Below are 461373 nucleotides of genomic sequence, written 5' to 3'. Positions count from 1 at the left end.
CCTGATATGGAAGCGCCAGCAAAGCCTTTCACCAGCGTTGATTTTTCAGGCTGGTCGGCGCCACTTTATGGGGCGGTCGGGATCGATCGGCTCTTGGCGGTCAAGGACGATTCCAGAATTGAAACCACCGGGCGCGTCGACATGTTGCGCGCCGGACTGGGGCTTCAACTGACGATTGCGGGTGAGCAGGTCAGTGCGGATGATCTCAAGCGGGTCTGGCCCTCGCTGACCGGTAGCGACAGCCGCGACTGGTTTGTGGCCAATGTGCCCCAGGGCAAGGTTGATACCGCCACGCTCAAGTTCAATTTTCCGGTTGGCACATTGGGGCTTGATGGCGAGGAAAAGCCGATACCGAAGGACTCGATGTCGATCGAGATGGTGGGAACGGGCGTTGCGGTCAAGCCAACCCCGGCCATGGACGCGGTCGCCATCGACGGCAAGATGCGGCTACAGGTGCGCGATTCCGACATTACGATTTCGGCGGATGGCGGCGTGCTCGATACGGATCGCGGACCGATCAAGGTGGGCAATGCCGCCGTGATCATGGATAATTCCGATCCCAACGAAAGTGTCGTCGAAGTGTCGGGAGACATTGACGCTACAATTCCGGCGCTGGTGGCGCTGACACGCGAACAACAACCCGAGGCGCTCGACAAACTGGCGTTGCCGGTTGATCTGAACGCCCTGGCCGGGGCGGTTGACGTCGGTATGGTGACAACGATCAAGCTGGCCAATGAGGCGACGGGTACGCCGATGACAATTGATTATGTGCTGAATGGCTCGATTGATGATTTTGCCAGCGCCGTGCCGATTGAAGGGCGCAAGATTGACAATGGCACGATAAAATTCAGCGCCTCGCAGAATGGCTATCAAATGGCGGGCACCGCTGACATTGACGGCATGAAGGCCGACATTTCGGTCGAGGGTACGCCTGACTCCGATCCGCAGTTCAAATTAGCCTCGGTGGTCGACGTCCAGGACCTTGCGGCGCTGGGATTTGATGGATCGGAATATGTGTCAGGGCAGGCGCGCTGGGCCGCCCAGCCCATGCCGGACGGCACCATACAGGTGGCGGTGGACCTGACGGATGCGGCGCTGACGATCAAGGATCTGGCGATCAGCAAGGCAGTAGGCGAACCCGGTACGCTGCGCGCCGTTGTGAAAATGGACGGAGATGTGACCGAGTTGAGTCAGGTCGATCTGGCATTTGGGCAAACACATTTAGCCGGAACTTTGAAGTATGACGCCAAGAAAGGTCTCGAATCGGCTGAATTCACTCAGTTTGCGCTCAGCGATGGCGACAGCGCCGAGGTTTTTCTAACGCCGACCAGCAGCGGATATGATGTGCGCATTCGCGGCGCACAATTGGATTTGAAGCCGATATTGCAACGCTTTTTCAGCCTGGGCGAGGGCACCGGCGGCGTAGAAGCCACCCAGTTCAAACAAACGTTGGCGCTCGACATCAAATTGGATCGTGCGTTGGGCTCTTATGCCACAACGGCCTTCAATCTCAGCGCCAATTTGTTGTTGCGTGGTTCGGACCTGCGGCGTGCCAGTCTGACGGCGCAGTTCGGTGAAAATAACGCCATCTCGATTACGACAAATCCGACGCCGGAAGGCCGTACCATGCTGGTGGCCTTCAACGATGCCGGAACGATTCTGCGCTTGTTGGGGGTCTATTCGCAACTGGCCGGTGGGCAGGGCAGCCTGGTTCTCAATACCGTCACCGACCAAAATGCGCAGGCGGGCGAATTGCAGATGCGCAATTTTGCCATTGTTGACGAGGCCAATGTGGCGCAGATCCTGGGTAACCATCAGGATTCACGGGCGGCAATCGACAAGCAGAACCGCCTGGATTTCAATAGCGGCGAGGTCAAGTTCATTCGGCGTTCGGACCGGGTGGAAGTGACGGAGGCGATCCTGAGTGGTGCGACGGTTGGCGGCACGGCGCGCGGCTTTATCTATACCAATCAGCGCCAGTACGACCTGACCGGCACCTATGTACCCCTATTCGGTCTCAATAGCGCCTTTCAGAAAATTCCACTGATTGGCCCCTTGTTGGGCGGCCGCGAGGGTGAGGGGCTGGTGGGGGTTACGTTCGCGGTCACGGGACCGCTGGATAATCCAAAATTCAGGATCAATCCACTATCAGCGCTGGTGCCGGGAGCGTTCCGGGAACTGTTCGAGTTCCGGGCAAAAGAACAGCCTCGCGCCGCAGAATAGCGCGAGGTGTCCAGCGTACCGGCTAGACCGGCTTTAGCAATGCGTGCCGTTTTTTGCCAACCGAGAGTTTGACGACGCCTTCGGGTAACAGTGCATTGTCGCCAAGATTGAGGCGTTCGTCCTCAATCAGGGCGTCATTGACCCGCACGGCGCCGGATTTGACGTGTCGCCGGGCCTCACCATTCGATGCCGCCAGTCCGGCAAGCACCAGCGCGGCTTGAATGCCGATGCCATTGGCAAGGTCGGCATGGCCAAGGGTGACGGTGTGCAGCGACAGGTCCAGTGCACCTGTTTCAAAAGTCGAGCGCGCTGTATCAGCCGCTTCTTCGGCGGCCGAGCGGCCATGCAGCATGGCTGTGACCTCGGTTGCCAGTCGCTTCTTGGCTTCGTTGATGTCGCCGCCCGCGACGCGATCGATCTCGTCTAACGGCAGGGTGGTATAGAGCCTTCAGGAAGCGAAGGACATCAGCGTCATCGACATTGCGCCAGAACTGCCAGAAATCATATGCAGAAAGCAGGTCCTTGTTCAGCCAGATGGCACCATTGAGCGATTTGCCCATCTTTGCGCCAGATGCCGTCGTCAGCAGCGGCGTGGTCAATGCGTAGAGCTGGGGCGTACCCGTACGGTGGCCCAGATCGATGCCATTGATGATATTGCCCCATTGATCCGAACCACCCATTTGCAGGCGAACGCCGTAGCGCCTGTTCAACTCGACGAAATCGTAGGCCTGCAGGATCATGTAGTTGAATTCGAGAAAGGACAGCGACTGCTCGCGATCAAGTCGCTGCTTGACCGAGTCGAACGCCAGCATGCGATTGACCGAAAAGTGCTGGCCATAATCGCGCAGAAATTCGAGGTAGTTAAGCGGCAACAACCATTCAGCATTGTTGAGCATCAGGGCATCTTTGGGACCATCGCCAAAATCCAGATAGTTGGCGAACACCTGCTTGATGCCATCGATATTGGATTGAATGGTGTCGGCGGTCATGAGTTTGCGTGCTTCGTCCTTAAACGAAGGATCGCCCACCATGCCGGTGCCACCACCCATGAGGGCAACCGCGCGGTGACCGGTTTTTTGCAACCAGTGCAGCATCATGATTTGGATCAGGCTGCCGACGTGCAGGCTCGACGCTGTGGGATCAAAGCCGATATAGGCTGTCACCGTTTCCGTGCTCAATAGCTCATCGAGCCCGGCATTATCCGATGTCTGGTGGATAAAGCCGCGCTCAAACATGGTGCGCATGAATTCAGATTTGAATTCGGACATGGAAGCCTCGAAATTTCGTATTCAGAAGTGGGCGCGGTCTAGCGGCCCTTGCCGTCGGCAATTTCCTGGCGACGTCGATCCAGATATTCGGCGCTCCGCTCGGTCAATTCGTCGATCTTGCCTTCAAAGAAATGATTGGCGCCGTCGACAATCTGTTGCTCGATAGTGATGCCTTTTTGGGTCATCAGCTTGTCCACAAGCTTTTGCACCGATGTCGGCGGGGCGACGCGATCCTTGTCGCCGTGAATAATCAGGCCCGAGGATGGGCAGGGGGCGAGGAAGGAAAAGTCATAGAGGTTTTCGGGCGGGGCCACTGAAATGAAGCCCTCGACTTCTGGGCGGCGCATCAGCAATTGCATGCCAATCCAGGCGCCAAATGAAAATCCGGCAATCCAGCACCCACGACTTTCGCGATTGATCGCCTGTAGCCAATCGAGGGCCGCCGCCGCGTCGGAAAGCTCGCCGACGCCATGGTCAAACAAACCTTGCGAACGCCCCACGCCACGCGAATTGAAGCGCAAAACGGAAAAACCGCGTTCAACGAACATGTAAAACAGATTGTAGACAATCTGGTTGTTCATTGTGCCGCCAAATTCGGGATGGGGGTGCAGCACGATGGCGATAGGAGCATTTGGTTCCTTACCGGGCTGGTAGCGACCTTCAAGACGCCCCTCGGGGCCGTTGAAAATGACTTCTGGCATGTGTTTCTTCCGGGGCCGATGTGGCTCTGTTGGTGTGGTTATGACGGCCCGAAAGACAGGCGAAGCGGCTTGACTAAGCGCACTTCGCTGCCTAAAACATGGGTCGAAAAACCAGTTTAGAATTGTTCGAAACAGGTTTTCAGGCCGCGAGACGGCCTAATAAGTGCGCCCCTTGTAATGAAAGTGGGCCTCGGAATTCAAGAAGTGTTTGTCCCGAGGTCGACGCGATTGCGTCCAAAGGGCAATTTTCAACGGCGCATGGGCGCCATGGATGCCTGATTATGGCCAAACCGGCGATCTATCTTGATCATAATGCTGCCGCACCGCTCCTGCCCGAGGTGCGGACTGCGCTGGTCGGTGCATTGGCGTGGACCGGCAATCCCTCGTCGGTTCATGGCCATGGTCGTCAGTTGCGCAATCTGGTCGAAACGGCGCGCGATCAGGTGGCGCTGCTTGCTGGTGCAGAACGCTCGCAAACGGTCTTTACCGGTTCGGCAAGTGAAGCAATTACCCAAGCCATTGTCGGTGGGGCAGCGGCGCTACCGGTGCAGCGCATTATTGTGTCAGAGGGTGAACATTCTGCCAGCCTGAGTGCTGCCGATGCCAGCGGTTTGCCGATTGATAAAATCGGTCTCGATGGCGATGGCGTTATCAAGGTGGATGCACTGGCCGATGCCTTGCGGCGCGCTGACGACGCGGGGGCGAAAGCGCTGGTTGGTGTGCATTGGGTCAATAATGAAACCGGCGTCGTTCAGCCGATGGCCGCGATCAACGCGCTGGTTGGGGCGTCACCGCATTATCTTTTTGTCGATGCTGTACAGGCGTTTGGCAAGCTGGACCTAGAATTTGCCGCAAGCGCATCCGATATGATGGCGATAAGCGGTCACAAGATCGGCGCGACCGCCGGTGTTGGTGCTTTGCTGATGAAAAGCCATGCAGACAAGGTGCACCTGATACCCGGTGGCGGGCAAGAACAGGGGCGTCGTGGCGGCACCCAGTCAGCAGCGATACTCGCGGGCTTTGGTGCGGCGGCCGCCGCCTTTCGCGAGCATTATCAGCGCGCTGATGTCGGTGTGCTGGTGCAGAACATTGACGCTGGTTTGCGGCAATTGGCTTCGGATCTTAGTGTATTCGGGGCCAAGGCGGAGCGGGTGGGTAATGTCATCAATTTCGCCGTGCCGGGAATGAGTAGTGCAGTGGCGATGATGGGACTGGATTTGCTCGGCATTTCGGTGTCATCAGGCTCGGCATGTTCGTCGGGCAAAGTGGGGCGCAGCCATGTGCTGTCAGCGATGGGCGTTGAGCCCGAACTTGCCGACTGCGCGCTGCGGGTCAGTCTGGGATGGAATTCGACCGCGGACGAGGTTGCCGCATTATTGGCGGGATATGAAACAGTGCTGATGCGTCAGCGCCATCGGGCGGCGTAAGGTCGCCTGAGACGAAATTTGCAACCTAAGGCGTCCTTGAAACGCCGGTGGTAATAGGAGAATTAATGATGTCTGCGCTCGATATTCCGACGCTTAAGGAAAATATTGATCGGGAAACCGTTGATCAGGTGCGCTCGCTTGACGTCGACAAGTACAAGTATGGATTTTCGACCGATATCGAATCCGACATGGCGCCGCAGGGGCTTTCCGAAGACATTGTCCGGTTCATTTCGGCCAAAAAGAACGAGCCGCAATGGATGCTGGATTGGCGGCTTGACGCGTATCGGCGCTGGTTGACGATGGATGAGCCAGCATGGGCCAAGGTGCACTATCCGCAGGCTCGACTTCCAGGATATGTATTTTTACGCCGCGCCCAAGTCGACGCCGGCCCCGACAAGCCTGGATGAAGTCGATCCGGAATTGTTGGCGATGTATGACAAGCTGGGCATTCCTCTTAAGGAACGCGAAATCCTTGCCGGTGTCGAACGGCCCAACGTGGCCGTGGATGCGGTGATGGATTCGGTATCTGTCGTGACGACGTTTCGGGAAGAATTGGCCAAGGTTGGCATCATATTCTGCTCGATTTCGGAAGCAATTCGCGAACATGCGGAACTGGTCCAAAAATATCTCGGGTCGGTCGTTCCTGTTACTGACAATTATTATGCCACGCTCAACAGTGCGGTGTTTACCGACGGATCGTTCGTTTACATCCCAAAGGGCGTGCGCTGCCCGATGGAGTTGTCGACCTATTTCCGCATCAACGAGAAAAAGACCGGGCAATTTGAGCGGACGCTGATCATTGCCGAGGACGACAGCTATGTGAGTTATCTCGAGGGCTGCACGGCCCCGATGCGCGATGAAAGCCAGTTGCATGCCGCAGTGGTTGAACTGGTGGCACTGGAGAATGCCGAGATCAAATATTCTACGGTGCAGAACTGGTATCCCGGCGACAAGGATGGCAAGGGCGGCATCTATAATTTCGTGACCAAGCGCGGCGATTGCCGTGGCGACAATTCCAAGATTTCTTGGACGCAGGTTGAAACCGGTTCAGCAATCACTTGGAAATATCCAAGCTGCATCTTGCGGGGCGATAATTCGCGCGGCGAGTTCTATTCGATTGCAATTTCGAACGGCTATCAGCAGGTCGATAGCGGCACTAAAATGATCCATCTGGGCAAGAACACATCAAGCCGGATCATTGCCAAGGGTATCGCGGCGGGGTTTTCGGACAACACCTATCGTGGGCAGGTTTCTGCGCACGCCAAGGCCAAGGGCGCCCGAAATTTCACCCAATGCGATTCCCTGCTGATCGGCGACAAATGCGGGGCGCACACGGTGCCCTATATTGAAAGCCGCAATGCGACGGCGGTGTTTGAACATGAAGCGACGACGTCCAAGATTTCGGATGATCAGATGTTTTATTGCCAACAGCGCGGCCTTGACGGGGAAGCGGCGGTTGCGCTGATCGTCAACGGTTTCGTGCGCGACGTGCTGCAGCACCTGCCCATGGAATTCATGGTCGAATCGCAAAAACTCATTGCCATTTCGCTCGAAGGCAGCGTCGGCTGATCCCATCAACATCACTCAAGTGCGGGTGGCGCCTCTGGCGACCCCGCTATCCATTCGGAGACAATCAATGGCAAATCCAATTCTCGAAATCCGCAACCTGCATGCGCGGATTGAAGATCGCGAAATTCTTAAAGGCGTCAATCTGAGCATCCCGGCGGGTGAGCTTCATGCGGTCATGGGCCGCAATGGTTCGGGCAAATCAACGCTGAGCTATGTTTTGGCCGGCAAGGACGACTATGAGATCACCGAGGGCGAGGTGTTGCTCGACGGGGTGGACCTGTTGGCGATGGAACCGGACGAGCGCGCTGCCGCTGGTCTGTTCCTGGCGTTTCAATATCCAATCGAAATTCCCGGTGTCTCGACGATGACGTTTCTCAAGGCGGCAATGAACGCGCAACGCAAGTCGCGTGGCGAGGGTGAGCTGTCAACGCCCGATTTCATGCGGGCTGTCAAAGAGGCCGGTGCGACACTCAATATTGATGCGTCGATGCTGAAGCGTCCACTTAATGTCGGGTTTTCGGGCGGTGAGAAGAAGCGCGCGGAAGTGTTGCAAATGGCGTTGCTGGCGCCAAAAATGTGCATTCTGGACGAAACCGACAGCGGGCTGGACATCGACGCACTTCAGGTTGTCGCCAAGGGTGTCAATGGTTTGCGGACCGCGCAGCGTTCAATGCTGGTGATCACGCACTATCAGCGCCTGCTCAATCACATCGTGCCCGATGTCGTGCATGTGTTCTCCGATGGCCGGATAGTGGAAAGCGGCGACAAGTCGCTGGCGCTGCAGTTGGAAGCCAAGGGTTACGCCGATTTTGACAGCGAGCCTGCATGATGTTGAAGTCAAAAATGCCAGTACGGCTGAATGCAGCCGAAGAAACGCTGATCGCACAGCTGCGAGATGCTGGTGATGGCGCCCAGGCCGAACGTTTGAATGTTACCGGGCTGCCGACGCGGCGGGTCGAAAGTTATCATTATACTGACCTCAAAATGTTGCTGAAGGCCGTGCCGCCACTGGTGGAGGCGGCGAATTCGGCCAGTGCGCCGGCGCTTCGGGTGGCCGGTGCCTACCAGTTGCTTATCGCCAACGGCGTGCCGCACCCGGGCACGACTGCGCCTGCGGGCGTTATTGTCGGCACGTCCGATGGGGCAGCGCTGAGTGCCCATGATGATGTGTTGGTGCGGCTCAATTCGGCTTTGGCGAAAAAGAGTCTCAGCCTGACGCTTGAAGGCAGTGTTGATCCCATTATCCAGATTGATCGCCGCACCGAGGGCGCTGCGGCGCATTCGGCCAGTTCGGCACGGATATTTGTGGCGGATAATGGTTCAGCGACGATTCTCGAGACCTATTCGGGATCCAGCGAGGCCCATGTCACCAACAATGCCAGCTATATCGCGGTGGGGCGCAACGCCACGGTAACCCACATTACCGTCGATCTTTCTGGCGATGGGGTAACCCACTTCGCCACCAATGAGTATGTTTTGGCCGAGGGCGCCAAGCTGCGCACGTTGGCAATTCACGCCGGATCAGCGCTGGCGCGCACCCAGATATTTGCCCGATTTGCAGGCGAGGGCGCCCATGGTGATTTTGGCGGGTTGAATCTGGTCGGCGATGGCCAGCACCTTGATTTCACGCTCGACGTCAATCATGGGGTGCCCAACACCACCAGCCAGGAAATGTTCAAGCAAGTCGGGCGAGGGCGCTCGAAGGGCGTGTTTCAGGGTAAAATCGTGGTGGCGCGGGACGCACAAAAGACCGACGCCAAGATGATGATGCAGGGTTTGATGCTATCGGATCAGGCCGAAATTTTGTCCAAACCCGAACTGGAAATTTATGCCGATGACGTCGTTTGCGGTCATGGTTCGACCTGCGGCGAGTTGGACGCTGATTCGATGTTCTATTTGATGAGTCGGGGTATTTCGAAGCCCGAGGCCGAGACCATGCTGGTGCGCGGCTTTCTTGAGGAAGTTCTTGATCCGATCGAGGACGACGAACTCAACGAGGCGTTGACGGCCGTCATCGATGACTGGCTGGTCGGCGCCAAGCAGCGCTGACACAGTGCAAGCTGCAAGGATGGCCAGATGAGTTTCGACCTCGCCAAGATTCGCGCCGATTTTCCGATATTGTCGGAACAGATTCACGGGAACCGTCTCGTCTATCTGGATTCGGGGGCGTCGGCGCAAAAGCCGGTGCAGGTGCTGGATCGAATGGATCACGCCTTTCGGCACGAATATGCCAATGTCCATCGGGGTCTTCATACATTGGCCAACCGCGCCACCGAAGCTTATGAGGGCGGCCGCGAGGCGGTGCGAAAATTTCTCAACGCGGCGCGAAGCGAAGAGATTGTCTTTACCCGCTCGGCGACTGAGGCAATCAATCTGGTTGCGGCTTCGTTTGCTGGCCCGCGCATCGGCGAGGGCGATGAGATTGTCACTTCGATCATGGAGCATCACTCCAATATCGTGCCGTGGCATTTTCACCGGGAGCGCAAGGGTGCGGTGATCCGCTGGGTTGATGTCAAAGACGATGGCGGGTTCGATCTGGAGGCGTTCGAGGCGTCGTTGTCGGCTCGCACCAAAATGGTCGCTATTACCCATATGTCCAATGTGACAGGCACGGTAACGCCATTGCGGCAGGTTATCGATATGGCGCACGCCAAAAATATTCCGGTGCTGGTAGATGGCAGCCAAGGGGCTGTGCACACGGTTGTTGACGTTCAGGCGCTCGATGCTGATTTTTATGTCATGACCGGGCACAAGGCTCTATGGCCCGACCGGAATTGGCGTGCTTTATGGCAAACATGCGCTGTTGGCGGAAATGCAGCCCTATCAGGGTGGCGGCGAGATGATTGAGTCGGTCACGCTCGATAATGTGACCTACAATGAACCGCCGCACCGGTTTGAAGCGGGGACGCCGCCGATTGTGCAAGCCATCGGCTTGGGAGCGGCGCTTGGCTATATGGAGGCGCTTGATCGCAATGCCATCGCCGCCCATGAAGCCGACGTTACGGCCTACGCGATGGAGAAGCTCCAGAAAATCAATTCGTTACGGTTGATTGGTACAGCAGAAGGCAAGGGCGGCATTTTCTCATTCGAGATCAAGGACGCGCATGCCCACGACATTTCAACCATTCTGGATCGCTATGGCATAGCGGTGCGGGCTGGTACCCATTGTGCGCAACCGCTGTTGCACCGATTTGGGGTTACCTCTACCTGTCGAGCTTCACTCGCCCTATATAATGGCAAGGACGATGTGGATGCCCTGGTAGATGGCATTGAACGCGCCCGAAAATTTTTCGTATAAATCGCGGGGATAATGATGACTGAAGAATCCGAAATTGCACCGGCTCCGGCATTGCCCGTCGATAACCGCGTTTTGCCGACTCATGATGGCAATCTGCCCGCTGATGAGGTCGAACGGATAACCAACGATCTGATCGGGGCCCTCAAAACCGTCTATGATCCAGAAATTCCAGTCGATATTTACGAGCTTGGACTGATCTATAAGGTCGATCTGGATGATGATCGTAATCTTGCTATCGACATGACATTGACGGCGCCGGGATGCCCGGTAGCGGGCGAAATGCCGGGCTGGGTCGAAAATGCCGCGCTGTCCGTCGAGGGCATCCAGGATGTGACGGTCAATATGGTATTTGATCCGCCATGGGATGCGACCCGCATGAGCGAAGAAGCCCAGGTTGCGTTGAACTGGTGGTAATTTTCGGCCTGGCGCGCTATATATCGTAAAAGGGCGATGAACGAGGATATGCGATGGCGTTCAAGATCATGACTTTGAGTGACGCCGCTGCCGAGCGGATCAAGGAAATTATCGAAGATTCTGACAAGCCGGTGATTGGCGTGCGCGTTGGCGTACGCAATGCCGGCTGTGCGGGCATGGCCTATACGCTCGACTATGTAACCGAGGCAATGGTCGGCGATGATCATGTCAAGGATCAGGGGCTGGATGTCTATATCGAGCCAAAGGCGACGATGTTCCTGCTTGGCACTATCATGGACTATGAAGAGTCCAAGATGAGTGCCGGTTTTACCTTCAAGAACCCCAATCAGACCGGCGCCTGTGGCTGTGGCGAAAGTGTGCAGCTTGAGCCAGCGGACCTCAAGGCGATTGCAGCGGCGCGAGCCAGCGCCTAGGCGTTGCGTTGGACCAGAACTTGTCCTAACAGTCGCCAAGTATTTGCCCTGCAATGAGACAAGTCCATGAGCGTGTTGCCTGCAGCACTTACCATAGTGCCTCCAAATCATGCGCTTAGCGGGCGTGTTGCGCCTCCGGGCTCCAAATCAATTACCAATCGCGCGTTGCTGATGGCTGGACTGGCCGTCGGGACCAGCCAGTTGAGCGGTGCGCTCAAGAGCAAGGATACCGCCTTGATGGCGGCGGCACTCAAGCAAATGGGCGTGGGTGTCGATGAACCTGACGAAACGAGTTTCGTGGTGTCCGGTAGCGGAAAACTCACGGCGCCCGATCAAGCGTTGTTTTTGGGCAATGCCGGTACGGCCGTTCGTTTTTTGACCGCGGCGGCGGCCACCATTGACGGGCAGGTGGTCATTGACGGCGATGAGCACATGCACAGGCGTCCCATTGCGCCACTGGTTGCCGCCATTGCATCGCTTGGCATCGATATCAACTCGGCAACCGGATGCCCGCCGGTGGTGGTGAATGGCAGGGGCAATTTTGGCAGCGGACGGATTGAAATCGACGCTGGATTGTCCAGCCAATATGTTTCGGCGCTGCTGATGGCTGCGCCGCTGGGCGCGGGGCCGATTGATGTGGTGCTGACGGGCAGCGATATTGGCGCTCGGGGCTATATCGATCTGACATTGGCTGGCATGCGCAGTTTCGGCGCGCTGGTCGAACAAGTTGATGCGGGTCGCTGGCGGGTCGAGCCAACAGGCTACCAGGCGACGGCGCTGGCGATCGAGCCCGATGCGTCTGCTGCGACCTATCTCTGGGGCGCAGAGGCGCTCACCGGCGGCAATATCGATCTGGGGATCAAGGCGGACGCCTTTACCCAGCCTGATGCACTCTCACAGGCGTTCATTGCGCAATTTCCAAATATGCCGGCGGTGATTGACGGATCGCAAATGCAGGATGCCGTGCCGACGCTGGCGGTTTTGGCAGCGTTCAACAATAATCCGGTGCGCTTCGTCAATATTGCTAATTTGCGGGTCAAGGAATGTGATCGCGTGGCGGCACTGGCCAATGAACTCAATCGAATTCGGCCGGGACTGGCGCGCGAAGATGGGGACGATCTGATCGTTGCCGCCGACCCGGGGTTATCTGGTCAGCGTTTGCCGACACGTATCGAGACCTATGCGGATCATCGGATCGCGATGAGCTTTGCGCTGGCGGGGCTGAAAATTGGCGAGATCACCATTCTTGATCCGGCCTGTACGGGCAAAACCTATCCGGGCTATTGGGACATGCTTTCGGACCTCGGCGTCGTGTTGACACCCGGGCAATAGTCAGGCGGCGACTATTTTTTCAAGTTCCAGTTCGCTGACGACATTATTTCGACCACCGTGCTTGGCAGCATAGAGACAGCGGTCGGCGCGCTCGATCAGAGACGATGTCGAATCGGTTGCGGCGAACTGCGCAACACCGAACGAGGCCGTTATGCGGCCCAATTTTTCATTGGTCGAGCGCTTGAGCAATTCCTTGGCCTGGATGGCCTTGCGAATATTTTCAGCGACAATAACGGCACCTGCAATATCTGTGGTGGGCAATATTGTCATGAATTCCTCACCACCATAGCGGGCGGCGAGATCGCGTCCCTTGATGTTGGCCTTCAAGGTCATGGCAACGAGACGCAGGACCTGATCGCCGGTCTGGTGGCCAAAAGTGTCGTTGAATTTTTTGAAGTGGTCGATGTCAACAATAATGAGGCACAGCGGCTCACCACTCGTCGCGGCTTGTTCGACGGCCCGGTCAATACTTTCATCAAAGCTCTTGCGATTGGCAATTTTCGTAAGTGAATCGATCATTGATTCACGACGCACGTCTTCGAGATCTTGTTGCAGCGTGGCAATGTCTTCGCGCGACGCATCCAACTGTTCTTCGAGATTGCGATTTGTTTCCTGCATCTGTTGGGTTTCGATGAGCAGGCTTTTGGTCATGGACTTGAGGTCGTCCGCACTCACGCCGCGATCCAGATCGCCACTCGCTACTTTCAACGAACCAGAATAGGAAACGGCATTTGTCATTGCCGTTTCGATAGCGTCGTTTACCGACTCGATCCGCGCATGCATGCGTTCGGAGACGTTGGTGATGCGTTCATTTACGTCGTAGGACTTCAAAAATTCGACACAGAGCGCTTCCACTGTTTCTGTGGTCAGTAGATGCCCCGCCCGAAATATTTCGTTCATTCGGGCATTGAGGGCGGCGTTGACGCCGGAAGTGTAGGTATAGAGCAGTTCATAAAAATGAGGATAGGCCGGAATCTCGCAACGCTTAAGCAATCGCATTGCTGCGTTGGAGTAGCTCAGCGCGAGTTTGAATTCCTGCTCGGACAATGTTTCCTCACACCCATTTCGTAAGGTCGGGCTCGCATCATTTGATTCTAATGTTCTTAATATTACATAAATGGGTGTGCTGGAAAAAGCGAGTCGTGATGCAAGTGACTGGTTCTATATTGTTACCAACAGGACATTCGTTGGCAACGACCAGTCTAACTAGGTCGCGTAACCGGTGTTACTCAATTGTGCGCCAACACAGTTGACATCAGTGAGTTTAAACGCAGTCTAATTGCTCCATGCGCTGGTGCGCAGCAGGAATGCCGGGATCGGACCGTCATTTCCAAATGGATTTGTGTTGTCGTTGCTTTCCTTTTGGGGACGCTTTGGCGCTTTGGAACGAGCAGGGGTGCGGGTTTTGGCGGTGCGCGTTTCTTCAACTGCGTCAGCCGGTACCTGCGGTTCGGGCTGGGTTTGCTGAACCGTCTCGCTTTGGGGCTCGGTGGAGGTGGCGGGCCGTGCCTTGACTTGACCACGTTCACGCGTGGCGCCGCGACGCCGTTTTGCCGGCTTGGCTTCCTCGGCTGTCGCTGCATTCTCAGGCTGATCGGCGGGGGCGCCGGTGTCATTGTCAGCGAAGGGAATGTCCTGCTGAATGAGCTTTACGATCGCATCAAGATGCTTGCTGTCGGCGCCGGTCACCAATGTGGTTGCAACGCCTGAGCGACCGGCGCGCCCGGTGCGACCAATTCGGTGAACATAGTCCTCGGCATGCACGGGCACGTCAAAATTGTAAACGTGGCTGACGGCTGGAATATCAAGACCGCGTGCAGCTACGTCGCTAGCGACCAAAATACTCAAGCGGTCGCTGCGGAACGCATCCAGCGTTTCGGTACGCCGCTTCTGGTCCATATCGCCGTGCAATTCGCCCGCGTCAAAGCCGTGCCGCGCCAATGATTTGGCGACCATGGCAACGTCGCGCTTGCGATTGCAGAAGACAATTGCGTTGGTCAGCCCATCTGCGGCACGAATCTGCTGGCGAAGCGCTTCGCGCTTTTGATCCGGCTTGGAGCCAACGCGCACCAATTTCTGGTCGATGTTTTCGGCGGTCGAATTTTGCCGGGCGACCTGGATGCGAACCGGGTCACGCAGGAATTTCCTGGTGAGCTTTTCGATCTCGGGCGGCATGGTGGCCGAGAAAAACAGGGTTTGGCGGCGTGCAGGCAGCAGCGAGCAAATTCGCTCGATGTCGGGCACAAAGCCCATATCCAGCATCCGATCAGCCTCATCAATGACCAGAAGGTCAACGCCGTTCAACAGGATGCGGCCGCGTTCGAATTGGTCCAGCATTCGGCCGGGCGTAGCAATGAGCACATCGGCGCCACGATCGAGCTTTTTGTTCTGTTCCTCGAAGGAAACGCCGCCAATCAGCAAGGCAACGGATAAACGGTGGTTCTTGCCGTATTTTTCAAAGTTCTCATGAACCTGGGCGGCAAGTTCCCGGGTTGGCTCAAGAATGAGGGTGCGGGGCATCCGCGCCCGGGCGCGACCGCTCTCGAGCAGGGTCAGCATCGGCAGCACAAACGACGCCGTCTTGCCGGTGCCGGTTTGCGCAATGCCAATAATGTCCTGCTTTTGCAAGACGTGCGGAATTGCTTGTGCTTGTATGTCGGTGGGTTTGGTATATCCCGCGGCGGCAACCGCATCGGTTACTTTCGGAGAAAGTCCAAGCCCGGAAAAATCATCGGTCAAATTTAGTAGTCCACTCATGGTGAAGGATTGGCGCGCAAGCAGCTGAACTCAAACGCATCCGTGGCACGGAATTGGCCATTCGGACGCTTGTGCATAAACTGCAGATCGTTGGAGTGGCCCTGGGGCGTAGTCAGCATGGGCTGGCGCAGAAATACATGGTCCCAGTCGCCAAGCCGGAAAATGCTCCAGCGAGGGCGACCATAACGCAAAGGCCTTGTGAGTCAACGCTATTCCGGCCTTCTTCGTTAATATGGCGCGGCGAAATCAAATATCAAGGTCAGTAACAAAGGCGGCATTTTCCTGAATGAAGTCAAAGCGGGCTTCGGGCTTGGTGCCCATCAGCCTGTCAACGGTGGTACGGGTGCCTTCCATATCCTGTTGGATCTTGACCTGCAAAAGGGTGCGCGAGCGCGTCGACATTGTTGTTTCTCTCAAGTGCGCGAACGGCATTTCGCCAAGCCCCTTGAACCGGGTCATGTCGACTTTGGACTTGCCGGTGAACTCGGTTGTCATCAACTCATCTTTATGGGCATCGTCGCGCGCATAAAGCGTCTTGCCGCCCTGGCTCAGCCGGTAAAGTGGGGGCATGGCAAGGAAAAGATGTCCACCATCAATGAGTTGAGGCATTTCCTGAAAGAAAAAGGTAATCAACAATGAGGCAATGTGGGCACCGTCAACGTCGGCGTCGGTCATGATGATGATCTTGTCATAGCGCAAATCATCTTCACGGTAGCGGTCACGCGTACCGCAACCCAGTGCCTGGATCAGGTCCGAAATGAGTTGGTTGGCCGCCATCTTTTCGCGGGACGCACCAGCGACATTCAAGATCTTGCCGCGCAGTGGCAGCACTGCCTGGCTTTTACGGTCGCGGGCCTGCTTGGCACTCCCACCAGCGCTATCACCTTCGACGATGAATAATTCGGCACCCTGGGCGGCGCCTTGGGTACAATCGGCCAGTTTGCCGGGAAGGCGCAGTTTCCGGGTGGCGCTGGCGCGATCAATTTCCTTTTCCTTGCGGCGGCGTAGGCGCTCTTCGGCACGCTCAACCGCCCAGTCGAGCAGTTTTCCGGCCTGGTTCGGCGAGGCCGCAAGCCAGTGATCGAAGGCGTCGCGCATGGCGTTGTCGACGATGCGTGCGGCTTCGCCGGAAGCCAGCTTGTCCTTGGTCTGGCCGACAAATTCGGGCTCACGGATGAAAACCGACAACATGGCATTGCAGTGCGCAAAAACATCGTCGGCAGTAAGAATGGTGGCGGCCTTGTTCTTGGTCAGCTCCGCATAGCTTTTCAGACCGCGCAGCAGGGCACTGCGTAGGCCGGTTTCGTGAGTGCCCCCGTCAGGCGTGGGAACGGTGTTGCAATATGAGGAGACAAAGCCATCTCCCAAGGACCATGCAATGGCCCACTCAACCGCTCCCTGGGTGCCGGGCTTGCCCGCCTTGCCAGAAAATATCTCGTCAACGATCCGGGTTTCGCCCGCGATCCTGGTGGTCATGAAGTCACGCAGGCCATCGGGATAGTGGAAGGTTGCGCGGGCCGGGACGTCGTCGGTGGCAAGTTCCTCGTCGCACGACCACCGCAATTCGACACCGCCAAACAGGTAGGCTTTGGCCCGGGTCATTTTGAACAGTCGAAGTGCCGAAAACCTGGCGCTGGCGCCAAAGATTTGCGCATCGGGATGAAATCGAACCGTGGTGCCGCGCCGGTTGTTGACTCGCCCGACGGACTCGACCTCTGACTGGGGCTTGCCGCGGGAATAAGTCTGGCGGAACAATTGCTGGTCCCGCGCCACTTCGATGACCATGTCATCTGACAAGGCATTGACGACGGAGATACCAACACCGTGCAGTCCACCCGAGGTCTCGTAGGCCTTGGAATCGAACTTGCCGCCCGCATGGAGCGTCGTCATGATGATTTCGAGCGTCGATTGAGTCGGAAATTTCGGGTGCTTTTCAACGGGAATTCCGCGCCCATTGTCGGTAACGGTCAGATAGCCGTCAGCACCGAAATTAACTTCGATGCGACTGGCGTGACCGGCAATTGCCTCATCCATGCAATTATCGATGACTTCGGCAAAGAGGTGGTGAAGCGCGTTGGCGTCGGTGCCGCCGATGTACATGCCGGGCCGTCGGCGCACGGGCTCAAGTCCTTCAAGCACCTCAATATCGGCTGCGGTGTAGGAGGAGGGTGCGCTAGCGACCGACGATTTCGATGCCTTTGGTGGCGGCGCCATGGAACGTCGCTCTGGGTTCTCAGCAAAAAGGTCTTCGACTTCCGACATTTAATATCCGTATTGAGGTTCCCCGAATCAGGTTGCCTGCACGCTATCATATAGTAGCGCAAGCATGGGTGGGGCTCGCGGTACGTGTCTCCAAGGATTTCATCGCTTCGGCGAACCTGAACCGAAAATGAACATGCGGGTGCGGTTGAGTTCAAGATGGCGCTGCTAGGTATTTGACAACACTATCAGGTGCGCTCGTCCGGGCCTGAGTTGAGGGAGGGAGGTTTGACATGTCGCACAATAGTCGGTCGTCGTCGTTCGCAATCCGATCCATATTGGTTGGGCTCGGTTTTTGCCTGTCAGCAGCAATGATGCCGTCGGCTGTGGCGCAATCGCAAAGTCCGGCATTTGGCTTCCAGTTTCAGCCTCCGATGCTGAAGGGCGATTTTTTGGGCGACCCGCGCGAGTTTGACTTTCGTGCGCCCCCATTGCCGATGTGTCTGACCGACCGACAGATAAGAAATGAAATTGCCGCCCGCGGCTATTCGGCTATTGCGCTCAATGTGCCCAACAATAAACGCATCCAGGTTCGGGCCTCCCAGGCTGGCTGGGTTTATCTGCTCAATTTCAATTTTTGTACAAACCAGATTGAAGGGCGGACGCGACTGCGACCGGCCAACAATGCGGGGTAGCGTCCCATCTTGGGCACCATCTTTACCAAGCGTTTGCTTCTTGGCGACACTTTTTTAAAGAGCGACTGCTAAAACATGAGCATACGGTTTTTGTTTGGAGTTGCCGTATGCGTGTCGAAGCGAACGATAGTATTGCGTATCAAGACGTTCGAGTTGACGCGCCGCCGTCTCATGGGTGGCAGCAGGCCGGGTTTATCAGTATTGCGTACCGGCTTGCCCATTTCCATGTCTCGCGCCCTGCGGTGACCATTGCAGTGGCGGCCCTGTTCTATTTGGCCTGATCCATAGTCTCACAATATTTTCTTCGCTATGACACCTCTCCCAACCCAGAGGGGCGGTCAATTGCGATCATTTCTGAGCAGCCAGTAGTAATGGTCCTTAAATGATTGCCTGTATAATAGGGACAATACTGATCGAAATAGTAATTGGGCCCCATGTCTGCACTGGCACAAACTGAAACGCCCCCAAGTCCATCATCCTCGCAACTGAATGTACGCTATATTGGCGCCATTGCTGGATGTTTTTCGTTTTCTGATCGCGATGTGATTGAAGGGGAGCCTCGCCCCGTACTCGCTTGCCGACTATGCTCGATTACGCCAAAAAGCGCTGTAATCATTGCGTCGGTCCAGGGTGTGCCCGGCGAGAATGTTGCCGCACATTTTGAACCATTTGGCGTCCTCAGGGCGACGGTTGGTCGGCGGGTGCCGACCGGGTTCTCGCTGGAATTGTTATTGAGTGCTGCCGAGCAGGAAAAGCTTGCGGCCAGGATCGAATGGCAGAAACGCCGCGTGCAGAGCACTGTGCCGGACCAACGCGAATTCAAACGTATATTGCCGCGCAATCCGCGTGCAACAATGGTGTTGAAGGACGGCACCAAGATGGATTGTTTCGTAGTTGATATATCGGGGTCAGGCGCTGCAGTTTCGACCGAAACCCGGGTGTCCCGTGGGACGCCGGTCGCCATTGGACAGCTTCTGGGCCGGGTGGTGCGCCAGGCTCGACGTCGGATTTGCGGTACAGTTTGCGCGAACCTATGAGCCGGATCAGCTCGAAATACTGATGGCAAAGCCACTCGAAACAAAGTGACGAAATAAAAAAGGGGCCGGTTGGCCCCTTTCTCATTAGGTTCGAACCGATCAGGCCGAGTAGTACATTTCAAATTCGGCTGGGTGCGGCGTGTGCTCAAACTTAATGACCTCGGCCATTTTCAGTTCGATATAACTGTCAATCTGATCGTCGTCGAAGACGCCGCCGGCCTTGAGGAAGTCCCGATCCTTGTCGAGGCTTTCGAGCGCTTCACGCAGCGAGGCCGAAACGGTCGGAATTGCCATCAGTTCCTGGCGGGGCAGTTCGTAAAGATCCTTGTCCATGGGGTCGCCAGGGTGGATCTTGTTCTTGATGCCATCGAGACCGGCCATCAAAAGGGCCGCAAAGGCCAGGTAGGGATTTGCCAGTGGATCGGGGAAACGCACTTCGACGCGCTTGGCCTTTGGCGACTGACCGAATGGGATGCGGCAGGATGCCGAGCGGTTGCGTGCCGAATAGGCAAGTAGCACGGGCGCTTCAAAGCCGGGCACCAGACGTTTGTAGGAATTGGTCGACGGATTGGTAAAGGCATTGATGGCCTTGGCGTGTTTGATTACACCACCGATATAATAGAGGGCGTCCATCGACAGGCCGGCATACTGGTCGCCAGCGAAGAGCGGTTTGCCATCACGCCAGATCGACTGATGGCAATGCATGCCTGAGCCATTGTCGCCATAAACCGGCTTTGGCATGAAGGTGGCGGTTTTGCCATAGGCGTTGGCAACCTGATGTACGACATATTTGAAGACTTGAACATCGTCGGCCGACTTGATCATCGGCTGGAACTTGATGCCCAACTCATGCTGAGCCGAGGCCACTTCGTGGTGATGTTTCTCAACGACGACGCCCATGTCTGCCATCGCCGCCAACATTTCGCCCCGTATGTCCTGCGCGCTGTCGAGCGGAGGAACCGGGAAATAGCCCTTTTTGAGACCGATATGGTGGCCGTTATTGCCGGTCTCGTAATCGGTATCATTGTTGGTGGGCAGGCTCGGAATGATCGACCGAGAAGCCAACCTTGTAGGGGGTGTTCGAATATTTGACATCGTCGAAGATGAAAAATTCGGGTTCAGGGCCAAATACGACGCTATCGCCAACGCCGGAGGATTTTACGAACGCTTCGGCTTTTTTGGCGGTGGTGCGCGGGTCGCGATTATAGGGTTGGTAGGTCAGTGGCTCGAGAATGTCACAGACGATGCACAGGGTCGACGCGCCAAAGAACGGGTCCATATAGGTCGCCGTGGGATCGGGCATCAAAACCATGTCCGACTCGTTGATGGCCTTCCAGCCACCGATCGATGAACCGTCGAACATTGTGCCTTCTTCGAAAAGATCTTCGTCGACGATGGTGGCGTCGAGGGTGACATGCTGCGTTTTGCCGCGCGGGTCGGTGAAGCGCAAGTCGAGATACTTGATGTTCTCGTCTTTCATACGCTTAAGGATATCGCTACCGGTCGTCATTTGGTTCTTCCCCTGTATATACTGATTGGGTGTTGATTTTTATGGTTGTCAGGCTTTGTCGACTTTGCCTTTAGAGGGCGTCGTCGCCAAACTCGCCCGTACGGATGCGGATGGCTTGCTCGATCGAGTAGACGAAGATCTTGCCGTCGCCAATACGGCCGGTTTGAGCCGCGTTCCGGATTGCTTCGATTGCTTTTTCGGCCAGGCTCGTCGGGGCACACGACCTCGACTTTGACCTTGGGCAGAAAATCGACCACATATTCGGCGCCGCGATATAATTCGGTATGGCCCTTCTGGCGGCCAAAACCCTTGGCTTCAGTAACGGTTATACCTTGTAGTCCAACCTCCTGAAGCGCCTCTTTGACTTCATCGAGCTTGAACGGCTTAACGATGGCCTCGATCTTTTTCATTGCGTGCCTCTATGTCGATTGGTCGAATGTCGCCCCAACTATGCACACCGCATGCCAGTAGCAGCTGGTGCGATAACTGTGTTTAATTACAATAGGTTATCTCAGGCGCATTGTTGCCAGAGGTGGCGAAGCAATGGTGTGTGTGATGAAAATTTAGTCATGTTGCACACCAATTGGGCAGTCGTAGGCATGCCCGTGGCGACATTATAATCAAGCCAATTGGTCATTGTCCAAAAAATACCGCAGAATGAGGCTTTGACTGGCTCTTCAAGTTAGGTTAGACCCACGCCCAACCCGGCCAGCGGGTATTTTGCGGGTGTGGCGGAACTGGTAGACGCACTGGATTTAGGTTCCAGCGCCGCGAGGCGTGAAGGTTCGATTCCTTTCACCCGCACCAAATGACCTTGGCACGAAAGGTGCTCTGGCCTGAAGAAGATCAATGAAGACGGGATTGAACCGAATGCAGGTTACCGAAACCCAGAGCGAAGGCCTGAAGCGCAAGTTGAGCGTCGTCATTCCGGCCAATGACCTTGTGTCGCGGCTCGATGCGAAACTGGAAGAACTCAAGGGCACAGCCAATATCAAGGGCTTCCGCCCCGGCAAAGTGCCTGCCTCCCACCTCAAGAAGGTATATGGCCGTTCAGCCATGTCCGAGGTGATGCAGGATGCCATCAACACCACCGTGTCCGAAACATTGGAAAAACGCGAAGAACGCGCCGCTGCGCAGCCTCAAGTTGATCTGCCCGACGATCAGGCCGTGATCAATGATGTGCTCGAAGGCAAGGCCGATCTGGCGTTTGATGTCAGCTATGAAGTGCTGCCACCCGTTGAACTGATGGATTTCAAGGGAATTTCGATCGAAAAGCCCGTTGTTGATATCAGCGAGGAGGAAGTCGAAGCCGAGGTTACCCGTGTTTTCAACCAGAACCGCGGTTTCACCGACAAGGGCGACGATGCGGTAGTTGAAGACGGTGATCGTCTTGGTTTGTCGTTTATCGGCAAAATCGACGGCGTGCCGTTTGATGGTGGCACCTCCGACCATGCGCATTTGACAATCGGTTCCGGTGAGTTCATTCCCGGCTTTGAAGAGCAGTTGATTGGCGTGACAAAGGGCGGGACCAAAGAGGTCAAGGTCACTTTCCCAGCCGACTATAACAGCGCTGAATTAGCGGGCAAAGAAGCCGTGTTCGAGGTGAATGTGCTGCACGTCGATGGCCCGAACAAGGGCGAGCTGGACGATGAATTCGCCAAAAAACTCGGCCTGGACGATGTTGCCGCCTTCCGCGCCGCGGTGAAGGACCAGATGGCCGCCGCACTGGCGTCAATGAGCCGCCAGCATTCCAAGCGCCAGATATTGGACGCGCTGGACGAGGGGCACAAATTCAACGTGCCGCAATCACTGGTGGATGCTGAATTTGAATCGATCTGGAACCGCGTAAAGCACGAGATCGAATCGCACGGCCGCAGCTTTGAAGACGAAGGCACCACCGAGGAAGCCGCCCGCGAGCAATATCGTACCATTGCCGAGCGTCGTGTCCGCCTCGGTCTGGTTGTCGCCGAAATCGGCAACAAGAACGATGTCAGCGTGACGGATGAGGAACACCAACAGGCGCTGATCGCCGAGGTGCGTCGTTTCCCTGGCCAGGAACAGCAAGTGTATGATTACTATCGCAAGAATCAGCAGGCACTTGCTGGATTGCGGGCGCCGGTATTTGAAAACAAGGTCGTTGACTTTGTGGCAGAGCTGGCCAAGCAGACCGACAAGAAAATGTCGCGGGAAGAATTGGCAAAACTGATTCAGGCGGATGAAGACGAGGTTCCTCAGGAGCACCACCACTAGGGTGATCCGAGACCGAATTGAAAGCCGCCCCGAAATGGGCGGCTTTTTTATTGCATTGTTGTCGCCACAAGCCGGACGATAAGAGGGCGGGAACCCCATGAGCATTTCAAGCGAAACATTGTTGACCCCGGTACAGATGGCCGAGGCTGATCGACTGGCCGTCGAAGCCGGTGTTCGCTCGATCAAACTCATGGAGGCGGCCGGCAAAGCTGTTGCAGATGCCATTGTCGAGCGATTTTACCAGCGCTCGGTGACCGTCCTGTGCGGCCCCGGGAACAATGGCGGCGACGGATTCGTGGTGGCGCGATTGCTCAAGGAGCGTGGATGGCCGGTTCAACTGCGATTGCTGGGTAGCAAGGCCGCGCTTAAAGGGGACGCCGCAGCGATGGCCGCGCGGTGGGGCGGGCGATGCGATGCGCCCCGTGCCGACAATATTGGCAGCGCTGACCTTATTGTCGATGCGCTACTGGGCGCGGGACTGGACCGCGAAATTGAGGGTGAGTTGAAAACGGTCATCAATGCGGTCAACGGCAAGGATCGACCGGTTGTCAGCATCGACGTGCCCAGTGGTCTCGACGGCGCGACCGGCGCGGTTCGCGGCACTGCCATTGCGGCGACGCTGACGGTAACGTTCTTTCGACGCAAGCCTGGCCATCTGCTGATGCCGGGGCGCGAGCTGTGCGGCGATGTGGTGTTGGCTGACATTGGCATTCCTGACACTGTTCTGGACTCGATCGGCTCGCGCGTTCTGGTCAATACACCTGATCTCTGGAGCGTGCCCGTGGCCGGCATGGGGGACAATAAATTTTCGCGCGGCCACTGCGTGGTGGTGTCTGGCGGTCCGCTGCATACCGGCGCTGCGCGTCTGGCGGCATGGGGGGCGTTTCGGATCGGCGCTGGACTGGTATCGCTGGCAGGGTCGCACGACGCTCTAATGGTGCACGCGGCACATGTCAGTTCGATCATGCTGCGGCTGGCAGAGGAGTCCGGTGACCTTGCGGCAGTGCTCAAGGATGACCGCATCACATCGGTGGTTATCGGTCCCGCCGCCGGTGTGGGTAGGGAAACGGCCAAGTGCGTGGAGACGGTGTTGGCTGGTGGCGCCGCTGTTGTACTGGACGCGGATGCCTTGACCAGTTTCAAAGATCGGAGCGACGATCTGTTTGCGGCGATAAGCGCCAATCAGCATCGACCTGTGGTCATGACGCCCCATGAAGGCGAGTTTTCTCGCCTGTTCGATGACCTGACGGGGTCCAAACTGGACCTGGCGATCGGCGCGGCAGAGCGCTCGGGTGCGGTGATAATCCTTAAGGGGAGTGACACGGTGATTGCCTCACCGGATGGGCGTGTGGCGATCAACTCCAATGCGCCGCCAACACTTGGCACCGCTGGATCGGGGGACGTTCTAGCTGGAATTGTCGGTGGGCTGCTAGCGCAAGGCATGGCTGGATTTGAGGCCGCCGCGGCCGCAGTATGGCTTCATGCAGAAGCGGCCAATTTGTTCGGCGGTCCGGGCCTGATCAGCGAGGACTTGCCTAGCTTGCTGCCCGGCGTTTTGGCAAAGCTCTAGTTGTCGACTGCAATATACGCGCTCCCATCCCACGCGTAGCTTTGCTCGGATTCATCACCCAAGACGACGACCATGCGATAGCCATTCCGCATGGAATCGAGCAGATACCAATTCTCGGGCATGCTCAGCGCGTTGAATGGTACCGCTTTCCAACCCTTTTTGTTGGCAATCATCAGCAGCGGCGCGCAGCCACCGGAACCGCAAAAATACGAATTTTGTGCGAAAGCCAGAACGTCCAGTCGGCCATCGCCATTGAAGTCGGCTTCGGCCGCCGTAAAGTTGAGGTCGCTGCGACCGCTTTGAGCGAGCATGTTGGCCAGCGCATAGATCTTGCCGCCCGTCATCTCTGAAGAAAATTTCAATGGCTCGTCCGCCAATGGCGCCGTCACTGCCGCAAAGGCGCTGATTGCGATGCCAACGAAGACCGTATTGAATTTTATTGCCATGTCACTACCAGTCTTTCCAACCCGTGAAAATGATAAACATTGTTGTAGCTCGGCGGCTCGGCCAACTGCAATCCTGGCAGGCGTTTGAACAACTCGGTGAACGCCACCTGCAATTCTATCCGCGCCAACGGCGCACCAATACAAAAGTGGATTCCAGCGCCAAAGCTGACATTGGCACCATCAGCTCGGAACGGATCGAAGGCATTGGCATTGCTGAAGCGCTGCGGATCCCGGTTTGCGGCTCCCAGCATCAGGCCGATAGTCTCACCTTTGCGAAATTGGCGCCCGCCATACTCAATGTCGTCAAGGGCATAGCGGGTGAACAGGTGCAGCGGCGCGTCGAAGCGAAGGCATTCTTCCACCGTCGCGGCCGCCTGGGCGTCGCTGGCGAACAGTATGCGTGGATCGAGACCGCTTTCCAGAATGGATTTTACCCCGTTGCCGGTGGTGTGAACCGTTGCTTCGTGACCGGCATTCAGCAGCAGGATGGCTGTTGAGATCACCTCGTCGTCACTGAGGCGCGTACCGTCGATTTCGGCTGTCAGCATGTGTGTGAGCAGGTCCGACCGAGGCGACCGGCGGCGCTCGGTGATTTCTGTGCCAAGGTAATCCATAAAATCGACCGAAGCCTGGTTGGCGTCAATTTCGGTCGCCTCGGTCACGCCGTACATGTACATGGCGACCATGCGATTGGACCAGTTCAGTAGCTGTGGGGCCATTTCGGCGGGCAGGCCAATCATTTCGGCGATGACAATGGCCGGAATGGGCGCGGCGAAACTTTTGATCAAATCAGTGCCGCCATCGGCGACGAAGCCGTCGATCATCTCGTTGGCCAATTCGGCGATCCGCGGGCGCAATTGTTCGACGTGGCGAGAAACAAAGGCCCTGTTGACGAGCCCGCGAAGCCGGGTGTGCTCGGGTGGCTCCAGCGCCAGCAGGGAGTATTTTTCGGTCTGGTCAAAGGCGGCGACGTGCGGCTTGGGTGCTGGCATGCCAAGTTCATCGCGCGTGGCGACGTGCAGAATCTGGCGACCAAAGCGCCGATCGCGGAGCAGGGCGCTAACATCCTTGAAGCTGGCAAAGCACCAATGGTCGTAATCCTTCCAGAAAAACCGTGGATCGTTCCGGTGCAGGCGGTCATAAAGCGCATATGGATTTTGATAGAAGTCCGGATTTCGCGGATCCGCCGTTACGGGTTCGGTTGCGGGATCGTGAATGATGTCGGGTGCCAACTTGCCTCACTTGGGGTCATTATTGCGCAGAAAGTACGGATGATGCACGGAATGGGGGCACACAGGCAATCTTGGTCTTGCGATGCCCCGAAAAATGGCTAGTTCATAGCCCGAGCGATTTTTATCGGAGACAAGATCCGTGACCGAACCGAGTGTGACCGAGTCCGTCGACAATATTTATGCGGCGCTGGCAAACAATAATGAGGACCTCGATGTCCACATTTCTGCCCTCAAGGCGGCGATGGCGCGCGAGGGCATGAAGGAGGCGGTGTTTGAGGCCTCCAAGTTGGCGCAGAATAATCGGCAGGGCCGCAAGACCATGCAGTCATATTTCAAAAAGCGTGGTGTTATTGTCAGCTTTGCGGTCTGAGTGATTAACCGTTGCCGGGATTTGGGAGGGGTTTGGGTATTGAACCTCACGCCAATGGGGCCTATTTGTCCCTTTACCGCGTGTTAAGGCGGAATCTATGCAATCGGCGTATCGCGCTGATTCGAATTCAAGGCATGGTCCCGGAAATTGGGATGTCCGGTTTCGGGAAATGACCATGCGCAACACGAGCAGTGACCGAGACGGTATCGCGCAGATTCTCGGCACAAGGGGCATCCGAAGAATGAGAGATCCACACGATCTTTATATGAACACGCTCATCCCGATGGTGGTTGAGCAATCCAATCGCGGCGAACGTTCGTTCGATATCTATTCCCGGCTTTTGCGCGAGCGCATTATTTTTGTGACCGGCGTTGTCGAAGACAATATGGCGTCCGTGATCGTGGCGCAGTTGCTGTTTCTGGAATCGGAAAATCCGAAGAAGGAAATCGCAATGTACATCAATTCGCCCGGCGGCGTGGTTACCGCCGGCCTGAGCATTTATGACACCATGCAATTCATTCGCCCACCTATTGCGACGCTGTGCATGGGGCAGGCGGCCTCGATGGGGTCGTTGTTGCTGGCAGCAGGCGAGGCCGGTATGCGGGCGTCGCTACCCAACTCGCGCGTGATGGTTCACCAGCCTTCGGGTGGCTTCCAGGGGCAGGTGACCGACATCTTGATTCACGCAAAGGAAGTAGAAGGTCTTAAGCGTCGGCTCAATCAAATCTACGAGAAGCACACGGGCCGGACTTACGAGGAAATCGAGAATGCTCTTGAGCGTGACCGTTTCCTTTCAGCGGAAGAAGCCAAGACCTTTGGGCTAATCGACAATGTGTTCGAGAAGCGCGCGGCTCCTGAGGCCACCCCCTGATCGGCATTAACGCCAAATCAAATGCTCCGTGGACTGTGACACACACGGAATTGCACCGAGCCGGATCGACCGCTAAGGTTGGTTCGGCTTAGATATTCTTTAGGCCTCATGCGTTAGCCTATGAGTCGACGCAGATTTTGGGAACGTATTGCTCCCGGGAGTACCAGGATGTCCAAAGAGACAACAAACGGCGAAACCTCCAAGAATACGCTTTACTGCTCGTTCTGCGGTAAATCGCAGCACGAGGTTCGCAAGCTGATCGCCGGCCCAACCGTATTCATATGCGATGAATGCGTTGAACTGTGCATGGACATCATTCGAGAAGAGAACAAGACCTCGATGGTCAAGTCCTCCGACGGTGTGCCAACACCCGCAGATATCTGCAAGGTTCTCGATGACTATGTGATTGGCCAGTTCCGCGCCAAGCGGGTGCTGTCAGTGGCGGTGCATAACCACTACAAGCGGTTGCATCACTCGTCCAAGAACCAGGATATCGAGCTTTCCAAATCCAACATTCTGCTGATCGGGCCGACAGGTTCGGGCAAGACGCTGTTGGCACAGACATTGGCGCGTATTCTCGACGTGCCATTCACCATGGCCGACGCGACAACGTTGACCGAGGCTGGTTATGTCGGTGAGGACGTCGAAAACATCATTCTGAAGCTGCTGCAATCGGCTGACTATAATGTCGAAAAAGCGCAACGCGGCATTGTCTATATCGACGAAGTCGACAAGATTTCGCGCAAATCCGACAATCCATCGATTACGCGTGACGTGTCGGGCGAGGGCGTTCAACAGGCGTTGCTCAAGATCATGGAAGGGACGGTTGCCTCAGTGCCGCCCCAGGGTGGGCGCAAACATCCGCAGCAGGAATTTTTGCAGGTCGACACAACGAATATTCTTTTCATCTGCGGTGGCGCGTTCGCCGGGCTTGAAAAGATTATTCAGGCACGCGGGGAAAGGCTCTTCCATCGGCTTTAGTGCCACGGTCAAGGATCCTCAGGATCGGCGCGTTGGACAAATTCTGGCGGAAGTGGCGCCAGAGGATCTGGTGCGCTTTGGTCTCATTCCCGAGTTCATCGGTCGCCTGCCTGTGCTGGCAACGCTGGAAGACCTCGATGAGTCGGCGTTGATCGAGATTTTGACGGCACCCAAGAATGCGCTGGTTCGTCAATATCAGCGTCTGTTCAACATGGAAGAAGTTGAGCTGACTTTCCACGAAGATGCTCTCAAGGCCATTGCGCAGCGAGCAATCGAGCGCAAGACCGGCGCCCGTGGTCTTCGCTCCATCATGGAGGCGATCCTGCTTGATACGATGTATGACCTGCCCTCGCTGGAGGGTGTGCAGGAAGTGGTGATCTCCGAAGAGGTGGTCAACGGCAAGGATGTGCGTCCGCTTTACATATATGCTGAACGCAAAAAGGAGGATGTGCCCGCAGAGGCATAAATTTCCTTGCGTAAACGAGTTCAAGGCCGGGGCGGTGCCTCGGCTTTTTTGCGACTCTAGTCCCGTTTGGGAGGCCGCGTTGGCCGCTTGGCGGCGATTTGCGCAGGCGCCTTGTGACGCCAGGCATCTTCGAGCCGCAGGGCGAGTTCGTCGTCACTGATCACATCAAGGCGCACCAGCACCGCAGGCCAGCCGACATAGTGGTCAGTTTCGTAGTAGATATCCGGGGCAATTTCGAGCAGCAGGATTTTTTGCTCCTCGGGACACTGCAATACCAGGGTATTGGCATCCTTCAGGCTGGCAAAGGTTGCCTTCGAGACCTTCAGCGCCGGTTGGCGATAGGCTCGTTCCAGTGGAGACATCGGGCAGCGATTGATCCGATGTCAACTTCTCAAGGCGTTTAATCGTCATCTCGGTGTCATCTGTCATGTTCAATCCTGATTTTGTTTGGCAAATCGCGACTGGATGGCGCCTTGCGGCTGGTCAAAATTGTATTGATTGGCTACACCTTGACCAGCCCAAACCCTCTCCAGCAAAGGGCCTCCAATGAGCACTGACAACGGCACACCTCCCAATCACGAGGATGGGGCAGATCCGAACGGCCTGCGCGATAGCTCGGACTATATCAATCCAATCTGGATAGAACGGTTGCGTGCCCATTTGGGTGCACATGATTCTGCGGAATTGATGGATATGATGGGTCCGCTGCACTCTGCGGACACCGGCGATGTGCTCGAAGCGCTGGAGGCGGCCGAGCGATTTGAGCTGGTCAAGCAGTTGGGCGAACGGTTCGACTTTTCGGCGCTCACCGAAGTCGATGAATCGGTTCGTACCGAATTGATGGAGCTGCTGCCCAATGCTGATATTGCACGCGGCGTCAGCGGTTTGGACAATGATGACGCGGTCTTCATTCTGGAGGACATGGAGCATGGCGACCGTGAGGAAGTGCTCTCGGCACTGCCAACGTTCGAACGGCTCAGTCTCAAGCGCAGCCTCGATTTTCCAGAAGAATCCGCCGGTCGGCGGATGCAGACCGACTTTATAGCCATTCCGCCATTCTGGACGGTGGGGCAGACGATCGACTATTTGCGAAACGAGGAGGATTTGCCCGACGAATTCTACCAGATCTACGTGGTCGACGTGTCCTACAATGTCCTTGGCATCATACCGCTAGACAAGTTTCTGCGCTCCTACAGGCAACGCCGCATCCAGGAAATCATGAATGCCAATGTGATCCTGGTGGATGCCAACGAAGACCAGGAAGAGGCGGCGCGCGACTTTGAACGGTACGATCTGGTTGAAGTCGGCGTTATCGACGAAAGCCGACGGCTTGTGGGGGTGTTGACGGTCGACGACATGGTCGATGTTATCCATGAGGAGGCCGACGAGGACATCAAGCGACTGGGCGGCGTCGGTGACGAAGATATTTCCGACAATATGGTCGATACGGTGCGGAGCCGAACGCCGTGGCTGGTGGTCAATCTGGTGACGGCAATCGTGGTGTCGATGATCATTGGGTTGTTCAATGCAACAATCGAGCAGATGGTTGCGCTGGCAGTGCTGATGCCAATCGTGGCGTCGATGGGGGGTAATGCGGGCACACAAACCATGACGGTTACCGTGCGGGCGTTGGCCATGCGGCAACTGGATGGCCGGAAATTGCGTCGGCTCATTACCCGCGAAATGGCCGTTGGTTTGGTCAATGGGCTGATTTTCGCGGTGTTGATCGGGGTCGTCACCGCCCTGCGGTTCGGCAATATCCAGCTCGGAATTGTTATCGGCCTGGCGATGGTCATTAATTTGATTGTTGCGGGCACTGCGGGAATATTGATCCCGGTGACGCTGGACAAGCTGAAGGCGGACCCGGCGATTGCCTCGTCAGTGTTTGTTACAACTGTGACTGATGTCGTTGGATTCTTTGTGTTTTTGGCTCTTGCAGGGCTGTGGTTCGGGCTGTTTTGATGAGCATTCTGGCCAGGCCACGCCTAGGTCCAATTGAAATGATTCGCTTGTGCAGTCGTTAACGAAGGGTTTTCAAAACGGTGGGTTGTGGCAGTTTCGCCGCTTGCAAAGCTTTTGTGACGCGGTTAACGTTTTGCTACCGGATGCGATTTGCGGGACATATCGCGAAGATCCGGAGTGAACGGCTGACAAGGAGCACACATGCGAAGTCAACCGAAGGCCAATATGTGGCGAGCGGCAACCTGGACACTGGTTTGCTTATTGTCGATGGGATTGGTGCTTACCGTGGTTGCTGGCGTTTAGTACGCAGAGTTTTTCACTACAAGAATATGGTAAGGGCGCCCGGCCACCGGCGCCCTTACTTTTTTGTGCAGGAGATGTTGGATGAAAATTCTGATTGGCAACCGCAATTATTCGACGTGGTCGCTGCGCCCCTGGCTGGTTCTTGTTCATTTCGACATTGATTTTGATGATGAGCTATTACAATTGAGCGGACCGCGTTGGCGCGAAACGCTGCACGAACGCTCACCGACGGGCAAGGTCCCGGTTTTGATCGACGACGATCTGGTGGTGCCCGAAACCATTGCCATTATCGAATATCTGGCCGACAAATTTCCTGACAAGGCTATTTGGCCGCAATCCATGGCCGAGCGTGCACTGGCGCGGGCAGCAAGCGCGGAAATGCATGCCGGTTTTTTGGCGTTACGCAGCAACGCGCCGATGAATTTACGCGCGTCACATCCTGGAAAAGTGGCGCTCGACGTCGTTGCGCAAGACCTGCATCGTATTGAAACCCTTTTAGGAGGCTTGCTGGCCCGGTCGGGCGGGCCGTTCCTGTTTGGGCATTTCTGTGCGGCTGATGCGATGTATGCGCCGTTGGCGACGCGTTTGAGAACTTATGAACTGCCGATGTCGGACGTGCTGAACGAGTATGTTGAGGCCATTTATGGCCTCCCAGCGTTTCAGGCGTGGCGGGCCGAAGCGCTTAAGGAGCCGTGGATCCTCGATGACGACGAGATCGATGTAATACAGGGAACGGTGTCGAGAGGCACTCTGGCATGATTCACATCGTGAAGCTGTGCGTGGGCGTTTCCAGCGTTGAGGAGCTTGAAAGCTATCGAAACGAACGCTCTCACTGGTGGGGCGCCGACTATGGTGAGGAGGTGCATGTTCACCGCACCCGGATGATGCCTCGGCGCGCCAGCGAGATTGAAGGCATTGCCTCGATATACTGGGTGATTGGCGGTCTTATTAGCTGCAGGCAACCGATATTGCGGTTGACGCCGTATACCGATGCGGAAGGCAAGAATTACTGCGATATTATCATGAGTAGGGATTTGCACCGCACGGTTCCCTATCCGCGCCGCCCGTTTCAGGGTTGGCGCTATCTCGACAGCAAAGATGCGCCGCCCGATATTGCTGCTGGCGGTAATGCCGGCTCGGAAGAACTTGCGGCCGATCTGGTGCGGCTGGGACTGATATAGGCGCTGTTTCCTACTCGGGCTCGTTCGCTCGCGGCAGGTGTCGTCAGCCTATTCGTGGTAGCCCAGCTTCATGCGTACGGCGCGTTGACCAGCGGGCGAGAACACATCGAGTTCAACGCGGGTGCGTGGGCGCCCATGCCGACGTGTTCGGGCAGACAGGGCCAGCACAGCGCCTAACAGGTCGCCGACAGTGCGACGGACCGGACGCGGCTGAATCCGCGAAATTATGTCGTTCATTGTCTGGCGCGTGAGGGCTGCGTCGCCCGAAGACAAGGCGGATTTACCCACAAAATTGGCCAGTTCACTCAGGGCCGTCACTTCACTCATTGGTCTACTCCGTACACAGGCACCAAAAAGTCGAAAGAATTATTGCCGGACCGGCTTTTTTCCGGCGCGGGGTCGTCAGGTTCAGCTCTGCATGGCCAGGCAGCTTAGTTTTTGCTGCTTCAGCTGGCTGCAAACATTGATCGCGTCATCGCGTCCACCAAAACCGGTGAAGCGAGCGCGGAAGAAGATTTTACCGCTCTTTTCGAAGCGCTCGACGTAAGAGCGCGCATCTTTGAGACTTGCCAATTTGCCCGTGGCATCGCTGAGCATGGAGCGAGCGCTGGCCTCTGATGGCGCGGCACCGATCTGTACGACCCAGCCGCCGGGTGTCGGCGTGTCGATTTCGGCAATGCTGCCGCTGGTCATGAGATCTACTGGCTGGTCGTTATTGACCCCAACGGGCGGAAGGAGGGGTGCGGAGGGCGCTGTTTGTCCAAGGGCGGTTGGGGGCGCGCCGAGTTTGTAGGTATCGCTCAGCCATGCGCCAATGACATCCTGGGACGGATAAGCGGGCTGTGGTGCCTGAGATGGTGCTGCCAAAATGTTCGCCGCCTGCACTGCGGGCTGCAGGCCAAGATCGGCTGGCATCGGTGCGGGCGTTGGCGCAACACTGGCAACTTGCACGGTGGCGGGTGCCGCCTGGGGCAGCGCGGCAGGCCGGGCGCCATTTTGTGCCACAAGCTCGGCAAGGCGGAACCCCGGAACCGGCATCGGTTCGACAAAGGTATTTTCGGGCGCGGTCTGGGCAACAGCAACACGGGTGCTGCCTTCACGACCCGGCTGAGGGATCAGTGCGGTGCGCAAATAGTCGCCGCGACGGCCTTTTGGCAGGTATTTTGCGACCAGTTCGCGCACTTTCTGATCGCGCGATGCGGAGGAGTTGAAGCCGAATGCGACGACAACGATATGGCGATTGTCCTTGCGAGCGGCGGTCAGCAAATTGGAGCCGGCGGCATTGATGTAGCCGGTTTTGATGCCATCGACCGCCCCCATATAACCCAACACCCGATTGTGATTGCCATAGGTTTTGCGGCCATAGGAAAAACTGCGGGTCTGGAAATAGCTATAATAGGTGGGGAAGTGCTGATAGACGGCGATACCGAGGATTGCCTGATCGCGCACGGTGGTTCGCTGCGCCCCGTCTGGCAGGCCCGATGCATTACGGTAGGTGGTGTTGCGCATGCCCAGAGCCCGCGCCGTGGCTGTCATTCGTTGGGCGAATTTTTCTTCAGTGCCGGAAATGTTTTCTGCGATAACCCGCGCAATATCGTTGGCGGAAATGGTGACAATCGACTTGATTGCGTCTTCCACCGAAATGGTCGAACCGGCGCGCAGGCCAAGTTTGGTGGGGACCGCTGCGGCAGCGTGGGCCGAGACCTTCATCTTGGTGGAGAGTTTGATGTTGCCGGCCGACAGGCTCCTGAAACAGAATATAGAGCGTCATGACCTTGGTCACGGACGCTGGATAGCGCGCGCTATCGGCTGCGCTCTCATACATGACTTTGCCGGATTTCGCATCAACCACGATACCCGCATATTTTCGCAGGTTTTCAATGGCCTGGACCGGCACCACCGTTGGGATCAGTGCGGCCATGCAAATGAATGCGGTCGCTAGGGCACGTGCAAAAACTGCACGCCATTGGGATTGCGCCTGAAAAGCCACCCGGTACTCCAACTCAAACTCTCGAACACTTCTGTGTTCGTACACAACTGGTTACGCGTGACGTGAACTCGGCTGCCCCTAGCCAATTTCGCGTCTAAACTGGTTGCAACTTATCGGTGGGCCGTTACGAATCCGTAAAATGCAAGGTAGTTTTGTCGATGCCGTAGTGGATTTTACGTTTGGCGCAGGCAACGCGATGACAGCCAGCACTTTGCTGCGCAAAATTGGTGGTCACAAATATGAGAAGGATAGGGCCTTAACACCGGCGGGTTTTTGCCTACATAATGGTCTCACTAGGCTGCTTCGCTTTTATCTCGATCGGCACTTTGCCATGACCACACGACCGACCGTCCACCATGCGCCGCGTAGGCCCGGGAAACTGCCCGAGGCAGCTGATGTTTTGCGTGCCGGACCGGACAAGGACGATGCCGACGACGGCAAGACCGGGTTTGAAACCGGAACGGTTACAAAGACCCGGCCCAAAACCAAACGCCCGAGCCTTTATCGGGTGCTGCTACTGAATGACGATTACACCCCACAGGAATTTGTCGTGCTGGTGCTTCAGGACGTGTTCAACAAGTCCCGAGAGGATGCGTTTCAAATCATGATGCATGTACATCAAAAAGGCGTGGGAGAGTGTGGTGTCTATCCCTACGAGGTCGCCGAAACCAAGGTGACCCGCGTCATGGATATCGCCCGCAAGAACCAACATCCGCTGCAATGCGTGATGGAAAAACAATAGGAGCCTGACAATGCCCTCATTCTCCCGTGGACTTGAGAAAGCCCTGCATCAGGCAATGAACCTGGCTCGCGAGCGGTCGCATGAATTTGCAACGCTTGAGCATTTGCTGCTTGCCTTGACTGATGACCGTGAAACCATCGCAGTTCTGGCCGGATGTGATGTGGATGTGGATGCCCTCAAGGGGGATCTGGAAGATTTTATCAATGAAGAGCCTGGACAGTCTGATCGTTGCCAACGGCCAGGACGCGCGCCCGACGGCCGCATTTCAGCGGGTTATTCAACGCGCGGTTATCCATGTGCAATCCTCGGGTCGCGAGGAAGTGACGGGTGCCAATGTGCTGGTGGCTATATTTGCCGAGCGGGAAAGCCACGCAGCTTATTTCCTTGAACAGCAGGATATGAGTCGGCTCGACGCCATCAATTTCATTTCCCATGGCATCACCAAATCCGGCCCCAACGTTGATCGAAAGATCCACGGTACCGAAGATGGTGAGGAAGGCGCTACCGAAGGCGGGCGCACCGAAAGCGCCAAAAGTTCGGCGCTTGCTGACTTTTGCGTTGATCTCAACGCCAAGGCGCGAAATGGCAAGATCGATCCACTGATCGGCCGCGACACTGAGTTGAGGCGCACCATACAGGTGCTGTGCCGCCGCTCGAAGAACAACCCAATCTATGTCGGTGACGCTGGCGTCGGCAAAACCGCGATTGCGGAGGGGTTAGCCCGCAAGATCACAGAAGGCGATGTTCCTGAGGTTCTCAAGGAAACGGTGATCTATGCGCTTGATATCGGTTCGCTGCTGGCGGGCACCCGCTATCGCGGTGATTTTGAGGAGCGCCTCAAAGCGGTGATGAAGGAGTTGGAAAAGCATCCGAATGCGGTGCTGTTCATCGACGAGATTCATACGATGATCGGCGCTGGAGCAACTTCGGGTGGTGCATTGGATGCGTCCAACCTACTCAAGCCTGCGCTGGCCTCGGGCACCATCCGCTGCATTGGGTCGACGACCTACAAAGAATATCGGCAGTTTTTCGAGAAGGATCGGGCGCTGGTGCGTCGTTTCCAGAAGATTGACGTCAATGAGCCTTCAATCGTCGACACCATCGAGATCATCAAAGGCTTGCGGCCCTATTATGAGGAATTCCACAAACTCAAATTTACTGATGAGGCACTGACCGCGGCAGTGGAATTGTCGGCCCGCTATATCAATGACCGGAAATTACCGGACAAGGCAATCGACGTGATTGACGAAACCGGTGCCAGCCAGATGCTGTTGGCGGAGGACAAGCGCAAGGCGATCATCGATGTCGAAGACATCGAAGCGACCGTTGCAACGATTGCTCGCATCCCGCCAAAGTCGGTGTCGAAAACCGATGCCGAGATGCTGGCCAGTCTCGAAAGCAACCTGAAGACGGTCGTGTTCGGGCAGGACGCGGCGATAACCGCCTTGTCCTCGGCGATCAAGCTGGCGCGGGCGGGCCTGCGTGAACCCGAAAAACCCATTGGGTCTTATCTGTTCACCGGACCGACCGGTGTAGGCAAGACCGAGGCGGCCAAGCAATTGGCAGATACGCTTGGGGTCGAGCTGTTACGCTTTGATATGAGCGAATATATGGAGCGCCACACGGTGTCACGCCTGATTGGCGCCCCCCGGGCTATGTCGGGTTTGATCAGGGCGGTCTGTTGACCGATGGCGTTGACCAGCATCCGCACTGCGTCGTGCTGCTGGACGAGATCGAGAAAGCGCATCCTGACCTCTACAACATCTTGTTGCAGGTGATGGACCACGGCAAGCTGACGGACCACAATGGCAAGTCCGTGGACTTCCGCAATGTGATCCTGATCATGACTTCAAATGTCGGGGCAATGGAACTTCAAAAGTCGCCTATCGGGTTTGGTCGCAAGCGTGAACAAGGTGACGATGAAGAGGCAATCAATCGTCTGTTCACGCCCGAATTCCGCAACCGTCTCGATGCCATTATTTCGTTTGCGCCATTGCCGGGCGATGTGGTTCGCCGGGTTGTCGAAAAGTTTGTATTGCAGCTTGAGGGTCAATTGGCCGAACGCGGCGTTACCATCAATCTGACACCGGAAGCAGCCGATTGGCTGGCGGAGAAGGGTTATGACGAGCGGATGGGCGCCCGACCTCTTGGCCGGGTTATTCAGGAATACGTCAAAAAGCCGTTGGCAGAGCAGGTGCTGTTCGGTGAACTGGTCAATGGCGGTACGGTAACCGTTGCCGTCGTCGGCGTTGGTGATGAAGCCAAGCTGGAACTGATCGCGGTACCGCCGCGCCCAGCCAAGCCAAAGGCCATACCTGGTCCGCGCAAGAAATCGTCCAAGGCTGCTCAAAAGAGCCTGAATTTGACAGAAGCCAATAGGGGAGGCCGGGGCACTGTTCCCGGCCTTTTTATCGCGGCGCTCATTGTGCCCTAAACGCCACCCAAACTGATCGGGCGCATAGCATCAGATAAAGTGTGAGTGGCAGGAGCAGGGCGGATATACCAAACTTGGCGTGAACAATAGCGCCCCACACTGCTCCTATCAGGAGCGCGCCCCAGACCGCCAGATGCTGAATCCAGACCGGGTTTGTGTTCTTGTCCACCAGAGTTCGAGCCAGTTCCTGGCTGGCCATGAACAATGTGCCTGTCACAAATGTTGTGCCAAGCCTGGCGCTGCCAATTGGTCGGAGGATGGCGTTCTGGGAACCGGCTGACGCCGCCAGAAACAATAGCGCGATAGCGGCAGGAATGCCGACGCTGAATAGAATGAGGGCCAGCGCCAGATAGCCGCCGGTCAGGGCGGTTACACTCGCGTTTGCCCAGCGACTGTTCCAGTGAGCAAGCAGGCTGCCGGTCAGGCCGCCCCCAAAAAAGAACAATATGAGCGCGAGCAGCGTTGCGACGTGGTCGAACATGCCCGTGGTCACGTCGATGCCCAATTGGGTAGTATTGCCGCTCATGAATGAAGTGAAAAAGCCACCCAGCAGGACAAAGCCAATGGCGTCAGTATAGCCTGCCGCCAGCGTCAACAGCAGGCCAATGGACAGTTTCGAAAGAGGGGTCACTGCAATGCGGCGGCAATCTGGCTCGCGAGTTCGGCCAATTCGCTGTCGTCGGCTTTCTCGCTGCCATGGGTGCCCAGTGAGGCGCCTTCAACGACCGGAATGATGTGGAAGTGGAGGTGAAAAACGCTCTGGCCCGCGGCAGCCTCGCTGGATTGGGCCAGCCGGATGCCATCGGCGCCAGTTACCTGCTTTACGGCGACGGCAACGCGCTGGATCAGCGGCATTATTGCGGCGAGAACTGCGGGGTCGGCGTCCAGAAGATTTCGAGACGGGGCCTTGGGGATGATCAGCACATGGCCTTTGGACTGTGGAAAGGCGTCCATGATGACCAGGGCTGAATCGGTTTCAACGACCTTGTGAGCCGAAAATTCACCGGCGATCATTTTGGCGAAAATATTGTTGGAATCATATTGCATGGCAGTGTCCGCGTTGCGATACCGGCACGCTAGCGTCCGCGCGACGCGATGCCAAGGGGGACGTTATCGCGCTGGTCGCGCCTCGTGCGCCTGCGGTTTCTGGAAATAGCGAAAGCGGAAATAGTTCCAGAGTGCCATGGTCGTCAGGGTGACGGGTATGTAACTGAATCCACGGCGGACAAAGAACATGGTTATGGCGACCGCCGTCCTGGCACTCATGGCGCCTTTGCCCATGGACGAGGTGAAAGACGACGGCACGATATGGCGATAAATGAGGTCCGGGCTTGAATAAAACTGCCGAGCACGTGCCGCAAAGGCGCGCTTTGATGCCGAATAATCCTTTAGCTCGTCCATGCCCAGATCACCGTGCAGTTCGACTTCGGATCCCAAGGCCCATACTTCTGGCGGGGCGAGCCGTGATTTGGCGATGGACGTAAACTGCTCGATCAGATCAACAAAGGTGGTGTAGTTGGCGTCCCAGCAATGTTCGGTCTTGGCGCCGTGGGCGAGCACCAGAACGTCGGCGCGCTGCAGCTTTTCCTGCATGGCCGAATAGTCACCGGGCGCAAAGTCGGCGCCGGACTTGGCGGTGTCGACGATGCCGCCAAGTGCAGTCAGTTTTTCGACCATGGCGGCACCATAGGCGCCATTGGAGCCGGTTACCAGAAAGTGCCGCCCCTTTATCTGGCACGTTGTGCCAAAGATCAGGTCGAACATGTTCACAAAGGATGAGAAGAAATTGTGCGGATAGACATGGTGCATTGCATGGTAGTTCTGGTTGACCCATAGCAGGCCCTGCTGGCCGCCGACCCGATCCATGGACATGTGGTTGAAATCCAGGCCCTCTTCCTTGAGCGTGCCCACCAGCATGAAGGTGCGAATAGCAACAACGAGCGCGATAGGCGGCCACGGAAAGACCAGCAAAAATATCAACGTGCCAGCCAAGGAGGTCAAATATTCGGGCAGGATATGAAGCCAGATATTTTGTTTTGCATATGCAGGATTGATCTGCATATCGAGGCCGAGAAATTTGTGATGCACCCAGTGCCATGATGAAAAAGTGCGCAGCAGCTTGAAGCGCGACTGTTCCCAACGATGCAAGACATAATGCAGGGCATCAAACAGCAACGTCGACACAATGAAGGCGACGAAGGCCTGCAGCGCAAATATCGGGATATCCCAGAGGCTCATGAAAAATGTCCGATTTGTGGTTCAAGGGCATTCATATCGCCATCCGCCCCCGCGAGAAAGTGTGCGGCCCTAGTGATCTGTTCGTTCGCCCTTTCGGAAGGGCGTGTATTGTTCCAATAGCTGTTGTTGCCGTTCTACGGCTAGCCGTTCCTGTTCCAGAAAACCGGCGACAGCGTGGCGCAGGCCGGAATGGGCGATCCAGTGGGCCGAATAGGTGGTTGTGGGGGCATAGCCACGGGCAAGTTTGTGTTCCCCCTGGGCACCGGCTTCAACGATTTTCAAGCCATTGGCAATGGCGAAATCCATGGCCTGATAGTAGCAGACCTCGAAATGCAGGAACGGGACATCGCAAATCGCACCCCAGTTGCGACCATAGAGCCGATCCTTGCCGATGAAATTTATCGCGCCCGCTATGGGTTTGGTGCCGTCATAGGCCAGAATCAGGACGATTTGATCTGCCATCGTCTGGTTGAGTCGCGAGAAAAATTCACGGTTCAGATAGGGGCGTCCCCATTTGCGCGCTCCGGTGTCCTCGTAGAAATCGTAAAAGGCATCCCAATGATGTTCCATCAAATCGGACCCTGTCAGCCATTTTACCGTCAGACCATCCGCCAAAGCGTCTCGGCGTTCGCGTTTGATGGTTTTGCGCTTGCGCGATGCCAGCGTGCCGAGAAAGTCGTCGAAGGTGTCAAAATTGTCGTTATGCCAGTGGAACTGGGTATCAACGCGCCTCAGCCAGCTGTCATGCTCGACCAGTTGTGCCTCGTTAGAGGGCAGGAATGTCAGGTGAACGGATGATGCGCCGCGCTGCGTTGCCAATTGTTGTGCCGTGTCCAGAAGAGCACCGCTGATGATTGGATCGTGCGAGGGCACCAGTAGTTTTGACGTCGTGGCCGGCGTGAACGGCACTGAACATTGCAATTTTGGATAATAGGCGCCGCCCGCTCGTTCAAAGGCATCGGCCCAACCGTGATCGAAGACATATTCGCCCATCGAATGGGATTTTAGAAATAGCGGCATCAAGCCGACCGTTTGCCCGGCATCGTTCTCTAGCAAAATGTGTTGCGGTTGCCAGCCGGTCTGACCGGTCGCGCATCCGGACTGTTCCAGTGCCAGAAAAAAGGCGTGATCCAGAAAGGGGTTATCGGCTCGCCCGTCCGTGGTCGGAATAAGCCGATTCCACTTCGCGGCCGAAATTTCCGCGGTCGAGGGATAGATGGTGGCGGTAAAAATGGCAGAAGCGGTCACGCAAGATCCAGCACATTGGCAACAGTGCCAAGATAGTGCTGTTGGCTCGGTATTGCCAGTCCGGCGGTAGATGCCGTCACGGTGATGTGCTTGATTTTTAGGGCTTGAACCCCTCAAAAACTATCTGATCGCACCAGTCTTGCGCGGCCTGCGCTTCGGCATCGCTGCGGACGGTCCAGCAAGTCACCGGTTTGCCAAGGCTCGCGCCAGAATTTGATCGCAGGCAGCATCAATGCGGATTTTTCGCAGGATATGAAATCAAATTGCGTCTGATGCCAATGAAGCAAATGGCGCAACTGATAGCGCTGTTCCTCGGACATCGATTGAGTAGCGCCGGACTCGGCGTAATCGAACGTTATGATGCCGCGCGGACCATTAAAACCGAACCGTTGGATCAGCGTGATCAGTTCCGGGTCGAATGATTCAATGGTGACCGGGCCTTCATATGACTTGATGAGTTCGGCGGCAGTGCGCGCCAGCAGATGCGTTGCGTCGCTATCGCGCTGCCGTTTCAACTCAATTTGCAACAGGGTCCGCCCCTGGATCAGGTCGAGGAAGTCTGCCAGTCGAAGCGGGCAGTCCTGATCGCGGCTGTCGAGTAACGGGGTGGCGCACAGCGTCGCCAGATCGATATCAGCAACCAAGCCATCCAGACCCAATAAGCGCTCTAGCGCATCATCGTGAAATACCACCGGCTCGCCGTCGCTGGTCAGTTGCAAATCGCACTCTATGGAGTAGTTTTCTGCAATGGCTGCCTCAAAGGCGGCGGCGGTGTTTTCGATAATGCCGTTAGCACGGTCGTGCAGACCACGGTGGGCGATTGGGCGCGGAAAAAGTGCTTCGTCAGTCATATTTTTAGCGCCTCGTGTCGCTGTTATGTCCATCGCAAGCCGCCGCCGCGAGTGATGGCGGCAACGTCGCTAGGGGGGCGGAATATTTAGTTAGATTTCGACCACGGCGTCTATTTCAACGGCGGCGCCAAAGGGGAGTGAGGCAACGCCGAACGCGGCCCTAGTGTGTTGTCCCCGGTCGCCGAGAACACTGACGAGCAGATTTGATGCACCGTTGGCGACCAGATGCTGCTCAAAAAACTCAGGTGTTGAGGCGACGAGCACGGTCAGCTTGACGATGCGCTTGATGTCGGTCAACTGCACGCTGGCGCCATGAACGATTTGGGAGAGTACATTGAGGATGGCAAGTTCTGCGGCATTCCCGCCCTGGACGACGTTTAGCGTGTCGCCCAGCAGTCCGGTAACCACGCCCTGATCATTGCTCGAAATCTGTCCGGAAACATAGACCAGGTTTCCGGTCTTAACGACAGGAACATAGCTGGCCACCGGCGGCTTTGGTGTTGGTAACTCATAGCCATATTCGCGAAGTTTTTCGATCGGAGTCGTCATTTTGCCTTACCTTCGGTTTCGTCCGTGGAACTGGTGCCCACGTGGTCGGTCTTGGGTCGATATAGTTTTCCACGTATAACCGCGTCGCGCCCAAATCGTCCGCGCACACGGTCCATAGCACGTTCTGCTGCGGCCTTGCGCGCTATCGCCGGTTCCAACAGGTCCGTCGGATCGCCCTGGATTGCCTCATGTACGCCGGAGACGCCGATGCCGATCAACCGATATGCTGTTCCATCGATTTCACGCGCCAAGAGTTGTTGTCCGGTTTCATAGAGGATATTGGCCAGTTGGGTGGGGATCATCAAGTGGCGTGCCCGTGTGCGCAAGCGAAAGCCTGTGGATTTCAACTTCAACGTGACAGTGTCCGCGGTCAGATTTTTGCTCTTCAAGCGCTCCGAGAGACGCTCACACAGGCGCAAAAGTTCGGTGGACAATGGCTCAAACGCACTAAGGTCATGGTTGAATGTGGTCTCGGATGAGACCGATTTTTCTTCGCGGGTCGGCGAAATACGCCGAACGTCCTGACCGCGTGACAGACGGGCCAGACGGGCGCCGGTTTCGCCATATCGGCGTATCAGGTCATCGGCCGGGTGCTGCTGCAACTGACCAATGGAAACAAAACCGTCACGGCGCAGCGCTTCGGTGAGAACCTTGCCGACGCCGTAGATCAAATTAATCGGTTTTGGTGCCAGAAAACTGAGTGTTTCAGCCACGCCGATAACGGCAAAGCCACGGGGCTTATCCAAATCAGAGGCAATTTTCGCCAGAAACTTGTTGTGGCTCAAGCCTACCGAAACCGTGATTCCCAATTTGGCTTCGATCTCGCGCATCAACTTTGCCAGTACCAACACCGGTGGCGCACGATGGACCGCCTCCGTGCCCGAAAGATCAAGAAAGGCTTCGTCGATCGAAATCGGTTCGACCAGCGGTGTCAGTGTGTCCATCATTGTGCGAATTTGGCGGCTGACGCCAACATATTTGGCCATATTCGGCTTGATGATGGTGGCGTTTGGGCACAATTTTTTTGCTTGAAACATGGGCATGGCCGAGCGCACACCGCTTTGCCGGGCAATGTAGCAACAGGTGGCCACAACGCCGCGGGTGCCGCCGCCGATAATCAGTGGCTTGTCGGCCAAGGCCGGATTGTCGCGCTTTTCGACCGACGCATAGAAGGCATCGCAATCGATGTGCGACACCGATAGCGCAAAAAGTTCGGGATGGCGCAGTAACCGAGGCGACCCGCAGGCTGGGCAACGATCAACCGAATCGGCGATTTCCCCGATGTCGAGGCAGTCACGGCAGAGAAAGGCCTGCCCGGTCATGGTGTTAGCCGACCGGGTTCAATTTGTGCCATACGCGCATGAAACTTTCCGGCTGAATTTGCGCGTTGGCGCATAAGGCGAGCAGAATCGGTTCATTTGAAGCAAAATAATCGATGAGGCCATTTGTAAGATCCATGGTGCCGATTGCCTGTCGCAGGGTGCTGGGATCATAGCCGGCGTGACCCATGAATCTGGCGAGATCTTCGGGGTTTTCGGCCAGATAGCCCAAGCAAAGCTCTGCAATTGTGCTGGTTTGCAGATTGGAGTGGTCCGACGCCATCACGGATAGTCTCATTTCAGGTTTTGTAACAGATTTCATGGTAGCTGAAACAGGCGGCACTGCGAAGTGCCAGCGACGCCAGCACGGCGCAAGAGAGGATGAATGGCCAAAACCGTTATGATCGTTGAAGACAACGAGACTCAACATGAAGCTTTTCAACGACCTGCTCGAATCGCGCGGATATTCCGTCATCCAGACCCGCAGTGGACTGGAGGCGCTTGATCTCGCCAAGGCGCATCACCCCGACCTGATCCTGATGGACATTCAATTGCCCGAGGTTTCAGGGCTGGTGGTGACCAAGTGGCTCAAGGACGATGACGAGGTTGCGCACATACCCGTCATCGCCGTCACGGCCTTTGCCATGAAAGGTGACGAAGAGCGAATTTTGCAAGGCGGTTGTGAGGGTTACATCTCCAAACCGATTTCGGTACATCACTTTTTGGAAACCATTGCGCGCTACATTGGACCAGCTTGATCGCTAGCGATCATGGCGTGTCCAACTCGCTGCCATGCGCCCGCATGGGCCGCGGGGCGTGAGTGTATAGACGAACTTGAATGAGGCCGATAGTGACAGCGCGCGTACTGATTGTTGATGATATTCCAACCAATGTGCGCCTGCTGGAAGCCCGTCTTAGCGCCGAATATTTTGATGTCGTAACCGCAACCAGCGGCGCTGCTGCGCTGGACATCTGTGCAACCTCCGATGTCGACATTGTGTTGCTCGATGTCATGATGCCGATCATGGATGGCTTTGAGGTGTGTCGCCGACTGAAGGCAAACCCGAAAACCCACCATATTCCCGTTCTGATGATTACGGCGCTCGATCAGCCGTCTGATCGCGTGCTGGGTCTTGAGGTGGGGGCGGATGATTTTTTGACCAAACCCGTTGATGACGTGCAACTGATGGCGCGTGTTAAAAGCCTTGTGAGGCTGAAGGCTCTGACGGACGAGTTGCGTGCGCGTGCCACCACGGGACAGCAGATTGCCATTGAAGACTCAATTCGGGCCATGGATGAGATCGACGCGCGGGGCGGCTCGATATTGATTATTGATACCGACATGCGCCATGCGGAGCGGATCAAGAACCATCTGAGCCGCCAACACGCCGTCGACATACTGACGCAACCCGCCGATGCTGTATTTCAAGTGACCGGCGCTCATTATGAACTCGCGCTTGTTTCGATGGCGCTTGAGGATTTTGACCCGTTGCGGGTCTGCTCGCAAATCCGGACGCTCGAACATTCCCGAACATTGCCGATCATTTTGATGGCGGACGATGCTGATCGTCCCAAGGTAGTGCGGGCGCTTGATCTGGGCATTAATGACTTCATTTCGCGCCCGGTTGAGCGGAACGAATTGGCGGCACGCGTTACCACGCAAATCAGGCGGCACCGCTATGCGGTGGAGCCTGCGCGAGAGTGTCAACAACACCATGGCGATGGCGGTGACCGACGATCTGACTGGGTTGTACAATCGCCGATATTTTGATCGCCATATCGCCTTGATGCTGGGCAAGGCGCAACAACAGAACCGCGATATGGCGGTGATGATGCTTGATATCGACCATTTCAAGCAGGTCAATGATCGTCACGGGCACGACGCGGGTGATATCGTGCTGCGTGAGTTTGCCCAGCGGATGAAGCGAAACATTCGGGGTGTGGACCTGGCGTGCCGGTTTGGCGGGGAAGAATTCGTGGTGCTGATGCCCGACACTGATGTCGAGCAGGCCGAGAGTATCGCGGAGCGGGTGAGGGCGGCCATGGCCGAAAAACCCTTTGATATCGGGGCGGGCAAGTGCCTGACGGTGACGGTGTCACTGGGCGTGGCGCTTAATGATAGTGCCTCGGATACGCCGGAGTCGCTGATGAAGCGGGCCGATGTCGCGCTCTATCGCGCCAAGCGCGAAGGCCGGAACCGGGTCGTGTTCGATGCGGCTTAACTTTATTCATTAGGGTTATTTCTTATACTTAACAAAGGATTAGCCGCCCGTGTGGGCTGGTTTTCCTTGTGTTCGGCGTGGCTGCAAGTAGGTTGGCCTTAACGAACGTTGTCGCGGTTCAAGCGGCAGGGTTCACGAGTTCCCTACGGTTTAACCCAGGTCCGCCGCAACGCCCGGGTCCGTAGGGCGGCTGGTCCGGACGTGGACAGAGTGGCCTCTTCGACATGCCACCCCGGATCAGCCACTCACTATCTTTCGGCCACAATTCGCTAGCATAGTGTTAGCATTGAGAGCGACATCCACGTCACACAGCATTCCTGCTCACGTCACAGAGCAAACAAAAACCCCGCATCGGCCGATGCGGGGTTTTTGCGATTGTCATACAGGCAAACCAGATTACTTGATCTTGGTTTCCTTGAATTCGACGTGCTTGCGAACGACTGGATCGTACTTGCGGAACGAGAGCCTTCTCGGTCTGGGTACGGGCGTTCTTTTTGCAACATAGTAGAAGCCAGTATCAGCCGACGACACGAGCTTGATCTTGACGGAAGCGGCTTTGGCCATTTGGGTGTCCTCTAAACAGCAATAAGCGCCACGAAATCCGCAGCGCTGGAATTTGGCCGCAAACTACGGATTTGACGGAAATTGTCAACTGCTTGTTGCACGCGGCAGTGGTTTGCTCAGGAAGCGAGAGCCGGTGTGGCAAAATCGCCAGTCGCGTTCGCGAGCCTTGGATATGCCGATGCGTTGCGCAGCGGTGATCGAGTGAGAAAGCACCGGCGGTTGCAGCTGAAAAGGTTGCTGGTCGAGCGGCAAACCATCAAATGTGCCATTGATGCCGAGGGCTTGCGCCAGGCGACCCGGGCCCGCGCAAAGCAGACGCGGCTTATCGAGGCCGCGTCGGTATGCCATTGTTTCAAGTCCTGCTAGTGGCTCCAAAGCCCTGATCAATACGGCATGGGCGGGGTGGCAAACAAAGTTGAGGCACCAATGGATACCGTAAATGCGGTAGACATAGGCGTGGCCGTGAGGACCAAACATGGCGCGATTTCGCGGCGTCGGGCCGTTGAAGCTATGGGAGGCGGGATCGTCGGGCGTATAGGCTTCGGTTTCGACGATGTGACCGCCAACACCATTTACAAGCAGGGTTGCGCCGATAAGATCGGCCGCGACCGAAACGGCGTCGCGATCAAAGAAGCGGCGTTCCAGTGCTGTCATGTACCCCGGTAGGCGGGATCAAATCCGTGCATGCGGTTAGCCCATTGCATGGCCACCACGGCGCCCTTGACCGATGGCAGCATGAGCAAGGGCAGGATTATGGCCAGTGGACCCAGAGTATAAAGATAAACGGCCGGGGCGACCTGCCAAGTCATTTCCATGTGCAGCATGATGCCGATAAGAAGGTGCCCGACGATAACGATGGTTATGTAGGGAGGGAAGTCGTCGGCGCGGTGATGGTGCAGTTCCTCACCACAGTTGTCACAGGTTTTGGCGACCTTGAGGTAGGACGAAAACATATGGCCGCTGCCGCAATGGGGGCATTTCAGCCGAGAGCCGCGCCACATCGACTGACCGACGTTGCGATCATTTGGCGTCTTGATCTTCACACCCACCATATCACCTCTTTTTGCGGCCGCGCGGACCGTAAGATTTAGATGGTCGTTTGGTGCCGCGGCGAGAAGATGACGGATTGACGCGGCTTCCCTCCGATAATAGCTCGAACCGCAAGGCACCCGCAACAGGCGCGGCTTCCAGCAGGCGGACAGTGACGTCGTCGCCCAGTGCAAATTTTTCCCCGGTTCGATCGCCGATCATGGCCTGTTGGTCCTCGATATAGCGATAAAAGTCCTGCCCGAGGGTCGAGGCGGGAATAAAGCCATCGGCACCGGTTTCCCGAAGGCGGACAAACAGTCCCGAACGGGTGACCCCCGAAATGCGGCCTTCAAAGCGAGCGCCGATCTGGCTAGCCAGGAACTGCGCCAAGAGCCGATCATTGGTTTCGCGCTCGGCAATCATGGCACGTCGTTCGGTGGCCGAAATATGCTGGGCGATACCCGCCAGTTTCGTTGCCTCGACGTCGCTCAGGCCATCATCGCCAAAATCGAGCGCTGTGATCAGACCGCGATGCACAATGAGATCGGCATAGCGACGGATCGGGGAGGTAAAGTGAGCGTAGTGATCAAGGTTCAGACCGAAATGGCCGTAATTTTCCGGTGAGTATTCTGCCTGCGCCTGACTGCGCAATACCATTTCGGACACCTGCTGAACGTTGCCAGCCTTGCGGGCCTGATGCAGGATGCCATTGAAATCGCTTGGTCGAACCGCGTCGGATTTTTTGACGGCAATATCCAGCGTGCCGAGAAATTCTCGCAAGGCCATCAGTTTTTCACTGCTGGGGGCATCATGAACCCGGAAAAGCAACGGGGTCTGTTTTTTCTCAAGGGTTTCGGCCGCCGCTACGTTGGCGGCAATCATCATTTCTTCGATCAACCGGTGGGCATCGACCCGGTCAGGGACATGGACACGGGCGACCAGGCCATTTTCATCGAGAATGATTTTGCGCTCGGGCAAGTCCAGATCGAGCGGGCCGCGCTTGTCCCGCGCTTTTGCCATGGCGGCATAGGCCGCCCAAAGCGGTTTCAGGATCGGCTCCAGCAAGGGGCCCGTCTGATCATCGGGCTGGCCATCAATGGCAGCCTGCGCCTGCTGATAGCTCAGTTTGGCTGCCGAGCGGATGAGGACGCGGTGAAAACTGTGCGTTTTCTTGCGACCATCGGCCCCGAGGGTGATGCGAACGGCCAGCGCCGGGCGGGCGACACCTTGTTTGAGCGAGCACAGATCGGTTGATATCCGCTCAGGCAGCATTGGTACCACCCGGTCGGGGAAATAGACCGAGTTGCCGCGCAAATAGGCTTCGCGATCCAAAAGGCTACCCGGCTGCACATAGGCGGCAACATCGGCAATGGCGACGAGGACAATAAAGCCGCCAGGGTTGGCAGGATCAGTATCGGGCTCGGCAAAGACCGCGTCGTCGTGATCCTTGGCGTCGGCAGGATCGATGGTGACAAAGGGGATGTCACGCCAGTCCTCGCGGCCCTTGAGCGTCGCGTCGGTTGCCGCCTCGGCGTCGCGCAAGACTGCGGCGGGAAAATGAAAGGGGATTTCCAGATTGTGAATGGCGATGAGGCTGACAGCGCCTTCGGACATTGGATTGCCGACAACGGCGGTTACCCTGGCGCGTGGGATCATCAGGCGCCCGGCCAGCTTGACCTCAACTTCGACCAGATCGCCATCCCTGGCATCGGCCAAATCGCCTTGCTGGATGCGCATTTCCTTGGATTTTCGATCCACCGGGATCAGCCGCGCGCCATCGTCGTCCATGCGCACGATGCCAATTGTGCCCCGACGTGGTTTGTCGAGTATTTTCATGGGCTTGGCTGTGTAGACCGGCACTGCGCCTTCGCTTGCGCTGATGCGAGCCAATATCCGGTCGCCGGGACCGGGCACGACCCGAGCGCCCGTGGGTTGCAAAACGCTGACGCGGGGCTTTTCGCCTTCATCCTCATTCCATTGAGCCGGGAATGCGTGCAGATCGTCGGGGTCGGCGTCGCTGGGAATATCCAGGACGGTCACGGGGGGCAGGGCGGCGGTGCGGCGCAGGGTTTTTCGGGTCCGGGTAATGATGCCTTCGCCTTCAAGATCCTTGAGCATGGCCTTGAATGCGGTGCGCATGTCGCCGCGAATACCAAAGATTTTGGCTAGATCGCGTTTGCCCTTGATATCGGGATCGCGGGCCATTGCCTCAAGAACCTGCTCGCGCGTTGGCAGGTCACCCGCTGCAATCAATCGGGCGCGCTTGGGGCCGCTGGACGATTTTGATTTGGTGGGTGGCTTGGACATGGATGGCTTTCAGATGAATGGAGCCCATAGATAGGGCATCCGTTCCAGATTCGCCAATTTGTCGAGGTGCGATAGCCGCCGTGTTAGTCGCTGACGGCAGTGGCAGATTTTTTGGCGGGCGATTTTTTCGCTGCGGGTTTTTTGGCGGTGGCCGACTTGGCCGTGGTTTTTTTCGTTGCCGGTTTTTTGACGGCTTTTTTGGCCGGTGCCTTTCGCGATTTTCCACCTGTGGCCGCGGCGCGGGCGGTGATCCACTCAACAGCCTGTTCCTGGGTCACGTTTGTGGGGGCGATGTCCTTGGGAATGGTGGCGTTGACCTTGCCCTGATTGACATAGGGGCCATAGCGACCGTCGCGTACGGTGATCGGGCCGCCCGGTGCATCGGCAAATGTCTGGATGGCGGTAACGGCACCGCCACGCTTGAAGCCATTGGCGGCCTTTTGAGCCAGGAGATCAACGGCGCGATTGAGCCCGACCGAAAAAATTTCCTCAACATCGGGCAGGTTGGCATATTTGCCATCATGCAGGATGAAGGGACCATAACGACCAAGACCGGCGGAAATGGGCAAGCCAGTTTCAGGGTGGTTGCCGACATCGCGCGGCAGGCTGAGTAATTGCAGTGCCTTTTCGAGCGTGAGGGTGGCAGCGTCCCAGCCTTTTGGAATTGATGAGCGTTTTGGCGCTTTTTCATTACCCAATTGCACATAGGGACCGAAGCGGCCGGTCCTGAGCAATACTTCTTCGCCGCTTTCGGGATCGGCGCCCAAGACGCCATCGCCAATTGCGGCTTCGGAGGACTGGCCGGAGGCAGCATCGGAGAGTTGCATGGTGTGCTTGCACTCAGGATAATTGGAGCAGCCAATGAAAGCGCCGTACTTTCCGAGTTTGAGCGACAACTGGCCCTCGCCGCAGGTGGGGCAGAGACGTCGATCCGAACCATCTTCCTTGACCGGAAAAATACGGTCTTCGAGCAGGTCATTGAGGGCATCGAGCACCTCGGTGACGCGCAAATCCTTGATTTCAGTGGTGTGGCGGGAGAATTCTTCCCAGAACTCGCGCAGAACCGTCTTGTAGTCGAGATCGCCAGCGGAGATTTTGTCCAATTGCTCTTCAAGTCCGGCGGTGAAGCCGAATTCGACATAGCGGGCAAAAAAGCTGGACAGGAAAGCGGTAACAATACGGCCCCGATCTTCGGGATGCAGAGCCTTGCCCTCAAGGCGCACATAGTCGCGATCCTTGAGCGTGGTGAGCGTGGCGGCATAGGTCGAGGGCCGACCAATGCCCAATTCTTCCATCTTCTTGATCAGGCTGGCTTCGGAAAAACGGGCCGGTGGCTGGGTGAAATGCTGGTCGATGTCGACAGTTTTCAGATCGGGCTGGTCGCCAACGGCCAAGGCGGGTAGTTCGCGGCTGTCCTCGTCGTCACTGTCATCATTGTCATCCTTGGCTTCGACGCCATACAGGGCGAGAAATCCGGGAAAGGTGACTACGGAGCCGATGGCGCGCAGTTCGATGGCGCGGCTGGGCGCATTGACGTCGATGTCAGCGGTGGTGCGCGCGATTTCAGCCGATTTCATCTGGCTGGCCAAGGTGCGGCGCCAGATCAGACCATATAGTTTTTTCTGATCAGCATCCAGACGCAGTGTGTCGGGATGCTTGAACATGTCAGTGGGCCGAATGGCCTCGTGCGCCTCTTGGGCGTTCTTGGCCTTGGTCTGATAGATGCGCGCTTTTTCGGGCAGGTATTCATTGCCAAATTCCTTGGCGATGGCGCTGCGGGCCATGGCAATGCCTTCGGGCGCCATCTGCACGGCGTCCGTCCGCATGTACGTGATCAACCCCTCTTCATAGAGGCGTTGGGCGATCTGCATGGAGCGCGAGGGCGACAGGCCAAGCCGGGAGGATGCGTCCTGCTGAAGGCTCGAGGTGGTAAAAGGCGCGTAGGGATTGCGCTTGGTGGGCTTTTTCTCGACATTGGAAATGACAAAATTGCCGCTGGCAATGGCGGTTTTGAGGGATTCCGCCTCGGCGGCGTTCTTGACGGCGAGCCTTGTCGGTTTTCTTGCCATCGGCAGAATAGAGCCGGGCCTCGAATGTCTTGCCTGCCTGGCTGAGTTTTGCGGCGACAGACCAATATTCTTCGGGCCTGAATTTTTCGATTTCGGCTTCGCGATCGCAAACGAGGCGCAGCGCAACCGACTGCACGCGGCCAGCTGAGCGCGAGCCGGGCAATTTGCGCCAGAGTATCGGCGACAGGGTGAAGCCAACGAGATAATCGAGGGCGCGGCGAGCGAGGTAAGCATCGACCAGCGGCTGGTCGATGTCGCGCGGGTGCTGCATCGCCTCGGTGATGGCGGACTTGGTGATGGCGTTGAACAGGACGCGGCGAACCGGCACATCCTTCTTGATCGCCTTTTTCTGGCGCAGCACGTCGAGCACATGCCAGGAAATCGCTTCTCCCTCGCGGTCAGGGTCAGTCGCCAAAATCAGTTCGTCGGCGCCCTTGAGGGCCTTGGAAATGTCAGTCAGGCGCTTGCGGGAGGCGGTGTCGACTTCCCACGACATGGCGAAATCTTCGTCGGGACGGACGGAGCCATCCTTGGCCGGCAGGTCGCGGACATGGCCGAACGAGGCCAGAACCTCGTAGTCTGAACCCAAATATTTGTTGATTGTCTTGGCCTTAGCCGGACTTTCAACGATGACGACCTTCATACCGATCCCAATCCGCAACGCAACTTGAAGTTGGGCGCAACATGGTGAAGGAGTGCGGCAGTGTCAACGGGGGCAATGCCGAGGCGGGAGCGGTTGTCGGGCGCTCCCCTTTGGGGAGGAGGTCTTGCCAGAACGGCAACAATTGTGCTGAACTGGGATAGCGCCATTTCTGCGCCGTCCCCAGTGTACATCGCTTGACACCAGCCTCCGGCTCGCGCCGCTATCGCGCTTGTGCCCTGGCTGTTGTGGCGGCTGCGGGCGAAAATCTTGGAGGATTTGATATGGAATATCGCAAACTCGGCAATAGCGGGACAGTGGTGTCCGCCTATGCAATCGGGACGATGACCTTTGGGGCGGAGGCGGACGAAGCCACCTCATTTGCCCAGCTTGATGACTATGCGGCCGCCGGCGGCAATTTCATCGATACCGCCGATGTCTACAGCAAGGGCGCGTCTGAGGCGATCGTCGGGCGCTGGCTCAAGGATCGCAAATCGGTGGCTGAGCAGATGGTTGTGGCGACCAAAGGGCGTTTCCCGATGGGGGATGGGCCAAACGATCTGGGGCTGTCACGGCGCCATCTGGGCGTGGCGCTCGATGCCTCACTCAAGCGGTTGGGGGTGGAACGGATCGACCTCTATCAGATGCATGCATTCGACGTCCTGACGCCACTCGAAGAGACGCTGCGGTTTCTGGACGATGCGGTGCGCAACGGCAAGATCGCCTATTACGGGTTTTCCAACTATCTGGGTTGGCAATTGACAAAGGCAGTTCATCTGGCCAAGGCGCAGGGGTTTGCCGCGCCAGTGACGTTGCAGCCGCAATATAATCTGCTGGTGCGTGATATCGAGCATGAAATTGTGCCTGCAGCGCTGGATGCGCAGGTCGGGCTGTTACCATGGTCACCGCTGGGTGGTGGGTGGCTGTCTGGTAAATACAAGCGCAACCAGACGCCAACCGGGGCGACGCGATTGGGTGAAAACCCCAAACGGGGGATGGAAGCCTATGAGCAGCGCAATGCCGAGGAACGCACATGGCAGGTGATTGATACAGTTGCTGAGATTGCCAAGGCGCATGGCGTGAGTGCGGCCCAAGTGGCGCTCAAATGGGTGGCGGTGCAACCGGCCGTGACCTCGGTTATTTTAGGTGCGCGGACGCAAGAACAGTTGGCGGACAATCTGGCGGCTGACAAGCTGACCTTGAGTGCGGCGGATATATCGCGGCTAACTGAGGTCAGTACGCCGCAGATGCGCGAATATCCCTATGGCAAGGCCGGGATTGCACAGCGCCATCGCAAGTATGAGGGCGGCCGGTAACAAATCGGCGCTGCGGCTATGGGCGCAGCGCCACCAATTGGCCACTCGACCATTCGAGTTGACCCGAGAGGTCAAGTTCGAGCAATAGCATCTGGACGGTACCAACCGGCAGGCATGACTGCTGGACCAATTCATCAACTTCAACCGGAGTAGTGCTGAGCGCGGTGCGCAGCCGTGTCAGATCATCGGGTGTTGGTTCGGTGTAGTCCAGCGGTTGGCCGATGCCCGCATCTGGTTCCCACTCGCGATCAAACAGTCCGGCGCGCACAGGGTCGGCAAGGTTGAGCGTTTCGACAATATCATTGGCACCGACTATGAGCCTGGCACCCTGCTGGATCAGGGCGTTGCCACCTTCGGCGCGCGGATCGAGCGGGGAGCCGGGCACGGCGAAAACATCGCGGTTCTGTTCCAGCGCCAGTCGGGCGGTGATGAGTGAACCTGACCGCTTGGCCGCTTCAACAACAACAATTCCCAGGGACATGCCCGATACCAGCCGGTTGCGGCGTGGGAAGTCACGGGCACGCGGTTCCCAGCCCAGGGGCATTTCGGTCAAGAGAGCGCCGCCACTGTCGATAATGTCGTGGGCGAGCGGGATATTGTCGTCGGGATAGATCTTGTCGAGGCCACCCGCAAGCGCGGCGACGGTGCCGGTGTGCAGCGCGGCTTTATGGGCGGCAGCGTCGATGCCGCGGGCCAGCCCAGAGATAATCGTGTATCCGTGGGCGCCCAGATCCTGGCACAGCAGGCGGGTCATCTTGATGCCTGCGGCGGAGGCATTGCGGGCCCCGACAATGCCGACAGTGCGTTGCCATTCCAGGTCTTTACCACCGATCATGGTCAGCAAGGGCGGTGCGCCAGCGATATGGCGCAGCAATGGCGGATAGGCGCTATCAGCGGTAGTGACCAGTCGCCCGCCGTATTTTTGCAGACCGGCAATCTCGTCTTCGGCGGCGGTCAGCGTGGTGATACGCGGCGTCTTGCCCGTATTTTTGACCAGTCGAGGCAGGGCTTCGAGCGCGGCGTCGGCGGAGCCGAAACGGTTGAGCAACTGTCGAAAAGTGACCGGGCCAACATTTTCGGTGCGGATCAGGCGCAGCCATGCGGTTTGCTGGGCGAGCGTCAGACTTGCCTGAGTTGGCAGCGAGGCCAATTCATTGTGCCTTCTTGTCAGAACCGATTTTGGGTTCAGTGCCGCGCAGCAGGCGCGCCAGATTGGTGCGGTGCTGGATGAACAGAATGACGGCCAAAACACCGGCCGTGGCGGCTAGCCATTCGTCGTTGACCACATAGGCAAAGACTGGTGCGGTGGCCGCAGCGGTCAATGCCGCCAGCGAGGACATTTTTTGTGCGAAAGCGATTACCAGCCAAACGGCGCAGAAAATCAATGCGACGGGCCATGAGAGCGCTAGTAAAATGCCGATAAAGCAGGATACACCCTTGCCGCCCTTGAAGTTGAGCCAGACAGGAAAACAATGGCCCAGAAAGGCGCCGATGCCGGCAAGCATGGCGGCCTGATCGCCCCAGTAATATTGTGCAAACAGCACGGGCAGGGCGGCCTTGCTGGCGTCAAACACCAATGTAAAGAACGCGATCCAGCGGTTGCCGGTGCGCAGGACGTTAGTGGCGCCAATATTGCCTGAGCCGATGGAGCGGATGTCGCCGAGACCGGCCGCGCGCGTCAGGAGCAATCCGAAGGGGATGCTGCCGCACAAATAGCCGATTACTGCTGCAATGATGAAGTTCATGATCACGTCGCTGTCTCCGTCTCATGGCTGAAGACGGTTTGGCCGCCCACAATGGTGCGCATGACTTTGCCCGCAAGTCTGGCGCCTTCAAAGCTGGTATTGCGCGAGCGCGAGCGAATTTGTGTTTCGGTGACCTGCCAAGGGTAGTCGAGATCGAATAAAATTACGTCAGCTGGCGCGCCCTTGGCAATGCGGCCACTGTCTAGCCCGAGGATTTCAGCGGGGCGGGATGTCATGGCGCGGAGAATGGTCTTGATGTCCACATCGTCGGAATGGACGAGGCGCAGGGCAGCTGCCAAAAGGGTTTCAAGGCCGATGGCACCATCAGATGCCTCCGCGAATGGCTGGCGCTTGACTTCCACGTCCTGAGGGTCGTGGTCCGAATGGATGGTGTCAATGGTGCCGTTGCGGAGCCCATCAATGACAGCCTGGCGCTCGTCCTCGCAACGCAATGGCGTCGAGAGTTTGAAAAAGGTCCGATAGCGCCCAATGTCATTTTCATTGAGGGCGAGATTATTGATTGAAACACCGCAGGTGATGCGTTTGGAGCGTTTTTTCGCCGCGGCGACCAGTTCGACCGAATAAGCGGTTGAAATCTGGGCGGCGTGATAGCGCACATCGGTCAGCAGCGCTAATTGCAGGTCGCGCGCCAAGGGAATGGTTTCGGCCTCAATGGGGATGCCCATGAGACCCAGAATGGTGGCAAACAGACCTTCGTTCATCACGCCATTACCAGCAAGATCGGTATCACAAAGGTGGTGGACAATCGTCATGTCATAGTTGGCCGCGTAACTGAACGCGGTGCGCAGGAGCGCGGTGGACTGGATCGATTTGCGCCCGTCCGACAGGCACACGGCGCCTGCTTCCTTGAGGAGACCGAATTCGGTCATGTCCTTACCTTCAAGGCCTTTGGTGATGGCGGCGGCGGGCAGGATATTGACCGCCGAGGTTGCCTTGGCGCGGCGCAGGAGAAAATCGACCAACGCCCCATCATCGACAGGCGGGGTGGTATCGGGCATCACAACGAAGCTGGTAATGCCCCCGGCTGCGGCGGCCTGACCGGCAGAAGCCAGGGTTTCGCGATATTCCTTGCCCGGTTCGCCGGTGAAGACGCGCATGTCAATCAGGCCGGGCGCCAAGACCAGACCCTTGGCGTTGACGACTTCGGCGCCATCGGGCACGCCAACCGGGCCGCCGGTCGACAGGTCGGCGATGAGGCCGTTTTCGATGAGAACAGCGCCACGATGATCCATGCCACTGGCGGGATCAATGATGCGGGCGTTTTCAATGAGCAGGGGCTGGGTCATGGGGTGTTGTCTCCTGCCGGGAGCAAGGCATCGAGCACGGCCATGCGCACGGCGACGCCCATTTCCACCTGCTCGGTAATTACGGCCGCCGGACCGTCGGCAATCGCCGGATCGATCTCGACGCCCCGGTTCATGGGACCGGGATGCATGACAATGGCGTCGGGTTTGGCGAAGGCAAGCTTTTCGGCATCGAGACCATAGAAGCGGTAATATTCGCGCACCGAGGGGATCATTCTGCCAGTGGCGCGCTCGTGTTGCAGGCGCAGCATCATGACGACGTCGGCGCCTTCAAGGCCCTTTCGCATGTCGGTGAAAACTTCGGTTGCGAGATGTTCAATACCGGCGGGCAAGAGATTGCGAGGGGCGATAACACGGGTGCGCACATTGAGCGCGCCGAGCAACAACAGGTTGGATCGCACAACGCGAGAATTGGCGATATCGCCGCAGATGGCGACTGTAAGGCCAGATATGCGGCCTTTTTGGCGGCGAATTGTCAGGGCGTCGAGCAGCGCCTGGGTAGGGTGTTCATGGGCGCCGTCCCCGGCATTGATGACCGCGCAGCCCACTTTCTGGCTAAGCAGTTCGACGGCGCCGGCTGCCGAGTGGCGCACCACGATGACGTCGGGGCGCATGGCATTAAGGGTTGCTGCGGTATCGATCAGTGTTTCGCCCTTGGACAGCGAGGAGGTTTTGACCGCCATGTTCATGACGAGCGCGCCAAGGCGCTTGCCGGCAATTTCAAACGAGCCTTGTGTGCGAGTCGAGGATTCGAAAAACAGATTGATCTGGGTCTTGCCCGCCAATGTCGGGTGGGACTTTCGCTCCTGACGCGAGATCGGCACCATTTTTTCGGCGCGATCCAGCAGGTCAATGATCTCATAGGGCTGAAGATCAGCAATGGACAACAGATGGCGCTGACTGAATGGAGGATAATCGCCAGTCGAACCAGCAGCGGCGCTTGAAGCTTTGCTTGAGCGTGATTGAGCCATGCGCCTCTATCCCTCTGATTTGTTGCGGTCTAAACGAGGGAAAGGGCATTTTCAACTGGCGCGCAAAATTATCCCCGACGCAGACGGTCCAACGCACCCTGCAAAATATAGCTGGCGGCGAGCCTTGTCGACGACTTCGGCGCGCTTGTTGCGGCGCATGTCAGCCTCGATCATCATGCGGGTGACGGCGCTGGTCGAAAGCCGTTCGTCCCAGAAAACAATGGGCAGTGTTATGCGTTGACCGAGGCTGCGGGCAAAGGCGCGGGTGGATTGCACGCGGGGGCCTTCACTGCCGTCCATATTTAGCGGTAGGCCCAAGACAATACCGACCGCCATGTTCTCGGCGATCAATTCATCAAGGCGAATGGCGTCGGCGGTAAATTTGGTGCGCCTGATGGTTTCCAGCGGGGTGGCGGTATAGCGCATGCCGTCTGACACTGCGATGCCAATGGTTTTGGTGCCCAGATCGAGGCCGAGCAGCTTGCCAGTAGCCGGCAGGGCGCTGAGCGGATTTTCGGACGGTTCATCGGTCATGAGCGGTTCGCCTTGAGTTCTTGTTTCTCTCCTATAGTTTTGCGGTCGATTTGGCGACGGGGCAGAGCAATGAAACTGACATGGTTTGGCGGCACGACGAGCCGGGTGCACATTGGCGGCGAAATTCTTGTGCTTGATCCCGATGGGGCGCCGAATGGAATTGATCGGACCGAACTGGTTTCGGGGGCTGATCAATTGTTTGGTTTTGATGACGATCTGGCGGCTGCGCATGCTGATGGTTGGGTGCCACAGCAGGCGCCAAAAGTCCTGGACGACGACGGCGCAATAGCGCCGGTGCTGATCTGGCGATTGAACGGCGATGCCGTGCTGGTCGACGCGGTCGGGGAGGCGCCACTAATAATGGCGCGTGGTGTACCACCTCGATCTGGGCGTTGGGGTCGCGACGCGGTGGTCGCAATCTTTGGCGACGGGGCGGCGCTTGTCGAGATTGGGCAGGCGGTGTTGCGCGACAGCGGGCCGCGCCTGTTGGCACTGGCGGGCACGGAGGGTGACGTTGATGTCGCCGTGCCGGATTTGAGCGCGCAGCTGGCGGGTAGTGGCCTTTTGGCGCTGGAGGCCGGAATGGGCGTTGAGATCTGACCGGTGACAATGCAGGCATTGCAACTTGGGGCGGAGCATTGCTAAAAGCGCATCAAAGCGGATTTGCCGCAACTCTCCCTTTTCTGGAGGATGAAAATGTCGGTCGATGCCGCAACGGTCAAGCGTATCGGAAGTCTTGCCCGGATTAGAATTGAAGACAGCGAAGTGAGCACCTATCAGGATGAGCTCAACACCATTCTGGGCTTCGTCGAACAATTGTCAGAGGTCGATGTGAGCGGGGTTGAGCCGATGACCTCGGTTATGCCGATGGCGTTGCGGCGCCGGGATGACGTGGTCAGCGATGGTGGATATCCTGAAAAGATCGTCGCCAATGCGCCACTGAGCGAAGACAATTTCTTCATGGTGCCAAAGGTGGTGGAATAGGCCATGGCCGTTTCCGTCGCCATTGAAACACCATTGCAGGACGATGTGCGTTCGCTCGTTGCGGCGCTCAATGCGCATTTGACGCCGCTATCGCCGCCGCAGTTTCAGTTCAAGATGACTGTTGAACAGATGGCCGATGCGGACACAACGCTATTTGTAGCGCGGCTTGAGGACGGCGCGGCGGTCGGTATTGGCGCGCTCAAGGTGCATGGGGATGGCTTGGGCGAGGTCAAGCGGATGTATACCGTCCCGGCAATGCGCGGGCAGCGTGTTGGCTCGGCCCTGCTTGCGGCGATTGTCGGGTTGGCAAGGGACAAGCGGTTGACCCGGATGATGCTTGAAACAGGCGAGGGGCCGGGTTTCGCTGGCGCCTGTCGGTTGTATGAAGGGGCAGGATTTAGCGTGCGCGGGCCGTTTCTGGACTATCCAGCAAGCGAGTGGTCGCGGTTTTACGAAATGCCGCTTACGACAGGTGTCTCGGCATGAGGCGAGCCTGTCGGCGGTTTGGTATTAGCACTGTTGCCAGGGGTTGCATGGGCGCAGACCGATCCGGTGGCGCAGGATCGGCTCTATGCCAGCGATCCGGCGGCGTGTTCGCTATTGGAGAGCAAAGGCGTTGCGGCGTTTGAGGAGATGGATTTTACCACGCTGAGTTTTATCCAGGGCATTCAGTCTCTGGATTTTCACTGTAGTTTTTTCGATATCAAGACCAAGCCCGGTAATGCGTTTACGCTGGTTTCGACCGTGTGTGAGACGCCGGGCGAAAACTATCCCGACATGCTGGCCATTGGCCGGTACAATGATGACACCATTCAAGTGACGTCCATGTCCGATTCCATGTTTGCCCAATTGGGCGGCGCGGACCCGGGCGAGGCGGAGGCCAACCCGCTGCCGCCAGGCGTCACACTTTATCACCGCTGCGAAAATCTGAGCGAGTTACCCCGTTGAGCGAATTGAACAAGCTAAGCATTGCTGCCGCCCGCAAGGGTCTTTTGGACAAGCAATTTTCCGCTACCGAACTGACCAGCAGCTATCTCGATGCCATTGGTGCGGCCAATCCATCGCTGAACGCCTATGTCGCGGTGACGGGTGATCAGGCATTGGAGATGGCCAAGGCCAGTGATGCCAAACTGGCGGCGGGCGCGGCGGGGCCGCTTGAAGGTATACCGCTAGGGGTCAAGGACCTATTTGCGACCAAGGGCGTGCATACGCAGGCGGCCAGCCATATTCTGGATGGGTTCACGCCCGAGTATGAATCGAGTGTCACCGCCAATCTGTGGCGCGATGGCGCGCTGATGCTGGGTAAGCTCAACATGGACGAGTTTGCCATGGGCTCCTCTAACGAGACGTCGTATTATGGACCGGTTGTGAGCCCCTTCCGGGCGGAGGGCTCGAATGCCAATCTGGTGCCCGGCGGGTCGTCGGGTGGTTCGGCAGCGGCGGTTTCGGCGTGGCTTTGTGCCGGGGCGACGGCCACCGACACTGGTGGTTCGATCCGCCAACCCGCGGCCTTTACCGGCACGGTGGGGATGAAACCGACCTATGGGCGCTGTTCGCGCTGGGGCACGGTGGCGTTTGCCTCCTCGCTGGATCAGGCGGGCCCGATAGCGCGCTCCGTAGAAGATGCGGCGCTGATGATGATGTCAATGTCCGGATTTGATCCAAAAGATTCGACGAGCGTTGATATTGCGGTGCCCGATTTCGCGGCAGCGGTCGAACGTGGGGTCAAGGGGCTGACCATCGGGGTGCCACGCGAATATCGCATGGATGGCATGCCCGACGAGATCGAGACACTGTGGCAGCAGGGGATAGAGTGGCTGAAGGCCGAGGGCGCGACGTTCAAGGACATTTCCCTGCCGCACACTAAATATGCCTTGCCGGCCTATTATATCGTCGCACCGGCCGAGGCATCGTCCAATCTGGCGCGCTACGATGGGGTGAAATACGGGCTCAGGGTGTCGGGTAAGGACATCACCGACATGTATGAATTGACGCGGGCCGCCGGATTTGGCCGTGAGGTCAAGCGTCGCATCATGATTGGCACCTATGTGCTGTCGGCGGGCTATTATGATGCCTATTATTTGCAGGCGCAAAAGGTTCGCACGCTGATCAAGCGGGATTTTGAGGAAGCGTTCAATGCCGGGGTGGATACGATCCTGACACCGGCGACGCCGTCGGCGGCGTTTGGGATTGGCGACGAAGCCATGGCTGCTGATCCGGTCAAAATGTATCTCAATGACGTTTTCACCGTAACGGTCAATATGGCCGGGTTGCCGGGCATTGCTGTGCCCGCTGGTAAGGATGGCAAAGGGTTGCCGCTGGGGTTGCAACTGATCGGCAAGCCGTTTGACGAAGAGACATTGTTTGCCGCAGGCCGGGTTATCGAGCGCAGCGCAGCGATGGATTTTTCGCCCAAAGCCTGGTGGTAGTCGCCCAGGAGACATTTGACGCGGCGGTTCGCGCCGGTGATTTTGTCGAGGGGCATGACCTGTCAGCAATTGACTGGCGTGACCTGCCGTCCGGCGATGTCCGCGTGCGCAATTGCACGCTGGTGGCGGGCGATCTGTTGCAGGCCGAACTCAACGAGGCAGTCTTTGAAGCGGTCAGCTTTACCGATTGCCGGTTCGGTGGCGCGGACCTGAACAATGCCCGCTTCGCCCAGTGCAGCTTTTTTGATAGCGAGCGTCGGTTGGGCTGCGATTTTGCCGATGCGCAAATGCGCGGTGCCAGTTTTGCCGACTGTAATCTGTCGATGAGCCGGTTTGCCGGGGCCAATTTGCACGCCGTGCATATGCAGGGGTGCAAGGCATCCGGCGCCGATTTCGAGGATGCCAGCTTTACCCGCAAGAGCGGTCGCTCGGTGGCGGTTTTCGGCAAATTCAACGATTGCTCGCTCGACTATGCCAATTTCGCGCGGGTCTGCGTTGACGACTGTGATTTTGATGGCTCCAGCCTTCGGCAGGCTGATTTCAAGCGTTGCAGTATGGTGGGTACCAGTCTGCAGCGGGCTGATCTGACCGGGGCAATTCTGGATCAGGCGCGACTGGACAATGCCGATTTGCGCGGTGCGGTGCTGAGCGGTTTTGATGTGACGGCACTCGAAGGTTTTGCCGGGATCAAACTCAACGAATCTCAGTTGGGTGCGATAGTTGGGGCGTTGGGGATCCGGGTATTTCCAGGTTGAGATAGTGGCGTAAACTTGATTGCGGTGGCCATGAACGCTATGTGCGGCGCAATCTTATTGTGGGCAAATTGAATTGCCCCGAGAATTCAGGTGCATTGAATGGCGACAGATATTTTCACCACCCTCGATTGGTCAGAACCGCCAAAGGACATGTCCAAGCCGCTGCAGGCACTGTGGTGGCTGAAAAAGGGCAGTCTGCGGGTCGGACCCGAATGGGAACTGGCGCACAATATCGTGCAGTCAATGGAGGGCGTGCAGGCGTTTGACTGGGTACACGCCCTGATGCACTGGATCGAAGCGGACATGGGCAACGCCGATTACTGGTACCGTCGGTCTGGCAAGAAGCGCGCTACGGCAAGCGTTTCTGCGGAATGGGACCATATTGCCATGGCGTTGAGCGGCACGACCAGGCACTAGGCTGGTGCAGTGGCGCGGGTGTTCTCGGGCCGGAAGTGGCCAAGCAGAATCATGGCGCCAGTGGCCATGTACCACAGCGTGTTTGGCCAGGCGGCGACGCGTTCCATGACGCCGCGACCCAGGCCAAGATAGATCTCGCTGCCGTAAAGCACAGTGGCGATGGCACAGATGAGGCCGGTGGCAATCGAATAGAGCGCGTAGCCCGGGCGAATTTTCCGGGTCACGATGCCCATGACAATAAAGCCAAATGCGCCGACCAGCAGGGCGAATGTCGCACCAAGAGCGTGAATCGGCTGATTGACGTTAAAGGGGAATATCCCGGCGACGAACGCGCCATCGCCACCCAGTGCCAGCAGCCAGAGGCCCGCCAGCGTGAGGCGCGCGCGCGGCCAGATGCTGCGCGTTGCCCATGTGCCGAGTACGACCAATATGCCATTTACTGCCAAGCCCATGTTGAAGACGAGGTTAAGCGGGGAGCAGACATATTCGATGCCGTCGGGGGCGGGATTTGGAACCCCGCATATGGTTGCACCCAGCAGGCTTATATCATTGGGGATCACCGAGAATTCGGGCCAGTAGGCCTGCGCCAGAAACTGGGCAAGGAAAAACTCGATGGTCAAAAGCCAGATTATTGCGCCGGTGCGAACTGATATGTGCATTGAAGCGGTCCCTCTGGCTTAAATCTAGCTGGTGAACAAGATGTCCACCAGCCACTAGATCGCCGTTAGCGATTGTCGACCTGGCTGCGCACCAGTTCGAGACCGCGTCTTGTGATCCGATAGGGGTTGCCGTTCGCTGATGCGATGGCTTTTTTTGCCTTGAGTTTTCTGAATAGGCGCAGGTCGCAATTGTACATCAACCACCCCTCTCGGTTGAAAAACTCGAGCCCTATGGGCTTGCCTTTTTGGTCTTTGAGCAGCGCAATTCGGCCGCCCTGAGCGAGGGCGTGCAGCACCCGCTGTTCGTCTCTGGATATATCCATTGGAAAAAATGCCCAAGTGTGGCGGGGTGGGGGCACCGGGCACCGACCGAACTCCGCGCAAACAAACTTAGACGCTGCCAGCAATCGCATGGGGCGTCCGGTTCGTTTAGACCCCGTCAACTATTGGACGGGGTATCGGCAGGGCTCAGACTGGTTAGACATCGGATTGGCTTTCGTTGCCGTGACAGGATAGGCGCCCACACGCGTTGCCGCCAGTATTTTGGTAAAAGATTTTGAAATTGACGCCGTGCCAGTGCAAGCTGGCAACACCAATGAACCGGACCTAGACCATGGATGATGTCGTGACAGCTGCCAAATTGCCCGCCAACTGCACAAGCAAGGACGATGTTCGGCTCGAAATCGACCGAATCGACCAAGCCTTGTTAAATTTGTTCGCGGAGCGGCATCGCTACGTCACGCGAATGGCGGAGATCAAGACTGATCCGCACGAGGCGCGCGACCCGGCGCGGATCGAATCCGTCATTGAACGTGTACGGGAGCGCAGTTTGGCCCTTGATCTTGACGAGGATCAGGCTGAACTTGTGTGGCGGACCCTGATCGACTGGAACATCAATTACGAGAAGGGGATTATCGCCGCGCGTCGCGCGAGATAGCGGAGGAATGCATGCAGGCCGTCAGCATCCGCAAAGCCGAGACCACCGATGCCTCGATCCTGATCGATATCGGATTTCAGGCATGGGAAACCAGTATCCTGCCGGTGCTGGATCCAGCACCCAATCTTCGCGAAGTCGAGATGCAGCGGCTGAAACAGGCGGTAAATGCTTCGCTTGATCGTATTATCGTCGCGGAGATGGAGGGCGAAGTGGTTGGGTGGTGTTCCCGACTGGCGGGGCGCGCCTACATTCCTTACCTCTTTGTGACGCCCGACATGCAAAGCCATGGTATTGGCTCAATGCTGTTGCGGCGCATGGAATCGATGATCGAATTGTCGGGTGCGGATCGGGTGCGGCTCGAGACACCAGCCGATAATGTTCGGGCGGTTCGGTTTTACGAAAAGCAGGGCTATCACATCATGTCGCGTCCCGCCGATCATCCGGCGCACCGGGCCTATTTGAGCATTTGGTTGGAAAAACCCCTGTCGCCATTTCTGGGGGCGATCGCGGACGACGAATGACGACGGCGAAATTTTTGCTTCGGTTGGCGGCGATTGATGATGCGTCGGTGCTGAGTACCATTGGCATTGATGCCTGGACAGCGAGCGCCTTTGCCGATTTTGATGACGGCCGAAGCGACAGGGATATGCTGGCGGATGCGTTTTTCCAGTTTTGTCGCGACTATGCTCATTTGATCACGGTGGCGTGGTGCGATGACCGAGCCTTGGGTTGGGGCGCACGCGAACATGATGATTTTCGAATTTCGGACCTATGGGTGACGCCATCGGCACAAAGACAGGGTGTTGGTGCGGCCTTGCTTGTGAAGCTGGAAAACGATATCGGCAAAGCCGGACACAGGTTCGCAGAGCCTTGAGACCTATGCTGGCAATTCTGGCGCGATCCGATTTTATCGCCGACAGGGGTATGAGATTGTCTGGCAAGGCCTTAAGCATTCGGACAGTTTGAACTACGCATTGGAAAAGGTGCGACTCGTAAGAGCCTTTGAATACGAGCCGCCGAATGACACAAGGTTTCCGGCACTATGAGCCTCATCGATACGCGCACGCCCAATCCCAAATATTTCATCGCCGGGGCAACAGGGGACTGGGAAATTGTCATCGGCATGGAAGTGCACGCGCAGGTGACCTCGGAGAGCAAGCTGTTTTCGGGCTCATCGACCGAATTTGGCAAAGCGCCCAATTCGAATGTTTCGTTCGTTGACTCCGCCATGCCGGGCATGCTGCCCACGATCAACGAGGAGTGCGTGCGCCAGGCCGTGCGCACCGGCCTGGGGCTGAAAGCCGTGATCAATAATCGGTCGGTTTTTGACCGCAAGAACTATTTTTATCCGGACCTGCCACAGGGTTATCAGATTTCCCAGTTCAAGGACCCGATTGTGGGCGAGGGCGAAGTTTTGCTCGATATGGGGGACGATGGCGAAATTGTAATCGGTATCGAGCGGCTGCATCTGGAGCAGGATGCGGGCAAATCCATTCACGACCAGCATCCCAATATGAGCCTTTGTCGATTTGAACCGCTCGGGTGTGGCGCTGATGGAAATTGTCAGCAAGCCAGATTTGCGCTCGGCGGACGAAGCCAAGGCCTATCTCGCCAAATTGCGGACGATCCTGCGCTATCTGGGTACCTGCGACGGCAATATGGAACAGGGCTCTATGCGCGCCGACGTCAATGTATCGGTGCGTGCGCCCGGCGGAGAATTTGGCACGCGCTGCGAAATCAAGAACGTGAATTCAGTGCGGTTCGCCGGGCAGGCGATTGAATATGAAGCGCGGCGCCAGATCGATATTTTGGAAGATGGCGGCACGATTGATCAAGAGACGCGGCTGTTCGATCCAAAGTTGGGTGAGACGCGCTCGATGCGGTCCAAGGAAGAAGCACATGACTACCGCTATTTTCCCGATCCCGATCTGCTGCCGCTGGAATTTGATGATGCGTTTGTTGCGGATCTGGCGGCGCATATCCCTGAACTACCCGATGAAAAGCGGGCGCGGTTTGTCAGCGAATATGGTGTGACGCCCTACGATGCGATGGTGTTGACGCTGGACCGCGACGCGGCCCATTTCTATGAAACCACGGTCAAGTTCGGCGACAAGGCGCGAGACGGCAAGGCGGTGGTCAATCTGATCATGGGGGATTTGTCGGCCTACGCGAACACGCAGCAGGTCAGTTTTGCCGAAACCCACGTGACGCCGAGCCAGATTGCAGGAATTGTTGATCTGATCGCCAATGACACGATTTCGACCAAGATCGCCAAGGATGTGCTGGCGATGATTCTCAGCGATGAAAAGGATGCGGATCCGGCTGAATTGGTGGAGCGCAAGGGCCTCAAGCAGGTAACTGATACCGGCGCGATTGAAGCGATTATTGATGAGATCATTGCCGCCAATCCGGATCAGGTTGCCAAGGTTTTGGCCAAGCCAACGATGGTGGGATGGTTTGTGGGGCAGGCGATGAAAGCCTCGGGCGGCAAGGCCAATCCCAAGGCGCTCAATGAGTTGATGAAAAAGAAGCTGGGGCTGAAATAGTCATGGCCAAGGGGTATTGGATCGTCAGCATAGATGTGTCGGATGCCGATGCCTATGGGGATTATCAGGCGTTTGTTCGGCCATTCCTTGCCGATAATAGTGGTCGCTTTGTCGTGCGCGGTGGTCAAAACGAAATTGTGGAGGGAACCGGTCGAGCCCGGCAGGTCGTCGTCGAGTTCCCAAGCTTTGAACAGGCGCGCGCCGCCTATTGGTCTGAGGCGTATCAGAGCGGGATGCAGAAACGTTTGGCGGCCAGTGTCGCCGATTTCGTTATTGTTGAAGGCTATGACGCTTAGGTTTGATCCTTCGGCAGCTCCCAATCATCAGGTGCTGGCGCGTTGCCAGCGTCGGACGATGCGGCCATCGATTAGCAGCAGACCAACAAAGATCGCGGCCATGCCCAGATAATGGGAAGGTTGCAGGGTTTCGCCAAGCAGGGTGACGCCGAGCAGAATGGCGACGACCGGTGCGATAAACGTATTGGAGGCGAAGTTGGTCGCGCCGATGCGGGGCAGCAACCGGTACATGATCTGAAACGCCAGCGCGGTAGAGATCAAGCCCAATGCCAGCCATGCGGCCCAGGTTTCGATGTGGGTGATGTGGGGAATGCCCTCGCCGACCAGGGCGACCGGCACGGCAGCGATGGAGGCACCGGTCAGCGCGATGGTGGCCAAAACCGTGGGTTCGACCGCCTTGAAGCTGCGGGCGACATTGAGGGTTATTGCATAAAGAATAGTGGCCATCAGGCACGCGGCAATGCCCCAAAGGCGCGTGGTGCCACCAGCCGACAGGGCTGGCCAGGCGATCAGCGCGGCACCGGCAAAGCCTGCCAGGACGCCAAAGCTCTTGTTGGTGCTGGCTTTTTCGCCGCCGGGCCAGAAATTTGAAACAATCACAGTCATGATCGGGGTGAGGGCATTGATGATGGCGGTCAGGCCACTGGGGATGACCTGTTGGCCCAAGGGAAAGAGCGTGAAGGGGATGGCATAACTGAAAACGCCTAGAAGCATGAGTTTGCCGATCAGCGCCGGATCGCGGGGGACGGGCTTTTTCATGGCCATCAGCGCAAGCCAACTGGCAATTGCCGCAATGGAGACGCGTCCGGCGGATACCCAGATGGGGCCGAGTTCGCGAATGAGCACGGCGTTGAACAGAAACGAGCAACCCCAGATGCTGCCGATGAAAATAATGAGCAGCCAGTCGCGCACGGACATTGATTCTTCTCCGATTAGACGCGGCAGGCTATTCCTGTGGGATGGCCAGGTCGAACCGATTTTGACGATGGGTGGAATCAAAATGCGTGATGGCGATGGTCTGTTGTTCAAAATTGCCGGTTGGCTTGCCTATTCGGGTAACCCATGACAAAAACGCGCAACAGACGGGGGAGATCAAAAAATGGCCAAGCTGGTGGGATTTTACCCCGGTTCTTTCGATCCGGTGACCAATGGTCATCTGGACGTTGTTGAGCGTGCCTGCAAGCTGGTGGACAGGCTGGTGGTGGCGGTGGGCAGCAATGCGACCAAGCAGCCATTATTGGCGCATGAAAGCCGGCTGGCGCTTTTGGAACAGGTTTTGGCCCCTGTCGGCAAGCGTACAGATACCGAATTCAATATCGTGGAGTTCTCGGGACTGATGGTGCATGCGGCGCGCGATCATGGTGCCAAGCTGATTATTCGCGGATTGCGCGACACGACCGATTATAATTATGAAATGCAGATGGTTGGAATGAATGCGCAAATGGCGCCGGACCTGCAAACGGTCTTCCTGCCGTCCAGCCCGCATGTGCGGCACATCTCGGCCACATTGGTGCGTCAGATAGCACAAATGGGCGGCGACATTTCCGCCTTCGTTCCACAGATCGTACTCAAGGCTTTGAACCCATGACTGTATTTTCGTCCACGCGACGCTCGTTTATTGCCACCGTGGCATTTGCTGGTGCCGCAGTAGTTGCCAGTCTGTTTCCGGGTGCCGCGTTGGCGCAGACGCCGGCAGGCACACCGCACATGATGTTGCAGCTTGAGGCTGGTACCGTTGATATCGAACTTGAACCAAGCCTCGCCCCGAACCATGTCGCCCAGATCGTCGCGCTGACCGAGCAGGGTTTTTATGACGGAATCGTATTCCATCGCGTTATTGAAGGATTTATGGCCCAGACGGGCGATCCGACCGGTACCGGCATGGGCGGCTCCGACCTACCGGACCTGAAGGCCGAGTTCACCAGTGAGCCATTCGTGCGCGGCACGGTAGGCATGGCGCGTTCGCAGGATCCTAATAGCGCCAATTCTCAGTTTTTCATCATGTATGACGATGGCAGCTTTCTGAACGGGCAATATACCGTGTTTGGCAAGGTGGTTAGCGGCATGGAATTCGTTGATGGGCTGAAAAAAGGTTCGAAAGAAGAGAACGGCACGGTTGCAAATCCCGACAAGATCGTGAAAGCAACCATTGAATACCGCGAGTAGCAGCGCTACCTGCATTTTCACAAACAACAGGAAGTGAGCCTCATGGCCGATTACGCCGATCCCGAAAACACCCTCGTCATTGAAACGTCGCAGGGCAATGTGGTTATTGCCATGCGCCCCGACCTCGCGCCAAACCATGTTGCGCATATCAAGAAGCTGGCGCGCGAAGGTTTTTACGACGGCATCGTATTTCATCGCGTGATCGAGGGCTTTATGGCGCAAACCGGTTGCCCGCAGGGTCGCGGAACCGGTGGTTCGAAATATCCTGACCTGAAGCAGGAATTCAACGCCGAGCCCCATGTGCGCGGCACGGCTTCGATGGCCCGTTCATCCAATCCAGACAGCGCCAATTCGCAGTTCTTCATCTGCTTTGATGATGCGCCATTCCTCAACAAGCAATATACGGTTTGGGGCAAGGTCATTGAAGGCATGGACAATGTCGACAAGATCAAGCGCGGCGAGCCGGTGCAGAACCCCGACAATATGGTTTCGGTAAAGGTGGCTGCCGACATCGCTGCCTAAGACCAACGCCAGATTAGCGTACGGCGGCGTAGGTTTTGCCTGCGCCGCCGAAATTGTAGTGTTCGACCAAAATATCGATGAACCGATGCGCGTTTCCGATTTTGATTTCGACCTGCCTGAGAAACTGATCGCGCTGCACCCGGCAGAACCGCGCGACAGTGCACGACTATTGGTGGTCGATCCTGATCATGGCCTGTCGGATCGACGCGTGCCTGACCTGACGTGGCTGATCAAGGCCGGCGACGTCCTGGTGATCAATGATACGCGCGTGTTGCCGGCGGAGCCTGAAAGGGCAGCGGATTCGCGGCGACAAGCGGGCCAATGTGTCGTTCAATCTGCACAAGAGGGTGGATGCGCACACTTGGCGAGCGTTCGCACGTCCGGCCAAGCGTCTGGCGCTACTCGACGGCTTGGCGCTCGGCAATGGCGAAGTTGAGGCCCTAACCGCGCGGGTTGCCGGAAAAGGGGACACGGGTGAAGTTACGCTTGAGTTTGATCTGGGTGGGGCGGAACTCGATGAAGCAATCAAGGCGCATGGCGCGATGCCGCTGCCGCCCTATATCGGGGCCAAGCGTAGTGCCGAGGAGCGCGACAAAACCGACTATCAAACCGTTTATGCGACAACCGATGGCGCGGTGGCGGCGCCAACGGCAGGATTGCACTTTACCGACAGATTGCTCAACGCGTTGCAAGACAAGGGTGTGGTCATCGAGCGGGTGACGCTGCACGTTGGGGCGGGCACTTTTCTGCCGATGAAGGTGGATGACACGCGTGATCATGTCATGCATTCGGAATGGGGCGAGATCGACGCCAACACGGTGGCGCGCATCGTGGCGGCGCGAGAGGCTGGTCACCGGGTGATTGCGGTGGGCACAACAAGTCTGCGGCTGCTGGAAGCGGCATCTCGGGCGACCGGGACGCTGCGGCCCTTTAGCGGTGATACCGACATTTTCATTACGCCAGGCTTTCGTTTTCGGACAGTCGATGCGCTGATGACCAATTTCCATTTGCCCAAATCCACCCTGTTCATGCTGGTTTCAGCATTTTCGGGAATGGGATTGATGCGCGAAGCCTACGAGCATGCCATTAACGATGGCTACCGCTTCTATTCCTATGGCGACTCATCCCTGCTATTGCGGGCGGAACAGCCAGAACCAGAAGACGAATGAAACAAGTCAGCTTTAGCCTAACCGCCACCGACGGCGCCGCCCGACGGGGGCATATCGATACGCCGCGCGGCGATATTCAAACCCCCGCTTTCATGCCCGTTGGCACGGCGGGTACTGTCAAGGCGATGTATCCCGAGCAAGTACGCGCCACCGGTGCCGATATTGTGCTGGGCAACACCTATCATTTGATGCTGCGGCCGGGTGCGGAACGGGTGGCCGGTCTTGGCGGCCTGCACACTTTCATGGATTGGGAACGGCCGATCCTGACAGATAGTGGCGGCTTTCAGGTCATGTCGTTGAGCCAGTTGCGCAAGCTGACCGAACATGGCGTGAATTTCAAATCCCATATTGATGGTTCCTCGCACGAATTGACGCCGGAGCGATCCGTCGAAATTCAAACGCTGCTCGACAGCGATATCATCATGCAGGCTCGACGAATGCATTTCGCTGCCGGCGGAGCGCAAGGAAATCGAGCGGGCGATGGAATTGTCGCTGCGCTGGGCGGATCGATCCAAAACGGCGTTCAACAATCAGCCGAACCGGGCGCTGTTCGGCATTGTCCAGGGTGGCGACGATGCAGCGTTACGAGGGCGGTCTGCCGAGGGGCTCAAATCCATCGGGTTTGATGGCTATGCAGTGGGCGGACTGGCAGTGGGCGAACCGCAAGAGGTGATGTTCCGTGTGCTAGACGAGATTGTGCCCGAATTACCGGCTGGTCGACCGCATTATCTGATGGGCGTTGGCAAGCCGGACGATATTTTGGGGGCGATAGGGCGCGGCATCGATATGTTTGACTGCGTGCATCCGACACGTGCCGGGCGGCACGGGCATGTCTATTCGCGGTTCGGTGTTATCAATATGAAAAATGCCCGGCACAAGGACGATCACCGGCCAATTGACGAGGCATCGCCGAACAGCAATTGTCGACGCTTCTCCCGCGCCTATCTTCACCATCTGGTGCGGACCGAAGAAATTCTGGGCGCGATGATCCTGTCGCAGATCAATCTGGCCTATTATCAGGAACTGGTGCAGGACGCGCGCGCTGCCATCGAACGCGGCGGCTTTGCCGATTTTACCGCGCAGACACGAGCGGCGTGGGCTGCGGGCGACCTGGCGCCCCTCTAACTATTCGAACCTCGGACAAATAAGGGTTTTGGACATGGCCAAATTCGGACGCAAGGCTGCCTTTGCAGCGCTGACCAAGCATAAGAAACGGTTGGAAGATCAACCGATGCGGGTGCAGTTTGCGCTCGATCCCAACCGGTTCAAACGCTATTCGGCGCAGGCAGGCGATATTCTTCTCGATTATTCGAAAAATCGGATCGATGAAGACGCGATGGCGGCTCTGTTTGAACTGGCGCGAGCCGCTGATGTCGAAGGGCATCGTACAGCAATGTGCGAGGGCGAGCATATCAATGTTACCGAAGATCGCGCCGTCATGCATATGGCGTTGCGCTATCAGGGCGATCACCCGATCCCGGTGGATGGTGAGGATGTGGTGCCCGCGGTACGCGGTGTGTTGGCGCACATGAAAGCGTTCACCGATGCGGTACGCAATGGGGATATTCGCGGCCATTCTGGTGAGCAATTCACCGATATCGTCAATATAGGTATCGGCGGTTCTGATCTCGGTCCGGCGATGGTGACGCTGGCGCTGGCCCCCTATGGGCGCGCAGATTTGCGGGCACACTATGTGTCCAATGTTGATGGAGCGCATATTCATGACACGCTCAAGGGTCTTGATCCGGCTCGCACCATGTTTGTTATCGCCTCCAAGACTTTCACCACCGACGAGACGATGACTAACGCCGCATCGGCACGGGCGTGGTTGACGAATGCCTTGGGTGATCAGGCAGTGAATGATCATTTTTCCGCCGTTTCGACCAATCTCGACGCAACGGGTAAATTCGGCATTCGGGCGGACCGGATATTTGGTTTCTGGGACTGGGTCGGTGGCCGTTATTCGGTCTGGTCGGCAATTGGCTTGCCGATTGCGCTGGCGGTCGGATTTGACAATTTCGAGAAACTGCTCAAGGGCGCCGACGCCATGGACCGGCATTTTTTGAGCGAACCGCTTGAAAAGAATTTGCCTATGATCATGGCTGTTTTGGGCGTCTGGTATCGCAATGTGTGGGGTTTTTCTACTCACGCGGTATTGCCTTATGACCAGCGTCTGTCGCGCTTTGCGGCTTATTTGCAGCAGCAGGACATGGAATCGAACGGCAAGTCGGTAACATTATCGGGCAAGCCCGTAGCTTGGGCGACCGGGCCAATTGTCTGGGGCGAGCCAGGCACCAACGGGCAGCATGCGTTTTATCAACTGATCCATCAGGGCACCGACGTTATTCCGCTGGATTTCCTGATTGCCGCGCAGCCGCACGAATCTCTGCCGCCGCATCACGACAAGCTGGTGGCCAACGTACTGGCGCAGTCCGAAGCGCTGATGCTGGGCAAGTCCATCGAAGAAGTAGTGGAAGAACTCAAAGGGCAGGGGCTGTCCAAAAGCGACATCAAGGATTTGGCGCCGCACAAGGTGTTTCCTGGCAATCGGCCATCGAACACGCTGTTTTACAGGCAACTAACGCCAGAAACGCTGGGCAGTCTGATCGCGCTATATGAGCACAAGGTCTTTGTGCAGGGCGTGATCTGGAACGTCAATTCGTTCGACCAATGGGGTGTTGAGTTGGGTAAGCAGTTAGCCAAGGCACTGGTCCCCAAGGTTGAGGGCAATGCGTCGGCGGAGGGGCATGACAGTTCCACCCAAGGATTGTTGGGCTATTACCTGGCCAATAAGGACCAGCAGGGTTGATCGTTACGAGCGACGAGCAGCTTGAAAAGCTCAAAACCATTGGTGGCATCTGCGCCGTGGTGCTCAGCAAGATGGCCGAGGCGATGCGCCCCGGCATGACGACGGCTGAACTTGACGATCTGGGCCGAATATTGCTTGAACAGGCGGGGGCACAGTCGGCGCCGCAGCTGACCTATGAATTTCCCGGTGCGACGTGCATCTCCATCAATGAGGAAATTGCCCACGGTATTCCGGGAGACCGGGTGATCGGGCCGGGTGATCTGATCAATATAGACGTATCGGCGGCCAAAGATGGTTTTTTCGCCGACATGGGCGCGTCGTTCGTGGTGCCACCCCAGGATGCGGTGCTGATGCGGCTCTGTCGGGATGGGCGCAAGGCGATGTGGGCTGGAATTCGCGCGGTTGCACCGAAGGCGCCTTTGGCCAATATCGGCAAGGCCATCGGAAAATTTGCCAAGAAGGGCGGTTATACGCTGATCACCAATCTGGCCAGCCATGGTGTTGGTGAAAGCCTGCATGATGAACCGGGTGAAATTCCGACATGGCCTGATCGGTCGGAACGACGCAAGATCGTTGAAGGATTAGTTTTTACAATCGAGCCATTCCTGTCGCTGGGTGGGAAATATGCGCGCGATAGTGACCTGGATGATGGCTGGACGCTGGTTAGCGACCCAAAGGCGCCGTGTGTGCAATATGAGCACACAATCGTGGCGACCCGGCGCGGGCCGGTGATTGTGACTGTACCCAACGGTTGATGCGGCGCGGGCGGGATAAGGGCTCGGCTACCTATGCGTTGGTCAGGCAGGGAAATCGGAAAAACCGACCTGTTCCCTTTGCCGCCATGTCCGATTGACGCGCGCCGCATCGCTTAAACAATATCGATAGGAGCGATTGGGTTCCCCAAAGGCATCCTAAAAGTGGAAGTTTGCTCCCAGGCGAATGGCACCGAAGCGGAAATTAGCGTCGGTGGGTGTGCCCGTACCGCTGAAATAGGTCTGGGTGCCAAGGTCGGTGTAGTCGTATTCGAGCTTGATGCTGACTTGCTCGGTTGCGGCATATTCAACGCCGGCACCGGCAGTCCAACCGGAATGCGTTTGCGACTGGGAGAACGTGCCCCCAAGCTGGGAATAGCTGCCGGTGCCGCGCCCAATGGCGTAGCCGGCCGTTACAAAGGGCATGAACTGATTGTAGGCAAAGCCGGCGCGAGCGCGGGCGGTACCGTAATAATCAAGGCCGAACGGCTCGTTGGCGAGGCCGGCAACAGTCTGGGTGTGGTTGATGTTGGTGAATTGGCCGTCGATTTCGCCGCCCAGGATGAAGCCGCCAAGGCTGAAATTGAACCCGGCCTGGGCCCCGCCGTCAAAGCCGCGAAGATCATTTTGCTGGGTCGTGCCTGCGGCTGTGGATGTGACGGTGCCAAAACCGTAGCCGAGGTGGCCACCGGCGTAAAAGCCGTCCCAGCTATAGGCGGAGCCGCCATAGGCGACGTTGGATGAGGGGTCTACCCAGCCGCCATCCTGCGCCAGTGCCGCGGTCGAAAAAATGGCGAAGGAGGCGCCGCAAAGAAGCGTCGCTGAGAGAAATTTTTGCATGGGATCGTCTCGTTGCTGGTGAAAATATTATCGCAAGCGCACGAGGCGATGTCCAAGCACATGGCGTGGCACGGCTAATCATGGGTAAACATTGAATTGATGTATTAGGGGCGGATTAACTATGCATGGCGCGTGATCGACGCCAAAAAAATGACAATTGGGCGGGGACGGCATGCATTTGCTGCGATATTGCGGTTGACAGAACAAGGCCAGTGGCTATGTTCCGCCGCGACGCCACGAGCGTCTGCGTGTGCCGGTAGCTCAGTGGTAGAGCATTCGACTTTTAATCGAATGGTCGAGGGTTCGACCCCCTCCCGGCATACCATTTTTTCCAAGCAGATACGGTCTGATTGGCGGCCTAAAGCGGCGTGCCCGAAAAGGGTACAGGCATACAGGCAATTGAGATGCGTTCGAGGCGCGAACACAGCGCGGTTGCCTCCGACATCTGTGTTATCGGCCCGACAATGATGCGCTTATTGTCGGTATTGACCTGATCGGCAAGCAAGGGGCCGAGCCCGAACAATAATGGCCCAAGCTTGATCGATAAATCTTCCCACTCCGCCTGCGCCTGCGAAAAAGGCACGCTGCGGCCAATGGCAATGCCGAAGGCGTTTTCATCGGGGGTGACGACAGGTGCGTCGAGCGGGGCGGGTATGGGTTGTTTGGTTGTCGCGTTCAGTGTTTCGAGCGGTTGCTGGCGGATTGTTACCGAGCCACCGTCGGCGCCATAGGACAGGGATTCGCCGTCCTTGATGGCGCCGGTCAAGGAAGATCGATCAATCTGGGCCGTCGGAGGCAGGGCCTCAAGTAGTTTTGGCAGGGTGACTTCGAGCGAGCCAACGCGGCGGGTGACTTCGTTATTGGCCTGTTCCTGCAGGGAAAAGCGGGTTACCAGGGTATTGTTTTCGCGGCGCAAGCGCGTGGCCTCATTGCGCAGGTCGCCGACCTGGGTGCGCAATTGTTCAAGATTAGCGCCCTGCAGGCGGGTCGCGTGCAGCCCGGACAGAATGTCGGCGGGCAGAATGGCGGAAATGTTGGCACTCATGACGGCCAGGCCACAACAAGCCAATGCCACAATTCCCCATATGGTGATGTCGGATTGCTGAAATTGTGCGGATGCTTTAGCCAATGCCGGACTCCGTGGCAGCCAATCGAATCATTGCGTAAAGTGATGATAGCATTGCCGAGACGTTAGCGGTTCGCCAACGGATGCGTGCGATATATTTGCGCAATGATTTTTGCTGCAACCGGAGAAGTGACCATGACAGACTTGCTGTCGATTATTCTTGCTGCTGGTGAAGGCACGCGGATGCGATCAGCAACAACCAAAGTATTGCACCCGGTCGGTGGCATGCCGATCATCGGACATGTGGCGCGGGCAGCGCGCCGCGCCGGATCGAACCGCATTGCCATGGTTACCGGCCCCCGGCACCAATCCATCCGAGACATTGTCGGCGCACAGGATCCAGATATTCAGTTCTTTGAGCAGGGCGAGGCCAAGGGCACCGGTCATGCGGCGGCGATGGCACGCGAGGCGTTTGCCGACGCAAAGGGCTATATCGCAATTGTTTATGGCGATCATCCGCTGCTACGGGGCGAAAATTTTCGGGTTGTGCTGGACCGACTCGACGCGGGTCTCGATGTTGCCATTCTTGGATTTGAGCCAAAAGACCCGACCGGATATGGGCGGTTTATCACCGAGGGCGAGCGATTGCTGGCCATTCGGGAGCATAAGGATGCCAGCGAGAACGAACGGGCGATAGGCTTGTGCAACGCTTGTATTTTGGCGTTTCGTGCCGAGGTTTTTCGCGACCTGATCGACAAGCTGGGCAATGATAACGCGCAAGGTGAATTTTACCTGACCGATATTGTTGGGCTGGCCAACGAGGCGGGACACAAGGTTGGTTATGGTGTAGCGCCGGAAAACGATGTGATGGGCGTCAATGACCGGGCGCAACTGGCGCGGGCGGAAGCGTTGTTCCAGGAGGTGCGGCGCGAGGACTTCATGAAAGCGGGGGTGACGCTGCGTGATCCGGGCACCGTCTATTTTTCCTATGACACCGAGATTGCACCAGACGCTGTCATCGAACCCAATGTTGTGTTCGGCCCCGGTGTGGTGATCGACGAAGGCGCGACTATTCATGCATTTTGTCATATCGAGGGCGCGCACATTGGGCCGAGGGCCTCGGTGGGGCCATTCGCACGGCTGCGGCCGGCGGCTAATTTGGGGGCGGGCGCCAAGGTGGGCAATTTTGTCGAGGTCAAGAAGGCCGACATTGGCGAGGGGACAAAGATCAGCCATTTGAGCCTATGTCGGAGACGCCAGCGTTGGCGCTAATGTCAATATTGGCGCTGGGGTCATCACCGTGAACTATGATGGTTACAATAAGGCACAGACGGTAATTGGCGCCAATGCCTTTATTGGCTCCAACGTGTCGCTGGTGGCGCCGGTGACCATTGGCGATGGGGCATTGGTCGCCTGCGGCAGCGTGATCACCGAAAATGTGGAAGCCGACGCGCTGGCGTTGGGCCGGTCGCGCCAGACCAATAAATCGGGGCGGGGCAAGGCGGTATTTGAGCGGGCAGCAGCACTGAAGGCCAGCAAGACCGAGGGGAAATAGACAATGTGCGGTATTGTTGGAATTGTCGGCAACGGGCCGGTTGCCGACAGGCTGGTCGATGCGTTGCGGCGCCTGGAATATCGCGGCTATGACAGCGCCGGGATCGCTACACTGGACGGCGGCGCAATTGGTCGCCTCCGGGCGGAGGGCAAGCTGGGCAATCTGTCACAAAAGCTGGCAGGCGCGCCTTTATTGGGACGGATCGGGATAGGCCACACACGCTGGGCGACCCATGGCGCACCGACCGAGCAGAACGCTCATCCCCACGCCACTGAACGCGTTGCGATTGTTCACAATGGCATTATTGAAAATTTCAGACAGCTTCTCGAAAATCTTGCCAAGGACGGTTACACGCCCACGACACAGACCGACACGGAGTCGGTGGCGCTATGGGTGACGCGTGAGCCTGGATCGAGGCGCTACGCCTGAACAGGCGGTCGCCAATACACTCAAGCAGTTGCGCGGGGCGTTTGCGCTGGCCTTCATGTTCAAGGGGGACGAGAATTTATTGATTGCTGCGCGTAGCGGTGCACCGTTGGCCATTGGTTATGGCAGGGGTGAAATGTATCTAGGGTCGGACGCGATGGCGCTGGCCCCGTTTACAGCGCAATTGGCCTATCTCGAGGATGGCGACTGGGCGGTGATCACGCCAACAAGTGTGGTCATACGTGATGGCAATGACAGGGTGGTCGAGCGGGCGCAGCAATTGTCGCAGGTGTCGGCGTTGCTGGTTGATCGGGGCAACCACCGCCATTTCATGGCCAAGGAAATCTATGAGCAGCCCGAAACCATCTCGCATACGCTGAGCCACTATGTGGATATGGGCGCGGAAAAGGTCTCGATCCGCGAGGCGTTACCGTTCGATTTTGCCACATTGACCCGGTTGACCATCAGCGCCTGTGGCACTGCCTATTTTGCCGGCGCGGTGGCGAAATACTGGTTTGAACGCTATGCGCGCCTGCCGGTGGACATCGATGTGGCGTCCGAATTTCGTTACCGTGAGCCGCCGATGGAAAAAGGCGGATTGTCGTTGTTCATATCGCAATCGGGCGAGACTGCCGACACATTGGCGGCGCTACGCTATTGCGCCGGGCAAGGCCACCATGTGGCGGCGCTGGTCAATACGCGGGAATCAACCATTGCGCGCGAGTCCGATGTGGTGTTTCCGATCCTGTGCGGACCCGAAATCGGGGTGGCGTCGACCAAAGCATTGTCGGCACAATTGACGGCGTTGGCGAGCCTTGTCATTGCCGCGGGGCGGGCGCGCGGCGTGCTGAGCGCGGAACAGGAAACGGCATTGGTTCGGGCGCTGATATCGGTGCCCAATGCCGTCTCACAGGCATTGGGCGAGGAAGATCGGGTCGTCGAGATCGCTAAAAAACTCTCCAAGGCCAAGGACGTGCTTTACCTCGGGCGTGGGGTGATGTTTCCCATTGCCATGGAGGGAGCACTCAAGCTCAAGGAAATTTCCTATATACACGCTGAAGGCTATGCAGCGGGTGAGTCTCAAGCATGGGCCGATTGCGCTGGTTGATGAGGCGATGCCGGTTATCGTTGTGGCGCCATCGGACGAGTTGGTCGACAAGACCCTCTCCAACATGCAGGAAGTTGCGGCGCGTGGCGGCAAGATCATTTTGATCACGGACGCGGCGGGTGCGGCGACAGTGGGACAGGGCGTTGCCGAGACCATATTGATTCCGCAGATTTCGAGTTTTGTGGCACCGATTCTGGCGCTGATACCGGTGCAATTGCTGGCTTATCATACGGCGGTGGCGATGGGTACGGACGTTGATCAGCCGCGCAACCTGGCCAAGTCGGTGACGGTTGAATAGGTGGCGATGTACTGGCATCCAAAGTTTTTCGTGCTCGTATTGGGGTTGCTGGCAGCCATATTCTGGCTACTTTCGAGCGCCGCATCATTCTCAGGACTGCTCGTCAAACTGGACATCGGGGAGCCTAGTCCGGGAAACGAAGGGCTCTTCCGGTTGTCGACTGATGGCAACGAGGGTGGTTCGGTAGTGGTCAACGGGATGAAAGTTCCGTCCTTCGTACAATTTGACAGGTATCAAAGGACCGTTTTTCGTCGAAATGCTGTTGCTTCGGTTCTCAACGGCTTTGGTGCTCTATTTGCATGTATCGCCGCGTACATTGCATTCGGTGTGCCGGATTAGCCCGCGCGAATGAGCGGGATGGCTAGGTCTTTGCGGAAGACATAGAGCAGGGTGCGCAGGGCGTCGCCTTCCGGACCGGTCAAGCCCGGATTGTTGGCGAGGGCCGCTTTGGCGTCGTCATGGGCATAATCGATCAGGTGGCGATGAACATCGGGGACGGCGAGGCGATAGCCGGGCATGCCGGACTGACGGGTGCCCAACACATCGCCCTGACCACGTAACTCCAGGTCGCGTTCGGCGATTATAAAGCCGTCCTCGGTCGATTTAATGGTTTCGAGCCGGGCTTTTGCCGTTTCGCTCAACGGCTCCTTGTACAGCAGCAGGCAGGCCGAGCGGATGGCGCCGCGCCCGACACGGCCACGCAATTGGTGCAATTGAGCCAGACCGAACCGTTCAGCGTGTTCGATAATCATGATGGAGGCGTTGGGCACATCGACGCCCACCTCAATGACCGTTGTGGCGACCAACAGCTTTATGTCTTTGGCGAGGAATTTTTGCATGACGGCCTGTTTGGTGGCGGCGCTCATGCGGCCGTGGACCAAAGCGACCTGATCGCCAAAGGCCTTTTGCAGATCGGCAAACCGGTCTTCGGCAGACACGATCTCGAGATGTTCGCTTTCCTCAACCAAAGGACAGACCCAGAAGGCCTGCGCACCGTCGTTCAGGCGCGCACGCAGGCGATCCACGACGCGGGAATAGTCGGCGGCGGATACGACGGCTGTATCGATTGGTTGGCGACCCTTGGGTTTTTCGCGCAGGGTGCTGACTGCCATATCGCCAAAATGGGTGAGGACGAGGGTTCGCGGGATCGGGGTTGCGGTCATAACCAGCAAATCGGTATGGTGGCCTTTTTCGGACAAAGCGAGACGCTGATGGACGCCAAATCTATGTTGTTCGTCAACGACATTGAGGCCCAGATTGTCAAATTCAACGCCGGACTGGAATAACGCATGGGTGCCGACGGCGATGGTGGTTTTACCATTGGCGAGGCCCGCCAAAATGGTGCGACGCTCGGCGGCTCCCATCTTGCCGGTCAACAGCGCAATGCCGATGCCGGCGGCATCGCAAAGCGGCTTTAGCGTCCGAAAATGCTGGGTCGCCAAAATTTCGGTCGGGGACATCAGGGCGGATTGGGCACCACTCTCGGCCATCGCGGCCATGGCCATGAGGGCGACGACGGTTTTGCCCGAACCAACATCGCCTTGCAGCAGTCTCGACATGCGGTCTGGCGAGGCGAGGTCGGCGCGTATTTCTTCGATTGCAGCAAGCTGACCCTCGGTAAGGGCGAATGGCAGCGTGGCGGTGAGCCGGTCGGTTATCTCCCTGGTAAATGTTCGGGACACACCGCGCGCGGCGATCATCGAGGAGCGGATCAATTGAAGTGTCAGCTGTCCGGCGAAATATTCGTCATAGGCCAGGCGCATGCGGGCCGGACCCCAAAGTTCAGCATCGGCGGGAGTGTTGGGGGTATGAACGGCGCGCATGGCAGTTGAGAAATCGGGCCAATCGAAATTGGCGATGGTGGCTGGGGGCACCCATTCTGGTAGTGGGGGCACGGTCTCGACCACCTGACGCACCAGCTTTGACAGGGCTTTGGAGCCTGAGGCCGTTGGTGAGCGGGTATACCGGTTCAACCAGAGGCAGCGTGGCAAGTTTGTCCGGCTCGACAATATAGTCGGGATGGGTGATCTGCTTCTCGCCATTGAAGAAGCCGATCTGGCCGGAAACGTACCGCTCTTCGCCGACCGGCAGGGATTTTTCGACCCAGCCGCCGTGGGCGCGGAAAAATACCAGCTGGATTTCGCCGGTTTCATCGTGGGCAAAGACGCGATGGGGCACATATTGGCGATTGCGCGGGGCGGGCTGGTGGCGGTCGATGTGTAGTTTGAGCGTTACGATCTGGCCCAGGAATGCGTCGGCGATGCCAACCTGGCGGCTGCGATCAACAACGCTGGCAGGCATGTGCATCAATATATCGAGTGCAATAGCTTCCTGACCATCGGGCGCGCCAAAGAAGCGGCTGAGCAGCGATGCCAGCTTGTCGCCAACACCTTTTATGGTGTGGAGCGAACGAAACAACGGGTCCAAGGCAGTCGGGCGAGACACGATTCGGGGCTTCCTTTTGAGCCGACAGGCTAGCGGGGAGAAGCCATTGGCCCAAGCCCTAACGTGTGGCGAGGCAAAGAGTGTGGCGTTATGTGCGCAAATTACTGACAAGCGAGAGCAATGACGATATGAAAGCGGACCAATCAACGACCACTCAGGATCTTGGCGCTCAATGACTGCCGGTGACGACATTGCTATTCGCCGAAAGATGATACGGTATCGCGCCTGGCATCGCGGCACTCGGGAGATGGATCTGGTATTGGGGCCGTTTGCGGATGCCCATGTCGAATCGATGGATTCTCCGGCGCTGGACAGGCTGGAGCGGTTGATGAGTGAAGAAGATCCGGCGCTTCTGACCTGGGTGATGGGGCAGGCCACTCCACCAGACAGCGTTGATCGGGCATTTCTGGACATTGTCATTGCCGATCATAGCGCGCGGACCCGTCAATGAACGAAATTGTGCCGATCAAACCGACTCGGACGCTTTCAAACGTGCCCGACGGCATGCAGCCAATGGTTTTGGCACGACTGGTTGAGGACCGGTTGAAAGCGGCGCCGGACGATAGCGCAAGCATCGTATTCGTGGCGCGCGACGGACGGCGCTTGCAGCGCATGGCGGAAGTTCTGAGCCAAATGTTGCCGGGCCATCCGGTCTTGACATTACCAGCCTGGGATTGCCTGCCCTACGACAGGGTGTCGCCGAATGGGGTTACGATTGCGGCGCGGATGAACACACTTGCCGCTCTGACATCAGGTGCCGTCAAGGGCGCCGTGGTTTTGACGGCAGTCAATGCGTTGATCCAGCGGCTGCCGCCGCGTGATGTCGTTGCCGGGATGTCGTTTTCCGCAGTCTCGGGTCGCATGGTCGACAGCGACAAGCTGATCAGCTGGGCGGCAAATAATGGCTATCTGCGCGTGCCGACAGTGCGGGAGTCGGGTGAATATGCCGTACGCGGCGGGCTGGTGGATTTATTTCCAGCCAATGCCGAGTTCCCACTTCGATCTGACTTTTTCGGCCAGACGCTTGAATCAATTCGTACTTTTGATTCTGACACCCAGCGCACAAACGGCACGCTGAAGCGGATCGACCTGACGCCGATGAGCGAAGTGGTGTTGACCGAGGAGACGATCAAGCGCTTTCGGCAAAATTATACGCGCAGTTTTGGCGGCAACACCGCCGACGATCAGCTTTATGCGGCGGTCAGTGGCGGTGCGCGATATTCTGGCGGCGAGCACTGGTTGCCGTTCTTCTATGATCATCTGGACACGCTGGCGCATTATTGCGGTGATGCGCCCTTTGTATTCGATGATCAGGCTGTGGAAGCCTATGGGGATCGCAAGGGGCAGGTCGAGGACTATTACGAAGCCCGCGAAACGGCGCGGATGACGCCGCAAGTTGCGGGGAGTGGCGCGCCATACAAGCCAGTCCCGCCGAGTTTGCTGTATGCGGTGGATGAACATCCCTATGCATTGGCAGGGGCCAGCGTTGTCCAATTGTCGCCATTTCTGGCGTCCAACGCGAGTGATGACGAGGGCGGCCATATTGCGCCCAGTTTTGCCGCCGAGCGGGCGGCAACCGATACCAATTTGTTTGAGGCGGTTGTCGAGCGGCTATTGGCGGAACGACGCGCCGGGCGGCGCACCATCGTTGCCTGTTGGAGCGAGGGCACCCGCGACCGCATGGGGCAGGTGCTCAAGGACCATGGACTAACCAATCCGCGGTTGGCAGAGAATTGGCGGGATGCCGCCAGCACTAGCGCTGCGAACACGTCTCTGGTGGTGTTGGGACTTGAATCCGGGTTTGAAACCAAGGATTTGCTGGTTTTTTCCGAACAGGACATTCTTGGCGAGCGGATTTTGCGGGCGCAACGCAAGAAGAAGGCCAGCGATGCGCTGACGGAAGCTACCAGTTTGGCGGCGGGCGATCTTGTGGTGCATGTCGATCATGGTATCGGCCGGTTTCTGGGTCTCAAGGTCATTCACGCGGGCGGGGCACCGCATGAATGTGTCGAGATCGAATATGCGGGCGACACAAAGCTCTATCTACCGGTAGAAAATATCGAACTACTGTCGCGATATGGTGCGGAGGACGCAGAGGCGCAGCTGGACAAGCTCGGTGGCGTCGCCTGGCAGGCCAAGAAGGGTCGGCTCAAGAAACGCATTCGCGAGATGGCCGAGCAACTCATCAAGATTGCGGCGGCGCGACTGCTTAGCCGCTCAGATCCGGTGGAAATCCAGCCGGGTGCCTATGATGAATTTGTGGCGCGTTTTCCCTATGAGGAAACCGAGGACCAATTGGCGGCGGTCGACGCGGTGTTTGAAGATCTGACCGCCGGCAAGGTAATGGATCGGCTAGTGTGCGGCGATGTGGGTTTTGGCAAGACCGAAGTCGCACTGCGCGCCACATTTGCGGTGGCGCTTGGCGGCCAACAGGTCGCGGTGGTCGTGCCGACAACGTTGTTGGCACGGCAGCATTTCAAGACCTTCAAGGAGCGCTTTGCCGGTCTGCCGGTCAATGTGCGGCATGCATCGCGCCTGGTGTCGTCAGCGGAACTGAAATCAGTCAGGGAAGGGCTGGCCGACGGTCAGGTCGATATTGTTGTCGGCACGCATGCCCTTCTGGCCAAGTCGATCAGTTTCAAAAACCTTGGACTGTTGATCATCGATGAGGAACAGCATTTTGGCGTTGGCCACAAGGAGCGGCTCAAGGAACTCAAGGATAATGTGCATGTACTGACGCTGACGGCGACGCCGATTCCGCGCACCTTGCAGTTGGCGCTGACCGGTGTGCGAGATCTGTCGCTATTGGCGACGCCGCCGGTTGATCGGTTGGCGATCCGCACCTTTATTTCACCGTTCGATCCGTTGAGTGTGCGTGAAGCTTTGCTTCGGGAAAAATATCGCGGCGGGCAGGCGTTTTATGTGGTGCCCCGGATTAAGGATCAGCCGGAAATCGCCGAATTTCTTACCACGCAAGTGCCAGAGGTGTCGTTTGTCGTTGCCAACGGCCAAATGGCGCCGGGGCAGCCTCGATGATATCATGAACGCGTTTTATGATGGCAAGTTCGACGTGCTGGTGGCAACCACGATTGTTGAATCGGGCCTCGATATTCCCAATGCGAATACATTGATCGTGCATCGTGCCGACAATTTTGGTCTGGCGCAGGCTCTATCGGATCCGAGGCCGCATCGGACGTTCAAAGGCCCGAGCCTATTCGCTGTTTACCGTGCCACCCGACCGCAAGATGACTGATACAGCGGAGCGGCGACTGGGCGTGTTGCAGTCGCTGGAAAGCCTTGGCGCCGGTTTTCAGCTGGCCAGCCACGATCTGGACATTCGTGGTGCGGGCAATCTGCTGGGCGACGAGCAATCCGGTCACATTCGCGAGGTCGGGTTTGAGCTCTATCAATCCATGCTAGAGGAAGCGGTGGCAAACCTGCGCAGCGGGCAGGAGGACTATCAGGATACCAATGAGTGGAGCCCGCAGATATCGCTGGGTATGCCGGTAATGATTCCAGAGACCTATGTGCCTGATCTGCAGTTGCGCATGCAGCTCTATCGGCAGCTGGGTGATCTCAGTGATGTCCGCGAAATTGATGCGGCTGGCGCTGAATTGATCGACCGGTTTGGGCCTTTGCCGGAAGAAGTTGAAGGTTTGCTCAAGGTGATACTTGTCAAAGCCTTGTGCAGGGTCGCAAATGTTGAAAAAGTAGACGCCGGACCAAAGGGAGCGGTCATAACTTTGCGCAACAATGAATTCCCCAATCCAGAGGCTCTGGTCAGGCTGGTTTCCGATGTTGCCAACCAGGTTCGGATCAAACCTGATCAAAAACTGGTGTTCGCGCGGCACTGGCCAACCGCCGAAGCGCGCCTGAAAGGGGCTGCCGCGATATTGTCGCGGATGGCCAAACTGGCTGAAAACGCTGAGGTATGAGCGAGTTCAGCCAAAAATGTTACCGGGCGGCAGACGATTCGCCACACTTTGTCTATAAAGATTTGGCAAGACCATACGGTCATGTTATTGCCCGAATTCAGCACTTGAAGAGCGGTCTATGCAAGGTGGCAGCAATGGCCATCGGGACTGCCAAGGAAGCCAAGGAAATTCTATGAACCTCAGGAAACCTATCGTCGCCGGAATTTCGGTGGCCGCGATGCTGCTGTCCGCAATATCTGCGCATGCCCAGGACAATTCAGCGCCCGTTCCGGCCACCGCCACGCCAGTGCCGTCGCAGGCCGACGCGCCGACGCCACCGGCTGTGTCCAGCCCATGGCTCAAAGTGTGTGGCGATCCGATGGAAGACGGCAAGAAAGCCTGCATCATGAGCCAACAGATCGTGGTCAATGGTCAGCCCCTCGCCTCGTTTACGCTGCGTGATGATCCAGGCCAGGAAAGCCGCTTGCTAGCGGTAGCGCAATTGCCGCTGGGCGTATTGTTGCCGTTCAGCCTGACCTGGCAGATCGACAGCGCCAAGCCAGTCCGCGTGCCGTTCATGCTGTGCGATCCCGGCGGGTGCAGTTCGCAATTGGTTATTAACGAGGCCTATGTGAATTCGCTCAAGCACGGCAATACGCTAAAGCTGACTGCGAAAAATCGCTTCAACAAGGATCTGGTAATCAGCGTTTCGCTCGCGGGGTTCACGGCCAAATATGACGGTGAGCAGGACTATTCCTGGGACGAGTTCCAGAAAATTGCCAGCGGTCAGAGCGCATTGGACCAGAATAGTGGTGGAGCAGCCCTTGAAAAGGGTGTTGCCGACCAAGCCGAAGAATTGCGCAAGAAGCTCACCGAAAGCGTAAAGCCGGATGGTGAGGCCCCGGCGGCACCTGCCAACTAGAATTTGACAGATTGAGGAACGCGAAAAGGGTGCCGGTTGGTGCCCTTTTTTTGTTGCTACCTAGCGGGCGCCCATGCCAATGGCAAACGCCTGTTTGCGAAGCGCGGGCAGCAGTTTCAGGGCCCACAGGCCACCAGCACGCAGGGCTTGAGCCGGCAGCATTTCCAGCAGCAGCGAGCGAAAGAGAGTATCTACAATTGTGCTGGTTCGTCCTAAGTCCGATTGACGTCGTCGGGCATAGTCGCGACTGGCGCTGGTCGCCCAATCCGGTTCTTTTGTATCTGTCAATTCAAGAACAGCGGACAGATCGGCAACGTCGCGCAGACCGAGGTTCAAGCCTTGTGCTCCGATTGGCGGGAAGGCGTGGGCGGCTTCACCAACAAGGGCAATGCCGTCACCGCCTGCGGTCTCGACGGTCAGGGTGCTCAGCGGAAAAATGAAGCTGGGCGAAAGGAGTTGCAAAGCACCAAACAGGCGTTGTGACTTGTCCATCAGATGAGCAGTGAGGGCTTCAGTACCCAAAGACTGGGCTTGTTTGAGCGTAACCGCCTGGTCGATCCAGACCAGATTGGCGCGGTTGCCGCCAGCTGGCACGAAGGTGAACGGGCCGTTTGGATAGTGAAATTCCACCGACGCGCCATCCAAAGGGCGCGATAACGCCAGATCGCATACCAGAGCAGATTGCGCGAATGCATGTTCACGGGCTTCAAAGCCAGCGGCGCCCCGCACGAATGATTTTTTACCATCGGCACCAACAACAAATCCAGCTTCAAGGCTTGAACCGTCAGAGAGCGCGAGGGTATGAGAGCCTGCCATTGGCAGTAAGCGCTGCAAGCGTGCTGGGAGAGGTTGTGAGATTGCCAAGCGATTGCGAGGCGCGCTTGAAATTTTCGGTTAGTTGGCTATTGGCGAAGTTCCAACCAAATGCCGCCAATCCGGCCTCTTGGGCGTCGAACAGAGTTTCGGGCGCGCGCAACAGGCGGTTGGTCGAGTCGATAATGCGAATTTGGGTGAGGGGGTGGCCAATCGCTTGCGGTGCTTCGATTAGACCGGCGTGCATCAGATATCGCACGCTCGGCATCATCAAGGCCGATGTGCGACGGTCAGGTGGTGCGTCAGGGGACAGGTGTATGGTTTCCAGACCGGTTTTGGCGGCAGCGATCGCGCTAGCCAGTCCGGTCAGGCCGCCGCCGACGACCGCGACATCATAGTTTTTCTTGAGCTGTTTCATTGGGCATTGGCAAGTCGCTTGGCGTGCCCGCTGGGCACAATGGCGCTGCCAGCATAGGATCCGATGAACAGGGTGACCAGAAATATCCACAGTTCGTTGGGAAGAAAGGCGACCAGCGAAATTGCGGGCCCCGGGCAGAGGCCCGACATGCCCCAACCAACGCCGAAAAGCGCAGCGCCGATGATTAGTCGACGGTCAATATTGTGATATTCGGGTTCGTGGAATTCAATATCAAACAGCGGCGCGGCGCGCTTGCGGCCATACTTCACGGCTACGAACATGACTAATATCGCGGGCACAATAACGAATGCCAGACTCGGGTCCCAGTCACCGGTCGGGATGGCGGTAAAATCGAGAAAGCGCAGTACTTTGGTGGGATCGACCATTTGAGAGACATACAGTCCAGCGCCGAAAAGGGCGCCGCTGAGCGCGGCCGTCGCCAGATAAGATGGGCGCAATCTGTGCATCAGACTATTCCGGTAACGGTTACGGTGACGATGGCGACACCGAAAAAGACCAGCACGGCCACAACAGAACGGCGCGACAGGCGCGCAAGACCACAGACGCCGTGACCGGAGGTGCAGCCATTGCCGATCTTGGTGCCGATGCCGGTCAACAGGCCAGCGATGGCAATCCAGACTGGCGTCGGGATTGACCAGCCATCGGGCGCGGCCATAAGCGCGGCGGGGCGATCACCACCAACACCGAGACCTGGCCATAGACGCGCCGCCAGAAATGTGGCTGCGATCAGGGACACCAAAAAGACCAGACGCCATACAATTGTTTGCGCTGGCGGCAGCAACTGACCAAAAATTCCGGAAATGCCAGCGAGGCGTCCGTTGCCAAGCCAAAGAACGGCACTGGCAAGGCCAATCAATAGCCCGCCCAAGGTGGCGGACAGCGGCGAAAAAGCGTCCATAACTATCTGTTCCAGTTCGACTTACTATACGAATATTAGCATTGTCGAATATGCCAAACCAGTGTGGCGGCGATGCTGCAATTCTTTAGAGTCTGTGGTCGTTGAAAAACTAGTGCGTAAAACCGCCCGGTTTTGGCTTTTATGTGCGGGCCGCTGCCTTTAGAGATAAAGCGCGGAATGAATCTTTATGGAGCATCAGATGCTTGAGTTGTTGAGTGATCCCAACGCCTGGATCGCCCTTGGTACGCTGACTGTCATGGAAATCGTGCTCGGCATCGACAATATCGTCTTCATTTCCGTGCTGGTGTCGCGGCTGCCCAGCGCGCAGGCGGACAAGGCCCGCAAGCTGGGATTGGCACTGGCGCTGATTTTCCGCATCCTGCTGCTGCTGGTAATCAGTTGGATCATTGGCCTGACACAACCGGTAATCAGCGCCCTCGGTCTCGATCTGTCGTGGAAGGATATAATCCTGATCGCCGGGGGGTGTTTCTGGTTTACAAGGCCACCCACGAGATGCACGCGGCCATTGAGGAGCCGCATGAAGTTGACCTGATACAGGCGGCAAAGGCGTCCTTTTCTGCGATCATCATCCAGATCATCATTATCGACATGGTGTTCTCCATTGACTCAATCGTTACGGCCGTGGGCATGGCCGAACATGTCGAGGTGATGATCGCTGCTGTGATCATTGCCGTGGGCGTCATGTTCGTGGCATCGGGGCCGGTGGCCAAATTTGTCTCAGACCATCCCACGGTAAAAATGCTGGCGCTGGCATTCCTGCTGCTTATAGGCGTGTCGCTGGTCGCTGATGGCCTCGGATTCCATATTCCCAAGGGCTATATCTACTCCGCCATGGGATTTTCTGTGTTGGTGGAGGCTGTCAACATGGTCATGCGGCAACGAAAGCTCGCAAAGGTCGGTGCGCAAAAGACTGGTGCCACAACCGGGGGGCACCGCATGCACCGTCGCCCGCCAAACCCAAAACCAAAAGTAAATCTACGCCCGCAGCGCGCGCTCAGTCGCGACCCAAATCGGCGCCACGCAAACCCAAGGTATAAGTATGACTCAAGCTATTGTTGTTGAGAAAAACGGTGGGCCGGACTGCCTGAGCCTTCAGGATATAGCCGTGCACGCGCCAGCCGCAGGGCAATTGCAGAATCCGCCAGACGGCCATTGGGGTCAATTTCATCGATACTTATCAGCGCTCGGGCCTTTACAAGATCGAGTTGCCATTTGTGGCAGGCAATGAGGGTGTTGGTATTGTCACGAACGTCGGTGCGGATGTTTCGGGTTTTTCGGTCGGCGACCGGGTTACCTATCAGGGGCAGGTAGGGGCCTATAGCGCCGAGCGGTTACTTGTGGCGGAAAAAGCCATTCCGGTGCCCGAGGGTATTGAGGATGAGACCGTTGCCGCGATTATGCTTAAAGGCATGACGGCCTATTATCTGCTGTTCAAGACCTGGCCACTGGCTGCGGGTGAAACAATTCTCTATCACGCGGCGGCAGGCGGTGTTGGATTGATTGCCTGCCAGTGGGCCAAAGCCATTGGGGCCCGGGTCATCGGCACCGCGGGCAGTGCGGAAAAGCTGGCACTGGCCAAGGCTCACGGCTGTGACGAGGTGATCAATTATCGAGAGGAAGACTTTGCCGAACGTGTCAGGGAATTGACCGATGGGCGTGGAGTCGATGTTGTTTATGACGGCGTTGGCAAAGATACGTTTGAAAAGTCTCTGGACTGTTTGCGTCCGCGCGGGCTGATGGTCAGCTTTGGCAATGCATCTGGCCCGGTGTCCGTGCCCGACCTTGGGATTTTGGCCCGCAAGGGTTCGCTATATGTGACGCGACCGACATCGGCGCACTATTTTGCCCAACGAGCCTGAATTGCTGCAGGCGGCGAAAGCGATTTTCGACGTGGTCAAATCAGGTAAGGTCAAGGTAGAAATCGGCGCCACATATCGGCTTGCGGAGGCGGCCACGGCGCACACGGCACTTGAGGGGCGCCAGACCACTGGTTCTGTGGTGCTGCTGCCGTAGATCGCAAGGAATCGTTGGCGCAGTCGCATGTAAAGCAATGGCTGTGTGTGCGCGCGCGTGCGGATAGTGGCAATCGTCAATCAGAAAATTAGGAATGATTGGTCTGGGCTATTGCATATGTCATTTCCGTAAAATACTAAGCGCGGCTAGAGGCCACGTGGCGGAGTGGTGACGCAGCGGATTGCAAATCCGCGTACCCCGGTTCAATTCCGGGCGTGGCCTCCAAACTCAATCCATCAATCCAGCAGCATCGGGCGTGACGGTTGCCTATTGCCGCACGCGTGGTCTCTGTGCTTGCGCATTGGGGGTGAAACGGATATTCACGTCCAGCATATGAGTAGAGTCAGGGCGGCTACGAATGGACGAACTTATCAAGGCGCGCAAACATATGGTGGACAACCAGTTGCGCACCAGCGGGATCACCGACTGGCGTATTCTGGCCGTCATGAGCAGTATTCCCAGGGAAAATTTCGTACCTGAATCGCATCGTGTGGTGGCCTATTCCGACAAATATCTGCCGGTGACGATTGGCAATGGCCCAACGCGGTATCTTGGCGCAGCCGCGCCATTTGCCAAGCTGGTTCAACTGGCTGATGTGGGGCCATCCGATACGGTCCTCGATGTCGGAGCCGCGACGGGATATTCCACGGCGGTTCTGGCCGGGCTGGCGGCTAGCGTAACGGGTCTCGAAATTGATCCGGCCATGGTTACGGCGGCCAATGTGCACCTGTCCGCTCTCGGCATTGACAACGCCAAGGTTGTGCCGGGCCCGTTGGCTGATGGGGTCAAAGGCCAATATAGCGTCATTGTGGTTGAGGGGATGGTTGCATCCGTGCCTGAACCGTTGCTTGACCAGTTGGCGGATGGTGGACGACTGGTGGCGCTGATCGCCAATGGCGGTCCTGCGGTCGCTCATATTTTCGTGCGAACCGGCAACGAAGTCGCGGGACGGGCAGAGTTCAATGCAAATCTGCCGCCGCTGCCACTGGAGCCACAGGCATTGGCATTCGAGTTTTAGGCATATTTGCCGGCATGTGTTGCTTGGCAACCACGCTCGAACATTAAATATTCAACAAATTGGGTCACCCTCAAGCGATTAGTTGTGTGACCGTTGTGCCCGGCTTAGTATTTGCGGGATTGGAGAGACTGGTAATGAAAATTAGAGCTCAGGTATTCGCTAGTGCACTAGCGATGGCGGCCCTTGGTGTGACGGGCGTGCAGGCGCAATCGATCACCCAGGCGCTGACGAGAGCCTATCAGTATGCACCGGATCTGGCATCGGCCGAACTTGCCGCCAAAGTGTCGAGCGAAGGAATTGTTGCGGCCAAGTCGGCCAAGCTGCCACAGTTAGGCGCGACCGTCAGCGGCGACTATTCAGTGCGCGGGGTCGGTGGCGGTTTTACCGATACGCAGAGCCTGTCTGCCGGTCTTGGCTATAGCCAGAACATTTTTGACAGCAACAAGACCGATTCCAACGTTGAAGCGGCGCGTGCGGGCGCGCAAGCTGCTGAATACAATATTCGCAATACCGAGCAAAACGTGCTGCTGGCAGTTGTGCAGGCCTATATGGCGGTGCTGAGCGGCCGTCAGCTGGTGCAATTGCAATCTGAAAACCAGACATTTTACCAGGCGCAGCTCAAGTCAGCGCGTGATCGACTGGACGTTGGCGAGGGCACTCGCATCGATGTGGCGCAAGCAGAGGCGCGACTGGCACAGGGCGTGGCGACTTACAGGGCTGCGGTAAATTCTCTCGAGATCAGCCAGGCGACCTTTCAGCGCTATGTTGGCCAAAAGCCGGGCAACCTGAATCCATCGCATAATTATTCTCGCCTTATTCCTCGTACGCTTGATGCTGCCATCGCAGAAGCCGAAGGGGGGCACCCAGCCATTCTTATGGCAAAGGCAGCCATTCGAGCCGCGCAAGCGGGTGGTGATGCTGCCAAAGCCGCATTTGGACCAACGGTGTCGTTGACCGGGTCGGTGGGCATGGGCGTGACCGATACCGCGCCGACCCCAGTCGTTAGCGGCGCTATCGGGTTCAAGATTTCGGTGCCGATCTATGCTGGCGGCGCTATCGGCTCCGGTGTGCGCAAGGCAAACCTGCAGCAGATCAAGTCCGAAGTTGACGCGATGTCCTCGTACGATCGGGTGCGTGAATCGGTCATTTCGGCGTGGTCGGGCGTTCAAAGTGCTGACTCACAGATTCAAGCCGCGCAGTCGGCGGTTTCGGCCGGTCAAGAAGTGCTGAGTGGGGTCATTCAGGAGCGGGATCTCGGCGCGCGGACGACGCTGGATGTGCTCAATGCGCAAAGCGATCTGACCACTGCTCGCCAAAGCCTGATAACGGCGTCGAGCAACAAGGTGATCGCGACATTTTCCCTGTTGTCAGCAATTGGCCATTTGACCGCTACCGATCTTGGATTGTCGGTAACCGTGAAAACGGCCGAGCCGTACACCGCGACTGTCGAGGATGTTTGGCAAGAACTGCGCTCGGTCAGCGATAACTAATCGATCACCGCAAATTCAACACAACTTATGGTGGCCGGGCTCGTCCCGGCCACAAGTTTTAGGGGAAGACCTGAAACAGTTGTCTTGTAACGATTCCTTAATTCATGCGCCCGGTTTAAGGTGCTTGCGCGAATCAGAGCGAATGCCGCAGCGGACGGCATATTGTTTCGATGCCAGTGCATGAGTAAGAGGCGAATATGAACAAGCCTGCGACCAAAGAACCGTCAATGGATGAAATCCTGTCGTCGATCAGACAGATTATTGCCGATGACGACGCTGCGGGGGTGCCACGCAAGCCTAATTTGCAGGCCGCGCCGCCGCCGATGCAGGCCGCGCCGGTCCAAACTAACACTGCTGTCGATGAAGACGACGGCTTCGATGAGATGGAGCCGCTCGCGCTATCATCTGCGCAAATGCTGCCGGAAGCGACGCCAAGTGGCAGTGAGGTGAATTTCGATGAAATTCTGGCCGATGCCGCGGTAGAAGACGAGGACGCGGTGGATGTCGGGAACCTGGTTGATCCCGACGATATTGGGTTTGAGCCAGATCCCGAACCGGAAGCTGCGCCCGAAGTTGCCCGCGCGCCTGAGCCGGAACCTGAACCAGAGTTGGCCCGCTTGCCGGAGCCTGAACCAGAGCCGGTAGTTGCAGCGACGCCTGAGCCCGAGCCTGCAATGATTAGCGAGGCGCAATCGACGCCAACATCCAATGCTGAAGCGTTTGACCAAACGCCACCACCGCATCAGATATCGGAAAAGCCATCGCCCATGCCCGACGCAAATTTGAGCCGTGACATGGCAGCGCAACTGGTCGAACCTGCTACCAATGCGGCGGTTCGGAGCACGTTCGCCAAGCTCAATAATCTGGGTCTTGGTAATCAGGGCGTCACCATTGAGTCGATGATGCGCGACATGTTGCGACCGATGCTCAAGGAATGGCTGGACGAAAATCTGCCTTCCGTGGTCGAGCGCATGGTTGAAAAAGAGATCACGCGCGTTTCACGCGGCGAGTAGGTCTATTAGCCACTGCATTTGGTCCGTCAGCGTGACGGGCCTGCGCATCGTGGTTGACCCTGCCGCCAGCATTTGCTTGAAGACATGAAATTCCTTTATCGGCCCGTCCGAATCCGACTGTGGATTTTGGCGGGCTGTTGCTGTTGAGAGTGGGAAGATGATCGAAAAAACCTATGAGCCGGGCAGCGTCGAAGGGCGCATTTACGAGCAGTGGCTGAAGGCCAATGCCTTTGCGGCGGGTGCGGGCGCCGCGCCAGGCGCTGACACATTTTCGATTGTCATTCCACCGCCGAATGTCACCGGGTCGCTACATGTGGGGCACGCGCTTAACAATACCATTCAGGACATTCTGGTGCGGTTCAACCGGATGCTGAAAAAAGATGTGCTGTGGCAACCGGGAATGGATCATGCGGGCATCGCTACCCAAATGATCGTTGAGCGGCAACTGATGGAGGCGCAGGAGCCATCGCGTCGCGATATGGGGCGTGAAGAATTTCTGCGCCGGGTATGGCAATGGAAAGGCGAAAGCGGCGGCACAATTATGAATCAGTTGAAGCGCTTGGGTGCGTCTGCTGATTTTTCGCGTGAACGCTTTACAATGGGGGAGAACGGGGCACCGGACGATCAAATGGTGCGCGCCGTCACCAAGGTTTTCGTAGAACTGCATGAACGGGGCTTGATCTACCGGGCCAAACGGTTGGTGAATTGGCATCCGGGACTGGAAACCGCGATTTCTGATCTTGAAGTCGAAAACATTGAGGTCAACGGCCATATGTGGCATCTGCGCTATCCGCTGGCGGATGGCGTCACCTATGAATTTCCCATCGAATTTGATGAGGATGGGCGGCCGACCGCATTCGAAACGCGCGATTATGTCATCGTGGCTACGACGCGGCCTGAAACCATGTTGGGCGATAGCGGGGTCGCGGTGCATCCCGACGACGAGCGCTATGCGTCGCTGGTCGGCAAATTCGTTGATCTGCCTTTGGTGGGGCGGCGCATTCCCATCGTTGCCGACGAATATGCCGATCCGAGCCTGGGGTCGGGTGCGGTCAAGATCACGCCGGCGCATGATTTCAACGACTTCGAGGTTGGCGTTCGCAACGATCTTGAACAGATCAATATTTTCACTACGCGTGGCGAGATCATAGATACGGCACCGGAGGCCTATCGCGGCCTTGACCGTTTTGTGGCACGCAAGCGCATTGTCGTCGATCTCACGGCACTGGCAGAAGAAAATTCGACACGCGGTCTCGACCATATCGAGGACAAGAAAATCATGGTGCCCCATGATGAAAAGTCCAAGCTGGTGGTTATAGAGCCGTTCCTGACGGATCAATGGTGGGTTAAAGCCGATGTCATGGCTGGACCTGCGCTGGCCTCGGTCCGCGAGGGCCGAACCCGGTTCGTGCCGCAGCAATATGAAAATACCTATTTTGCCTGGCTCGAAAACATTAAACCCTGGTGTATCTCGCGCCAATTGTGGTGGGGACATCAGATTCCCGCATGGTACGGGCCCGACAATCGTGCCTTTGTTGCCCACACCGACTTCGAAGCGCAGGCCGCGGCCAACGCCCACTATGGCAAGCCGGTAGTGCTACGTCGCGACGAGGATGTGCTTGATACCTGGTTTTCGTCGGCCCTTTGGCCGTTTTCGACCATGGGCTGGCCGGACGAAACTGCTGAATTGAAACGCTATTTTCCAACCAGCGTGTTGGTCACCGGCTTTGATATCATCTTCTTCTGGGTCGCCCGAATGATGATGATGAGCCTTGAGTTTGAAAAGACCGAGCCGTTCCACACCGTCTATATGCATGCGCTGGTCCGCGACGAAAAGGGCCAGAAGATGAGTAAAACCAAGGGGAACGTCATCGATCCGCTTGCACTTATTGATCAGTATGGCGCCGATGCCACCCGGTTCACGCTGGCGGCAATGGCCGCGCAGGGGCGGGACATACGACTGGCGATCAATCGGGTCGAGGGCTATCGCAACTTTGTCACCAAGCTATGGAACGCGGCGCGGTTTCTGGAAATGAACGAGTGCCGCCGGGTCGAGGGCTATGATGCCAAGGCCAATCGCCTGCCGCTGAATCGTTGGATCGTGGGTGCTACGGCGCGCGCGGCAACGGCGATCACCAAGGGTATTGCAGACTACAAGTTCAATGAGGCGGCCAACGCCGCTTATGACTTCGTCTGGGGCACGTTCTGCGACTGGTATGTAGAATTCGCCAAGCCGATTTTCATGGGTGATGATGCCTCGGCAAAGGCCGAAACGCGCGCAACGGCTGCTTATGTCCTGGATCAGATTTTGAAGCTCTTGCATCCGTTCATGCCGTTTGTAACCGAAGAATTGTGGGCGGAAACCGGCAAGCACGGGCCGGCACGCGACGGTCTGTTGATGTTGCAGGAATGGCCGCACCTTGAAGGTCTTGAGGATCCTGAGGCGGACGCGGATCTCAACTGGCTGCTGAATGTCATTTCCAGCGTTCGATCGGTCCGCACGGAAATGAATGTGCCCGCGTCGGCCAAGTTGCCGCTGATCATGGTTGGCGCAGACGAAACAACATTGCGTCGACTGGTAGCCAGCACGTCGCTGATTACACGGTTGGCGCGTCTGGAAGAAATCTCGCCACAATCGGAGATTCCGAGCGGTTCGGCGCAATTTGTGGTGGGCGAAGCCACTTGGGCGCTGCCGCTTGCCGGGTTTATCGATCTGGAGGTTGAAAAGGCGCGGTTGGCCAAGGATATCGGCAAACTTGAAGGCGAAATCGCCGGCGTCGACAAGAAACTGGCCAACGCGCAATTTGTCGCCAAGGCGCCGACCGAAGTCATCGAGGAGCAAAAGAGCCGCCGCGAGGCAGCGATTGATCGTCGCGATCGTATCGGGGCGGCGCTGGCGCGACTGAGTTAGCCATTTGAAGGCGGTTGTCGGCGATTGGTATATTCGGGACGTGAAACGATGTGGCCGGGCAGGGCTGGTGTTCGACCCCAGGATATGTCGGCGGCTCAAGCCAAAGGACTGCGCCAAATTGTTGTGTTGAATCCGCAACAGCCAAATGTGATTCAAACACCAGGCCGTTGCGTCAATGATTTGGCGAGACTTATTGCCACAATGTAGGGGTACAAGAGGTCAATGAGCGACGGCAACGCAATGCCAAGCTCGCAATCATGTGATGGCTTTGCCACCTTTTTGACCTCAGCATGGGTTAGTCTTGTAGCAACGGGGCGAACAACGTGCCGGCAGTTTTTCCCATCGGGCGAAATGAGCGGGTCATGGGCGACGACAGATACTCCCCAAGGGGAGGCAGAAGGAGAACTATGCGGACTTTTGGGGTAAAATCCCTGATCTCCGTTACGACGGCGGCATCGATCATCCTTTCGGTCGCAACGCTACCGACGTACGCACAAACGGCGCTAGACGCGACGCTGGAGATGGCCAAAATGCTGGACGGTGCCTCAGGTGGCATATCCGGCGATGAATTGGTAGTCGCCCTGCAAGAGGCGGCCGCTGCTGGTCAAGCCATGGCGATGTGGCAACTCGGCACCATGTATGAAAATGGCGAAGGGGTCGCCAAGGACCCGGCCAAGGCTTTTGCCTATTTCTCCCAAATTGCCAGTGACAATGCCGACACGGCTCCAAAAGGCGTGGAAGCGGATATTGTTGCCCAGTCATTTGTGAAAATAGGCGACTATTATCGTGATGGGCTGCCGAGCGCTGGCATAAAGGTCAACCCGGCGCGCTCCCATGCCCTGCTGTTGCATGCTGCGTCCTACTTCGGCGATGCGGACGCTCAATATCGCGTCGGCGAGCCTTTATCTTGAGGAAAATGAACTCGGGATCAATCCGCTTCAAAGCGCGCGCTGGTTATCGCTGGCGGCACACAAGGGACATGTGAGGGCGCAGGCGCAATTGGGCGATCTGCTGTTCAACGGTATTGATGGAATCGATCCACAGCCGGTGGAAGGGCTGATGTGGTTGACGATTTCACACCAGCGGTCTGCCGGTACGCCAGATGGCGACTGGGTTGATGAACTGTTCAATCGCGCCGCATCGGTCGCGACCTCCGATCAGCGCGCGCAGGCCAACGCACTGGCGGCCCGGTTGAGCCCTCAACTCGCCAGCCTGAACCAGTAGTGTAGATACCTTAGCCCAGAAGTTGAATTGCCCTTCGACCGGCACATGGTCGCTGGGTTTTTCGCGGGCGCGCAGATCTTTGTGGACCAAGGCACCTTCAAGGCGGTCTGCGGCCTGGGGAGACAGCATCAGATGATCGATGCGAATACCGGCATTGCGACGCCATGCGCCAGCCTGAAAATCCCAAAATGTGTAGGATGGTTCCGACGTCATGGCACGGATCGCGTCGGTAAGGCCCAAATTGGCAAGTTGGCGAAATCTGTCGAGGCTTTCGGGACGATATAATGCGTCGCCCCACCATGCTTCAGGATCATGCACATCGACCGGTGTGGGTATGAGATTGAAATCTCCCAGCAAAATGAACGGCTCTTCGAATTTCAGACGTTCCCTGGCGAAGGCGACAAGTCGATCCATCCAGCCAAGTTTATAGGGGAATTTTTCGGTATCCACTGGGTTACCGTTAGGCAGATAGATGTTGCAGACGCGAATAGCGCCACTTTCGAGGGAGAATACGCCCTCGATCAGGCGGGCCTGCTCATCGGCGTCGTCGCCGGGCAAGCCGCGCTGCACCTCATCAAAGGGCAGTTTGGATAGAATGGCGACACCATTCCAACTTTTCTGGCCGTGTGTTTCGATGTTGTAGCCAAGCGCCTCAATCGCGTCGCGGGGAAATCCTTCGTCGATGGTCTTGATTTCCTGAAGGCAGACTATGTCGGGCTGTTCCTGCTCGAGCCAGGACAGCAGAAGCTCCAGCCGGGCTTTGATGCCGTTGATGTTCCAGGTGACGATGCGCATGTTTCAATCCTTGGCCTCACCATAGGCTAGCTGGCGAATCGGTCGGCGTCATCCATGTATTGGCGTCGCGCGGCCGCGAAACACGTCAAACCGGGCAGGCGAGAGTTAAACGGCGAAGCTGGTGCCGCATCCGCAGGAGGCGACTGCATTGGGATTTTTGATCTGAAATGACTGTCCGATCAGATCGTCGACATAGTCGATTTCTGCACCGCCCATGAACTCGACGCTCATGGAATCGATCAGGACGGTGGCACCGTCGCGGCTCAAAACCAGATCGTCGTCGGTTGGCGTTTCCTGAACAAGATTATACTCATATTGGAATCCCGAGCAGCCACCGCCTGCCACGGCAATGCGCAATACAGTACCGTCGGGCTCCTTGGAGAGAATACGCGCGACGCGCTTGACGGCACGGTCGCTCAAGGTCACTTCGGTGGGGGCAATTGCTGCGTCGGTCATTGGTACATCCATGCCGTTGGTGTAATTCCATAACGGTCACCGCAAAATAGTAACTTCAATTGCCAATGAAAAGGGTCTTGTTGTCAAAGATGAGCGATCACGCCCCATACGCCTCCGATCCAGAGCAATCGCGCGGTCGGTTGCATAGCACTGGCCCTAGCCCGACGCGGTCCGAATTTCAACGTGACAGGGATCGTATCATTCATTCAACGGCGTTTAGGCGCCTGCAAAACAAGACGCAGGTTTTTTTGCATCATGAAGGACGCCATTTTCGCAATCGGCTGACCCATACGCTCGAGGTCAGCCAGATGGCGCGATCCATAGCGCGGGCGCTGGCGTTGAACGAAGATATCGCGGAGGCCGTGGCGTTGGCCCACGATTTGGGACATACCCCGTTTGGCCACGCCGGAGAGCGCGTGCTGAATGAAAAAATGTCGGGCTATGGCGGATTTGACCATAATGTGCAGGCGATACGGGTCGTCACGCGGTTGGAGAACCGCTATGCGGACCATGACGGCCTGAACCTGACATGGGAAACGCTGGAGGGCATTCTCAAGCACAATGGGCCGCTTACTGATCGTGGTGGTACACCAGTCGGCAAATATGCCGTGGTCGGGTTACCCGTCGGGCTGGACGACATTGCTGCCAGTCAAGACTTGCAACTTTGGAGCCTATGCGAGCCTTGAGGCGCAAACAGCGGCTATTGCCGACGATGTTGCGTACAACTCGCACGATATTGACGACGCTTTGCGGGCCAATTTGATTCTGTTACGCGATCTTGAAGATGTGCCGCTGGTTGGACCGATTGTCGGCGAGGTTATGTCCAAATATCCCGATGTTGCGGGCGACAGGCAGGCCCATGAAGTGCAACGTCGACTGATCACGCGATCGATTGAGGATGTGATTGCTACAACCGCGGCATCGATAAAGGCTGCTGGAATAAAGACGGTGGACGATGTTCGCGCGGCAGGGACAACACTGGTTCGGTTCTCGCCTGAAATGACGGCTTCCGAGAAGGGGTTGAAGGCGTTTCTTTTCGAACGTGTTTATCGCCACAAGTCCGTCATGCAGCTTGTTGGGGAGGCTGAAGGGATGGTGGCGCGACTGTTTGAGCATTATTTTGATGCACGCGAGATGCCGGGCCGGTGGGGGGTGGCCGCCAAGGCGGCGGTGGATGACGACACCCTGGCGCGTGTCGTTGCGGACTTCATCGCGGGCATGACCGATCCCTATGCCATCGAGGAATATGTACGGTTGTTTGACGCTCGCCGGTAATTCCGTTAACCGGAGGGCAGTTTTTCAGTCAGGTTTGTCATGGACGTTTTCGCCCTGTTCGCCGCGCGTATTTCTGACGCGCTCAAAGTGCTCTATCCGCAGTTGACCGATGATGTCGTGGCGCGCCTAGTGGTCGAGCCACCACGCGATCCGGCCCACGGCGACCTATCAACAAATGCGGCGATGGTTGTTTGCAAGAGTTTGGGGATGAAGCCCCGAGACGTGGCGACCGCAATCGCCGCGCATTTCTCGGACAATGCCGACGTGGATGCGGTTGAAATCGCGGGACCGGGATTTATCAATTTTCGCCTGGCGGCATCTGTCTGGCACAAGGTCCTGCGCTCGGTCATCGAGCAAGGCGACGACTATGGCAAGTCGGATATCGGGCAGGGGGATGCAGTCAATATTGAGTATGTATCGGCCAACCCAACGGGTCCGATGCATGTTGGCCATACGCGCGGCGCGGTTTTTGGTGACACGCTGGCAGCCTTGATGGCCTATTCCGGCTATGCGGTGACGCGTGAATATTACATCAATGATGCAGGCAGCCAGATCAACACTTTGGCGGCATCTACGTTGCTGCGCTATCGCGAGGCATTGGGCGACACCATCGAAATACCAACGGGATTTTATCCCGGCGATTATTTGGTACCCGTCGGCGAGGCGCTCAAGAGCGAGTTTGGCGACGGCCTGCTGCACATGCCCGAAGATCAAGCCATAGCGCTGGTCAAGGAACGGGTGCTGGCGGCGATGCTGGAACTGATCAAGGCCGATTTGGCGTTGCTCGGTGTGCATCACGACGTATTTTTTTCAGAGCGGGCATTGCATGGTCCCGAGGGCGACATTGCCAATACGCTGTCCTGGTTGCGCGATCAGGGCATGGTCTATGAGGGACGATTGGAGCCGCCGAAGGGCAAGGCGCCGGACGAATGGGAGGATCGCGAGCAGACGCTGTTCCGTGCTACCGACTATGGCGATGATGTCGACCGGCCACTGGTCAAGTCAGACGGTTCCTATACTTATTTTGCCGCCGACATCGCCTACCATCGCAACAAGTTCCTGCGTGGCTTTACCCACATGATCAATGTGCTTGGGGCCGATCATTCTGGCTACGTCAAACGGCTCGAGGCGGCGGTCAAGGCCGTATCGTTGCAGGCGGCGGATATGGACGTCCGAATCTGCCAACTGGTTCGGCTGATGAAAAATGGCGAACCATTCAAGATGTCCAAGCGTTCGGGCGATTTGGTGACGCTTGCTGATGTCGTTGACGAGGTCGGGGCGGACGCAACGCGATTCATGCTGCTGTTTCGTCGCAATGACGCGGCCATGGATTTTGATTTCGCGCTGGTCAAGGAGCAGACAAAAGACAATCCTGTGTTTTATGTGCAGTATGCACATGCGCGAACTTATTCAATATTTCGCAATGCCGCCAAAGAATTACCTGAGTCTGGATATTAGTCCTTCCGCACTAAAGACCGCCGATATCGAGCGGTTAGTCTCCGAGGAGGAAATGGCCTTGGTCCGCGTGCTGTCGGCGTGGCCGAGAGCGGTGGCGGCCGCGACCATTGCGCATGAACCACATCGAATTGCCTTTTATGTTCACGAACTTGCCGGGGCTTTCCACTCGTTCTGGGCAAAGGGCAAGGACAATCCGCAGTTACGATTTGTTAACCAAGTCGATCCGACACTGACCTTGGCTCGACTCGCCCTCGTCGACGCCGTTCGTCAGGTTATTATTAATGGTCTGCGAATATTGGGGGTTTCTGCACCCGAGGAACTTTCATAATTCGGGCGCAATAATGTGAAGACTGGCGGGAATGCCCTGAGTAGGCTACCGTTTCAGTAACATAGAGGGCGCTGATTTAATGACAACAGCGAAACCGCAACAGACGTCTGGCAATGGCGAAGCCGCCGATGATCTGATCGCTGAACTGGCAAAATTGATGGCGCAGGATGCGCAGGCTGAGCGACCAGATCCCAAATCGCCGCCAGCGCCCGCAGCCGCACCAGTTCGAATTCCAGGTATGGCTCAAGATGACAGCGAGCCTGAACAGGAGACGCCGCCACGGCGCGTCAACGTCGCCGATGCGCCTGCACCGGATTTGGTGAGCCATGAGGCACGCCCGGACCAGCAGGACGTCAATACGCCTCCCGCCCCAGTACCGGTTCAACCACGCCATACTACCGTTCACCCCGTATCAAGCGCAGCACCGGAGGAGGCCAAAGCTGTCGATCAATCGAGCGATCATGATGCGATTGCCGACTTGATCGCGGCCGAGACCGAGCAGGCAGCGACGGCATCGGCAGAACAACCATCTGCTGAACCGGAGCAGCAGACGGATCTGGATCAACATGACAACCCACCCGAACCGCTGCACCTGCCAGGTAATGGTTGGGCGGCTTCGGAGCATTTGGCAAGGCCCGGAGGGCCCACATCGCCTATACGACGTGCCAATGTACCTGCGGTGGCGCCCGAGACGAACGAGGGCGCGCGCTCAACGACACCTGACAAGTTGGCTCGGGAGCAGGCAACCGGGTCGGCGTCAGATGACAATTTCAAAGTGGCCCCGATATTTGGCTTTGGCAGTCCAAAAGTCGGTAAGGAGCCCGAGGCGCTCCCAGTTGATACCGACGATATCGAAGCCGTGCAGGCGGAATCCGTCGTAGACAATATGTCTAACGGGGTCGAGCCACCGCCCGCGGTGCCAGTTGCAGCCGACCGTGGAACCGACAATAACGGTGTCGACGAGACCGATCCGATCACCGAGATTGAAAATCTGATCGGCGAGGCAGTGCGGGTTCATCTCGATCCGCAACCTCGACCGGTGGCGAGCGCGGCATTGCGTGATCTTGCCGGCGAGGATGCGGCTCCAACTCCTGCCAAGCCGGTACCACAGGCTCCAACCGAGGGTTCTGATAGCGATTCGGCTATTTTGGCGGCGGTTCGCAGTAGCGGCGACGAGGTTCGTTGGGCCGACACAGGCGAAATCGACGAGTCCGAGAACGTCGACGTGCTTCAAGGTTCAGGCAGAAAAAGACGAGCAGGTGGCATAACGCGAGCGGTTGCTGGACCTGTCGTTGCCCTTGGGCTGTTGCTGGTCGCTGGCCTTGGGCTTTATTGGGTATTGGGACTTGGCGGGCCCAGCGATGGTCCGGTGCCAACATTATTGGCGGATACCACGCCGACAAAGGGCGCGCCAGAAACCCCGCCTGTAACGGAAACGCCACAGCAATCCGTTGTTTTCAATGAAATCGATGGCGTAACGCCGACGGAGAACGAGACACTCGTATCCCGCGATCAAAGCCAGACCGACGAAGTGACCCAACTGGCATCAACGACCAGCACTGAGGAAGGGCTGGCCAACCGCAAGGTCCGGACCGTGACTGTGCGTCCTGACGGCACCATCGTAAGTGGCGACGACGCCGTTGCCGGGACTGCAATTTTGCCGGTTGATCGCCCGAATGTACCTGAAGTGCCCGGCGCCGAGACGGCCTCACCCGAGCTCGTGGCAGCAGCGGCCGGTGACGCAGCCACAGCCACAGCCACAGCTACGACGACCGCTGAAGCGGTCGCGACGCCCGAGGCCGACGCACCAGCAATAGTGCCGGCAGCGCCTGGGTCAACGGTTCCGGCGGTTGACACTAATGGCGTACCGATTCCTGGCAAGACGGCGCCTGTGGCAATGGTGCGCCCGACGACCTTTACCAATACCAACGTAGCGGTGGCGCCGATAGAAACCGCGCCGAGCGCTCCGACGTCACCGATCAACGCTGTGATCAGCGAACCCACACAGCAGGCGACTCAGACCCAGACCGAAAGCACAGCACCGGCCTATGTGCAATTGTCGTCGCAACGTTCGGCGTCGGATGCGCAATCTACCGCAGATAATTTGCAGACCCGATTTGGCAGCTTGTTTGGTGGGACGGGATTGCAAATTCAACGAGTCGACCTGGGTGAAAAGGGCATCTATTTCCGCGTGCTGTTACCATCCACATCGCTGCAGGCGGCCTCCCAGACTTGCGCGAGCGTCAAGGCAAACGGCGGCGATTGCTTCGCGTTCTAGCCGAATTACACCAATCAGTGGCGTCGAAGCGCATTGTCGCTTGACGCCACGACGGCGAAAACGCCAAGGTTTGCCATCAATATTTCCGACGCGGCCTGTAATTCATGACGAGCGAACCGACAGATTGGTTTGAAGCGCCTCCACCGACAAACGATGATGATGTCATGTATGTCGACGTCAATGGTTATGAGGGGCCACTGGATCTGTTGCTGGAGTTGGCGCGACGACAAAAGGTCGATCTGGCAGCGATTTCTGTGTTGGCGCTAGCCGAGCAATATCTCGGCTTTATCGAGTCCATTAGGGAAAAGCGCATCGAAATTGCCGCTGATTACCTAGTGATGGCGGCGTGGTTGGCCTATCTGAAAAGCCGATTGATGGTGCCGAAGGCGAGCAGCGACGACGAGCCTTCCGGCGAAATGCTGGCGGCGATGCTGCAATTTCGGCTCAAGCGACTCGAAGCGATGCGGCGATCGGCCAGTTTGCTGATGAATAGGGCGCGGCTGGGGTTTCAGGTTTATCCGCGAGGAATGCCCGAACCCATTGCGGTGAGCCGCCGAAGCATTTGGGAAGCGTCGCTGTTTGACCTGATTCGAGCCTATTCATCCCAGCGTGAACGCGCAGCCACAACCGACTATTCGCCACTTCAGCGCAGTGTCTGGTCGTTGCAGGAGGCGCACGATATTCTGGTGCGCCTTATTGGCGATAATTTTGACTGGGTGCCCATGGATCAATATCTGGCACAATATCTGAGCACGCCGCTCGAACGGGCAACTGTTCGGGCTTCGAGCTTTTCGGCGAGCCTTGAATTGGTGCGGCAAGGCAAGATTGATTTGCGTCAGGTCGAGACTTTTGGGCCAATATACATGCGTCGACGCAAAAATGACGATGGTTCGTCGTGAACGTGGATATTGGGCCATCCGAGCACAGGGCGGTTGCCGAGCGAAATATACGCATCCTGGAGGCGCTTTTGTTTGCCGCGCGCGAGCCGCTGTCCATTGGACAGATGGCACCTTATCTCGGCGAAGGCGCCGATGTTGCGGGATTGCTGGAAACCCTCGAACAACGATATGCCAAACACGGCGTCAATCTTGTGCGGCGCGGGGAGGGCTGGGCATTCAGGACAGCCGAAGATTTGGGCTTGCTCCTGCGCCGCGAGGAACAGGAAAATCGCCCACTGTCGCGTCCGGCGCTGGAGACTTTGTCAATCATCGCCTATCACCAGCCCACGACTCGCGCCGAGATCGAGGAGGTTCGCGGGGTGGCAACGGGCAAGGGTACAATTGATATCCTGATGGAAGCCGGATGGATTCTGGATGCGTGGACGACGGCGGACGCCTGGGCGACCAGTGACATATGGGACAACAGAGGCGTTTCTTGACCATTTCGGTCTTGAGACGCTTGGGGATTTGCCGGGTCTGGAAGAACTTAAAGGGGCGGGGTTGCTTTCGGGGCGCCTGCCACCATCGATGCAAATTCCGCTGCCCTTTGATGGTGCACTGCGCGAGGATGAAGACCCGTTGGACGAGAATGATCTAATCGACAGCCAAGATATGGAAGATAATTCATAGCCATGACACCTCCAGAATCGCGCGACGATTTGACTGGCTGGGGCGCGCGCGGCACCTCGGGCGTGAGTTTTGCTTCGGCGCTTAAGTTTGACAATGTCGATGTGGCGCTTGGTGGCCGGCCCGTGTTGGACAAGTTCGAGTTGGAACTGAACGCGGGCGAGATCGTCTGCCTGTTGGGCGAGTCGGGTTCGGGCAAATCGACAGCGCTCCGCGTGGCAGCAGGTATTCAGGCTGTCGATGACGGGCACGTATTGATCAATGACGAGATCGTTTCGGCACCGGGGCGCACCTTGCCGCCCGACCAACGTGGCATTGGCTTGATGTTTCAGGATTTTGCGCTGTTTCCACATCTCTCGGTCCTGCAGAACGTCTGTTTTGGACTGAAGGGACTGGGCCGGGTGGCGGCGTTGGCTCAGGGGCGGGCGGCGTTGCGACGGGTTGGACTGAGCGAGCGCGAGGGCGATTTTCCACATATGCTTTCTGGCGGGCAGCAGCAGCGTCTGGCGTTGGCGCGTAGCGTCGCGCCGCGCCCGGGGCTATTATTGCTCGATGAGCCGTTTTCAAGTCTTGATGCGCGGTTGCGCGAGACCGTACGCACCGAAACGCTGGCGGTACTACGCGAAACCCATGCAACAAGCCTGATTGTCACCCACGATCCGGAGGAGGCGATGGTATTGGGCGATCGCGTCGCATTGCTGCGGCATGGCAGGATCGCCCAGATTGGCACCGCCGCGGAAATCTACCGGCAACCTGTTGATTTGAGTGCAGCGCGATTTTTTTCACCATTGAGTGAACTTGAAGCAATCGTGATTAACGGTCATGCGGTTACCCCGCTTGGGCCGGTGGCGACGCCGGGTTTCCCCGAGGGTTGTGCGGTGACGATTGCCATAAGGCCCGCAGGGGGCGTCGAAATAGCGCAGCAGGGACCGGGCACTATTGGGCGTATTGTGTCCAAACGCGATGCAATCGGCGTGGACATATGCGAGGTCAAGGTCAATGGTATCGATGAACCGGTCGGCGTTCGGCAGCCCTCAAATGCGGCACTGACAGTCGGGCACGAAGTATACCTTGCGCTAAATGAGCAACACGTTCTTGTGTTTGGGCGCGATTAAACCTATTTCTCACGTTATCAAAAGCGTCTAACCGCGAATATAGAGCCTTAGGAGTTTATCATGCACGCACCAGGTATTTGGGGCATCCTCGTAGTCGCCGTCGTTGTTATTCTGCTTTTCGGGCGGGGCAAGATCTCGGGCGTCATGGGCGAAGTTGCAACCGGCATCAAGGCATTTCAGAAGGGAATGCGTGACGACGACAAACCCTCCGAGCGCATTGATACCGCGACAACGGTTGACGCGCGCGAAGTTGACAAGAGCAAAGACGCCTAACAGCATCGCTTTGATTTCTGGCGGACCATTGGCCCGCCGCATAGATGCACCAAGGGAATACGCATATGCTCGGTTTCGGCTGGTCTGAGATGATGATCATCGGCGTTGTGGCGCTGATCGTTATTGGGCCGAAGGATTTGCCCATGGTGATGGGACGCGTTGGCAAGGCAATTGGCCAGATCAAGCGCATGGGCAACGAATTTCAGCGCGAAATCAACAAGACCACCGGGCTGAGTGAAATTCGTAACTTGCGCAGTTCGATTACCGAGCCGCTCAAAAAGACAACGGATGAAATCCGCAAGGAATTCAACGCAATGACGCCAACGGGCGTGCAACCCTCGGGAGCGTTGAGGCCAAAAATCCGGCGGTGGAAAGCGTCGTTGACGAAATTCATGCGGCTGCGGGCATCACTGCGACCAAGAGTACGGTTGAACCACTCAAGGCGAATCCCGCGCCGAAAAAGAAACCCGCCAGAGCAAAGGCGATTGGTTCCAGCAGTGTTCGCTCTAGTGACTTGGGCGCCGTCGGCGAAGTGAAGGCGGCAGCACCTGCCACACCAAAGAAGTCGGCGCGGGCCAAGGCTTCCGGTGCAAAGGCCTACAGCGCCAAGACTGCCGGCGCCAAGACTGCCGGCGCTAAAACCGCCACAGCGATTAAACCAGCGGCGGCAGGTAAGGGGCCGCCCAAGCGTGCCGTTTCTAAACCGGCTGGCGCCAAGGCGAAGACCAGTTCAGCATCTGCAAGCAAAAAACCTGCGGCTAGAAAGAGCGCGGCACGCAAGGTGGCTGCACCCAAAACAATCGCAGCAACGCCGGCAAAGAAGCCCAGCGACAGCGTACCCAATACATCCACATCGGACAGCGCGAAAGCCGGGGAAGTTTAGTTCATGGTCGACGCGCCACAGATTGAAGACAAGTCCAAGAGCGACGACGAACTCGTTGGCAGCGAGGCCCCTTTGCTCGAGCATCTAATCGAGTTGCGCAAACGGCTTATCTATTCAGCCATTGCGCTGGTGGTCCTGATGATCGTTTGTTTCATTTTCGCCGGACAGATATTTAACGTCCTGTTGGGGCCTTATCGGTCGATTTACTCAAATCCCGGTGATCTTGAGCTCATCTATACCGCACCCCAAGAATTCTTTTTTACCCAACTTAACCTGGCGTTTTTCGGGGCAATGTTTCTTGGCTTTCCGTTTATTGCCGCGCAGATCTATATGTTTGTGGCGCCAGGCCTCTATAAGCATGAGCGAAAAGCGTTCGTGCCATATCTGATCGCGACGCCGATCTTTTTTCTCGCCGGCGTGTGCATGGTCTATTTTGCCGTGCTGCCAATGGCACTGCACTTTTTTGCGGGGATGCAGACCGACGAAATCAAGATGCTGACCAGTGTTTCAGAATATCTGGGACTAGCGATGACGCTTATTTTGGCGTTTGGCATCTGTTTCCAGCTTCCGGTGGTTTTGACATTGTTGGCGCAGATTGACCTGGTCAATGTGGCCCAGCTGAAGGTTGGCCGTCGCTATGCTGTTGTCGGGATCTTGTTGTTTGCGGCTTTCATTACGCCGCCTGATCCAATTTCACAGCTTGGTCTTGCCCTGCCAATGTACCTGCTTTACGAGCCTTTCAATCATGTCGGTGCGCTGGGTTGAGCGCAAACGTGCGGCCGCAGAAGCCGCGCGGGAGGCCGAACAGTCGTAATCAGGGTTTGTTACACCCGCCAATTCAGAGGCAGGCCACGCCGTGGGCCTGACTGAGCATGTTTGATATCAAGTGGATTCGTAACAACGCCGAAGCCTTCGACGGTGCGATGTCGCGTCGGAAGGGCGAGTTTGCGCGTTCGGTCGACCTCTTGAATATTGATGATCGACGTCGTGACATCATTACGCGCCTTAATGATGCGCAGGAAAAGCGCAACGCCCTGTCCAAGCAGATCGGCCAGGCCAAGGCGCAAAAGGACGAGGCGAAGGCGGCGGCACTGATGGCTGAAGTCGCCCAACTCAAGGAGATTATCCCGGCAGCGGAAGCTGAAGAGCGTCTGGTCGAGGAGGAGTTGCACGCAGCCCTTGCGGTTTTACCCAACCTGGTGTTCGACGATGTGCCGCAGGGCACCGATGAAAGCGACAATGTCGAATATTTTGGTCGTAACGGTACAGCGGAAACCGTGGCGAGCGACCGCGCTCGAAAACCCGAGTTCAGTTTTGCGCCGAGGGAGCATTTCGACGTCGGCGTAGCCAAGCGTGGAATGGATTTTGAGGAAGCGGCCAAAATTTCCGGTAGCCGGTTCGTTGTACTCAAGGGGGAGGTTGCGCGGCTGGAGCGAGCGCTTGGGCAATTCATGCTGGATATACACACGCTCGAGCATGGTTACACCGAGGTACAGCCGCCATTATTGGTTCGAGACGAGGCGTTGTTCGGCACCAATCAATTACCCAAATTTGAGGAAGACCTGTTTTTTGCGGGGCACGGGGAGGGGCGACTTGCGCTGATACCGACAGCTGAAGTGCCACTGACCAACCTTGTTCGCGATGCGATATTGACGGAGGGCGAATTGCCGTTGCGCTTTGCGGCGCTGACCCCGTGTTTTCGCTCAGAGGCCGGATCGGCCGGGCGTGACACGCGCGGGATGCTGCGGCAACATCAGTTCAACAAGGTGGAAATGGTGTCGATCACCACGCCCGATGGTTCACTAGATGAGCATGAGCGTATGCTCGGTTGTGCCGAGGCGGTGCTGAAAAAGCTGGGACTGCACTATCGCGTCATGGATTTGTGCACTGGCGATATCGGCTTTGGCGCCAAGCGTACATATGATCTGGAGGTATGGTTGCCGGGGCAGGATACCTATCGCGAAATTTCATCGGTATCGATCTGCGGTGATTTTCAGGCTCGACGCATGAATGCGCAATATCGGCCGAGTGGGGCAGAAAAGGTCAAGGGTGGACTGCCGTTTGTTCACACACTCAACGGGTCCGGTACTGCGGTCGGGCGTTGCCTGATCGCGGTGCTGGAGAATTACCAGCAGGAAGACGGTTCTGTTGCGATTCCGGCAGCGCTGCAGCCCTATATGGGCGGCCTGACGTCGATTGGCGGGGACCATTGACCCGAGCCATGCGCATTCTGATCACCAATGACGATGGGGTCGATGCGCCGGGTATCGCCGTTATGCGAGATATCGCGCAGTCTATGTCGGATGATGTCTGGATCGTTGCTCCTGACGGCAATCAAAGCGGGGCAGGGCATCGGTTTACGTTGGGGCGCGAGTTGTCGTTTGATCAACGTGAAGCGCAGGTTTTTGCCGTGGTCGGCGGGTCGCCCGCAGATTGCGTCGTCGCCGGATATACCCACTTGCTCAGGGATCGCGCGCCGGATCTGGTGTTGTCTGGCGTCAACCAGGGACAGAACCTTGGCGATATCATCAATTGCTCGGGCACGGCAGCAGGTGCGCGTGAAGGCACGATGCAGGGCGCGCTCAGCATAGCGATGAGCCAGGCGGTCGACTATCAGGCGGGGCACGATGTGGTATGGGACAATGCGGTTGCGTATGGCGCGGCCGTGGTGCGAGCCATCGTTGCCCAGGCGCAGGGCCTTGATACATATTACAATGTAAACTTTCCGCTGTGTGCGCCGGACGAAGTCAGTGGCATACAGGTGGTGCCGCACCAGCGTTTTGCGCGTTCGGCTTTTCAATATTATGAAAGCGACAATGCGGGAAAATTTTTTATGGCCATTCCCGAAACGCCGATGCCGCTGGAACGTACGCATGATTTTGAGGTGCTGCACAAAGATCATGCGATCACGGTCACGCCGCTCAGCCTGATGCAGACCGACATGCAGACGCTTGGCCGACTGCAAGGCAAGATGGTTCTTTAAGACAATGGTGCGGGCAGGCCGCTGCGACACCTTTTCTCCTTAACCTTACCCAATTCAGAATCCGCATCAGCAAACTTTGCGCAAATCGCATCGGCTTTAAACTCGTCTTTACCTTACCGGCCTAGATTCGGGTTTGTGTTGAGTACCTGCGTACGAGTGAGCCTGATGAGTATCCGCGTATCCCTTCGGGCGCAAAAGAGCGCCATTGCAACTGCAGTCGTCATGGCAAGTGCTGTTGCGCTTTCCGGGTGTTCGTCGATTGGTGGTCGCGCCTTTAGTGATCCCACCGTCACAGGGTCGACCAACCAGTACACGCCGGGCAATATCAACCAACCCATGCCAGCCAGTTTAGGCGCGCCAAACGCCCAAGTCGCTGATGCACGATTCTTGCCACCCGAAAATGTTGGATATGGCGGACAGGCGATATCGCCGTCGCCTACCGGATATACCGCGCCAATGGCACAGATTCCGCCCGCTCAGGGTGGTGCGCCGACGGTGACCTCTCAAGATCTACCAGTTCTGAACTCATCAATGGGAAACCAGCAAGCCATGTCTGCACAGCAAAGCTTTGCCCCAGCTGCAGTCACTCCACCGACCGCCGCCTTGGGTAGCCTTCCAGTTAATAGCGCAACGCCTACCGTGTTACCTACCTCGACCGCAACCGTGTCAAACCCGGCCAATGGCGCCGTGTTCCGCCACACTATTGCCGGCGGAGAGTCGCTTTATACAATCGCCCGTCGTTACGATGTCACCACACAATCGATCGTACAGGCGAACAATCTCGGATCTCCGGACCGCATCGTCGTCGGACAGCAAATTATCATTCCGGGGCGCAGCGACCTCATCGGTAGCCCTGCAGCGGCCCCGGCACTCGTCGCCAATGCCAATCCGCAGCTCACGGCACCCGCACCGGCGGGTGTTCGCCCCACGCAGACGAACAACGCTGTATTGACGCCCAAGCCAGCGACTACGCAACCTGTAGCGGCGCCAGTCGCGGCACCGCAGGCGGCGCCGACACAGCAGGCCTCCATTGCACCGAGTGAGCCGCAAATGTCTGGCGCCGACAAGTTCCGCTGGCCGGTCAGTGGCCGGGTGATTACCGATTTTGCCGCGTCCAAGGCCACCGGCATCAATATTGAGGTTCCAGAAGGCGCGCCAGTCAAAGCAGCTGAAAATGGTACCGTCATCTATGTGGGTTCTGGCGTCGAAGGATACGGTAATCTCGTACTTATCCGCCATCCCAATGGCTTTGTCTCGGCCTACGCCCACCTCAAGTCGATGAGCGTTGGCAAGGGCGCTGTGGTCAATCGCGGTGACGCAATCGGCGCTGCTGGCATGACAGGTTCGGTCAGCAAGCCGCAGTTGCATTTCGAATTGCGCAAGGGCGCGACACCGGTTGATCCGGTACCATTGCTGGCCGGCTGAAACTAATATCAGACCAGTCGAGCAAGGCTCCTGCCAAGGCAGGGGCCTTTCTTGTGTCAGATGCGTTTGCCCAATTCGCCTGCAAGGGTTCTAACCAGTTGGATGGCGACGCGTCCCGAGCGGGCACCACGAGTGACAGACCATTCTATTGCGCGGGCGCGCAATGTGTCATCGTCTATGGGCAGATCATAGTGCTTGGCATAGGCACTAACCATGGTCAGAAACGTGTCCTGATCGCAATTGTGGAAGCCAAGCCACAGTCCGAATCGGTCCGACAGTGATACTTTCTCTTCAACTGCCTCGCCGGGATTGATCGCCGTCGAACGCTCATTTTCTATCATGTCGCGCGGCATAAGGTGTCGCCGATCTGAGGTGGCATAGAACAGGACGTTGTCGGGCCGACCTTCCAGACCGCCGTCCAGAATGGTTTTGAGTGACTTGTAGCTTGCCTCTCCAGTGTCGAAGCTGAGGTCGTCACAAAAAACGATGAACTGGGCCTGCTGGGGGGCTATGGCCCGCATCAGCGTGGGAAGGCTCTCGATATCCTCGCGGGCAATTTCGATCAGAATCAGGCGAGCGAATCCATTGCGGCTTGCGATGTCGGCATGAATGGCCTTGACGAGCGAGCCTTTTCCCATACCGCGGGCGCCCCATAGCAATGCATTGTTGGCGCCATGTTTCCGGGCGAATTGCTCGGTATTTCGCAACAATATGTCCTGTACGGCATCGATGCCCTTGAGCATGGCCAGCGGCACCCGGCTGACATTGGACACCGGCATCAATTCTGGCTCGCGCTGCATCCCAATAGTAGGCATCGGCATCAGTCAGGACGGCGTTGTCCGCGTCCGACGATGGGGCAAGTGATTGCAGGGAAGCTGCAATAGAGGTCAATGATCGCGTAATCTCGTCTAGATAGTCCTTGGTTTTCACCGGCAAGTCCTTGTCGAAGCCGCGTCAATTTGCGGCGTATTGAATGCCTTTGCAATGGAAGGTGCGCGACTGTATAGTCCGCGCGATTTTGTCCGGGGCGCAAGTGCAGATAGCTCCAAAGCGTCCAGTCGACATTTGTTGGCACAGACTGAGGCGCCAATCCTCTTCAAGAAAAAAGAACCCGTAAGGAACTCGACATATGTTTGTAACTCCAGCATTTGCGCAAGCGGCCGGCGCGCCGGCCTCCGGTGGCATCACCGACATTCTTGTACAGTTGGTGCCCATCCTACTGCTGGTAGTCATTTTTTGGTTTTTGATCTTTCGGCCACAGCAAAAGCGCGTCAAGGCGCAGCAGGCAATGCTCAGCGCCGTGCGTCGCGGCGACACGGTGGTAACGACTGGCGGCATCATCGGCAAAGTGACCAAGGCTGTGGATGGTGAAGATCTGGAAGTGGAAATATCGCAGGGCGTGAAGGTCAAGCTTGTCCGTTCCATGATTGCCGATGTTCGTTCCAAGGCGGAACCCGTCAACGACAACAAGCCAGCGTGATCTGACGTGAATGCCGGAGCCCTTTTGGGCTCCGGACTGTTTTTGCCCCAGGAAATATTCGATGCAATTCTCGCCGATCCGTACAGTCATTATCGTACTCGTAACTCTGCTTGGGGTGCTTTTTGCTGTTCCCAGCTTCCTACCCAAAGCGGCGCTGGATGCTTGGCCAAGCTGGTTACCGAAACAGACGATTGTATTGGGTCTGGACCTGCAGGGCGGATCGCACTTGCTGCTAGAGGTCAATCGCGAAGGTATCGTTACCGAACGGCTGGGTGACCTGCGGCGCGATGCGCGGTCAATACTGGCGAATGACAATGGTATCGGCAACATCATAACCACGAATGCGGCCACGAATTCTCTCGACATCGAACTGACCGATCCGACGCAAAAGGATGAGGCAAAGACAGCGATTGAAGGACTGCAAAATACGATATCCAGTTCCTTGTTTGCCGCTTCTGGCGTCGAGGAACTGGCGTTTGGCGAGACGCCCGACGGCAAGCTGACGATTTCGCTTACGGATGCCGGGATTACCGAGCGCATGAGTTCGCTGGTGGCCCAATCCATCGAGGTCATCCGCAAGCGTATTGACGAGTTGGGCACCACGGAGCCGCTCATTCAGCGTCAGGGCACCAACCGGGTGCTGGTCCAGGTCCCGGGTTTTGGCGACTCTGTCCGTCTCAAGGATATTATTTCGCGCACGGCACGGCTGACCTTTCACATGGTCTATCCGGGCATGACAGCCGCGCAGGCCGAGGCGCAGGGACTGCCGAGTGGTACCGAAATTCTTGATAGCAATGATGGTGGCAAGGAACTGGTTTATGAGGATGTCGCACTGGGTGGGGAGTCGCTGGTTGACGCTCAACCCAGCTTTGACTCCCAGCGCGGCATTCCGGTGGTCAGCTTCCGGTTTGACACGCGAGGTGCCATCACTTTTGGTGAAATAACCTCGGCCAATGTTGGTCAGCGCTTTGCCATCGTCCTGGATAATCAGGTCATTACGGCGCCGGTCATTCAACAGGCTATTACCGGTGGTACCGGCCAGATCAGCGGCAACTTCACCACTGCAAGCGCCAACGATCTGGCAGTGCTGCTGCGCGCTGGCGCGTTGCCGGCATCACTCGACATTGTCGAAGAACGCACAGTGAGCGCCGGATTGGGTGCCGATTCTATCCGGGCTGGTGTCCTTGCTGGCATTATCGGGGCCATTGCCGTTGTTACCTTCATGGTGATTGCCTACGGGCTGTTCGGCGTATTTGCCGACCTGGCGGTGATCGTGAACGTCGGGCTGATCCTTGGGGCGCTGTCAATGCTGGGAGCAACGCTTACCTTGCCCGGTATTGCTGGTATCGTTTTGACAATCGGTATGGCGGTGGACGCCAACGTTTTGATTTATGAGCGAATTCGCGAAGAACTCGCCGCCGGACGTAGCAAGATTTCGGCAATTGAAGCCGGTTTCCAACGGGCGATGGGCACCATTTTGGATGCCAATATCACCACATTGATCGCGGCGGTTGTGCTGTTCTATCTGGGGTCCGGTCCGGTTCAAGGCTTTGCGGTAACCCTGGCGCTCGGTATCGTGACCACATTGTTCACCGCCTATATGGTGACGCTATTTATCGTCGGTCGCTGGTACAATTGGCGACGTCCCAAGACGTTGGCCATCCAGTTTGTTCGACTGATTCCGATGGCACAAAAATTCCATTCATGGCCATCCGTCGGTATGCAATCACCTTCTCGATCGTGACATCCATATTGTCGTTGGGCTGGTTTGGGTATCACGGCTTGAATCTGGGTATCGACTTCCGGGGCGGATCATCGATTGAAATTCAATCAAATGAAGGACCTGCGGATCCCGGCGTCATTCGTGAGGCCTTGTCTCAGCTCAATCTCGGCGATGTGCAAGTGCAGGGCTTTGGCGAAGCCGACAGGTTGCTGGTGCGGGTTCAGACTCAGGACGGTGATAATTCGGCGCAGCAGGAGGCTGTAAAACGAATTGAATCCACGGTCGTAGAGAAAGGATATGCATTGCGGGGCACTGAAACGGTTGGACCTACCGTTTCGAGTGAGCCTGGCAATTTCGGGTGCCATCGGCTTGGCAGTCGCCATGTTCGGGGTGTTGATCTATTTGTGGTTCAGGTTCGAATGGCAATTTGCCGTCGGCGCGATCATTGCGACCGCGCACGACGTGATTCTGACCATCGGCCTATTTGCCTTTTCGGGGCTGGAGTTCAACTCATCCAGTATTGCCGCGATCCTGACGATCCTTGGTTATTCGCTTAACGATACAGTGGTGATTTACGACCGCATTCGGGAATACCGAACCAAATACAAGAAGATCGATCTGGCTGAAATCATCGATATTGCGATCAACTCAACCCTGCCGCGCACGATCTCTTACGGCGACGACGACGTTTATCGCCCTAATGGCGCTCGTGGTTTTCGGCGGCGAGGTCATCCGCAGCTTCACCATTTCAATGGCCTGGGGCGTATTTGTTGGTACCTATTCCTCGATCTTCATTGCGGCACCAATCCTGATCTATCTCGGCATCACCACGCGCGCCGATCAACCTGAGGTCAAGATTGAGGACAAACGCGCCGACGGTGCCTCGGTTTAAGCGGGCGTTATTACGCGAGGCGCTGACGCCGGTGGAACAATGCTCCGCCAGCCAGCATATTGCCGATTGGTGTTGGAGGTCTTGGTGAACGATCTCGGGGCATTATCCCTATCAGGTTCAGATTGACGCCTATGGAAGCGGCGGGTTTCGGTTTGCCGATATGTCGCACCGGGGTTCTTTGTTGTGCTTGCCTTCTGGGATGCATGCATGGCCGATCACGGACGCGACAGAAATTACCATCGAGTCGTTAGCGCAGATCTTGGCGCTATCTGATCAAGTTGACGTGCTGTTGATTGGATTGGGCCGCGACATTACGGCTTTGAAGCCAGAGATTCTCGATGCGCTTCATGCAAAAAATGTCATCGTGGAAGCCGTTGCGACCGGGGGCGCGGTGCGAACCTATAATATTCTGCTGGGCGAAAAACGAGCCGTTGCCGCGGCCCTGATTGCGGTCGAAACCGTTCGCTGATGTCTGATATCAATCGCCAACTCACCGCTGATTTTCTGCGCGAGCATGATCGTGATCGCTATCTGTCGACGCTGGTACTGCGCGCTACCGAGCGCGATGCCACAACAGCATTATTGGCGTTCAATGCTGACGTTGCGGCCATTCGCTCGCGCGTGTCGGAGCCGGCGCCCGGCGAAATTCGGCTGCAATGGTGGAACGATGCGCTCAGTGGCGCCGGGCACGGGGCGGTGCACAGCAATCCTGTTGCTGATTGCCTTTTGGCCGCGCTCGACCAGTATGAAATCCCCGTTGGAACACTACAGCGCCTGCTTGGTGCCCGGCGTTTTGACCTTTATGACGATCCGATGCCTGATCTGGAGAGTTTTGAGGGTTATGCCGGGGAAACCGCGTCCAGTCTTTATCAAATTGTGGCGATGATCCTTAACCAGGGTCAAGTGCTCGAAACCGGCGATGCGGCGGGGCACCTGGGGGTCGCACACGCCATGATCGGCCACATTCGCTCGTTTGGGCTAAACGCGTCGATGGGCAGACTATTTCTGCCATGGAGCATTTTTGATGCCAATGGCGTTACCGAAACCGAGATCCTTTCCGGCGTAGCCAGCGAGGGCGTACTTGAATCGCTTGGCCAGTTGACCGACATGGCGGCCGGCCACCTCGACAAGGCGCAGGCAGCGATTATCCAATTGCCTGGTCACTTGCGACCGGCATTTGCTGCAATCGCCACCTTGCGGGCGCAGCACAGGCAATTGGCAAAATCCGCCGGGCCCTATGCGGTTCCCCACGATATTGCCGACTGGCGGAAAATCGTGGGCATGGCAATTTTTGCATGGCGCGGCCGCTAGCGACAAAACCTGCTCACGCCCATGACATCATATCGGTCAGGGCGCGGGTCGTTATTGCCTTGCGTTTCGCGCGGGTCTTGTCGACGCTTTTCCAGCGCGCTATGCCCTCGGGCTTGGCGATGGCAATCGCGGGAAACAAGCCAAAATTAACGTTCATCGGCTGGAAGCTGCGGGCACCGCTATATCCTTCGGCTTCGATGTGTCCTCCGGTAATGTGGTTTATCAGGGCGCCCATCGCCGTTGTTTCGGGTGGCGCTTCCAATGGTTTGCCGTGGAAATCACCCGCCGCCATGCGGCCCGCCATCAATCCGATCGCAGCGCTTTCAACATAGCCTTCAACACCGGTTACTTGGCCAGCAAAGCGCAGGCGCGGGTCTGCCTTTAGGCGTAAATCACCACCGAGCACTTTTGGCGAATTCAGGAATGTATTGCGATGCAGACCGCCGAGGCGCGCAAACTGCGCGTTTTGCAGCCCGGGAATCATGCGGAATATCTCGGCTTGAACGCCGTATTTCATTTTGGTCTGAAATCCGACCATGTTCCACAATGAACCCAAAGCATTGTCCTGCCGCAGTTGGACGATGGCATAGGCCTTAACCAGTGGGTCGCGGGGATTGGTAAGGCCAACCGGCTTCATCGGGCCAAACCGCAGTGTTTCGCGGCCACGCTCGGCCATGACTTCAATGGGCAGACAGCCATCAAAATATGGGACTTTTTCCCAATCCTTGAACTGATGCAACTCCGCGGATAGCAACGCGTCGACGAACGCATTATATTCATCTTGCGTCATCGGACAGTTTAGATAATCGGCACCGTTTCCTGTTGGACCAACCTTGTCGTAGCGCGATTGTGCCCAGACGATAGTGCGATCAATACTCTCCTCATGAATAATCGGAGCCTATGGCGTCAAAAAAAGCCAGGGCATCTTCACCGGTCAGATCGGTGATGCCAGCCGCAAGGGCAGGGGAAGTGAGGGGGCCCGTGGCGATAATCACATTTGACCATTCGAGCGGGGGCAGCCCGGCGACCTCACTGCGCTCGACGGCAATATTGGGATGTTGCTCGATGGCGCGGGTAACAGTGGCCGAAAATGCGTCGCGGTCAACCGCCAGCGCGCCGCCAGCGGGAAGCGCGTGCTTGTCGGCCGCCGCAATGATCAGCGAGTCGCATCGCCGCATTTCCTCGTGCAGCAATCCAACGGCATTGTGTTCATGATCGTCAGAGCGAAAGCTGTTGGAACAGACAAGCTCAGCCAGCCCCTCGGTCAAATGGGCATCGGTCATGCGCTGGGGCCGCATTTCGTGAATTATGACTTTGGCGCCGGTTCGCGCGGCTTGCCAGGCGGCTTCTGATCCCGCCAGGCCGCCGCCGATGATGTGAATAGGTTCTGAATTTGCCATGCGAGGGGCCATAGCAAGCGGCTTGGTGCAAAGCAATCACCATTGATGTTTGACGATTGATCGGTCTAAGGGAGTCGGTGAATAGTGCGATTCAAGGAGAACAACATGACCGCTGACATAACCTTATGGGGTCGAAAAATTCTGCCAACGTCCAAAAGGCGACCTGGGCGCTCGCCGAACTTGGAATAGACTATGAACATGTGCCCTTGGGAGGCTCGTTCAAGGGGGTGGATACGCCCGAATATCTAGCACTTAACCCACATGGTCTGGTGCCCACGCTGCGCGACGGCGATTTGGTGGTCTGGGAGAGCCACGCGATTGTGCGCTATCTTGCCGCGGCCTATGGTGCCGGCTCGCTTTGGCCCCTATCGCCGCGCGACCGAGCCCCTATCGACCAATGGACGGACTGGGCGGAAACCACATTTCAACCCGCATGGATAGGTGTGTTTGGAAGTATTGTCCGGGTTCCCAAGGAGAAGCAGGACCCTAGTGTGATCGCCGCCGGTGTCGCCAAAGCGACCACCGCGTTTGGCCAAATCGAAAAACAGTTGGATGGCCGCGACTATCTAGCCGGAAATTTCAGCTATGCCGATATTGTCAGCGGTGTGGCGCTTTATCGCTGGTTTACCATGGATATTGCACGGCCGAGTCTGGCGAACGTGGAAGCCTGGTATGCGCGCTTGCAGCAAAGGTCGGCTTTTGCCGAGAATGTAATAGTCTCATACGCCGATTTGTATGTGCGCTAGAGAGCCATAGAGTCGGAAACGCCCACATTCCTGTTGGAAGGCGGGCGTTCGATCTTCTTGCCTGTTTTGGGTAGTCGCTGCGGGCTTAAATGCTGCCGGCATGATTACGAGCAACACGGCTGATGTCAGTGCGTGAAATGCCCAGATCGTTGAGCCTGGCGATTATCGAGAGCCGTCAGTTCACGAACGGTCTGTTGATAAGCTGCCCACTTGCGGAAAGTCTTACGGATGTTCATTTGGTAGTCTCCTTTCGTTTACAAGACTATATCTAGGTGCGCCGAAGCGGTTTGAGCAGGGGGATATTGTTCAATGGAGCCATGCGTGGCCTGCAGGCCTTTAACCAAACTTGTTCAACTTGCGTTAGGGAAGTGACACGGTGTCGGGAACCACTCGATGTAGGCTCGGCAGGCAGAACAACATTCAATAGATCTATCGGTCGAAAAGGCCGCGCGCCATTTTCGAAAAGTCGGGGCCAGATAGTCCCAGCAAATCAGCATCGCGCGTGGTGGGAACGTCCATCTCCCGCAGCGTCTGCTTGATGTCGACCAGGCGCTTGACGCGCCAGACAGCACGGACAAACATTGGATGTATCCTCGAAAAATGTCATACACCGCAATAATTGGGTGATTTGACGAGCTTTGCCATGGCTTATAGGGCAATGGAGCCATGTCCCGACTGCATGTCCAAACATGTTGGTTCTACAGGCAGTTTTCTAGCACGGTCGACCTACTCGGCTGCATCACGCTCAAATTGGTGGCGGCGTGCCATGATTTCCTTGAGGAAGCGACCGGTGTGAGATCGTGGATTGGCCGCAATATCTTCGGGCGTGCCAACACCAACAATTTCGCCGCCGCCGTCTCCGCCTTCTGGCCCTAGATCGATGACCCAGTCGGCTGTCTTGATGACCTCTAGGTTATGCTCGATAACGATTACCGTATTGCCGCCCTCGACGAGTTCATGCAGCACGTCCAAAAGTTTGGCGACGTCGTGAAAATGCAGGCCGGTCGTTGGTTCATCCAGCATATAGAGCGTGCGTCCGGTGGCGCGTTTGCTGAGCTCCTTGCTCAGCTTTACGCGCTGCGCCTCACCGCCGGATAGCGTGGTGGCGGGTTGCCCGACCTTGACGTAGCCCAGACCGACGCGCTGGAGCGTCGCGAACTTGTCGCGAATGGTGGGGACCGCCGAAAAGAACTCGGCGCCTTCGTCGATCGTCATATCCAGAATGTCTGAAATTGACTTACCCTTGAACTGCACCTCAAGCGTTTCGCGATTATAGCGCTTGCCCTTGCAAACGTCGCAAGTGACATAGACATCGGGCAGAAAATGCATCTCAATCTTGAGCACGCCATCGCCTTCGCACTTGGCGCAGCGACCGCCCTTCACATTAAACGAGAAGCGCCCCGGACCGTAGCCACGGGTCTTGGATCCTGGAAGGCCGGCGAACCATTCGCGCAGCGGCGTGAATGCCCCGGTGTAAGTTGCCGGATTGGAGCGCGGCGTGCGCCCAATCGGGGACTGGTCGATGTCGATGACCTTGTCGAGAAACTCCAACCCGGTCAGGCTTTCGTGAGGGGCGGGATTGACCCGCGCACCGTTTAGTCGGCGAGCGATGGTCTTGTACATGGTATCTATCATCAGGGTCGACTTGCCGCCGCCGGACACGCCAGTGATGGCGACAAACATACCTAACGGCACATCGACCGAGACGTTTTTCAGATTGTTGCCGGTCGCACCAGTCAAGCTCAACTTTCGGGTCGGCGAGGGTTCGCGGCGAACAGCAGGCACAGGAATACCCATGCGCCCGGACAAATATTTGCCGGTGATGCTCGATGGGTGGTTAATAATGTCATCGGGGGCACCTTCGGCGACGATGTTGCCGCCGTGAACGCCAGCACCCGGACCAATGTCGAGGACATAATCCGCCGTCAATATTGCGTCTTCGTCGTGTTCGACGACGATAACGGTGTTGCCGATATCGCGCAGGCGCCGCAATGTGACGAGCAGCTGAGCATTGTCACGCTGATGAAGCCCGATTGAGGGCTCGTCCAGCACATAGAGCACGCCAGTGAGTCCCGATCCAATCTGACTGGCCAACCGAATGCGCTGGCTTTCTCCGCCAGATAAGGAGCCCGAATTGCGCGCGAGCGTCAGGTAGTCGAGACCCACATCATTGAGAAAGTTCAGGCGTTCGCGAATTTCCTTGAGAATGCGTTCGCCGATGGTTGCCTGGGTGGGCGTTAGTTTTTCAAGTAAGGTGTCAAACCACTCAGCGCTCTTGCGAATGGATTTTTCGGTTACCTGGCCGATATGGAGGTCGTCAATCTTGACCGCCTGGGCTTCTGGCTTGAGCCGGTAGCCGTCGCAGGCAACGCAGGGGGCCGATGACATGTATTTTTCGATCTCCTCGCGCATGCCAGCGCTCTCAGTTTCTTTGTAGCGGCGCTCCAAATTGCCGATCACGCCTTCGAATGGCTTGGTGGTTTTGTACTGGCGCAGACCGTCGTCATAGACAAAGTTGATCGGTGTCTTGCCGGTGCCGTACAGGACCGCGTCCTGTGTGTCGGCGTCCAACTCGTTCCATGCCGTTCCGGTCGAGGCGTTGAAATGGCGCGTAACTGCCTGCAATGTTTGCTGATAATAGGGCGCCGATGTCTTGGACCATGGCAAAATGGCGCCGTCGCGCAGAGACAGACTCGTGTCCGGCACGATCATATCCCGATCGATTTTCTGTTCGGTTCCCAAACCGTCGCACACCGGGCAGGCGCCGAATGGATTGTTGAACGAAAACAGGCGCGGCTCGACTTCAGCTATGGTGAATCCGGAGACCGGGCAGGCAAATTTTTCCGAAAAAGTTATTCGTCTTGGTGCACCGTCAGTCTCGGTTTCGTCAGCGAATTCAACCAGAGCGATACCATCAGCAAGTTTTAGCGCCGTTTCGAAGCTTTCGGCCAACCGACCGCTAATTTCGTCGGATACGACAAGCCGGTCTACGACCACCTCCAGATCATGCTTTATCTTCTTGTCCAGGTGCGGCGCATCTTCAATTTCGTGAAACTCGCCATCAATCTTGACGCGCTGAAAACCCTTGCGCATCAAATCCGCAAGTTCTTTCCGGTACTCGCCTTTTCGACCACGGATCATCGGTGCAAGCAGATAGAGGCGCGTGCCCTCGGGCAGTTCCAATACCTTGTCCACCATCTGGGACACGGTCTGGCTTTCAATAGGCAAACCGGTTGCGGGCGAGTAGGGCACACCAACACGCGCAAACAGCAGGCGCAGATAGTCGTAGATCTCAGTGACCGTGCCGACCGTCGAGCGGGGGTTGCGCGAGGTCGTTTTCTGTTCGATCGAAATGGCCGGCGAAAGTCCTTCAATGTGCTCGACATCGGGTTTTTGCATCATTTCGAGGAATTGGCGGGCGTAAGCGGAAAGACTTTCCACGTAGCGCCGCTGGCCCTCGGCATAGATGGTATCAAATGCTAGCGACGACTTTCCCGACCCAGACAAGCCCGTCATGACAATCAGACTGTCGCGCGGTAGTCGGACATCAATTCCCTTCAAATTGTGTTCACGCGCGCCACGAATGATGAGTTCACGATTTTGGCTCGGCTTGGCGGTCATCTTATTATCCGTCGCTCAGATTTTTTGGGCGTTGATTGCGAGAGGCGAGCATGCCCGCCGGTCACGCAACGGCGCAAGCGGTTCAAATAGGTACGCTGTGGCTTGCAGGCAAGCCAATTGTGCTGAACAATGTTGCGATCATAGCTACCATATATTGTCCGTAAGTTTTGGCCAGAGGGCGATGACAACACGGGAACATAAGCAGAACACTCGAAGTTGGTCAAGATGTTGGGGGTAGGGTGTGGATTGAATCGCATGTTGACATCGCGAATTTATAGAACATACAATGAACATTGAATGGCGCTGACGCTGTACCGGTCGACACGGTGGCCGCGAATGGGTTGTTCACAACCGGTATTTTCTGGCACTTTCGGCGGCGAGCCAATATATGGTGGGCAACGGCGAATAGCGAGCGAAGTGCGTACTCCAGCGCATTGCTGCGAGGCTATGGAAAATATTGGTGCCCGACCAAGGGATTCGGGGTTTATCGCGAAAGGACATCACCATGGCGGGTAGCGTCAACAAAGTCATTCTCGTCGGCAATCTCGGTGCCGACCCCGATGTACGAAGCATGTCCAACGGCGGCAAGGTCGTCAATCTGTCTGTCGCGACATCGGAACGCTGGAAAGACCGTAATTCGGGAGAGCAACGCGAAAGAACAGAATGGCATCGCGTTGTGATTTTTTCCGAAGGATTGGCTCGGGTGGCCGAAAGCTATCTGAAAAAGGGCTCGAAAGTGTACATTGAAGGGCAATTGCAGACGCGCAAGTGGCAGGACCAAAGCGGCCAGGACAAATATTCCACCGAGGTCGTTCTGCAGGGGTTCAATTCAAATCTGACGCTGCTCGATGGCCGGGGAGATGGTGACAGCTCTGGCGATGGCGGTGGATTTAGAGGTGCGCGCCAGGGCGACAATGCTGGCGGCCGTAGCGGTGGCGGGCAGCGCCCGGCGGCAAATGCACCAGCGTTTGAGTCCGGCGGTATGGACGACGACATTCCGTTCTAAACTGCTGATCTGTTCAGTGCTGATTGTTGGGCGGCGGACTGGCTGCCCAATAGTGGTCTGGTGGGGTCAAACTATTGAGTGAACGGGATGTTGGCGTAGATTTTTTCACCACTTTCAACATATTCGACTTGGAACTGGACGCTAATGTTGCCGCTGTTCAAGGCAATCTGAGCGGTGACCGTGACATCCTTGCCGTTTGGCCCGTCCTCTTTGTCGCGTTCCTGCAGATCAAAAACAATACCGCCGTCGCGCACCTTGCCAATGGCAACACCGCTGAAACGTGCATTTGAGGTCATGGCGGCTTCGAAGCGCCGCTTGTCGGCAATATAGGCAAGTGTACCCTTCAGGGCGAGATTGTTGCCAGCAACTACGCAACGACCTGAATAGTTGACTTTGTCGCTGTTCCCCTGAGTGAGAGATAGCCGGCAGACGACCAATTCGGTGTTTTCGCCGGTCAGTGTACCGCGACCGCGCCAGTCCCCGATGTAAGATTTGAGTAGGGCGATATCGCCGGGCGCCGCAAGCGTCGGCGCTGAATATATCGCTGTTGTAACCACAAGGCCGGCGATGGCGACGTGTCTCGCCAGGGAGCCAAGAAATTTCATGCGACCGGTCTCCTGTGACATTTGTCCCGGTTGTCAGTTTCGTGAGCGGTTCTAGCAAATATCGTGTTCTCTTGCCCAGTCGATACAAGACGATTTACCGGGACAAACTGGCCAAGGCGATCACATCTCGTCTATCGCGACTACGTGCTTGGGTTGATGGTCCGCCAAACGCACGCGCAGCCTGCCCAAAGGATCAAAGAATTTCCCGCCCGCCATCAATATTGCGGGCAGCATGAACAGATCGCCGATCAGTGCCAAAGCCAGCGACAGGACAAACAGCGTGCCGAACAAGGCGACCTGCGGCAATTCGGAAAAGGCAACAATAATGGTGCCGGTGCACAATATCACCGTGGTAGCGACGATGGCACCACCGATACGGAAAAGCGTTTCCTTGACCGCGTCGGCATGGTCGCGCCGCTGGTCGCGCCGACTATGCACATAGTGTGAGAGAAAGTGGATGGTGTCATTGACGGCAATGCCGAAGGCAATAGTCAGGGCAATCACGGTGGTCAATTGGAGGCCGGACCCGCTTAGCCACAGATAGGCTTCTGTGCCGAGAATGGGAAACAGGTTGGGGATTATCGACACCAAGGCGATACGGAGTGACTGGAAGGCGAACCCAATCAGGAAGATATTGATGAGCACGCTGACCGCCAGTGACACCTGCAACGATCTGACGATATCGTCAGTGGCAAAAGTGGTCATCACGCGAAAGCCACCGACCTCGGCGCCGGCAATGCCTGCTGCGCGAATTTGAGTTTCCAGACTGGTGACAATATCGGCAAGGCGCCCGCTTTCTAAAATAGTGGGCATAAAACCTGTGACCAAGGCCTGGGTGCCATCGTCCGTGACAAAACGGCGCCGCATGAATGGACCCACAGCGTCGAGAACCTGTGCGCGCGAAAAGCCGCTCTGAGTGTAGTTGTTCATGCTAGCGGCGGAAATGACTTTATTCGGACCCAACTCATTCTCAAGGATGTCGTGTACGGTACGAACTGTTTTAAAATCTGCGTCTGAAATCGCAGGGTCGTTACCCTTCATTGGCACCCGAATATAGATCGGCGCCACGCCGCCGACACCGGTGTCAATTTCGCCGGCCGTTGCCATTGCCGACGAATTTTTGGCCATGAAATCTTCTATAGCGAACCGTGGTTCGATCAGAAAATAGGGCACGAACAGCAAAACCACTGCCAGTGCCGACAATGTCGTTACTGGGCGGGCAAGTTTGCGCGCTACTGACCAGGCAAACGGGATGGGCGCGTTCAGCGCCAGACTTGGTGCCTTGGGCAGCTTGAATCCCAACTTCAGCGCCGCCTTCAACAAGAGCGGCAACACGGTCATCATGGAAATAAACATAATGGCGCTGCCAACCGCGCCTGCGAGTGAAAATTCCTCTACGCCGCGACCAGGCGAAAAGTAAAGCGAGGTAAATGCAACCAGTGTTGTCAACGTTGTGAGCGCCGTCGCGGGACCGACCAATCTCAGTGTTTTGTCGACGGCGTCAGAGGGGTCCGTGCCGTCGCGCCAGTGGGCCAGCCAATTGAAGATGAAAAACATGCTTTCAGCAAAGGCCATTACGAGCACCAGCGTCGTTACGATAATTGTCAGGAACGAGAACGAGCCAAACATCATCAGCACGGTACCAACCGACCAAATAAGTGCCACGAACGGGGTTGCTGCGACCAACAACGCGCCAAAGAATGATCTCAAGGCAAAGAACGCGATGATGGCGCCTATGGTAAAGCCATAGACCGTAAAACGGATCTGATCGTTTACGGCAGCGCCAAGCATTTCCGAGGTCCATATCGGTGGGCCTGTGAGTTCAATCTGCAAGTCATCAGTCTGATATTGGGCAGCGAGTTGACGCAGGCTTGCCAACATGCCCTGGGTGCCCCCATCCCTGGTCATCTCCGAGTTCGGAAACATGATCAGCACAACGCCAGTCAGGTCCGGCGTAATGAGGTTGCGCATCATGGGATCATTTTGCTGCAGATCGGCGAGGGCGGCTGATACCTGGTTTTTATCGGTCATCCCCTCCGGCACGGCGGGGACGGAGCCGCCGCTCCCATCGGGCTTGCGCAACGTAAATGGTGACATTGTCCCAATGGCATAATCATTCAGCTCAAGGTCGAAGGCTAAATTGCGAACCTGTTCGAGGATCTGAGGATCGGTCAGTTGGTCGGAATGGACCAGAACATAAATGTCGTTCTCAAAGGTGCCAAAGGTGTCGGCAAGCCGCTGATAGGCATCGTAATAGTGACCCGAATTGGCGTAAATCCGCATCAAGTTGCCATCGACATTGGCTTTTGGCAGTTGATAGATGCAGAGCAGGGTAAATGCGGCGACGCAGAGCGCGATGAGGCGTGGGAACCGCAGGGTAGCCAAGCCGATATTCTCGAGGCCAAAGCCAATCGATCGCTGGAATGCGAGGTATGTTAGCAGGCGAGCGAACAAACTCTGTTGGTTCAACGGCCCGAATCTCCCTGCCAAGTGTGCTGAGGCAGAATTGGTAGGTGGTAAAGTTGGTGCCGTCCAGCAATCAAGGGGAAAGAAGCGGCAATCCTTGGCATTGTGATGCGGAATCGCCTATAGGATAGACATGTTGGCCAACCAAGAATCAGCCCAGTGACAGATCAGCCAGAAGCCGGAAGCGGTTCATCGCCTTCCGATATCGAGAACATTTCCATTACCGAGGAAATGCGCAAATCCTATCTCGATTACGCCATGAGCGTGATCGTGAGCCGGGCGCTGCCAGATGTGCGCGACGGATTGAAACCGGTGCATCGCCGCATCCTGTTTTCCATGGGCGAGAACGGCTACGAGTGGAATAAGGCCTATAGAAAGTCGGCCCGCGTAGTGGGCGATGTCATAGGTAAATATCACCCTCATGGTGATCAGTCGGTCTACATGGCCCTTGTGCGCATGGCGCAGGATTTTTCCATGGGTCTGCTGCTCATTGACGGGCAGGGCAACTTTGGATCGGTCGACGGCGATATGCCGGCGGCAATGCGCTATACTGAAGTGCGCATGCAGCGGGTTACCAACGCGCTGCTGGACGATCTGGATAAGGACACGGTCAATTTCCGCGAGAACTACGATGGTTCGGAGAAAGAACCCGTGGTTTTGCCGGCGCGATTCCCCAATATGCTGGTCAATGGCGGTGGCGGCATCGCTGTCGGCATGGCAACCAATATCCCGACGCATAATCTGGGCGAAGTCATCGATGCCACGCTGCTGTTTATCGACAATCCAGATGTTACGGTCGACGAACTCATGGAAGTGTTGCCTGGACCTGACTTCCCTACAGCGGGTCTGATCCTTGGGCGGCATGGCATTCGTTCGGCGTACGAAACGGGCCGCGGATCAGTAATGATGCGCGGTCGTGTTATTATTGAAGAGGTGCGCAAGGAGCGCGAAGCGCTGATCATCAGCGAAATTCCCTATCAGGTAAACAAAGCCTCGATGGTAGAAAAGATCGCTGAACTGGTGCGTGAAAAACGTATCGAAGGTATCGCGGACATGCGCGATGAGAGCGACCGGAACGGTATGCGGGTGGTCGTCGAAATCAAACGCGATGCGCTGCCCGACGTCGTGCTGAACCAGCTTTATCGCTTTACCCCGCTGCAGTCCTCATTCGGGTGCAACTTCGTGGCGCTTAACGGCGGCAAGCCGCAGCTGATGAATTTGCGGGAAATATTGACGGCGTTTGTTGCGTTCCGCGAAGAAGTTGTGACCCGGCGGGCGCGGTTCCTGCTGAACAAGGCGCGTGATCGTGCTCACATTTTGGTTGGGCTCGGCGTTGCAGTTGCCAATATCGATGAAGTCATTGCGCTGATCCGCACGGCTCCCGATCCAGCGACGGCACGTGAACAACTGATGACACGGCACTGGCCAGCCCATGATGTGGCGCCGCTTATCGCTCTGATCGACGATCCGCGCCATCGGATAAATGATGATGGCACCTTCAATCTGTCCGAAGAACAGGCGCGTGCGATCCTGGAATTGCGTCTTGCCCGTTTGACTGCTTTAGGACGCGACGAAATTGGCGAGGAACTCAACGGCCTTGGTGTTGAAATAGCCGATTATCTCGAAATATTGCGATCACGCGAGCGGGTTGTCAGCATTATCCGCGACGAGTTGACGGCGATAAAAGATCAATTCGCCGTGCCGCGCAGAACCGAAATCACTGATAGTGCCGCCGATTTTGATGACGAAGATCTGATCGCACGCGAGGATATGGTGGTTACCGTGACCCATGGTGGCTACATCAAGCGGGTACCGCTATCGACCTACCGCGCGCAGAATCGCGGTGGCAAAGGCCGATCCGGCATGGCGACGCGGGACGAGGATTTCGTATCGCGCCTTTTTGTTGCCAATACTCATACGCCAGTGTTGTTTTTTACCTCGCGCGGTATTGTCTACAAGCTAAAGGTCTGGCGCCTGCCCATTGCTGCGCCACAGGCTCGCGGCAAGGCGCTGATCAACATGTTACCGCTGGAGCAGGGCGAACGGATTACCTCCATCATGCCGCTGCCGGAGGACGAGAGCAGTTGGTCGGACCTCGATATCATGTTTGCCACCACGCGTGGTACGGTGCGCCGCAACTCGCTGGCGGACTTTGTTGAAGTTCGCCAGAACGGCAAAATTGCCATGAAGCTGGACGACGGTGATGGCATCGTTGGTGTCGATACCTGCTCGGCAAACGATGATGTCTTGTTGACGACTGCGCTTGGTCAGGCCATCCGCTTCCAAGTTGGCGATGTTCGCGTCTTCAAGGGACGCGATCTCGATGGGCGTACGAGGGATCCAGCCTCGCTAGTGGCGACAGCATCATCTCGATGGCGATTCTGCACCATTTCGAGGCGGTATCTGAAGAACGATCCGCTTATCTCAAGATGAGTCGTGCCGTGCGCGGCGAGGCGGAGAATGAAGAAACCTCAACTGATGAGACCGACGACATTGTCGCGGGCGAGTTGAGCCAGGAACGCTACGCAGCGATGAGCGCCGCAGAGCAATTCATTCTGACGATTTCCGAAAATGGATACGGCAAGCGGACCTCGAGCCATGAGTACCGGATTACCGGACGCGGCGGCAAAGGCATTGTTGCCATGGCGGTTAACAAGCGAAACGGGGCGTTGATCGCCTCGTTCCCGGTATCGCCGGAAGACCAAATAATGCTGGTGACCGATGCGGGGCAAATGACCCGCATGCCGGTGGAGGGCAAGAAGCCAATCCGTATTGTTTCCCGCGGCTCACAGGGCGTTATCGTCTTTGACACCGCCGAAGGCGAAAAGGTTGTTTCGGTCGAACGGATCAGCGAGCCGGAAGAGGAAGACGAGGACGAGACAGGCGTAGATGAGGGTAGTGCCGATACGCCTGACGATCCGACAGCCGAATAAAGACAGGAAATTCGGGTCCCAAATTGGGCGCGAACGTTCCGCACCAACGACCGGCGTCTAGTACTTCAGGGTGCCCGACGCCAGAAGACAAAGCGCCTCAGGATAAATTCGATGTTCCTCCACGAGGATACGTGTCGCCAGTGTGTCGGGCGTGTCGCCCGGCAACACGGGCACTTGTGCCTGCATGATGGTGGGGCCCTCGTCGAGGTCCGGCGTCACAAAATGTACCGTACAACCATGAACCCTGGCACCGTCCGCCAATGCGCGCGCGTGGGTGTCAAGTCCTCGATATAGCGGCAGCAATGAGGGGTGGATGTTGATCAGACGGCCAGCCCAGCGCACGGTGAAATCGGGCGTCAATATGCGCATGAAGCCCGCGAGGCAAATGATGTCGACGTTCCAGGCGTCGAGCTTTTGGGTGAGCGCGGCGTCAAATGCGTCGCGATCCACGAACTGACTTTGGGCCAGCGAGAAAGTCTCAAGACCACGAGCGGATGCGATTTCGAGACCTGGTGCCGTCGCTCGATTGGAGCCGACGCCGACGATCTCGGCTGGATAATCGGGCAGTCGACACGCATCGATAAGCGCTGTCATGTTCGACCCGCGCCCCGAAATCAAAATGGCGACGCGCTTCTTGCTCACAATGCGAGTGCGCCATCAAAGGTTACGGCGTCGCCAGTTCGTGCGGTCAGCTTACCTACAATAGTGGCTGTTTCACCCGCTGCATCGAGCCTGATCGACCAATTTGGCGGCATCCTTAGCTGCAACGGCAACCAGCATGCCAACGCCGCAGTTGAAGGTGCGCAGCATTTCACGCTGGCTCATACCGCCACTCCGCGACAGCCACCCAAAAACTTTAGGTACGCCAATTGCGCTCAGGTCGACATGGGCCGTCAGGTCATCAGGCAGCACCCGCGGTATATTGTCGATAAATCCACCGCCGGTAATATGGGCAAGGGCCTTGATCGAAATGCCGGATTTGAGTGCCTCCAGCAGCGGCCGCACATATATCCGGGTCGGCGTGAGCAACGCTTCGGATAGCGACTGTCCGGCAGCAAAGGGCGCGTCCATGAACCAGTCGACGCCGGACACTTCAACAATCTTGCGTACCAACGAATAGCCATTTGAGTGCACTCCGGACGAGGCCAAGGCGACCAGCATATCGCCTGCGGCAATGTCTTTGCGTGGCAATAGCGTTCCGCGCTCGGCTGCACCAACAGCAAAGCCCGCCAAATCATAGTCCTTGCCGTGGTACATTCCGGGCATTTCGGCAGTTTCTCCGCCGATCAGCGCACATCCCGCCTGTCGGCAGCCTTCGGCAATACCCTCCACAATGGCGGTCGCCTGAGTGACGTCCAACTGCCCCGTCGCCAGATAATCGAGGAAAAACAGTGGTTCGGCGCCCTGAACGATAATGTCGTTGACGCACATGGCGACCAGATCAATGCCAATCGTGCCGTGGCTACCCGTTTCGATTGCAATTTTAAGCTTGGTTCCGACGCCATCGTTTGCCGCGACCAGCACCGGATCGGTAAAACCGGCGGCCTTCAGGTCGAATAGGCCGCCAAATCCGCCGATCTCGCCATCGGCCCCAGTACGACGGGTTGAGCGCACAGCAGGTTTGATGGCTTCAACCAAGGCGTTGCCTGCGTCAATATCGACGCCAGCCTGCTTGTATGACAGTCCGTTTGATGGCAGGTTTTGTTTGTCGGACATGGGCCTCGCTGCCAACTATTGATAACACGGTTTGAATGGAACGGGAGCACCAAAGCAGTTGAACTTTTTGGCGCCGACCGGTAACAGGCCTGATAGCTTTTCCGCCATTGTGACGCAAGGGTCGCCCGCCGTATGACATTGCGAAATCAGGTACTGATCTGGATAGCCTTCACCGTTGCGTTGAGCCTGATGCTTTGGCTGTTCCGGGGCATCCTGCTGCCGTTCGTCGTTGGGGCGGCGCTGGCCTATTTGCTCAATCCACTCGTTAATCAATTGCAGCGCTGGCATTTTAGCCGCGGCTGGGCAACGGCGGTTGTGCTGCTTAGCGTCATTACCATTATTCTGGGACTGTTTTTTATGGTGGTTCCGCTGGTAGCACAGCAGGTGGTTGGTCTATTGCAACGCCTGCCAGGCTATGCAGCGGATCTGCAAGCATTGGCGCGGCGTTGGGCGCCGGAGCTAAACCAATGGCTTGGCCCTGAGAGGGCTGCGCAGGTTGAAGCGACCGTTACCGACCTGCTCGGTCGCATGGTTGGGATTGTGGCGGTGGTGTCGGGCGAAATTGTCTCCAGCGGTATGACTGTTATCAGCGCCATAGGTTTTGCCATCTTTACCCCCGTCGTGGCATTTTACCTGCTGCTGGACTGGGAAGGCATGGTGCGGGGGTTGCAGGGTCTGTTGCCGCGCGACCATCGAAGCGAAATCAATGAGATCCTCGGTGATATCAATAGCCTCGATGGCGGGCGTGATCAGAGGGCAGGGCGGCGTCGTATTGATCGACATGGCCTATTATGCGACGGCCTTGAGCCTTGTCGGCTTGAATTTTGGTCTGGCAATTGGGCTGATTGCAGGCTTTCTAAGCTTTGTGCCGTTTCTGGGGTTTACCTTGGGCTTTGGCCTCTCAATGGGTATCGCCGTTGTGCAGTTCGGCGACAATTGGGTTTTGATTGCCGTGGTGTTCGCCATCTACATGATTGGCCAGTTCATCGAAGGCAATGTGCTCTATCCCAAGCTGGTCGGGTCGAGCATCAATATCAATCCAGTCTGGCTAATGTTTGCATTGCTGGCATTTGGTGCGCTGTTTGGATTTGTCGGCTTGCTATTGGCCGTACCGTTGGCGGCGATTGGCGCAGTATTGATCAGGTTTGGTGTCGCCAAATATAAATCGAGCACGCTTTATCTCGGCCACAATGGTGGTACGGGCGGCGATCCGGTGTAAGATCAACCCATGAGACTCGAGCCAAAATCCGCCTATTGGGTCGCGTGGCCAAATGGCGCTTGATTTCGCACACACGCCGGCGCTGGCTGCATCAGATTTTCTGGTGGGTGAAGGTAACCAACTGGCCTATGACCGCGTTATGGACTTTCCGGGATGGGGTGACCCGTTCACCGTAATCGTGGGGCCGCCGCAGTCGGGAAAGTCGCATCTGGCGCGCATATTCGCTGACCGGAGCGGTGCAGCGCTGGCGACTCCCGGCCAATTGGCAAAAATTGCTACTTCGGGCGGTGCGTTTCCGTTGGTGATTGAGAACATTGATAGCGGTGACTATGAGGAAACGTCGCTGTTCCATCTGTTGAATCAGTCGTTGCGGGACCAGCGGGCGTTGCTGATGACAGCGCGCACGGACGTTGCGATCTGGCCTTTCCAAACCGACGACGTGCGCTCAAGGGCACGTCGCGCGACATTGTTCAATGTTTCGATCACCGATGACATTCAGTTGTCACAGATGTTGGTAAAACTGTTCGCCGACCGCCAGGTGAAGGTTGACCCCCGAGATCGTGCGCTATGTCGTGGCGCGAATGGAGCGTTCTACAGAAGAAGTAGCCACGCTCGTTGATTTGATGGATCGTCTGGCACTGGCGGAAAAAAGTGCGATCACCCGCAGCATTGCCGCAAAAGCGCTGGCGCGCCGTCAACGAGAACGTGGCGAAACGCCTGGCGATATTGAAGGTGGAAACGATGAATGATATGAGCGAATTTGAAGAGGCAGATGCCAACGGCCCTGATGCACAGGCGTTACGCTCCAGTCCCGCTCGCTTTGTCAATCGAGAGGTCAGCTGGCTTCAGTTCAATATGCGAGTGCTGGAAGAAGCCAGTAACGAAGCCCATCCACTGCTGGAGCGACTTCGTTTCGTTTCGATTTCAGCCAACAATCTCGACGAATTCTTCATGGTGCGGGTTGCGGGGCTCAAAGGACAGATGCGGGCCGGCTTGACCAAGCTTAGTGCTGATGGCCTAACGCCATCAGAGCAGATCGAAGAGATTGCTACGCTGGCGCAACACTTGCAGCTTGAGCAGCAAGACCAGTGGCAGACAGTGCGGGAGGCTCTGTTCGAACAAAATGTGGTCATCCATGAAGCCGACGATTTAGACGTCGACCAGGTCAACTATCTGCAAAAACTGTTTCGCGAGGAAATATTTCCGGTTCTGACGCCAATCGCTGTTGATCCAGCGCATCCTTTTCCGTTCATACCCAATCTCGGGCTGGCTCTGGCATTTGAGCTAAGTCGCCCCGATGGGGACACGCCTTTGACGGCCTTGGTGCGCCTGCCGAGCAATCTTGATCGGTTTATCAACCTGCCCTCAACCCTGGTATCGGAGGGACGTTCCGAAGTCGTCACCATTGATACGCTGGTCAAGATATTCTTTCACAAGATGTTCCCTGGCCACGAAGTTGTCGGCTCCGGCGCGTTCCGGGTTATCCGCGACAGTGAAATCGAAATCGATGACGAGGCCGCCGATCTTGTGGTGGAATTTGAAAGCGCGTTGCGGCAGCGGCGTCGCGGTCAGGTAATTCGTCTGGAAGTAGAAAGCTCGATGCCAAGGGCCCTAAAGCGCCAGATCAGCGAGAAATTGAGCGTCAAGGATGATGATATATTTGAGGTGCAGGGATTTCTTGGCCTCTCGGACGCCCGCAAAATTTGCGACATCGACCGTCCGGACCTCAAATTCACGCCCTACCATGCGCGCTTCCCCGAGCGGATACGCGATCACAATGGTGATTGTTTCGCCGCGATCCGCGCGAAGGACATACTTGTGCACCACCCGTTTGAAACATTCGATGTGGTGGCGCAATTCCTGATGCAGGCGGCCCGTGACCCTGATGTCGTGGCAATCAAGCAAACGCTTTATCGCACGTCCGCCGATAGCCCGATTATCAAGGCGCTGGTGATGGCGGCCGAGGCAGGCAAGTCGGTAACGTGTCTGGTTGAGTCTCAAGGCACGGTTCGACGAGGAGGCCAACATTCGTTGGGCGCGCGATCTGGAAAGGGCTGGCGCGCAAGTTGTTTTCGGGTTCATTGAACTCAAAACACATGCCAAGCTCAGTCAGGTCGTTCGACGCGAAAAGGGCAAGCTGGTCAGCTATTGCCACATAGGTACTGGCAACTATCACCCGATTACCGCCAAGATTTACACCGATCTCAGCTATTTCACCATTGATCCCTCGATTACCCGGGACGTTGCGCGCGTGTTCAACTTCATCACCGGATATGCCCGGCCCACGGAACTTGAGACGATTGCCGTGTCGCCGGTCAATTTGCGCGACACGCTGATCGACAACATTCAGCGGGAAACTGATTTTGCACGGGAAGGCCGACCAGCCTGGATCCTTTTGAAGATGAACTCGCTGGTGGATCCGCAGCTGATCGATGCGCTTTATGATGCAAGTCAGGTTGGCGTCAAAGTTGATCTCATCGTGCGGGGCATTTGTTGTCTGCGACCTGGCATTCCTGGTTTTTCAGACAATATTCGTGTCAAATCGGTAGTGGGGCGCTTTCTTGAGCACAGCCGGATTTATTGCTTTGGCAATGGTGAAGTGATGCCATCGCCAAGCGCGCGCGTCTATATATCCTCCGCGGATCTCATGGGACGCAATCTGGACGGCCGGGTTGAAGTGATGGTACCAATCCTGAACTCGACGGTGCACAAGCAGATTCTTGATCGCATCCTAGGTGCCTATTTGCGTGACAACCAGCAAAGCTGGGAGGTGTTGCCGGATGGTAGTTCGCATCGTGTTCGGATCATGGATGGCGACGAGCCATTCAATGCGCACGATTACTTTATGACCAACCCCTCCTTGTCGGGGCGCGGCAGCGCCGGTGCTCGGGAGGGTGATGAGGGCATCGATTGAACCAGTTCTGGGGCGTAGACGCCGATCCCACCGCGCAGGGGCGGATTAAGGGCGCCAAGCCCGTAGCCGTGCTCGACATCGGGTCCAACTCCGTTCGACTCGTTGTCTATGAGCGGCATGCAAGATCATTGACGCCGCTCTACAATGAAAAGGCGGCCTGCGCGCTTGGGCGCGGCATGGCTACCAGTGGCAAACTTGCCGACGACAATATGGAGCGCGCGCTCACTGCCATTAAGCGCTTTGCACTGGTGGTGCGGTTGATGCGCGTCGGCAAGGTTCATGTTCTGGCGACATCCGCCGTCAGGGAAGCGACAAATCGCGATGCGTTCGTTGCCGAGGTTGAGGCCATCATGGACAACCCCGTCAATGTGCTCAGTGGTGAGCAGGAGGCGCATTTTGCTGCCTTGGGCGTTGTCGCCGGTATTCCAGAATTTAGCGGCCTTATCGGTGATCTCGGCGGCGGCAGTCTTGAACTTTCCACCATTGCGGACCGAACCGACACCAATGGTGAAACCCACGAACTCGGGGTTATCCGGTTACAAGATGATAGCGACAGGTCGCCAAGCAAGGCAGCCGACATCGTGCGCGATCGCTTGAAACGCTCCAAACTCGATGTGGAAAGCGTTGGCGGCAGGTTTTGTGCAATTGGCGGCACCTGGCGGTCGCTGGCCAAACTGCATCAGGTTTTACGCGGCTATCCCCTGCATATGGTGCAGCACTATTCGGTGCCGGCGAATGATATGAAATCGCTTTGTGCCGAAATTATCGAGGGCGGCAAGTCCTATACCGGTTCTGAGAATGTCAGCTCCTCGCGTCGCGACCTGGTGCCATATGGTGCCGCTGTACTGGGAGAATTACTCAAGCGCGGCAAATTCGACAATGTCGTATTCTCCGCACTCGGCGTGCGGGAGGGATATCTGTTCGGCATGCTGGACAAGCGCGAACAGGCCGTTGACCCCCTCCTTCAAGCGTCCGAGGAGTTGTCAGTGTTGCGTTCTCGTTCGCCCGCACATGCTAGTGACTTAATGACCTTCACAAGCCAATTTATTGGGGTTTCGGGCATCGAGGAAAGCGAGGGCGAACGACGGTTGCGCGAGGTCTCTTGCTTACTGGCCGATCTTGGCTGGCGCGCGCATCCGGATTATCGCGGTCCGCAAAGTGTTGATGCCATAGCCTATGGATCGCTCATTGGCATAGACCATCCCGGTCGTGCTTTTCTGGCGCAGGCAATTGCCGTGCGATATGGCGGGGTAAAGAACAAGATTGGCGCTGGGCCATTGCAGGAACTGGCTGGTGATGCGGGAAACGCCAGAGCACGATTGATCGGCGCGCTGTTTCGCGTCGCCTATCCAATGTCGGCGGCAATGCCTGGAATTCTGCCACGGATCAAATTTGACGTGCAGGCTGGAGTGTTGGTCCTGTTGCTGCCGGCTGATCTGGTGTTTCTTGACGGCGAACATCTGCGCAACCGTCTTGACCAGTTCGGGGGCGTGTCGGGCTACAAGCAAACCTCGGTTCAGGTGGCAATCTAACGCTATTCGGCGGCGGCGTCCTGGGCAACCACGTCAGGCTCGATCTCAAATTCGACAATGCCCTTGCGCGTGGCACACAAGCCAATTCGGCCATGCTTAATGGCCAGAGCCTTTTTCGCCAAAGAGCCTTGCGTCGCCACCCCCGCAGAGGGGCAACATCGGCCTCGTCGTCAAGGACAAGTGCGTCGATGTCGTCGGATGTCGCAATTATGCGGGCAGCAACGCCGTTCTGTTCAGCGACTGATTTGAGCAATACGCGAACCAGATCCCCGATGGCGCCCTTGGGCGATGGACCACGATAACGCTCTGGCAGTTTTGGCAAGTCTTCCTTGCTGATGTCTTCGACAGTCTTGAGCAGTCCAATTATTTCGGACGCGGCGGCGCTGCGCCCGAAACCGCGTGGCACGGCGCGCAGACGTTCAAACGCGTCGGGATTTAGTGGCCGCTGCATCGACAATTCAAACAGGACATCGTCTTTCAAAATGCGGCTGCGTGGCTGGTCGCTATCTTGAGCGCGTTTTTCGCGCCACGCCGCGAGTACTTTGAGGGCTGCCAGATCGCGGGGGCGATTGATCTTCAGCTTTAGCCGTTCCCATGCCCGGTCAGGCTGGACAACATAAGTGTCTATGCTTCGCAACACCGTCAATTCGTCGTCGACCCAACCCGAGCGACGCGTTGCGGCGACCTGCGTACGCAGTTCCCGATAGACGTCGCGAAGGTGAGTTACGTCCGCAGCCGCATACAGCCGTTGCTTTTCGGACAGAGGGCGGGCGGACCAATCGGTAAATCGCGATGACTTATCCAGTGTGACAGACGTTATCGAGCGCACCAGATTGTCGTACGATACGCTGTCGCCAAAACCACAGACGCTGGCCGCAACCTGTGTATCGAAAATATTGAGCGGCACGCTGCCGGTCAGTTTAACAAATATTTCAATGTCCTGGCGGGCCGCGTGGAAAACCTTAGCCACGTTCGGATTGGACAGAAGCGCAAAAAAGGGCGAAAGGTCCATGGTCGGTGATAGCGGATCGATCAACACCACTTCATCATCGGTCGCCGCCTGTATCAGGCAAAGCTTTGGCCAATAGGTGGTTTCTCGCAAGAATTCTGTGTCAACCGTAACGAAATCAAACTTGGCAGCTTGGTCGCAAAATGCCACCAGCGCGTCGGTCGTTGTCATCAATTCCATGCGGGCGTCCGTCCCAATATTTGCTTTAGTGTTACTATCAGGTGAGGCCACCGTACTCCAGAAGCGATTTGTCATGGAATGCGAGTTGGTTAGGCGTGTATCCGTGATATGGGTGGGCGCAGAGGCCGCAATGCTTGACAAGCAATGCTGCCCATGCGTTTTTCCCGGCCAAGCTTTCGGCCATATTTCAACGGTTTCGCCATGACAAATCATCCCTATCGATCCCATACCTGCGCGGCGCTGAGTGCCGAAAACGCAGGAGAGACAGTACGGCTCAGCGGCTGGGTGCATCGCATACGCGACCATGGCGGACTACTATTCATGGATCTTCGGGATCACTACGGGATTACGCAATGCGTAATTGATCCCGATTCACCCGCCTTCAAGGATGCTGAAGAGGTACGCGCGGAGTGGGTTATAAAGATCGATGGCGAGGTCAAGGCACGGGCGGCGGATGCGGTAAATCCAAACCTGCCAACCGGCGCGATCGAGGTTTATGTTCGATCCCTCGAAGTGCTTGGTTCAGCAGTGGAACTGCCGCTGCCAGTATTCGGTGAGCAGGACTATCCAGAGGACGTCCGACTTAAATATCGGTTCCTCGACCTGCGTCGTGAGCGGCTACATAGAAATATCGTTACCCGTTCCAAGGTGATTTCTTCGCTGCGTAACCGCATGGTTGAACGTGGGTTCATGGAATATCAAACCCCGATGCTGACAGCGTCGAGCCCGGAAGGCGCGCGCGATTTTCTGGTGCCGTCGCGGGTGCATCCCGGAAAGTTCTATGCCCTGCCTCAGTCACCCCAATTGTTCAAACAATTGCTGATGATTGCCGGTTTCGATCGGTATTTCCAGATTGCGACCTGTTTCCGAGACGAAGACGGGCGCGCCGACCGAGCAGCAGAATTCACCCAGCTTGATATCGAGATGAGCTTTGTCGAGCAGGAGGACGTGTTTCAGGCCATAGAGCCGGTGCTGCGCGGCATTTTTGAAGAGTTTGGCAACGGGTGGCGGGTGACGCAAGATTTCCCGCGCATACCCTATCTCGAGGCCATCCGCAAATTTGGCACTGACAAGCCTGATCTGCGCAATCCCATTGAGATGCAGGCGGTTACCGAGCAGTTTGCCGGTTCTGGTTTCAAGATATTTGCCGGTCAGATTGCCAACGACCCCAAAGTCGAGGTCTGGGCCATACCCGCGCCAACCGGCGGCAGCCGTGCGTTTTGCGACCGGATGAACGCTTGGGCGCAGGGCGAGGGGCAGCCCGGACTTGGCTATATATTCTTCAAGGATGGGGCGGGGTCTGGACCGATAGCAAAAAACATCGGCGAAGACAGAACGGCTGCGATTCGGGACCAGTTGAACCTGTCGGACGGGGACGCGGTATTTTTCGTTTGCGGCCGCCCGGACAAGTTTTATAAGTTTGCCGGCGACGCAAGGACCAAGGTCGGCGTGGATCTCAACCTGCTGGATCTTGAGCAGTTCGCTTTCTGCTGGATTGTGGACTTCCCAATGTTTGAATGGCTCGAGGATGAGAAGAAAATAGATTTCTCGCACAATCCGTTTTCGATGCCACAGGGCGGGCTGGAAGCGTTGGAATCGCAGGATCCGCTTACGATCAAGGCCTATCAGTATGATTCGGTCTGCAATGGTTATGAACTCAGTTCCGGCGCCATCCGGAATCATCGCCCCGACATCATGTACAAAGCATTCGAGATTGCTGGCTATAAAGCGTCGGATCTGGAGACCGAGTTTGGGGGCATGCTTCGTGCTCTGCAATATGGCGCTCCACCGCATGGTGGCATTGCGCCCGGTGTCGATCGTATCGTCATGCTTTTGACCCACGAGCAGAACCTGCGTGAAGTCACCGCATTTCCGATGAATCAACAGGCTGAAGATTTGTTGATGGGCGCGCCAACGCCCGCATCAGCCCGCCAACTCCGCGAATTACACATCAGACTGAATCTACAAGACAAATAAACCGCATATTCGGCGCCACGATCCTTATTGAAGGGCAGGGGTGAAAGCTCCTGCCTTTTGGCATTTATGAGGACGATATGGTGTTGGGAGATGCTTAACTAGCATTAACAGTCCATTAAAGGCTGACTGCTACTCACAGAGTACGGTTTAAGAATTATGGATTCGTAGCTTGCAGTGGAGATACTCACATATTCTGATGTTGGTGGGCGCCATCCTGGCGTTCTTACCTATATTCGGGGTTGATTACCTGCTGGACAACTACGTTCGCGAGCGTGAAAAAAATAATACGCAACAGGCCGTTACCGCGATAACCAATCAAATCGAGTTAACAACAGACAGCGCAATCGCGTCGTTACGAAACATAATTGCGGACAGCCCCTCGCTCTGCACGCCGACATTCGTTTCCAATGCGCAGCGGGAGATCGACGATAGTCTCAATTTGAAGCAGGTGCTCGTCGAGAATTCTGACGGCGTGCAATATTGCGACGCCTTTGGTCGACAGGTCATTTATTCGCCAATTTCGGAAAGTCTGCCGGTCCCAGGGCACACAGAAACCATCACCGTCGTCAAACTTGGCGATTTATCGATGCCTGCGCTGAAAATTACCCAGACCTTCAGCCAGAGTCGTCGAATTTCGGTTTTCATGCCGCTATTGGGGCAGGGTACCCAAACACTGGGCGCCGACTTGCAACCTGCGGCAATGATCCGTGTGGTGTTGACCAACGGCACACCAATTCTGACTGTTGGCGACCCGCAGGCGTTTGATCGCCGGACCACCAGCGCCGAGTTTGTGTCGGGCTTGTCCTTCGCGGGGGTATTGCCGCTTCGCGCCGAGGCGGCGGTACCGTTTGCCATCGTGCGGGCGGGTTATGCTGACCTTGATGTCGGTTTTACGATCATTGCCTGTATTATGAGCGGCAGTTTTCTGATCCTGGCGTTGAAATATGTTCGGCGCTCGAAAGTACCCGCCTTCGATCTTGAACGTGCAATCGCCAAAGGCGAGTTGAAGCCGTATTACCAGCCCGTGATCAACTTGAAGACCGGCGCGTTGGAAGGGTGCGAAGTGCTCTGTCGCTGGGAAAAGCGAAATGGGGAAGTGGTTCCTCCCGGTGCCTTTATCGACTACGCCGAGGTAACGGGTCTTGCGATCCCCATGACCTTGTCGCTGATGCAGCAGGTTAAGCTGGACCTGCAGGATATTTGCCTGCGTATGCCGACAATGAAAATTGCGATCAATTTGTTTGAAGGGCATTTCCGCGACGGATCAATTGTCGAAGACGTAGAGGCCATATTCGGTGGCTCAAACGTCGGTTTTCGGCAATTGGTGTTTGAAATCACCGAGCGGCGGCCATTGGCGAATTCGGCGCAGGCACTGAGTGTTATTTCCGGATTGCATGCTCTGGGCGCCAGACTGGCGATGGATGATGTTGGTACGGGCCACTCGAACCTCGAGTATATTCAGACGCTTGGCGTTGATATCATCAAAATTGACCGGGTTTTTGTGAACATGATCCAGGACGGTGTAACCCAGGTGCCGGTATTGGATGGCCTAATTACCATGGCACACAGGCTGGGGACCGAAGTGGTCGCCGAGGGAGTCGAAACCGAGGCGCAGGCGATTTACCTGCGTGCGCATGATGTGACGCAGGCACAGGGTTTCATATTTGCGCCAGCCCTTAAGGTTGGCGCTTTCAAGGAGTTGGCGCTGGCACTGCACGCTACCCAGGTACCAAGACAGCGTATTGGCGCGGTGATTGAGCAGGCAGCGTAACCGATTTGCCCGGTGAACTGCGTCATGCCCTTTATTTCTGAATGATTTGGTGGCACGAACGGACTACAGCGCGCTGATCGACACGGTCGTAGCGTGTGGGGAACGGTTGGAGGAGTTATCTGTGTCATCGGATATGACTGAGCAGCGCAAGGCGTTGCGTGACGCCGCGCTGCATTTCCATGAGTTTCCAAAGCCGGGTAAGCTGGAAATTCAAGCGACCAAACCATTGGGAAACCAGCGGGACCTCGCGCTTGCCTATTCTCCCGGTGTTGCCGCACCGTGTGAAGAAATCGCCGAAGCGCCAGATGCGGTGTTCAAATACACCTCGCGTGGCAATCTCGTGGCCGTTATCTCCAATGGTACCGCTGTTCTTGGCCTTGGCAATATTGGGGCACTGGCATCCAAGCCGGTAATGGAAGGCAAGGCCGTCCTGTTCAAAAAGTTTGCAGGCATTGATGTATTTGACATCGAGATCGACGAGACAGATCCCAAAAAATTCATAGAGGTAGTAGCGCCGCTGTGGCCGACATTTGGCGGTATCAATCTGGAAGATATCAAGGCGCCGGATTGCTTTGAGATAGAAGAGGCGCTGCGCGAGCGCATGAGCATTCCGGTTTTTCACGATGATCAGCACGGTACGGCGATTATCGTCGGCGCGGCAGTGATGAACGGGCTCGAGCTGGCGGGCAAAAAGATCGAAGAGGTCAAGATTTGTGCGTCCGGGGCTGGCGCTGCTGCGATCGCGTGCCTGAACGTGCTCGTGGCACTAGGCGCCCGTCACGACAGTATCTGGGTTGCGGACAAGGATGGCCTGGTCACGCACAAACGCAATGACGTAAATGATAAATGGCGCGGACAGTTCCGACGGCAGAGTGAGGCAACCACGTTGGCCGAGGTCATCGACGGGGCTGACATTTTTATAGGGCTGTCTGCGGCTGGCGTTCTCAAGCCCGAAATGTTGAAGGTGATGGCGCCGCGCCCGTTGATTCTGGCATTGGCCAATCCTAATCCTGAAATTATGCCCGAGTTGGCGAAGGAAACCCGACCCGATGCCATGGTTTGCACCGGGCGGTCCGATTACCCCAACCAAGTCAACAACGTCCTCTGTTTTCCGTTTATATTCCGTGGGGCGCTTGACGTCGGCGCCACGATCATCAACGAAGAGATGAAACTGGCAGCGGTCAGGGCGATTGCCCGGCTTGCACATGAGCCTGGTCTTGAAGTGTCACCGTCAGGCTCGCCAGCCGTATTTGGCGCGGACCACATCATACCCAATCCATTCGATCAGCGGCTAATTTTGCGAATCGCGCCGGCGGTGGCGCGTGCCGCAATGGAGTCCGGCGTTGCCCGTCGTCCGATTGAAGATTTCCGGGCCTATGGCGACACGCTCAATCGTTTCGTCTTCCGTTCCGGCTTGGTGATGAAGCCTATTGTCGAACGGGCCCAAGGGCAGAACAAGCGCATCGTATTTTCCGATGGCGAAGATGAGCGCGTATTGCGCGCGGCGCAGGTGTTGCTCGAAGATCATATCGCACGGCCAATTTTGATCGGTCGGCCCGCCGTGATCGAGGCAAGAATTGAACGATTTGGCCTCAATCTGCGCCCCGGTACAGATTTCGAGATCATCAACCCCGAGGATGATCCGAGATATCGCGACTATGTGGCATTGTTCCACTCGGTTGTGGGCCGGAGTGGGGTGACGCCAGATACGGCGCGTCAGGTGGTGCGTACCAACACCACAGTAATCGGTGCCCTGGCGGTTAAACGCGGCGAGGCAGATGGCCTGATTTGCGGTCTGCAAGGGCGCTACATAAAGCATGTACGCGATATCCGCTCCATCATCGGGCTGCAGGATGGTGTGAGCGATGTGTCGGCTATGTCGATGCTCATTATGCCAAATGGCGCATTTTTCCTGGCTGATACCTATGTAAATCTTGATCCTACACCAGACGAAATCGTTGGCATTGCGCTGCAGGCTCGCGATCACCTCAAACGCTTCAGCATAGAAGCCAAGGTGGCGTTACTCAGCTATTCCAATTTTGGATCCCGCGATGGCGACAGCGCGTACAAGATGCGAAATGCATATAAAAAGTTGAAAGCAATTGCGCCTGATATGATTGTCGAGGGAGAAATGCAGGGCGATCTGGCGCTTAACCAGGATTTGCGCGAGCGCTACATTCCAGACAGTATTTTGAACGGCGAGGCCAATCTGTTGATTTTTCCAAATCTTGATGCGGCCAACCTGTCGATGACGCTGCTCAAGGAAATGAACAATGGCCTGTCAGTCGGTCCGATCTTGATGGGGCCGCGCGCGCCTGCTCATATTCTGACGCCATCAACCACAAGTCGAGGCATTGTCAATGTGGCGGCCATTGCCGCCACGGACTCGCTGAGCCTTGGACGGTTGATTGATGTCAGCACTGACCGAGACACGAATTCGTCATTCGGTGGTATTCACGCTCAAGCACGCCGAGGGGTCCGAGCAGGAAAGGGCATTTATTCATGATGCGTCGATCCTGGGGCAAATTCCCGGAGTATTAGAGTTTGAGAATCTGCACCAAGTCAGCCCCAAGGCCCATTATCGCTTTGGCTTCGTGATGGAATTTGCGACGCGGGCGGACTACGAGGCCTATAACCAGCATCCCGATCACGCCGCCTTTGTTAAAAATCGATGGGTGCCCGAGGTTGAGGACTTTATGGAGCCTTGATTTTGTCGTCGGGGGATAAACGCCATTCAGGCAACGTGGCGTTAAGGCATTGTGGTGAATAATCGGGCAATTCAACGCCGGTAATAGCCAATGTCCACCCGATTGAAACGTCCACCCTTCTGGCGCCCGCTGGCTCTGTCCATGGCGCTTCTGGGCTTTATGGGATATCTGGCGTTTTCTGCCATCAGCGGACAGTACGGCATTGAAAGTCGCGAGGATATGTTGGTCGACATCAAGCGACTCAGTGGACAGTCGGCGGCCCTTCAGGCGGAAATAGATTCTTATCGACATCGAGCGACGCTACTCAATGCAGATCGTCTTGACCCTGATATTATTACCGAGAAAGCTCGGGCGTTGCTCAATATGGCCGATGCCAATGACGTAATCATACTGGTGGATCCGACTACAGGTAAACCATTATCGAGTTCATCACAAATTTTATCTGAAAATCAGTTAAACTGAATTATGTGATTAATAACAACTCGTTATACCCATCGTTTGGCGCACTTATGATCGCTATTGTCCATTTCGGGGTTGTGTTAGGGTGAGCCGACGGGGCAGATTGGCCTTGCGGTAAACTCAAATGATCCGGAGTGTGACAGATGGCGCGTAAGGCTGTGGCCACCAATGCCAAGACGCAATCAAATACCCCCCAGTTCACCAAGGAGCAGGAACTCGCAGCGTATCAGGAGATGCTGTTGATCCGGCGTTTTGAGGAGAAAGCCGGACAAATGTACGGCATGGGCCTGATCGGCGGATTTTGCCATTTATACATTGGTCAGGAGGCAGTTGTCACCGGCGTCACCATGGCGTCCAAGAAGGGTGAGGACGCGCAGATTACCGGCTACCGCGATCATGGGCACATGCTGGTGATGGGGTTGGAGCCGCGTGGGGTCATGGCCGAGTTGACCGGTCGCGCCGGTGGGCTGTCGGGCGGCAAGGGCGGTTCAATGCACATGTTTTCGCTTGAGCACAAATTTTACGGCGGTAATGGCATCGTGGGCGCTCAAGTATCGCTCGGAACCGGATTGGCTTTTGCGAACAAATATCGCGGTGACGATACGGTCAGCATCACCTATTTCGGTGATGGTGCGGCCAATCAGGGACAGGTCTATGAGAGTTTTAATATGGCCAAGCTCTGGAACCTCCCCGTGGTCTATGTGATCGAGAACAATAAATACGCCATGGGCACATCGGTCGAGCGTTCGTCGGCGACCACCGATTTTTCGCAGCGTGGCCAATCTTTTGACATTCCCGGCGAGCAGGTGGATGGCATGGACGTCCGGTTGGTTCATGACGCCGCTGAACGGGCGATTGCGCACGCGCGTGCTGGTAAGGGCCCGTATATTCTTGAGATGCTGACCTACCGTTATCGCGGGCATTCCATGTCAGATCCGGCCAAATACCGGACCAAGGATGAAGTGACCAAATACCGGCAGGAGCGCGACCCGATCGAGCAGGTCAAGGCGCGTATTATTGAAGAGAAGCACGCGACCGAAGAGGAACTCAAGGAAATCGAAACCAAAATTCGCGCCATCGTTACCGAGGCGGCCGATTTTGCAACGAACGATCCTGAGCCGGACGCCTCGGAGTTGTGGACCGATATTACGATTGGCGCGTAGCGAATCTGGTGTCGGAATATTCCGTTTTGGTTTGTCTATTAATTGCGGTTCCCGCTCGTCCATGCGCTTGATGCCCGGACGTTTCGGCAGGAGAGTTGAATGCCAAATATCTTGATGCCTGCGTTGTCCCCGACGATGGAAGAGGGCAAACTTTCCAAATGGCTCGTCAAAGAGGGTGACAGTGTTTCACCTGGTGATGTGCTGGCCGAGATCGAGACCGACAAAGCCACGATGGAAGTTGAGTCAGTGGACAGCGGCATCGTCAATAAATTGCTGGTGTCGGAAGGCACCGACAACGTCAAGGTCAATACGCCAATAGCCATAGTCCTTGTCGAGGGTGAGAAGGCGGAAGACCTGAAGGTGGCCGAAACGGTTCCTGAACCTGCGGAAGCGCCAGCAGCAAATGCTGACAATGCTCACAATGGTGACGACGCCGAGCCTGCAAGAGACTGCGGCAGCGCCAAAGTTTGTGCCCGACAGCGATCCCGATCTTCCCGACGACGTCGAGATGGTCGAGATGACGGTTCGGCAGGCCTTGAATGAAGCAATGGCGGAGGAACTGCGCCGCGACAAGGACGTTTTCATTATCGGCGAAGAGGTGGCCGAGTATCAGGGCGCCTACAAGATTACGCAGAACCTGCTTGAGGAATTCGGTGCAGAGCGGGTGGTCGATACGCCCATCACCGAGCATGGGTTCACCGGTCTTGCGATCGGGGCCGCATTCGCCGGCCTGAAGCCGGTGGTCGAGTTCATGACATGGAACTTTGCCATGCAGGCGATTGATCAAATTATCAACTCTGCCGCCAAGCAATTATACATGTCGGGCGGACAGGTTGCCGCGCCGATAGTGTTCCGTGGTCCTAACGGCGTGGCCTCACGCGTTGGTGCGCAGCACAGTCAGGATTATTCGGCGTGGTATTCTCATGTGCCAGGATTGACCGTGATCGCGCCCTATAGCGCGGCAGACGCGAAGGGCTTGCTCAAGGCCGCGATCCGATCACCCAATCCGGTCGTGTTTCTCGAGAACGAAATTTTGTATGGCTCGACGGGTGAAGTGCCCCAAGTCGATGATTTCGTGTTGCCGATTGGCAAGGCGCGCATTGCCCGAACGGGCGCCGACGTGACCATTGTCTCGTTTTCGATGGGTATGCGATATGCAACCCAGGCAACCGAGAAACTCGTCGCGGCTGGGGTTGATGTTGAATTAATCGATTTGCGTACGTTGCGTCCGATGGATATCGACAGTGTCATTGCCTCGGTCAAAAAGACCGGACGCCTGGTGACTGTTGAGGAGGGTTGGCCGCAGGGGGGTATCGGGGCCGAGATTTCTGCTCAGGTGAACGAGCAGGCATTCGACTATCTGGATGCCCCGGTAATGCGGGTTACAGGTAAGGATGTACCGATGCCTTATGCAGCCAATCTTGAAAAGCTGGCGCTGCCCCATGTCGATGACGTTATTGCGGCGGTCAATGCCGTAACCTACCGTTCGTAAGGGAGAGTTTTGATGCCGATCGAAATTACCATGCCGGCGCTTTCCCCGACCATGGAGGAAGGCAAACTCGCCAAATGGCACGTCAAGGAGGGCGATAGCGTTTCCTCTGGTGATGTCATCGCCGAAATCGAAACCGACAAGGCGACGATGGAAGTTGAGGCTGTGGACGAGGGCAAGATTGGCAAAATCGTCGTGGCCGAGGGTACAGACAATGTTGCAGTGAATGCCGTGATTGCCGTGTTGCTGGAGGAAGGCGAGAGCGCTGACGACATTAAGTCCTCAGCCACCGCTAAAAAGCCCGAACCGGCCCCTTCCTCCAAAGCGGAAACCCAAAAGGCAGAGACGCCGCAGTCTGGCGAAAAGGCCTCTACACAACCATCTGCTAGCACCGCCCCAAAGGCAGCGGCACCGAGAGCAGAGGGCGAAAAAGTGTTCGCGTCGCCTCTGGCGCGTCGTCTGGCAAAGGAAGCCGGTCTTGATGTAGCTTCGATCGCGGGCTCGGGCCCGCACGGGCGCGTCATCAAGGCGGACGTTGAGGCGGCCAAATCCGGCAAAGGGGCGACCAAAGCCAGCGCTTCGGCGCCCACTGGAGCCACAGTTGCAGGTGGGATGAGCAAGGCGCAGGTGATGGCGCTTTATCCCGAGGGCAGTTACGAGATTGTGGCCAATGACGGGATGCGCAAGGTTGTTGCGGCGCGTCTGACTGAAGCCAAACAGACGATCCCGCACTTTTATCTGTCACTCGATTGCCAGATCGATGCCCTGTTGGCGGCGCGTGAACAGATCAATGCGACAGCGCCAAAATCGAAAGAGGGCAAGCCGAGTTTCAAGCTTTCGGTCAATGACTTTGTCATGAAGGCCTGGGCGGTCGCGCTACAGCGAGTGCCGCTTGCCAATGCCACATGGGCCGAAGATCTCGATCCTCTACCACAAGCGATCAGATGTCGCGGTTGCGGTCGCCGTGCCGGGTGGGCTGTTTACGCCGGTCGTAAGATCCTGCGACACCAAGACGTTGCGCGAAATTTCGGATGAAGTGAAGGATTTGGCGGGCCGTTCCAAATCCAAAAAACTGGCACCACACGAATATCAAGGCGGCGCCACTGCGGTATCAAACCTTGGCATGTTTGGCATCAAGCATTTTTCGGCGGTGATCAATCCGCCCCACGGGACCATTTTGGCTGTTGGCGTGGGCGACGAGCGCGTTTATGCCGACAAAGGGCAGGTCAAGGTGGGGACCTTCATGACCGTAACGCTATCGTGCGATCATCGGGCTGTCGATGGCGCTCTTGGTGCCGAGGTTCTGGGTGTTTTCAAGGGGTTAATCGAGAACCCCGTCATGATGTTGGCCTAGGGGCAGGGGATGAAATCCATACTCTGCTTTGGCGACAGCCTAACCTTCGGCGCCAATCCGCAACCCGACGGGCAACGTCACGCGCATGAAGATCGTTGGCCCGGAGCCCTTGAGAGTGCCCTGGTCGGTCAGGCTAGAGTCATTGCCGAAGGTCTTGGCGGCCGAACCACGATTTGTGATGACTGGGGCGCCAATGCCGACCGAAATGGGGCGCGGCTATTGCCAACCCTGTTGGCGAGCCACGCGCCGCTCGACCTGGTCATCATCATGTTGGGCACCAACGACATCAAGCCCTATGTCAGCGGCAGCGCCGGACAGGCTTCATTTGGAGTGCGTCGCCTGGTTCAGATCGTTCGCGGACATTTTGCCGGCGTCGGTGAAACGATTCCCAAAATCCTGATTATGTCGCCGCCATTGGTGTGTAACAGCGATAATGCCGAGATGATGGGGCATTTTGGTGGGTTCGAGCACGCGCGTGAGCAATCTGCACAATTTGCTGCTCATTATCGTCGGCGTGCTGAAGAGGAGGGCGTCGCCTTTTTCGACGCAGCCAAGGTCGCCGTGGCCGATCCGGCTGATGGTGTGCATCTGGATGCAGCAAATACCAAAGCAATCGGCGTCGCCATTGTGCCGTTGGTTAAATCCCTGTTGGATCTCTGATCCTACATAATCGACTTCTGGAGGCCCGCATGGCTGACCAATATGATCTTCTTGTTATCGGTGCTGGACCCGGCGGTTATGTCGCGGCAATTCGCGGCGCACAACTGGGCCTGAAAGTGGGCATCGTTGAACGCGAGCATATGGCCGGCATTTGTTCAAATTGGGGGTGTATTCCCACCAAGGCCTTACTCCGTACGGCCGAAATCTACGGACATATGAGCCACGCCAAGGATTACGGACTGACCGCGGAAAAGTTCGGTCTTGATGTCGATGGCATCGTCAAGCGGTCACGCGACATCGCGGCCCAGATGAACAACGGTGTTCAGTTCCTCATGAAAAAGAACAAGGTCGACATTATCTGGGGCGAGGCGATCATTACCAAGCCAGGTGAGATCAAGGTCGCGCCGACCAAAAAGAAAATTGTCGAGCCGCAGGGACCCGTGCCGAAAAAACCATTGGGTGAGGGCACCTACAAGGCCAAGAACATTATTGTCGCGACTGGCGCTCGTCCACGCGTATTGCCGGGGATCGAACCTGATGACGACAAGATCTGGACCTATTTTGAGGCAATGAAGCCTGCCGCGATGCCGAAATCGCTGGTCGTCATGGGCTCAGGGGCTATCGGAGTTGAATTTGCCTCCTTCTATCGTTCGATGGGTGCCGAGGTGACAATTATCGAGGCTCTTGCCGCAAATAATGCCGGTCGAGGATGCGGAAATTTCGGCGCTGGCGCACAAGCGACTTGAAAAGCGCGGCATCAAGATTTTGACTGACACAAAGGTCACAAAGGTCGAAAAGACCAAGGACGGCGTCATAGCCCATGTTGAGCCTGAAGTCAGGCAAGAGCGAAAAGATTTCGGGTGAAAAGCTGATCTCGGCTGTTGGTGTGCAATGTAATACCGAAGGCCTGGGGCTGGAAAAGATTGGGGTGAAGATTGATCGCGGTGCCATTGTCGTTGATGGACATGGTCGCACAAATATAGACGGCGTTTGGGCTATTGGCGATGTCGCCGGACCACCAATGCTGGCCCATAAGGCTGAGCATGAAGCAGTGATAACGGTGGAAACCATTGCCGGTCAGAAGGTCCATGGGCTCGATAAGACCAAAATTCCGGGATGTACCTATTGTGAACCGCAAGTTGCGAGCGTCGGTCTGACCGAAGTAAAGGCCAAAGAAAGCGGCCGCGAGATCAAGGTGGGACGTTTTCCATTTGTCGGCAATGGCAAAGCCATTGCGCTGGGCGAATCCGACGGATTGGTCAAGACCATTTTTGACGCGAAGACCGGAGAGTTGCTAGGCGCGCATATGGTGGGGGCGGAAGTCACCGAACTGATTCAGGGCTTTGTCATCGCGATGAATCTGGAAACCACCGAGGAAGAACTAATCCACACAATCTTCCCCCATCCAACGCTTTCGGAAACAATGAAGGAAAGCGTGCTGGATGCCTACGGGCGGGCGTTGAATATCTAGTGCATGGCCACCCATCGTTCGCCGGGGTTGAACCAAGGGCACTGGCGGGCAATATGGGAGGCAATTGATACGGTCGCTTGGTGACGTGTCGGAGCGTTTAGAGCGCTGAGCGTTCCGATAGAACCGGAACTTGCGCTCGAGTTTTGTTGTCGCGTCGTTTATTGCGGAATAACGGTTCCCACATTTCCGCGCGACGCTCTAGGTTAGGACATGTCGTGGTCACACTGATCGACAGCACGGTAGCGCGTCCGCGCCACCCGGAAAAACAGCATCGTCCCGACAGTGTGGTGTTGCGCAAGCCAGACTGGATACGCGTCAAGGCGCCCGGTTCGCCGGTCTACAAGGAAACGCAGCGGATCGTGCGCGAGCACGGACTGGTAACGGTATGCGAGGAGGCCGGGTGCCCCAATATCGGTGAGTGCTGGTCCAAGAAACACGCAACGTTCATGATCATGGGCGAGATCTGCACACGCGCTTGCGCCTTCTGCAACGTGCGCACGGGACTGCCGGGGCCGTTGGATAACGACGAGCCTGCCAAGGTTGCCGATGCAGTGCAAAAACTTGGCTTGCAACATGTTGTGATCACATCGGTCGACCGCGATGATCTCGAGGATGGTGGCGCCCGGCATTTTGCCGCAGTCATTCGCGCCATACGCGCGCGCAACCCAGCAACAACAATCGAAATTCTGACGCCAGATTTTTTACGCAAGAATGGTGCCCTGGAAATCGTCGTGGCTGCAAAACCGGACGTTTTCAATCACAACCTCGAAACAGTACCATCGAAATATCTGAAGGTGCGCCCCGGCGCGCGCTATTTCCACTCGATCCGGCTGCTGCAGCGGGTCAAGGAACTCGATCCAACCATGTTCACCAAGTCTGGGATCATGGTGGGGCTCGGCGAGGTGCGCAACGAAGTGTTGCAGGCTCATGGACGATCTACGCAGTGCCGATGTCGATTTTTTGACCATCGGGCAATATTTGCAACCGACCAAAAAGCACCACCCAGTGCTTGAATTTGTGACACCGGTGGCATTCAAGTCTTATGCGACGGTGGCCAGCGCCAAGGGATTTTCCCTAGTCTCATCCAGCCCGTTGACGCGGTCATCACATCACGCGGGAGAGGATTTCGCCCGTCTCAAGGCTGCTCGATTGGCAAAGCACGGGCACTGATGAAGCGGTATTTTGAAAGGCACGTGCCGCATCTGCCAGACCGCATGTTCGACATCGTTTCCGAACTGAGTGACTATCCCCGCTTTGTGCCTAATTGCAAAGCCATGGAGGTGAAACCCGATCCAACGGCGGGGGACAATACCAAACTTGCCAAAATGACCCTGTCATTTGGTCCCATTACCCAGGCCTACACCAGTCGTGTTGTTGCCGACCCCGACAAGAGAACAATTACGGCCAGGGCGGTTGACGGGCCATTTGCCTATCTTGACAGTGAGTGGCGTTTCGAACCTGAAGGCATGGGGACGCGCGTGCAATTCGAGATCGATTTCAAGATATCCAATCCGCTTGTCGCAGCGGTTGCAGAACCGGCGTTTGCTGCCAAGCAGGACGAGATCATGCGTGCGTTCGCCGATGAGGCCGACCGACGTTATGGAGTCTGAACCCACTACAGAACATAAGGCTGGTCCAATACCTGTAACATCAATTTGAGCGCCGCGGTGACGCTGGCATCACGAATTTGGTCGCGACCAAGATCACCAAATCGGTTCTCGGTAACCAAGGTAGCGCTTTCAGACGACACCGCAATATAGACAAGACCAACAGGTTTCTTGTCGGTGCCACCGTCGGGCCCCGCCACGCCTGTTACAGCGATAGAAAAGTCGGTGCCGGCGGTATTTCGGGCGCCGTCCGCCATGGCGCGCGCGACCTGATTGGACACGGCGCCAAAATCGCGAATGAGGCGCGCCGGGACCCTGATCATGCGGGTTTTAGCCGTGTTTGCGTAGGTAATGAAGCCACCATAGAGCACCGTTGAGGCGCCGGGTACCTCGGTAATCGCACCGGCCACCAAGCCCCCGGTGCAACTTTCGGCTGTCACAACAGTCTGTTTTGATTCAGTGAGAAGCTTTACCAGTTGTTGCGCCAACGCAGTTGAAGGATTTTTGGCCATCAATCCATCCTCGGCAATTCGATGCTAGCACTTGCCATCGCAACAATTCCTTCTTCGCGCCCGGTGAAGCCCAGCTGTTCGCTGGTAGTTGCCTTGATCGCGACACGTCTTGTTGAAATTCGACAGATTTCAGCAATATTTGCGCACATCGCTGCAACGTGGGGACCAATTCTGGGCCGTTCGCAAATGATTGTCACGTCCAGATTGACAATGCGACCAGACCGCTCGGCGATCATATCAGTGGCATGGCGCAGGAATATGTGGGAGGCAGCCCCACGCCATTGCTCATCGCTGGGGGGAAATGGGTGCCGATGTCGCCCTCGCCCAACGCTCCGTAGATGGCGTCGGTGAGCGCATGGAGCGCAACGTCAGCATCGGAGTGACCCTTGAGTTTGCGATCATGAGGAACCTCGATACCGGCCAGCCACACGGAGTCCCCACGTTCAAATTGGTGCACGTCGAATCCAGTGCCGATACGGGTTTCCATTTGCATTGCGGTCTCGATAACATTGTTGGCGCGGTCAAAATCTTCGGGGAGTGTAATCTTGATGTTCCGGGAACTACCCGGCGTGACTGCAACTCGCAGACCTGCCCATTCGGCGATTTCCGCATCGTCTGTAAACTGGTGCGGATTTTCGCTCGCGCGCCGGTGCGCCGCGAAAATTGCCGGGAAACGAAACCCTTGCGGTGTTTGAGCCGCGAAAATGGTTTTTCGGTCTTCTGTCGCCAAAACCAATTGTCCGTCGGACCGCTTAATTGTGTCGGTGACCGGCAGAGCAGGCAGACAGGCCTCGTGTACGGCAAGCTGGTCGATGACGGCGTTGACCAATGATGGTTCAACAAAGGGACGGGCGGCATCGTGTATGAGGACGAGGTCCGGCGGGGATTTGGCCAATGTCTGCAATCCCGCCATTGCAGACGCCTGCCGCGTCGCCCCTCCAATTGCTGGCGCCTCAAGACGCGGATCATCAAGTCCAAGATCGGCATAATGCTTTGCGTGATCAGGATGGATGACAGTCAGTACGGTGCTGATTTGGGGCAGTTCAAGAAACGTCATGATGGTGCGGGCGAGCATGGGAATACCAGCGACCGGCCGGTATTGCTTGGGAAGCGAGGTTGCCGTGTTGCCTGCCCGTTCGCCCTGACCGGCAGCTACTACAATCACGGCTATTGATTTTGAAGGCATATAGGGTCGCACCCGCACACGAAAATGTCACACTCAAATGGTCTAGCCCTAGCGCCAGTTGCGGGCAAGCGTTGCCATCAGCGTGGCGACTGCGATCTGCGTAAAGCAGTTGCATGAGGTTGCGTTTTGACTATTGTGCAGGCAATGTCTGAATCTGGTTAATTTAGGGGCAAATGTGTCCGACCACGCCCATCAGTTGCGAATTGGCAATCAAAATACCCGCAATACGGCGTTTTTGGCGCCGATGGCCGGTATCACCGATCGCCCATTTCGTCGCATTGCCGCGCGTTTTGGCGCTGGGCTGGTGGTGTCGGAGATGATCGCCAGTGCCGCGCTTGGAACCGGACACAATGAAATGGTGCGTAAACTGGGCAATGCCGGTGCATTGCCCCACGTTGTCCAATTGGCGGGCTGCGAAGGGCGGTGGATGAGGCTTGGTGCCGAGATTGCCCACGACGCAGGGGCTGACATTATCGATATCAATTTCGGCTGTCCGTCCAAGCGTGTAACCAACGGTTATGCTGGATCGGCGCTAATGCGCGTGCCTGACCAGGCCATGGCACTCGTCGACGCGGTTGTGAGTGCCACGCCGCTTCCTGTCACGGTGAAGATGCGGCTGGGCTGGGACGATGATAGTCTCAATGCGGCCGAGATGGCGCGCCGGGCCGTCGATGCAGGCGCCCAAATGATTACGGTTCATGGTCGCACGCGGAAACAGTTTTACAAGGGTACGGCGCGGTGGGCGCCGGTTCGTGACGTTGTTGACGCGGTTGACGTGCCGGTCGTTGTCAATGGTGACATCACCTCGGTGGACTCGGCACGCGAGGCGTTGTCGCTATCGGGTGCAGCGGCGGTCATGATTGGACGCGGCGCACAAGGACAGCCCTGGCTCGTTGGCCAGATAGGGGCTCAATTGGCAGGCTACACTGCGCCAGCAAGACCACAGGGGGCGGATCTGGTTGATTTGGTGCGGGAGCACTATGAAGAAATTCTGGTCGAGTACGGCACTAGTATCGGTTTGCGCGCTGCACGCAAACATCTTGATTGGTATCTGATGGCCAGCAGCATGGTGCTGGAAAAATCGGACCGCTCACGCCTGCTCAATTGCGATCAGCCTCGGGAAGTCGTGGCTATGATCAAGCAATTTTACTCTGGCGACTGGAGGGCTGCGGCATGAAAATTGTCGGGGAACCCATACCCGCGCTGGCTGTATTGCAGTCGTTACCACAGCCGATAGTCGTTTGCTCAGAAGATCACCAGATTATCTTTGTGAACTATGCTGCCGAGTCGTTTTTTGGCGCCTCGATGAGTGTACTGTGTCGCCAGAAACTCGATGATCTCGTGGCGTTTGGCTCCCCCGTCATCGGATTGGTCGAAACGGTGCTGACCCGTCGGGCGCCGATGGCAGAGTATCGAGTCGGCATCGGCTCGTCTCGATTTGGCGATGAGCGAATTGCGGACGTTTTTGCTACGCCCATTGCCGACAATGACAGCGGCGTCGTTCTGCTGATTCAGGAACGCACCATGGCGGACAAGATTGACCGGCAGATGGTCTCACGTGGCGCTGCGCGGTCCGTGACCGGCCTGGCGTCAATGCTGGCTCACGAAATCAAGAACCCTCTGTCCGGCATCCGCGGTGCGGCTCAACTTCTCGAGCAAACCGTATCGAGCGAGGAAATAGTGCTGGCGCGCCTGATACGGGAAGAAACAGACCGTATCGTAGGACTGCTCGACCGGGTCGAGGTGTTTGGCGACGACCGACCGCTTGAGAGTGAGCCAATCAACATTCACGCCATTCTGGATCGGGTAAAATTGCTCGCCAGCAATGGTGTTGGTCGCGGCATCAACATTGTTGAAGAGTACGATCCTTCACTGCCGCCGGTGATCGGTCACCGAGACCAACTAATTCAGGTGATGCTGAATCTGGTAAAAAATGCGGCCGAATCCCTTGAGAAAACGTCGGCGCCCGAGATCAAGCTATCAACCGCGTTTCGGCCGGGCATCCGCATTGCAGTAACCGGCGTGTCAGAACGTATTTCGCTGCCATTGGAAATTGTCATCGAAGACAACGGGCCGGGCGTTCCGCCCGACGTACTGCCATTTCTGTTCGATCCGTTCGTGACCACCAAAGCCAATGGTTCGGGACTTGGGTTGGCGCTCGTTGCCAAGATCGTGGGTGATCACGGTGGGGTAATCGACTGTGACAGCCGACCGGGCCGCACGCGTCTGAGGATATTGCTACCAGTCGCCAAGCAGTCATCACCCATACCAGCCCTATTAGGGGCATCCTGATGAGCCAGGTGGTGCTACTAGCCGATGATGATGCGGCGATCCGTATGGTGCTCAACCAAGCGCTGACCCGCGCGGGCTACGAGGTTAGACCAACGGGCAACATATCGACGATGTGGAACTGGGTCAGTCGTGGGGAAGGCGACATATTGATAACCGACGTGGCAATGCCTGACGGCAACGCATTCGAAGTCATGCCCAAGATCAGGAAGTTACGCCCCGACCTACCAATGATCGTCATGAGTGCGCAAAACACATTTATGACCGCCATTCGCGCCAACGAGGTCGGCGCCTATGAATATCTGCCAAAACCGTTTGACATTACCGAGGTACTTTCGGTCGTTGCTCGAGCTCTGGCGGACGTCAGGAAGCCGACGACGGGCCAACGTAGTGGCGATGAGCCAGCCGACACCATGCCGTTGGTCGGTCGGTCGGCGGCCATGCAGGAAATCTACCGGGCGCTTGCGCGGTTGATGCAAACCGACCTGACGGTGATGATCACCGGTGAGAGTGGCACGGGCAAGGAACTGGTAGCGCGCGCCCTTCATGATTTTGGCAAACGCCGCAATGGTCCTTTCGTGGCGATCAACATGGCGGCGATACCGCGCGATCTGATCGAGGCGGAGTTATTCGGCCATGAGAAAGGTGCCTTTACCGGCGCAAATACACGTTCGTCCGGTCGATTTGAGCAGGCAGAAGGCGGTACGCTGTTTCTCGACGAAATTGGCGATATGCCAATGGATGCCCAAACGCGACTGCTGCGCGTGCTGCAGGAAGGCGAATACACCATGGTCGGGGGGCGCACTGCCATAAAGACCAATGTCCGCATTGTTGCCGCCACCCATCGAGATCTGGGGCAAATGATCCGTCAGGGACTGTTCCGTGAAGACCTGTATTATCGCCTGAACGTCGTGCCCATCCGTTTGCCGCCACTGCGCGAGCGCGTGGACGATATCGGCGATCTGGCCTTGCATTTTTTGCGGGTGGCGCAGCGAGATGGTGAACCGGTTAAGGCTATCACGCCGGAGGCGATCAAACTGATGCAGAACTACGCATGGCCGGGCAATGTGCGCGAACTTGAAAACCTGGTCCGGCGACTATCAGCACTTTATGCGGATGAACGTATCTCCGTTGAGATTGTCCAAAACGAGTTGAATATCACCGACCGCCCGACCGGCAGTTCGAGCAATGGCGTTGTCGATGTGTCGGTGGCGGTGGAAGCCCATGTGGGTCAGATGCTGGGCGAGTACGAGCCCAACCTGCCGCCCGCTGGCCTCTATCAACGGGTTCTCGACCGAGTGGAGGCGCCGCTTATCGCCATGGCGCTTAACGCGTGCGGCGGCAACCAGATCAAGGCCGCAGACCTTTTAGGGCTCAATCGCAATACCCTGCGCAAGAAAATCCGGGTCCACAGCATCGAAATTGTCAAACATAGCCGACGCGGCCATTGATGCGCGTCACTATTGAGGCGGCGCAAGTTTATCTTGTCGTAATGCACATACCCTAGGCGGTATGTAACATTTTTGCGACGTCGTATTTTGGCAACAATTGTATTGAAGGTTCTGGCCGATTGGGTCAGACTCACAGTGCCCCACTTTAAATGAGGGAAGCCTTGCGGCTTATTGCATGAGCGAGACGAACCCATCCACTGCCAAATCGAGCGGGACTATTGCGCCAAACCGCCGGTTTTTTGGTGGGCACAACAATCGGGGACTTCGTGTTCTTGGTTTCTTGGTGGTGTTGGCGTCGATATTGATGTCCTCGCTGTCGTTCCTGATTCTGTCCGGCACCACCAATATCGAACCGTCGCCTGAGGTGTGGACGGTTATCTGGGTCGTTACCGGCATTCTGGTTCTGCTGGTTATTGCCCTGGTGGTAACCGAGGCGGCGTTGCTTATTCAGGCGCGTGTACAGGGACTGGCGGGGGCTGGCCTGCAAATCCGCATGGTTACGATGTTTGCCTTTGTGGCGGCGGTACCCGCTGTCATCGTGGCGGTCGTGGCAACAATCGCGCTCAACCAGGGCCTCGACCAATGGTTTTCCGAGCGGACACGCACCATGGTGGAAAGCTCCCGACTGGTTGCGCGCTCCTATATGCTTGAGCACGCGCAGGTCCTGCGCGATGATATCATCTGGGTCGCGACCGAGCTGGAACAGGCGCGAGGAACGTTTGAGACCGACAAGGATCGGTTCCAACGCATTTTGACCGCGTTGGCGGTTACACGTTCGTTGCCATTTACCTCGTTGATTTCTGCAAATGGCAACACCTTGATGCGGGCGCAGATCAATGCGCAGGGCGCTTATCCCAAGCTGCCGGATGGTATTACGCAGGGCGTTGTTGAAGGAACGCCCACCGCGATAGCGCCGGGACGAACCAATCTCGTCGGCTCGGTTGTAAAGCTGCGTGGTTACGATAATACCTATTTGTTTGTCGCCAGACCGGTTGACGCCGAGGTTCTCGAATATATGCGGCTAACTGACGAAAATATAACCGAATATCGTCAGTATGCGTCGAACCGGCTGGTGTTTCAGATCACTTTTACAATCATGTATGTCGGCTTGGCCGTGGTGCTGTTGCTGGGTGCGCTCTGGATCGGCATTGCTTTGGCAAACCGCTTTGTCGACCCGATCAGGAACCTGATGATTGCGTCGAACCGGGTCAGCAAGGGCGATCTTGATGTGCAAGTGCCCGTTCAAGAAGGCCGAGGCGACCTGCGCGACCTGAGTGGCCGCTTCAACATCATGACCCAACAATTGCGATCCCAGCGCGAAGCGCTGCTTAGCGCCAGCGAGATGAATGAAAAACGCCGCCAGTTTACCGAGGCGGTGGTGGAAGGGGTGTCTGCGGGCATTATTGGTCTCGATCCCTATGGCGCTGTAACGCTGGTCAATGCACGGGCCTGCGACATGCTTGATACCCCTGAGATGGAGCCTGATGGGGGAAAAGATCGAAACGGTTGTTCCTCAGTTGACGTCTACCCTAGAGAGGGCGCGTTCTGCGCGCCGTGGGCAGGTTCGGGATCGGATCTATCTTGGCAATGAAACCAATCGACGGACCTATCAGGTGCAACTTACACGCGAAGGGTCCATGACCGAGTCCAAGGGCTATGTGCTCACCTTTGACGATATTACCGACCTTGAATCGGCCCAACGAACTAGTGCCTGGGCAGATGTGGCGCGGCGGATCGCGCATGAGATCAAGAATCCGCTGACGCCTATCCAACTGTCGGCGGAACGTCTGCGGCGGCGATATGGCGAAAAGCTCGACGGTGACAGGGACGTGTTCGACAAATGCATCAACACGATTGTCCGCCAGGTTGGTGACATCGGGCGCATGGTGGACGAGTTTTCGGCCTTTGCGCGAATGCCCGAAGCCAGCCCGGAGATCGCTGATCTGTCCGATACGATCCGCCAGGCAGTATTTTTGGAAAGCGTGCGGTTGCCGGAAATCAATATTGAAACCAAATTGCCGGATGTCGCGATCTATGCCTATTTTGACAATCGGTTGATTTCCCAGTGCATGACGAATTTGATAAAGAATGCAGTTGAAGCGTTTGAATCCATTGATGCATCTGAGCATTTTGATCGCACGATCAAGGTTGCGGCGCAGATCGAACATAATCAGGCGGTGATCTCGGTTTCTGATAATGGCAAAGGCTGGCCGCATGACAACAGGCAACGATTGCTTGAACCGTATATGACGACCCGCGACAAGGGCACCGGACTTGGCTTGGCAATTGTCGCCAAGATCATCGAACAGCACGCCGGCATCGTGGAACTGATCGATGCGGAACCTGACGCAGGCGGTCGGGTAGGGGCCTGCGTAATGTTCACGCTGCCACTGCACCAAACAAAGTCAATTGACGGGAATGAAACGTCCGGCGCGGCGCCGGAAGCACATTCCAACCAATCAGAGGGGCCGCGACTAACAGCGGTTGTAGAAAAATAATGGCGCTCGATATTCTGATCATCGACGACGAAGATGACATCCGGGACCTGATCGCCGGCATTCTGGAAGATGAGGGTTACGAGACCAGGCAAGCCCATGACGCCGATAGCGGGCTCAATGAGATCGCGCGGCGTCGGCCCAGTTTGATCTTTCTCGATATCTGGATGCAGGGGTCGCGGTTGGACGGGTTGCAACTGCTGGATGTCTTTCAATCCCAAAATCCCGACATGCCAGTGGTGATGATATCGGGGCACGGCAACGTCGAAACAGCGGTGTCCGCAATTCGGCGCGGCGCTTACGACTATATCGAAAAGCCATTCAAGATCGATCGGCTGTTGCACATAACCCAGAGGGCGATGGAAGCGACGAGACTGCGCTCCGAGGTCGCCGAGTTGAAGGAGCGAACAGCGGGCAAGGGGGCCGATATGGTCGGCACCTCACCGGCACTTCAGCAAATTCGCGGGGTAATCGAGAAGTCCGCGCCTACAAATTCGCGGATATTCATATCGGGTGCCTCGGGAACCGGCAAAGGCATGGTTGCCAGGATGATCCATCAGCGTAGCCCGCGCGCCGACTCGCCTTTTGTCGAGATCAATGCGTCTCTTTATGCGCCCGATGAGGTGCCAGTTGTGTTGTTCGGGCGCGAGGTGCGGGAAAAATCCGGCATACTGCGCGCCGAAGTGGGGGCGCTTGAGCGGGCCCACGGCGGCACATTATACCTGTCAGAAGTGTCGACCCTGCCGCAGGCGACGCAAGCTGTACTGTTGCGAACTTTGGTCGAAAACCGATTCAATCGTGTTGGAGGACAGGCCGCGGTTCCCATTGACGTTCGGATAATATCGTCGAGTTCGCAAAATGTCGCCGCCCAGATTGAAGCGGGCGAGTTCCGGTCAGACCTATTTCATCGCCTATCCATCGTGCCGATGCAATTGGTGCCGTTAAAGGAACGGCGCGAAGATGTGCCGCCGCTGGTCAGTGTTTTTATTGAGCAAGTTTGCCGAATGCACAATTTGCAACGGCTTGCAGTCGGCGATGATGCCATTGCGGTGTTGCAAGCGCAGGAATGGCCGGGCAATGCCAGACAATTGCGCAACTCAATTGAGCGCCTCTTGATCCTGATGAAGGATCAAGCGCCAAGCGACGGGATCATAACGGCGGCGATGTTACCATCCGATATTGGTGAGGTCCTGCCCACTGTGGGCGATACCGATGCTTCAGCCCACTTGATGAGCCTTGCCGTTGCGCGACGCGCGTGAGGTTTTCGAGCGACAATATTTGCTGGCCCAGATCGAACGGTTTGGTGGGAACATTTCCAAAACGGCCGAGTTTGTCGGCATGGAGCGGAGTGCATTGCACCGGAAGATTAAATCTCTGGGGCTCTAGTGGCATTGCAGCCATGAATTTGGACGGTATGCAGTAAATGGCTTCTATGCGATGATGTAGCACCATAAAATCGTATGCCGCGACTGCCAATTCAGCGGAATGGCGGCTCGCAATTAAGCAATCCAAAGGCAAGAAGAGGCCTAAAATGCCCAGCGAAAAACAACAAAATCTACAGGATTCGTTCCTAAATCATGTACGCAAGCAAAAGGTGCCGTTGACAATATTTCTCGTGAATGGCGTGAAACTCCAAGGGGTGATCACCTGGTTCGACAATTTTTGCCTGTTGCTGCGGCGCGACGCACAATCGCAGTTGGTCTACAAGCATGCCATATCCACAATCATGCCCGGGGCGCCAATTCAACTGTTTGACCCTGAGCAGAACCAAGACAGCGACTGACAATAAATGGGTGATAGCGAAGACGGCAGTGGCCGGCGCGGCGGTCCGAAGCCGTTTGTAGATCAACGCGAGGTAGCAACGCGGGCTGGTCTGGTGTGTCCTGATGTACGCGGCGCCATTTCGCAGCATGGTCTTGAGGCGCGCAAAGCCGAGTTTGAGGGCCTGGCCGAAGCGATCAATCTGAATGTGGCTTTCTCTGAGGTGATAAAGGTCCGCGAGGTCAAGCCGGCGACTTTTCTTGGAGGCGGTCATGTTGAATCCCTGCGCAATCGCATCAAGCAAGACGCGGTAGATATATTGCTGGTCGATGCCGCGCTTACGCCAATTCAGCAACGCAATCTTGAGCGTGAGACTGGGGCCAAGGTTTTGGACCGAACCGGCCTCATTCTCGAAATATTTGGCGAACGGGCGGCAACACGCGAGGGTGTGTTGCAGGTGGAACTGGCACACCTAAACTATCAGAAGAGTCGCCTTGTTCGTTCATGGACGCACCTTGAACGCCAGCGTGGCAGCGGTGGCTATGGGTTTATGGGCGGCCCTGGCGAGACGCAGATTGAGAGTGACCGGCGTCAGATCACTGATCGCATCGTCCTGTTGGAAGACCGGCTGGAAAAGGTCAAGAAAACGCGGACCCAGCAGCGGCGGCAGCGTGATGACACCCCTTTTCTGATTGTTGCTCTGGTTGGTTACACAAATGCTGGTAAATCAAGCATATTCAACCGGTTAACCGGGGCAGGGGTGTTTGCCGAAGACCTGTTGTTCGCAACTCTTGACACCAGGGTGCGCAAAATCGAGTTGCCGCACGGACGAGAGGTTATGCTTAGCGATACCGTTGGGTTCGTTGCCGATCTGCCAACAGATCTGGTCGCCGCCTTTCGCGCCACACTGGAAGAAGTGACCGAGGCCGATGTCGTATTGCATGTACGGGACGTGGCCAACCCGGACCACCATGCGCAGGCAAGGGACGTGTTAGGCGTGTTGGCTGACCTTGGTGTGTCACCCGACACAACCCCATTCGTCGAGGTCTGGAACAAACTTGATCTCGTGCGTCAGGATAATCAAGAAAATGTCCAGTATCTTGACACACTGTCACCGGCTAGCACCGTGGCTGCCGCTGTGCCCGTGTCGGCCAAAACTGGCGAAGGGCTGGACCAACTCCGACAGGCGATAGAAACTGCCTTGTCACATCGCAGTCGAAGCTATGCGGTTACGGTTCCACATAGTGCTGGAGCCGATATCGGCTGGCTTCATTCGCATGCAGAAATCATCACCCGGAACCCGTCCGATGAACAGGGTTCCAGCTTCGTGGTGCGGGTTGAACCGCGTCACCTGACGACGTTTCTGGAACGATTTAACGGGCGAATTTCGGCACTAACTTGAGGAGGTTTTATCGGCGCGCCGAACTTCATTCCAATAGCGGTCCATCCGACCCAAACCGGCCTCTGACAAATTGATATCGTCGTCGCGACAACGTTGTTCAACGTAGCTAAACCGGCGGTTGAATTTGGCATTGGCATCACGAAGCGCAGCTTCCGCATCCACACCATGTTTACGCGCAAGATTTGCGACAGCAAAGAGCAGATCGCCGATCTCTTCATGGCGCTGATCTTGTGTCCGTGCAGCACGGACCTCGTTCAGCTCTTCGTGTACCTTATCGACCACTGCCGCTGCATCAGGCCAATCAAAACCAACTGCAGCAGCGCGCTTGGTCAGTTTCGACGCGCGCGCCAACGCTGGCAGGGTGGATGGCACATCATCGAGCACCGACGGCGTCGTGTTACCACCACGCTTGGCTTTGGCAGCACGCTCATCGGCCTTAATGGCTTCCCAGCGTTGTTGAGCGGCATCCGGGTCGTTCGCTTCGACTTCGCCAAAGACGTGCGGATGGCGACGGATCAATTTTTCGGTGATTGCGTGAACGACGTCGCCGATGTCGAACAGACCGCGTTCAGCAGCCAGCTGTGCGTGGTACACCGGTTGCAGCAATAGGTCGCCTAGTTCTTCGCGAAGATCGTCATAATCGGATCGCTCTATCGCGTCCGCAACTTCGTAGGCTTCTTCGATCGTATAGTGCCTGATGGTGGAGAAATCCTGTTCCAGGTCCCACGGGCAACCATGGTCGGGATCACGCAGCGCCTTCATGATTTCAACGAGGCGGGCAATGTCACGTGATGGCTGCATGTCGAATACTCACTATGGGAGAATCAGCCCTCACCATAATGCGGTGGGGGCACGGGCGCACCACCGGCTGACGTCAGAGCCTGCTAACTATCAACTCGAATTCGTTGATCTGTTTTTCGCATAATATATATTATGGAACTTTTATAGGTACCAGTATGGGCGCTCGCTTGGGTTACTGAGCCTTGGTGGCGCCTAATGTCTGCGTGGCGCCTGCCGTTTGGATAAGCTGGTGATGCGGTCTTCAAGCGTATCGATATGCATGCGAGATACTATAACCTCGCATGATCAAGTTGGGGGTTGATCTGCGTCAGTCTTTGGCGCGTTCAACATATGAGCGATCGTCGGTAAGAATCACCACCCGAGTGCCAATTGATATATGTGGCGGCACGGTTGTTTTGACCCCATTGGATAGCACGGCGGGTTTGAAAGACGACGATGCGGTTTGGCCTTTGACGACAGGCTCGGTGTCGGCGATTTCCAATGTGACGCGTTGTGGTAGTTCCATCGAGATTGCGACGTCGTTGTAAAGACTCAGCGTAACTTCCATGCCGTCCTGCAAAAACAGCGCGTCATCGCCAACCACGTCGGTCGACGCCGTGACCTGCTCGTAGTTTTCCGGATTCATGAAGTGATAGCCTTCAGCATCCGAATAGAGGAAGTTGTAGGTGCGGTCGTCGACGTTAGCGCGCTCAACCATTTCGGTTGTGCGCCAGCGTGCTACAACCTTCACACCGTCACTGATGCGGCGCATGTTGACGTTGGTGATTGAGTTTCCCTTGCCGGGATGGACATTTTCAGCAGTAAGAACGACATAGAGCCTTGTCGTCTTGCTCAACGATGCTGCCTTTGCGGAGTGACGACGCGATGACTTTGACCATTATTTCTTCCTTGTTAGGGTGCGGGCAGCGTCCTAAACCGTCGCTAGCCGCATTCGGCCGGACCCGCTGAATTCATGTTCGGTGTCGCCCGATACCGCAATTTGACCCAAACTGCCAGTCCTGAGCTTGAAAGACGCTACTATTGCCCCCTACTCCGCCAGATTTTACCGCTTCGCCATGGTGGTCGCCCTCAGTGCACGCTGATCGACGCCCGATTCTCTTGGCCCGCAATCGGATTGAACTGGCGCTGCGAACCTATTTCGCCGACCATGACTTCGTAATGGTGGATCCGCCGGGATTACAGATTTCGCCGGGCAATGAAGCCCACCTGCATGCATTTTCAACAAGTGCAATCGGAAATGACGGCCAGGCTTCGCCATTGTACCTGCACACATCGCCCGAATTCAGCATGAAAAAGCTGCTGGCCGCCGGCGAGCGCCGTATTGCAAGTATTGGCCATGTTTGGCGTAATCGCGAGCGTGGGCCCTTGCACCACCCAGAGTTCACCATGCTGGAATGGTATCGCGTCGAGCAATCCTATGACACCGTCATGGCTGATTGCGTAAACATGATCCGTTTGGCGGCTGACAAGGTTGGCACCGACACAATGTCGTGGCGCGGCCGCAGTATCAATGTGCACGCCAAACCTGAGAGACTGAGCGTAGCCGACGCATTTATGCGCTATGCCGACATTGACCTGCTCGATACAATGGATAGCGATGGCAATACGGACCTTGCCGCTTTGACGGCTCAGATGCGCGATGTCGACCTTGCTGTGCCGCAGGATTGCACTTGGTCCTATCTGTTTAGCCGCATACTTGTTGAAAAAGTCGAACCGCAACTTGGGCTCGGGCAAATCACTATTCTAGATTTATATCCTGCGGCCGAGGCCGCGTTGGCACGCCGTGCTGCCGGCGATGCCCGGGTTGCAGAACGATTTGAGATTTACGCGTGTGGCGTGGAGTTGGCCAACGGGTTCGGCGAGTTGACCGACGCCAATGAGCAGCGCCAACGTTTTTTGGCAGAGATGGCCGAAAAACAGCGCCTCTATGGCGAATATTATCCGCTGGATGAAGCGTTTTTGATGGCTCTGGAGTTGATGCCGGATGCCTGTGGCGTTGCCTTGGGATTTGATCGGCTGGTCATGCTGGCAACCGGTGCACCCAGCATTGATCATGTCGTTTGGATGCCCGTTGCAGAGGGTAGGAAATGACTGAACCATCGTCACTTCGAACCATAAAGAGCCTTGCTGAAGAAGGATTGGTCGACGTTGTGGATCAGGATTTGCTTGAGTCCGTTGCGCGGCAGTACACTGTCGCGATTACGCCCGCGATGACTGCGCTGATGGATCGGTCGGATCCGAACGATCCAATCGCGCGCCAATTTGTTCCAAGCGTTGAAGAGCCTATCGACGACACCGTTGGAGCGCGAAGACCCTATTGGCGACCTGGTTCATAGCCCGGTGGATGGTATAGTTCACCGCTATCCAGACCGCGTATTGCTCAAGGCAGTGCATGTTTGTCCAATCTATTGCCGTTTCTGCTTTCGGCGCGAGATGGTGGGGCCGCAGGGTCTGGGTACCCTGACTGCGGATGCACTCGAGCGAGCACTCAACTATATCGCGACACATGAGGAAATTTGGGAAGTCATTCTTACCGGCGGCGATCCACTGGTTCTGTCGTCTCGTCGGCTCATGGAAATCATGGGGCGGATCGGGAAAATTGACCACGTAAAGATCGTGCGGTTTCATACACGTGTGCCAGTGGTTGAGCCGGGTCGAATTGATGCCGATCTAGCAGCAGCAATCATGGCCGCTGGAAAGACAACCTATCTGGCCATCCACGCCAACCATCCACGCGAACTGACATCGGAGGCTATCGCGGGCCTGAAAATTCTGTCAGACGCGGGGATTGTGCTGCTGAGTCAAACCGTTCTGCTAAAGGGCGTCAATGATGATGCCGATGTTCTGGCGGAATTAATGCGGTGTTTCGTGATCAACCGCGTCCGGCCGTACTATCTGCACCATCCCGATTTGGCGCCAGGAACCAGCCATTTCAGGTTGAGCGTTGCTGAGGGGCAAGCGCTGGTAGCACGCCTACGCGGCCAGATTTCAGGGCTCTGTCAGCCGACCTATATTCTCGATATACCGGGCGGCCACGGCAAAGCGCCTATTGGCAACAGCGTTGTCCGGACCTTGGCTGACGACCGTCACGGGATTACGGACTATCGGGGTGTCGAGCATATCTACCCGCCACCAGACTCGGACTAAGTTTGGGTAATTTTGCCGTCACTGACATCAATCCGGAGCCCATCAAACCCAGGCAAAACGCCCTCTGGCAGGACTGTCAGCAGGCTCCTGTAGTCCATGTCGATATGCATATTGGTCAGAATTGCCTGTCGGGGTGCAAGTCGAGCAATTAGGTCCAAGGTTTCTGGAAGACTGAGATGGCTTGGGTGCGGCGTGTGGCGCAGGGCGTCGATTATCCAAATATCCAGATCAGTGACGGTGGTCGATGATTGATTAGGCAATGCAGATAGGTCACAGGAATAGGCGAGGCCACCTACCCTGAATCCCAGTGACCTTGTATTCCCATGCGCTTGGTCGAATGACTCCATCGAGATCGAGCCGCCTGGACCATCGATGGCAATTGTGTCGCCGGCAACAATTTCGTGGCCGTTCAGAATGGCCGGATAATCGCTGCCAGGACGGGTCGCGAAGCAGTAACTGAAGGCCTCACGTAGTCGTTCACCCGTGAATTTGTTGAAATAGACGTCGACTCGCCGTCGCATATGCAAGGCGAGAACCCGAAGATCGTCAATGCCATGGGTGTGATCGGCATGCTCGTGGGTATAAAATACCGCATCGACGCTATCGGCACCAGCGGTGAGCAGTTGTTCGCGCAAATCGCAGCCGGTATCGATGACAATCCTGGTCGGGGTCGCGCAATCGTCCCCATACCCCTCGATAAGCAAGGAGCATCGCTTGCGTCGATTGCGTGGCTCATCGGGATCACAGCGGCCCCAGTCGTTGCCAATGCGTGGAACGCCGCCAGAGGAGCCGCAGCCCAGTATGGTTGCGATTATTCTCTTGGCCGGCGGCACGTTATGCCATTCCGGTCTTGGCAAACAGGCGAGCGAAGTTGGCGGTGGTTTCCTGACCTAGCTGCCCAAGGGTAATGCCGCGAACCTCGGCCAATTTGTCGGCAGTGTGGCGCACGAACGCTGGCTCGTTCGACTGCCCGCGGTGGGGGATTGGCGCGAGATATGGTGCGTCCGTTTCCACGAGATAGCGGTCCGCCGGAACAAAGGCCGCCGCTTCACGAATTTCTTCGGCGTTCTTGAATGTGATAATGCCGGAAAAGGAAATGTACCCTCCAAGCGCCAGCCCGGTGCGCGCCAGAGCGGGACTGGCGGTAAAGCAATGCAATACAAACGGAAATGCACCGAGTTCGACCTCTTCGGTCAAAATCCTGGTCATGTCCTCGTCTGCCTTGCGGCTGTGGATAACCAGTGGAAGACCTGTGGAACGAGCGGCGTTTATGTGACGGCGCAGCCCGGTCTCCTGCGCTTCTCGGGGGGCGTTGTCATAAAAATAGTCCAAGCCAGCCTCGCCGATGGCTACGCACTTGGGATGGTCAGAAAGCTTGATTAAATCGTCGGATTGGACATGGAGTTCCTTGTCGGCATTGTGCGGGTGGGTTCCGACCGAAAACCATACATTGTCGTGCGCTTCGGCCAGGCCCGCATATGTGGAAAACTTATCCACAAGTGTGGATATCGTCACCATGCCGGTGACGCCAGCGTCTTTGGCGCGGTTCATGACGCCGTCGATGTCGCCCGATAGTGCGTCGAAATCGAGATGACAATGGCTATCGATAAGCATCTATACGGCCTTGGTTCGTTCCAGACGGGCAAAAATTGGCTGGGGCGTTGGCAATACAGTGCCAGGCGTCATCCGATTTGCGGCCCCCGCATGTGCCAATAGGCGATCAGTGGCCGGAACGGCCAGGGAATCCAGAATCTTACCCGCAGACTCGGGTGTGAATGCCAGCATTGGAATTGCCAGTCGTCGGATTGCTTCGGCGGTAACGGCGAGTACGGTACCCATGCGAGCGAGGTCAGTTTTCTTGAGCGCCCATGGCTCCTGCCCGGCAAAATAATTGTTGGCGGCGGTCAGTGCCGAAATGATCTCGGCGGTCGCATTGTGAACGGCCTGTTCGTTCATGGCGTTGGCGCAGCCAGCAATCGCGACATCTGCTGCGGCCAGAACAGCGGTATCCTCGTCGGTAGGGGACCCGAATTCAGGTACCCTGCCCTCGCAGTTCTTGTTGATCATGGACAATGAGCGCTGCGCAAGGTTGCCTAGATTATTGGCCAGATCAGCATTTGAACGAGTGACAAGCTTGTCACGGGCATAATCGCCGTCTTGTCCGAATGACACCTCGCGGCAGAAAAAATACCGGACCGGATCGACGCCAAACTCCTCAATCAACGCGAACGGATCGATAACATTGCCGAGCGATTTGCTCATCTTCTGGCCGTCGACTGTCAAGAAACCATGTGCAAATACCCGGTGCGCCACATCAATGCCAGCACTTAACAGGAATGCGGGCCAATAGACCGAATGGAATCGAATTATGTCCTTGCCGATTACATGCAAGTCTGCAGGCCAGTATTTGTCAAATTTGTCGTCCTTGGTGTCAGGAAACCCTACTCCGGTCAGATAGTTGGTCAGTGCGTCGATCCAGACATACATGACGTGGCCAGGTGCGTCTGGAACTGGAATGCCCCAATCGAAGGTGGTGCGGGAGATCGAGAGATCCTTCAAGCCTCCCTTCACGAATGCCATGATTTCATTGCGGCGTTCTTTCGGCGCTATAAAATCGGGGTGTTGCTCATAAAGATCGATCAGTTTTTGCTGATAGGCAGACAAGCGAAAGAAGTAACTTGGCTCGATGACCCACTCGACCTCGGCACCAGATGGCGCGAATTTTTTTCCGTTTGGACCAGACGTCAGCTCGCCCTCATCGAAATAGGCTTCATCACGAACCGAGTACCAGCCCTCATAGGCGTCCTGGTAAATGTCGCCGTTGGCCAACATGCGGCGCCAAATTTCCTGCGCTGCGGCGTGGTGGCGCGGCTCGGTTGTACGCACAAAGTCATCATTGGACAGATTCAGTGCGGCGGCCAGTTGGCGAAACTGATCTGAATTTCGCTTTGCCAGTTCCTGCACAGGCATGCCCATGGCGGCGGCTGTTTGAGCCATTTTCATGCCGTGCTCATCTGTGCCGGTCAAGAAATAGACGTCCCGCCCCTCAAGCCGTTTGAAACGGGCAATAACGTCGGTGGCGATCATCTCATAGGCGTGACCAATGTGCGGGGCGCCATTGGGATAGGCGATTGCGGTGGTCACATAAAATGGCTTGGCGGTCATAATTACTCAGTGGGCGCTGGTGCGAGGGTTTGGGCGTGCTTGCGGATTGCGTCGAATATGGTGACAAGCGTCTGTTTCTTATCCAGATTCAAGCTGTCGGCTTCGGCGAAATGGGCATGCGCCTTGTCCCATAGCCTCGTTTGCCGAGGCAAGACGCATCCGCCCCGTCGATGCGGTAGCCGCAGCGCGCGCTTCGGCCGCGATCCAGTCAACAATCATCTCGCGCGCAAACGACAATTCGGTTCGCTGGGTGGTTGCCGCCAATGCGTCGCCAAGTTTGAGGTGGGTGCCAATTGGTGCCTCAATCGGTGCGGCCAGCCACGCCTGTAAGCTGCCAAGTACGGACTCGGGTGCCAGCGTCAGCGTTTCGAAGCCGCGGCGGGGGCGTCCACCACCAAGCGCAACAGCGCGCTCCAAATCGGATTGATCAAGTGTGGGGCACTGAACACGTAAGGCACGCGCCATTTCGGCATCATCAAGCGGGCGTAGCGCGATGCTGTGACAGCGAGATTTTATTGTGGGCAGGAGTTGGCCAGGCCGGTGTGAAATCAGGAAGAAAACTGTATCCGCTGGCGGTTCCTCGAGCGTTTTCAGCAGGGCGTTTGCAGCACTGGGGTTGCAGTCGTCTATTGTGTCAATGATGGCTATGCGCGCGCCCTGACGGCCGCGCGTCTGCTGCAGTTTGGCGCGAAGGTCACGCACTTCATCGACGCGGATGACGGTATAGTAGCTCTTTGTGTCCTTGGCAGCGCGACGCAGAACCCGAATATTTGGATGACCGCCGGCGACAATCTGCTCGTCAACCCGGTGGGCGTCCTCATCACCGGTGGCTGTAAGGATCGTGCGGGAGAGTTGAAATGCCAAAGTCGCCTTGCCAATGCCCTGTGGGCCATGCAGCAATATCGCGCCGGGAAGGCGACCGTCCTGCAATTGTCGAGTGATGGCGGCGACGGCCGCGCTATGGCCGATCACTCCAGGTTGCTGCTCTGGCAACAGCAGGCCCTCCAGGGCGTCCGGATCGCTCACGTTCCGTGCTCGTCATGCAATTCTGGAAACCGCTCGTGTACGGCGTGCCAGATTTCAGCCTCTAGCGCATCGGCGGTCTGATCAGCGGAGATAATGATGCAGCGATCGGGATTCGCATGCGCGATTTCAAGAAACCCGTCGCGAAGACGCTTGTGCCAGTCCAGGTCTTCTTTCTCGAAGCGGTCGCCGGTCAACACCAGACCATCTTCCACGGCACGCTGTTCAACGCGTTGGAAGGCAATTTCGGGATCCATGTCGAGAACAATCGTCATATCAGGTGCATGACCATCCAAAGCCAGGGTTTCGAGCGCGCCAATCAGATTGTCATCGACACCCCCCGTCAACCCCTGGTAGGCACGCGTCGAATCGTGGAAGCGATCAGATATCACCCATTTTCCGGCTGCCAGGCTGGGCCCTACTAGCTCGTTGACGTGATCAAGCCGGGCCGCCGCAAACAATATTGCTTCGGCGCCCGCGCCCCAACTCTCGGATCGCCCCTGGAGGATGAATGAGCGGATCGCTTCGGCATGCGGCGTGCCGCCTGGTTCTCGCGTGCGGACTGCCGAAATCGAGCGCGATTCGAGCTTGGCTAATAGTCGCTTGACCTGAGTGGACTTGCCAACACCTTCACCGCCTTCAAAGGTGATAAATCTGGCCCGCTTTTGGGACGCTTCGAGCATCAAGAATGACTCCGTCGAATGCCTAGAGCCAGCCTAGTGCAAGTTGGCGCAATGCGTCCGTGGCCTTGCGGACGATGCCGCCGGGAACCACGGTTCTTTCTGCATAGAGCGGCGCTGTCTGCACCAGCTTATCATTGCAGAATATGCGCAGTTCGGCAATTTGATCGCCCTGATTTACCGGCGGGATGAGCGGGCCGCGATATACCACGTTGGCCTTCAGGCACTTTCGGGAGCCGCGAGGCAGATAGAGTGCCAGTTCTCCATCACCTACCAACCCTACACTTGCATTCTCGCCGCCGTAAACGTTGGCATATGCAATGACCGCACCAGCAGGAAAAGCCGATACCCGTTCAAATGCCCGCGATCCCCATGTGATCAACTTCCGCGCCTCTTCGGCGCGTTCGGACATGGATGTAAGGCCATGCACCACGCCAATGATGCGTCGCCCCCCTTCGGTGGTTGAAACGACCGACCCATATCCAGCCGCCTCGGTGTGGCCGGTCTTGAGGCCATCGACACCAATGTCCATATCAACCAAGGTGTTGCGATTGGATTGCTTGATACCATTCCACTCAAATGAGTCTTCGGAGAAGATATAATAATAGTCGGGGAACGTTCGAATTAGATAACGCGCCAGCATCGCCAAATCACGGGCAGTTACATACTGGTCCGGGTCCGGCAATCCAGTGGGGTTCGTAAAGTGCGAGCCGGTGAGGCCGATTTCGTCGGCCAACTCGTTCATCATGTTGGCAAAGGTTGTTTCGCTACCGGCAATGCCCTCGGCAAGCGCGATAGCGGCATCGTTTCCCGACTGAATAATGACGGAACGCAAGAGGTCCATGACCGATATTTTGGAATTGACCTTGGCAAACATGGTCGAGCCGCCTGAAGCCGCACCGCCAGCGCGCCAAGCATGCTCAGAAATGAAGAACTCATCATCAGGTTTGATGCGGCCAGCCTGTAGCTCGTTGAAAACAACGGCGACGGTCATCAGCTTGGCCATACTGGCCGGCTCCATGGGTTCGTCGGCGTTTTTCTGGAATATTGCGGTGCCCGACTCCGCGTCAATCAGAATGGCAAACTTGGCCTTGGTATCAAAATCTACCTGCGCGAAAGCTGGCACTGTGGCCACGACAAGAAACAAGGCGATGACGACATGGAGAAAGGCTCTTCACAGTTGTTCAGCGTCCCATCATTCAATACTGGTCGATGCGGCTATGTCGGCACCTGCATTATGGTCGACATTTAGCTTAATACAGAATGATATCGTTCAGGCCAAGTTTTCGTGCGAGTGCCAACACATCTTCGCGCGCGACGCCGGGTTTGAGGTGCGTGAGGGTCAGACTGGTGGCCGCCCTGCCGTTTACGGTTACCCGATCTTCCCGCACCGCCGCCAGTATTGCGAACTCTTCAGACAGCTTGATCGCATTTTGCTGATTTGCGAAAACGCCCAATCGCCAATTGATAGCTCGGGCATCGTCATCAACGCTGGCCACCCAGTCCTTTAGCGCGTCGGATCGAGTTGCCATGGCAGTCGCTGCTGCATGCGCGTTATCAATTGCCAGATCAGCAGCCTGTGGTGTGGTATCGGCATAAGAGAACAGGTTGGAGAAGAATTCTCCGGTCATACCTGCCAAGCTACGGCTCTTGCCGGCCGAAGCGACGCGGGTCGTGCCGCGATTGTAGTCAGCAGGACCGTCATAGCTTGCCATCAGCATGCGGGTGTCATCGCCTTCCAGCGGTGCGCGCCCCACATACTGGACTGACACATCAGCATGGCCTGCATTGATATAGCCCAACATCGAGGCGGCGCGATAGGACAGGTCGATAACCCGGCCCGAAACATATGGGCCGCGATCATTGATGCGTACGACAAGCGAGCGACCATTGTCGCGATTGGTGACGCGAACATATGAAGGCAGCGGCAGCGTAGGATGCGCGCCAGTTATGGCATTGGCAGAAAAAATCTCGCCGTTTGCCGTGCGCCGGCCATGGAAGTCCGCCCCATACCAGGAGGCGGTGCCGGTGGCACGATAGTTGGGGTCTTCGTGAGGCACATACACTTTGCCACGAACGGTATAGGGTTTGCCGACCTGATATCGGCCGCCACCTTTGGGCGGATTGGCGTCACGGGTTACCCGGGGTGACGAGGTAACACCATATTCCTTGGAGGTGAACGCGCCGCGCTTGACGGTGGCGCCGAAACTGCCACCACAGGCGGCAATCATTGGCGCCAGAAGCGCGGCCAACGCGAAGAGACGAACTGAACTGGCCCAAGCGGTTGTCGATATAGTCAAAGTCATGCGCCCAATCTGCTATGCATGGCCTAGTATAGCCGATGCGCCTCGCCTCCGCGCCCTTGGTCGGTCATTTGGGTTTAAGTTAAGTTAAGGGCAGCAAGGCGTTAACAAGTTTGGACGCAGTTAAGGCATAGCTGTTTCGTCGCGATCCTAGGCCGCGGGGTTGAAGATTCATTGACATAAAGATATCTTTATGTGACTTGCTTCAGCGTGAATACCAACGGCGAATAACCAGATTGGACGGTCATGAGCCTCTCCCCACACTAACGATGTTGCCACCTCCCTCCTCCCCGACGGTGAAGAGGTGCGGACAGCGCTGACAGCGGCGGCGCGGGAGCGCATTCTGGTGCTGGATGGGGCCATGGGCACCATGATTCAGCGACTTGGGTACGAAGAAGAGGATTTTCGTGGTGAGCGTTTTGCTGACTGGAAACAACCGGTTCGCGGCAACAACGACCTGCTGATCCTGACGCAGCAGCAGGCCATTGAAGATATTCAATACGAATATGCCAAGGCTGGCGCGGACATTCTGGAGACAAATACGTTCTCGTGCACCTCGGTCGCCCAGGCCGACTACGGCATGGAAGAGCCTGATCTATGAGTTGAATTTCGAGGGTGCACGCGTGGCACGCCGTGCGGCAGAGCGTGCGACGCTGGAGGACGGCAAAAGACGTTTCATTGCAGGGGCTTTGGGGCCAACGACCAAGACATCGTCGATGTCAACAGATGTTAACAGTCCGGGTCACCGATCCATCACATTTGACCAACTTGTTGAGGCCTACGCGGAAGCCATCAATGGATTGATTGATGGCGGCTCCGACATGCTGCTGTTTGAAACGATTACTGACACGCTCAATACCAAAGCCGGGATATTTGCGGCAGAACGAATTTTCGCCGAACGCGGGTCCCGGCTGCCGATCATGATATCCGGTACCATTACCGATTTGTCTGGACGGACTCTGTCGGGGCAAACACCAACGGCCTTCTGGCATTCGCTGCGGCATGCGAACCCGGTCACGTTCGGGTTGAATTGTGCCCTCGGCGCCAATGCGATGCGCGCTCACCTGGCTGAGCTTAGCGAAGTCGCCGATACACTGATCTGCGCCTATCCAAATGCCGGACTACCCAATGAGTTTGGCGGCTATGATGAAAGCCCCGAGTTCATGGCCGAGCAAATTGAGGGTTTCGCGCGTGATGGCTTCGTCAACATCGTTGGCGGATGTTGCGGTTCGACGCCAGATCACATTGCGGCCATCGCCACGGCGGTGGGCAAGCACAAGCCGCGAGAAATTCCGGAAGTGCCGACATTGATGCGGTTGGCCGGGCTTGAGCCGTTCACGCTGACCAAGGACATTCCGTTCGTCAACATTGGCGAGCGCACCAATGTGACCGGATCGGCTCGGTTTCGCAAATTGATCAAGAATGGGGACTTGAATGCGGCGCTGGACGTGGCGCGCGATCAGGTGGCAAACGGCGCCCAGATCATTGACATCAACATGGATGAGGGTCTGATCAACAGCAAGCAGATGATGATTGACTATCTCAATCTGCTCGCCGCCGAACCGGATATCGCGCGCGTGCCCCTGATGATCGACAGCTCCAAATGGGAGGTGATCGAGGCGGGACTCAAATGCGTTCAGGGCAAGGCGCTGGTCAATTCGATTTCGATGAAGGAAGGCGAGGCCCAGTTTCTTGAGCAAGCCAGACTGGTGCGGGCCTATGGTGCCGCGGTTGTGGTGATGGCGTTTGACGAAGAAGGACAAGCCGATACGCTGGAACGCAAAGTCCGGATTTGTTCGCGCGCCTACAAGCTATTGACCGAAGAGGTCGGCTTGCCGCCAGAAGACATTATTTTTGACCCCAACGTCTTCGCCATTGCGACCGGCATTGAGGAGCACAATGGCTACGGAGTTGCCTTCATCGAGGCCACCAAGCAGATCACCGAAAATCTGCCGCACGTCCATATTTCGGGCGGCATTTCCAATCTGTCATTCTCGTTCCGTGGCAATGAACCGGTGCGCGAGGCGATGCATGCTGTGTTTCTCTATTATGCCATTCAAAATGGCATGGACATGGGCATCGTTAATGCCGGGCAATTGGCGGTTTATGACACGATCGATCCGGAATTGCGGGACGCCTGTGAAGACGTGATCCTCAATCGTCGGGCTGATGGTACCGATCGCTTGCTCGAACTGGCCGAACGCTATCGCGGCACCGCGGGCAAGGACGCAGCAGCCAAGGATTTGAGTTGGCGCGAAGGCACAGTAGAGGAGCGGATCAGCTATTCGCTGGTCAATGGCATAACCGAGTACATTGACGCCGATACCGAGGAAGCGCGGCAAAAGGCCGACCGGCCCCTGCATGTGATTGAAGGGCCGCTGATGGCTGGCATGGGGGTTGTCGGTGATCTATTCGGCTCAGGCAAAATGTTCCTGCCCCAAGTGGTCAAATCTGCTCGGGTGATGAAGCAGGCTGTTGCGCTGCTACTGCCCTATATGGAAGCTGAAAAAACGCTGACGGTGACGCCACCGGTCGTAGAAGTGCTGGCAAGATCCTGATGGCGACCGTAAAGGGCGACGTGCACGATATCGGCAAGAATATTGTGGGCGTTGTGCTGGCCTGCAACAATTACGAAATCATCGACCTAGGGGTGATGGTGCCGGTGGCCAAAATTCTGCAAACTGCGCGTGACGAAAATGTCGACGTTATCGGGCTGAGTGGTTTGATTACGCCGTCGCTTGATGAGATGGCGCATGTTGCGGCGGAAATGGAGCGCGAAGGCTTTGATATTCCGCTGCTTATCGGCGGGGCGACAACTAGCCGGGTACATACCGCTGTCAAAATTCACCCAAAATACCAGCGCGGCCAAGCCGTTCACGTCAATGATGCCAGCCGCGCGGTGAATGTCGTTTCGAGTTTGCTTCAGCCTGATACGAAGGCAAGTTATATTGAAAATATCCAGGCGGAATACGCCAAATCGGCTGCGGCTCATGCGCGCGCCGAAGCGGCTAAAACGCGCTTGCCATTGAGCCAGGCTCGTGACGCCGCGTTCAAACCGGACTGGGCCAACTACTCGCCGCCCAAGCCGAGCCTTTTAGGTATAAAATCGTTTGATGACAGCGACTTCAGTCTAGAAAAGCTGGTCGAGTATTTCGATTGGACACCATTTTTCCAGACTTGGGAACTCAAGGGACGATATCCAGCAATTCTGGAGGACGAGAAGCAGGGCAAGGCGGCACGGCAATTGTTTGAGGACGCCCAGGCGATGCTCAAGAAAATCGTGGCTGAAAAATGGTACCGGCCGAGAGCGGTGATCGGCTTTTGGCCTGCCAGTGCGGTTGGCGACGATATTCGCCTGTTCACCGACGACACGCGATCTGCAGAACGGGCGATGTTTTATACGTTGCGCCAACAATTGTCGAAGCGCGGTGGTAAACCCAATATGGCGCTGGCCGATTTCGTAGCGCCACTTGAGAGCGGCAAGGCTGATTACATCGGCGGCTTTGCTGTCACTGCGGGTATTGAGGAAGTCGCAATCGCTGAAAAGTTCGAGAAGAACAATGACGATTACTCAGCGATTTTGGCCAAGGCGTTGGCGGATCGGTTTGCCGAGGCATTTGCCGAGCTCATGCATGAGCGGGTGCGCCGCGAGTATTGGGGATATGCAGACGACGAGACTTTAAGCCCTGGTGAGCCTGATCGGGGAAAGCTATCGCGGCATTCGTCCGGCACCCGGATATCCAGCGCAACCCGATCATACGGAAAAGACGACGCTTTTTGAGCCTGTTGGACGCTGAAAACCAGGCCGGCGTGCAATTGACCGAGAGTTTCGCCATGTGGCCAGGGTCGTCGGTTTCGGGGATCTACCTGTCGCATCCGGAGGCGTTCTATTTTGGCGTAGCCAAGGTCGAGCACGACCAGGTCGAAGACTACGCCCGGCGCAAGGGCATGGACGTCGCCGATGTCGAGCGATGGCTGGGGCCAGTGCTCAACTATGTCCCTGGCGCCAATATTGCGGCGGCTGAATGATCGCGCCCTATGGTAGCGTTGGCACGACGATCCCTGTGACCGTCTTGACAAAGGGCCAGTTGACAAGCGTTTCCGCCGACACGGCGCTGATCACGCTTACCGTGGACAGCGGCCACGGCCACGCGCCGGGCATGACCTGTATCGCCTGCGTCGGCAGGCTGGACGTACGCGCCCGGCTGTTCGACGTTCTGGAAGAGGTCAGGCAAGGACTGCGACCGCGGATCACCAATGTTGTTGTCGATGCCAGTGCCCTAGTCGACGTCCGTCCGGTGTTGGACGCCATAGCCGGACGACTACCCGCGACCGCCCTGCGTGACCACACCGTGGCGCGGAATTTTTATCTGGCTCAACAAGCGGTATAGCGCACCAAGGGCGTGTCCAACCGCAGATATAGTGGGTGTTTTGGGCTACCATCGGCATTAATGCCGAAACACCAGAGCGAAATATTGCTGGCACTGAGCGCGGTTACGATTTGTCGCGCGGGTTCGACAAGCGCCCGATTCAACTTGCCGTGGCAGACCACAACCAGGTCTGCATGCAGGGCGGCATCAAGCAGCGTTGGCAAGTTGGCAGGCGAACTAGCGACAACATCGGGCCGCAATAGATCTTTTGGGTTGGTCGCGCGATAGTCGCCAACATTGCCTTTCATCATTGCCTGATAACCTTCGCGCAAACAAAAATTCCATTCGCGGGCACAAGTGGGGTCATTGACCAAGGCGTCAGCGGTACTGGGGTTCATTCCAATGAACAGCGCGTAACGCTGCGGAAAATTGTCGCCGAGCCATCGGCGCATCATTTGGCGATGTTGTGCATCGGAAAACTGTGCGTCACCGTGCACATTTGGCGGCAGTGCCAGGCGCACCTTGCCGCCCGGATCGTGATCGGCCTCCGTCATGCGGTTAGATCGCTGGGTGGCACGAGCCCATTGATGAGACTTGCGGTCGTAACTGTATTGGCCAGAAGGCAAGCTATGGTCATTGGCCCTACCCCACCGGGCACCGGGGTTATGGCGCCGGCACTCTGGGTGGCCGGCACATAGTCGACATCGCCGACCAATCGCGTCTTTCCCTCGCCCCGTTCGGGCGCCGGAATTCGATTGATGCCGACGTCAATAACCACGGCGCCGGGCTTGATCCAGTCGCCCCGGATCATTTGTGGCCGTCCCACCGCGGCGATCACTATGTCGGCGCGCCGAACTACCTCAGGCAAGTCCCTGGTGCGCGAATGCGCCATGGTCACGGTGCAATTGTCGCGTAGCAGCAATTGGGCCATTGGCTTGCCCACCAGATTTGACCGGCCAACGATGACCGCATCCAACCCTGACAACGTACCGAGATGATCGCGTAACAGCATCAGGCAGCCGAGCGGCGTGCAGGACACCGGGCCTGGAAGACCAATGGTAAGTTTTCCAACGTTGGCGGGTGTGAAGCAATCTACGTCCTTGGCGGGGGAGATCGCATTGATAACCTTATTGGGATCAATGTGATCGGGTAGCGGCATCTGCACCAGAATGCCGTGGACCCTGTCGTTGGTGTTCAGTTGTTCGATCAGGTCCAGAAGTTCCTGCTCCGGGACATCGACAGGTAGTTCATGCTTGAACGATGCCATGCCCACCTCGGCAGTCTGTTTGGCCTTGTTGGCGACATAGATTTGGCTGGCGGAATCATGCCCGACGATGACAACTGCCAGGCCGGGCGTGATATCATGTGCCGATTTCAGACGTTTGACGTGCTCGGCGATGCGGGCGCGCAAACCCTCGGCGAAGTGTTTTCCATCTATAACGCTGGCCGACATGACGCCTCCTGGTGGCTGCCTGATTGCTGTGTTGGAATAGGCAAACTTGAACGATCCGTCCACGGTTTTGCGAAAAACTGCTATATCGTGTCGCAGTTGACGGCGGTCTCCGGTAAGGTCGATCAGCGAAAACTGGCGGGGTGATTGGCTCGCAATGGCTGAAAACAAGACCAAACCGACCGCTATCTCGATTGACGACTATATTGCGACCGTAGCGCCCGAGCGACGGCAGGACGCAGAGACACTTGTTGACCTCATGAAACGTGCAAGCGGTGAACCGCCGGTCGTATGGGGTTCAATTGTTGGGTTCGGGACATATCACTATCGCTATGAGTCGGGCCGCGAAGGCGATAGCTTTCTCATCGGTTTTGCGCCACGCAAGCCCGCCTTCAGCGTCTATCTGATGGGCACGTATCTGCCCAAACAGCACGCGGAGCGCGACAGGCTGCTGTCACGGTTGGGAAAGCACAAAATGGGCAAGGCTTGCCTATACGTCAAAAAGTTGGCGGATATTGATCTGGGTGTGCTCGAAGAGATGGCAAACATGTCGATAGCGGCTCTAAAAAAGGCCTACCCGCCGGAAACATAAAAGGCTGCAACAACATCTCTGTTGCTGCAGCCCGGACGGTCATTCGCCGCACTGTTGAGGGCTTGGGGGACAAGCGGCTTGTGGCCATCCCTATTCACCGGTGCATGGGTCGCTTGCGTCTCCAGTGAACTATGCTCAAGATGGTGTTTGATTGCGGCGTGAAAAGTGCAATCACCGAAAGGTGAAAGCGGTTTTGCCGCATGGCGCTGTCTGGGCGAATGACAAATGAGTGTTTTGGCACCGTTGCCGTGATGCATGCCCTCAGGCACAGCCAAGAAATGAAATGCGGACTCAATCCGGGGTCCGTAAATGAGAAGTATAGATGACAACAATCAGCCCGCCTGCCCTGCCCGAGAAATCGTTTACTGAACCAGACAAAGCCTGGGCCTATCTAGCCGAAATTTATCATCGCAATACCAGCTTTATTCGCGGACATTTGGCCGACCTCGCCCGCGGCGTTGTGCCAGATGGGCGGGTGCGTGCGTGCTATCCGCAGATCGAGGTGCGCTCAACCAGTTTTGGCCGCGGCGCGTCGACATTGCCCTACGGCTATTTGCACACGCCGGGACTTTATCGCACGACAATTACAGCTCCCGACCTGTTCCGAACCTATTTTGAGGAGCAATTCACGGTCATTCTCAAAAACCATGGTGGCACCATCGATGTCGGCGAGTCGGATACACCAATTCCGCTGCACTTTGCCGTGGCGGCCAATGATAGGCTGGATGGCGAGGCGCTCAACGCGCTCAACATTCCGCTGCGCGATGTTTTTGATGCGCCAGACCTGACGAACACCGACGACGAAATTGCCAATGGCACCTATGTGCCACCCAAGGGCGGACCATATCCACTGGCGGCTTTTACAGCGCCACGGGTCGATTATTCCCTGTATCGGCTGAGCCATTATACGGGCACTGGTGCCGAGCATTTCCAGAATTTTGTGATTTTCACGAACTATCAATTTTATATCGACGAGTTCTGTCGGGTCGCCCAACAACATATGGCGAGCGGGCACGAACATTATGACAAATTTATCGAGCCGGGCAATGTGGTGACCATGAATGCCCGGCTTGGCGGCGGCATCACGGGCGCGCATCCGCCGCGCAGTCCGCAGATGCCGGCCTATCATCTCATCGCCGGTCGCGGACGCGGCATTACCATGGTCAATATCGGCGTTGGGCCATCAAACGCCAAAACCATCACCGACCACATTGCGGTATTGCGTCCGCACGCATGGATCATGCTGGGCCATTGTGCGGGACTGCGCAATTCGCAGGAATTGGGCGACTATGTTCTGGCGCACGCCTATGTGCGCGAAGACCATGTACTGGACGCCGACTTGCCGCTTTCGGTGCCGATTCCCGCGTTGGCCGAGGTTCAGGTCGCGTTGGAAAAGGCCGTCGAAGAGGTTACCCAACTTGAAGGGCTCGAGACCAAGCGCATCATGCGAACCGGTACCGTCGCTTCGTTTGACAATCGAAATTGGGAATTGCGGGATCAGGCCGAAATCACTCAGCGATTAAGCCAGTCGCGCGCTGTCGCGCTGGATATGGAAAGCGCCACGATCGCTGCCAACGGGTTCCGGTTCCGGGTGCCTTATGGCACTTTGCTGTGCGTTTCAGACAAACCGCTTCATGGTGAGCCTGAAACTGCCGGGCATGGCCTCGGACTTTTACCGGACCCAGGTCAATCAACATCTGCTGATCGGGCTGCGGGCGATGGAGATATTGCGAGATCAGCCAGCAGAACGGTTGCATTCGCGCAAACTGCGCAGTTTTGCCGAAACGGCATTCCAGTAGTCCCACACCGTCTTGAGGCACCTCGGTCGGTGAGATCGGCGCGCCTAGGCAGTTTGGGCTGTCCATTGCATGATCTGGCCCATCACGTCCTTGAGCGACGTATCAAGCGCCGCGATTGCCGCCGCGGTGGGGTCAAGGACTGCAGGGGTTTTTGCCGTGAATGTCCGGCTGGCGAAAATGGCACCGCGCCGCTCGTCGACGAGTTTGGCGTTGATGGTGACAGTGGCCACATTGCCGCTGCCTGCGTCTATCTCGAAGGCTCGCAACTCGGTGGCAAGGGTTACGTCCACCCTCAACTGATCATCGGGGCGGCCGATATTGGGAAAATTGCTGGCTTCGAAGGTCTGGAGCATCCTGGTTTGAACCAGGCGCGGCAGCGTGTCGGACAGTTGTGCGTCGGGCAGATAGCTCAAAATATTGCCGGGCTCACGCACAACAACACGTTGGGAATCATAGGTCTGCACCGTCTTGGGTAGTGTTATAACCACAACACGCGAGGAGCGGCGACGAACGCGCCCGCCGCCCGAACTGCCGAGGTCGAAGGTGAGCGGTGGACTGGCACCCAGGCAACCGGTTAGCGCCAGGGCCAGGGCCGACGCGCTGGCGACCATAAATGTACGGCGGGTATTGTTCATCGCTGTTGCCTTACCGCTTATTGTACTCACGGACGGTTTCGCCGCCGAATATCAGACCCTGAGGGTTACTCTCAAGGTTTCTTACCACACGATCAAGGCTCTGTAGCGTTGCGCGCGCTTCTTCGGCCAATGAGGTGTAGCTTGCCAGTCCACGAGAAGTGAAACTGTTCAGGCCTACCGCAATGTTGCTGGTGCTCGCATTGAGTTGGTCGGCAAGAAGGCGAACCGATTTCGCTGCGGCCGATAGTTCTTCGAACAACCCCTGTCCCTCGGTGCTCGATACCGTATCATTGATCTTGGCAAGAATTTCATTGACTTGATCCACGGACCCCGTCAACCCATTGGAAACACTGGTGACATTAGCAACAATAGTATCAACATTATCGGCGTTATCGCCAAGTTTTCTGGAGAATGCGTCGACATTGTCAATGACGCGACCAATGGCCTGTGGGTCGATCCCCGCTGCGACTTCATTTATGACTTTGGCGCTGGCGTTCAAACCGTCCACGAAGCTGGTGATTGTCGTTGACAAGGTTGATGTGGTTTCAAAGAATTTATCGATCTCGGTGGAATTTCGGGCCAGAGTGTCGGTAAACACCCCAACATCGGCCACGACCTGCTGAATATCCGCTGTGGGCACGGCGGCAGCAAGCCCGCGAAGGTCTGTGGCCAGCGTTGAAAGTTCCTGAGAGGCGTTGTCGGCATTGTCAATGAGACGTCCAATGGCCTGGGGATCGATTTCTGCGGTTGTGGCATTGATCACGTCGATACTGGGCGAGAGATCCGCCGCCATCGCCCCGAGGGTCTTGGTCAAGTCTGAGGCAGAAGCGACGAAGGTATCGACGGCACCCGAATTTCGCGCCAGCGTCTCGGCAAATGTACCCACGTCGGCGATGACCTGTTCGATCTGGCCTGTGGGAATCGTTTCAACGATGCCGTTGATGTTGGCAGTCAAACTCGTCATGTTTGCAGACAAGGTATCAACATTGTCGACAACGCGACCAATGGCCGTTGGGTCAATTTCCGCCGTAACCTTGTCGATGACGTCCATGCTGTCCTTGAGCCCTATTGTCAGGTCGTTCAGGTTTTTCGACAGCTCGGCAGTGGTGGTGAAGAATTCGTCGACCTTGCCCGAATTACGTGAAAGGCTGTCGGTGAAACTGGTCACGTCACTGACGGCCTTGGCGACCTGATCCGGTGATACGGCGTTGACCAGTTTACGGGTGTCGCTGGAAAGCTTGGTTATTTCCTCTGCCAAAGGCCCAATTTCCTGACCTGCATCTGACACGCTGGCCATGAATGCCTCGATGCCGTCGGCGTTCGAGGCCAACGCTGTGCTGAACGTCTCGACATTGGCAATTGTGGTGTTCAATTTTTCGTCGTTGGTGTCCAGGAACCCGTTCAATCGGCTGACGGCGGTCGAGGTGCCGTTGATGGTTGCAGACAGGCCGTCCAGAATTGATTGAAAATCCGATACCTCGGCATGTAGCGTGGGCACCGAATGGCCTTCAGTTACCGGAGGTTCGCCGGCCGTGTCAGTCCCGCCCGATAGCTGCACCGATCCTACGCCTGTAAGGCCCTGGAACCCCATCAGCACTCGTGTGTCTGCTTTTACCGGTGTGCCCGCGTTGACTTCAATGCGCGCCACAACATTGGCGGTGTCAGTCGGATCAAGGGCAACGTTGCGGACCTGTCCAACCTTGATGCCGTTGAACTGCACATCGGTACCGCGACCAATACCGGATACAGTGCCAGTAAAGACAACATCATAGGCCTTCATCGGCACGTTGCTCGAGGGACCGGCAAACCAATATACAAAGGCGAAAAGCGCGGCAATGATCGCTGTGGCCAATGCGCCGACAAGTGCATAATTTGCATTGTTTTCCATAGGTCAGCTTCCGATATTGCGGGCCCGTGGGCCGTGAAAGTATTCCTGAAGCCAGGGCTGATCCGACTCCAGCATTTCAGACAATGTGCCAGCCTTGAGCAGCTTGCCGTTGGCCAGAGCAACGATTCGGTCGCAAGCCATGGCCAGGCTATCGAGGTCATGAGTGACCATCAAAACGGTCAAGCCAAGTGTGTCCCTCAACGTCACGATCAGTTCGTCGAATTTACCCGCCCCAATCGGGTCGAGGCCAGCGGTTGGTTCGTCGAGAAACAATATTTGCGGGTCGAGCGCCAGAGCGCGCGCCAGGGCGGCACGCTTGATCATGCCGCCCGAAAGCTCGGCGGGATAGCTATTGGCCGCCGCAGCCGGCAGGCCGACGAGGTCCAGCTTGATCATGGCGATATCGCTACGAAGTTTCGATGACAAATGCAGGTGTTCGCGCATTTGAAATTCAATGTTTTCCTTGACGGTCAACGATGAGAACAGCGCCCCCTGCTGAAACAGGACACCCCAATTGCGCTGGGTTTCAACACGCTGACGGCGGTTGAGTTGGGCGTAGTCTCGCCCCATTACCGTTACGGCGCCACCATCATGGGGTATGAGACCGACGAGCGCACGCATTGTCACAGACTTGCCGGAGCCAGATGGCCCGATCAAGCCAAGAATTTCCTGCCGTTGCAGATCAAAACTCAAACCATTGATGATGGTGCGGGTCCCGATCTTGACGACAAGGCCATCGACGGAGATTGCTGGTCCGGTTTGAGGACTGAGCGCGTTCATCACAGCCCGATAGCCGCAAAAAATATGGCAAACAGGCCATCGGCGACGATGACCACGAATATCGATTTGACCACTGATGAGGTAGTCCGCTGTCCAAGCGACTCGGAGGAACCCGCAACCTTCATGCCCTCAATGGATGCCAGGAGCCCAACAAGAAAACCCATGAACGGTGCCTTGATCAGACCAACGACCACACTGGTCACGGTCATGGCGCCACGCAGGCGATCGGTGAAAATATCGAATGGTATGTCGCCGTAAAATTTCGCAACCACCGCGGCACCGGCCAACCCCGACATAGAGCCAACAAAGGCCAGAAGCGGCATGCCGACCACAAGGGCCGCGACGCGAGGCAACATCAATGCCTGATGAGGATCAACACCCATTACCTGCAACGCATCAAATTCTTCACGAATTCGCATGGCGCCAATTTCGGCGGTGATAGCCGAGCCTGAACGACCAGCAACCATAATGGCGGCCAAGAGAACGCCAATCTCCCGAAACATCAGAATCGCGGCGAGATCCACCACGAAAATCGTCACGCCAAATTGACGAAGTTGCAAAATGGTCTGCTGGGTAATGATGGCGCCAACGACCAGCGATATCAGCGCCACAATGGGGATAGCGCGCAGGACGATCTGCTCAAACTGATGTACGAAGCTGGCGAACCGCAAGGGCGCCTGGAACGTTGCTGTGCGGCCCAGGGCAACCATCAAATGGCCCTGCACCGCATTTGCGGCGAATATATCGCTAACGGCGCCAATAACGATCTCGACCAAATTTTTCGAAAGGTACCAGCACGAAGTTGGTACTTCTTACCGCAGGCGCACCGTCATGCGCCGCGTCACTGATGGCGCTGAGCAGGGCAACGTGTTGCTCTGTGCCGCCGACCAGACGCATATCGCCCTGCCCCAGACCGCGCTGGAGTTTGGTCAGGAGCCACGCGCCAATGGTGTCGAGTTTACTGATGCCGCCAATGTCCAACTGGACCGGGCGCGATTCTGTTCTTTGGCAGGCTCAGATGAGCGATCTCGGCTTCAAGGGACTGAGCACTGGATGATGTCCAGTCTCCAGAACAGCTGATGCGCTGCTCTGCGCCCTCGCTGCGGCCAAGCGTTATCTGCGAATCCATCACGCCTCTATGCGAATTAACCTTCGGGAAGTGTCTAGCACAGTTTGGTGACGAGTTTCCAAGTCGAACATGCGGTTAAACACACAACTTGGCTGCAGTGTTTCCTTTATGTTTGATCATGGGTAGGCGCGCTGGTGCCGTATGGATCGAGGCGAGCGGGTTGAAATGATCCATGGGATGCTGAGCAACAGTCCCTGCCCTATTCCACCTCTATAATCAGGGTGACGATTTCGAACGGCCGCAGGTCGAGGGCAATAGCGTTGTCGTTTATAGGTAGAGATTTGCCCGGGTTCTCTTCCATCAAATTGACCATTCGCACTGATTTCAATGGCAGACCAAATCTCAAAGTCGCGTCAGCGCGAATATTGGCATGCTCGAAAACGCGCACTATCAACGCATCGCTTGATTCTGCCTTCTTTACAGTTTCAACAGTCACGTTCGGCGCATCGACGCTGACATAGGATTGGCTCTGTGTCGGACTGGCCGATTTGACTGACCTGACCGGGCCTATCACGGCGACGGGGTTGTTGAACCGCTCGGCTGCACGCTGAACCTGCGCGAGATCGGCTAGCCCATCGTGAATGTAAAGCCCATATCGTAAACGATGCTCACCCTGGTCGGCGTCAGGGTCGGGATGTGTTGATCCGCGCACCAGGCTAATTCGGACCAATTGTTCGAGCGCGTCGTAGCCATATTTGCAGTCATTTATCAAAGCGACCCCAAAATCGGCTTCGCTCATATCGACCCACCGATGCATTGACGCTTCAAATCGGGCCTTGTCCCAGCTCGTATTGCGATGGGTGGCGCGCTTGACGTGGCCAAACTGGATTTCGGATCGAACCTCGGAGCCTATTGAGATCGAACGGAAAGCATGCCTTGAGCACTGTTCGCTGCTCGTGCCAATCAATATGGGTGTCGAATTCGATCTCGCGTGCGCCGGTCTGCAGCGAAATAATTTGAGTGATCCTTGAAGCCTGGTAGTGCCTCTCGATACGAATAGCGACACGGTGCGGGCCTTTTTCGACGACGCTGATAGTGGCCTTGGCGTCGGCAAGTGGCCAGTATTGCTCTTCGAAATAGCGATCAATATCCCAAGCGTCCCATGCCATGGGTTTGTCTTCAAAAGCGATGAGCCGGTTTGCCATCTGGCCTGATGGAATGACTTCACGACCGCGCTGTTTGTCGAAAATTGAGGTAATTTCGCCGTTTCGATCAAATTCGACGCGGACAAGATCATTCTCGAGGTGTTTTTTGGAGACGGATAGTGCGGACTTAAGCTTTGGCGGCGTTATGGTGACGATCTGGGCGCTGGTCCAACCCATCGACGGCAGGTTGGCGGTGACGGCCCCAAATGCCGCGCTGCCATCGGCACGAACAAACTCCTGCACCGGTACAGAGCCGCCCGCCGTCACTAATGTTGTTCCGACTAGCGACTGATCGTCGCCGAGGAGAACTTGGGCAGACCGTTCCTGCGCGACGAAATTGAACAGGCCGAACTGATCGGCGGTCGGCTTGGCAAGCGCGACGGCGGCGCCAAACCACTGGCCGTTGGCTGAATCAAGCTGGGCAAACAGGTCCTCATATTCCCGGTCACTATCGCTGTAGACCTCCGAAATGGAGGTGCCGGGCAGTATGTCATGAAACTGATTGATCAACACCGTTTCCCAGAAGGTGGCCAGCGCGGCGCCCGGATAGTCGGCGCCGGTCGTGACCAAGGCAAAGGCGGCAAGAAATTCGGTCTCACGCAGTCGGCGTTCGGCAGTGCGGTTATAGGCCTTGTTCTTTGCGACCGAGGTCAATGTGCCACGATGATACTGCAGATAGAGCCTCGCCATTCCATACAGGGAATCGGGAGGAATCCTTGTCCATGCGCTTACCCAGCCGGTCGAGAAAAGGCACAATGCCCTCCAGCTTGACCTTGGGTGCACCGGGGATGCCGCGCTGCATGCGAATGCCGCGCTCAATCATGGCGCGGGTCGGGCCCCCGCCGCCATCGCCGTAACCGTAACAGAGCAGGACTTCGTCATTGACCGCCTTTGGCTCATAGCGTTTCCACGCGCCCATGGTTTCGCTGACTGAAAGGTCTGAATTGTAGGTCGTGTAGATCTGATCATTCTCGAACCGCTGGGCCGTGATCAGTTGGGCCTTGGTGGTCGTGCCGTCGATGCCCCGCCAAAAGAATGTGTCGTACGGGTGGCGGTCGGTGTCGTTCCAGGACAGTTTTGAGGTGACAAAATACTCAAGTCCCGACCGCTTCATGATTTGAGGCAAGTTGGCGGAATAGCCAAAGGTATCCGGTAACCACACGGTTTTTGGGGTAACGCCAAATTCTTCGATATGGAATCGACGACCGCGCATGATCTGTCGTACCAGGGATCTCGCCGGAGATGATGTTGACGTCGGGCTCTACCCACATTGCCCCTTCAATCTCGAATTGGCCCTTTTTGACGCGCTGCTTGAGGCGCGACCATAGTTCGGGATAGTCAGTTTTGAGAAAATCGAACAATACCGACTGATTGTACATGAAGACGAAGTCCGGATATTCCTCCATCAGCGTCAGGACCGTGGCAAAGCTCCGACCGGTCTTGTCGCGTGTATGCAGGACGCGCCATAGCCAGCCAACGTCGAGATGTGTATGGCCGACTGCCGTAATTGTTGGCTGCACTTCGGTGTCGACGAGTTTGTAAATTTCAGCAGCGATTTTTTCGGCCTTGGCCAGCGACGCGGCGAATGCCTTGGTATGGGCGCCGCGCCGGTCAAGTGCGCGTAGCGCCCTTTCGACGAGATTGAGGATGGCATGGCGGCGGGCATCGGATTGGTGCAATCTGATTGCCACTTCCAGTGGTGTCATCAGATCATAATATAGTTTTTCCGCGCGCTCATTGCGAACGAAGAACTCAACTTTGAAATCGACCAAGGGGCGATCGAAAAAGGTGAAGGCATTGACGTGAAGAACAGATTTGTGGCCGGGCTTGGCATTGCGCGCGACTACAAGCTCGGTGTGATTGCCGTCTATGGCCTGCACAATCTTGCCGTCGAGATATGCCAGACATTGCGGATCGGTGCTGCCAGGCCGGTGCTGCCATTGTGAGGTGAATTTGAGCACCAATGTCTGGCCACCGGCCGACGGCGGCACCTCAATCTCGGCCGCAAACCAGGTATTGCCCTGCTTGCGACCCCAGACACCACGCGGACCAAACTGCGGCCACTGCTCCCAATTGGCGTTCAGCGCTTGCTCGGCCGTCATGTCGTCGGCGGTGGAGTGCCACTGAAAATGAGCATCGTCGACGCTCGTCAAGATTTTTGACTCGAGATCCGCGCACAGGCGCAGCAGCTTACCTTCGGACTTCAGGTCATCATCCATCAGTGCCAATTTTCCGGATGCGGGATTGGAGTAGGTCATTGATAAGTCCTCAGAGTCAGAGACCGTTTCGGTGCAAACAAGCATAGATTTTGCAACGTTGCAATTGTGACATCAGATTGTATGTTACGACCTCCGTTCACCGACGACGCACAGGTCTGTTGCCACCGAAAACCTGGTCAGGAGTATGGTGACGAGGGGACGCTGACCAACGTCTAGACACAAGCGGAGGAACCTTCGTATTGGGATCGACACCAACAGAGTTGGAAAAGAGGTAGCCAATGGCCAAGAAGGCCGCTTCCCAAAGCTTGGTCCACAGAAAATCTGGTGACCGCGTAACGCTTCGGACCATTTCGGATGCCACGGGGCTAAGCCTTTCCACAGTTTCGCTGGCGCTTCGCGGTGGTGTATCGCTGAAGGCAGAGACAAAGCAGAAAGTAGACGATGCGGCACGCCGACTGGGCTATATACCGGACCGTGCCGGAGTGCGATTGCGCACCGGGAAAACCAATGTCATTGCACTGGTTCTGGATAGCACGGGTAACTCGATCGATTTCGCTGGCAATCTGATTCGAGGGATCGGGCGTGAGATCAGCAATACCAGATATCATTTGACTGTTGTCCCTGAGTTCGAGCGCGGTTCGACTGGTACCGTGCGCTATATCCTCGATCACCGAACCGCGGACGGTATCATTGTTACCCACACCGCCAAGCGTGATCCGAGAATAGAGATGCTACTCGGTGCAAACTTTCCGTTTGTCACGCATGGTCGAACCGAATTTGAATCGCCGCACCCCTTTCATGATTTTGACGCGGAGGCCTTTGTAGCGATGGCGGTCGAGCGTTTGGCACGTCTTGGCTGCAAAAATCTGGTACTGGTTTCGGGCGATGACGGCACCAACAATCATCGCAATATTGCCGGTGCGTTCCGCCAATTCCTTGCAAGTGCTGGACTGGTCGGGACTGTTGTTGACTGGGGCCCTGCCGGTGGCCACGCCGCCGAACTCCGCAGATTGGGTTCCGAACTGGCCGCGACGCGACCTGATGGCATCTTATGTGATACCGAACTGCGCGCCATTTCGCTGCTGGGTGGCCTACAGGATGGCGGTCTGACGCCGGGCAGCGATGTTCACGTCATCTACAAGCAGACCTCGGACATCGTGCCAACCGTATATCCGGGCATCGACAGCATTGAAGAAGACGTTCCTGCCGCGGGCAGCAAACTGACCAGACTGCTTATGCGTCGAATTGCAGGTGAATTGCCCGAGGCACTGCAGTCACTGTCATATCCGGTTTGTCGCTGGCGACAATAATGGCTTGAGCCAATCGACCCGACCAACGAACCCGCACAAATAGAACGTTTATTTCATTTTGTTGCGCTAGTCGATATGCTGGTCCGCCGGGCACGATTGGCTCAAATGTCGTGCATGACAACCGGTGTCGAGAATATTGCCGAAGAACGCACTCTTCGATTTTTTGGTATTCGGCGTAATCTCTGTGTCGATTTTAGTGTCGACAAGGCCTGACGATTATACCACATAATTGCACTTTTTAGTTATGTTATACAATATGTTAGGCAATTGGGTTTTCGGACCGAAACTTAATTCAATCTGACATAGAGATGTCACCAAACCATGGTTATTGGTGCCTCGGTGGCGACCGGAATTGCACGATAGCTTTCTGCTTGCAAATTTGGGCAGACGGGCGATAGTCTTGGGTCAGGTCGACACAGATCGACGAAATTGGAATGCGAGCGGCATGGCCGTTTGGAACATTCACTCTAAATTGACCAGGGAGACGTAATAATGAAAAGGCGCGATTTTATCTTGGCGACCAGCGCAGCCGCTGGCGCACTCATGCTGCCAAAAATGAGCCTTTGCCGAAGAAGGCCGCATCGATTGGTACACGAGTTCTCGGATTCCAACATTCTGGATTTTTGGGCCAACACAGTTAAGCCAAAGTTCGAGGCCGCCAACCCGGGCACAACGATCAATCTTGTCGACGCCGGTGACAGCGCGGGGGTGCAATCCATAGCACAGCGCGCCTTGGCCGCCATGCAGACCAGCACCGACCCGCAGGCAGACTATTTCGAGGCGGCCGATCCCCTGCTGCCGCTGGATGCCATCGAGGCCGGTCTCTATGTCAATATGAAGGAAGCCGGGCTGTCCAACTATGACAAGGTCAATCCCCTCGCCATCAATAGTGACTATAGCCTGCCCTATCGTGGTTCGCAGGTGCTGTTAGCCTACGACACAACCAAATTGGCGCCGGCAGATGTCCCCAAGAACTGGGATGATTTGGTCAGTTGGATCATGGCCAACCCTGGTCAATTTATCTACAATCGCCCCGACAAGGGCGGCTCTGGTGGGAATTTCGTCCGCCGCGCCATACATCAGGTCAATGGCCTTGATCCCTCGGCATTCACGGTGGACAATTATACCGAGGAATTTGGTGATGAAGCGCTCGGCAAGGCCTGGAAGGTTCTAGGCGATCTCGCTCCCGCGCTATATGATGGCGGCGCGTACACCTCCGGTAACACTCAATCCATCCAACTGCTGGCTCAGGGCGTTGTTACCATGGTTCCGGTTTGGTCTGACCAGGTGTTGCAGGCCATCGATGAGGGTGTGCTACCCGACACTACTGGTTTGGTGCAGTTGCAGGATTTGGCGCTGGTCGGCGGGTTCAGCCGCAGCGTTGTGCTGGCCAATGGAACCAACAAGGAAGCATCACTGAAACTGGCCGATTTCCTGTTAACCGAGGAAATTCAGTCGGCTGTGCTCACTGAGCCTTGGCGGTTTTCCCGGCGTGTCCTGGGACTATATTTCTGCGGATCTGCGTGAGCGTTTCGCGGATATCGTCCCCCAAACCATCCCGACATTCCCAAGCGGAAAGTGGGAAGCGGCCATCAATGATGGCTGGTATCGCAATGTTGCACCCAATGTGGACCGCAACTCGTGAGTGAGGTGTCTGGCGCGGCCAATACTCGGCCGCTTCTGGAAAAAGCCGAGAGCGGGAGGCCTTTTGGCCTTCTGCTCGTGGCGATGCCGGTGTTTCTGGTAGGTTGGCTGGTAATCTGGCCGATCATTTCTGCTGTCTTCCGCACCGTTTGGCACAGGGATAGCCAAGGCAATTATGGCTTTGACCTGAGCACATATGTGTTCTTCTTTTCTGACAAATACAGTCTGGACAATCTTTCAATAACGCTGTGGACCACTGGCGTCTGTGCGTTTCTGCTGTTGCTGGTGTGTCTGCCGATTGCACTATACCTGCGGTTTTCCGAGGGGCGATTGCCCGCCTATGTGCAGGGCCTGGCGATCTTTCCCATGTTCGTGCCGTCGATCATCCTCAGCTATGCGTTTATTCGTGTGCTGGGACCAAACGGCATGGTCGACTTGCTGCTGAATGCTGTCGGTCTACCGAAAATCCGCACACCATATTTAACGCCCTGGGGCCCGGTTATCGGTCTTGTGTGGGACAATATTCCGCTGACGGTCCTTATTTTATTGTCAGGTCTAGGAAATGTCGCCAACCAATCGATCGAGGCGGCCCGCGATGTCGGCGCCAAACGTTTTCAGGTGCTTTGGCATATCATCCTTCCCCGGATATCGAACTCCATATTGGTAGCGCTATCGTTTTCCGTCCTGGGCATTTTTTCGGCCTTCACCCTGCCCTACGTGCTTGGGCCTGCAGCGCCGGAGATGATGGGACCCTTCATGCAACGCACATTCCGCGACCTGAATGATCCGCTCAGTGCGATTACCCAGGCTGTCGTCACATTCAGTTTCTGCATTGTGTTTGGTCTGTTTTATGTGCGCTCGGTCGCACGCAACCAGGGGAAATGAGCGTGGCACCGTCTATATTCGCCAATCGCCCGCGCATCGATGGGGTCGGCATCGCTTTTGCGACACTCCTGTCTGTAGCGATCATTTTCCCGCTGCTGGTTGTTGGTACCTGGGCCTTCACCGAGGTCTGGCGCTATCCCAATGTCGTGCCGCAGCAGTTTGGCCTCAGGTTCTGGGGCGCAACAATCAGCCGGGCCGATGTCTGGTCGGCATTGATGCTGAGCCTTGAGCCTGTCCACTGTGGTGACGCTGCTATCGGCGGCCATTTGCCTGCCAGCCGCCTATGCCTTTGCGCGCATGTCATTTCCCGGACGCAATATTCTGTTTTTCTCGTTCCTGGCGGGGCACGCCTTTCCCAAGTTTGGCCTGTTGATCGCTATTGCGGCAATTTTTCTGCAACTCAATTTGATCGGCACTTTTTGGGGTGTCGTACTCATCCAACTGGTCGGCACCTTGTTGTTCATGATCTGGATTCCAGTGGCCGCGTTCCAGTCGGTCGATCGACGAATGGAAGAGGCAGCACGCGATGTTGGCGCCTCACCCTTGCGGGTGTTCTGGTCGATTACATTGCCTCAGGCGGGACCAACGATTGCGGCGGCGCTGCTGCTGAGTTTTGTTGGGACGTTTTATGAAACCGAAGGGGCGTGGCTGATTGGTGCGCCCGGCATTCGCACCACGCCGGTCCTGATGATCTCGTTCATCAACAACCAGATGGTAGTTCAGTATGGCGCGGTATTGTCGGTGATCTTGTGGGTGCCATCATTTATAGCGCTGATGTTTGCGCGTCGGGTCATTGGTGGCGGCGCGTTTGCCCGCGGCTTCGGCGGTTAGGAAGATAGATGTCGGTATTGAAGATTGACAATGTTTCGAAATTTTTCGGCACAACCCGCGCGGTCGACGACTTTTCACTGACTGTCGAAGACGGCGAACTCGTGTGCCTGCTCGGACCGTCGGGGTCGGGCAAATCGACGCTATTGCGTATGGTAGGCGGTTTTGCGCAGCCGACGGCTGGCTCGATTACCATTGATGGCGAGGAAATCACGCGCCTACCGCCCGAACAACGACCGACCGGCATGGTCTTTCAAAGCCACGCGCTATGGACGCATATGAATGTGTTCAAGAACCTGGCGTTCGGGCTGAAGCTGCGCAAGCTGCCGAAGGAGGACATTGATCGCAAGGTTGAGGAAGTGCTCGAACTGGTTGGTCTGAGCGGGTATGGCGGGCGCCTTACGCATCAATTGTCAGGTGGCCAGCAACAGCGTGTCGCCTTGGCGCGTTCGCTGGTGCTGGAACCCAAAATACTGTTGCTGGACGAGCCCTTTGCAAGCCTTGATCAACATCTGCGCGAACGACTGCGCGAGGAAGTTCGCGATATTCAGCAGCGGCTCAATATTACCACGCTGTTCGTTACCCACGGTCAGGATGAGGCCTTGGCGCTCGCGGATCGGATTGTGGTGATGCGCGATGGCAAAACTGAACAGGTGGGGCGCCCTGATATCGTCTATCGTGAACCGGCGACACCGTTTGTGGCAGGTTTTATCGGCACGATGAACCTGATCGAAGGTGATGTAAGCAACAAGGTCTTCAATCGGGCAGGTTTTCAGGTGCCACTCGATATCGCCGACGGCCCGGTCACACTCGCGGTTCGACCGGAGTCGCTGGATCTGAGTGTTGACGATAAAAATGGGCAGGCAATTGTTCACCGTGTCACCGATTATGGAACGCATGGACTGGTGGACATGGATTTGCCCGATGGCGGTAGGCTCAAATCCATGGTAGGCCATCCCGACATGTTCGCATCCGGTCAATCGGTAAAGCTCAATCCCACTGCGATCGCTGCTTACCGTGACCAAAAGTTGGTGCACAGAAGCCAATGACAAACCCGGTATCGATCAAGCGAAACGACCACACAACCTGGTTGAAGTGGCACCGTGGGCGCAAGGCCGCGGGCGACGCCAATTTTACCGGCGCCAGAATTCTTGAAGGCATGCGGCTGGGCGCAAGCGTTGAGGTTGATCTGGTCGTCCATGGCGATCGTGGTTACGCGGTACTGCATGATCTGAGCCTTGAGCGTGAAACCACGGGCGATGGCGTGACAGCTGAACGTTCGGCCGCCTATATTCGCGAACTGTATTTGCGCGACAATGATGGCAATCCATTAGCCGAGCGGGTGATGTTGCTGGAGGATCTTTGCGCCCTGCTGGCGACTGGCGAAGTGCATGAAAATGCCGTTCTGCAACTGGACTACAAGCAAGACGTGGCCGCGCTTGATTCATCATCCATTGCGTCTTTCAAGGCAAGCGTAACGCCGGTTGCCCGACATATGCTGTTGTCATCGGGCGACGCAGCAGCTGTACAGCTGCTGAGCGCCGATGTGCCGGCGTTACGAATTGGTCATGATCCCTGTCATGACGGCGCGCTGGATCGACTCAAATTGAGTCGCAATTTCCCACAATTTATCGCCGACGCCATTGCCGCGTCACCACGCGCGGAGATATTGTATTTACATTATCGGCTGGTGCTCGAGGCCGCAGCTGCTGGCTTCGATCTGGTCGCGGCATCACACAATGGCGACCGCCGCGTCGATGCCTATACCATTAAGGTGCCGGCGCCTGATACACTGGCCGACATCATGGGGCTGCTGGATCTCAAGGTCGACCAGATTACGACTGACGACCCTGAGGGATTGGCGGCGCTGGTCGGCGATCGTTAGGCTGGGTTCTTGACCGGCGCGCCCTTGAGCATGTCAATAAGATAGGTGTGCGTGGCCGGGTTAGCGACGATTACGCAGCCGGTTTTTTCGTAAAACTCAGGGCCGCGTCCCCACCAATCGGTTACGATACCGCCAGATTCCTGGGCCAACAAGACACCGACAGCCCAATCGACCAAACCGGATTCCTCAAAGTAGCCAGTCAGTCTGCCGCAGGCGACGTATGCGCAGGAGTTGGCCGAGCCTGCCTACAACGCGAACCGCGCCAATCGGGTTACGCAGTTTTTCAAGGCGCTGATAAAATCCGTCAAAGGTAAAAATGTTCGACGTTGGAAGGCCGGTGCCGACCGCCATCAGACCAACATCCACCTGCTGGCTGACCTGTAATTTTTTACCATTCAGATAGGCGCCCTTGCCTTTGATGGCGGTAAACATTTCATCTGCCGCGGGATTATAAAGCGCGCCGCAGACGGTCTCGTTGCCGCGACGCAAGGCAATCGAGATGGTGTAGTGCATGCCGTTGATGAAATTGGTTGTCCCGTCAATCGGATCGACCAGCCACCGGTACTCAGGATCACTGCCGGTGACCGGATCGAATTCCTCACCTGTAAAGCTCCAATCCGGATACATGGCAAACAGGCGTTTTCGGATCAACTGCTCGGATTCCTTATCGGCATCCGAGACAAAATCGGCCGGTCCCTTGATGCCGATCTCAAGTTCGCGAAAACGCTCGAAATAACCTTGGGTGAGAGCGCCCGCCTCACGCGCTACACCCACCATGTTGGCCAATATCTCGTCGTAGGAATTTTGCATCAGATTTCTCCGGATTTTTGCGGTTCGGCCGGTTTGGTGTCTGGTTGATCACGCAGCCGACTCTCGTCGAGCCTGCCCGGTTTTTTCGAGTATGGGATAGGCCACGGAGGCCAGGTGCGCGTTGATTCTTTTGAGATCGCGCAAGGTGTCAAGATGTAGCGTACTGGTTTGAATGGCGTCGGATAGTCCATCCCTGACCCGTTGCAAATGCGCGTTTGAGGACTGCGCCTCAAGTCGTCGAATTTCTACCTTGGCGGCCACAAGTTGTCGCGCCAACTGGGCATCTCGGGTTAGAAAAACTGACTGTGACAGCTGCATATTGGCAATTGTCTTTTCGTAGAGATCGAGGATTTCCTGTAGGCCGAGTCTCCGAAAATCTGACTTGGCGTTTGGCGCGTTTGGCCGCGACTTCGGCCAGGCCGCCCTCGATTATGTCGCCAACATGTTCCAGATTGATCGCGTAACTAACGATCTCGCTGGACCGGCGCGCGTCGTCACTATCCAGACCGGTCGTATCAAGTTTGGTCAGGTAGAGCTTTATTGCGTGTTGCAACGCGTCGACATCGTCATCAAGCGTTGCCATGTTGGACTTTGCGTCCGGTGTGGCGCGACGCAGTCCGTCAAGGCTTGCCTGCAGCATTTTCAAGACAATATCGCTGACCCGCAGCGTCTCCCTGGCCGCACCCGCCAATGCCATTTGTGGTGTATCGAGAACCGATTCATCGAGATAGTTTGCGCCCTTTTCCGGCTGCTCCGGCATCGGCAGCAGCAGCGCCGACAATCGTGCGATCGGGGTGAGCAGTGGCAAGAACACGATCAGCAACGCAAGGTTGAATCCGAGATGAATTGCGATGGCCAGATTAACTGGCCTCGGCATGACACCGGCCACCAGTTCCGCGACGGGTGGTGCCAGTATTGTTAGAGTAATCGCGCCGATACCCCTGACGAGTAAATTGGAAAAAGTCAGTCGCCGCGCCTGCGTACCCTCAGCAATTACAGCCAACGCCGGCGGCACTGCGCCTCCAAGATTGGCGCCAGCAACCAGAATAACGGCCAGTGCTGGCGCAACAATTCCGGCCTGGGTCAAGAGGGCAACGAACAAAACAACAGCAAGGCTTGAAGAAGCAGTAAATGCCAGGCCAGCGGCGAGCATCAGGGCGAAAACCGGCGCATCGCCGAGCGCGCCAAGCACAGTAATCACGACCTGCGATTGACGAAGGGGTTCAGTTACACCGTTGACCATTTGCAGCGCTAGCAACATCAGGCCCAGACCAAGAATTGCACGACCAATACCCTTGCCGCGCGTGTAACGGCTCGAGTTGAACCCGATTACGCCGATGAGAATCATCAAGGATGAAAACCAGTGAACATCAAGCGACAAGACAATGGCAGCCAGGGCCGTGCCGACATTGGCTCCGAGCATGACGGCCTGCGCCATCTTGGGGTCGATTATCTCACGGCTGGCAAATGATGCGGTAATGACGGCTGTCGCCGTGCTTGACTGCAAGGCCAGTGTTGCGGCGAGGCCAGAAAGGGCTGCGGCAAACCGGTTGCCTGTCCCCTTGGCGATCCATTGCCGAAGTGACGCACCGAAGGCTCGGAGAACACCGGTTTTGATTAGCCGAAGGCCCCAAAGCAACAGGGCGCCGGCGCCGAGCAGATTGATTAACTGAATTGTGGATTGCATATTTAACAGCACACCTAACAGTAGGTTTGAGTATGCTGGATTCATGGGCGCCCGTCGATACTTGTCGGCGATTTCGCAAGCATAAATGCAACGGTTTTGTGGCACACAGCCCTGTTAGGGCTTTTGCTTCCGATCACGACGGCTGCGGCGCCATGTCGACCATTTCCGCGAACCGCGAACGATGGCCGCATTGACCGGACCTTGCAGGAAAACCAGATCAAGCGCGAGCAATAGCAGACCGAGCGGCAGCATCCAGATACCAAGGACCGGCAAAAAACTGAAAATGCCGCCTAGCACCAACAATATGCCAAGCGGCAGGCGTACCAATCGGGCTTGCGGACGGCGCAACCAAATTAACATTGCCGAGGCGAATGGGGGTATGCGGCGTTGCAGCTTATCAAACTGGCGTTGCAGCCGATGAGCACTCTTGCTGTTCAAACGACTTGCCTTCCCGGTTTCCAACAAGTTGAAAATGGGAAGTGTCCCGATACTTTTCAAGGAAATTCGCACCGATTGCGACGTTAACGATCTCCTTACCCTGCCGAACAGTCATTCGTTAATTCTGATTGCGCATATTTGTTGCGACTGTTGCGCGCAACGACGCGAAGGATGCGCTGAAAATGCAAACCAACGCCCGGAAATTTCTAGCAATGGCGGCGCTGTTCGTTGTCACTACCAGTATGGCGGGCTGCTCGTCGCTGTTTGGTGGCTTTGGAGCCCCGCGACTGAGCGAACGGGACTGCATGATGCGAGCAATGTATTTTGAATCCAATCGTTCCAGTGCCGAAGGTATGCTTGCCGTTGGGACTGTGGTGATGAACCGCGTCAATGACCGACGTTATCCGCAAAGCGTATGCGGCGTGATAAGTCAAAAAAACCAGTTTGCCAAAGGCGTTACGACACGCAAGATGAGCAGTAGCGGTGGGCTGTTGGCGGCCGAGGTGGCCGACCGGGTCATGGCTGGAGCACGTCATCCCGGTGTACGTAACGCCCAACATTTTCACACGGCCGGGTTGCGTTTTCCTTACAACAACATGCATTACGTGCTGATGGCTGGCGGCAACGAGTTTTACGAAAAATACTAGTCTTTTCAGGATCATGGCGTCGCCGGAAGAATGATGATAACGGCCAGCGAAATCGCACTGGCGAGCATCAGTGTCAGCTTGATGGCATGAATGGCCTGGCGTCTGCGATATAACATTGTGATGTCCTGCCCATATTGATTGAAGGACATCACATCATGGGGCGGATGAACCTGATCGCTCTGATGGGTTCACACCCGGTTCATTCCTGCCACCGGTGCTGGACCGCAGGACGAAGCCTATGACTATGGCAATTGCCTCATATAGTTCGATGGGAATAGTGTCGTCCACCTCGACGCCTGCAAGCGCCTGAGCAAGCACGGGATTGGCTTCGATCTGTATGTCGTTTTCCCGCGCCATCGCGACAATTTTCTCGGCCACCAGACCACGGCCCTTTGCCGTTACGCGTGGCGCGACCTTGCTGCCTTTTTCATACTGAAGCGCAACAGCTAGCGACGGTGGGCCATTCTTGTCACTCATCGGGTCGCATCCAAAAGACCACCAGACGGACGCGGTGGGGCGGTTGGCGCGCCAGTACGGACGACGATGGCGCTCACATCCAGTGCGACACTGACCAACTCGTTTCGTAGGTCAGGCAACATTTCACGCAAGGTGTCGGCAGTCTCAGTTTCGCTTGCCCATAGCATCACACTGGTGCGCCGTCCCCGCAAACCCAATTGGGCGCCCACTTCTCCGGCATGGTCGATATTGATGGCAAATCGGACCTGCCAATGACCTTCACCCTCGGTGCCGTCGCCGCCGCCATCGCGTGATATCTGCATTTGCAGGACATTTTGCTGCTGGGCAATGACCACAGGCAGTTCGAAATTCCATTCTCGATCGCCTTTGTGTACGGGATCGGGAAGCGAGGCATGTTGGTGAAGACGCAAGCGGGACAAGGCATTGTCTGTGCGCTCCAACGCGGCGCGGCCCAATTGCTCTGCGGAACCACGGGGCGCCGAATCGCCTGGGTCCTGTTGGGCACGGGGAATACCGCCGCGCATTGGCGGTTGACGCTGGACGCGCGGTACGGCGGCAATCCCGCCGCCAAGCCATGCCAACAGCACCGTTCTAAGGCCCAACAAGCTGGACTTTATGTCGGCTTGGGCAATTGGCGCACCTCGGGCCAGTAACGCTTCCTGAAATATGCCCGAGTTCTGAGCCTGCCTTTTGAAGCAATTCGCCCGATATTTTACCCGCTGAAATATCAGTTCGTGCACCCAAAACACGGGACACTGCCTGGGCGACCGCGGGTGGCAACTGAGACTTGTCCCTGATCATGGCCACCAGGGTGTTCATCAGGCCGATTGAAAGGTCCTGCCGTCCGGCTGCGACCTGCAACATTTGCGTTACTGCGGCCAATTCGGTTTGCGGCGCTACCGGTGGTGCCGACGCCGCGTTGGTCAAATGGGTCGTCGCCATTGCGCTGGACGATTGTGTCGTCGCCGCGCCGACTGAGGGTGTTTGTGCTATAGAACTGCTTTGTGATGCGATAACAAAGCGTTGTCCCATCGGTGTTGTCTCAACCCGCAAATGCACTATTGCACCTTGGACGGGTGGGCCTGGCACCGAAAGGTTGAGTGTCTGTTGGCCAATCATCACTCTGGTATCACCACCACTGGCGGCGCCCAATACGCGTGCCTCGACAATCTGTCCCGGCTTGAAGGTGCTGGCCAACGTTGACCCCGGGAGACCCTGTGTCGATCGTTCAACTATAGTCGCTGCAGCAGGTTGAGACGATGGTATTGGCTGTGTTGGGAGGGAAGCGGGTTGAGCCGACGATCCAGCAACAACAGCAGGTGGCGCCATTTTTGCGCCCGCTCCAACGCCGGCATCGGGGGGCGTCTGGGACAATATGACAAAACGTGGGCCGGCTGAGGTAACGTCGATGCGCATCTGCAAGGTCGTTCCCGGTGCGGGGCTTGGCTGGAGCGACAGTGTCAGGTGCTGCTTTCCCACGGTAACATCGGTTGCGCCGCTGGGTGTGGTGCCGACAACGACGGCATCAAACCCCTGCCCCGGCTTAAGTGCAAGCGTCTGGAGCAGGCCGGGCCTGATTGCCATTTGTACCGGATTTTGGCCGGGAATCATTGATCGTTCGCCTGCCCGTTCCGAATTATCGGATCAGTTTAGACGAGTATCAGGCGAAGGGAAGCCCCTGACTCAGTCGGGCCGAATATCGGTGTAGTCCTTGGTCACCGGCTTGCCACGAAAGGTAACCCAGAAGAAATTGAGCGTATAGGTTCCAGCGGTGCGGAACACGCCTTCCTTCTCAAGGCGACGACCAGAAGTCAGCATTTTCAGCGCAAACGTCCATTTGACATCGCCGACCTTGGAAAGTCGCACGGCAACATCGGTATCCTCTCCAAAGAACTGGATAGACCGATCATAACCGCCTACGGCGGCCCAAGACTCACGTTTGAAAACAAAATTTCCACCCTGAACGACGGAACCAACCCGTAAGATGAAACGATTAAGAATGTAGATCAAATAGGTCAAACCATAAAAACCATTAACCAGGGCGCGATTTGCCCACGACATGTCATAATATATATAGGGTCCGCTTAGGGCTACAAGTTTTGAATTCTTGGAAAATTCATCTAAAACAATATCAATCCAACCCGGTGGCACGATGGTGTCACTATCTATATTTGCTATCAACTCCGCCTTGGTAGCGTTGAAACCCGCATCTCGCGCGTTGACCAAACCCTTTTTTGGTTCGTCTACAACGCGCACGGTCGCAAAGCTGCGCGCGATTTCGCCCGTCCTGTCGGACGATGCGTTGTTGACCACGACGATTTCGGCGTCAGCGCCAGATCGCGCGATCTCTCGCTCGACCGATTCGAGGCATTTGCCGATCAATGCTTCTTCGTTGTAAGCTGGGATGACGAATGCAAGTTTCATTTCGGGCCTTGGCCACTGAGAGTGTGATACCCTGCCATAGCGTGCGCAGGCGGCGGGGGCAACATCGGCGACACGAATGTGCAAGTGATGGCCCATGAAGATGGCTTGGTGACAGAACCTTGTCCCGGCCGGACGGCAATCGAACGATGCCACTGTGATCGTTCAGCCAGCGTTCAGAGGTCGGCTATTAGGACTTGGGACATGATTACGCAAAAATGGCTTTTAGGACTAGTAGCGACGGCTTTGAGCCTGACCCCAGCTTACGCGGCCGGGGAAGGTACTGCGGTCGGCGTCAAGCAGGCTGCGCAGGCGCAGGTTCAATCAGGCTCGCGGACGCTCGTTGTCGGTGACGACATTTCAGTCGGCGATCGGGTAGTTACCGACCGATCTGGCGAGGTACAGCTAATATTTGCTGACCAGACGCGACTGGTGGTTGGACCTCAAAGTTCGCTGCTGATCGAGGCATATCTGCTGAGACACAGCAATACCGCCGACAAGATCGCGGTGAACGCGCTGGCCGGTACGTTCCGTTTCATTAGCGGTCGCAGCCCCAAATCCGCCTACCAAATCAGAACGCCGACCGCGGCCATCGCTGTACGCGGGACCAAATTTGATTTTCAGGTGGCTCGAGGCCAGACATTTGTCATGCTTTATGAAGGCGCATTAAGCGTTTGTGCGGCTGGAAACAGTTGCGTTTCGCTGACCAACAGGTGCGAGGTCGCAGAGGCATCCGGGCCTAGTGCGCTGCTTTATGAGCGAAGCAATCCAGATCGTCCCCCTTTGGCTATGACCTTTCGGTACGCCCAAGTACAATCGCCGTTGCTCCGTGAATTCAGAATCGCAGGCGCGCAAAAATGCACCAAGAACGACAGCAATGCGACACCTAGCAGCTTAAGTGACATCAAGGGCGACGATGATGTTCCCGTTGTGACTCGGCAGCGCTCGCCCAACTCGCCCTAGTACACGGTCGCACCGTTCAGTTCTGCCCAGCGGTTAGGTCTCGACCGCTTCCGGCGCGTTGGGTGCTATTGCGATGCCAGCGGCTTCGAGCGCATCGCGGATGTTGCGGGCCAAATCAACAGCACCCGGCGTGTCGCCGTGCACGCAGATTGATCGCGCTTTTGACGTCATGATTGTACCGTCTATTGCGACAATCTCACCTTCCTGTGCCAGTCGTAGACAGCGTTCGACGACGACTCCGGTGTCGTTGATTACCGCGCCCTCAGCTTGTCTTGATACCAGCAGGCCTTGTGCAGTATAGGCACGGTCCGCGTAGGCTTCGCGGATGAGTGGCAGACCGACTGCCATTGCTGCACGAACCTGCTGGCTATTATCGAGTGCCAGAACCGCCATAGTTGGAGACATGGCATGGACCACACCAAAGATGCCGACGGCGAAGGCGAGTTCTTCGGCGGTTTGGTTTGCCAAAGCGCCGTGCAATTTCACATAGGCCAGGTCAACACCAATGTCGTCCGCAATGGATCTGATCAGCATTAGTTGCGATCGTAACTGGCCCAGTAGTTGATCGAGCGGCAAAACGAGTCGGAACCGACCAAAGCGCGCCGGATCAACATAGCCGGGATGTGCGCCGGCGCGGACTCTTAACGCCTTGCACTGCTCGAGCACCCGGCGAATTGTCGGTGCATCGCCCGCATGTCCACCACAGGCAATAGAGGCACTGCTGACAATGGCAAGAAGCTCATCGTCCGCACCCATACCCTCTCCCAGATCGGCATTTAGATCGATGTTTGTCACATCTGCCTCCGCGAAAACTCGACGGCCAAACTGTGCTCGACTGTTATCGGTTCAAAACATATCCGCGTTCCAGGCCGACATTGTGCAAAGCGGTTGAGGTCCGGCGTTGAAATGGTCGCGATGCGCGGATATCCGCCCGTTGGCTGGTGGTCGCGCATCAGTACGATAGGCGTGCCATCACCCAAAATTTGTACGTCACCGGGAACGACTGGTTCGGATACCAGCTCCAGATTCTGATTGCTGGAAAATACATTTTGCTGATCACGCAGCTTGATGCCCATGCGGTCCATCTGTTCGGAAACTTCAAATAGACCTGCGACAAATCCCTGCCGCACATCATGATTAAACAGATGTGCATGAATACCCCATGTGAAGTGAATGGGGTCGCCGCCCTTGGGAGCGGACGATGGGTTGCTGGGTTGGTTATCCTTGCCGAGCCGACCAAATTGGAGCCTGTCGCCGACCTCAAGTGCCCGCCCCTTAAAGCCTCCCAAACCGGCGCGGGTGTTGGTGGCTAAGCTGCCCATAACTGACGGCAAATCCAGTTCACAATCAAATCGTACATAACCAAAATTGCCATAGGAGCTCGGTGTGATCTCAAGATAATCGTCCGCGACCAATTGGCATGTGGCTGGCCATGGCAGCGGCGAACCGTTGTGCCGCGCGTCAAATACCCCGCCAGCGCAACCGATTTCGAGTTGCCCCGACAGCAGGCGAAGACCCAATCCACTGGTGGTAAACTCGATGCCGGATGTCCCCCAGCGCGGTAACTTCTGCGCCGCAGTGGAAAAGCCATGCTGGTCCATTGGGCCAGACGCAGCGACGCCGTGTATGAGGGCGCCGATACGTCCGGCATCCTGCACGGTCGTCATAGGCCCCACCCGCTCAATCAGAATAGTCGCACTCATGTCGTGCGCTCGAATATCAGGCGGTCACCGGCTCGAAACCTTGTCGGCGGCGAACTGGCGGGGTCAAAATTGCGAAAATCGGTTTGCCCGATCACATGCCAGCCGGTCGGTATTTCGGTTGCCGCAACGGCGGTTTGACCGACGGCAAACAGGATACTGCCTGGTGGCACCTGATTGCGAACCGTCGAGCGACGTGGGATTTGCAGTGGGGGGCCATGAAAGCCGCAATAGACAAATCCCGGGGCAAAGCCTGTCGCCAATACGCGCAATTCTGTGGCGTTATGAGCGTCAATGAAGGCGTCGACATCCAGATCAGAGGCATGCGCCACGGCCTCCAAATCGGGTCCGTATTCACCGCCAAAGCGAGACGGCAGTCTCCATGTCTGGCCAGAATAACCATCCGCGTTGAGTTTGCTCCATGCTATCAGGGACAACTCGGCAGCCAACCGATCTGGTGAAATTTTAGCCGGATCATAATTGATCTGCACCGAAACCAGACTTGGCACAATTTCGGTCACGCCATCGGGTGGTGACTGCGCCAGTTTTTTTGCAAAGCTGGTGGCGGCGGCATTGGCAGCAACTGACAATGTTGCCGCAAAGCGTACCAGCAACGCACGGTCGCCCAGTGGCACGATCAATGGATGAGCAATAGGGTCATTTTCTGTCGGGTCGCGCAATAATATCTCCGAGGCGCCTTGACGATGCCACGCCAATGTCGCGCGGGTGTCAGCCAACACAATGTGTTTGCCAGTAACCCGCCCGAACCGGGTTGGCCGCGGAATTATTACCCAAAGTGACAGATCAGCGGCGCGCTAATTTGGTTCCTTGCCGTCCTGTTCTACCACGGCTTCGAATAGTTGTTTCGCCTGCCCCGCGCCTATCGCTTCAATAGCGACAGCTGCGATTGCAGCGAACAGTTCCGCGATTTCCTGGGGATCAGTGATTTCTGCGTCGTCGTCGGTGTCGGCGTTTATCAGAGTGAACACGATGCGCCTCCAAAGTGCCTGGTACTTGAGTGTGCGTCGATTCTTGTTACGGAACAAATAACCTCCTAGCCCATCAACAACTGTTTCCAGTAGTTATTATAGCATGGACACGACGCTCTGGAATGGCTAAACGGGCTGCCGACGGGTAGGTGGCAGAGTGGTCGATTGCTCCGGTCTTGAAAACCGGCGAGCGTGCAAGCGTTCCGGGGGTTCGAATCCCTCCCTACCCGCCAGCTAATCCACTCCCGATCTTTGATCTTGTAAATGATCTGCAAATGAGTGCGGGCGTGTCATCGACCACGCTCCCTGCTGAATGGGATGCCCGACGGCTCTGGCCGGGCGCTGAATGGCTAAATTAGCGGCCTTTGACCACTGAATAGCCGGCATATTTGGCGGAGGAGCCAAGCTGCTCTTCGATGCGGATCAGCTGGTTGTATTTTGCCAGACGGTCCGAACGGGAAAGCGAGCCGGTTTTGATCTGGCCACAATTGAGCGCGACCGCCAGATCGGCAATGGTCGAGTCTTCGGTTTCCCCGGAACGATGCGACATTACCGAGGTGTAGCCGGCGCGGTGCGCGGTATCGACAGCGTTGAGGGTTTCGGAGAGCGAACCGATCTGGTTGACCTTGACCAGGATGGAATTGGCCACCCCCATCTTGATGCCCGATACCAGACGCTCGGTATTGGTGACGAACAGATCATCGCCCACGAGCTGGACCTTGCCGCCAATGGCCTCGGTCAGGGCCTTCCAACCGTCCCAATCGTCCTCGGCCATGCCGTCTTCGATGGTGATGATCGGATAGCGGTTGGCCAGATCTTCGAGGAAACGCACATTTTCGTCGGCGGACAGGGTTTTGCCCTCGCCGACCATGGCGTATTTGCCGTTCTTGAAATATTCGGTTGCGGCGCAATCAAGACCAAGAAAGACATTTTCGCCGGGCTTGTAACCCGCCTTTTCAATCGACTTCATGATGAAGCCAAGCGCCTCGTCTGCCGATTTCAGATTTGGGGCAAAGCCGCCTTCATCGCCAACCGAGGTGTTGTGACCATCGGCCGACAGGGCTTTTTTGAGAGTGTGGAAAATTTCGGAACCGATCCGGACAGCGTCGGCGAGGTTTTCTGCACCTACGGGCAGGATCATGAATTCCTGCATGTCGATTGGATTGTCGGCATGCTCGCCGCCATTGATGATGTTCATCATCGGTACGGGCAGAATGTGGGCGTTGGGGCCGCCGATATAGCGATAAAAGGGCAATTCGCTAGATTCAGCGGCCGCTTTTGCAACGGCCAGCGAGACACCGAGAATGGCGTTGGCGCCCAGTTTTGACTTGTTGGGCGTGCCGTCGAGATCGATCATGGCCTGATCAACGCCGATCTGGTCGAGCGCGTCCATGCCCTGAATTTCGTCAGAAATTGCATTGTTGACGTTATCAACGGCCTGGGTCACGCCCTTGCCACTATATTTCTTGCCGCCGTCGCGCAGTTCGACGGCTTCGTGGGCGCCAGTGGATGCGCCCGAGGGCACGGCTGCACGGCCAAAACTGCCATCATCGAGGACCACATCAACTTCTACAGTTGGGTTGCCGCGACTATCATAGATTTGGCGGCCAGATACGTGGATGATCGATGACATGGAAAGCCTTCCCAAGAGAATGTACTGCGTGTGGTGTCTGTCTAGACGCGCATTATGACAATGCAAATAGGCTGGGGCAAAATATTTGCCGTGGGCAAGCCGATTTGCCCGCCCGGCACGAAAAGCCTACGGTTGGGAAAGATTGCGACATGCGGCGAGAACCGGCCTCATGTGATTTATTTTGTGCGAGACTGGTCTCGCCGCATGCGATGGGCTTTCAGGACTATGGAGCGCCTTGTTCCAGCCTTGCCGGACAAACCCGTCACACGGACCCAGGAGCGCGCGACCGCCTCCCACCCATCTGCTCTCCCACGGACCGTTCGTCGCGACCCCGCAATCGCGTGGGGAGTGAGGCTATGTTCGCACAAGGTTTTGGGGGTGGGGATAAGTTTTGCGTGGGGGGTGCTGACGTTCCATCGCCATAGGGTCATTCCAGTGGAGGCCGGAATCCATCGTGACGGTCGTACTGGTCGTGAGGGCGGACAAATCTCATGATGGACCCCGGCCTTCGCCGGGGTGACACCGAGAGGGGGAGATCGCGGTGTGAAGGGGGGCAAATGTGAGTGGGAAGGCGTCGCGCTGACCTTCTACCCTCACAAGGTCATTCCGGCGGCGGCCGGAATCCATCATGACGCCCGGACCAGTCGCGTGGGCGGAAAAATCTCACGATGGGCCCCGGGTCAAGCCCGGGGTGACACCGAGAGTGGGAGGTGAAGGGTGGTATAGAAAATGCGCCGCACCAATGATTGTGGCTTTGCGGCTTTTGCCCCAAAGCCGCCGTTCAAGCGACTCCCTGTTGATGGCCGAGATGGGTGGGGAGCGGACCGGTAGCTGTTAGGAGAGCCCGCCATAACATCAGACATTAGGAGTTCTCCGATTTCAGGGCCACTTTCGAACTGACAAGTTCCAGCGACCGCAGTAGCGACGCGTACCTTCGTGATCGGCCCAGAGCCTGCGCCTTTCATGCGGCAGAGCCTGCCCTTCAAACACGCGCTCAGCATTCCTCGGCCGCGAACGCCAGCTGCAGCACGCTCCGCAGGTCGGTTTCGAAACAAGCGAAGTCAACGGCACCAGGCGCCAGAACTCGCCGCAGAAGGAAGCCGTAGCAAAGCGACAACACCAGCGAGGCGCGTTCGACGCCAACGATTGCAGCGACGGACGCCTCGAGTGCAGAGTTTGCCTCGGCGATGCCGCGCTCCGCCTCCGGCTCGCCCTCAACGGTGCGAAGGTAGTCCGTTAGAAGCGCAATCTCATCGCGGGCATTGGCATCCAGAGTCCTCACGCCCTTGAGGATCGCACTGACCATGCCCTCGACGCCCGTCGGCGTTCCGGGTGGGTTTACAAAGGCCGAGACCATTCGACGAACCGCCACCTGCCCCACCGCATCGAACAGGTCCCGCTTACCGGGAAAGTAGTGGTAAAGTGCGCTTTTCGACACACCCAGCTGGGCCGCAATTTCGCGCATACCGAGGGCGCTGTAGCCCCGGCGCAGGAACAGGCGGGCTGCCTTCTCGGCAAGCTCGTGGCGCAGTTTCTCGTGATCGACGACCTTCGGCATCTGGTCCTTATATCGACCGTTCGGTCGAAAAACAATTGACAACTATGCCCGCCGGAATTATTTCGTCCGAGTGGACTAAATACAGGAAAAGGTACATGGCAAGGGTTCTCGTGGTCGGGGCGACCGGTTATCTGGGGTCGCATATGGTAGCCGAACTAAAAGCCGCAGGGCATTGGGTGCGGGCACTGTCGCGGCGAAAGGATGCCTTTGACGCTGGCGCGCAGGCGCCGAACGAGATCTTCGTCGGCCAGGCGACACGGCCCGAGACGCTGACCGGTCTCTGCGACGGGATCGACTATGTGTTTTCGGCCCTGGGGCTGACCCGGCAGAAGGAGAACTTGAGCTTCTGGGACGTGGATTACAAGGCGAACAAGAATGTGCTGGACCTTGCGGTCGCCGGGGAGGTGAAGCAGTTCCTGTTCATCTCCGTCGTCCGGCCTGGGCTGTCGGCGGACCTCGACATCGTCGCCGCTCGCGAGGCGCTAGTGCGCGACATGACGGCGGCGCCGATCGCTCATACAGTCGTGCGCGCCACCGGCTTTTTTCGGACATGTGCGAATTCCTTGACATGGCCAGGGGCGGTCGGGTCTGGTTGGTCGGCCGCGGGACAGCGCGAATTAACCCGGCTCACGGCAGCGATGTGGCCCGCGCCGCCATTGCTGCCTTCGGCACCGGAAAGACGGAGGTCGAGGTAGGCGGCCCCGAGATCTTCACCTATTCAGAAATCGGGGCGCTGGCCTTCGCGGTTCTCGGCAAGACGCCCCGCATCAGCCGAATTCCCGCGTGGATCGTCAACGCCGCCCTCCTCGCACTGCGCCCTATCAGCCGCCGCCAGTACACCACCTTCGCGTTTCTCGCCCGGATGATGCAGAATGACATGATCGCCGCCAGCACCGGAACCCACCGGCTGCAAGACACATTCCGGACGCGAGCGGCCCGGTGAGTTGGCTTGACCTTTGACTGAGGGGTTCCGGCGTCCGCCGACCAACCCCAGCCCGTCGCCTATTATCCCCCTAAACGTGCAGATGGCCGTGCAGGCAAAGATAACCGGACGGCGGAAATGGGGCGCGATGCCGCCATCAAGCTTGCTCAGTGGAACGGCAGCTTTTGGGACATAGCTATGCGGCATCAAATGACCGCAATTGGGTCGAAAGCTGCCGTTCGGCTACCTTGCTGTCATGCGCTATTCATCCCGTTTGTGGCCGTCGAGTTTTTTGCTGGCCAGATCGGATTCTGACTTGGCGAGGGATTTTTCGGCCTTGGTGCGGCCGAATTTTTGGCGGTTTTGGGCGGCTTGATCGCTTTTTTCGGCCTTGGCCTTGCGTTTGCGGGCGGTGCGGAGGTTGATGATTTCAGCCATCGCCCTGCCCTCTCCTATACCAGACGGCTTTGATCCATTGCCGCGTTGATGAAAGACGCGAACAAGGGGTGGGGCTCGAAGGGTTTTGATTTCAGTTCAGGATGGAACTGCACGCCGATAAACCAGGGATGGTCGGTGCGCTCGACGATTTCGGGCAGTTTTCCATCCGGGGAAACGCCGGAAAAAAGCAGGCCGTTCTTTTCGAGCACCTTGCGATAGGCCATGTTGACTTCGTAGCGATGACGGTGACGCTCGGAAATGTGGGTGGTGCCGTAAATATCGGCGACGCGGCTGCCGCGTGTCAACTGGGCAGGATAGGCGCCAAGGCGCATGGTGCCGCCCAGATCGGCGTCATCTCCGCGCTTTTCGGTGTCGTTGCCTTTTACCCACTCGGTCATCATGCCGACAATCGGTTCCTTGGTGGCACCGAACTCTGTCGAACTGGCGGTCTTGATGCCGGCGGTGTTGCGGGCCGCTTCGATGCAGGCCATCTGCATGCCAAAGCAGATGCCGAAATAGGGTACGTCCTTGACGCGGGCGAAACGGGCGGCCTGAATTTTGCCCGCCGATCCACGCTCGCCAAAGCCACCCGGCACCAAAATGCCGTGGACATGCTCAAGGTAGGGCGCCGGGTCCTCGCGCTCGAACACTTCGCTATCGATCCACTGGATATTGACTTTGACCTTGTTGGCGATGCCGCCATGGGCCAAGGCCTCGGACAGCGACTTATAGGCGTCCTTGAGGCCGGTATATTTGCCGACGATGGCGATGTTGACTTCGCCTTCGGGACTGTGGAGGCGCTCGGACACCTCGGCCCAGGCGGACAGATCGGGATCGGGTGCGTCGGCGATGCCAAAGGCGGCGAGGACTTCGCGATCCAGACCTTCCTTGTGATAGGACAGCGGCACATCATAAATCGAGGCAACGTCCAAACCCTGAATAACCGCCGATTCACGCACGTTACAGAACAGGGACAGTTTGCGCTTCTCGCCCTCGGGAATTGGCCGATCACAGCGCACCAGCAAAATATCGGGCGCGATGCCGATGGAGCGCAATTCCTTGACCGAGTGCTGGGTCGGCTTGGTCTTTAACTCACCGGCGCTCGGAATGTAGGGCATCAAGGTCAGATGCATGTAGACAGCGTCACCGCGCGGCAAATCATTGCCAAGTTGGCGGATGGCTTCAAAGAATGGCAGGCCTTCGATATCGCCGACGGTGCCGCCGATTTCGACAAGAACGAAATCAAAGTCCTCATTGCCGTCGATGACGAAATTCTTGATGGCGTCGGTAACGTGGGGAATGACCTGAACGGTGGCGCCGAGATAGTCGCCGCGCCGCTCCTTGGCGATAATGTCGGAATAAATCCGGCCGGTGGTTACATTGTCCTGCTTGTTGGCAGAGCGGCCGGTGAAGCGCTCATAATGGCCAAGATCGAGATCGGTTTCGGCGCCATCGTCGGTAACAAAGACCTCGCCATGCTGGGTAGGCGACATGGTGCCCGGATCAACGTTGAGATACGGGTCCAGCTTGCGCAAGCGCACCTTGTAGCCGCGCGCCTGCAGGACAGCGCCCAATGCTGCCGATGCAAGACCCTTGCCCAATGAGGAGACCACGCCTCCGGTGATGAAAACATACCGCGCCATGGGCGTTCACCTTACACATCTCAGATTCGATCTCGAAGAGCCAAATTGAGCCTCTACACATAAAGAAGAAGGGGATGTTGCCATCCCCTTTTTCGGTGTGCCTTGCGGCAGTTAGTTCGTTGTTGGCGCCACCGGCGTGTCACCGGGAGAAGCGTCGGTCGCGGCAGGCGCTGCCGCATCAGCGGGTGCTGATGTATCGGCGGGAGCGGTTGGAACCGGAAGATCGCTATTGGGTGCCACTGGCGTGGTCGTATCGGTCGACTGCGTGGCGTCCGTGGCAGGTGCTGCGGGAACCGGCAGGTCCGAATCGCCTTGCAGGGCGTTCAATGCATCAAGGACATTGGTAGCGCCGCCGCCATCAGTAGATTGAGCCGCGCGGTCAAGAATGGCGGTCGAGTCCCGGTCATATTGGCTTAACACCGTCAGGCCAATTGCGGTGGCAAAAAACAGCGCCGCCAGAATTGCGGTGGTCCGGGTCAGCAGATTTGCTGATCCGCGTGCAGTCATCAGACCGCCGCCGCCGCCACCGATACCCAGCGCGCCGCCTTCGGAGCGTTGAAGCAAAATAACCGCAATCAGCGCCAGCACAATCAGCAGATAGGCAACAATGAGGACGTTAGCCATTCTTGTCTCAGTCTTGGAAGTGTCAAATATTGGCGCGTCATACACGCCCAGCAAAACAATTGCCAGTCGATTGCGCCGTTTTTTGACGCAACCGGGATATGACGCCGGTTTTTATACCGAGGAGATAATGGTGTAAAAGTCATTTGCCAAGAGGCTGGCACCGCCAACCAGACCGCCGTTCACGTGCTCAATGCCCAAAATCTCGCGCGCATTGTTGGGTTTGAGCGAACCACCATACAAAATCTTGATGGTGTTTCCACGGGTGGGGAACTGATCTGTCAGGATGGCACGGATGCGAGCATGCATCTGCGTTATGTCGGCGACGTCCGGCGTGCGCCCGGTGCCAATGGCCCAGACCGGCTCATAGGCAACAACTATTTCAAGCTGATCGGCCGCCGATGGAATCGAGGCCAGCAATTGCGCCTCGACCACGGTTTCGGCCTTGCCTGCATCCCGCTCGGCCTCGGTTTCGCCGACACAGATAATCGGCAGCAAGCTGGCGCCGAGTGCGGCTTCGGCCTTGGCGCATACCATTTGGCTGGTTTCCCCGTGATCGGCGCGGCGCTCGGAATGGCCAACAATGACATATTGAGCACCCGCGTCGGCCAGCATGGCGGCGCTTATGTCGCCAGTGTGGGCGCCGGAATTTGCCGCGTGGCAGTCCTGACCGCCCAGCAATATTCCGGCCGAGGCTGTCTTGGCACAGGCGGGTGCCAACAATGTCGCGGGTGGGCACAATACGACCATTGCGCGGGGCGCCTCGCCGGTGGTTAGCAGTTTTGCCAGTGCCTGTAACTCGTCCAGAGCGGCAGTTGTGCCGTTCATTTTCCAGTTGCCGGCTATTAAAGGGGTGATTTTCGATGTCACTGATAAAGCTCCTGCCTCTTGCACCGGGGCAAGTATTGCCCTAACCCGGCGTGATTGTCCCGCGACGTTGATCGTTCAGCGTTACGGAACGACTACATTGTGCCTCGAGGAAAAGTGAAATGGACTTTTTCTCCGAGCGCTTTACTAATATCTCCGCCTAGCTTGGGTAAAGCCTAGACACTGCGTATTGGAACGTCTGACATGCTCGATAGTTTGCGTATTTTTGCAAAATCCTGGCCCGGCAAGATCATGGGCGGCTTTTTGCTGGTCGGTCTGGCTGGATTTGGTATCAACAACGTTATTACCAGCCTCGGCTCAAATACGGTTGCGCGTGTCGGCGATGTCGAAATTACCTCCCGCGATTTCCTGCGTGACTATCAGAACCAGCTCAATCGTGTTGCCAACCAGATTGGCCGGATGCCTACGAGCGAGGAAGCCGTCAGCCTGGGCGTTCCTTCGATGGTCATTGGCGATCTGGCGCAGAACGCGGCGCTGGATCAGATGGCGAACAATTACGGCCTGGGCGTTTCCGAAGATCGGCTCAGCCAGATTTTACGCAGGGACCCCAATTTTTCCGGCACGCTGGGCAATTTTGATCCGACAACCTTTTCAGATGTACTGCGACGCAGCGGCATTACCGAATCCGAATATCTCGAAAATGAAGCGAAATCGGCGCAGCGCCAGCAATTGGTCCTGTCGCTGTTTGGGGATACGCAATTGCCCGAGGCGGCATCCAAGCTGATCAACCGCTTTATCGGCGATAAGCGCACCATCGATTATATCGTACTCAATGAAACCAACATCGACGCGCCGCCGGCCCCAACCGAGGACGAACTGGCCGCGTATTTAAAAGATCACCAAAGTGATTATCGCACGGTCGAAACGCGCGCCGTCAAGGTGATTGCGCTGTCGCCTGATGTTCTGGCGGCAAGCAAAACCATCGACGATGCGGCGATATCGGCGGAATATGAGCGGACCAAAGCCAGCCTGGTCAAGCCTGAAACCCGTACGATTGAACAGGTGGTACTCACCGACGCTAATCTGGCGCAGGCGTTTGAGGATGGTAAGGTTGCAGGCACGAGCTTTTCCGATCTGGTAACCGAGAATGGTTTGTCGGCCACGCAATTGGGCACGCTGACGCAGGCGCAAATCAATGATGCGGATCTGGGCGATGCGGCTTTTTCGCTACCCGAAGATGGCTTTGCCATCATTGACGGTGTTGCTGGTAAGCGGGCGATCCATGTGAGCGCAATCGATGTCGGCGGCCAAACCTCACTCGAAGACGCCAAGGCCGACATTGCCAACAAACTCGCGCTCGACGAAGCCAAGAAGGAATATGCGACCATTCTGGACCAGATCGAAGAGCCTGCGTGCCGCCTTCAAGCCTATTGGTGAGATCGCCGATCGCTTCAATCTCAAGGTCTATGATCTGGTGGTGAGCGCTGATGCCAGCGCCTTGTCGGCTATTGATAGTCTCAAGGATGCGGATCGGACCAAGGTTTCGCAGGCCATTTTTGCCGCCGAGGACGGCAAACTGTCGCCAACCGTGACGCTGAGCGCCAACAGCAATGTCTGGTTTGATCTGGGCACCATCGAACCGGCGCGCGATCAGACATTGGACGAAGTGCGTGAAGAGGTATCGACCGCCTGGACCGCCGAAAAGGTTGATTCTGCCATCGCGACCGCTGCCGATAAAATCGTTGCACGCATGACTGCGGGCGAATCGTTGGTTGATATTGCCTCGTCCATGAACGCCATTCCCCAATTGTCGCTGCCATTCGGGCGGTCGGGGGAAGCCGACACATCCATCGATACTGCCGTGGCCTCTAAAGTGTTTGCGGGGGGACCGGACAGTCATGGCACGGCTCTCAACAATGAGGGCGAGCAGGTGGTGTTTTCTGTTGCCAGCGTCGTCCCTGCGGATGGACCTCTGGATGCACAGGCACTCGATTCAATCAGCACCGATCAACGCAACGGACTATACGCAGAATTTGTCACGGGTGTGCGTGATGATGCCGGATTGCGGATCAACGAGCAGGCACTGCAGCAGACGCTGACATTGACCGGCCATTAGCAGTTCAACCAGCAGGCAAGTCATATGGGTGACGATCACTATCGGCAGTTCGCTGATCAATATGATGCGGGAAAATCTCAGATCGTCTGGCGCCGCATTGTGGCGGACCTCGAAACACCCGTTGGCACCTATCTGAAACTGGCGCAGGATTGCCAGAACAGCTTTTTGCTCGAATCGGTGCAGGACGGCGCCATTCGGGGGCGATATTCGATTATCGGGCTGGAACCGGATGTCATATTGAAGGTGGAAGCGGGTGCCGCGCATATCAATCGCGGTGTTCACGCTCATCCCGAGCGATTTGAAACCATTTCAGCGGCGCCGCTGGATGCGCTGCGCGACCTTGTCGCCAGTTCCAGGATAGAGGTGCCTCCGGGGCTCCCACCGCAGTCGGCGGGCATATATGGCTATCTGGGCTATGAGATGGTTCGCTATATGGAGGTTTTGCCCAACAGCAATCCGGACCATCTACAACTGCCAGAAGCACTTTTGATGCGCCCTTCCCTGCTGGCCATTTTCGATACATTGAAGGACGAACTCTATCTTACGGCGCCGATATATGTGCGGGACAATGTTAGTGCCATGCAGGCCTGGGAAGGGGCGCAGGGGCGCATGGACGAAGCGATCGAGCGCCTTAGTCGCGCCCTGCCTACGGCGCCAGTCCTGCCCGATCTTGAAAATCTGGCGGTAACCAGCAACACCAGCCGTGAGCGCTATTTTGAGATGGTCGCTGCGGCCAAGGAATATATCGCGGCAGGTGACATATTCCAGGTTGTTTTGAGCCAAAGGTTCGAGGCCGAATTTTCCCTGCCCCCGACGGCGCTCTATCGTGCACTGCGCCGCACCAATCCATCCCCCTACATGTATTATCTGGATTTTGGCGGCTATTCGATCGCGGGGTCCAGCCCCGAGGTTTTGGTGCGCGTGCAGGATGGCGAAGTCACGATCCGACCAATCGCCGGCACGCGCAAGCGCGGTTCTACGCCAACGCGCGATCAGGAACTGGCCGCCGAACTTCTCTCCGATCCCAAGGAACTGGCGGAGCATCTGATGCTGCTCGATCTGGGCCGCAACGATGTGGGACGCGTCGCCAAGTCCGGTACCGTCAAGGTCACCGACAAGTTCTTTCTGGAATATTATTCCCACGTAATGCACATTGTTTCCAACGTTGTAGGGGTGCTCGATCCGAAATATGATTTTGTTGATGCGCTGAGCGCAGGCTTCCCCGCAGGCACCGTATCAGGGGCGCCAAAGGTACGTGCGATGGAAATCATCGATGAACTCGAAGTTTCACGGCGCGGCATCTATGGCGGTTGTGTCGGCTATTTTGGTGCAGACGGGGCCATGGACACCTGTATTGTGTTGCGCACCGCAATCGTCAAAGATGGCAAGGCTCTATGCGCAGGCGGGCGCCGGTATCGTGGCCGACAGCAAGCCGGAACTTGAACAATTGGAATGTGAAAACAAGGCACGGGCCCTGTTCAGCGCGGCCGAAGAGGCGTTGCGCTATGCGGGTGAAGCCAGGATCGGGCAATGACCAGAACGCTTGTGATCGATAATTACGACAGCTTTACCTACAATCTGGTGCACTTTCTTGGCGAACTTGGCGCCGATATGACTGTTCGGCGTAACGACAAGATCACGCTGGACGAGATCGCTGACATGGCACCCGAAGCGATAGTCCTGTCGCCCGGACCCTGCACGCCCAACGAAGCCGGTATCTGTCTGGCGCTGATCGAACGATTCGCTCAAACCACCCCCCTGCTCGGCGTCTGTCTCGGCCACCAGGCCATCGGTCAGGCGATGGGCGGCAGCGTGGTGCGGGCACCGTATCTGATGCATGGCAAGACCAGCGTGATCAATCACACGGGAAAAGGCCTGTTCCGTGGCTTGAACGCAGGATTTGAAGCGACACGCTACCATTCGCTGATTGTGGATCGTTCGAGCTTACCGAGTGTGCTCGAAGTTACGGCGTCGACCGATGACGGCCTGATCATGGGCATGCAACATGCGCAATGGCCGGTCCATGGCGTACAGTTTCACCCTGAAAGTATCGCATCGGACAACGGACACGCGCTCTTGCAGAATTTTCTTAATCTGGCCCGTGATTTCAATGTGGGGAAGGCTGCCTGATGGATATCAAATCAGCGCTCAACAAGATCGCGGACAGCCGCGATCTGACCGGCGAAGAAATGCGCGGCGTCATCGATATCATCATGTCGGGTGACGCGACGCCGTCCCAGATCGGTGCTTTTTTGATGGGCATGCGGGTCAAGGGCGAAACAGTTGGGGAGATCGCGGCGGCCGTATCGATCATGCGCCAGAAAATGGTGCCGGTGGAAGCGCCCGAAGGCGCTGTGGACATCGTTGGCACCGGCGGCGATGGCGTCGGTACGCTCAATATTTCGACGGCCAGCGCCATTGTGGTGGCCGCCGCTGGTGTGCCAGTCGCCAAGCATGGCAACAAGGCGCTATCGTCCAAATCAGGATCCTCACAGGCCCTGGAAGCGCTCGGCGTCAAGCTAGATCTGGCACCTGACCAGATCGGCCGGTGCATCAAAGAGGCCGGAATCGGTTTCATGTTTGCGCCTCAACATCATCCGGCGATGCGTCATGTTGGCCCGGCACGCACGGAGCCTTGGCATCCGCACCATGTTCAATTTGTTGGGGCCACAGGCCAATCCCGCGAGCGTGCGACGCTTCATGCTCGGCGTCTATGATCAGGAGTGGGTTGAACCGGTGGCGGCCGCATTATTGGCCAACCGTGCCGTAAAGGCCTGGGTTGTCCATGGCAGCGACGGACTGGACGAACTTACGACCACCGGCCCAAGTTTTGTGGCGCAGATTGCCAATGGCGACCTGCGGAGCTTTGAAATTACCCCCGAAGATGCCGGTTTGAAACGCGCCAGCATTGAAGACATTGCCGGTGGTGACCCACAATATAATGCCGACGCCATAACCGAATTGCTGGCTGGTGCGCCCGGCGCCTATCGCGATATTGTGTTGCTCAACAGCGCGGCGGCGTTGATCGTTGCCGAACGCGTCGAGGACCTCAAATCCGGCGCGACGCTGGCCGCAGACCTTATCGATAGCGGCAAGGCGCGGCAGACACTGGAGCGACTGGTTGCCATATCAAATGGGGCCGAACCGTGAACGACATTCTTCAACAGATCGAGGCCTACAAGCGCGAGGAAATCGCGGCGGCGAAAACCATGCGACCCTGGGCCGAGGTTGTTGCGCAGGCCCATGATCAGACCGCCCCACGCGGTTTTCTCAAGGCGATCAAGGCCAAGCGATCAGCGGGCCAATATGCGTTGATCGCCGAGGTCAAGAAAGCCAGCCCGTCAAAAGGGTTGATCCGTGAAGACTTTGACCCTGCGGCCATTGCACGAGCCTATGAATTGGGCGGCGCTGCCTGTCTTTCGGTACTGACGGACCGACCATCGTTTCAAGGTTCGCCCAGCTATCTGATCGAGGCACGTGCTGCTATAAAATTGCCGGTACTGCGCAAGGATTTTTTGTTTGAGACCTACCAGGTCGTCGAGGCGCGCGCCTGGGGGGCTGATTGCATCCTTATCATTCTTGCAGCGGTCGGTGATGATGTGGCGCGGTATCTGCTGGATGCCGCCGAAGAATGGGGCATGGATGCTTTGGTCGAAGTTCACGATCAACTCGAACTGGATAGGGCGTTAGCCCTTGATGCCAACTTTATCGGGATCAACAATCGCAATCTGCGCACTTTCGAAACGCGGATCGAGACCTCGATTGACCTCGCGGTGGGCGTGCCATCGGATGTGATGCTGGTCAGCGAGAGCGGTATCGGCGGCCACGAGGACATAGTAAATCTAGATCAAGCCGCCGGGATCGGTACCTTTTTAATTGGCGAAAGCCTGATGCGGCAAGCCGACGTCACGGCGGCTACTCGCGCCCTGCTGTTTGGTGAAACTATCAGTCCGTGATGGCAAATTCCCTTACGCATCTCAATGATCGGGGCGAAGCCCATATTGTCGATATTGGTGACAAGGCGGTTACGCGTCGCCATGCGATTGCAGAGGCCCGGCTTGTTGGCAATGCCGACACCATTACAACCATCGCCACTGGCGGGCTGAAGAAGGGCGACGCGCTTGCTGTGGCGCGCGTGGCGGGGATCATGGCCGCCAAAAAAACCGCCGACCTCATTCCGCTTTGTCACCCTATTGCCCTGACAAAAGTCGCTATCGATATCGAGGCCGAGGCGGGGGGCACAAGTTTGCGAATTTTGGCGCGCGCTGAAACCACCGGCCAGACGGGCGTCGAAATGGAAGCCCTCGTCGCGGCATCGACCGCTGCGCTAACGCTCTACGACATGGCCAAGGCGATTGATCGCGACATGGTCGTCACCGATATCCGCGTCATCGAAAAGACCGGCGGCAAATCGGGCGATTATCGGAAGGCGACATGAGTCTGTTACGCGTCGAGGACGCTATCGCCACCATTCTGGGCCGCGTGCCCGCCCCTTCCGGCGAGGCAGTCCCGCTGGCACAAGCAGATGGTCGAATTCTATTCGAGCCGTTGATCGCCAGCCATAGTCAACCGCCCTTTGCGGCCAGCGCCATGGACGGCTATGCCGTTCGAGCCGATGACGTGGCTGTCGGCAAAAAGTTTGTGATCACGGGAATATCGCAGGCCGGTGCGGGATTTTCCGGAATCGTCGGGTCGGGGCAATGCGTCAGGATATTCACGGGTGCGCCGGTGCCGAGCGGGGCGGACGCGGTGATCATGCAGGAAGAGGCAAGTGCCACCGACGGCGAGGTGGTGTTTTCTACTCAGCCGTCAGCACATCGCAATATCAGGCCGGTTGGCAACGACTTTGCTGCCGGGCAGAGATTGATGGAAGCCGGCGAGCGCCTCACGCCCTATAGTGTGGCGCTGGCCGCCGCCGCCAACCGAGACCACATTGTTGCCAGCAGACGTCCCCGGCTGGCGGTTCTGGCGACGGGCGATGAGTTGAGACTGCCCGGTGCACCGCTGGGGCCTGATACTATCGTGGCCTCGAACAGTTTTGGATTGGTGCCGATGTTTAGGCCCTATGCCGCCGAGGTTCGCGATTTTGGAGTCGCGCCGGACGAGCCCACCGCGCTGCGCGCGCGTCTTTCGGCTGCATTTGATAGCGGCATCGATGTTCTGATAACGACCGGTGGCGCCAGTGTCGGCGATCACGACATTGTTCAGGATGTGCTGAAATCAATTGGGGTGGATCTGGATTTTTGGCGGATCAACATGCGCCCGGGTAAACCGCTGATGTTCGGTACGCGCGGCAACACGCTGGTATTTGGGCTCCCCGGCAATCCGGTGTCGGCAATGGTTACGGCAGCCATGTTTATCAAGCCGGCACTACGACAGTGGCTGGGTATGAGTCGACCGATCCCGGTCCCCATGCGCCTGCCGTTGGCCGCGCCGACACCACTAAATTCGTCACGACGCCATTTTATGCGCGCAAGGCTGGCGACGACTATCGATGGCACTGCGGTTGAGCCGATTAGCCAGACTGACAGCGGGCACACTTCATCACTGGCGCTGGCAGATTTGCTGATTATTCAACCCGAAAATGATCCCGGCCAGGGCGCAGGATCAATTGTGGACTGTGTGTGGCTCAATGAATTTTAGGCTGTCACGGCGTCGTCGGGGGACTTGACCTTGCGTCTGTAGCGGCGTTGAAATCTGATAGCATCGCGTATTTATCAATCCAGCAAAAGGCGCTCGAAATTTCATCGTTGGATATTGTGCTCAAGCAAGCACGAAATTGCCAATTATGTTTGGAGGAACTCCCGCTCGGCCCTCGTCCCATCATTCAGGCCGGGACGGGCGCGCGTATATTGATCGTGGGACAGGCACCCGGCCGCAAAGTTCATATGAGCGGCGTGCCGTGGGATGATCAGAGTGGCGAGCGATTGCGGGCATGGATGGGCATTGGTGAGGCGCAGTTTTACGACCCTCAAAACGTCGCCATCCTGCCGATGGGTTTTTGCTACCCTGGTGTCGCCTCAGGTGGCGGCGACAAACCGCCAGTCAAACGCTGTGCGCCGACCTGGCATCAGCGTATCATCGATTGCATGCCGGAAATCCAGCTAACCCTACTGGTCGGGGGGTATGCTCAAAAATTCTATAATCAGCATCCGTCGAGGACGCTCACCGATACCGTGGCCGCATTTCGAGACTATTTGCCGACCACCCTACCCTTGCCGCATCCGAGCCTGGCGCGTGGTTGGCTGGATGCGACGCAACCCCTGGTTCGAGGCGGATGTGCTGCCAACATTGCAGCGTCAAATCGCTGAGATATTGGCATAGGGGTTGCGTCGCGCGTGGCGCTAAATGGCGGTAATCGTTTCTTCCTTGTGAGCCGCTATGTGATCGGTCTTGTCGCTTTTGATCTCATATTGCGGCTGCTCAGGCGATGCCCGGCGATTATGTCCCTTGTAGGTAAAATCGCTGGTGTGGATCTTGATGATCTTGCCGCTTACGCGTCCTGCTTCAGAGTTCCAGCATACATGGTCGCCGATTGAATATTTGGCCATGGCTAGTGCCCACTAAACCGGTTCGGCAACGCCTACCAGTTCTGGCGATCATACCAATCGTCGACCTCTTTGCGCACGTCATCCTTGGTCTTGCCGTAGCGCTCCTGAATTTTGCCTTCCAGCTGCTCGCGGTTGCCCTTGATCTCGGTCAGATCATCGTCGGTCAATTTGCCCCATTGCTCTTTGGCCTTGCCCGACATCTGCTTCCAGCTACCTTCTACGCGATTCCAGTCCATTGACCTTCTCCTATGATTGAGTGTGAGCGAACAACGCGAGCCGCACCATGGGCGTTCCATGTGTGCTGACACAAACAGGATAAGTTCGTCTGGTGTCGCGCCAAATTGAAACAGGCACTTGCCATGGGGTGCCCGGATCACGCATCGTGCGCCGCAACTGGAGAGGCTTAAATGACCGCGCTATTTCTCGAGCACATTCGCGACACACTCGAACAGATCGACGCGGACGGCCTGTATAAGCGCGAGCGCCTCATTCAGAGCCCGCAAGACGGTCGGATTGTGGTCAATCAAAATGGCACCGGGCGCAAGATGATCAATCTGTGCGCCAATAATTATCTGGGCCTTGCCAATCACCCTGATGTCAAACTGGCAGCCCAGCAGGCCATAGACGAATTTGGCTTTGGCATGGCTTCTGTTCGCTTCATTTGCGGCGCACAGACGTTGCACCGCGAACTGGAGCAGTCGATTGCCCGCTATCTTGGCAAGGATGATGCCATCCTGTTTGCCGCCTGTTTTGACGCCAATGGCGGGGTATTCGAAACCCTGCTTGGTCCGGAAGATGCGATCATTTCGGACAGCCTCAATCATGCGTCGATCATCGACGGGGTGCGACTTTGTAAGGCCAAGCGCTATCGGTTTGACAATGCGGACATGAATGCCCTGGAAGACCGCCTAAAGCAGGCGGAAAGCGACGGCGCGCGCTTCAAACTGATCGTGACGGACGGCGTATTTTCAATGGATGGCTTTGTTGCCAACCTGCCCGCTATATGTGCCCTGGCAGATCGATACGGCGCCATGGTGCTTGTCGATGATTGCCACGCCACCGGGCATCTGGGCCCGGCGGGACGTGGCACGCCTGCCCTGACTGGCGTTGATCACAAGGTCGATATCGTTACTGGAACGTTTGGCAAGACGCTGGGCGGCGCCATGGGCGGTTTCATTGCCGCAGCGCAACCGGTGATCGATTTGTTGCGCCAACGCGCGCGACCCTATCTTTTTTCCAACAGTCTTGCGCCCACGGTCGCGGCGGGATCACTCATGGCCATTGAAATTGCTGCAAACGCAGATGATCTGCGAGCAACCCTACAACAGCATACCAGCCGCTTCAGAGCCGCCCTCAGCGCGGCAGGCTTTGATTTGTTGGCAGGCGACACGCCAATCATTCCGGTGATGACTCACGATGCGAGCCTGGCGCAAAAACTGGCCGCGGCACTGGATGAGCGGGGCATCTATGTTGCTGGATTTTTCTTTCCTGTCGTGCCCAAAGGCAAGGCGCGAATTCGCACCCAAATGTCTGCGGCGCTTTCGGAGCAGGATGTCGAGGACGCCATTGCAGCATTCATAGATGCGGGCAAGGTCACCGGCTTGATTTGAGGATCAGTAAATGAAAGCCCTAAGCAAGCTCAAGGCAGAGCCCGGCATCTGGATGGTCGATGCACCGATCCCCGAAATCGGGCCCGACGATGTGCTCGTCAAGGTTCACAAGACCGGCATTTGTGGTACCGACATTCATATCTACAATTGGGACGATTGGGCACAGAAAACTATTCCCGTTCCCATGATCACCGGCCATGAATATGCCGGAAAAATCGTTGAAGTGGGTGCGGATGTTACAAAGCTCAAGCCCGGTCAGCGGGTCTCGGGCGAAGGCCATGTGGTTGGTATGAATAGCCGGGCGTCGCGGGCCGGAAAATATCATCTGGACCCCGACACCAAGGGTATTGGCGTCAATCTGCCCGGCGCGTTTGCGGAATATGTCAAGATTCCGGCGTTCAACATTATCGCATTGCCCGATGGCATCGACGACGAAATCGGTGCCATTCTTGATCCGCTGGGCAACGCCGTCCATACCGCGCTCGCCTTCGATCTGGTGGGAGAAGACGTGATTATCGCGGGCGCTGGCCCGATTGGTATCATGGCGGCAGCGGTCGCTGAACGCGCTGGCGCGCGGCGCGTCGTCATTACCGATGTCAACGCGGAGCGTCTAAAATTGGCCGCTCAGGTTGCCAATGTCCGCACCGTCAATGTTACGACGGAAGACCTTCGCGATGTCATGGCCGAACTGGGGATGAAAGAGGGTTTCGACGTTGGTCTGGAAATGAGCGGCGCACCCGCTGCCCTCGATCAGATGATCGACCATCTGGTCATGGGTGGACGCATTGCGTTATTGGGGGTTCCGGCAAGACCTTTTGTTTTTGACCTATCCAAAGTCGTTTTCCGCATGGTCAACCTCAAGGGTATTTACGGCCGCGAAATGTTTGAGACCTGGCACAAAATGCTGGCAATGCTGGAAAGCGGGCTTGATGTACGAAAGGTCATCACCCACCGAATGAGTGCCGGCGATTACGCTGACGCCTTCTCTATCGCGACCATGGGACAGTCAGGCAAGATCGTCCTTGATTGGACCCAATTACAGTCCTGACGGCAGGGCTTCGGTGTGGTGCCATGATTGCCGTCAGATTATTTCGTCCTCGTCAAACAGGGGATCAGCATCAAGCTGAGCCGCTACGCTTTCGATTGTGGCCTGTGGATCAAGGTTTCGTTCGATTGTCGCGATGTGGAACATGCCGTCGCCCTCATTGGCGATGGGCAAATTGGTTCGTCCTATGATCAGCCCACTGATGGGTGCGAGAAGTTCGCTTTCGACTTCGCCGAATGGATCGGCAATCATGCCCAGCAGATCGCCTTCAGCCACTTCTTCACCGATAGTCTTGAAGGTTCGCAACAAGCCGCCCGCTGGTGCCCTCACCCAGGTACTTGAACGTGACAGGATCGGCGGGTGTCGCAGTTTTGGTATACCCTTGGCAGATATCATGTCCAACTGGTGCAGCACCCGCAAAATGCCCGATACGCCAACACGGACTCCCAACTCGTCGAACCGAAGCCCCTCTCCTGCTTCATAAAGTAGAATGTCCACGCCATCTTCAGCCGCCGAGGCACGAAGCGAGCCTTCGCGCAGTTTCGACGTCAAAATCAGAGGTGCGCCAAATGATTGGGCCAGTGAAATCGCTCTGGGACGACCGGGCGAAATTCGGATTTGGGGCAGATTGGTCCGGTGGATCGCCGCCGAATGCAGGTCAATGCCCACGTCGCTGCGTTTGACGATCTGATTGAGAAACAGATCCGCCAGCCGCCCAGCCAGCGAACCCTGCGCACTACCCGGAAAGGACCGGTTGAGATCACGGCGATCAGGCAGATAGCGCGAATGGTTCATGAAACCGAAGGCGTTGACGATAGGCACGGCCAGCACTGTGCCCTTGAGCCGATCAAGATTGGGCACGCGCAGCAATCGCCGCACGATTTCCACCCCTATCACCTCATCGCCATGGATTGCGGCGCTGACAAAGACAGTTGGCCCCGGCAGCCTGCCGTGCACAACGAGTACCGACATTGTCACCGGGGTATGATCCGACAATACGCTGACCGGCAGGTTCACGGTTGATCGTGAACCCGGCGCAATCCGGCTTGCTCCCAGCTCGAAAGCCTTGCGGGCCACCATTATCCTTTGCCGCGAGTTTTGGTTTGATTGGGCCGGGCGCTGTGCACCAGGAAATCTATGATCTTGCTGGCAATATTGATTCCTGTGGCTTTTTCAACGCCTTCCAGACCTGGCGACGAATTGACCTCCATGACCACCGGTCCATGATTGGCGCGCAGCATATCGACGCCACAAACATTGAGCCCCATGGCTTTGGCCGCGCGAATGGCGGTTGAGCGTTCTTCAGGCGATATTTTTATCGGTTGGGCGCTGCCGCCGCGATGCAGGTTGGAACGGAATTCGCCCTCGGCGCCTTTTCGCTGCATGGCCGCGATTACCTTGCCGCCGACCACGAGCGCCCGGATATCGGTGCCTCCGGCTTCCTTGATAAATTCCTGCACCAGAATATTGACCCCTGCGCCGCGGAACGCCTCAACGACGGATTTTGCCGACCGTTCCGTGTCTGCCAACACTACACCGATGCCCTGCGTGCCTTCCAGAAGTTTGATCACCAACGGTGCCCCACCGGCCAGCTTCAGCACTTCTTCTGTCTGTTTTGGGTCGTGGGCAAATGTTGTTACGGGCAGGCCAATGCCGTCCCGAGCCAGCAATTGCATCGACCGCAGCTTGTCGCGCGACCGGCCGATGGCAACCGATTCATTGAGTGGAAATACGCCCATCATCTCGAACTGACGCAAAACCGCGAGGCCGTAGAAGGTAACGGAGGCGCCAATGCGCGGAATAATGGCGTCATAGAGGGGCAGTTTCTCGCCGTTGTAATAGACCTCGGGGCGCCGCGAGGCGATATTCATATAGCACCGCAGTGTATTGATGATATCGAGTTCGTGGCCTCGTTCTTCGGCTGCTTCTTTCAAGCGCTTGTGCGAATAAAGCTCGGGATTTCTCGCCAGCATTGCAATTTTCATAATGGTCTCCTCTCATCGGAGTGGCCGGATATTGGCCGGGGTGCCAGCATTCTGGCGCGCGTCGTCATGACGCTTTTTCGTGTCCGTGCGGCACTTGTGCGTCACCCGTCAGGAATGATCGCCCCGGATTGATCAGCAGGTTACGTCTGCGAATTGCGGTTCGTCCAAGGATGAGGTCGAAGGACATCGCTCCTCGATCCGCTAGCGACAGTTCAATCGGCCAGCCCCGTCCGGCGATCAGCATCTGGGTCTGGATGATAAAGCGCACTTCCGTCTTGCCACCGGTGTTCTTGATGGCACGCGTGTCGAGCAGCGGCGCTGTGCACAGGCGTTCATGGCCCGCGCCGGGCACCACAAATTCAACGAAAGCCTCATCCAGATGTCTGATCACCGCCACATTGCTAGCATGTAGCGCCGAGGTTCGCGCGCCAGTGTCAATTTTGGCGGTGATGCGCTCAAGCCCCAACTGGGGCAACGACACCCATTCGCGCCACCCAATTATGGTCATTGGCCGCGACGCTTTGCTCATCTAATCCGCCACATCGTCGTTGGCGCGACGATAGTTGGTAAACGTGTTGGCACTCATCACCACAAAAAAACTGTCCATGTCGATCAAGACAAATCCCCGCTCCAGCATCGCCCGTGTAAGCGCGACGACATCGTTCTCGTAGAGTCGTTTGCGTCCTGCCATGGCTCGGACCAGCTTCACCGCAATGCGATAGCGCCCGGAGGCTTTGCCGCCGAACGCCTCGCCGTAAAGCGCCGCGAGCCGGTTGGCTGTATTTTCCATCATCGTGTCAATCGCCATGCCTTTTCATATCAGGCAATATTTTTTTGTCTATAGATAATTTATTTTTGTCTTTTTGACACTGGTCTGTTATCGAACTCAACAATGGGGGCGTTGGCCATGACCGAGCAACAGCAAGAATTGACCATCACCGAGCGCATTCGCCTCTGTTTGGCCGAAGGCGATGCAAAAGCGCTGGAAATGCTGCTCGACCCGCTGACGCTCAGTGAAACGCTGCGCGAAATACTGGAACTCGTTCCTGAAGAGCGCACCGAGCTTTTATCGCTACTCCCGGCCGACCTGTCCGCCGAAATCATCGAGGAAGCGCCCCATGAACTGGCCGCTGAACTGGTGGAATCGTTGGCGGCTCCCAATGCTGCGGCAATTATTGATGCGTTGGATTCAGACACACAGGCCGATGTTATCGGCGAGATGGCCGACGAAGACGCCGAGGCCATTCTGGCCGAAATGGATGCGGATGACGCCGCTGACGTCCGTCGGTTGGCTGCCTATGACGAAGATACCGCCGGTGGCTTGATGTTCGCCGAGGCCTTTACCTTTCACGAAACCGATACGGTTGGCTTGGTCTTGCGTCGTTTCGCCAGCGATGACGCGGACTTTGAACGCTATCGGGGACAGCACCCCTATATTTTGGACGAGGGTGGGCGGCCGGTCGGGGTCGTGTCGCTGCGCGGGCTGCTAACCGCCAAACGCAGCGCCAGCCTTACCGACATTATGGTCGCACCGATAACAGTGAGCGTCGACACGCCGCTTGACGCGCTTCGCGATGTATTTGATCTGCATCCGTTTCTTGGCCTTCCGGTCGTTGAGGTTGACGGCACACTGGCTGGTGTCCTGTCTCGCTCCGCCGTTGACGCCGCCGTGCTCGAGCGCTCCGAATCCGCCAATCTGAAAATGCAGGGTCTGGTGGGCGACGAGGTGCGCTCAATGCCATTGTTGTTACGCTCGCGCCGACGCCTGGCGTGGCTATCGGCCAATATCGTACTCAACATCATCGCCGCCAGTGTCATCTCGGCCTACGAAAGCACCCTGGCAGCCGTCATCGCCATTGCCGTCTTCCTGCCGATGGTGTCGGACATGAGTGGTTGCTCGGGTAATCAGGCAGTTGCCGTTTCGATGCGAGAGCCTGTCGCTGGGACTGGCACGGCCCCAGGACCTGTTTCGGGTATGGCGCAAGGAAGTATTTGTTGGCCTGATTAACGGCGTTGTACTCGGCACCCTGATAGCTCTGGTTGCCTGGGTCTGGAAGGGCAATTTGATGCTCGGTGTCGTCATCGGTGCGGCACTGGCGCTCAACACCATTATCGCCGTGTCGATCGGAGGCATCGTGCCACTATTGCTCAAGCGTACCGGGCAAGACCCGGCGGTCGCCAGCGGGCCGCTATTGACGACGATCACAGATATGGCCGGCTTTTTTCTGGTCCTTAGCCTGGCGTCGCTGGCAATGCCATATCTGGTCTAGAGCACCATCAAGTTGGTTGGGAAAATGCTTTTTGCCCGCCAATCCAAGTCGATCTTACCTGGTGGTCGTCGTCAAGATGAACAAAATTTGCCACCGCGCCGGTCTGGAGATGGCCAAACGTGTCCGCGATTCCGATGGCATTGGCCGGATAAAGCGTTGCCATGCGCAATGCCTCCTCAAAATCCAGTCCGATAGTGCGGTGCATGTAATTTATCGCGTCGATCATGGTCAGATCAGCACCAGCAAGCGTACCGTCCGCCAATCGTAGCGCACCATCGGCACGGGTAATGACCCGGCCATTGAGGGTGAAGCTTTCGTCCGGCACGCCCGTAAGCGACATTGCGTCGGTAACAAGAAATATGCGGCCCGGCCCGCGCTTGGCGCGCAGCGCGATGCCAATAGTATCAGCATCGGCGTGGATGCCATCGGCGATCAATCCCGCATACATTGCGCCATTGCTCAGCACCGCGCCGACAACACCCGGCTCGCGGCTGCCCAGTTGGCTCATGGCGTTGAACAAATGCGTCGCCATGCTGGCGCCGGCTGTAACAGCCGCGTTGACCTGGTCGCGCGTCGCATTGGAATGGCCAATACTGACGATGGCGCCATTGGACACTATGGTCCTGATCTGTTCGGGCGGCACTGTTTCAGCGGCAAAGGTCAGCAACAAATTCGGTAGCGTTGTGCTGGCCCTGGCGAACCGGTCAATATCGGCGGCGTCAACGGGACGGATCAGATTGGGATCGTGTGCGCCCTTGCGTGCGACCGACAGATGCGGCCCCTCCAGATGCAGACCCAGAAATCCCGGTACTTTCGCCTTGTCCGCTGCAATTCCTGCGGCGATAGCCTTGTCGGTGACCGCAGGGGTATCGGTGATCAGGGTTGGCAGCAGGGCACATGTACCGAATTTGGTATGTGCGCCGCAAATAGTTCGGATGCCGTCAAGAGTAGGCACCTCGTTGAGTAATGCACCGCCACCGCCATTGACCTGAAGGTCAATAAAGCCGGGCACCAGCACACCGCCGTCCAATTGTACTTGCCGGTCGGATTGGACGAGTTGGCCGACCGGCAATATGGCCGAAACCATGCCAGCCTCGATCAGGAGTGCCGACTGCTCATGCCAATGGTGGCCGTCAAAAATAAGAGCGCCGGTAATGGCTGTCGTCGCGCTCATATTGTTTCGGTCACCTTTTTGAGCCGCGGCGGCTCATCTGGGTTCAGACCGCGATGGCGTGCCAGCGCTTCAACGAAACCGTAAAATGAGACGATCAGCGCCAATGGGTCGGTCAATGGGTGCCCGGTCGCCGCGAACGGGAGCTTGTATGCACTACCAGGCCGATCTGAGGTGACGAAGGCAAGCGCCCCCTGCCCGGCCAATTTATGGGCCATGTCAGCCACCGACGCTTCGGCAGCGTCCCGCGCCGCCAATCCAAGTACCGGATAGCCCCGGCCGACGATGGATACGGGGCCATGCATGACTTCGGCAGCGCTGAATGCCTCGCCTTGAATGCCACAGGTTTCCTTGAATTTGAGTGCCGCTTCGTTGGCGATGGCCCAGCCAGGCCCGCGTCCGAGCACGTAAAGCGCATTTTGACCATCGAGCGCGTTGACCATGTCGGACCAATCGCATGCGACTGCCTTGGCAAGGCTTTCGGGCAAATGCGCCACCGCGCGTTTAAGCTCGTCGTCACCGCTCCATTGCGCCAACAATGCCAGTCCGGCAACGATCGAGGTGGCAAAGGTCTTGGTGGCCGCGACACTCTTTTCGGCGCCTGCATGCAGATTAATGGTGAAGTCTGAGACTTGCGAAAGTGGCGAGTCCGAGGTGTTGGTAATGGCGATCGATGTCGCGCCGCTTTGACGGGCGGACTTTGCCATTCCCACAATGTCGGGACTTTTACCTGACTGCGAAATGGCGATTGCTGCGCACTGCTCCAGCTTGAGGCTGCGCTGATAGATCGAGGCTACCGAGGGGCCAATCGAGGCCACTGGCAGGCCCAGACTCAGGCTCGATTGCATATTTGAGATAGCTACAGGCATGATCGGACGAGCCCCGTGCGATGGTGGCGACCATTACCGGGTTCTTTTGGCGCAAACTGGCAGCTGCTTGACTAACGCTGCTCGCGCTTTCGGTGAGGAAATTGGCAACTACATGAGGAATTTGCTCGATTTCCGCGCGCATGTGAGTTTCGGCGGGTACGTCGGTTTGTTCAGTCAAAGCGTTGGGCCTCCAGGCGCTGTGTTGTCGCCAAGCCGAAGTTCGGCAACAAAATCATAAGTATCGCCCCGGTAAATCGAGCGGGTGAATTCGATGACGCGACCGGACGACAGATATGAGGTCCGCTCAATATTGAGGCTGGCCGAACCGACTGGCACATCAAGCAATTTGGCGTCGTCGGCGTTCAGATTTTCCGCCCGGATTCGTTGAATGGCGCGCGTCGGTCGATTGCCGCTCTTGTCCAGATGCTTGTAGAGGCTGTCGCCAATTTCCATGGGATCGACCAAAATTCGCGCTGAGAGGGACGCGCGTTCAATTGCCAATGGCGCGTCACCGGTCAACCGCAACCGGGCAATCCTGGCGACGCGTTCGCCCGAGGACAGTCCCAGCACAATTGTTTCCTCCGGCGATGGCTGATACAGGCCCCGGTCCAGCCACTCGGCCCTCACCTGCATGCCGCGCCGCGCCATGTCGTCGGTAAATGAGGTAAGTTGGGAAAGCGATTGTTCAACCCGCTGCGTCCGTGGGGCCACAAAGGTGCCCGAACCATGACGTTGTAGCAGCACGCCTTCCTTGACCAGTTGCAACACCGCCTTGCGAACCGTCACACGCGACACGTCGACTTTTTGCGCCAGATCGCGTTCTGACGGTAGTGCATCGCCGGGATTGATCGTGCCCGACGCTATCGCGTCCTCTATCCAGCGTTTGAGCCTGCAAATAGAGCGGCCCTCCGGTGGGTAGCACCACGGCCTGGTCGGGCAGGAACAGTTCCGATAATTCAGCCACAATTACTCCTCTGCACCGTCAACTCACTGGCGAGCCACACAATGCGGCGTCCGGCCCCATCGTTCAAATCCACAATACCAATAAAATACCATTATCCAAGTCCCGCGCGACTATATTCGTCACCGTAAGCGCTCGAACGCGAGAAAAATCCTTGATGCCACGAACTGCGGTGGTCGATGACCGGTTGCCGTGCCACCGCAATTGGTATGTTTTTGGCATTAGTACAGGATAGAGCCGATCAGTAATTCGCCGGGCGGCGCGGTAGCAGGCCGCACCAGCGACGTTGACGGTTGCGCTGGCGGTCAGCCCTGAGGTCGCGCCGCGCCCAATACATCGGACACAAATCTCAAATTACCCGCTGTCAAACCGCCATCGACGGGAACGACCGTGCCGGTAATGCCCGACGCCATGGGTGAGGCCAAGAACAGCGCGGCGTTGGCGACCTCCTGAGGTGTTACCAGTCGCCCCAGCGGATAATGGGGCAGCACATTATCCAGCAAGTGAGGGTTTTCGACCAAACGATGGTCCCAAGCGCTGGTCCGGACGGATCCTGGACAAATAACATTGGTCCGTACGCCACTACCGCCGCGCTCTACGGCAATGGCCTTGGCATAGGCGATCATTCCGGCCTTGGCGGCGGCATATGCCGGATTTCCATAGTGGGCGAGCCCATTGACCGAGGAAATGAACACCAGGCTGCCCGATCCACGCCGTGCCATGGCGTCCACGATCGGTGCCGTCATGGCGTATACCCCATTCAGGTTTATCGCCATTTCGGACTGCCAATTGGCGTCCGTCACGTCCTCAAGCCGTTCAGCGCGGGTATACCCCGCATTGGATATGACTATGTCGGGTGCGCCGAAATGCTCGATATGCGCCCTGATTGCCGCGCTTGTGACGTCAACGTCCGACAAGTCAAATGCCAGTTTTTGCTCAAGATCGAGGTGATCCAGCATCGCAAGGGTTTGGTCCGTGCCGGTGATCTGCGCTCCAGCATCCGCGAAAGTCCGAACCAGCACCGCACCGATGCCGCCTCCGGCACCGCTGATAAGCACGGACTTTCCCTCCAGTTGAAATGCAGACACCGTCATGGCTTTACCCTTTTCGTTATGGAGCCTTATAAGCGACGCAATCAATTTCGACCTTGCAATCGACCATCATGTGGGACTGAACACAGGCCCGCGCGGGCGGATTGTCGCCAAAATAGCTCTTATAGACCGCGTTGAACGACCAGAAATCGCGTGGATCATCAAGCCAGACACCACAGCGCACGACGTCCTCTAGACCATATCCAGCCTCCTCCAGTATGGACACGAGGTTAGCGACAGTGCGGTGGGTCTGCTCAACGATGCCGCCGCTAACGATCTCCCCGTTCTCCATGGCAACCTGCCCGGACACGAACAGAAAGCCACCAGCTTCAACGGCGCGTGCAAAAGGCAAATTCTGCCCTCCGGCCCCAGACTTTTCCGCACCAATGCGTTTGATCGACATTTTTCGACTCCAATCGGCTGATGAAAGTGAATTACTAAAAATGGGTCTACCACCGCACTCCTACGCCAATTTGGTAGGAAAATTGACTGGCAATGTAAATTAATTTCGCAATGACCCATATTGCTCATGCTAACATGTTAAGATGAGACACCAGCCCAGCCAATCACTTCCAGACCCAGCGAGCCTTTAGTGCGCATTTTTACCGCCGCCCTTGCCACCGAAACCAATACATTCTCTCCCATCAGCGTTGACAAGCGAGCCTTTGAGGCATCGCTCTATGCGCATCCAGGCGAACATCCGGCGACGCCTACCCTGTGCACGGCGCCCATCACGGTTGGTCGAGAGGTCACAACGCAGTTGGGCTGGACGCTGATTGAAGGGTCGGCGAGTTGGGCCGACCCCGGCGGCTTGATAAACCGGGACACCTACGAAGAATTGCGCGATGAAATTCTCGACCAACTTAGCGCGGCAATGCCGGTTGATGGCGTGGTTCTTGGGTTACACGGCGCCATGGTTGCGAACGGCTATGACGACCCGGAGGGCGATTTGTTGTCGCGCGTCCGCGACATTGTAGGCAATAAAGTACTGGTTTGCGCCGAGCTTGACCCGCATAGCCACCTTACGGCCAAACGAGTCGCGGCCGCGGACTTCTTTGTAGCGTTCAAGGAATTCCCCCATACCGATTTTGTCGATCGCGCCCGCGATCTCTGGGCGATCGCGGTTGAGGCGCTCAGGGGTGCCGTCGCGCCGGTGATGTCGACGTTCGACTGCCGGATGATCGATATTTTTCCGACCTCAAAACAGCCAATGCGCGGTTTCGTCGACAAGATCCGCGAGATCGAACAGGCTGATCCTGCAATCCTGTCCATTTCGGTTATTCATGGTTTCATGGCCGCCGACGTTCCTGAGATGGGGACGAAAATCATCGTGGTCACCGATAGTGAACAAGCCAAAGGTGATGCGCTGGCCGAACAATTGGGACGTGAGCCTGTTTGCCATGCGCGGCACGTTCATGATGGACCAGATTGATCCCCAAACCGCTGTCAGCCAAGCGCTCGCAGCCGATAGCGGCCCAGTGGTCATTGCTGACATATGGGACAATCCGGGTGGCGGCACGGCGGGCGATGCAACGGTGGTGCTGGCGGAACTCATGGCCCAAAAGGCTACCAATGTTGCAGTTGGCACGATTTGGGACCCGATTGCGGTGCAGCTTTGCTTTGCTGCGGGAGAAGGGGCCGAGATATCACTGCGTTTTGGCGCCAAGTCGGCGCCGGACACCGGCGCCCCCATCGACAAGCGGGTCAGGATCATCAAATTGGTGGCCGATGCTCAAATGCGGTTCGGTGCCAGTTGGGCACCGTTTGGCGATGCAGCGTGGATCAATTTTGACGGAATCGACGTCATTCTCAATTCAACGCGGGCGCAAAGTTTTGACCCAAGTCTGTTTTCAGCATTGGGAATAGATCCGCTGTCGCGCAAGATATTGCTGATCAAGTCGACCAACCACTTTTACGATTCTTTTGCCAAAATCGCGCACCAGATCATTTACTGCGCTGCCGGTCGCCCCTACCCCAACGACGCGCGGACGACGCCCTATATCAAGGCGCCGCGCACGATCTGGCCGATGCTGGACAATCCATTCGAGCAGTAGCCAACCAACCTCTGGTTCAGTCGGCCCAATGTCCGTACATGATCGGCATCAGACCGGCGAACGCGCTGAAGCGGGACCATGACTTGTTTTCAGGTTTGGTCCAACCCGCTTCGGCAATCGCGGAAAGGCGCGGAAACACCAGGCGGTCAAATATGGCCCGGTCGGTCATCGGTTCCGACCATATGCACGATTGCACTCCCATCAAGTGCTGCAGCTGGTCCTCGCTCCAGCCCTCGCGAGCCTCGAAATTGTAGGTTTCTTCCGGCCCTGACCAACCCGCCCAACCGGCGCCGGGCTCCGACCAGGAGATCGAATTGGCCATGTCGAGGTAATAGTGTTGGCCAGGAGAGACCACGATGTCGTAGCCGTCGGCTGCCAGCGCTGCATTGATGGCGACATTGCGCCAGCCGACCAGATAGGTTTTCGACTTGTCCACCACGTTGCCGTGGGCTGCTTCCTCCCATCCGCCGGTGGTCGCGCCTTTGGAAGCAATATATTCATGGATACGACGGATGAACTCCGCCTGCAGGATCGCCGTACCCGAGCCCTCGATTTCATCGGCGCCGTGCAGATTTCCGATGGTGTTGACGAGTTTGGCATGTTTGTCGGCAACCTCTTGGCCCGCAAGTTGGGCCAGAAGCTCCAGCGCCATGGGTGAACCTGACCATGCGGCGAGCGGCACTTCATCGGCGCCCAGATGAAATATGCCGGCTGGAAACAGGTCGAGCATTTCGTCAATCACGATTTCCATGAATTTGTAGACGGCGGGATTTCCGGGATTCAGGCAATTGTTCGGAAAACCCTGTACCGACTGGTACTCGCCGACTTCGTCGGGGTCGCGCAATTGCGGCAGCGATTGAAGCAGCGCATAGCAATGGCCGGGAATATCAATTTCGGGGACGATAGCAATTCCCAGGCTTTCACCGAGCGCCACGATATCGCGAATGGCAGCCTTGGAATAATAGCCCCCGGTCGGATGTGGGCCGCTTCCCAACAGCGGCGGCAATGCCTTGCCATGGCCGCGCCATGCCCCGACTTCAGTAAGCTCGGGAAACGCGTCAATCTCGACCCGCCATGCTTCGTCCTCGGACAGGTGCCAATGAAACCTGTTCATCTTGTTCCAGGCCATCAGTTTGAGCAAATGGCTGACTTCGGCACTCGAATAGAACTGACGGGCGACGTCGAGATGACTACCCCGCCATGCCAATCCCGGCGCGTCGACAATCTTGCCACCGCTGGGAAACACCAGTGTTTGCGGATGCTTCAAAGCGCCACGTAATATTTGACCCAGCGTAATCAGACCATAGAGAAAGCCGCTGTGGCCATCGGCAAAAACGGTCACCGAGGTTTCGGAAAACGCTATCTCATACGCCTCAGCCGCCGTGCCTGGTTTGTCGACGAGCCGTACCGTCATACCGCCCTCAGCTGGGGTCCGGACCAGCCCCTCTACCGGAAACAGATCGGCGACCAAGTGCCCAAATGCTGCAGTGGCCTTGCGGGCGTCGGCGCTCTGTGGCTGCAGGTCAACTCCTACTGGCGCCGTTCGAGCGCCGGTAACCGAAACCTCATTGGGCCATGGGATGACGGAGATGGTCGCTGGCACCTTTGCGGGCATTGGAAATCGCATTGCACCCTTAAGCAAGGGAGCGTTAACGCCGACGGCGAGCGTTGGCGTTGTGGTGACGGATTGAGTTGTACCATCGACCAAAATGACATAGGCGGAATTGGCTCCGTCGCTCCAATGGCGCAGACCATATGACAACCCATGTACGACGATTTCCCACGTCTGACCGACGCCAAGTTCGAAATCATCGGCGTTGGCAAAGACTGAGTGGTTGGACAATCGCGTCGCGAGCGTGGCGCCCTCAATGTGGGCCAGTGGATCAATTCGTGCCGGCCCATTGATGGCCAATTTGAACTGCCCGAGCGGCGCGGTGCCGTTGTTGGTGAGTTTGATGACATATGAAAGGTCATCTCCCTCGGTTGCCGGTTTCCAGATTGTCGTCAGATTAAGTGTATGGCCGCTTGTCATGGGCAATATCCTTGAGAGATGGGAAGTGTCCGCACCGGACTGATCAGTCGCCCAAAGGCTGGGAGTCGTCGCCGTCTCGGGTAATCACCAGTTGGTGCTTGATGCGGCGCATGCTGGCCACGGCACTGGGCCCGAGTCGTGTGGCGACCGTTTGTGCCAGAATGTCGGCGACCGCCAGGAGCGCATATCGACCGGGCGTTGGCCGGAATATATCGACGTTTTCCTCCCGGTCGATCGGGATCAATATGTCTGATTCCGAGGCAACGGCTGAGCCGGATCGCGTTATGACAATTCGAACGATGCCGTATTCGCCGGCTACCTTAAGTGCGCCAACTAGCGGCACGTTGTTACCGCTGAGGGAAAAAGCGATCAGTACGGTGCCGTTTGGCGCGCCTGCGGCACGCATCATTTGGGCCTGATGATCGATTGATGAACTGACCTTGAGCCCGAGGCGGAAGAGTCGTGTTTCCATTTCGGTCGCGGCCATCGAGGATGATCCGCCCGAACCATAGCTGAGCACATAGCTGGACCGGATGACCGCATCGGCCGCGCGCTCAAGCGCCCCTATGTCAAGGTGGTCAAAAGTGTCAAATATTGTCGACTGAACACCGGTTATGACGCCATGCGCGATTTCACGCACGGTCTGCGGTCCGCTTTCCGGCATTACATAACGTTGGCCGACAAAGCGGCTTTTCGCCAAACGCACCTTAAAGTCTGCATAATTGTCGCAACCAAGGCGGCGGCAAAAGCGCGTTACCGTGGGTGGTGACACCTCTGCCCGGGCCGCAAGATCAACAATCGGCAGTTTCAGCGCCGCCTCGACATCGTGCAGGATCAGGTCAGCAAGTGCCCGTTCGGAACGCGTGAAGGCGTTCTTTTCTGATTGAAGCACTCCCACTATATCGAGCATACTCAACATTCTTGCCCAGTTATTTCATGCCGTAGATTAATAGATGGCAATGCCGTTGTGATCGAACAGGTGCGTGTCAGACGCGTTGAAGCCGATCTTGACCGGCGTGCCTTCCCTGACCGCCGGATCGCCTTCAAAAAGACCAGTAAATACCTCACCATCGGGCTGGTCGGCATAGACAACCGCGTGAATCCCCAGATGCTCAACGATCCGCGGAACGAGGTTGAGAACAAAATCGCCCCCATCGAGCAATAAATGCTCCGGACGAATGCCGAGCGTCACTCGTTCTCCTACCTCGGCGGTTGATTGCCGTGTCAGTGCTACCGAGCCGAATTCACCCAGATCTATTGTTATTTCGGTGCCGTCGGCGGCGGTGCAGGTGCCGCTGATAAAATTCATCTTGGGACTACCAATAAAGCCCGCAACAAACCGGTTGTCCGGCTTATGATACAGCTCCAGCGGCGAGCCGATCTGCTCTATCACACCGGTATTCATCACCACGATCTTGTCCGCCATAGTCATGGCTTCGACCTGGTCGTGAGTGACGTAAATCATGGTGGAACCAAGTTTCTGGTGCAATTCCATCAATTCAATGCGCATCTCCGAACGGAGCGCGGCGTCAAGATTGGATAGCGGTTCGTCAAACAGAAATATGCGTGGTTGGCGCACAATGGCGCGGCCAATGGCAACACGCTGGCGCTGACCACCCGACAATGTACCGGGACGTTGCTCAAGACGCGCATCCAGTTGCAAAACCCTGGCGGCACGATCGACCCGCTCCCGGACTTCGTCGTTGGGCAGGCGCTCGACGCGCAATGGAAATGCGATGTTCTCGAAAACAGTCATGTGCGGATAAAGCGCATAAGACTGGAAAACCATGGCGATGCCACGCTTAACCGGGGCAAGATTGTTGACGACTTTACCGCCGATCTGGATTTCGCCGTCGCTGACATCTTCGAGGCCAGCAATCATGCGCAGCAATGTGGATTTTCCACAGCCGGACGGCCCCACGAACACGACAAACTCGCCCTCGTTGACGTCAAGATCGATACCTTTGATGATCTCGGTCTCGCCAAACGACTTCCGGAGCCTTGGTAAGGCTTAGTTCGGACATGGCACTGATATCTCCGGCGTTGCAGATATTCTGGGTTGGGTTGCCGCCGTCGCCGGAGGATTGGCGACGGCGGCATTCTGGATGTTACTTGTATTCTTCCAGAGCGTTAGCGGCTTTGGTCAGAGCGTCCTGAGGCTCTGCCGCGCCGGTCACCACTGACTGCACCATTTCGATCATGGTGTTCTGCAAGCCGACATAGTCGGTCAACAGTGGCTCTGGCCCACCATATTCGATGGAGTCGAGGAATGGCTTCCAGGTCGCGTCCGCGGCCACCATCGCATCAACCGCAGGACCGGGACGCAGCGGGGTCAGACCCTGCTCTTCCTCGTAGGCCGCCTGGTTTTCGGGGTTGGTAAGGAACTTGGCCAGGTCGACGGCCTTGTCTTCATATCCGGTGCCCTTGAACACTGCCATTGAGTCGGTGATCAGCAGCGTGCCCGGACCCTTGGCTTCGGGGCCAAGCGGCAACAGGGCGACACCCCAGTTGAACGGCACATCAGCCAGCAGATTGCGCGTGCCGGAGGCAGCATGGATCATGCCCAACTTGCCATCAAGGAAAATGGCGCGCACTTCGTTCTGCTCATAAGCGGTCGGGCCTTCTTCTGCATAGGCCGTGATTTCCTTCAGCGCGGTCAGCGCTTCGAGGTTGTTCTTGCTGTCGAGCGTGATGTTGCCATCGGCGTCGATCACGGAGCCGCCATTGGTGTAAACCCAATGCAAGAACTGGTGCATGGTGTTGTCGAAGGTTTTGGCAACAACGCCAAAGCCGGCGGCATCGGTTTTTTCAGCAATGGCCTTGGCGTCAGCAATTTCTTCGGCCCAGGTCATTGGTGGCTTTTCAGGATCAAGGCCAGCTTCGGTGAACAGATCCTTGTTCCAGTAAAGTGCCTTTGTCGAAAACGCGACGGGTGAGCCCCACTGCGTGCCGTCAAAGGAGACCGTGTCCGGAATGTAATTGTAGTATGCGGCTTTTTCGGCATCAGTCATTGGCATTGCAACGATCAGATCATTGGCAGCGAGCCTGCTTGAGCGCGCGTGAGCCAATGTAGGCAAGGCCAACCGGTGTGCCGGCGACGGCAAGGGTTGTTACCTTATTCTGGCACTGACCCCAACCGACGACTTCAACCTCAACCTTGAAGCCCGGATTGGCTGCTTCCCATTTCTTGATCGTATCAAGGTGCACCGCGCTCGGTGTGTCACCGCATTCGACGAACGAAATCGTTTGGTCCTGAGCCGCGGCAAGTGCCGTCGACGCCAGTAGCGCCACCAATGTGCCGCCGAGGATTTTTCCGTGTTTACTCATATTAGTCCCTTCCCTTCCTGCTACTGCCTCAAATCGAGGCGAGTTTTATTGCTTCACCGCGCCAGCTGTCAGGCCAGCCACGAGATAGCGTTGTAGAAAAACAATCAGAATGAGCACCGGCGTTATGCCAACAAAGCTGGCCGCCATTAGCTCGTTCCATACCACTTCCTGTCGGCCAAAATAGGCGAACAGACCAATCGGCAGCGGCATGAACTCGGTCTTGGAGTTGAATGTCAGCGCAAAAATGAACTGCTGAGCATAGGCTCCAATGAAGGTGGTGATCGCCACGACGATGATGCCGGGCATGGCAATCGGCAGAATAACCCGCCGCAGCGTATAGAGCCTGCTGGCACCATCAACCCAGGCGGCCTCGTCCAGCTCCCGCGGAATTCGCATCATATAGGTGCGCAGTAACCAGATCGCGGTGGGGATAAGGAACGCCACACCCGGCACGATCATGGCGAAATAGGTGTTGAGCAAACCAAGCGAGCGCATCAGGCGGAACAGTGGGATAAGCAGCACGGCGCCCGAGAACATGTTGACCGCAAGAAAGGCGCCAAGCAGCGGCCCGCGACCCGGAAAGGGAAAGCGGGCAAAGGCATAGGCGGCAGGCACAACGAGGATCAGCACAACAATTGTCGCCACCGAAGAGATGAAAAGCGAATTGGCGATGTAGCGCCAAAATCCCGGTACACTCTCCCACATGGTGAAATAGGCGGTCAGCGAACCATTTTTGGGCCAAAAGCTGTAGGGCGATGAAAATAGTGCCGAAAGCGGTTTGAGCGAAACCATGAATCCTTCGATGAACGGCGCCAGCACGAAAAACAGGAACAGCGCTATCCCGGCGTAGATTCCGACCACCTCATACCATTTGTAGCGGTCGATCATGGGCTTGGTGCTCATGCCTTTTCTCCGGTGTTGATTTTGCCGACGACGCGGAAATAGGCCAGGCAGAATAGCGACAGGAATATGCAGATCATCACTGCTCGCGCGGCCCCCTCACCATATTTATAGGAGCCGATCGCGACGCGATATGTGTCGATGATCATGGTGGTGGTAGAGCCGGACGGTCCGCCACGGGTCAAAATCCAGATAATGTCGAAGGAATTGAACGTGGCAATCAACGACAGCATCGACATGGTCACCAGCGCCGGGATGATCATTGGCAGGGTTATGCGTCGGAAGCGATAAAGCCTGCCCGCCCCGTCGGTCCATGCGGCTTCGTATAGGTCACGCGGTATCGACTGCATGGCGGCCAGCAGGTAAATCGTTACAAGCGGTACGCCAATCCAGACGTCGGTAACAATTGTTGCCCAAAAGGCGGTGTTGCCATAAGCGAGCCACGCCACCGGACCATCAACCAAGCCGAAATTCTGCAATAGTCCCGAGATCATGCCGAACTGGCCGTTGTACATCCAGCCCCACATGAAAATGCCAATGGCCATCGGCACGATCCACGGCGGCATGGTCAGGATGCGGAACAAGGCACGCCCCGGCACGGCGGCGTTCAGCATCACGGCGCCCAAGGTGCCGATTACCATTTTCAGCAGCACCGAAAAGAATGTCCAAATGAATGTTCGGATGATCACCTGCTCAAAATTTGCCCGGAAGATCTTCTGGTAGTTTTCGCCACCGACCCAGTCATAGGTTGGTCGCAGGGCAGCATTGGTGAAACTCAAATTGACAGTGTCAACAAGAGGGTATGCGACGATGCCGATAATATAGAGCAGCGCGGGGGCTAACAGGGCCAGTGCGAACAATGAAGTGTTTCGAGACCCTGTCATGGCCGCCTCCTATTGGTGCTTGCCGAGTGCAGCGTCAAATCGCTGCCAGATCGGCGCCATCTCAATGACCGTTCTGGTCTTGCGCGCCTCATCCATGGTGAGGGCCAAAATGCCGGCCTCCAGTGCATCAACCACCGACACCGGCAAGGGCGCACCGTCCACGATGTGCTTGGCAAGGTCCGCTGTCATCTGCTCGTCCGCGCCATAATGCTGCGAGAGTTCGCTGGTCGCATATTTGGTGTCGATCAGCTTTTCCGCCGTGCGGCTGTCATGCACGCGAAAGTAATTGCGGATGAAATCGCCTTCCGCCATCCCGCGGGCACCCATCACCGCAAAACGGCGGAAATCGTCGGGGACATTGAGGTTCGTATGAAATGCCAGTGACGAACCGTTTTCATACTGAACAATCGCGGTCTGAAAATCGATGATGTCGCCGTCGCTGTCAAACACCTTGTCGCTGCCCATCCAACCGCTGGGCTTGCGATGGTAGACTTCCATATCGTTGACGCCAGTCGCCTCGGGCGCATTTTTGGGAATGAAGGTCTTGCGACCGCCAAAACTTGACACAAACGCGGGGCGACAACCCATGACCCCGTTGTAGAGGTCAAGATCGTGGCAGCATTTTTCGAGCATGAAACTGCCCGAAAACCGCTCATAGCGCCGCCAATCCCGCATAAAAAATGCCCCGTGATAGGGCGGGATATGCTCGGAAGCCTCGATAGAAACGATATCGCCGAGCATCCCCTTGGCCTGTGCCTTGCGCAGATCCACATAGAGTGGTGCATAGCGCAGCACCAGACCAACCATGAGATTGTCCGACCCATACTGGGCGATCAGCCCCGCTAACTTCATGGTTTCTTCGATTGTCGTGACCACGGGCTTTTCGGTAAATATCTTTTTGCCACGCTCCAGACCGGTCCGGATGTGCCCTAGATGCATGTGATTGGGTGAGCCGACCATCAGTAAATCGAGGTCTTCAGCATCCAGCATTGCCTCAAGGCTGGCGAATGACTTACCCATGGAAACGCCACGCTCTTCGGCGTAGCTCAGGCCCGCAGGGGCGTCGTCGACATAACCGACTACATCAAAGTCCGAAACCGTTTCGGAAAAGACGTGGGCCAGATAGCCCAATCGGAATCCGAGACCGACAATCCCTACTTTCATGCACCCCTACCCATCGTTTCACCGGTTTTCAGCCTGACGGCCCGGTGCTGTTTTTTTGTAAACTATTTTCAAGACTAAGTTCTTAACCCCGACCATGTCAACACTATTTCCTGTCCAATTCAATACCAATCCAGACCACCCTGATTTTGCTGGCAAATTGCGCTTCGCGGCGGAAAACTAGGCAGAAAGACTGTCATATCTTTCAAATTCGTGGTGGACATGGAGGTCAAAAACAGGAAGATGGCGGTCATAGTGGTACGTCGAGGCGCACAATTTTCACAACAGACGCGGCACATTATGAAAATTTAGAACACACATTTGGCCGAGTTGGCCGTGACAACAAAAGTGAGAACACCCAACAATGCCCCCTCAGCGCCTCATCATGTTGATCTTTTTTTTGCAACCGATTGCCTTCGGCAGCTGGCTGCCTCGAATTCCTGATGTGCAGAATTTTCTGGCGCTGGGACCTGCCGCGCTGGCCTTCGCGCTTCTGGGTTTACCGTGCGGTACATTATTGACGTTACCGGTCGCTGGACGCCTGGTTGAAAAGCTCGGCGCCCGACGTGCGATCTGGTGCGGCTACATATTCTTCTGCGTAGCGGTCAGCCTTCCCGGTTTTTCCACAAGTGTACCCTTTCTGTTTGGCGCGCTGTTATTGACCGGATCGTCGATGTCATTTCTGGAACTTGGCCTGAATGTCAAAGCCGACCGGGTCGAAAAGGCTACCGGCACAGCCATCATGAGCCGCTCGCACGGCTTTTGGTCACTTGGGATAATGGCGGGCAGTGTTGTCGGCGCGCTGCTTGCGGGCGCCGGGATTGCCCCTCAATGGGCGATTATGGCCGTTGCTGTCATCACCCTGCCCGTCGCGCTGTTCGCTGCCGGCAAACTGCCGGACTATGGCCCTCATTCGGTCACCCATCAAATAGTTCCGGGTTCGAAATGGAAAATGCCGAGTTGGACCCTGCTGGGCATTTCGCTGTTTGTGTTTGGTGTAACCATGACTGAGGGCGCGATCGCGGACTGGTCCGCCGTTTTCCTGCGCACGCTGTTCAATTCCCCTCCGGCCGAGGCCGGGCTCGGCTACTCGGTCTTTGCCTTGATGGTTGCCAGTGGCCGGTTTGGCGGCGATTTTTTGCGTATGCGGTTCGGTGCGGTAAGTTTGGCAAGGCTATGCGGATTGCTCGCGCTATTGGGCGCAACGACATTACTGCTGGCGCCGACAACGGTGATTGCCCTGGTTGGATTCGCAGTTATCGGGCTTGGGGTGTCGGTCGGTTTCCCATTGGCCGTAACGGCAGCCGCGGCACTGACGGATCGGTCGGCCTCCAACAACCTGGCAATCCTGTCATTCATTGCCCTTAACGGTTTTTTGATCGGTCCTCCGATCATCGGCTTTATTGCAGAACATTTTGAACTGCGCGCCGGGTTGGCGGCTCTGATACCGTTTTTGGCCCTAAGCCTAATGCTAACCGGTCGACTGGCGCCACAGAGCAAGCCAATCCTCAAGACCAACCCCGAGAGCGGTGTTCCAGGAGTATTATGATGCGCGTTGCCGTGGCAGGTCTGCATACTGAGTGCAGCACCTATAACCCCGTTCTGGCCCGGGAGCCTGACTTTACCGTTCTGCGCGGTGAGGCGATGCTCAAGAGCGACTACTTCAATTTTCTGACCCATTTCCCGGCAGAGTTCGTCACCATACTTCACGCCAGAGCCATCGCGGGTGGTCCGGTTGAAGCGGCGATTTATGAAAAGTGGAAGGCCGAGATTATTGACGGCCTGAAGGCTGCTTTACCGCTGGATGGCGTCTATCTGGCCTTGCATGGCGCGATGTTCGTCGAAGGCCTGTTTGACGCCGAAGGTGACTTGATCGCGGCAGTGCGTGAGGCGGTTGGGCCCGACATTGTCATCTCGGCAAGCTATGATCTGCACGGAAATCTGAGCCAGAAAATTATCGACAATCTCGATATATTCTCGACCTATCGTACCGCACCGCACATTGATGTGCCTGACACCATGCGGCGCGCGGTATCAATGTTGATCAGAGCGCTGAGAGATGGTTACAAGCCCTCAATCGTCTGGGCACCGGTGCCGGTGCTGTTGCCTGGCGAGCGTACCAGTACTCAGGATGAACCCGCTCGTGGCTTCTATGCCGGGCTGACGGCGCTCGAAGATCGCACCGGGGTATGGGATGTGTCGTTTCAGGTTGGCTATGTGTGGGCCGACGAGCCACGCGCAACGGCATGTGCGGTGGTCACTGGTATCGATCAACAGGCCATGGAACAGGTGGCCGGCGATCTGGCCCGGCAATATTGGGAATTACGAGATGAGTTTTCGTTTGGCACCAAAACCGGCACTATTGACGAGTGCATAACATGGGCAATGGAAGCGACCAGCCAACCGGCAATCGTGGCGGAATCGGGCGACAATCCTACCGGCGGCGGCGTCGGTGACCGCGCAGAAGTTTTGGCCGCGCTGCTTGCTCAGGAGGCGCAAGGTGTAATTTTTGCGGGGATTGCCGACGCGGCGACCACCCATGCCGCTTATGCTGCGGGCGTTGGGAAACAGTTGCCTGTCAGGATTGGGGGTAGCCTCGATCCGTCCAGCGTCCCGGTTGAAGCCGTGGGGGAAGTCGTGTTCCTGCTCGAAACACCCGACGAGCGCCTACGTGAAGCTGTGCTGCGCATAGCGGGAGTGGATGTTGTGGTGACGGTCCGGCGCCGGCCATTTCATTATCTCAAGGACTTTTCGCGCCTGGAACTTGACCCGACGACAGCGAAAATCGTCGTGGTAAAGTCGGGTTATTTGTCACCCGATCTCGAACCCCTCGCCAACCCATCCTTTATGGCGCTATCGCCGGGAGTGGTTGACCAGTTTGTCGAGCGGCTACCCCGCGCTCACAAGGCGGTACCGACCTATCCGTTTGACAAGAATTTCCAGTGGACGCCACAAACCATGCGCTCAGCGCGGGCACGCGACTGAAGGCTCAAGGGATTCGGCTTTTCTTTGCGAACGACTTTGCCTAGCTTGCTGGCACGGACCGACAGGAGTGCCCGGTGACCGATTCAGGCTCGCGCGGCGCCCCAAGGCGCCCTACACGGACGATTGATGCAGCCGATCATTGCCGGAGCGCTGGCGGCGATCGTTGGCTATGCCAGCACCTTCGCTCTGGTTCTGGCAGCACTAAGCGCGGTGGGTGCCTCGCCCGTTCAAGCTGGTTCGGGATTGCTGTCGCTGTGTCTTGCCATGGGTGTGCTCAATATTGCCGCCAGTTGGCGTAGCAGAATTCCCATCAGTTTCGCCTGGTCTACGCCAGGCGCGGCGTTTCTTTTGAGTGTTGGCGAGCCTGTAGGCGGCTATCCCGCCGTCGCCGGCGCATTCCTCGTGACGGCCGCAATGATTGTTTTGGCTGGCCTTATCAAGCCGTTTGCCCGTGCCATCGCCTTGATCCCCCCGCCCATTGCCAACGCGATGCTGGCGGGCATGTTGCTGTCACTGTGCCTAGCGCCTTTTACTGCCATCGCTGAAATGCCGATGCTGGCACTGCCAATCCTGCTCGCCTGGGGTGTTGGCTTGAGGTTTGCGCGCCGCTATGCGGTGCCGCTCGCGGTGTTGGTAACAGGCATTATCCTGGCGACAACAGCACATCTGCCTGTGGGTGCCTTGGACAGCAGTTGGCCAAGCATCGAATTTGTCCTGCCCGAATTTAGCCTCGATGCGATAGCGCGGATCGCCTTGCCGTTATTTATCGTCACCATGGCGTCGCAAAATCTGCCCGGATTGACCGTCATGCAGGCCAACGGATATCGTCCCAAACCGGCGCCACTTTTTGTTTCAACGGGATTGGCGAGCGCCATGACAGCATTATTTGGTGGTCTGACCGTCAATCTTGCCGCCATCACCGCGGCCATTTGCGCCGGACCCGAAGCCCATCCCGACCGAACCAGGCGTTGGCCTGCGCCCATGGCCACGGGTGCGGTGTACCTAATGCTCGCGCCTGTCGCCAGCCTTGCTGCTGCCTTTGTCGCGGCGTCCCCGCCGATACTGATACAAGCCGTGGCTGGACTGGCCTTGATGACCAGCCTGGCGGCAGCGTTGAACGGCGCGCTGGACATGGATGACACGCGGCTGCCCGCAATCGTTACGTTTGTCGCGACAGCCTCGGGCATCACAATTTTTGGTATTGGCGGCCCGTTTTGGGGTCTGGTGGCGGGGATTGGTCTATTGCTCGTCCTGCGCGCTTCATCGATTTGGGCTAGGGCCGACCCACGATGAAAAATGTTGTCGGCCTTATCTATGCTGGCGGTCAGGGTCAGCGGCTGGGCGGCGTGTGCAAGGCGAACCTGAAAATCGGCGGCGCTAAACTGCTCGACAGAGCCATGTCAGCGCTGGGCATGGACGATCTTCTTGTGTCAGTTGGCCCCGGGCCCGAAACGGCAATCGATCCCAGATTTGCCGTTGCGGTACCGGACCTGAACGACAGGCACGGTGGCCCGCTTGCCGGGCTGGTTGCGGGCGTCGATTATCTGTTGCGTCGGTCGCACCCGCCAGAGTTTGTCCTGACTACCGCCGTCGACACGCCATTTTTGCCAGGTGATTATTTTGCCCGCCTGCATAGCGACCTGAACAACCGCGCTGCCGTCTTTGCCGGGTGGGGCGACCACTATTACCCCACAAATGCGCTTTGGCGTCTTGCCGCCATTGCGGATCTGCCCGAACGAACTCGCAACGAAACGGCGCCAAAGAGTCTCAAACACCTGCTACGCGAGCCTGCAAGCCATCGAGGTGAATTGGACCAGCGATGAGAACCCGTTCGCCAATATCAACACCTTGACCGATCTCTTGAAATTGAGCCATCGCAGTGCCAAACGTTCGTAGTGGCGACACAAGATATTCACGGCAAAGCGAATTCAGGGCTTGGCAAAGCAAAGCAACTTCGCTAAACGGACCTCGCTTTCACACGAAGGCACGCAAATGAGCATTCCGCGGTAGCTCAGTGGTAGAGCAATCGGCTGTTAACCGATTGGTCGTAGGTTCGAATCCTACCCGCGGAGCCATTCGCTTCAAGCCGGAAGGCCCGTTTTTTCTCGCATACCCGCTATTTCCCCACCGGTTAAATGATGTCGTTGCGTCATTTTTCGATCGCAAGCCTGTATAGTTCATGCGCCCAATCGGGGTGGCGAAGCTAGAGCAGATGGTGCGGCGCTGAGCGGGAAGAATGTCCGGGGTGGCTTCAACGAATATTTGCCGCCGCGGAGCGATATTAGTTGCTACTGACCTGACTGATGATATCGGCGATGGTACCATAGCCGCGCATTCGGGCATGTTGGAGTGGCGTTACGCCGTCACGGTCGGGGATACTGATATCGGCCCCGGCTTCGACGAGAGCGCGGACGGTGGCAATATGGTCGGGTCCGCCGTCGCCCAGCACTACGGCCTCCATCAGCGCCGTCCAACCCAGATTGTTCACATGATCAAGTGGGGCGCCGCCCGCGATCAGGCGGCGGACGACTTCGTGGTGGCCCAGATGGGCGGCAGCGATCAACGCGGTACCGTCGTAAACACTGGTGACCAGATCAGGGCGATTGCCAAGCGTTATTGCCAGAGCCACCAAATCGGGGTCGTCGGCAACCGCTGCTATGGTAAGCACGTCGTATGCACGGTTTTCCAGCGCATTAAGATCGGCACCGGCCTCCGCCAACACTCGCAATACCTCATCGTTCGAGCCAAAAGCGGCGATGTGGGCGGCGGTTCGCCCCGAATCATCCCGAATGTTTAGATCGACACCATCTGCTGCGAGTCGGCGGACGGTTTTGATATCGCCTTCGTAGGCGGCGCGATGCAGGCCATCATAACCGGCAATATCACTGGCTGACGGCGCCGTCTGGGCATGGGCAGTCGTTGTCAGGGCCATGAGCAATATGGCGAAGATACGTCCCATCTTATAACCTCCACATTGTGGCAACCGCCACTAAGGGCGGGTCTTTTCCTCGGACGTTACTCAGCGCCGATCATGTCGAGCCCGGCCCGGGCGCATTTGGAGTCAATGTCGCCGGACGGCGCGCCGCCGACACCGATTCCGCCTACCAGCGCCCCGCCAATGCGGATAGGCAGTCCACCTGCCTGGATCACCAGCCGGTTATCCATATCGCGCGGTATCGCACTTGCTGTAAGCATCGTGTGATACTCGCATGTCGAGGACGATAAAAGTATCACTTGTGATGTTGCGCAGCGGCGCGATTGAAAATTGTCTGCTCGGTTTTGAAAGCATTTCGCCCGGCCAGATCGACGCTGCTCGCGCACTTGGTTTGCGTCCGGTTGCTGTGTACATGAAAATTCTGGCGCCTCAGGCATATGCTGCCGCCGGTCCGGCCTTGTTTTCCAACGCCATTCAAATGGTCAAGGGTAGTTCGCTAGCCAGCCTTGTTGCCGTCGACGAGTTAACGGCGGCATCGACAACGCTTATCTCCGAAACTTACAAGGCCATAGAAGTATTGAGTTTCGTGGGGCTGCTTTATGGGTTGATAGCGATGTTCATTTTGGGCCTGCAGTGGCTGTATGAACGCCGCAATGGGTGGTTTCGCTACGGCCGATAGCGCGTATGTTCCGCGCCGAGCGATATGACTACGCCAACACAGTGATAACGATTAAAGCGTCAGGTCGGAGAGGTTCCCCACGATCATATCGGGCACTATCGTGGATGAGCCATCCTCGGGCACACCAGTCTGGACAAGAATTGAAAACACCCCTGCCCGTTGGCCCGCCGCGATATCAGTCGCGATCTGATCACCGATCATGACGACTTGGTCGCGCGGCACATCGAGTATCGAAACGGCAATATCGATCAGGAACGGTTGTGGCTTGCCGATGATGTTGGGCTCGGTTCCACACGCAGCCGCAAGGGAGGCCAGTATTGCGCCATTACCGGGTTGAAATCCATTTTCCGACGGCAGCAACAAATCAGGGTTGGTTCCGATGAAAGCGGCGCCATCAAGAATAAGGCGCACCGCCTGGCTCATTTTGGCATAGTTGAAGTTCGAATCCAGTCCGACGACCACGCAATCTGCCTGCTCTTGGCATAGTTCAAACCCCGCGGCTTCAACTGCTGCTGACAGCGAAGGCATGCCAACCACGAATGCTCGTCCCCCCGATGGCCAACGTGATCTTAGTACGGTCGCTGTACCGATCGCGCTGGTTACGATGCGCGCTGGCGTAATATTCACACCAAGTCCACACAGTTTGTCAGCCGTTTCGTCGGCGGTACGGGTAGAATTGTTGGTGACAAAACAATAGGGGATGCCGCGTTCGTGCCAGGCGGCAAAAGTTTCGACGGCGCCGGCGATGGCTTCGCGACCGCGATATACCACACCGTCAAGGTCCGATATTACCGCTTTGACGTCCTTCAGTTGTCGTGGATGTGCGCCGATGCCGGGACTTATCATGATTGTTTGCCCGCTTCCTGATAGTGCGCATTGAAATCGACAAGGTCTCGATAAAGCGTCTGATAGTGTTCAAAACGGTCTGCATGATATGCCGTCAAGGACAGATCAGGTTCAAATGTTCGATCAAAATGCACAAGCCTGCCGATGGCGTCGGCCAGCGACGAGCCTATACCCTGTGAGAGGCCAGCCAGGATCGCGGCGCCCAAAGCGGCGATTTCCGGTGAGGCACAGCGCTTGAGCGGTTTACCCAATATATCAGCGCGAATCTGGCACCAATTGTCCGATAGCGCCCCGCCACCGCCAATGTTTATTGTCGGGGGATCGCAGGCGGCAGATGTCGTCAGCGCGCCAAATGCCAGACGCACCGAATAGCCAACGCCTTGCAGAACGCCAAGTGCCATTTCCGCTCCGCCTGCTGACGCATCAAGCCGCGCGAAAACGCCGCGCGAGGCACTGTCCCAGAGGGGTGCGCGCTCTCCTTGCAGGTGTGGCAGGAACATCGGCACGGTTGCGCCGGGTCTTGCCGTCGCCGCTAGCGCCGCAGCCTCCGCTGGCGATCGTCCCAAGACCCGCGCGAACCAGCTTAGAGCGGCGCCACCGGACTGAGTGGGTGCTGCGTGCATGACAATACCACTATAGGGCGGGAAGGTAATGACGCCGGGCGTCGGCACCAAAATCGACGACACAATACCCGGTATCTCGCTGGTGCCGCTTTGATACATGGCGTCGCCATTATTGACGACACCAACCCCGAACATGCCGCCCCACGCATCCATGGTGCCAACGACAACAGGCGTTCCCGCACAGCGTAGCCCAGTCCGAACGGTGCCGACAACCGTTGTGCAGTCGGCCAACGAGGGAAGCCGTTCGGCGGCACCCGAAACCAGCGCCAGCAAGTCCCTGACATACCCATTCTCATTGACCAATCCAACCGCCGAAATCGGATCGCTTTGAACGGTGCCGGTCAGTTGCAGGACGCAATAATCTTTTGGCAGCAGAACGTGCGCTGTGCGGGCATACAGATCGGGTTCGGTTCGCGCAACATGGGCCATGCGGGACAGTGCATGGCTGGCATCAATAGGCATCGGCGCCCCAAACCATACCGTTTTTTGCTCGGCGTTCGTTTGGGTTTCAAGCCGCTCGGCGTCGCGGGCAGCGCGTCCATCTTGCCAGGTGATGGCTGGCATAAGCGGCGTGCCATCGCTGGCGACGAAAACATGGGTATTGACCTGACTGCAGATGCCAATGGCTCCAAGCCCACGCAGGTCGTGGGTTTGGCCAAAACTTTCCAGTGCGCCCAACACGCCCGCCATCCAATCGTCAGGGTTTTGTTCGGCGTAGCCCGGCTGCGGGTGATGGGTTGGGTGGGCATATGCGAACGAGGCCAACCGAGCGCCATGCTGGTCGATCAGCACCGCCTTGGTTGCTGTCGTGCCGACATCAATACCGATAAGAGTGTTTTTTGCCACGTCGGGTTCCCAAAATCGCTAGCCGTATTCGAACCTATCCCATATGGTGCCGAGCGGAAAAAAGAAACCATGTGCAAGCCGTTACGGGCCGCACGACAGGGGGAACACTCGACATGACGCACCGCCACAAGACACTTCGCGCGCTACTCGCCAGCACCACTTTTGCCATCACCGCCCTTGCTGCCACCGGCGCATTGGCTCAGTCAAAAATCGCGGTAATCACGCCCTACCTGTCCCAACCAGGCACGCAGTTTTACGTCGAAGCCTTTCAGGCAGCGGCGGCTGACAAGGATTGGGACGTCAATGTCATCGATACTGCGGGCGATGTTGCCGCGGTTATCAGCCGGATCGAAGACATGGTCACGCAAAATGTCGACGCCATAGTAGTCAATGTCGATCCGAGCCAGGTGAGTGCGGGCTTACAGGCCGCAGCCGATGCTGCTATTCCCGTTGTCGGCATGGATGCGGGTAGCGATCCGCTGCTTGTCACCAATGTCACCAGTAATGGCTACGCCATGGCCGCCGAAACCTCGACCTATGTTGCTGACCGGATCGACGGCGAAGGCAATGTGGTGATGTTTGTATTCGAGGCCTTTCCCCCGGTGCAGGTGCGAAGCGTGGTTGCTGATGCCGTGTTCGGCAATTTCCCCGATATCAAGGTTCTGGACCGCGTGACACCTGATGTGGCGGACGGCGGTATCGCCGACTCTCGCGCCAAGATGGAAGCGATCCTCGCGGCCAATCCAGAGCCAGGCAGCATCAAGGCGGTCTGGGCCGCATGGGATCAGCCAGCGCTTGGTGCGCTGCAGGCAATCGAGGCCGCCGGACGCCAAGATGAGGGCGTCGTCATTACGGGCATTGATGCCAATCCGCAGGCGCGCGAGGCCATTGCCTCTGGCGGCAACTTTGAAGCGACCGTGGCTCAGGACTTCAAGGGTATTGGCGCCGCAGCAGCCGACGTTGTCAGCCGTGTGCTGGCAGGCGACGAGATCAAGCAGGGCGTGGTTTATGTGCCAACCAAGCTGATTACCATCGCCAACGCAACGGCGGACTGACGCAAACATGACTGCCAGCGGGCGCGTCCCGCTGGCGTGGAATTATTTATGCCCCTGCTTGCCCTCAAGAATGTGACAAAAGCCTATGGCGGTGTCCCCGCCCTTCGCGGCGTCAACATGGACATTTCGCCGGGCGAAATACATGCGTTGATGGGCGAAAACGGCGCGGGAAAATCGACCCTGATCAAAATTCTGGCAGGGGTTGTGTCAGCCGACAGTGCCGATATCCGTATCGATGGCCAGCCCCAAAATATAGATAATCCGCAGACCGCGCACCGGCTTGGCCTCAGATTCATTCATCAGGAATTCAATGTCGTCCCGGCATTGTCCGTTGCCGAAAACATCTTTCTTGGGCGCGTTTATCCGCGCCGCAGCGGCCTATTCGTTGACTGGAGGCGATTGAACGACGCGGCGAGCAAGACCCTGGACCGCCTTGGTATCACTCATATTGATCCGCGCCGCCCCTTGGGGAGCCTGACACTGGGCGACCAGATGCTGGTGCGTATCTCCAGCGCCTTCATCGGCCAGGCGGGCACACCGGCAAAGCTTTATGTGCTCGACGAACCAACGGCATCGCTCAGTCGGGAGGAGTCCAAGCGGCTGTTTGACGTGCTGCGTGAGTTGCGCGGTGGTGGTGCCTCGGTGCTCTATGTTTCTCACCGGCTCGATGAAATCATGTCGATTTGCGACAGAGCCACGGTTATTCGCGACGGTCGCAGCATCGATACGGGCCAAATCGCGGATATTACTCATGATGATCTTGTCACGTTGATGATCGGACGGCGTGTCGAGGACGCATACCCGCCCAGGGTTGGCGCGCCAGCTGTACACACCGCCTTTCGCGCAGAACATTTGGCAATACGCGGCGGCAAATCGCTGTCTTTTGACGTCAGGGCGGGCGAAATTTTCGGCATTGCCGGATTGGCTAATGTCGGCCAACGCAATGTTCTACGCACCCTGTTTGGCGACCTGCCTGCTGCCAGCGGTGCGATGCATCTGGCTGGGGCGCCCTATAGGCCAAAGAGTCCTGCAGACGCATGGCGGGCTGGCGTTGGCTATGTACCACGCGAACGTCGATCCGAGGGACTAATCCTCTCGCGGCCGATTTTTGAGAATACCTCCCTGCCCCACTTGGCCCGGCAAAGCCGATGGCGGAGTTTTCTCACGCCGCGCCGCGAGCAAAAAAGCGCCGTGGCACAAGGAGAACTCGTTCGCCTCAAAGCGGCTGGCCCCACGCAACGGGTGCGCGAGTTGAGCGGCGGCAACCAGCAAAAAGTTGTATTTGCCAAAGCGCTGGCTGGTGAGGTCAAATTGCTCCTGCTCGACGAGCCAACACGCGGGGTCGATATCGGCGCAAAATTCGATATCTATACCCTCATTCGGGAAATGGCGGCGCGCGGCATGGGCGTGGTTCTGGTGTCCTCGGATTTGCCCGAATTGCTTGGCATGGCCGACAATATTGCGGTGATGCGTGACAGCGCCATTACCCACGTTCTTTTGGCGGCCGACCTCGATGAGGAACGTCTTCTCAATCTTTGCTACGGTCGCACCACAGGTTAACATCATGCTCACACTACTGCGGCGTTACGGTACCCTTATCGGCTTTGCTGCTATTCTCCTGTTTTTCTGGATCAGCCTGCCCGACACATTCATGACGGCGCGCAACTGGTTGAATATTTCACAGCAAATGTCGATGCTGATCGTGGTCGCTGCGGGCATGACAATTGTCATGGTGATGGGCGATTTCGACCTGAGCGTTGGATCGATGGCCAGCCTTGCCGGCATCGCGGTTGCGGTATTGTTCACCGTCGATCTGCCCATATGGGCAGCGGTATCGCTGGCCTTGATGGTCGGTCTGGTCGGTGGCGCGATAAATGGCGTATTGATCAGTTTTATCGGCATTTTGCCGTTCGTCGCAACGCTGGCAACATTGACCATGTTGTCCGGACTAGCGTTCGTGGTCAGTGGCGGCAAGACGATTTCGGGGCGAGTCATTCCAGAAGGTTTTTCCAGCTTTGCGCGTGGCGGCCTATCGCTTGGCGAGTGGGGTGGCGTTGCCATTACCCTGCCCAATCTGACTTTGGTCGCCATTGTGATCGTCGCACTGGTCTGGGTGCTGCTTGAACAAACGACTTTTGGCCGCCGTCTTTACGCTATCGGCGGCAATATCGAAGCCGCGCACCTTAGCGGCGTGGCGGTGCGAAAGCTAAAGTTGATCGCTTTTGCACTGACAGGCAGCACTGCCGCACTTGCCGGTATCATGTACGCCAGTCGCGTCGCCTCGGCCAACCCGACGCAGGGCAGCAGCCTGATGCTCAACGCAATTGCGGGCGTGTTTCTTGGCTCAACATTCAGCGAACATGGCGAGCCAAGGGTTTTGGGCACCATTCTCGGCGTACTGATCCTTGGCATATTGGACAATGGTCTGACCCAATTGAGCGTCGATAGCTATATCCGCCAGATATTGGTCGGCGGCATCATCATTCTGGCGGTCTCAACTAGTTCTCTGACCAAGCATCTACGTTCCTGAGTCGTCCATGGCCACGGCAAGGGAACGAACACTCCCGGCGTTGGTTGTGTACGCATGCTCAATTGCAATCGCCAACAAAACCGATCAATTACGCCCGGCCCAAGGATAGCGCCCAACCAAATGGCGCGCGTCTGAGAATGGGTAATGTTGATAGTGACACAAGCGCTGATCGAGGCCGACAGGCCGAGACGCCAGGTGCGATACCGGCAAATGGCTGGAAAGATATCGCTTGGCGACTTTTCCGTTCGCTCAAACAGGATCGGGTCCTGCTTACATCTGCCGGGGTGACGTTCTACATACTATTTGCCTTGGTGCCGACATTGACCGCCTTTGTGTCGATTTATGGGCTGTTCAATGACCGCGCCACAGTCACAGACCAAGTTGCACTTCTCGTGGGCATAGTGCCGACGAGTGGCCTGGACATCATCACCGATCAGTTGACAAGACTGACCGGGGAAAGCGCCCGCGCCTTGAGCTTTGCGCTTATCGCTTCTCTGGCGGTGGCGTTCTGGAGTAGCAGCGCGGGGGTACGAGCGATGTTCCAGGCGATGAACGTTGCCTACCACGAAGAAGAAAAGCGTTCGTTTGTCGTCTTGTACCTGGTTGCTCTGGTCTTCACCATTGCTGGCGCTATGGCGGGCTTGTTCATTGTATCAATTGTGCTGATTTTGCCGACAGTTCTCAATCTTTTGCCCGGCACCACCGGACTTGAGTGGATCGTCCGGATAGCCAGCTATGTGATCATGATGATCGTGCTACTCCTAGGGATATCGGCGCTGTATCGCTGGGGACCGAGCCGGGAAAATGCAAAATGGCGTTGGCTGACCCCGGGCGCTGCAGTTTCGCTCATTGCCCTTGGCGCCACGTCAATCGGCTATTCCTGGTATGTCTCCAATTTTGGCGACTATAATGCTGCCTATGGCTCGCTTGGCGCGCTGATCGGTTTTCTGACATGGATATGGATTTCGGTGACAATTGTCATACTGGGCGCCGAATTCAACTCTGAGCTTGAACACCAAACCGCACAGGATACTACCACCGGTCCCGACGAACCGCTTGGCCAGCGGGGCGCTTACATGGCTGATACGGTCGGACGAGTTTGGCCGCCGGCTCGCAAGGAGCAATGAAACGGCACCGCGACATTGTGTCCGACAACGAATTTCCGTTTTTCAGCAACTCCCATCGGCAATCGTGCGTTCTGCCCATACGATCAACGCAGGGAGATTTGTCATGGCCGCACTCACTGAAACCCAGATTCGCGAACGCGCATATCAACTCTGGCAGCAAGCCGGGTCGCCCACCAATCAGGAACAGCGTTTCTGGTTCGAGGCCGAGCAGCAATTGTCAGACGATAGCTGCCAAGAGAATATTCTGGACAATGTATCCGCTCCGAAACCACCCTTGCCTTCCGGTATTTTGAGCCGTTGATCCGGATGCGTTTTGGCGATGCAATGTGACTGCGGGCCACCGCCGCCGCGACCTATCGACCGGTGCCCGATATCCAAGTCCGAAGCCAGCCGCGCCTTAAATTGGCGCGGTTGATTTGCCTCTAGTCCCTTTACGGTCGCCGTTAGCCACGACCGAAATCGTCGGCAATGCGAATAATGTCGTCTTCGCCGAGATGGGACCCGGTCTGCACCTCGATGACCTCAAGGCTCAATATCGCCCGGATTGGCAAGTCGGTGGACGCATCCCAGCGGCAAATATATTGATTGGTTCGCGTCCAGTACGGAGACGACGCCATCAACGGTCACCTCCGCTGTGCCTTGCACAACAACCCAGTGCTCAGATCGATGATTGTGCCTCTGTAGAGACAGTTTTTTACCGGGCTTGACGAACAGGCGTTTGACCTGAAACCGATCACCGCTCAAAATTGAGGCGTAGCCACCCCATGGACGGTATGCGGTTTTGTGAACTTCAGTCAGAGCGCGAGTCGTCGTGTCGGCTTTCAACGTCTTGGCGATTGCCCCCACAATCTGAGCCTTCTGACAGTCTGCCAACGTAGATCGCGTCCTCGCTGGCGACGATCATCACATCGTCAAGACCTACGACCACGATATGGGCGTCATCGCTGACCACAAGGGAACTTGAGGTGTTGGACAGATGCGCCGGTCCGATTGCGACATTGCCGTGCTCACTACGACTGTGCGCCTTCCAGACGGCACCCCATGTGCCGAGGTCGGACCATGCAAAGCCGACCGGCAACACCCCTGCCTTGTCGGTGTGCTCAAATATGGCATAATCCACGGATGTGCTTGGCGCCTTTGCAAATGCTTCTTCATCAAGTCGAATGAAATCGAGGTCGCGTCGCGCCTTGGCGACGGCACCTCTCGCGGCGTCCAATATTTCGGGTGCGAGACGCCGGCACTCGGCCAGGAACAGTTTGGCAGACAGCATGAACATGCCGGAATTCCAGACGTAGTCACCAGACGCCAGCATGTTTTCGGCGCGCGGCAGGTCGGGCTTCTCGATGAACCGTTCAACCCTTTTCACGCCGTGAGTAAGTGTTTCACCGGTGGCAATATACCCATAGCCGGTCTCAGGCTCGATCTGGTGTCACGCCAAATGCTACCAACAGCCCCTCGCGCGCCGCCGACGCCGCAGCATCGAGCGCTTGGTGATAGTCCGCACCGCCCTCTATGACATGATCAGAAGCGATGATGTGCAGGATGGGGTCGTCGTCACGGTCGAGGGTGAACACGGCAGCGGCGGCTATTGCAACTGCCGTATTTCTTGATACTGGTTCAAGCAGGATGGCGTCGGGTGTAATACCGACCTCCAGCGCTTGTTCTGCCACCAAGAATCGATAGTCCGCATGGGTCAAAATAATTGGCGCTCGATAGAGGTCGAAATTGCTTATGCGCGCAAGAGACTGCTGAAACAAACTCGAGATCGCCAAGCAAGGGAATAAACTGTTTGGGGCGTGCCGAACGCGACATTGGCCATAACCGTGTGCCCTGACCGCCGGCCAGGATCACGGGAAAAATTTGAGTCAATAGCGAACCTCTTCATTGTTATACGGGTCCGATGACCGCACATGCGAGCTGGTAAAAGTGTGCGCCTGCCCTATGGGTGGTACACAAGGCATTTGAGGAAGTCAAAATACGCGGCCGAGCACCGGTGCGGCGCCTGATCACTGCGGATGAACAGGAAGTCCGGTGTATTTTTCTGATTATCAGCAGAGGGCTAGTTCAAACTGCCGCTCGGAGCGGCAATCAATCAGACTCAACAAAGTTTGGTGTTGACTGCCAATTGCGGCCTTGACCAAGAGACACATTTAAGCCGACGAACGATTATGGCCTAGCGGTCAGAATGTATCATTGCCCGCGTTGAGCGAAAGAACAGGACCATGCCATGACCATCGCCATTGTAGGGGGAACCGGATTCATAGGCGTTGAACTGGTCAAGCGCCTGCAAGCCCACGATCAGGAGGTGGTTGCAATTGCGCGCGGCATCGAGCCCGTTGATTTACCTGAGGGTGCGCGATTCATCACCGCGGACCGGATGGATGCAGAGGCGATGAGGGCGGTTATGACCGAGGTCAATCCCAGCGCCGTCATTGATATTTTCACCATCAGCCTTCGCAACACACGTGCCGTACTCGACGCTGTCGGGGCGGTTGGCGGTCGCTACGTTCTCGTTAGTTCAACCGACGTTTACGCCAACTATGCCGGGTTGCTGAAAATGGCGAACCCACCAATTCGTCACGAACCGGCGACCGAGGAGTCACCGTTGCGGACACTACGTTATCCGTATCGCGGCAATCCACGACGCCCCAAAGGGGTGAGTGATGATTTGTTCGAAGACTATGACAAATTGCCCATTGAGGAGGCAGCCCGCACCGACCCCCGGTTCGACACAACTATCGTGCGACCGCCGATGATATTTGGCGAGAATGACAAGCAGAACCGCTTCGGCTGGGTCATCAATAATGCGAAGGCGGGCAAGTCCATTGCCATTGATCGGCGCGCCGCAGGCTGGCTGAACTCATACAGCTATGTCGCCGATGTGGCTGAAGCACTGGCACTTGCAGCCATCCACCCAGCTGCCGCCGGGCGTACTTATAATGTCGCTCAACCCAAGGACCGAACAGTATTGGCGTGGGCAGAGATCATATTGGGGGCCATGGGTATCGACTGCGAGGTTGTAACCGCCGACCCCGACGCCAATGGTATCATGGCGGATCGGGCAGAAACCTCTGATCTGCGCTATCCATTGACGCTGGACAGTAGTCGCATACGGGCTGAGTTGGGCTTTGTCGAAACTCTGCCGGAGGCTGACGCTTTGCAGCGAACAATTGCATGGGCGTTATCCAAAGTGTGAGCGCACAATCAGTCATTGACATTAAGGGTCCATAATTTAGTCTGGCTAAAATTGACGAGTGATTTTATTGGAGTAACCGGTGCCAGCACCCGCGATGGAAGCTACTGCAACTGCCAAACGGGCGGAGCCATCCATTGATAAGACGCTGGGCGAGCGATTGCGCGCACGACGCAAGGCCATAGGCAAAACACTCAAGCAAGTGGCCGACGATGCCTCGCTAACCGTTGGCTTCATCTCCCAAATCGAGCGCGGCATTTCCACGCCGTCACTTGCCTCCTTATACAATGTTGCGCACGCGCTGGAGTCCTCGGTCGACCATTTTCTGTCAAAGGCACCGGCGCGCCATCACAGCGTCGTCAGCCATTCGGGCAAACGCCAAACTTATCATGTGGGCGATACGGCGCGTTTCTACGAGTTTTTGGAAACCGGCTTTCCCGGGGCCCAACTCAATGCCTGCCTGTCCCATGTCCCACCGGGCCACGTTTCTGAAACGATGAGCCACGAGGGTGAAGAGTTCGTCTATCTTGTCACCGGTGAAATGCGCTATTCGGTGGATGGCGTCGAATACCTGCTGAACGCTGGCGACACGTTGCATATTGACTCGCGCACACCGCACAGTAGTGCCAATGTCGGCGCTGAAACCGCCATTGAACTTTGGGTCGGCACCATGCAGTTGTTTCCCCAATGAATGCCAGGATTGACCCACCGACCAAGGAACTTCTGGCCGCACTGGCGCAGGGGCGTGATCCGTTTTTCGGTGCGCTCAATCATGCGCTGCTCGACATTACCGCGATCGAGTGCGTCACATATCTTGCGACCGCACCCGACCGTTCGGTTATCCATCGCGTGGGGACGAGCGACCCATCTCATTTTCCGATCGGTGGTTTCGATCCCATAGATGACAGTGCCTGGTGCCGCCGAATTTTTGGCGACAAGCAACCAATCATCGCCAATGATTCCGAGCAGATGCGCGCGTTCATTCCCGAAACGGATGATCTTGTCGCCATGGGGTATGAAGCCATTGTGTGTGCGCCGGTGGTAATTGCGGGGGAGATGCGCGGCACCCTGAACGTGCTGGGCGGGGCCGACGCGTTCACGCCACCCGCCCTTGCCGCGATCGAAACGCTTATGCCGTTCGTCGCATTGATTTTCACCTTCGAGGGGATCGAACTACCATGATTCTTTCGCCAACCGGCAAAAGCCGGATTTTCAACGACAATTAGGGAGACTGCCATGCGCCTATACAAATTGATTGCGGCGGTTGCACTCGGAGCGGTTATGTCCGCTTCGGGAGCGATTGCCGAAACACCCAAAGACACGTTGGTCATTGCCGACGCTATCGACGATATTATTACGCTTGATCCCGGCGAAGTCAGCGAAGTCGCAGGCGTTCTGACCAGCCAGCAGATCTATCAACCGCTGGTGACTTTCGATGTCAGCGACCCCACGATAATCACCGGGGTTTTGGCCAAAAGCTGGGAAGTCTCGCCTGACGGCAAGACCTTCACTTTCAAGATGAATCCCGACGCCAAGTTTGCGTCGGGCAATCCGGTCACAGCCTATGATGCCGAGTTTTCGCTGCAGCGCGTCGTGCTGATGGATTCGCGCATTTCCTTCATTCTTACCCAGTTTGGCTTCACCGCCGACAATGTGAAGGATTGGATCAAGGCAACCGATGACTCAACGCTGGTCATTCAGGTCGGCGATGTTTATGCGCCCAGCTTTTTCCTTTATTGCCTGTCCTCCTACACCGGCGGGATCGTCGACTCAAAAATCGTGAAAGAGCATGTGGTCGACAATGACTATGGCAACGCCTGGCTCAAGCAGAACAATTCTGCCGGATCCGGCCCCTATGTCTTGGGAAAATGGGATCCGAAGCAGTCGATCCTGTTGAATCGAAACAAGAACTATTGGGGCGCGGCACCGGGCGTCGAACGCATCTTCATTCAACAGATGCCTGAAAGCGCAACCCAGCGCCTGGCGCTCGAAAAAGGTGATATCGACATTGCCAACAAGCTCCAGCCCGATGATTTTGACGCTATCGAAAACAACCCCGACATCAAGGTTCTGGAGGGGAACTCGAGCACGCTTTATTACTTTGGCCTGAATGTGCGCAATGAAGCGCTGAGCCATCCCAAAGTGGTTGAAGCGATGAAATATCTGGTCGATTATAAGGGGATTGCAGACACCATTGGCCGGGGCACCCTCAATGTGCACCAGACCATGATTCCCGCCGGATTCCTTGGTGCCATCGACTATAATCCCTATAAGGCTCGATATCGACAAGGCCAAGGAACTGCTTGCAGAATCCGGCGTTTCGCTGCCGATCAAGCTTGAGACCGTGGTGTGGAACACACCACCGTACACCGAGTTTGCGCAGGCGGTTCAGTCGACCATGTCTCAGGCCGGGATCAATCTAGACCTGCAGGTTGTCGATGGACAGCAATGGCTTGACCGCTATCGCTCCCACGATCTTGATATCTGGGTTGGCCTATGGGGTCCCGACTACCCCGATCCGCACTCCAACGTGAAGGCGTTCACGGTCAACACCAAAGACACGCCGGACGGTTCTGAAGGTCTGGCTGACCGCTTCGGTTGGGATGCCGGGGATCTGTCCGCGCGGGCCATGGCGGCTGTGCGTGAGCAGGATACCGACAAGCGTCGTGACATGTATGAGGCCATTCAGAAGGAGCACACAGACAGTTCGCCCTTCCTCTACATGTTCCAGGACGCGCGCAAGGTTGCAATTCGCGCCGATGTCAAGGGACTGGTGCTGGGCATAACCTACTCGGACGACCGCTATGGCGGCGTGACCAAGCAATAGTCGTTTCACCAAATCGCCGGGGGCACTGTGTGTCCCCGGTGACATTTTCTCGATTGGCACATTTTTGACCCCATCTGTTCCACCGGCATTGCGATTTGTCTTCGGCATCGGCTCATGGCTTTTGACCGTGGCGATCACCCTTGTTGGACTGGCGGCGCTGACGTTCCTGATCGGCCGGGTCGTACCGATAGATCCGGTGTTGCGGATCGTGGGCGAAAAGGCACCACAGGCGGTATATGACCGCGTGTTTCTCGAACTCGGACTGGACAAACCGCTCTATCAACAATTCTGGGAGTACATTTCGGCGCTGTTGCGGGGCGACTTTGGTACATCGTTTTCGACCACACGCCCTGTACTCACCGATCTTCTCGACTTTTTCCCGGCGACGCTCGAGCTGTCGTCACTCGGCCTGGCGCTCGGGATCGTATTTGGCGTGCCCATGGGCGTTGCCTCGGCCTATTGGCATGAAAAATGGCCTGATCATGTGATCCGCGTGATTGGCCTTGTAGGGTATTCGGTGCCGATTTTCTGGCTCGGACTGGTGGGTCTGTTCGTGTTCTACTTCAAGGCTCGGCTGGGTGGCAGGGCCCGGTCAGGTTGATGTATTTTTTCAAGGCATTGTTCCCCATGTCACCGGCTCGATCCTGATCGACAGTTCGCTGGCCGGAGAGTGGGAGATATTCTGGAACGCCATCAGCCATATGACGCTGCCCGCGCTCCTTCTGGGCTATTACAGCCTCGCCTATATATCGCGCATGACCCGTTCGGTAATGCTGGATCAATTGAGCCGCGAGTATGTGCTGACGGCGCGCCTCAAGGGGGCAAGCGAGTTGCAGGTGGTCGTTGGCCACGCCTTGCGTAACGCCGCCATTCCGCTTGTGACTGTTGTGGCACTGTCCTATGGCGGCTTGCTGGAGGGCTCTGTGCTGATTGAGACGATCTTCTCATGGCCCGGCATTGGCAATTACATCTATTCGTCCTTGTTTGCTGCCGACATGAATGCGGTACTGGGCGGCACCCTGCTGGTCGGCTGTGTCTTTGTTTTCCTCAATATGTTGTCTGACGTGCTTTACCGCACGCTGGACCCACGCTCGCGCTAGGGGCTGCCAATGACTTTACCCTCGCAGACCGACGATAGCCGCAGCGATCTGCGCGCGGCTCGCTGGGCCGAGTTCAAGAGTTTTGCCCGCCGTTTCATGCGCAATCCGCTGGGTGTCGTCGGCCTTGTGATCGTTATTGCGCTTCTGATATGTGCTGCCGCAGCGCCGATATTGGCCACTCATGATCCCTATTTACCAATCCTGACAGACCGGTTAAGCGCGCCGGGTGCCGAATATTGGTTTGGCGCCGATGAGTTGGGTCGCGATATCTATTCTCGTATCGTTTACGGATCCCGGCTGACATTGCTGATCGTCGGCCTGGTGATTGTTACCTCCGCGCCGGTCGGGCTGGTGATCGGTGCCGTTGCCGGGAATTATGGCGGCTGGATCGACCGTATTTTCATGCGCGTGACTGATGTATTTCTGGCGATCCCCAAACTGTTGCTGGCCCTGGCATTTGTGGCCGCACTGGGGCCCGGCATTGTCAATGCCGCGCTGGCAATTACGCTAACCGCATGGCCCCCCTATGCTCGCCTCGCCCGAGCGGAAGCGCTGGTGGTCCGCAATTCTGACTATGTCAACGCGGTACGACTCGCCGGCGCCAGCCAGTTTCGTATCGTGGTGTTTCACATCATGCCGATGTGTATGTCGTCGGTTATCGTGCGCATGACGTTTGATATGGCCGGGATCATTTTGACCGCTGCTGGTCTGGGATTTATCGGGCTGGGCGCACAACCCCCCTGCCCGAATGGGGCGCGATGATATCGACCGGTCGTAAATTCATTTTCGATCAATGGTGGGTGGCAACGGTTCCGGGTATCGCCATTTTTGTGGTCAGCCTGGGGTTCAATCTACTTGGCGACGCCATGCGTGACCTGCTTGATCCGCATCTGAGGCAACGCAATTGAGCGATAATCTCGTTGAAATCGAAAATCTGCGTATCGCCTTTCCCAGCGACGATGGCTCGTTGTCGCAGGCTGTGCGGGGCATGTCGCTAACGCTAGGACGCGAAAAACTCGGCATCGTTGGCGAAAGCGGTTCGGGCAAGAGCCTGACCGGGCGCGCATTGCTGGGCGTCCTTCCTCCCTATGCGCGAGTCAGCGTCGACAATATGACTTTTGACGGCATCGACCTGACCCGGACAACACCGGGCCAACGCCGCGCCCTGCGTGGCGGGCGCATGGGCATGATATTGCAGGACCCGAAATTTTCACTCAATCCAGTGATGAAAGTGGGCCTGCAGATCGTCGAAGCCATTCGGATTGGCGATCGCAAAATGTCGAAAGGCGACGCGCGGGCCAAGGCACTTTCGGTGCTCGAAGCTGTTCATATTCGCGAGCCGGAACGCGTCTATGCTCTTTATCCGCACGAGCTTTCGGGCGGTATGGGTCAGCGCGTGATGATCGCCATGATGGTTGTTCGCGAGCCTGACCTGCTGATCGCCGATGAACCGACGTCGGCACTCGATGTAACGGTGCAAAAACAAGTTCTGTCGATTCTCGATGAATTGGTGACGCGGCGCGGCATGGGGTTGATTTTTATCAGTCACGATTTGCGACTTGTCTCGCGTTTTTGCGACCGCGTTCTGGTCATGTATGCGGGCCAGGTGGTGGAAACAATCCGGGCCGACGAACTCGAAGCTGCCCAACATCCCTACACCAGGGGGCTATTGTCGTGCCTACCCTCTATCGACGGACCGCTGGCGCCACTACCAGTGCTGCAACGAGACGCCAGTTGGCTCGAGGAACGGCCATGATTTCTGTCCGGGATCTGAACGTCCGTTTCGGCCCATCGGTAGCGGTCAGCAATGTCAGTTTCGATGTTGCGACGGGCGAGAGTTTTGGACTTGTTGGCGAATCGGGGTCCGGTAAGTCGACAATCCTGCGCACGATGATGGGGCTAAACACCGATTGGTCCGGCACAATTTCAATTGACGGGTTGGACACCAGCACCACCCATCGACGTGATCTGGCGCGTCGGGTGCAAATGGTCTTTCAGGACCCCTATGCCTCCCTACATCCAAGATATGCCATTGGTCAGGCGATAGCGGAACCGCTGCATATTAACGGGGTTGCCAATGCCGAACGCCGCACGGTCGAACTGCTGGAGCTGATCGGTCTCGGCGACAAATTTCGCTTTCGCTTTCCCCACGAATTATCCGGAGGCCAACGACAGCGAGTTGCCATCGCTCGTGCGCTGGCATTGGAGCCAAAAATATTGTTGCTTGATGAGCCGACATCGGCTCTCGATGTGTCAATTCAGGCAGAAATTCTTAATCTTCTCAACCAATTACGCAGCGAGGCTTGGACTGACCTATGTCATTGTCAGCCATGATCTGGCGGTCATATCCTACATGTGCGAGCGATTGATGGTGATGCGCGATGCCGAGTCCGTAGAAACATTGACGCGGGAGCAATTGCGCGCCCGCGACATCAAGCACGACTACACCCGCGACTTGCTGACCGCGAGGCTAGATCAAGCAACACACCGCCACGCAAAGCCTACCAGGAACCAACCAACACACATCTCGTTTACCCAAGACCAACACGGGTTCGGGGCTCCTCATGTTTGATCAGACCATCTTTGGCGCCCGATACAGCGCGGACGGCACGACCTTCAGGGTATGGGCGCTCGGCAGGAATTCGGTCGACCTCATCATTGAAGGCGCTGATGGCATCGCCATGAGCGCCGATGGTGACGGCTATTTTTCGATTTGTGTGCGCGATATCAAACCAGGCACCCTCTATCGCATCAGTCTTGACGGTGCGCCGCCAGTTCCTGACATCGCCTCCCGCTGGCAGCCAGAGGGCAGTGACGGCGCGTCAGTTGTCGTTACGGACGACTATGAGTGGACGGACGCTGAGTGGCGCGGCCTTGGTCGGCAAGACCAGATATTTTACGAGATTCATATCGGCACCTTTACGCCCGAGGGTACCTGGCGTGCCGCCGCCGAGCGCCTGCCTGCCCTCAAGAGACTCGGCATAACTGCGCTCCAGATCATGCCGATTGCCGCATTCAAGGGCGATTTCGGTTGGGGCTATGACACTACCCTGCCTTATGCACCATTTGCACCCTATGGCCATCCGGACGATGTTCGAGCGTTCATCGACGCAGCCCATGGCCTCGAGATCGGGGTCATACTGGACGTCGTTTACAATCATCTCGGCGTGGGTGATTATTTTGGACATTATAGCGACGCCTATTTTACCCGCCGCCATGACAATGAATGGGGAACCGCTTTCAATTTCGATGGCGAGGGCGCGCGAGCGGTGCGCGATTTTATTGTCGGGAATGCCGTATACTGGATCGAGGGTTTCCATTTTGACGGTTTGCGGATCGACGCTGTTCAGGCAATGCTTGACGATAGCGCCGAACATATTGTTGCAGAAATCACCCGTTCCGCACGGGCTGCCGCAGCGCCACGCGCCATATATGTCATGGTCGAGAACCAACCCCAGCAACGCATGATGATCGAGCCGCATGAGATCGGCGGTTGCGAGGTCGACGGGATGATGAGCGATGATTTTCATCATGCGGCGCACGTGGCCATGACGGGTCACAATGACTTTTACTATCGAGACTATCTCGGCACGCCGCAGGAATTGGCATCAGCACTCAAATATGGATTTCTCTATCAAGGCCAACGCTCTGATATGCGATCGGCCGCCTACGGGACTTACAATCTGGCGACCTCGCCCGAGCACTTCGTGCATTTCCTTGAGAACCACGATCAAATTGCCAATTCGGCCCGTGGTTTTCGCCTGACCACCCTGGCGTCGCCTGCACGCGTGCGTGCCATGACTGCACTGTTATTGCTCGGGCCTCAAACGCCAAGCCTATTTCAGGGACAGGAGTTCGCCGCCTCCAATCCCTTCCTCTACTTTCATCATCTGGAAGGTGAGGAAGGCCGCATGTCAGCCGACGGGCGCAGGCAATCATTGACCAATTTCCCCAGCGTTGCCGACCCCCAGATGCAAGCGGCGCTGCCCGATCCGGCGGCCCGAGAAACCTTTGAGCGCAGCAAGCTGGATTGGTCCGAGGCCGACGGCCATATCGGCATGTTGACGCTGCATCGCGATCTGATCGCTCTGCGCAAGCACGACGCGGCATTCTCCCAGCGCACAGCACGACGGATCGATGCGGCGGTAATTGGCGATGCCGCCTTGATTGTGCGCTATATTGTGTCCGATGCTGCCGACGAGCGACTGCTACTGGTCAATTTCGGCCGTGATCTAAGTATTGGGGTTTTGGCCGAACCGCTATTGGCGCCACCTGACCGATTGCGTTGGCGTGTATCATGGTCCAGCGAACACCCCGACTATGATGGCGCGGGGCGTCGTCCAATTGATCCGGGCGCGTTCTGGATTTTGCCTGCCGACTGCGCGTTGGTGTTTAGAGGCGAGGTGCCCAGGTGATTGTCCCCCGCGCCACCTATCGGCTGCAACTCAACAAAAACTTCACATTTGTCGACGCCGAAGCCTTGGTCCCCTATCTGTCAAATTTGGGAATCAGCCATGTCTATTTGTCGCCGATCCTCAAGGCGCAACCGGGCAGCACACATGGGTATGACACGGTCGATCATAACCAACTCAATCCCGAACTCGGCTCGCTCGACGATTTTCGCCGCTTGATTGCCGTCCTGCGCCAGCATGAAATGGGTGCCATTCTCGACTTTGTGCCCAACCATATGGGCGTTGGTGGCGCCGACAATGGGCTTTGGCTGGATGTGCTCAAGCATGGAGCAAACAGCCAATTTGCCGACTGGTTCGATATCGAGTGGCATCCGCCCCGCCCAGACCTTGAAGGCAAAATTCTGGTGCCCTTCCTTGGACAAAGCTACGCTCAGAGTTTGTTGAACGGACAACTCAGGCTGGACGGCGATGGGGCCGATTTTGCCGTTTGGGCCAATGGCAAGGACAAGCTGCCGATCCGTACTGAGGATGAGAGGCGGCTCCTTAAGCAGCACGGCACCACAGCGGCTGTCGTCGCGGCGTTGAATGGCACGCCAGGACAGGCGAGCAGCTGGACCAGACTTGATGCGCTCATTGCCGATCAGCATTGGCGCATCGCCCATTTTTCCGTTGCGGCAGATGACATCAATTATCGCCGGTTTTTCGTCAATAGCGAGCTGGCCGGCATCCAGATCGAACACATCGAAGTGTTCGCACATGCCCATTCTCTGATCTTCAGCCTGATTGGCGAAGGTCTGGTTGATGGCCTTCGTATCGATCATGTTGATGGATTGCTTGATCCGAAAGCCTATCTCGAAACGCTCCGAGCAAAATCGCCACGGCCGATCTATCTGGTTATTGAAAAAATTCTTGCGCCCCATGAATTACTACGCCCAGACTGGCCCGTTGATGGGACGACCGGCTACGAGGTCGGAGCTCAATTGACGCGCCTATTGATGTGCGGCGATGCCGAACCGGCGCTGGATGCTGTCTATCAGGATTTCGTTGGGACGGTGACTGGTCTGGAGACCGAAGCCTATCGTTGCAAGCTGCGTGTCATGGACAACGAATTGTTTGCTGAACTCTCGTCACTGGCGCGCCATTTTATGCGGTGTGCAATGTCGGTACCGGCCACACGCGACATGACTGGGGCCAGCATACGCCGTGCCCTTCGGGAAATCATCGCCCATTTGACTGTCTATCGCACCTATATGGATGATCATGGCACCAGCGAGCGCGACCGCCGTGAAATCGGTGTTGCCGTCGCCAAGGCCAAGCGCGCGATGCCGCAGATCCAACCGGCGCTATTTGAATTTGTCGCTGCACTTCTGTGTCGCCAATTGACCGCGCGCTATGAGGTGACCCTGGTCAATGCCGCTATTGCCCGGTTCCAGCAATATAGCGGTCCTGTCATGGCCAAGGGTTTGGAAGACACGGCACTCTATCGGCTCAACCGCTTGATCGCCCTGAACGAAGTCGGCGCCCACCCCGACCGTTTTGCGATCAGCATTGACGCATTTCACGACGCCAATCAACGCCGGTTGCAAACGCACCGACACAACATGATCGCGACGTCCACGCATGACACCAAGCGCAGCGAGGACACGCGCGCCGCCATTGCATCCATCGCCGACGAGCCAGCACTCTGGGAAAGCAGTGTCGTCGATTGGCGGTTGCAGTTGAACGGCATCGGCGCCCAAACCGTCGCGCCTAACGATCTCTATCTGTTTTTTCAACTGCTCCTGGGTGGGTGGCCGATCAATGGCGAACCCGCCGATCTCGGCCACCGCCTGAAAAATTCAATGATCAAATCGCTGCGCGAAGCGCGCCAACGCAGTGATTGGGGTGTTAACAACACGACTTACGAAACCAGTGTTTGCGATTTTATCGACCGCGCCCTGTCACATGCGCCATTCATGACCAGTTTTCACGCGGCAAGGACTAGGTTCGTTGTCATCACGCGACGCAAGGGGTTGATCCAAGTCGTACTAAAACTCACCATTCCCGGCGTACCCGACATCTATCGCGGCACGGAAACCTGGGAACAGAGCTACATGGATCCGGACAATCGGCGCCCGGTAGATTTTTCGAGCCTTGGCAACAGTTTGAACGACCCCGACCCGAGGCTTGACGAAAAACTGATACTGACCCAAACCCTGCTGCACTTCAGACGGCAGCACCCCGACCTGTTTGCGGCCGGTTCCTACGAACCTCTCGATTGCGGCGCCAACCGGTTGGCGTTTCAGCGGCAGTATGACGGCAATCGGATAGTGGTGTGTGCGGACCTATCCAGTGGGCACGTTGGCGCCCCGCTTCTGGAGGCCTCTGTACCTGATCTAAAGTCGATGACTGTAGTATACGGCGACGTGGCCGGCCCCGTCATTGTTCTGGGCGGCGACGCTATCGACTAAATTGGCGTGCCATCTCGATCTGAGCAATTGAAAAGGTGTTGTCTTGCCGCATGGAGCCAATATCCGTACCCGGAGAGATAACTATTGCGGAACATAACTAGAACGGTTATTGTCGTTCAGTCTTTGTTCCGATTCCAGCCTGAGGGGCGCCATGCTAACGCGCAAGCAACATGAACTGTTGATGTTCATTCACGAACGAATGAAGGAAAGCGGGATACCGCCTTCGTTCGACGAGATGAAGGATGCGCTGGATCTGGCCTCCAAATCCGGTATTCATCGACTTATTACCGCGCTGGAAGAGCGTGGTTTCATTCGTCGCCTGCCCAACCGGGCGCGAGCGCTCGAAGTGGTCAAACTACCCGATTCGATGAACCCGTCACTTGGCGGGCGGCGGGCGCGGTTCGAGCCCAGCGTGATCGAGGGCAATCTTGGCAAGGTCGCCCCACAGCCATCCCGCATGAGTGCGTCAACAGACGATTATGCCCGCCCCGCTTCCATTCCGGTAATGGGCCGGATTGCTGCCGGCACACCGATTGAAGCCATTCAAAGCCACTCCCACACCGTTATGGTGCCGCCCGAAATGCTTGGCTCGGGCGAACATTATGCGCTGGAAGTGCGTGGCGACTCGATGATCGACGCCGGTATTTTCGATGGCGATACGGTTGTTATCAAAAAGCAGGATTCGGCGGGAACCGGCGAGATTATCGTGGCTTTGGTGGATGACCAGGAAGCAACCCTCAAGCGATTGCGACGCAAGGGCAATACGATTGCGTTGGAAGCGGCCAATCCCGCCTACGAAACGCGAATTTTCGGCTCTGACCGCGTGAAGGTACAGGGGCGCCTGGTCGGTTTGTTGCGCAAATACTGATTGTCAGCGCTGGATGAAATAGTAAGACCCGCCAGATTGGCGGGTCTTTTTTGTCGGATTCTGATGCCGCTTAGTGATTGTCGCGGGGCACACCTTGGGTCTGAGCAATGCGCTGATAGCTGACCGCGGGCTTGAGCACGGCACCATCGCCAAGCTGATCGACCAGACCACGCTGGATTTCCTGCCATGGGGTTTGGTGAGCGGGATATTTGTAGCCGCCTTCCGCCGCCAAAGCCGCACGGCGCGATGCAATTTCGTCGTCTGAAATCAGGATGTTGGCCTGACCTTCGTTCAAATCGATCCGCACACGGTCCCCGGTTTTGAGAATGGCGAGATTACCCCCGGCGGCAGCTTCCGGCGATGCGTTCAGGATCGAGGGGGATCCCGACGTACCGGATTGACGCCCGTCGCCGATGCAAGCCAGCGCCGTAACACCCTTCTTGATCAGATAATCGGGCGGGCGCATATTGACCACCTCAGCAGCACCCGGATATCCCACAGGTCCAGCGCCACGCATGAACAGCAGTGTGTTCTCGTCGATTTTCAGTGCCGGATCGTCGATGCGGCGGTGGTAGTCTTCAGGACCGTCAAAAACCACCGCCTTGCCTTCAAATGCGCCAGGGCTGGCAGGATTGTTCAGATAGCGATCGCGGAATTCGGTGGAGATCACGCTGGTTTTCATAATCGCGTTGTCAAACAAATTACCGCGCAACACCAGGAACCCTGCGTCCGCCATTAGCGGATTGTCAAAATGGCGAATAACCCGGTCATCCTGCACGATAGTGGCGCGGCAGTTTTCGCCCATGGTCATACCATTGGCGGTTAGGGCATCCTCGCGGATCAGCCCCTGCCCCATCAATTCGTTGACGACTGCTGGCACGCCGCCAGCATGATAAAAATCTTCGCCCAGATATTCGCCTGCCGGCTGCAGATTGACCAGCAGCGGCACTTTATGCCCGTGTGTCTGGAAATCCTGAAGGTCTAGATCGACACCTATGTGGCGGGCAATCGCCTTGATGTGGATGGGCGCGTTGGTGGAGCCGCCAATCGCAGAATTGACGACGATGGCGTTTCGGAACGCATCCGTGGTCATGATATCGGAAGGTTTAAGGTCCTCACGCACCATGTCAACGATCCGCTTGCCGGTGCGATAGGCCATTTCCTGACGATCCCGGTAAGGCGCTGGAATGGCTGCCGAACCGGGGAGTTGCATACCCAGCGCTTCGGCCAGCGAATTCATCGTCGTCGCCGTGCCCATGGTATTACAAAAACCTGTCGACGGCGCGGATGAAGCAACCAGTTCGATGAACTGGGCATAGTCGATTTCGCCTGCGGCCATCATTTGGCGGGCCTTCCAGACGATCGTACCGGATCCGGTGCGTTCACCCTTGTGCCAACCATTGAGCATCGGACCGACCGACAGGGCAATGGCGGGAATGTTGACGGTTGCCGCCCCCATAAGCATCGCGGGCGTGGTCTTATCGCAACCGATGGTGAGCACAACACCATCGAGTGGGTAGCTATAAAGCACTTCAACCAAGCCAAGATAGGCAAGATTGCGGTCAAGGCCGGCCGTGGGGCGCTTACCGGTTTCCTGAATGGGGTGCACCGGAAACTCAATGGCGATTCCGCCTGCCTCGCGAATACCTTCACGCACCCGCTCTGCCAGCACGATGTGGTGCCGGTTGCATGGCGACAGGTCAGATCCGGTCTGGGCGATGCCGATGATGGGCTTGTCGGACTGCAATTCCTCGCGCGACACGCCAAAATTCATGTAGCGCTCAAGATAGAGTGCGGTCATATCCGGATTATCCGGATTGTCGAACCAGGCGCGTGAACGCAGTCTTTGTGATCCGTTGCCCTTATTTTCCGTCATTGTCTGAATTCCTCAACCACGCGCCCTGGGATTGGTCGCGCCAAAGTAGCGATGGCTTTCTATTAACATGTCAGACAAAAGAATGAACGGGTATCCGTCAATTAATTCATGTTTTTGCCGACATTGCGCGTGCGGTTTCTGCTGATCAGGGCGACGCGGAGTCCATGCCAATCTTACGGCTTGTTTCCAGCCAGCGAAAAATTTGGACATTTTCGTCTGGCTGAAACCATTTGATGCCATTAGGGTCGCCGACATTGCGGCGCTTGGGCCGGACTCACTTACGGACGAGGCAATATTGACTACAAAAGCGGACTGGATCGCGGTCGATTGGGGTACGTCAAACCTACGCGCCTGGGGAATCGACGCGTCGGGCGATGTCGTGTTCAGCCATACCTCTCCAAAGGGTATGGGCAAATTGAACCGGGAGGAATACCCCGCCGCCCTAAGCGAAGTGGTGGCTGGCGAGGCGTTTACTGCGGCATCGGTCGACGTTCTGATTTGCGGAATGGCCGGTGCACGGCAGGGCTGGATTGAGGCACCCTATCTTGATGCTCCAGCCAATTTGCAGGCGCTCGCTAATGGTGCCGTTCGGCCCGAAATAGCTAACGCAGCATTGCGACCGGCGATTCTTCCCGGCGTTTGCCAGAAAACGCCGGGCAGCGAAAATGTCATGCGTGGCGAAGAAACGCAGCTGCTTGGATTAAGCGTTTTGATTCCGGATTTTGACGGTGTCGTCTGTATGCCCGGCACCCATTCGAAGTGGGTGGCGCTAAGCGGCGCGCGCATTACGCGTTTTGCCACGGCCATGACCGGCGAGCTTTACGAAGTGCTGCGCACGCATTCGGTGTTGCGCCATTCACTCAATGGCGATCTGGATGGCCCGGATCGCGAGACGGGTTTTGATGCCGGGGTTGACGCCGGACTTGCACGACCCGACGATCTATTGGGGCTTTTGTTCAGCGTTCGGGCCGGTTCACTGCTGTCGAACCGCAAGCCGGATTGGTGCGCGGGCTATCTGTCCGGTCTTCTGATCGGCTCGGAAATCGGTGGTCACCGCGATTGGCTAAGCCAGTCCGAAGTTCCGTTGATCGGCGCAACCTCTTTATGCGGCCTATATCAAACCGCCTTGAACAAGGTTGGGGCCAAAACCCGTTTGATTGATGCGACCGAGGCCGTACTTGCGGGCCTGAAAGCCGCGCGCCAGCACGCAGCATAGGAATATATCTCATGACCCATCGACACATCATCGCCATTCTGCGTGGCATCACGCCAAAGGAAACTATCGCGGTTTGCGAGGCGCTTGTTGCAGCAGGTATTAATCGCATCGAAGTACCCCTGAACTCGCCGGAGGCGTTGACCAGCATATCGCTTGCTTCAAATACTCTTGCCGACAAGGCCGAGATTGGTGCTGGCACCGTTTTGTCCAAGAAGCAGGTATGGGCCGTCGCAGACGCTGGCGGCACATTCATTGTGTCGCCCGATGCCAACAAGTCGGTCATCGAAGAAACGGTGCGTATTCAACTTGAATCCTATCCCGGTGTGATGACCCCGACAGAGGCGTTCAGGGCGATCAAGGCTGGCGCAACCGGGCTCAAGTTCTTTCCGGCTGAGGTGCTTGGACCCAAGGGGATCAAGGCGATGAAGGCGGTATTGCCACCCGACATTCCACTTTACGCTGTTGGCGGCGCCAATCCCGACAATTTCGTTGAATATTTCGCCGCGGGCTGCGTCGGGTTCGGGTTGGGAACATATCTCTACAAGCCGGGCATGAGCGCCGACGATGTTGCAGAACGCGCCCGGATAGCCGTTGCTGCCTACGATAAAGGAGCGTCAGAATGAACCGGACCGCCAAGCTGTTGATCGACAGTCGATGCTCCCTGGGCGAAGGTCCGATCTGGCATCCGGATCGCCGGCAACTATTCTATTTCGACATTGCCGGACAGACGCTGTTCGCTGCCACGGCAACTGGCGAGAGCGCCGGACAGTGGCAGTTTGACGAAGTTGTTGCGGCGGCTGGCGTTATTGATCGCGACAATCTCGCCATTGCGACGGAAACGGGGCTTAAATCCTTCAACCTGAATACCAGCGCCCAATCGTTGATTGTTTCAATTGAGGCAGACAACAAGGCAACCCGCACCAATGATAGCCGCGTCGACCGTGCCGGCGGGTTCTGGATAGGCACCATGCTCAAGGACGAGGGTGAGTCCCAAGGCGCGGTCTATCACTATCGCGCAGGAACACTGTCAACCATTCTTCCCAGGGTCGCTGTTCCGAACGCGACCTGTTTTTCGCCGGATGGTACCGTGGCCTATTTCGCGGATACGCCGACCCACAAGATCATGCAGTGCCGTACCGACCCGCAAACCGGCCTGCCCATCGGCGAGTGGAGCTTGTTTCACGAGGTCACTGACGGTCGCGGCGCACCCGATGGCGCTGTTACCGACAGCGAAGGCTATTTGTGGAACGCCCGATGGGGCGGAAGCTGCGTCGTGCGGCACGCGCCTGACGGATCAATTGACTACGTGGTCGAACTGCCTGTCAGCCAAGTGACATGCCCTGCATTTGGTGGCGACGACTACAAGACCCTGTTCGTGACCAGCGCCAGTATTTCCCTGTCGGCGGAGCAGCTAGAAGTGGAAAAACATGCCGGCGGCATATTCAGCCTTGAGGTCGATGTGCCTGGCCTGCCCGAGACAATAGTCGCACTCTAGGAGTTCAAGCGGGTTCTATACATGGTTGATATGGTCAGGACTCGAACCCGACATTGGCTGACGATGCTGTCAACACGGTCGGAGTCAGCGTTGCAAAACTCGCCAGGGCCGGTTAAGGCTGGCAATTGCGGGCCTGATGTCAAACCGGTGCGCCGCCGGTTGCCAGCGCAGCCACTCCACACCGCCGCGTTTCAGGTCATCTGAATCGATCACCGTGGTTTGCTCGCGGCAGAACGCCGGTGCTCGAAGGTGGGTGACCACCAGTTGATTGCGGCCGCAGTCCTCTGGGAAAGCCGAATAGGCGGTCACAAGCGATGCGGAAAAATCTTTCGCGGCAACTATGCAGGCCTGATCGTCGCAATGCATGCCGGATGCTGTGCTGGCAATGGGTTCTGAATATTGCTCGCTCCAAACTTTTACCGCGAAACTGCCGTTGCGACCGCCAAGCAGGCCCAAGCCGTCGCCGGTGCGGATAGCCACGGCCTGGGTGGTATCGGCGACCAACACGTCGGGCACAACCGCAAATCCGAACAACAGAACCGCCGGTACCGCCAACAGAGGTCCGGCGTAGCGCCAATAGCCTTCGAGAAACGCAAACCACGCCAAGGCCGCAAGTCCGATCAAAAGCGCTGTCGCGGACAATAGTGGGTGCGCGTCAAGCCCGGCGCTCCACCCGGCGACCAGACGCGCCACGTCGAGCATACGCTCGATTCCCCAGCCCATGGCATCAAAGAAATACCCCTCGATCCCCAGCGGCATGAATAGCAATCCCAACATCGCTGCAGGCATGATGATCAGGCTGACGACGGGCAGCGCCAGCACATTTCCCAAAACGCCGAGCGGCGCGGTTTGTTGAAAATGATAGGCAGAGAACAACAACGTTGCCGAACCGGCGATAAAGCTTGTCGTGGCGGTCGCGGCGATTATCTTGCCGATACGGCCAAGCCACCCGTGTTTGCCCCGCATCCCCCGACGCGGCATCTCGTAGAACTCCAATCAACCCGACAACGGCGGCAAAGGACAATTGAAAGCTTGCGCGGAAGATACTGGGCGGATCGATAAGAATTATCACCATGGCTGCCAGCGCCACGTTTCGCATTGTCAGCGCGCGCCTTCCAACCAGCACCGCGCCAAACACCAACGCTAGCATCAGGGTTGAACGGAACGCAGGCACATTGGCCACACCGCCCGCAAGCAACAAATACCCACAGGCGGTGACAATGCCGCCCAATGCAGCGATTTTCTTGATCGGCAAGGCCTGGGCAAAGCCATGCAGGCTGGCCAGCAGCAACCGAAGGAAGGCAAACATGCCGCCCGCAACCAGCGACATGTGCAGGCCGGAAATCGAATATATATGCGCCAACCCCGCCGCTGACATGACTTGACGAGTGTCGTCGGTGATCAGGCTTTGATCGCCGACCACCATTGCCCAACCGATGGCAGCGGCCTGCCCGGACAGGACGCGATCAATCCGACCGCCAATCTGGCGACGCATACCATCGATCCACCGCGCCATATCCAATCCGGCGCCGGGCGTTACCAGTTCCAATCCACTCGTGACATTGCCATAGGCACCAATGCCCTGAAAATATGCGTGAAATTGTGCATCAAATGCGCCGGGCAATACCGGTCCCGGCACGGGCGCCAGTCGCAATTTTGCGCGAATAATATCGCCGGGTGCCAAGGACGGCGTTGGCGCCAGGAACAGCCTTGCTCGGCGGATTGCCACCGCGTCGCGAGGATCGCTGGCACGCAAATCAGAAACGATAATGCGCCGCGCATCAGGGCTCGACGAGATGATTTCGTCTATATGGGCAGTGAATTCGCCGTAGACGGGATACGCCAGCATCGGCGTGCCAAAGAGCAATCCGTGGAGCGGCAATATCGAAAACCCAACCCACAGAGCGGTCAGCAGCACCAAAATGCGAAGGCGCCCAATTGTCGCGCCTGAAATCGCAAGCAGGGTCGCCAGTGCCAAACCGACAAGGGCCAGTGCCCAGGCCAATGGTTCGGACCCCAATCCGGCGTAAATCACCATGCCGACAATCATGGCAAAAGGCAAAAGGACGATCAGACGTCGGCGGTGCAGCGCCCGTTCAATGGCGACCAGAGGAGCCGCCTTTGTTGTAAATCCGGCATTGAACCGACCTGGCAATCGTTGCCGCATGAAGGGTTGCAACCTGGCCTTGCTGCCAACCGTATCCGCATCGATCACTGCTTGCCCCGGCATCTGGCGCACCCCTGCCCTTGCGCTCATGCTCGCCTATGGTACACACGGCGCACAATCTGTCCAACCGTTCTGGTTATCATGTCTCAAATTGTCACCCGTTTCGCACCGTCGCCCACCGGCTACCTCCATATTGGTGGCGCCCGCACCGCCCTGTTCAGCTGGGCCTATGCACGCAAGCTTGGCGGCAAGATGTTGTTGCGTATTGAAGATACTGATCGCGAACGGTCAACTGATGCCGCAGTGGACGCCATCAAAGACGGTCTATCTTGGCTTGGCCTGCAATGGGACGGCGACGCCATATCCCAATTTGCCCGCGCCCACAGGCACGCCGAAGTTGCGGCGGAACTTGTGGCCAAGGGCCTTGCCTATAAGTGCTATTGCTCCCCCGAAGAATTGACGCAAATGCGAGAGGAGGCTCGTGCTGCTGGCAGGGCGCCGCGCTACAATGGTCATTGGCGCGACAGGGATGCGACTGAAGCCCCCGATGGGGTGGCGCCTGTCATCCGCATCAAGGCACCGCAGAGTGGCGAGATCATTGTCAATGACCACGTTCAGGGCAAGGTTGTGTTCAAAACCGAAAACCTTGACGATTTCATCATCCTGCGTTCGGACGGCACCCCGACCTATATGCACGCCGTGGTGGTGGACGATCACGACATGGGCGTTACCCACATCATACGTGGAGACGATCACCTGACTAACGCCGCGCGCCAGATCGTCATCTATAACGCCATGGGCTGGACCGTGCCGGAGATGGCACATATCCCGCTGATTCATGGACCGGACGGGGCAAAGCTGTCCAAACGACATGGTGCGCTAGGCGTCGACGCCTATCGACATATGGGGTATCTGCCCGAGGCATTGCGCAACTATCTGGCGCGGTTGGGCTGGTCTCACGATGACGACGAAATATTTTCCACTGATCAGATGATCGAATGGTTCAGTCTGGACGCCCTCAACAAGGGCGCGGCCCGTTTCGATTTCGTCAAGGCTCGAAAACATCAACGGGATTTATATCCGCGAGGCCGACCCCAAATATCTGTTCAAGGTGATGGTCAGTACAGCGGCCGAAGTCGGACGCACGGTTGATCAAGCAGGATTGATTGCCAATGAATCGACGGTCCTGGCTGCCCTGCCCGAACTGCAACCGCGTGCCAAGACGGTCCTGGACTTGATTGATCTGGCCCAGTTCATTTACGCTGTGCGTCCATTGACGATTGACGCAGCAGCCGCTGCCCTATTGACTGACCATTCACGCGCACTTCTTGCAGACATGCTGCCGGTTTTGCGCGGACTCAATGATTGGACCGTACCGGCAATTGATGCCGCAATGCGTGCCCTCGCAGAACAAAAAGGCCTGAAGCTAGGCAAATTGGCGCAACCATTGCGCGCCGCTTTGACTGGGCGAACGGTTTCGCCGGGCATTTTTGAAGTCATGGTGCTGATAGGAAAAGACGCAAGTCTTGACCGGTTGTCAGACCAGGCAGCGCCGTAGCCGAGTGAGCAGATCAGGGTACGCCTTGCGTACCCATTGATTGCCTGCGATAGACAAAAACTGCTACCTCAGAGGTAGATTGTACGCCTGAACCACAATGCTGGCCCTACTTTTCGTATACTTCCATCAATTTGGGTGTGGGCCATCCAGGAGAGCTAAATGACCGATAAAGTCGCCAAACTCGTCATCGGGGACGACAGCTATGAATTCCCTGTCCTTGAAGGTTCCGTAGGACCGGATGTCATTGATATTCGTTCGCTCTACGCCAAGACGGGCATGTTTACCTACGATCCGGGTTTTACCTCGACCGCAGCGTGCGACAGCGCCATAACCTTTATCGATGGTGACAAAGGCGAACTGCTTTATCGCGGTTATCCAATCGACCAGCTGGCGGCGAAAAGCAGCTATATCGAAGTCTGCTACCTGCTTCTGTACGGCGAACTGCCGAGCAAACAGCAATTGCGCGAATTTGAAGCGCTGGTCACGAAGCACACGATGGTGCATGAACAGATGCACTATTTCTTCCGGGGCTTCCGCAGGGATGCGCACCCGATGGCAATCATGACCGGCGTTGTTGGTGCCATGGCCGCATTTTATCATGACAGCACCGATATCAACGACCCGGTGCAGCGCGAGATTGCCTCGATCCGCATGATCGCAAAAATGCCGACTATTGCCGCGATGACCTATAAATACTCAGTAGGCCAGCCCTTCGTTTACCCCCGAAACGAACTGGATTTCGCGTCCAATTTCCTGAGCATGTGCTTCTCTGTGCCGGCCGAACCCTACGAGGTCAATCCCGTGGTCGCGCGCGCCATGGACCTGATTTTTACCCTGCACGCCGACCATGAGCAGAATGCATCAACATCAACCGTGCGTTTGGCTGGATCCTCCGACGCCAACCCGTTTGCCTGCATCGCTGCGGGTGTGGCCTGCCTCTGGGGCCCGGCCCATGGCGGCGCCAACGAGGCAGCGCTGAGCATGCTGCGCGAGATCGGCTCAGTTGAGCGCATCCCCGAATTCATCGCGCGTGCCAAGGACAAGAATGATCCATTCAGGCTGATGGGCTTTGGGCATCGGGTTTACAAGAATTTCGACCCGCGAGCGACGGTGATGCAGGCGACTGCCAAGGAAGTGCTCGACCTTTTAGGAGTTGAAAATAACCCAACGCTGCAGGTTGCGCAGGAGTTGGAAAAAATTGCGTTAGAAGATCAGTACTTTATCGACCGCAAGGCTCTATCCGAATGTCGATTTCTATTCCGGCATCATTCTGGACGCGGTCGGCTTTCCAACCTCGATGTTCACCGTGCTATTCGCAATGGCTCGTACTGTCGGCTGGATTGCCCAGTGGAAGGAAATGATCGGCGACCCGCAAAAGAAGATCGGTCGCCCCCGCCAGCTTTACAATGGTATGCCGATGCGCGACTACGAAGAGATCAGCAAGCGCTGAATTTGGGCAGATGCGCCAGTATCCGGTCAGCCGGATCCTGGCGAGGCGCCTCAGGTTCACCGACCAGCATCAGTTCAGCAAGGCTCGTCAAATGCCGTAATCTGGCGTTGGCGGGCTTCCTTGTTTTCGACCAATAGCAAAGCCGCCGCAGCTATTTCGGCCACGTCGGGGTTTCTCGCCACAAATTCAGGCACGATTGAAGAACCCGCGATAATGTTGGGAAGTCCAACTACAGGTTGGCCGATTTGCTTGTAGGTCGCCGCTTGGGCTGCATCCATGGCGTAGATCAGGATCATTGGCAGTTTGGCCAGCGCCAGCTCCAACGTTGCCGTACCAGCCACGCTTAAGGCCATCAACGCCCCTCGATAGTGCTCGGCACGTTCGGTACGAACTGCGCTGATCTCGACCGGCATGGCCCAACCCGCCACTGCCGCGCGCATGTCAGCCACCAGATGCGGCAAGGTCGGAATGAAAAATCCGTCAACGTTTGGATGATCGGCGAGGCGCTGGGCAAGGCTGCGCAACAATGGCAAGTGTCGGCGCAATTCGCCGGGGCGGCTGCCCGGCAACAGCACTACGATACCGGCGTCGTGGCTAGTGGCGACGGCAACATCTTTGAGCGCTGGATGACCCACATAGCTGGTTGGTGGACCGCCGAGCCGTGCCATCACCTTGGGTTCAAATGGCAATACCGCCAGAACTTCGTTAAAAAATGGCGTCAGTTTGGCGGCGCGTTGTGGCGCCCGCGCCCACACTGTCGGTGCGCCGAACAAGATCATTGGACCCTGATAACCGAGACCGCGGGCACGCTTGGCGACGCGCTTGGAAAAGTCTTGAGCGTCAACCAATACCGTCACATCAGGCGCAAGTCGCGCGATTTCGCGAGCCGTCTGTTCAACACGCCAAAGCAATAGTGGGAGCCGTTTGATAACGTCGGTTAGTCCCATGACAGCTAAATCATCCATGGGAAATATTGGATCGAGACCCAACGCGACCATCTCGTCGCCGCCGACGCCAAACACGTCGACCCGCAGTCGCGCCTGTAATCGAGTAAGCAGATCGGCAGCGATACGGTCGCCCGAGGGCTCCCCGGCAACGATAAACAGCCTGAGCGCCTCAACCATCGTCAAGTGATACTCCAACCACTGTTATTGCGTGCTTGTCTGCAAGATCAGCCACACTTGCCCTATTGACGATCAGGCTGCGTCCGGCTTCCACTGCAATAATGCTGATGCCGTTGCTGGCGCAATTTTCGACGGTAGTTGGCCCAATAGAGGGTAAATCCGCAAAGCCTGGTTGCTGTGGTTTCATTGCCTTGGCGAGAACCAGTGGCGTCGAGCCATCGCCCGCCAATCCGGCACGAGCCAGATCGCCGACACGCGTTATCAGATCGTCTGTACCGCCGATATCTTCGACCGCAATCACCCGCATTCCCGACAATACGGCCGCTTGTCCTATATCCATGGCGCCGATGACCTTGGCTGTTTCGAGCGCCTGACGCCAGGACTGTTCCACGCCCTGATCGGGCTCTGGGCCGCATATATGGCCGCGCCCGGCTAATAATTCGGGCGCGATTTCCTCGATGCCGACCAGTTCCGCCCCGGTCATTTTCTTGAGTACACCCGCCAGTCCGGCCAACGCCGCATCGCCGACCGGGACCGCGATCGCCTCAGCGGCGTCGGCGTCGGCGTCGGCGCCAGCGGCAAAACGGATCAAGTCCTGACGCGCCTTGTCGGGCAAGTGTATGCCGCCCGCCATGATGATGTGGCTGGTCCGAAAAATCTTTAGTGACCAGATAATTCCGAGCGGATTGGCGATATCAGCCGAAACCACCTTGACCCCAGCCAAATCATCGCGTGGCGTCAGCGCCAACACCTGAACTTTGTATCCAGCGGCCTTTGCCGCCACCACGGCATGTGGCACCAACTCACCTGATCCAGCGAATATGGACAGTCTACCCGCCACGCTGTCCGCCTTTGTTGCTCAGGAACTGGCGCCGTTGCGCGGGGTCATTATTGGACGGTCCGATGCCGCGCCGATGAAATTGACCACGTCCTGAACCAGATCGTCGTTCTTGAAAAGCTCGGCAGCATCTTCAACGCGCTCCTGCAAGGTTCCTTCACTTGCAAATATCAACCGGTATGCCGCGCGCAGGCGATGGATGGCATCGCGATCGAACTTGCGCCGCCGCAGACCGACAAGGTTCAATCCCGCCAGGCTGGCGCGATTTCCCAGCGCCATGCCATAAGGAATTACGTCTGCGTCGATCATGCTTTGGGCACCGATAAAGGCATGCGGCCCAATCCGTGTAAATTGATGCACGACGCAGATGCCGCCAAAAATCACGTTGTCACCGATGACACAATGACCAGCAACACCAACACAGTTGGCCATGATGACATTGTTGCCGATAATACAGTCATGGGCAACGTGCGTGGTGGCCATCAACAGGCAATCATCGCCGACCTGAGTCAGCATGCCGCCGCCCTGCGTACCCGGATTGAGTGTGGCGGATTCGCGAATCGTGCACCGCTTGCCGATAACAAGGCGCGACTGCTCACCGGCGTATTTCAGGTCTTGCGGCTGATGGCCGACCGAAGCAAATGGAAATATCCTTGTGGCTTCGCCTACATCGGTGTGGCCATCAATGGACACGTGCGACACCAGTTCGACATTGTCGTGCAGTTCGACATTGTCGCCGACGACGCAGTAGGGACCAATGCGTACATTTTCACCGAGTTGGGCACCCTTGCCGACAATGGCCGTCGGATGAATTGTCGATTGGCTCACTGAGGCGCCCCGACGATCATTGCCGTAATTTCGGCTTCGGCAATAATATTCCCGTCAACCATGGCCTTGGCTTCATAGCGACCGACGTTGCGGCGGCGCTGGATTTTGGCAATGTGAAACTCGATCCGGTCGCCCGGCACCGCCGGCTTGCGGAATTTTGCCTTATCAACACCCAGCATCAGCACGATGTTCTTTCGGCCCGCATTTGAATCATGGTGGATCACGATGGCGCCAGCCGTTTGGGCCATGCCCTCGATAATCAGGACGCCGGGAAAGATTGGATTGTTTGGAAAATGACCTTGAAAAATGGGCTCATTAAAGGTCACATTTTTGATGCCGATCGCTGTTTCATCGCCATCAATCTTGATGATCCGATCGATCATCAACATCGGATAACGGTGCGGAAGCGCCTCGAGAATCTCGGCAATACTCATCGCAGTGAGTTCTGAGTTGTCAGTCGAGATTTCGTTCATTTCCCTTGTTCTCCCTTAGTCAATTTGCGCACCGTCGCCAACTCTCGCCAAAAGTCTCTTATATCCTGCGCGGGCGCGCCAGCAAGCTTGGAGCCAGGCGGCCAATCCTTGGTGACCGCGGCGCGGCCATGAACAACCGAGCCACTGCCAATATTCAGGTGGCCCGACGTGCCGACGCCGCCGCCCATTAACACGCCATCGCCAACGATGGTCGATCCTGATAGGCCTGACATTGCGGCGATCAGGCAGTTACGTCCGATACGGCAGTTGTGGCCAATCTGAACCAGATTGTCGATTTTGGTACCTTCCCCCAGTACCGTATCGCCCAACGCACCACGGTCGATGGTCGAATTGGCGCCAATCTCGACGCGGTCCTGAACGATCACCCGACCCAGCTGTGGCACCTTGCGGTTTGTTCGACCGAAATCAAGCCAGCCAAATCCTTCTGTCCCAATTCTGACGCCGGAATGGATAACAACATCATTGCCGATATGCGCACAATCAATACTGGTATTGGTGGCAATGTAACAATTTCGGCCAATCGTTACGCCATTACCGATAACTGTGTTGGCCCCAATGACCGTACCTCGACCGATTTCCACATTGTCGCCGATCACCACTCCGGCGCCAATTACGGTATCGGCTTCGAGTAGAGGCGACTGCACCGGATCACCGGTTATGGAGCGACCGGGCTGTCGAACGGTGGGGTATAGTGAATCCAGAATATCTGCGAATATTTCATGCGGTCGCGCCGCTTCAATCGCGATCAAATTGTCCGGCACCGCCTCACGCAAGGCCGGCAGAATGATTGCGGCACCGGCATGGGTGCGCCTGAGGTCATCAGCATAGCGGGCATTGGCCGCCAGTACCAGTTCCCGGAATCGGCCAAACCAATCTCATTGGCACCGTGAACGACAAACTCTGCGTCGCCTGCCGCCAGTGTGGGCGCAGAAAAACCGATGCTGGACAGCAGTGTGCCCAATGTGGTCGGCCCGGAAAATCGGTGAAAACGAATATCGACCATATAACATCACTTAGCAACAAAAGGAGCCGCGGCGCTACCGCCCCGCGGCTCCATGAAATGCTACACCTGCTGTGCCCTAGAGCAAAGTCGACAGTGTTAGCTGGAAGACCTGCGTCCGGTCCGAGGTTGCCTTGCTCAAAACATGAGCAAAATCGCCGCGTAGAGGACCGAAAGGCGAATCCCAGATGATCGATGCACCAATTGACGAGCGCCACTTATTGTCGACGCTACCAGGATCAAGCGCGACTCCGCCGCCGTTGGCAGCCGTACCATCAACCCAAGCTGCATCTGCCCAGACTGCGCCGCTCACGCCGTAGCTTTCAGGCAGCACGGGGATCGGGAACATGATCTCGGCAGACAGGCCAGCATACATTGTCGCGCCCAGATATTCACCAGATGCCAGGCGTGGGCCGAGGCCACGGCCCTCAAATCCACGGATCAGGCTCGAACCAGGTTTATAGGCTTCAACAACCGGCACGCCAGTGCCGCTGAAGTCATTAATGACGCCAGCCTGCCCCTTAACGCTCGCTACAATGCCGCTATCTTCAAGCAGTGGCATGAAATAACGCGCCCTGGCTTCGGTACGCATATAGTTGAAGTCCCACCCAACATATTGCTGGGTGAAAGTGGCATAGATGCCTTCGGTTGGCTTCTTGACATCATCAACATTGTTCCAGGTCAGGGTGTAGCCAACAAATGCCTTGTTGAATTCCTGACCATCGGCAACCAGGCTGGAGTTTGGCTCACCGACATTGTTGTCAGTAATAATCTTGTGCTCACCGCCGGCGAATATCGTTGTCGACAGATCGCGTGTAATTGGAATGCCGAATCGCAACTGACCGCCGGTGGCCGTCGAACCATAGAAACTGCTGACAGTTTCGTCGTCGATACGGTGGTAGGCGTCAACGCCAGCCGACACTTTCAAGCCCATGAACCGGGGTTCGGTGAAGGAAAAGTCAAAGGTCTTGCCAGACTGTGAAGCACCAATCGCTGCGCGCAGATATTGACCGCGACCCAGGAAATTGCGCTCGGTCAACGAAATTTCGCCCAGGATACCGTCAACTGTCGAGTAGCCGGCCGTTGCTCCATATTCACCTGTCGACTGCTCGGTAACCGCAATATTGACGATGACCTTGTCGGGTGCGGAACCAGGTTGGGTGGTAACATCGACGGTCTTGAAGAACCCCAGATCTTGAATGGCGGTACGGCCACGCACGACCATTGAACGGTTGAACGGGTCGCCTTCGCCGAACTCCAGGCTCACGCCGAATGACAAAGTCGCGAGTCTTGGTGTTACCGGTGATGTTTACACGCTCAACATAAACCCGCGGGCCCTCATCGACCAGATAGGTGATGTTGAACTTGCGGTTGGCAATATCACGATCAAGACGCGCACGGACGTCGGCAAAGGAATAACCCTGTGCTGTTGCCTCGTATGACATGTCTTCGATAGTTTTTTGAAGGTCGGTGATCGAATAGCGCCGATTGGTATCGGTTCGAATCGAACTTTTCAATTCGTTGGCGTTCAAGCCATTGATGCTGGTTTCAATCCCGACATTGCCAAACTCATATTTCTCACCCTCATTGACCGTGAAGTTGATGAAATAGGCGTTCTTGGACGCATCAAACTCACCAACGGAGGTAACCTGAGCATCGGGAAAGCCGCGATTGGCATAGTAGAGACGAACCCGCTCGCGATCGACGGCCAATTTTTGCTCGTCATAGGTGTCGTCACGGAACAACCAGCCCAGAATCCCGGTTTCCTTGGTCGCGATAGCGCCTTTGAGATTGCCGGCATTGATGGAATTATTGCCGGTAAAATTGATAGCCGCGATACCGGCGCGATCGCCCTCGTCAATGACAAAGGTAACGCGCACACGGCCGTTTTCCTGCGGTTCCAACCTCGTTGCAACTGAAACCCTGTTGAAGCCGTCGCGGTCATAGGCCTGCCGGATGCTCTCGACATCGGCCTGCACACGCTGCTGGCTGAATATGCCGGAACTAGATGCATCGACCATGGTCAGCAGTTGCGCGTCCGAGAAGCGTCGATTGCCCTCAAACAGCACCGAAGACACGAGCTGATCCTGCGCCACCGTTGCCTGCGTGCCCACCAGGGGAATTGCTGTTCCGGCAAGCGGCGCGGCCCCCAGGATTGCAAGCGCCAGAACAGCGCTGCGCATCAACTTGGTTGGATTGATCATATTTTATTGCCTTCTGCGACCGTGCCCCTTGGAATCGCCATGCACAGCATTCCCCCGAGCAGACTCCGTTACCACCTTTTTTACTGCATTTTTAACCAAGGGCAAGGCGGAAGCGGCGCTTGGGTTAGCAAATGATTGGCGTATGTGTATTCGTGCAACACCTCAAGAACTAAAGTTAACAAGGTCTTAAGTCGCGCTGCGCAAATATGCGAACAGAGTATCGTTGAAAAGTGTGAACACCATGAGCGCCAACACCAGCGCGAAACCGATGCGGAATCCAGCTTCCTGCACCCGCTGGCTAAGCGGGCGGCCACGGATTGCCTCGACAAGATAGTAGGCGAGATGCCCGCCATCCAGCATCGGTACCGGGAGCAGGTTGAAGATTCCAATATTGAGTGACAACAGCGCCGTCAGATTGATCAGCGCGATTATGCCGAGCGAAGCAACCTCTCCGGACACTTTTGCAACCTTGACCGGTCCACCCAGCTGCTCAACGTCCCCCCGACCGACGAAGAAATCGCCCAGAAACGCGGCGGTCCGATTGACGATAAAATGGATTTCCTCGACCGTCATGCCAAATGCCTCGACGGGATCGGGGCGGTAAAGCGTTATGTCGGTGTTCTCGACATCACGGCTGACACCGATCCGTCCGATGCGCTGATTGTTGCCAAATCGGTCCTTTACCTCAACGGCTTCGGGCACGACGGCGAGCTCTTCGGTACGACCGTTGCGATCAAGGACGACGTCGACGTTGCGAGCGGGGCTTGTGGCCACGAGTCGCTGAAAATCCTCGAAACCACGGACTTCGTAGCCGTCGACCGACAGGATGCGATCACCAGCCTCAAACCCGGCCTGTTCGGCAACCGACTGGGGAACAACCGAGCCGATCACGGGCGGAATCGTATAGCGGCCATAACCAAGCAGCAGCGCGTATAAAATGAAAAATGTCAAAATGACGTTGGCCAATGGGCCGGCGATCACCACCGATATTCGCTGCCAGACGTTCTTGTTAACAAACAGATGGGGTCGCAACGCTGGATCAATCGCGTCCGCTGCGGCTGGGTCGGGCAGGCTAGCGGCGTTCATGTCACCAACAAAACGCACATAGCCACCGAGCGGGATGGCCGACACCCGCCAGCGCGTGCCGTTCCGATCATAGCGCCCCCATAATTCGGGACCAAAGCCGACCGAAAATGTGTGTATGGCAATGCCGTTCCATCTCGCGACAAGGTAGTGGCCCATTTCGTGAACGAACACGATCACGCTCAAAACGACAAGGAACGGGATCACGAACGATAGCAGCCAGGGGATGAATTGCAGCATTTTTGTCCTATTTGCCCAGTGAGGGTGGTACAATTACCAGTACAGCAGACCCGCAGCGACGTGCGCCAGATCAGCATGAATCAACCCCAGCACAAAGACGAACAACACGCCAAATGTGAGGCTATCGAGGCGATCCATGAGTCCGCCATGTCCTGGAATGATATCGCCACTATCTTTGATACGGAAATGACGTTTGATGGCGCTCTCGCTCAAGTCGCCAAGTTGGCCGAACAGAGACACAATTGCGGACAGAACCAGCCCGATCCACCACGCCGATGGGCTGATGAAAAACCAGGCAATGGTGCCGCATGTCGTGCCCAGCGCCAAACCGCCCAACGCCCCTGACCAGGTCTTTGAAGGCGAAATGTCGGGTGCCAGTTTCTCGCCACCGATCTGGCGACCGGTAAAAAATGCCGCCGAATCGGTCGTCCAGACCACGATACCAAGATAAATGCCGGCCACCATGCCGACAGGGCCAGTGCCGCGAAGCGCCAGCGCCGCCATGATTACCAAGCCGAAAAAGATCAAGCCAAACGCGCGCCACCATACGCCCTCGCCGCCAAACGCCACGGCGATTCCGCACGCCATGGCGATAACCAGCGCCAGGCCGAGAATACCGAAGGCGGGAAAGGCAATGGCCGACACGCCCACAAGACCGATCAGGACGACGCCGACCGGTTTCAGCGGTGCGCGGGTGACCATGGTCTCCCATTCCCTATAGGCACCGGCAAAGGCCACCCCGACAATCAGCGCGAAAAGATAGCTGCCAACGTACAGCGCCCCAACAGCCAGTGACACCAAAACGAGCGCGGAAAGCAGGCGTGGCCGAAGGTCCGCCCAAATGTTGCGTCGTTCATTCTGTATGGGCGGGGCGGGCTTTTCCTGCTGGCTCAACGGGATCGCGCCTCTATGCTGCCAAATCGGCGCTCGCGGCTGGAATAGGTTTGTAGCACCCGCAGAAAACTGGCGTCGTCGAAATCGGGCCAATTCTCCTCGACAAACACGAACTCAGCGTAAGCTGACTGCCAGAGCAGAAAATTAGACAGTCGTTGCTCGCCGCTGGTGCGGATAATCAGATCGGGGTCGGGCAAACCACTCGTATAGAGTTCGCCCTCGATTGTCGCCTCGGTGATGTCGTCTGGCGACAATGTTCCGGCGGCAACTGCACGCGCAATGGTGCGGCAAGCGTCAGCGATTTCGGCCTTGCCGCCGTAGTTGAATGCGACCACAAGCGTCAAACCGTTATTGTCTCGGGTCTTGTGTTCCACATCCTCTATAAGCCGGATCAGTGATGGCTCTAGGCCGAGGCGTGAGCCAATAATTCGGACCCGCACATTGTTGCGGATCAACCGCTCCAGATCCGACACAACAAAACGGCGCAGCAAATTGAATATGAACGCTATTTCATCTTTTGGACGCGTCCAGTTTTCAGAAGAAAAGCTGAAAACCGTCAAATTGGCCACGCCATAGTTGATACAAAGTTCAACCAGGTTACGCAGCGCCTTTACGCCCTCGATGTGGCCCTCTGTCCGCAGCTTGCCGCGCGCCTTCGCCCAGCGGCCATTGCCATCCATGATCACCCCGAGGTGAGCCGGAATACGCAACGGGGCGCTGTCAGCGTCTGTGGCAGTTGCAGCAGGATCCATCGACATCCACGCCCTCCCGGCGCAGCCCGACTTTCGGGCTAAACCTGCATGATTTCCTGTTCTTTGGTGGCGAGCAGCGCGTCAATATCCTGAACCGCGGCGTCCGTCGCCTTTTGAACCAGATCAGACTGCGTCCGACTTTCATCCTGGCTCATGTCGCCATCCTTTTCGGCCTTTTTCAACACGTCCATACCGTCGCGTCGGACGTGGCGTACAGCAACACGGGCCTGCTCAGCGTAACCATGAGCAACCTTGGCGAGTCTCGCGCCTGCGTTCAGAATTCAATTCGGGTAACGGTATGCGAATGACCTGCCCCTCCGCCATCGGGTTGAGGCCGAGACCGCAGTCGCGAATTGCCTTTTCAACGGCGCCAGCCATGCTGCGATCCCATACCTGTACGCTGAGCATTCTTGGCTCGGGCACCGTGACCGTTGCAACCTGGTTTAGTGGCATGCGTGAGCCATAGGCTTCAACGGTTACGGGATCCAGAAGACTACTGCTGGCACGCCCGGTGCGCAGACCAGATAGGCTCGCCATGAAGCGATTCAATTGACTTTGCCATGCGGGCTTTAAGATCATTCAGATCAAATTCGGCGGCCATTGTTATCGTCCTTCTATCTTATTCAGGTTTGCCGACGCGGGTGCTTCGGGTTCGTCCGGCCAAGACGCCAGCCAAACCTTCCTTGTCGTCGAGCGCATAGACAATTATCGGCAGTCCATTGTCGCGGGCAAGTGCAAAGGCGGCGGTGTCCATCACCCTTAGATCCTGCCCGATGACCTCATCATAGGTGATGGTATCGTAGCGTGTTGCCCCCGGCACCTTCATGGGGTCCGCCGAATAGACGCCGTCCACCTTGGTGCCCTTGAGCAGCACGTCGCAATCGAGTCTCAATGGCCTTGAGTGCTGCGGCGGTATCGGTCGTGAAAAACGGATTGCCGGTGCCGCCCGCACAAACAACGACGAAGCCCTCTTCCAGGGCGGCCTTGGCGGCGCGGGCTGTAAAACTGTCGGCAACCGAGGGCATGTTGAGGGCGCTGAATACTCTGGACTTTACGCCCTGGCGCGAAATGGCATTGGATAGCGCCAGCGAATTGATGACCGTGCCAAGCATGCCCATCATGTCGGCGGTCACGCGGTCCGTACCGCCCGCTGCAACGGCCATACCCCTAAAAATGTTACCCGCACCAATGACAATGGCAATTTGAGCCCCGCCCTTGGCAGCGTCAGCGACCTGTTGGGCGACTGAATGAAGAAACTCCGGCTCGATGCCGAATGACTGATCGCCGGCAAGCACTTCGCCCGACACTTTGAGCAGAATACGCTTATATGCAGGCGCCATCAGCAACCCTCTCCTGAAATTGACTGGGGCGTCGAATCCGTTGACGCCAGCGGAACCCTAAATCATTTGCCACAGAAGTGGAAACCGGATCGCCGCAGGAAAGCGCATCTGGCCAGCAATGCATTCAAATAGAAGCAGGGCCGGGCTTTATTGGGCGGGCACAAGGACCCGCCCAATATTATTACTGCTTTACGCCAGACGTCGCGGCAACTTCGGCCGCAAAGTCGTTGGCGATCTTGTCGATGCCCTCGCCCAGACCAAAACGCACAAATTGTGTGAGCTTGATCGGTGCACCGGCCTCTTTTTCGGCGGCCTTGATGGCATCGCCGACCTTGGTTTCGCCATCGATCACGAAAGTCTGGGCCAGCAGTGTGACCTCTTCATAATATTTGCGAACACGGCCTTCGACCATCTTCTCGACAATTTCTGCGGGCTTGCCAGATTCGCGGGCCTGCTCTGCAAAGATGGCGCGCTCACGCGCAACAACGGTTTGGTCGAGATCGTCTGGCGAAATCGACAGCGGGCTGGTTGCCGCAATATGCATCGCCAACTGCTTGCCAAGTGCCGACAGCACCTGCTTGTCACCGGTCGATTCCAACGCAACAAGGATACCGATCTTGCCCATGCCAGGCTTGGTGGCGGCATGCACATAGCTTTCGACCACACCGTCAGTAACCGACACAACGTCGGCGCGGCGCAGGTTCATGTTTTCGCCGATCTTGGCAATTGCTTCGGTGAGTTCGGCCGAAACCGAATGGCCAGAACCGGGGAACGGCATCTCACCGAGCCTTAATAACGTCACCTTCGCTGTCGATGGCGAGCTTTGCCACATTGCCAACAATGGCCTGGAACTGTTCGTTACGCGCAACGAAATCTGTCTCGGAATTGACTTCGACAATGGCCGCGGTCGTGCCGTCGGTGGCAACGCCAACCAAGCCCTCGGCCGCGACCCGATCAGCCTTTTTGGCAGCTTTTGCCAGACCACGAGTACGCAACCAGTCGATCGCCGCTTCCATATCGCCGTTGTTTTCGGCCAAGGCCTTTTTACAGTCCATCATCCCGACGCCGGTGGAGTCGCGCAATTGCTTGACCAATGAAGCTGTGATTTCCATGATTCACCTCTCGGCGGCCCCGCAGGGGGACCGCATGGTTCATATCAATAGTGATAATCGGATGATCCGATTAGTTGGCAACGCTTTCGGCAGCCAGAACTGGCTCCTCAGGCGCGGTTTCGGCCGCACCCAAATCGGCGCCGAGATCGGACGACGAGCGGCCGATACCGTCAATTGCCGCCTTGGCGATCAGCGAGACATACAACTCAAGCGCACGTGATGCGTCATCATTGCCGGGGATGGCAAAATCGACAACATCGGGATCGCAGTTGGTGTCAACAATTGCGATGACCGGAATACCCAGACGACGGGCTTCCTTGATCGCATTGGCTTCCTTGTTGGTGTCGATGACAAAGATCAGGCTGGGCAGATTGCCCATGTCCTTGATACCGCCGAGGTCGCGCTCGAGACGCTCCTGCTCGCGGCTCATCATCAAGCGCTCTTTCTTGGTACGACCTTCCAGGCCTTCGGCGCCCAAAGCTTCGAGCTCACGCAGGCGGTTGATCGAATTGGAAATGGTCTGCCAGTTGGTCAGCGTGCCGCCGAGCCAACGCGAGTTGACAAAATACTGTGCCGAGGAGCGCGCGGCCTCAGCGACCAATGGCGCAGCCTGGCGCTTGGTGCCGACAAAGAGCACACGGCCACCGTCAGCGACCGTATCAGACACCAGCTGCAGCGCGCGGCTGAGCATCGGCACGGTCTGGCTCAGCATCCAGAATGTGAATGTCGTTACGTACGCCAAAGATGTACTTTTCCATCTTTGGGTTCCAGCGGTGCTTCTGGTGACCAAAATGGACGCCTGCTTCAAGCAGTTGGCGCATAGAAAAATCGGGCATTGCCATGGGGCAATTCTCCTTTACCGGTTGATGCCGCCACGAGACTTGCGACGGAAACCGTCACCGGATGGACATCTGATCATAAATCAGAGGACCTGCCTCGTGTGTGAAATCGCGCTGACACGCAGTCAAGCGCAGGCGGCATATAGGCGATAAAGCACCGAAGCGCAAGGGCGATGCGCGCACCTCTCGGACTAATTCAACCGAACGTCCGTAACCCCGTCGAGCGCCTTGATGCCACCGGCAACTTCGCTGGTAAGCCGAAAGTTTCCGGGCAGTTCGATCTCATATTCGCGCGCGCCACCATCGCGAATTACCACAAAGCTGACGGCGCCTTCGCCGCCACGCTTGAGCCTGGGCGCTGATCGGGGGCAGACATTTGACGTCGGCGGCAAATACAGTCAGTCGGCGCCCCACTTTTTCTGCTGCCTCTTCAATCGCTTGAACATCAAGCAGTCGAACACTGACACCATCGGGTCGCTCGTCGGCGCCCACTTTCAGGATCACAGACTTCCCGACCTGCAAGAGACCGCCGAACTCATTGATCTGCTCGGAAAACGCTATGCACTCAAAGCTGCCGCTCTGGTCAGAGAGGTTGAGGATCATCATCGGCGTGCCCTTGCGGGTTCGACGGTCCTGTCGACCCGAAATGGTGCCGGCCAACCGACCAGCTGATGCACCGTCCTTGACTGCTCGTTCAAAATCCATCCAACGCTGCACGCGAAAGCGGTCGAACAGTTCGGCATAGGCATCGAGTGGATGCGCTGACAAATGGAACCCGATTGCCGAAAACTCGCGCTCGGCCCGCTCGGTAGTAGTCCATGCAGGGATACCCTGGGGCAGCTTTATAGGCTCGGGTGCGCCCATATCGAACATGTTGCCCTGCCCCTCGACGCGTTCCGCGGTCAGCGCCTGTGCCATGCCGATTACGGATTCTATAGCCACGAATGCCTCCTCGCGGCGCTCAACAATGTCATCGAACGCCCCCGCATTGACCAGCGTTTCCAGCGTCCGCTTGGACAAAAGCCTTGGATCAACGCGTTTGGCAAAATCGCCGAGATCCTTGAAAGGCGTGTCGCCACGCACCGCTACGATATGCTCGGCCACTTGCCTGCCGACGCCCTTTACGGCGCACAGGCCATAGTGGATGCGCTCGTTCTTGACCGAAAACACTGCCTGGGAGTGGTTGACACAGGGTGGCGCAATCTCGATGCCGCTCTTGGTCGCCTCACGACGGAAATCTGAGAGTTTGTCGGTATTGCCCATGTCGAGCGTCATGGAGGCAGCAAAAAACTCATGCGGGTGATGGGCCTTAAGATAACCGGTCTGATAGGCTCACCAAGGCATAGGTTGCGGCGTGACTCTTGTTGAAGCCATAATTGGCAAACTTGGCCAGCAGGTCGAAAATTGTATCGGCGAGGGATTGCTTCAGGCCGTACTTGATCGCTCCCTCGCGGAAGCGCTCGCGCTGAGCATCCATTTCCGATTTGATCTTCTTGCCCATGGCGCGGCGCAGCAAGTCGGCTTCGCCAAGCGAATAGCCCGACAGCAACTGGGCGATCTGCATCACCTGTTCCTGATAGACAATGATGCCGTAGGTCTCATCGAGAACGGCCTTTAGTGCCTCGTGAGGATATTCGACGTCCTCGCGTCCGTGCTTTCGGTCGCAAAATAGGGGAATATTGTCCATCGGACCGGGGCGGTAGAGTGCCACCAGAGCAATAATGTCCTCGAACCTGTCTGGCTTCAGATCGACCAGCGCCCGCCGCATGCCCGGGCTTTCCACCTGGAAGACGCCAAAAGTATCGCCCCTGGTGTAGAGCCTTGTAGGTTGCCTCATCCTCAATCGAGATGTCCTCGATGCGGAAATTGCCGCCATCCAGATTGATCATCTGAACGGCATATTCGATCGTGGTGAGCGTCTTGAGGCCGAGGAAATCGAATTTGACCAGCCCGGCCGCTTCGGACCATTTCATGTTGTACTGGCAAACCGGCATGTCGGAGCGCGGATCGCGATAGAGCGGTGCCAAATCCTGCAATGGTCGGTCGCCGATGATGATCCCGGCAGCGTGGGTAGAGGCGTGGCGGAAAAGACCCTCGAGATGGCGGGCGATCGCGATAAGTTCTGCGACCGTTTCGTCGTCCTCCGCCATCATCTTGAGTTGCGGCACTTCTTTAACCGTGCGTTCCAGCGTCCAGGGATCGGCTGGATTTGCCGGCACTAATTTGCAGATCCGGTCCACCTGCCCATAAGGCATTTGCAGTACGCGTCCGACGTCGCGCAGCACAGCGCGCGCTTGCAGCGTTCCGAAGGTAATGATCTGGGAAACCTGGTCAGAGCCATATTTTTGCTGAACATAGCGAATGACTTCTTCGCGCCGGTCCTGGCAAAAATCGATATCAAAGTCGGGCATCGAAACGCGCTCAGGATTCAAAAAGCGCTCGAACAGCAAATTGTAGCGAAGCGGATCAAGATCGGTGATGGTTGTCGCATAGGCAACAAGTGAGCCGGCGCCCGACCCGCGGCCCGGACCGACCGGAATGCCCTGTGACTTTGACCAGCGAATAAAATCCGCCACGATAAGGAAATAGCCGGGAAACTTCATCGACTGGATGATGCCCAGCTCGAATTCCAGTCGGTCGCGGTACTCTTTTTCAGTCTTGCCCGGCGCCGTCCCAACTGTGGCAAGTCGCCGCTCCAGCCCTTCCTCGGCCATGACACGCAGTGCATCGGCTTCCACCGCCACGGCCTGGTCGTCAGTCAGATCCGGCGCGGCGGCAAATTTGGGCAGGATCGGCTTGCGCGTATGCGGACGATAGCCGATGCGCTGGGCGATCTCGATTGTATTGTCAAGGGCCTCAGGCAGGTCGGCAAACAACTCGACCATCTCGGCGCGGGTCTTGAAATAATATTGGTCATTGAGCCTTGCGGCGTTCAGTCTGGGCCAGAACAGTGCCGCCCGCAATCGCCAGCAAGGCATCATGGGCCTCAAACTCGGCCTCCGAGCGGAAAAACGGCTCATTGGTGGCAACAAGCGGCAACCCTTGCCGATAGGCATAGTCAATCAGGCGCGGTTCCACACCCCCCTCGACCGGCCTTCCGTGGCGCTGGATCTCTACATATAAACGGTCGTCAAACGCCTCGTGCAGCAGGTTAAGTCGCTTGATCGCCTGCGCGTCGTGTCCGGCGGCAAAACAGGGATCAATCGCACCCTCAGGACCACCGGTAAGGCACAATATGCCCTCCAGTCCCTCGCGGGTCAGCCACTCCAGCCTGGCGCGCGCCGCGCCCTCCCCCCTGCAGGTAAGCCCGACTGACCAACCGTGACAAATTTCCAAATCCGGTTTCGGTCTGAGCCATCAAGACCAGGCTACTTTTGGAGGAATAACTATGGCTGCCCCGCTCGTTGGTTCGTTCTTCGGCGGCGGCAAAATCCACCGCCATCTCAACGCCAACCAACGGTTGAATGCCCTTTTTTGCGGCTTTTTCTGAAAATTCGAGCGCACCGAACAGATTGCCGGTATCGGCTATACCGAGCGCCGGCTGCGCATCGTCCTTGGCCAGTCCAAGAATTTTTTCCAGCTGCAAGGCACCCTCAAGCAGGGAATAGGCAGAATGAACATGCAGATGAATAAAACCGGGACCGCTCATGATGGACCTTTCCTAGGTCGTCTTTGTGACAGTCTACGGGCGACTGGGAAACCGCCCACGAACACAATCCACAACAGGCTCAACCGAGTCGGGTCAGGACGTCCATCCAGGTCAGCGATCCAACTGTAAAGGCGCCAATCGTCACGAACGCAGCGAAATCCTTGAGGAAGGTCAACATCTTCATCTCCTGTGTTTCCGATATGTTCTTATACGTTCGTTGTTTGTTCTTGTCTAGGGACAGCACATTGAATAGCGGGGATTGGCTCTGGTTGGTTAAGCAGTCGTTAGGAACTGGTTCGCGGCGTGCGTACGGCGGCAAACCTAAAGTTGGTGATTAACGACGAGTCCGCCCTTGAGTGTAACAATGCGATCGGCGCGCCGCGCCAGATCGTGGTTGTGGGTAGCGATCAGCGCGGCCGCACCCTCCTCCTTGATCAGGGTCTTTAGTGCCTCAAACACCAGATCGCTGGTTTCGGGATCCAGATTACCAGTGGGTTCGTCGGCCAATATGACCCGAGGTCGGTTTGCTGCCGCCCGCGCGATGGCGATCCGCTGTTGCTCACCCCCGGACAATTCCGCTGGCCGATGGCTGGCGCGAGGTGCAACGCCAAGAATTTCCAACAATTCAAGCGAGCGAATGTCGGCGTCCTGCTGCGATTTTCCGGCTATCAGTTGCGGCATTGAGACATTTTCGAGCGCCGTGAATTCGGGCAACAAATGGTGAAACTGGTACACATATCCCACCGTGCTCCGACGCAACTGGGTACGACCGCGATCACCGAGCTTGCTGGTCTTGGTACCGATAATCTCGACCTCACCCGATTGCGGGCTTTCGAGCAGGCCACTCAAATGCAGCAGCGTCGACTTGCCCGCACCCGAGGGGGCCACAAGCGCTACCAATTCGCCGCTCAATACCGTCAGATTGGCCGCCTCGAGCACGCGCACCAATTTGTCGCCTTCGCCATAATGTCGGTGGACGTCGCGCAGAACCAGATGTGCCTCATTCATAGCGCAATGCCTCTACCGGATCGTATTGTGCCGCCCGCCACGCGGGATAGAGCGTGGCCAGGAAACTCAGCCCCAACGCCAGGCAAACTACGACCGTAACCTCGGTCGGATCGGTTTTTGAGGGCAGCGAGGATAGGAAAAACACCTCCGGGGGGAATATCGTCACGCCAAGAAATTCGGAAATGGTTGCCCGTAGGCTTTCCGCATTGGCGGCAATGATCAGCCCCAGTACCAAGCCACTCAAGGTACCAATAACGCCGATAGCGGTGCCGGTGATCGAAAAAATTCGCATGATCGAGCCGCGTGTCGCGCCCATTGTGCGCAAAACAGCGATATCGCTGCTCTTGTCCTTGACCAGCATGATCAGGCTCGAAATGATATTGAACGCTGCCACCAGAATGATCATCGACAGAATGGTGAACATGACGACACGTTCGACCTGAAGCGCCGAAAAGAAGGTTTCATTGCGCTGTTGCCAGTCGGTCAAGACCAGTGGGCGCGTGGAAAAATCACTCTGCAACTTCGCCCGCATTCCGGATACATCGTCTGGATTATCGATGAATATTTCGGCGGCAGAGGCCTGGTAGACCCGATCATAGGCTTCATCGATCTCTGCGTCAGTTGCCATGGGATCAAGTGGCTTGTGGCCGGGCTTGAGCACATCCTCATAGAGTTTGAAATATTCCTGGGCCTGTTGCAGCGGCATGTACATGAAGTAGCTGTCAAACTCGACCATGCCGAGGTTGAATATGACACTGACCTTGTAGGAGCGAATTTGTGGCGTTGTGCCGAACGGTGTCTTGGCGCCGTCGGGATTGATGATGGTGACAGAGTCGCCCAGACCGACGCCCAGGGTTTGGGCCAATCGGTAGCCAATAGCAACGCCTTTTGACTGATCCCAACTGTCAAAACCACCCTGCTCTGCCCCATTATAGAGCAGGTCCAGTTTTTTGATATTTTCCTCGTCCATGCCGCGAACGGTCACGCCGGTCGATTGGCCTGCGCCCGATGCCAGCACTTGTCCCTCGACAAAATAGACTGCAAATTTGACACCATCGACCTGCTGTAGCGCGTCAATGGTCTGCTTATAGTCGGTGAATTTCTCTTCGATCGGGTACGCAGTGAAGTGACCGTTGAGACCAAGAATCTTGGTCAGCAGTTCGGCTCGAAAGCCGTTCATGACCGACATGACCACGATCAATGTGGCAACGCCGATGGCGACCCCGACCATGGTAAGGCTGGCGATCACCGATATGAACGCTTCTTTGCGTCGGGCCCGCAAATAACGCCCGGCAATCATCCACTCGAACCGAGAAAAGGCTCGGGTGCCCCGGCTGTGGCCGGCCACGACTTGCTCGCTCAAATGTCGGTCCGCCTTTGGGGTTCTATCAGGGCCTTTATGCGCTTGGCAGCATCCCCGACCGGCAACGTCTCGCGCTCGCCAGACCGGCGGTGCTTGATTTCCACCTCACCGGACTTGAGGCCGCGCGGTCCAAGTATGACCTGGTAGGGAATGCCGATCAGATCAGCAGTCGCAAACTTCCCGCCGGCGCCCTGATCCCGGTCATCATAGAGCATGTCAATGCCATTGGCGTTCAGTTCATCATAGAGTGAATCGCAGGCAGCGGTACACTCGGCATCTCCGGCCTTGAGATTTATCAGCACCGCTTCGAACGGCGCGACACTGACCGGCCAGATGATGCCATCGTCATCATGGGAAGCTTCAATGATGGCGGGCACAAGGCGGGTAGGCCCTATGCCATAAGACCCCATATGCACTGTTATTTCCTTGCCATCGGGACCGGTTACAGTTGCTTTCATCGGCTCGGAATATTTAGTGCCGAAATAGAAGATATGGCCCACTTCGATGCCCCTCGCCGTAACGCGTTTGTCGGGAGGCACTGCGCTCTCATATGCCGCCATATCGACCATTTCCTCGGTCGCTGCATATTGCGAAGTCCAATCGTTGATGATCGGCGACAGATCACCGCGGAAATCTGTATCGGGCGCTGGAATGGGTTTGTCGAGCAGATCCTTGTGACAGAAAACCTCGCTCTCACCAGTATCGGCCAAAACGATAAACTCGTGGCTCAAATCACCCCCGATTGGGCCGGTGTCGGCGCGCATCGGAATTGCGGTCAGGCCCATGCGCGCGTAGGTGCGCAGGTATGCCACGAACATTCGGTGGTACGCCCTTACCGCTGATTCCTTATCCAGATCGAAGGAATAGGCGTCCTTCATCAGGAATTCGCGCGAGCGCATGGTGCCAAAGCGTGGACGGATCTCGTCGCGAAACTTCCACTGGATGTGATACAGGTTCAGCGGCAGGTCCTTGTAGGACTTCACATAAGTGCGGAAAATGTCGGTGATCATTTCCTCGTTAGTCGGGCCGTAGAGAAAATCGCGTTCGTGCCGGTCCTGGATCCGCAACATTTCCTTGCCGTACGCGTCATAGCGTCCACTTTCGCGCCACAGGTCAGCCGATTGGATCGTCGGCATCAGCAATTGGATGGCGCCGGAGCGGTTCTGCTCCTCTTCGACGATCTTTTGCACCTTGATCAGGACCTTGTAGCCCAGCGGTAACCAGGAATAGAGGCCAGAGGCTTGCTGGCGAACCATGCCGGCCCGCAACATCAGTCGGTGCGAGATGATTTCTGCTTCCTTGGGCACATCGCGCAAGACCGGCAGGAAGTACTGAGACAGGCGCATAGTGACTCCAAAAACAGGATGCGACTCAAGGCTTTTGTTGATGCCCACTCAAATCGTACTCGTCCATCCGTTGCAAGCATGGATGCTATGCAGATTCTACGTGACAGCGCTAATTCTTGTGATATGTTCCCTCCAACAAAACAACGGCGGCAACTAAGCCGTCGGACGTCGACAACGTCTAGGGAGGAGCGTTGGCTGCCACTATGTGTGCCTAAGACCAACGTAATTGTCGAACAAACTCTTTTCAGCAGGGCCTTGGTGCCCTGCTTTTTTGTTTTATTTTATATGTTTATAGCATTAGTCTAATGTTTCAGATTAAGTGACGATCCGGGACTCCATCGTCCCGACGGCGCCGCGTGACGGCGTTGGACAGCGGCAGCGAAACCGGTATTGCCGCGATAATTCATGAACCGCACTCGCGGCACGCTAGGTGCCATGGCAAAATATCGCCTCAGCGCTGAACACGTATGAGCCAACACTTTTTTGGCAATGGGAACCGCCGCAGTCGGTTCCCAACGCGAAACCTCGTTTTTAGGGACCCGTCGGGTGTCCCGACTTAACGATCAGCTTTGGGCCATGTAGCTGCAGGCGCTTAGCGCCAGTAGGCCTGAAGCCAGGGGTTGGTGAGTGCCCAGAACAGCGCCAAGGTCACGACAACCGCCAGTATCGAGGTAATTCCAATCTTCGGCAGTAGCCGTGCGGCGGTCGGCGCGCCCGGTTCGGTGCCCGGAATGACATTGCCATCTTCAAGCTGGCTACGCACACCAATTGGCAGCACAACGAACAAGCACAGCCACCAGACGATAAAGTAGATTGCTATTATGCTTGCGATTGGCATGGTCGGTCCTTTCAGACGCGGTGAGCGAAGATCGTAACATTGGGCTTGCGCCCCCAATAGGCATTGACCTCGTTGCGGATCGCCTTGAACAGGGCGGAGTTCAGCACTTCGGTATCGCTGCGCCGCTTTGGTGGCACGCTTTTAAGAACGCCAGCGATGGTGTGTTCCAGGAGCTCGTTGAGCGATTCATCATCGGTTTCGGGCAACCCCTCAATAACGAAATCGGGACCCGCAACGACCTGGCCGCCACCATTGACGCAGATACTGACGACAATGTGCCCGCCAAATGACAGGCGACGGCGCCCTTTTACGCCGCTTTCCTCGGGCGTACACAGCACCAGACCGTCGAGGTAGAGTTCGCCGGTGCGCACCTCGGCCGGAAAAGCCATCGGCTCGGGGAACAGGCGCGCCATATCGCCATTGCGGATGCTGAGCACATTGGCGATGCCTTCAGCCTTGCCCAGTTCCGCGTGGGCCTGAAGATGCATGGCCTCACCGTGAACGGGCACAAGTATGTCCGGCTTGACCCATTCGTAGAGGCGCCGCAACTCGCCCCGCCTTGGGTGACCGGTGACGTGCACCATCGCGTCATTGCGGGTGATGACTTCGACGCCGCGATCGATCAACTGGTTTTGAATATCATTCACTTCGCGCTCATTGCCGGGAATGGCCCAAGACGAGAAAATCATCCGGTCGCCTGCATTGAGATCAATCACGGGATGTTCACCCCGGGCAATGCGGGCGATCGCCGCACGCGGTTCGCCCTGGCTGCCGGTGCACAACAACACAACCTTGTTGCGCGGCAGCGAACGATACATGTCTTGATCGTGCATTGTCGGCACGCCCTCCAGCATGCCCAGTTCACGGGCAATGCCGGTGATGCGGTGCAGCGACCGCCCGGACAGCACGACCTCGCGCCCGGCCTTGGCGGCGGCCCGCGCGACCGAAATCACTCGCCCGACATTGGAGGCAAATGTCGTGACGGCAACGCGATGGGGGGCACTGGCGATCAGCGTTGCCAGATTATCACCGACCTCGCTTTCGCTGGGGCTTTCACCGTCCTTCATGGCGTTGGTGGAGTCGCAGACCAGTACGAGCGGCGTGGAGCGGTCCTCACCGATCTGCTGCAGCCGGGCAATGTCAGTCGGCGCATTGCCAACCGGTGTCGCATCCAGCTTCCAGTCGCCAGTATGAAGAATTCGCGCGACAGGCGTTGAGATCAATAATGCGTTGCTCTCCGGGATGGAATGGCAAACATTAATGGCCTCGACGGTGAAGGGGCCAACATCAAGTGCCTTGCCAGGCTTCATGATGGTCAGGTCGACATTGTCGATGATGCCATCCCCTGCCCGTTTTGCCGCCAGCATTGCGGCGGTAAACGGTGTCGCGAACACTGGCCGGTCAAAGCTGGGCCAAAGGTCCAGCACAGCGCCATAGTGGTCTTCGTGACTGTGGGTCAGCACTAGACCCACAACATCGTCGGCCCGTTCCTCGAGAAATTCGGGGTTGGCCATGATCAGTTCAATGCCCGGCAGGCTGGGGTCGCCGAACGAAACGCCGCAGTCAACCACGAGCCATTTGCGTGACTTCTCGGGGCCAAATCCATAGGCCCCCATGTTCATACCGATTTCGCCGACGCCGCCGAGCGGCACGAATACCAGTTCGTCCCTTTGTGCTTTCGCCATGGGTTCAACTCGTCCTTGTATAATGCGGCGCACGTGCCGGGAAAATTCCCGGTTTCGTTGCTGCCGCGATGTTTCCTGGTCAGCTTCGGGCGCTGGCCGTTGCCCCAAAATGTACGTCACCGGCGGTGATCGCTATACGTGCGTCATTGTCAGCGCGTACGATCAGCCTTCCGGCGTCGTCTATCGTTTCGAAAATGCCGCGAACGATCTGTCCGTTCTGGTTGACCGACACCGGCGCGCCGATGCCAGCGGCAGCCTGGCGCCAATAGTCCAACACCGCAGCGATGCCGTGTCCGTCTGCCCAAAGGCCAAAGACATCCACCCAGCAATCACTCAATGATTCAAATATCTGCTGCGCCGAGCGCGCGACGCCGAGTTCGGTCAAGCTGGTTGCTGGATAGGGCAGTCCATCGGGCGCCGCCACCGCGTTGACCCCAAAACCGATGGCGATGGCGTGACGCCCATCGTCCAGTTTTTGTGCCTCGAGCAATATGCCTGCCAGCTTGGCGCCGTCCGCCAGCACGTCATTTGGCCATTTGAGTGCTATGCGGGCGCCCTGACTGTGCCCGATACCGTCCGCACCATCGATGCCGATCCTTATATCAGTCGCAGGCAACAATTGACCAAGCGCCCTATTCAACGAAACGCCCGCCACAAATCCAAGCGTCGCTGCCGCCGCCGGATCGGCATCGGGGATGATCAGCAACGTTGCGGCCAGATTGCCGTGCGGGGTAGACCATTGTCTCCCTCGTCGGCCTCGTCCTGCTGTCTGCTGCAAGGCTGCAAACCAGATGCCGCCAGCATCTCCGCCTGTCGCCGCTGTCAATGCTTCGCTATTGGTCGAGCCGACGGCGTCGAACCCGCACAGCCGATAACCTGCCGTGCGTGCCTTGGGCCCGAGGGCAAATGCCGTCACCTAGAACAGACTTCCTGCTGCCATGTGGGCAACGCCCGCAAGTGCCCCGCCAACGGTGAAATAATAGGTCACCAGCAGAAAGCCGGAAATTCCCATTATGATACCCAACTCATTGGGCACCGCTGCAAAGGTCTGGCGCGGCTCATCAAAATACATCAGTTTGACGATGCGCAGATAATAGAATGCACTGACCGCACTCGCCAGGACGCCGATCACGGCCAACAGGTAAAGCTGCGCGTCGATGGCCGCCAGGAAAACGTGCCACTTGGCAAAGAACCCGGCGAGCGGCGGCATGCCGATCAATGAGAACATGACAACGGCCATGATCGCGGCCACATAGGGGCGGGTCTGTGCGACACCGGCAAAGTCCTCGATATTCTCGATTTCGCCGTTTTCGGTACGCAAGGACAGGAGGCAGGCAAACATGCCAATCGTCATTGTCACATAAATTGCCATATAGATCGCAACGCCCTCGACACCGCCCTGATTGGCCGCTGACAGCCCGACGAGCGCAAAACCGACGTGACCGATGGAGGAGTAGGCAATCAGGCGCTTGATCGACTTCTGGCCGATCGCGGCAAACGCGGCCAGAACCATTGATGCAATCGACAGAAAAATCAAAATTTGCTGCCAGTCGTGGGCAATCGGGGCAAAGGTGTTGGACACCAACCGCACCATCAGCGCCATTGCTGCGACTTTTGGGGCGGTCGCAAATAGTGCTGTGACCGGGGTTGGCGCGCCTTCATAAACGTCCGGCGTCCACATGTGGAACGGTACGGCGGAAATCTTGAAGGCAACACCGGCCAGAAGGAACACAAGGCCGAAGATCAGGCCAATCGAGCGCCCTTCGGCGGTGATCTGGGCCAATATAGCCGGCAGGTTGGTTGTGCCGGTAAAGCCATAGACCATTGAGGCACCATATAACAGCATGCCCGACGACAGCGCGCCCAGTACGAAATATTTGAGTCCCGCCTCGGTAGCGCGGCTGTCATCGCGTTTGATCGCCGCCACGACATAAAGCGCCAGCGACTGCAACTCCAACCCGACATAGAGGGTCATGAGATCATTGGCCGACACCATCATCATCATGCCAAGCGTCGCCAACAGCACGAGCACTGCATATTCGAACTTGTGAACGCCCTGCTCTACCGCATTGGGCAAAGCCAACATCAGCGCAAAAGCTGATCCACCCAATACCAACGCCTTCATGTAACGGCTGAACCCATCGGCGATAAAGGTGCCATTGAACAGGATGCCGTCCTGCCCCTGAAACATCGTCAGCGCGGCCACAACCAGCAGCAGCACGATGGCGGCATAGCTGATGCCTATCGAGCGTTCCTTGTTGATGACCACACCGACGAGCAGCAGAACCACCGCGCCGATGGCAATTGCCATTTCAGGGAAAATTGGTGCCAGACTGGCAAATGAGGTGACGTCGGAACCCATTGGCCCCTCCTAATGCGCTACAGCAGCTGCAATTGCCGCCGGGGCATCAACTGCAGCACTATAGTGGGAAACGAGCGCATTGACCGAAGCCGCGGTGGCGTCGAGAATTGGCGCTGGATAAAAGCCGAAGAAAATGATCAACGCAATCAACGGATAAAGCGTGAATTTTTCGCGCATATTGAGGTCAAGAATGCTTTTGAGGCTTTCCTTGGTGAGTGCGCCGAATATGATCCGGCGATAGAGCCACAAGGCGTAACACGCTGAAAAGATCACCCCGAAAGCGGCGCCGAACGCGACCCAGGTGTTGACCTGGAAAATACCGATCATGGTGAGAAATTCACCGACAAAGCCCGAAGTACCCGGCAGGCCGACATTTGCCATGGTGAACACCATGAAGGCAAAGGCGTAGCGCGGCATCCGCTCGACCAGCCCGCCATAGGCAACAATATCACGCGTGTGCATACGGTCGTAGATGACGCCGACACTCAAGAACAGCGCGCCGGATACAATACCGTGCGAGATCATCTGGAACACCGCGCCCTGAACACCGAGAGCGTTGCCAGCAAAGATGCCCATGGTCACAAAGCCCATATGCGCCACCGACGAATATGCGATCAGCTTTTTCATATCGGTCTGCACCAGCGCGACCAGCGAGGTGACAATAATCGCGGCGACGGACAGTACGAAGACGAAATTGGCAAAATACAGCGACGCGTCAGGGAACATGGGCAGCGAGAAGCGCAGGAAGCCGTAGCCGCCAAGCTTGAGCAGGATCGCCGCCAGAATGACCGAACCGGCCGTCGGCGCCTCCACGTGGGCCTCGGGCAACCAGCGATGGAATGGCCACATCGGCATCTTGACCGCCAGAGAAGCAAAAAACGCCAGCCACAGCCAGGTCTGCATACCCACCGGAAAATCGTGGGTCAACAGTTTGGAAATGTCGGTGGTGCCTGCGTTCCAGTACATGCCCATGATCGCCAGCAGCATCAGGACCGAGCCGGTGAAGGTGTAGAAGAAGAACTTGTAGCTTGCCTGAATGCGACGTTTGCCGCCCCAGATACCGATGATCAGGAACATCGGCAAAAGCGTTCCTTCGAAGAACACGTAGAACATGGCCAGATCAAGCGTGGTGAAAACACCGATCATCAGCGTTTCAAGGATCAGGAACACGATCATGTATTCGCGCACGCGGACCTGGACAGATTCCCAACTGGCCAGCACGCAGAATGGCATCAACAGCGCGGACAGAACCACGAACAGTACAGAAATGCCGTCGACACCAACGCGATAGCCGATGCTTTCGCCAATCCATGGCTTGTTGACAACAAACTGAAAGCCCGGATTGGAAGCGTCGAATTGGGCCCACACCATAAGCGACAGCAATAGGGTCACGAGAGTGGTGACGAGCGCCACCCAGCGGATGCGATTGAGCGCGCTTTCGTCCTTGCCGGTCATGAACAACAGGATGAACGCGCCCAGCAGCGGCAGAAAGGTTGTAAGCGTAAGAATGGAATTTTCGAAAGTCATCAGATCAGTCCCCCGGCCGCAATGGCCCAGGTCAATAGAGCCTGCCACCCCAATGAGCATGGCGAACGCGTAGTGGTAGAGGTAGCCCGACTGCAGGCGCACAACCCAAGCGGTCACGTTCTGTACCCGACGGCCGAGACCTTCAGTGACCGTCTGGTCAATGAGTTGATCGTCAAACCGCTGCCAGAGAAACCGGCCAATCCACAAGGCGGGTCGCACAAAGATGCGATCGTACAATTCGTCAAAATACCATTTGTTCAAGAGGAACTGGTAGAGGCCCGGATTGGTGTCGGCCAGCCTTTTGGGCGTGCTTGGATCGCGGATATACATATACCAGGCAATAATGAAGCCAAAGACCATGGCAAGGCTTGCCGACCATTTCGCCCAGAGCGGCGCGGCGTGGGCACCTTCAAGAATTTCATGATCGACAACAATCGAACCGTTGAAGAAATGCTCGATGTGACCAATGTCGTGGAAGAATATGCCATAGAATACAACGCCACTCAGCACCGCACCCGCCGCAAGAAAATAGAGCGGCACCAGCATGACGTTAGGGCTTTCATGGGCGTTGTCGTAGGCGCTGCCATGATCGTGGCCATGCTCATCATGGGCATGATCCTGGCTTGGCGCGTCGTGACGCGGCTTGCCATGAAAAGTCATGAAAATCAGGCGCCACGAATAAAAACTTGTGAACAGCGCGGCGATAACCAGCATCCAGAACGCAAACGCGCCCGCATTGCCACCGACGGCATATGACGCTTCGATGATGGAATCCTTGGAAAAGAAACCGGCAAAACCCAGCGACGTGCCCGGAATACCGACCCCGGTCAGTGCCAGCGTGCCAATCAGCATCATGGCGTAGGTCACCGGAATTTTGTGCCGGAGGCCACCCATGTTGCGCATGTCCTGCTCGTGATGCATGGCGTGAATAACCGAGCCGGCGCCGAGAAACAGCAGCGCCTTGAAAAAGGCATGAGTGAACAGGTGAAAAATACCGGCCGAATAGGCACCTGCCCCCAATGCCACAAACATGTAGCCAAGCTGAGAACAGGTCGAATAGGCAATTACGCGTTTGATATCGTTTTGGACCAGCCCGACAGTGGCAGCAAAGAAGGCCGTGATCGCCCCGATAATCAGGACAAAGGTCATGGCGGTGGGCGAGGCTTCAAACAGGGGCGACAGACGCGCCACCATGAAGACGCCCGCCGTCACCATGGTGGCGGCATGGATCAATGCGGATACCGGTGTCGGACCTTCCATGGCGTCAGGCAGCCATGTATGCAGCAAGAACTGCGCCGACTTGCCCATGGCACCCATGAACAGCAGCAGGCACACAACGGTCATGGCGTCAAAATTCCAGGAAAGGAAATTGATGCTGGTGTCCTTGGCGCCTTCGACGGCATGGAACGCACCGTCAAAATCGATGTGTCCGAGAACCATGAACGCGCCGAAGATGCCCAAGGCGAAGCCAAAGTCGCCAACGCGGTTGACAATAAACGCCTTCATGGCCGCCGCATTGGCCGAGGGTTTTGTGTACCAGAAGCCGATGAGCAAATAGGAGGCCAGCCCGACGCCTTCCCAACCAAAGAACATTTGGAGGAAGTTGTCCGCTGTCACCAGCATCAGCATGGCGAAGGTAAACAGCGACAGATAGGCAAAAAAGCGCGACCGATGCGGATCGTCGTTCATATAGCCAATAGAATAGACGTGCACGAGGCTGGAGACGGTATTGACGACAACCAGCATGATTGCTGTGAGCGTGTCGACGCGCAAGACCCAGCGCAAATCCATGTCACCAACCTGGATCCAGCGCATTACCTCAACTTTGAAGGCTTCGGCGTGCGCGGCGCCTTCCACGGCCTCACCGCCGCCAAACGCCATTGGCAGGAAGACGATCCAGGATAATACCGCCCCAATGATGAGCAGTCCCGTCGTAATATATTCGCTGTTGCGATGACCGATCTGGCGGCCGAAAAGCCCAGCTATAAGCGCGCCGATCAGGGGCAGAAAAACAATCGCTTGGATCATGGCGAGCTTCTAGCCCTTCATCATGTTGACATCGTCAACCGCAATGGAGCCGCGGTTGCGATAGAAAATTACCAGAATGGCCAGGCCAATTGCCGCCTCTGCGGCCGCCACGGTCAGGATCAGCAGGGCGAATACCTGCCCCTGCAAATCATTGAGAGCCGCCGAGAACGCCACAAAGTTGAGGTTCACCGCCAACAGGATCAGTTCGACCGACATCAAGATAATGATGACGTTCTTCCGGTTGAGAAATATGCCGAACACGCCAAGCGTGAACAGGATTGCCGCTACGGTCAGATAGTGACCGAGCCCGATTTCCAAGCCCATGTTCGCCCCCTAGAGTCCTTGACCGCTTTTGACTTTGACTATTTTCATCGCATCGGCGGGCCGACGCGCTGTCTGAATGGCTGGATCCTGCCGCTTGACGTTGACCTTGTGACGCAAGGTCAGAACGATGGCACCGATCATGGCGACCAACAGGATCGCGCCGGCACCTTCAAACAGGAAGGCGTAGCGCGTGTAAATTACCAGTCCCAGCGCCCGCGTATTTTGCACGCCCATATCGATGGGTATGGTCGCGACGCCGCCAAGCTGTGGCGCAATTACGAAGCTGCCGGCCACCAACAGCAGTTCGAGCAGGAAGATGACCCCGATAACCACGCCAATCGGCATATATTGCAATATTCCTTGTCGCATCGAGCCAAAATCGACATCGAGCATCATCACGACGAACAGGAACAGCACCATCACGGCGCCGACATAGACCACGACCAACAGGAGCGCCAGGAATTCGGCACCTGCCAGCAGAAACAGGCCCGAGGCGTTCAAAAATACCAAGATCAGGAACAGCACCGAATGGACGGGGTTGCGCGACGAAATCACCATAAGCGCGGAAATGACCGCAATGGTTGAAAACACATAGAAAAAGAACTGTGGAAGGCTCATCGTCTTCCCTCTCAGCGATAGGGTGCATCGGCGAGCAGGTTATGGGCGATTTCACGCTCCCACCTGTCACCGTTCGCCAAGAGCCGCTCTTTGGAGAAATAGAGGCTCTTCGCGGGTTTCTGTTGCAAATTCGAAGTTTGGCCCCTCAACGATGGCGTCCACCGGGCAGGCTTCCTGACAGAAACCGCAATAGATGCATTTGACCATGTCGATGTCATAGCGAACGGTACGGCGCGTACCATCGTTTTGGCGTGGCCCTGCTTCGATGGTAATCGCCTGCGCCGGGCAAATCGCTTCACACAATTTACAGGCGATGCACCGCTCTTCGCCGTTTGGATAGCGGCGCAGCGCATGCTCACCGCGAAAGCGGGGGCTGACGTGCCCCTTCTCGAAAGGATAATTGATGGTTGCCTTTGGCTTGAAGAAATATCGCATCGACAGAATGAAGGTCGAAACGAATTCCTTGAGCAATAGCGCATTCAGGAATTGGGTGGCGCGCATCAGGCAACCCCTCCGTGCCAGCCCCAGCCGGTAAGCTGAAGAATAAATGCAAGAATGATGACCATCGCCAGCGACAGGGGCAGGAAGACTTTCCAGCCCAGCCGCATCAGCTGATCATAGCGATATCGCGGCACAAAGGCCTTCACCATGGCGACCATGAAGAAGACCAGCGAGGTCTTCAAAATGAACCAGACTGCGCCCGGGATCCAGGTGAATGGTGGCAGGTCGATCGGTGACACCCAGCCGCCCAGGAACAGGATGGTGGTGAGCGCGCACATCATGATGATCGAGATATATTCGCCCAGCATGAACAGCAAATAGGGGGTCGAGGCATATTCGACCATGAAGCCCGCAACCAGGCTCTGACTCAGCTTCAGGCAGATCGAATGGGGGCCGGTTGGTTTCCGCCAATAGCGAAATGAAGAACACCACGAACATGGGGAACAGCGGCAGGAAGAACCAGTTGAGGAACGCCAGTTGCGGCAGTCCAATCATATGGGCCAGGCCCATCTGTTTTTGCGCAATGACAATGTCAGTCAGGTTCAATGACCCGACGCACAGCAGCACGGTGATGATGACCAGGCCGATCGAAACTTCATAGCTGACCATTTGTGCAGCAGAGCGTAGCGCACCAAGAAATGGATATTTCGAGTTGGACGCCCAACCACCCATGATCACGCCGTAAACGCCGAGCGAGGAAATCGCCAGCAGATACAGGATTCCGACATTAAGATCCGTCAGGGCCCAGCCTTCGTCGATGGGGATAACAACCCATGCCGCCAGCGCGAGCATCGCCAGCACGAATGGCGCGAGCAGAAACACCAACTTGTCGGCACCGGCGGGAATGACAGGTTCCTTGAGCACGAATTTGAGCAAATCGGCAAATGATTGCAACAGTCCGAACGGCCCAACCACATTGGGGCCGCGGCGAATTTGCACCGCCGCCCAGATCTTGCGGTCTGCCAGCAGAATATAGGCGGTAAAAATCAGTAGCGCGATCAGCAGGAGCAGTCCTTTATAGATAAAGCCCACCTGCGTGCCGCCCAGTCCGGGTACACCCAGCAGATAGTCGAGCGCTGAAAGAATAAAGTCCATAACGCTCCCCTATTCCGCTGCCTGGCGCAGACCAGCTGCGGTCGCGGCACATTCACCCATGGTGGCCGAGGCGCGGGCAATCGGATTACTCAGATAAAATTCGGTGATCGGTGAGGCAAATTTTGCCTTACTGACCTTGGCCGACGCATTGGCAAGTTTTTTTACGTCAGCCAGCTTGCCCGGCTCAATGGCGTCGATCCGAGCAAGATGAGGGTGCATCAAATAGATAGCGGCGCGCAATTGGGCCAGCGAGTTGAATGGCAATGGCTTGCCGATCACGCCCGAAAGCGCGCGAATGATCGCCCAGTCTTCCTTGGCGTCGCCGGGTGGGAATACGGCGCGCGCCGTCATCTGAACGCGACCCTCTGTGTTGACGTAGGTGGCGCTTTTTTCGGTGTAGGTAGCACCGGGCAGAATGATATCGGCGCGATGGGCGCCATTGTCGCCGTGTGTACCAATATAGACTACCAGCGTGTCACCCAGACCGCTCAAATCATATTCGTCGGCGCCAAGCACGAAAAGTACGTCTGCATCGCCCTTGAGCATCGCGGCAGTGTTCATGGCGCCCTTGGCCGGCACAAAGCCGATATCCAGGGCACCCACGCGCGCGGCGCCATTGTGCAGAATGGCCAACCCGTTCCAGCCCTCGGCAATGTCCTTGCCGGACGTTGCCAGGGCCGCCGCCTGTGCCAGAACGTCCGCTGTTGCTGCCCCCTCGCCCACGATCACCAGCGGGTTTTTGGCCTTTGCCCAGGTCTCGGCGAATTCGCCTTTTCCAGCGGCAAGGTCCGCCAGGCTTTGCCCGCCTGTACCCAGGTGGGTGTAGCTATATGTCAGGTCTTCGGCGGGTCCAACAACCCCTATTGGCAGACTGCTGGCACGCCACACCTTGCGAATGCGTGCGTTCAAGACGCTGGCTTCGTGGCGTGGATTGGTGCCGATTAACAAAATCGCGTCGGCCTGTTCGATCCCGGCAATGGTGGGGTTGAAAATATAGCTGCTGCGTCCCTTGGACGGATCCAGTGCCAAACTGGTTGGTCGTGCATCAACACTTTTCGAGTCCAACGAGGCCAACAATGCCTTGAGGGCGAACATTTCCTCAACACCAGCCAAATCGCCCGCGATGGCGCCAATCCTGGCGCCGGGCTTCTTGACCGCCTTGGCAATGGCTGTAAACGCCTCGTCCCAAGTAGCCGCGCCGAGCTTCTTGCCACGACGAACATAGGGGCGATCGAGGCGCTGACTCTTGAGCCCATCCCAAATGTAGCGGGTCTTGTCAGAAATCCATTCTTCATTGATGGATTCATTGACGCGCGGCAAGATGCGCATGACCGCGCTACCACGGCTGTCGACCCGGATATTGGAACCCAGAGCATCCATCACATCAATGGACTCGGTTTTGTTCAACTCCCATGGACGGGCATGAAACGCATAAGGCTTGGACGTGAGGGCGCCGACAGGGCACAGATCGATGACATTGCCCTGCAGTTCGCTTGACAGCGCCTTTTCCAGATAGGTGATGATCTCGGCATCTTCACCGCGACCCAGCAGCCCCATTTCAGCGACGCCAGCGACTTCGGTCGTAAAGCGGACACAGCGCGTGCAATGGATGCAGCGGTTCATCGAGGTCTTGACCAACGGCCCCATATATTTGTCTTCAACCGCCCGCTTATTTTCAGCAAACCGGTTCTTGTCGACGCCATAGGCCATGGCTTGATCCTGAAGGTCACATTCCCCACCCTGATCGCAGATCGGGCAATCGAGTGGATGGTTGATCAGCAGGAACTCCATCACGCCTTCGCGGGCCTTCTTGACCATGGGCGTATTGGTAAACATTTCGGGCGGCTCGCCATTCGGCCCGGGGCGCAAATCCTTTACCCCCATGGCGCAGGCTCGCCGTCGGTTTGGGCGGCCCGCCCTTCACTTCGACCAGGCACATGCGGCAATTGCCAGCAACTGACAGGCGCTCATGATAGCAAAAGCGCGGTATTTCGGCGCCAGCTGCTTCGGCTGCTTGCATCAGCGTGTAATGGTCGGGAACTTCAATGAGTTGGCCGTCTATCTTGATTGAGGTCATGGGCCTTACTCCGCCGCAATCGAGGGCACGGCGCCATCGGAAGTGGAACTATAGGTGTATTGGTCGATCCGCTCCTCGATCACATGCCGGAAGTTTCGGATCAGCCCCTGAATTGGCCATGCCGCCGCGTCGCCAAGCGCGCAAATGGTATGGCCTTCGATCTGTTTGGTCACTTCGAACAGCATGTCGATTTCGCGCTTCTGGGCGCGGCCTTCAACCATGCGAGCCATCACCCGCATCATCCAGCCAGTTCCTTCACGACACGGCGTGCATTGGCCACAGGCTCTCATGCTTGTAGAAAGCGGACAGGCGCCAGATGGCCTTGATGATATCGGTTTGCTTGTCCATGACGATGACAGCCGCTGTCCCCAGGGAGGAGCCAACCTCCTTCAAACCATCAAAATCCATCACGGCATGGCGAATTTTCTCGCCCGGAACGCAGGGGACTGAAGCCCCACCCGGGATCACTGCCAACAGATTGTCCCAACCGCCCCGGATGCCGCCGCAATGCTTTTCTATCATTTCTTCGAACGTTATGCCCATTGCCTCTTCGAAGGTTGCGGGCGTGTTGACGTGACCGGATACGCACATCAGTTTGGTGCCGGTATTGTTGGCTCTGCCAATCGAAGCGAACCATGCGCCGGAGCGGCGGAGGATCTCGGGCACTACCGCGATCGATTCTACATTGTTGACCGTGGTAGGGTTGCCGTAAACGCCCATGCCAGCGGGGAATGGCGGCTTGAGGCGCGGTTGGCCCTTCTTGCCTTCCAGTGACTCCATCAAAGCGGTTTCTTCGCCGCAAATATAGGCACCCGCGCCGTGATGCACGATAATATCCAGGTCCCAGCCATGGATATTGTCTTTGCCGATCAACTTGGCTTCATAGGCCTCTTCGACGGCCCGCTCGAGGTTTTGCCGCTCGCGGATGAATTCGCCGCGCACATAAATAAAGGCCAGATGCGCGTCCATACCGCGCGCGGCCAACAGGCATCCTTCGATTAGGTGCTGCGGGTCGTGCCGCAAAATCTCGCGATCCTTGCAGGTGCCCGGCTCGGATTCATCGGCATTGACCAGCAAGTAATGCGGACGGCCATCATTGACCTTGGGCATGAAGGTCCACTTCAACGCCGTCGGAAAACCGGCGCCACCGCGTCCGCGCAATCCCGAAGCCTTGACTTCATTGGTGATCCAGTCACGGCCAGCATCGATAAATTCCTTGGTCCCCACCCAGGCACCACGCTCACGCGCCCCAGCCAGGCTCCAGTCACCACGACCATAAAGATTGGTGAAAATGCGATCTTTATCAGCGAGCATCGTTCACTCCTACCGTGGCTTCTTGCCGAAGACGCGGACATATTCAGCCTCACCGCCCCGGGCGAGCACATCGGCTTGCTTGAGCCAATCGTCGCGGGTGATCCGGCCCTTGAAACTCAATATTTCTTCTACCCTCACCATGTCGTCAGCACTAAACGCTGCGACCTGCGACCATTTGGTTATGCCCAACTGGTTCAGCTTGCGTTCCAGCACCGGACCGACACCCGAGATCAATTTAAGGTCGTCTGGTTTACCCGACGGCGCTTTGAACAATGGCGTTGCGTCGCCCTGCCCTGCGGTTGGCTTGGTGGCGTCTTTTGCGGGTTTGGCCTTTGCGGGCTCGACCTTGGACTTGGTAGCATCAGCGGATTTGCCAACAGCTTTGCCTCCGTTGGCCTTTCCCGCCTTGGATTCGGCTCCCACGGCATCGTCGCGCATGGCCTTGTTCGGCTTGCCATCGGCCTTTGCACCGACGGCGCTAGCCGCCCGGGCAACTTCAGCGGTAGCGGGGGAAACTTTCGCCCGTTTCGGCGTACCTTTCAGGGCCGGCGCTGCTTCTTCGGTAACTTCCTGCTTTTTGACCGACACAGCCGCGCTTGGCGCGGCGGGTGTTGCCGCTGCGTCTGCTACGGGTTCCGGTACATATTTGGTTCGCTGTGCGGTGGGCTTTTCCAGTAGGGTCGTCGCACCACCCAGTGCAGCCGAATATTGCCGATCAATTTGTGGACCAGGTTTGATCGTATCGCCCATGCCAGCGGCAAAGGCATCCACAATCTCGTCGAAACGATCGGCAGACAAATCCTCATAGGTGTCGTGGAAAATGGCAACCATTGGCGCGTTCACGCACGCGCCCAGGCACTCGACCTCTTCCCAGGCTCATCGTGCCCTCGGCATTGAGATGATGCGGTTCGGGGTGGATCTTGGACTTGCAGATGTTTATCAGCGCTTCAGAACCACGCAACATGCAGGGCGTCGTACCACAGACCTGGATATGAGCCTTGCTGCCGACCGGCGCCAATTGAAACTGGGTATAGAAGGTCGCCACTTCAAGCACGCGAATATAGGCCATGCCCAGCATGTCCGCGACCGTCTCGATCGTGGCCCGGCTGATCCATCCATCCTGATCCTGCGCCCGCATCAAAAGCGGGATGACGGCCGATTGCTGACGACCGGCGGGATAGAGCCCGATTTTCCATTCAGCCCATTTGGCGTTGTCATTGTTAAAGGCAAATGCTGCCGGCTGAACCGACTCATCTGCAAGGCGACGCGCGACCATTAGCGATCAACCTCTCCGAACACGATATCGAGTGAGCCAAGAATGGCGGCGACGTCTGCAAGCATGTGGCCACGACAGAGAAAGTCCATGGCCGCGAGATGGGCAAATCCCGGCGCCCTGATCTTGCATCGATAGGGCTTGTTGGTGCCGTCGGAGACAAGATACACGCCGAATTCGCCCTTGGGCGCTTCGACGGCCGCGTAAACCTCACCGGCGGGCACTTTGTACCCCTCGGTGTAGAGCTTGAAGTGATGGATCAATGCCTCCATCGACTGTTTCATTTCAGACCGCTTTGGTGGCACCACCTTGCCATCTGTCGATGACACCGGCCCCTTGCCTTCGGACTTGTTCAGCCTGGCAATGCATTGTTCCATGATGCGCACGGATTGGCGCATTTCTTCCATGCGAAGAAGATAGCGGTCATAGCAATCGCCATTAGTGCCGACCGGAATATCGAAATCCATCTGATCGTAGCAGTCATAAGGCTGGCTCTTGCGTAAGTCCCAGGCCGCACCAGACCCACGAGCCATAACGCCGGAAAAACCCCAGGCCCAAGCCTCGTCGAGCGTGACGACACCAATGTCAACATTGCGCTGCTTGAAGATGCGGCTCTCGGTGATGAGACCATCAATGTCCGCAAGCGCCTGAGGAAACTCCTTGCAGAAATTGGCTATGTCATCGACCAAATCCTGCGGCAAATCCTGATGTACGCCACCGGGGCGAAAATAGGCGGAGTGCATGCGTGCACCCGATGCGCGTTCATAATAGCCCATCAGGATTTCGCGCTGCTCGTAGCCCCAAAGTGGCGGCGTCAGGGCGCCGACGTCCAGGGCTTGAGAGGTAACATTGAGCAGGTGCGACAGCAATCGTCCGATCTCGGCATAAAGCACCCGGATCAACTGTCCCCGCATCGGCACTTCCAGCCCAAGCAAGCGTTCGACGCCCAGCGCAAATGCGTGTTCCTGATTCATCGGGGCCACATAGTCGAGCCGATCAAAGTACGGCACTGCCTGCAGGTAGGTCTTGTGCTCGATCAGCTTTTCGGTGCCGCGATGCAGCAGGCCGATATGAGGATCGACACGATCAACGATTTCACCGTCAAGCTCCAGCACCAGACGCAACACGCCATGCGCAGACGGGTGCTGGGGACCAAAGTTGATATTGAAGGTACGGACTTCAGCTTCAGCGGTCATTGTTTCGCCTTCTCGTCACCGGGCAGTACATAGTCGGTGCCCTCCCAGGGTGACAAATAGTCAAACGAACGGAATTCCTGGGCCAGTTTGACCGGTTCATAGACGACACGCTTGCGCTCTTCGTCGTAGCGCACCTCGACATAGCCGGTAAGCGGAAAGTCCTTGCGCAGTGGATGACCGTCAAAGCCGTAGTCCGACAGGATGCGGCGCAGGTCAGGATGGCCGGAAAACATCATCCCATAGAGATCATAGGCCTCGCGCTCGAACCAGTCGGCGCCGATAAAAACACCTGTAATACTGGGTACCGGCACAAGGCTCGTCCGCCGCCAGCTTAACCCGGATACGGAGATTCTTCTTGGGGCTGAGGAAATGGTACACAACTTCAAAGCGCTGATCGCGTTCAGGAAAGTCAACGCCGCAAATGTCCGTCAGATTGACAAACTGGCATTGTGGATCGTCGCGCAGGAACGTCGTGACATCGACAATAGCCTCGCGGGTTACCGTGATCGTCAATTCACCAAAGCTGATCTTGCGATCGACAATCACTTCGCCGAGTGCACCAGCGATATGCTCGCCGAGCGCTTCAAGAGGATCGACTTGAACTGCCTCATCCATGAGCCGAATTCCTAACGCTCAATAGTACCGGTGCGGCGAATTTTCTTCTGCAAGAGCAAAACGCCATACAACAGGGCTTCTGCGGTTGGGGGGCAGCCAGGCACATAAATGTCGACCGGCACCACGCGGTCACAGCCGCGAACCACAGAATATGAATAGTGATAGTAGCCACCACCGTTGGCACAGCTACCCATCGAGATGACGTAGCGCGGTTCAGGCATCTGGTCGTAGACCTTACGCAGCGCCGGCGCCATCTTGTTGGTAAGGGTGCCCGCCACGATCATCACATCGGACTGGCGTGGGGAGGCCCGTGGGGCAAAGCCGAACCGTTCAGCGTCATAGCGTGGCATCGACATCTGAATCATTTCCACGGCGCAACAGGCCAAACCGAAGGTCATCCACATAAGGCTGCCGGTGCGCGCCCAATTGATCAGATCATCAGTTGTGGTGACGAGAAACCCCTTGTCGGCCAACTCGTCATTGATATCAGTAAAAAACGGGTCGTTGGTGCCGACCGGTTTATTGGTGCGCGGGTCGATGACGCCCTTGGGCTGCGGGGCGACCAGCGTACCGGTGTGTTCGCTCAATCCCATTCCAGGGCTCCCTTACGCCATTCATAAATAAACCCGACGGTCAAAACGCCTAGAAAGATCATCATCGACCAGAAGCCGAACCAACCTACTTCGCGGAACGCTACGGCCCACGGAAACAGAAACGCGATTTCCAGATCGAAGATAATGAAAAGGATCGACACCAGATAGAATCGCACATCAAATTTCATGCGGGCATCATCAAAGGCATCGAACCCACATTCATATGCAGACACTTTTTCCGGATCGGGATTCTTTACCGCCAATACGAACGGCGCGACCAATAGAGCCAACGATATAAGCCCGGATAAACCAAGGAAGATGACAATCGGTAGATAGTCGCTGAGCAAATCAGTCATGCGGCAGCCCATGTTAAACGCCGGCCTGGCGACCGGGGCGCATGGCCAGGCGAGCAATTGGGGCAAGCCAAGCGATGCAACTAAGTTGGGTAGGGCTTAGACCTTCCCAAACCGCGATTCAAGGGAAAGAAAACATGATAAGTACTATCATGTTAAAATATGGCAATTGTGTAGCATGCCGTGCCCATTATCGTGGGCCCCACCGCATCTAATCGCTGGAATCTGCGCCAATGGCGCGACAAGCCCGGCCCTGCCCTCAAGGCGCTGACTTCGCCGGTCGGCGCTAACGCATGGCAAAATAAAAACGGCCCCGCCGCAGCGAGACCATTTTACTTCAAACCACAACGACAGAATCGCCTAAGCGATTCGTCGAAACGGAGTTTGCAAGACATCTTGGTTTTGGCCCCGGCTATTAGCCGACGCCAGAATTGCGTTGTCGCAAATTAGAAGTGGTAGAATACGCCGACAGTTGCCTTGGCGGATTCAAAGAAGTTGTCAGCAGCGCCGTCGAAGTCGCCGAGACCCAGAACTTCGCCACGAACCGAAACATTGTCGGTAACGGCAACATCAACGCCACCGCCCAAAGCATAAACGCCGGTCGAAACGCCTGAGCGAGTCGATGCACCAGCACCAGCAGCGGCATAAACGAGAACGTTGTCGGTTGCTACGACACCAACATGTGCCAGAGCGAGGAACAGACCGGAATCAGCGGCCGAACCGAAGACGTAGTCGCCCTGAACTTCAAGACCGAGAACGATAGGATCGGCAACGATGAAGTTCACACCGACGACACCACCGATAACACCCTGAGTGGTGCTAGCTGGGAGCGTGCCAATAGCGGATGGCGAACCATTGAACAAACCGCCAGCTTCGATACCGGCATAGAGACCTTCCCAGCTAAAACCGTTAGCCTGATAAACGGGCTGAGGCGTAGTTGGGATCATCAGATCAGCGGCCTGAGCGCCGGAGACCATAAGTGCTGCCGCAGCAACACCAAACGAGAGAGAACGTACAAACATATCTTGCACTCCATAGATTTAACCGTAGTCGTGATGATAGATGACTCAGCCGCATCGGGCTTGCAACCCCACTCGCAGCTAATCAGGCAGCGCGGATAACATTTTGTGACCATTTGGGGTCCGGTGTTGCGAGAATGAAACGCATTTGACCCAATTTGAGACAAGTTTTAGCAAATTCCATACTGTATTGTGAGGGCGGATCGGACACTTGGGCGATGAAACAACGCCGATTCCCATCCTGTGAATCAACAGATTCGAGTGCTGGAGCACCAGCGACAACACCATGTTGATGCTCCCCAAACCGTGCTGAACTAGAAGTGGTAAGCGGCGCCGACAGTAATCTGATCCTTGGCGTTGCCGCCGCTGCCGGGGAAAGCATGCACATATTGGCCGCGCAGTGAAATACTATCGCCGACCGCGATTTCAACACCCCCTCCGGCAAGCCAATCCTGTTCATTGGGCACGCCTAAATCGATGCCATAGCCAGCCGCCCCATAGACCAGCACATTGTCGGCCACGATGACGCCCGCGCGCCCCAGAATTTCGGCATAACTTGTCGATCCAGGGCCACCTGTCAGCCCCTCAATGGCGACTTCACCACCCACGAGGTAAAAATCAAATGCGGCATTGACGCCAACATTGACTCCCAAGCCATACTGAGTGCCGCCGGTCTGGTTGGCCTTAATCCCGGAATAGATGCCGGTGTAAAAGCCGTTCCAGTCAAAGGTCGGCTGCGCATAGTTGCTAACCTGAACAGGCAGTGTCGATGGAAAGGTGCTGGAATCGGCAGCAAACGCAGTCGCTCCGGCAAAACTGGCGGCCAGTATTGGAAGCAAAACTGTTTTGAACATCCGCACGGCTGTTCTCCATCATTCCGCAGCGTTCGGTCTGGGGCAACGTGTTGTCGCGCCTGCCGGTTCCCGCGCTTGGTATTTACTCCCAGTTTCGTCGCCCATTATGGACTAAGTGAGGTTAGTCGAGGGCAGAAAAATGATAGTGTTTGCCCAAATATAGGCGGGGCTCAAATCAAAGCCAAGTGATCACGGCTTCAGCGGCACCATTTTCTTGACCGGGTCTTGGCCTGAGGCTGTCCTCAACTGCCTTGCTGGATGACTGGTGGCACCCGAATTGACCAGCGCCGCGCATTGGGTTGCTGCCAGTTCGATCCGCGCCAATATGGTCGGATCAGTTGGCTGACCGCCAGTAAAACTGGTGTTTTCGGCGTAAATTGCAGTCGGCACGGTTAGTGCCGAGAAAAATCCGAACAAGGGCCGGAGCTGATGCTCAACCATTAGCGAGTGTCGCTGTCCGCCGCCACTAGCCGACAATATTACCGGGCGCCCGATCAAAGCTTCAAACTCGACAAAGTCAAACAAGTGCTTGAACAGACCCGTGTAAGAGCCTTTGTACACAGGGCTGGTGACCACAAGAATATCCGCCCGCTCGATCGCCTCGACGATCTTTAGCGCTTCGGCGCCAAGCTGGTTTCGCTGATAGGCGCCTGCCAGTCCCGCCCCCGCGTCGACGATGTCATAGTGAACGACATCTGCGGGGACGTGAGTCTGAACCCTGCGCGCAATAGTTTCCGCGAGATTCCAGGATCGGGAAGGTCTGTGCGTGTTGCCGCTAAAGGCCAAAATATTGAGTCTGGCCGAAGGCACTGCCGTCATGAAGAAATTCCTAGTGTCGCCTGCCTGCACAATAGGCAGACCCGCCCACCAAACCAAGCCTTGGTCATAAAAATGTCCGGCAGCGCGTTGGCGCTACCGGACAATGATCGAGGATCGACGATTTTAGAGCTGGCCCACCAGAACCGGCTTCGAAGCAAAGACTTTTGGGAACATTGCCTTCAGGTTCTCGATCTTGGGCAGATCGTTGTAGACAATATAGGGATAGTTCGGATTATTGATCAAAAAGTCTTGGTGATAGGCTTCGGCAGGATAAAATGTCTGGCCGGTTTCGATCGTCGTTACAATCTGACCTGGAAAAGCGCCGGTTTTGCCGAGTTGATCAATATAGGCCTGGGCGACTTTGGCTTGCTCGGCGTTCTCAGCAAAAATGGTAGAGCGATATTGCGTGCCGCGATCCGGACCCTGATAGTTTAGCTGGGTTGGGTTGTGGGCAACTGAAAAGAAAATTTGCAGCAATTCACCATAGGTGATCTTGCCGGGATCATAGGTGATCTGGACTGTTTCGGCATGGCCGGTACGCCCTGACCCCACTGTTTGATATTCAGCGGTGTTCGCGGCGCCCCCTTCGTAGCCCGAAACGGCATTTTTGACACCAACTACATGTTGGAAGACGCCCTGCACGCCCCAAAAGCACCCGCCAGCAAAGGTTGCGACGGCACTCGATCCGTCTGGCGCAATATCCATGGCGGGGGCCGGTATTTCAAAGGCGGGTTCAGCGGCAGAAACCGAAACCTGATTGATCGAAACCATCATTGCTGGCACGAGCAATAAGCCGGTCAGCAACTTGATTGGCTTGACCAGTTTGCGGCTGGCGGTCCCATTGCGTATCTCGACCATAGTCATCACACTCTCCTTTGGCTGCGAAAGGGCCTCACGGCCAGAAGTCGCGGCGCTATCACCGACGCGGTGTCGGTATTTGTTGGCGATATATGGATCATATTGGCTGTCAGTACCCAATAAGATCACGCCGAAATGAAAGCTGGAACGCCGTCATGTCAGGCTCATGACCGACCATTCGACACACAGGACAAATTGGTTACACACCACACAAGCATGTGAAATTGCGCACCGGCGTCGCCGCTATCAATGAAATATTTCGAGCTGATAGGTGCCGAATGAAATTTGAAATGCGTCGCAATCGGGCGGCGCGACCACTTTTCAAAAAATTGCAATAATTTCAATGAGAAAAGTGGCGCGAGAGACGGGGCTCGAACCCGCGACCTCCGGCGTGACAGGCCGGCACTCTAACCAACTGAGCTACTCCCGCAGCAGCAAACTTGACGTCTGCGCAACGTGGGTGTCGTGTACCGAGGCCCCAGAATTAAGTCAAGCGCACAATGTGCATTCTTTGAGACATTTCTCGGTTCTTCTCCCAATCACCGTATTTTCATCCCGCCGGCGTCAGATTGCTTTCTGAATGTATTAAATTGGGAAGATAAACCTTGGCGACGAATCTGAACTTGGTATTTGCCGTCTCGCCTGCGAATGATAGCCATATCGATGCCTTACTGTGACCTGAGTGTGACAGTAGGTGTTTGAATGACATTTCTGGGATTGTTGGCTCCTACCTAAGTTTTTGAAAACAAAGGTGGGACAATGGTGGGCGATGACGGACTTGAACCGCCGACATCCTCGGTGTAAACGAGGCGCTCTACCAACTGAGCCTAATCGCCCGATGCACCGGTGGTGCTATTCGGTGGCTCTGATTAGGGCCAGTACCGCGCGGCGTCAACCCATCAAAAGCAGGAAAAGCTACGGCCCCGCCTTTGTGAGTGCGGGGCCAATTGGCACGTCGCAATATGACGTGCCAGAAGTCATATGGAAAACCATGGGTAACATCGATCCGCCAGAAGCAGCGCCGCACCATTTAGAACATGGTGTCGAGCGCCAACCCTATTGGCGTCGCGTTGTCCCAAGCCGATTGTCCGCGCCTAACTTCTTAGTTGATAGCCTCTTTGAGACCCTTACCGGGCTTGAACTTTGCCTGGTTGGAGGCGGGGATCTGAATCTCGGCGCCCGTCGCCGGGTTACGGCCGGTGCTGGCCTTGCGAGCGGAAACGGCGAAAGTGCCAAATCCAACCAAACGGACTTCTTCTTTTGCCTTGAGCGAAGCGGTGATTGCTTCAAATACCGCGTCAACGGCTTCAGCAGCCTGAGCTTTGGTCAGGGTTGCCTTTTCGGCAACGATGCCGACCAGATCATTCTTATTAGCCATAGTGTTTTCCTCACTGTCGAATGCCCGCCCAAGCAGGCGAACCAAAACGTCGCCACCTTTTTGCGATTCTATGGGAAACGCAAGGAAATCCGGGCGCTTTGGGCGGTGAAAGCACGTAATTCTGTTAATCAGCGGGAGAAATGACTATTTGACGTGACTTTTTGACTATGCCCCGGTTTCCGGGGCATTGCCGGGCGCTGTATTAAATTAAGGCTCACTCACGGCGGCGAATGCCCCATATAAGCGGTAAGGCCAGAGCGTAGACACACGCACCGATGATCCAGATGGCGCCGGGCCAATGTGGGCGCACGGTGAAATATACAAAGCCAAAAAATAGCGGCCCAAAGACCGTGGCCAAGCTTACAAGACTTGCCAGCACGCCCTGCAATTGTCCCTGTTTGTCGCTGCTTACCTGCGACGTCGTTAGCGACTGCAAGGCAGGCATCCCAATACCGCCCAATGCGAACAGCGGTGTTAGCGCAAACACAATCCAGCCATCAGCCGCGACGCTGACCGCCGCCAACGCGACGACCTCAAAGCCCATGCCGAATATTAGTGCCCAGCGTTCTCCCAGCCACGATACCGCAGGGCCGGTCAGAAACGCCTGAGCGCCTGCGTGGAACAGACCATATGATGCCAAAGACAACCCGATCATTGTGCCGCTCCAGGCAAAATTGTCCTCACCAAAAAGTGCCCAAACGGTGCCATACATGGTGCCGGTAAAATTCATGATGACAAAGATTGCCATCATGGGAACTAGTGGTTTGAATTTCAGGGCCCAGCGCAGCGGGATGAACGGATTGAGCGTTCGCCACTCAAACCGTGCGCCGCGAGTCCCAGCCCTTGATTCAGGCAGAAAGAAAAACGCCAGCAAAAAGTTCACGCCGTTGAGTAGCGCCGCCGCGACAAATGGGGCGCGCACCCAACTATCGCCCAAAATCCCGCCCAGCACGGGGCCAATGATAAATCCGACGCCGAACATGGCATGAAAATATCCAAATCGCCGGGCGCGATCAGCTTCGGGCGAGATGTCGGTAATATAGGCTGTCGCCACGGCCATATTGGCGCTGGTGATTCCAGCGATGGCACGCCCGAGCACCAGCATCCACAAATGCGGGGCCATTGCCATCAGTACATAGTCGATAGCGGCGCCCGCGAGCGACAATAGCAACATCGGCCTGCGTCCAAACCGGTCACTAAGTACCCCCAAAACCGGCGAGAACAGGAACTGCATCGCCGAATAGAGCGCCAGCATCACGCCGAATAATGTGGCGACTTGTGCTGTGTGAGTAACCTCACGCAGCAAGGCTGGCAATATGGGGAAAATCAGACCGATGCCAGTGGCATCGAGCGTTACGGCCGCGAGAATCAGCACCAGCGGCCTGTTCATAATCCCCTGCCCGCTTACCCGTTTTCGCGCGGACCCTACCCGGTTGAGGTTTTATCAGCAATACGAGGTTTCGCGATCAATCCGAGACTGATGGCGTTTTGATCGCAGCTTTTGTGCCTTGCCGTTGGATCAAACACAAACGGCGACCCGAGGGCCGCCGTCTGAACAGATTTGGATGGCGCGCTAGTGTGGTAAACCACCCAGCGCTTCTTCGGGTTCAACAGCGACCGGGCTGGCCGGCTGCTCCTCAAAATTCCACTCGATCGGCTCGGGCTCACGTACAAGCGCGCGTTTGACCACTTCGTCCATACGGCTGACGGGCACGATCTCCATGCCTTCCTTGACGATGTCGGGAATTTCGGCCAGATCGCGCATATTCTCTTCGGGGATCAGCACGGTCTTGATACCGCCGCGCAGCGCTGCGAGCAGTTTTTCCTTCAAGCCGCCAATCGGCAAGACCCTTCCACGCAAGGTGATTTCACCGGTCATGGCCACATCATTGCGCACGGCAATACCGGTCATCACCGAAACGATAGCGGTCGCCATGCCAATACCGGCCGACGGTCCATCCTTGGGCGTTGCCCCTTCGGGCAAGTGCACATGAATGTCGCGGGTGTCGAACATGGGCGGCTTGATGCCGAAATCAATCGACCGCGAGCGTACATAGGCGGTGGCGGCGGTCAGCGATTCCTTCATCACTTCCTTGATGTTGCCGGTAACCGTCATACGTCCCTTGCCGGGGGTCATCACGCCTTCGATGGTCAGCAACTCGCCACCGACCGATGTCCAGGCCAAACCGGTAACCAAGCCAACCTGGGCCTCGGCCTCGATTTCGCCGTGCTTGTAGATGTCAGCGCCAAGAAACTTGGTCAGCAACTCTTCATCGATGGTCACTGACTTGACCTTGGTGCGCAGGATTTCAGCAACTGACTTACGCATCAGCTTGGAAATCTCGCGTTTCAGGCTACGCACCCCGGCTTCGCGGGTATAGCGCTGGATCAGGGCGGTCAGCATTTCATCGCTAAGGATGAATTCCTTGGCCTCAAGGCCATTTTCCTTGAGCGTTTCGGGCATCAAATGTTGCTTGGCGATGGCGTGTTTTTCCTGCTCGGTGTAACCGGACAGGCGGATGATCTCCATGCGGTCCATCAATGGTCCGGGAATGTTCAAAGTGTTCGAGGTGGTGACGAACATCACGTCCGAGAGGTCATAATCGACTTCAAGATAGTGATCGGCAAAGGTGTGGTTCTGTTCCGGATCCAGCACCTCAAGCAGCGCCGATGACGGATCACCACGGAAATCCTGACCCATCTTGTCGATTTCATCGAGCAGGAACAGCGGATTGGATTTTCCCACCTTCTTGATTGACTGGATCACCTTGCCGGGCATCGAGCCGATATAAGTGCGCCGGTGTCCACGGATTTCAGCCTCGTCCCGAACCCCGCCCAGGGCCATGCGCACAAACTCACGTCCGGTCGCCTTGGCAATCGACTTACCCAACGACGTCTTACCGACGCCGGGAGGACCAACAAGGCAAAGGATTGGTCCTTTGAGTTTGCCGGTGCGGCTTTGCACGGCAAGATACTCAAGAATGCGTTCCTTGACCTTTTCGAGACCATAGTGGTCCTCATCCAACACCTTTTCGGCCATCAACAGGTCGCGCTTAACCTTGGATTTCTTGCCCCATGGCAAGCCAAGCAACACGTCGAGATAGTTACGCACAACCGTAGCTTCGGCCGACATCGGGCTCATCGCCTTGAGCCTTTTGAGGCTCAGCTTCGGCCTTGGTCCGTGCTTCCTTGGACAATTTGGTTTTCTTGATGCGCTCTTCGAAGCTCGGTCAGTTCGTTAGAGCCCTCCTCGCCGTCGCCCAACTCCCGCTGGATCGCCTTCATCTGCTCATTGAGGTAATATTCGCGTTGGGTCTTTTCCATCTGCCGCTTGACGCGGGAGCGGATGCGCTTTTCGACCTGTAGAACGCCGATCTCGCCTTCCATCAATCCAAGGATCTTGGTGAACCGGTCCGCCACCGAAACGGTTGCGAGCAGATCTTCCTTTTCATTGATCTTGATCACCAGGTGACTGGCGATGGTGTCGGCCAGCTTGGAGTGATTTTCGATCTGGGCGACGGCTGCAACAACCTCGGCGTTGATCTTCTTGTTGAGCTTCACGTAATTTTCAAACTCGGACTGGGCCGACCGCGCCAGGGCCTCGAGTTCGGTTGCATCGTGCTCTGGCTCAGGCAAAACCGTCGCCTCGGCTTCGAAATATTCAACGGTCTGCAAATAGCGGTCAATGGTGGCGCGGCTCAGTCCCTCGACCAGCACCTTGACGGTGCCATCGGGCAATTTGAGCAGTTGCAGCACCGTTGCGACGGTACCGGTGTCATAGATTTGGTCGGGCGCAGGATCATCGTCCTGGGCGTTCTTCTGGGTCACGACAAGAATGTGTTTGTCGTCGCGCATGACCTCTTCGAGCGCTTTGACCGATTTCTCGCGACCAACGAACAGCGGCACGATCATGCCGGGGAACACAACGATATCGCGCAGGGGGAGAACTGGGTAAACCCGATCCCGGCTGGTATCACCGCCGGCGGGATTGAGGTCCGACATCTCATTTCCTTTCCGGGGCGCGCTGGAAGGAGGGAGGGAGGGAAGCGCGCCCGTAAACAGACAGCCCTAGACCATATCATGGGCTGATTCCGATTAATAAATAGGACTAACTAGGGTTGCGACAAGGTAACCCCCACTATTTTGTCCTATGTGACAGCAGCCCCGGCGAGATCGCCCGTCGGCCGCCAATGGCATGGGCACCGCTGCCCCGCTGATCTGCAAGTGCATTCGACAGACCACTAATCGACAAGAAGTGTTGGGCTTTGCCATCTTCATGTTAGCGTGATGTCAGATTGATACTGTCAGGATAGACATATGTCCACGCCCAGCCCCGAACATTCAATTGCTTCGCTGTTAATTGACCTGCTGGGTATCCCCAGCGATGCTGGCGCGTCGCGTCGCGGTTGTGGCATGGGCCCCGAGGCCCTGCGGGTTGCCGGTTTGCACGAAACACTGGTCAGCCTCGGTCACGATGTTCGCGACCTTGGCGATCTGCGCAAGGACGCCAATTTGGGCAAGCCCTCACCTGCTGAACGGCAGGCCGAGGTGCTATCCCTTGCAGCGCAAAGCAGCGAAAAAGGCCTGGCGTCGTTACAGGCGGGCCGACTACCGATTTTCCTTGGCGGTGACCACAGTCTGTCAATGGGCTCGGTCTCGGGCGTGGCGCGTCATTGTGCGGCGCTCGGGCGACCCGTTCATGTGCTCTGGATCGATGCGCATGGCGATTTCAACACGCCTGCCACTTCGCCCACGGGCAATCTGCATGGCATGCCCCTGGCGCTGCTGTGCAACGAACCTGAATTCGGCGATGCGTTCAGCCGCGACTGGCGTGGGAGCGTCGATCCGCGCAATGTCACCATTTTTGGCGCCCGCTCGATTGATCGCGCCGAGCGCCAATTGCTGGAATCGCGCGGTGTCGACGTAATGGATATGCGGCGCATCGACGAGATCTGGCGCGGCCAGTCTCATGCGCGAAATCATCGAAAAAGTGCAGACCGCCGATGCGCATCTACACGTCAGTCTTGATGTTGATGCCATTGACCCGGCGATTGCACCAGGCGCAGGTACGCCTGTTGCCGGCGGGCTAACCTACCGCGAAGCCCATATTGCCATGGAAATGCTGCACGATGCGCAGTGTCTTGGCTCGCTCGACATTGTCGAACTCAACCTGTTTCTGGATCATGCGGGGCGCAGCGCCGATATGCTGGTGGACCTCACCGCCAGCCTGTTCGGCCGTCAGATCATGCCGCGCCAGCCGAGCCGTCGCTCAATCCTGGCAACGCCGATTGCGCATTGATTGCCAAGGCAAATACTATTCTGCCACGGCATGGGCCGGATCAGGTTTTGGTGCCTTGCCGCCCGATTTGAGAAAGAACACTATCGGGATTGAAATCAACGTAACCATCATCATCAGCTTGAAGTCGTCGAGATAAGCAATCATCGCCGCCTGTTGCTGTACCAATCCATCGAGCATGGCCGTTATCGACTTGCTGCCCCCCGTAGCGCTTAATGCCTGCTGCATGGCCGGTGAACTCAAGTCGACGCGTTCGCCCAATTCGGCGTGGTTGACCGAAAGCATTTGGGTCAACACCGCCGTCACCATCGAAATACCAACGCCCGAACCAACATTGCGTACCAAACTGAAAAAGCTCGTGGCATCGACTCGGAACTGCGGCTTGATGGTCACAAATGCCAGCGTCGAAAGTGGCACAAACACCATACCGAGACCGAGCCCCTGTAGCGCGCCGCTGGTCATGATCAGCGTCTGATCCATTTCGAGGTTGAAACCGGTCATCATGTATAGCGACCAGGCGGAAATGATCAGCCCGGCAATAACCATGATACGCGGGTCGAATTTCCCCATCAGGCGACCGACGATAATCATCGACACAAACGTTCCTACGCCGCGCGGCGCCATGACCAGACCGGTTTCAATTACTGGATAGCCCATCAGCGATTGCAGCAGCGGTGGCAGCAATGCCAAGCCCGAAAAAGTAGTGATCCCGACAATAAAAATGAAAATCAGCCCGGTGGCAAAATTGCGATCCTTGAACATGGCAAGGTCGATAAATGGGTTCTCTGCCGTCAGGCAATGAACGATGAAAACCCACAAGCCGCTGATCGAGAGACCAAGATAGATCCAGATTTCTACCGCGTCGAACCAGTCGACCACCTGCCCCCGGTCGAGCAGTAATTGCATGCAGGCAATGGAGATGGCCAACATCGAAAATCCAAAGAAATCAAAGCGTCTCAGGTTGATCTTGCTTTTGGGCATGAACAAAGCCAGCGCCGACAAGGCTGCGATCCCGACCGGTAGGTTGACCAGAAACACGGCCCGCCAATTGAAGGTTTCGGTCAACCAGCCGCCAAGAGTTGGCCCGATGATCGGGCCAACCATGATGCCGGCACCAAATACAGCCATGGCCTGGCCAAATTTTTCGCGTGGATTGATGTCGAGTAGTGTCGATTGCGCCAAGGGCACCATGAAGGCGCCGCAAACGCCCTGAAAAACCCGGAACATGACCATTTCGGGCAGGCTTTGGGCCAATCCGCATAGCCCTGATGCCAGCGTAAAACCAGCGACAGCGCCCAATATCAACACCCGTCGTCCCAAACGGTCAGCCAGCCAACCTGTCAACGGTGTCGCGATAGCGGCGGCAACGATATAGGACGTCAGCACCCAGTTGATTTCGTCCTGGGAGGCAGAAAGGCTGGAGCGCATATGTGGCAAGGCCACATTGGCAATGGTGGTATCGAGCACCTGCATGATGGTGGCCAGCATGATGGCGAAGGTCAGCAGACCCTTGTTCGCCACCACAACGGCGGGTGCTGAAACGGTTTCGCGGGCAGCCATGTTGATGCGCCTTCCTGCTGGATCAGAGCATCTTTTCGAGAGTGGTCTTGCCTGTATCGACGGCTACGGTGGCGCTCATACCCGACCGCAACTCTGGCAGGCTCGGTCTGATTATTATCGTCGAGCTTGACGCGCACGGTGATGCGCTGGGTTACCTTGACCCAGTTGCCGGTGGCGTTTTGCGCCGGAATCAGGGCGAACTGCGATCCAGTTGCCGCGCCGATGCTGTCGACGGTGCCGTGCAAGGCCAGGCCCGGATAGGCATCGACGCCGATGTCAACGGGCAGACCCGCCACCAATCCCTCGATCTGGGTTTCCTTGAAATTTGCGTCGATCCAGGTGTCAGTGGATTTGATCAGGCTGGCAATTGTGCTGCCGGTGGCAACAAACTGGCCAACATTCAGGCTGGCCATCTGGCTGACGATGCCACCCGCAGGCGCCCGAACCGTGGTTTTTTCCAGGTTGCGCTGGGCGTTGTCACGCAGGGCAATAGCGGTGCGCACGGCGGGATGGTCATCCGTCTTGATGTCGGGATTGCCAGCCAATGCAGCAGTTGCAGCGGCCAATTCCTGCTTTGCCAGTGCCACGCTCGAATTTGCCGTCTGCAGGGACAAGGCGACGTCGTCAAGACTTGCCGTCGCCGAGATGCCCTGATCAACGGACGATTTGCGACGGTCATACTCGCGCTGGCGCAAATTCAGGGCGAGGTCAGCGGAATCCAGTTTTGCCTGCGCCGTGCCATAGCCGACCCGCAATTGCTCGACATTGGCCCGCGCCGCTGCAAGCCCTGCCTCAGCCTGTTCCAGTGCGATGCGATAAGGTTCGGGATCAATGCGGAACAGTACATCGCCAGCGGCAACTTTCTGGTTTTCGTGTACATCGACTTCGATCACCCTGCCCCCGACATCGGCCGAAAGCGAAACCTTGACCTGCTGGACATAGGCATTGTCGGTGTCGATATAGCGTCCGCCCGTCAACCAGACATAGACGCCGCCACCCGCCAGCAACAGGGGTACGGCAATCATCAGGGCCGTCCGACGTCCACCGCGCTTTTTCGCCTTTGGCCCGGCCTTCAGCGGTTCTGCAGTGGCTTCAATGTCTTTTTTCAATGGGGCGTTCATTATGCTTGATCCTGGCGCCGATCCAAATGACCGGACAAATTTTCTGATACTTTGGTCAAGGCGTTGACCAGACTCGTTCGCTCGCTGTCTGACACACCGGCAAATGCATCATCCCTGATGCTAGCGGCCAGGGTGCCGAGTTTGCCGACAAGTTTTAGGGCTGCGGGCGTGGCATTAGCGATTTTTGCGCGACTGTCGTTGGCATCGGCGCTACGGACCACCAAGCCGCGCGTTTCGAGCCGATCCAGAATACCGCTGACGGTCATCGGATCGGTTTCAACCAGGCTGGACAACGTCGACTGGGTGAGTCCGCCCGAGGCGGCCAATTGCGCCAGAACGCGCCACTGGGGCAATGTGAGATCGTAGCGCTTGGCCTGCTGCTCAAATGCGCGCCGCAACTGCTTGGCGACTGTCACGACCAGAAAACTGTCGGGTGCGATATCGGCCATACTCAATGGCCTTACCTCCCGCTCCAATGTGTCAGCCGTGATTTTCATATGCGCACATATAATAAGGACACTTACAAAGTCAACGCAAACAATGTTTCCCATACGCATGGCTGGGTTGCAGGTGAATGATAGGTAAAGGTACGCCTGCGCGCGGGCCCCATCATGCCGTCACTGACAAGGACCGTGTTCGCGCCAACTGATGGCAACGCGAGGCCTGATCGTGCGGGCCGACCCTCAACTCACCAGTCGGCGTTTCAGACCGCAACGCGCACGTGCGCTTTCGCACAGGGCACCCTATGGTGCGCCCTCGCAAACCGAATGATTTTGGGAGAGTTTGGTGCGGTCGAGAAGACTCGAACTTCCACGGGTGTTACCCCACAGCGACCTCAACGCTGCGCGTCTACCAATTCCGCCACGACCGCACGCCATGGTAGAGCCAAGCCGTGAGGCGAAGCGTGCCAGCATGTAGCAAAGCTCAATGCCAACCTCAAGCGATTAAATCGGTTTTGTCCAGACTGTTTTCGAGGATCAGTCGCGCTTGAAAATCTTGTCGGTTACGCGCACGCGCAGGAAGCCGTCCTCGATATCGACCTCACCATGCGCCACCAGCGTATTGTTGGCATAGACGCGCATCGGGTCCTTCTCGGTGGTATCCAGTTCGATCACCGCGCCGCGCCCCATGCGCAGCAAATGGTGCACTGGCAGTGTCGCCGCACCAAGTTCGACGGTGATGTCCACTTCAATATTCTCTAATGTGCTCATAAATAGATGTCTGGAACCTCGGGCCAGTCCGGCGCATGGTGCGCCCAACGGAATCTCGTGGGCAATTGTTTGGCGACTATGGTTATGGAAGCGTTAACAGCGGGCGCAATTGGGCAAACAAGCCCAGGCAATTTGCCGCGCCCTGATGGTAAACCCGCCCGCTGGGTGATTTCAGAAGCGCAGGTGCCCTATCCGATGGCCCTGGACACGATGCGTAACCGCGCCAGTGCCATTGCCACTGGTGAGGCGGACGAAGCTGTCTGGCTGGTGGAGCACCCTCCGCTTTATACGGCGGGAACATCGGCTGTGGCGACTGATCTGCTATCGGAGCGGTTCCCGGTCTACGATGCCGGGCGCGGCGGGCAATATACCTATCATGGCCCCGGCCAGCGCGTTGCCTATGTGATGCTGGACCTGCGCCAGCGGGGTCGCGACATTCGCAAACTGGTCGAGGGCCTTGAGAGTTGGGTAATCGATACTCTTGGCGCCTTTAACATCCGTGGCGAGCGTCGGCCGGGCCGTATCGGGGTCTGGGTGGAACGGCCCGACAAGGGGCATGGACGCGAAGACAAGATCGCCGCCATTGGAGTTCGCGTATCGAAATGGGTGACATTTCACGGCATTTCCCTCAATGTTTCCCCGGATCTGTCGCATTATCAGGGGATCGTGCCCTGCGGCATCGCCGATCAGGGCGTCACGAGTCTTGAGGATCTGGGGCAATTGGTGTCAATGGCCGAGGTCGATATAGCACTGCGGCGTGCCTTTGAGAACAATTTCGGGGCCGTCGCGGATAGTGTCGAAGAATCCCTTGTCAGCGCCCGCAAGCTTGGTCACCGTCAGGACCAATCGAATCGATATTGGAGCCGAATATGACTCTTGATGATCTCAAACGCCTGTTCACCCGCCAGACATTGTTCCGGCTCGATGCGATTCTCGCCCCCAAGCTGGTGCCGATCTTATACGCGCTGGGATTGGCTGGCATTTTGCTGTGGGTCGTCAGGCTCTATCTTTTACAGTTTCAGTTTTGGCTTTGGCACCGGCCTATGGGGCCTGCTTGAAATCGTGGTTTTTGGTCTCTTGGCCTGGATCGCCCTGCGGATCGGATGCGAGGCGTTGCTTGTCTATTTCAAAGCGCACGAGGCAGCGGGCGAAACCGTCAATCGTTCACGATTTTCGGCCTCATTGCTGGATGAGGTCCGTGATGCAATTCGCGACCTGGCCGAGCAGGGCGAGGAGGAGGACGATGAAATCACGCCCGCGACCGAGCCTGCGCCTTTTGTTGCCACACCCGCAACCACGCCGGGCGAAACTTTCAAACCCAAGCGAACAGCAAAACGCGCACCGCCAAAGCCCAAGGACGTCACTTGAACGCTGATAGGTCAAAAGCCCCTCGCGGGCGTGCCATGGTGGACTTTTGAACTGATGGACTCCAATAGCGATGGCTCAGGATGGCGATCTTGGCGCTACACCTAGCCCTATGTTTTGTTTCCAAAAAAGCCTTAGGCTTCGGTATTCCGCTCCAACGGGTACATTCGTCAGTACCGATTTCATCCCTGCCCTACAGCTGGCGCAGACCTGGGTGCATTGCGCTTTGAGCGGGAAATCTGTATGACGCGCGCTCAGTTACCAATAGAGACTAATGGAATATGACCCAAGCGCCAAAAATTGGCCTGGTCAGCCTCGGCTGTCCGAAAGCCCTTGTCGATAGTGAACGCATCATGACGACGTTGCGGGCGCAGGGCTATTCGTTCAGCCGGGACTATGCTGGCGCCGATGTCGTTCTGGTCAATACCTGCGGCTTTCTCGACAGCGCCAAGCAGGAGAGTCTGGAGGCGATTGGCGAGGCACTGAACGAAAATGGCCGGGTCATTGTTACCGGTTGCCTGGGCGTCGAGGAGGAATTGATCCGCAAGACCCATCCCAGCGTGCTGGCGATTTCGGGTCCACATCAATATGAAAGCGTAGTTGGCGCGGTGCATGAGCATCTGCCGCCGGTGCCCAACAAATTCGTCGACCTGCTGCCCGAACAGGGGTTGAAACTGACCCCACGGCACTACGCCTATCTCAAGATATCCGAGGGCTGCAACAATCGGTGCTCGTTCTGCATCATTCCACAAATCCGTGGCGACCTCGCATCGCGCCCTGCCGCCGGCATTTTGGGCGAAGCCGAAGCGTTGGTGCGTGGTGGCGCCAAGGAACTGCTGGTCATTTCGCAGGATACCAGCGCTTACGGCGTCGATATCAAATATGCGACCTCAAACTATCGCGGTCGACCGGTCGCGGCCAAATTTTATGATCTGGCCAAGGAGCTGGGCGAATTCGGTGCCTGGGTGCGTCTGCACTATGTTTATCCCTACCCCCATGTGGATCAAGTCATTCATCTGATGGCTGAGGGCAAGGTACTGCCTTATCTCGATATTCCGTTCCAGCACGCATCCCCGTCGGTGCTCAAGACCATGCGCCGCCCGGCCAACCAGGTCAAAACCCTTGATCGGATCCACAAATGGCGTGCTGAGTGCCCTGATCTGGCGATCCGCTCCAACTTTATCGTCGGGTTTCCGGGCGAAACCGAGGAAGATTTCGAGTTCCTGCTCGATTGGATTGAAGAAGCCGAAATCGACCGGGCCGGATGTTTCAAATATGAGCCGGTGACCGGTGCGCCTGCAAATGAGCTTGAAGGCATCGTGCCTGATGATGTCATGCAGGACCGTTTCGAGCGCCTTATGGAAGTGGCCCAGCATGTATCGACCGGGCAGTTGGCCAAAAAGGTTGGCCAGACCATTGATGTCCTGGTCGACGATGTAGACAAGGACAACAACCGCGCTATTGCCCGTTCAAAGTGGGATGCGCCCGAAATTGACGGCCAGGTGATTGTCAACAAGGCAACCAATATCAAGCCGGGCGATCTTGTCTCGGTGCAGGTGACCGACAGCGACGAGTACGATCTGTTTGCCGAGCCCTGTCAGGCGAATTGAAAGTCGTTTCAATCGTTTAGAGGTGCCGGTTCAGGTTTTGATTCATTGCGCGGCGCCTCAAAGCATCACGCTAGGCCCAACTCTTCAATCCCAATAGCTTCTCACCCAGCGGGGTTAGCGTTGCCGTCTTGGCGTGCTTTTTTCCCATTGGCGCGGGTCGCCGGGAAATGCATCGCGCTTGGGCGAGTCCATTTCGCGCCAGAGCCGCACGCGCTCGTCCCTATCCGCCTGATCGCCCTCATTGGCAGGATACATCGAAATATATTGCGCCATTCGTACGCGGTCTCTGGAATGATTTGGGCGCACGCCATGAGCCAACAATGTATTGAAGATCAACAGATCGCCAGGCTCCATCTCTATGTTGGTGATAGTCATGCCGGTGGTGTCGGGGTGCATGGGGTCGCGGTCGGCGGGCTGGGTTTTGACCCACTCGTCAAAATTATAGAACAGTTCTGGAATGCACTGAAAACCGCCAACGTCGCCATCCTGTTTCACAAGACTGAGCACACCCTGAACGCCGATTGGCAGCGGATCGAGCGAGGTATCGCTGTCCCAGTGAATAAAGCCGTTTGGGTTGCCATGCACTTTTTTGGGCACGTTGAGGTTGGCGCGATCGATACCGACCCACAGTTCTTCAATATCCCAAATGTCGACAAAGGCGTCATAAACGCGCTGCACCATGCGATTGTCCCAAAGATATTGATGGTTGTAAATTTCCACCATGCCGGTGCCGTTGAGTTCTTTCATGATGTGGTCGCGGCGCTGTGGCGCATACCAGGTTGAGGGATCGTTGGGGTCCTTCTCATCAAACGCCCAAAGCAAGGATTTGAGTCGCTCGATATTTTCCTCGGGAACCGCATTGCGCACAATTACATAGCCCTTGCTGGTCCAATGCTCCCAGTCGGCGGGACTGAGTACGCGTAGCGGCAGTTTCTTGACGATGTCCTTGAGTTGTGTGGTAACCGCCGTGGTCGTTGGATGGCTGTCGCGCGTGGTGTGCGTCTGCATATCTCTCTCCCTGCACCTCATCGGGGCCGCTGGTGGCCGATACACGCGCCCCCAATTGGCGTGCCGTCTGTCGTTGACAAAGCTGGTTGCGACCCGCTGGTCAATATCCACCGACAATATAGGGTCTGCAGTGGTTTGCCCCCCGGCACTATCGTCAAATCTTTCATGCGACGCCATAGAAATTGAACTATCGATAGATCCCGACATTATTTGACCCCAATTGCGACACCGGACGAACCATGCACAAGCTTTATGATATTCCCTTGGCCGACGGTCGGTCGCTGGCACTTGGTCGTATACCGGTGGTGATGGGAATATTGAATGTCACGCCAGACAGTTTTTCTGATGGCGGCGCGTTCAATCTGGTCGACACCGCCGTCGCGCACGCACGACAGATGATTGGGGATGGTGCCGACATTATCGACATTGGCGGCGAGAGTACCCGGCCCGGCGCTGAGCCCGTTTCCACGCAGCAGGAACTGGACCGCGTTATCCCGGTGATCGAAGCCCTCATTGGAGCCGGTGTGTCGACACCGCTTTCCATTGACAGCTACAAGCCGTTGGTTGCCGACCAGGCTATTCAGTCGGGCGCGAGTATTATCAACGACGTTCACGGTCTGCGACGCGCACCCGAAATGGCCGAAATTGCCGCGCTGCACAATGCGCCCGTCATTGCCATGCACTGGGATATTGAACGCGACCAGAGTAAACCGATCATGGGCGAGATCGAGCGCTATTTCACACAGACTATAGCAGCGGCTAAAGCTGCGGGGATAAGTCGGGAGAAACTGATCCTCGATCCCGGCTTTGGTTTCGGCAAGTCACTGAGTGACAATTATGCGGTGCTCAACGCTACCACAATGCTAACCAATCTTGGCTTTCCGCTACTGATTGGCACCTCGCGCAAATCGATGATCGGAAAGGTGCTCGATACCAGCACCGACGAGCGATTATCAGGCACCATTGCCACCAATGTACTGGCCTATTCGAGGGGTGCCCATATCTTCCGCGTGCATGATGTTCGCGCCAATCGCGATGCCCTTCGCGTCGCCGCTGCAACCCTGTATGGTCCCCCTCAAGAGACAAGGTGACGGAATGGGCAATAAGTTCACGGGCGACCGTATCATCCTGAAAGATCTGGGCTTTTACGGTTATCATGGTCTGATGCATGAGGAGATGAAGCTTGGCCAACGATTCTTCGTCGACCTGAAATGCGGCGTCGATCTTTCGGCTCCCGCCTCGACCGATCAGGTCAGCCAGACCGTATCCTACGCTGAAATCTATGATGCGGTTAAATTCGCCTTTGAAAACAAACGAATGCACTTGATCGAGGCCGTGGCCCAGAACATCATTGATGGTCTGTTCGACACGTTCCCCGAAGTGCAATGGGTCAAAGTGCGGGTCCGAAAACCTGAAGCACCGATTGCAATGGTGCGGGGTGAAGCGGCAATCGAGCTTCGTCGTCATCGGAGTTGATAATTGAAATCAAAGGCTTGGCTCAGTCTGGGCGCCAATATTGGCGACCCGGCCGCACAATTGACAGAAGCCGTCGAGCGCTTGGATGCCAACGCTGGGGTCTCTGTTACTGCCCGCTCCGCGATCATTGCCACCAAGGCGTGGGGAAACACCGATCAACCAGACTTCGCCAATATGGCGATCGCAGTCGACACCGACCTCAAGCCGTTGGACTTGCTGTCGATTTGTCTTGGAATAGAGTTGATGATGGGTCGTGTTCGCGAGGTGGTCTGGGGGCCGCGACTTATTGATATCGACATCATCGCCTATGACCGTCTGGTGTTAAAGTCACCCAAGCTGACCCTGCCCCATCCTCATGCACACAGTCGCGATTTCGTCCTCGATCCCCTGCGCGAAATCGCCCCGACGGTCGCGGACTGGCTTATCGAAACTGCCAATGACACCCGCTAATTCCGCAGCGTATCCAACACTTTGACTGCGGTATCGAATTCAACCCGGCGCAACCTACGTCGTTCGGCGGCCTCTTCGTCGACACCCCACTGACGGTTTTGAAAATCCTCATCAACATGGGCTGCCGTCCACACTTCGTCCGGCGTAAATAGCTTGTGCCATAAACCGATAGCCAGAATACCTGATCCGGAGAGTCCGGTAATGGATACAAGCGCCGTCATCACCAGCAAACTTTCGTGCGATAGCACGTCAGTCAACCGCGCGAGGGTGGTGGCCGGTTGCTCCTGATGCATCACACCAACGGTGGGCTGGAACGAAACACCAAAGTGCCGGGCCACTCGCACGAGCGCTGTGTCCCAATGCGTCTCCTGCTCCGCGACCAGTTCGCTAGGGTAGTCGGCGCGGTAAAGCAACAGGTCATTGCCTGCAAATTTTATGACCTCGTCCCGAAACGCCGGCACCAGGTCTTCGCCGCTTTCCAGGGCCGAATTGATAAGCCGCACCATTGGCATGGTTGCTGGATCAATGAATTCGTGTTGCGCCGCCCACTCATCCGCCATGTGCGTGGCGATGTCGGCGTATGGCACAACAACTGGAATCTTTTTGTCTGGCGTTCTGGTGGAGCGACCGTCCAAGGTCACGGAAAAACCGCCATCAACGGGCGAAACACCGGTTTGATGATAAAATCGCTTGGGCAATTGATTTTTGACATGATGCTGAGCGCGGCCATAACCGTCATCACGGTGTTTGCCCGCTTCTTCTAACTGATCGCGCATGGTCTACTCCAATACCCGCTGAATGGCACCGTCGAGATCGTCGTAGGAGTCGATCATTGCGTCCGCGAAAGGAATAAGTTCAGCCGGATCGTGATAACCCCAGGTGACCCCAATGGTTCGAACACCAGCAGCACGCCCCATTTCCAGGTCAAATGTTGTGTCGCCCACCATGATAGTTTCCTTTGGCGAGGACGAGGTTTCGGCCATTGCTGTCAGCAACATACCGGGGTCGGGCTTGGACGGGTTATGATCGGGCGTTTGCAGGGTCACGAAATAATCGGTCAATCCGTGAAGTTGCAGGATGCGCCTTACACCCGTCAATCCCTTGCCCGTGGCAATTCCGAGTTGTTTTGAAGAATCCTGGCGCAGTCGACCCAACGCCTCAAACGCACGGGGAAACAGCGCTTCACGGCTTGCATCGGTTACCAGCGACCCCCTATAATGGCTCCTGTAGGTATCGACCAATCGTGTCACCAATGCTGGGTCATCGGATTTGGCCAACCTGCCCAACGCCTGGGGCAGGGAAAGACCTATAACGCGGCGAGACTCCGCCGCAGTTGGCGGGCAAGCCCGATGGCGGTAAAGGTCGCGGCCATATGCTCGCTGATCAGTCCCTGAGAGTCGATCAGCGTGCCGTCCATATCAAAAACTATCAGGGTCACGCGCCAGCCTCCGGATCTCCTGATTGTGCGTCATATCGCGCCGCATCAAAACCAAGTGCGTCGAACGTCTGCTGCATATGGGGTGGCAACGGCGCAGATACATCAAGCCGATCGCCCGAGCGCAGCGGCAAGGCTATGCGTCGGGCATGCAGGTGCAACCCATCACCTAACCCGGCGGCACCCTGCCAGTTTTCAATATTGAAGTATCTCGGGTCATTGATGATCGGGGTACCCAACTGCGCCATATGTACGCGCAACTGATGCGTGCGACCGGTGACTGGTTTTAGGGTAACCCACGCAAACCGCCGACTGGCAGTGTCGGTGGTCGAGTAGTAACTCATCGAGTGCTGTGCGCTCGGTGTGCCGTTCTTGACCACGACGACCTGCTCACCGTCCAGGGTTTTTCGCTTGCCCAGAAAACAGGAAATCTCGCCCTGCCGTGGCGTAGGATTACCAGCAACTACCGCCCAGTAGATCTTTCGGGCCGAGCGTGAACGAAATACAGTGCCAAAATGACTGGCGGCGGCGTGGGATTTCGCCACCACAAGGCACCCGGAGGTGTCTCGGTCCAACCGATGCACCAGCCTTGGCGCTTCGCCCTTTTTGTTGGGTAGGCTCTTGAGCATGCCGTCGATGTGGCGAAACGTGCCGCTGCCGCCCTGCACCGCTAGACCGAACGGCTTGTTGAGGACGTAAATGTCATCATCCTCATAAAGGATCAGCGACCTGATGAACGCGGCGTCCTCGCTGCTTACCTTTGCAGGTTTGACAACGCCGGGGTCGTCAATGGGGGGAATGCGCACAATCTGGCCGGGCGACAGACGGGTATTTGTTGCAACCTTGGACCGATCGACCTTGACCTCACCATTGCGAATGAGCTTTTGCAGGCGCCCAAACCCGAGTTGAGGAAAATGCAGCGAAAACCAGCGGTCAAGCCGCATACCGTCTTCGTCGCTATGCACTTCGCGTTGTTGAACCGCACTCATGCGGGCATTCCTCGGGTTATCAAAAGACCCAGATATAGGCCCGCAATCGAAACGGCAACCGACAGGGCAATATAGAGTGCTGCCGAGGCGATTTGGCCACGCTCGATCAAGGCCATGGTATCGAGCGAAAAAGAGGAAAATGTCGTAAAGCCGCCAAAGACGCCGATGGCCACAAACAGTCTTGCCTCAGGCGCCCAGGTTGGCATGGCCTTGACCAACCAACCGATAAAGAGCCCCATAGCCAGTGATCCGACGACATTGACGAACAGCGTTGCCAGCGGAAACTGGCTGGGCCAGAGCTTGCCGATGGCGCTCGAGACGCCAAATCGCCCCATTGCGCCTATGGCGCCGCCGGCGCCGACCAACATAAATGCGTGCAAAATACGTCCTTTCAGTCGTCGTCGCGGTCGATTTTCGCGGCGCGCAACCGCCCAAAATAGTCCATGCGTTTGCTCAGTTCGCGCTCGAAGCCACGCTCGACCGGCTGATAAAAGTCCTGACGGCCAATCTTTTCGGGGAAATATTGCTGGCCAGAGAAACCTTCGGGCGTGTCGTGGTCGTAAACATATCCCTCGCCATATCCGGCGCCCTTCATCATCTTTGTCGGGGCATTGAGGATCACCATTGGCGGCATCGGTGACCCGGTCGCCTTGGCAACGCTGGTTGCCGCTTTGAAGCCGGTATAAACTGCATTGGATTTCGGTGCTAGCGCCAAGTAGACGACGACTTGCGCCAAGGCAAGCTCACCCTCCGGCGAGCCAAGCATCTGGTATGCATCCCGACCCGCGACGGCCTGCGGCAGCGCCTGCGGGTCAGCCAGGCCAATATCCTCCACCGCCATCCGGATCAGGCGTCGCGCCAAAAACAAGGGATCCTCGCCAGCGTCGAGCATGCGGGCAAAATAGTAGAGCGCGGCATCAGGATCGGAGCCGCGAATGGTCTTGTGAAGGGCAGAAATCAGATTGTAGTGGCCGTCCTGGGCCTTGTCGTAGATCGGTGCGCGCCGCTGCACGACGGTCAACAATCCCGCTTCATCAAGCATCTCGCCATCTTCTGCGGAGGCGAGGATTTCCTCAACGAGGCCCAACAAGGCCCGCCCATCACCGTCCGCAAGGCTTAACAAGGTGCTACGGGCGCCGGGCGTCAATGGCAGTGCGGCATCGGTCAGTTCTTCAGCCCGTTGCGCCAGTTTTTCAAGGTCAGCAGATGACAAGGATTCGAACCGAAGCACTTGGCTTCTCGATAGCAAGGCGGCATTCAACTCAAAGGATGGGTTTTCGGTGGTAGCGCCTACCAGCACGACTGTGCCGTCCTCCATCACCGGCAGGAACCCATCTTGCTGGCTACGGTTGAAACGATGAATCTCATCAACAAAGAGCAATGTCTTTTTGCCGGACAGACTTTCGAAACGGGCCCGTTCAAATACCTTTTTGAGATCGGCGACCCCTGAGAACACCGCGGAAATCTGCTCGAAGCGATAGCCGATCTCATCGGCCAGAAGCCGCGCAACCGTGGTTTTACCAGTCCCTGGCGGCCCCCAAAGTATGAGGGAGCCCAAGCGCTTGGACCCAATCATTCGGCGCAACGTTCCTTGTGACCCAAGCAGATGGGTCTGACCGATCACGGCCCCTAAGGATTTCGGCCGCAATTGATCGGCGAGCGGACGGGCGCCTGGGGGCTCGTCCGCTGGGTCTATCGGATCTGGCGTAAACAGATCACTCATCAGCCCGCTACGATGGTGCGAATGGTGCGTCCGCCGCGCTGGAGTACTATCTGCCAGGTTCGAGTGCGCTGCGATGCAATTTTGGCAAACGCGTTCGCGTCCGAAAACTTCTGGTCATTCAACGATATGATCAAGTCGTCCACAGCCAATCCCATTTGTTGTGCCGGCGATCCGGACTTAATGGCGGTCACGATAACGCCTGACGCGTCGTAGGATAGACCCTTTTCTTCTGCAAGGGCTGGCGTGATCGCGGCTACGCTGGCACCGGCAAAACGTGAGTCACCCGATACTGACGCCACCGATGCGCTGTCCGAAGGTGCCGGTTCAACGGTTATGGTTACATCTTCGGTTTTGCCGTTGCGCAGCCGTGACAATGTGGTGGTCTTGCCGACCTGCCGCGTGGCAAGACGGAAGTTAAAGCCGCTCGGATCGTCAACTGCGATGCCGTCTATCGACAGGATTGCATCACCGACGGCAAAGCCGTCGCGCTCGGCCGGGCCGTTGGGCGCAAGGTCCGTGATCATTGCCCCATGGGGCGCAGTCATGCCCATGCTGGCGGCAATATCGGCCGTCACCGCCTGAAGTTTTGCGCCAAACCACGGACGCACGATCTTGCCACCGGCAATACCGGCATTGGCGACGACGCGCACCATGTTCGCAGGAATAGCGAAGCCGATGCCGACAGAGCCACCACTTTTTGAAAATATCGCTGTATTGATACCAACAAGATTACCGTCCAAATCAACAAGCGCACCCCCGGAGTTGCCCGGGTTGATGGCAGCGTCGGTTTGTATGAAAAACTCGTAATCGCTGCTTTCCACGCCGGTACGCGCCAGTGCCGATACGATGCCGCTAGTGACTGTTTGCCCGACGCCAAACGGATTGCCTATCGCCAGCACGAGATCGCCTACCTGCAACGCGTCTGAATTGGCAAACTGGAGCGCCGGAAAAGTCTGTCCCTTCGGATCGCGAATTTTCAGGACCGCCAGATCGGTTTTTTTGTCGTCAAGGACGACATCGACCGCATATTCGCGCCCATCTGAGAGCGATATATGCACTTCGGTGCCGCCATCGACCACGTGAGAATTGGTCAGTATGACGCCGCTGCCATCAACTATGACACCGGAACCAAGTGACTGGGATTCTCGTGGTCGCGATTGGAATTGGCCCTGCTGGCCGAAGAAACGCTGGAAAAACGGATCGTTGGCAAAAGGCGATACATTTTGCTGCTCGATGCGTGTTGAATAGACGTTAACTACGGATGGAGCCACCTGCTTAACAACCGGGGCAAAGCTCAGTTTGACCTGGGTTGTGGAGACAGGAACAGTTCGCTTGGCGGGTGCGGGAAGGCTCGATTGCAGTCGGTGCGACCGCTGCTGTTTGCGCAGTTGCCCGGTCGCGTTCAGTAAAGGTGACGGCAAAATAACTCAGTCCGGCCAAGGCCAGAAGGGCAATGGCGGCGAGAGAAAATCGACGAATAGACATAATAAACACCAAAGACAGTTTCAGGCTGGCGGATTCAATATATTTCCGCTGGAACACTAGAGGCAAACGCGCAAAATCGGGCGCCAATAAGGTGCTCTGTGCAAGGGAAAGTTTTCAGCAAAACTTTCATTTGCCGCGATGGGCAAGTAACCCTATATGCAGCGCTTCTGTTTAACAATCTCAGCTACAGAAAGGCATCACGCCAATGGCCGACGAGTCCCATCACGTTTTCCCGAACACATCAGCGCTAATCGCCGCTGAGGCGCCGGATTTTCCAAGCTTTCTGTTTTCTGAACGTGAGTTGCACAAGGCCACCAATGTCTTTCGCAAGGGATTTAGCGGCCTGCTCACCTATGCAGTGAAATGCAATCCCTCGCCGCACATCATCGCGCAACTGCATCGCGAAGGTTTGAAGGCATTCGATGTTGCCTCCAATACCGAAATGGAACTCGTGCGCGATCATGCGCCAGGAGCGGCCATGCATTACAACAATCCGATCAAGAACAAGCGCGAGATTGCACGCGCCTATGACGAATTCGGCATTCGCTCCTTTACCATTGACCACCCCCAGCAGCTGGATCAGTTGGCGTCGGTCGTATCGCCCTCGCGAGACATCGAGGTCACGACGCGGTTCAAGGCGGGCAAGGCCCTTAAATCATATGATTTTGGCATCAAGTTTGGCGTCATGGAGCAAGGTGCGGCCGAGATCGTATCTATGGTTGACCAGATGGGCTACACGCCGAGCCTGTGTTTTCATGTCGGCAGCCAGTGTGAAGACGCGTATGCTTACGAACGTCACATTGCCGCGGCGGCGAGGATTGTTGACGAGTCCGGAATAGAACTCAAACGCCTCAATATCGGTGGTGGCTATCCGGCGCCCTACCCGACCAGCGAAGCGCCGCCAATGGACTATTTCTTTGAGACCATTGCCGCCGCCGTGAATGAGCACTTTGGTGAAAAGACCATACCGGAACTGATAATTGAGCCCGGGCGTGCACTTGTAACCTCATCGACCTCCCTTCTGCTTCGCGTCAAGCACCAGCGCGGTGGGCAGGCGGTCTATGTCAATGACGGCGCCTATGGTTCGCTGATGGAAGTCAAGTTCATGCACTTTACCCCGCCAGTCCGGGTTTGGCGCGGCGCACGGGTGCATGACAATGAAGGGCAGTTTGAAAATTTCACCATTTGGGGACCGACCTGCGACAGCTACGATGTGCTGCCCCAGACCTTCACCCTGCCCGCTGACATCGATGAGGACGACTGGATCGAATTCGGCCTGATGGGTGCCTATACCCAGGCCTCGCTTACCCCCTTCAACGGCTTCGACCGCCGTGACCAGTTCTGGGTCGACGAAGTCTATACCGGCAAGGACGTGCAGCCGGAATAGTCCGGGACACTTTGACTATAGATATCAAGGGCCGCAGCGGAAAGACGATGCGGCCCTATTGCTACCGAGGCCCTCATGACGACCGTTTTGCCGCTGAGAAAACTCGGAACGCGCATCATGGTCTGCGGCATGAGCGGTGCCGGCAAATCGACGCTTACGCAAGCACTAGCCCGCAGCATAAACGCGACACCGGTCTTTCTCGACACGCTCTATCATCAGCCCGGCACTCAATGGGAGCCGCGTGCACCTGCCGAGTTTGAAGCCCTTCACGCCCAAGCTACTGCTGGAGATCGCTGGGTAATGGACGGCAACTACAGCCGCCTGATGGACAGCCGCATTGCCCGCGCCACCGGCATAATCTGGATTGATCCCAACCGCTTCGGGTGCCTGTATCGCTACTTCAGGCGCAGTTTCTTCGACCAGAATCGGCATGGTCGCCTCGAAGGCGCTGTGGACGATTTCACTTGGCCAATGGTAAGGCACATCCTGCAGGTGCAGCCATCCAGCCGCGCGAAATTGGCACGATTGTTTTCCGTCAGCGGCCTGCCAGTGGTACGGATCACATCAATGGCGGAACTGAAGCAGGTGCGTAAGGCGTGGCGCCTCACTGACTGAGCGATTGCAACCGCCGCCAATTCACGTCGATTCCTAGCCAACCCCGGGAACCAGCACACACCAACCAACGCGAAAGTTGCGTTCCGCAGCAGAGGGAAGTTCGCCTGAATCCAGTTGGCACAAACACAAAAAAGCGGCCACAGAAAATCCGTGGCCGCTCAAATTCATAGCATCAAGCCAAAGCAGCTTACGCTGCGGCGGACTCGTCTTCGTCATCCCGCGTAAACACCGGGCCGCTATCGAGGCCCTTGGCATTGACATCGCGATCAACGAACTCGATGACCGCCAGCGGCGCATTGTCGCCATAACGGAAACCAGCCTTCAGAATGCGGATATAGCCGCCCTGTCGTTCCTTGTAGCGACCACCGAGGACCGCAAACAGCTTGCGGACCTGCTCTTCGTCGCGAACCTGGGCAATAGCCTGGCGGCGGGCATGCAGATCGCCACGCTTGGCAAGCGTCACCAGCTTTTCAACGATCGGGCGCAATTCCTTCGCCTTGGGCAAAGTCGTTACGATCTGCTCGTGCTTGATGAGCGCTGCGGACATATTGGCAAACATCGCCTTGCGATGACTGGCCGTCCGATTGAGTTTGCGACCTGAATTACCGTGGCGCATGGTTGTCTCCTGTATCTTATCGGCGCGAGATCAATAGTGATCTTCGTAGCGCTTGGCGAGGTCATCGATATTCTCGGGTGGCCAGTTGGCAACATCCATTCCGAGATGAAGGCCCATTTGCGCGAGCACTTCCTTGATTTCGTTGAGCGACTTGCGGCCGAAATTGGGGGTCCGCAACATTTCCGCCTCGGTTTTCTGGATCAGATCACCGATATAGACAATGTTGTCGTTCTTGAGGCAATTGGCCGAACGGACAGAAAGTTCGAGCTCGTCGACCTTCTTGAGCAATGCAGGATTGAACGCCAACTCGGGAACTGCGTCCTGGGTCTTTTCCTTGCTGGGCTCTTCAAAGTTCACGAAGACCGAAAGCTGGTCCTGCAGAATGCGCGCCGCAAAAGCGACTGCGTCATCCGGCGAAATGGCGCCGTTGGTTTCGACCTGCAGCGTCAACTTGTCTTTGTCGAGGCTTTCGCCTGCGCGGGTTGCGTCGACCTTATAGGAAACGCGACGGACCGGCGAGAACAGCGCATCGACGGGAATGTAACCAATCGGCGCGTCTTCAGGACGGTTCTTGTCCGCTGCAACATAGCCCTTGCCGGTATTGACGGTAAACTCAATGTTGATCTCGGCGCCATCATCAAGATGACAGATCACGAGTTCGGGATTGAGCACCTCGATGTCGCCGGTGACCTTGATGTCGCCAGCGGTAACCGAACCGGGGCCCTGTTTGGACAAGGCAAGACGCTTCGGCCCTTCCGAGCCCATGCGCAGTGCGATTTCCTTGACGTTGAGCACAAGGTCGGTAATGTCTTCACGAACGCCGGGAAGCGACGAAAATTCGTGTAGAATGCCGTCGATCTGGATTGCTGTCACAGCCGCGCCCTGAAGCGACGACAGTAGCACGCGACGGAGAGCGTTACCGAGGGTAAGCCCATAACCGCGCTCAAGTGGTTCGGCTACAACCGAGGCCACGCGCGCGTTGTCGCTGCCCGAAACAATCTCCAGCTTGGTCGGCTTAATAAGTTCTTGCCAGTTCCTCTGGATCGTCACAGGTAATGTCCTTTCAAAATCGCGGCCCTTGCCCGGCCGCTCCGCCGCAAACACAATAATACTCCCGGCCGACAGGCCGGGAGTTGATCAATTTGGTTAGACGCGGCGCCGCTTGCGCGGACGGCAACCATTGTGCGGGATCGACGTCACGTCACGGATCGAGGTAACGTTAAAGCCCGCAGCCTGCAGGGCACGAAGAGCCGACTCACGACCAGAACCGGGGCCACGAACTTCGACCTCCAGGGTCTTCATGCCATGTTCCTGCGCCTTTTTGGCTGCATCTTCGGCAGCTACCTGCGCCGCATAGGGCGTCGACTTACGCGAGCCCTTGAAGCCCATGACACCCGACGATGACCAAGAAATTGTATTTCCCTGCATGTCGGCAATGGTGATCATGGTATTGTTAAATGAGGCGTTCACATGTGCAACGCCGGAAGTGATATTCTTGCGTTCCTTGCGGCGAACGCGAGTTGTTTCAGTCTTAGCCATTTACGTCCTCAATTCGATATCCGCGCTGCCGTTAGCAATACGCCCCGGCAGCTACATCGAAGAACCCGATAGGGGTCCTTACTTCTTTTTGCCAGCAATAGCTTTTGCCGGGCCCTTACGCGTACGCGCATTGGTGTGGGTGCGCTGACCGCGAACTGGAAGTCCGCGACGATGACGCAGACCGCGGTAGTTGCCCAGATCCATCAGGCGTTTGATGTTCATCGCAACACCGCGGCGAAGATCGCCCTCGACAATATAATCACGGTCGATGGTTTCGCGAATCTGGATGACTTCAGCGTCGGTCAACTCATTGACACGACGATCCGCCGGAATTCCTACCTTGGTGCAGATATCCTCGGCGAACTTGTCGCCGATCCCGTGGATATACTGCAACGCGATGATCACGCGCTTATTTGTCGGGATATTGACGCCAGCAATACGAGCCACGTCTGCACTCCTTCATTCGACACACTGGCCGCGCTGGCCTGTGCCCTAAAACAACAAGGACCGGATTTCGACCCCAACCTACTTGAGAAACCGAATCCAGCCCAATTATCCATGAGACTGACGCGGTTCATAAAGGACAAGCCACACCGGAGTCAACCGGCATGTCTTGTCGAATTTGTTAGCTGCAGATTACAGCCTTGATCGAGGCAGTGACCTGTTCGACCGGCGCCATGCCATCAACAGATTTCAGCTGCCCCTTGTCGGCATAGTATTTGACCAATGGTGCCGTCTGCTGATTGTAGACTTCCAGCCGATTGCGCAGCACCGCCTCATTGTCATCGGCGCGGCCACCAGCTTCCTTGCCGCGACTGACGACACGTTGAACCAGCACATCAACATCGGCATTGATTTCGATCACCGCGTCCAAATCCATGGATTTCTGCTTCAACATGGCTGTCAGCGCTTCAGCCTGAGCGATGGTCCGCGGAAACCCGTCAAGGATAAAGCCAGGTTTGCAATCGGGTTGGTCAAGCCGCTCCGAGACAATACCATTGACGATTGCGTCAGACACCAGATCGCCGCGGTCCATGACTTCCTTGGCCGCCAGACCCATGGGTGTCTGAGCCGCAATGGCCGAACGCAGAATATCGCCGGTAGATAGTTGAGGAATGCCATAGTCCTCGACCAGAATTTTGGCCTGAGTGCCCTTACCTGCCCCAGGTGGCCCGAGAAGAATAAGCCTCATCGACGCTTTCCTCCGCCAAGACGTGATTTCTTGACCATGCCTTCGTACTGCTGGGCAATCAGATGGCTCTGGACCTGGGATATCGTGTCGAGCGTGACGGTGACCATGATCAGCAACGAGGTGCCGCCAATAAACTGGCTGACGGCGAGCTGGTTATGAACAATCTCAGGGATCAACGCGACAACGGTCAGATAGATGGCGCCAACAACGGTGATACGGGTCAGAACATAGTCGATGTGCTGCGCAGTTCGTTCACCCGGACGAATACCGGGAATGAAACCGCCCGAGCGCTTGAGATTGTCGGCCGTTTCGGTCGGATTGAACACGATTGCCGTATAGAAGAAGGCAAAGAAGATGATGAACACGGCGAACAGCGTGAGATATAGTGGCTGACCGCGGCCAAGCATGGCCGTAACCACCTGCAACCATTGCGGTGAATTTCCCTGCGCGGCGAAGGAGGCAATCGTGGCCGGCAGCAACAGCAGTGAGGAGCCAAAAATCACCGGTATAACGCCGGATGTATTGAGCTTGAGCGGCAGATGCGAGCTTTCGCCCTGGAACATCTTATTGCCCACTTGTCGCTTCGGATATTGTATCAGAAGCCGTCTCTGCGCCCGCTCGAAAAAGACGATCACGGCAACAACCACGACCGACAAGAGCAGAATTCCTACGGCCGCCAACGTAGGCAAAGCGCCAGTGCGGCTCAATTCCATGGTCTGAACCACGGTTGCAGGCAAGTTGGCAACGATACCGGCAAAAATGATCAGCGAAATGCCGTTACCGACGCCGCGCGACGTTATTTGCTCGCCGAGCCACATCAGGAACATGGTGCCGCCGACCAGTGTAATCACGGTCGAAATGCGGAAGAACCAGCCGGGATTGAGCACGACACCCTGGCTGGCTTCGAGACCAACCGAAATGCCATAAGCCTGAATGGTACAAAACACCACAGTCAGGTAACGGGTATACTGGTTCATCTTGCGACGACCCGCTTCGCCCTCTTTTTTCATTTCCTCGAGGCGCGGTGAGGCGGTCGCAACGACCTGCACGACAATAGAGGCCGTAATGTAGGGGATCAGGTTAAGTGCGAAAATCGCCATGCGCTGAACGGCACCGCCCGAGAACATGTTGAACATGCCAAGGATGCCTTGCTCCGATTGCTCGAAGGTTGCGCGGAATGCGTCCGGGTCGATGCCCGGCACTGGAATAAAGGTTCCCAGACGATAAATAAGCAGCGCTCCCAGTGTGAACCAGATGCGCTGCTGAAGTGCTTTCGCCTTTGAAAACGTCGAGAAATTAAGATTTCTAGCCAGCTGTTCGGCTGCGGACGCCATGTGTCGCTCCCTATGGCTTAAATGCCAGGCGCGTCAGACCGAGAATTACTCGGCCTTTGCGTCTACTGCTGTCGATGTTGCTGCGGGCAGGTCGACCTTGCCGCCGGCGGCCTCAATTGCTGCCAAGGCACCCTTGGTGGCGTAATTTACCTTGAAGGTCACCTTTTTGGAGGTAAAACCTTCCGAGCCAATAAGGCGAACACCGTCCTTGGCCCGGCGGACAACACCAGCTGCAATCAATGCAGCGACGTCAATGACGCCCTTGGCGTCCAACTTGCCAGCATCAATATAAGCCTGGATGCGATCAATTCGAACCTGGTTCCACTGTTTGGGATTGTACGAATTGAATCCACGTTTTGGCATACGCATATGAAGGGGCATCTGGCCGCCTTCAAAACCATTGATCGCAACACCAGTGCGTGACGTCTGGCCCTTGACGCCGCGACCGGCGGTCTTGCCCTTACCGGAACCGATACCGCGACCAACGCGGGTACGGATCTTGTAGGAGCCGGGATTGTCACGAAGTTCGTTCAAACGGGTCATGTTGAACACCTTTGCCTTTTACTCGCCGACAACGCGGACGAGGTGCGGAAGTTTGTTGATCATGCCGCGGACTTCGGGCGTATCAAGCAGCTCACGCTTCTTGTTCATCTTATTGAGCCCGAGACCAACCAGGGTCGCGCGCTGCACCTTGTCGCGACGGATCGGCGAACCGATCTGCTCAACGATGAGGGTTTTCTTGACTGCCATCTTATCTCTCCGTCAGCCGGATCAAGCTTCGACCGCAGTTTCGCCGCGGCGAGCCTGCAATTCCGAAACTTTCAAACCACGACGCGATGCAACTGAACGAGGGCTGTCGACGCGCTTGAGCGCATCAAAAGTGGCCCGAACCATGTTGTACGGGTTCGCGGAACCCTGCGACTTGGCAACGATATCGTTGATACCCAGGGTCTCAAACACAGCACGCATTGGACCGCCTGCAATAATACCAGTGCCGGGCTCCGCTGCGCGCAAGATAACCTTACCGGCACCATGGCGACCGTGCACATCGTGGTGCAGCGTACGCGCATCGCGCAAGGGAACACGGATCATCGTGCGCTTGGCCGCTTCAGTGGCCTTGCGAATTGCCTCTGGAACTTCGCGGGCCTTACCGTGGCCGAAACCGACGCGGCCCTTCTGGTCACCAACGACTACCAAAGCGGCGAAGCCGAAACGACGGCCACCCTTAACAACCTTGGCAACACGATTGATGTGCACCAGGCGATCGACGAATTCGCTATCGCGTTCTTGAACGTCTCTGCTCATAATTTCTTCTTTCTCGCGCCGTGGATCAGAACTGCAGGCCGCCCTCGCGGGCAGCTTCTGCCAGGGCTTTGACCCGGCCGTGATAAATGTAGGCACCGCGATCGAATACCACCTCGGCCACACCAGCCTTGGTGCCGCGCTCGGCAATCAACTTACCAATCGCAGACGCTGCTTCGGCGGTTCCGCCGTTCTTGACAGATGCCTTGACGTCCTTGTCGAGCGTCGAGGCGGCCGCCAAAGTCCGGCCCGTTGAATCGTCAATGATCTGCGCGTAAATATTCTTGTCCGAACGGTAGACCGACAACCGTGGCCGACCGAAAGCACGAGCCTTGAGCGCCTTGCGAACGCGGGCTTTGCGGCGCTCTGCGCCCTTATTGCTGATAGCCATAGCAGGCGCTCCTTACTTCTTCTTGCCTTCTTTGCGGAAGACGAACTCGCCATCATAGCGAACGCCCTTGCCCTTATAGGGCTCTGGCTTGCGGAATTCGCGAATATTGGCAGCGACCTGGCCAACGGCCTGCTTGTCGATACCAGTTACGACGATTTCTGTGGGGGCTGGCACGGCCAGCGTGATTCCCGCTGGTGCGGTGTAAATCACTTCGTGACTAAACCCAAGCGAAAGCTTGACGTCCTTGCCCTGAAGCGCCGCGCGATAACCCACACCCTGGATTTGCAGCTTGCGCTCAAAACCGGTACTCACGCCGGTTACCATGTTCTGGATCAAAGCTCGCGTCGTGCCCCAAGCAGCACGGGCCTCACGGGTATCATTGGCGGGCGTGACAAATACGCCATCAGGCGTCTGTTCAACCTTGACCGTTTCCATGAGCCTCAAGGCTCAACTCGCCTTTTGGGCCCTTAACTGCGACGTTGCGACCGTTGATGGTCACATTCACGCCGCTGACAGGAGCAACCGGTTGTTTACCCGTACGGGACATTTCATTCTACCTTTTTGAGTAATCGTCTTACCGCTTACCAAAGTATGGAGCCAATGCTCCAAGCCCTAGAATACGCGGCAGAGTACCTCGCCACCAACATTTGCAGCCTTGGCTTCGTGATCTGCCATGACACCCTTTGGGGTCGACAGAATTGAAACGCCCAGACCGTTAGCTACCTGCGGAATATTCCGCACCGATGCATAAACGCGGCGACCGGGACGCGAGACGCGTTCGATCGTGCGGATGACCGGATCATTTTCCGCGTACTTGAGTTCAATCTCGTACTCGGCGGCACCGTTTTCGAACTTGGTCTCGGAGTAGCCGCGGATAAACCCTTCGGACTGGAGAACGTCCAGCACACGACCACGAAGGGTCGACGCCGGTGTCGAAACGGAATTCTTGCGACGCATCTGCGCATTGCGGATACGGGTCAGCATATCTCCGATTGGATCGGTGAAGCTCATCTTCTTCTCTCCTTACCAGGCTCGACTTTACCAGGCCTGGAATCAGACCCAGATTGCCCAACTGGCGCAGTGCAATACGGCTCAGCTTCAGCTTGCGATAGTAACCACGGGGACGCCCTGACACTTCGCAACGATTGCGAACACGAACCGGTGCGGAGTTGCGTGGCAACTCTGCAAGTTTGAGCTGTGCGCCAAACCGAACTTCCGCAGAAGCCGATTCGTCCTTGCTGAGGGCTTTGAGTGCCGCCCGCTTGCCAGCATATTGCTTGGCAAGGGCGGCGCGCTTGTTGTTCTTTGCGATGGAGCTGGTCTTGGCCATGTCCTGATCCTTATTCCTTCCCCTGCCCGCTTACTGGCGGAAAGGGAAGTTGAAAGCCTTGAGAAGCGCGCGGGCTTCGTCGTCCGTCTTGGCCGTCGTGCAAACCACGATGTCCATACCCCAAATCTGATCAACTTGGTCATAGTTGATTTCGGGGAAAATGATGTGTTCCTTGATACCCATAGCGTAGTTGCCGGCACCATCGAACGAATTCGGGTTGAGGCCGCGGAAGTCGCGAACGCGGGGCAAAGCAATATTCACCAGGCGGTCAAGAAATTCATACATGCGCGCCTTGCGTAATGTCACCTTGACGCCCAAGGGCATGTCTTCACGAACCTTGAAGCCCGCGATCGACTTGCGGGCATGGGTAATGACAGGCTTCTGGCCTGCAATTTTCTCCATGTCTGCAGCTGCCGACTTGACCTTTTTAGAGTCGTTAACCGCTTCGCCGACGCCCATATTCAGCACGATCTTGTCGAGCCGAGGCAGTTCCATGACGTTCTTGTAGGAGAACTGCTCGGAAAGGGCCTTCTTTATGGTCTCGTCATATTCGACGCGAAGCCGTGGGATGTAAGCTGTCTCAGCCATCGATCACATCTCCGGTGCTTTTGGCGACGCGCGACTTAACGCCGTCTTTGATCTGGAAACCGACGCGGCTGGCCTTGCCATCCTTGTCAGCGAGCGCGAGGTTCGACAGATGGATCGGCGCTTCCTTGGTGAAGATGCCGGCATCATTAGACGCGGTCTGCTTGGTGTGACGACGCACAAGGTTGATACCCTGAACGAGCGCACGTGTTTCAGTTGGAATGACCGACAGGACCTGGCCAGTTTTGCCTTTGTCCTTGCCCGTCAGGACGACAACTTTATCGCCCTTTTTAATCTTGGCAGCCATTACAGCACCTCTGGTGCGAGCGAGATGATCTTCATGTGGTTCTTGGCGCGAAGCTCGCGTGGAACCGGTCCGAAAATGCGGGTGCCGACGGGCTCTTTCTGATTGTTGATCAGAACCGCGGCGTTCTTGTCAAAGCGGATAACCGTGCCATCAGGGCGACGGATATCGAATGACGTGCGAACTACGACCGCCTTCATTACCTGGCCCTTTTTTACGCGACCGCGTGGAATAGCGTCCTTGACCGACACAACGATGATGTCGCCAACAGAGGCATATTTACGATGCGAGCCGCCCAGCACCTTGATGCACATGACGCGACGCGCGCCGGAATTATCCGCTACGTCGAGATTGGATTGCATCTGAATCATGACTGGATGCCTTCTTGTTCATGCCGACCGCCGTCCCCGGCGCGCCAACCTTAAACCCTAAATTCGTTTACGCGGACGGAACGAGTGTCCAGCGCTTGTTCTTGGAGACCGGTGCACATTCCTCGATCTGTACAATGTCCCCGACCTTGGCAATATTTGCCTCATCGTGAGCCTGGTACTTCTTGGACCGACGCACAGTCTTTTTCATGACCGGATGTGTAAAGCGGCGTTCGACGCGCACAACAACCGTCTTCTCATTGGTATCGGAGACAACAGTCCCCTGTAGAACGCGTTTTGGCATGGCTGCCGCTCCTTACTTCGCTGCGCTTTTTTCAGCCAGGATGGTCTTGATCCGCGCGATATCGCGGCGGACCTGCTTGACCCGGGCTGGTGATTCCAGCTGCTGGGTAGCACGCTGGAAACGCAGATTGAATTGCTCTTTCTTCAGGCCAACAAGCTGGTCTTTCAGGCTCATCCGGGGTTTTTGCCCGCACATCATTGGCAGTCGTCATTGCCCTGACCCCTTAGTCTGCAATGCGGGTAACTACCCGCGTCATGATCGGCAGCTTCATAGCGCCGAGGCGCAAAGCTTCCTTGGCAACGTCCTCGGGGACGCCGTCGATTTCGAATACGATGCGGCCCGGCTTCACACGAGCCGCCCACAATTCAACCGAACCCTTGCCCTTGCCCATGCGGACTTCGGTAGGTTTTTTGGTTACTGGTACATCCGGAAAAATCCGGATCCATACACGGCCCTGACGCTTCATTTCGCGAGTGATCGCACGGCGAGCCGCCTCGATCTGCCGCGCAGTGACGCGTTCCGGTTCGGTTGCTTTAAGCGCATATTGGCCAAAAGCAAGATCAGTACCGCCCTTGGCGACGCCATGGATACGGCCCTTGTGGGCCTTGCGGAACTTGGTTTTCTTTGGTTGCAGCATAACGAGTTACCTTCTTATGCGCGTTCGCGGTCAGACCGCGGGCTACGCTGACCACCACCATCGCCACTACCTTCGGTAGCCCGGCGCTCATGCGCCGATGGATCATGCTCAAGCACTTCGCCTTTGAAAATCCAGACCTTGATGCCGATGATACCGTATGTTGTTGCGGCTTCAGCAGTCCCATAGTCAATGTCAGCACGGAGCGTATGCAGTGGTACACGACCTTCGCGGTACCACTCGGTACGAGCGATGTCAGCCCCACCAAGACGACCACCAACATTGACGCGGATGCCACCGGCACCCATGCGGATCGAGGTCTGCACAGCGCGTTTCATGGCACGCCGGAAAGCCACACGACGCTCCAGCTGCTGGGCAATGCCCTGAGCAACAAGAGTCGCATCTGTCTCAGGCTTGCGCACTTCAACGATATTGATGTGCACTTCGCTGTCGGTGAACTTCTTGACGTTGGCGCGGATCTTGTCGATGTCCGCGCCTTTCTTGCCGATCACGATGCCCGGACGAGCAGTGTGGATCGACACGCGGCACTTGCGATGCGGACGTTCGATCACGATCTTGGAAACCGCTGCGGCCTTCAATTCCTTGAGGAGCATGGTACGGATCTTCAGGTCCTCCTGAAGCAGCGAACCATACTCTGCCTTGTTGGCGTACCAACGCGAGTCCCAGGTGCGGTTGATGCCGAGGCGAAAACCGATTGGATTGATCTTCTGACCCATTATGCGGCCTCTTCAACTTGACGGACAACAATCGTCAGGTGGGCGAATGGCTTCTGGATCTGTGAGGATCGACCACGACCACGCGCCGTAAAGCGCTTCATGACGAGCGAATTGCCTACAAATGCTTCGGCAACGACAAGAGCGTCGGTGTCGAGGCCATGATTGTTTTCGGCATTGGCAATGGCGCTCTCTAGCACCTTTCTTACCTGGCCGGAAATGCGCTTGTGGCTGAATTCGAGATCGGCCAAGGCCGTCTCAACCTTCTTGCCACGGATCAATTGAGCCACCAGGTTCAGTTTTTGCGGGCTGATGCGTAGCATCCGCAATACCGCCTTGGCTTCATTATCCGCAAGCGCGCGCTGGGTTTTTGGCTTGCCCATGTTACTTCCTCTTGGCCTTCTTGTCGGCCGCGTGACCGTAATAGGTACGGCTTGGCGCGAATTCGCCGAACTTATGACCGATCATGTCTTCGGTTACAGAAACCGGAACATGCTTTTGGCCATTATGGACACCGAAGGTGATGCCGACGAACTGAGGCAGGATCGTCGAACGACGGCTCCAGATCTTGACAACTTCATTGCGGCCCGATTCACGGACCTTTTCGGCTTTCTTGAGCAGGTAACCGTCAACAAACGGACCTTTCCAAAGCGAACGGGTCATGGTTTATCTGCCCTTCTTCACGTGACGCGAACGAACGATAAACTTGTCCGTCGCCTTATTGCTGCGGGTCTTCTTGCCCTTGGTCGGCTTGCCCCATGGGGTCACCGGGTGACGGCCACCAGAAGTACGACCTTCGCCACCACCGTGGGGGTGATCGATCGGGTTCATTGTCACACCGCGGTTGACCGGCTTGCGGCCCAACCAGCGTGAGCGACCAGCTTTACCCAGTGCAGTGTTGGAGTGGTCCTGATTTGAGACCGCGCCAACAGTTGCCAGGCACGATCCGTGCACACGGCGTTGTTCGCCCGAGTTCAAACGAAGGATCGCCCAACCCTGGTCGCGACCAACATATTGAGCATAGGCACCAGCTGAGCGGGCTACCTGAGCACCCTTGCGGGGCTTTAGGCTCAATGTTGTGAACGATGGTGCCGACCGGCATACGTTCGAGTGGCATGGTGTTGCCGGGCTTAACGTCAACGGCGCCGCTCGAGGATACGACCTTGTCGCCAGCTGCAAGACGCTGAGGGGCAATGATATATGCCTGCTCGCCGTCCGCATACGAGATCAACGCAATGAACGCTGTACGGTTGGGATCATATTCCAGCCGCTCGACTGTTCCCACTACGTCGAACTTAACGCGCTTGAAGTCAATCATGCGATAGGTCCGCTTATGCCCACCACCACGGTGGAAAGCGGTAATGCGACCACGGTTGTTGCGGCCACCGGATTTGGTCAAACCCTGGGTCAGGCCCTTGACGGGCTTACCGCCCCAAAGTTCAGACCGATCAGTGGTGATCAGGTGACGACGACCCTCGGAGGTAGGATTATATTGCTTTAAAGCCATTCTTCTCTCTCCCCTAAAGGCCGGTCGAAATATCGATCGACTGACCGTCGACAAGGGTTACAACAGCCTTCTTGACGTCGTTACGAACACCAAGCTTGCCGCGGAAGCGCTTTACCTTGCCCTTGCGGACAATGGTATTGACTGCCTTGACCTTGACCGAGAACAGTTGCTCGACGGCGGCTTTGATCTCTGGTTTGGACGCATCGATGGAAACATCAAATACGACCTGATTGTATTCCGAAGCCATCGTCGACTTTTCAGTCACAACCGGATTGCGGATAACGTCGTAAGCGCTGAGCTTATTCATGCGAACCTTGCCTCGAGCGCTTCGAGCGCTGCTTTGGTAAGGACGAGCTTTTGGCGACGAAGGATATCAACAACGTTGATCCCCTGTACCGGTAGCACGTCGATATGCGGAATGTTGCGGGCCGCCAGAGCAAAATTCTGGTCAACGGTCGCACCATCGATAATCAGCGCATTCATCCAGTCAAGCTTGCCGAACGTGACGCGCAGGGCCGAAGTCTTCGGATCCTTTTGGGCAACGCTGTCCAAAACGATCAACTCGCCAGCCTTGGCCTTTGCCGACAGCGCATGCTTTAGTGCAAGAACGCGAACTTTTTTGGGCAGGTCGATAGCGTGGCTGCGGGTCTCGGGACCGAATGCGCGACCACCACCACGGAACTGTGGTGCCTTGCGATCGCCGTGGCGAGCACCACCGGAACCTTTTTGCTTTACAAACTTCTTGCCGGTGAGCGCGCCGTCAGACCGATGCTTGACCTGGTGGGTGCCCGACATGGCCTTCAACTGCTGGTAGCGCACCATACGGTGAAGAATGTCTTCGCGTACCTCGAGGCCGAATACGTCATCGGCCAGCGAAACCTTGCCCTTGGACTTACCGTCGAGAGAGGTAATCTGGAGTTCCATTATTCACTCTCCCCCTGAACAGCGGTTGCCGGCTTGAATGAGCCAGGAAGAGCTGCGTCCTTGGGAGCAGGCTTCTTGACGGCATCCTTGATCATGATCCAGCCGCCCTTGGCGCCGGGAACAGACCCCTGGATCATGATAAGCCCACGTTCCACATCAGTCCTGACGACCTTGAGGTTCTGGGTGGTGATGCGTGCATCGCCCATGTGACCAGGCATCTTCTTGTTCTTGAATGTCTTGCCGGGATCCTGACGGCCACCGGTCGAACCGATTGAACGGTGCGACACGGAAACACCGTGGGAGGCGCGCAGACCACCAAAGTTCCAGCGCTTCATGCCACCCGCAAACCCCTTACCGATGGACGTCCCGGTCACATCGACCAATTGTCCTTCAGCGAAGTGATCGGCCTGCATCTGCGCACCGACCTCGATGAGGTTGTCCGCATCAACGCGGAACTCGGCGACGTGACGCTTTGGCTCGACCTTGGCAACCGCGAACTGGCCGCGTTCCGCCTTGGTCGTATTTTTTGCCTTGGCCTGTCCAGCGCCCAACTGAAGCGCGACATAGCCATCTTTTTCCGACGTCCGCTGTCCTACCACCTGGCAGTTTTGCAGCCCGAGCACCGTGACAGGCACGTGAGCGCCGTCCTCGGTGAATATGCGGGTCATGCCCAGCTTCTGTGCGATCAAACCAGAACGCATCGGTTGTTACCTTTTCAAATTAGCGCTGAACCGGGTCATTGCTCTCAAGAGGACCCTATGGATGGTTAGCGCGAAAACTCAGTCACTCAGAGCTTGATTTCGACGTCGACACCGGCGGCGAGATCGAGCTTCATCAGTGCGTCAACCGTCTGTGGAGTCGGATCAACAATGTCAAGAAGACGTTTGTGGGTCCGGATCTCGAACTGTTCGCGCGACTTTTTGTCGATGTGCGGCGAGCGGTTCACGGTAAACTTATCAATTCGCGTCGGCAAAGGGATCGGACCACGGACCTGGGCACCGGTACGCTTTGCCGTCGAAACGATCTCGCGCGTGGATGCGTCAAGGACGCGATGGTCAAAGGCCTTAAGCCGTATGCGAATGTTTTGACCGTTCATGTTGCAATCCTACGGAAAAATGAACCGCAGCGCGCTTTAGGCGCGCCGCGCAATTCGAAAGCTGAATTACTTCAGGATCTTGGCGACAACGCCGGCGCCAACGGTACGACCACCTTCGCGGATAGCGAAGCGAAGCTTTTCTTCCATGGCGATCGGCACAATGAGCCTGAACGTTCATGTTGATGTTATCACCAGGCATAACCATTTCGGTGCCTTCTGGCAGCGTTACGATGCCGGTCACGTCAGTGGTGCGGAAGTAGAACTGCGGACGGTAGTTGCCAAAGAATGGCGTGTGACGACCACCTTCTTCCTTGGTGAGGATATAGGCCTCAGCAACAAAGTCAGTGTGTGGGGTCACGGAACCGGGCTTGCACAGAACCTGGCCACGCTCAACCTGAGTGCGGTCGATACCACGGATCAGCGCGCCGATATTGTCACCAGCCTGACCCGAGTCGAGCAACTTGCGGAACATTTCAACGCCGGTAACGGTCGTCTTCTGTGTGTCCTTGATGCCAACGATTTCGACTTCTTCGCCAACTTTGACGATACCGCGCTCGACACGACCGGTAACAACAGTACCACGGCCCGAGATCGAGAATACGTCTTCGATCGGCAGCAGGAACGGCTGATCGACAGGACGCTCTGGCTGCGGAATATAGCTATCAACAGCAGCCATCAGTTCAAGAACGGCATCGTGGCCGAGCTTGGCATCGCCATTGTTCAATGCTTCGGTCGCCGAACCCTTGATCAGCGGGATATCGTCGCCGGGGAATTCGTACGGGCTGAGCAGTTCGCGAACTTCGAGGCTCAACGAGTTCGAGCAATTCAGGGTCATCGACCATGTCGCACTTGTTCAGGAACACTACCAGAGCAGGCACACCAACCTGACGAGCAAGCAGAATGTGCTCGCGAGTCTGAGGCATCGGGCCGTCGGCAGCAGACACTACCAGAATAGCACCATCCATCTGGGCCGCACCGGTGATCATGTTCTTCACATAGTCAGCGTGGCCTGGGCAATCAACGTGAGCGTAGTGACGGTTAGCGGTCTCGTACTCGACGTGCGAGGTATTAATGGTAATACCACGAGCCTTTTCTTCAGGAGCAACGTCGATCTGCGAGTAGTCCTTGAAGGTTGCGCCACCGGTTTCGGCGAGCACCTTGGTGATCGCAGCAGTCAGCGACGTCTTACCATGGTCAACGTGACCGATGGTGCCGATGTTGCAGTGAGGCTTATTGCGGGAAAATTTTTCCTTGCCCATCGCTATTCTCCGTATTCGTTAGCCAGAAGGCCAATCTTGAGTTGAGTTTGGTTAGGCGTATTTGGCCTGGACTTCGTCGGCAACTGCCTGCGGAACCTGGTCGTAATGATCGAACGTCATTGAGTACTGCGCACGACCCTGGCTCATGGAGCGCAGCGAGTTCACGTACCCGAACATGTTTGCAAGCGGCACGAAAGCATCCACGACCTGAATGATTCCACGGCTTTCAGTGCCCTGGATCTGACCACGTCGTGAATTAAGGTCACCGATAACGTCGCCCATGTATTCCTCTGGCGTCGTAACTTCAACCTTCATGATCGGCTCCAGTATCTTTGGAGACGCCTTACGGATGGCTTCACCGAAGCCAGCACGACCAGCGATTTCAAAGGCCAGAACCGACGAGTCGACATCGTGGTAGGCGCCTTCGGTCAAGGTTACCTTGACGTCTACGATCGGGAAGCCAATCAACGGACCTGCCGCCATTACCGACTTCACGCCTTTTTCGACACCCGGGATGTATTCCTTGGGTACCGAGCCACCAACGACGGCGTTTACAAATTCTAGACCCTTGCCGACTTCGCCCGGCTCAATAGAGAGCTTGACGCGCGCAAACTGGCCCGAACCACCCGACTGCTTCTTGTGGGTATAATCCACATCTGCAGCGCGAGTAATGGTTTCACGGTAAGCCACCTGGGGCTGACCGATATTTGCTTCGACCTTGAATTCGCGACGCATGCGGTCGACAAGAATATCAAGGTGCAATTCGCCCATACCCGAGATAATGGTCTGGCCGGACTCTTCATCAGTCTTGACACGGAAGCTAGGATCTTCTGCGGCGAGACGGTTGAGTGCGAGACCCATCTTTTCCTGGTCAGCCTTGGACTTTGGCTCAACCGAAATATCGATGACCGGATCGGGGAAAATCATGCGCTCGAGGATAACCTGAGAGCTATTGACACAAAGCGTATCGCCAGTGGTGGTGTCCTTCAGGCCAACGATTGCAACGATATCACCGGCAAAAGCCTCGGTGATCTGCTCGCGACTATTGGCATGCATCTGGAACATGCGGCCGATGCGTTCACGCTTTTCCTTGACGGTGTTTTCCACCATCGCGCCCTGCTCCACCTTACCCGAATAGATACGACAGAACGTGAGCGACCCCATGTGCGGGTCATTGGCGATCTTGAAGGCCAGCATCGAAAGAGGCTCATCGTCGTCAGCGTGACGCTCAATCGGCTCTTCGGTGCGCGCATCAATACCCTTGATCGCCGCAATATCTGCGGGCGATGGCAAGAAGTCGATAACGCCATCAAGCAATGGCTGCACGCCCTTGTTCTTGAAGGCCGAACCCGCGAAAATCGGGAAGAACTTTACGTCAACAGTACCGCGACGCAGCAGCCGACGGATGGTGTCGTTGTTGGGTTCTTCACCATTGAGGTAGGCTTCCATGGCATCGTCGTCGATCTCAACGGCTGCCTCAACCATCATCTCGCGATATTTGGCCGCCGATTCCTTGAGGTCGTCAGGGATTTCAACGATATCCCACTGCGCGCCCAATTCCTCGTTACGCCAAACCAAGGCGTTCATTTCGATCAGGTCGACAACGCCCTTGAATTCATTCTCGGCGCCGATTGGCAGCTGAACAACAACAGCCTTAGCACCAAGGCGAGTCCCGATCATTTCGACGCAGCGATAGAAATCAGCACCGATTTTGTCCATCTTGTTGACGAACACGAGACGCGGCACATTGTACTTGTCGGCCTGGCGCCAAACCGTTTCAGTCTGAGGCTCAACGCCAGCATTGGCGTCCAGCAACGCTACGGCACCATCCAGTACGCGCAGCGAACGCTCTACTTCAATAGTGAAGTCCACGTGTCCGGGTGTGTCGATGATATTGAAGCGGTGCATGGTGCCATCACGACCCTTCCAGAAGGTCGTCGTAGCCGCGGATGTGATAGTGATACCACGCTCCTGCTCCTGCTCCATCCAATCCATGGTGGCGGCGCCATCATGAACTTCACCGATCTTGTGCGACTTGCCTGTGTAGTACAGGACGCGCTCAGTCGTGGTGGTCTTGCCAGCATCGATGTGCGCCATGATGCCGAAGTTGCGATAGTGATCGATTGCGTATTCGCGTGCCATTTTAAGCTCCAACTACCAGCGGTAGTGCGAGAATGCGCGGTTGGCGTCAGCCATCCGGTGCGTGTCTTCGCGTTTTTTGACGGCCTGGCCGCGCCCATTGAGCGCATCCATAAGCTCGCCGGAAAGGCGTTCACGCATAGTGTTTTCGCCGCGCTTGCGGGCGCTGTCGATCAACCAGCGAATAGCCAAAGCCTGCTGACGATCGGTACGAACTTCGACAGGCACCTGATATGTAGCACCACCAACGCGACGCGAACGCACTTCAACTGAAGGACGAATGTTCTCGAGCGCAGTGTGGAACACTTCAATCGGGTTCTGCTTAACTTTGGCCTCAACAATGTCAAAAGCACCGTAAACGATGCCTTCGGCAGCTGATTTCTTACCGTCTTTCATGAGTGAATTCATGAATTTGGTAACGACCAGATCACCAAACTTGGGATCAGGAATAACGTCGCGTTTTTCGGCGCGGTGACGACGGGACATATCTCGATCTCCTTACTTAGGACGCTTCGCGCCGTACTTGGAACGGCGCTGTCTACGGTCCTTAACGCTCTGCGTATCGAGAACGCCGCGCAATACGTGGTAGCGGACACCAGGAAGATCGCGCACGCGACCGCCGCGGATCAGCACAACCGAGTGCTCCTGAAGGTTATGTCCCTCGCCGGGGATATAGGAGATCACTTCGCGCTGGTTGGTCAGGCGGACCTTGGCAACCTTGCGCAGCGCTGAGTTCGGCTTTTTGGGTGTCGTTGTATAAACACGCGAACACACACCGCGTTTCTGCGGATTGGCTTCCATTGCCGGAACCTTGTTCCGCTTTGGCTTGCTGGCGCGTGGTTTGCGGATCAGCTGATTAATGGTGGGCATTGAGTCTCTTTCCATCGTCCAAATTCATTGCGATCACAACAAAGCAAACCAAAATGGCGCTCGCTCATGCCCTACAGGGAACGGCGGCGCCTTAGTTGCAGCGGACCGCGCCCCGAAAAGGGCAACGTTCTTGCGCACAAGGATTTGCTTCGTCTATCTACCCACCAGTGTGTTTGAGTGTCCTGGATGCCCGCGCAAGATGGCAGGAACCCAAAGCGACATTCACGACCGACCGCTTAGGTAGGCGCTGTTTACTTCGCGTGACTCGTTCCGTCAAGGATTCTTTCCCAAGAAAATGCAGACCAGCCATGCGTGTCCAAGAATGGCCATATGAATGCTCACAAGGCGGCGGCAAAGCCTGCTGTAGGCGACGCCATCGCCCCGCATCGTAGATGGATGCGATTGCCAGGCGTTTGCCTGCGCCATTTAGTCCGGCATATATCGTCAGTCGGACCGCAGCAGCGCCAAAGAGTATGACACCTACCGGAACTGGTGGCCGCGAGTCGTACACCGACTAGATTTTGCCCGTTTCCGAAGGCTCCACCCGAGCAACTGAGTCTATCAATCAACTATTGCTATGGCAAAGCCGTCATAATTCTTGGCACCAACCGTTTGTATCGCCGTCGCGGTGACATTGGAATGGTTGGCAAAGAAGTCAAACGCCGCCCGCGCGCCGTTGACATTGACATCATCGCTAGTGGCGTCGATCACGCCACCTTCGCGTATGACATTGTCGCAGATGATGACTGTTCCGGATCGTGAAAGCTTCAGTGCCCAATCAAGATAGATAGGGTTGCTGGGCTTATCGGCATCGATGAAGATCAAGTCGAAGGGTGCGCCGCCTTCTGATGCGAGCTTTGGCAGCAGGTCCGCGCCCTTGCCCACCCGGATATCGACTTTTGCGCTTAGTCCTGCATTCTTGATATTGGTTTTGGCGACGGCTGCGTGTCGTTCTTCGAATTCCATGGTGACCAACTGACCATGGTCAGGCAGCGCGCGCGCCATCCAGATGGCCGAATATCCGCCAAGGGTGCCGATCTCCAATATGCGTCGCGCGCCACTAATGCGCACCATGAGGTGAAGCAGTTTGCCCTGTGCGGCCGATACATCGATCGCCGGCAATCCAGCATTGGCATTCGCCTCCAGTACCGACGCCAGCACAGGATCATCGGCAATCAGCCGGTCGGCAATGTATTGGTCGACGTCGTGCCAGGTCTGAGCGCTCATTATTTCCTCCTTCGATAAAAAAAGGGGACCATCCGGCCCCCTCTTTCAATTCGATTTTTCTGACCTACTCGGCCGCAGTTTCCTCGACTGTTTCTTCCTCGCCCGCCTCTGGTGCAGCAAGTGCCGCCGTTGAGGCCTGACGACGCCGTTCGTCCAGGATCAGATCGTCGCGCTTGGTGGCGATCATCTTGGCCGAGGAAATACCGGCACCAGTACCTGCCGGGATGAGCCGGCCAACGATGACGTTCTCCTTGAGGCCTTCGAGCAGGTCGGCTTTGCCCGACACGGCCGCTTCAGTAAGCACTCGCGTGGTTTCCTGGAACGACGCCGCCGAGATGAAGGAACGAGTCTGGAGCGATGCCTTGGTGATGCCCAACAGCACCGGATTAGCCGTTGCCGGCTTCTTGCCCTCCGCAACCAAAGCGTCATTCAGTTCGTCAAAGTCGAGCTTGTCGAGCTGTTCATCCTTGAGCAGACCACTTTCGCCAGGATCCACGATCTCCACCTTTTGCAGCATCTGACGGACAATCACTTCGATGTGCTTGTCGTTAATCAGAACGCCCTGCAAACGGTATACTTCCTGGATTTCATTGACGAGGTAGCGAGCAAGCTCTTCCACGCCCTTGATCGCCAGAATGTCGTGCGGCGCTGGATTGCCGTCGAGAATATATTCGCCCTTTTCGATGGTATCGCCTTCCTGAAGATGGAAAGGCTTGCCCTTCGGGATCAGATATTCGACCGGATCGGCACCTTCGTCGTGCGGCTTGATCACGACGCGACGCTTGTTCTTGTAGTCGCGCCCGAAGCCAATGATGCCGTCGATTTCGGCGATGATGGCGTGATCCTTGGGACGACGTGCCTCGAACAGTTCCGCCACGCGCGGCAGACCGCCCGTGATGTCCTTGGTCTTGGCGCTTTCCAGCGGAATACGGGCCAACACGTCACCGGGCGAGACTTTTTCACCGGGTTCAACATTGAGAACCGCGTCAACCGACAGCAAGTAGCGAGCCTCGCCGCCGCGATCGACTTTGACCACTTCGCCCGAGCGGGCAATGGCCAGTGCTGGACGCAGACCGTCACCACGCTGATTGGTGCGCCAATCGATGACAACACGTTTGGTGAAGCCGGTCGCCTCGTCGGTGTTTTCTGCAACAGATGAACCGTCGACCAGGTCCTCGAACACCACTTCGCCGTCGACTTCGGCAAGAATTGGACGGGTGTACGGATCCCATTCAGCCAGACGCTGGCCGCGACGAACCTGATCATTTTCCTTGACCAGTAGCTTGGAGCCATAAGCCACCTTGTGGCTGGTCCGTTCCTTGCCCTCGGCGTCAAGGATCGCCAATGACACGTTACGGGCCATTACGACCAGTTGTCCGCCTGCGACCTTGACCACATTGGGGTTGCGAATGACGATCTTGCCTTCCGCACCAGCTTCCAGGAACGAGCCTGTCAACAACTTGGGCCGTACCGCCAATGTGGAACGTACGCATTGTCAGCTGAGTGCCGGGTTCACCGATAGACTGTGCCGCGATAACGCCAACAGCTTCACCCATATTGACGGGTGTACCGCGAGCCAGATCGCGACCGTAACATGCCGCGCACGTGCCCTGACGCATGTCACAGGTTAGCGGTGAGCGGATGCGGATCGACTGGATACGAGCATCTTCGATGACGTCGATATGCTTTTCTTCGAGCAAGGTGCCCTTGGGAGCAATCAAATCACCAGTCAACGGATGGTTGATATCGTCAGCTGCGGTCCGACCAAGCACGCGCTGCCCGATCGAAGCGACGACCTGACCAGAATCGACGATTGGTTCCATGGTCAGACCGCGCTCAGTGCCGCAATCAGTTGCGACAATGATGGCGTCCTGGGCCACGTCGACCAGGCGACGGGTCAGATAGCCCGAGTTTGCCGTCTTCAACGCCGTATCCGCCAGACCCTTACGGGCACCGTGGGTAGAGTTGAAGTATTCAAGAACGGTGAGACCTTCCTTGAAGTTGGCGGTAATCGGGGTTTCGATGATCGAGCCATCGGGACGCGCCATCAGGCCACGCATACCGGCGAGCCTGCTTCATCTGGGCCGGCGAACCGCGAGCGCCGGAGTGGCTCATCATATAGACCGAGTTGATCGGTTTCTGACGCTTGGTTTCCTTGTCGATCTGGACGGTACGAATAGCGTCCATCATCTCTTCAGCAACCTTGTCACCGCACTTGGCCCAGGCGTCGACAACCTTGTTGTACTTTTCGCCCTGAGTGATCAGGCCGTCATTGTACTGCTGTTCGAATTCCTCGACCTGCTTGCGAGGCTGCTTCAACGATCGTATATTTCGATGGCGGAATGACCATGTCATCCTTGCCGAAGGAAATACCGGCCTTACAGGCATTGGTGAAGCCAAGCTGCATGACACGGTCACAGAAAATGACCGTCTCTTTCTGTCCGCAGCCACGATAGACCGTGTCGATCATCTTGGAGATCATCTTCTTGGTCATCAGCTGGTTCGCCGTAGCGAACGGTACGGCTGGATGCTTGGGCAAAATCTGACCAATCAGCATACGGCCGGGCGTGGTTTCCACGATCTCGGTACGCGGATTGCCTTCCTCGTCAAAGGACTGCACGCGGCCCTTGATCTTGGTGTGCATGGTGACAACACCACTTTCCAGCGCCTGCTCCAATTCGCCCATGGACGCAAAAGCCATGCCTTCGCCTGGCTCATTATCGTTCATTAAGGAGAGGTAGTAGAGCCCCAGCACGATATCCTGACTGGGCACAATGATCGGCTGACCATTGGCTGGATGCAGGATATTGTTGGTCGACATCATCAGCACGCGCGCTTCGAGTTGCGCTTCGAGCGAAAGCGGGACGTGAACAGCCATCTGGTCGCCGTCAAAGTCGGCATTAAAGGCCGAGCAGACGAGCGGGTGTAGCTGAATTGCCTTACCTTCGATCAGGATTGGCTCAAATGCCTGGATGCCAAGACGATGAAGCGTGGGCGCGCGGTTCAAAAGAACCGGATGCTCGCGGATCACCTCGTCGAGGATATCCCAGACTTCGGGCTTTTCCTTCTCAACCAGCTTTTTGGCCTGCTTCACTGTCGAGGAGAAGCCCTTGGCTTCAAGCCGGGAATAGATGAACGGCTTGAAAAGCTCGAGCGCCATCTTCTTGGGCAAACCGCACTGATGCAGCTTTAGGTTCGGGCCAACGGTGATGACCGAGCGACCCGAATAGTCGACGCGCTTGCCGAGCAGATTTTGGCGGAAGCGCCCCTGCTTGCCCTTGAGCATGTCTGAGAGCGACTTTAGCGGACGTTTGTTGGCACCGGTAATGGTGCGGCCACGACGACCATTGTCGAACAGGGCATCAACGGCTTCCTGCAACATGCGCTTTTCATTGCGGATGATGATGTCAGGGGCGCGCAGGCTCGATCAGGCGCTTCAAACGGTTGTTCCGGTTGATGACGCGACGATAGAGGTCGTTCAGATCGGAGGTGGCGAAGCGACCACCATCAAGCGGCACCAGCGGGCGCAGGCTCTGGCGGAATGACCGGAATAACGGTCATGATCATCCATTCCGGCTTATTGCCCGAAACAATGAACTGCTCGACGATCTTGAGGCGCTTGGCCAGCTTCTTGGGCTTAAGCTCGGTGGTTGCTTCAGCAATCTCGATTCGTAGCTGAGCGGCGATCTTTTCCAGATCAAGTGCGAGCAGAATATCGCGGATGGCCTCGGCGCCAATCTTGGCGGTGAAACTATCGGCGCCATATTCGTCCTGAGCGTCCAGATACTGCTCTTCGCTCATCAGGCTCATGCTGGGTGAACGGGGTGAGGCCAGGATCGAGAACGACATAGTATTCAAAATACAGGATGCGCTCGATATCCTTGAGCGTCATATCAAGCAACAGCGCGATACGGGACGGCAAGGACTTCAGGAACCAGATGTGGGCAACGGGTGCTGCCAGCTCGATATGACCCATACGTTCGCGACGAACGCGGCTCAGCGTGACTTCGACGCCGCACTTTTCGCAGATGACGCCCTTGAACTTCATGCGCTTGTACTTGCCGCACAGGCATTCATAGTCCTTTACCGGACCAAAGATGCGGGCACAGAACAGGCCGTCACGTTCGGGCTTGAACGTACGGTAGTTGATGGTTTCAGGCTTTTTGATCTCGCCAAAGGACCACGAGAGAATTTTCTCGGGGCTGGCGATATTGATTTTCATCTGATCGAAAGTCTGAGCAGGCACCGCTGGATTGAACGGGTCCATGACGTGGGAATGATGATTCATCAATTCTCTCCTCTTTCCGTCAGGTCCGGGCCGCAACCCGGACCCTTTCGGAAGTGAATGGGGGTAGGAAGTGCCGGATTATTCCGCCGCTTCCTGAGGAGGTGCGAGGCTCCGCTTCCGCCGAGTCGTCGTCCGGCCCTTCGATCTCGCGCATGTCGAGACCTCGACATTTAGGCCCAGGGAACGAATTTCCTTTACCAGAACGTTGAAGGCTCTCCGGAATGCCGGCATCAAAAGTATCGTCGCCGCGCACGATGGCTTCGTAGACCTTGGTGCGGCCAGCCACGTCGTCCGACTTGATGGTCAGCATTTCCTGCAAGGTGTAGGCGGCGCCATATGCTTCGAGCGCCCACACCTCCATCTCGCCGAAACGCTGTCCACCGAACTGCGCCTTGCCGCCCAGCGGCTGCTGGGTAACCAGGGAATACGGACCGATCGAGCGCGCGTGGATCTTGTTGTCCACAAGGTGGTCGAGCCTTGAGCATATAAATATACCCAACCGTGACCTGCCGATCGAACTGTTCGCCGGTACGGCCATCGTAGACCGTGGACTGACCCGAGCCCTTGAGCCCTGCCCTCTCCAGCATCTCCACGATATCCGCTTCCTTGGCACCGTCAAACACTGGCGTGGCAATCGACACGCCTTTGCTCAGGTGCTCACCGAGACGCACCATGCTGTCATCATCGAGATCGGTGATGCTGGTATCGCCTTCGAACAGATTGAGCACTTCGGTCTTGAGCGGGCTAAGATCGCCCTTTGCATGATAGAGGCGCAACATCTCGTCGATCTTGCGGCCCATGCCGGCACAAGCCCAACCCAGATGGGTTTCGAGGATCTGGCCAACATTCATGCGCGACGGCACGCCGAGTGGGTTCAGCACGATATCAACGTGGGTACCGTCTTCGAGGTACGGCATGTCCTCGACCGGTACGATGCGGCTGACCACACCCTTATTCCCATGACGACCTGCCATCTTGTCACCGGGCTGGATCTTGCGCTTGGTGGCGATGAAGACTTTGACCATCTTCATGACGCCAGGCGACAATTCATCACCGCGCTGCAGCTTGTCGACCTTGTCGATAAAGCGCTGTTCGAGCAGACGACGGCTTTCCTCGTACTGGGCGTGCAAGGCTTCCATCTCGGTCATGACCTTGTCGTCTTCGACCGCAAACTGCCACCATTTGGAACGGGGCTGGGCCTCAAACATCTGGTCATTGAGCTTGGTGCCAACGACATAGCCCTTGGGGCCAGCCGTTGCGGCCTTGCCAAACAGCATTTCCTTGAGGCGCGCGTAAACATTACGGTCAAGGATGGACTGTTCGTCATCACGGTCCTTGGCCAAACGCTCGATTTCCTCGCGTTCAATGGCCATGGCGCGCTCGTCCTTGTCGATGCCGTGGCGATTGAACACGCGCACTTCAACAACGGTACCAGCATCGCCGGGGGGACCCGCAGCGAGGTATCGCGAACATCGGACGCCTTTTCACCGAAGATGGCGCGCAGCAGTTTCTCTTCCGGCGTCATCGGGCTTTCGCCCTTTGGCGTGATCTTGCCGACAAGAATATCGCCCGGTGCGACTTCTGCACCGATATGAACGATGCCGGCTTCGTCGAGGTTCTTCAGCGCTTCTTCCGAAACATTGGGAATATCGCGCGTGATTTCTTCAGGACCAAGCTTGGTGTCGCGGGCCATCACTTCATATTCCTCGATATGGATCGAGGTGAAGACGTCCTGCATCGCGATCTTTTCGCTCAGAAGGATCGAGTCTTCAAAGTTGTAGCCATTCCAGGGCATGAACGCGACCAGCACGTTCCGGCCCAGGGCCAGATCACCCAGATCGGTGGAAGGGCCATCTGCAACGATATCACCAGCATTGACGTGGTCACCCACCACAACCAGCGGACGCTGATTGATGCAGGTTGACTGGTTGGAACGCTGGAACTTCATCAGATTATAGATATCGACGCCGGTCTTTGAGGCATCGGTTTCTTCTGTTGCCCGGATAACGATGCGGGTCGCATCGACCTGGTCAACAATACCCTTGCGCTTTGCAACGATGGCAGCACCGGAGTCACGAGCAACCACGGCTTCCATGCCCGTGCCAACATAGGGTGCGTGGGCCCGAAGCAATGGCACAGCCTGGCGCTGCATGTTAGAGCCCATGAGGGCACGATTGGCGTCGTCGTTTTCAAGGAAAGGAATTAACGAAGCCGCGACAGAAACCAGCTGCTTTGGCGACACGTCCATCAAATCCACGGTTTCGCGTGGGGTCAGGATCACGTCGCCGGCATGACGCGCGGTCAGCAATTCATCGGCAAATTCACCATCGGCGCTCACCGAGGCATTGGCTTGCGCGACATAGTGCTTGGCCTCTTCCATAGCCGACAGATAGACGACGGTGTCGGTTATCTTGCCGTCCACAACCTTGCGGTATGGCGTTTCGATAAAGCCGTATTTATTGACGCGAGCAAATGTTGCAAGCGAGTTGATCAGACCAATATTTGGCCCTTCCGGCGTTTCAATCGGGCAGATGCGACCATAATGGGTCGGATGCACGTCACGCACTTCAAAACCAGCACGTTCGCGGGTCAGACCACCCGGTCCAAGCGCCGACAAACGACGCTTGTGGGTGATTTCGGACAGCGGATTGGTCTGATCCATGAATTGGCTGAGCTGAGACGATCCGAAGAACTCGCGCACGGCGGCAGCAGCTGGCTTGGCATTGATCAGATCCTGCGGCATCACCGTGTCGATTTCGACCGACGACATGCGCTCCTTGATCGCCCGTTCCATACGCAACAGGCCAAGCCGATAGGAATTTTCCATCAGTTCGCCAACCGAGCGGACCCGGCGATTGCCAAGGTTATCGATGTCGTCGATTTCGCCGCGGCCGTCGCGGAGATCGACCAGTGTGCGGACGACTTCAACGATATCTTCCTTGCGCAGCGTACGCTGCGTATCAGGCGCATCCAGTTCGAGACGCATGTTCATCTTGACCCGACCAACGGCGGACAGGTCGTAGCGCTCGCTGTCGAAGAACAGCGAGTTGAACATGGCTTCGGCGGTTTCGATGGTTGGTGGTTCGCCAGGGCGCATCACACGATAGATGTCAAAGAGCGCGTCTTCGCGGCTTTCGTTCTTGTCGAGGGCCAGCGTGTTGCGCAGATAGGCGCCAACGGTGATGTGGTCGATATCGAGCAGTGGAAGCTCGGTGAAACCAGCATCCATCAGGGTGACCAGGTTGCCCTTGCGTTCGCCAGTCTTGGCATCGACAACCAGTTCAAGCTCATCGCCCGCTTCAGCATAGACTTCGCCGGTCTGCATGTTGATGAGATCTTCAGCGACATACATGCCGACAAGATCGTCGTCGACAGCCAGCAGATGGGTCAAACCGTTTTCGGAAAGCTTTTTGGCTTGACGCGGCGACAGCTTCTTGCCGCCCTCATGAACAACATCGCCGGTCTCGGCATCGATCAGGTCATGGGTGGGCTTGGCGCCCTTCATTTTTTCCGCATCGTAAGGCTTGCGCCAGCCCTTGGCGCTCTTTTCGTAGACAACCTTGTTGTAATAGGTGTCGAGAATTTCCTCGGCATCCATGCCAAGGGCCTTGAGCAGCGAAGTTACCGGGATCTTGCGGCGGCGGTCGATGCGCGCAAAAACCACATCCTTGGCGTCAAACTCAATGTCGAGCCAGGAACCGCGATAGGGAATGATACGGCCAGCAAATAGCAGCTTGCCTGACGAGTGGGTCTTGCCCTTGTCGTGGTCGAAGAATACGCCAGGAGAACGATGCATTTGCGAGACGATGACGCGCTCGGTGCCATTGACGATAAAAGTGCCGTTGGACGTCATGAAGGGCATGTCGCCCATGTAAACGTCCTGCTCCTTGATGTCCTTTACCGACTTGGCGCCGGTTTCTTCATCGACTTCAAATACGATCAAGCGCAATGTCACCTTGAGCGGCGCCGCGAAAGTGATATCGCGGGCGCGGCACTCATCGATGTCATATTTGGGCGCTTCGAATTCATAGCGAACGAATTCGAGCGAGGCCGTGCCCGAGAAATCGGTGATCGGAAAGACGGATTTGAAGACGGACTGAAGCCCCTCATTGCCGCGCCCGCCAGTGGGCTCGTCAACGAGAAGAAACTGATCATAGGAAGCCTTTTGGACTTCGATCAGGTTGGGCATCTCCGTGACTTCGCGAATGGTGCCGAAAGATTTGCGTACCTTGCGGCGGCCGTTGAACGTGGTAGCCATAAAAGCTCCTGTTTCTCTGCGATTGTCTCGGAGGCAAATGTCCAAAGACCCGACTATCAGCCGTCGGATATCGGGACATTTGCCCTTATGAAAGGGTCGTATTACTCGTTCCGCAACTATCGTCGGCGCCTGGTGGCGCGACGATCCGTCCAATATTACGCGGACGGCGAAATCGGAGCGGCACCTAGGCGCCGCCCCGACTATAAACAAGACGAACTATTTGAGTTCGACCTTGGCACCAGCTGCTTCCAGCTTGGTCTTGATTTCTTCGGCTTCAGCCTTGGAAGCGCTTTCCTTGATGGTCTTGGGAGCGGCTTCAACCAATGCCTTGGCTTCACCCAGGCCGAGACCGGTGATGCCACGAACTTCCTTGATGACGTTGATCTTGTTGTCGCCGAACGAGGCAAGAACAACATCAAATTCAGTCTTTTCTTCGGCAGCGACAGCTGGAGCGCCGCCGGCGGCAGCAACAGCAACTGGTGCGGCAGCCGAAACGCCCCACTTTTCTTCAAGCATCTTGGAAAGCTCGGAAGCTTCCAGAACGGTCAAGGCGGACAGGTCGTCGACGATTTTGGCGAGATCGGCCATTTGATAAATCTCTCTTTGTACAGGTTGTTACGGTTTGAACCGTGGAAAGCCCCGAAGGGCTCAGGTTTAAGCTGCTTCGTTGCTCTTTTCCGCGTGAGCGGACAACAGACGGGCGATACCGCCAGCCGGTGCGACGACAACCGAGGCGATACGCGTTGCGGGCTGCTTGAGCATCCCGGCAAGCGTGGCGCGAAGTTCATCGAGCGACGGCATGGTCGACAGTGCCTTGACGCTATCGGCGTCAAGTGCGGTTTGGCCCATGGCGCCACCAAGAACGACATATTTGGCGTTCTTTTCAGCAAACTGTGCCGCAATTTTCGGCGCAGTCATGGGATCATCCGCATATGCAATGACGATCGGCCCGTTTAGCAGGGCCGACATGTCCGCATTGTCGGTTTCTTTAAGAGCAAGCTTGGCAAGACGGTTTTTTGCGATCCTGACCTGTCCACCAGCCTGTTTGATATCGCGACGAAGCGATTCAAGGGCGGCGACATTCAGACCGGCGTTCTGCGCAAGTACGATCGATCCAGCACCCGAAAGGGTTGACTGTAGCGATGCGACAAGCTCACGCTTTTCCGCTCTATCCACTGCAAGTCTCCACATTTAGCCCGGCTAAAGTACACCGGACCGTTGCCAATTGTTGCCTCGTGTCTCGAAAGACAGTCAAAACAACGGTTTAACGCCTGTCAACCGATGCCCCGAAGGACAACTGGCCTGGTTCGTACCGCAAAACACCGGCTCCAAAAGGAGCCTGAAATCTTGTGGTCTTCACCCCATCTATGCTGGCACCAATTTGGCATTAAGCTAACCCAGATCGGTTAGCACCGGCAGTCTCGGACAGGACTTTTCGTTAGCACCTGCTAGCAGAATGCTAACGTTTCGGGCGGCAATGCCGCCCAAAACTGCTAATTAATGCGCCGAAGCGGGTTCGACGTGTACGCCTGGGCCCATGGTCGAGGACACAGCAACCCGTTTTACGTATGTACCCTTGGCACCAGCTGGCTTGGACTTTTGAACCGCGTCCGTGAACGCCTTGATGTTTTCAAGCAGAGCCTTCTTCGGTGAACGAGGCCTTGCCAACACCGGCGTGCAGGATACCGGCCTTTTCGACGCGGTATTCAACAGCGCCGCCCTTGGCGGCCTTGACCGCACCAGCGACGTCAGGCGTAACCGTGCCAACCTTGGGGTTGGGCATCAGATTGCGAGGTCCAAGAATCTTACCCAGACGACCAACGAGCGGCATCATGTCGGGGGTGGCAATGCAGCGATCGAAATCGATCTTGCCCGCCTGGATCTGTTCCATCAGATCTTCGGCGCCAACGATATCGGCGCCAGCGGCCTTGGCTTCGTCTGCCTTGGCATCCTTGGCGAAAACAGCAACGCGAACGGTCTTGCCCGTACCGTTTGGCAGGGTGACGACACCGCGAACCATCTGGTCGGCGTGACGCGGGTCAACACCGAGATTGATGGCGATTTCGATGGTTTCATCAAATTTCGAGGTTGCGCGCGCCTTGACCATCTTGACGGCCTCATCGAGCCTTGTAGAGCCTTGTTGCGGTCGATGCCTTCGCGGGCCTTGACCATTTTCTTACCGACGTGTGCCATCTATCAACCCTCGACCTGAATGCCCATGGAACGGGCAGAGCCAGCAATCATCGATACAGCGGCATCGACATTATCGGCGTTGAGATCTTTCATCTTCTTTTCCGCAATATCACGCAGCTGCGCCGTCGAGATGGTGCCTGCGCTTTCCTTGCCGGGCAGTTTGCTGCCGGACTTGAGGTTGACAGCCTTCTTGATGAAGTAGCTAACAGGGGGCTGCTTCATGGTGAAGGTGAAGCTCTTGTCGGCATAGGCTGTGATCACGACTGGAATGGGCGAACCTTTTTCCATTTCCTGCGTCGCGGCGTTGAACGCCTTGCAGAATTCCATGATGTTAAGACCGCGCTGACCCAGTGCAGGGCCAATTGGCGGGGATGGTGTCGCCGAAGCGGCCGGCACCTGAAGCTTTACGTAGCCAACGACTTTCTTTGCCATAATCGTCCTATCCAGTTTTGCCCGCTGTCAGGCGGACCGTTTGACGCTGTGGTTCGAGTGTCATGCGAGCGCTTGGCAGCGACCGCCCTCTCCCACAGATTTTGCCGGAACCAACGCTCCGGCAGTTTGATCAGACCTTTTCGACCTGACCATATTCGAGTTCGACCGGTGTGGGCCGCCCGAAAATTGAAACCTCAACCTTGAGGCGCGCCCGCTCTTCGTCGACCTCTTCGACCACGCCATTGAAGCTGGCAAAGGGTCCATCCGAAACGCGGACGCTTTCGCCCACTTCGAAGCTGATCGAGGGTTTGGGATGCTCGACGCCGTCCTGCACCTGCTGCAGAATTGACATTGCTTCCTTTTCCGAGATCGGCATCGGCTTATTGTCCGAGCCCAAAAAGCCCGTGACCTTTGGCGTATTCTTGATGAGGTGGAAGGCCTGATCGGTCATTTCCATCTTCACCAGAACATAGCCTGGAAAAAACTTGCGCTCGGCGTCAACCTTGCGGCCGCGACGGACTTCGACAACTTTTTCAGTCGGAACAATCACATCTTCGAATAGATGCTCAAGTTTGGTCTGGGCTACCTTTTCAAGGATCGCCTCTTTTACCTTGCGTTCAAAATTGCTGTAAGCCTGAACGATGTACCAGCGTTTGGCCATGCCGCGTCGCCGCTCCTGATATTAGTATTAGCCGCCTTAGCGGATCGACAGCATCAACGATACCAACCACGAGATGATCTGATCCGCCAGCAGGAAGAACAGACTTGCCGCGATGACCAGAACCAGCACCATGATGGTGGAAACCACCACTTCATTGCGACCGGGCCAGGTAACCTTGGAAACTTCCGTGCGGACCTGCTGAAAAAAAACGATCGGGTTCGTACGGGCCATAAGCGAATCAACTCGTTTGAGTTTTAATGCAAAACCAAAGGCCGCGCAGTTAACCCGCACGGCTGGAGATGCGGTATCTAGAGAAGTTACGCGCCAAATGCAACAGCTGGCAGAGGAAAATGTCCCCTAAAACAACCATCGGCAACTATAGATGGGCAAATGCCCGACATTTTCAAGGACGCAGGTGGCATTAGTGACCGTCCTGCCATGGCTAAGATTGCGAGGCCTGTCCCTTACCCTGCCCTGCCCTCTGTCGCCAATTTCGATAGGCGGCGTAAGAACGCGGCTTGAAGGGGTGGAGTATCTGCCCAAGGAAACCCGGGGCCATCTTGTCGGATACACCCAATGCCACGTCACACGGACCGGGCACGCGCCGCGTGCCAAACATCAGGTCAATGAATGAGAACACCGTTGTAAAATTGGTATTGAAAGCTGCCGGATCGAGAGCGTGGTGCCAACGGTGCATGGCCGGGGAGACGAAAATCCTGCCGAAAACGCGGCCATAAGTCCACGGCACATCGGCATGGATAAAGGCACCGTAATAGTGACGGACCAGACCATTGACGAAAACCGCATAGGGTGGCAGGCCCAATGCCGTCAGCACGGTGGCGTCCAAGATAAAAGTGGAAAGACGGTTGAACGGGTGAAACCGGAATATGGCCAACCAGGTCATCGCCGTGTCACTGTGATGAATAGCGTGCGCTGGCCAGAGGAGCGAGGTGTGCTCGAGGCGATGACGCCAATATCCGATCATGTCACCAATGAATACGGCCAGCAGCGCAACGATGACGGCGGGCACTGTCTGCCAGAACCCCGCCAACGCATTGGTCGGGCCGAACTGTTGAAACAATCCGGCGATTGCCAGCGAAGTGACAATGATGATCGGCGCCACCAATATTGCGTCCAAGGTCAGCATTAGCACGGCGATTTTAGCTTCGGGCGCGTATTGCCTGATGTCCGCGACCACCTGCCGCCCCTTGGTTGCCAGGGCCAGGATGATAAAAAACGGCAATGGCAACAGGGAATAGACCACTCCAGACATTTGCGTGCCCAAATAACTCAGTACGTCGTGCATCCGGTCGATTTCCCCAAAACTCCAGGAAGGGTCAGTATGTGCGTAAAATTATTGCGATTTGATCAATCGGACGCGGCGAAATTGGCGCATGCCTGACAAGCACGGACATGTGACTCCGACGACCTGCCGGCGCCGATGGCGATATTGACACCCAAGTGGAAAAGCCGGTTCGGTGAATTCGGACACATCCAATCGAGACAACAAAGCGAGTACCCGATGGCCATCTTTCAGCAAGACAGCGCAACCAATACGCCGCAGCAACGGAAACTCTATGCGGTATATGAACTGGTTTACACGCTTGTGGACGCAATGGCCGCCATTCTGTTCTTGATCGGGTCGGCTCTGTTCTTTTACGCTTCGCTACAAACGCCCGCCATCTGGATGTTTGTCGTTGGATCTGCCTGTTTCGCACTAAAGCCAGTGCTGCGGGTGGTGCGAGAATTTCACCTGCTGGCGATTGGTGATATCGACTCGCTGGCGGACCGGTATCGGTAAAATCGATCAACTCATCTGAGGCTATCTTGCGCAAACCACCTGATTTTTTTGCGACCCTGGCAGTCGGCGCAGCAATATTGCTCGAATGGCTAGCCCCACTAAACCTGCTGCCGGCGCGGGCAGTGCTCAGCTTTATGGTGCCAATCGGCACGGGACTGGGCGTTGCGGGTGTCGGACTGGAAATTCTTGCAGCGCGCGAACTTGCTCGGGCGCGCACGACCACACGTCCATTTCACAAGCCGATCAGCCTGGTGACCAGCGGCGTTTTCAAGTTTAGCAGGAACCCATTCTATATCGGCATGATAATGCTGCTCAGTGGCGGTATGGTGGCTTTCAGCCTGGATTGGGTCATTATAACGATACCCGCGCTTTGGTTCGCGCTGGACCGTTGGGTGGTGCCGGTGGAGGAGCAACAGGCTCCTTAATGAATTTGAATCCGGATATCAGGCATACGCCCAGAAAACACCGCGATGGCTGTTTAGCCGGTCAACGGTTTGACCGAGATGCGTCGCGCCAATCGATCGAAAATGGTGTCTTCCTGGTGGAGACAGGCCTGGCAGGGGCGGGGGGACTCGAACCCACGACCCTCGGTTTTGGAGACCGATGCTCTACCAACTGAGCCTACACCCCTCCAGGCGAGGCCGTGTCTAGTCGGAAAGTCGGTTTTGCGCAAGACCCAGTTGCGTGCTTAAGCCCAGATATGCGGAATTAGCGGGATCGCCATCAGGAGCAAACCGATCAAGGCAGTCATGAATGCTACAGACCGCCAGGGACTGAGTGCCTTGAGGTAGCACACAACGTGGCCGACCCTGCCGATCAGAAACAGCCAGGCACCGAGTAGCGACAGCCATTCCTGCTCACCCAGAACGATGGACAATACAGATAGCGTGACGAACACGGGTAAGGTTTCGTGGAAATTTCGCAGGGCGTTTTGGGCACGCGATAATTTTGGTGTTGGCGGCGGTAGATTGTCCCTCGGCCCCATCTGCGATTCAGGGCCAACCTGATCAACCAGATATTTTCCCGGCAGGAACGCCTGAAACACGGCCAAGACAAGAACCAGAAATATGATCAGCAACATTGCAATATGCCTTTTTGGCTTGGTGACCGTATCCTTGTGCCTGCCCCGGTCGCAAACGGCAAGGGGTGCGGGCACACCGCAAAGCAAATATGCCGACGTGAAAAGCCCCTGCCCCCGGCTATTGACAAATTGAGTCGGCACTTTCCGCTAACCGACTGAAATCAATATAAGATAGGTTGGCATAGTACGAATGATCTAATGGTCAAATTCGCGCTTGGGCCGCATAGTGGTTTTGCGACAATACGCGGCGAGTTCACCATATGGCGGATTTGCAAAACTGCAGATGGACAGACGGTCAATTTTGTTATTCGCTAGCCAAGCGAGCAAGGGAGAGCGAGCGATGAAACCCATGACGGATACAATTCTCGAGGGTGTCAAGCCATCGGACTTTCGGGACATGCAGCACATCAGCGAGGGACGCCTTGGCGCGCTTGGCGTTGATGTCGTCGACAGGCTCGTCGCCAATGGTTGGGTGCAGCCTGTGTCGGGTACCTATTTGATCACATTAACCGGGCGTACGCTGATGGACTATCCGCGCGGCATACGGGCCTGACGTTCAAGGCGACGGGGTTAATTCAAAAATACGGTGACAGCATCACCACGGCCCTCGGAATCGATGACTGATAGGGTGACGTAGCCCGGACCATCCGGCGTCCAACTTTCCTGACGAGCAAATTCAGCATGCCCGAACGGCGCGCCGTTGGCGAGGAACGTAAAAGGCGGTACGCCGTTGCGAACCTTGACGAACAAGGGCGCTGTGGTGTCACTGCTCAATCCCAGATCGACCTCCACACCATCGGTTGGAAATGCTATTTCGGGCGCTGCGTCGCGCGCGACCATGTCGCCATCAGGATGCCGAAAGCGGCGCAGTGGCGCTGGAAGCTCGGTGTTTGTGGCCAGGATGGCGCCGGTTGGCGCGCGGGGCAATGGCGCGCGACGGTCGCCAAGCCGGTCAAAACTCTCAAACAGGATCGGTGCGGCCCCCGTTATGCCGGTGAGGCCGGGTACCGGAGCACCATCGGGGCGTCCCACCCACACGCCGATGACCGTTTTACCATCAAAGCCAATGGCCCAGGCATCGCGATAGCCATAGGAGGTTCCGGTTTTATAGGCGATGCGACCGGGCGATCCGTTGAGCGGCGGGGGTACGTCGGCAAGAATATCAGCAACATACCAAGCAGCGACTGGATCAAGTACCGGCGGAGCGAATGGTACCTTGGTGATCGGATCGGCTGCGGTACCGTCCAGGAGTTGGACCGCTTTGCCGCCATTGGCGAGAGCGGCATAGAGGGAGACCAGATCGCGCAGGGTGATGCCGACGCCACCCAAGCCGACAGCCAGGCTGGGGGCGGTGTCGAGGGGTAGGCGCGGTTCGGCATGGGCTCGGCGCAGCCGGGCCACAAGGCGCGCCGGGCCAACGGCGTCGAGCACGACGATAGCGGGGATGTTGAGCGACTGGGTAAGCGCATCGTGGATCGTGACGGTACCACGACTAAAACCGTCGAAATTGACCGGCACGTAGCTGCCGAAGGCGGTGGGGCGATCTTCGATCAGGCTTTGCGGGTGTGCGAGGCCAAGCTCGAAGGCAAGACCGAAGATCAGCGGTTTGAGGGTTGAACCGGGTGAGCGCACGGCGTTGGTCATGTCCAGAAAGCCATCGGCCTGGGTGTCGAACAGACCGGCGGAGCCGACCGAGGCGAGGATTTTGCCGGTGGCGATATCGGCGGCGACGATGCCGACCGAGACTTTTGGGTCCAGCCGTCGCGCACGGGTGGCGCCAAGATGTTCGAGTGCGTCCTGCAGGCGACGGTCTATGGTGAGGGCGATGGTGCGCGCCTGTGGTTGGGCTTTGACCGCCTGTTCGGCCAGATGGGCGGCGAGCATGGGGAAATCACGGCGGCCAGTTGGGACAGGCTCGAGTTTGGCGGCGCGGGCTTCCTCAACGCTGAGGGCGCCGGATTGGGCCAGTCGATCAAGCACCATATTGCGGCTATTGCGAGCGGCTGTGGGATCGCGGTCGGGTCGACGCGCCTCGGGCGACTGCGGCAGTGCAACCAAAAGGGCCGATTGGGCGGTGGTCAGACGGCTGGGTTCCTTGCCGAAATAGGCAAGGCTGGCCGCGCGTATACCTTCGATATTACCACCATAGGGAGCCAGGGTCAGGTAGAGATCAAGCGATCTGGTCCTTGCTTAGATGATGCTCCAACTGGTCGGCGTGCACCATCTGGCGCAGTTTGCCCCAGAGGTTGCGGGTGGGTTCACCTTCAACAAGCCGGGCGACCTGCATGGTCAGGGTCGATCCACCCGAGACAACGTGCCCGCCTGCGGCAACAAACTGGGCTGCGGCGCGGAACATGGACGACCACGCAATGCCGTTGTGGCTGGCGAATCCACGATCCTCATAGGCGAGCAGCATGGCGATGAAGTGCGGATCGACATCGGCGCGATCAACTGGCAGACGCCAGCGACCGTCGGCAGTAGTGAAGGGGCGCAGCAATTTGGCGTTGCGATCAATAACGGCGACTGACACCGGCAGACGATCGAGATCGGGTGTGGCAGGCAAGTCGTTGGTGATGCCGATCAGCATCGAGTTGAGTTGAATGACCGCTGCAAAGACCAGCACGAACAGTGAAAAGGCGGCAATGATGAGCCGCCGCGTCCAGGGACGCAGCGGCGTTTCATGATAAGCGTGCCCGGGACTTGTCATGGCCCGGTCGCAGTGACCTCAAGTGAGCCGGCGGCCGTATTGGCGCGGAACTGGGGTCGGTACATGTCCTCTACCGTGGCGCCCGGGAGGACGAAAGTTCCGGGCGATACGGCACGGACCAGATAGGCCGTGGTAATGCTGGGTTGCTCAGCACTATAGCGGAAGGCGGCGACATATTGGTCAGTGCGTGATTCCACGTGATTTGGCTGATTGAGCTTGAGCCAGCGATAATCGGCGGCACCACCACCGGCAGAAAGATCGGGGTTTTCAATCTCGAACCCGGCAGGCAGCGGATCAGCGACGAGATATTGCCCTGAACCCAGATTTTTCGGCCGGATGGTCAGCACCACGACCAGACGGGTATTTTGGGCGATCGGGGTCAATTCAGGATCAACCCGGCTACCATCAGGCAGGAAATATTCCCGTGACAGGGTAAAGCCATTGCTGGTGGCAGCGGGTTGGGTGGTCGGGTAGCCAGAAACGGTAACGTTGACCTCACTGTCTGTGTCGCCTGTGTTGGCGATCTCGTGTGCGACAAAGCCGATTCTGTCGTACCGGCGGTAGAGCGGCGCCGACAGGGCGTCGCCATCAAGGCTTATGGCGCCTTCGGTCGTCTCACTGCCGGTCGCGGCGGCGGCGAGCAGCGTCCAACTATCTTCCTGGGTTGAGGTATAGAGTTCGGCATCGCGCAAGGTTCCAACATCCCGGGCCAGGGCGACGAGGTCGACGCTGGTCGGGCTGAACTCGGCGGCCAACGCCAGAACGCCGGCGGTGTCGCGCAAACGACTGCCATAGTCAGCCCGGTAGCCGGGGTCAGCCTCGGTGTTGTCGAGGCGGGCGACGGCGGCGGAGAAGGCGACGGCGGCACGCTTGTTGTCGCCATAGAGTGCCAGTGCCGCGCCGAGCCTGAGCCTGGGCCAATGGCGTTGCAAAGGCGTTCAGGCGGGCCTCGAGATAGTAGCGAAGATCGCCCATTGACGCCCGCCCTGCCCGTGCCAGATCATATAACGCATAGGCAACATCCTCGCCGCCATTGTCAAAATCGGCGGCATAAGAAAGTTGGTTGGCAAGATTGTCCAAAGCCATGGTCAATGCCAATTCAGGCACATCGTAGCCTTGATCCTTGGCCCGCAAGAGGAAGTCGGTGACGAAGCCATCGAGCCAGGCGTCACCACCGCTGAATGGACCCCAGAGGCCAAAGCCGCCGCCAGAGGTCTGCTTGGCAAGCAGGCTGGCGATGGCATCAATGACAGTTTGGTTGAGCCTTGGAGTCTTCTTCCAACCCCATCAAGCGGGCAACATCGTTGAGATAGAGCAGCGGCAGCGCGCGGCTCGAGGTTTGCTCGGCGCACCCATAAGGATAGCGATCAAGCGAGACCAGCAATCCGGGCACATCGAGCCGGGCCAGAGGGCCAATGGCGAGAGTCATGATGGTGGCGTCGTCGATATAGCCATCAAAGAAGCCATCGTCGATGGTGAAGCTGTCGCCCGCCTTGAGCGGCAATAGTCGGCTGGTGGTGACCATGGCGCTGGCGGGGCGCACACCAAGGGTCAATTCCTTGGTTTGGGTGGTGCCGTCGGGCGCGGTCAGCGTGACAACAACAGGCCAATCGCCAAGACCCGTGCCGGACAGGGCGAGATCGAGGCTGGTTCTAGCACCTTGTGACAAGTCGATATCCGATGAGGCTGCACCTGCGGCAATGCCGTCCCCGGTCGACAGGTCGACGCCGTAAGTGCCAGCGTCGCCACCGACATTATTTACTTCGACCAGCAATCGGGATTGGTCGCCGATACGCAAGAATCGCGGCGGGCTAAGCGTGACCACGACAGGATCGCGCACGATGACATCGGCGGAGGCGTGCCCGACAGCATTAGTCGTCCAGGCCATGGCCACGACGCGGACGGTGCCGGCAAAATCTGGCATGTCGAACGCAACGGTGGCGTTACCATTGGCGTCAACCTCGACGATGCCGGAGTGAAGAGCGACCAGCACCGACGTTGGCGGCGGTGTTCCCAAGCGGGCGGCGGCGCCATCACCACCAGAGCGCATGGCTCCGGCCAGACCCTGGGTCGGGTCAATCAACTGGCCATAGAGGTCGCGCACCTCGACGCCTAACTGGCGCTGACCAAAATACCAGTCGTCAGGACTTGGCACCTTGAAATTTGTGAGGTTAAGAATGCCGAGATCGACCGCTGCGACGGCGACATAAGCGGTTTGGCCAGCAGCAACATTGTCCAGATGTACGGTCGCGGCGAAACTTTGGCGCGGCAGCGACACGCTTGGCGTATCAAGAGCAACATTGAGTTTCCGGTCGCCGGGATCAACATCGGCAAAGGCCAGACCAAGCGCTCGCGAGGGCATACGTTTTTCGCCAGCGTCGGCAGGTCGATAGAGGACCGCCGTAACATAGGCGCCTGGGCCCCAGTCGTCGGTGACGGGCAGGTCGATTGTCGTACCGCCTTCAGGCACTTGAACGGCCTGCATATTGATGATGGTGTTATCCACGACCATGATCAACGCCGTGCCAGCAAATTGCGGGTCAAGTTTGAGTTGGGCAGTTTCACCGACGCGATAGGCGGGCTTGTCCAGAGCAACCTGAAGGGTATCGGGCGTATCGCTGCCGGCGTCGGCATAATAATAGCCCGCATAGAATTCGTAGGCTCGATGAGGTTGCACCCTCGCCAGTAGTTTCAACTTCGATCTGATAGCGACCCCAGTCGACATTGGCGCCAATGGTTACCGGACCGCCGTCAGGCGTATCGGCGCTGCCAGAAGCGACCTTGTTGGTGGTGGAAATTGCTTCCCACTTCCAGGTGCTCCCGTCGCGGTACCATTGATAGTTGGTGTCAACCCGGGACAAGGTCCATTTGAGACCTGTGGCGGCAATTGCAGCACCGTCGGGCGCGACGACCACAACTTGAAACTGTGCTTCGCTGCCCTCGGCGAGCCCGGTCGGATCGGCAAATACAGGTTTGATACCGAGGCGATTGCCATCGGCGAGCAACGGACGGCTGAGGCTACGTTCTATTGTGCGCCCGTTGGTATCGACGAGGCGGAACAGCAACTGGGCGGCAAGCGGCCGCGTCGTTGCCTGTAGTTCGGGAATGGTCAGTTCGGCGACAGCATCGCCAGAAGCATCGGTGGTTGCGACGACACCCAGCGGCTCACGGCTGGTTTCAATGGTGTCATCAAGGCGGCCGAAGGTGTAGCCCGGATAGTCCTTGAGCGTTGTGCGCGGGCTGATGATTACGTCTGCCTCGACGTCGAGATCGGGCGCTGTGGCACCATAAAGATATTTGGCGTTGAGATTGACCGTACTAACCGCGCCGGCCTTGAGCGGCGCGTCGGGCGCGTTGAGTTCAAAGGCCAATCGCTCGGGTTCGAAGTCCTCGACCAGAAAGGCGGTTGTCGCCAGCGCGTCGGCCTTGGGGTCGGCGTAAAGGCGAATTGTCCAGGAGCCGCGCATGGCTTCTTCGACCATGGGCAAGGCGGCGAAATAGCCACCGGCCCCCTGATCCTTGAGAACCTGCTTTTGTGCAACGACGCCATCGGGACGTTCGACCGACAAGGTCAATGGCAGATCGGGAACGGCATTGGCTTGTGCATCGCGTAACAGCGCGGTGAGAAAAACGGTTTCGCCGGGACGATAGACGCCACGCTCGGTGGTCGCGAACAGGTCCAGCGGTCCGGGCGCGGGGCGCCCCTCGACGCCACGGTCGGTCAGATCGAAGGCTGGCTTGGACAGGTCAAGAAACGCATAGTCGCCATCAGCGGTCTCGGCGGTCAAAAGCTGGGGCGCCCTGCCCCCTTGGCCGCGAGACAGGCCCGGCGCAAAACTTGCTCGACCATCGGCGTCAGTTTTGGCTTGTCCCAGAATGTCATTGTTGACGGCGACGAGCCGAACGGTGGCGCCCGCGACCGGGGCCGCGTCACCAAGACCGCGAACGAAGGCAGTGACGCCGTCATCGCCGGCAAATGTTGTCAAACCCAGATCGGTAACGATGAACCACTGTGTCGCCATTTCGGTCCAATATTCGGTGTCTGTTCCCTTGACCCTGGCGGTGATGACGTAGGCACCAGCGGTCATGTCACCGAGCGTCCTGGCGACGGGAATGGCGGTTGTGGTCATGACGTTGGCCGCGCCCTGGGCCAGATCAATTTCGCCATTCCAGACCTGCTGCCCGACCCTGTCGGCAATGTCTTCGGCCGAATATTGGGTCAAATTGCCCTGAAAGATGCCGTCGCGAACGGCGGTGGCGATAGCGCGGTCACCAATGCGATAGATCATGATTTCGGCAGTTTGTGCGTTGACCGAGGTGATCGGCAGACCGCCACCCAATCCGGCGGGCATGACATAGGCATTGTTGGCGAAACCGACAAACGGGGTGCGATCAGGCACATAGACGTCGAGATCGACATCCTTGGCCAAGGTTTCGCCATCGGCGGAGGGCAGCCCGGCGCGCAAGCGAATTTCATAGCGGCTGCCATGCGAGACGCCATCGACACAGACCTGACTCTGCTCGGTTTCTACCGCGACCTGCGGTGTGTCGGCGACGACAACGAATGCTGACAGATCAGCGCCCAGGGCCAGAGGTTCCGAAAATACCGCGCAAATGCGCGGCGCTGCGGATTCCGCATCGACCACATGATCGACGACGCGAAAGCCATGCAACGCGACCACATCCTCAAGGTGTGCGGCAATTTTCTGGCTTTGGGCCAAACTGAGGGACAAGCGATAGGTGGCGATGACCTCGCGCCAGTTCTGGCGATATTCCATAGCGGCAGCCAGAGATGCCAGTGCATTGGCGCGGTCCTTGTGTGTTTGGGAACGCAAGAACGCATTCAGTGCCGCCGAGGTAGCGGTGAGGCCTAGGTCATAACTATTATCGCCACTTGATTTGCCCGAAACCGCAGCCGCCCGCGCCAAAGTGGCGTCTGCCAACGCCTGCCAAAGGGCGAAGCCGTTGGCATTTATTGCCAGGGCCTGTCGATAGGCAATGATGGCACCAGCTGGGTTACCGGCCCCAAATGACTGATTGCCGGACACAACCAGATCGGCATAGCTGGTTTTGGGCGGTGGCGCATCGGTCTGGGGCAGTTCACGCGCCAATCGCTTGGCAGCGTCAATCAGGTTGGCGGCAGGAAAGGGTAATTCGGCCCGCCGGAGCGCGTCGACGGCTTGGGCGGACGGGTCACGGGCGATGGTGCCGGAAATTGCACCATCGAACTGGGTGGCCTGCCCTGCCCCAGCTTTGAGAAAGCACCATTTGGACCGCTGGTTATAAGTGAAGGCGTCGCAGATATTGTCGCTGGCGCAGGCGGCGCTACAGCTATTCTGGTCAGTATTTTTGATGATGGCGTAGTCAAAGCCGGGAAGGTCGGTATTCTCCTGAAGGCTTATCTGCGGCTCGGCGGCGTGAACATTTGACAGCCCGAAGCCCAGCACCACCAGAAAGTAGACCCAAGATATCGACCTAACCCACTGCAACATAGTGACCTCCCAGACGCGGCGACGCTATTAGGGAGCCAGAGGGCGACGATTGCAAGTGCACAATGGTGGTGATTCAATTTGTACGTTGATGGGTGCTCGGTCTGTTAACCCAAACAGGGTGTTGGGCACACCGCACCCGCGGCGTCGACATATCAGCGCAAAATGTAAGATCATTAGCGCTGATGGGCGTCAAAGGGCGGGCTGGAGATGAACCAGGCGGCGGGTGCGCGCCCGGTTCAGGTCGATATTGTCAGAGACCGGCTTCTGCATAAATGGCATCAAACCGTTCCTGCGGCTTTCTGGGAACCTTCACCGCTTTGGCCGCATCAAGGTTGGCCAATTCGTCGCCGACGAACACCATGCCGATCATGCCCATGGCGAAGTGTGGAGTACACTTGAAACCGTAGGCGCCAGGCACGTCGAACGTCATGCTGAATGGCTGGCTGATCTTGCTTTTGAATGCCTCGACGCCTTCGGGCAGCATGCCCTTGATGCTCTCGACGTCGTGCCCCTTGTCGACCACTACGAAATTGACCGTGTCACCAGGCTGGATTTTGACGAAGGCCGGTTCGAACACCATCGCTCCGGCCGCGCCCTTGTTGAGCATCTTGATCTCGAAATCGGCCGCATAGGTCGGCGCGAGTGCCAAACCGGCAAATCCGAGGGCGATAATGGCGGTTTTGATAGCGGTGCGCATGGAAATTCTCCTTGAATTTGCGGCGTCCTGATGGGGCCGACTGAGGGGGCTTTTAGGCGCACCTTGTCGGCGGCTCTTTGACTTAGGTCAATCAAATCAAACATTTCTGGAAGCGCCGATTTGTTTGCGTTTGATCAAAGATAACGCACTGAGGAGGGATTACATCCGCTTCATCGAGCAAAGGTTGTGCTGCGCTCAAGACTAAGGAAAATGTTATGGAAAACCGTTCTGTACTATCCCGGCGCGCTTTATTGGCTGGAGCCGCGGCCATTGGCACAGTTGCTCAGCTTTCTACAATATTGGCGGCGTCCGCCAAAGAAGTTCTGACACCAGCAACGGCGACAAATATCGCTGGTCTCAAACGCGAAAAAGTGGCGCTGGTTGCACCACCCTTCGTGCATGCGCACGAACAGATTGCCAGTGGCGATCCCAAGATCGTCGAGTTCACGCTGGTCATCGAGGAAAAGCCGCATGTCGTGGACGACGATGGCACCACATTGTGGGCGATGACATTTAACGGCACGGTGCCCGGGCCACTGATGGTCGTGCATGAGGGCGATTATGTCGAACTGACGCTGATCAATCCCGACACCAACATGCTTGGGCACAATATTGACTTCCACGCCGCCACCGGTGCCCTTGGTGGCGCCCCTCTGACCGAGGTGAGCCCGGGCGAAAAGGCAATCATGCGTTTCAAGGCGACGCGCTCCGGCGTGTTCGTTTATCACTGCGCGCCATCCGGCATGGTGCCATGGCATGTCACAGCGGGCATGAACGGCGCGATCATGGTATTGCCACGCGAAGGACTGACTGACGGCCACGGCACGGCGCTACACTATGACCGGGTCTATTACGTGGGTGAGCAGGACTTTTACGTGCCCAGGGATGAGACCGGCGCCTACAAGCGGTATGAGAGCATTGTCGACGGTTATGACGACGCCGTAACCGCAATGCGCACATTGACGCCAAGTCATGTGGTGTTCAATGGCCGGGTGGGCGCGCTGACCGGCGAGAACGCGCTGATGGCGGCGGTCGGCGAGACCGTGCTGATCGTGCACTCCCAGGCCAATCGCGATACTCGACCGCATCTGATCGGGGGTCATGGAGACTATGTCTGGCCCGGCGGCAAGTTTGGCAATGCGCCCGAGGTCGGCCTGGAAACCTGGTTCATCCCAGGTGGGGCTGCAGGCGCTGCACTCTACACCTTCGTGCAGCCGGGCATCTATGCCTATGTGAACCACAATCTGATCGAGGCGTTCGAGTTGGGCGCTGCCGGGCACTTCAAGGTTAGCGGTGACTGGGACGACGATCTGATGACCGGGGTGCTCGCCCCCAGCCCCATCTAGCACAGGCCCATGGGCAGGCGCCGCCGGAGCGGTGGCGTTTGCCCCAACTGCCGGAGCGTGCCATGATTTCCGTGCCAAAAATGGTATCCGTGATTACACAGTCGGTCGCGTTGCCGGCGGTGATCCTCATGGCGGGACTGGTAGCCATCGGTTGGCAGTTGGATCTGCCGCGATTTGTGCGCTCCCCGACTTTGACGCCGCCCGAGAGCGTCACGATTGCGCCAGCCGACTTCAGCTACCACGCCTATGGGCAGTATTTTCGGGACGGCGTGCCCATTGACCCGCCGGTGATTGCGGATCGCCTGGCGGTACCGCTGACCATCATGAAATATCAGGTAAGCCGAAGCGACTATCAGCGTTGCGTTGCTGACAATGCCTGTTCGGCTGCCGAGCCGCGCACTATTGGCCAGGGCAATGTGCCGGTGACGGGTGTCAATTATGATGATGCGATGCATTATGCCGATTGGCTGTCGGCGCAAACCGGGGAGCAGTGGACGCTGCCCGACGACCGGCAATGGGCATTTGCGGCGGGGGCAAATTTCAGCCAGGACAGTCTCGATCTCGATGAGGATGGCGCCAACCCGGCACTGCGCTGGCTGGCCAACTATGAAAAGGAAGCCGCCCGATCGAGCACCCTGGATCGCGTGCCCAAACAACTTGGCACCATCGGGCCAAACCAGCATGGTCTGGCTGATATTGCGGGCAATGTATGGGAATGGACGCAAAGCTGTTATCGCACCGTGCATCTAGACAACTTTGGCCGGCAGGTCAGCGCCACCGACTCCTGCACGATCAGGATGGTCGCCGGCGAGCACCGGGCCCCGATCAGCTATTTTGTTCGTGATGCGCGCGGTGGTGGCTGCTCAGTTGGCATCCCGCCCGCAAATTTGGGATTCCGGCTGGTGCAGCAGCCGGTGTGGTATGAACCGCTAACTGACTTGCTGGATTGGTTCGCACGCCCCATCTGAGGATATGGCGGGTTGCCGAATACCCTAAGGACGCTCTATTAGGTAGGGAGAAACCGTCGAAGAAGGGTATCGGATTGGCCGAGGTTGATCGCAGTTTGGTGCGGGCACTACCGCTGTTTGAAAAAATGAGCGATGCCGATCTTGATGTGCTGTTGCAGCGCGCCAGCTTGCGTCGGGTGGTTGTCGACGAGTGCGTTTTCGAGCAGGGGCAACCAGCGACTGCTTTTTTTGTGCTGTTGCACGGGCGCTTGAAGGTCAATCAGGTCACCAGTGATGGCCAGCAGATCATCGTTCGGATGGTCAATCCGGGAGACCTGTTCGGCTTCGCCAAGGCCTTGCAGCGCAGCGATTATCCCGGCACACCGAGTGCTGCAGTTGAAAGTCTGGTGCTGAGTTGGCCCAATACTGATTGGGATATGTTCATGGAAAAAAATCCGCATATGGCGGTGAACACCATGCACGCCATCGGCCAGCGACTGCAGGAAGCACACACCAGGATCCGGGAAATGTCGACCGAGGAAGTGGAGCGCCGCGTCGCCCATGCTGTTCTGCGTCTGATCGGACAGGCCGGAAAAAAAGAAGACAATGGCATTCGCATCGATTTTCCGATTTCCCGCCAGGATATTGCAGAAATGACCGGCACGACGCTGCATACTGTGTCCCGGATATTAAGCGCTTGGGAATCAAAGGGGCTTGTCGAGGGCGGTCGTCAAAAGCTGCTCGTGCGCGATGCTCACGGCTTGCAGGTTCTGGCTGACGGCGGCAAGCACTGATTTTGTCAGTATCGATTTTGGTCCGCTAATTGTTGGATCGAGGCCAATAGTGGCCCTGGAGCGATGCCATGGGCGGCGGCGGCATCTCGTAGCGAATGCAGAGGCCCGACCGGACAGCCCACGCACAACATCTTGGACTGGATAAATACCGGAATGGTGCGAGGCCATTGGCGCATGATGGCGTCAACACTCATATCGATGCCTGGCTGATCGTGCATGGTTTCCTCCCGACAGATAATCCCGCCAGAAGAGATCAGCATTAGTGCCGCGTCGTTGCGCCAGCGCAAGGACACTGAACAATTGTGCCACTACACCATCCCTCGAAGTGCATTTCACGGAGCGGCATGATGTCGGAAACAGTTCAGAGTCAACCAAAACGACAGCCAGTGCCGCGCGGTATCGCCCGCAGCGGTCCGGTGCTGTTTTCCTATGGATTCCGACCATTCTTTCTGGCGGCCGGTATTTGGGCCGTTGCGGCCATGTGCCTATGGATTGGCGCCATGACGAGCGGCTGGCCAGTCGGTGGCAACTATGGCGCTTCCTATTGGCATGCCCATGAAATGATATTTGGCTATACGAGTGGGGCGCTGGCGGGGTTTTTGCTCACGGCAGTCCCTAACTGGACCGGACGCCTGCCGGTTTCGGGCAAGCCGCTGATGGTGCTATTTGCGGTTTGGGTTGCCGGACGTCTGGCGATGCTGGGCCTGGACCTATTACCGCCCTATCTCGCCATGGTAATCGATGCCGCCTTCCTGCCACTGCTATTGGCGATCTGCGCGCGCGAAATTATTGCCGGCCGCAAATGGAAAGACATCAAGATTTTAACCGGGGTCGCGGTCTTGAGCCTGGCCAACATTGGCTACCACGCCCTGATCGTTAGCGGCGGCGACTTTGGCGCCGCGAACCGGGCTGCCATCAGCGCCTATATCATGCTGATTGGCGTCATGGGCGGACGGGTTGTGCCAAGTTTTACCCGGAACTGGTTGGCGCGACGCGGCGAAACCGCCCTGCCCGCTACTTTTTCTCGTTTTGACACCGTTGTCCTTCTGGTTGGCCTGATCGCGCTGGTGCTATGGACGCTGGCACCGGAATCGATCTGGGTGGGACTGCTTGGCGCAATCGCCGGGGTGCTGCACGGGTTGCGGTTGGCGCGGTGGCGCGGCTGGAAAGCCTGGGACGAGAAACTGGTCGTTGTGTTGCATGTAGGCTATGGCTTCGTGCCATTGGGGTTTTTTGCCATACCACTGGCGCAAATTGGCTGGTTGACGCCGGTATCGGCGCTGCATCTGTTTACTGTGGGTGCCATGGGGATCATGACATTGGCGATCATGTCACGCGCAACCCGTGGCCATACCGGCCTGCCGCTGGCGGCGTCCCGGACAACCGCGCTCAGTTATGGCATGTTGGTTGTGGCGGCGCTGGTTCGCCCCATGGTCGATATCTGGCCCGAGCTCACCATGGTGCTGTTGACGCTGGCCGGCGTATGTTGGGTTGGCGCCTTTGCGCTCTACTCGATTGAATATGCACCAATATTGCTGCAACGCCGCCGCGAGCGCGCGGGCTAATTCGGGTCAGCTGGTGCGTCGCTTGGTACCATGCTGGGTGGTCGAGGGTAGACGTCCAGGCAACACCGCTGGACGAGTTGCACCGGCGCGTGCTTATCGTAAATGCGGATGTGGGCCCGGAGCACTTCATGATGGAAAAAGTCACGCTGCCTGAAAATGCGCCGCAAGGCATCTGGGGAACAATTCTGCTGCCGATCGACAAGAACGATGCCATAGACTGGGTGGCACTGGCGGACGAAATCGATATTCTTGCAGAGAGTGGAGTCTCGGGGATTTACAGCAACGGCACCGCTGGCGAATTTCACAATCAGACTGAAGTCGAATATGAACGCGTGACAATGCTGGTTTCAGAGCGGGCGCGCAAATCCGGCATTCCCTTCCAGATTGGTGTCAGCCACACCAATCCGCGCATTGCCCGTGACAGACTGGGTCGGGTGCGCGATCTGGCCCCTAGTGCCGTCCAATTCACACTCCCCGACTGGTGGGCCCCCTCAATGGCTGAAGTCAGCCAATTTGTCCTTGGTATGCAGGCGGCAGCGGGCACAACGCCATTGGTGCTTTACAACCCGCCTCACGCCAAGGTCACCCTAACACCGATGCAAATTGCAGAATTGCGCAAGCTCGCCCCCAATCTGGTTGGCGCGAAACTGGCAGGCGGCGATGCGGATTGGTATGCCGCGCGTCGAAGCGCTCTTGCGGGCTTTTCGGTGTTCGTGGCCGGCCATACCGTGGCGTTCGGTCGCCCGCTGGGCGCCGATGGTGCCTATTCCAATGTCGCGTGCCTCAGCCCACGTGGCGCCATGCTTCATTGGAAGTTGGCGGGCAGCGACCACGAAGCGGCGGTCGAGTTGGAAGCGCGAATCCAAGCGTTCATGAGCCAATATGTAATGCCGCTGGTCAAAAGCCACGGTCTATCCAATGGTGCGTTGGACAAGCTGATGGCCGCCGCAGGCGGTTGGGGACCGGTGAGCCAGCGTCTTCTCTGGCCCTATTCAAGCGCGCCCGACGATGCGGTGACACGCGCCAGTCTCGGGGCCCGATCCATGTTACCTGAGTTTTTTTGACTAGCGAAGGTCGCACGCTCGCGGTTGGCGGGGCCGCACGACTGAGTGGTATTTTTGGTTTCGACTACGCTAATAATCCCTCCTGCAAGTGTGAAACGACCTATAGCGTTGCGCCAATACTGCCTCCTCGGAGAGGAAGCCTTGTATCAGCCAGCGCCTTTGGAACGCATTTCGCCTAGCGGAGGCGATTACCGTCGGCATCAAAGACGCGGATGTCGTCCTTGAGAAAGCGAGCGGTGACCGTTTTGGTATCCGGGTCGCGCTGGCCGCGCTGCTCAACGATCACCTGTTCGCCGGACGGACCGCGGGCATAGACGTACCGAGTGCCGCCAAGCTCCTCGACAACATCTACGGGCAGGTCCATCGGTGTGGCATCGCCTCCGCGCCGTTCCATGTGCTCGGGACGAATGCCTATGGTGATCTGCTGAACGTTGCCGGAAAATTCGCGAATTTCAGGCAGCGGTATGCTGATGTCGCCAGCAAGCTGCGCCCGAGCCGCACCATTGTGTCGGACAAGTTGGGCGGACAGCATGTTCATTTTAGGCGACCCCAGAAATCCTGCCACAAAGATATTGTTGGGATCGCTATAAAGATCAATCGGCCGACCGAATTGCTCGATACGTCCAGCGCGCATGACGACGATCTTGTCGGCAAGGGTCATGGCTTCGGTTTGGTCGTGGGTAACGTAGATCATGGTATTGCCCAAACGCTCGTGGAGCCTTGGCAATTTCAACACGCATCTGCACGCGCAGTTCGGCATCCAGATTGGACAGTGGTTCATCGAACAGAAACACCTTGGGATCGCGCACGATCGCGCGACCAATAGCAACGCGTTGTCGCTGCCCGCCAGAAAGCTGGGCCGGTCTGCGTGCCAGTAATTCTTCGATTTGCAGGATCTCGGCAGCCTCGCGGACTCGTTTGACAATATCGGGTTTTGGAACCCCGGTCATACGCAGCCCAAATCCCATGTTTTGCTCCACCGACATGTGCGGATAGAGCGCATAGGACTGGAACACCATGGCCACACCGCGTTCGGCCGGGTCGACATCATTCACGACGCTGCCATCGATGGAGATATTGCCATCGCTGATTTCCTCAAGCCCGGCGATCATGCGCAACAGAGTGGACTTGCCACAGCCGGACGGGCCGACGAAAACGCAGAATTCGCCGTCGTCGACACTCAGGTTTGCACCATGCAGAACTTCAAGTTCGCCATAGGACTTACGGACGTTTTCGAGTTTGATGACCGACACTTTTGCCTCCCGATCTTGTCTAGCGTCCGCCGAAACCGCCGCCGGTGAGGCCGGCGATAAAGGCACGGTTGCCGAGGATGAACACGATCAGGACCGGCGCAACAGCCAGGACGCTGCCCGTCATCAATAGTGGCCAGTCCGTATTATATTGACCCTGCAGGGTGCTGAGGGCGACCGTCACGGTTTGCATTTCCGGTCGGGTCGTCACAATCAGCGGCCAGAGGAAATTGTTCCATTGCGAGACGAAGGCGAAAATAGCGAGTGCGCCGAGTGCAGGGCGTGACAGCGGTAGCACAATCCAGACGTATATCCGCCAGTGCTTGCACCCGTCGAGCCGCGCCGCCTCGAGCAGTTCGCGTGGGATGGTCATGAAATATTGACGCAAAAGGAACGTACCGAAACTGGAGAAAGCGAAGGGCAAGATCATGCCTTGATATGTGTCGATCCATCCCAGATTCCGCACCAGAATGAAATTCGGAATAAGTGTCACCTGTGATGGCACCATCAGGGCAGCCAGATAGATCAGGAACAGTGTTTCACGTCCCCGGAATGTAAGACATGCAAATGCATACGCGGCCATCGAACAGACGATCAGTTGGGCAAGCGTAATCGAAAGGCACACGATCAGCGAATTAACGAGGGACCGTCCGAATGGGATCGTGCCGAATAATCGCATGAAATTGTGCAGTTGAGGTTGGCCGGTCAGCAGCGTCGGCGGGAATACGAAGACTTCGTTCCCCGGCTTGATCGATGTTGCCAACATCCAGGCAAATGGACCGCAGGTGGCAAGCGTACCAGCCAAAAGCACGACAAATAGGATCCAGTCGATCCGCGTCTTGCGTGCGTGCCTAGCCATAATGCACCCACCGATCCTGCATGCGGTACTGTATGAGCGTCGCGACAAGTACGATCGCGAACAGGATCATCGCCGCCGCGCTGGCATAGCCCATCTGATAAAATTGGAAACCGTTCTGATAGATGTAATAAACAAGCGTGTTGGTCGCGTTTGCCGGCCCCGCCTTGGTCATGATGAATACGAGTTCGAACACCTGAAAACTGCCGATGATCGAGATAATCAGAACGAAGAAGGTGGTGGGCGATAGCATCGGCAACGTAATGAACCACAGGCGCTTCCAGCCCCTGGCGCTGTCGAGTGCCGCCGCATCGTAAATGTCGGTTCGGATATTTTGAAGGCCGGCAAGAAACAGGACCATCGCATAGCCTACATTTTGCCAGACCGAGACAACGATCACCGCCGGCATTGCCCATTTTGTCGACGCCAGCCATTTTGGTGGATTGGTAACACCGGCCATCTGCAGCAACGCGTTGATGATGCCGAAATTGCTGTTGAAGAGCCACGACCAGACCAGAGCCGCCGCTACAGTGCTCGTGACAACCGGCAGGAAATAGGCAATCCGGAAGAAGGTCTGCCCCTTGATATTGCGATTGAGCACCAGCGCGATTGCCAGCCCGAACGCCATTTGCAGAGGTACCGATGCCAGGACGAAATAGGCGGTGTTGCCCATTACCTTTTTGAAAATGTCATCGTTGAACAATTTTGTGTAATTGCCGAAACCGACGAACTTCATCGGATTGAACAGGTCCCACTCTGTAAACGAGATCATGAACGCCGCGATCACCGGGATCGCGATGAACATTATGAACAGGACGAGGCTCGGCAATAAAAATAGCCAAGCCGCCTGCGTATCCCGCCTCCAGAGTTTGGACCTTGCTGCCATTATGCCGCGTCCAGCCCGAAAATATGGGCGGCGTTGCGGTAAAAAATCATGTCCTGCTCGTCGTCCGACATCCCCATTTTTTCGAAGGCGGCCTTCCAGCGCAACAGATCTGGCTTCATGCGCTTGAGATCGCAGTCGGAGCCGTAAAGGAGCTTGCGCGGACCAATTTCCTTGCCGATATAGCCGCCCTCAATGATATGATTATGCACCACGTCACCACCGGAAATATCGAAATATAGCCGCGGCCGCCACCGGGCGACGGCGCAAGATGTGCGGTAGTCCGGCCATCCTAGATGGGCCCCAATGATGAAAAGTTCTGGAAAATAAAACGCGATGGTATCGAGGTAGATCGGCTGCATGCGAGCGCTCGAAAATCCGAACTTTTCGCGGCGTATCTGCTTGCCGAGCCGGGCGACGAGCGCTTCCTCGTCCTTGCCTTCGGGAATCGCCTTCCATTTATCCTCGGCGCCGCCAGCCAGATAATCGATCGGTCCGCCCTGAATGCCGGTGTGGAACAGGATGCGCAGACCGCGCGCCGCAGCAGCCTCGTAATAAGGATAATAGTCGGGATCGTCATAGTTTTTCGAGACGCCAATGATCTTGATGCCATGGAATCCGCGCTGATAGAAATCCTCGACCAGCGACACCGGGTCCTTGTCGAGTTCCAGCCGTCCCATCGCGATGACAAGATCGGGCCGCTCCTCAAGGGCGCGGGCAAGCTTGTCGTTGCCCCGACCAGGGTTAGCCAGAAGAGCAATCTTTTCAATTCCGGCGTCCGCACAAGTATCCGAAAGCGCGTCGAGAAACCCCTGTTCAGCTTCGCGTGTGAACAGCTTGTCCCAAAATCCATAATGAACATGTGTGTCGATGACCCGCATTGTGGCTGTCCTAATTTTACTGGGTGTGCACAAAAAACATGTCTGCGCGGTGATGAGCGCAACCGCGCAGACAGAGGAACGACGTTATTTGCTATCCGCGAGACGCTTGGTGACGTTTTCCTCGATTGCGGAAATAGCGGTATTTGCATCTTGCTCACCGCTCCAGACCAGATCCAGCGCCGGCTGAATGTAGAGATTGGTTATGTCCACATAGCCGGGGAAGTTCGGGTAGTTGCGCCCGACTTTACTTTCATCAAGAAATACGTCGCCGAACGGTGCCTTGAAAGCCGCACGCACGTTGGGATTACCCACCATGGCCGGCACAGCCGCCGCCTTGGCCGATGCAAAGATGGTCTGTCCTGCCTCCCCGCAGAGGAATTGCATGAATTTCCACGCGACATCCTTTTTGTCGGAAAAGGCGTTCATGCCAAACCCGGCACCACCACTACGATTGACTCGTGTCCCATCACGTCCATGGGGAAGCGGCGCTACCGCCCAGTTGAAATCGGCATCTGCGAAACTGCCAAGTCGGGCGGCATTGGTGATCGCCATGGCTGCCTGACCACTGACAAACATTTGCGTCGTGCCACCGCTTTGATCAAGTTCCTGAAAGCTTGGCATCACCTTGTCCTTGTTGATCAGGTCGCCAAGAAACTGCACCGCTTCGGTAGCTGCTGGTTCGCCCATGATAAATTTGGTCGGCGTGATGGGATCATCAAAGATGTTGCCACCGTTCTGCATGATCCAGGTTGGCCAATCATTTGACTCCATCACCAGGCCGTAACGGCTGGTGCGCCCGTTACTGGCATCAGTCAGCTTCATGGCGGCGTCGCGCATGTCGTCCCAATCCCAGGATCCATCCGGATAGGCGAGGCCAGCTTTGTCGAACGCGTCCTTGTTGTAATAAAGCGCCTCTGGCGCATCATCGCGCGGGATCGAAAAAGGCTCTCCCTTCAGCGAATGAATCTGGAGTGCACCCTTGTTGTATTCGTCAATCGGGAAGTCACTCTTTTTGATGTAGTCGTCCAACGGCTCAAGTTGGTGGCGCGCCGCATAGGCCGGAACGTTGGTGATGAAGAACACGTCGGGTCCGGCATGTGCCGCAAGTTGGGCGTCGAGCCGGGTGAAATAGCCCGACCACGGTGCGTGCTGAACCTGAATATGCACATCTGGATTGGCTGCCTCATAGTCCGAGACGATCTGCTCGAAGGGTGGTAACTCGGCCGGGTCGCCCCAATAGGCAAACACCAGATTTGACTCTGCGTGTGCTGGCCCCATCATCATCAAGGCACTGATCAGGCTCAACGAAAGTAGTTTCTTCATTTGACCTATCCCTCCTCTGGATAGCTGTACTCATTAATGTGGTTTGGACGGTCGCTCTGGGCAGACAGGATATTGGCGATTTCGGGAGCGTACCGCAGGCTGCGAGATTGGGCGAACAGCACGAGGTCCGTTTTTTCGGGACTAGAACTGCCGCCAGCAACGGTCGCCGTATAGGCGCCGCATAGATTGCCCGCCTCGGCGGAAAGGGCAGGAGAAAGGTTGCATAGGGCACCATACAGATACCCGGCATTGAAGGCGTCGCCGGCACCTACCGTGTCAGTAACCTCAACCGGGATGCCCTCAACACGACTGACCTCGCCGTTGACAGAAAGGAGCACGCCGTCCCGGCCGTTTTTCAGCGCCACGACAGGGATAAACCGCGCCAGTATTTTTATTGCCTCATCCACGGTGTCCGTGCCGGTGAGCATCCGGGCTTCGTCAGCGTTGGGCGAGAACACGTCGGCCATCCCCAGGAACGTGCGTATGGCCGGCGTTTCGATTGAAAAATGGCCGCCACGACAATCGGCAAAGACCTTGGCGCCCGCTGATTTCATGCGTTTGATAAAGTCCAGCCACGCTGGCTCGAACCGGAAGGTTTGCAAGAGCCATTTCGGTCGGTGCCAGCCTGTATCGACGCGATCGGGAGGCATGACGGGTGGATCGCAATAACTGATGAAACCACGGTCTCCCTCTGCCGAGAAGGTCGCCGTAAGACGGCTGACGGGATAATCCCTGATTGTGAACGCGGAGGAATTGATCCGGTCACGTCTGGCGCGTTCAAGAACATGCTGGCTGAACATGTCGGTGCCAAAATCGCAGACCCAACGCGTGTCGACGCCAAGCCGCGTCAACCCGAGTGCCATATTGTAGGTGCCGCCGGGCGCAATCATCAAACCCGATGCGAATTGTTCGGCACCGAGCTGAGGCGCGCCATCCAGACCCGCGAAAAGCAGATCGCAATAATATTCACCAGCAACCAGAACGTCGCAATTGTGCGAGCCCATCTGCATCACTCAGGCTCCATCCCTGGGTGTAGGCGGAATGCGCATCGAGATAGTCCGCGACCAATGGCTTGGCGCGGGAATAGGTTTGCACCAGCGGATGTGCAACCAGCGCTTCAACGGCAAGCGTGCGGTTACGATCGGCCACCGCTTCCACTGTTAGCCGCTCGTAGCGCTTGACGCTTTGGACAAGATAGGACTGGCCTTCAGGCATCGCACCGACCGGCTTTGGATGAATGCCATTGCTGTCGATGCGACATGTAACCTCCACCACATCGTCCGGCCTGAGCCCGATGATGGTGTCGCCGTTCGGCACATTCAGGCCCGTATGGATTTCCGGACCGCCAGAAAGCGCCGAGATTATATCAAGTGCCACCCCGGCATAGCCCTCGCCATCGGACTCGGCTTTGCCTGCATGCGCCGCCAAAGTCGAGCGGTCCTGCCAGGCACTTTTCATATATGACCCACTACGTCGGTTCTCATAGTTGAAATAGATCTGCAAGGCAGCATCAGGATCGGCATTTGGGTCGATCGCCGCCAATTGCTGGTTTAACTCGACATTAAGCGCCTTGATTTCCCGCCCCCGCGCACCGCCCGATTGCTGCGCAGTCAGAGCCTTGTCCGCATAATAGAAGTAGTAAAGATACTCGTTGATCCACATATTATGGATACGCACGACATCCGGCTCAAACACATTGAGACTGGTTTTGTTGAGAAACTCATCATTCGCCAGGAGTTCGGACAGTACATTTCGACCTTTGACCGTGACCGCGCGCGAAAACGATAGGTGATTAAGCCCGAACAAATCGGCCGCTACAGATTGTGGATCGAGCCCCAACCATGCCGCCACTGCATTCTGGGCACCGTTGGCGCTGTCGCAAATGCCGACACTGCGGGAAAAACCCGCATTCCTTAGCGCTTGAGTGACAAGACCCGCAGGATTGGTAAAGTTCAACAGCCAGGCGTCGGGGCAGATTTGAGTCATCTTTTCGGCATATTGCAGGATGACCGGGATCGAGCGCAACGCCATGGCAAAGCCGCCGGCGCCGGTGGTTTCCTGACCCAGCACGCCGTGCCTCAGCGCGATATCCTCATCTATTATGCGTCCATCGATGCCGCCGGGACGAATTGTCGTAACGACGAATTTGGCGCCTTGAAGGGCCACATTCACGTCGGTGGTCGTGGATATAGTGACCGGTGAATTGCCGCGGCGCGCGAGGTGGCGGCAAAGGCCACCAAAAATGTCGAGCTGTGCCTGGTTGGTGTCCATCAAGCAGATTTCGTTCAGGCCGATATTGTCGGCCCGTCGCAACGCTGATTGCACGAACAGTGGCGCCCTGACACCACCGCCTCCAATCAAGGCAAGTTTCACGAGATCCTCCCAGCAGCTCGTTTCAATCTGGTTATAACCAGTTATACTAGGATTGAAAAGAGGGACAAACCAATAAACCCGCAATGGGCAAGGGAGGCGGTCGTGGCTATTCTGGCGGCCAGTTTGGGGTTATGAGCGTATTTGTGAACGGTATCTTGCAGACAACGGAAAAAGGGGCACACGATGAGCACATTGCGGCGTGATGACCCGGAGCCCCTATACAAACAGGTGAAGCATCACCTTCTCGAGGCATTGCGTAGCGGTGACATTCCACCCAATACCAAGGCTCGCCTCCGAACGCGAACTCACCAACAGCTTCCGCGTTAGCCGGATAACCGTCCGTCAGGCGATGCGAGAACTGGTGATGGAAGGATATCTGCAAAGCCAGCCGGGTAAGGGCTTCTATGCGACAGGTCGGTCCAATGCAGGGTTCGAGACTCGAACTGCTCCGCAGCTTCACCGAAACGGCGCGCTCGCATGGCAAAAAGCCTGGCAGCGTGCTGCTTTCCGCCGAAACCAAAGCCCCGCCGGCGCCCGTTGCCTTGTTACTCGAGCTTGGTGATGGCGAGGCGGCGATGTTGCTGCACCGCCTAAGGACGCTGGACGATGTGCCCGTGATGATTAGCCTGGACTGGGTACCGGTCGAACTGGCACCTGATTTACTGACCCTCAACTGGAACTCGGAGAACCGCTCGCTCTATGGCGAACTGACCACTCGCTACGGCATTGTACCTGCTCAAGGTCAGACGATGTTGAGCGCCCGACTGGCCACCCCTGATGAATGCCAACTCCTCGCCCTAAGCGCACCAGCTGCGTTGCTGATGGTTGAACAGGTCGCCTATAGTGCGTTGGGGCGTCCTATTAACGTAACCTACTCTGCACAAAATCCATCCCTATATCCATTACGTCTGGAGCAGGCGCCACGAAGTTAGCTATCTGTTTTCGCGACGGCCGGAGCTTATCCGCAGGTGAGCAGGTACCACAATCGTGAGCACGAGTCGGCGCGGAAACCGGGATTATTCAAAAAGGGGATCGCAATGTCCGTCTCGGAAATTCGCACCGTTGCTGTAGTTGGTACCGGCACGATCGGTGCTAGTTGGGCGAGTCTGTTTCTGGCCAAAGGCCTTACCGTCCGTTGCTATGATCCATCGCCCGATGCCGAAAAGCATAGCCGGGCATTCGTCGAGCGTGCTTGGTCCGCATTGGCGCAATTAGCGCCGGTACCCCCACTTGATCACGCCCAGGCGCGGCTAAGCCACCACCCAAGCGTTGAAACTGCGGTCGACGCCGCAGACTTCGTTCAGGAGAACACGCCGGAACTCCTCGACCTCAAGCGTAAGGTGTTGACGGAAATAGAGGCCGGACTGCGCCCTGACGTTGTCATTGCCTCATCAACGTCTGGCCTCATGCCGTCGACAATGCAGGAGACTATGGCACGACCAGAAAGGTTCCTGGTCGGGCACCCCTTCAATCCACCGCATCTGTTGCCACTCGTCGAGGTGGTCGGCGGTCGCCATACCAGCGCACAGTGCGTCACGACGGCCATGGAATTTTATGGGCTGTTGGGCAAGCGTGCGATCCACATCCGCAAGGAGATAAACGGACACGTCGCCAACCGCCTGCAGGCGGCATTGTGGCGCGAGGCAGTTTTTCTGGCAGCGGAGAACGTGGCTTCGGTCGCCGATATCGATGCTGCGGTGGCCTCAGGCCCTGGCTTGCGTTGGGCATTGATGGGCCCCCACCTGACCTTGCACCTGGCCGGCGGCGAGGGCGGCATCGAGCATTTCGTTGATCATTTAGGTCCGGCGTTTACTGCATGGTGGGCTGAGCTTGGGACCCCTACGCTTGACCCTTCCACCCGCGACCTGTTGGTGGCAGGCATTAGCCAGGGCGTGGGATCGCAGAGCGTCGCCCAACTTGCTGAAGACCGTGACAAAGCGCTGATAAAGCTGCTGAGGGCGATCAAACCCCTATCGTGAAATCAATCACGAGGCAGTCCTCTCATTTTTAGGGAGGACCAGATATTGAGCTCCGCTCCGAAAATCGGCAACGGACATAAGCTGAGACTTGTTCTCCGCTGATCTTCATACAAAGGAGATCAGAAATGTCTGAACGCAAGCCTCGTCGCTCGGAACTCAAAGCCAATGTCACGTTGGGCGCATTGAAGGGTGAGGACTGCCCAGTTCGGGCAGCGGGAGCGCCCACAGCCACTACCGACAGCTACCAATTGGTCAGTGCGCCATCAGCCCGGTAGAAGATGGGCAGACTTTCCTGGCTGAAGGGATAGCGTTTGAGACCTTCCCAGTCGACCTCGAGACCCAGACCGGGCGCGTCAGATGCATACAGCCAGCCATCGTCCCACCGATGCGAGGCTGACGATCACGTCCGACAGACTCTCGCCCGGCCGGCGCGGGAGTTCCTGAACCAGCATATTAGAGGTGGCGAGATTGAGATGCAGGCATGCCGCGGTCGACACTGGCCCGATCGGATTGTGCACGGCGATGTCGATAAAATGGGTTTCGCACCAGCCGGCAATCTTGCGCGATTCGGTGAAGCCGGCGGCAATGCACACATCGATTCGGGCATAGTCGATGAGTTCCTCTTCAATCATTGCGCGGAACTGCCATTTGGTGCCCAGCTGTTCGCCAGCGGCGATGGGAACGGCGGTCTGATCGCGCAACCTACGGTAGGATTCTGGATTCTCGACCCGCAGTGGATCCTCGATGAACATGGGTCGATAGGCTTCCACGCCACGGCACAGGCGGACCGCGTCGGGCACGCTGGTGCGGGTGTGGGCGTCGAAAGCCAACTCGATGTCTGGTCCCAGTTCTGTTCGCAACAGACGGAATGCCTCGATGGTCCAGTCCACCGCCTTATGGGGCTCGTAGAGCGCGCTGCCGAATGGGCCACTATCCCAGCGCAAGCAGTTCCACCCCTCGGCGACCCGCTGCTTGGCAATCCCCAGCAGGCTCTTCGGGCGTGGCAGCAGCCATATGGCAATAGGTCTCCACCTTGTCGCGAACCTTGCCACCCAGCAACTGATAGATGGGCACACCAAGCGCCTTGCCCTTGATATCCCAAAGGGCAATGTCAATTGCGGCGATGGCCGCGGTCAGCACCTGGTTGGATGGGTGAAACCCACTGCGCCACATCAGCTGCCAAAGATGTTCGGATCGCATGGGATCGGCTCCCAGCAGCAGGGGTTCCAGCGCTTCGACAATACCCGCAACACCCCACTCACGCGACGTGAGCCCGCCTTCACCGATCCCCACAATACCTTCATCGGTTTCGACCTTGACGAACAGCAAAGTGCGCCAATCCTTGACCAGATAAGGCTTAACAGCGACGATTTTCATGTCAGCATTCTTTCAGGGTTTGATCGGGCGACATCGATTGGTCACCATGTGAGTTGCCAGTGCGACATTGATGATGTGGACAACATTTTTAGTCAACATCGCGTGACGATAGTCGGTCAGAGATTGCCAGCGTTTTCCACCCGTCCAACCTCGGCTCAGATTGCAGTTGGCAGCGCTGCTGTTACTGCCTGGGAATTGCAGCTTTCGGGACAGCAAATTCTGAGAGCGAACGACCGAGAGGGGTGTGAACGCCGAATTTGGGCTTTTTGCGGTTCGGTTCCTGCATACTGTCTGGCCTCGCGCGCTAAGTTTTTCTATTCGCGATCTCCCAGCGCCTGCATGACCAAAGTTGGGTCGGTCGATGGCGTAGGAATGGCGATTCCTATGGTCGAAAGCGTGTAGCGAACTCGACGCAACGCCTGTCGCCCGCGTTCACCAAGGCGGCTTGCGACGCCGGTTGCGAGGGTGTCGATGACGGCCATATGCGCGTAGCGCGATGGCGTGGGCGCGAGCACATCGTCATCCTCGGCAATTACGATAGGGATGGTGATGGCAACGGCGTGGGCCAATGGCGTATCGGGTCGGGTCAGCGCAATCGTCGTGGCCCCGAAGGAAGCAGCGATCCGTGCTGCCTCGACAACTGGCTTTGAGCGACCGCTATTTGAGATCGCAAATACGACATCGTCCGGCTGCAAGGTTGCTGCCGACATCCGCTGTTGATGCCCATCAGTGTAGGCCGATACCGGAATACCGAGACGAAACAGACGTAATTTGGCGTCTTCTGCCATGACAGCAGATCCCCCGCCCTGCCCGTAAATATCGATCCGCCGCGCCGTCGCCATCGCGTCTATCGCCTGACCGACGGCAATGGTGTCGAGTTGCTCGAGACAATCGCGCACGGCATTGGCGGCGCGCTGCATCACGCTCTTGGCCAGTTGACCAATATCGTCGTCAAACACGCGGTCCGATTTGAGATAGGCCGAGGCCACGGCCAACGTCGTTGCCAGACTAATCTTGAAGTGGTTGAACGAGGCGCATCCTACCGAGCGGGCAAATCGGGTGACGCTGGGCTGGCTGACCCCAGCGCGTGATGCAAGGTCCGCAATCGTCAACCTGGTGGCTGCGTCATAGTCCTGCCGCACGGCGGCGGCGACCCGCCGTTCGGCAGGCGACAGCAGATCCTCTGCCCTTTGCATACGTGAAATCAAATCAATCTCGACATTAGTAGCTGCTTGATCGACGGTTGTTTTTTTGACCATTCAACCCACTCCAAAACCTGAAATATAATTACAGAGTTCGCGTGGCGTCGCAAATATCAAAAGTGCGTCACCTCGGACGCATGCCGTCTGACGCGCGTTTTCAGTGAGCAGATGCCGGGTTTTGGCTCGATTTCGCCATATGACAAGCAACTGGAAATTACCTCTTGCGAGTCCGCGGATTGTGTAACATGATTTCACAGCGCTCTGGCTCGGCTGCGCCAACTGAGCGGATTGCTGTTTCGGAGGTGCGCCGTGTCTACCTTTGTGTTTGACCATGTTGGGATCACCACCACGGAGCCGCAGCCGCAGGAAGACTGGGTAGAGCAAAGCCGGATCTGGGTCACCAATCCCAAACAGCATCCCGAACACATCGAATTTTTGCGCTACGCGCCCGACAGCACTGTGCCGGCCGCCGTGCGCGACAATCCGCATGTGGCCTATCGTGTCGATGACCTGGAGTTGCACCTGGCTGCACCTGGTGTCGAAATCCTGATTCCCCCGTTCATCGTCGGCGATTTCCTCGAGGTGGCCTTCGTGCGCAAGCACGGAGCGATCTTTGAGTATATGCGCTATCTGAAGGAAGGTTGGTTCGGCAATTGAGCTACAAGGCGCTCTACACCTATGCCTGGGACTTGGCCGAAGTCGGCGTGCCACAGGCTATCACCCAATTTCGCGAGCCTAGGACTCGACACTGTCACGATTGCCGGCAGTTATCATGCTGGCAAGTTCCTTCGGCCACATGGCAAGGCCGGAAAAGTGTACTTCCCCGAGGACGGGACGGTCTATTTCAACGCCAATCCAGCGCGTTATGGCGCAATCAAACCGGTGGCCAACACGATGCTCGGGCAGATCGATATTCTGCGCGAGGCTGACTGATGGGGGGGACATGCAGATCAACGTGTGGCTGGTATTGCTGCACAATACAGCACTGGGCATGGCGCATCCCGATTCGGTAGTCCGCAACGCCTTTGGCGACCCCTACTATTACAATCTATGCCCGTCAGCACCCGAAGCACGCGCCTATGCCATCGGGCTCGCCAAAGACGTCACAGAGACCTATCCCGTGGCAGGGATATCCCTGGAAGCACCGGGGTTTACCCCATATGCGCATGGCTATCACCACGAATTTGCGTTGTTGCAATCCAATCCGTGGCTCGAAAACATGCTGGGCCTGTGTTTTTGCGAGCATTGCATTGCCGGTGCCGAACTGATGGGAATCGATGCCCGTCGCCTCAAGGCGCAGGTGGCAGCAGACATCGCGCACTATTTTGACAGCGACGTGGATTTTCCCACCGACATGGCCGACGCCTTCTGGCGGGCCGATATCGTGTCCGACGGCGATCTGCGCCGCTTGCTTGACTACCGCAGCGGCGTGGTGACGGCGCTCGTGGCTGAGATACGCGCGACAGTACGCGCCGATGCGACGGTGGCGGTAATTCCGTCAGTCGCGCGGCCGACGGGCGGCGCCTGGTATGAAGGCAGCGATCTCAAGGCCTTGGCCGAGGCAACCGGCATTGTCGAAGCTTGTTTTTATGAGCCCAGCGCTGCGCGGGTCGCGGCCGATCTTTTCGACATCAAGCGGCGGCTGCGCGGCAATGGCACATTGCGTGCCATATTACGTCCTTCATACCCAGACCTCGCCAGCAAGGGCGAATTTTTGGATGCCGTCGCGGCATTGCGAGGCTGGCGGTGTTGACGAGTTGGCCTTTTACAATTGGGGCCATTTGCGACCGCGCAATCTGGCCTGGATTGGCGAAGCCCTCAAGGACAACTCATGAGCGCCGATTTCGCCGGAAAGACCATTGCCATTACAGGTGCCGCCGGTGGCATCGGGCAAGGCCTGTGTCGGTTCTTTGGCGCGCAAGGGGCGACCATCGGCGCGATCGATCGCAGTGACGCTGTGCTGGAGCTCGCAGCGGCACTTCAAGCCGATGGAATCTCCATCCAGGCCGCCGTGGCGGACATTGCATCGCCCGACACGGCGCGTGCAGCAATTTCTACATTCGGCGACGTGCATATTCTGATCAACAATGCCGGGCTATCGCGTCACGCCACAATTGCCAAAACCGACCCGGCGGGGTGGGAAGAGGATATCAGCGTCAACCTCAACGGCGCTTACAATTGTGCTCATGCCGTATTGCCACAGATGGTTGAGCGTCAGGGTGGCGCCATCGTCAATGTTGGTTCGGTCAATGGCCTGCAAGCCCTTGGTGATCCGGCCTATAGCGCCGCAAAAGCTGGCATGATCGCGATGACCAAGGCGCTGGCCTTGGAATATGGTCGCTACAACATTCGCACCAATATCGTGTTGCCAGGAACGGTGCGGACGCCTCTATGGGACGCGAGAAAAGCCAAAGATCCCGACGTGCTCAAGACGCTGGAGCGCTGGTACCCACTGGGTCGTATTGTTGAACCCGACGAGGTGGCCCGTGTGATCGCTTTCTTGGCTTCTGACGCTGCGAGTGCCGTTACAGGCGCCGCCATTCCGGTCGATTGCGGTCTGACGGCCGGAAATATCGTGATGACGCGAGAAATAACACTGGAAGATTTCTGAAAGGACGACAAATGGACAAGTTGCGCATCGGCGTAATCGGCCTCGGCTGGTTCGGAGAAATCCACTGCGACACCATCATCGGCCTGCCTAACTTGGAACTGGCCGCACTGTGCACCCGTACCGAGGATCGGCTATCGGCCTTGGCCGACAAGTTCGGTGTGGCCAAACGCTACCAGGACTACAACGACATGCTGGCGGACCCGGACATCGACGCGGTATCTATCTGCACCATGTGGGACCAGCATACCGAACCTGCAATCGCCGCGCTAAAAGCGGGCAAGCACGTGTTTTTGGAAAAACCCATTGCCTCGACAGTCGAGGATGCAAAGAAGATCGTCGCCGCGGCTAAAGGCGCCAAGGGTATCTTGTTTATCGGGCACATCGTGCGCTTCAATCCACGCTATCGCGCCGCCAAGCAGGCGATTGAAGCGGGACGCATCGGCAAAATCGTCGCCATGAGTTCGCGCCGCAATATTCCCGCCGCCTGGACTCCGACCATCCTTAACAAGATTGGCCCGATTGTCGGTGATGCCATACACGACACCGACATCATGTTGTGGCTGACACAAGATCGCATCGTTTCAGCCTATGCCCAAACCGTCGACGTGCGCGGCCTCAAAAACCCAGATATCGGCCAGACCATGTTTCGGTTCGCCGGTGGCGCGACTGCGACGCTGGAAACAGTGTGGTGCATGCCTGAAAAGACGCCGTTCGATATCGACGAGCGCATGTCGATCATTGGGACCGAAGGCATTATCCATATTCAGGATACCTTTCCCAACCTTGGGATTGTCGATGCAGACCGGCTGCATTCGCCCGATATCACTTACTGGCCAATGTTCGAAGGCGTCCGAGGCGGCGCGCTGCGCGATGAATTTGCCTATTTCACCAATTGCGCATTGACGGGCACCACGCCCACGGTTGGAAGACCCGAGGATGCCGCCGCGGCGCTTGAGGCGACGCTGGCGGCCGAGGAGTCGGCGCGCACCGGCAACGTGATCCGACTTTAAGACGGCCCCCCGGCTCAGTGCTGGTGGTTGTGGTGACCGCCGGGAATGAAAGGTTCCTCGAAGGGGCGGCGGGAAATCTCCATGGACTTGCCTGCAAGATAGACGCGTTCAGGCTGGAGTAGCGTCGTGCCTTGGCGGCGCGTGCCGACCACATCCTCAAACACGTAATTGCTGTCCATCTGGCGTAGCACGGTAATGTCGGCAATGGCGCCGACGCCCAAATGACCGAGTTCTGGATGACGAATAGCCAGCGCTGGTCGGTTGGTCGACATGCCGATAACCTGTTGCAGCGTCAGGCCACAGTTAAGCAGTTTGCTCATAGTGTGCAGCAAATCAAACCCCGGACCTTCAACCGCAATCACATGCACATCGCTGGAGATGAGGTCTGGGGGGAAATCGGCAGCGAGGGCCGACTCTGCGGTGGCATAACCAAATGCCCCCATGCCGTGGGCGATGTCGAACAAAACGCCCCGTTCGCGCGCCGCGCGAATTTCGGGAAGGATTTGGCCATCGGTTCCCAGTGCAGAGTTGGGATCGGGTCGAAAACAATGAGTCAGGATATCGCCGGGCCGCAGCATGGCCACAACATCGGCATAACTTGGCGGCGGTCCCCCGATATGGGTCATTAAAGGCAGACCGACTTCATTGGCCGCCTCCAGCGCAAGCTCAAGTGCCCCGAGGCCGAGTTTGCCGGTCACCGGTCCGCCGATGCGCACTTTCACCCCAATTATGCGATCACGATTGGCTTCGATCTTGGCGACGCAACGGTCCACTGGCAGCATTTCACGCAGAGTCGCTTCGCCGATGGATATGCCCTTGTCGAAGCCAAAAATGCCGGGAAATGAAACGTTCAGGAAGGCGAAAATCCGGTAGGGCGAGTGAGCCATCACATAGTCGCGGAACCCGTCGTAATTGCCGGCACCCGCACTGCCGGCATCGACCAGCGTCGTCACGGCAGAGCGGCGCGCGATCATACCAGGATCGACGCTGAGTGAGGTCGCCTTGTGATAGACGTGGGTGTGGATGTCGATCAGGCCGGGCGCAACGATGCACCCGACAAGGTTTTCGACTCGTGCGCCGGCAGTTGGTAGATCGGGTCCCAATGCAGCGATTTTGCCATCGCTGATCGCGATATCAAACACCCCATCAACGCCGTTGCGTTCGTCCATTACGTGGCCGCCGCGCAGCACCAGATCGAAGCCCTTGGCAGTTGCCGGTTCAGTCATTGCTATTCTCCCTGTGCATCGCCCAACGCGGCAGGACACAAGCCAATCGCTAGAGCAGACTGCGGGATGATTGAAAGGACTATGTCAGGCCAGATCGACCGTACGCCCTTCATTGATGCTTTGCTCGGCCGCGAGCACAATACGCAGGCTATTGACCGCGGCATCCATCTGTTCGGTCAGATCGATGTCCTCAAGGATGGACTTCAGGAAAAACGCCTGCTCGCGGTCGCACAATTCCTGGTGCCCGGGCTCGTCGTTCATGGTGAAAATCTCGTCGTTCTTGACGAAATTCTTGTCGGGCCCGACTTCGGCGTGGTGGTAGCGAATGGCGTCGGTTTTAGTGTGCTGATCGATGTCGGCGGAGTCCGATAGGCTCCTCAAGCTTGCTTTTTTCATCCGATGGCGCGGGAACGATGGAAACCGCACCCTTCGGGCCAACGACATCTTTCACGAAATAGGCGACCTCGCTCATCATCGGGCCCCAGCCCGCTTCATACCAGCCGACTGAACCATCATCGAAGGTCACATGCAGGTGGCCGTAGTTGGGCTTGTCGGCTTCCTCCCACAATTTGGCGCCGATGCCGTGAACCCGCACCGGCTTGGCGCCCGTCAACTGGCACATCACGTCAACATAATGCACGCCGCAATCGACGATCGGTATCAGCGAGTCGATGAGGTTTTTGTGCCACGCCCACGCAGTGCCACTGCTTTGCTGATTGAGGTTCAGGCGCATGACCAAAGGCTTGCCGAGCGTGCGGCCCAGTTCTATGAACTTGATCCAACTTGGGTGCACGCGCAGAATATAGCCCAGCACCAGTTTCCTGTTTTTTTCGCGGGCCAGTTTCACCACAGCCTCAGCGTCGGCGATATTGGTGGCCAAGGGTTTTTCCATGAACACATGGGCGCCAGCATTGATCGCCTTGATCGCATATTCGGCATGGCTGTTTGGCCATGAGTTGATCGACACCGCGTCGGGCCTGGTTTCGGCTAGCGCTGCGTCATAGTCTTCGAACAAGGGGTAGCCGGTCAATTCGGCGGGGATCTCTTTGCCCTTGATCGACCGGCTCATCAATCCGACGATTTCGAAGCCGTCATTGCGGTGATAGGCGCTTGCATGGGACTTGCCCATGTTGCCAAGACCAATGACGAGTACCCTAACCTTGTTGGGCATACCGCCCTCCCCTTGTGAATTGCCATTAAACGCGGGCGGCTCGAGACCGCCCGCGGCAGTTTAGTGTCAGGATACGGCCTGATCGAACAAATGAGACCTCACTTCATCGATGTCGACGGCAGCGAGTTCGGCAGGAAGTTCGTAGGCAGCGGCATCGGCTTTAACCTTTTCGTGATCAAAGTCGTTTGCCGCCTCGATCAACTCATTGGTGCAGACGTCCTCGGCCTTGATCGGATTGCTGACCTGCTTGAGTTTGTAGATCTCGTCGAAAAAGATCTGCCAAGCCGCCATATCGTGGTCGCCCCAGCCTTTGCGCTTTGACATGTCACCGCGCACGACGTTGCTCTGCTGCAAGATCGACATGGCACCCAGATCCGGCCCAATATTGGAGGCCAGCGACGGGAACTGCTGAAATACAGCATCGACAGCGGCCATTGGATTATGGGTCGCAAACTCGAGACCCATCGACCAGGCACGCAGGTACTTGATCAAGAAGGCTTTTTTGTCTGGGTCCTCAAGGTCTTCAGCGCGGACGACGTAGGTGTTGGCAAACAACGGCGAGCGCTGCACACCAAGCCAGTATTCGAAGTCCAGACCAGATCCGATCCACTCGGCCCGCAGCCCTTCCCAAGCGAGAGCGGCATCCCCCTGGCCAGCGGCAAGCGCTGTGCCCCAAGTGGGCCAGCCGGCTTCGACATATTTGATCTTTGTGATGTCCACTCCGTGAACCGCCAGCATCGGATCAACAATCGACTGCCACGCCGCAGAACCGAGTAGAATGGTTTTTCCCTCAAGGGTTTTGAGGTCATTGGTGCCCTCGCCTTTGCGGAAAGCCAGACTGAACGTATCAAGCGCGCCCCAATGGTAGGCGGACTTGAGTTTCATGCCGTTCTCGAGAGCGAAAGCGAAAATGCCCGGTGACGGGAAGCCCATGTCGGCCTGGCCAACATCGACAAACTTGACCGTCGCGGTGCCGTCGGACGGGCCGGGCTGCAATTCTTCATCGACTCCCAGATCGTCGAAGTAGCCCATTTTTTTGCCGATCCAATAGCCGTAGTCGTCGAGCACTTCGAGCGTGCCGCGCGGCGAGATCCATGTGAATTTCGAGTACGGAGCTGCGGCGGCGTCGCGAACGCCTCCCAGTACGGTGGCCGTAACGACGCCTGCGGCTGAGACTTGCAGAAAGGTGCGGCGGGTCAGGCCGTGCAGCGAAAATCTGTCCATGTTATTCCCCTGTTGATGGTCGTTTCGTAGTCCTTTCCTGCCATTCACGGGCAGGCCTTTGCCTCAGGCCTCCCAACTTGCAAACTTCTTCCCGAGCAGGAAGAAGAGCACATAGATGAGAATGCCAAGGATCGAGAGGATCAGCACCACAGCGAAGAACTGGGGCATCTGGATCATAGAAGAATAGGAGGTGAGACGGTTGCCAAGGCCAAAACCACCCCCAACCATTTCGGCGCCGACGGCAGTCAGCAGTCCAAAAATCGAACCAACCATCAAGCCGACAAAGATCATGGGCAGCGCCATAGGCGCGCGAATTTTCCAGAATATCTGCAGCGTTGATGCGCCATAGGAGCGCGCGAGCGCGATCTTTCCGCGATCCACCCGGCGAAAGCCTGTTGCAGCGTTGATCATCACCATTGGCCCGGCTGCCAATGCAACAGCGATAATGCGCGGCGTATAACCAAAGCCGAAGCGCAGGATCAGTAGCGGGACCAAGGCCAACATGGGAGTGGTGACCAATAGCAGGATATAGGGGGTAATGATCTTTTCGGCGAACGGAAACTGAGTGATCACCGCGGCAAGGATCAACCCGACAAGCGCGCCAATGCCAAAGCCGGAAAACAGTTCTACCAGCGTGTGCCCGAGATGGGGCAGGATGAACCAGAAGTCGGTGACCAGCGCCACCGCGATCTCGCTGGGCTTGGGCATAACGTATTGCGGCACGGCAAAAATATTGAGCACCAGTTCCAGACCACCAATAACAATCACCGCAACCATAACAATGATTGCAACGTCGCGTACCGACTGAATGCCCGGTCCGGCAGCGAGCGCCGACATATTGGAGACGCCGACCCCACCGGCTTTGCTTTCCGATTTTGAGAACTGCGGGATGGCATCGGTGCTTTCCATTGGGCTCTCCTAACCAGTGGCCTTGACGACAGAACCGGATCTGCCCGCCATGCTTTTCTGATCGCCGATGATCTCTTTTTTGATGACGTTGGTAAGATCGAAAACGTCCTTGGTAGACATGATTTCCATGGACCGCGGCCGCGCAAACGGAACCACATGTTCGCTGGCAATCCGGCCGGGCCGCGCACTCATCACGATCACCCGGTCGGCCAGGAAAATGGCCTCCTCGATTGAGTGGGTGATGAGTACGATCGTGGTGTGGGTATCGAGATAGATTTCCTCGACCAGATGGTTCATTTCCTCACGCGTGAATGCATCAAGCGCCCCGAAGGGCTCGTCCATCAGCAGCACGGACGGTTTGAAAGATAGCGCCCGAACCAACGCGACGCGCTGCTGCATGCCGCCAGAAAGTTCGGACGGCATACGGTGTTCAAAGCCCTCCAGGCCCACCCGATGCACGAGTTGGGCAATCCACGCCTTGTCGGGTGCCTGCCCCATAATTTCGAAAGGAAAATTGATATTGGCCTCGACGGTGCGCCAAGGCAGCAGATTGGCATCCTGAAACACCATACCAATATCCCGGCTGGGTTTGGTGATCGGCTTGCCATCAAGCTGCACCTCGCCGGAACTCAGGCCATGCAATCCCGACATCGACCACAGCAATGTCGTCTTGCCGCTACCGGAAGGTCCAACGACGCAAACAATCTCACCGGCCCGCACATCAAGATCACAACGGTCAATTGCCAACAGGTCGCCAGACGCAGTGGGGTAAACCTTCGTGGCCTGTCGCACCCTAAGCTTCACACCTCCAGACAACTGCTCGACCATCGTACCCCGTGCGCTATCCTGCATCGCGACAATTATTATCCCGCCGCCAGATCGCAGTCTGTAACTATCCTAACTTTTGAGTCAAGCTCGTACATCCAGATGCGTCCTGCTTGCCAAATTTTCCTACTATTTCAGTACATTTTGCTCTTGCGTAGTGTGTAAGTTTCCTACACGATCGCCTCAACACGACAATTGTGGCGCGGATGTGCGGGCGCTTTCCTGATAAGACATTGAGGGCCAGACATGGGAGTTCCCCGCCTGAGTAGCCTCCAAAGAGCACGCAGATGAATAAGCACGATGATGCGAACACGGGCCGAAATAGCGCTCATGCGCAGATCCCCGACATTATCTCCCAGATCAAGGACAATTACGCCGATCTGCGCCCCGCCGAGCGACGCGTTGCCGATGTCGTGCTTGCCGATGTTGCATTCTGCGTCGACGCTTCCAATGCTGAGATCGCCCGACAGGCCGATGTCAGCGAACCGTCGGTCACCCGATTTTGTCGTTCTATTGGCTGCGACGGCGTGCGTGATTTCAAGGTCAAGGCTCGCTCAGAGCGTTGTTGTTGGGCGGATATATCTGGCAGCCAACCAGCCGCCACAACCGACCGAAAACGGCTCTCCGCTTTGGAACACTGTGTTCGGCGAGGCGCATAAGGCACTCAACGCGGTAGAGCGTCAGGTGGCCCCTGAAGAGGTCATGCGCGCCGCGGACCTTATCGCAACTGCTCATCAGGTTGCCGTATTCGGGTTGGGAGGCAGTTCGTCAACGCTGGCGCAGGAATCCCAGAACCGCCTGTTCCGGTATGGCGTTATGGTCTCGGCCCATTCCGATCCATATGTCATGCGCATGATCGCTTCAACGCTCAAACCCAATGACGTTGTGATCGCCATTTCCGCTACCGGACGATCTCGCGAAGTGGTCGATGCAGTGGCTCTAGCCAAGCATTATCGAGCCAAAACCATCTGCATCACTGCACCAAACACCGATTTATCGCAGCTGTGCGACGTGCGGCTGACGGTCGCCGTACCTGAGTTTCCCGACACCATGAAGCCGACGGCATCGCGCTTTGCTTTTCTCGCCATCATCGACCTGATTTCGGTCGCCGCCGGATACCGGCTCGGCGCTACAGCACAGGAGACGCTGCGCCGCGTCAAATACAACGTCCTCTCGCACCGCAAGGGAACCGAGACTCGAACCGCTTGGAGACTGACGGCGGTAGCCGCCTCGCCTGCACTGACCAAGCTCCCGTCGTTGGTTCTCGACGCAGTGCACCAAGATTTGCACCTTGAATTGACTGTCAGTTTTTATCAGCAGTCGCGTGTCTTCGGTCCGTCCCGAGGATGAGTTCTGCGGCCCGTTCGGCGATCATGAACGTTGCAGCGTTGGTGTTTGCCGACGTTATCTTTGGCATCACAGAGGCGTCGACCACACGAAGTCCTGAAACGCCGTTCACCCTGAGGGATGAGTCGACGACCGCTGTCTCATCGCTCCCCATTCTGCAGGTACCGACCTGGTGAAAGACGGTCCCACCCAGCGTTCGAACCGCATCCCATATCTCTTCGTCGGTCTTGCAGGCACTCCCAGGGGTGCGCTCATTATCCCACAATAAGCGGAAAGCAGGTTGTTGGTGAATTTCTCGCAGCATTTTCACCCCCGCCACAATCACCTCACGGTCATGACTTTCGCAGAAATAGCGCGGAGAAATCCGAGGAGCCGTAAGGGGGTCACGGGAGGTGACCCGAACGTCTCCAAGGCTCTTGGGATGGCACTGCCAGACGGATGCCGTGAAGCCCGAAAATTTGTGTAGTGGCGTTCCAGGTTTGTCGACGGACAAAGGCATGACGTTGAACTGGACATCGGGACGTCCACCTTCGGCGTATTTCGTGCAGGCAGCACCCCCCACCTGCCCCGCGCCAACTGTAAGTGGTCCACGGCCCCGCAGGAGCCAGTCAAGCCCCATCTCCGCCAGCTTCAAGGGCCGCCGCACATCGATATTCAACGATCGGTCGTCGTTGAGTTCCAAGACAACGCGCATTTGGTAGTGATCCTGCAGGTTGCCTCCCACCTCAGGCGCGTCCACTAGAACGGGAATATCGAGCGACCGGAGCAATTCAGCGGGGCCAATGCCCGACAGCTGCAAAATCTGTGGGGTTTGTAATGACCCTGCGCTCAGAATGACTTCTCTACTCGCCCTGGCCTTGGCGACTTTCCCATTGTGGATCCATTCAACACCCACGGCTCTGCCGCCTTCGATCAGCACACGCGTAACATGTGCGTTCGTGGCCAAACTCAGATTGGAGCGCTTGAGGGCAGGTCGCAAAAAGGCTGCCGCTGCACTGGCTCTCAGCCGGCGACCCAAAGTCAGTTGATATCGCCCCGCCCCATAAGTTGTCGCACCGTTGAAGTCCGCGTTCTGCGGCAGGCCAAAATCTTTCGCGGCCCCCACCCACGCTGTGCACAGGGGATGATCGTTGCGCAACTCTGAAACTGACAGCGCTCCTGAGCGCCCGTGGTAGTCGTCATCGCCACCAGAGAAACGTTCGATCCGGCGAAAAGCGGGCAGAATATTATCGTATGACCAACCGCTGGCACCGGCATTTGCCCAGTCGTCAAAATCCTCGTGCTGACCGCGAATATAGATCAGCCCATTGATCGAGCCTCGACCCTCCCACAACCCGACCGCGGGGCCACGCCAGTCCCCGGTGACCGTCGCCTTCCGACCCTTCGGTCGAGAATACCCGTGAGAAACGCGGATCATAAATGGTGCGGAAGTATCCGACAGGAAGTTTCAGCCAGAAGTTTGAATCGTGCCCACCGGCCTCGAGCACCAGGACCCGGCACGTTGGATCTGCCGACAGCCGACTGGCCAGCAATGAACCGGCCGAGCCGGAGCCCACAATGATGTAGTCAAATTCGCGCTGTGTCGACATGTCTGTATCAGTCTTCCATTACGATCCCGCGCGTCGCCCATGCGACATGCCGGCTTGCGCGCCGCCGCTATATAGATCGAATTTGAACACGTTTCTCGACGGCAGATAGGCTCCCGCCAGACGCAAGCGAAGATATTCAGCTGCGCCGCGAACGTATTCGTCTGTGTCCCTGGCGGCGACAGTCCATCGAATCTGTAACCCGAGGACGTGGCAGCGACCTGGCTCGATATATAGGCCACGATGCGGGCCGCCCTTGCTTCCCGGACGCGATTTTTCGACTTCGGTTACCAAGCCGAGACCGACCAGTTCTTGCACGACATTTGTCATGGTCTGCAAACTAAACGGCATCCGCCCGTTAATCTCCGACCGCGACCGGCCGGGGTCGTCGTGCACAGCTTCCAACACCGCAGCAAGGTTGCTGTTACGCGCCTCATAATTATTGAGTGCGGCTATACCCACGTCGTTCTCCATTGGAATAGGACCGGAATATGCTGCCGACGGCCCGGATACAACGCCACCTTATCGCGCCGCGCTTGCGATTGGCTATGATGTAAACGAGATAGACCTTGCCCATGCGGAAAACCAAAGCACGGGAAATCCGCACGCTCAACACCCACCATGCCGCCACCGTCAACGGGAACTCGCCACGCCACCAAAAAACCAAAAACTTATCCCCGCGCCCAAAACCGCGCGTAAACTTTGTCCATCGCCCAGGCCAGAGCCGATCATGACGCGTGATGAGCCTGGGGACAGTCGGGGAGGTTGGGGCGCCAGTCTCTCGCATGGATGCTGCCCACCAGCCCGGTGGCGGGGCAAAGGGGATGGGAGCCGGACGACCGGGCTCAGTTGCCAATGTCTTGTCACCAGCCCCGAAAGGGGTGGCTGCTTAAGGCGTGTGCGCAAAATCCCGACGCGATGGCGAGACCCCGGTTTCACCTGACTTTATTTCTAACGAGGCCGCGGTCTCGCCATCGTTGCTCGCCCCTCCCCGTCGACCATTGGTCGCGCGGCCGTCTGGCCTGCCGATATAACGATAGGTCGCAAAGTGTGCGGTCAAAGTAAGATAATGGGAAGGGGCGATGGTGGAGGGGACTGGATTCGAACCAGTGTACGCTAAGCGGTCAGATTTACAGTCTGATGGATTTAACCACTCTCCCACCCCTCCACGGACAACGTCGCCAGAGCGAGAAGCGAAGCACCGAAGTGTTTCGTTGGCGGTTTATGCTGGCCTTGTCCGATTGTGTCAACACCCGATCAGGATTGCTGGCAAGAAATCCGCACACTATGATGAATTGTCCAGATTTTGTTCGCTTGCTGGGACGGGCCAAAGGCGGTATCGCTGCGCCATGAGTTACAATAAATTTCCGCCAAAGCCGCGATACAACCCCGATGACGGTCCGGTCTACCTCTATGGTATTCATACGGTACGCGCGGCGCTGGACAATGCCAGTCGCGTCAAGAAAAATCTGCTGGCAACGCCCAATGCGCTCAACCGCCTGCGCGAGAATGGCGACATCGGCAAGGTGCCGGTGCGCGAGGTCACGCCCAAGGAGTTGGACAAGCTGCTCGGCGACGACGCCGTACATCAAGGAGCGGCGCTGGAAGTCGATCCGGTCAGCCGTTTTGGCCTCAATGATATTGAACCGCTACGCCTTGTCGTGGTGCTTGATCAGATAACCGACCCACACAATGTCGGCGCGATCTTGCGCACGGCGTGTGCCTTCGGGGCTGACGCGGTAATCACCACGGCGCGTCACTCGCCGCGTGAAACCGGGGTTATGGCCAAATCGGCATCAGGCGCGCTGGACCTGGTGCCAATGATTGAAGTCCGTAACCTTGGCGATGCGCTCGAGACACTCAAGAAGCGTGGCATGTTGGTGCTCGGCTTCGATTCCGACAGCGAACAACAATTACGACCGCGCGACGCAGATGTGCCGTTGGCTATTGTCATGGGCGCTGAGGGCAAGGGCCTGCGCCAGCGGACGCGCGAGTTGTGCGATGAAATGGTCAAGCTGGATATGCCCGGCCCGATAAAGTCGCTCAATGTTTCAAATGCTGCCGCGATTGCATTGTTTGCAGCGACAGCGGGACGACGGCAATGAGTAGTTTCGAGCCCTTTGCAATGGCACTGCGGCTGAGTGGGGTGACCCTGACGCGACCGGCGCTGGCGAAACTGCTGGGGCGGGAAATTGTCCGGTTTGAGCCGGAGGACGCCGCAGACAGTCACTATGCCCAGATTGATCTGGACAGCGACAAACCGGTTCGAGCGCTGTTGGAACTTGCCAGCGGAGCGGGACCGCAGGTCAAGGAATTGTTGGCGACACGCCAGATCGGATTGGCGGTTCTGGATATCGCGTTCGACTTTCCCGAATCGGGAGAGGCCATGTCGAGCCGCCTGCCCGCACATGCAGTTGCCGCCATTGGGCTTTGCGACATCGATCTTGAATTGTCGGTCTATCTGGTTGACGAGTCTGACGACGACGACTGACCAAATTTAGAGGTTATCGCTCTGGGTCGCTGCGGGCACGCCTGGTGCTTCGGCCTTGATAATGTCGGTGCCGAAGGGACCGTTCACTTTCGGCACCAACCGAACAACACTGTAGCCACGATCTTCAAGTTGCCGCAAAAAGTCGGGCAGCATGGCCACGGTACGGTCGTGGATATCATGAAACAGGATAATGCCCTTTCCGCGAGTTTCGAGGCGCTTCAGGGTGCGTGCGGTGACGACTTCAGGTGTGTCTGAGTAGTAGTCTTTGCTGTCGATATCGACGCCCAGGATTACAGCGCTACTGCGGTTGAGACTAGTCCGCAGGAAGCCATTTTGCGCCAGATAGGGAAAGCGGAAGAAAGGTGCCGGTTCGTCACCGACTTTGGCCAGGGTCCGCGATATCATATCTTCGGCGCGGGCAATGTCCTCCACGGCCTCGTGCCGTGAGAGAGTTGTCAGATCTGCATGGTCATAGGAATGGCTGCCAATGGTGTGCCCCCGCAAGGCGACCGCCTGGGCGGTTTTTGGATGGGAAGCGACGGCCTGCCCGACCATCAGGAATGTTGCCTTGACGCCAAAGCGATCCAGTGTGTCGAGGACGGCGTCGGTTTTGCCCGGGCGCGGGCCATCATCAAAGGTCAGGATGACTTCGCCGGGCTTCAGGACAATATCGCTTGCCGAGGCTACGGCCAGCGTTCGACCGGCAAGCGGGCTCGTGGAAAACAGCGCGCGCGGCATTGATTGATAAGTTGGCGCAAATGCTGATCGCATGACGCTGCCGGTTATCGCCGAATTATCGATGGCTTCAGCACCATCGGCGGCTTTATCCATCGCGGCATATGCCGCAACATGGTTCTGGGGCGGCTTTGCGCATGCGCCCAACAACATGCCAGCCAAAACGAACGACACAACAACACGCGACACTGACACGGCATGAACTCTGGTAAATCACAACAGCGTTCAGTTTTTCCGATTATGGTTAATATTCCCTTGGATGCCGCGGGGTTTTTACTTAATGGAAATTAACGCCTTGCGCCCCAGCGTATCAAGCGCACTTAGAAAAGCGGAGCGATCCGCGGGGCGAAAACTGGCGTTGAGCCCCCTGCTCTCGCCGGTCTCGCGCAGGTGCTGGTTCAAATCGCGCATCGCCAGCGCCATGCCGATCGACGCCTCGGTAAATAGCTTTCCGGTGAAGCCGAGAACGTGGCATTGGTTTGCCAGCACACGTCCTGCCAACGGAATGTCCGCCGTCAGCACGATGTCGTTTGGTTTTGCCTGCGCGACAATCCAATCGTCGGCGGCATCGGCACCCTGGGGCACGACAATTATACGCACCATTGGATCACGTGACGGGCGGACGCCCCCATTGGAAACGAGCGTGATTACCATACCGAGGCGCTCGGCGACCTTGATTGCTTCGTTCTTGACCGGACAGGCGTCGGCATCGACATAGATTTGCGGCGGGTTCAGCATCGCTATGGTGTTAGTACAGGACGACGCTGCGAATGCTCTCGCCCGAATGCATCAGATCAAAGCCCTTATTGATGTCTTCCAATCTAAGGGTGTGGGTGATCATCGGATCAATTTCGATCTTGCCGTCCATATACCAGTCAACGATCTTGGGCACGTCGGTGCGCCCACGCGCACCACCAAACGCTGTTCCCATCCATGTACGGCCGGTGACGAGTTGAAATGGTCGCGTTGAAATTTCTTTTCCCGCAGCGGCAACGCCGATCACAACCGATTTGCCCCAGCCGCGATGACTGGATTCGAGCGCCTGACGCATAACAGTGGTATTACCGGTGCAATCAAAGGTGTAGTCGGCGCCACCGATCTGATCGTTTCCCCGTTTGGTCATATTGACCAGGTGCGGCACGATATCGTCGTCGATTTCCTTGGGATTGACAAAGTGAGTCATTCCAAAGCGTTCACCCCAGGCTTTCTTGTCATTGTTGAGGTCGACCCCGATGATCATATCGGCGCCAGCAAGTCTTAGTCCCTGTATGACATTCAACCCGATACCACCTAGTCCAAACACCACAGCAGTAGCGCCTGTTTCGACCTTTGCCGTATTGATAACGGCGCCAACGCCCGTGGTAACACCGCAACCGATATAGCAGACCTTGTCGAACGGCGCCGACGCGTCGATCCTGGCAACGGCAATTTCGGGCAGCACGGTATAGTTGGAAAATGTCGAGCAACCCATATAATGGAATATCGGCTTTCCCTTATAGGAAAAGCGCGACGTGCCATCGGGCATCAACCCCTGCCCCTGCGTGGCACGAATGGCCGTGCACAGATTGGTCTTGCGGCTGAGGCAGGACGGGCACTCGCGACATTCGGGCGTATAAAGTGGAATAACGTGATCGCCGGGTTTGACGCTGGTGACGCCTGCCCCCACTTCGACCACCACGCCGGCGCCCTCATGCCCCAAAACCGCAGGAAACAATCCTTCCGGGTCTGCTCCGGACAGCGTGAATTCGTCAGTGTGGCAAATGCCTGTTGCCTTGATTTCGACCAATAGGCTCTCCGGCCTTTGGGCCTTCAAGGTCCAGTTCGACAATCTCGAGTGGCTTTCCGGCCTCAAAGGCGACGGCGGCGCGGGTTTTCATTTGGCAGCTCCGAGCAAATCAGTTGCAAAGGTGTCGCATATGGGCACGCCTATCGCAATGCAACGACGGTCAGGCGCCGCCCATTGCCAACACCACATTGATCGTTGCCGCCAACAGAACCGTGTTAAAAAAATAGGTGAAGGTTGAATGGATCAGCACAATTCGGCGCATCTTGTTCGAGGTAACCCGAACGTCAGAAACTGCGAATGCTGTTCCAATAACATAAGCGAAATACAAGAATGCGGCCCCATCCGGTGCGTCGCCCTCGGGAAAGTCCAGCCCACCGACAGCGTCATTTGTGGTATTTGTCGGGACGGCAGAATCCGAGACATAATATTCATATGCATAGTGGAGCGCGGCCATGGTGTGGATGACAAACCACCCCAAGAGCACCGATATCACACTGAAAATGACTCCTTGCACGGCAGGTCCGCCGCGCGCATTAAGCGCCATGAATAGAGAGCCGCTGCACAAAACCACGATGGCAATAACAACGATAAAAATCAGCCCTGTAGGAGTATCAGCGTCGTCCGCTCGTGATCGGAGAAAGTCTGCATCAAGGACAGGCAGCATCAAGGCCACGAGGCCGAGATAAACCGCAAAGGTTATATTGGCCGCAATAAGGACCGCATAGTCTGGGTCAAGCCATAGTCCAACGAGAAGTGCTACGAAGCCGATCCCTAGGGCAACATAAAATGTACCGTGCCGCGGTAACCGGCTATTGGCAATTTTTGTGCCTAGCGGATGTTTGTCAATAAGAGCCGCCGTGGTGGCGCTTCGCGCCGACTCCTCAGATTTATCGCTGCCCATTCTAGTGCTCCCCGGCCGTAACGCGACCGCCTAGCTAAATGCGGCCGCCGGGTCACAGGTTGCCCAGGATCAATCGATCTTTAGCCAGTCATATAGTTGATCGGCAAGAACGGCCGGGTCCTGCTCAGCACCGTGCAAGACCAGTTCGGCATTGACTGGTGGCTCAAACGGGCTGTCGAGACCGGTGAAATTCTTGATTTCACCGGCACGGGCGCGCTTATAGAGACCCTTGGGATCGCGGGCTTCGCACACCTCGAACGGGGTATCGACATAGATTTCGTAAAACTGAATGTCACCGGCGATTTCCCGAGCCAGACGGCGTTCGTTGGCAAAAGGGGAAATAAACGACACCAGCACGATCAGGCCGGCGTCGGCCATAAGCCGGGCAACTTCAGCCACGCGGCGGATATTTTCCACACGCGCCGCTTCGGTAAAACCGAGATCCTTATTGAGACCATGGCGCACATTATCGCCGTCAAGAATATAGGCGTGCTTGCCGGCTGCTGTCAGTCGTCGCTCCAGCACATTGGCAATGCTGGATTTTCCGGAACCCGACAGGCCCGTGAACCAAACAATCTGCGGGGTTTGTTCCTTCATGGCGGCGCGCACGTCGCGGCTGACATCGAATGACTGGTAAGAAAGGTTTTGCGCGCGGCGAAGCCCGAAATCGATGGTACCGGCGCCGAGTGTGGCGTTGGTCAAGCGGTCGACAAGAATGAAGCCACCCGTCAACGCACTGGTCGTATAGGGATCAAATGCGATTGGTTTGTCGGTCGCGATTGTTACCGTGCCCACCTCATTGAGGTCGAGCTTGTTGGCCGCTCCCTGTTCAAGCGTGTTCACATTGGTGCGGAACTTGATATCGGTAATAGTGGCGGGCACTATCTGCGCGCCAATCTTGAGCAAGTAGGAACGCCCCTGAAAGGCAGGTTCCTGGCTCATCCACACCAGGCGCGCCTGAAACTGATTTGAATATTCGGGGGTTTGGCCTGGATGGGACAGCATATCACCCCGCGAAACATCGGTATCGCGATCAAGCACAATCGTCACAGCCTGGCCTGCCTCAGCGCGGTGCAAATCGCCGTCCATGGTGACAATCCGTGACACTTTGGCGGGTTGGCGGGAGGCGGAAATCAGTATGTCGTCACCAGTAGTAATGTGACCAGACGCCACTGTGCCGGAAAATCCACGGAAATCGAGGTTGGGCCGGTTTACCCATTGTACCGGAAAGCGCATGGGCAGGCTCGGATTTATCCTCATTGACATCAATGGTTTCCAGATATGGCACCAATGGTTGCCCTTGGTACCATGGCGTTTGCGGGCTGTTGGCCAGAATGTTGTCGCCTTTGAGGGCCGAAACAGGAACCGAAATTAATGTCTTGAATCCGAGAGTGTCGGCAAAGCCTCGATATTCCTGCTCAATTTGCTCGATTTTTGCCTGATCATAGTCGATCAGATCAATCTTGTTGATCACCAGCACGACATGCTTGACGCCAATCAGCGAGAGGATGAAGCTGTGGCGTCGTGTCTGGGTCAACACGCCCTTGCGCGCATCGATCAGAACCAACGCCAGATCGGCATTGGAGGCACCCGTCGCCATATTGCGCGTGTATTGCTCATGGCCGGGCGTGTCGGCGACGATGAATTTGCGCCGATCTGTGGAAAAGAAGCGATAGGCGACATCGATGGTGATGCCCTGCTCGCGTTCCGCGGTCAGCCCGTCGACCAGAAGTGAAAAATCGATGCCTTCGTCGCCAGTGATTCGATTGCGACTTTCCTTGCGCAGGCTGGCGAGTTGATCATCCAGGATCAGTTGGCTGTCGTAGAGTAATCGGCCGATCAAGGTCGACTTACCGTCATCGACGCTTCCGCAGGTCAGAAAACGCAGCAGTGACTTGTGGGTTTGCTGGCTGAGCCAGAGGGCAATATCGGTATCGGGGGTGGCAGCGGCGGCAGTTTGCATATCAGAAATAGCCTTCCTGCTTCTTTTTTCCATCGAACCGACGCTGTCACTATCAATCAGGCGACCTTCCCGTTCGGAGGTCCGACTGGCCTGCATCTCCATGATGATTTCGGGCAATGTTGCCGCGTGCGAGCGGATGGCACCTGTCAAAGGGTAATCACCCAATGTGCGGAACCGCACAACTTCGTCGCGTGGCTGCTCACCGGGCGCAGAATCGGAAACGCTCATCATCGATCATGATCAAGGTGCCAGAGCGCTCCACAACCGGACGGCGCTTGGCAAAATATAACGCCGGCAGTTCAATCTGCTCGGCATAAATGTAGGTCCAGATATCGAGTTCGGTCCAATTGGAGATGGGAAACACCCGCATACTCTCGCCAGGGTTCAGACGTGTATTGAAAACCCGCCATAGTTCGGGGCGCTGATGCTTTGGGTCCCAGGCGTGCTGAGCGTTGCGATGAGAAAAAATACGTTCCTTGGCACGCGACTTCTCCTCGTCCCGTCGCGCGCCACCGATGGCCGCATCGAAACGACCCGCATCCAGCGCCTGGCGCAACGCCTGTGTCTTCATGATATCGGTAAAACGCGACGAGCCATGGTCGAACGGATTGATGCCATCCCGAATCCCGTCGGGGTTGGTATGACTGATCAAATCAAATCCATACTGTTCGGACATGCGGTCGCGAAAGGCGATCATTTCGCGAAATTTCCAGGTGGTATTCACATGCAGCAGTGGAAACGGAATTTTCGATGGGAAGAATGCCTTGCGTGCCAAATGCAGCAGCACACTTGAATCCTTGCCGATTGAATACATCATCACTGGCCGCTCAAAACTGGCCGCTACCTCCCGAAGAATTTCGATGCTTTCGGCCTCAAGAGCCCGCATATGAGACATTTCTGGCGTCGACATTTGTAGGGCTCCGGTCGAATTCGGCAGAGAAACCGTGACTATACGGGGGATTGGTACGGTGACCAACATCCAACGGCAAGCGCAATTTCGACACGGCACACCCGACCCGGCAAAATCGCCTGTCCCTCGCCCGACAGGCAAAAGTGGCGACGCATAAGCGCACAGTTCGAAGTGTTTTCGTCCCGCTGAGCGCGAGATGTGCAGAAAAATCATTCTCGGGGCAAAACAGCATTGAGAAATCAGGGAACGCTCCAAGCAACGCCAAAACCTCTTGCCTTGAAGCGCAGCCAAGGCTAGCACCTGATCGCGACAACTGGACTTCCCGAATAGACGGCACTAGATTTTGGTCGTCTATTTGGGGAGTAACAAGTGTGAGAATTGCGATCATTGCAGCCTTGATGATGCTTGCGCCTAGCGCTGCATCGGCAGCCTGCTTTCAAACAGTAGGCTATGATACGACGAGTTTTATCAATGGTGCCGTCGATTATTTAGTTTGCCTTCACAACCAACAGAACGACGCCTTGGAGGAACACACCAGGGCACTGAACCGGCAAATTGACACCAGCAATCAACACGCAGATCTAATCAATCAGAACGCGCAACGGATCTCCGATCTGGAACGCCAGAACCAATTGCTGCAAATGCAGCTTGATGCCCTGACCGGCCTGGTCAATGCCATCGATGGCAGGATCAACGCCCAATAGGCGGGTCAATTTCAACCATGAACAGAACAGGCACAGAACAAACTTATCGCACGTGCGACCGTGCGACGCGTTTTTTCGTCGCATGTTCGTCGCATGTTCTCTTTTTGAAACTTAAATGAACCCTTGCAAACGCCCGCGCTGCCTGCTATTTCCCCGGCCAGCGCCGGTATAGCTCAGTTGGTAGAGCACCTGATTTGTAATTGGAGGGCCTGGGAGTCAAAAAACGAGATCGGAACATGCGCTTAAGGTTCATGCGATCCGATCAAGTACCGAATAGGCACCGAAAATCGGTGTCGAGAGGCCGGCTTAGCTCAGTTGGTAGAGCGCGTGATTTGTAATCACGATGTCGGGGGTTCGAATCCTCCAGCCGGCACCATTCCTCCCCGCCGCAATAAAAGGATCGGCTGCAGTCGATCCTTCCGCAATTGACACGCGGCAGATAGGTGGAAATCGTGCTTATGCTTTCTCGAACGCAGCACGAAAGTCATATGATCTAATTACCCGACCGGAGTTGAGCTTTTCCTTGGCGAAAGAACCCCGGCAGGCCCAAACTTGCCGGGCAAGGTTGACGTTGCTCTCCAAGCGCCGCGCGAGCGTATCCGTCACTGGAAAACGCTCGATTAGATCGACCGTAACGTGGAAGCCGTCTCCATAAGTTCGCCAATAATCGTAGAAAAGCTTGGACGAGAGAATTTGAAGGACAAGCCCACGCTCTTCTTCGGAGTGCGTTTTGATTGGGATGCAACCGGCGCCAGCTGCCTCATAGTCCCGAATGCCAATGTAGTTTCTCGCAACACCACCCACCGAGAAAACTGGCTTTCCTATCTTGGACAGAAAAGTGCGAAAGGGCCGCGCATCACTTGCATCGTGCATATAGTCGGCCAGCGCGTCCGACGCTGGTCTAGGTATTTGCCCGCTCGGATCGTCGTTGCTAAATGGACGAAATGTCGGAACGGTAGACAGCAAGGTTGGGCGCTCGGCCGTAAGCCAGCTTAAAAGGGGCGATGCCTCCCGTAGCATGGGATCGGGACCACCGAGATTGAGGATGGTGCAGCGCTGGCTGTTCGCCCGGTTCGTGTTGGTGCTATCGGGCTTACCTGCTTTAAAAAGGTAATCCGGTATATTGTCGTAGCTGGATGCGCTGATACCCATTCCCGCCGTTCGGACTGCAGCGCGCAGGTCCGCATAATCGCGGCTGAAACATACCGAAAGGGGGACGATCAGGCTTACCCCCTTTATACCACGATATGACAGCATCGCTTCAACGAAATCAGCATATAGGTTACGCCAACGAGCGCCACGGGGATTGGCGACAAAGGGGGGATTTCCTACAAAAACGACATTGGTGAAGGCGCTCGTGTTGACCCATTCGAGAAAATCGCTTTGGTCAGGACCGATGCCGTCAAAGCCCACTCCAAGTGCGCGCTCGATTTCTCGCAAATTTTCGGAAAAAAATCGTAGCGCAGCCAAATTGATGTCCACGACGTGGAAGCGCAAATTGGCGAGGCTTTCCGGAGTGGCCCCGAGAAGGGCGGCCTTCTTAAGAAAGCTGAACACAAACATGCCCGACCCGGCTGAAGGCTCCACTAGTTCGGTAGAGGAGATGAACGTGAGCAGCGAATTGAGGTCGCAAATACGGTGATGACGGAAGAACAAATCCCAAAAGTGCCCCGCGACGTCTGCAGGAGTGTAATAAGAGCCGCTTGCCTTACGCTGCTGCGAGGGATCGCTTCCACCCTGCCGAGACAGTTCCAATTCTGCGGTCTCGGCCGCCAAGATTGCTTGGTCGATCAGGCCTAACCAGTGACCATGTGCTTGCTCGGATTTCCAACGGGTAGATGCGAGACCGTTCATTTCTGCTTCCTATCTCTGGTACTCTCGATCGCCAACAGCCTAGAAAAAATGTCACATGTTCCTCTTTTGTTCAACAGAATAACATGTAGATTCACCAATTCACTTACGCCGCCGTTACGACAGCCCGGATGCGTTCGGCGTCAAGTGCTGTTCCATCGGCGAAATGCTGAAGAGCTTGCAAGCCCGATAATCGCTTCACCTTCACCGTCGTTTCCGGAAGGCCAGCAAGATCAACTTGGCCGTCTGACCAGAACCCATCTTCATGCTCGGGGCCTGGCACCACGAATATGTTGTAAGTCTGGGCAAGACCACGGTCGCGCGCTACGTTGGCGAGGCAACGCTGATACCAAAGCTGCTTGGCGACGTCGTTGACACCAGGCTGGCCGCGGAGGTTTGGCGGCATGGATAGCCGGTAATATTTGGCATCGGCTATCAGCAGATGCTCGTCTGTTCCGTCCTTGAAACGGGTTACTATATCTGGCTCAAACGTGTCGGCGGTTTGCGTGGGCCCTTCAAATGAGCGCCAGGTTGGACGAGGGATATGGGCTTGCCATTGATCCCGTTCGTTACCCAGTGCGAGCGCGCATGCCTTCTCCCAAACGTCATAGAACGAACTCGTACCATACAGAGCAAGGTCGGCGCTCTCGGCCTTATCGATCGCGGTCAGCCATGCGAGAAGCATTGGTAAAAGCTGCATTGCCCGGTCGGAGAAAGCACCCCGCATCTCCTGCCGAATCCTAGCGTGGCATAGCGAAAATACAGGCAGATCGCCTAACGGTTCAAACGGCTCATGGTCAAGGTTGAGCGGCCCGTAGCCTAGAAGGTGGCCGAAACCCAGGGCGGCGCTCTCCACAATCTGCCGGTGCAACCGACTGACGAAATAATCATGATCCCTCGTGGCCGATCGCGTCACAGTGTCCACATAGACCGGCCGCCCCGACGAGAGCATAGGGGCCATACGCTCGATTGTGCGCCGCCAACTTATCTGCCCAAGTCCGTTGACTTCCTCGCGGTCACGGAGGCGACGGTAGATGCCTGAACTTAGATAGTCTCGGATCAACCAGTCCGCGAGGGCGAGTGCGTTTAGATCGGTGTGGCTCGCTGTCGGATCGAGGAAAGGGATCTCATCTCGATGTTGCGGCTGCCAACGGGCATAGCGACGCAATGCACGGATGACCTGCCGCATGGTGGATGCGACGTTGGTGCACGAAGCAGGAAAAATTTTCGGCAGTATTTGGAAGCTGCGCCCGCCAGCGACTGCAACTCCCACGAAACGCACGCGCAATGCGCCGTCCCTATCAGGGATGAGCACGCCGTTCTGGATCAGCGTGTTTCTCATTTGCGGTTCGGGAAAGAGCGTTGCCACCCGAGAGGATGGCAACACTTCTTCCTCAGTGAGAAGTTCAGCTTCCTTGGTTGATCGCACCGAAGTCTATCCCCTCGGCAAAAATCGGATCGCCCTTCTCATAAGCATCGGCGAGCGCACCATAACTAATTGGCGTTCCCTTAAACAGAACTTCAGGGTTGTGCCGTACCACGTCGTCGCGGAGGTACAGGAGCAGCTTGTTCCTGAACGCCTGGCCGCTTACCAACTCCTCCTGGTGCATGAAGAATGGACCGAGAAGTCGGTCTTCTGGCACATCTCGATTGCGAAGATGGTCGTTAATGGCAGCCCGAAATCTATTCCAAGGCACACTTCCCTGAAGGAAATTCAGGTGGATCATCCATCCCGCCGTCACATTTTCGGACGCGTTTAGGGGAACATATTCGAACGTCCAGCGCCGTTTGAACGCTGCGTCCAAGGGCATGACACCTTGGTCAGCGCTGTTCATAGTTGCCCATAGATATAGGTTCGCCGGGAGTCGGACCGACGTCGGTAAACCATGCGACCGCAAATAGTCTTGTGCTTCTGTCGGCATCATCACCGAGAACTTGCCAACGCCCTGGTTATCGCGATCGAGGAGCTGAAACACCTCACCGAAGACGGCCGGTGCATTGGCGCGGTTCAGTTCCTCGATAACCAAGACGAAGCTATGTTCTGGATTTTTCAATGCGCGGACTAATAGACGAAGAAAAGGGCCTGGAACGAAAGCGTAGTCAATTAAAGGCTCATGCTTGCCTGCATCCGTTACCTTGTCGGCCGCAAGAAGCGCTCCGGATACCTTACGATAAATCGGCACCGGCCGGTACGCTCCGACGAACTGTCCGTAGGTATAGTCTGGGTGAAACGTGACCCGCTCATACAACATCTCATCGCCGAAAAACGCGCTTACCTCATTGTCGAGCCGATGGCTTTTACCCGTGCCCGGAGCGCCATAGAGGATGCGGTTGCGAGGTAGATCGGCGGGGACAGCGTTAGGAGGCACGCCTACTTGGTCGGTCAAGCCGCCTCCCGCGCTGGCAGCAGCCTCATCCGGCTCGCCGTCGAGCGACTTCTTGATGAGGTTTTGGTCCACCACGACCTTTTCATGAAGATCATGCATGTTCTCGAGATAGTAAGCGAGAAGGTCGGGCTGGAAGCAACAAACGAGCCGATTCTTACCGTCGATGGATTGGCCAAGACCGTTGCGCATGGCATCAGCCAACGCCGGAACGCGGACGTAACAACTACTGGGCTGCGCGTGATTGCGATAGGCGGCCGCGTCCCAAGCCGAGATCACTGTCTTGTTGTCGCGGGTATACATACCCAGCAAAAGGCAACGTTCGGGGCCATTATTGGGTAGTTCAAACTCAAGCTTGTGTTCAGCATAGTCACGGCTGAGCTGGATGCGCTTTTCCTCGACGTGTCGGCTGGCATAGGCGAGGTTGGGGAAGACGAATACGTTCAGCTTGTATGAGCGATCCCCGCATGAGACTAGCATGACCGTCCGCCTTTTTTGCTCGTCGGACGACATACTTTCAATCTTCCAGCCCCGTGCCGTTAATCCGTCGCGCAGTATGGTTTCACGCTGCTGCATCGTGGGGTGGTCAGGATCATAATCATCGACCATGCGCCCGTCTGCTGTGGCCTGCTTGCTGATCTTTGCCATGACTACAGGTGCTCAATCAGGTGCCGGACCATCGCCTCGCCCAGCAGGCATGGGACCGCGTTGCCGATTTGTCTCTGAACCGAACGGCGCTTACCGACGAACTGGTAGTTCTTTGGAAAGGTCTGAATACCGGCAATCTCTGGAACGCGAAGTCTTCGGCTTGTCCAATGGAACGGGCCTACCCAGGGCCCGGGTTGTGCAGCAATAGTTATGGATAGGCTCGTCAGGGTGAAGCTTATGAAGGAAATTCCAGAAGCGGCCGCCGGCACGGAATGTGCGACCGTGATAATCCTCAAGATGAGCCAGTGCCATATAGTTTCGGCCCGGCGGCACACTGGCGAGTTCATGGGCGTAAGTTCCGTTCTCAGTAATCTCGCTTGGCTCGAAATATTTTTTCGCTTCATAGCCCTTCATGAATTTTTTCACGCCCTCATAGGGCTTCAAACCGTCGGTGTCGGGCGTTCCGGAATGGGTCGGCCGTGGCAGAGGTGGAGCAACCCTACCACGCTTACGGACACCAAAAATGAACACGCGTTTTCGCTTTTGCGGAACACCGTAATCAGCGGAGTTGGCCTTATGGAGCGTGCAACGATACCCAAGGGTGTCTGCTAGTTTAAGAAAATCTTCGACAACATGCTTGTTTGTGGGATGCAGAAGGCTTTCTACGTTCTCAAAAAGAAAACCCGTAGGTTTTGCCTCTTCTACAGCGCGTAGATACTCTGACAGCATGTTACGGGGATCATGCTCAATCAGCCGGTTTTCATTTTTTACCCAATAACCGTTCTTTGAAAACGGTTGACAAGGAGGGCCACCGATGATGATTTTCGGTCCGCTGCTATCCCGATGCTCTAGAAAGTCTAGGGTTGCGATGTCAGCGTGATCAATCCTCAAGCTAGGATTGTTAATCCGCAATGTTTCAACTGAATCACTATCTATCTCCACGCAACGGATAATTTTAGCGCCAGCCTGCTTTGCACCAACATCAAGCCCACCCGCCCCAGAAAATAGACTAATGCAATCTACCACTTAATAAAATTCCTCAACAACTTGGATTCGGCGCAGATCGTTACTCACCCGCGGCTGGCTAAAAAAGCCTATCCGCAAATCCGAGTCGGAGGAAGACGCAGTGTCTTATCACCGGCGACCTGCCCTCGACCTTTGCGCCGCGGACGGCTGTCAGTCCATGCATGACCGCCAGCCTCACGAAGTCGGCAGGCACCTGCTTCGCATGGACGAGCGGCAGTTTTTTCCTCTGCGACATGACGAAAGCTTTCAACGACCGGAAGCCGATGGAGGCCAACATGTCGCGACCGCGCCGCTCAGCGAGTTCAAATCCTCTCTTGACAGTATATAGCACTATTTGCTATTTGCGGAGAATTGAGAAAAATGGAGGTTTCAATGAACCGCACTATCCCTGTATCCACAGAAGTTTTTGCTGCCATCTGGGCGGCTCGTAAAACTGGCGAGGAAACTGAAGACGCGATTCTCCGGCGTATTCTTCAATGTGCCAATCCCATCGAAGCGCCTAATCCGACACAAGAGCAGGCTCGCCGCAGTTGGCTATCATGACCAACGTAACGGCGTAGAATTCCCTGAAGGATTCGAGATTTTTCGAACCTATAAACGGCGTGAGTACAAGGCTAAGGCTCATGAAGGCTCTTGGATTCGGCTCGACAACAATCAACGCTTCGCGACCCTGAACCAGGCTCAATACGTCGATTGCTGTTGGGGCGGAGAATGTTTGGAACGGCAACTGGAAGTTTCGGGATACGACTGGAGCGATCCGCTCTATCGGCGAACTCCGAGGCCATGCCTGACGCTCAGTCTTTCAGGATTTTGGCGTTTCGGACGGTAGCCAGACCATCCATGACGGCCAGCTTCACGAAATCAACCGGTGCCTGCGTCGAATGTCCGTCATTGAGCGCGCCGATGTAGGGCAGGCTGTTCAAGATGTGGATCGAGCCGTTCTTGCCGATGCCGAATTGCTCGATCATGGCTTCCGCCTTCTGGATGGCGATTTCGGCATTGGCCGTGGCCGTGCTGCCCTTCGCGCCTGGAACGTGCGCCGGAAACAGCTTCTGAAACGCCTGGTCCAGGCTCGGCTGTCCAATTGCTGCGCGCCCTGCCGGTATCAACCGGCGTGGCATTTATCACGGTGCGGGTGACGGCGACTGCGCAGTCCTTCACAGCCTGCTCGACGCCACCTTCGACCTCGACCGAAATCCGGCTCATGCGCTTGGCAAAATCATCAAGTCCGGCCACGATCTACCTCTGCTTTCCGCGCTTGGGTCCGAAGTGCAGGCGCTCGATGCTCGCCCGCCGCGCACGACGCCCAACGGCCGCCTTGTCTTCGGGCCAAACCTCCTTGCGGAAATAGACGCCTTCCTCGCGCGGCTCGTAGCCAAAGATCAGCAATAGGCCGGTGGTCGCGCGACACGACTCCTGGGTGAAATCATCGAGGTCGCCACCGAAGGCGAGATGAGCGTCGAGCGGGTCGGTGATGGCGCAGCCGGCCAACCTTTCCCGCACAAAGCCCTCGTACTGGCGCAGCTTGGTCGAATAGTTCAGACCCGGCACGCCGAAAAAGCTGAGGTAGTTGTCGTCCGCCATGGTCAGGTCCCCCGCATCGGATCACCGCCGCGGCCGAGCGTCGGCCAGACGGCTTGTGCCCTGGCGCCGACCGGCAGTCCACCGACAAAGGTGGCGGGCGCGGAGGCGAGGTCAACGGACGACCAGCCGACGAGCGCATTCGGCTCGCCGATCAAGGTTTCGGCAACGACGCGGGCCGCAGAGGCTGACGCTCCGACCGCGATAGCGAAATTGAGCCCGTCAGCGCGGCGCTGCTCCTCATGGGCGGGATAGAATGCGAAAGTAGCCATGTTCAGTCCTCCTGGGTTTCTTCGGTATCTTCGTCTTCGAGGTCGGTGAGATCGGCACCCATCGCCTGCTCATCGCGCCGCATGAGCGCGATGTTCACGGCGCGGGTGGCGTTCGGCTTGCCCATCTCGAAGGCGCTGTCGGCATGGACCGCTTCGACGGCGATGCGATCGACCTCGGCAATCGCCTGATTGACCTTGCGCCATTCGTCGCCGACCAGCGCGTCGGCCAGTTCCTGCGACGAGAAGGCTCTGTCGTTGACAGGCAGGCCGGAATTACGGGTGAGAAGCGCGGCTGCCAGTTCCTTGTCGCCAGTCGAAGCCGCAAGCGCGGCGAGCGATGCCAGTTCGATCTGGCCCGACTTTTCAATCTGGTGAAGCAGACGGCTGCGGCGCTCCGATCCGAGACCTTCGCGGGCAAGCATCTGCACCGGGCTCTGATAATGCGCGCGGGCCGAGTTTGCATCCTCGCGCAAGGCACCGACTGCTTTGAGATAGGCCACGCGGCTGTCGAGCGACTGGCGCTTCAATTCGGACCGAAAGCCGTTGACGGCGCGGGTCACGACCTGGCTGCGTTGATTGTTGGGAAGATCGGCGAGCGAGCGCTCCACGTCATCGCGGCGCTGCTTCGCTCGCCCTTCAAGTCCTTCGAGTAGCTTTACCTGCTGCTCGCGATTTTCTCGTGCCCGGCGCAGCCAGTCGATCACGTCCGTCACGGACATCCACCGGTTCGCAAGGGCCATTTTCTTGACCGCCATGTTCATCTCCCTTCGTGTCACGTCACGCGACAATCCGGGGAGCAAACAGGCGCGGGCTCAGCCGTCTTGTTGTCACCGCCATCGCGGTACGGGAGGCCCATCGGCCGCCCGGACACGATCAGGATGCGGTAATCAGCAATGACAACATGCCATCGAAATTCAGCAGGCCCTCGCCAGACTGCGGATCGCCTCGTGGCGCGCCTTGCGGCGAACCGTGGCGCAGCGGGGAATGGTGATGCCATAGGTCACGGCGAGGTTTTCAGCACCGCCTGCGGCTTCAGCAATCAGGGCTGGCAGGAAATCGGCAGCGAACGAGCCAAAGCGATCATGAAAATCTTCGAGAACGGCAAGGACCTTCGCAGCCGCCTCGATTTCCGCTTCGCTCAGGTCGCGCGCTTCACACGCGCCTTCAAGGATTTCGTCATCACGATCTGCATCGCCCCACTGGCGCATGGCGGCATATGCGCGCCTGCGGAAGTCGCTTGAAGATTCATGTGCTGGTGAAACGACGCTAGAAGTGGGCTGCATGGTTTTGCTCCTTGGGCCCGGAATGGGCCGGAGCTATTTAATGATCAAGAAAACGCGTGCCGTCCAAAGGAGACTATACACATGGGGCGGCTTTTTGGCATATTTCGAGTGCATTGGAATAGATGAGTTGCTTGCCGGCCACACTTTCAGAGGCAACACGAATACATGGTCATGACCAGGTATTTACGCGGCTTATAACTCACCATCATTCCCTCGGTGCGGTGCCTGGTGCTCCTCAGCCATCGCCACCCACAACGCTTCCGGCATCGGCCTGATCGACCAGAACCAGGCACCGGTCGGATGGCCATATCTGGCGACAAGCTGATGCGCTCCACCTGCCGCCGCGATGGCGAGCGGCGCCGTGGCGGTCAGTGATGCCGCCAGGACTTCGACGGCCATCAGGTCGCGCAGCATCCGTTGCGCGTTCTCAGTTGATCGGGATGATTGCGCCATTGGTCTTCGCCTCGGTTTCGACCACTAGATAGCGCCCAAGCAATTCGATCAGCGCAGGCTCGATCTGCCGGCTCCATCCTGGCGATGACCCGCGGGTCCAGACCGGCTGGCGCCGGGGCCGCTGATCTGCCTTCCGCCGTGAAGGCCAGGAAGCCGTTGAGCCGTTCGGGCCACCGGAACTTGAGCAACACCTCGATCAACCGATCCGAAGGCTCGACATCGGCCATGGACCGCTCGAACGCCTTGCTCAGCACCTGATGAAACGCCGTGTCCATGGCGGCGCCATATCTTGAACCGAAATCTGCGTCGCGCCGACGATGATCGTGGATGGTGGCGACCGAAATCCCGATTTCCTCTGCTGCCATCTTGGGCGAGCCGGTCCTTGCGACGATGTCCAGCACCTTGGCCTCGATGGCCGGAGACCACCGCCGATCCTTCTCGGGACGGCGCACCTCCCGCTTTTCCGATGACCTGTTCGACATGGTGCTGTTCCTCGCGTGATCTGCCGCGACCATGCGATGTGCGGAGATTGCGGGAAGCCATCGAAACGACCTCGCATAAATTCTGGAAACCAGCCACCCGGCCTCCTTTCCGTGCGGGAGTGGCCGCAGTGCCGATGGAAGCCCCAGGACGCCGGCCGCATCTCCACGGGAAGCCGGTTGTTCGCCCGAAAAGGCGTTGCCGGTGCCTGGTCCTGTGCTTTGGGCGGCGTCATCGACCATGCCCTTGCACCGACTCGCCTTTCAGGCATGAAGCGCCCGATCACCAATTCAAGGGTCTGAGGTTGCGGCCCTGACAGCAGGCCCTGGTGGCTTTGGCGATTCCGGCCTGTCCGACCCTAGCGCCGATGTCATCGGAGCCACCAGCGGCCAACGCCATGATGCCTCTTGCCACCGCCTTCCGACCGGCTGACTGTCTGGGTCTCACGCGCGAGGACTGCGGGGTCTGCGCGAAATTCGCCTCCGAAAGCCATGGCGCCATCATGCAGCACGAATGATCCGGCCGACCTTACGTCGGACGCGGCAAGCACGGTGGTAGACCGGTAGACAAAGGTTTCGCTCGGTTCGAGTTCTAAAACGATCGGTGCCGAGCCGCCGCGGCGATCCTCCTTCATCCCCTCATTCGCCGTCATAGTCCATTCTGCTGAAATTCATAAAATGCTTGTCTACCGGTCTACCAGATACTCAAGGCGCTGAAATTTATGCGACAATCGGTGGACCGGCGTGCCGGTCCACCGATTGTCCGCCGGTCTACCGCGTCGGTGACAGGTCGAGGCCGTCGAGCGTACGAAACGCCATGAAGGCGTCGATCCGCCCCGCCGCGCCGGCATCCTGCCAGTGCTCATGATTGCGCACCGACCAGAGATGAAAGGCAGGTCGCTTTCCGTCCCCCTTGGTATAGCGGGTGTGCTCGACGGCGCCGAGTTCGCCCTTCAGCACCTTCGACACGCGGGCGCGTAGGTTCGAGCGTCCGCGCAACGCCGAAGGCACGGCATCGACCAGATCGTCCACCCGTACGAGGTCGAAGTCGAACGGCTGTTCGCCGGCTTCAAAAAGATCGAGCAGATAGGACTCGGCGTCTCCCATGCCGAGCCGCCGCATGGCCTCCTTGCCGGCCGTCGCCGGCGCGACGCCGTGAGGGTTGAGCGAGACGCGCCTTTGAAGCAGCCAGTGCTTGACGTGCGCCGCGCCGCCTTCGACGAGATAGCCGAACAGGTGCTGGTAGTAGCCCTCGTCCCGCTTGACCGCAGGCGAGAAGACGACAAGCCAGCGCCGGTCGCCGTGCTCGATCGGCAGCGCGTCATCGTGGTTCGTGAAGCAGAGGAAGTTCAGGCAGTTCGGGATCGAATAGATGGAGCAGTTCTTCTCCTCGATCCTGATCGTCGGGTCGGTGATTGCCGGCTTGAGCCGGTTCGCCACCTCCCGCCGCCCGAGCGTCATCAACTCCTCGATGATGGCAAGCTGCGCGCCTTCCATCCATGCCGTCCAGCGCGATGTGACCTCGTCGTTCGACGGTCGCACGGTGTTGCGCGAGCCGACGATCCGCTCCATCAGATTGCCGATCCAGGCTCTTGCCGGTCCCCTGCACGCCGCGGATCAGCAGCGCGAAATGGATCTTGCCGGCAGGACGCTGAACGAGCAGCGCCAGATAATCGAGCACATGATTGCGGTCGCCCTCATCGGGAAACAGATGCGCCATGTGATCGAGGAAGATCGTGACATCGCCTTCCTTGGCTTCGACGCCCGAGCGACGCCAGATGTTATAACGGCCGCCATCCTCGCCGTCGGGAAATTCGTCCGCCTCAGGCAAATAGACCAGCGTCTCGAACTTGCGCATCGGCAAGTTGCCCTTCCAGATGGCGTTGAGCACGTCGCCGTCGGGCTTGAGATTGGCATGGACCGACTTCCACTGCTCGGTGCGAAACTTGCGCGTGTCCGAGCGCCGGACGAACTGATAGGGCTCGACGACCCAGACCCACTCGTCCCAAACGCCCGTCATGCGAACCGTGCGCTGCTTCCGCTGCTGAGGTTCGGCATCAGGCGCGTTGACGATGTCGTCGGGAAAATCCTCGTCGGCAGGCGCGCGCAACACCTCCTCGATGAAGGCGCCGTGTCCCGCATCCGATAAAGCCTTGAGCAAGCTACCGAGAGTGACGCCGCCCGGCCTCGGCTTGAACGATGCCCAACGCTTGGCGATCTCGGCCTCGTCGCCGGCATAGGCCGCGTCCGACATCGACCAGGCGACGAACTCGTCCATGCCTGCGCCGCCCGTGCTGCTATGGCTCGCCATCATGATCGCCAGCCAATCGTCGTGACGGCCGTTGTAGGCCATCACATCCAGCCTGGAGAGAAGCCGTTCCAACTGCTCCGGCGTGATCTCGCCGTGCGCGTTGACAGATAGGCTCGACGGAACGCTTCGCAATCGCGTCCAGGAAGGCCGTAGGCGCCTCGGGCGCTTCCGAGAGCAACATTGCAAGCGGATCGTCATCGAGGCCGTACGGCTTGCCGGTTTCGGGATGGAGCGAGCCTGCCGCCACGACCAAGCCGCCAAGCGACTTGAAGTCGATCCCCCGATAGTTCGCCAGACTGCTAACGACTGCGCAACCTTCCGGCTTGCGAAGATAGAGGTGCAGGCCGCCGCCGCCGGTCTTGACGAAAGGAGCCTCGGGCAGACCGAAATCCGCCTTCAGCCGAACGAGCGGATCATCGCCCGCCGCAAAATGCCGAGGATCGACATCGACGACCAGATTGGTGCCACGCAGGCGAACGCCGACGTTCTTGCCCGACGCCATGTGCGCCTTCGCCTCTACAAGCAACATTGGTGGGCAACACCGCCAGTTCGGTAGACCTGCCTTTCCCATCGGCTTGCCGCGAGCATCCTTCGCCTGCCAATGGCGCAAAGGGATCAGGTCGTGACCGGCAGCAGCATGAGCATCGAGCGCGTCGGGATCGTGCTTCGACGGTGTGTCGGATGCCGTGACGGCTTTATCCTCACCCTTGTCGAAGTCGAACGCGACGGTCTTCTCCAATGCTCCTGCGGGCGCGCCGATCCCCTCGGCGCGCCCTTCTTCATTTTCCACTAGCGTGTTCATCGACCGTCCTCCCCGCGAATGAAGGCGTCGAGGTCGGTGATGTTGTAGCGAACCGTCTTGCCGTGGATCACATGATAGCGTGGGCCAATGCCGGTCCCCCGCCATGAGCGCAGGGTGCCGGGCGTCGAGCCCAAATAGACCGCGGCCGCTTCGGTATCGTACCAGGGGCTGCGGGAGTGGGTGTCGAGAACGCGGCGCACCGCGTCTTCGATGTCGTTCTTGGTGAGAGTTGCCGACATGGCATAGACCTCCGTTGAGCCGGCATTTCTGCCGGCTGGTTTCAGACATTGATTTCTGTCTGAGGAGGACCGGGATCCCCCCGGTCACGCGCTTGGCCTTTCGGCTCCTCGCAGCGCGCGTCGTCTAATAATCACCGATCAGGATCGGCAGACATCAACGTTTGCTATGCCTAAGTCATTGATTTATCGTGAGGCGGCATCGTCGGCTGAAAGTTTTTTTGCCGGTTGCCGCCCCTCGAAGGCTTCAAGATCGTCGATGTGATACCGGACGAAGCGTCCGCTCACCAGGTGAAAGGCCGGCCCCTTGCCGACCGAGCGCCAACCTCGCAGCGTGCCCGGCTCCCTTCCGAGATGCAGGGCGGCCGCTGCGGTGTCGAGCCAGGGGCTGGCAATTTCCGAGGCTGCCTGTTCAAGCGGCATCGCGGGCCTCCTCCGGTTCGACGATAGCGAGCGCCGGATGGCGACCGGCAAGAACCTTGTCTTCCAGCGCCTGAGCGTGCGGCCGCAGGTGCTCGACGAGATGTTCGGCATGGACGTATCCGCCGGACGCGCCCGGAAGCCGCTGACCGAGAAGCAGGGCGCTTTCGGCATAGGGCACCCCGGATGCGATGAACAATGTGCGGGCGTGATGGCGATATTCATGCGGGCTCGGCAGGTCGGGACCATCTTCCCGCGGCTCCGTCACATGCCCGCAACTGCTCAAGGGCGACGGCCAGAGCCAGGGATTGTTCAAGGGCTCGTCCTCGGCAAGGCGATCGCGGATCATGCCCGAAAGCCACGTCCCCATTGGAAACAGCATCCGGCCGCCGGTCTTCATGTGGTTGAAGATCAGAATGCCTTTATCGAAATCCACATCGGCGTGGCGCACCTGAAGGATCGAAGACCTTCGGGCGCCGGTCAAAAGCATGGCGCGGTGAAGATCACGCCGAATGGGCGACAGGTCCTCGCTAGCCCGCCACCATGCCGCAAGGTCGAGCCCCTCGACCTCGCGCCGCTTCGGGTTGGGAATGCGCAGGGCCGAGACGGGGTTGGCCGTGATCGTCTCGTCCATGCGCATCGCCGTGTTGATCACCGCCCTCAGCGTGCGCATGGCGCCTGTCGCGGTGGTCTGGCCGCACCTGTTGCGAAGCCGTTCGTAGATGTCGCGCACCTCCGCCCGCCCGAGGTCGGTCACGGCCCTGTTTCTGTAGCGGGCGAGATAGTGGTCGATGTTGTACCGATAGGCTCTCGATCGTGGCTTCGCGGAAGGTCTTCTCGCCGAGATGAGCGTCGAGCGCCTGCGCGATTGTGATGCCGCTTTCCTCGGGCTTCGCGGTCGGATCGATGCCGGACTGGATTTGAGACATGATCGCCTTGGCCCGATTACGGGCTTCGCGCAGGCCAATGCGGTCCACGCGGTCGATCTTGACCCGCACGGTGCGGACGTGCCGGCCGTTCCGGCGAACGTCGCCCTGGACCGCGTAGGTCTTGGTGGTGGCGTGGCAGACGACCATCAGGCCCTTGACCTGTTCGTCGCGCCAGATGCCTGAGCCTGGTTCGAGGTCCCGGATGCGGGACTCGGTGAGATTGATGACAGCCATTTTTGCTTCTCCGGAGCACTGTGTTGAGCACCGTACGGAGATCATCGAGGATCAGCGTACATCCACGATGATGTCGCTTAAGGGCTTGTCCGCGAACCAATAATCAGCAATAATTCGTTTTATATCAACGGCTTCAGACCCATTTTGTAATCAGGGGGTCACGGGTTCGAATCCTGTTGCCGGCACCATGTGTTTCAATGACTTATGCAACCTATCCACCGTAGGGGTTTGAAGCCCTGCGCGTTGAGGGTAAACGCGGTGTAGACTTTGGGCGTTTGCCGCTTTCGCAATCGCCCGGGAGATCGCCAGCAGCGCTTCCGCCCTTCCTGCCGTCGTCTTGTCAAGTGCATTTGCGTGCTCGACCGGCCAGCACATCGACATGAAATACCGACTTGGAATCGGATCCATCGCTCCGTTTGGCGATGACCTCGGCGTATGCTCGGACCAAGCGGAACCCGACGCCGTGAGGTGGGTGGCAACGCAAATTATAAAGTGTACTGGATGGTGGCCCTACACACCGGCGCGAGAGCCCATGACCCTAACGGGCGATGGTTTCCAGCATGGTACAAACGACGAACGTCAGACAGTAAACAAGTCGCTCATGATCGAGCGTTGCAGGGACGCTGCGATATGTTGGCGCAGGGCATCGCGCGCCGCCTGAACGTCTCGGGCCTTCGCCGCCTCGATGATCGCCGAGTGTTCGACCGACGCGGTGATGAAATGATCATGACTCAGTGTTCCCGATTGGGGGCGCATGAGGCGGAACCGGTCCATGTTGGTCTTGTGAATCTTCCTAATTGTCTGATTACCTAGTGATGCGACAATCCCCCCGTGAAGACGGTCTTCTATGCCGTCGTGAAGTGCGCCCATGCTAGTCGGCGCATCGCGCCGTTCAGCACGCGTTCTGAGTTCTTGGATATCTTGAGCCAATTGGTCAGGATCCGGCACAATTCGGCCTGCGTGTTGTCGAGGGTAAACCGGGTGGGGAAGTAGTTACGATGTCAGCTTCATACTTGAGCGACGTCAGCAACGTCCACAGAAGCGGTCCGATGCCGAAGATGCCGAACGCGATCAGTACCAAGTAGGTAAGAACGTTTTTGGCAAACTCACCACGGATCCTGGACTCGGCCATCTCAGTTCTCCCTGTTTACGCCGGAAATGCGAATGTAGGCCCAGGCAAAAAACATGAGCATGGCGAACATGACCACCGAAAGGGCGCCGGAATATCCAAAATTGAAATCCTTGTAGGCCGTTATGAACGCGTAAAGCGATAACACTTGGGTCGCGCGTCCTGGCCCCCCGCCGGTAAGGATCAATAATAGATCGGGTGAATTGACCAGGCCGATCACCCGCAAGATGACCGCAGCCGCGATCACTGTTCGCAGCATTGGCAACGTGATTAATCTCAGCTGCGAAAGCCAACCGGCGCCGTCGATCGTGGCAGCCTTGTAAAGATCGTTCGGAATACTTTTCATACCGGCCAGCAGCAGCAGGGCGAAGAACGGAAATCCATGCCAGGACTCGACCAGGATTGCCGCCGCCATCGCCGTTGAAGGGTCGGCAAACCAGGCCTTTTGCGTGCCAAGAAACCCGATGCGAATAAGCAGGTCGTTGATTACCCCCAGACGTGGATCAAGCATCATTGCCCAGATATTTCCCGCCACAACATTCGGCAAAAAGAACGGGATGAGCACAATCACGCCGATCAGTCGTGTTCCTGGTAGATTGCGGTTAAGCGCCAGAGCGGCAGTGAGCCCGAGTAAAAATTCGATGATGGTGGTGATGGTCACCCACATCGCGGTATTCTGCAGCGACAGCCAGAATAAGGGGTCGTTCCACACCCGGATATATTGGTTCAAGCCCGCAAAGCCGTTGTTTGCCGGTCGATTGAGTCGAACATTCTGGACGCTCAGGGCAAAACCATTGATCGTCGGATAGAGAATTACACTGACGATCAGCACGAGGCTGGGCAACAGCAGCAGATACATCCAAAAGCGCGTTTCAGAGAGTTCGCCAATGATCCAGAAAGGGTTCCAGCGGCGCCACAACGAATAAGGCAGCGTGACGAGTTCCGCTGCCGAACGTCCGACATTTTTTTCAGCCATGCAGAACTCCGGGAGACGGGAGTTGGACAGTACCGGCCCAGCTTATTGCCGAGCCGGAAGTAGGGAGACCGTTAGGCGATCGCTGCCGCCAACCCGGCAATCATGTCGTCGACCGCGTCCTTGACGCTGGAGCGTCCAATCAGAACACCCTGAAAGGCCGGCAACGCCACATAGTCCGTCCAACCAGGCAAGCCCGGGAAGCTTTCAGGCAGACTGCCAACGCTGAGCGTTTCAACCGCTGCGGCATAAATGGGATCGCTGGCAATGCGTTCGTCGGCAGCCACCTGTGGCGATGCAGGGAAATAGCCCGTTTCTTTTAGAAACGCGATCGCTGCGTCTGCCGTGCCCCAGTAGGTTATCCAGTCGAACGCGGCATCCTCGTTGGCCGTTTTCATGATGCTGTTGTACGAATAAGCAAGGCGCGCAGCCCGGCGCATGGTGCTCGAGCGACGAAACATCAGTCCTTCGCCGTTTTTGTGCGGCCGCGCGCCGCTGCTCGCCACTGTATATATGGCGATTCCAGACCGCAGCGACGCCGCTGAAATCGCGATAGGTTTGGAACTCTATATGGTTGGGCGCGTTTTTTGGGGTACACCCAATCAGGAGGCAGCCATGCCAAATACCCATGCAACGACGGCGGATATTGTCGCGCTCGAAAAATCTTACTGGGATGCGGTGAAGCAAAAGGACGGCAGCAAAACGGCAAAGCTTTCGGCTGAAACGAGCCTGGTTACCGGTGCGCGAGGAATAATGAAAATTCCAAAAGACAAGATGGGCGCCATGACCGAGGATGGCGATTGGATATTGAATTCTTACGAATTCGAGGACATTGAGGTCTCCACACCCGCCCCCGACATCGCAATAATCGTCTACACAGTGCGCCAGAAGGTCAATATGGGCGGAAAGGCCCAAGAATTGCGGGCAGCAGATAGTTCAACATGGATCCGTGGTTCGAACGGATGGGAATGCCATGCCCATAGCGAGACTTTTCTGACATAATATTTGGCACATTGCTTCGCGATTTGAGGCAAAAAACCCTCACCGGCAATCGGAGGCCATAATGACCAATATTGCCTTATTCCACTCGGTCCTTGGTGTACGAGAGGGAGTCCGCGACGCAGCGGAACGACTGCGCGAAGCTGGCCACGATGTGCACATTGTTGATCAATATGACGGGCGCGTATTTGACGATTACGATAGCGCCAGTGCGTTTGCCGAGGGCATCGGCTATCCGGTTCTGATGCAAAAAGCGGTGGAGGCGACGACACACCTGTCCGACGGATTTATCGTGGCGGGATTTTCGAACGGTGGCGCTATGGCTGAATATGTCGCAACACGGCGCAAAACTGGCGGTGTGCTGATGTTCTCAGGTGCGCTACCGCTAGATGTTATCGGAATATCCGACTGGCCGTCCGGCGTTGCCGCGCAAATCCACTATGCCATTGATGATCCGTTCAGAGATCAGAACGGTATTGATGCAGTTGCCAAATCCATTCGTGCCGCTGGGGCATCGGTTGATATATTCAATTATCCCGGCCGCGGCCATTTGTTTACCGACCGCTCGTTACCCGACGAATATGACGCGAAAAACACCGAGATCCTATGGCAGCGCGTGATCGATTTCTGTGCATCATCTGGTCAACAGCGCTAAGGACCGCTGACGTCACCATTGTTTCGTATCCATGACGGCACGACAAAGTGTTCTACCCGATGATAGAGCCCCAAGACGCCTGATGCCTAAGATCTGACTGGCGACAAAAGAGTAAAGTTCGCCACCTGATTGCTGATGTGTTGTGCGCGGGCACGCTGATTTTCATCGATGAGATCGACACCGACGTCGGGCGCCGATACCGAGATCAAGTCGGGACTGGTAACCAGACTATGGTTACGAAGTGGATTCCCAAATCTGATTTTTCGACACACACTAGGCGTACGCCACCCAACCCTTAAAACTCAACCCGGCATAGAAAAGACTGACATTCGAATAACCCGCCTCACGCATCATCGCCTCCTCCTCGTCAGGTGCCAGAATCGCGAGCTTGGTGGCGATCGCATGCCGAGACTGCGCCATCTGTGTGGGATCGCTTCCCTCCGATGCGCCGAAGGCGACGTGACGCGCAATCCATAGTGACCGGTCCGGCTCTGCTTGGGGAAAGCTGATATGGGCGACAACAAAGGGCGCTCCCGGCCGCAGGCGCTGGCGCACATGTTTCAGGGTTTGCAGGCGTTGGTCGGATGGAATAAAATGGAATGTCAAAAGCGATGTGGCCGCGTCAAAGGGACCTTCGGGCGCACTTTCGATATAACCGTGGTGGAGGCGGATGCGCGCTGAATGGGCGCTGGCGGTTTGTTCTGCCAATTTCAACATATCGGCAGAAGGATCGACACCGTCGAACAACCAGTCGGAATGGGATTCGGCAAGCGCGTTCAGGCTCGAGCCCGCCACCAGCGCCCAACACCAGAACGCGGCCGTTCGATGGCATGCGCTCAGCCATGAGCATTGCCGTCATTCGATGCAGGTCGAAGAACCCCGGCACTTGTCGAGATGCACCGGACACATAGGTATTGACTGAGTCGCCCGAGAATGGGGATGTTTTCATGGTCTGGTTGCCGATTGCGTTGATCAGAGATGATGGGTGATCCGCGGCGTGCTGATATCGTCCCAACCGCTCCCATAAACAGTGTTGGCCGGGATTTTATCAAGGGGCGTTGTGGCGACTATACCTAGTTGGACGATGCATTGGATCGCCGCCTGACATCTACGGCCGCCATTTTGGGGCACTCAGGGTCAGTGAATATTGTTGGCTTGGCCGCGCTCGACGCGTAATCGATAGACCGAAGGCGGCATGCCAAAATGACGACGGAAGCGCGTGGAAAAATAATATGCGTTGGGAAAACCAACCTCCTCGGCGATTTGCGCCACCGGCCACGATGAAGAGTGCAGCATTTGGGCGGCCCGGGCCAGGCGCGCAGCCTCTATATAGGATTGTGGCGACATGCTGAGTTGTTCAGAGAACAACACCGAAAACCGCGAGCGCGACAGACCGACCGCCTTGCTCAAATCCTCGACGGCTAGCGGCGTCGCCAAACGTTCGCCAACGATCTCGAGCGCTTTTTTTATGCGTCGATCAAGCGTTGAACGATCATGGATCGGATTAATGTCGTCGCAAATTATGAGCACCCGCTCCAGTGCATTCATAGCCGCATCCAATCGGAGCCGGAGCGGACCACCGGCAATATCAGTCATCCGACGCAGTTCGGGTTCGATTTCTGTCAAGCGACGGCCACCGCGCAGGAGCATGACGCCGCGCGCCAGTTGCGGCCAGTTGAGCCAGTTCAGCCAGTGTGGACGCGGGCGAAAATGGGCCCAAATATTGATCCAGCCGCTATTTTCGTCGAAATGACCATATTCCTGCGCGGTATCGGGGGCGATAAGCAGCAAATCGCCAACACCGATGATCCACTCGCCCTGCCCGGCCCGAACATAGCCGGTGCCCTCGAGCGTCGTAATCAACAGCCAATCCTTGGTACCGGTGGGACGAAAACCGCGACTGAGGTCCTCACCCTGTCGCAACAGGCCGCAAATGATCGGGGAGGAGTGCGGCGCGGGTGTGACTTCGGTCTGCGGTTGAACCATTGCACCCTCCCAGATCCTATTCGGCGGCGTGACGATCCAGACCGCGCACATTGCCGGGCACACGCGGGGTGATTGGCTGCAGAATCTTGCGCTGGGCCGGCGTCAAACGCGCCAGCAATTCTGGCGAATATTGATAGCCATAGCGCGTATTGCCCCACATCGGTCCATAACGATAAATTACCACCCGACGATCGCCGACATTTGTACGCTTGGTGGCGCCATGGCTGAGCGCGTCGACAAACATCAAGGCGTCTCCGGCCTTCATATTAACCTCGATCGAGCCTTCAACGACCTCATCGTCGGCCTTGACCCTTTCCTCGAAGGGTTTGGAGAACACGGGATGGGCAATGTTGCTTTTATGACTGCCTGGCAAGATACGGGTGCCACCATCACCGGGTCCAATGTCGGTCAATGCGAGCAATATATTGACCTGCGCACAGCGAAAACGGCCGTTGTGAAAGCCATATTGATTGCGTATGACACCATCCTGCCCGCCCGAGTGCATGGGAAAGTAGCCTCCACTGCGGCGGATCGAGGCGAAACATTCATCGATATAAAGACCTTCCACCCAGGTGCCTTCTTCGCCGCAATATCGGTGCAGCCGGTCGATCCAGGAGGGGTGATCAATCAATGTCTCAAATGGCTTGCCGACCTCGACGATATTTTGCAACTCGAGTCCCGCATGGCCATTATTGTCCAAGCGCTGGGCATTGCCGTGCCATTCGCCAAACTGCAAATCGGGAAATTTATCGAATTCGGCATTGAGATCGGCCAGCAAGGACGCATCGATGGCATTTTCGAGGATCAAATAGCCACGCAGGTCAAAAAGAAAGTCATTCAGATCATACTCGCTCATCGCGTCCTCCCTTGGATATAGTTTGACACTATGCTCCTTTGCTGATGGTGCGCCATCCATCGGTGTTCCAAATAGATTTCATATTGTTCTGGGCGTCAAATGACGTTACCGACATAATAATTTCTTTATTCGTTATATATCAACATATTGTCGCGAATTTCTTAATTCATGCATGCGCTATAGAACCTTGGCGTAATTTGCGGCATTTCCATAGTCACTGCGTCAGTGACAGGCAAATTTACCTGGACCTGTCGACCGAGCGGGCGGACAGTCGACCCAAAATAATGGCGCTGCGTCGAGAAATACGTGCGGTGGTAAGCAATCCAATATCAAAGGCGATCCACGCGGGTAAATCCAATCCCTGAGCAATAGTACCGCTCGGCGTGCGCAGATCACTGAAAGCGGATCACAGGGGCGCGCGGGCGATAAATTACCCGGCAAAGCGAGCGCCGAGACCGCCATCAACACGCCAGTTTGCGCCTGTCACAAAGGCTCGCTTCGTCCGACAGCAGGAAAGCCGCGCAATTTGCAACTTCTGCGGGTTTCCCGATCCTGCCCATGGGGTGGCTATCTAACACTGCTTGTTGCATGCCCTCATCGTTGTGCTTGAAATATTCGGCGACGAGGTGAGTTTCGGTCCAGCCGGGAGAAAGCGCGTTGACCCTGATCTGGTGCGGGCCAACCTCGAGGGCTAGTGAACGGGTTAAGCCAACGAGGCCGGACTTTGCAGCGGCATAGGGGAAATACCCGCGGAACGTGTGATCGGCATGGACAGATGCAATATTTACGATGGCGCCGCGCCGCGCTGCGATCATACCCGGGAGCACTTCACGAGCGCAGAGCCAAGCGGACTTGAGGTCCACACTCATGAATTCGTCCCATTGGGCCTCCGTCATTGTTACCGGGTCCGCATTGGCGTTGCGTCCGGCATTGTTGACAAGACCGGTAATGGGACCCAGCTTTGCGACCGCGCTTGTATGAAAAGCGGCAATCTCTTCCGCGTTGCGGATATCGCCACGGGCGAAAAAGGTTCTACCTGGCGCATTGAGGGAGGCTTGATGCTCAATACCAAGTTTTTCCTCAATATCGATGAACGAAACGCTCGCGCCCTCAGCCAAAACCCTCTCGACGATTGACGCACCAATGCCACGGCTACCACCGGTTACCAGAACATGATGATTTTCGAGGCGTAGGGGCAAGGCATCCTCCTAAGGCTTAGTATGGATAGGGTCACCGCGTGCCAATCGGTGGCGACGCTAGGAACCCCCAACCGGGTTTGGCTGGGTTCGACTTTCGCGGCCATGTCTAGCCGCGAAACGGATGTTGCCCGAAAGGTTTTCCCCAGGCGCAAGGCGGACCATCCCGTGAGGTGCACTACCGCCAGGTAGATGAAACGCATCCACAGCGTGGCTCACCGGTTCAAAACAGAAGAAGTCCGCGCTGGCTGAGGGGGAGTACACGATGTAGGTCGACAATGGCTCGGCAGTCGCGATGGCGAGCGACAGATCACGCATCGGCCAGTCGATATAGGCCTTACAGTCCCAGCCAATGAATGCGTTGTTGATGAAACCCGACGGCAGGATATGAGAGGACGAAAAGTTCCAATCTGGCGGGATTTGGGCAGGCTGATCGCCAACAGGCAGATGCCGACTGTCTTCCAGCCATACTGACGTGGCCGGCGCCTGAAGTTGTGTGTCGGGCTCGCGCACCAGCCAGGGATGGAAACCAAGCCCGAACGGCAGTGCAATATCGCCCCGGTTTTCAACAGTCATGGACACGGTCAGGACGCCGCGATCGACCCCATAGCCCAGCGTTGCCGCATAGCGATATGGCCCCGGCCCGGAAGACTGCGTAACCAGACTTACGGTAGTGGGCGTCACCTCGGCGACGTGCCAGTCGAGTTCGAAGGCGTTGCCGTGGCTTGGATATGGTTCGCCGTCAATATTGGGGTCTAGGCGATGATGTTTTCCCTCAAAATCAAATCCTCCGTCCGACACGCGGTTTGACCAAGGCAGCAGTACGAACGCAGCAAGATCGAGTGCCGATTTTGTTCCATTTGCAGGCGAAGGGCGGAATAGCGGCTCGCATACCCCGTTCGCGATCCAATCGAAACGGGTCAAACTCCCCCCATCGCAGGTCGCACTATGGCTCGCACCTGTGTATCGGCAATTTCGAGGTCGCTGTTCATTGCATCCTGTCCGTTAAACCGCGTCGCTCGCTGCTGAGCATTTCGACCGTCAGCCCTCTGAAGCCGAAGCCAGTACCTGCTCGCCCGGACTATCAGTCCCAACCATCGCAAGATGATGCAGCAAATCAACCATGGCGACATCGACAAGCGCGCGCATGCGCTCGCTGGCAATATCGGGTTGCCGCAGCCGAATTGCTTCCAACACGTCGCCGTGCGCGCGCAATGCCCGTGAATAGCTTTCAGTTGTGCGGGTTGTTAGTCGAAAGGAGTCCTCAAGTGCGTGCTTGATCAACTTACCCAAGCCGGCAAAGACCGGATTGTGACTGGCTTCGAGGATACCGATATGAAAAGCAACATCAGCAGCGATACGACCCGCGAGATCGTCAGCCGGTGTCGTCCGCATGTCATGATAGGCCGCTTCAATTGTTGCGAGATCCATGGAGGTAGAATGCATCGCGGCAAGCCTGGCCGAGGCTGGTTCAATAGCAAGCCTTGCCTCAAGCAGGCCCCGGACAAAAACGGGGTCGGGGTCAAGCGAACCCATCCAGGACAGAACATCGGCGTCCAGGCGGTTCCAATTCGATGCGGATCGCACGAGGGTTCCAGCGCGCTTTCGGGAGACAAGCAGCCCCTTCGCTGTCAACATTTTTACCGCTTCGCGCAAAACCGTCCGACTGACGTCAAATTCTGCACAAAGGTCAGCCTCGATGGGCAATGCCGCACCCTCGGGGTAATGACCACCAAGGATGCGTTTGCCCAGCGTTGACAATATCCACTCACGGACCGAGCCTGGCGGACTCACGTCCGTCAGGTGGCAGGATTGGTCCATCAGTATTCGTCATATGGGTTCCTCGTCATACAGTCTGACCGCATTTCAAGCTGAGAAGCGGTATATGAATTTAGTACCGTCTACCAGTCGGCCACCGTTCCGTCTCCCATAACAGCCTCTCGCGTATGCAATATATCTGGTTTCATCGGGTGCGCGGCAATGACTGCCTCGTCAACTTCGATTCCGAGACCCGGAAGGCTCTGGCACATCCCACCTGCCCGGCCGCCGCTCAATTGGCCATTTGACCACGTCACCGTACCAAGGCACGGCCCCCGACATTTCTTCCTGAATAATAACGTTTGGCGTCGAGACACCGAAGTGCAACGCTGCTACGCCGGCGATCGGGCCGATAGGATTGTGTGGCGCAATCCCAATACCGGCTATTTCGGCCATGGCGGCGATCTTCTTGGTCTCGGCGAGCCCACCGGTGTGGCAGATATCTGGCTGGGCGATGTGTACCAGGCGATCCCGCAGGATTGGTTCAAATTCCCGCCGGCCAATGAGCCGCTCGCCGGACGCGATTGGTGTAGTGGAACGCCGTTTTACCTCGGCAAGTCCTCCGATGTCCTCGGGAGCCACCGGTTCTTCAACGAACAATAGACGGGCGTCCGACAGCGCATCTATGAATGCCATCGCAGCGCTTGCGGACGCCGGTCGCCCGTGGAAATCGACCATGATATCGACGTCGTCCCCAACGGCGTCGCGCAGTTCGCCCACAACGCGTCTAACCCGGTCTACCTCGGCGTTGGGTGCGGTGTAGTGCGAATACGGAATGCACACGACCTTGAGGGCGTCATATCCCATTTCAACGACTTTCCGGGCATGCCCCACGATTGCATCTGCGGTATCCGATTCATAGACCGCGCGCATGTCACCGAGACCGAGATGGGTATACGTGCGCAGATGGTTTCGTACCTTACCGCCCAGCAAACGCCAGACGGGCACGCCAAGCACCTTGCCCAAAATGTCCCATAACGCCATTTCGATACCGCTGATAGCGGAGGTACCGATTACGCCCAAGCGCCAAAAGCTGTGCCTTGTCATCGTCTGGACGCAATGTTCAATGTCGCGCGGATCCTGCCCCGCAAGCATGGGCGCGAAGTCAGCGATAGCGCCGATCACGGCGTTTGTCTTGAACTCAAGTGTTGCCTCACCCCAGCCGATCAAACCGGGTTGATCGGTCTCGACGCGGACGAAAATCCAGTTCCGCATTTCCGCATTGCATACCTGCGCTGTAATCGAAACGATCTTCACGAGAACGATCCTTTGATAACTCTCAATTCAGAAGGGTGTACCGCACTGGTCATTCCTGCACGCTCTCGACAAGGACCACTGCCGACGAAAATTGATCGCCGAGGACGATTTCCAGCCCATCGGCCAAATCCTTGCCAGATACATTCTGCGACGGACCGTCAAGAAAACTCACACTATAGAGCCTGTGCGGGGCTGAGCCCAGCAAGACGAAACCGCTGCGCAGGCGAACCGATAAGTCGGAAGAAAAAACCGACGCCGCCATTCGTGTCCTTGTCCGCGTACCAAATGGCGGCCCAATCACCGTTGCCGTCGAGGGGCGGTGCGGCGGTCAGTTGATATTGATCGGCATTATTGATGCGCGGCCGAACGTGTTGCTTGTAAAAGTCAACATGGCGCGCGGCCGTCTCAATTTCGG

380 protein-coding genes, 11 tRNA genes and 95 pseudogenes (2 of these 486 running past the window's edge) are annotated in these 461373 nt (G+C 56.9%); 202 read left to right on the top strand and 284 right to left on the bottom strand.

Annotation, left to right across the window (positions count from 1 at the left end):
• Positions 1-2223, top strand: partial view of a hypothetical protein gene (locus tag PSQ19_RS04790; RefSeq protein ID WP_456077516.1) — the 3' portion only. It extends 780 nt beyond the left edge of the window; the window shows 2223 of its 3003 coding nt (coding positions 781-3003); the start codon falls outside the window, past its left edge; its stop codon occupies positions 2221-2223.
• Between the two features lie 22 nt (positions 2224-2245).
• On the opposite strand, the pseudogene tyrS reads toward PSQ19_RS04790, so the two are convergent.
• Positions 2246-3491: pseudogene (gene tyrS, locus PSQ19_RS04785) on the bottom strand (tyrosine--tRNA ligase).
• A gap of 38 nt (positions 3492-3529) precedes the next feature.
• Positions 3530-4192 carry an alpha/beta hydrolase gene (locus PSQ19_RS04780; RefSeq protein ID WP_282219825.1) on the bottom strand — a complete coding sequence of 221 codons (663 nt, stop codon included), beginning with the start codon at positions 4190-4192 and terminating at the stop codon, positions 3530-3532.
• A gap of 281 nt (positions 4193-4473) precedes the next feature.
• Between PSQ19_RS04780 and PSQ19_RS04775 the strand changes: the two genes are divergently transcribed.
• The 8 genes and pseudogenes from PSQ19_RS04775 to PSQ19_RS04740 all read left to right on the top strand — a co-directional run bounded on the left by PSQ19_RS04775 (position 4474) and on the right by PSQ19_RS04740 (position 12666).
• Positions 4474-5619: a cysteine desulfurase family protein gene (locus tag PSQ19_RS04775; RefSeq protein ID WP_282219824.1), complete on the top strand. Its 1146-nt coding sequence runs from the start codon at positions 4474-4476 to the stop codon at positions 5617-5619.
• Positions 5620-5687: 68 nt separating this feature from the next.
• A pseudogene (gene sufB, locus PSQ19_RS04770) lies at positions 5688-7188 on the top strand (Fe-S cluster assembly protein SufB).
• A 79-nt stretch (positions 7189-7267) separates the two neighbouring features.
• Entirely contained in the window at positions 7268-8017 is a 750-nt protein-coding gene (sufC, locus tag PSQ19_RS04765; RefSeq protein ID WP_282220613.1) for a Fe-S cluster assembly ATPase SufC, read from the top strand.
• A gap of 14 nt (positions 8018-8031) precedes the next feature.
• Positions 8032-9237 carry a Fe-S cluster assembly protein SufD gene (gene sufD / locus PSQ19_RS04760; RefSeq protein ID WP_282219823.1) on the top strand — a complete coding sequence of 402 codons (1206 nt, stop codon included), beginning with the start codon at positions 8032-8034 and terminating at the stop codon, positions 9235-9237.
• A 27-nt stretch (positions 9238-9264) separates the two neighbouring features.
• A pseudogene (locus PSQ19_RS04755) lies at positions 9265-10486 on the top strand (cysteine desulfurase).
• A 12-nt stretch (positions 10487-10498) separates the two neighbouring features.
• Positions 10499-10900 carry an SUF system Fe-S cluster assembly protein gene (locus PSQ19_RS04750; protein WP_282219822.1) on the top strand — a complete coding sequence of 134 codons (402 nt, stop codon included), beginning with the start codon at positions 10499-10501 and terminating at the stop codon, positions 10898-10900.
• 53 nt (positions 10901-10953) lie between these two features.
• Complete coding sequence (locus PSQ19_RS04745; protein WP_282219821.1) at positions 10954-11334, top strand: HesB/IscA family protein; 381 nt, start codon at positions 10954-10956, stop codon at positions 11332-11334.
• A gap of 66 nt (positions 11335-11400) precedes the next feature.
• Positions 11401-12666, top strand: coding sequence for a 3-phosphoshikimate 1-carboxyvinyltransferase (locus PSQ19_RS04740; RefSeq protein ID WP_282219820.1), 1266 nt, complete (start codon positions 11401-11403; stop codon positions 12664-12666).
• On the opposite strand, the gene PSQ19_RS04735 is transcribed toward PSQ19_RS04740, so the two are convergent.
• From PSQ19_RS04735 to parE, 3 genes are all read right to left on the bottom strand, one after another.
• Positions 12667-13713, bottom strand: coding sequence for a GGDEF domain-containing protein (locus PSQ19_RS04735; RefSeq protein ID WP_282219819.1), 1047 nt, complete (start codon positions 13711-13713; stop codon positions 12667-12669). It lies immediately after the preceding gene.
• Positions 13714-13941: 228 nt separating this feature from the next.
• Entirely contained in the window at positions 13942-15405 is a 1464-nt protein-coding gene (locus PSQ19_RS04730; RefSeq protein ID WP_282219818.1) for a DEAD/DEAH box helicase, read from the bottom strand.
• Positions 15406-15669: 264 nt separating this feature from the next.
• On the bottom strand, positions 15670-17685 hold the full coding sequence (parE, locus tag PSQ19_RS04725; protein WP_407649083.1) for a DNA topoisomerase IV subunit B: 2016 nt from the start codon (positions 17683-17685) through the stop codon (positions 15670-15672).
• Between the two features lie 230 nt (positions 17686-17915).
• Between parE and PSQ19_RS04720 the strand changes: the two genes are divergently transcribed.
• Positions 17916-18317 carry a hypothetical protein gene (locus PSQ19_RS04720; RefSeq protein ID WP_282219817.1) on the top strand — a complete coding sequence of 134 codons (402 nt, stop codon included), beginning with the start codon at positions 17916-17918 and terminating at the stop codon, positions 18315-18317.
• 434 nt (positions 18318-18751) lie between these two features.
• Positions 18752-19354 (top strand): PilZ domain-containing protein, encoded by a 603-nt coding sequence (locus tag PSQ19_RS04715; RefSeq protein WP_328517758.1) that lies wholly within the window; start codon positions 18752-18754, stop codon positions 19352-19354.
• A 99-nt stretch (positions 19355-19453) separates the two neighbouring features.
• Here PSQ19_RS04715 and glnA read toward each other — a convergent pair.
• Positions 19454-20864, bottom strand: a pseudogene (gene glnA / locus PSQ19_RS04710) (type I glutamate--ammonia ligase).
• A 70-nt stretch (positions 20865-20934) separates the two neighbouring features.
• Positions 20935-21274 (bottom strand): annotated as a pseudogene (locus tag PSQ19_RS04705) (P-II family nitrogen regulator).
• A gap of 312 nt (positions 21275-21586) precedes the next feature.
• Here PSQ19_RS04705 and PSQ19_RS04700 point away from each other — a divergent pair.
• The 3 genes from PSQ19_RS04700 (at position 21587) to PSQ19_RS04690 (ending at position 24684) form a co-directional block, all read left to right on the top strand.
• Positions 21587-21671, top strand: a tRNA-Leu gene (locus PSQ19_RS04700).
• A 42-nt stretch (positions 21672-21713) separates the two neighbouring features.
• Positions 21714-23114: a trigger factor gene (gene tig, locus PSQ19_RS04695; RefSeq protein WP_282219815.1), complete on the top strand. Its 1401-nt coding sequence runs from the start codon at positions 21714-21716 to the stop codon at positions 23112-23114.
• A 97-nt stretch (positions 23115-23211) separates the two neighbouring features.
• Positions 23212-24684, top strand: coding sequence for an NAD(P)H-hydrate epimerase (locus PSQ19_RS04690; protein WP_282219814.1), 1473 nt, complete (start codon positions 23212-23214; stop codon positions 24682-24684).
• Here the strand turns inward: PSQ19_RS04690 and PSQ19_RS04685 are convergent.
• The gene (locus PSQ19_RS04685) at positions 24681-25130 is read right to left on the bottom strand and encodes a hypothetical protein (RefSeq protein WP_282219813.1); all 450 of its coding nucleotides are present in this window, start codon (positions 25128-25130) and stop codon (positions 24681-24683) included. The genes PSQ19_RS04690 and PSQ19_RS04685 overlap by 4 nt on opposite strands.
• Positions 25121-26362: a cytochrome P450 gene (locus PSQ19_RS04680; protein WP_282219812.1), complete on the bottom strand. Its 1242-nt coding sequence runs from the start codon at positions 26360-26362 to the stop codon at positions 25121-25123. The genes PSQ19_RS04685 and PSQ19_RS04680 overlap by 10 nt, the downstream gene beginning before the upstream one ends.
• Before the next feature lie 139 nt (positions 26363-26501).
• Between PSQ19_RS04680 and PSQ19_RS04675 the strand changes: the two genes are divergently transcribed.
• From PSQ19_RS04675 to clpX, 3 genes and pseudogenes are all read left to right on the top strand, one after another.
• Positions 26502-26732 (top strand): hypothetical protein, encoded by a 231-nt coding sequence (locus PSQ19_RS04675; RefSeq protein ID WP_282219811.1) that lies wholly within the window; start codon positions 26502-26504, stop codon positions 26730-26732.
• A 241-nt stretch (positions 26733-26973) separates the two neighbouring features.
• Positions 26974-27603 carry an ATP-dependent Clp protease proteolytic subunit gene (locus tag PSQ19_RS04670; RefSeq protein ID WP_282220611.1) on the top strand — a complete coding sequence of 210 codons (630 nt, stop codon included), beginning with the start codon at positions 26974-26976 and terminating at the stop codon, positions 27601-27603.
• A gap of 168 nt (positions 27604-27771) precedes the next feature.
• Positions 27772-29050, top strand: a pseudogene (gene clpX, locus PSQ19_RS04665) (ATP-dependent Clp protease ATP-binding subunit ClpX).
• A gap of 56 nt (positions 29051-29106) precedes the next feature.
• On the opposite strand, the gene PSQ19_RS04660 reads toward clpX, so the two are convergent.
• Positions 29107-29412, bottom strand: coding sequence for an MmcQ/YjbR family DNA-binding protein (locus PSQ19_RS04660; protein ID WP_282219810.1), 306 nt, complete (start codon positions 29410-29412; stop codon positions 29107-29109).
• 184 nt (positions 29413-29596) lie between these two features.
• Between PSQ19_RS04660 and mgtE the strand changes: the two genes are divergently transcribed.
• The 3 genes from mgtE (at position 29597) to PSQ19_RS04645 (ending at position 32496) form a co-directional block, all read left to right on the top strand.
• The gene (gene mgtE, locus PSQ19_RS04655; RefSeq protein ID WP_282219809.1) at positions 29597-31012 is read left to right on the top strand and encodes a magnesium transporter; all 1416 of its coding nucleotides are present in this window, start codon (positions 29597-29599) and stop codon (positions 31010-31012) included.
• Positions 31013-31396: 384 nt separating this feature from the next.
• Positions 31397-32074, top strand: coding sequence for a glutathione S-transferase family protein (locus tag PSQ19_RS04650; RefSeq protein WP_282219808.1), 678 nt, complete (start codon positions 31397-31399; stop codon positions 32072-32074).
• Positions 32071-32496 carry a DUF1489 family protein gene (locus tag PSQ19_RS04645; RefSeq protein ID WP_282219807.1) on the top strand — a complete coding sequence of 142 codons (426 nt, stop codon included), beginning with the start codon at positions 32071-32073 and terminating at the stop codon, positions 32494-32496. Before PSQ19_RS04650 ends, PSQ19_RS04645 begins: the two co-directional genes overlap by 4 nt.
• Before the next feature lie 48 nt (positions 32497-32544).
• On the opposite strand, the gene PSQ19_RS04640 is transcribed toward PSQ19_RS04645, so the two are convergent.
• From PSQ19_RS04640 to PSQ19_RS19700, 3 genes and pseudogenes are all read right to left on the bottom strand, one after another.
• The gene (locus PSQ19_RS04640; RefSeq protein ID WP_282219806.1) at positions 32545-32823 is read right to left on the bottom strand and encodes a hypothetical protein; all 279 of its coding nucleotides are present in this window, start codon (positions 32821-32823) and stop codon (positions 32545-32547) included.
• A gap of 81 nt (positions 32824-32904) precedes the next feature.
• Positions 32905-34239: an SPOR domain-containing protein gene (locus PSQ19_RS04635; RefSeq protein WP_407649141.1), complete on the bottom strand. Its 1335-nt coding sequence runs from the start codon at positions 34237-34239 to the stop codon at positions 32905-32907.
• A 22-nt stretch (positions 34240-34261) separates the two neighbouring features.
• A pseudogene (locus PSQ19_RS19700) lies at positions 34262-34417 on the bottom strand (D-alanyl-D-alanine carboxypeptidase); the annotation flags it as partial.
• 400 nt (positions 34418-34817) lie between these two features.
• On the opposite strand from PSQ19_RS19700, the gene clpS reads away from it, so the two are divergent.
• The 4 genes and pseudogenes from clpS (at position 34818) to PSQ19_RS19685 (ending at position 37662) form a co-directional block, all read left to right on the top strand.
• Positions 34818-35228 carry an ATP-dependent Clp protease adapter ClpS gene (gene clpS / locus PSQ19_RS04630; RefSeq protein ID WP_282219804.1) on the top strand — a complete coding sequence of 137 codons (411 nt, stop codon included), beginning with the start codon at positions 34818-34820 and terminating at the stop codon, positions 35226-35228.
• 10 nt (positions 35229-35238) lie between these two features.
• Positions 35239-35616, top strand: a complete 378-nt coding sequence (locus PSQ19_RS19695; protein ID WP_407649081.1) for a Clp protease N-terminal domain-containing protein — start codon at positions 35239-35241, stop codon at positions 35614-35616.
• Between the two features lie 10 nt (positions 35617-35626).
• Positions 35627-37146, top strand: a pseudogene (locus PSQ19_RS19690) (AAA family ATPase); the annotation flags it as partial.
• 87 nt (positions 37147-37233) lie between these two features.
• Complete coding sequence (locus PSQ19_RS19685) at positions 37234-37662, top strand: hypothetical protein (protein ID WP_407649140.1); 429 nt, start codon at positions 37234-37236, stop codon at positions 37660-37662.
• On the opposite strand, the gene PSQ19_RS04620 is transcribed toward PSQ19_RS19685, so the two are convergent.
• The 8 genes from PSQ19_RS04620 to PSQ19_RS04585 all read right to left on the bottom strand — a co-directional run bounded on the left by PSQ19_RS04620 (position 37649) and on the right by PSQ19_RS04585 (position 44150).
• Positions 37649-38293 carry a YoaK family protein gene (locus tag PSQ19_RS04620; RefSeq protein WP_282219803.1) on the bottom strand — a complete coding sequence of 215 codons (645 nt, stop codon included), beginning with the start codon at positions 38291-38293 and terminating at the stop codon, positions 37649-37651. The genes PSQ19_RS19685 and PSQ19_RS04620 overlap by 14 nt on opposite strands.
• On the bottom strand, positions 38290-38709 hold the full coding sequence (locus PSQ19_RS04615; RefSeq protein WP_282219802.1) for an HIT family protein: 420 nt from the start codon (positions 38707-38709) through the stop codon (positions 38290-38292). Before PSQ19_RS04615 ends, PSQ19_RS04620 begins: the two co-directional genes overlap by 4 nt.
• 63 nt (positions 38710-38772) lie before the next feature.
• Positions 38773-39900: a hypothetical protein gene (locus tag PSQ19_RS04610; protein ID WP_282219801.1), complete on the bottom strand. Its 1128-nt coding sequence runs from the start codon at positions 39898-39900 to the stop codon at positions 38773-38775.
• A 69-nt stretch (positions 39901-39969) separates the two neighbouring features.
• A complete protein-coding gene (locus PSQ19_RS04605; protein WP_282219800.1) occupies positions 39970-41148 on the bottom strand; it encodes a GNAT family N-acetyltransferase in 1179 nt (392 codons plus the stop codon).
• A gap of 113 nt (positions 41149-41261) precedes the next feature.
• The gene (locus PSQ19_RS04600) at positions 41262-41999 is read right to left on the bottom strand and encodes a glycerophosphodiester phosphodiesterase family protein (protein WP_282219799.1); all 738 of its coding nucleotides are present in this window, start codon (positions 41997-41999) and stop codon (positions 41262-41264) included.
• Between the two features lie 90 nt (positions 42000-42089).
• The gene (locus tag PSQ19_RS04595) at positions 42090-42548 is read right to left on the bottom strand and encodes a RidA family protein (RefSeq protein WP_282219798.1); all 459 of its coding nucleotides are present in this window, start codon (positions 42546-42548) and stop codon (positions 42090-42092) included.
• Complete coding sequence (locus PSQ19_RS04590; RefSeq protein WP_282219797.1) at positions 42545-43870, bottom strand: DNA polymerase IV; 1326 nt, start codon at positions 43868-43870, stop codon at positions 42545-42547. The genes PSQ19_RS04595 and PSQ19_RS04590 overlap by 4 nt, the downstream gene beginning before the upstream one ends.
• Positions 43871-43874: 4 nt before the next feature.
• On the bottom strand, positions 43875-44150 hold the full coding sequence (locus PSQ19_RS04585; protein WP_282220610.1) for a DUF3572 family protein: 276 nt from the start codon (positions 44148-44150) through the stop codon (positions 43875-43877).
• A gap of 102 nt (positions 44151-44252) precedes the next feature.
• On the opposite strand from PSQ19_RS04585, the pseudogene PSQ19_RS04580 reads away from it, so the two are divergent.
• Both PSQ19_RS04580 and PSQ19_RS04575 read left to right on the top strand, forming a co-directional pair.
• Positions 44253-44625 (top strand): annotated as a pseudogene (locus PSQ19_RS04580) (response regulator).
• Positions 44626-44717: 92 nt separating this feature from the next.
• Positions 44718-46089 (top strand): annotated as a pseudogene (locus PSQ19_RS04575) (PleD family two-component system response regulator).
• Between the two features lie 396 nt (positions 46090-46485).
• Here the strand turns inward: PSQ19_RS04575 and rpmG are convergent.
• The 5 genes and pseudogenes from rpmG to topA all read right to left on the bottom strand — a co-directional run bounded on the left by rpmG (position 46486) and on the right by topA (position 52701).
• Positions 46486-46653 (bottom strand): 50S ribosomal protein L33, encoded by a 168-nt coding sequence (gene rpmG, locus PSQ19_RS04570; protein ID WP_282219796.1) that lies wholly within the window; start codon positions 46651-46653, stop codon positions 46486-46488.
• 84 nt (positions 46654-46737) lie between these two features.
• Positions 46738-47307 (bottom strand): DNA-3-methyladenine glycosylase, encoded by a 570-nt coding sequence (locus PSQ19_RS04565; RefSeq protein WP_282219795.1) that lies wholly within the window; start codon positions 47305-47307, stop codon positions 46738-46740.
• Positions 47304-47705 (bottom strand): DUF983 domain-containing protein, encoded by a 402-nt coding sequence (locus PSQ19_RS04560; RefSeq protein WP_282219794.1) that lies wholly within the window; start codon positions 47703-47705, stop codon positions 47304-47306. Before PSQ19_RS04560 ends, PSQ19_RS04565 begins: the two co-directional genes overlap by 4 nt.
• 1 nt (position 47706) lies before the next feature.
• Positions 47707-49989 carry a ribonuclease R gene (gene rnr / locus PSQ19_RS04555; protein ID WP_282219793.1) on the bottom strand — a complete coding sequence of 761 codons (2283 nt, stop codon included), beginning with the start codon at positions 49987-49989 and terminating at the stop codon, positions 47707-47709.
• A gap of 83 nt (positions 49990-50072) precedes the next feature.
• Positions 50073-52701: pseudogene (topA, locus tag PSQ19_RS04550) on the bottom strand (type I DNA topoisomerase).
• 281 nt (positions 52702-52982) lie between these two features.
• On the opposite strand from topA, the gene PSQ19_RS04545 reads away from it, so the two are divergent.
• On the top strand, positions 52983-54014 hold the full coding sequence (locus PSQ19_RS04545) for an aldo/keto reductase (protein WP_282219792.1): 1032 nt from the start codon (positions 52983-52985) through the stop codon (positions 54012-54014).
• Positions 54015-54030: 16 nt separating this feature from the next.
• Here PSQ19_RS04545 and dprA read toward each other — a convergent pair whose 3' ends face one another.
• From dprA to ruvX, 5 genes and pseudogenes are all read right to left on the bottom strand, one after another.
• Positions 54031-55164, bottom strand: a complete 1134-nt coding sequence (gene dprA / locus PSQ19_RS04540) for a DNA-processing protein DprA (RefSeq protein WP_282219791.1) — start codon at positions 55162-55164, stop codon at positions 54031-54033.
• Position 55165: 1 nt separating this feature from the next.
• On the bottom strand, positions 55166-55759 hold the full coding sequence (plsY, locus tag PSQ19_RS04535) for a glycerol-3-phosphate 1-O-acyltransferase PlsY (protein WP_282219790.1): 594 nt from the start codon (positions 55757-55759) through the stop codon (positions 55166-55168).
• 2 nt (positions 55760-55761) lie between these two features.
• Entirely contained in the window at positions 55762-57066 is a 1305-nt protein-coding gene (gene pyrC / locus PSQ19_RS04530; RefSeq protein WP_282219789.1) for a dihydroorotase, read from the bottom strand.
• Entirely contained in the window at positions 57063-58055 is a 993-nt protein-coding gene (locus PSQ19_RS04525; RefSeq protein WP_282219788.1) for an aspartate carbamoyltransferase catalytic subunit, read from the bottom strand. Before PSQ19_RS04525 ends, pyrC begins: the two co-directional genes overlap by 4 nt.
• A 68-nt stretch (positions 58056-58123) precedes the next feature.
• Positions 58124-58589, bottom strand: a pseudogene (ruvX, locus tag PSQ19_RS04520) (Holliday junction resolvase RuvX).
• 69 nt (positions 58590-58658) lie between these two features.
• Between ruvX and PSQ19_RS04515 the strand changes: the two are divergent.
• The 7 genes from PSQ19_RS04515 (at position 58659) to PSQ19_RS04485 (ending at position 63174) form a co-directional block, all read left to right on the top strand.
• On the top strand, positions 58659-59189 hold the full coding sequence (locus PSQ19_RS04515) for a hypothetical protein (RefSeq protein ID WP_282219787.1): 531 nt from the start codon (positions 58659-58661) through the stop codon (positions 59187-59189).
• Between the two features lie 96 nt (positions 59190-59285).
• Positions 59286-59573 carry an Asp-tRNA(Asn)/Glu-tRNA(Gln) amidotransferase subunit GatC gene (gene gatC, locus PSQ19_RS04510; RefSeq protein WP_282219786.1) on the top strand — a complete coding sequence of 96 codons (288 nt, stop codon included), beginning with the start codon at positions 59286-59288 and terminating at the stop codon, positions 59571-59573.
• A 3-nt stretch (positions 59574-59576) separates the two neighbouring features.
• Positions 59577-60059 carry a GNAT family N-acetyltransferase gene (locus tag PSQ19_RS04505; protein ID WP_282219785.1) on the top strand — a complete coding sequence of 161 codons (483 nt, stop codon included), beginning with the start codon at positions 59577-59579 and terminating at the stop codon, positions 60057-60059.
• A 33-nt stretch (positions 60060-60092) separates the two neighbouring features.
• Positions 60093-60521 (top strand): hypothetical protein, encoded by a 429-nt coding sequence (locus PSQ19_RS04500; RefSeq protein WP_282219784.1) that lies wholly within the window; start codon positions 60093-60095, stop codon positions 60519-60521.
• Positions 60518-62002, top strand: coding sequence for an Asp-tRNA(Asn)/Glu-tRNA(Gln) amidotransferase subunit GatA (gene gatA / locus PSQ19_RS04495; RefSeq protein ID WP_282219783.1), 1485 nt, complete (start codon positions 60518-60520; stop codon positions 62000-62002). Before PSQ19_RS04500 ends, gatA begins: the two co-directional genes overlap by 4 nt.
• Positions 61996-62757 (top strand): pentapeptide repeat-containing protein, encoded by a 762-nt coding sequence (locus tag PSQ19_RS04490; protein ID WP_282219782.1) that lies wholly within the window; start codon positions 61996-61998, stop codon positions 62755-62757. Before gatA ends, PSQ19_RS04490 begins: the two co-directional genes overlap by 7 nt.
• Before the next feature lie 99 nt (positions 62758-62856).
• Complete coding sequence (locus tag PSQ19_RS04485) at positions 62857-63174, top strand: hypothetical protein (RefSeq protein WP_282219781.1); 318 nt, start codon at positions 62857-62859, stop codon at positions 63172-63174.
• Here the strand turns inward: PSQ19_RS04485 and PSQ19_RS04480 are convergent.
• Together PSQ19_RS04480 and PSQ19_RS04475 are read right to left on the bottom strand one after the other, a co-directional pair.
• Positions 63171-63833: a DUF998 domain-containing protein gene (locus PSQ19_RS04480; RefSeq protein ID WP_282219780.1), complete on the bottom strand. Its 663-nt coding sequence runs from the start codon at positions 63831-63833 to the stop codon at positions 63171-63173. The two genes, PSQ19_RS04485 and PSQ19_RS04480, sit on opposite strands and share 4 nt — an antisense overlap.
• Positions 63834-63898: 65 nt before the next feature.
• Complete coding sequence (locus PSQ19_RS04475) at positions 63899-64156, bottom strand: YjhX family toxin (RefSeq protein WP_282219779.1); 258 nt, start codon at positions 64154-64156, stop codon at positions 63899-63901.
• 290 nt (positions 64157-64446) lie between these two features.
• Between PSQ19_RS04475 and PSQ19_RS04470 the strand changes: the two genes are divergently transcribed.
• The 5 genes and pseudogenes from PSQ19_RS04470 (at position 64447) to PSQ19_RS04450 (ending at position 67612) form a co-directional block, all read left to right on the top strand.
• On the top strand, positions 64447-64770 hold the full coding sequence (locus PSQ19_RS04470) for a chorismate mutase (RefSeq protein WP_282219778.1): 324 nt from the start codon (positions 64447-64449) through the stop codon (positions 64768-64770).
• A gap of 11 nt (positions 64771-64781) precedes the next feature.
• Positions 64782-65291, top strand: coding sequence for a GNAT family N-acetyltransferase (locus PSQ19_RS04465; RefSeq protein WP_282219777.1), 510 nt, complete (start codon positions 64782-64784; stop codon positions 65289-65291).
• Positions 65288-65644, top strand: coding sequence for a GNAT family N-acetyltransferase (locus PSQ19_RS04460; RefSeq protein WP_282219776.1), 357 nt, complete (start codon positions 65288-65290; stop codon positions 65642-65644). The genes PSQ19_RS04465 and PSQ19_RS04460 overlap by 4 nt, the downstream gene beginning before the upstream one ends.
• Positions 65645-65812: 168 nt before the next feature.
• Positions 65813-67316, top strand: a pseudogene (gene gatB / locus PSQ19_RS04455) (Asp-tRNA(Asn)/Glu-tRNA(Gln) amidotransferase subunit GatB).
• A gap of 2 nt (positions 67317-67318) precedes the next feature.
• Positions 67319-67612: a DUF1330 domain-containing protein gene (locus PSQ19_RS04450; protein ID WP_282219775.1), complete on the top strand. Its 294-nt coding sequence runs from the start codon at positions 67319-67321 to the stop codon at positions 67610-67612.
• A gap of 27 nt (positions 67613-67639) precedes the next feature.
• Here the strand turns inward: PSQ19_RS04450 and PSQ19_RS04445 are convergent, their stop codons facing one another.
• Complete coding sequence (locus PSQ19_RS04445) at positions 67640-68530, bottom strand: DMT family transporter (RefSeq protein ID WP_282219774.1); 891 nt, start codon at positions 68528-68530, stop codon at positions 67640-67642.
• 181 nt (positions 68531-68711) lie between these two features.
• Between PSQ19_RS04445 and coaD the strand changes: the two genes are divergently transcribed.
• The 7 genes and pseudogenes from coaD (at position 68712) to map (ending at position 75033) form a co-directional block, all read left to right on the top strand.
• Positions 68712-69200: a pantetheine-phosphate adenylyltransferase gene (gene coaD / locus PSQ19_RS04440; protein WP_282219773.1), complete on the top strand. Its 489-nt coding sequence runs from the start codon at positions 68712-68714 to the stop codon at positions 69198-69200.
• Complete coding sequence (locus tag PSQ19_RS04435) at positions 69197-69778, top strand: peptidylprolyl isomerase (RefSeq protein ID WP_282219772.1); 582 nt, start codon at positions 69197-69199, stop codon at positions 69776-69778. The genes coaD and PSQ19_RS04435 overlap by 4 nt, the downstream gene beginning before the upstream one ends.
• A 42-nt stretch (positions 69779-69820) precedes the next feature.
• Positions 69821-70300 (top strand): peptidylprolyl isomerase, encoded by a 480-nt coding sequence (locus PSQ19_RS04430; protein WP_282219771.1) that lies wholly within the window; start codon positions 69821-69823, stop codon positions 70298-70300.
• An 85-nt stretch (positions 70301-70385) separates the two neighbouring features.
• Positions 70386-71469 (top strand): annotated as a pseudogene (queA, locus tag PSQ19_RS04425) (tRNA preQ1(34) S-adenosylmethionine ribosyltransferase-isomerase QueA).
• Positions 71466-72594: pseudogene (tgt, locus tag PSQ19_RS04420) on the top strand (tRNA guanosine(34) transglycosylase Tgt). The pseudogenes queA and tgt overlap by 4 nt, the downstream one beginning before the upstream one ends.
• 34 nt (positions 72595-72628) lie before the next feature.
• Positions 72629-74278, top strand: a complete 1650-nt coding sequence (gene pgi / locus PSQ19_RS04415; RefSeq protein WP_282219770.1) for a glucose-6-phosphate isomerase — start codon at positions 72629-72631, stop codon at positions 74276-74278.
• Positions 74275-75033, top strand: coding sequence for a type I methionyl aminopeptidase (gene map / locus PSQ19_RS04410; protein WP_282219769.1), 759 nt, complete (start codon positions 74275-74277; stop codon positions 75031-75033). The genes pgi and map overlap by 4 nt, the downstream gene beginning before the upstream one ends.
• A gap of 156 nt (positions 75034-75189) precedes the next feature.
• Here the strand turns inward: map and PSQ19_RS04405 are convergent, their stop codons facing one another.
• Positions 75190-75870, bottom strand: coding sequence for an outer membrane protein (locus tag PSQ19_RS04405; RefSeq protein ID WP_282219768.1), 681 nt, complete (start codon positions 75868-75870; stop codon positions 75190-75192).
• Between the two features lie 250 nt (positions 75871-76120).
• On the opposite strand from PSQ19_RS04405, the gene PSQ19_RS04400 reads away from it, so the two are divergent.
• Positions 76121-76195: transfer RNA gene (locus tag PSQ19_RS04400), tRNA-Lys, on the top strand.
• Between the two features lie 33 nt (positions 76196-76228).
• Here PSQ19_RS04400 and PSQ19_RS04395 read toward each other — a convergent pair.
• On the bottom strand, positions 76229-76999 hold the full coding sequence (locus PSQ19_RS04395; protein WP_282219767.1) for a hypothetical protein: 771 nt from the start codon (positions 76997-76999) through the stop codon (positions 76229-76231).
• 132 nt (positions 77000-77131) lie between these two features.
• On the opposite strand from PSQ19_RS04395, the pseudogene glmU reads away from it, so the two are divergent.
• Positions 77132-78491, top strand: a pseudogene (gene glmU, locus PSQ19_RS04390) (bifunctional UDP-N-acetylglucosamine diphosphorylase/glucosamine-1-phosphate N-acetyltransferase GlmU).
• A gap of 3 nt (positions 78492-78494) precedes the next feature.
• Positions 78495-80323: pseudogene (glmS, locus tag PSQ19_RS04385) on the top strand (glutamine--fructose-6-phosphate transaminase (isomerizing)).
• 335 nt (positions 80324-80658) lie between these two features.
• Here the strand turns inward: glmS and recG are convergent.
• Positions 80659-82768, bottom strand: a pseudogene (gene recG / locus PSQ19_RS04380) (ATP-dependent DNA helicase RecG).
• 172 nt (positions 82769-82940) lie between these two features.
• Here recG and PSQ19_RS04375 point away from each other — a divergent pair.
• The 3 genes and pseudogenes from PSQ19_RS04375 (at position 82941) to PSQ19_RS04365 (ending at position 87604) form a co-directional block, all read left to right on the top strand.
• A complete protein-coding gene (locus tag PSQ19_RS04375; RefSeq protein ID WP_282219766.1) occupies positions 82941-83219 on the top strand; it encodes an FAD assembly factor SdhE in 279 nt (92 codons plus the stop codon).
• Positions 83216-86703: pseudogene (mfd, locus tag PSQ19_RS04370) on the top strand (transcription-repair coupling factor). The gene PSQ19_RS04375 and the pseudogene mfd overlap by 4 nt, the downstream one beginning before the upstream one ends.
• Positions 86704-86875: 172 nt before the next feature.
• Complete coding sequence (locus tag PSQ19_RS04365; protein ID WP_282219765.1) at positions 86876-87604, top strand: invasion associated locus B family protein; 729 nt, start codon at positions 86876-86878, stop codon at positions 87602-87604.
• A gap of 60 nt (positions 87605-87664) precedes the next feature.
• Here the strand turns inward: PSQ19_RS04365 and PSQ19_RS04360 are convergent, their stop codons facing one another.
• From PSQ19_RS04360 to PSQ19_RS04345, 4 genes are read right to left on the bottom strand one after another with little or no spacing between them, the layout of a single operon-like run.
• A complete protein-coding gene (locus PSQ19_RS04360; protein ID WP_282219764.1) occupies positions 87665-88420 on the bottom strand; it encodes an FAD-dependent monooxygenase in 756 nt (251 codons plus the stop codon).
• The gene (locus PSQ19_RS04355) at positions 88389-88835 is read right to left on the bottom strand and encodes an FAD-binding protein (RefSeq protein WP_282219763.1); all 447 of its coding nucleotides are present in this window, start codon (positions 88833-88835) and stop codon (positions 88389-88391) included. Before PSQ19_RS04355 ends, PSQ19_RS04360 begins: the two co-directional genes overlap by 32 nt.
• Positions 88832-89302, bottom strand: coding sequence for a DUF6691 family protein (locus PSQ19_RS04350; protein WP_282219762.1), 471 nt, complete (start codon positions 89300-89302; stop codon positions 88832-88834). Before PSQ19_RS04350 ends, PSQ19_RS04355 begins: the two co-directional genes overlap by 4 nt.
• Positions 89302-89754: a YeeE/YedE family protein gene (locus PSQ19_RS04345; protein WP_282219761.1), complete on the bottom strand. Its 453-nt coding sequence runs from the start codon at positions 89752-89754 to the stop codon at positions 89302-89304. The genes PSQ19_RS04350 and PSQ19_RS04345 overlap by 1 nt, the downstream gene beginning before the upstream one ends.
• Before the next feature lie 199 nt (positions 89755-89953).
• Here PSQ19_RS04345 and PSQ19_RS04340 point away from each other — a divergent pair.
• The 8 genes and pseudogenes from PSQ19_RS04340 to PSQ19_RS04305 form a co-directional block, all read left to right on the top strand.
• Positions 89954-90669 (top strand): annotated as a pseudogene (locus PSQ19_RS04340) (TerC family protein); the annotation flags it as partial.
• A 145-nt stretch (positions 90670-90814) separates the two neighbouring features.
• Positions 90815-91788, top strand: a pseudogene (locus PSQ19_RS04335) (quinone oxidoreductase family protein).
• Between the two features lie 151 nt (positions 91789-91939).
• Positions 91940-92013, top strand: a tRNA-Cys gene (locus tag PSQ19_RS04330).
• 133 nt (positions 92014-92146) lie between these two features.
• On the top strand, positions 92147-92806 hold the full coding sequence (locus tag PSQ19_RS04325) for a protein-L-isoaspartate O-methyltransferase family protein (protein ID WP_282219760.1): 660 nt from the start codon (positions 92147-92149) through the stop codon (positions 92804-92806).
• 134 nt (positions 92807-92940) lie between these two features.
• Positions 92941-94296: a TolC family outer membrane protein gene (locus PSQ19_RS04320; RefSeq protein ID WP_282219759.1), complete on the top strand. Its 1356-nt coding sequence runs from the start codon at positions 92941-92943 to the stop codon at positions 94294-94296.
• 197 nt (positions 94297-94493) lie between these two features.
• The gene (locus PSQ19_RS04315) at positions 94494-95309 is read left to right on the top strand and encodes a DUF2497 domain-containing protein (protein ID WP_282219758.1); all 816 of its coding nucleotides are present in this window, start codon (positions 94494-94496) and stop codon (positions 95307-95309) included.
• A 157-nt stretch (positions 95310-95466) separates the two neighbouring features.
• Positions 95467-98220 carry a valine--tRNA ligase gene (locus PSQ19_RS04310; RefSeq protein WP_282219757.1) on the top strand — a complete coding sequence of 918 codons (2754 nt, stop codon included), beginning with the start codon at positions 95467-95469 and terminating at the stop codon, positions 98218-98220.
• 407 nt (positions 98221-98627) lie between these two features.
• On the top strand, positions 98628-99131 hold the full coding sequence (locus PSQ19_RS04305; RefSeq protein WP_282219756.1) for a tetratricopeptide repeat protein: 504 nt from the start codon (positions 98628-98630) through the stop codon (positions 99129-99131).
• 331 nt (positions 99132-99462) lie between these two features.
• Here the strand turns inward: PSQ19_RS04305 and xth are convergent.
• Together xth and PSQ19_RS04295 are read right to left on the bottom strand one after the other, a co-directional pair.
• Positions 99463-100239 (bottom strand): annotated as a pseudogene (gene xth, locus PSQ19_RS04300) (exodeoxyribonuclease III); the annotation flags it as partial.
• A gap of 105 nt (positions 100240-100344) precedes the next feature.
• A complete protein-coding gene (locus PSQ19_RS04295; RefSeq protein WP_282219755.1) occupies positions 100345-100695 on the bottom strand; it encodes a HesB/IscA family protein in 351 nt (116 codons plus the stop codon).
• 65 nt (positions 100696-100760) lie between these two features.
• Here PSQ19_RS04295 and PSQ19_RS04290 point away from each other — a divergent pair.
• The 13 genes and pseudogenes from PSQ19_RS04290 to PSQ19_RS04230 all read left to right on the top strand — a co-directional run bounded on the left by PSQ19_RS04290 (position 100761) and on the right by PSQ19_RS04230 (position 114278).
• Positions 100761-101970, top strand: a pseudogene (locus tag PSQ19_RS04290) (deoxyguanosinetriphosphate triphosphohydrolase).
• Between the two features lie 39 nt (positions 101971-102009).
• Positions 102010-103756 (top strand): annotated as a pseudogene (argS, locus tag PSQ19_RS04285) (arginine--tRNA ligase).
• Between the two features lie 79 nt (positions 103757-103835).
• Positions 103836-106034 (top strand): SPOR domain-containing protein, encoded by a 2199-nt coding sequence (locus tag PSQ19_RS04280; RefSeq protein WP_282219754.1) that lies wholly within the window; start codon positions 103836-103838, stop codon positions 106032-106034.
• A 104-nt stretch (positions 106035-106138) separates the two neighbouring features.
• The gene (locus PSQ19_RS04275) at positions 106139-106933 is read left to right on the top strand and encodes a segregation and condensation protein A (protein ID WP_282219753.1); all 795 of its coding nucleotides are present in this window, start codon (positions 106139-106141) and stop codon (positions 106931-106933) included.
• 2 nt (positions 106934-106935) lie between these two features.
• A pseudogene (scpB, locus tag PSQ19_RS04270) lies at positions 106936-107602 on the top strand (SMC-Scp complex subunit ScpB).
• A gap of 2 nt (positions 107603-107604) precedes the next feature.
• Positions 107605-108714: an ABC transporter ATP-binding protein gene (locus tag PSQ19_RS04260; protein ID WP_282219750.1), complete on the top strand. Its 1110-nt coding sequence runs from the start codon at positions 107605-107607 to the stop codon at positions 108712-108714.
• A 60-nt stretch (positions 108715-108774) separates the two neighbouring features.
• Positions 108775-108987: a twin-arginine translocase TatA/TatE family subunit gene (tatA, locus tag PSQ19_RS04255; protein ID WP_282219749.1), complete on the top strand. Its 213-nt coding sequence runs from the start codon at positions 108775-108777 to the stop codon at positions 108985-108987.
• 44 nt (positions 108988-109031) lie between these two features.
• Positions 109032-109262, top strand: a pseudogene (gene tatB, locus PSQ19_RS19680) (Sec-independent protein translocase protein TatB); the annotation flags it as partial.
• A gap of 92 nt (positions 109263-109354) precedes the next feature.
• On the top strand, positions 109355-109870 hold the full coding sequence (locus PSQ19_RS04250) for a hypothetical protein (protein WP_282219748.1): 516 nt from the start codon (positions 109355-109357) through the stop codon (positions 109868-109870).
• A gap of 3 nt (positions 109871-109873) precedes the next feature.
• Entirely contained in the window at positions 109874-110635 is a 762-nt protein-coding gene (gene tatC, locus PSQ19_RS04245) for a twin-arginine translocase subunit TatC (RefSeq protein ID WP_328517734.1), read from the top strand.
• Positions 110636-110742: 107 nt separating this feature from the next.
• A complete protein-coding gene (gene serS / locus PSQ19_RS04240) occupies positions 110743-112083 on the top strand; it encodes a serine--tRNA ligase (RefSeq protein ID WP_282219747.1) in 1341 nt (446 codons plus the stop codon).
• A gap of 8 nt (positions 112084-112091) precedes the next feature.
• On the top strand, positions 112092-112853 hold the full coding sequence (gene surE / locus PSQ19_RS04235) for a 5'/3'-nucleotidase SurE (RefSeq protein WP_282219746.1): 762 nt from the start codon (positions 112092-112094) through the stop codon (positions 112851-112853).
• Positions 112854-113018: 165 nt separating this feature from the next.
• Positions 113019-114278 carry a M23 family metallopeptidase gene (locus PSQ19_RS04230; RefSeq protein WP_282219745.1) on the top strand — a complete coding sequence of 420 codons (1260 nt, stop codon included), beginning with the start codon at positions 113019-113021 and terminating at the stop codon, positions 114276-114278.
• A 56-nt stretch (positions 114279-114334) separates the two neighbouring features.
• Here PSQ19_RS04230 and PSQ19_RS04225 read toward each other — a convergent pair whose 3' ends face one another.
• Positions 114335-115093 carry an ATP-binding protein gene (locus tag PSQ19_RS04225; protein ID WP_328517732.1) on the bottom strand — a complete coding sequence of 253 codons (759 nt, stop codon included), beginning with the start codon at positions 115091-115093 and terminating at the stop codon, positions 114335-114337.
• Positions 115094-115407: 314 nt separating this feature from the next.
• Here PSQ19_RS04225 and yajC point away from each other — a divergent pair, with 314 nt between their 5' ends.
• The 7 genes and pseudogenes from yajC (at position 115408) to PSQ19_RS04190 (ending at position 119684) form a co-directional block, all read left to right on the top strand.
• Complete coding sequence (yajC, locus tag PSQ19_RS04220; protein ID WP_282219744.1) at positions 115408-115758, top strand: preprotein translocase subunit YajC; 351 nt, start codon at positions 115408-115410, stop codon at positions 115756-115758.
• Between the two features lie 61 nt (positions 115759-115819).
• Entirely contained in the window at positions 115820-117502 is a 1683-nt protein-coding gene (secD, locus tag PSQ19_RS04215; RefSeq protein ID WP_282219743.1) for a protein translocase subunit SecD, read from the top strand.
• Positions 117463-117567: pseudogene (locus tag PSQ19_RS04210) on the top strand (protein translocase subunit SecF); the annotation flags it as partial. The gene secD and the pseudogene PSQ19_RS04210, both read left to right, overlap by 40 nt.
• Before the next feature lie 211 nt (positions 117568-117778).
• Positions 117779-118090, top strand: a pseudogene (locus PSQ19_RS04205) (hypothetical protein); the annotation flags it as partial.
• Between the two features lie 91 nt (positions 118091-118181).
• Positions 118182-118373 (top strand): hypothetical protein, encoded by a 192-nt coding sequence (locus PSQ19_RS04200; RefSeq protein ID WP_282219742.1) that lies wholly within the window; start codon positions 118182-118184, stop codon positions 118371-118373.
• Positions 118374-118464: 91 nt separating this feature from the next.
• Positions 118465-118842: an Mth938-like domain-containing protein gene (locus PSQ19_RS04195; RefSeq protein ID WP_282220609.1), complete on the top strand. Its 378-nt coding sequence runs from the start codon at positions 118465-118467 to the stop codon at positions 118840-118842.
• Complete coding sequence (locus PSQ19_RS04190; RefSeq protein WP_282219741.1) at positions 118842-119684, top strand: phytoene/squalene synthase family protein; 843 nt, start codon at positions 118842-118844, stop codon at positions 119682-119684. The genes PSQ19_RS04195 and PSQ19_RS04190 overlap by 1 nt, the downstream gene beginning before the upstream one ends.
• Positions 119685-119697: 13 nt before the next feature.
• On the opposite strand, the pseudogene trmFO reads toward PSQ19_RS04190, so the two are convergent.
• Positions 119698-121084, bottom strand: a pseudogene (gene trmFO / locus PSQ19_RS04185) (methylenetetrahydrofolate--tRNA-(uracil(54)-C(5))-methyltransferase (FADH(2)-oxidizing) TrmFO).
• A gap of 125 nt (positions 121085-121209) precedes the next feature.
• Between trmFO and PSQ19_RS04180 the strand changes: the two are divergent.
• Complete coding sequence (locus tag PSQ19_RS04180; protein WP_282219740.1) at positions 121210-121830, top strand: glutathione S-transferase family protein; 621 nt, start codon at positions 121210-121212, stop codon at positions 121828-121830.
• 125 nt (positions 121831-121955) lie between these two features.
• Here PSQ19_RS04180 and PSQ19_RS04175 read toward each other — a convergent pair whose 3' ends face one another.
• The 3 genes from PSQ19_RS04175 to uvrA form a co-directional block, all read right to left on the bottom strand.
• Positions 121956-122066, bottom strand: a complete 111-nt coding sequence (locus PSQ19_RS04175) for a DUF1127 domain-containing protein (RefSeq protein ID WP_282219739.1) — start codon at positions 122064-122066, stop codon at positions 121956-121958.
• Between the two features lie 193 nt (positions 122067-122259).
• Positions 122260-122412, bottom strand: coding sequence for a hypothetical protein (locus PSQ19_RS04170; RefSeq protein WP_282219738.1), 153 nt, complete (start codon positions 122410-122412; stop codon positions 122260-122262).
• 144 nt (positions 122413-122556) lie between these two features.
• Positions 122557-125451 (bottom strand): excinuclease ABC subunit UvrA, encoded by a 2895-nt coding sequence (gene uvrA / locus PSQ19_RS04165; RefSeq protein ID WP_282219737.1) that lies wholly within the window; start codon positions 125449-125451, stop codon positions 122557-122559.
• A gap of 505 nt (positions 125452-125956) precedes the next feature.
• On the opposite strand from uvrA, the gene ssb reads away from it, so the two are divergent.
• Positions 125957-126457, top strand: coding sequence for a single-stranded DNA-binding protein (gene ssb, locus PSQ19_RS04160; protein WP_282219736.1), 501 nt, complete (start codon positions 125957-125959; stop codon positions 126455-126457).
• 71 nt (positions 126458-126528) lie between these two features.
• On the opposite strand, the gene PSQ19_RS04155 is transcribed toward ssb, so the two are convergent.
• Both PSQ19_RS04155 and PSQ19_RS04150 read right to left on the bottom strand, forming a co-directional pair.
• A complete protein-coding gene (locus PSQ19_RS04155; RefSeq protein WP_282219735.1) occupies positions 126529-127062 on the bottom strand; it encodes a hypothetical protein in 534 nt (177 codons plus the stop codon).
• Between the two features lie 120 nt (positions 127063-127182).
• A complete protein-coding gene (locus PSQ19_RS04150) occupies positions 127183-129531 on the bottom strand; it encodes an efflux RND transporter permease subunit (protein ID WP_282219734.1) in 2349 nt (782 codons plus the stop codon).
• Between the two features lie 147 nt (positions 129532-129678).
• Here PSQ19_RS04150 and gyrA point away from each other — a divergent pair.
• Positions 129679-132461, top strand: a pseudogene (gene gyrA, locus PSQ19_RS04145) (DNA gyrase subunit A).
• Between the two features lie 57 nt (positions 132462-132518).
• Here the strand turns inward: gyrA and purN are convergent.
• From purN to PSQ19_RS04130, 3 genes and pseudogenes are all read right to left on the bottom strand, one after another.
• On the bottom strand, positions 132519-133055 hold the full coding sequence (purN, locus tag PSQ19_RS04140; protein WP_407649139.1) for a phosphoribosylglycinamide formyltransferase: 537 nt from the start codon (positions 133053-133055) through the stop codon (positions 132519-132521).
• A gap of 44 nt (positions 133056-133099) precedes the next feature.
• Positions 133100-134177: pseudogene (purM, locus tag PSQ19_RS04135) on the bottom strand (phosphoribosylformylglycinamidine cyclo-ligase).
• Positions 134178-134192: 15 nt separating this feature from the next.
• Positions 134193-134465, bottom strand: coding sequence for a hypothetical protein (locus PSQ19_RS04130; protein ID WP_282219733.1), 273 nt, complete (start codon positions 134463-134465; stop codon positions 134193-134195).
• Here PSQ19_RS04130 and PSQ19_RS19675 point away from each other — a divergent pair.
• From PSQ19_RS19675 to PSQ19_RS19315, 5 genes and pseudogenes are all read left to right on the top strand, one after another.
• Positions 134367-134849: pseudogene (locus PSQ19_RS19675) on the top strand (AI-2E family transporter); the annotation flags it as partial. The gene PSQ19_RS04130 and the pseudogene PSQ19_RS19675 overlap by 99 nt on opposite strands.
• Positions 134850-134895: 46 nt before the next feature.
• The gene (locus PSQ19_RS04125) at positions 134896-135396 is read left to right on the top strand and encodes an AI-2E family transporter (RefSeq protein ID WP_282219732.1); all 501 of its coding nucleotides are present in this window, start codon (positions 134896-134898) and stop codon (positions 135394-135396) included.
• Between the two features lie 52 nt (positions 135397-135448).
• Positions 135449-136015 (top strand): P-loop NTPase family protein, encoded by a 567-nt coding sequence (locus tag PSQ19_RS04120; protein WP_282219731.1) that lies wholly within the window; start codon positions 135449-135451, stop codon positions 136013-136015.
• A 122-nt stretch (positions 136016-136137) separates the two neighbouring features.
• A pseudogene (locus tag PSQ19_RS04115) lies at positions 136138-138310 on the top strand (RNA degradosome polyphosphate kinase).
• A complete protein-coding gene (locus PSQ19_RS19315; RefSeq protein WP_328517731.1) occupies positions 138307-139842 on the top strand; it encodes a Ppx/GppA phosphatase family protein in 1536 nt (511 codons plus the stop codon). The pseudogene PSQ19_RS04115 and the gene PSQ19_RS19315 overlap by 4 nt, the downstream one beginning before the upstream one ends.
• 160 nt (positions 139843-140002) lie before the next feature.
• Here the strand turns inward: PSQ19_RS19315 and rnd are convergent.
• Positions 140003-141022 (bottom strand): annotated as a pseudogene (gene rnd / locus PSQ19_RS04105) (ribonuclease D); the annotation flags it as partial.
• A 210-nt stretch (positions 141023-141232) separates the two neighbouring features.
• Here rnd and aspS point away from each other — a divergent pair.
• The 12 genes and pseudogenes from aspS (at position 141233) to PSQ19_RS04045 (ending at position 155693) form a co-directional block, all read left to right on the top strand.
• Positions 141233-143008: an aspartate--tRNA ligase gene (gene aspS, locus PSQ19_RS04100; protein WP_282219729.1), complete on the top strand. Its 1776-nt coding sequence runs from the start codon at positions 141233-141235 to the stop codon at positions 143006-143008.
• Positions 143009-143177: 169 nt separating this feature from the next.
• Positions 143178-144779, top strand: a complete 1602-nt coding sequence (locus tag PSQ19_RS04095; RefSeq protein ID WP_282219728.1) for an EAL domain-containing protein — start codon at positions 143178-143180, stop codon at positions 144777-144779.
• A gap of 133 nt (positions 144780-144912) precedes the next feature.
• A pseudogene (locus PSQ19_RS04090) lies at positions 144913-147171 on the top strand (NADP-dependent malic enzyme); the annotation flags it as partial.
• Between the two features lie 19 nt (positions 147172-147190).
• Positions 147191-147487, top strand: a complete 297-nt coding sequence (locus PSQ19_RS04085; protein ID WP_282219727.1) for a Dabb family protein — start codon at positions 147191-147193, stop codon at positions 147485-147487.
• A gap of 141 nt (positions 147488-147628) precedes the next feature.
• Positions 147629-147949: an FtsB family cell division protein gene (locus tag PSQ19_RS04080; RefSeq protein ID WP_282219726.1), complete on the top strand. Its 321-nt coding sequence runs from the start codon at positions 147629-147631 to the stop codon at positions 147947-147949.
• 140 nt (positions 147950-148089) lie between these two features.
• Entirely contained in the window at positions 148090-149109 is a 1020-nt protein-coding gene (pdhA, locus tag PSQ19_RS04075; RefSeq protein ID WP_282219725.1) for a pyruvate dehydrogenase (acetyl-transferring) E1 component subunit alpha, read from the top strand.
• 99 nt (positions 149110-149208) lie between these two features.
• A pseudogene (locus PSQ19_RS04070) lies at positions 149209-150601 on the top strand (pyruvate dehydrogenase complex E1 component subunit beta).
• Positions 150602-150613: 12 nt separating this feature from the next.
• Positions 150614-151952 (top strand): annotated as a pseudogene (locus PSQ19_RS04065) (pyruvate dehydrogenase complex dihydrolipoamide acetyltransferase).
• Between the two features lie 9 nt (positions 151953-151961).
• Positions 151962-152612 carry an SGNH/GDSL hydrolase family protein gene (locus PSQ19_RS04060; RefSeq protein WP_282219724.1) on the top strand — a complete coding sequence of 217 codons (651 nt, stop codon included), beginning with the start codon at positions 151962-151964 and terminating at the stop codon, positions 152610-152612.
• Positions 152613-152641: 29 nt separating this feature from the next.
• Positions 152642-154083, top strand: a pseudogene (gene lpdA / locus PSQ19_RS04055) (dihydrolipoyl dehydrogenase).
• A 215-nt stretch (positions 154084-154298) separates the two neighbouring features.
• Positions 154299-155253: pseudogene (gene lipA / locus PSQ19_RS04050) on the top strand (lipoyl synthase).
• Between the two features lie 23 nt (positions 155254-155276).
• On the top strand, positions 155277-155693 hold the full coding sequence (locus tag PSQ19_RS04045) for a type II toxin-antitoxin system RatA family toxin (protein ID WP_282219723.1): 417 nt from the start codon (positions 155277-155279) through the stop codon (positions 155691-155693).
• 5 nt (positions 155694-155698) lie between these two features.
• Here the strand turns inward: PSQ19_RS04045 and PSQ19_RS04040 are convergent, their stop codons facing one another.
• Both PSQ19_RS04040 and PSQ19_RS04035 read right to left on the bottom strand, forming a co-directional pair.
• Entirely contained in the window at positions 155699-156202 is a 504-nt protein-coding gene (locus PSQ19_RS04040; RefSeq protein WP_282219722.1) for a CinA family protein, read from the bottom strand.
• A pseudogene (locus PSQ19_RS04035) lies at positions 156202-157388 on the bottom strand (bifunctional 2-C-methyl-D-erythritol 4-phosphate cytidylyltransferase/2-C-methyl-D-erythritol 2,4-cyclodiphosphate synthase). The gene PSQ19_RS04040 and the pseudogene PSQ19_RS04035 overlap by 1 nt, the downstream one beginning before the upstream one ends.
• A 175-nt stretch (positions 157389-157563) precedes the next feature.
• Here PSQ19_RS04035 and dusB point away from each other — a divergent pair.
• The 8 genes and pseudogenes from dusB to hflX all read left to right on the top strand — a co-directional run bounded on the left by dusB (position 157564) and on the right by hflX (position 166786).
• Positions 157564-158565: a tRNA dihydrouridine synthase DusB gene (gene dusB, locus PSQ19_RS04030; protein WP_282219721.1), complete on the top strand. Its 1002-nt coding sequence runs from the start codon at positions 157564-157566 to the stop codon at positions 158563-158565.
• On the top strand, positions 158562-159680 hold the full coding sequence (locus PSQ19_RS04025) for a two-component system sensor histidine kinase NtrB (RefSeq protein WP_282219720.1): 1119 nt from the start codon (positions 158562-158564) through the stop codon (positions 159678-159680). Before dusB ends, PSQ19_RS04025 begins: the two co-directional genes overlap by 4 nt.
• Positions 159680-161128, top strand: coding sequence for a nitrogen regulation protein NR(I) (ntrC, locus tag PSQ19_RS04020; RefSeq protein WP_282219719.1), 1449 nt, complete (start codon positions 159680-159682; stop codon positions 161126-161128). Before PSQ19_RS04025 ends, ntrC begins: the two co-directional genes overlap by 1 nt.
• A 175-nt stretch (positions 161129-161303) precedes the next feature.
• Positions 161304-162719 carry a HAMP domain-containing protein gene (locus PSQ19_RS04015; RefSeq protein WP_282219718.1) on the top strand — a complete coding sequence of 472 codons (1416 nt, stop codon included), beginning with the start codon at positions 161304-161306 and terminating at the stop codon, positions 162717-162719.
• A 46-nt stretch (positions 162720-162765) separates the two neighbouring features.
• Entirely contained in the window at positions 162766-163626 is an 861-nt protein-coding gene (locus PSQ19_RS04010) for a sensor histidine kinase (protein WP_282219717.1), read from the top strand.
• Positions 163626-165009, top strand: a pseudogene (gene ntrX, locus PSQ19_RS04005) (nitrogen assimilation response regulator NtrX). Before PSQ19_RS04010 ends, ntrX begins: the two are co-directional and overlap by 1 nt.
• Before the next feature lie 145 nt (positions 165010-165154).
• The gene (gene hfq / locus PSQ19_RS04000) at positions 165155-165406 is read left to right on the top strand and encodes an RNA chaperone Hfq (protein ID WP_282219716.1); all 252 of its coding nucleotides are present in this window, start codon (positions 165155-165157) and stop codon (positions 165404-165406) included.
• Positions 165407-165412: 6 nt separating this feature from the next.
• Complete coding sequence (gene hflX, locus PSQ19_RS03995; RefSeq protein ID WP_282219715.1) at positions 165413-166786, top strand: GTPase HflX; 1374 nt, start codon at positions 165413-165415, stop codon at positions 166784-166786.
• Here the strand turns inward: hflX and mazG are convergent.
• Both mazG and efp read right to left on the bottom strand, forming a co-directional pair.
• Complete coding sequence (gene mazG / locus PSQ19_RS03990) at positions 166778-167587, bottom strand: nucleoside triphosphate pyrophosphohydrolase (protein WP_282219714.1); 810 nt, start codon at positions 167585-167587, stop codon at positions 166778-166780. The two genes, hflX and mazG, sit on opposite strands and share 9 nt — an antisense overlap.
• Before the next feature lie 307 nt (positions 167588-167894).
• Positions 167895-168465: pseudogene (efp, locus tag PSQ19_RS03985) on the bottom strand (elongation factor P).
• A 142-nt stretch (positions 168466-168607) separates the two neighbouring features.
• Between efp and epmA the strand changes: the two are divergent.
• Both epmA and PSQ19_RS03975 read left to right on the top strand, forming a co-directional pair.
• A complete protein-coding gene (epmA, locus tag PSQ19_RS03980; protein WP_282219713.1) occupies positions 168608-169678 on the top strand; it encodes an EF-P lysine aminoacylase EpmA in 1071 nt (356 codons plus the stop codon).
• Positions 169675-170734, top strand: a pseudogene (locus tag PSQ19_RS03975) (lysine-2,3-aminomutase-like protein). The gene epmA and the pseudogene PSQ19_RS03975 overlap by 4 nt, the downstream one beginning before the upstream one ends.
• On the opposite strand, the gene PSQ19_RS03970 reads toward PSQ19_RS03975, so the two are convergent.
• From PSQ19_RS03970 to PSQ19_RS03940, 7 genes are all read right to left on the bottom strand, one after another.
• A complete protein-coding gene (locus tag PSQ19_RS03970) occupies positions 170731-171567 on the bottom strand; it encodes an MBL fold metallo-hydrolase (RefSeq protein ID WP_282219712.1) in 837 nt (278 codons plus the stop codon). The pseudogene PSQ19_RS03975 and the gene PSQ19_RS03970 overlap by 4 nt on opposite strands.
• 1 nt (position 171568) lies before the next feature.
• Positions 171569-172348 (bottom strand): TatD family hydrolase, encoded by a 780-nt coding sequence (locus PSQ19_RS03965; protein ID WP_282219711.1) that lies wholly within the window; start codon positions 172346-172348, stop codon positions 171569-171571.
• Entirely contained in the window at positions 172349-173902 is a 1554-nt protein-coding gene (gene metG / locus PSQ19_RS03960; protein WP_407649138.1) for a methionine--tRNA ligase, read from the bottom strand.
• A 75-nt stretch (positions 173903-173977) separates the two neighbouring features.
• Entirely contained in the window at positions 173978-174925 is a 948-nt protein-coding gene (locus PSQ19_RS03955; protein ID WP_282219709.1) for an AAA family ATPase, read from the bottom strand.
• A complete protein-coding gene (gene tmk / locus PSQ19_RS03950; protein WP_282219708.1) occupies positions 174922-175605 on the bottom strand; it encodes a dTMP kinase in 684 nt (227 codons plus the stop codon). Before tmk ends, PSQ19_RS03955 begins: the two co-directional genes overlap by 4 nt.
• A gap of 22 nt (positions 175606-175627) precedes the next feature.
• A complete protein-coding gene (locus tag PSQ19_RS03945) occupies positions 175628-176737 on the bottom strand; it encodes a D-alanyl-D-alanine carboxypeptidase family protein (RefSeq protein ID WP_282219707.1) in 1110 nt (369 codons plus the stop codon).
• Positions 176738-176855: 118 nt separating this feature from the next.
• Complete coding sequence (locus tag PSQ19_RS03940; protein WP_282219706.1) at positions 176856-177908, bottom strand: septal ring lytic transglycosylase RlpA family protein; 1053 nt, start codon at positions 177906-177908, stop codon at positions 176856-176858.
• A 358-nt stretch (positions 177909-178266) separates the two neighbouring features.
• Between PSQ19_RS03940 and metH the strand changes: the two are divergent.
• Both metH and PSQ19_RS03930 read left to right on the top strand, forming a co-directional pair.
• Positions 178267-181934 (top strand): annotated as a pseudogene (metH, locus tag PSQ19_RS03935) (methionine synthase).
• Positions 181931-182296 carry a hypothetical protein gene (locus PSQ19_RS03930; protein WP_282219705.1) on the top strand — a complete coding sequence of 122 codons (366 nt, stop codon included), beginning with the start codon at positions 181931-181933 and terminating at the stop codon, positions 182294-182296. The pseudogene metH and the gene PSQ19_RS03930 overlap by 4 nt, the downstream one beginning before the upstream one ends.
• Here PSQ19_RS03930 and PSQ19_RS03925 read toward each other — a convergent pair.
• Together PSQ19_RS03925 and folD are read right to left on the bottom strand one after the other, a co-directional pair.
• A complete protein-coding gene (locus tag PSQ19_RS03925; RefSeq protein WP_282219704.1) occupies positions 182281-182829 on the bottom strand; it encodes a DUF1643 domain-containing protein in 549 nt (182 codons plus the stop codon). The genes PSQ19_RS03930 and PSQ19_RS03925 overlap by 16 nt on opposite strands.
• On the bottom strand, positions 182826-183728 hold the full coding sequence (gene folD, locus PSQ19_RS03920; RefSeq protein ID WP_282219703.1) for a bifunctional methylenetetrahydrofolate dehydrogenase/methenyltetrahydrofolate cyclohydrolase FolD: 903 nt from the start codon (positions 183726-183728) through the stop codon (positions 182826-182828). The genes PSQ19_RS03925 and folD overlap by 4 nt, the downstream gene beginning before the upstream one ends.
• A 154-nt stretch (positions 183729-183882) precedes the next feature.
• Between folD and PSQ19_RS03915 the strand changes: the two genes are divergently transcribed.
• Both PSQ19_RS03915 and PSQ19_RS03910 read left to right on the top strand, forming a co-directional pair.
• Entirely contained in the window at positions 183883-184317 is a 435-nt protein-coding gene (locus PSQ19_RS03915; protein WP_282219702.1) for a DUF1801 domain-containing protein, read from the top strand.
• A 322-nt stretch (positions 184318-184639) separates the two neighbouring features.
• Positions 184640-186116 (top strand): annotated as a pseudogene (locus PSQ19_RS03910) (AMP nucleosidase).
• Positions 186117-186160: 44 nt separating this feature from the next.
• Here PSQ19_RS03910 and PSQ19_RS03905 read toward each other — a convergent pair.
• From PSQ19_RS03905 to PSQ19_RS03890, 4 genes are read right to left on the bottom strand one after another with little or no spacing between them, the layout of a single operon-like run.
• A complete protein-coding gene (locus PSQ19_RS03905) occupies positions 186161-186727 on the bottom strand; it encodes an ABC-type transport auxiliary lipoprotein family protein (protein ID WP_407649137.1) in 567 nt (188 codons plus the stop codon).
• 34 nt (positions 186728-186761) lie between these two features.
• A complete protein-coding gene (locus PSQ19_RS03900) occupies positions 186762-188639 on the bottom strand; it encodes an MlaD family protein (protein ID WP_282219700.1) in 1878 nt (625 codons plus the stop codon).
• Positions 188640-188642: 3 nt separating this feature from the next.
• Positions 188643-189419 (bottom strand): ABC transporter ATP-binding protein, encoded by a 777-nt coding sequence (locus PSQ19_RS03895; protein ID WP_282219699.1) that lies wholly within the window; start codon positions 189417-189419, stop codon positions 188643-188645.
• On the bottom strand, positions 189419-190195 hold the full coding sequence (locus PSQ19_RS03890) for an MlaE family ABC transporter permease (RefSeq protein ID WP_282219698.1): 777 nt from the start codon (positions 190193-190195) through the stop codon (positions 189419-189421). Before PSQ19_RS03890 ends, PSQ19_RS03895 begins: the two co-directional genes overlap by 1 nt.
• Before the next feature lie 55 nt (positions 190196-190250).
• Here PSQ19_RS03890 and PSQ19_RS03885 point away from each other — a divergent pair, with 55 nt between their 5' ends.
• Positions 190251-190499 carry a hypothetical protein gene (locus tag PSQ19_RS03885; protein WP_282219697.1) on the top strand — a complete coding sequence of 83 codons (249 nt, stop codon included), beginning with the start codon at positions 190251-190253 and terminating at the stop codon, positions 190497-190499.
• A gap of 248 nt (positions 190500-190747) precedes the next feature.
• Here PSQ19_RS03885 and PSQ19_RS03880 read toward each other — a convergent pair whose 3' ends face one another.
• Genes PSQ19_RS03880 through PSQ19_RS03865 form a run of 4 tightly spaced genes read right to left on the bottom strand, consistent with a single transcriptional unit; the run spans position 190748 to position 193951 of the window.
• The gene (locus tag PSQ19_RS03880) at positions 190748-191377 is read right to left on the bottom strand and encodes a glycoside hydrolase family 38 C-terminal domain-containing protein (protein WP_282220607.1); all 630 of its coding nucleotides are present in this window, start codon (positions 191375-191377) and stop codon (positions 190748-190750) included.
• Positions 191313-192347 (bottom strand): glycoside hydrolase family 38 C-terminal domain-containing protein, encoded by a 1035-nt coding sequence (locus PSQ19_RS03875; RefSeq protein ID WP_282220606.1) that lies wholly within the window; start codon positions 192345-192347, stop codon positions 191313-191315. Before PSQ19_RS03875 ends, PSQ19_RS03880 begins: the two co-directional genes overlap by 65 nt.
• A complete protein-coding gene (locus PSQ19_RS03870) occupies positions 192316-192906 on the bottom strand; it encodes a glycoside hydrolase family 38 N-terminal domain-containing protein (RefSeq protein WP_282219696.1) in 591 nt (196 codons plus the stop codon). The genes PSQ19_RS03875 and PSQ19_RS03870 overlap by 32 nt, the downstream gene beginning before the upstream one ends.
• Positions 192788-193951, bottom strand: a complete 1164-nt coding sequence (locus PSQ19_RS03865) for a glycoside hydrolase family 38 N-terminal domain-containing protein (protein WP_282219695.1) — start codon at positions 193949-193951, stop codon at positions 192788-192790. Before PSQ19_RS03865 ends, PSQ19_RS03870 begins: the two co-directional genes overlap by 119 nt.
• 239 nt (positions 193952-194190) lie before the next feature.
• Between PSQ19_RS03865 and PSQ19_RS03860 the strand changes: the two genes are divergently transcribed.
• The 6 genes and pseudogenes from PSQ19_RS03860 to PSQ19_RS03835 all read left to right on the top strand — a co-directional run bounded on the left by PSQ19_RS03860 (position 194191) and on the right by PSQ19_RS03835 (position 200464).
• Positions 194191-195222 carry a substrate-binding domain-containing protein gene (locus PSQ19_RS03860; protein ID WP_282219694.1) on the top strand — a complete coding sequence of 344 codons (1032 nt, stop codon included), beginning with the start codon at positions 194191-194193 and terminating at the stop codon, positions 195220-195222.
• A gap of 492 nt (positions 195223-195714) precedes the next feature.
• Positions 195715-196749: an extracellular solute-binding protein gene (locus PSQ19_RS03855; RefSeq protein ID WP_282219693.1), complete on the top strand. Its 1035-nt coding sequence runs from the start codon at positions 195715-195717 to the stop codon at positions 196747-196749.
• 201 nt (positions 196750-196950) lie between these two features.
• Positions 196951-197751, top strand: a complete 801-nt coding sequence (locus tag PSQ19_RS03850) for an ABC transporter permease (protein ID WP_407649136.1) — start codon at positions 196951-196953, stop codon at positions 197749-197751.
• Positions 197748-198582: pseudogene (locus PSQ19_RS03845) on the top strand (ABC transporter permease). Before PSQ19_RS03850 ends, PSQ19_RS03845 begins: the two are co-directional and overlap by 4 nt.
• A gap of 8 nt (positions 198583-198590) precedes the next feature.
• Positions 198591-199628 (top strand): ABC transporter ATP-binding protein, encoded by a 1038-nt coding sequence (locus PSQ19_RS03840; RefSeq protein ID WP_282219691.1) that lies wholly within the window; start codon positions 198591-198593, stop codon positions 199626-199628.
• Positions 199625-200464, top strand: coding sequence for a glycerophosphodiester phosphodiesterase (locus PSQ19_RS03835; RefSeq protein ID WP_282219690.1), 840 nt, complete (start codon positions 199625-199627; stop codon positions 200462-200464). The genes PSQ19_RS03840 and PSQ19_RS03835 overlap by 4 nt, the downstream gene beginning before the upstream one ends.
• Here the strand turns inward: PSQ19_RS03835 and PSQ19_RS03830 are convergent.
• The 5 genes from PSQ19_RS03830 to PSQ19_RS03810 form a co-directional block, all read right to left on the bottom strand.
• A complete protein-coding gene (locus PSQ19_RS03830; RefSeq protein ID WP_282220605.1) occupies positions 200461-200667 on the bottom strand; it encodes an FIG domain-containing protein in 207 nt (68 codons plus the stop codon). The genes PSQ19_RS03835 and PSQ19_RS03830 overlap by 4 nt on opposite strands.
• On the bottom strand, positions 200651-201274 hold the full coding sequence (locus PSQ19_RS03825; protein ID WP_282219689.1) for an inositol monophosphatase family protein: 624 nt from the start codon (positions 201272-201274) through the stop codon (positions 200651-200653). Before PSQ19_RS03825 ends, PSQ19_RS03830 begins: the two co-directional genes overlap by 17 nt.
• A gap of 48 nt (positions 201275-201322) precedes the next feature.
• A complete protein-coding gene (locus tag PSQ19_RS03820; RefSeq protein ID WP_282219688.1) occupies positions 201323-201592 on the bottom strand; it encodes a PhoU domain-containing protein in 270 nt (89 codons plus the stop codon).
• Positions 201504-202961 (bottom strand): Na/Pi cotransporter family protein, encoded by a 1458-nt coding sequence (locus PSQ19_RS03815; RefSeq protein WP_282219687.1) that lies wholly within the window; start codon positions 202959-202961, stop codon positions 201504-201506. Before PSQ19_RS03815 ends, PSQ19_RS03820 begins: the two co-directional genes overlap by 89 nt.
• A gap of 114 nt (positions 202962-203075) precedes the next feature.
• Positions 203076-203399 carry a hypothetical protein gene (locus PSQ19_RS03810; protein WP_282219686.1) on the bottom strand — a complete coding sequence of 108 codons (324 nt, stop codon included), beginning with the start codon at positions 203397-203399 and terminating at the stop codon, positions 203076-203078.
• A gap of 242 nt (positions 203400-203641) precedes the next feature.
• Between PSQ19_RS03810 and PSQ19_RS03805 the strand changes: the two are divergent.
• A pseudogene (locus PSQ19_RS03805) lies at positions 203642-204040 on the top strand (cell wall hydrolase); the annotation flags it as partial.
• A 159-nt stretch (positions 204041-204199) separates the two neighbouring features.
• Here PSQ19_RS03805 and PSQ19_RS03800 read toward each other — a convergent pair.
• The 4 genes from PSQ19_RS03800 to PSQ19_RS03785 form a co-directional block, all read right to left on the bottom strand.
• On the bottom strand, positions 204200-204523 hold the full coding sequence (locus tag PSQ19_RS03800) for an EscU/YscU/HrcU family type III secretion system export apparatus switch protein (RefSeq protein WP_282219685.1): 324 nt from the start codon (positions 204521-204523) through the stop codon (positions 204200-204202).
• Complete coding sequence (fliK, locus tag PSQ19_RS03795) at positions 204520-205128, bottom strand: flagellar hook-length control protein FliK (protein WP_282219684.1); 609 nt, start codon at positions 205126-205128, stop codon at positions 204520-204522. Before fliK ends, PSQ19_RS03800 begins: the two co-directional genes overlap by 4 nt.
• Positions 205115-206134 carry a hypothetical protein gene (locus tag PSQ19_RS03790; RefSeq protein WP_282219683.1) on the bottom strand — a complete coding sequence of 340 codons (1020 nt, stop codon included), beginning with the start codon at positions 206132-206134 and terminating at the stop codon, positions 205115-205117. The genes fliK and PSQ19_RS03790 overlap by 14 nt, the downstream gene beginning before the upstream one ends.
• Before the next feature lie 72 nt (positions 206135-206206).
• Positions 206207-206947: a glycosyltransferase family 2 protein gene (locus PSQ19_RS03785; RefSeq protein WP_282219682.1), complete on the bottom strand. Its 741-nt coding sequence runs from the start codon at positions 206945-206947 to the stop codon at positions 206207-206209.
• Between the two features lie 201 nt (positions 206948-207148).
• Between PSQ19_RS03785 and PSQ19_RS03780 the strand changes: the two genes are divergently transcribed.
• A complete protein-coding gene (locus tag PSQ19_RS03780) occupies positions 207149-207907 on the top strand; it encodes a FecR family protein (RefSeq protein ID WP_282219681.1) in 759 nt (252 codons plus the stop codon).
• Between the two features lie 33 nt (positions 207908-207940).
• Here PSQ19_RS03780 and PSQ19_RS03775 read toward each other — a convergent pair whose 3' ends face one another.
• From PSQ19_RS03775 to PSQ19_RS03760, 4 genes are all read right to left on the bottom strand, one after another.
• The gene (locus PSQ19_RS03775; RefSeq protein ID WP_282219680.1) at positions 207941-208702 is read right to left on the bottom strand and encodes a LamB/YcsF family protein; all 762 of its coding nucleotides are present in this window, start codon (positions 208700-208702) and stop codon (positions 207941-207943) included.
• Positions 208699-209610 carry a 5-oxoprolinase subunit C family protein gene (locus tag PSQ19_RS03770; protein ID WP_282219679.1) on the bottom strand — a complete coding sequence of 304 codons (912 nt, stop codon included), beginning with the start codon at positions 209608-209610 and terminating at the stop codon, positions 208699-208701. The genes PSQ19_RS03775 and PSQ19_RS03770 overlap by 4 nt, the downstream gene beginning before the upstream one ends.
• The gene (locus PSQ19_RS03765) at positions 209607-210287 is read right to left on the bottom strand and encodes a 5-oxoprolinase subunit B family protein (protein ID WP_282219678.1); all 681 of its coding nucleotides are present in this window, start codon (positions 210285-210287) and stop codon (positions 209607-209609) included. The genes PSQ19_RS03770 and PSQ19_RS03765 overlap by 4 nt, the downstream gene beginning before the upstream one ends.
• 135 nt (positions 210288-210422) lie before the next feature.
• On the bottom strand, positions 210423-210596 hold the full coding sequence (locus tag PSQ19_RS03760) for a hypothetical protein (protein ID WP_282219677.1): 174 nt from the start codon (positions 210594-210596) through the stop codon (positions 210423-210425).
• 143 nt (positions 210597-210739) lie between these two features.
• On the opposite strand from PSQ19_RS03760, the gene PSQ19_RS03755 reads away from it, so the two are divergent.
• A tRNA-Ser gene (locus PSQ19_RS03755) sits at positions 210740-210829 on the top strand.
• A gap of 122 nt (positions 210830-210951) precedes the next feature.
• On the opposite strand, the gene eno is transcribed toward PSQ19_RS03755, so the two are convergent.
• Together eno and PSQ19_RS03745 are read right to left on the bottom strand one after the other, a co-directional pair.
• Entirely contained in the window at positions 210952-212229 is a 1278-nt protein-coding gene (eno, locus tag PSQ19_RS03750; protein ID WP_282219676.1) for a phosphopyruvate hydratase, read from the bottom strand.
• Between the two features lie 994 nt (positions 212230-213223).
• Positions 213224-213787 carry a TetR/AcrR family transcriptional regulator gene (locus PSQ19_RS03745; RefSeq protein WP_282219675.1) on the bottom strand — a complete coding sequence of 188 codons (564 nt, stop codon included), beginning with the start codon at positions 213785-213787 and terminating at the stop codon, positions 213224-213226.
• 95 nt (positions 213788-213882) lie between these two features.
• Here PSQ19_RS03745 and PSQ19_RS03740 point away from each other — a divergent pair, with 95 nt between their 5' ends.
• Entirely contained in the window at positions 213883-214482 is a 600-nt protein-coding gene (locus PSQ19_RS03740) for an NAD(P)H-binding protein (RefSeq protein ID WP_282219674.1), read from the top strand.
• Between the two features lie 23 nt (positions 214483-214505).
• Here PSQ19_RS03740 and PSQ19_RS03735 read toward each other — a convergent pair whose 3' ends face one another.
• The 5 genes from PSQ19_RS03735 to tpiA form a co-directional block, all read right to left on the bottom strand.
• On the bottom strand, positions 214506-214916 hold the full coding sequence (locus tag PSQ19_RS03735; RefSeq protein ID WP_282219673.1) for a hypothetical protein: 411 nt from the start codon (positions 214914-214916) through the stop codon (positions 214506-214508).
• Between the two features lie 54 nt (positions 214917-214970).
• Complete coding sequence (locus tag PSQ19_RS03730; RefSeq protein ID WP_282219672.1) at positions 214971-215147, bottom strand: DUF4169 family protein; 177 nt, start codon at positions 215145-215147, stop codon at positions 214971-214973.
• A 14-nt stretch (positions 215148-215161) separates the two neighbouring features.
• On the bottom strand, positions 215162-216790 hold the full coding sequence (locus PSQ19_RS03725; RefSeq protein ID WP_282219671.1) for a CTP synthase: 1629 nt from the start codon (positions 216788-216790) through the stop codon (positions 215162-215164).
• Positions 216791-216901: 111 nt separating this feature from the next.
• Entirely contained in the window at positions 216902-217414 is a 513-nt protein-coding gene (secG, locus tag PSQ19_RS03720) for a preprotein translocase subunit SecG (protein WP_282219670.1), read from the bottom strand.
• A gap of 111 nt (positions 217415-217525) precedes the next feature.
• Positions 217526-218281: a triose-phosphate isomerase gene (gene tpiA / locus PSQ19_RS03715; RefSeq protein WP_282219669.1), complete on the bottom strand. Its 756-nt coding sequence runs from the start codon at positions 218279-218281 to the stop codon at positions 217526-217528.
• A 201-nt stretch (positions 218282-218482) separates the two neighbouring features.
• On the opposite strand from tpiA, the gene PSQ19_RS03710 reads away from it, so the two are divergent.
• From PSQ19_RS03710 to PSQ19_RS03670, 9 genes and pseudogenes are all read left to right on the top strand, one after another.
• Positions 218483-219676, top strand: a complete 1194-nt coding sequence (locus tag PSQ19_RS03710; RefSeq protein WP_282219668.1) for a peptidylprolyl isomerase — start codon at positions 218483-218485, stop codon at positions 219674-219676.
• Complete coding sequence (locus PSQ19_RS03705) at positions 219618-220355, top strand: hypothetical protein (RefSeq protein ID WP_282219667.1); 738 nt, start codon at positions 219618-219620, stop codon at positions 220353-220355. The genes PSQ19_RS03710 and PSQ19_RS03705 overlap by 59 nt, the downstream gene beginning before the upstream one ends.
• Before the next feature lie 24 nt (positions 220356-220379).
• A pseudogene (gene trpE, locus PSQ19_RS03700) lies at positions 220380-221889 on the top strand (anthranilate synthase component I).
• On the top strand, positions 221886-222485 hold the full coding sequence (locus PSQ19_RS03695; protein ID WP_282219666.1) for an anthranilate synthase component II: 600 nt from the start codon (positions 221886-221888) through the stop codon (positions 222483-222485). The pseudogene trpE and the gene PSQ19_RS03695 overlap by 4 nt, the downstream one beginning before the upstream one ends.
• Positions 222482-223505 (top strand): annotated as a pseudogene (gene trpD, locus PSQ19_RS03690) (anthranilate phosphoribosyltransferase). The gene PSQ19_RS03695 and the pseudogene trpD overlap by 4 nt, the downstream one beginning before the upstream one ends.
• Complete coding sequence (gene trpC / locus PSQ19_RS03685) at positions 223502-224311, top strand: indole-3-glycerol phosphate synthase TrpC (RefSeq protein WP_282219665.1); 810 nt, start codon at positions 223502-223504, stop codon at positions 224309-224311. The pseudogene trpD and the gene trpC overlap by 4 nt, the downstream one beginning before the upstream one ends.
• Positions 224311-224793: a cyclic pyranopterin monophosphate synthase MoaC gene (gene moaC / locus PSQ19_RS03680; RefSeq protein WP_282219664.1), complete on the top strand. Its 483-nt coding sequence runs from the start codon at positions 224311-224313 to the stop codon at positions 224791-224793. Before trpC ends, moaC begins: the two co-directional genes overlap by 1 nt.
• Entirely contained in the window at positions 224790-225998 is a 1209-nt protein-coding gene (locus PSQ19_RS03675) for a molybdopterin molybdotransferase MoeA (protein WP_282219663.1), read from the top strand. Before moaC ends, PSQ19_RS03675 begins: the two co-directional genes overlap by 4 nt.
• Positions 225999-226243: 245 nt before the next feature.
• Entirely contained in the window at positions 226244-226666 is a 423-nt protein-coding gene (locus PSQ19_RS03670; protein ID WP_282219662.1) for a uracil-DNA glycosylase family protein, read from the top strand.
• 33 nt (positions 226667-226699) lie between these two features.
• On the opposite strand, the gene PSQ19_RS03665 is transcribed toward PSQ19_RS03670, so the two are convergent.
• Positions 226700-226906 carry a hypervirulence associated TUDOR domain-containing protein gene (locus PSQ19_RS03665; protein WP_282219661.1) on the bottom strand — a complete coding sequence of 69 codons (207 nt, stop codon included), beginning with the start codon at positions 226904-226906 and terminating at the stop codon, positions 226700-226702.
• Between the two features lie 32 nt (positions 226907-226938).
• Positions 226939-227142, bottom strand: coding sequence for a CsbD family protein (locus PSQ19_RS03660; RefSeq protein WP_282219660.1), 204 nt, complete (start codon positions 227140-227142; stop codon positions 226939-226941).
• Between the two features lie 171 nt (positions 227143-227313).
• On the opposite strand from PSQ19_RS03660, the gene PSQ19_RS03655 reads away from it, so the two are divergent.
• Together PSQ19_RS03655 and tdh are read left to right on the top strand one after the other, a co-directional pair.
• Complete coding sequence (locus PSQ19_RS03655) at positions 227314-228516, top strand: glycine C-acetyltransferase (protein WP_282219659.1); 1203 nt, start codon at positions 227314-227316, stop codon at positions 228514-228516.
• Between the two features lie 10 nt (positions 228517-228526).
• Positions 228527-229564: an L-threonine 3-dehydrogenase gene (gene tdh / locus PSQ19_RS03650; RefSeq protein ID WP_282219658.1), complete on the top strand. Its 1038-nt coding sequence runs from the start codon at positions 228527-228529 to the stop codon at positions 229562-229564.
• Positions 229565-229597: 33 nt separating this feature from the next.
• Here tdh and PSQ19_RS03645 read toward each other — a convergent pair whose 3' ends face one another.
• The 4 genes from PSQ19_RS03645 to PSQ19_RS03630 form a co-directional block, all read right to left on the bottom strand.
• Complete coding sequence (locus tag PSQ19_RS03645; protein WP_282219657.1) at positions 229598-230641, bottom strand: succinylglutamate desuccinylase/aspartoacylase family protein; 1044 nt, start codon at positions 230639-230641, stop codon at positions 229598-229600.
• On the bottom strand, positions 230641-231546 hold the full coding sequence (rimK, locus tag PSQ19_RS03640; protein WP_282219656.1) for a 30S ribosomal protein S6--L-glutamate ligase: 906 nt from the start codon (positions 231544-231546) through the stop codon (positions 230641-230643). The genes PSQ19_RS03645 and rimK overlap by 1 nt, the downstream gene beginning before the upstream one ends.
• A gap of 64 nt (positions 231547-231610) precedes the next feature.
• Positions 231611-232075, bottom strand: coding sequence for an ATP-dependent zinc protease family protein (locus tag PSQ19_RS03635; RefSeq protein ID WP_282219655.1), 465 nt, complete (start codon positions 232073-232075; stop codon positions 231611-231613).
• Positions 232076-232354, bottom strand: a complete 279-nt coding sequence (locus PSQ19_RS03630) for a hypothetical protein (RefSeq protein ID WP_282219654.1) — start codon at positions 232352-232354, stop codon at positions 232076-232078.
• 99 nt (positions 232355-232453) lie between these two features.
• Between PSQ19_RS03630 and PSQ19_RS03625 the strand changes: the two genes are divergently transcribed.
• Together PSQ19_RS03625 and PSQ19_RS03620 are read left to right on the top strand one after the other, a co-directional pair.
• Positions 232454-233554 (top strand): magnesium transporter MgtE N-terminal domain-containing protein, encoded by a 1101-nt coding sequence (locus PSQ19_RS03625; RefSeq protein ID WP_282219653.1) that lies wholly within the window; start codon positions 232454-232456, stop codon positions 233552-233554.
• The gene (locus PSQ19_RS03620; protein ID WP_282219652.1) at positions 233460-233816 is read left to right on the top strand and encodes a magnesium transporter; all 357 of its coding nucleotides are present in this window, start codon (positions 233460-233462) and stop codon (positions 233814-233816) included. Before PSQ19_RS03625 ends, PSQ19_RS03620 begins: the two co-directional genes overlap by 95 nt.
• A gap of 7 nt (positions 233817-233823) precedes the next feature.
• Here PSQ19_RS03620 and nagA read toward each other — a convergent pair whose 3' ends face one another.
• The 5 genes and pseudogenes from nagA to PSQ19_RS03595 form a co-directional block, all read right to left on the bottom strand.
• A complete protein-coding gene (nagA, locus tag PSQ19_RS03615) occupies positions 233824-234990 on the bottom strand; it encodes an N-acetylglucosamine-6-phosphate deacetylase (RefSeq protein WP_282219651.1) in 1167 nt (388 codons plus the stop codon).
• A pseudogene (locus tag PSQ19_RS03610) lies at positions 234987-235998 on the bottom strand (SIS domain-containing protein). The gene nagA and the pseudogene PSQ19_RS03610 overlap by 4 nt, the downstream one beginning before the upstream one ends.
• A gap of 32 nt (positions 235999-236030) precedes the next feature.
• Positions 236031-236820: pseudogene (locus PSQ19_RS03605) on the bottom strand (GntR family transcriptional regulator).
• A gap of 302 nt (positions 236821-237122) precedes the next feature.
• On the bottom strand, positions 237123-237911 hold the full coding sequence (locus tag PSQ19_RS03600; protein ID WP_282219650.1) for an SDR family oxidoreductase: 789 nt from the start codon (positions 237909-237911) through the stop codon (positions 237123-237125).
• A gap of 16 nt (positions 237912-237927) precedes the next feature.
• The gene (locus tag PSQ19_RS03595) at positions 237928-238311 is read right to left on the bottom strand and encodes a RidA family protein (RefSeq protein ID WP_282219649.1); all 384 of its coding nucleotides are present in this window, start codon (positions 238309-238311) and stop codon (positions 237928-237930) included.
• A gap of 189 nt (positions 238312-238500) precedes the next feature.
• Here PSQ19_RS03595 and PSQ19_RS03590 point away from each other — a divergent pair.
• Positions 238501-239962: pseudogene (locus tag PSQ19_RS03590) on the top strand (M81 family metallopeptidase).
• A 16-nt stretch (positions 239963-239978) separates the two neighbouring features.
• Here PSQ19_RS03590 and PSQ19_RS03585 read toward each other — a convergent pair.
• The 7 genes and pseudogenes from PSQ19_RS03585 to PSQ19_RS03555 all read right to left on the bottom strand — a co-directional run bounded on the left by PSQ19_RS03585 (position 239979) and on the right by PSQ19_RS03555 (position 248269).
• Positions 239979-241994: a beta-N-acetylhexosaminidase gene (locus PSQ19_RS03585; protein WP_282219648.1), complete on the bottom strand. Its 2016-nt coding sequence runs from the start codon at positions 241992-241994 to the stop codon at positions 239979-239981.
• A gap of 43 nt (positions 241995-242037) precedes the next feature.
• Complete coding sequence (locus PSQ19_RS03580) at positions 242038-242904, bottom strand: MurR/RpiR family transcriptional regulator (RefSeq protein WP_282219647.1); 867 nt, start codon at positions 242902-242904, stop codon at positions 242038-242040.
• 36 nt (positions 242905-242940) lie between these two features.
• Positions 242941-244002, bottom strand: a pseudogene (locus tag PSQ19_RS03575) (ABC transporter ATP-binding protein); the annotation flags it as partial.
• Positions 244003-244102: 100 nt separating this feature from the next.
• Positions 244103-245321: pseudogene (locus tag PSQ19_RS03570) on the bottom strand (ABC transporter substrate-binding protein).
• A 45-nt stretch (positions 245322-245366) separates the two neighbouring features.
• Positions 245367-246224, bottom strand: coding sequence for a carbohydrate ABC transporter permease (locus tag PSQ19_RS03565; RefSeq protein WP_282219646.1), 858 nt, complete (start codon positions 246222-246224; stop codon positions 245367-245369).
• Positions 246221-247105, bottom strand: coding sequence for a carbohydrate ABC transporter permease (locus PSQ19_RS03560; RefSeq protein WP_282219645.1), 885 nt, complete (start codon positions 247103-247105; stop codon positions 246221-246223). The genes PSQ19_RS03565 and PSQ19_RS03560 overlap by 4 nt, the downstream gene beginning before the upstream one ends.
• 9 nt (positions 247106-247114) lie before the next feature.
• Positions 247115-248269 carry a Gfo/Idh/MocA family protein gene (locus PSQ19_RS03555; protein ID WP_282219644.1) on the bottom strand — a complete coding sequence of 385 codons (1155 nt, stop codon included), beginning with the start codon at positions 248267-248269 and terminating at the stop codon, positions 247115-247117.
• A 382-nt stretch (positions 248270-248651) separates the two neighbouring features.
• Here PSQ19_RS03555 and PSQ19_RS03550 point away from each other — a divergent pair, with 382 nt between their 5' ends.
• The 5 genes from PSQ19_RS03550 to PSQ19_RS03530 all read left to right on the top strand — a co-directional run bounded on the left by PSQ19_RS03550 (position 248652) and on the right by PSQ19_RS03530 (position 253326).
• The gene (locus PSQ19_RS03550) at positions 248652-249815 is read left to right on the top strand and encodes an MFS transporter (RefSeq protein ID WP_282219643.1); all 1164 of its coding nucleotides are present in this window, start codon (positions 248652-248654) and stop codon (positions 249813-249815) included.
• The gene (locus PSQ19_RS03545; RefSeq protein ID WP_282220603.1) at positions 249815-251251 is read left to right on the top strand and encodes a M81 family metallopeptidase; all 1437 of its coding nucleotides are present in this window, start codon (positions 249815-249817) and stop codon (positions 251249-251251) included. The genes PSQ19_RS03550 and PSQ19_RS03545 overlap by 1 nt, the downstream gene beginning before the upstream one ends.
• Positions 251252-251377: 126 nt before the next feature.
• Positions 251378-252544 carry a benzoate/H(+) symporter BenE family transporter gene (locus tag PSQ19_RS03540; protein WP_282219642.1) on the top strand — a complete coding sequence of 389 codons (1167 nt, stop codon included), beginning with the start codon at positions 251378-251380 and terminating at the stop codon, positions 252542-252544.
• Positions 252541-253074 (top strand): NTP transferase domain-containing protein, encoded by a 534-nt coding sequence (locus PSQ19_RS03535; RefSeq protein ID WP_282219641.1) that lies wholly within the window; start codon positions 252541-252543, stop codon positions 253072-253074. The genes PSQ19_RS03540 and PSQ19_RS03535 overlap by 4 nt, the downstream gene beginning before the upstream one ends.
• Positions 253075-253251: 177 nt before the next feature.
• Positions 253252-253326 (top strand) — tRNA-Asn (locus PSQ19_RS03530).
• 206 nt (positions 253327-253532) lie between these two features.
• Here the strand turns inward: PSQ19_RS03530 and PSQ19_RS03525 are convergent.
• The gene (locus tag PSQ19_RS03525; RefSeq protein WP_282219640.1) at positions 253533-254210 is read right to left on the bottom strand and encodes an ankyrin repeat domain-containing protein; all 678 of its coding nucleotides are present in this window, start codon (positions 254208-254210) and stop codon (positions 253533-253535) included.
• Between the two features lie 56 nt (positions 254211-254266).
• A pseudogene (locus PSQ19_RS03520) lies at positions 254267-254428 on the bottom strand (heme-binding protein); the annotation flags it as partial.
• 32 nt (positions 254429-254460) lie between these two features.
• Here PSQ19_RS03520 and PSQ19_RS03515 point away from each other — a divergent pair.
• Positions 254461-254865: an ABC transporter permease subunit gene (locus PSQ19_RS03515; protein ID WP_282219638.1), complete on the top strand. Its 405-nt coding sequence runs from the start codon at positions 254461-254463 to the stop codon at positions 254863-254865.
• Positions 254866-254916: 51 nt separating this feature from the next.
• Here PSQ19_RS03515 and PSQ19_RS03510 read toward each other — a convergent pair whose 3' ends face one another.
• On the bottom strand, positions 254917-255711 hold the full coding sequence (locus PSQ19_RS03510; RefSeq protein WP_282219637.1) for an HAD-IIA family hydrolase: 795 nt from the start codon (positions 255709-255711) through the stop codon (positions 254917-254919).
• Positions 255708-257180: a xylulokinase gene (locus PSQ19_RS03505; protein ID WP_282219636.1), complete on the bottom strand. Its 1473-nt coding sequence runs from the start codon at positions 257178-257180 to the stop codon at positions 255708-255710. The genes PSQ19_RS03510 and PSQ19_RS03505 overlap by 4 nt, the downstream gene beginning before the upstream one ends.
• Before the next feature lie 71 nt (positions 257181-257251).
• Between PSQ19_RS03505 and PSQ19_RS03500 the strand changes: the two genes are divergently transcribed.
• The 5 genes from PSQ19_RS03500 to PSQ19_RS03480 all read left to right on the top strand — a co-directional run bounded on the left by PSQ19_RS03500 (position 257252) and on the right by PSQ19_RS03480 (position 262193).
• Positions 257252-258235 carry a substrate-binding domain-containing protein gene (locus PSQ19_RS03500; protein ID WP_282219635.1) on the top strand — a complete coding sequence of 328 codons (984 nt, stop codon included), beginning with the start codon at positions 257252-257254 and terminating at the stop codon, positions 258233-258235.
• A gap of 48 nt (positions 258236-258283) precedes the next feature.
• Positions 258284-259795 carry a sugar ABC transporter ATP-binding protein gene (locus PSQ19_RS03495; RefSeq protein WP_282219634.1) on the top strand — a complete coding sequence of 504 codons (1512 nt, stop codon included), beginning with the start codon at positions 258284-258286 and terminating at the stop codon, positions 259793-259795.
• Between the two features lie 4 nt (positions 259796-259799).
• Positions 259800-260765: an ABC transporter permease gene (locus PSQ19_RS03490; RefSeq protein ID WP_282219633.1), complete on the top strand. Its 966-nt coding sequence runs from the start codon at positions 259800-259802 to the stop codon at positions 260763-260765.
• Between the two features lie 137 nt (positions 260766-260902).
• Entirely contained in the window at positions 260903-261892 is a 990-nt protein-coding gene (locus PSQ19_RS03485; protein WP_282219632.1) for a YihY/virulence factor BrkB family protein, read from the top strand.
• Positions 261893-261995: 103 nt separating this feature from the next.
• On the top strand, positions 261996-262193 hold the full coding sequence (locus PSQ19_RS03480) for a DUF2934 domain-containing protein (RefSeq protein ID WP_282219631.1): 198 nt from the start codon (positions 261996-261998) through the stop codon (positions 262191-262193).
• 142 nt (positions 262194-262335) lie between these two features.
• Here the strand turns inward: PSQ19_RS03480 and PSQ19_RS03475 are convergent.
• Positions 262336-263761 (bottom strand): annotated as a pseudogene (locus tag PSQ19_RS03475) (mannose-1-phosphate guanylyltransferase/mannose-6-phosphate isomerase).
• Between the two features lie 358 nt (positions 263762-264119).
• Here PSQ19_RS03475 and PSQ19_RS03470 point away from each other — a divergent pair.
• The 11 genes and pseudogenes from PSQ19_RS03470 to lexA all read left to right on the top strand — a co-directional run bounded on the left by PSQ19_RS03470 (position 264120) and on the right by lexA (position 276742).
• Entirely contained in the window at positions 264120-265088 is a 969-nt protein-coding gene (locus tag PSQ19_RS03470) for an NAD-dependent epimerase/dehydratase family protein (protein WP_282219630.1), read from the top strand.
• A 79-nt stretch (positions 265089-265167) separates the two neighbouring features.
• Positions 265168-265776, top strand: a complete 609-nt coding sequence (locus tag PSQ19_RS03465; RefSeq protein ID WP_282219629.1) for a helix-turn-helix domain-containing protein — start codon at positions 265168-265170, stop codon at positions 265774-265776.
• Entirely contained in the window at positions 265773-266267 is a 495-nt protein-coding gene (locus PSQ19_RS03460; RefSeq protein WP_282219628.1) for a GAF domain-containing protein, read from the top strand. Before PSQ19_RS03465 ends, PSQ19_RS03460 begins: the two co-directional genes overlap by 4 nt.
• 54 nt (positions 266268-266321) lie before the next feature.
• A pseudogene (locus tag PSQ19_RS03455) lies at positions 266322-267912 on the top strand (ABC transporter substrate-binding protein).
• A 64-nt stretch (positions 267913-267976) separates the two neighbouring features.
• Positions 267977-269012: pseudogene (locus tag PSQ19_RS19670) on the top strand (ABC transporter permease).
• Positions 269013-269108: 96 nt separating this feature from the next.
• Positions 269109-269920 (top strand): annotated as a pseudogene (locus PSQ19_RS03440) (ABC transporter permease).
• Entirely contained in the window at positions 269917-270768 is an 852-nt protein-coding gene (locus PSQ19_RS03435; RefSeq protein ID WP_282219625.1) for an ABC transporter ATP-binding protein, read from the top strand. The pseudogene PSQ19_RS03440 and the gene PSQ19_RS03435 overlap by 4 nt, the downstream one beginning before the upstream one ends.
• Positions 270765-271584, top strand: a pseudogene (locus PSQ19_RS03430) (ABC transporter ATP-binding protein). The gene PSQ19_RS03435 and the pseudogene PSQ19_RS03430 overlap by 4 nt, the downstream one beginning before the upstream one ends.
• Complete coding sequence (gene treZ, locus PSQ19_RS03425) at positions 271577-273427, top strand: malto-oligosyltrehalose trehalohydrolase (protein ID WP_282219624.1); 1851 nt, start codon at positions 271577-271579, stop codon at positions 273425-273427. Before PSQ19_RS03430 ends, treZ begins: the two are co-directional and overlap by 8 nt.
• Complete coding sequence (gene treY / locus PSQ19_RS03420; protein ID WP_282219623.1) at positions 273424-275874, top strand: malto-oligosyltrehalose synthase; 2451 nt, start codon at positions 273424-273426, stop codon at positions 275872-275874. Before treZ ends, treY begins: the two co-directional genes overlap by 4 nt.
• Before the next feature lie 151 nt (positions 275875-276025).
• Positions 276026-276742 carry a transcriptional repressor LexA gene (lexA, locus tag PSQ19_RS03415; protein WP_282219622.1) on the top strand — a complete coding sequence of 239 codons (717 nt, stop codon included), beginning with the start codon at positions 276026-276028 and terminating at the stop codon, positions 276740-276742.
• Between the two features lie 70 nt (positions 276743-276812).
• On the opposite strand, the gene PSQ19_RS03410 is transcribed toward lexA, so the two are convergent.
• Complete coding sequence (locus PSQ19_RS03410) at positions 276813-278618, bottom strand: IlvD/Edd family dehydratase (RefSeq protein WP_282219621.1); 1806 nt, start codon at positions 278616-278618, stop codon at positions 276813-276815.
• A 295-nt stretch (positions 278619-278913) separates the two neighbouring features.
• Here PSQ19_RS03410 and PSQ19_RS03405 point away from each other — a divergent pair, with 295 nt between their 5' ends.
• From PSQ19_RS03405 to PSQ19_RS03395, 3 genes are read left to right on the top strand one after another with little or no spacing between them, the layout of a single operon-like run.
• Positions 278914-279834 carry a 2-dehydro-3-deoxygalactonokinase gene (locus tag PSQ19_RS03405; RefSeq protein WP_282219620.1) on the top strand — a complete coding sequence of 307 codons (921 nt, stop codon included), beginning with the start codon at positions 278914-278916 and terminating at the stop codon, positions 279832-279834.
• Between the two features lie 11 nt (positions 279835-279845).
• Positions 279846-280457, top strand: a complete 612-nt coding sequence (locus tag PSQ19_RS03400; RefSeq protein ID WP_282219619.1) for a 2-dehydro-3-deoxy-6-phosphogalactonate aldolase — start codon at positions 279846-279848, stop codon at positions 280455-280457.
• Complete coding sequence (locus tag PSQ19_RS03395; protein WP_282219618.1) at positions 280454-281329, top strand: SMP-30/gluconolactonase/LRE family protein; 876 nt, start codon at positions 280454-280456, stop codon at positions 281327-281329. Before PSQ19_RS03400 ends, PSQ19_RS03395 begins: the two co-directional genes overlap by 4 nt.
• Before the next feature lie 84 nt (positions 281330-281413).
• Here PSQ19_RS03395 and PSQ19_RS03390 read toward each other — a convergent pair whose 3' ends face one another.
• Positions 281414-282295, bottom strand: a complete 882-nt coding sequence (locus PSQ19_RS03390) for a ComEC/Rec2 family competence protein (protein ID WP_282219617.1) — start codon at positions 282293-282295, stop codon at positions 281414-281416.
• A gap of 25 nt (positions 282296-282320) precedes the next feature.
• Positions 282321-283367: pseudogene (locus PSQ19_RS03385) on the bottom strand (ComEC/Rec2 family competence protein); the annotation flags it as partial.
• Between the two features lie 270 nt (positions 283368-283637).
• Between PSQ19_RS03385 and gltX the strand changes: the two are divergent.
• Together gltX and gltA are read left to right on the top strand one after the other, a co-directional pair.
• Positions 283638-285054: pseudogene (gene gltX / locus PSQ19_RS03380) on the top strand (glutamate--tRNA ligase).
• A 159-nt stretch (positions 285055-285213) separates the two neighbouring features.
• Positions 285214-286504, top strand: a pseudogene (gltA, locus tag PSQ19_RS03375) (citrate synthase).
• A 74-nt stretch (positions 286505-286578) separates the two neighbouring features.
• Here gltA and PSQ19_RS03370 read toward each other — a convergent pair.
• The 44 genes and pseudogenes from PSQ19_RS03370 to lon form a co-directional block, all read right to left on the bottom strand.
• A complete protein-coding gene (locus PSQ19_RS03370; RefSeq protein ID WP_282220602.1) occupies positions 286579-287628 on the bottom strand; it encodes a lipid-A-disaccharide synthase in 1050 nt (349 codons plus the stop codon).
• Complete coding sequence (lpxI, locus tag PSQ19_RS03365; protein WP_282219616.1) at positions 287621-288469, bottom strand: UDP-2,3-diacylglucosamine diphosphatase LpxI domain-containing protein; 849 nt, start codon at positions 288467-288469, stop codon at positions 287621-287623. Before lpxI ends, PSQ19_RS03370 begins: the two co-directional genes overlap by 8 nt.
• 18 nt (positions 288470-288487) lie before the next feature.
• A complete protein-coding gene (lpxA, locus tag PSQ19_RS03360; RefSeq protein WP_282219615.1) occupies positions 288488-289294 on the bottom strand; it encodes an acyl-ACP--UDP-N-acetylglucosamine O-acyltransferase in 807 nt (268 codons plus the stop codon).
• Entirely contained in the window at positions 289291-289767 is a 477-nt protein-coding gene (gene fabZ / locus PSQ19_RS03355; RefSeq protein WP_282219614.1) for a 3-hydroxyacyl-ACP dehydratase FabZ, read from the bottom strand. The genes lpxA and fabZ overlap by 4 nt, the downstream gene beginning before the upstream one ends.
• Positions 289764-290633, bottom strand: coding sequence for a UDP-3-O-(3-hydroxymyristoyl)glucosamine N-acyltransferase (gene lpxD / locus PSQ19_RS03350; protein ID WP_282220601.1), 870 nt, complete (start codon positions 290631-290633; stop codon positions 289764-289766). Before lpxD ends, fabZ begins: the two co-directional genes overlap by 4 nt.
• Before the next feature lie 234 nt (positions 290634-290867).
• On the bottom strand, positions 290868-291989 hold the full coding sequence (locus PSQ19_RS03345) for a BamA/TamA family outer membrane protein (RefSeq protein ID WP_282220600.1): 1122 nt from the start codon (positions 291987-291989) through the stop codon (positions 290868-290870).
• On the bottom strand, positions 291883-292992 hold the full coding sequence (locus PSQ19_RS03340; RefSeq protein ID WP_282219613.1) for a POTRA domain-containing protein: 1110 nt from the start codon (positions 292990-292992) through the stop codon (positions 291883-291885). The genes PSQ19_RS03345 and PSQ19_RS03340 overlap by 107 nt, the downstream gene beginning before the upstream one ends.
• Positions 292993-293178: 186 nt before the next feature.
• Positions 293179-294315 (bottom strand): RIP metalloprotease RseP, encoded by a 1137-nt coding sequence (gene rseP, locus PSQ19_RS03335; RefSeq protein ID WP_282219612.1) that lies wholly within the window; start codon positions 294313-294315, stop codon positions 293179-293181.
• Between the two features lie 33 nt (positions 294316-294348).
• Positions 294349-295209, bottom strand: coding sequence for a phosphatidate cytidylyltransferase (locus PSQ19_RS03330; protein WP_282219611.1), 861 nt, complete (start codon positions 295207-295209; stop codon positions 294349-294351).
• The gene (locus PSQ19_RS03325) at positions 295206-295967 is read right to left on the bottom strand and encodes an isoprenyl transferase (protein WP_282219610.1); all 762 of its coding nucleotides are present in this window, start codon (positions 295965-295967) and stop codon (positions 295206-295208) included. Before PSQ19_RS03325 ends, PSQ19_RS03330 begins: the two co-directional genes overlap by 4 nt.
• A gap of 32 nt (positions 295968-295999) precedes the next feature.
• A pseudogene (frr, locus tag PSQ19_RS03320) lies at positions 296000-296562 on the bottom strand (ribosome recycling factor).
• 18 nt (positions 296563-296580) lie between these two features.
• Positions 296581-297307 (bottom strand): annotated as a pseudogene (pyrH, locus tag PSQ19_RS03315) (UMP kinase).
• 175 nt (positions 297308-297482) lie between these two features.
• Positions 297483-298413, bottom strand: a pseudogene (gene tsf / locus PSQ19_RS19665) (translation elongation factor Ts).
• A 70-nt stretch (positions 298414-298483) separates the two neighbouring features.
• A pseudogene (rpsB, locus tag PSQ19_RS03305) lies at positions 298484-299255 on the bottom strand (30S ribosomal protein S2).
• A 188-nt stretch (positions 299256-299443) separates the two neighbouring features.
• Positions 299444-302901: pseudogene (gene dnaE, locus PSQ19_RS03300) on the bottom strand (DNA polymerase III subunit alpha).
• Between the two features lie 321 nt (positions 302902-303222).
• Positions 303223-303909 (bottom strand): ABC transporter ATP-binding protein, encoded by a 687-nt coding sequence (locus tag PSQ19_RS03295; RefSeq protein WP_282219609.1) that lies wholly within the window; start codon positions 303907-303909, stop codon positions 303223-303225.
• Positions 303902-305209 carry an ABC transporter permease gene (locus tag PSQ19_RS03290; protein ID WP_282220599.1) on the bottom strand — a complete coding sequence of 436 codons (1308 nt, stop codon included), beginning with the start codon at positions 305207-305209 and terminating at the stop codon, positions 303902-303904. The genes PSQ19_RS03295 and PSQ19_RS03290 overlap by 8 nt, the downstream gene beginning before the upstream one ends.
• Before the next feature lie 59 nt (positions 305210-305268).
• On the bottom strand, positions 305269-306618 hold the full coding sequence (gene proS / locus PSQ19_RS03285; protein WP_282219608.1) for a proline--tRNA ligase: 1350 nt from the start codon (positions 306616-306618) through the stop codon (positions 305269-305271).
• Between the two features lie 592 nt (positions 306619-307210).
• Positions 307211-307456, bottom strand: a complete 246-nt coding sequence (locus PSQ19_RS03280; protein ID WP_282219607.1) for a DUF1467 family protein — start codon at positions 307454-307456, stop codon at positions 307211-307213.
• 11 nt (positions 307457-307467) lie between these two features.
• The gene (locus PSQ19_RS03275) at positions 307468-309141 is read right to left on the bottom strand and encodes a ribonuclease J (protein WP_282219606.1); all 1674 of its coding nucleotides are present in this window, start codon (positions 309139-309141) and stop codon (positions 307468-307470) included.
• A gap of 79 nt (positions 309142-309220) precedes the next feature.
• A complete protein-coding gene (locus PSQ19_RS03270) occupies positions 309221-310057 on the bottom strand; it encodes a biotin--[acetyl-CoA-carboxylase] ligase (protein WP_282219605.1) in 837 nt (278 codons plus the stop codon).
• The gene (nuoN, locus tag PSQ19_RS03265) at positions 310058-311503 is read right to left on the bottom strand and encodes an NADH-quinone oxidoreductase subunit NuoN (RefSeq protein ID WP_282219604.1); all 1446 of its coding nucleotides are present in this window, start codon (positions 311501-311503) and stop codon (positions 310058-310060) included.
• 9 nt (positions 311504-311512) lie between these two features.
• Positions 311513-313030 (bottom strand): NADH-quinone oxidoreductase subunit M, encoded by a 1518-nt coding sequence (locus PSQ19_RS19660; RefSeq protein WP_407649072.1) that lies wholly within the window; start codon positions 313028-313030, stop codon positions 311513-311515.
• Positions 313030-315058 (bottom strand): annotated as a pseudogene (gene nuoL / locus PSQ19_RS19655) (NADH-quinone oxidoreductase subunit L). Before nuoL ends, PSQ19_RS19660 begins: the two are co-directional and overlap by 1 nt.
• Before the next feature lie 9 nt (positions 315059-315067).
• A complete protein-coding gene (gene nuoK, locus PSQ19_RS03255) occupies positions 315068-315376 on the bottom strand; it encodes an NADH-quinone oxidoreductase subunit NuoK (RefSeq protein ID WP_282220598.1) in 309 nt (102 codons plus the stop codon).
• A gap of 15 nt (positions 315377-315391) precedes the next feature.
• Positions 315392-316000, bottom strand: coding sequence for an NADH-quinone oxidoreductase subunit J (locus PSQ19_RS03250; RefSeq protein WP_282219602.1), 609 nt, complete (start codon positions 315998-316000; stop codon positions 315392-315394).
• 11 nt (positions 316001-316011) lie between these two features.
• Positions 316012-316501 (bottom strand): annotated as a pseudogene (nuoI, locus tag PSQ19_RS03245) (NADH-quinone oxidoreductase subunit NuoI).
• Positions 316501-317596, bottom strand: a pseudogene (gene nuoH / locus PSQ19_RS03240) (NADH-quinone oxidoreductase subunit NuoH). Before nuoH ends, nuoI begins: the two co-directional pseudogenes overlap by 1 nt.
• 9 nt (positions 317597-317605) lie before the next feature.
• A pseudogene (gene nuoG, locus PSQ19_RS03235) lies at positions 317606-319673 on the bottom strand (NADH-quinone oxidoreductase subunit NuoG).
• A 5-nt stretch (positions 319674-319678) separates the two neighbouring features.
• Positions 319679-320987 (bottom strand): annotated as a pseudogene (gene nuoF, locus PSQ19_RS03230) (NADH-quinone oxidoreductase subunit NuoF).
• 9 nt (positions 320988-320996) lie between these two features.
• A pseudogene (nuoE, locus tag PSQ19_RS03225) lies at positions 320997-322263 on the bottom strand (NADH-quinone oxidoreductase subunit NuoE).
• Positions 322263-323456, bottom strand: a complete 1194-nt coding sequence (locus tag PSQ19_RS03220) for an NADH-quinone oxidoreductase subunit D (protein ID WP_282219601.1) — start codon at positions 323454-323456, stop codon at positions 322263-322265. The pseudogene nuoE and the gene PSQ19_RS03220 overlap by 1 nt, the downstream one beginning before the upstream one ends.
• A pseudogene (locus tag PSQ19_RS03215) lies at positions 323453-324071 on the bottom strand (NADH-quinone oxidoreductase subunit C). The gene PSQ19_RS03220 and the pseudogene PSQ19_RS03215 overlap by 4 nt, the downstream one beginning before the upstream one ends.
• 11 nt (positions 324072-324082) lie before the next feature.
• On the bottom strand, positions 324083-324664 hold the full coding sequence (locus PSQ19_RS03210) for a NuoB/complex I 20 kDa subunit family protein (RefSeq protein ID WP_282219600.1): 582 nt from the start codon (positions 324662-324664) through the stop codon (positions 324083-324085).
• A complete protein-coding gene (locus PSQ19_RS03205) occupies positions 324655-325020 on the bottom strand; it encodes an NADH-quinone oxidoreductase subunit A (protein WP_282219599.1) in 366 nt (121 codons plus the stop codon). The genes PSQ19_RS03210 and PSQ19_RS03205 overlap by 10 nt, the downstream gene beginning before the upstream one ends.
• A 443-nt stretch (positions 325021-325463) precedes the next feature.
• On the bottom strand, positions 325464-326039 hold the full coding sequence (locus PSQ19_RS03200; RefSeq protein ID WP_282219598.1) for an outer membrane protein: 576 nt from the start codon (positions 326037-326039) through the stop codon (positions 325464-325466).
• 311 nt (positions 326040-326350) lie between these two features.
• The gene (locus PSQ19_RS03195; RefSeq protein WP_282219597.1) at positions 326351-326890 is read right to left on the bottom strand and encodes an outer membrane protein; all 540 of its coding nucleotides are present in this window, start codon (positions 326888-326890) and stop codon (positions 326351-326353) included.
• A 189-nt stretch (positions 326891-327079) separates the two neighbouring features.
• On the bottom strand, positions 327080-327709 hold the full coding sequence (gene msuE, locus PSQ19_RS03190; protein ID WP_282219596.1) for an FMN reductase: 630 nt from the start codon (positions 327707-327709) through the stop codon (positions 327080-327082).
• Positions 327710-327832: 123 nt separating this feature from the next.
• Complete coding sequence (gene msrA / locus PSQ19_RS03185) at positions 327833-328567, bottom strand: peptide-methionine (S)-S-oxide reductase MsrA (RefSeq protein WP_407649135.1); 735 nt, start codon at positions 328565-328567, stop codon at positions 327833-327835.
• A 353-nt stretch (positions 328568-328920) separates the two neighbouring features.
• Positions 328921-328997: transfer RNA gene (locus tag PSQ19_RS03180), tRNA-Asp, on the bottom strand.
• Positions 328998-329327: 330 nt separating this feature from the next.
• A tRNA-Val gene (locus tag PSQ19_RS03175) sits at positions 329328-329404 on the bottom strand.
• 265 nt (positions 329405-329669) lie between these two features.
• Positions 329670-329945, bottom strand: a complete 276-nt coding sequence (locus PSQ19_RS03170; RefSeq protein ID WP_282219595.1) for an HU family DNA-binding protein — start codon at positions 329943-329945, stop codon at positions 329670-329672.
• A gap of 214 nt (positions 329946-330159) precedes the next feature.
• Positions 330160-331335, bottom strand: coding sequence for a TCR/Tet family MFS transporter (locus tag PSQ19_RS03165; RefSeq protein ID WP_282219594.1), 1176 nt, complete (start codon positions 331333-331335; stop codon positions 330160-330162).
• Between the two features lie 183 nt (positions 331336-331518).
• A pseudogene (gene lon / locus PSQ19_RS03160) lies at positions 331519-333947 on the bottom strand (endopeptidase La).
• A gap of 315 nt (positions 333948-334262) precedes the next feature.
• Between lon and rocF the strand changes: the two are divergent.
• Positions 334263-335244: pseudogene (gene rocF / locus PSQ19_RS03155) on the top strand (arginase).
• 15 nt (positions 335245-335259) lie between these two features.
• Here rocF and PSQ19_RS03150 read toward each other — a convergent pair.
• The 5 genes from PSQ19_RS03150 to PSQ19_RS03130 form a co-directional block, all read right to left on the bottom strand.
• On the bottom strand, positions 335260-336801 hold the full coding sequence (locus PSQ19_RS03150; RefSeq protein WP_282219593.1) for a DHA2 family efflux MFS transporter permease subunit: 1542 nt from the start codon (positions 336799-336801) through the stop codon (positions 335260-335262).
• Positions 336741-337922 (bottom strand): HlyD family secretion protein, encoded by a 1182-nt coding sequence (locus tag PSQ19_RS03145; protein WP_282219592.1) that lies wholly within the window; start codon positions 337920-337922, stop codon positions 336741-336743. The genes PSQ19_RS03150 and PSQ19_RS03145 overlap by 61 nt, the downstream gene beginning before the upstream one ends.
• Positions 337922-338371, bottom strand: a complete 450-nt coding sequence (locus PSQ19_RS03140; protein ID WP_282219591.1) for a MarR family winged helix-turn-helix transcriptional regulator — start codon at positions 338369-338371, stop codon at positions 337922-337924. The genes PSQ19_RS03145 and PSQ19_RS03140 overlap by 1 nt, the downstream gene beginning before the upstream one ends.
• Before the next feature lie 335 nt (positions 338372-338706).
• Positions 338707-338793, bottom strand: a tRNA-Leu gene (locus PSQ19_RS03135).
• A gap of 106 nt (positions 338794-338899) precedes the next feature.
• On the bottom strand, positions 338900-339133 hold the full coding sequence (locus PSQ19_RS03130) for a FliM/FliN family flagellar motor switch protein (protein WP_282219590.1): 234 nt from the start codon (positions 339131-339133) through the stop codon (positions 338900-338902).
• Positions 339134-339217: 84 nt separating this feature from the next.
• On the opposite strand from PSQ19_RS03130, the gene lipB reads away from it, so the two are divergent.
• From lipB to rimO, 4 genes are all read left to right on the top strand, one after another.
• Positions 339218-340006: a lipoyl(octanoyl) transferase LipB gene (gene lipB, locus PSQ19_RS03125; RefSeq protein ID WP_407649070.1), complete on the top strand. Its 789-nt coding sequence runs from the start codon at positions 339218-339220 to the stop codon at positions 340004-340006.
• Entirely contained in the window at positions 340003-340191 is a 189-nt protein-coding gene (locus tag PSQ19_RS03120; RefSeq protein ID WP_282219588.1) for a hypothetical protein, read from the top strand. Before lipB ends, PSQ19_RS03120 begins: the two co-directional genes overlap by 4 nt.
• A gap of 4 nt (positions 340192-340195) precedes the next feature.
• A complete protein-coding gene (locus tag PSQ19_RS03115; protein WP_282219587.1) occupies positions 340196-340501 on the top strand; it encodes a hypothetical protein in 306 nt (101 codons plus the stop codon).
• Positions 340502-340779: 278 nt separating this feature from the next.
• Positions 340780-342108, top strand: coding sequence for a 30S ribosomal protein S12 methylthiotransferase RimO (gene rimO, locus PSQ19_RS03110; protein WP_282219586.1), 1329 nt, complete (start codon positions 340780-340782; stop codon positions 342106-342108).
• 70 nt (positions 342109-342178) lie between these two features.
• On the opposite strand, the pseudogene PSQ19_RS03105 reads toward rimO, so the two are convergent.
• A pseudogene (locus PSQ19_RS03105) lies at positions 342179-343116 on the bottom strand (phytanoyl-CoA dioxygenase family protein).
• Positions 343117-343355: 239 nt separating this feature from the next.
• Between PSQ19_RS03105 and folP the strand changes: the two are divergent.
• The 3 genes from folP to folK are packed head-to-tail and all read left to right on the top strand — an operon-like array spanning position 343356 to position 345042.
• On the top strand, positions 343356-344207 hold the full coding sequence (folP, locus tag PSQ19_RS03100; RefSeq protein WP_282219585.1) for a dihydropteroate synthase: 852 nt from the start codon (positions 343356-343358) through the stop codon (positions 344205-344207).
• A 4-nt stretch (positions 344208-344211) separates the two neighbouring features.
• Positions 344212-344592, top strand: coding sequence for a dihydroneopterin aldolase (folB, locus tag PSQ19_RS03095; RefSeq protein WP_282219584.1), 381 nt, complete (start codon positions 344212-344214; stop codon positions 344590-344592).
• 3 nt (positions 344593-344595) lie between these two features.
• Positions 344596-345042: a 2-amino-4-hydroxy-6-hydroxymethyldihydropteridine diphosphokinase gene (folK, locus tag PSQ19_RS03090; RefSeq protein WP_282219583.1), complete on the top strand. Its 447-nt coding sequence runs from the start codon at positions 344596-344598 to the stop codon at positions 345040-345042.
• Here folK and PSQ19_RS03085 read toward each other — a convergent pair.
• From PSQ19_RS03085 to PSQ19_RS03050, 8 genes are read right to left on the bottom strand one after another with little or no spacing between them, the layout of a single operon-like run.
• Positions 345039-345818 (bottom strand): ATP12 family chaperone protein, encoded by a 780-nt coding sequence (locus tag PSQ19_RS03085; protein ID WP_282219582.1) that lies wholly within the window; start codon positions 345816-345818, stop codon positions 345039-345041. The genes folK and PSQ19_RS03085 overlap by 4 nt on opposite strands.
• Positions 345819-345821: 3 nt before the next feature.
• The gene (locus PSQ19_RS03080; protein ID WP_282219581.1) at positions 345822-346328 is read right to left on the bottom strand and encodes an HAD family hydrolase; all 507 of its coding nucleotides are present in this window, start codon (positions 346326-346328) and stop codon (positions 345822-345824) included.
• 20 nt (positions 346329-346348) lie between these two features.
• Entirely contained in the window at positions 346349-346480 is a 132-nt protein-coding gene (locus PSQ19_RS03075) for a hypothetical protein (RefSeq protein WP_282219580.1), read from the bottom strand.
• The gene (locus PSQ19_RS03070; RefSeq protein ID WP_282219579.1) at positions 346477-347466 is read right to left on the bottom strand and encodes an RluA family pseudouridine synthase; all 990 of its coding nucleotides are present in this window, start codon (positions 347464-347466) and stop codon (positions 346477-346479) included. Before PSQ19_RS03070 ends, PSQ19_RS03075 begins: the two co-directional genes overlap by 4 nt.
• Positions 347463-347846: a fluoride efflux transporter CrcB gene (crcB, locus tag PSQ19_RS03065; RefSeq protein WP_282219578.1), complete on the bottom strand. Its 384-nt coding sequence runs from the start codon at positions 347844-347846 to the stop codon at positions 347463-347465. Before crcB ends, PSQ19_RS03070 begins: the two co-directional genes overlap by 4 nt.
• An 11-nt stretch (positions 347847-347857) precedes the next feature.
• Positions 347858-349192, bottom strand: coding sequence for a replication-associated recombination protein A (locus PSQ19_RS03060; protein ID WP_407649134.1), 1335 nt, complete (start codon positions 349190-349192; stop codon positions 347858-347860).
• Positions 349189-350460, bottom strand: a complete 1272-nt coding sequence (locus PSQ19_RS03055; protein ID WP_282219576.1) for a Do family serine endopeptidase — start codon at positions 350458-350460, stop codon at positions 349189-349191. The genes PSQ19_RS03060 and PSQ19_RS03055 overlap by 4 nt, the downstream gene beginning before the upstream one ends.
• Positions 350461-350464: 4 nt before the next feature.
• Positions 350465-350761 carry a hypothetical protein gene (locus PSQ19_RS03050; protein ID WP_282219575.1) on the bottom strand — a complete coding sequence of 99 codons (297 nt, stop codon included), beginning with the start codon at positions 350759-350761 and terminating at the stop codon, positions 350465-350467.
• A 118-nt stretch (positions 350762-350879) separates the two neighbouring features.
• Here PSQ19_RS03050 and PSQ19_RS03045 point away from each other — a divergent pair, with 118 nt between their 5' ends.
• Positions 350880-352061: a type III PLP-dependent enzyme domain-containing protein gene (locus tag PSQ19_RS03045; protein WP_282219574.1), complete on the top strand. Its 1182-nt coding sequence runs from the start codon at positions 350880-350882 to the stop codon at positions 352059-352061.
• A gap of 75 nt (positions 352062-352136) precedes the next feature.
• On the top strand, positions 352137-352676 hold the full coding sequence (locus tag PSQ19_RS03040; protein ID WP_282219573.1) for a P-loop NTPase family protein: 540 nt from the start codon (positions 352137-352139) through the stop codon (positions 352674-352676).
• A 187-nt stretch (positions 352677-352863) separates the two neighbouring features.
• Here the strand turns inward: PSQ19_RS03040 and rplQ are convergent, their stop codons facing one another.
• The 41 genes and pseudogenes from rplQ to PSQ19_RS02835 form a co-directional block, all read right to left on the bottom strand.
• On the bottom strand, positions 352864-353292 hold the full coding sequence (gene rplQ / locus PSQ19_RS03035; RefSeq protein WP_282219572.1) for a 50S ribosomal protein L17: 429 nt from the start codon (positions 353290-353292) through the stop codon (positions 352864-352866).
• A gap of 30 nt (positions 353293-353322) precedes the next feature.
• Positions 353323-354342, bottom strand: coding sequence for a DNA-directed RNA polymerase subunit alpha (locus PSQ19_RS03030; protein ID WP_282211466.1), 1020 nt, complete (start codon positions 354340-354342; stop codon positions 353323-353325).
• A 96-nt stretch (positions 354343-354438) separates the two neighbouring features.
• The gene (rpsK, locus tag PSQ19_RS03025; RefSeq protein WP_046136760.1) at positions 354439-354831 is read right to left on the bottom strand and encodes a 30S ribosomal protein S11; all 393 of its coding nucleotides are present in this window, start codon (positions 354829-354831) and stop codon (positions 354439-354441) included.
• Between the two features lie 78 nt (positions 354832-354909).
• A complete protein-coding gene (gene rpsM, locus PSQ19_RS03020; RefSeq protein WP_282219571.1) occupies positions 354910-355278 on the bottom strand; it encodes a 30S ribosomal protein S13 in 369 nt (122 codons plus the stop codon).
• Positions 355279-355456: 178 nt separating this feature from the next.
• Entirely contained in the window at positions 355457-356023 is a 567-nt protein-coding gene (locus tag PSQ19_RS03015) for an adenylate kinase (RefSeq protein ID WP_282219570.1), read from the bottom strand.
• On the bottom strand, positions 356020-357357 hold the full coding sequence (secY, locus tag PSQ19_RS03010; protein ID WP_282219569.1) for a preprotein translocase subunit SecY: 1338 nt from the start codon (positions 357355-357357) through the stop codon (positions 356020-356022). The genes PSQ19_RS03015 and secY overlap by 4 nt, the downstream gene beginning before the upstream one ends.
• 45 nt (positions 357358-357402) lie before the next feature.
• The gene (rplO, locus tag PSQ19_RS03005; RefSeq protein WP_282219568.1) at positions 357403-357900 is read right to left on the bottom strand and encodes a 50S ribosomal protein L15; all 498 of its coding nucleotides are present in this window, start codon (positions 357898-357900) and stop codon (positions 357403-357405) included.
• 18 nt (positions 357901-357918) lie between these two features.
• A complete protein-coding gene (gene rpmD, locus PSQ19_RS03000) occupies positions 357919-358107 on the bottom strand; it encodes a 50S ribosomal protein L30 (RefSeq protein WP_282211471.1) in 189 nt (62 codons plus the stop codon).
• A 21-nt stretch (positions 358108-358128) separates the two neighbouring features.
• Positions 358129-358662, bottom strand: coding sequence for a 30S ribosomal protein S5 (gene rpsE, locus PSQ19_RS02995; protein ID WP_282219567.1), 534 nt, complete (start codon positions 358660-358662; stop codon positions 358129-358131).
• A 25-nt stretch (positions 358663-358687) separates the two neighbouring features.
• Entirely contained in the window at positions 358688-359050 is a 363-nt protein-coding gene (gene rplR / locus PSQ19_RS02990; RefSeq protein WP_282219566.1) for a 50S ribosomal protein L18, read from the bottom strand.
• Between the two features lie 12 nt (positions 359051-359062).
• A pseudogene (gene rplF / locus PSQ19_RS02985) lies at positions 359063-359597 on the bottom strand (50S ribosomal protein L6).
• Between the two features lie 65 nt (positions 359598-359662).
• A complete protein-coding gene (rpsH, locus tag PSQ19_RS02980; RefSeq protein ID WP_282219565.1) occupies positions 359663-360061 on the bottom strand; it encodes a 30S ribosomal protein S8 in 399 nt (132 codons plus the stop codon).
• A gap of 19 nt (positions 360062-360080) precedes the next feature.
• Positions 360081-360380, bottom strand: a pseudogene (gene rpsN, locus PSQ19_RS02975) (30S ribosomal protein S14); the annotation flags it as partial.
• A 30-nt stretch (positions 360381-360410) separates the two neighbouring features.
• Positions 360411-360968, bottom strand: a complete 558-nt coding sequence (rplE, locus tag PSQ19_RS02970; RefSeq protein WP_282219564.1) for a 50S ribosomal protein L5 — start codon at positions 360966-360968, stop codon at positions 360411-360413.
• Positions 360961-361272, bottom strand: a complete 312-nt coding sequence (rplX, locus tag PSQ19_RS02965) for a 50S ribosomal protein L24 (RefSeq protein WP_282219563.1) — start codon at positions 361270-361272, stop codon at positions 360961-360963. The genes rplE and rplX overlap by 8 nt, the downstream gene beginning before the upstream one ends.
• Positions 361272-361640, bottom strand: coding sequence for a 50S ribosomal protein L14 (rplN, locus tag PSQ19_RS02960; protein ID WP_282219562.1), 369 nt, complete (start codon positions 361638-361640; stop codon positions 361272-361274). Before rplN ends, rplX begins: the two co-directional genes overlap by 1 nt.
• Positions 361641-361707: 67 nt before the next feature.
• Positions 361708-361941, bottom strand: coding sequence for a 30S ribosomal protein S17 (gene rpsQ / locus PSQ19_RS02955; protein WP_282219561.1), 234 nt, complete (start codon positions 361939-361941; stop codon positions 361708-361710).
• Between the two features lie 12 nt (positions 361942-361953).
• A pseudogene (gene rpmC / locus PSQ19_RS02950) lies at positions 361954-362152 on the bottom strand (50S ribosomal protein L29).
• A 12-nt stretch (positions 362153-362164) separates the two neighbouring features.
• Positions 362165-362578, bottom strand: coding sequence for a 50S ribosomal protein L16 (rplP, locus tag PSQ19_RS02945; protein ID WP_212657690.1), 414 nt, complete (start codon positions 362576-362578; stop codon positions 362165-362167).
• Between the two features lie 14 nt (positions 362579-362592).
• On the bottom strand, positions 362593-363312 hold the full coding sequence (gene rpsC, locus PSQ19_RS02940) for a 30S ribosomal protein S3 (protein ID WP_282219560.1): 720 nt from the start codon (positions 363310-363312) through the stop codon (positions 362593-362595).
• The gene (gene rplV / locus PSQ19_RS02935; RefSeq protein ID WP_282219559.1) at positions 363312-363692 is read right to left on the bottom strand and encodes a 50S ribosomal protein L22; all 381 of its coding nucleotides are present in this window, start codon (positions 363690-363692) and stop codon (positions 363312-363314) included. The genes rpsC and rplV overlap by 1 nt, the downstream gene beginning before the upstream one ends.
• 1 nt (position 363693) lies before the next feature.
• Positions 363694-363972, bottom strand: a complete 279-nt coding sequence (rpsS, locus tag PSQ19_RS02930; protein ID WP_282211483.1) for a 30S ribosomal protein S19 — start codon at positions 363970-363972, stop codon at positions 363694-363696.
• A gap of 3 nt (positions 363973-363975) precedes the next feature.
• Positions 363976-364816, bottom strand: a pseudogene (rplB, locus tag PSQ19_RS02925) (50S ribosomal protein L2).
• Between the two features lie 13 nt (positions 364817-364829).
• Positions 364830-365123: a 50S ribosomal protein L23 gene (locus PSQ19_RS02920; protein ID WP_282219558.1), complete on the bottom strand. Its 294-nt coding sequence runs from the start codon at positions 365121-365123 to the stop codon at positions 364830-364832.
• Complete coding sequence (gene rplD, locus PSQ19_RS02915) at positions 365120-365740, bottom strand: 50S ribosomal protein L4 (RefSeq protein ID WP_282219557.1); 621 nt, start codon at positions 365738-365740, stop codon at positions 365120-365122. Before rplD ends, PSQ19_RS02920 begins: the two co-directional genes overlap by 4 nt.
• Positions 365740-366441 carry a 50S ribosomal protein L3 gene (gene rplC / locus PSQ19_RS02910; RefSeq protein ID WP_282219556.1) on the bottom strand — a complete coding sequence of 234 codons (702 nt, stop codon included), beginning with the start codon at positions 366439-366441 and terminating at the stop codon, positions 365740-365742. Before rplC ends, rplD begins: the two co-directional genes overlap by 1 nt.
• Before the next feature lie 86 nt (positions 366442-366527).
• The gene (rpsJ, locus tag PSQ19_RS02905) at positions 366528-366836 is read right to left on the bottom strand and encodes a 30S ribosomal protein S10 (protein WP_056232628.1); all 309 of its coding nucleotides are present in this window, start codon (positions 366834-366836) and stop codon (positions 366528-366530) included.
• Positions 366837-366902: 66 nt separating this feature from the next.
• Positions 366903-368095: pseudogene (tuf, locus tag PSQ19_RS02900) on the bottom strand (elongation factor Tu).
• A 51-nt stretch (positions 368096-368146) separates the two neighbouring features.
• On the bottom strand, positions 368147-370237 hold the full coding sequence (gene fusA / locus PSQ19_RS02895) for an elongation factor G (RefSeq protein WP_282219555.1): 2091 nt from the start codon (positions 370235-370237) through the stop codon (positions 368147-368149).
• Between the two features lie 12 nt (positions 370238-370249).
• Positions 370250-370720 (bottom strand): 30S ribosomal protein S7, encoded by a 471-nt coding sequence (rpsG, locus tag PSQ19_RS02890; RefSeq protein ID WP_282219554.1) that lies wholly within the window; start codon positions 370718-370720, stop codon positions 370250-370252.
• A gap of 12 nt (positions 370721-370732) precedes the next feature.
• Positions 370733-371104: a 30S ribosomal protein S12 gene (rpsL, locus tag PSQ19_RS02885; RefSeq protein ID WP_282211491.1), complete on the bottom strand. Its 372-nt coding sequence runs from the start codon at positions 371102-371104 to the stop codon at positions 370733-370735.
• Positions 371105-371665: 561 nt separating this feature from the next.
• On the bottom strand, positions 371666-372331 hold the full coding sequence (locus PSQ19_RS02880) for an O-methyltransferase (protein WP_282219553.1): 666 nt from the start codon (positions 372329-372331) through the stop codon (positions 371666-371668).
• A 64-nt stretch (positions 372332-372395) separates the two neighbouring features.
• A pseudogene (gene rpoC / locus PSQ19_RS02875) lies at positions 372396-376619 on the bottom strand (DNA-directed RNA polymerase subunit beta').
• A gap of 19 nt (positions 376620-376638) precedes the next feature.
• Positions 376639-380877: pseudogene (gene rpoB, locus PSQ19_RS02870) on the bottom strand (DNA-directed RNA polymerase subunit beta).
• Between the two features lie 216 nt (positions 380878-381093).
• Positions 381094-381465: a 50S ribosomal protein L7/L12 gene (gene rplL, locus PSQ19_RS02865; RefSeq protein WP_282219552.1), complete on the bottom strand. Its 372-nt coding sequence runs from the start codon at positions 381463-381465 to the stop codon at positions 381094-381096.
• 66 nt (positions 381466-381531) lie between these two features.
• Positions 381532-382053 (bottom strand): 50S ribosomal protein L10, encoded by a 522-nt coding sequence (rplJ, locus tag PSQ19_RS02860; RefSeq protein ID WP_282219551.1) that lies wholly within the window; start codon positions 382051-382053, stop codon positions 381532-381534.
• A 321-nt stretch (positions 382054-382374) separates the two neighbouring features.
• A pseudogene (gene rplA / locus PSQ19_RS02855) lies at positions 382375-383070 on the bottom strand (50S ribosomal protein L1).
• 3 nt (positions 383071-383073) lie between these two features.
• Positions 383074-383502 carry a 50S ribosomal protein L11 gene (gene rplK, locus PSQ19_RS02850; RefSeq protein ID WP_282219550.1) on the bottom strand — a complete coding sequence of 143 codons (429 nt, stop codon included), beginning with the start codon at positions 383500-383502 and terminating at the stop codon, positions 383074-383076.
• 130 nt (positions 383503-383632) lie between these two features.
• Complete coding sequence (gene nusG, locus PSQ19_RS02845) at positions 383633-384163, bottom strand: transcription termination/antitermination protein NusG (protein WP_282211499.1); 531 nt, start codon at positions 384161-384163, stop codon at positions 383633-383635.
• Between the two features lie 36 nt (positions 384164-384199).
• Positions 384200-384394, bottom strand: a complete 195-nt coding sequence (gene secE, locus PSQ19_RS02840; RefSeq protein WP_282219549.1) for a preprotein translocase subunit SecE — start codon at positions 384392-384394, stop codon at positions 384200-384202.
• 211 nt (positions 384395-384605) lie between these two features.
• Positions 384606-385469: a sterol desaturase family protein gene (locus PSQ19_RS02835; RefSeq protein WP_282219548.1), complete on the bottom strand. Its 864-nt coding sequence runs from the start codon at positions 385467-385469 to the stop codon at positions 384606-384608.
• Between the two features lie 216 nt (positions 385470-385685).
• On the opposite strand from PSQ19_RS02835, the gene PSQ19_RS02830 reads away from it, so the two are divergent.
• Positions 385686-385964, top strand: coding sequence for a YrhK family protein (locus PSQ19_RS02830; RefSeq protein WP_282219547.1), 279 nt, complete (start codon positions 385686-385688; stop codon positions 385962-385964).
• A gap of 26 nt (positions 385965-385990) precedes the next feature.
• Positions 385991-386389, top strand: coding sequence for a methyltransferase family protein (locus PSQ19_RS02825; RefSeq protein ID WP_282219546.1), 399 nt, complete (start codon positions 385991-385993; stop codon positions 386387-386389).
• Between the two features lie 129 nt (positions 386390-386518).
• On the opposite strand, the gene PSQ19_RS02820 is transcribed toward PSQ19_RS02825, so the two are convergent.
• Positions 386519-386595, bottom strand: a tRNA-Trp gene (locus tag PSQ19_RS02820).
• Positions 386596-386652: 57 nt separating this feature from the next.
• On the bottom strand, positions 386653-387045 hold the full coding sequence (locus PSQ19_RS02815) for an MAPEG family protein (RefSeq protein ID WP_282219545.1): 393 nt from the start codon (positions 387043-387045) through the stop codon (positions 386653-386655).
• A gap of 340 nt (positions 387046-387385) precedes the next feature.
• Here PSQ19_RS02815 and PSQ19_RS02810 point away from each other — a divergent pair, with 340 nt between their 5' ends.
• Positions 387386-387598 carry a hypothetical protein gene (locus PSQ19_RS02810; RefSeq protein ID WP_282219544.1) on the top strand — a complete coding sequence of 71 codons (213 nt, stop codon included), beginning with the start codon at positions 387386-387388 and terminating at the stop codon, positions 387596-387598.
• A gap of 17 nt (positions 387599-387615) precedes the next feature.
• Here PSQ19_RS02810 and PSQ19_RS02805 read toward each other — a convergent pair whose 3' ends face one another.
• The 6 genes from PSQ19_RS02805 to PSQ19_RS02780 all read right to left on the bottom strand — a co-directional run bounded on the left by PSQ19_RS02805 (position 387616) and on the right by PSQ19_RS02780 (position 395941).
• Positions 387616-389172 carry a penicillin-binding transpeptidase domain-containing protein gene (locus PSQ19_RS02805; protein ID WP_282220596.1) on the bottom strand — a complete coding sequence of 519 codons (1557 nt, stop codon included), beginning with the start codon at positions 389170-389172 and terminating at the stop codon, positions 387616-387618.
• Between the two features lie 43 nt (positions 389173-389215).
• Positions 389216-389752, bottom strand: a complete 537-nt coding sequence (locus PSQ19_RS02800; RefSeq protein ID WP_282219543.1) for a transglycosylase domain-containing protein — start codon at positions 389750-389752, stop codon at positions 389216-389218.
• Positions 389749-390684 carry an alpha-2-macroglobulin family protein gene (locus PSQ19_RS02795; RefSeq protein ID WP_282219542.1) on the bottom strand — a complete coding sequence of 312 codons (936 nt, stop codon included), beginning with the start codon at positions 390682-390684 and terminating at the stop codon, positions 389749-389751. Before PSQ19_RS02795 ends, PSQ19_RS02800 begins: the two co-directional genes overlap by 4 nt.
• A gap of 311 nt (positions 390685-390995) precedes the next feature.
• Positions 390996-392429 (bottom strand): alpha-2-macroglobulin family protein, encoded by a 1434-nt coding sequence (locus tag PSQ19_RS02790; RefSeq protein WP_282219541.1) that lies wholly within the window; start codon positions 392427-392429, stop codon positions 390996-390998.
• Complete coding sequence (locus tag PSQ19_RS02785) at positions 392314-395244, bottom strand: alpha-2-macroglobulin family protein (RefSeq protein ID WP_282219540.1); 2931 nt, start codon at positions 395242-395244, stop codon at positions 392314-392316. Before PSQ19_RS02785 ends, PSQ19_RS02790 begins: the two co-directional genes overlap by 116 nt.
• Before the next feature lie 250 nt (positions 395245-395494).
• Positions 395495-395941 carry a pseudoazurin gene (locus PSQ19_RS02780; RefSeq protein ID WP_282219539.1) on the bottom strand — a complete coding sequence of 149 codons (447 nt, stop codon included), beginning with the start codon at positions 395939-395941 and terminating at the stop codon, positions 395495-395497.
• 215 nt (positions 395942-396156) lie between these two features.
• Between PSQ19_RS02780 and nirK the strand changes: the two genes are divergently transcribed.
• From nirK to PSQ19_RS02765, 3 genes are all read left to right on the top strand, one after another.
• The gene (nirK, locus tag PSQ19_RS02775) at positions 396157-397287 is read left to right on the top strand and encodes a copper-containing nitrite reductase (RefSeq protein ID WP_282219538.1); all 1131 of its coding nucleotides are present in this window, start codon (positions 396157-396159) and stop codon (positions 397285-397287) included.
• A 62-nt stretch (positions 397288-397349) separates the two neighbouring features.
• Complete coding sequence (locus PSQ19_RS02770) at positions 397350-398255, top strand: SUMF1/EgtB/PvdO family nonheme iron enzyme (protein ID WP_282219537.1); 906 nt, start codon at positions 397350-397352, stop codon at positions 398253-398255.
• A 74-nt stretch (positions 398256-398329) separates the two neighbouring features.
• On the top strand, positions 398330-399028 hold the full coding sequence (locus tag PSQ19_RS02765; protein WP_282219536.1) for a Crp/Fnr family transcriptional regulator: 699 nt from the start codon (positions 398330-398332) through the stop codon (positions 399026-399028).
• A 5-nt stretch (positions 399029-399033) separates the two neighbouring features.
• On the opposite strand, the gene PSQ19_RS02760 is transcribed toward PSQ19_RS02765, so the two are convergent.
• The gene (locus PSQ19_RS02760) at positions 399034-399246 is read right to left on the bottom strand and encodes a DUF1858 domain-containing protein (RefSeq protein WP_282219535.1); all 213 of its coding nucleotides are present in this window, start codon (positions 399244-399246) and stop codon (positions 399034-399036) included.
• Positions 399247-399372: 126 nt separating this feature from the next.
• Between PSQ19_RS02760 and PSQ19_RS02755 the strand changes: the two genes are divergently transcribed.
• Together PSQ19_RS02755 and PSQ19_RS02750 are read left to right on the top strand one after the other, a co-directional pair.
• The gene (locus tag PSQ19_RS02755; RefSeq protein WP_407649067.1) at positions 399373-400593 is read left to right on the top strand and encodes an NnrS family protein; all 1221 of its coding nucleotides are present in this window, start codon (positions 399373-399375) and stop codon (positions 400591-400593) included.
• A gap of 128 nt (positions 400594-400721) precedes the next feature.
• Positions 400722-401657 (top strand): dihydrodipicolinate synthase family protein, encoded by a 936-nt coding sequence (locus PSQ19_RS02750; protein WP_282219534.1) that lies wholly within the window; start codon positions 400722-400724, stop codon positions 401655-401657.
• A 175-nt stretch (positions 401658-401832) separates the two neighbouring features.
• On the opposite strand, the pseudogene PSQ19_RS02745 reads toward PSQ19_RS02750, so the two are convergent.
• The 7 genes and pseudogenes from PSQ19_RS02745 to PSQ19_RS02715 all read right to left on the bottom strand — a co-directional run bounded on the left by PSQ19_RS02745 (position 401833) and on the right by PSQ19_RS02715 (position 409223).
• A pseudogene (locus PSQ19_RS02745) lies at positions 401833-402910 on the bottom strand (ABC transporter ATP-binding protein).
• Between the two features lie 19 nt (positions 402911-402929).
• Complete coding sequence (locus tag PSQ19_RS02740; RefSeq protein WP_282219533.1) at positions 402930-403766, bottom strand: carbohydrate ABC transporter permease; 837 nt, start codon at positions 403764-403766, stop codon at positions 402930-402932.
• On the bottom strand, positions 403759-404592 hold the full coding sequence (locus PSQ19_RS02735; RefSeq protein WP_282219532.1) for a carbohydrate ABC transporter permease: 834 nt from the start codon (positions 404590-404592) through the stop codon (positions 403759-403761). The genes PSQ19_RS02740 and PSQ19_RS02735 overlap by 8 nt, the downstream gene beginning before the upstream one ends.
• Before the next feature lie 56 nt (positions 404593-404648).
• On the bottom strand, positions 404649-405527 hold the full coding sequence (locus PSQ19_RS02730; protein ID WP_282219531.1) for an amidohydrolase family protein: 879 nt from the start codon (positions 405525-405527) through the stop codon (positions 404649-404651).
• Positions 405528-405611: 84 nt separating this feature from the next.
• Complete coding sequence (locus tag PSQ19_RS02725; protein WP_282219530.1) at positions 405612-406850, bottom strand: ABC transporter substrate-binding protein; 1239 nt, start codon at positions 406848-406850, stop codon at positions 405612-405614.
• 5 nt (positions 406851-406855) lie between these two features.
• Complete coding sequence (locus tag PSQ19_RS02720) at positions 406856-407860, bottom strand: carbohydrate kinase family protein (protein ID WP_282219529.1); 1005 nt, start codon at positions 407858-407860, stop codon at positions 406856-406858.
• Positions 407817-409223: a family 4 glycosyl hydrolase gene (locus tag PSQ19_RS02715; RefSeq protein ID WP_282219528.1), complete on the bottom strand. Its 1407-nt coding sequence runs from the start codon at positions 409221-409223 to the stop codon at positions 407817-407819. The genes PSQ19_RS02720 and PSQ19_RS02715 overlap by 44 nt, the downstream gene beginning before the upstream one ends.
• Before the next feature lie 262 nt (positions 409224-409485).
• Here PSQ19_RS02715 and PSQ19_RS19650 point away from each other — a divergent pair.
• From PSQ19_RS19650 to PSQ19_RS02700, 4 genes and pseudogenes are all read left to right on the top strand, one after another.
• Positions 409486-409617 (top strand): annotated as a pseudogene (locus PSQ19_RS19650) (GntR family transcriptional regulator); the annotation flags it as partial.
• Between the two features lie 28 nt (positions 409618-409645).
• Positions 409646-410155: a GntR family transcriptional regulator gene (locus PSQ19_RS02710; protein WP_282219527.1), complete on the top strand. Its 510-nt coding sequence runs from the start codon at positions 409646-409648 to the stop codon at positions 410153-410155.
• A 105-nt stretch (positions 410156-410260) separates the two neighbouring features.
• Positions 410261-411202: a 3-hydroxyacyl-CoA dehydrogenase NAD-binding domain-containing protein gene (locus PSQ19_RS02705; protein ID WP_282219526.1), complete on the top strand. Its 942-nt coding sequence runs from the start codon at positions 410261-410263 to the stop codon at positions 411200-411202.
• Between the two features lie 125 nt (positions 411203-411327).
• Positions 411328-411477, top strand: coding sequence for a hypothetical protein (locus PSQ19_RS02700; RefSeq protein ID WP_282219525.1), 150 nt, complete (start codon positions 411328-411330; stop codon positions 411475-411477).
• Between the two features lie 78 nt (positions 411478-411555).
• Here PSQ19_RS02700 and PSQ19_RS02695 read toward each other — a convergent pair whose 3' ends face one another.
• The 3 genes from PSQ19_RS02695 to PSQ19_RS02685 all read right to left on the bottom strand — a co-directional run bounded on the left by PSQ19_RS02695 (position 411556) and on the right by PSQ19_RS02685 (position 413838).
• The gene (locus tag PSQ19_RS02695; protein WP_282219524.1) at positions 411556-412146 is read right to left on the bottom strand and encodes an enolase C-terminal domain-like protein; all 591 of its coding nucleotides are present in this window, start codon (positions 412144-412146) and stop codon (positions 411556-411558) included.
• Positions 412133-412579, bottom strand: coding sequence for an enolase-like domain-containing protein (locus PSQ19_RS02690; RefSeq protein ID WP_282219523.1), 447 nt, complete (start codon positions 412577-412579; stop codon positions 412133-412135). Before PSQ19_RS02690 ends, PSQ19_RS02695 begins: the two co-directional genes overlap by 14 nt.
• Before the next feature lie 314 nt (positions 412580-412893).
• Entirely contained in the window at positions 412894-413838 is a 945-nt protein-coding gene (locus tag PSQ19_RS02685) for a MurR/RpiR family transcriptional regulator (protein ID WP_282219522.1), read from the bottom strand.
• 252 nt (positions 413839-414090) lie between these two features.
• Between PSQ19_RS02685 and PSQ19_RS02680 the strand changes: the two genes are divergently transcribed.
• From PSQ19_RS02680 to PSQ19_RS02660, 5 genes are all read left to right on the top strand, one after another.
• Positions 414091-414438 (top strand): hypothetical protein, encoded by a 348-nt coding sequence (locus PSQ19_RS02680; RefSeq protein WP_282219521.1) that lies wholly within the window; start codon positions 414091-414093, stop codon positions 414436-414438.
• 21 nt (positions 414439-414459) lie between these two features.
• Positions 414460-414714, top strand: coding sequence for a hypothetical protein (locus PSQ19_RS02675; RefSeq protein ID WP_282219520.1), 255 nt, complete (start codon positions 414460-414462; stop codon positions 414712-414714).
• A 10-nt stretch (positions 414715-414724) separates the two neighbouring features.
• A complete protein-coding gene (locus PSQ19_RS02670; RefSeq protein WP_282219519.1) occupies positions 414725-415534 on the top strand; it encodes a hypothetical protein in 810 nt (269 codons plus the stop codon).
• A gap of 78 nt (positions 415535-415612) precedes the next feature.
• Positions 415613-416392, top strand: a complete 780-nt coding sequence (locus tag PSQ19_RS02665) for an SDR family oxidoreductase (protein WP_282219518.1) — start codon at positions 415613-415615, stop codon at positions 416390-416392.
• An 11-nt stretch (positions 416393-416403) separates the two neighbouring features.
• Positions 416404-417402 (top strand): Gfo/Idh/MocA family protein, encoded by a 999-nt coding sequence (locus PSQ19_RS02660; protein ID WP_282219517.1) that lies wholly within the window; start codon positions 416404-416406, stop codon positions 417400-417402.
• 14 nt (positions 417403-417416) lie between these two features.
• On the opposite strand, the gene PSQ19_RS02655 is transcribed toward PSQ19_RS02660, so the two are convergent.
• From PSQ19_RS02655 to PSQ19_RS02635, 5 genes and pseudogenes are all read right to left on the bottom strand, one after another.
• On the bottom strand, positions 417417-418628 hold the full coding sequence (locus PSQ19_RS02655) for an amidohydrolase/deacetylase family metallohydrolase (RefSeq protein WP_282219516.1): 1212 nt from the start codon (positions 418626-418628) through the stop codon (positions 417417-417419).
• Positions 418629-418712: 84 nt separating this feature from the next.
• Positions 418713-419799 (bottom strand): annotated as a pseudogene (locus PSQ19_RS02650) (Gfo/Idh/MocA family oxidoreductase).
• Positions 419800-419865: 66 nt separating this feature from the next.
• On the bottom strand, positions 419866-421023 hold the full coding sequence (locus PSQ19_RS02645; RefSeq protein WP_282219515.1) for an ABC transporter substrate-binding protein: 1158 nt from the start codon (positions 421021-421023) through the stop codon (positions 419866-419868).
• A gap of 63 nt (positions 421024-421086) precedes the next feature.
• Positions 421087-421932, bottom strand: coding sequence for an ABC transporter permease (locus tag PSQ19_RS02640; RefSeq protein WP_282219514.1), 846 nt, complete (start codon positions 421930-421932; stop codon positions 421087-421089).
• 9 nt (positions 421933-421941) lie between these two features.
• On the bottom strand, positions 421942-422679 hold the full coding sequence (locus PSQ19_RS02635; protein WP_282219513.1) for an ABC transporter ATP-binding protein: 738 nt from the start codon (positions 422677-422679) through the stop codon (positions 421942-421944).
• Positions 422680-423044: 365 nt separating this feature from the next.
• On the opposite strand from PSQ19_RS02635, the gene PSQ19_RS02630 reads away from it, so the two are divergent.
• Together PSQ19_RS02630 and PSQ19_RS02625 are read left to right on the top strand one after the other, a co-directional pair.
• Complete coding sequence (locus tag PSQ19_RS02630) at positions 423045-423416, top strand: MurR/RpiR family transcriptional regulator (RefSeq protein WP_282219512.1); 372 nt, start codon at positions 423045-423047, stop codon at positions 423414-423416.
• Positions 423397-424107 (top strand): MurR/RpiR family transcriptional regulator, encoded by a 711-nt coding sequence (locus PSQ19_RS02625; protein ID WP_282219511.1) that lies wholly within the window; start codon positions 423397-423399, stop codon positions 424105-424107. The genes PSQ19_RS02630 and PSQ19_RS02625 overlap by 20 nt, the downstream gene beginning before the upstream one ends.
• Here PSQ19_RS02625 and PSQ19_RS19290 read toward each other — a convergent pair.
• The 3 genes and pseudogenes from PSQ19_RS19290 to PSQ19_RS02605 form a co-directional block, all read right to left on the bottom strand.
• A pseudogene (locus PSQ19_RS19290) lies at positions 424061-425693 on the bottom strand (GMC family oxidoreductase). The gene PSQ19_RS02625 and the pseudogene PSQ19_RS19290 sit on opposite strands and share 47 nt — an antisense overlap.
• An 18-nt stretch (positions 425694-425711) precedes the next feature.
• A complete protein-coding gene (locus PSQ19_RS02610) occupies positions 425712-426152 on the bottom strand; it encodes a helix-turn-helix domain-containing protein (RefSeq protein ID WP_282219510.1) in 441 nt (146 codons plus the stop codon).
• Positions 426153-426773: 621 nt separating this feature from the next.
• Positions 426774-426858, bottom strand: a tRNA-Tyr gene (locus PSQ19_RS02605).
• A gap of 181 nt (positions 426859-427039) precedes the next feature.
• On the opposite strand from PSQ19_RS02605, the gene rlmB reads away from it, so the two are divergent.
• Both rlmB and PSQ19_RS02595 read left to right on the top strand, forming a co-directional pair.
• Positions 427040-427795: a 23S rRNA (guanosine(2251)-2'-O)-methyltransferase RlmB gene (rlmB, locus tag PSQ19_RS02600; protein ID WP_282219509.1), complete on the top strand. Its 756-nt coding sequence runs from the start codon at positions 427040-427042 to the stop codon at positions 427793-427795.
• Positions 427792-428181: a hypothetical protein gene (locus PSQ19_RS02595; protein ID WP_282219508.1), complete on the top strand. Its 390-nt coding sequence runs from the start codon at positions 427792-427794 to the stop codon at positions 428179-428181. The genes rlmB and PSQ19_RS02595 overlap by 4 nt, the downstream gene beginning before the upstream one ends.
• Positions 428182-428187: 6 nt before the next feature.
• Here PSQ19_RS02595 and PSQ19_RS02590 read toward each other — a convergent pair whose 3' ends face one another.
• From PSQ19_RS02590 to cysD, 6 genes and pseudogenes are all read right to left on the bottom strand, one after another.
• The gene (locus PSQ19_RS02590; RefSeq protein ID WP_282219507.1) at positions 428188-429012 is read right to left on the bottom strand and encodes a polysaccharide deacetylase family protein; all 825 of its coding nucleotides are present in this window, start codon (positions 429010-429012) and stop codon (positions 428188-428190) included.
• 177 nt (positions 429013-429189) lie between these two features.
• Positions 429190-429651 carry a YaiI/YqxD family protein gene (locus tag PSQ19_RS02585; RefSeq protein WP_282220593.1) on the bottom strand — a complete coding sequence of 154 codons (462 nt, stop codon included), beginning with the start codon at positions 429649-429651 and terminating at the stop codon, positions 429190-429192.
• 13 nt (positions 429652-429664) lie between these two features.
• Positions 429665-430793 (bottom strand): annotated as a pseudogene (locus tag PSQ19_RS02580) (S-(hydroxymethyl)glutathione dehydrogenase/class III alcohol dehydrogenase).
• 69 nt (positions 430794-430862) lie between these two features.
• The gene (locus PSQ19_RS02575; RefSeq protein WP_282219506.1) at positions 430863-431603 is read right to left on the bottom strand and encodes a DUF1345 domain-containing protein; all 741 of its coding nucleotides are present in this window, start codon (positions 431601-431603) and stop codon (positions 430863-430865) included.
• A gap of 69 nt (positions 431604-431672) precedes the next feature.
• Positions 431673-433566, bottom strand: a pseudogene (gene cysN / locus PSQ19_RS02570) (sulfate adenylyltransferase subunit CysN).
• 1 nt (position 433567) lies between these two features.
• Positions 433568-434476 (bottom strand): annotated as a pseudogene (cysD, locus tag PSQ19_RS02565) (sulfate adenylyltransferase subunit CysD).
• Positions 434477-434619: 143 nt separating this feature from the next.
• Between cysD and PSQ19_RS02560 the strand changes: the two are divergent.
• Both PSQ19_RS02560 and PSQ19_RS02555 read left to right on the top strand, forming a co-directional pair.
• Positions 434620-435180, top strand: a complete 561-nt coding sequence (locus PSQ19_RS02560) for a hypothetical protein (protein ID WP_282219505.1) — start codon at positions 434620-434622, stop codon at positions 435178-435180.
• A 300-nt stretch (positions 435181-435480) separates the two neighbouring features.
• Positions 435481-435556: transfer RNA gene (locus PSQ19_RS02555), tRNA-Thr, on the top strand.
• Positions 435557-435636: 80 nt separating this feature from the next.
• Here the strand turns inward: PSQ19_RS02555 and PSQ19_RS02550 are convergent.
• From PSQ19_RS02550 to PSQ19_RS02535, 5 genes are all read right to left on the bottom strand, one after another.
• A complete protein-coding gene (locus tag PSQ19_RS02550; RefSeq protein ID WP_282219504.1) occupies positions 435637-437034 on the bottom strand; it encodes a hypothetical protein in 1398 nt (465 codons plus the stop codon).
• A 103-nt stretch (positions 437035-437137) separates the two neighbouring features.
• Positions 437138-438373: an LlaJI family restriction endonuclease gene (locus tag PSQ19_RS02545; protein ID WP_282219503.1), complete on the bottom strand. Its 1236-nt coding sequence runs from the start codon at positions 438371-438373 to the stop codon at positions 437138-437140.
• 64 nt (positions 438374-438437) lie between these two features.
• Positions 438438-440063 (bottom strand): AAA family ATPase, encoded by a 1626-nt coding sequence (locus PSQ19_RS02540; RefSeq protein ID WP_282219502.1) that lies wholly within the window; start codon positions 440061-440063, stop codon positions 438438-438440.
• A 2-nt stretch (positions 440064-440065) separates the two neighbouring features.
• Positions 440066-440191, bottom strand: coding sequence for a DNA cytosine methyltransferase (locus tag PSQ19_RS19645; protein WP_407649133.1), 126 nt, complete (start codon positions 440189-440191; stop codon positions 440066-440068).
• Entirely contained in the window at positions 440154-441089 is a 936-nt protein-coding gene (locus tag PSQ19_RS02535; protein ID WP_282219501.1) for a DNA cytosine methyltransferase, read from the bottom strand. Before PSQ19_RS02535 ends, PSQ19_RS19645 begins: the two co-directional genes overlap by 38 nt.
• A 372-nt stretch (positions 441090-441461) precedes the next feature.
• Here PSQ19_RS02535 and PSQ19_RS02530 point away from each other — a divergent pair, with 372 nt between their 5' ends.
• Positions 441462-441632, top strand: a complete 171-nt coding sequence (locus PSQ19_RS02530) for a hypothetical protein (protein ID WP_282219500.1) — start codon at positions 441462-441464, stop codon at positions 441630-441632.
• A gap of 345 nt (positions 441633-441977) precedes the next feature.
• On the opposite strand, the gene PSQ19_RS02525 is transcribed toward PSQ19_RS02530, so the two are convergent.
• From PSQ19_RS02525 to PSQ19_RS02445, 17 genes and pseudogenes are all read right to left on the bottom strand, one after another.
• Entirely contained in the window at positions 441978-442295 is a 318-nt protein-coding gene (locus tag PSQ19_RS02525; protein ID WP_407649132.1) for a hypothetical protein, read from the bottom strand.
• Between the two features lie 33 nt (positions 442296-442328).
• A complete protein-coding gene (locus PSQ19_RS02520) occupies positions 442329-442673 on the bottom strand; it encodes a hypothetical protein (RefSeq protein WP_282219498.1) in 345 nt (114 codons plus the stop codon).
• 2 nt (positions 442674-442675) lie between these two features.
• Positions 442676-442942 (bottom strand): hypothetical protein, encoded by a 267-nt coding sequence (locus PSQ19_RS02515; protein ID WP_282219497.1) that lies wholly within the window; start codon positions 442940-442942, stop codon positions 442676-442678.
• A gap of 2 nt (positions 442943-442944) precedes the next feature.
• Complete coding sequence (locus PSQ19_RS02510; RefSeq protein ID WP_282219496.1) at positions 442945-443697, bottom strand: hypothetical protein; 753 nt, start codon at positions 443695-443697, stop codon at positions 442945-442947.
• Positions 443698-443856: 159 nt separating this feature from the next.
• The gene (locus PSQ19_RS02505) at positions 443857-444225 is read right to left on the bottom strand and encodes a hypothetical protein (protein WP_282219495.1); all 369 of its coding nucleotides are present in this window, start codon (positions 444223-444225) and stop codon (positions 443857-443859) included.
• A 192-nt stretch (positions 444226-444417) separates the two neighbouring features.
• Complete coding sequence (locus PSQ19_RS02500; RefSeq protein ID WP_282219494.1) at positions 444418-444639, bottom strand: hypothetical protein; 222 nt, start codon at positions 444637-444639, stop codon at positions 444418-444420.
• Positions 444624-445160, bottom strand: coding sequence for a hypothetical protein (locus PSQ19_RS02495; RefSeq protein WP_282219493.1), 537 nt, complete (start codon positions 445158-445160; stop codon positions 444624-444626). Before PSQ19_RS02495 ends, PSQ19_RS02500 begins: the two co-directional genes overlap by 16 nt.
• A 768-nt stretch (positions 445161-445928) precedes the next feature.
• Complete coding sequence (locus tag PSQ19_RS02490) at positions 445929-446729, bottom strand: primase-helicase family protein (RefSeq protein ID WP_282219492.1); 801 nt, start codon at positions 446727-446729, stop codon at positions 445929-445931.
• A 640-nt stretch (positions 446730-447369) separates the two neighbouring features.
• Positions 447370-447510, bottom strand: a pseudogene (locus PSQ19_RS02485) (PriCT-2 domain-containing protein); the annotation flags it as partial.
• On the bottom strand, positions 447455-448270 hold the full coding sequence (locus PSQ19_RS02480; protein WP_282219491.1) for a bifunctional DNA primase/polymerase: 816 nt from the start codon (positions 448268-448270) through the stop codon (positions 447455-447457). The gene PSQ19_RS02480 and the pseudogene PSQ19_RS02485, both read right to left, overlap by 56 nt.
• Positions 448267-448509: a helix-turn-helix domain-containing protein gene (locus PSQ19_RS02475; RefSeq protein ID WP_282219490.1), complete on the bottom strand. Its 243-nt coding sequence runs from the start codon at positions 448507-448509 to the stop codon at positions 448267-448269. The genes PSQ19_RS02480 and PSQ19_RS02475 overlap by 4 nt, the downstream gene beginning before the upstream one ends.
• Positions 448510-448692: 183 nt before the next feature.
• Positions 448693-448929 carry a helix-turn-helix domain-containing protein gene (locus PSQ19_RS02470; RefSeq protein WP_282219489.1) on the bottom strand — a complete coding sequence of 79 codons (237 nt, stop codon included), beginning with the start codon at positions 448927-448929 and terminating at the stop codon, positions 448693-448695.
• Positions 448919-449560: a site-specific integrase gene (locus PSQ19_RS02465; protein ID WP_282219488.1), complete on the bottom strand. Its 642-nt coding sequence runs from the start codon at positions 449558-449560 to the stop codon at positions 448919-448921. Before PSQ19_RS02465 ends, PSQ19_RS02470 begins: the two co-directional genes overlap by 11 nt.
• The gene (locus PSQ19_RS02460; protein WP_282219487.1) at positions 449457-450089 is read right to left on the bottom strand and encodes an integrase arm-type DNA-binding domain-containing protein; all 633 of its coding nucleotides are present in this window, start codon (positions 450087-450089) and stop codon (positions 449457-449459) included. Before PSQ19_RS02460 ends, PSQ19_RS02465 begins: the two co-directional genes overlap by 104 nt.
• A 579-nt stretch (positions 450090-450668) precedes the next feature.
• On the bottom strand, positions 450669-451019 hold the full coding sequence (locus tag PSQ19_RS02455; RefSeq protein WP_282219486.1) for an FCD domain-containing protein: 351 nt from the start codon (positions 451017-451019) through the stop codon (positions 450669-450671).
• A gap of 203 nt (positions 451020-451222) precedes the next feature.
• Complete coding sequence (locus PSQ19_RS02450; protein ID WP_282219485.1) at positions 451223-452194, bottom strand: carbohydrate ABC transporter permease; 972 nt, start codon at positions 452192-452194, stop codon at positions 451223-451225.
• Between the two features lie 71 nt (positions 452195-452265).
• On the bottom strand, positions 452266-452652 hold the full coding sequence (locus PSQ19_RS02445) for an extracellular solute-binding protein (protein WP_282219484.1): 387 nt from the start codon (positions 452650-452652) through the stop codon (positions 452266-452268).
• 154 nt (positions 452653-452806) lie between these two features.
• Between PSQ19_RS02445 and PSQ19_RS02440 the strand changes: the two genes are divergently transcribed.
• Both PSQ19_RS02440 and PSQ19_RS02435 read left to right on the top strand, forming a co-directional pair.
• Complete coding sequence (locus PSQ19_RS02440; protein ID WP_282219483.1) at positions 452807-453193, top strand: nuclear transport factor 2 family protein; 387 nt, start codon at positions 452807-452809, stop codon at positions 453191-453193.
• 61 nt (positions 453194-453254) lie between these two features.
• Positions 453255-453845 (top strand): dienelactone hydrolase family protein, encoded by a 591-nt coding sequence (locus PSQ19_RS02435; protein WP_282219482.1) that lies wholly within the window; start codon positions 453255-453257, stop codon positions 453843-453845.
• Positions 453846-454118: 273 nt separating this feature from the next.
• On the opposite strand, the pseudogene PSQ19_RS02430 reads toward PSQ19_RS02435, so the two are convergent.
• The 9 genes and pseudogenes from PSQ19_RS02430 to PSQ19_RS02390 form a co-directional block, all read right to left on the bottom strand.
• A pseudogene (locus tag PSQ19_RS02430) lies at positions 454119-454794 on the bottom strand (class I SAM-dependent methyltransferase).
• 188 nt (positions 454795-454982) lie between these two features.
• The gene (locus tag PSQ19_RS02425; protein ID WP_282219481.1) at positions 454983-455831 is read right to left on the bottom strand and encodes a helix-turn-helix domain-containing protein; all 849 of its coding nucleotides are present in this window, start codon (positions 455829-455831) and stop codon (positions 454983-454985) included.
• Between the two features lie 16 nt (positions 455832-455847).
• Complete coding sequence (locus tag PSQ19_RS02420) at positions 455848-456687, bottom strand: phytanoyl-CoA dioxygenase family protein (RefSeq protein WP_282219480.1); 840 nt, start codon at positions 456685-456687, stop codon at positions 455848-455850.
• Between the two features lie 461 nt (positions 456688-457148).
• On the bottom strand, positions 457149-457886 hold the full coding sequence (locus PSQ19_RS02415; RefSeq protein ID WP_282219479.1) for an SDR family NAD(P)-dependent oxidoreductase: 738 nt from the start codon (positions 457884-457886) through the stop codon (positions 457149-457151).
• A gap of 57 nt (positions 457887-457943) precedes the next feature.
• Positions 457944-458807, bottom strand: a complete 864-nt coding sequence (locus PSQ19_RS02410) for an aldose 1-epimerase (RefSeq protein ID WP_282219478.1) — start codon at positions 458805-458807, stop codon at positions 457944-457946.
• 117 nt (positions 458808-458924) lie between these two features.
• Positions 458925-459704: a FadR/GntR family transcriptional regulator gene (locus PSQ19_RS02405; protein ID WP_282219477.1), complete on the bottom strand. Its 780-nt coding sequence runs from the start codon at positions 459702-459704 to the stop codon at positions 458925-458927.
• A gap of 171 nt (positions 459705-459875) precedes the next feature.
• Complete coding sequence (locus PSQ19_RS02400; protein ID WP_282219476.1) at positions 459876-460958, bottom strand: enolase C-terminal domain-like protein; 1083 nt, start codon at positions 460956-460958, stop codon at positions 459876-459878.
• A 49-nt stretch (positions 460959-461007) separates the two neighbouring features.
• Positions 461008-461130, bottom strand: a complete 123-nt coding sequence (locus PSQ19_RS02395) for a hypothetical protein (RefSeq protein ID WP_282219475.1) — start codon at positions 461128-461130, stop codon at positions 461008-461010.
• A gap of 1 nt (position 461131) precedes the next feature.
• Positions 461132-461373, bottom strand: the 3' portion of a protein-coding gene (locus PSQ19_RS02390) for a hypothetical protein (RefSeq protein WP_282219474.1). 109 nt of this gene lie beyond the right edge of the window; only the last 242 of its 351 coding nucleotides appear in the window; the start codon falls outside the window, past its right edge; its stop codon occupies positions 461132-461134.

Source organism: Devosia algicola (genome assembly GCF_028816455.1).
GTDB lineage: Bacteria > Pseudomonadota > Alphaproteobacteria > Rhizobiales > Devosiaceae > Devosia > Devosia algicola.
Note: the sequence above shows the minus strand (reverse complement) of the source record. Positions and strands in the feature narration are given on the sequence as shown.

Bases quoted from the DNA above. Each gene is read 5' to 3' on its own strand.
- PSQ19_RS04780 (WP_282219825.1), bottom strand. From the start codon at position 4,192: ATGCCAGAAGTCATTTTCAACGGCCCCGAGGGGCGTCTTGAAGGTCGC.
- PSQ19_RS04775 (WP_282219824.1), top strand. From the start codon at position 4,474: ATGGCCAAACCGGCGATCTATCTTGATCATAATGCTGCCGCACCGCTC.
- sufD (WP_282219823.1), top strand. From the start codon at position 8,032: ATGCCAGTACGGCTGAATGCAGCCGAAGAAACGCTGATCGCACAGCTG.
- PSQ19_RS04750 (WP_282219822.1), top strand. From the start codon at position 10,499: ATGATGACTGAAGAATCCGAAATTGCACCGGCTCCGGCATTGCCCGTC.
- PSQ19_RS04745 (WP_282219821.1), top strand. From the start codon at position 10,954: ATGGCGTTCAAGATCATGACTTTGAGTGACGCCGCTGCCGAGCGGATC.
- PSQ19_RS04740 (WP_282219820.1), top strand. From the start codon at position 11,401: ATGAGCGTGTTGCCTGCAGCACTTACCATAGTGCCTCCAAATCATGCG.
- parE (WP_407649083.1), bottom strand. From the start codon at position 17,685: ATGTCGGAAGTCGAAGACCTTTTTGCTGAGAACCCAGAGCGACGTTCC.
- PSQ19_RS04720 (WP_282219817.1), top strand. From the start codon at position 17,916: ATGTCGCACAATAGTCGGTCGTCGTCGTTCGCAATCCGATCCATATTG.
- PSQ19_RS04715 (WP_328517758.1), top strand. From the start codon at position 18,752: ATGTCTGCACTGGCACAAACTGAAACGCCCCCAAGTCCATCATCCTCG.
- tig (WP_282219815.1), top strand. From the start codon at position 21,714: ATGAAGACGGGATTGAACCGAATGCAGGTTACCGAAACCCAGAGCGAA.
- PSQ19_RS04690 (WP_282219814.1), top strand. From the start codon at position 23,212: ATGAGCATTTCAAGCGAAACATTGTTGACCCCGGTACAGATGGCCGAG.
- PSQ19_RS04685 (WP_282219813.1), bottom strand. From the start codon at position 25,130: ATGGCAATAAAATTCAATACGGTCTTCGTTGGCATCGCAATCAGCGCC.
- PSQ19_RS04670 (WP_282220611.1), top strand. From the start codon at position 26,974: ATGAGAGATCCACACGATCTTTATATGAACACGCTCATCCCGATGGTG.
- PSQ19_RS04660 (WP_282219810.1), bottom strand. From the start codon at position 29,412: ATGTCTCCACTGGAACGAGCCTATCGCCAACCGGCGCTGAAGGTCTCG.
- mgtE (WP_282219809.1), top strand. From the start codon at position 29,597: ATGAGCACTGACAACGGCACACCTCCCAATCACGAGGATGGGGCAGAT.
- PSQ19_RS04650 (WP_282219808.1), top strand. From the start codon at position 31,397: ATGAAAATTCTGATTGGCAACCGCAATTATTCGACGTGGTCGCTGCGC.
- PSQ19_RS04645 (WP_282219807.1), top strand. From the start codon at position 32,071: ATGATTCACATCGTGAAGCTGTGCGTGGGCGTTTCCAGCGTTGAGGAG.
- PSQ19_RS04640 (WP_282219806.1), bottom strand. From the start codon at position 32,823: ATGAGTGAAGTGACGGCCCTGAGTGAACTGGCCAATTTTGTGGGTAAA.
- clpS (WP_282219804.1), top strand. From the start codon at position 34,818: ATGACCACACGACCGACCGTCCACCATGCGCCGCGTAGGCCCGGGAAA.
- PSQ19_RS19695 (WP_407649081.1), top strand. From the start codon at position 35,239: ATGCCCTCATTCTCCCGTGGACTTGAGAAAGCCCTGCATCAGGCAATG.
- PSQ19_RS04615 (WP_282219802.1), bottom strand. From the start codon at position 38,709: ATGCAATATGATTCCAACAATATTTTCGCCAAAATGATCGCCGGTGAA.
- PSQ19_RS04610 (WP_282219801.1), bottom strand. From the start codon at position 39,900: ATGAGCCTCTGGGATATCCCGATATTTGCGCTGCAGGCCTTCGTCGCC.
- PSQ19_RS04600 (WP_282219799.1), bottom strand. From the start codon at position 41,999: ATGACTGACGAAGCACTTTTTCCGCGCCCAATCGCCCACCGTGGTCTG.
- PSQ19_RS04595 (WP_282219798.1), bottom strand. From the start codon at position 42,548: ATGACGACTCCGATCGAAAAACTTCGCGAATATGGCTATGAGTTACCA.
- PSQ19_RS04590 (WP_282219797.1), bottom strand. From the start codon at position 43,870: ATGACCGGGCAGGCCTTTCTCTGCCGTGACTGCCTCGACATCGGGGAA.
- PSQ19_RS04585 (WP_282220610.1), bottom strand. From the start codon at position 44,150: ATGGCGTCGGACCACTCCAATCTGCAAACCAGCACAATTGCAGAGCTT.
- rpmG (WP_282219796.1), bottom strand. From the start codon at position 46,653: ATGGCCAAAGCCGCTTCCGTCAAGATCAAGCTCGTGTCGTCGGCTGAT.
- PSQ19_RS04565 (WP_282219795.1), bottom strand. From the start codon at position 47,307: ATGACAGCACTGGAACGCCGCTTCTTTGATCGCGACGCCGTTTCGGTC.
- PSQ19_RS04560 (WP_282219794.1), bottom strand. From the start codon at position 47,705: ATGGTGGGTGTGAAGATCAAGACGCCAAATGATCGCAACGTCGGTCAG.
- rnr (WP_282219793.1), bottom strand. From the start codon at position 49,989: ATGTCCAAGCCACCCACCAAATCAAAATCGTCCAGCGGCCCCAAGCGC.
- PSQ19_RS04545 (WP_282219792.1), top strand. From the start codon at position 52,983: ATGGAATATCGCAAACTCGGCAATAGCGGGACAGTGGTGTCCGCCTAT.
- plsY (WP_282219790.1), bottom strand. From the start codon at position 55,759: ATGAACTTCATCATTGCAGCAGTAATCGGCTATTTGTGCGGCAGCATC.
- pyrC (WP_282219789.1), bottom strand. From the start codon at position 57,066: ATGACCCAGCCCCTGCTCATTGAAAACGCCCGCATCATTGATCCCGCC.
- PSQ19_RS04525 (WP_282219788.1), bottom strand. From the start codon at position 58,055: ATGGCTCAATCACGCTCAAGCAAAGCTTCAAGCGCCGCTGCTGGTTCG.
- PSQ19_RS04515 (WP_282219787.1), top strand. From the start codon at position 58,659: ATGAAACTGACATGGTTTGGCGGCACGACGAGCCGGGTGCACATTGGC.
- gatC (WP_282219786.1), top strand. From the start codon at position 59,286: ATGTCGGTCGATGCCGCAACGGTCAAGCGTATCGGAAGTCTTGCCCGG.
- PSQ19_RS04505 (WP_282219785.1), top strand. From the start codon at position 59,577: ATGGCCGTTTCCGTCGCCATTGAAACACCATTGCAGGACGATGTGCGT.
- PSQ19_RS04485 (WP_282219781.1), top strand. From the start codon at position 62,857: ATGGCGACAGATATTTTCACCACCCTCGATTGGTCAGAACCGCCAAAG.
- PSQ19_RS04480 (WP_282219780.1), bottom strand. From the start codon at position 63,833: ATGCACATATCAGTTCGCACCGGCGCAATAATCTGGCTTTTGACCATC.
- PSQ19_RS04475 (WP_282219779.1), bottom strand. From the start codon at position 64,156: ATGGATATATCCAGAGACGAACAGCGGGTGCTGCACGCCCTCGCTCAG.
- PSQ19_RS04470 (WP_282219778.1), top strand. From the start codon at position 64,447: ATGGATGATGTCGTGACAGCTGCCAAATTGCCCGCCAACTGCACAAGC.
- PSQ19_RS04465 (WP_282219777.1), top strand. From the start codon at position 64,782: ATGCAGGCCGTCAGCATCCGCAAAGCCGAGACCACCGATGCCTCGATC.
- PSQ19_RS04460 (WP_282219776.1), top strand. From the start codon at position 65,288: ATGACGACGGCGAAATTTTTGCTTCGGTTGGCGGCGATTGATGATGCG.
- PSQ19_RS04450 (WP_282219775.1), top strand. From the start codon at position 67,319: ATGGCCAAGGGGTATTGGATCGTCAGCATAGATGTGTCGGATGCCGAT.
- PSQ19_RS04445 (WP_282219774.1), bottom strand. From the start codon at position 68,530: ATGTCCGTGCGCGACTGGCTGCTCATTATTTTCATCGGCAGCATCTGG.
- coaD (WP_282219773.1), top strand. From the start codon at position 68,712: ATGGCCAAGCTGGTGGGATTTTACCCCGGTTCTTTCGATCCGGTGACC.
- PSQ19_RS04435 (WP_282219772.1), top strand. From the start codon at position 69,197: ATGACTGTATTTTCGTCCACGCGACGCTCGTTTATTGCCACCGTGGCA.
- PSQ19_RS04430 (WP_282219771.1), top strand. From the start codon at position 69,821: ATGGCCGATTACGCCGATCCCGAAAACACCCTCGTCATTGAAACGTCG.
- pgi (WP_282219770.1), top strand. From the start codon at position 72,629: ATGGCCAAATTCGGACGCAAGGCTGCCTTTGCAGCGCTGACCAAGCAT.
- PSQ19_RS04405 (WP_282219768.1), bottom strand. From the start codon at position 75,870: ATGCAAAAATTTCTCTCAGCGACGCTTCTTTGCGGCGCCTCCTTCGCC.
- PSQ19_RS04375 (WP_282219766.1), top strand. From the start codon at position 82,941: ATGACTGCCGGTGACGACATTGCTATTCGCCGAAAGATGATACGGTAT.
- PSQ19_RS04365 (WP_282219765.1), top strand. From the start codon at position 86,876: ATGAACCTCAGGAAACCTATCGTCGCCGGAATTTCGGTGGCCGCGATG.
- PSQ19_RS04360 (WP_282219764.1), bottom strand. From the start codon at position 88,420: ATGGCAGGCTCTCATACCCTCGCGCTCTCTGACGGTTCAAGCCTTGAA.
- PSQ19_RS04355 (WP_282219763.1), bottom strand. From the start codon at position 88,835: ATGAAACAGCTCAAGAAAAACTATGATGTCGCGGTCGTCGGCGGCGGC.
- PSQ19_RS04350 (WP_282219762.1), bottom strand. From the start codon at position 89,302: ATGCACAGATTGCGCCCATCTTATCTGGCGACGGCCGCGCTCAGCGGC.
- PSQ19_RS04345 (WP_282219761.1), bottom strand. From the start codon at position 89,754: ATGGACGCTTTTTCGCCGCTGTCCGCCACCTTGGGCGGGCTATTGATT.
- PSQ19_RS04325 (WP_282219760.1), top strand. From the start codon at position 92,147: ATGGACGAACTTATCAAGGCGCGCAAACATATGGTGGACAACCAGTTG.
- PSQ19_RS04320 (WP_282219759.1), top strand. From the start codon at position 92,941: ATGAAAATTAGAGCTCAGGTATTCGCTAGTGCACTAGCGATGGCGGCC.
- PSQ19_RS04315 (WP_282219758.1), top strand. From the start codon at position 94,494: ATGAACAAGCCTGCGACCAAAGAACCGTCAATGGATGAAATCCTGTCG.
- PSQ19_RS04310 (WP_282219757.1), top strand. From the start codon at position 95,467: ATGATCGAAAAAACCTATGAGCCGGGCAGCGTCGAAGGGCGCATTTAC.
- PSQ19_RS04305 (WP_282219756.1), top strand. From the start codon at position 98,628: ATGCGGACTTTTGGGGTAAAATCCCTGATCTCCGTTACGACGGCGGCA.
- PSQ19_RS04295 (WP_282219755.1), bottom strand. From the start codon at position 100,695: ATGACCGACGCAGCAATTGCCCCCACCGAAGTGACCTTGAGCGACCGT.
- PSQ19_RS04280 (WP_282219754.1), top strand. From the start codon at position 103,836: ATGACAACAGCGAAACCGCAACAGACGTCTGGCAATGGCGAAGCCGCC.
- PSQ19_RS04275 (WP_282219753.1), top strand. From the start codon at position 106,139: ATGACGAGCGAACCGACAGATTGGTTTGAAGCGCCTCCACCGACAAAC.
- PSQ19_RS04260 (WP_282219750.1), top strand. From the start codon at position 107,605: ATGACACCTCCAGAATCGCGCGACGATTTGACTGGCTGGGGCGCGCGC.
- tatA (WP_282219749.1), top strand. From the start codon at position 108,775: ATGCACGCACCAGGTATTTGGGGCATCCTCGTAGTCGCCGTCGTTGTT.
- tatC (WP_328517734.1), top strand. From the start codon at position 109,874: ATGGTCGACGCGCCACAGATTGAAGACAAGTCCAAGAGCGACGACGAA.
- serS (WP_282219747.1), top strand. From the start codon at position 110,743: ATGTTTGATATCAAGTGGATTCGTAACAACGCCGAAGCCTTCGACGGT.
- surE (WP_282219746.1), top strand. From the start codon at position 112,092: ATGCGCATTCTGATCACCAATGACGATGGGGTCGATGCGCCGGGTATC.
- PSQ19_RS04230 (WP_282219745.1), top strand. From the start codon at position 113,019: ATGAGTATCCGCGTATCCCTTCGGGCGCAAAAGAGCGCCATTGCAACT.
- PSQ19_RS04225 (WP_328517732.1), bottom strand. From the start codon at position 115,093: ATGCCTACTATTGGGATGCAGCGCGAGCCAGAATTGATGCCGGTGTCC.
- yajC (WP_282219744.1), top strand. From the start codon at position 115,408: ATGTTTGTAACTCCAGCATTTGCGCAAGCGGCCGGCGCGCCGGCCTCC.
- secD (WP_282219743.1), top strand. From the start codon at position 115,820: ATGCAATTCTCGCCGATCCGTACAGTCATTATCGTACTCGTAACTCTG.
- PSQ19_RS04200 (WP_282219742.1), top strand. From the start codon at position 118,182: ATGGCGCTCGTGGTTTTCGGCGGCGAGGTCATCCGCAGCTTCACCATT.
- PSQ19_RS04190 (WP_282219741.1), top strand. From the start codon at position 118,842: ATGTCTGATATCAATCGCCAACTCACCGCTGATTTTCTGCGCGAGCAT.
- PSQ19_RS04180 (WP_282219740.1), top strand. From the start codon at position 121,210: ATGGGGTCGAAAAATTCTGCCAACGTCCAAAAGGCGACCTGGGCGCTC.
- PSQ19_RS04175 (WP_282219739.1), bottom strand. From the start codon at position 122,066: ATGAACATCCGTAAGACTTTCCGCAAGTGGGCAGCTTATCAACAGACC.
- PSQ19_RS04170 (WP_282219738.1), bottom strand. From the start codon at position 122,412: ATGTTTGTCCGTGCTGTCTGGCGCGTCAAGCGCCTGGTCGACATCAAG.
- uvrA (WP_282219737.1), bottom strand. From the start codon at position 125,451: ATGACCGCCAAGCCGAGCCAAAATCGTGAACTCATCATTCGTGGCGCG.
- ssb (WP_282219736.1), top strand. From the start codon at position 125,957: ATGGCGGGTAGCGTCAACAAAGTCATTCTCGTCGGCAATCTCGGTGCC.
- PSQ19_RS04155 (WP_282219735.1), bottom strand. From the start codon at position 127,062: ATGAAATTTCTTGGCTCCCTGGCGAGACACGTCGCCATCGCCGGCCTT.
- purN (WP_407649139.1), bottom strand. From the start codon at position 133,055: ATGACAGCGCTTATCGATGCGTGTCGACTGCCCGATTATCCAGCCGAG.
- PSQ19_RS04130 (WP_282219733.1), bottom strand. From the start codon at position 134,465: ATGCCAGCGCTGCAATTGATTAACGAGTGGATTGAGCAAATAGGCCAG.
- PSQ19_RS04120 (WP_282219731.1), top strand. From the start codon at position 135,449: ATGGCGCTTGATTTCGCACACACGCCGGCGCTGGCTGCATCAGATTTT.
- aspS (WP_282219729.1), top strand. From the start codon at position 141,233: ATGACAAATCATCCCTATCGATCCCATACCTGCGCGGCGCTGAGTGCC.
- PSQ19_RS04085 (WP_282219727.1), top strand. From the start codon at position 147,191: ATGTCAGCACTGACCGAGACACGAATTCGTCATTCGGTGGTATTCACG.
- PSQ19_RS04080 (WP_282219726.1), top strand. From the start codon at position 147,629: ATGGCGCTTCTGGGCTTTATGGGATATCTGGCGTTTTCTGCCATCAGC.
- pdhA (WP_282219725.1), top strand. From the start codon at position 148,090: ATGGCGCGTAAGGCTGTGGCCACCAATGCCAAGACGCAATCAAATACC.
- PSQ19_RS04060 (WP_282219724.1), top strand. From the start codon at position 151,962: ATGAAATCCATACTCTGCTTTGGCGACAGCCTAACCTTCGGCGCCAAT.
- PSQ19_RS04040 (WP_282219722.1), bottom strand. From the start codon at position 156,202: ATGGCCAAAAATCCTTCAACTGCGTTGGCGCAACAACTGGTAAAGCTT.
- PSQ19_RS04025 (WP_282219720.1), top strand. From the start codon at position 158,562: ATGAAAATTGTCGGGGAACCCATACCCGCGCTGGCTGTATTGCAGTCG.
- ntrC (WP_282219719.1), top strand. From the start codon at position 159,680: ATGAGCCAGGTGGTGCTACTAGCCGATGATGATGCGGCGATCCGTATG.
- PSQ19_RS04015 (WP_282219718.1), top strand. From the start codon at position 161,304: ATGAGCGAGACGAACCCATCCACTGCCAAATCGAGCGGGACTATTGCG.
- PSQ19_RS04010 (WP_282219717.1), top strand. From the start codon at position 162,766: ATGACCGAGTCCAAGGGCTATGTGCTCACCTTTGACGATATTACCGAC.
- hfq (WP_282219716.1), top strand. From the start codon at position 165,155: ATGCCCAGCGAAAAACAACAAAATCTACAGGATTCGTTCCTAAATCAT.
- hflX (WP_282219715.1), top strand. From the start codon at position 165,413: ATGGGTGATAGCGAAGACGGCAGTGGCCGGCGCGGCGGTCCGAAGCCG.
- mazG (WP_282219714.1), bottom strand. From the start codon at position 167,587: ATGCAGCCATCACGTGACATTGCCCGCCTCGTTGAAATCATGAAGGCG.
- PSQ19_RS03965 (WP_282219711.1), bottom strand. From the start codon at position 172,348: ATGCTTATCGATAGCCATTGTCATCTCGATTTCGACGCACTATCGGGC.
- tmk (WP_282219708.1), bottom strand. From the start codon at position 175,605: ATGCTCGAAGCGTCCCAAAAGCGGGCCAGATTTATCACCTTTGAAGGC.
- PSQ19_RS03940 (WP_282219706.1), bottom strand. From the start codon at position 177,908: ATGACTTTGACTATATCGACAACCGCTTGGGCCAGTTCAGTTCGTCTC.
- PSQ19_RS03930 (WP_282219705.1), top strand. From the start codon at position 181,931: ATGATCGCGCCCTATGGTAGCGTTGGCACGACGATCCCTGTGACCGTC.
- PSQ19_RS03925 (WP_282219704.1), bottom strand. From the start codon at position 182,829: ATGACGGAGGCCGATCACGATCCGGGCGGCAAGGTGCGCCTGGCACTG.
- folD (WP_282219703.1), bottom strand. From the start codon at position 183,728: ATGTCGGCCAGCGTTATAGATGGAAAACACTTCGCCGAGGGTTTGCGC.
- PSQ19_RS03915 (WP_282219702.1), top strand. From the start codon at position 183,883: ATGGCTGAAAACAAGACCAAACCGACCGCTATCTCGATTGACGACTAT.
- PSQ19_RS03905 (WP_407649137.1), bottom strand. From the start codon at position 186,727: ATGGTCGCCAGCGCGTCGGCCCTGGCCCTGGCGCTAACCGGTTGCCTG.
- PSQ19_RS03900 (WP_282219700.1), bottom strand. From the start codon at position 188,639: ATGGAAAACAATGCAAATTATGCACTTGTCGGCGCATTGGCCACAGCG.
- PSQ19_RS03895 (WP_282219699.1), bottom strand. From the start codon at position 189,419: ATGAACGCGCTCAGTCCTCAAACCGGACCAGCAATCTCCGTCGATGGC.
- PSQ19_RS03885 (WP_282219697.1), top strand. From the start codon at position 190,251: ATGCGCCGCGTCACTGATGGCGCTGAGCAGGGCAACGTGTTGCTCTGT.
- PSQ19_RS03870 (WP_282219696.1), bottom strand. From the start codon at position 192,906: ATGCGCGGTCGTCGATTCCATATCGAAGAATTTGGCGTTACCCCAAAA.
- PSQ19_RS03865 (WP_282219695.1), bottom strand. From the start codon at position 193,951: ATGACCTACTCCAATCCCGCATCCGGAAAATTGGCACTGATGGATGAT.
- PSQ19_RS03860 (WP_282219694.1), top strand. From the start codon at position 194,191: ATGGCCAAGAAGGCCGCTTCCCAAAGCTTGGTCCACAGAAAATCTGGT.
- PSQ19_RS03855 (WP_282219693.1), top strand. From the start codon at position 195,715: ATGAAAAGGCGCGATTTTATCTTGGCGACCAGCGCAGCCGCTGGCGCA.
- PSQ19_RS03850 (WP_407649136.1), top strand. From the start codon at position 196,951: ATGCCGGTGTTTCTGGTAGGTTGGCTGGTAATCTGGCCGATCATTTCT.
- PSQ19_RS03840 (WP_282219691.1), top strand. From the start codon at position 198,591: ATGTCGGTATTGAAGATTGACAATGTTTCGAAATTTTTCGGCACAACC.
- PSQ19_RS03835 (WP_282219690.1), top strand. From the start codon at position 199,625: ATGACAAACCCGGTATCGATCAAGCGAAACGACCACACAACCTGGTTG.
- PSQ19_RS03825 (WP_282219689.1), bottom strand. From the start codon at position 201,274: ATGCAAAATTCCTACGACGAGATATTGGCCAACATGGTGGGTGTAGCG.
- PSQ19_RS03820 (WP_282219688.1), bottom strand. From the start codon at position 201,592: ATGCAGCTGTCACAGTCAGTTTTTCTAACCCGAGATGCCCAGTTGGCG.
- PSQ19_RS03815 (WP_282219687.1), bottom strand. From the start codon at position 202,961: ATGCAATCCACAATTCAGTTAATCAATCTGCTCGGCGCCGGCGCCCTG.
- PSQ19_RS03800 (WP_282219685.1), bottom strand. From the start codon at position 204,523: ATGAGTGACAAGAATGGCCCACCGTCGCTAGCTGTTGCGCTTCAGTAT.
- PSQ19_RS03790 (WP_282219683.1), bottom strand. From the start codon at position 206,134: ATGATTCCCGGCCAAAATCCGGTACAAATGGCAATCAGGCCCGGCCTG.
- PSQ19_RS03785 (WP_282219682.1), bottom strand. From the start codon at position 206,947: ATGAAACTTGCATTCGTCATCCCAGCTTACAACGAAGAAGCATTGATC.
- PSQ19_RS03780 (WP_282219681.1), top strand. From the start codon at position 207,149: ATGATTACGCAAAAATGGCTTTTAGGACTAGTAGCGACGGCTTTGAGC.
- PSQ19_RS03770 (WP_282219679.1), bottom strand. From the start codon at position 209,610: ATGAGTGCGACTATTCTGATTGAGCGGGTGGGGCCTATGACGACCGTG.
- eno (WP_282219676.1), bottom strand. From the start codon at position 212,229: ATGTCATCGATCATCCACGTATCTGGCCGCCAAATCTATGATAGTCGC.
- PSQ19_RS03745 (WP_282219675.1), bottom strand. From the start codon at position 213,787: ATGCCGAAGGTCGTCGATCACGAGAAACTGCGCCACGAGCTTGCCGAG.
- PSQ19_RS03740 (WP_282219674.1), top strand. From the start codon at position 213,883: ATGGCAAGGGTTCTCGTGGTCGGGGCGACCGGTTATCTGGGGTCGCAT.
- PSQ19_RS03735 (WP_282219673.1), bottom strand. From the start codon at position 214,916: ATGCCGCATAGCTATGTCCCAAAAGCTGCCGTTCCACTGAGCAAGCTT.
- PSQ19_RS03730 (WP_282219672.1), bottom strand. From the start codon at position 215,147: ATGGCTGAAATCATCAACCTCCGCACCGCCCGCAAACGCAAGGCCAAG.
- PSQ19_RS03725 (WP_282219671.1), bottom strand. From the start codon at position 216,790: ATGGCGCGGTATGTTTTCATCACCGGAGGCGTGGTCTCCTCATTGGGC.
- secG (WP_282219670.1), bottom strand. From the start codon at position 217,414: ATGGCTAACGTCCTCATTGTTGCCTATCTGCTGATTGTGCTGGCGCTG.
- PSQ19_RS03710 (WP_282219668.1), top strand. From the start codon at position 218,483: ATGCTCGATAGTTTGCGTATTTTTGCAAAATCCTGGCCCGGCAAGATC.
- PSQ19_RS03705 (WP_282219667.1), top strand. From the start codon at position 219,618: ATGCGACCATTCTGGACCAGATCGAAGAGCCTGCGTGCCGCCTTCAAG.
- PSQ19_RS03695 (WP_282219666.1), top strand. From the start codon at position 221,886: ATGACCAGAACGCTTGTGATCGATAATTACGACAGCTTTACCTACAAT.
- moaC (WP_282219664.1), top strand. From the start codon at position 224,311: ATGGCAAATTCCCTTACGCATCTCAATGATCGGGGCGAAGCCCATATT.
- PSQ19_RS03675 (WP_282219663.1), top strand. From the start codon at position 224,790: ATGAGTCTGTTACGCGTCGAGGACGCTATCGCCACCATTCTGGGCCGC.
- PSQ19_RS03670 (WP_282219662.1), top strand. From the start codon at position 226,244: ATGAGCGGCGTGCCGTGGGATGATCAGAGTGGCGAGCGATTGCGGGCA.
- PSQ19_RS03665 (WP_282219661.1), bottom strand. From the start codon at position 226,906: ATGGCCAAATATTCAATCGGCGACCATGTATGCTGGAACTCTGAAGCA.
- PSQ19_RS03660 (WP_282219660.1), bottom strand. From the start codon at position 227,142: ATGGACTGGAATCGCGTAGAAGGTAGCTGGAAGCAGATGTCGGGCAAG.
- PSQ19_RS03655 (WP_282219659.1), top strand. From the start codon at position 227,314: ATGACCGCGCTATTTCTCGAGCACATTCGCGACACACTCGAACAGATC.
- tdh (WP_282219658.1), top strand. From the start codon at position 228,527: ATGAAAGCCCTAAGCAAGCTCAAGGCAGAGCCCGGCATCTGGATGGTC.
- PSQ19_RS03645 (WP_282219657.1), bottom strand. From the start codon at position 230,641: ATGGTGGCCCGCAAGGCTTTCGAGCTGGGAGCAAGCCGGATTGCGCCG.
- rimK (WP_282219656.1), bottom strand. From the start codon at position 231,546: ATGAAAATTGCAATGCTGGCGAGAAATCCCGAGCTTTATTCGCACAAG.
- PSQ19_RS03635 (WP_282219655.1), bottom strand. From the start codon at position 232,075: ATGAGCAAAGCGTCGCGGCCAATGACCATAATTGGGTGGCGCGAATGG.
- PSQ19_RS03630 (WP_282219654.1), bottom strand. From the start codon at position 232,354: ATGGCGATTGACACGATGATGGAAAATACAGCCAACCGGCTCGCGGCG.
- PSQ19_RS03625 (WP_282219653.1), top strand. From the start codon at position 232,454: ATGACCGAGCAACAGCAAGAATTGACCATCACCGAGCGCATTCGCCTC.
- nagA (WP_282219651.1), bottom strand. From the start codon at position 234,990: ATGAGCGCGACGACAGCCATTACCGGCGCTCTTATTTTTGACGGCCAC.
- PSQ19_RS03600 (WP_282219650.1), bottom strand. From the start codon at position 237,911: ATGACGGTGTCTGCATTTCAACTGGAGGGAAAGTCCGTGCTTATCAGC.
- PSQ19_RS03595 (WP_282219649.1), bottom strand. From the start codon at position 238,311: ATGTCGATCAAACGCATTGGTGCGGAAAAGTCTGGGGCCGGAGGGCAG.
- PSQ19_RS03585 (WP_282219648.1), bottom strand. From the start codon at position 241,994: ATGACAAGCGGCCATACACTTAATCTGACGACAATCTGGAAACCGGCA.
- PSQ19_RS03580 (WP_282219647.1), bottom strand. From the start codon at position 242,904: ATGCTCGATATAGTGGGAGTGCTTCAATCAGAAAAGAACGCCTTCACG.
- PSQ19_RS03565 (WP_282219646.1), bottom strand. From the start codon at position 246,224: ATGAGCACCAAGCCCATGATCGACCGCTACAAATGGTATGAGGTGGTC.
- PSQ19_RS03560 (WP_282219645.1), bottom strand. From the start codon at position 247,105: ATGACAGGGTCTCGAAACACTTCATTGTTCGCACTGGCCCTGTTAGCC.
- PSQ19_RS03555 (WP_282219644.1), bottom strand. From the start codon at position 248,269: ATGAAAGTAGGGATTGTCGGTCTCGGATTCCGATTGGGCTATCTGGCC.
- PSQ19_RS03550 (WP_282219643.1), top strand. From the start codon at position 248,652: ATGTTGATCTTTTTTTTGCAACCGATTGCCTTCGGCAGCTGGCTGCCT.
- PSQ19_RS03545 (WP_282220603.1), top strand. From the start codon at position 249,815: ATGCGCGTTGCCGTGGCAGGTCTGCATACTGAGTGCAGCACCTATAAC.
- PSQ19_RS03540 (WP_282219642.1), top strand. From the start codon at position 251,378: ATGCAGCCGATCATTGCCGGAGCGCTGGCGGCGATCGTTGGCTATGCC.
- PSQ19_RS03535 (WP_282219641.1), top strand. From the start codon at position 252,541: ATGAAAAATGTTGTCGGCCTTATCTATGCTGGCGGTCAGGGTCAGCGG.
- PSQ19_RS03525 (WP_282219640.1), bottom strand. From the start codon at position 254,210: ATGGGACGTATCTTCGCCATATTGCTCATGGCCCTGACAACGACTGCC.
- PSQ19_RS03515 (WP_282219638.1), top strand. From the start codon at position 254,461: ATGTCGAGGACGATAAAAGTATCACTTGTGATGTTGCGCAGCGGCGCG.
- PSQ19_RS03510 (WP_282219637.1), bottom strand. From the start codon at position 255,711: ATGATAAGTCCCGGCATCGGCGCACATCCACGACAACTGAAGGACGTC.
- PSQ19_RS03495 (WP_282219634.1), top strand. From the start codon at position 258,284: ATGCCCCTGCTTGCCCTCAAGAATGTGACAAAAGCCTATGGCGGTGTC.
- PSQ19_RS03490 (WP_282219633.1), top strand. From the start codon at position 259,800: ATGCTCACACTACTGCGGCGTTACGGTACCCTTATCGGCTTTGCTGCT.
- PSQ19_RS03485 (WP_282219632.1), top strand. From the start codon at position 260,903: ATGGGTAATGTTGATAGTGACACAAGCGCTGATCGAGGCCGACAGGCC.
- PSQ19_RS03480 (WP_282219631.1), top strand. From the start codon at position 261,996: ATGGCCGCACTCACTGAAACCCAGATTCGCGAACGCGCATATCAACTC.
- PSQ19_RS03470 (WP_282219630.1), top strand. From the start codon at position 264,120: ATGACCATCGCCATTGTAGGGGGAACCGGATTCATAGGCGTTGAACTG.
- PSQ19_RS03460 (WP_282219628.1), top strand. From the start codon at position 265,773: ATGAATGCCAGGATTGACCCACCGACCAAGGAACTTCTGGCCGCACTG.
- treZ (WP_282219624.1), top strand. From the start codon at position 271,577: ATGTTTGATCAGACCATCTTTGGCGCCCGATACAGCGCGGACGGCACG.
- lexA (WP_282219622.1), top strand. From the start codon at position 276,026: ATGCTAACGCGCAAGCAACATGAACTGTTGATGTTCATTCACGAACGA.
- PSQ19_RS03410 (WP_282219621.1), bottom strand. From the start codon at position 278,618: ATGACGGAAAATAAGGGCAACGGATCACAAAGACTGCGTTCACGCGCC.
- PSQ19_RS03400 (WP_282219619.1), top strand. From the start codon at position 279,846: ATGACCCATCGACACATCATCGCCATTCTGCGTGGCATCACGCCAAAG.
- PSQ19_RS03395 (WP_282219618.1), top strand. From the start codon at position 280,454: ATGAACCGGACCGCCAAGCTGTTGATCGACAGTCGATGCTCCCTGGGC.
- PSQ19_RS03390 (WP_282219617.1), bottom strand. From the start codon at position 282,295: ATGCGGGGCAAACACGGGTGGCTTGGCCGTATCGGCAAGATAATCGCC.
- PSQ19_RS03370 (WP_282220602.1), bottom strand. From the start codon at position 287,628: ATGGTTGAGGCGCTCAGGCTGTTTATCGTTGCCGGGGAGCCCTCGGGC.
- fabZ (WP_282219614.1), bottom strand. From the start codon at position 289,767: ATGAACGAAATCTCGACTGACAACTCAGAACTCACTGCGATGAGTATT.
- PSQ19_RS03340 (WP_282219613.1), bottom strand. From the start codon at position 292,992: ATGATCAATCCAACCAAGTTGATGCGCAGCGCTGTTCTGGCGCTTGCA.
- rseP (WP_282219612.1), bottom strand. From the start codon at position 294,315: ATGCTGCAATTCATCCCCTGGCTGCTATCGTTCGTGATCCCGTTCCTT.
- PSQ19_RS03325 (WP_282219610.1), bottom strand. From the start codon at position 295,967: ATGTCGATGGATCCTGCTGCAACTGCCACAGACGCTGACAGCGCCCCG.
- PSQ19_RS03295 (WP_282219609.1), bottom strand. From the start codon at position 303,909: ATGAATGAGGCACATCTGGTTCTGCGCGACGTCCACCGACATTATGGC.
- PSQ19_RS03290 (WP_282220599.1), bottom strand. From the start codon at position 305,209: ATGATTGCCGGGCGTTATTTGCGGGCCCGACGCAAAGAAGCGTTCATA.
- proS (WP_282219608.1), bottom strand. From the start codon at position 306,618: ATGCGCCTGTCTCAGTACTTCCTGCCGGTCTTGCGCGATGTGCCCAAG.
- PSQ19_RS03280 (WP_282219607.1), bottom strand. From the start codon at position 307,456: ATGCCAATCGCAAGCATAATAGCAATCTACTTTATCGTCTGGTGGCTG.
- PSQ19_RS03275 (WP_282219606.1), bottom strand. From the start codon at position 309,141: ATGGCGAAAGCACAAAGGGACGAACTGGTATTCGTGCCGCTCGGCGGC.
- nuoN (WP_282219604.1), bottom strand. From the start codon at position 311,503: ATGGGTTCCGACGTCACCTCATTTGCCAGTCTGGCACCAATTTTCCCT.
- PSQ19_RS19660 (WP_407649072.1), bottom strand. From the start codon at position 313,030: ATGACTTTCGAAAATTCCATTCTTACGCTTACAACCTTTCTGCCGCTG.
- PSQ19_RS03250 (WP_282219602.1), bottom strand. From the start codon at position 316,000: ATGAGCCTTCCACAGTTCTTTTTCTATGTGTTTTCAACCATTGCGGTC.
- PSQ19_RS03220 (WP_282219601.1), bottom strand. From the start codon at position 323,456: ATGACCGCTGAAGCTGAAGTCCGTACCTTCAATATCAACTTTGGTCCC.
- PSQ19_RS03210 (WP_282219600.1), bottom strand. From the start codon at position 324,664: ATGGGATTGAGCGAACACACCGGTACGCTGGTCGCCCCGCAGCCCAAG.
- PSQ19_RS03205 (WP_282219599.1), bottom strand. From the start codon at position 325,020: ATGACTGATTTGCTCAGCGACTATCTACCGATTGTCATCTTCCTTGGT.
- PSQ19_RS03200 (WP_282219598.1), bottom strand. From the start codon at position 326,039: ATGTTTGTACGTTCTCTCTCGTTTGGTGTTGCTGCGGCAGCACTTATG.
- PSQ19_RS03195 (WP_282219597.1), bottom strand. From the start codon at position 326,890: ATGTTCAAAACAGTTTTGCTTCCAATACTGGCCGCCAGTTTTGCCGGA.
- msuE (WP_282219596.1), bottom strand. From the start codon at position 327,709: ATGACGGCAGTGCCTTCGGCCAGACTCAATATTTTGGCCTTTAGCGGC.
- msrA (WP_407649135.1), bottom strand. From the start codon at position 328,567: ATGGTCGAGATACGCAATGGGACCGCCAGCCGCAAACTGGTCAAGCCA.
- PSQ19_RS03170 (WP_282219595.1), bottom strand. From the start codon at position 329,945: ATGGCTAATAAGAATGATCTGGTCGGCATCGTTGCCGAAAAGGCAACC.
- PSQ19_RS03165 (WP_282219594.1), bottom strand. From the start codon at position 331,335: ATGAACAGGCCGCTGGTGCTGATTCTCGCGGCCGTAACGCTCGATGCC.
- PSQ19_RS03150 (WP_282219593.1), bottom strand. From the start codon at position 336,801: ATGGCTGCCCGCGAAACCGTTTCAGCACCCGCCGTTGTGGTGGCGAAC.
- PSQ19_RS03145 (WP_282219592.1), bottom strand. From the start codon at position 337,922: ATGAACGCCCCATTGAAAAAAGACATTGAAGCCACTGCAGAACCGCTG.
- PSQ19_RS03140 (WP_282219591.1), bottom strand. From the start codon at position 338,371: ATGGCCGATATCGCACCCGACAGTTTTCTGGTCGTGACAGTCGCCAAG.
- PSQ19_RS03130 (WP_282219590.1), bottom strand. From the start codon at position 339,133: ATGAGCACATTAGAGAATATTGAAGTGGACATCACCGTCGAACTTGGT.
- lipB (WP_407649070.1), top strand. From the start codon at position 339,218: ATGGAAGCGTTAACAGCGGGCGCAATTGGGCAAACAAGCCCAGGCAAT.
- PSQ19_RS03120 (WP_282219588.1), top strand. From the start codon at position 340,003: ATGACTCTTGATGATCTCAAACGCCTGTTCACCCGCCAGACATTGTTC.
- rimO (WP_282219586.1), top strand. From the start codon at position 340,780: ATGACCCAAGCGCCAAAAATTGGCCTGGTCAGCCTCGGCTGTCCGAAA.
- folP (WP_282219585.1), top strand. From the start codon at position 343,356: ATGCACAAGCTTTATGATATTCCCTTGGCCGACGGTCGGTCGCTGGCA.
- folB (WP_282219584.1), top strand. From the start codon at position 344,212: ATGGGCAATAAGTTCACGGGCGACCGTATCATCCTGAAAGATCTGGGC.
- PSQ19_RS03085 (WP_282219582.1), bottom strand. From the start codon at position 345,818: ATGCGCGATCAGTTAGAAGAAGCGGGCAAACACCGTGATGACGGTTAT.
- PSQ19_RS03070 (WP_282219579.1), bottom strand. From the start codon at position 347,466: ATGAGTGCGGTTCAACAACGCGAAGTGCATAGCGACGAAGACGGTATG.
- PSQ19_RS03045 (WP_282219574.1), top strand. From the start codon at position 350,880: ATGGCCGACGAGTCCCATCACGTTTTCCCGAACACATCAGCGCTAATC.
- PSQ19_RS03040 (WP_282219573.1), top strand. From the start codon at position 352,137: ATGACGACCGTTTTGCCGCTGAGAAAACTCGGAACGCGCATCATGGTC.
- rplQ (WP_282219572.1), bottom strand. From the start codon at position 353,292: ATGCGCCACGGTAATTCAGGTCGCAAACTCAATCGGACGGCCAGTCAT.
- rpsK (WP_046136760.1), bottom strand. From the start codon at position 354,831: ATGGCTAAGACTGAAACAACTCGCGTTCGCCGCAAGGAACGCAAGAAT.
- PSQ19_RS03015 (WP_282219570.1), bottom strand. From the start codon at position 356,023: ATGAGGCTTATTCTTCTCGGGCCACCTGGGGCAGGTAAGGGCACTCAG.
- secY (WP_282219569.1), bottom strand. From the start codon at position 357,357: ATGGCGTCCGCAGCCGAACAGCTGGCTAGAAATCTTAATTTCTCGACG.
- rplO (WP_282219568.1), bottom strand. From the start codon at position 357,900: ATGACCCGTTTGAACGAACTTCGTGACAATCCCGGCTCCTACAAGATC.
- rpmD (WP_282211471.1), bottom strand. From the start codon at position 358,107: ATGGCAGTCAAGAAAACCCTCATCGTTGAGCAGATCGGTTCGCCGATC.
- rpsE (WP_282219567.1), bottom strand. From the start codon at position 358,662: ATGAGCAGAGACGTTCAAGAACGCGATAGCGAATTCGTCGATCGCCTG.
- rplR (WP_282219566.1), bottom strand. From the start codon at position 359,050: ATGGCTATCAGCAATAAGGGCGCAGAGCGCCGCAAAGCCCGCGTTCGC.
- rpsH (WP_282219565.1), bottom strand. From the start codon at position 360,061: ATGAGCTTCACCGATCCAATCGGAGATATGCTGACCCGTATCCGCAAT.
- rplE (WP_282219564.1), bottom strand. From the start codon at position 360,968: ATGGCTGAGACAGCTTACATCCCACGGCTTCGCGTCGAATATGACGAG.
- rplX (WP_282219563.1), bottom strand. From the start codon at position 361,272: ATGGCTGCCAAGATTAAAAAGGGCGATAAAGTTGTCGTCCTGACGGGC.
- rplN (WP_282219562.1), bottom strand. From the start codon at position 361,640: ATGATTCAGATGCAATCCAATCTCGACGTAGCGGATAATTCCGGCGCG.
- rpsQ (WP_282219561.1), bottom strand. From the start codon at position 361,941: ATGCCAAAACGCGTTCTACAGGGGACTGTTGTCTCCGATACCAATGAG.
- rplP (WP_212657690.1), bottom strand. From the start codon at position 362,578: ATGCTGCAACCAAAGAAAACCAAGTTCCGCAAGGCCCACAAGGGCCGT.
- rpsC (WP_282219560.1), bottom strand. From the start codon at position 363,312: ATGGGTCAGAAGATCAATCCAATCGGTTTTCGCCTCGGCATCAACCGC.
- rplV (WP_282219559.1), bottom strand. From the start codon at position 363,692: ATGGGCAAGCCAAAAACCCAGCGCGCGCTTGCGGATAATGAAGCCAAG.
- rpsS (WP_282211483.1), bottom strand. From the start codon at position 363,972: ATGACCCGTTCGCTTTGGAAAGGTCCGTTTGTTGACGGTTACCTGCTC.
- PSQ19_RS02920 (WP_282219558.1), bottom strand. From the start codon at position 365,123: ATGAATAAGCTCAGCGCTTACGACGTTATCCGCAATCCGGTTGTGACT.
- rplD (WP_282219557.1), bottom strand. From the start codon at position 365,740: ATGGAACTCCAGATTACCTCTCTCGACGGTAAGTCCAAGGGCAAGGTT.
- rplC (WP_282219556.1), bottom strand. From the start codon at position 366,441: ATGCGTTCTGGTTTGATCGCACAGAAGCTGGGCATGACCCGCATATTC.
- rpsJ (WP_056232628.1), bottom strand. From the start codon at position 366,836: ATGAACGGTCAAAACATTCGCATACGGCTTAAGGCCTTTGACCATCGC.
- fusA (WP_282219555.1), bottom strand. From the start codon at position 370,237: ATGGCACGCGAATACGCAATCGATCACTATCGCAACTTCGGCATCATG.
- rpsG (WP_282219554.1), bottom strand. From the start codon at position 370,720: ATGTCCCGTCGTCACCGCGCCGAAAAACGCGACGTTATTCCTGATCCC.
- rpsL (WP_282211491.1), bottom strand. From the start codon at position 371,104: ATGCCCACCATTAATCAGCTGATCCGCAAACCACGCGCCAGCAAGCCA.
- PSQ19_RS02880 (WP_282219553.1), bottom strand. From the start codon at position 372,331: ATGAGCGCTCAGACCTGGCACGACGTCGACCAATACATTGCCGACCGG.
- rplL (WP_282219552.1), bottom strand. From the start codon at position 381,465: ATGGCCGATCTCGCCAAAATCGTCGACGACCTGTCCGCCTTGACCGTT.
- rplK (WP_282219550.1), bottom strand. From the start codon at position 383,502: ATGGCAAAGAAAGTCGTTGGCTACGTAAAGCTTCAGGTGCCGGCCGCT.
- nusG (WP_282211499.1), bottom strand. From the start codon at position 384,163: ATGGCCAAACGCTGGTACATCGTTCAGGCTTACAGCAATTTTGAACGC.
- secE (WP_282219549.1), bottom strand. From the start codon at position 384,394: ATGGCCCGTACGAACCCGATCGTTTTTTTTCAGCAGGTCCGCACGGAA.
- PSQ19_RS02835 (WP_282219548.1), bottom strand. From the start codon at position 385,469: ATGCACGACGTACTGAGTTATTTGGGCACGCAAATGTCTGGAGTGGTC.
- PSQ19_RS02830 (WP_282219547.1), top strand. From the start codon at position 385,686: ATGGCCATCTTTCAGCAAGACAGCGCAACCAATACGCCGCAGCAACGG.
- PSQ19_RS02815 (WP_282219545.1), bottom strand. From the start codon at position 387,045: ATGTTGCTGATCATATTTCTGGTTCTTGTCTTGGCCGTGTTTCAGGCG.
- PSQ19_RS02810 (WP_282219544.1), top strand. From the start codon at position 387,386: ATGAAACCCATGACGGATACAATTCTCGAGGGTGTCAAGCCATCGGAC.
- PSQ19_RS02800 (WP_282219543.1), bottom strand. From the start codon at position 389,752: ATGACAAGTCCCGGGCACGCTTATCATGAAACGCCGCTGCGTCCCTGG.
- PSQ19_RS02785 (WP_282219540.1), bottom strand. From the start codon at position 395,244: ATGTTGCAGTGGGTTAGGTCGATATCTTGGGTCTACTTTCTGGTGGTG.
- PSQ19_RS02780 (WP_282219539.1), bottom strand. From the start codon at position 395,941: ATGCGCACCGCTATCAAAACCGCCATTATCGCCCTCGGATTTGCCGGT.
- nirK (WP_282219538.1), top strand. From the start codon at position 396,157: ATGGAAAACCGTTCTGTACTATCCCGGCGCGCTTTATTGGCTGGAGCC.
- PSQ19_RS02770 (WP_282219537.1), top strand. From the start codon at position 397,350: ATGATTTCCGTGCCAAAAATGGTATCCGTGATTACACAGTCGGTCGCG.
- PSQ19_RS02760 (WP_282219535.1), bottom strand. From the start codon at position 399,246: ATGCACGATCAGCCAGGCATCGATATGAGTGTTGACGCCATCATGCGC.
- PSQ19_RS02755 (WP_407649067.1), top strand. From the start codon at position 399,373: ATGATGTCGGAAACAGTTCAGAGTCAACCAAAACGACAGCCAGTGCCG.
- PSQ19_RS02750 (WP_282219534.1), top strand. From the start codon at position 400,722: ATGATGGAAAAAGTCACGCTGCCTGAAAATGCGCCGCAAGGCATCTGG.
- PSQ19_RS02740 (WP_282219533.1), bottom strand. From the start codon at position 403,766: ATGGCTAGGCACGCACGCAAGACGCGGATCGACTGGATCCTATTTGTC.
- PSQ19_RS02730 (WP_282219531.1), bottom strand. From the start codon at position 405,527: ATGCGGGTCATCGACACACATGTTCATTATGGATTTTGGGACAAGCTG.
- PSQ19_RS02725 (WP_282219530.1), bottom strand. From the start codon at position 406,850: ATGAAGAAACTACTTTCGTTGAGCCTGATCAGTGCCTTGATGATGATG.
- PSQ19_RS02720 (WP_282219529.1), bottom strand. From the start codon at position 407,860: ATGCAGATGGGCTCGCACAATTGCGACGTTCTGGTTGCTGGTGAATAT.
- PSQ19_RS02710 (WP_282219527.1), top strand. From the start codon at position 409,646: ATGCAGGGTTCGAGACTCGAACTGCTCCGCAGCTTCACCGAAACGGCG.
- PSQ19_RS02705 (WP_282219526.1), top strand. From the start codon at position 410,261: ATGTCCGTCTCGGAAATTCGCACCGTTGCTGTAGTTGGTACCGGCACG.
- PSQ19_RS02700 (WP_282219525.1), top strand. From the start codon at position 411,328: ATGTCTGAACGCAAGCCTCGTCGCTCGGAACTCAAAGCCAATGTCACG.
- PSQ19_RS02690 (WP_282219523.1), bottom strand. From the start codon at position 412,579: ATGAAAATCGTCGCTGTTAAGCCTTATCTGGTCAAGGATTGGCGCACT.
- PSQ19_RS02685 (WP_282219522.1), bottom strand. From the start codon at position 413,838: ATGGTCAAAAAAACAACCGTCGATCAAGCAGCTACTAATGTCGAGATT.
- PSQ19_RS02675 (WP_282219520.1), top strand. From the start codon at position 414,460: ATGCCTGGGACTTGGCCGAAGTCGGCGTGCCACAGGCTATCACCCAAT.
- PSQ19_RS02670 (WP_282219519.1), top strand. From the start codon at position 414,725: ATGCAGATCAACGTGTGGCTGGTATTGCTGCACAATACAGCACTGGGC.
- PSQ19_RS02665 (WP_282219518.1), top strand. From the start codon at position 415,613: ATGAGCGCCGATTTCGCCGGAAAGACCATTGCCATTACAGGTGCCGCC.
- PSQ19_RS02660 (WP_282219517.1), top strand. From the start codon at position 416,404: ATGGACAAGTTGCGCATCGGCGTAATCGGCCTCGGCTGGTTCGGAGAA.
- PSQ19_RS02655 (WP_282219516.1), bottom strand. From the start codon at position 418,628: ATGACTGAACCGGCAACTGCCAAGGGCTTCGATCTGGTGCTGCGCGGC.
- PSQ19_RS02645 (WP_282219515.1), bottom strand. From the start codon at position 421,023: ATGGACAGATTTTCGCTGCACGGCCTGACCCGCCGCACCTTTCTGCAA.
- PSQ19_RS02640 (WP_282219514.1), bottom strand. From the start codon at position 421,932: ATGGAAAGCACCGATGCCATCCCGCAGTTCTCAAAATCGGAAAGCAAA.
- PSQ19_RS02630 (WP_282219512.1), top strand. From the start codon at position 423,045: ATGAATAAGCACGATGATGCGAACACGGGCCGAAATAGCGCTCATGCG.
- rlmB (WP_282219509.1), top strand. From the start codon at position 427,040: ATGAGTTACAATAAATTTCCGCCAAAGCCGCGATACAACCCCGATGAC.
- PSQ19_RS02595 (WP_282219508.1), top strand. From the start codon at position 427,792: ATGAGTAGTTTCGAGCCCTTTGCAATGGCACTGCGGCTGAGTGGGGTG.
- PSQ19_RS02590 (WP_282219507.1), bottom strand. From the start codon at position 429,012: ATGGATAAAGCCGCCGATGGTGCTGAAGCCATCGATAATTCGGCGATA.
- PSQ19_RS02575 (WP_282219506.1), bottom strand. From the start codon at position 431,603: ATGGGCAGCGATAAATCTGAGGAGTCGGCGCGAAGCGCCACCACGGCG.
- PSQ19_RS02550 (WP_282219504.1), bottom strand. From the start codon at position 437,034: ATGAACGGTCTCGCATCTACCCGTTGGAAATCCGAGCAAGCACATGGT.
- PSQ19_RS02545 (WP_282219503.1), bottom strand. From the start codon at position 438,373: ATGAGAAACACGCTGATCCAGAACGGCGTGCTCATCCCTGATAGGGAC.
- PSQ19_RS02540 (WP_282219502.1), bottom strand. From the start codon at position 440,063: ATGGCAAAGATCAGCAAGCAGGCCACAGCAGACGGGCGCATGGTCGAT.
- PSQ19_RS02530 (WP_282219500.1), top strand. From the start codon at position 441,462: ATGAACCGCACTATCCCTGTATCCACAGAAGTTTTTGCTGCCATCTGG.
- PSQ19_RS02525 (WP_407649132.1), bottom strand. From the start codon at position 442,295: ATGAGCCGGATTTCGGTCGAGGTCGAAGGTGGCGTCGAGCAGGCTGTG.
- PSQ19_RS02520 (WP_282219498.1), bottom strand. From the start codon at position 442,673: ATGGCGGACGACAACTACCTCAGCTTTTTCGGCGTGCCGGGTCTGAAC.
- PSQ19_RS02515 (WP_282219497.1), bottom strand. From the start codon at position 442,942: ATGGCTACTTTCGCATTCTATCCCGCCCATGAGGAGCAGCGCCGCGCT.
- PSQ19_RS02510 (WP_282219496.1), bottom strand. From the start codon at position 443,697: ATGGCGGTCAAGAAAATGGCCCTTGCGAACCGGTGGATGTCCGTGACG.
- PSQ19_RS02505 (WP_282219495.1), bottom strand. From the start codon at position 444,225: ATGCAGCCCACTTCTAGCGTCGTTTCACCAGCACATGAATCTTCAAGC.
- PSQ19_RS02500 (WP_282219494.1), bottom strand. From the start codon at position 444,639: ATGCTGCGCGACCTGATGGCCGTCGAAGTCCTGGCGGCATCACTGACC.
- PSQ19_RS02495 (WP_282219493.1), bottom strand. From the start codon at position 445,160: ATGTCGAACAGGTCATCGGAAAAGCGGGAGGTGCGCCGTCCCGAGAAG.
- PSQ19_RS02490 (WP_282219492.1), bottom strand. From the start codon at position 446,729: ATGGAGCGGATCGTCGGCTCGCGCAACACCGTGCGACCGTCGAACGAC.
- PSQ19_RS02480 (WP_282219491.1), bottom strand. From the start codon at position 448,270: ATGAACACGCTAGTGGAAAATGAAGAAGGGCGCGCCGAGGGGATCGGC.
- PSQ19_RS02475 (WP_282219490.1), bottom strand. From the start codon at position 448,509: ATGTCGGCAACTCTCACCAAGAACGACATCGAAGACGCGGTGCGCCGC.
- PSQ19_RS02470 (WP_282219489.1), bottom strand. From the start codon at position 448,929: ATGCCGCTTGAACAGGCAGCCTCGGAAATTGCCAGCCCCTGGCTCGAC.
- PSQ19_RS02465 (WP_282219488.1), bottom strand. From the start codon at position 449,560: ATGGACGAGACGATCACGGCCAACCCCGTCTCGGCCCTGCGCATTCCC.
- PSQ19_RS02460 (WP_282219487.1), bottom strand. From the start codon at position 450,089: ATGGCTGTCATCAATCTCACCGAGTCCCGCATCCGGGACCTCGAACCA.
- PSQ19_RS02450 (WP_282219485.1), bottom strand. From the start codon at position 452,194: ATGGCTGAAAAAAATGTCGGACGTTCGGCAGCGGAACTCGTCACGCTG.
- PSQ19_RS02445 (WP_282219484.1), bottom strand. From the start codon at position 452,652: ATGTTTCGTCGCTCGAGCACCATGCGCCGGGCTGCGCGCCTTGCTTAT.
- PSQ19_RS02440 (WP_282219483.1), top strand. From the start codon at position 452,807: ATGCCAAATACCCATGCAACGACGGCGGATATTGTCGCGCTCGAAAAA.
- PSQ19_RS02435 (WP_282219482.1), top strand. From the start codon at position 453,255: ATGACCAATATTGCCTTATTCCACTCGGTCCTTGGTGTACGAGAGGGA.
- PSQ19_RS02425 (WP_282219481.1), bottom strand. From the start codon at position 455,831: ATGGTTCAACCGCAGACCGAAGTCACACCCGCGCCGCACTCCTCCCCG.
- PSQ19_RS02420 (WP_282219480.1), bottom strand. From the start codon at position 456,687: ATGAGCGAGTATGATCTGAATGACTTTCTTTTTGACCTGCGTGGCTAT.
- PSQ19_RS02405 (WP_282219477.1), bottom strand. From the start codon at position 459,704: ATGGACCAATCCTGCCACCTGACGGACGTGAGTCCGCCAGGCTCGGTC.